The organism is Giesbergeria sinuosa (assembly GCF_042652905.1).
Taxonomy (GTDB): Bacteria; Pseudomonadota; Gammaproteobacteria; order Burkholderiales; family Burkholderiaceae_C; genus Simplicispira; species Simplicispira sinuosa.
Genome location: NZ_JBHSHJ010000001.1, coordinates 150,143 through 602,684 on the forward strand (window position 1 = coordinate 150,143; position 452,542 = coordinate 602,684).

The following is a 452,542-nucleotide window of genomic DNA, read 5'->3' on the forward strand; positions in this document are numbered from 1 at the left end:
GCGTACGGCAGCTATGTTGCCCCGTGGTGTACGCCCTTGGCTGTCGGGGCGCAGAGCACCACGCAGATCGTCCAGATCGTAGATCAGCAAATGTATGCCCACCACCGTATCCAATGCAGGCAGGGGGTGACCTATGGTGAGTGCTTCCACCGGCTGGCCGTGTAAGCCGTTGACCATCTGGGCGTCATAGTCTACCCCTCGGTTGATGAGCAGAATTTCTGCCGATTTGGGATCGTCGCAAAACAGCGATAAGTAAATGTCAGACAGGCGAGTGGCGGTGCCATGCCAAACCGCTCCGGCCAAGTGGGGCCGAAACTCGGCCAATCGCTCCATCCACAACAAGGCCAACTCGCGTAAGGCGCGCAACTCTGGTGGTTGGGTGTCTGCGCAAAAAATAGCAATGTGTTCAGCCAGCGCCGCTTCTAGCAGGTCGTTGTCGGGCAGGGCGGTGCGAGTGGGCAGGCCCAAATCCCGCACTGCCCGGCGTTTGGCGGGGCCATAGTCCAGCCCCTCATCCACCACCAGACGGGCGGCAGCTTGGGCAATTTCGGTGGCAAGGTGGGTGTTTTGCATGGTGCAGTTCTCAGGCTCCATTGTGGCGTGCAACCGTAGAATCTGCGCCCATGCACATACACATCCTAGGCATTTGTGGCACCTTCATGGGCGGCGTGGCCGCATTGGCCCGCGAGGCCGGACATCGCGTGACGGGCTGCGATGCCGGTGTTTATCCCCCCATGAGTGACCAACTGCGCTCTTTGGGTATTGAGCTGATCGAGGGTTTTGGCACTGAGCAACTGGCATTAAAGCCCGATGTCTTTGTGATTGGAAATGTGGTCAGCCGTGCCCATCTGCCCGATGGCAGTCCCAAGTTTCCACTGATGGAGGCCATCTTGGAGGCCGGTTTGCCCTACACCAGTGGGCCGCAGTGGTTGGCCGAACAGGTATTGCAAGGCCGCCATGTGTTGGCCGTGGCCGGTACGCATGGCAAAACCACCACCACCTCCATGCTGGCATGGGTGCTGGAATGCGCTGGTTTGCAACCGGGGTTTTTGGTCGGTGGTGTGCCCCTCAACTTTGGTGTCTCTGCCCGTTTGGGGGCCGCCATTCGGCCCAGCACTGGCCCCGGCCCGTTGGGCAGTGCGCCGCTGTTTGTGATTGAAGCCGACGAATACGACACGGCTTTCTTTGACAAGCGCAGCAAGTTTGTCCACTACCGCCCACGCACGGCCATTTTGAACAATCTAGAGTTCGATCATGCCGACATCTTTGACGATCTGGCTGCCATCGAGCGCCAATTTCACCACTTGGTGCGCACGGTGCCACCATCTGGGCAGGTGGTCGTTAATGGGTTGGAGGAAAGCCTGGCGCGGGTGTTGCATACCGGCTGCTGGAGTGGCACCAGCAGCTTTGGTGCCACTGTGAGCGATTTCACTACAGAAGGCCCACCCGATGCCTTTGATGTTTTGTACCGCGGCCAGTGTGTGGCGCGGGTAGAGTGGGCGCTCAGCGGCGTTCACAATCAATTGAACGCCTTGGCTGCGATGGCTGCCGCAGCGCATGTCGGGGTTGCACCCACCGTGGCAGCAGCGGCGCTGGGCAGTTTTCAGAATGTGCGCCGCCGTATGGAACAGTGCGGAGTGGTGCGTGGCATCGCTGTTTATGACGACTTCGCCCACCATCCCACTGCCATGCGTACCACCTTGGATGGTTTGCGCCAGCGTGTTGGCCGTCAGGCGCGCATTTTGGTTGCCTTTGAGCCGCGCAGCAACACCATGAAGCTGGGCACCATGAAAGCCCAATTGCCTTGGGCGCTAGAAAATGCCGACCAAGTGTTTTGCCACACGGCCGGACTAGACTGGGATGCTGCGGCCGCCTTGAGCCCCTTGGGGGGGAAGGCACACACAGCCGCCAATATTGCCACGCTGGTCACGCAAATCACCGCTGTTGCGCAGCCTGGCGATCACATCTTGTGCATGAGCAATGGTGCCTTTGGCGGCATCCACGGATTGTTGTTAAAGGCGCTCAGTAGCTGATGGTCATGGAGGGCACATCCACATGGATGATGGGCTTGACCAACACCGCATGGGTAGCACGGGCAAATGCAGTGAACCATGCTGCATCAGACAGCAGCGTCGTGCCTGCTGCTGACGCCACCGTCAGTACCTTGTCGGCCAGCAGCACTTTGCCGCTGGCGCGCAGGGGTTCGCACTCTAAGCGGGTGAATTCATCGTCCAACCAGCGGCGGGCTTCTTCATTGCTCATCGGCTCGGCGTGTTCGAGGTCGAAGCGAAACTCTGCGTTGTGTTCCAAGGTGACGGTAACTTCTCTGTGCATGGATCTATCTTTCTAATGGAGAGGACAAAGGGCAGTTGTCTCCGCTGCCCTGTAGCGCAATATTTGCAGCGCCAACGCTAGCTTACACTGGCGCAGCTTGCCTGTCAGCGGGCGCGGCGCGCTTGCACGGCAGCAGCCAGGTCGGCCAATGACTGCACCGAGTCATCCCAACCCAAGCAGGCATCGGTAATGCTCTTGCCGTATTCCAGTGCGCAGGGGTCGTCTTTGCCTGGTGTGAACTTTTGCGCGCCTGCGTGGATGTGGCTCTCAATCATCACCCCAAACACGCTGTGCGAGCCAGAACCAATTTGGCTGGCAATGTCGCGCACCACATCGCGTTGCTTTTCATGCTGTTTAGAGCTGTTGGCGTGGCTGCAATCGACCATCAAGGTGGCGGGCAGCTTGGCGTTTTCCAGGTCTTTGCAGGCTGCGGCAACGCTGGCCGTATCGTAATTGGGTGCCTTGCCACCGCGCAGGATGACGTGGCAGTCTGGGTTGCCTGTAGTGTCTACGATGGCTACTTGCCCATTTTTGTGTACCGACAAGAAGTGGTGGCTGCGGCTGGCCGACTGAATCGCATCGGTAGCAATACGGATGTTGCCATCGGTGCCATTCTTGAAGCCAATCGGGGCCGACAGGCCAGAGGCCAGCTCGCGGTGGACTTGGCTCTCGGTGGTGCGCGCGCCAATAGCCCCCCAGCTGATCAGGTCGCCAATGTATTGCGGCGAGATCACGTCCAAGAATTCGCTACCGGCAGGCACACCCAGACGGTTGATATCGATCAGCAGTTGGCGGGCCATACGCAGGCCTTCGTCAATGCGGTAGCTATCGTCCAAGTACGGATCGTTGATGAGCCCCTTCCAGCCGACGGTGGTGCGGGGTTTTTCAAAGTAGACGCGCATCACGATTTCCAGCGTGTCTGCGTATTGGGCGCGTACGGCTTGCAGACGGCGAGCGTAGTCCAGTGCTGCGGCAGGGTCGTGAATCGAGCATGGGCCAATGATGACCAACAGGCGGTCGTCTGTGCCTGCCATGATGTTGCGAATGCTCTGACGGGTTTGTGTGACCAGCGTTTCGATGCTGGTGCCCCGGATGGGGAAGAAGCGGATTAAATGTTCTGGAGGGGGCAGCACGGTGATGTCCTTGATGCGTTCGTCGTCGGTCTGGCTGGTCTTCTCGACGTGCTGATACCAGGGCTCAGTGACAGGGGTGGCTTGTGTGCTCATGCTTGTCTTCCTTTGGATGGATCAAAGTGGGGGGTTAAAACAAAAAACAACAAAAAACCGCCGGGCTTTGCAGCATCGGCGGTGTGTGAAAAGGGTTCAGGTGCTTGCGCGCTCGCCTCTCTCATCCGCCTGGGATAGAGAAATAGAACCAAAAATAAAAAGCGCGTGCAATCGACATGGGAAAGCAATGTAGCACAGTCTGGTGCATGGCATTGCAAGGTGGGCAGGGCGCCTCAGCGGTACCGTTGCTGCCACCAGTGTTGCCAGTGCCGCAATACACCCTGCCACCATGATGCGGGCGTGCTGGGTGCGGACAGAGGTGCTTCAGAGCTTCCTGCCAACAGCAAACCCAGACCCTGCTGGTACATGTCCAACAGCAGCAGACCCTCGCCCAAAGTGCGCCAGGCCAATTGCTCCATCTGGTCAAAGGCGATGCCCTCGCCACTACTGCGTTGTGCCAGAGCCTCACGCCAGCGTTGCACAGCCTGTGCCAGCTCGCGCAAGGCCCGCTGGTAGCTGCTCCATTCGTACATGGTCTTCCAAGCGGCCCCCAGGTGGCCCACAAACGCTTGGTGGTGACGCAGTTCTTGGGCCAAGGCAGCCGCACGGCGGGCGATGGCGGTGGATTCACGGCGCCGCCGCCGCGCACCCACAGCCACATCCAGCGCCTTGGCCAGTGCGCTGACGCTGTCACGCAACAGGCGCAACTCTTCATCGGCTACGCATTCGCGCAGCAGGTAACTGATGTCGGCAAACGATTGTGCCGTCTGCGAGGCTTCAGTCAGTGGCCCGGACATAGTGCAGTCCTGTGGGCAGTGCCAAGCCGTAGGCAAGGTCTGCGGCTCAGGCGGTGCCCCCTACTGTCAAGCCATCAATGCGCAAGGTGGGTTGCCCCACCCCTACGGGCACGCTTTGGCCTTCCTTGCCGCAGGTGCCCACTCCGCTGTCCAAGCGCATGTCGTTGCCAATCATGCGGATCTTTTTCAGGGACTCAGGGCCACTGCCAATGATGGTGGCGCCTTTGACCGGATACAAGATTTTGCCGTTCTCAACCCAATAGGCTTCGCTGGCGCTGAAGACAAACTTGCCCGAGGTGATGTCCACCTGTCCGCCACCAAAGTTGCTGGCGTACAGCCCCTTTTTGATGCTGGCGATGATTTCTTGCGGATCTTTGTCGCCACCGAGCATGTAGGTATTGGTCATGCGTGGCATGGGGATGTGGGCATAGCTTTCGCGGCGGCCATTGCCGGTGGGGGCCACACCCATCAAGCGCGCATTGAGGGCGTCTTGGATGTAGCCCTTGAGGATGCCGTCTTCGATCAGCACATTGCGCTGGCTGGCATGGCCCTCGTCATCCACATTGAGTGAGCCGCGCCGATCGGCCAGTGTGCCATCGTCAAGCACGGTCACGCCCTTGGCGGCTACGCGTTGACCAATGTGGCCACTGAAGGCGCTGGAGCCTTTGCGATTGAAATCGCCCTCCAGCCCGTGGCCTACGGCCTCGTGCAATAGCACGCCGGGCCAGCCGGGGCCAAGCACCACGGTCATTTCTCCTGCGGGCGCTGGGCGTGATTCCAAATTGACCAGTGCAGCATGCACGGCTTCGTCTACATACTGTGTGATCAGTGTTTCATCAAAATAGGCCAGACCAAAGCGGCCGCCGCCCCCGGCAGAGCCTACCTCGCGGCGTCCCCCCTGTTCGGCAATTACCGTGACCGACAAGCGCACCAGCGGGCGTACGTCGGCGGCGAGCGTACCATCGGCACGGGCCACCAGCACCACATCGTATTCGCTGGCCAAGCCCGCCATGACTTGGGCCACCCGGGGGTCTTTGGCACGGGCACGTTGCTCTACGCGTTCGAGCAAGGCCACTTTGGCCGTGCTGTCTAAGCTGGCGATGGGGTCGGTGCCGGGGTACAAGCTCCGGCTGGTGGCTACCTTTTGTGTGGGAACACGCACCTTGCCTGCCTGTGCGACGGCACCGATAGAGCGCACCGTGCGGGCCGCATCAAGCAGCGAGGCCGCCGAAATATCATCCGAGTAGGCAAAGGCGGTTTTCTCGCCGCTCACGGCCCGCACCCCCACGCCTTGGTCAATACTGAACGAGCCGGTCTTGACGATGCCTTCCTCCAGACTCCAACCTTCGCTGCGGGTGTACTGAAAATACAAGTCGGCATCATCGACCTGATGGGCACGGATTTCTGCCAAGGCTTGTGCCAGATGGCTTTCGTCCAGCCCAAAAGGGGTCAGTAGTAACTGGCGGGCAATGTCGATACGTTCAAGGGTAGGCGCGCGCCGCGGTGCGGCAGAAGTGGTACGGGAGGTCATGCGGTCATTTTAGGGTGCAGGCTCTGGCTGTGCAGGTGCTTCCCCCATCGGAATGCCTGTCACGTCTACAGGCTGGTTGTGTGTCACGGGCATGCGTTGCGCCCTGGCAATCGACATCAGAATGCCCAGTGCCAATCCCAGCGTCACCATGGCAGTGCCACCATAGCTGATAAAGGGCAGGGGCACCCCCACCACGGGCAGCATGCCGCTGACCATGCCCATATTCACAAAGGCATAGGTGAAGAAGATCATGGACACGGCGCCTGCCATGAGCCGCCCAAACAGGGTGTTGGCTCCCAACGCAATAGCCAGCCCCCGCCAAACCAGAAACAAGAAGCAGGCCACCAGCAGCAAATTGCCCAGCAAACCGAACTCCTCGGAGTAGGCCGCAAAGATGAAATCGGTGGTGCGCTCCGGAATGAACTCTAAGTGCGTTTGGGTGCCAGCCATGAAGCCCTTGCCCCAGACGCCGCCTGAGCCAATAGCAATCATTCCTTGGATGATGTGAAAGCCCTTGCCCAGCGGATCGCGGGTGGGGTCGAGCAAGGTGCACACCCGCTGTTGCTGGTAATCATGCAGCAAAGGCCAGCGCACGCCGGGGGCGCACAGGTCATCACCAAACCACACGATCAGGCCAATACCAATCAAGCCCAGCAGTACCGGCGGAATCACCAGCTTCCAGGGTAGGCCCGCAAAGAAGATGACGGACAAGCCCGCCGCCAGCACCAACAGCGAGGTGCCCAGGTCGGGCTGCTTCATGATCAGCCCCACCGGCATGGCCAGCAGAGCTGCTGCCACCAAAAAGTCCAGTGGTCGCAATTGCCCCTCACGCTTCTGGAACCACCAAGCCAGCATCAGCGGCATGGCAATCTTGAGCAGCTCGCTGGGCTGTATCACCACGCCCACGTTAATCCAGCGTTGTGAGCCCTTTTTGGTAATGCCAAACAGGGCCACAGCCACTAGCAAAATCACCCCCAGTGTGTATAGGGGCACGGCCAGCATCAGCAGCCGTTGGGGCGGCACTTGGGCCACAACAAACAGAATGCCTGCGGCCAACGCCATATTGCGACCGTGATCCATGAAGCGGGTGCCGTGGTCATAGCCCGATGAATACATAGCCAGTAGCCCCAGACTGGCTAGCAGCATCAATGCCAGTAGCAGCCAGCCATCAAAACCGCGAAAGAATGGCTGTAAACGCTGTAGCAGCGACGGCTGCTCAAAAGTGATTCCCATGGCGCAATTATCGGTGTGGACGGCAAAAATTGCGCTACAATAGCGGCTTGAATTTGCAAACGCTTCAAAAAAGCCCAGCAAACACTCAAATTTAAGACAATTTAAAAAGTCAAATTTTAGTGTTATAATTCAAAGCTTAGCGGCTGTAGCTCAGCTGGATAGAGTACTTGGCTACGAACCAAGGGGTCGTGGGTTCGATTCCTGCCAGCCGCACCAATAGGTAAGCCCTGAAGTCGCAAGGTTTCAGGGCTTTTTCCTTTAGGTGTTCTCTCGATGAGCAAGGCATTCACCAAAGAAACAGAAGCTGTCGATGAAGATGACGTCAGCTTGCCGCCACTGCCAGCAGGCAGCAAAAATTACATCACCCCGGTGGGCTATGGTCGTCTGAAGGCTGAGTTGTTGGCCTTGATCGATACCGAGCGCCCTCGCATTGTTGATATTGTCCATTGGGCTGCCAGCAATGGTGATCGCTCAGAAAATGGCGACTACCTCTACGGCAAAAAACGACTGCGTGAAATCGACCGGCGCATTCGCTTTCTGACCAAGCGCCTAGAGTTGGCAGAAGTGGTAGACCCGGCGGTACACATGGGCAATACCCAAGTCTTTTTTGGTGCTACGGTCACTTATGTCGATGATCTGGACTGTGAGCGCACCGTCACTATTTTGGGCATTGACGAGGCTGACAGTGCGCAAGGCCAGATCAGTTGGATCTCTCCCGTGGCACGGGCCTTATTGAAGGCCAGGCAGGGCGATCAGGTAGATTTGCCCACCCCTGCCGGAGTCCGTACCCTAGAGCTGTTGCAGGTGCAATACAGCGCGGTTTTTTCGGCGCTGTCGTCAGCGGCGTGAAGCGCGTAGTACTGCAGGCACCCGGCGCAGGTTGCGCAAAGCGGTTTCTAGGTGGGCTTGATCACGCACAGCCACAATAAACCGCAGGTCGATGGTGTCTAGCGCCACCTCGTCATCCATATCCACATGGATGATGTCGGCCTCGGCTTCGGCCAATTCGGATGCGACTCTGGCCAATACCCCTTTACCATTGCTGATGGTGACGACAACGCCGGCTTCAAACAAGCGGGAGGGCTCATCGGCCCAATCCACCGTGATAAAGCGTTCACTGTCTTTGTGTTGCAGCTTTTGTGCAGTGGCGCACTGTGCTGTATGAACCACCAAGCCCTCACCCCGACCGAGGTAGCCAATGATGTTGTCCCCCGGAATGGGGCGGCAGCAATGGGCATATTGCACCGAAGCATTTTCACTGCCATCCAACGTCAGGCCACCTTGAGATACTGTTTCGTGCGAGGTATAGCGTTCGCGTGTCATGAGCAGGGCATCAGGTCGGTAGCCGTGCTCGCTCATCAAGACGGTCAGTCGTTTGGCGACGATACTGGCAATGCGCTTGCCCAGACCGATGTCGGTCATGAGCTCATCACGGCTGCGGCTGCCAGTAAAGCGCAGCAGCTTGTCCCAGACCGCCTGTGTGTTGCCATCGGCGGGGGGCAGTTCCTCAATGCCTTCGGCACGCAAAGCCTGTGTGAGCAGTTTTTCTCCGAGACCTTCGGACTCTGAGTGGGCCAGGGTTTTGAGGTAATGTCGGATTTTGGAGCGTGCCCGACCTGTGCGGACAAAACCCAACCAAGCTGGGTTGGGGGTGGCATCGGCGGTGGTGATAATTTCCACCACATCACCGTTTTTCAGTTCGGTGCGCAGTGGTACCTGCTCGTTATTGATTTTGGCGGCTGAGGTGCGGTTGCCAATGTTGCTGTGGATGGCATAAGCAAAGTCCACCACGGTGGCCCCCTGTGGCATGGCCATGATCTGGCTCTTGGGGGTAAACACGTACACGGCGTCTGGAAACAGATCGACTTTGACATGATCCCAGAATTCGGCGGCATCACGCGTTTCGTTCTGGATGTCTAGTAGAGATTGCAGCCATTTGGTGCCCAGTCGGTCGGCGGCAGTGCCATCGTGTTCTTGGGCTTTGTAAAGCCAATGCGCAGCGACACCGGCCTCGGCAATGATGTGCATCTCCTCGGTGCGCAACTGGAATTCAATGTTGATGCCAGAAGGGCCGACCAAGGTGGTGTGTAGCGACTGATAGCCGTTGAGCTTGGCAATGGCGATATGGTCTTTGAACTTGCCCGGTACGGGTTTGTACATCTGGTGCAGCAGACCCAGGCCGGTATAGCAGTCGGTGATGGTGGGCACAATGACGCGAAAGCCGTAGAGGTCTGTGACCTGGGCAAAGCTCAAGTGCTTGAGCGTCATCTTTTGGTAAATGGCATACAGGGTTTTTTCGCGGCCCGCCAGACGTACCTTCATGCCATTTTTGCTGAACACCGCATCTACATCGGCCTGCACTTTTTGCACCAAGTCGCGGCGTCGGTTGCGTGCTTTGTTGATGGCTTTGTTCAGGGTGGCATAACGCCAAGGGTGCAGGTGACGGAAAGACAGGTCTTGTAATTCGCGAAAAGTTTGGTTTAGGCCCAAACGGTGCGCAATGGGGGCATAGATTTCTAAGGTTTCAGACGAAATGCGCTTCCATTTGCTGCGTGGCATATCTGACAGCGTGCGCATATTGTGTGTACGGTCGGCCAGCTTGATAAGAATGACACGCACATCGCGCGCCATAGCCAGCAGCATTTTGCGAAAAGACTCAGCCTGGTTTTCCTCACGGGTGTCAAATTGCAGTTTGTCGAGTTTGGTCAACCCATCGACCAGTTCGGCCACTGGGGCGCCAAAACGCTCAATCAGGTCGGCCTTGGTGATGCCGCAGTCTTCCATAGCATCGTGCAGCAAAGCTGCCATCAAGGCCTGTGCATCGAGTTTCCAGGTGGCACACTGTGCCGCCACAGCAATAGGATGTGTGATGTAGGGCTCACCGCTATTGCGTAATTGGCCCAAGTGGGCAGTATCTGCATAGCGATAGGCTTGGCGCACCAGCTCAATGCTGGCGGGGTCTAGATAGTCTAGGTTGTCGGTCAGGGCTGCAAAGCTGGCTGCTGCTGCATTGGCAGCCGCCGTAGCGTTCCCGCCAGCCGGGTGGTCACCCGCATTGGAGGAGCCAGGGGAGGAGGAAGATTTCAATGCCGCATTCATCCCTTAAATGTAGCGCCGCTGCGGGGGGTCGTAAAAGCTGGATAAAAGACCATAAAAAAAGCACCGTCATGAGCGGTGCTTTTGCCATGGCACACAGGCCAGTGGATCAGGTAGGAACCTTCTTGAGCATTTCCAGGCCGACCTTGCCAGCTGCAATTTCGCGCAGGGCCGTGACGCCGGGCTTGTTCTTGCTGTCGATGCGTGGAGCATGACCTTGGCTGAGCATACGGGCGCGGTAGGTGGCTGCCAGCACCAATTGGAAGCGATTAGGAATTTGCTCAAGGCAATCTTCTACAGTGATGCGGGCCATGATTTCTCCGGGGGAAAGGATAAGTGCTTCAGGGGATGTCGAGCGACGCGAAGGTGGCCGCTTTGGCGCGCCGCTGTGCGGCGTAGCGCAGGCGCTGGGCATGAACAATGGTGCTGAGATCTTGCACTGCCCGATCAAACAAGTCGTTGATTATAACGAAATCAAACTGGTGGGCTTGGGCCATTTCTTCGCGTGCGTTGTGCAACCGCAGGGCCATGACTTCGGGGCTGTCTTCGCCCCGGCCTTGTAGGCGGGCGCGCAACTCTTGCCAGCTGGGCGGCAAAATGAAGATCAGCACCGCAGCAGGAAAGGTTTGGCGCACTTGCAGCGCACCTTGGTAGTCAATTTCGAGCACCACATCCGCGCCGTCGGCCATACGGGCTTCGATGGCCTGTTTAGAGGTGCCATAGCGTTGCCCATGAACATGGGCCCATTCGACAAAAGCATCGGCGGCCACCATGGCATCAAATTCGGCGGCTGAGGCAAAGAAGTATTCGCGTCCGTGTTGCTCTTGCCCGCGTGGGGCACGGGTGGTGTGCGAGATCGACAACTGCAACTGCGAGTCTTGTGCCAGCAGTGCCTTGACCAAACTGGATTTGCCAGCCCCGCTGGGGGCGGCCACTACAAACAGATTTCCGGGGTAATCCATAAAAAACGATGTCGTTATTCGATGTTCTGTACCTGTTCGCGCATTTGCTCGATCAGCACTTTCATGTCCACGCTGATGCGGGTCAGCTCTAGCGCGGCGGATTTGGAACCAAGGGTATTGGCCTCGCGGTGCAGCTCTTGGATCAGAAAATCCAGCCGTTTGCCAATGTCACCACCTTGGTGCAGCAGACGTTCGATTTCGTCCAAGTGCGATTGCAGCCGCGTGACTTCTTCTGCGACATCGATACGGATGGCAAAAGCCGTGGCTTCGGACAGGGCGCGGTCTTGTGCGGCTTCGGGGGTGGCGCTGCCTTCGGCCAGACCCATAGCTTCTTTCCAGCGTTCCATAAAACGCTGGCGTTGTTGCTCTACCAGTCGGGGCACCAGAGGGACAGACTGTAAGGCCAGGGTGCGCAGTTGGCTGACCCGTTCATGCAGCATGGTGGCTAGGCGTGTGCCTTCTTGGGCGCGTGCTTGGAGCAGGGCATCCAGGCTCTGGTGTGCCAAGGCGGTGATAGGGCCGCTCCAGTCTTCGGGGGCTGCACTGGTGCCGGTGGAAAAGCGCAGCACTTCGGCTACAGACAGCGGGCGAGCCTGGGGCAGCCAAGCTTGCACCGTATCTTGTAGAGAGCTAAGACGCTGTACCAGCCGGGGATTGATATCGGGCAGGGCGCTGGCATCGGCTTGCTCTAGCCAAGCGCGGACTTCGACTTTGCCACGCTTGATTTTTTGTGTGACCAAGGTGCGCAGCACGGGCTCCAAGGCACGCAGTTCGTCAGGTAGGCGCAGTGATAGATCAAGAAAGCGGCTGTTGACCGAGCGGATTTCCAGACCCAGGCGACGGCTTGGCGATGCGACCGATTCGGTGGCAGTGTGGCCTTGGGGCGTACCCAGCTGGGCGCTGGCGTATCCGGTCATGCTGTAAACTGGCATCAGGCTTTTGGTGGGTTGCTTGCAATGCACGGGATTATCCGGCTTATGTACAGACTGGCCCGTTTTCTGCGAAAAATATGTCCAAAATCAAACCAGCGCCATTGCCACCCGATACCCCTCTGGGTGGATACCGTGTGATACGTCGGCTGGCTGCTGGTGGTTTCGGCGTGGTCTACTTGGCTATTGACGGTGATGGTCAAAAAGTGGCCATCAAGGAGTATCTGCCCTCGTCACTGGCCACGCGCGCACCGGGTGAGCTGACGCCCAAGGTGCCCCCTGAAAAGCTTTCGTTGTACCGGTTGGGGCTGAAGAGCTTTTTTGAAGAAGGGCGCGCACTGGCGCAAATCTCACACCCTTCGGTGGTGAGTGTGCTCAACTTCTTCCGTGAAAACGAGACCGTTTACATGGTGATGAACTACCTAGAAGGCGCGTCCTTGCAGGATTTCATCGTCACGGCCCGTGATCTCAAACGCGAAAAGGTGTTTCGGGAGTCCACCATCCGCTCTTTATTTGACGAGGTGTTGCGCGGCTTGCGCATTGTGCATCAGCACAAGATGTTGCACTTGGACATCAAGCCTGCCAATGTTTTTGTGACCGATGACAATCGGGCCGTGTTGATTGATTTTGGTGCTGCGCGTGAGGTGTTGTCTAAAGAGGGCAATTTCATTCGGCCCATGTACACCCCCGGTTTTGCAGCCCCCGAGATGTACCGGCGTGATTCGTCAATGGGGCCGTGGACAGACATTTACGCCATTGGTGCCTGCATTTATGCTTGTATGCAGGGCTTTCCGCCCACCGAAGCACCGCAGCGCCAAGACAAAGACCGCCTGACGCTGGCGCTGGGCAAACTGCGTGGGGTCTACTCCGACAATCTGATTGAGGTGGTGGAGTGGTGCATGGCACTCGACCCGCTGTCACGTCCGCAGTCGGTATTTGCTTTGCAAAAAGAACTCAGCCGTGAGGGCGAGCGTCGCTATACCAAACTGACCGTGGCTGAAAAGATGCGAATGCAAATTGATTCGTTGGTGTCTGACACCCGCAAGAATGTGCAAAAAGTGGCTGCACCTGCTGCTGGTATCGGGGCCAAGCCGTCATGAAGTTTTCAGTCTTTCAGATCAGCCGACGGGGTGGCCGAGAAAAAAACGAAGACCGCATGGGGTACTGCTATACCCGTGAGGCCAGTTTGTTTGTGTTGGCCGATGGTATGGGGGGCCATCCAGAAGGGGAGGTGGCCGCTCAGATTGCGTTGCAAACTATTTCGGCCCAATTCCAACACCAGGCCAAGCCCACGGTGCCAGATGCGCAGGCATTCTTGACCTCTGCCTTGTTGGCTGCCCACCATCAAATTTTGCGTTACGCCAGTGACAAGGCCATGCTGGATTCACCACGCACCACATTGGTGGCAGCTGTATTGCAAAATGGCAGTGCCACTTGGATCCATTGTGGTGATTCGCGCCTGTACGTCGTGCGTGGCCGGGAGTTGCTGACGCGCACCCGCGACCATTCCTTTTTAGAGTTGGGGCGGGCTCCACCATCAGGGTCAGACCGCTTCAATCGCAATGTGTTGTTCACCTGTCTGGGTTCACCCACCAAGCCCATATACGACATGACCGGCCCGGTGCCGTTGGAGCAGGGAGATCGCATCTTGCTGTGCTCGGATGGTCTTTGGAGCAGTGTGGACGATGTGGAGATCACACGCCAGTTGGGCAGTTTGGCGGTGTCGCAGGCGGTGCCAGAACTGGTAGAGGCCGCCTTGCGCAAGGCAGGTGCCAGCAGCGACAACGTGACTGTGGTGGCGTTGGAGTGGGAGACGCCCGATACCTTTGAATCTACCCAAGGAATTTCTACCGACAGCATCGGGGATGGCATTTTTGCTTCTACCATCCAAGCTGGGCCATTGGATACCTTGGTCGATGATTTGGATGAGGAGGCCATTGAACGCTCCATCGCGGAGATCAATGAGGCCATTCGCCGTTCAGCGGCCCGCAAAGCGTAACTCTCTGTGTTTGTTGTTTCATGATGAAAATTGTTCTGGCCTCCAATAACCAAGGCAAGCTGGTCGAATTGCAAGCGATGTTGGCCCCCTTGGGGGTAGAACTGGTGCGTCAGGCCGATTTGGGGGTGGGTGAGGCGGATGAGCCCCACGGCACCTTTGTTGAAAATGCGTTGGCTAAGGCCCGTTTTGCCTCGGCCCATACAGGGTTGCCGGCGCTGGCTGACGATGCGGGCCTGTGTGTAGACGCTTTTGGTGGTTTGCCGGGGGTGGATACGGCTTACTATTGCACCCAGTTTGGCTACGAGAAAAGCGATGCCAACAACGTGCGCGCCTTGCTGGAGCAGTTGCAAGGGCAAAGCAACCGCCGTGCTGCGATGGTGAGCACACTGGTGGCTGTGCGCAGTCCCCAAGATCCCGAACCACTGATTGCGGTGGGCCGTGTAGTGGGCCAGATCACGCACCAGCCCCAAGGCAGCAATGGCTTTGGTTTTGATCCGGTGATGTGGATTCCAGAATTTGGCAAGACCTTTGCCGAGTTGCCAGTAGAAGTCAAAAATGCCCATAGCCACCGGGGTCGTGCCACGCAGCAGATGTTGGCTTTGTTGCGCGAACGCTGGTTGTAAGCGATGGCTGTGGTGATTCCTGTGGCTTCGGCCTCGCAGGCTGGGCCTGCTGCGCAACGCGACGTTCAACATTACATGCGCCCCGGCTTGCTGCAATTGAGCAGCTTGCCGCCTTTGTCGCTGTATGTGCACCTGCCTTGGTGTCTCAAAAAATGTCCTTATTGTGATTTCAATTCCCACGCTTGGGATGAAGGCCAGCAGGGTGTGCCAGAACAACGTTATATAGACGCGCTGGTACGGGATTTGGAGGCATCCTTGCCGTTGATTTGGGGACGGCAGGTTCATAGTATTTTCATTGGCGGAGGCACACCCAGCCTGTTTTCGCCTGAGGCCATCGACCGTTTGTTGGGTGACATCCGTGCTCGCCTGCCACTGGCACCTGGTTGCGAGATCACTTTGGAGGCCAATCCGGGCACCTTTGAGAAGCACCGATTTCGGGCCTTTCGGGCTGCCGGGGTCACACGTTTGTCGATAGGCGTACAAAGCTTTAACGACCGCCATTTGCAGGCTTTGGGTCGGGTGCATGACCGTGCCCAAGCCTTGGCTGCGGCAGAGGAGGCCGCCCATGCCTTTGAGACCTTCAACCTCGACCTGATGTACGCGTTGCCAGGCCAAAGCATGGCCGAGTTGGAGCAGGACGTGCGTACGGCGCTGGCTTTGGCCCCGCCCCACTTGTCCATTTACCACCTGACGGTTGAGCCCAACACCTGGTTTGCTAAACACCCACCTGCACTACCCGAGGAAGATGATGCTTATGCCATGCTCGATGGCATCACCGAATGGACGGGGCAGAGCGGTTTGGTGCGCTATGAGGTGTCGGCTTATGCCCGTGGCGACCATGCCTGTTTTCACAACACCAACTACTGGCAGTTTGGTGACTATCTGGGCATTGGGGCTGGCGCACACAGCAAACTGAGTTTTGCCCACCGCATTGTGCGTCAGGTGCGTTTTCGGGAGCCGCGTTTGTATATGGAGCACGCTTTGGCGGGCTGGGCTGTGACGCAAGACGACGATGTACGCCGTGCCGATTTGCCTTTTGAATATATGCTCAATGCCCTGCGCCTGCGCGAGGGCTTTGTATTGCAGGATTTTGTGGAACGCACAGGGCTGCCATTAACCGCCATTGCCCGTGGTTTGGATGAGGCTGAGCGCAAAGGCCTGATAGTGCGTGATCTGGTGCGCGTGCGCCCGACGGAGCGGGGTTTTGATTTTCTGAGCGATTTACAAGCGATTTTCTTGGATGGTGCTGCCTGAGCTATCCGCCAACCCCAGACGATAGAATCTGCCCCGCGCAGCGTGCGGTGGCACGTTTGGCGTCCGTGCAATGCGGCCTCCTTTCTGCCTTCCCCGTGACCCTGACCCCCTGCCTTCGGGCTTGATTCCTTATGAGTGTGAGCTATGCATCCCAGTGAGGCCACGTTGATTCCCTACCGCGTCTCGCCGGTGCCCGATGTGCGCAATGTGCTGGTTTTTGCACCACACCCCGACGATGAAGTGTTTGGCTGTGGGGGAGCCATCGCCCTGCATGTGCAAGCAGGCCATCAGGTGCGGGTGATTTTGCTCACCGCAGGAGACCACGGTGATCTGTCTGGCACCCAAGGCAGTTATGCACAGACCCGTTTGGCTGAAACGGCCGCTGCTGCACGGCTGCTGGGGCTGCCACCACCAGATTGTTGGCATCTGCCCGATCGTGGCGTGGTGTATGGTGAGTCGCTCGTCGGACAGATGCTCGAGGCCATGCAGACGTGGCAGGCCGAGGTGGTTTATGCCCCTTCTCCTTGGGAGTTGCACCCCGACCATGTCGCTACAGCGATGGCCGCAGTAGAAGCACTGCGCCGTTGGCAAGAGGGCGCTTGTACCCTGCGCTTATACGAAGTCAGTGCGCCCTTGCGCCCCAACACGCTGTTGGATATTTCGCCTGTCTGGGACACCAAGCAACAGGCCATGGCTGTCTTTGCCAGTCAGGAAGCAAAGCTGCCTTATGCCAGCTTTATTGCGGCGCTGAACCGTTTTCGTGCCCTGACGGTGCAGCCAGGGGTCGATGTGGTGGAAGCATTCGAAACCTATTCTGCCAGCGACTTGCGTGCGGGTGGGCCTCTGATGATCGGCTCTGAGCGTCAGCGCCTCCTCTCCAAGGCCATTGCGGTCACACCGCAGGATATGCCCTTGGTTTCGGTCATCATCCGTACTTTGGGGCGTAGCACCTTGGGTCAGGCGCTGCGCTCTGTCCAAGGGCAAACTTACAGCCACCTCGAAGTCCTGTTGGTGGATGCCGCTGGCACCGGCTTATCTGTGCTGCCGCCCGAAGCAGAAGGCTTGGGTGTGCGTGTGGTGTCTCAAGGACAACGCCTACAACGCACCCGTGCTGCCAATGTGGGTTTGCAGGCCGCTGCTGGTCAATACCTGCTCTTTCTGGACGATGACGATTGGATTTACCCCGACCATATCGCCAAGCTGGTGCTGTGCTTGCGCCAGAGCAGCACCGCCCAAGCGGCCCATACGGCGGTGGAATGCGTTAATGACCAAGGCCAGCCACTGGGTGAGGTGTTTGATTTTCCCTATGCGCCGCGTGAGCTGTGTTATGGCAACTTCATGCCCATCCATGCGGTACTTTTTGCACGGTCGTTGGTAGAGGCAGGTTGTTGGCTGGATGAAACCTTTGACCTGTATGAAGATTGGGATTTTTGGCTGCAAATCGAGTGCCACACCCCATTTGTCTTTGTACCGGGGGTTTCGGCAGCCTACCGTATCCATGCTGGAGCCGGGGCCGGGGTGCAGACCGACCAAGCAACAGCCCACACAGCCACGGCCCGTCTTTATGGCAAGTGGGGTGTATTGCAGTCAGCACAGACCTTTGAGGAGCTGATCACCCGCGCTTTGATGCGCCGCCAGCTCTACCGGCAACTGGCACACCAGACCCAAGTAGCCAGCGCACTGGGGGAGTCCTTGCATGTGCAGCAGCAGCAAGCCTTGATGGCCCAACAAGCCGCAGACCAAGCCCGTCAAGACGCACACCATTGGCGCCAGGCGCATGAACAAGCCTTGGCCCATCGCGATTTGTTGGAATGGTCGCATGACCAAGTGCAGCAGCAGCGTGAACACCTCCAGCAGCTTCATGATGAATTGGTGCAAGAGTGTGCGCGTCTACAGCAGCAGCACCACCAATTGGCCCAGCAACTCACCGAGACGGTGGCCCATACCGAGCAAGAGCGCGCCCAAGCCCAAGCCACCACCGGCCAGTTGGCACAAGAAATTGCCCGTTTGCAAACGGATCTGCAACTCACGCACAACCACGCAGCCCATTTGCAACGTTCCTTGGATGCCCGCAGCAACGAGGTGCAGGCGTTGGTGTCCAGTACCTCTTGGCGTGTTTCGCGGCCCGTACGTGTCGCAGGCAAGTTATTGCGGGATTTTCGTGGTGCTTGGGCTGCCTTGGATGTGGCCCGTCAGCGGGGCTGGGGTATCGGCCATTTGCTGCGCCGCAGTGCCGAGGTCTATCGCCATGAAGGCTTGGGTGGAGTACGCCAGCGCGCCCGGCGTTTATTGCAGACAACATACCCACCGGTGGTCTCCACCGATGCAGCAGGGGCGTCCGCTGCTTCTGTGGTGACTTCGCCTCCTGCGCCAGATCGCAGCTATGCCCACTGGGTGGCCCAATTTGACACCTTGGATGCTGCCGCTCTGGAGCGTCTGCGTCAGCGTGTGGCGCAATTGACCGCCACACCGTTGGTGTCGTTGGTGATGCCGGTCTATAACCCGGTGGCGCGTGATTTGCAGCGGGCCATTGCCTCAGTGCAAGCACAGCTTTATCCCCATTGGGAGTTGTGCATCTGTGACGATGCCTCTAGCAACGCCACTACGCGCGCTCTTTTAGAAGCTGTAGCGGCTGCCGAGCCACGCATTAAATTGGCGTTTCATGCCAACAACCAACATATCTCGCACGCTACCAACACCGCGATTGCTTTGGCTCAAGGCCAGTATGTGGGTTTCTTAGACCATGACGATGAACTGCGTCCCCATGCCCTGCTCTATGCGGTAGAAACCTTTGCCAGTCACCCACAAGCCAAGGTGCTGTACTCGGACGAAGACAAAATCGACGAAGCCGGTAACCGCTTTGATCCTTACTTCAAGCCCGACTTCAACTTGGGGCTGCTGCGCTCGCACAACTATATGTGCCACTTTGCTGTGTATGAGCGTGCCTTCCTGAACCAGATTGGTGGCCCCCGCCCCGGCTTTGAGGGCGCACAAGACTACGACCAAGCCTTGCGCGCGGTGGACAGTTTGCGCGATTGCCCAGGTGCCGTGGTGCATATTCCCACCATTTTGTACCACTGGCGCACAGCCGTAGGCAGCACCGCCTCAGGCCACAGCAACAAGTCCTATGCCTTCTTGGCGGGACAAAAGGCACTGACCGAACACCTTCAGCGCCGAGGCTTGCAAGGCACGGTAGAGGAAGCGCCCGAAGCCGCCGGTATGTACCGCATTTGCTGGCAACGCCCAGAGTCTTTGCCATTGGTCAGCATCATCATCCCGACACGCAACGGACAGGCGCTGGTGCGTCAGTGCCTAGATAGTTTGCGCCAAACCAGCTATCCGCGCTACGAAGTCATTTTGGTAGACAACGGCAGCGACGACCCCGAAGCCTTGGCCTTCTTTGCCGAGCGTGAGCGCAGCGGCCAAATCCGTGTTTTCCGTGATGACAGCCCGTTCAACTTTTCGGCTATCAACAACCACGGTATCCGTCAGGCCGCCCAAGGCGAGTTCATCTTGTTGATGAACAACGATATTGAAATCACCCACCCTGAATGGCTGGATGAAATGGTCGGCCCAGCCATGGAGCCGGGCGTTGGTTGTGTGGGTGCCCGGCTGTGGTACCCCGATGGCCGTTTGCAACATGGCGGTGTGGTGCTGGTGTGTGGTGTGGCTGGACACGCACACAAATACCTGCCCCGTGGCCGACATGGTTATATGGGGCGGGCTGTGCTGGCGCAAGAGTTTGTGGCTGTCACCGCAGCTTGTTTGCTGGTGCGGCGCAGCATCTACGAAGAAGTGGGGGGGTTGGACGAAACCTTGGCCGTTGCTTTTAACGATGTGGATTTCTGTCTGCGGGTGCATGAGGCGGGTTACCGCAATCACTGGACACCCTATGCCGAACTGATTCATCACGAATCCGTCTCGCGCGGTTATGAAGACACCCCAGAAAAGCAACAGCGTTTCAAACGCGAGATTGATACCTTGCAATCACGCTGGCCACACCTGCTGGCCCACGATCCCTGCTACAACCCCAATCTCACGATGGATGCCGAAGACTTCTCGCTGGCCTGGCCTCCGCGTAGCTCGGCCCGTATCCACTGACCACCCCCATGACGACCGATACTGCACCTACCTCTTCCCCCTCTGGTCGCCTGACGCAGATCCTGCCCCTGCTGGCTTGTCCTCGTTGTAGTGGCGCACTCCACATGGCAGCCCAGACACTGCAATGTGGTGCTTGTGCCGCAGTTTATCCGGTGCGTGCTGGGGTGCCGGTGCTGTTGCCTGAGAGTATGCAGGAGCCGGGTGTGGGTACCGTATCGGCAGACGACCCCGTGTCGCGCCATCCCTATAGCCCGGCCGCATTGGAGATTATCGAGGCGCATCGCGATGGTTGGGTGCTGGACTTAGGGGCAGGGGGCAAGCATCAGCGTTGGGACAATGTCATTCAGATTGACATCTTTCGTTTTCCGATGACCGATGTGGTTTGTACCGCTGACCGACTGCCGTTCCGAGATAACGCCTTCAAGGCCGTCATCAGCCAGGCTGTGTTTGAGCACTTGCAATTCCCAGAATGGGCCGCCGCAGAAATCCGCCGCGTGCTCCAGCCCGGTGGCATTGCCAAAATCGATACCGCTTTTTTGCAACCCGAGCACGGCTACCCCCACCATTTTTACAACGCCACTGAAACCGGCCTGCGCCACTGGTTCCGTGACTTTGATATCCGCTGGAGTGGCGTGGAGGCCTACCAGCATCCCCAATGGTCTTTGAGTTGGTTTTTGGGGGTGTATCTGGATCGGGTGGCGCCTGCCCATCAGGCGTTGCTGCGTCAAACCACAGTCGGTGATTTGTTGAGCGCATTGGAGCGCAGGGGGCGTGGACAGACCAGCGAAGCCGACGCTGCGGTGTTGGCCGCCTTAGATGCTTTGCCTTTGCATGCGCAACGCATATTGGCCGCCGGTGTGTCTATCGACGCCATCAATCCGCCTAAATTGCCCACAGGCGTCTCGCCTGCATCACAGGCGGGCACTGACGCAATGACCGGACTGGAGGCCGTGCGCCAACTGTCTTTGGCTCGAGAAGAGCTGTCCTTGTTGCGCACCCAACTTGCATGGATGCAGGAGCAACACACTGTAGTTCAAGATCGGTCGCGTTATTTAGCGCAGTTTTATCCTAAAACCACCCGCGAGGTATTGCGTCGCATCTGGCCTCATATCAGTTGGCGTGCACGATTGCAGTTCAGTGCGGTGGCTTGGTTGCGCGCCTGTTTGTCGCACGATCAATGGCAGCGTTTGCGCAGTTGGGCTGGTGCATGGCGCTCTGTGGCCTCTGAGCAGTCTGCCCCTAGAGGTCAAGCCAGTCAGGAGCGTCCGTTTGCTACCATTATTTTGGAGCCGCGAGATGCCACCGCATTGGCTGACACCTTTTTCTCATTGGTGCGGCAAGATTATTCTGCTTGGGAACTGGTGTTGTTGCAAAGTGATCAACAAAACGTGGCGGTGCGTCAGGCCATGTCTGACTTCGCACGTTTGGATGCACGCGTTTGTATACAGAGCACCTCCGCCACAACGCAGGTTTTCAGTCAGCCCTTGGGGGCAGGTGTGTTTCGACTCTGGGTGCCAGAAGGGGCTACATTGGCCTTTCATGCTCTGCGCAGTTTTATGACACTGGTGCGCCAACACCCACAGGTTAATGCCCTGACTGCTGATCTAGAGTTGACACAGCATGAGGGGGAGACACCTCTGCGTTGCTACCATGAGGGGCTTGATTGGACGCACATCAGCACCATCTCTGCTCCGTGGTACGTGTTGCTGAAAAACGCTGGGAGTGCAACAGATGCAGATCCTAGCGCGCTGGCCTGTGGTCATATTCCAGAGGTTCTTTTTCATCGGCCTGCACCATTGATTTCTTCCACTGCCTCTGTGGCTACCGCACCCCAGTGCTAAGCCGTTGTAGTTCATCCTTTTTTCTTTCTACCATGCACACTGTTTTCCGCTCGCTGGTTTCATGGGCAGGTAGCCTTGCGCTGCTGGCTGGCTGTGCCACCAACTCCCCAATGCCGCCTCATACAGCACCGGTCGCTGTAGCGTCTGTCCCTGTGGTGGTGGCACCGATTGACTATGGTGCGGCAACAGCGCAACATCGCCAGAGTCTGGCGCAGGCCGGGTTGCTGCCAACTTTTGAGAATTACTGGAATACCCACGTAGCCAAAAATTGGCAACAGCTGTTCAACATGGAACATACCAAGAACCTGCCCAGTGCCGAGTTCTATATGGCCTACCACGCCAAGGCCTGGCCCGTGTTGGCGATTGAAGTAGTGGGGGTAGAGCTACAAGATCAACAGGCCACCTTGACCCTACAGATGCGTTTTCAGAACCCAGATAAGAAAGGGCGTGAACATGCCCTATACCGTAAGGATCAATGGACACGTACCGATGATGGGCGTTGGCTGCATGTCGTGACCGACCCCATGCTGGTGGGCGTACATCACTGAGGCAAGTCTGACGCATGTGTTGCAACCAGGCGACAGTTTGCTGCTAACAACCCTTGTTCTACGCCCATTTGCACTGGTGCCATTGTGGCTTGCAGGTGCTTTGGGTACTATCCGCTGACAGTCCGTGCTTCGTGCATCTGTGGTCCGGAACGGCTGGATTGTTTTCTGGTGTAGACTTGTTACCTTGTTAGCTATCTGACATCGGACTTTGTGTCGGTACTTCGTTTCAATCTGTTAGGAGAATAACGTGATGGTTAAAAAAACTCTTGCCGTGGCACTGGGTGCAATGCTCATGGCTGGCTCCGCTGCGGCGGTTGAGGTCAATCAAGGCGGCAAGGGCGACTTGCTGATTGCTCCTCTGTTCATGGTCAAGAATGGTTGGCAGTCTGAACTGAAGGTGATCAACACCAGCGTGACTGATTCTGCTGTTGCTAAGGTCGTGTTCCACGCTCCTGGCCGTAGCGATGAAGTGCTTGACTTCTTGATCTTCCTGAGCCCCGGCGACGTGTGGACTGGTTCCGTGGTTGAGAATGCTGATGGCTCGGTCGGTGTGACCAGTGCTGATGCATCCTCCATCACTGTGGCCAATGCTGGCGGTTGCCCAGCTGCTACCGGTACTTCCGGTTTCCGCCCCACTGAAGCCAAGTTCACCCTGCCCGTGTCTGCTGGCTACGTGAACATTTTCGAATCCCGCATGCTGCGTGGTTTGCCTGTCAACGCTGACGGCACTGTGAGCAAGAGCGCCATCCTGAGTGCTTACTCGGCTGCTTGCTTGGCTAACACCGCCATCGAAACCGACGACACAGACAACGTTCTGACCGGTTCCGTCACCATGTCTAACCCCCTGAACGGCAACAAGCTGACTCTGGGCATGACTGCTCTGGCTGACTACGACAACCTGGCATACTTGACCGTTGGTGGCCTGACTACCTTCGCTACCAACGCAGCCAATTCGTCTAAGCAACAAGTGGAAGACGCTCTGTGGGCTTCGAACTTCGCTGTGCCTTACAACGTGTCTGCTGGCAACATGAGCTTTGCCACTGTGACTTTCCCCACCAAGGAAACGTTCAACCTGAGCGCCGGTTCGCAGTACGCTCCTTTCTTCCCCGCCATCAACAATGTGGCAGCTGACGTTGGTACAGCCGTGCCCGTCGGTTACGACATCCGTGACGAAGAAGAACACAAGGTTGGCACTGTGGGTTGCGCATTCTCTCCTTGCACACCCGACAAGACTGTGTCTCTGCCCCGCGAAGTTAACATCATCCAGTTCATCGCTGGCGCTGGTGAAAGCAACGCTGGTCAAGTTTACACCAGCAGCTTCACTAAGGGTTGGGCTAACGTAGCTATCGCTACCGATGTGTCTGACACCCGTAGCACTGCAAACTACAACAACTTCGGTCAATCCGGCGCCCCCGCACTGACCACCTATATCCACTGGGACATGACCGGTGGTAGCCTGCAAGGTACATGGCAATATGCTGCCAAGACCTATGCTCCTGCTGCCAACTAATTGGGTATAGTCTTCTAACAGAAAATGCCACCAAGGTTCTTGGTGGCATTTTGTATTATGATGTTATATCAATAATGAGAGTTAGATTATGTTTTTAAATATCAAAAAATTATTTGGAAAAGTAAATATTGGATTTACTTTCCTGTTCGTTGCATCAGCAGCTTTGGCACAAACTGCAGACAGTTACACATCTTTGGTCGGTACTGGGTCTTATACTAATTTTAAGACAAGCTACAGTCCAGAGGCGCTTAATCTCAGTTCTGCTGCCAGTGTCGTGACGCTTCGTACCCGTCATAGTGGCTTGTCACAATCGCGCATCAAGGTATTTATTCCGCCAGGGGCTAAAACATTTCGCACCAGCATTATTACTTATGCTGTTAACGAGCCTGCTCGTGCTGCGGCACGTTTTTCCTTGCCGCCCGTCTCTTTGGTGACGGATGTGGTTCCTGATGTGAACGGTGGCACAGATACACGCAAAACATTAGAAAACTTGCAGAATGGGCAAGAGCTGCGGTTCTATTCGCCAGAGAAAAGTGGTGTTTTGATGGTGGCTACTGCAAATACGGGTAGCTCCTATCAGAGCAGTACGGGTGGTTATATTTACATAAACTTCTTTAACATTCCTGGTGGAAGTTTTATGAGTTTTGATACCCAGGTTGAAGTAGAGAAAACCTGTTATCAAAATTGGTATAACGGTGCAACGTGGAGTGCCTCGGGAAATCCCCGAGATGAAGATAACCATACTTGCACCGGCAGTGGTGGTGGCACTGGTAATGGTGGTGTAGTTGTGCCTACTACATTGACTGGTATTGCTTTGTCGGCCAGCAGTTGGAAAGCTGGTGCCGCCAGCAACACCATTACAGTAACCCCTGAGCCAGTGGGCGCTACATTGCCTGCCTGTAACAGTAACAACACCAGTTTGCTGGGTGTCACACAGGCTTCTAATGGCCAATCTGCGGTGTTTACTGTCAATGCCGATGCAGTCACAGACGTGGCCAATGTGACTGTGACTTGTGGCACCAAGTCGGCCACTGTCAACCTGCAACCTGCAGGTACAGTTGCAGTGGTTAATCCAGAAGATGTTGTGTTGAGCCGTGATGAAAATGGTAAAGCACAATTGGCTGTAACAGTCCATCACACAGATGCAGAAACAGCAGCCAAGGCTACCGTTGATTATTGGGTTGCCGCACTGATTCCCTCTGATCTTCCATTTTTTGGACAAGACGAATGGTTTTTCCTTTCTTCTTTGGCCGAGGGTGGATACCAGTGGAAGCAGTTGGAAAATTCGTTTGATGTAGGGTCTGTCAGCTTCCAACAGAACGGCACTATCTTCAATAAAATGAAGAAATTGACGATTCCTTTGGGCTTTGAAGCCACAGAGTTCAAGCGTATTGGTGCCAAAATCTATCTGGTGTATAGCCAAAAAGGTGGCGATTTCCGTGAGGTGGGTGTGATTTGGAATTCACGCGACTATGTTGAGAGCACCTCGACAACATCGTCCACCACCACCGACAGCACAGAGACAAGCACGACACCGTAAACGACCATTGTTTGGTCATGTCAAAAAGGGTTCTGCATGCAGAACCCTTTTTTCTGCCATCGTGCAAAAAACCCTTATTTCGCCCTCTGTTGTTGGGGCCGTCGTCGTCACCTATCAGCCCGATCTGACGGCATTGCACCGCTTGCTGCAAGCCTTGCCATCAGCCATTGTTGCCACAGTTGTGGTGCACAACGGAGGATGGGATGATGATGCCTGTTATCGGCGGTTTGTCAGCTGTGTGCAGCATCCACGGCGTCAATGGGTGCAGATGTCTGGCAATGCAGGGATTGCGGCTGCACTCAACCGGGGTATTGCCGAATTGACAACATTGGGTTGTACCCACGCTTGGACTTTTGATCAGGATAGTTGCCCTCGTCCAGAGACGTTGGACATCTTGTGGGCTGCATGGCAGGCCGCTGCGCGGCAGATGCCTGTGGCTGCGGTAGTGCCCGCCATACATGATCAGGGTACGGGCAATACCTTGCCTTTTTTGTTGGAGCATCCTTCTGGCGTATTGGAAGCCACACCTATCCACCAGACCCAGCCAGTAGCTGCGGCCATTACTTCGGGTATGTTGTTGGATGTGGCTGTATGGCAGACCTCTGGCGGAGCCAGAGAGGATTGGTTCATTGACCATGTAGACACCGAATGGTGTTTTCGTGTCCGAGCCCAAGGTTATGGCGTGGTGGCCGTACCCGCAGCGGTGTTGCAGCACGAGCTGGGCCATACCCGAACAGCCTTTTATCGTTCGAATCGGACAGTCAAGGTGCGTTCGGCGCTGCGTACCTATTACATGCTGCGCAATGGTTGGGCTTTGGCACGGCTGCCCCATGCTCCGCAAGGATGGCTGCCGTATTTTTGGCGCCAGGCATGGCGCATCATGTTGGTGGCTGTGGTTTACGGGCCAAACCGTTGGCAGCAACTCCGGGCCATGTATCGGGCATGGTGGCATGCGCAGAGAATGGATGTGTAGGTGGAGTGTTTATCCTGTCGGCCATTTCGTGCCGTTGTTTTGTTGTCGGCCTATGGGGCCAGTACATACTTGTCGGCCCAAGTTGCCAGCATTTCTGCCCAATTGACGCAGCAGGATTTATTGGTGTTGGTCGATGACGGTTCGCGTGCAGTGTGCTGGGAGACGCTACAGACCGTGCTACCGGCCAATTACCTGTGCTGGAGCCGTTTGCAGGGGCAGGGCTCTAGTGCCAGCTTTTTGCAGCTTTTACTATGTGATGCACCTGAGGGCCAGTACTATTTTTTGGCTGATCAGGATGATGTTTGGTTGCCGGGCAAGCTTGAGGGCCAATTGGCGTCTACGCCAGAGCATGGTATGACGGTGCATGGTTGGCAGGTCTGGAATCTGGTAGATCATCACAGTTCCGGGGCAGCAGCATTGCCAATGCTGGACGCCAAGCTTCAAGCGATGCCACTGCCCCAAGCCTCGGTGGCCCATTACTTTTTTGAAACCCCAGCACCTGGCATGACGATGTGTATGGGGCATGTGTGTCGGGTGCAGTTGCAGCGTTGGGTTGCTGAGTTGGTTTTGTGGGCAGCCACATTGCCCCATGATCGGATTTTGGCTGCTGCCACATCGACGATTGGGCCAGTGTGTGTACTGCCTACGCCCTGGGTGTTGTACCGCCAGCACGGATGCAATTTGATTGGTGCCCCCAAAGAGGGCGTTTGGGGCCGACTTGGGCAACGGTTATGGCGGCTACGCAGTATGTGGCGCAGCCTTCGTGCCGGGGCTGCCTTGTATCAAGCACTGCGGGCATTGGGGGCCGCGTTGCCTGCGGCTCCTTGGCGGCTCCGGTTGCGCTCGGGCTTGTGCGATGACCGGGTGGCCCGTGGCTTGGTGTGGTGTGCTTTTGTGGGCCGCCGCAGGAGTGAAAAGACAGGTTAGCGTTTTTGAGTGAATGGATTGACAAAGGGCTGCATGGGCTTTTGTGCTGCGTTGTTTCTGGCCGCAGCCAAAGCCGCAGCCAGACTGTTGGCAACATTGACTTCAGGGACTGGCGTGTTGTTGGCTGTTGTAGCGGCCGAACTGCCGTTGTTGCCCACAGTGATGTTGCCAGGTGCAGGGTTGGCGGCAGTCGTCGTGGCAGGTGCCGGGTTATCTGCACTGGTGGCCGCATTGGCCGAGGGGGGCGCTGTGGTGGGTGTTGCAGCCTCCCCTGCACTGGCACCCTGAACGGGAGGCGCTGACGCTGGGGCCGTTGCCGTGGTGCTCCGATCGGTCTTTTTGGTGAAATACACGAGTTGTTGCCCGCCCCGGGCCTTGAGCACCAGATGGGTGGGCTCAATCTTGGACAAGGTGAATTCTCCGACCGGCTGGCCTTCGCTGAGATTGGCAAAGGCACGGCCTTCTGGGGCCAGTTGGGCAAAACGTTTGCCCACTTTGACGGTAGCCCGTTTGATGGGGCCCGCAATCACCACCCCGTAGAGTTGTAAATCTTGGTCTGTGACTGGGGTGGGGGGCGGTGGTGGTGGGGGCGGCGGCGGTGGTGGTACCCGGTCTGGCCAGACCTTGCGTTGGGGATCAAAGGGGTTGTTGACCTGCAATGAAGGGGCCACCAAAGGCGCAGGGGCTGCCACGGGTGTGTTAGTGGGTGGAGGAGGGGTGGTGTTGGCCTGTGCCTGTACGCCAGTGGCGGCACAGGCCACGGAAATTGACACCAGAAGCCTGAACGTAGAGCTCAATTCGGATACCTTGCTTGCAATCGGGGTTAATGCGCTGCGTGGCCGGGCCAGCAAAACAACTGGCAGGCGCTGATGGGCGTGGTCATGCCACCGAGCCGTCCGTATACGGGGGCACCCTCAAAGCAGGACAGTATTTGGGGGCTGACAGTGGCACAAGCACCCGAGCCCACCATGCCGATGGCTGGTTGGAGCTGGGGGCTGGGGCTGAGTTCCAGCACCCAGCCTGTATGCCAGTCGGAAGGGACGGGCAGGGTGGGGCGGCCAGGTTGCCATGCCTGCACTGTATGTAACAACGGTTGGCTGCCCATCGCACGGGATTTGTGCAGCCAGCGTTCATCATTGGGGTAATGCTTATCGAAATAGATGCGAGCGCCTTCTGCCATCAGCACGGCTTTGTGTGGCAGGTTGCGCCAAGCGTGAATGGCTTGGGCCTGCGGCACTGTGGCCATTTTGGCGTTGTGCCGTCGTAGCCGCAGGCACAGGTCCGAGTCTTCAAAATACATGAAGAAGCGGGGGTCGAACAGGGGTTCATTGGTGGGCAGGGCGCTGCGCCGCAGCAGCATGATGCCGCCGGACAGTGCCCGTTGTCGAACGGGGGCGCTGGCGCTCCAGTAACGCAGGTTTTCGGCGCGTCCGGCCTTGGCCAGACGCAAGGCTGCTTGGGGATTGCGTTGGGCGCATTCGGTGGCCCAGGCCCGCAAGGCAGTGGGTAGCCAGGCGGGGGGCAATAGCCATTGACAGCCATCGTCCAAGAACTGGCGTGGAGCCACGGCGGCCAATGAAGGATCTTGGTCTAGTGCTTGGCGCAAGGCTTGTACACAACCCGAAAGCAGGCGCACATCAGGGTTGACGAGCAACAGGTGGGGGGCAGAGGTGGCTTGCGCTGCCAAATTACAACCGCGGCCAAAGCCGATATTGCCCGGTGCGCGTAATACCCGCACCTGTTCGGGCATCAGTTGCTTGAGCTGGTGGTGCTCGGTGGCATCATCACTGTTGTCCACCACCACAATGGAGAGTTGGGGTGCGTCAGCACGCACCGAGGCTACAGCGGCGGCAATCTCTGCAGCACCGAAGTAGTTGACCAAAATGGCACAGGTATCGTTCATGGGGTTGTGGAGGGTGCCACAGGGCGGGCACGAATCAGGAAAGCATAGGTGTTCCAGCTGGCGGTATTGACCTGCAAGCCTGGGGTTTGTGCCCAGTGTTGTTGCCATTGCGCTGGGCAAGGTACCAAAACCGCTTCACATTGTTCAATGGCATAGCCCGACTGGGCAAACAGTTCTTGTACGCCCTGTTCGGTAAAGAAGCGCAGGTGGGTGACACAGTGGATGCCCACCGGGCAGTAGTCCCAGCGGCCTTCTAGCAGGTCGGCGATGACCCCCCAGTGCCCCACATTGGGGATGGAGGCTACGATGGTGCCATCAGGGGCTAACAGGGTTTTGGCCCGTTGCAGCCATGTTTGTGGGTCTGGGGCGTGCTCCAGCACGTCCAGAAAGGTAATGCAATCAAAGGACGGTTGGCCTTGATGGGGCCATCCCAGAAAATCCTGGGTCAGAAAGTCTCCGGGCCAAACATGGTCTACATAAGGTCGGGCGGCATCGCAGGCGCTCACGGAGAATTCTGCCAAATGGGTTTCGCAGCCTCGTTGCAGGCGCAGTGCGTGCAGAAAATAGCCTTCACCCCCACCTACGTCCAAAACGCGCTTGGCTTGTGCAGGCACCCAAGGCACCATTTCGCTGCGGCCTTGGTGGCCTTGGTGGTAGGTAGAAAAATCGTGGGTAAAGCAACCGGGTTGCCATTGGGCACGGATGCTGCCTTGTGCGTGCAAAGTGCGCAATGCGCCCAAGCTGGTCAGGCAGGCCAGACTGTTGTGGGGCAATGTGGACAGTGTTTGTGCTGGCTCGGGGGGTAGTCGGGCCATGAGCTGTGTGTAACGCTCCAGCCCCCGCAGGGTGCAATAGTCGGGACTATGGGGGGCGGGCCAATGCTGGGGGCCAAAGCTCAGGGCCATGTCTAGCCCGTGGTGCAGTCCGGCGTGCAATTGCGCCAGTGTGCCATCGGCCATCAGCAATTGTGCGTGGGCCAGCAGCAGCACTTTGTCGTTGTCGGGGCGGCCTTGGCCTGCGGCTAGCGCGGTGCTCAGTAGGCTGGCGGCGTCAGAGTGGGGTGCCCAATGCCAATCTGCCAGTGGGCCAGTTTGGCGTTGTAGGCGTGAGAGTCCGTGGGCAAACTCGGTGGAGCTGTGGGGGTTGGCACCCGCACCGCAGATCACCAGTGCAATGGTCATGTTCAGTGTCCTTGTGCAGGTGGTGGCAGGCGGCGAGCTGCCTCCAAAAAGGCCAGGGTATCGCCCGGCTGGGCAATATCAAAGCAGGGGGTGGTGATGGGTAGGCGAGCGATCCACTTCTGTTCAAACGCTTGGGCACTGGTGCTGATGCGTTGCACCAAATGATCGGACACCTCGCCTTGGGAGGGGGTGCCAGACCAGTGCTCGCAATAGGCATCTACCACGGCGCATTGCAGCCCCATGGCTTGGGCCTGTAACACCAAGTCGGTGGCATAAAAGTCAAAACCCAGTGCGGGGTCTAGTCGCAGTCCGCAGTTGGTGCGCACGGCAAACAGCAGCTCATCCAAGCTATCCACAAGGCATGGCAGTGGGGCAGGTTCGTGCAGCAGTTGCCCACGGTCTAGTACATGCCCTGCACGTTGTGCCTGAGCACCCACACCACGCAGGCCATAGGCACCTACTACAGCCAGCGGCCCCAGTTGTGCCTCGGCGGCCGCTACGCCAGATATGAACTGTTGATCCCAACCAGCAGGCAGGCGTACATCTTGGTGCAGCCAGACTGCCCAGCGTTGGGGGGGCTGGCTATCGAGCACGCTGTTGAGCGCCTCGGCTGCTGAGCGGGCATTCCAGCGCATCACCAGCGGATGCCCCCCCGGTTGCAGGCAGGGCGAGGCCAACAAGCAATCCTGTGCCACTTGCCAATTGCTCAAACAACTCACAAACAAAAGTTCAGACACGGGCTACCTCGTTGTTTAACAGGATGGTGGGGTGGTATAGCCATTGGGTAAAGGGCGTGCCGGGTAATCGTTGAGCTGGTGCATAGCCCACCAGCGGCTGGGTTGTTGGCAGACCAACTGTTCCAGAAAAGCCATGATCTGCTGGTAGCGTGCATGGGCATCTTGGGTGGCGGGGAGCACAGGGGTGCAGTGCCAAGTGGCGCTTCCATCGGCTTCGTGGATGCAGGCCACACCCATCATGTCACTGTGGGTCTCAAGAGCCAGTCGCAAGCCTAATTCTTGCAGTTTGCGCTCCTGTCCGAGCCAAGGAACCCAGACACCTGCCCCTTCGGGGGTGGCTGGGGCATCTGCCACCACACAGACCACCTCGCCCCGGCGCAGGGCTTTGAGCAGTTGTCGCAGCCCGGACTCGATATAGGTGAAACGCCCACCACACATCAGTTTTCCTGCCGCCCGGTATTTGCGCAAGAAAAATTGGCGAATAGACCAGTCTATGCGCAAATCTTCGGTGATGCTGGAGACGGCCACATGGGTGGTTTCGCCACACAGGCCTATTCCAGTGACGCCAACCAAAGATTTGTCGAAGTGCAGTGTCAAGGCCACCAATCCCCGTTGGCGGTCGCGTTGTTGCAGGGCGGCTTTGAGTGCCTCCAGATGGGTGCTGAAGCCACGCCAACCGTGGCGGTCAAATCGATATACGTCCAGCTCCTCGCGGCCCACAGTGTGGTATCGCTCCTGCACAGCACTCTGGATATGCTCGGGTATGGGATAGCCATTGGCACGCAGGGCCATGCAGACTTGGGTGGCCCGTTCGCGTACATAGGGCTGACCAATGGTCAGCTCGGCCCAATCACGGCTGGTGGCATAGTGCCAGCGGCTGCGCCAGCGCCCAGCACGGTATGCCCAGGTGGTGGGCAGGCAGGCCAGAAAGGGCAGTAGCAGCTCGTAGTCGGCATACAGCAGCACCCGGTGCCACAGGCGCGTGGCCCGAGGAACTGCACTCTTGGCCAGTCGGCGTGACACTGCCACAGCCGGACGATCTACCCAGCGTTCAAACAGCGCAGCAGCCAAGAGGCACACCGCCAGATAGACGACCAGCACCAGCCATGCACCCCCGGCCCACGAGCGCACTACCAGCCCCAAAGCCAATGCGACAGACATCAACACGGCAAAATGCACCAGATACAAGGCAAAAGAGATTTGCCCCAGCCATTGCAATGGCCGCCAACACAGCCAGCGTTGCAGCACACCCCGGCGCACAGCATCTACCAACAGCAAAGCCCCAAGCAAATTGCACAGTTCTTTGGCCTGCCAGCCGTTGCCCCAATAGCTGCTCAAGGCATTGCTCCAGCCATACCAGGGGTTGTCGTATTGGAAGCCACCCAAGTAGACTGCCAAAACCAGCACGAGCCAGCGCCCCCTATGTGGACGGTGTACGCTTTGCGCACCGAGCGCCCCACCAAACAAGGCCAGTAAATAGGTGCTGCTCCCCCCCAGCCAAGCCATGGCAGCGCCACTGAACAACAGCACGATGCCGCGCCAAAGCCGGGGCCAACGGCCCCAGAGGGCCAATGTGACGAGCAAGGCCATTGAACCAATAAACTCCCAATGCAGGCTCCACAGGGGTGGATTGGTGTGTGACCAACCCAGCCATAGCACGCCAAAGGCGGCCTCGGCCAGCACATCCGTCCAGCCCAACGATTGGGCATAGTCGGGTAAAAAGCCAAACGTATGGTGCGGCATAGCACCCACTACCCACAGTGCATAGGTGCCCCCTACCCCTGCGGCCACGGGCAGGCCCAAGCGTGGCCAGCGGGCTATGGCCCGCCGCCAAAACACATGGCTGCCGGGCGCCGTGGCATCGGGTTGGGCCAGCACATGGCCCGAGAGAGCAAAAAACACCGCCACCGCAAAGGCACCGTTGAACCAGATGTTGACTATGGGCAGTTGCAGCAACCAGTCCCAGTGCGATGGGGCGGCGGCAGGGCCAAAGCTGTTGGGGTAGTTGCCATGTAGCACCGTGGGCCAAAATGCCGCCACAAAGTGCGCGATCACCACATTGAGTGCTGCCAAGCCCCGCAGGCCATCGGCCTCGGGTTGGCGTGCTGGGTGGCTGGGCCTGTGGATGGCGTGGATGCCCATGACTAGCGAAAATCGGTATCGCCGCCAGTCAGCCACCACGGCAATGGTGTCAGTGGGGGCAGGTGGGGGCATTGGCGAATCGTGACGCAGGCCGTACACGCAGGCTGCGTGGATGCATCTTGCAACCCGGGCTGTTGGCGTAGCAAGTCTGCGATGGGGCTGCTCAACCAGCTTTGCAGGGCGCTGCCTGCCTGTGCCGCAATAGCCCGTGCCGCTTGCACCATGATGGCCGTTTGCGGCACTGGGGCAATCCAGTCTAGCAACTCCCACGCTTGCCCGGTCTCTGTGCTGGGTTTGAGGGCCAATGCACCTATGGTGCGGCCTGTGAGGCGCTGGCGCAGCCAGAAGCAGCGGTAACGTCCCTCAGGGTGGTTGGCAAAGCGGTGTTGCCACCAGAGGGCATCGCGTTGCCCGATGACAAAGCCGGTGGTTTGGCTTTGCATAGCCTGCCAGAGTTGGTTCAACCTTTGGGTGGTGGCGGCCGTTGCAGCCCAATCTACAGGCACTATCTGCCAGCAAAGGCGCCACCACAGGCTAGGATGGGGCGCTTGGGGCCAGTGAAGTTCTTCTACCTGATTGGTGGCGGCATACAGGCCGAGTTTCTCTCCCAAGCGCACATGCCGGGCTCCTGGAAAGCCAAAGCCCAAGGCAAAGGGCCGGTCTGGCCCCACGTATTGTTGTAAAAAACCTTGGGTGGCTACAGCAAATGGCCCGTTGCGCGACAGAAAGCCCCGTGCGTCGGGGGCCACCATCACATCGCCCAACTGCACGGCCTGCTGCAATTGGCCTTGGACGAGCAGGGTGCGCGCCGTTCCGCCGTAGTGCGCCAACAGACGGCCATTGCGGTCGCGTGTGCCGGTGGCCAATCCGCGCTGGTTGGCGTACTTCCAGTGCCATAGCGCCTCAGACATAGGGCTGCCAAACACCTGTTGGAACAGGGTGCGTATTTCCTGGCTGTGTGCAGCATCCAAGCTCACCAGCCGCCAGGGGGTATCGCTCATGCGGGTGTCCTGTGGCCGGGGTGGCTGCTCCATTGATGCGGCAGCGTGACCAGCCCTTGCTCCAGACCTGTCTGCACCACCCGCAGGGTGACGGCACGCTCCACAATCTCGTAAGGATGCAAACCACGTTCACAGGCCAAAATCACTGTCACCAGATAGTCCCCTTGCAATAGGGGCAAGTGTGGCAGCGTCAGTGTGGCGCTGCCTGTGCCGTCTTCTGCGCGGGTCAGGGCTATGCTGTCATTGACGCTGCCTGCACTGGCTACCACCACGCCATTGGCATGGGCAATGGCCACAATGGCCGATGGGCAGGGCAAAGTGGGATCGCTGGCAAACCACATTTGCAATTCGACAGTGGTTTGGGCAGAGTGGATGGCCAGCTCTCGTCCTGCCACACCGTCGGCACGGGCCTCAATACCGGTGATGACGGCGGTGCCATCGGGTGCTTTGCGCACCGCCATGCCGTTGGCCTGGGCTTGGGCATCAAAGGCCGCTTCGGGTGTGGCCGCTTCTGGGGGCTGGGCATGGACAGTGGTGGGCAGTGCGTCAATGGCGGGTGCAGCATCCATCACCAGAGAGGTTTCGTAGGCGGTGGTCACTTTGGCGGCAGCGTCCCACATGCGCATCTTGCCACCTTCGAGCCACAGCGCCCGCGAGCACAACGCTTGTACGTGGTACATAGCGTGCGAGCAAAACAAAATAGTGGCCCCGTTTTCTTTGAGCGCCATGATGCGGTCGAAAGACTTGCGCGCAAAGGCACCATCGCCTACCGAAAGTGCTTCGTCAATCACCAGAATATCGGGCTCTACACTGGTGGCCACGGCAAAGGCCAGCCGCACAAACATGCCACTGGAGTAGGTTTTAACTGGTTGGTGGATAAACTGCCCAATATCAGCAAAGGCCAAAATGCTGTCGAGTCGCTCATCCACTTGGGCGCGGCTCAAGCCCAAAATGGCGGCGTTCATGTAGACATTTTCCAACCCGCTAAAGTCGGGGCTAAACCCAGCCCCTAGCTCCAGCAGCGCCGCTACCCGCCCGCGCACTGCCAAGGTGCCTGTGGTGGGGGTGAGGGTGCCGCAGACCATTTGCAGCAGGGTTGATTTGCCAGCACCGTTGCGTCCTACCAGCCCCACCACCTCGCCGCGCCGGATGTCAAAACTCACTTCTTGCAAGGCCCAAAAATCGCGGCTGTATTGTTTATAACGGCCCCACAGCAGCTGCTTGAGCCGGTCTTTGGGATGGTTAAACAGCGAAAACCGTTTGCCGAGGTTATGCGCCTCAATGGCTAAATCGCCCGTAGGGGCGGTGCGTTCAGACAACATCAGCAAACCCCGTGCGCACTTTGCGGAAAAACGCTGCCCCCAGCAAGGCCAGCAGTGTGCAGGCCACCCACAGCAGCCCCAGTGCCTGCCAGTCGGGCCATTTGCCTTGCAGCAGCACATCGCGGGTGCCCGTCATCACCCAAGCCAGCGGGTTGAGCAGCATCCAACCGCGCACCGATGCGGGCAAAGCCTCGACGGGAAAGAAAATAGGGCTTAAAAACATCAGTGCGCTCACAGCCATGCCCAGCAACTGGCCCACATCACGCACATAGGTGCCCACACCGCTGAGCAACCAGCCCAACCCCAACACCAGTGGCAGCAGTGGCAGCCACACCAGTGGCAAAGCCAAGGCGGTGATGGGCAACCCATTGCCCTGCACGGCGGCGCAAGCCAACAGCAACAAGCCAGACACTGCCAGCCCAGCCGCCGCGCTGGTGGCATTGACCCAAGGCAAAATCTCTAGTGGAAACACCACCTTCTTGACCAGATGGGGCTGCTCCAGCACCAGGCCTGGCGCTCGGTTGACGCACTCGGCAAAAAAGTTAAATACCGCTAGCCCAGCATAAATGCGCAGGGCAAAGGCCAGATTGCTCTCCTCCAGCCCATACCAGCGCACCCGCATGATGTGCCGAAACACCAAGGTATAGATGCCCAACATCAGTAAAGGTGTGAGCACCATCCACAACAAGCCCAGCCACGATTGGCGGTAGCGGGCATGGATTTCGCGCCCGGCCAGTTGTGCAATCAGGCTGCGGTGGCGCCAAGGCCAGACAGAAAGCAGCAGGAAATTCAAGCAATCACCATGTTAAAAAACCGCAGGCAGGGCAGGCTCACGCCTTGGGCGGATCGGCCCGGCCTTCGGCAATATCTTTAAGTAAAACCGGCTGCGTCAAGCGCAGGGCGTTGCCCTCGCGCACCAGCACCTTGTGTAAAAACAGCAGTTGAAACGCCCGCGTCACCGTCTCGCGGCTGGCGTTGATCATGATGGCCAACTCCTGGTGTGTGGGTGGCTGCTCGATCTCGGCCACCCCGTCTACCATGCGCTGAGGCAATTGTAAGATCAGCACGCACAGGCGTTGAAACGGGTTGGGCAGCCCCAGCAGTGTGCGCTGCGCCATCACGGTGCGCACCCGCTGCGCCAGTCGCACCATCACAGCTTGGGCCAAGGCGGGGTGGCCCAAAATCAGTTCTCGGGCCGCAGTGGCATCCAAAAATGCCACCGTAGACTTGACCGCCGCCACCACAAACTCCGAGGGGGGCTGTCCATCCACCAGCGACAACTCGCCAAAGTAGTCGCCGGGATCGACAAAGTACATGCCTACGCTGCGGCCATCCACCGTAAAGTCCACGCCTTGCAAGCGCCCGTCCACCAAAAACCCTAGCTCCTGCACTGGGCTGTCTTTGCTCATGACCATGCCCCGGCGGGCAAACTGGCGCAAATTCATGCGTGTAGACAAAGGCTCCAGTGCCTCGCGTGGCAAAGGCTGGAGCAATGTGAACTGCGACAACAACTGGAGTGAGACAGGCATGGGTTCTCAAACCATTCGGGAGTTATCGCACAGCAAACGTTGTAGCCCAGTAGACACACGCACACGCAGCGGAGCCTCAAACCACAAATAGGCTCCCACTGACAACACGATCAGGCCCAACATTCCCACCATCACTATGGGCAGAGAGGCTTGGCCCGGCCCCACCCAATGCAGTGCCATGCCCAGAGGCAGCCAGTGCAGCAAATACAGGGCATAACTGGCATTGCCCAGCAGTACCAGAGTAGGACTGCACAGCCACCGACCTATTGGGCCTTCATCTAGGGCAACGCTCACAATCAGCAGGGCAAACAGTGGTACATACATAAAATACGACACCAGCAATTGGGTTTGCAGCGGCAAAGGGGCATCTGTCCAGACGTTGGTTAGCCACGCAGTCCCCACCAGCAGCAGCCCCACCACCACCGTCCACCCGCTTTGATGGCGGTGCCAACTGTGATGACGGCGCAGCATTCTGCAACACAGCATGCCCACGACAAAAGGCAACAAGCCCAACAGGGGCAGGCGGCTGGCAAACGAGAGCATGAGTGTTTCCTCATGGCTCCACAGGGGCCATCCCACCAGATACAGCCCCACCAAGAAGCCAAAAAATACCAGCACCCCCGCAAACGACTGGGCAGACCCTGAGAGCCAGTGGCGCTGCAACAGCCACGGAAAACAGGCATAAAAAAAGAACTCGGCAGAAATGCTCCACCCTGGGGCATTCCAGAACTGCTGTACCGACTCATTGGGCACCCATGCCTGCAAGGCCAGCATATTCAAGGCCCAACCGACCACCCAGTCGGTCGTATGTTGGGGCGCTGGCCCCAAGGCAATGGCTGGGCTAAACAGCCAATAGGCCAGCCCAGTGAGGAGCAACGCCAGCCAATACAACGGTGCAATGCGTGCCACGCGGGTAATGGCAAACAAGGTGCCATCCAAGGGCTGTTGGGTAGGGCGTCCCGTAGGGGTGGGCGTGTCTTGGTGGGTGTCGTAGCGCCAAGTCAGGACAAAACCACTCAAAATAAAAAACAAAGTGACGCCATGCCCTCCCAGCTCAAACAGAAATTGTGGCCCCATCTGTGGTGCCAAGATATACCAATGGCACAGCAACACCCCCAGCGCAGCCAAAAACCGCAAACCGGTCAGTTGTTCGATACGGGAGGCACTCAACATGAAAACCAAGCCAATGGATAAAAAAACGGGAGTTAAAAAGGTATAGGGGGCGAGGCTAGCCTAGGACTGCAAACATTGCGTGTGATGCGGGTCACGCGCACATGTGGTGCTTTGCGTAAAAATTGGCAAACATGAAACACTACGCCCATTTCGCTCCTTTGTCTGTGCTGGTGCTCGGTCTGGGTGCCAGTGGGTGGGCTTGTGCCCAAGCCATTGTGGGAGAGGCCACGATGGTGATTGGTGTGGCCAGTGCGCTGGGCAGCGATGGTGCCCAACGGGCGCTCGAGCGCGGTGCGGTCATTCGGGTGGGAGATCGTATCCAAACCAGCGAGGGCGGTCATGTGCTGTTGCGTTTTGTCGATGGTGCCCGCCTGAGCGTGCGCCCAGCCAGTCGCCTGCACATCGAGAGCTACAGCCACTCTGCAGACCAGCCCCGGCAAGGGGCCATCAAGTTCCGCCTGGATGAAGGCGTGGTGCGCTCCATCACTGGCGCTTGGGGTGAGGCCGCCCGTGAGCGGTTTCGCCTCAACACCCCTGTGGCTGCCATTGGTGTCAAGGGTACAGACTTTATTGTCCGCTCCCATGCCGACACCACTGCCGCCACCGTCTATACCGGTGCCATCACCGTGGCCCCGCTGTTGGGCGACTGTAGCGCCAGTGTAGGCCCCTGCTTGAATGGCAGTGAAAAACTCCTCACTGCCGACATGAAAGGCCAAATGTTGGAGCTGGCCCGCAGCCAGAGCGCCCCTGTGCTGGTAGCCACAGGGCCATTGCCCCACCCACCCATGCGCCCTATGGCGCGGGCACTCCCCGAGGCAGGCGTAGCCACCACTACAGCCCATGCGGCAGATGTGGCCGCCTCCCCCGAGCCAGCCAGCGCCAAAAGCCTGGCCAACGAGAATTTGGGTGCCACCGTGGCCGCCTATGTGCCACCCCCGCCGCAGGCACCAGCGCCTGCGCCCGCACCGGTGCCAGTGCCCACACCAGCTCCGGCACCAGAGCCGGTGCCAGTGCCTCCCCAGATCTCCGAGCCTGTGCTGCCGCCAGTGGTGCTGCCGCCACAAGTCAACCAGTTGGCCTGGGTGCGCTATAGCTGGGTTAATAAACCCGACAGCGACACCTTTACCCACTCCCTGCAAGATGCGCTGGCCGCCGGGCTAGAAAAGGTGGCAAGCAGTGCTTCCTATGTGCTCTACCGCGCTCCCGGCGGCAACACTGCATTGGCAACCAACAATGCAAGCGAGCCAGTCGTCAATTTCCGGCTGGCCGATGCCACGGCGCATCTCTGGCGCGGCATTGGCCGGCCCGCAGAAGCTGTAGAGGTTGTCAATGGCAGCCTGACGGTAGACTTTAGCCGCAGCACCTTTGGCACCCAGTTGTATGTCAACAACGTCCGCATTGGCACCCAAAACGTCAATGCCAGCGGCACCGTCTTACCCAGTGGCCTGTTGCAGGCCACGGCGGGCAATGCCACCCTGGCGGGTGCCCTGACCCCTGATGGCCGCGAAGCAGGTTACGCCTTCCAAAAAGCCATAGGCTCCGACATGTTGCAGGGCGTCACCCTCTGGGGCCGTTAAGTGCGCTATTTCCGACAAATCCAGCGCCACGGGGTGTTTTTGGGGGGGCTGCTGCTGGCGAGTCTGAGCTGGCTGGCCCTGCAATTGCTGGCGGCTCCGTGGTTGCAAGCATTAGAAGAGCGCACAGGCGATTGGGCTTGGGCTTGGACGGCAGAACACACCCAAGAGCGCCGCTTGGTGGTGGTAGACATAGACGAGCGCAGCCTCTCTGAAATCGGCCCGTGGCCTTGGCCCCGTGCTACCCAAGCCCGCTTGGTGGAGCAACTGGCCCAACTGGGCGCCCGCCAGCAAATTTTGGATGTCGTTTTTACCACCCCCCGCCCTGACGATGCCGCGTTGGCCCAAGCCATTGCCCAGCACCAGCCGGTATTGGCGCAAGTGTTTGCACTGGAGCAGGGGGGAACCCCCTCGGTGGGCCAATTGGCAGGTGGGCTAGACTGGCCCACCTGCCCCGCGCCCTTTGGGCAGGCACAGGGTTATTTGGCTAATACAGCAGCCTTGTTGTCGCAGCCCCCCTTGGGCAGTGGCAGCCCTTCCACCACGCCTATGTCTGTAGGCCATATCACCCCACGCATTGCCCGTGATGGAATTTTGCGCCACCAGCCCGCCATCATTTGCATGGGCAGCCGGGCCTACCCGGCATTGGCACTGGCAGCACTGATGCACGCCGGTGCCGAACCCCGTCTGAGCCTGCAACGCGGCCACTGGTTGCAGGCACCTTGGCTGCTCACGGGCAATCCCGTGCTAGGCGCAGTGCCCTTGAACGAGCAAGGCGATGTGCGCATCCCGTGGCGTTTGCACCCCGACAGCTTTATCAGCTTCTCTGCGGCAGATGTGTTGGCAGGGCGCATTCCGCCGCCACTGGTCGCGGGTGCCTGGGTGCTGGTGGGCAGCAGCGCCTTTGGCCTCAACGACACCATTGCCACCCCCTTTGGGGGTGCAGTCTCTGGTTTGCAGGCCCATGCCCAATTGCTGATGGCCCTGATGGATGGGCGTGTGCCTGCCACCCCGCGTGCTGCCCCGCTGTTGCAAGCTTTGGCGGCACTGTGTGGTGTGGCACTGCTCTATGCCCTGATGCACCCGGCGGTTTTGCCACAGCATGGGCCCGTGTCGCACCGCATGGCCGCCCGCGCCCGCCGCGTGCCAATCTACTTGCTGCCCGTGGCTGGGGCAGGCATTGCTTTGCTGCTGTGGTTGTTGCACGGCGTCTTGCACACCGTGGGCGGCCTGTGGCTGGGTTGGACGGCTCCGGTGCTGTTGGTGCTGCTGGCGGGTATGTATTTGGGGGTGCTGGCCCATGCCCAAAGCCGCCTTGACCGTGACCGCCTCTATGCCCACCTCTCCAGCTACCTGCCCGCTCCAGTAGCGGCGGCACTGGCACTGCAACGCCCCTCTAGCGCCATTGAAGCCCAAACGCGCCAAGTCAGCGTATTGTTTGCCGACATCCGCAACTTTTCTGCTTATTGCGAGGCCCGCCCCCCTGAAGAAGCCGCCGCCGTGCTGCACGCCTTCTTTGCCGCGGCCACCCGTGTGGTACAGGGCCACGGTGGTGTCATCGAGGCCTTTCAGGGCGATGCCATCTTGGCCGTCTGGAACGGCGACCTGCGCCACGGCGACACCGCCAGCAGCACCAACCATGCCCGCCAAGCCTTGCAGGCTGCCATAGAGCTATTGCACACCGTGCAGGGCGTGCTGCCCGACCCAGCCCCTGCCGGGCTGGAGCCGTTGAGTTTGGGCGTGGGGGTAGAAACTGGCCCGGCCATGACTGGCTCTTTTGGGCTGGCCAGCCGCCGCACCCACATGGTAATGGGGCGCACCGTCACCATTGCCAGCCGCTTGGTAGAAATGACGGCGGATTTATCCCACCCCATCTTGGTGGGCGAAGGTCTGGCAGCCCAAGTGGGCGGCGCCGGGTTACAGTCTATGGGCACTTTTTTGTTGGATGGTATGCGCGTACCCCATCATATTTACGCCCACCCACTGGATGCCGAACTCCACGCCCATTAACGCCACCCGCTGCCCTGCCTTACCCCGCTGCGCCTATATGGGTGCGGCTTTGCTGTGGTGGGCCGCTGCGCAGGCGCAGGCACAAAGTGCGGCGGATCACACTCCACCCCCAGCCTCCCCCGCTTGCACCAGCCCTGCACTGCTCAGCACCCTAGATGCCGATGCGCTGGCCACCCACCTGCAACGCTGCTATATCCACCCGGTGTATCTGGCCCGTTTGGGCCACTTGTATAACCTGCAACAACGCTACACCGAGGCCGTAGACCCCTTGGAGCGTGCCCTGCTGTTTGAGCCAGACAACCCCGACACCCAGCTGGACTATGCGTTGGCTCTGGCGGGCCACGGTGACACGGCCTCGGCCCTGAACTTGGTGCTGGCCTTGCAGCAGCACCCCCAACTGCCCCCCACCTTGCGCCAAGGCCTGCAAAAAACCAGCCAACTTTGGGCCAGTGGCGCTGGCGCGGTGCCTGCACAAGGCACCCGTATCAGTGCGGGCGTGCGTTTAGGCCATGACAGCAATTTGCTGGGGGCACCCAACTTGGGCAGCATCACCCTGACCCTGCCCACAGAAAGCATTACCTTGCCAGTGGATGCCAACAGCCGCCCCCGCCCCGGCTGGTTTACCCGCACCGACCTGCGCCTGCACCATGTGCGCGTACAGGCTGATGGCAGCCGTTGGGAACTACAAGCGGCAGCCCTGCAACGCAACAGCCCCCGCCTTAACACGGCCAACAGCACCCAGGCCGAACTGCAACTGGAACACATCCGCCCCGCCACGGCTGCGCGCGCAGGTGTCTTGGCCCCTGCCACTTGGGGGCACTATGCCAGCGCCACCCTAGCCACCTTGCAAAGCCATGCAGGCACCCGCTACACCAGCCAAGGCATGAATGCTGGGGTAGAACTGCCCCCTGCCAGCACCATCACCGGCCACTGCGCCCTGCGCTTGGGGTTGGAGTGGCAAAACCGCCAATTGCACAGCAATGCGGTGCTCTCGGGCCACTACGCTGGCATCAGCAGCCAATGGGGTTGCACCCTGCCCAGTGGTGGCTTGTATTGGCAGCTGACGGCCCGAGCTGGGCAAGACCGCCCCCACGACACCACCCGCCCCGGAGGCGCGCAAGACCAATACAGCCTGCGCGCCCATGCCAGCGTTGCCAGCAGTGCTGCTACCACTTGGCTGCTGGATGCCGAAGCCAGCCACAGCCGTGATGCCACCGGATACAGCCCCCTGCTGCTGAACTACCGCCGCCGCACCACCAGCCGCCTTACGCTGCGGGCCGAGGTGCAACATGCCCTGACCCCCCATGTGGCGGCACTGGTGGGTTTGGAGGCCGTAGCACAAAGCGCCAGCCTGCCACTGTTTGCCCTGCACAGCCGGGGTGGGTATGCTGGGTTGCGGGTGCAGTGGTAGGCTAGGCTGCCTCTGGTCGCTCCCATCTTTTCTGCCTTGTCGCCACTGCCGCGCACAACCTGTGATCCCGGTCACGCATCTGGGCGTGGTGCCCGCGCTACACTGCCCCCCAAGTTGGCTAAACCCGCGTTGTTCAGGTGCATTGCTTTCCGGCACTGCGTGTGATAATGCCTTGGCAAACTTGGTAAGGTGGGGTTTTGCTGTGGCTGGTGTACCAGCCCCCCAAGGCAGGCCCTCTTTAGCAACTTGTTTTCATCCGAAACTTCGCAAAGGAAGACCATGTCTCAAACCGTATTCGGCGCAGAAGCCGTCGTTACTTTCCTGAACCGCGCGTTCAACAACACTGCTCCCGGCAACCTGATCTTCCAAAACCAGGTGGCTGCTGCTGGCACTTCTTCTGCTGGTCAATACGCTTTTGCTGCGCAGTTCGGCCAAAGCTTCTCTAGCCTGAGCGATGCCGATCTGGCCACCAAGGTGCTGGGCAACATGGGCGTGTTGCCCAATGCCGACTTGGTCACTGCCCTGACCGACTACTTCGCCTCCGTGGGCAACGATGCCCGTGGCATCGTAGTGCTGCAACTGGGCCAAATCTTGGCCAACTTGGAAGGCGCTACTGGCGATCTGGCTATCTTCGCTCCCGCCGCTACTGCCTGGAACAATGAAGTTACCCTGTCGTTTGAATATTCGACCAACCCCGCCAATACTGCTACGGTAGATCCGCTGCTGGACATGGTCAAGCCTGTGGCTACAGCCCCCACAGCCACCGTCAATTACAACGAAAACCAAGTAGCCGACGCCGTGCTGGCCACCGTCACTGCCAGCGATAACGTCAGTGTCACTGGCTTTGAAATTTCCGAAGGCAACGATGCTGGCTTCTTTGCCATCAGCGCCGACGGCAAAATCACCCTGACCACCGCTGGCCTGGCCTCCACCGCCAACGATGCAGACGACACCGGTGCCGCTGCCGCCAACACCTTCACCCTCAAGGTCAAGGCTGTGGACGCTGCAGGCAACAAGTCCGACGCCGTTGAAGTCAAGCTCGAAGTCAAGGATGTGGATGACACTGCCCCCACCCTGACTTCTGCTGTGATCGTGGGCACCACTGCCACCCTGACTTTCAATGAAGACCTGCAAGGTAGCCCTGCCGTGGCCGACTTCAAGGTCAAGATCGCTGGCGGCGCTGGTGAAGTGACCATCAATAAGGTGGAAGTGCAAGGCAAGTCACTCGTTCTGACCCTGGCTTCAGCCCCCTCCGCTGGCCAAAGCTACACCGTTGACTACACCGGCACCAGCCTGACCGACAAGGCCGCCACCCCCAATGCCCTGGCCGCCATCGCTGCCGCCGCCTTGGTGACCGACGTGACTGCTCCCACCTTTGCTGCGGGCCAAACCATCTCCTACAAGGAAGGTTTTGCCGATGACGCCGCAGATGTGCTGGGCACTGTGGTGGCTACCGATGCCACAGGCGTGTCTACTTTCAGCATTGTGTCGGGCAACACCGAAGGCTTCTTTGCCATCAGCAATGAAGGCAAGCTGACCCTGACCGCCGCTGGCTTGGCAGGTGCTGCCAACGACTTTGAAACCCTGCCCAATAGCTTCACACTGGGTATCAAAGCCACCGACGGTGCAGGCAATGCCACGACGCAAAATGTGTCCGTGACCGTGACCAACAACACGGCCGACGACGCTGCTGCACCGCTGGAACTGGCCCTGACCAACCAAACGGATGCCAAGGCTGGCGAAAGCGGCGATGACACCTTCATTGGTGACAACGCCTCGGTGCAAGCGGCTGATGTGATCGATGGCAACGGCGGCAAAGACACCGCCCGCCTGACCTTTGCTGCCGGTGCCGATGCCACTTATATTCTGACCTCGCGCGAAGTTGAAACCTTCAAGGTGCAGAACGCTAACACAGCTAACGAAGTGGTGTTTAACGCCATCAACGTAACTGAGTTGGAAAACCTGACCAACAACAACAGCACCTCCACGCTGACTGTGACCAACGTGGGTGCTAATGCGGCTATCGGTGTGGTCGGTGGCAATACAGCAGCCCCTGCTGACTTGAAGGTGACTTACCAATCTGGCAAGAACACTGGCACTGCCAAGATCAACTTGGAAGCAGCCCGTCTGGACGTGTTGGATATCACTGATGGTTTCTCGGCCTACGAAGTCTCCACGACTGGCACCGGTGCTAGCACCATCAATGACTTCCAAGTGCTGACCGATGGCAATGCGGATGGTGATTACGATGATGGTGGCGAACAAGCCAACTTGGCCAACCTGCGCACCATTACTTTCAAGGGTGACAAGCAACTGACCATCACCAATGAAATCGAAGGCGTTACTACCTTCACCGCCACTGACAACTCCGGCGGCGTGCGCGTGGTGCTTGACGATGGTGCAGGTATCAATGTGACTTTTGCTGGCGGTTCGGGCAATGACCGTGTGGATGTGCAAGGTGCGAACCTGACCGCCAATGACAAGCTCGATGGCGGTACTGGCACTGATACCCTGCGCATTTCAGAGGCTGTCACAGGTGCCTCTACTCTGTTGACGACCACCAACGCCGCGAATGTTAAGGGTTTTGAGGTGTTGGAAGTGCGTGCGACGGTGAATAACAGCCCCATCTATGATGTGGATAGCATCATCGCCAACAATGCTCTGACAGGTTTGACGATTTCGGGTGGTGAGACTACTGCTGGTAACACTTTCACAGTCAATAACCTGAATGCAGGTGCCTTGGCTAACATCAAGCTGGAATTGACTGACGAAACCGACCACATTACGCTGACTGGAAAGTCGTTCTTGGCTGGTGGTGTTTCCGATACTGCCACCATTGAACTGAACAATAACAGCGGTGTAGTAGGTACGGGTGTAGATGCCGATGGTATCGATGTCGGAACTCTGACTTTCGCTAATTTGGACGTGCTTAACCTCAAGTCCACCAGCGATGGCACTCCAACCAAAACCATTGGTGGTGCAGAGCAAAACAGCATCACTTCCTTGGCTGCTTCCGATTTGGAAAAAATTGCTATCACTGGCGACGAAGCGATTTCTCTCGCCACTGCTGCAGGCACTCTGCCGACTGAAATTGATGCATCTGGCCTGAACGGTGCTGCGTTCTCTGTTGACACAAGTGCGTCTGCTATCGTCTCGTTGTTGGTTAAGGGTACTGCCCAAGACGACACTATCAAACTCGACAATGCTGCGACCCTGACTTCTACTCTGTATTTGGGTGGTGGTACTGACACTGTGACTGTTCAGGGTGGTGGTACTGCGGCGCATACGCTGAAGTTTGATGCTACTGCCCTGAATGCCGGTGATGTCAAGGCCGGTAATGCCAGCACCGTTACCCTGACAGGTGTTGCGGCTGGTGATACCGTGACCTTGGACTTCTCGGCGACTCTCGAAGGTTTGCTCAAGAGCGGTGGCGTGGTTCTGGGTGCATCGGCTGGTAACGTCAACATCCATGGCACAACCCTGAGCGCCACGACTAACGTTGCTGCCGCACAAGCTGGTGGCAATATGGTCGTACAAATTGACCTGAACGGTGACGGTGCTTATACCGCCAGTGCTGACTACCAAATCACTTTGGTGGGTACGGGTACGAACGATACCTTGGTGTACAACGCTGCTACCGATGTGTTCACCTTCACTGTCGTGGCTTAATCTTTCTCGTAAGTTGGGTTGCGTGTAACCCAACATTGCGCGGTAATCAAGCCACACACCACCGGGTTTCATAACTCGGTTTGTGTCTGCCGCCTTATCCCTTCGGGGGTAAGGCGGTTTTTTCATGTAGGCATTGATGTGGATTGAATGGGATAGGGTAGACGTGTAACCTAGCCTATGCGGTAGGGGTGAGGTTTGGGCGGAGGTGTTCCCCAGCAACACTCACAAAGCTTGTATCTTCCAAGCCACGACAACGGTATCGCCGTGAGTGTAGACAAGGACATTGTGCAAGGTGCCATGTGATAATGGTCAAGCAAGCCAGGTGGGTGTTTTGCCAGTGGATGTTGTCATAGTCCGCATAGGCAATCCCTGTGGATCAACTTGTTTTTACCCGAAACTTCGCAAAGAGAGACTCATGTCCCAAACCGTATTCGGCGCTGCCGCCGTTGTTACTTTCCTGAACCGTGCGTTCAACGATACTACCCCCGGCAATTTGGTTTTCAAGAACCAAGTCAAGGCGGCAGGTGCTACTCCAGCCAGTCAGTACGCCTTTGCTGCACAGTTCGGTCAAAGCTTTTCTAGCCTGAGCGATGCCGATTTGGCTACCAAGGTGCTGGGCAACATGGGCGTGTTGCCCAATGCCGACTTGGTCACTGCCCTGACCGACTACTTCGCCTCCGTAGGCAACGATGCCCGTGGCGTCGTGGTGCTGCAACTGGGCCAAATCTTGGCTAACTTGGAAGGTGCGACCGGCGATCTGGCCATTTTCTCCGCTGCGGCTGCTGCTTGGAATACTGAAGTAACCGAGTCCTATACCTACTCGATCAACCCTGCCAATACAGCCACTACCGATCCACAGAGTGATACAGTCAAGCCTGTGGCTACAGCCCCCACAGCCACCGTCAATTACAACGAAAACCAAGTAGCCGATGCCGTGCTGGCCACCGTCACCGCCAGTGATAACAAGGCCGTGACTGGCTTTGAAATTTCCGAAGGCAACGATGCTGGCTTCTTTGCCATCAGCGCCGACGGCAAAATCACCCTGACCACCGCTGGCCTGGCCTCCACCGCCAACGATGCAGACGACACCGGCACCGCTGCCGCCAACACCTTCACCCTCAAGGTCAAGGCCGTGGACGCTGCAGGCAACAAGTCCGACGCCGTTGAAGTCAAGCTCGAAGTCAAGGATGTGGATGACACTGCCCCCACCCTGACTTCTGCTGTGATCGTGGGCACCACTGCCACCCTGACTTTCAATGAAGACCTGCAAGGTAGCCCTGCCGTGGCCGACTTCAAGGTCAAGATCGCTGGCGGCGCTGGTGAAGTGACCATCAATAAGGTGGAAGTGCAAGGCAAGTCGGTCGTTCTGACCCTGGCTTCGGCCCCCTCCGCTGGCCAAAGCTACACCGTTGACTACACCGGCACCAGCCTGACCGACAAGGCCGCCACCCCCAATGCCCTGGCCGCCATCGCTGCCGCCGCCTTGGTGACCGACGTGACTGCTCCCACCTTTGCTGCGGGCCAAACCATCTCCTACAAGGAAGGTTTTGCCGATGACGCCGCAGATGTGCTGGGCACTGTGGTGGCTACCGATGCCACAGGCGTGTCTACTTTCAGCATTGTGTCGGGCAACACCGAAGGCTTCTTTGCCATCAGCAATGAAGGCAAGCTGACCCTGACCGCCGCTGGCTTGGCAGGTGCTGCCAACGACTTTGAAACCCTGCCCAATAGCTTCACACTGGGTATCAAAGCCACCGACGGTGCAGGCAATGCCACGACGCAAAATGTGTCCGTGACCGTGACCAACAACACGGCCGACGACGCTGCTGCACCGCTGGAACTGGCCCTGACCAACCAAACGGATGCCAAGGCTGGCGAAAGCGGCGATGACACCTTCATTGGTGACAACGCCTCGGTGCAAGCGGCTGATGTGATCGATGGCAACGGCGGCAAAGACACCGCCCGCCTGACCTTTGCTGCCGGTGCCGATGCCACTTATATTCTGACCTCGCGCGAAGTTGAAACCTTCAAGGTGCAGAACGCTAACACAGCTAACGAAGTGGTGTTTAACGCCATCAACGTAACTGAGTTGGAAAACCTGACCAACAACAACAGCACCTCCACGCTGACTGTGACCAACGTGGGTGCTAATGCGGCTATCGGTGTGGTCGGTGGCAATACAGCAGCCCCTGCTGACTTGAAGGTGACTTACCAATCTGGCAAGAACACTGGCACTGCCAAGATCAACTTGGAAGCAGCCCGTCTGGACGTGTTGGATATCACTGATGGTTTCTCGGCCTACGAAGTCTCCACGACTGGCACCGGTGCTAGCACCATCAATGACTTCCAAGTGCTGACCGATGGCAATGCGGATGGTGATTACGATGATGGTGGCGAACAAGCCAACTTGGCCAACCTGCGCACCATTACTTTCAAGGGTGACAAGCAACTGACCATCACCAATGAAATCGAAGGCGTTACTACCTTCACCGCCACTGACAACTCCGGCGGCGTGCGCGTGGTGCTTGACGATGGTGCAGGTATCAATGTGACTTTTGCTGGCGGTTCGGGCAATGACCGTGTGGATGTGCAAGGTGCGAACCTGACCGCCAATGACAAGCTCGATGGCGGTACTGGCACTGATACCCTGCGCATTTCAGAGGCTGTCACAGGTGCCTCTACTCTGTTGACGACCACCAACGCCGCGAATGTTAAGGGTTTTGAGGTGTTGGAAGTGCGTGCGACGGTGAATAACAGCCCCATCTATGATGTGGATAGCATCATCGCCAACAATGCTCTGACAGGTTTGACGATTTCGGGTGGTGAGACTACTGCTGGTAACACTTTCACAGTCAATAACCTGAATGCAGGTGCCTTGGCTAATACCAAGCTGGAATTGACTGACGAAACCGACCATATTACGCTGACTGGAAAGTCGTTCTTGGCTGGTGGTGTTTCCGATACTGCCACCATTGAACTGAACAATAACAGCGGTGTAGTAGGTACGGGTGTAGATGCCGATGGTATCGATGTCGGAACTCTGACTTTCGTTAATGTGGACGTGCTTAACCTCAAGTCCACCAGCGATGGTACTGCTGCTGCAACCGAGCAGAATTCGATTGCGACATTGGTTGCGACTGATTTGGAAAAGCTGGTGATCACTGGTGATAATGCTATTGCGATCACCACCGATGCCACGACCACTGGCCTGACGGAAGTGGATGCCAGCGGTTTGGTTAACAGCAGCAGTGACATTGGTGCCACGGTCAACCTGAGCGCAGACGTTACTGGCGGTGGCGCGCTGCTGATCGGTTCGGCGCAAAACGACTCGTTGACTGGTACCGGCAATGGCACTACCTCTGGCGATACCTTCCGTGCAGGCAAGGGTAGTGACACCATTGTGGTTGATGCAGGTGCAACGGCACAGCGTGATGTGTTTGTGTATACAGCAACAGCTTTGGGTACAGGTGATCTGAGTGCAGGCGATGTGGACACCATTTATGGTGTCCAAGGCGTGGGTGCTTCTTTGGGTGCAACTAGCGATGTCATCACACTTGACACAGCAGTGTTGAACGCTTTGAAAGTGACTGGTACGGTGCTGGGTAGTGCAGGAGCCAATGTAGCGATTGGTTCTACTTTGAGTGCCACTACTAACATTGCTGCGGTAACTAATGGTGCGGATCTTGAGTTGCGTTTTGATCTGAATGGCAATGGTGCCTACGATACCTCCAGTGACTTTGCTATTAAATTGATGGGTCATGCTACCAATAGCGTGACCTATGATGCTGCGACCAAGCTGTTGTATGTGAGTTCTTTTGCGACTGGAGCCACGCTCGGCAATGACACACTGGTTGGTGATGCAAGTGCCAATCGTATTGATGGTTTGGCTGGTAACGATACGATCAGTGCAGCTGCAGGTAACGACACCTTGATTGGTAGTGCAGGAAATGACTCCATGACTGGTGGTGCGGATGCTGACACTTTTGATATCACTACGACGGCAGCAGATACTGATGAAATTACCGATTGGGGTGTGGGTGCAGACGTGCTGTCAGGTACTGCATTTGCAGGTCAGACGCTGAAAGTCACAATTGATAATGCTTCTACCCTTGCTTTTGATGCTTCAACGGCCTTTGCAACCAACGGTATGGTAAGTGTCACTGGTGGTAATGCTAACGATACCATCACGGGTGGTGCAAACAGCGATACCTTGAGTGGTGGTGCTGGTACCGATAGTTTGGTGGGTGGTGCTGGTACCGATAGTTTGGTGGGTGGTGCCGGTAATGACACTATCACTGGTGGTACTGGTAACGATACCATGACTGGTGGTGCTGATAATGACACTTTTATCATTACTACTACAGCAGCAGATACTGATGAAATTACCGATTGGGGTGTGGGTACTGACGTGTTGTCAGGCACTGCATTTGCAGGTCAGACGCTGAAGGTCACAATTGATAATGCTTCTACCCTTGCTTTTGATGCTTCAACGGCCTTTGCAACCAATGGTACGGTAAGTGTCACTGGTGGTAATGCTAACGATACCATCACGGGTGGTGCAAACAGCGATACCTTGAGTGGTGGTGCTGGTACCGACAGTTTGGTGGGTGGTGCTGGTGTTGATGTTATCACTGGTGGTGCCGGTGCCGATACCGTCACAGGCGGTACAGGTAATGACATCTTTGTGTACGAGACTGTGGCTGATTGGAGCGTGACTGAAACTATTACCGACTACGGTACTGCTGCTCAAAACACGACTGCTCTTGACAATGCACCAATCGCTGGTCTCAATGGTGATGTGTTGCGTTTTGACTATAGCAATATTGCTGCGATCACCGGTTTTGTCGGTGTGGCTGGTAATTTGGTCACTACCATTCCATTGACAACAAACGGTTCTACCTTGCTTGCTGGTGCGCTTGTTCAAGGTGCTGGTGCACAGGTTGCAACCGCAGCCTTTGCACAGTTCTTGTACAACAGCACAACAGGTCTTTTGTCTATCGACGTTGACGGTACAGCAGGTGCCACAGCAGTGGTTGACATTGCTTTGATTGGTACTGGTTTGACCTTGACCGGAACTGACATTCTGTTTGTGGCTTAATTTTCTTCGTCAACATTTCTCATCATTTTGAGGGGTGTTGATAAGAAATAGTCTGGCCTCTGCCATCTTGTAGATGGCAGAGGCCTTTTAATTGGATCGTGAATCCGACCATTAGAAGGAAATTGAAAGTGCCAATTTTTTTACATGTTGGTTGTGGTCAAAAACGTAAAAATCAAACCACCCCAGGATTTTATAAATCTAATTGGCATGAACTGCGTTTTGACATCGATGAATCTGTTCAGCCTGATCTATTAGGTACCATGACCGACATGACAGCGGTGGCTGATATTTCTGTCGATGCTGTTTATTCAAGCCATAATATAGAGCACTTGTATCCCCATGAGGTGCCCGTTGCGCTCAAAGAATTTTTGCGGGTGCTCAAGCCAGATGGTTTTGCTATTATTACTTGCCCCGATTTAAAAAGTGTGTGTGCCTTAGTAGCAGAGGGGAAATTGTTGGAGGCAGCTTATACATCCCCAGCTGGCCCGATTGCCCCCATAGATATTCTGTACGGTTATCGTCACTCTATGGCTCAGGGTAATCTCTATATGGCCCACCGCTGCGGTTTTACGCAAAATGTGCTGGATGGTACCCTGCGTGCCTGCGGTTTTCAAACGGTTGCCAGTATGGCCCGTGGTCGGGCACCGTTTTTTGATTTATTTGCGGTGGCCAGCAAATCTGCCCGTACCGAGGCCGAGATGCGAGCACTGGCCCAAGCGCATTTTCCGCTGACTTCTCCTAAGAGCTGACCACTCGCAATGAAGATTCTTTTTATCCACCAAAACTTCCCAGGCCAATTCAAGCATTTGGCTCCTGCCTTGGTGCAGCAGGGCCATGTCGTGCTGGCGATGACTATGCAAAAGGTGCAAGCCAGCTATTGGCAGGGGGTGCAGTTGGTGCCCTATACGGCCAGCCGGGGTAGCACGCCGCAGGTGCATCCGTGGGTAGTGGACTTTGAGACCAAAACCATTCGGGCCGAGGCTTGTTTTCGGGCTGCCTTGCAACTCAAGGCCCAAGGCTTTATGCCCGATGTCATCATTGCCCACCCCGGTTGGGGTGAGAGTTTGTTCCTGAAAGAGGTTTGGCCCCAAGCCAGGTTAGGAATTTACTGCGAGTTTTTTTACCATCCGCAAGGGGCGGATGTGGGCTTCGATCCAGAGTTTCCGGCCACCGATACCGGTGATGCCTGTCGCCTGCGCTTGAAAAACCTGAACAATCTGCTCCATTTTGAAGTGGCCGATGCGGGTATCAGCCCTACCCAGTGGCAGGCCAGCACTTTTCCGCAGCCGTTTCGCAGCAAAATCACCGTCGTCCATGATGGCATTGATACGGTAACCATTGCCCCCAACCCACAGGTAGCCCTCACGCTCAATACGGCTGCTGGAGTCATTACCCTCACACGCCAAGATGAGGTAGTCACTTTTGTCAACCGCAACCTAGAGCCGTATCGGGGCTATCACACCTTCATGCGCGCATTGCCTGAACTGTTGCAACGTCGCCCACAGGCACGTGTGTTGATGGTGGGGGGGGATGATGTGAGCTATGGGGCCAAACCTGACCCACAGCGTTACGGTGCTGCCAAATGGAAAGATATTTTTGCTGCCGAGGTACGCCCGCGTATCAGTGATGCCGATTGGAGCCGAGTGCATTTTTTGGGCCATGTCCCGTACCAGCATTTCATTCCGCTGTTGCAACTCAGCACGGTACATGTGTACCTTACCTACCCATTTGTGCTCAGTTGGAGCCTGCTAGAAGCCATGAGCACCGGTTGTGCCATCGTTGCCAGCAACACCCAGCCCCTGCATGAGGCCATCATGCAAAATCAAACAGGCCGTTTGGTTGATTTCTTTGACCCAGCCGCTCTAGCCAACGAGGTGTGCAGCTTGCTGACCGACCCTATCACCCGCCAGCACCTAGGTGCCAATGCCCGCTCATTTGCCCAGCAGCATTACGATTTACAAACTGTGTGCTTGCCTAGGCAGTTAGATTGGGTACAGAGTTTGGTTTTGAAAAAATAGAGGTTTGCCATCGCAGATGGGGTTGCGTGCCACCCAACGTTGCCCAGCATGTAACCTTGTTGAGTCCTTGTCTTAAATTTAATTATAATGATATCTATTCTCATTTGTGTTAAGTTTCAATAAGTGAAGGAAGTTCATGTCTCAAACCGTGTTTGGTGCCGCAGCCGTTGTCACGTTCCTCAACCGTGCGTTCCACAACACCACGCCTGGTCATCTGATCTTCCAAAACCAAGTCAAGGCCGCTGGCAGCACAGCAGCGAGCCAAACCGCGTTTGCGGCCCAGTTTGGTGCCAGCTTTGCCACTTTGAGCGATGCTGCCTTGGCCCACAAGGTATTGGGCAACATGGGAGTGTTGCCCAATGCGGATCTGGAGGCCGCTTTGGTTGAACGCTTTGCTGCTGTGGGCACCGATGGCCGTGGCTTGCTGGTCTGGCAGTTGGGCCAAATCTTGGTGGGCTTAGAGGGGGCTGGGGGCAGTCTGGCCGCTTATGCCCCTGCGGCAGCTGCTTGGAACCATGCCATCACGCAGTCTTATTTGTATTCGGTAGACCCCACCAATACCGTAGCAATCGATCCGCTGGCCGACATGACGGCCCCTGTGGTCAGCAGTGCCACTTTTTCTTATGCCGAAAACCAAGCCGCTGGCTATGGGGTGGGTACGGTGGCAGCCACCGACGGGGTGGGTGTGACGGCCTTTGAAATCGCCACCGGCAACAGCAGTGGCTACTTTGCCATAGATGCTGCAGGCAACATTACCCTGACCGAAGCCGGTGCGGCGGCCACTGCTGCTAACGATTATGAAACCGCCCCCAATGCCTTTGCCCTTGGCGTGGTGGCCAAAGATGCGGCTGGCAACACCTCGGCGGTAGCCAATATGGCTATCCAAGTGACCGATGTAGACGATGTAGCTCCCAAGTTGCTGGCCGCTGCGGCGGTTGGCACCACCGTCAAGCTCAACTTTAATGAAGCGTTCAAGGCCGGTGCAATCGTGTATGCAACGGCGTTTAATGTGGTGGATGCGGCCAATACTTCTATTGGCGTCGGGTCGGTCACAGTGAGTGGCTCTCAGGTGATTCTGACCTTGGCGGCGCTGCCTTCTGGTGCAGTCAAGGTGAGCTATGCTGCACCCGCCATAGCAGAGGCGTTGCAAGATGCGGCAGGCAACAAAGTGGCAGACATTGTGGGTCAGCTGGCCGTGGCCGACATCACAGCCCCTACCTTGCTAAGTTCCAATCCGGCCGATGATTCCAGCACCTTGGCCGCCGCCAGCAATTTGGCCCTGACGTTTTCTGAAAACGTGGTGTTAGGGGCTGGCTTCATCACCCTGGTCAACACGATAGAGGCCAGCGATACCCGCACCATTGCAATAACCGATGCTGCCCAGGTGTCTGTGGCAGGTGCAGTGCTCACCATCAACCCAACCGCCAATTTGAAGGTGGGGGCGTCTTACTACGTGAATGTCCCAGCCACAGCAGTGTTTGATGCTGCAGGCAACCCCTATGCTGGCATCAGCAACGTCACCGGGTTGAATTTCACAGTGTTGGTGCCTCCCGTGCCGGGCGAAACCTTGATTTTCACTACGGCCATTGACCTACTCACTGGCACAGCAGGGGATGACACCATTATTGGCGTGTTTTCTACATCGCCGCCCGGCACTTTGAGTGTTGTAGATCGCATTCGTGCAGGGGCAGGCATGGATACCCTCAAAATGTATGGCACCTATGATGTCAGCCAAATGCCTGACACCATCACTGGTGTAGAGGTGCTGCAATTGGTCATTGCGGCCAACGCGGCCTTGGATTTGTCGTCTTCCTTGTACAGCAAGGCTGTGTCTGGCATAGAGAAAGTGATCATTGACGATGCAGTGGCTATCAATGGCCAAACCATCACTACTACCACCGGCCAATCGTTGAGTTTGGCCACGGGCACCACCGGGGCCGGTACTGCGGGGGCTGTAACTTGGTCTGCCAGTTCTACCGATGCGGTGCTGAATTTGGCCCTCAATGGTTACCAGAGCAGTGCCTCGGCGGGTGCTGTGCAAAGCCTGACCGTGAGCAACACCGCCGCCAGCACCGTGCAACTGGCCTCAACGGGGGCCGCCAACAAGGTTTCTACCTTGACCTTGGGGGCACAAACCAGCAAGCTCGTCATTACCGGCGACAAGGCATTGACGGTGAGCACCAATTTTGTGTCGTCTGGTGGGGCTGGTGTGCTCAAGGTGGTAGATGCGTCTGCCAGCACGGGCAGTGTAGGCATCACCGTAGCTGCAGGCACAACGGCTGCTTTTGCCTTTGCGGGTGGCGCTGCGAACGACAGCCTAACCTTGGCAGCCGCCCCTGATGCTGCTTTTGCGTTCTCTGGGGGTGCCGGTAACGATAACCTCAAGCTGGCCGACAATGGTTTGCAGGCGCTGGCCTCGGGGGCGCAACTGGATGGTGGTGCAGGCAGCACTGACAAAATCAGCTTAAACGATGGGGCGCTGCTTGCCAACGAATACACAGCCCTCAATGCGGCTAAGAATTTTGAAGTGCTGGGGTTAATTGCTGCAGTAACGGTGGATGCGAGCCAATTGGCTGGTTACAAAATTTATTCATTGGATGGTAATGCGGCCCAAGTGATCAATCAGGTGGCTACTGGCACTACCGTTAATTTAACCACCAGCCATGCCACCGATATTACGGTGGCTGCCGCTGTGGGGGTCAATGATCTGGCTTTTAATATAGGTGCCAGTACCGTGGGTGGCAATTTAACACTGTCTGGATTTAGTTTGGTGGCCTTGGGCAGCAACAGCAATAGCACCATCAACCACCTGATTTTGCGTGATAACGCCGTAGTGACTATCACGGGGTCTAAAGACCTGACCATCACGGCGGTGGCAGATGCCACTACCACGGGCCACAAAATAGATGGCACAGCCCTGACGGGTAAGCTCAACGTCACGGCCAACCAAGCAGCTTATGCTGCCAATTCTATGTTGGGCGATATTCTCATAGGCGGCAGCAACACCGACACCCTCAAAGCGGGCTTGAACAGCACCAAGCTCACGGGTAATGCAGGTAACGACATTTTTGATGTTTCGTTGGCCGTGGCGGGTGCCACGGCCCATGCCAATATCACCACAATTACCGATTTGGCCAAGGGCGATGCCATTAAGTTTGGCAGCACGGCGGGAGCCTTCACGGCCACCAAGGTGGATTTGAGCGGTGCAGTCTCTGAGCAAGCGGCGCTTGATGCGCTGTTGGTGGGCAATGACAGTGATGTGAAATGGGGGGTGTATAACGGCAATACCTATATCGTTGATGATGTGGGGGCAGGCAACACGATGGAGGCTGCCGATACCATCGTCAAGTTGGCTGGCGTATTGAATTTGAGTGCCAGTACCTTTGCCAGCCAAGTGCTCCTCTTGGCCTGAGGGCATCAGGCAAGCACCCACCCCTGTGGTGGGCGGTGCCCTTTATTGGGCGCGAATCATGGTGCCGTGGGCTTGGCCGCTAAGCACTTCGAGCAGCATGGTGTGCGGGGCGCGGCCATCAATGATGTGAACGGCATTGACGCCCGCCTTGGCCGCATCAAGCGCCCCGGCAATTTTGGGCAACATGCCACCGCTGATGGTGCCATCGGCCACCAAGGCATCAATACGCTGGGGGGTCAGTTCGGTCAGCAGTTGGCCTTGTTTGTCCAACACGCCAGGAATATTGCTGAGCATCAGCAGTTTTTCTGCTTGCAGGGCCACGGCCAAGCCTGCGGCCACCACATCGGCATTGATGTTGTAGCTCTCGTTGTGTGCGCCAAAACCCACCGGGCTGACCACCGGAACCAATCCTGCACTTTGCAGGGTGAGGATGATGCTGGTGTCGATGGCCGTGATGTCGCCTACTTGGCCCACATCGTGGGTGAGGGTGGCATCATTTTGATCAACCAGACGCAGCTTTTGTGCGCGAATCAGGCCGCCATCACGCCCAGTCAGGCCTACAGCCCGGCCACCGGCTTGTTGGATACGGCCCACAATGTCGGCCTGCACTTCACCAGCCAGTACCCATTGCACGATTTGCATGGTTTCAGCATCGGTGACGCGCATACCTTGGATAAATTGGCCTTGTTTGCCTACGCGCTGAAGGGCCGACTCGATTTGCGGGCCGCCGCCGTGTACCACCACAGGTTGTATGCCTGCCAGTTGCAGCAGCACAATGTCTTCAGCAAAGGCTTGTTGCAGTGCTGGATCGGTCATGGCGTTGCCGCCGTATTTGACCACCATAGTTTTGCCCCGAAATTGGCGCAGCGCGGGCAGCATCTGTGCCAGCAGTTGGGCGTGGTCGCGGGGGGCGATGGTGCAAGGGGTGTCGGTCATGAGGGCATCAATCCAAAAAGAAGCAAGGAATGCAAATTGTGCCGCAGCTTAATGACGCAACCATTCTGGCACCTTGAAGCGCACAATGGCCAAATAGGCGGCCACATAACTGACAATGAACAGCAGGCAAAAGCCGATCAGCACCCAGGTACGGTTCCAAAACAATACGGCAGGCACCACCGTGAGCAAGGTAAAGCCCCACAGGTAGGGGGAGGTGCGGTTGTTGCGCATCAACATGCGGCGTGATTCATCGTCGTGGAATACGCTGCGCACAATGCGCCGGTAAATCAGTTGGTGAAAATGCAGTGCATCGGCCACCCCCGGTGAGATACCACGGGCCAGTTTGCGATAAATAGAAAACACGGTTTCCCACACGGGGTAGATCAGCAACAGCATGGGAAACCACGGTGACACATCGGCATTGCGTTGCACCAAGGCCAAGCTGGCCAGCGCAATCACCACCCCCCAGATGTAGGCACCGCCATCGCCAGCAAACAGCATACCGCGCGGGTAGTTCCATACCAGAAACCCTCCGGTGGCTGCTGCCGTGACCACCAGCAGGGTGGCCAGTGCCCGGTCACCTACCTGCAATGCTACATGGGCCAGTGCCAAACAGACGATCAGGGCGACCATGCCTGCCAAGCCGTTGTAGCCGTCAATGATGTTGAAGGCATGGGGCAGGCCTGCTACAGCCAGCAGGGCAATAGCGCAACCCAGCCAAGGGGCCATCTGTAGCAAGGTATCGAGCCAAGGCAGGCCCAGCCGGGCCACGGTGATGTCTAGCAGCACCACTGCCAGCAGGCCCGACAAGGCGGTAAAGGCCAACCGAAACCGCACGGGCAGGCGTTGGGTCATGTCTTCGGCAATGCCACCAATGGCCGCGGGCAGCAGTGTAATGAGCCACAGGGCCGTCCATGGGCCTAGGCCCAAGTTGCCTGGGTCGCGCCAGGCCATTTGTGCCAGCCCAAGCAGCCAGCCCAAGCCAGTGCCTGCCAGCAGGGCCACGCCACCCAACCGGGGCACATGACCAAAATGGAATCGTTGGGGCATTTCATGCCCATACAGTGCAGCATGGCCCCGCAACCAGCGCACGACCAAACCGGCCACGATAACCGCCACCAGAAACGCCACCAAAGACAACCACATCATAGGGGCGCGATCGTACCTGTATTAGGGGCATCTGGGTTGCGGCGTATGGCCTTGTAACTGCTAGAAGACCACAAACGCAACAAACTGCACACATGCCACAGGGTGTGGCGCCAATGCCGTTGGCTGGCCCGTTGCCCAGTATGGATGACCGATACGGGTGCCCGCACCAGAGACAACCCGGCCAGGCGCAGGCGCAGGCACAGATCCACATCCTCGCAGTACATGAAATAGCGGTTGTCAAAGCCCCCCAGTTGGTGCCATACCGCTGTGGGCAAGACCATGCAGGCACCATTGACCCAATCTGTGCGCTGCTCCCGCTGGCCTAAGATGCGCCGCTGCCACAGGGCCGTAGGGGTGGGGAGGGCGCGTTCGCTGTCTTGCACTTGGCCTTGGGCGTCCACTTGCATTGGGTAGGCGCAGCCGGTGCCGGGTTGTGCAGCCGTGTGAACCAGCACGGCAAAGGGGTCTGGTGGGTGCAGTGCAACGTCGGGGTTGAGAATGCAGACAAAAGGTTCGGACACTGTCTGCAAGGCTCGGTTGTGGTTGTTGCCAAAACCGGCGGGCTGGGTGTTGCGCAAAATGTGCAGGGCGAAAGGCCAGCCTTTGGGGGGTGGAGCAGGCTCGGGCTCTGGAATGTTGAGGGTGAGCACCACCCGTGCCACGGTGGCATGGCTATGTTGGGCCAGTTGCCACAACAGCGACTGCACCAGCGGGCCATGCCCGTGGCTGACTACTGAGACGGCCAGCACGGCATCAGGCTGGGACAAACGCTAGCCCCTGGGCACTCAGGCCAGCCAAACCGATATTGGCGGCATTGGTGTCACTGGCGGCTGCCCAAGCCACCAGTTCTGCCGGGGTGTACTGTTGGGCGTCCAGTGCGGCGCTCAAGGCTTGCAGGGTGCTGGTGCTGGGCGTGCTGTGGTACAGCTGGTAGTACAGATGCGTGACAATTTGGGCATGGCTGGGGTGGGGGCCAAGCACGGCTTGCAATGCCAGGAGGTTCAGTGGTGTGCCAGACAGCCCAGAGTCCACGGCATGGAGCACTGCACCCACCCAGTTGGCATGTTCTAGTCCCTCCGCTCCCAGCATCGCGCCTATCAGGCGGGCGGTGGTGCCCGCGGCACCATCCAGGTCAAGTGCCAAGGAGGTGTCGGTAAACTGTAGCCGTTCAATCTGTTGGAGGGTGTCGGTGCCGTCGCGCCCCAGGGTGCTGTCTTGCAGTGTCCAACCAGTGCCCTGGCGGGTGAGGGTGTAGTCGGCCCGCACACCATCGAGCACTACGGTGTCGGTGCCTTGCAAGCCGTCAAAGGCCTCGTTGGCCGAGCTGCTGACCAAGCGATCGTTTTGCAGGGTGCCGGGCTGGCTCAGTGTGCTGTTGGGCAGGCTCAGGGTGGAGCCGTGGGTGGAGTTTTGGCCCCAGGTGCCACCCAGGCCATCACGGCCATAGAGCCAGTCCAAGGTGATCACATCGTATGCTTGGAACACGGATTTGTAGCTGCCACGCCAGGTGTAGGACATGACCGTGTTATCGGTATGGTCTTCTGCGGTTGGCAAGGCATATTCGGTATCGAATGGATGGCCCAAGCCCAGCATGTGACCAATCTCGTGTAGCAACACCTCGTAGCCAATGGAGCCAGCCACAGGCTGTTGGTTGATGCTGGCCTGCTCTACATTGTCGAGATAGACCAAGGTTTCGGCATTCAGTTCGGTCAGGACGTTATTCCAGTCGCTGCGGTAACGGTAGTACGCGGAGGTAAGACCGGCGATGTTGGCCCCTTGCAGGTTGGTGGCTGCAAAATGCACATCGGCCAAGGCGCTGCTGCTGACTTCATTGAAAACAATGCCCGTCAGCAGACTGGCGTGTTGCAAGATTTGGCGTGTGGCTTGCTGTTGGGTGCTGTTGAAAGCGGTAACAGGCTCGGCGGTTTCTCCGTCCATGATGCTGCCGGGGCTGGCATCGAAGGTGTAGTAGAGAGTGTTGCGGCTATCGGGTCAGAAGTTCCAGACCGCCGGAAAGCCGAGCAGGGAGTCCACCCGGTAGTCACCGGAGTAGACAATGGTTTCCAGATCGGTGACGGTCGCAGTCATTGGCTAGTCGTAGGTGGCAGCACTGGCCAGTGCTTGGCCTTGGCTGTCTTTGGCGGACAACAGGGGGCTCATACCAATATCGGGCCAAGTGATAGCCAGATCGGGGTCGTCCCAGGCAATGCAACGCTCGTGTGCTGGGGCGTAGTAATCGGTGGTTTTGTACAAAAACTCGGCACTGTCGCTCAGTACCAAGAAGCCGTGGGCAAAACCCGGCGGCACCCACAGCTGGCGGTGGTTGTCGGCGCTGAGTTCGGCCCCTACCCATTGACCAAAGGTGGGTGAGCTTTTGCGGATATCGACGGCCACATCAAACACGGCCCCTTGCACCACACGCACCAATTTGCCTTGGGCTTGCTCGATTTGGTAATGCAGGCCACGCAGCACACCCTTGGCGCTGCGGCTGTGGTTGTCTTGCACAAAGGCGTGGTCGGTGCCGGTGGCCTCGTTGAAGGCGCGCTGGTTGAAGCTTTCGTAAAAAAAGCCGCGTGCATCGCCAAACACTTTGGGTTCAATGAGCACAACTTCGGGGATACGCAGACGGGTGGCTTGCATGGCGTGGAACCTTAATAAACTTTTTCTTGCAACAGGCGCAGCAAATACTGGCCGTAGCCATTTTTGCGCAGCGGCTGTGCCAGTTGTTCTAGTTGGGCGGCGTCAATCCAGCCGTGGCGCCAAGCGATTTCTTCGGGGCAGGCGATTTTGAGGCCTTGGCGGCGCTCCAGCGTGGCAATGAATTGGCCTGCATCGAGCAAGCTATCGTGCGTGCCAGTGTCTAGCCAAGCATAGCCCCGGCCCATGATCTCGACGCTGAGCTGGCTTTGTTCGAGGTACAGGCGGTTGAGGTCGGTGATCTCTAACTCGCCGCGTGGCGAGGGTTGCAGGTGCTTGGCCAGCTCGACCACTTGGTTGTCGTAAAAATACAGGCCCGTGACGGCGTAGTTGGATTTGGGGGCTGTGGGCTTTTCTTCCAACGACAGCACCTTGCCGCTGGCATCAAACTCGGCCACACCATAACGCTCAGGGTCGTGTACATGGTAGGCAAACACGCTTGCGCCCTCGGTGCGGGCATGGGCGCGTGCCAGCAGGTGGTGGAAGTCGTGGCCGTAAAAAATGTTGTCGCCCAGCACCAAGGCGCTGGGGCTGTTGCCCACAAATTGCTCACCAATGATGAAGGCTTGGGCCAGCCCATCGGGGCTGGGTTGCACGGCGTATTGCAGGTTGACACCCCATTGGCTGCCATCGCCCAACAGTTGCTCAAAGCGTGGGGTGTCTTGTGGCGTGCTGATGAGCAGGATGTCACGAATGCCCGCCAGCATCAGGGTGCTGAGGGGGTAGTAAACCATGGGTTTGTCGTACACCGGCAGCAGTTGTTTGCTGATGGACAGGGTAGCGGGGTGCAGCCGGGTGCCGGAGCCTCCGGCGAGGATGATGCCTTTGCGTGCGGTCATGGTGTGGGGCTTGGTTTAGAGGATTTCGGCCAACATGCGGGCTACGCCTTGTTGCCAGTGCGGCAAGTGCAGACCAAAGGTGTCTTGGAGCTTGCGGGTGCTCAGGCGCGAGTTGTGCGGGCGCGTGGCTGGGGTGGGGAAGGCGCTGGTGGGCACGGGGGCCACTTCGGTGGTTTGGATGGGCAATGCGGGGGCCAATTGCCGCGCCTGTTCAATGACAAATTGGGCGTATTGGTTCCAATTGGTCTCTCCAGCGGCCACGCAGTGGTACAGGCCACCATCTTGGGGGCGCTGTTGCAAGTGGCGGATGGCATGGGCCGTGACATCGGCCAGCAGGTCAGCCCCCGTGGGTGCGCCCCATTGGTCGTTAATCACGGTCAGACGGTCGCGCTCTTGCGCTAAACGCAGCATGGTTTTGGCAAAGTTGCCGCCACGGGCGGCATAGACCCAACTGGTGCGCAAAATCAGATGCTGGCAACCCGATTGTTGGATGAGCTGTTCGCCTTCGAGTTTGGTGCGGCCATACACGCTCAAGGGGCCAGTGGCATCTTGCTCTGTCCACGGGCGGTTGCCACTGCCATCAAAGACGTAATCGGTGCTGTAGTGAATCAGCCATGCCCCCAGTTGTGCGGCCTCTTGGGCCAGCACGCCGGGGGTGGTGGCGTTGAGCAGCCGGGCCAGTTCGGGTTCGCTCTCGGCCTTATCGACGGCGGTATGGGCTGCTGCATTGACGATGACATCCGGGCGCAGTGCGCGCACGGTGTCGGCAATACCCGCTGGGTGGCTAAAGTTGCCGCAGTGTTCGGTGCTGTCGTGGTCTAGGGCCGTGACTTGGCCCAATACCGACAGGCTGCGTTGCAGCTCCCAGCCCACTTGGCCGCCTTTGCCCAGAAGAAGAATGTTCATACGGCGTCCTGGCTCGTGTATTGCTTGCTCACCCAGTCGCGGTAAGCGCCGGTTTGCACGTTGGCCACCCAGTCAGCATTGTCCAAGTACCAGGCCACGGTTTTGCGGATGCCGGTGTCGAAGGTTTCGGCGGGCTTCCAACCCAGTTCACGTTCGATTTTGCGCGCATCAATGGCGTAGCGCCGGTCGTGGCCGGGGCGGTCTTGCACGTAGGTGATTTGGCTGGCGTAGCTTTGACCATCGGCGCGTGGGCGCAGCTCGTCCAGCAGCGCGCAAACGGTGTTGACAATCTCGATGTTGGGCTTTTCGTTCCAGCCGCCCACGTTGTAGGTTTGGCCCAGTTGCCCGGCCTCTAGCACGCGGCGGATGGCGCTGCAATGGTCTTTGACATACAGCCAGTCGCGCACTTGCATTCCGTCGCCATACACCGGCAGGTTCTTGCCCGCCAGCGCATTGACGATCATCAGCGGAATCAGTTTTTCGGGGAAATGGTAGGGGCCGTAGTTGTTGGAGCAGTTGGTGGTGAGCACCGGTAGGCCGTAGGTGTGGTGCCAGGCGCGCACCAAGTGGTCGCTGGCGGCTTTGCTGGCCGAATACGGGCTATTGGGCTCGTAAGTGTGCTCTTCGGTAAAGGGGGGGGCGTCTTTGCTCAGGGTGCCATAGACTTCGTCGGTACTCACATGCAAAAAGCGGAACGCCGCTTTGCTGTCGGTGGGCAGTGCCTGCCAGTAGTGGCGCACAGCCTCTAGCAGCCTGAAGGTGCCCACCATGTTGGTTTGGATAAAGTCTTCGGGGCCGTGGATGGAGCGGTCTACATGGCTTTCGGCCGCAAAGTTGACCACCGCACGCGGCTGGTATTGCGCCAGCAGTTGCGCCAGCAAGGCACTATCGCCAATATCACCCTGTACGAAGATGTGCCGTGCATCGCCTTGCAGGCTGGACAGGTTGTTGAGGTTGCCCGCGTAGGTGAGCTTGTCGAGGTTGACCACAGGCTCGTTGCTGCCCGCCAGCCAATCGAGGACGAAGTTGGCGCCAATAAAGCCTGCGCCGCCGGTGACAAGAATCATGGTGTAAATCGAATTGGTAAATGCCAAACGGCGAAGCCGGGGATTATCGTATTTTCAGGGCTTTGAGGCACGACAGACCCAGAGCGCGCTAGTGGGCCGTTTGTAAGCCCGCATGATCTTCGGTAAAGCAAGAAACGCGGTTGCGGCCCTGAGATTTAGCCAGATACATGGCCTGATCAGCCTGCTGCTGGATGGCCAACATGGTCTGGGCGTTGTGCTGATTGCGGGCCACGCCAATGCTGGCGGTGATGCGGATGTGCTGCTCGGCGCCAATAGCGGGCATCAGGTTTTGGATGGTTTGGCGCAGGGTTTCGGCCAATCGGCTGGCGCTGTCCAGGTCGGTATGGGGCAGAAAAATGGAAAACTCTTCGCCGCCAATGCGCCCCAGTGCATCGCTGGCCCGTATGCCTTGTTGCAGGGCAGAGGCCACAGCTTGCAGCACCAGGTCTCCGGCAGCATGGCCATAGGTGTCGTTGATGGATTTAAAGTGATCCAGATCGACAAACAGCACGGTATACGGGGTGCCTTGGCGTTTGGCCAGCTCGATCAGTTGGTCGCAAGTGGCATAGTAGGCGCGGGCATTGAGCACGCCAGTCAGGGGGTCGTGGGTGGCCATGTGTAGCACCCGTTCGTAGGATTGGCGCATGCGTACAAAGTACGAGATAGAGCGGGCGCCATAGAAGTGGAAAAAAACGCCCGTATAGGCAATGCAATGCTGGTCAGCAAGGTGGCTAAGGCGTTGGGAGAGTAAGGCACGGCCAGATAGCTGTTGCCCCAGGCCAGCCCAACCAGCGTTAACCCAGTGATGAAGGTACCGGCCCGCTGTCCGAGCAGAATGTAGACGCCGGGAATGTTGGTCATGAACCACAGCACGCGCAGTTCATCTTCTGACACAAAGACCAATGCCGAGACGTATTCCAGCAGGCAGATGGTCTCGTACGCCACGGCCACGGGCAAGAATCTTTCTTTGTGGCTGCGCAGCAACCACCACAGCACCAACGAGAACAGGGTAAACAGCAACATCGAGCGCACATGCAGTGGGGCAATGCGGTTGATGCTGGATTGATCGCCCACGATGAGCAAGCCTGTGCAGATGGCCCCAGACAGCAACACGATGATCAGGAAACGGAAGCGGAATTCGTCAAATTCTTCACTGTCCTGAAAGCTGACCTGTCCAAAAATCCAGTGTTGCAGTAAAGCTCCCACGGCGCTTCTCCTTGGTGTTGGGTCTTTTGGTGCCAATCACAGGAGCTTACAGCTTGTTACGTCTCGTGGGTGATTTCCCAGTGTTGCTTTGGGTTTTGGCACGCGGCGGGGTTAGTCGCGGGTGACGCGCAGTACCTCTTCGCGGGTGGTGGTGCCTGCGGCAATCAGGCGTTCGCCATCGTCGCGCATCAAGGCCATGCCGCTGGCGATGGCTGCAGCGCGAATATCGGCCTCGGCGGCACGTTGGTGGATTTGGGCACGAATGGTCTCGGTGGTGGTGAGCAATTCAAATACCCCCGTACGGCCTTGGTAGCCAGTATGGCCGCAGGCGTCGCAGCCCTTGCCCGTGCAATGCGTGCACAGTTTGCGCACCAACCGTTGTGCCAGTACCCCCAACAAGGAGGAACTGAGCAAAAACGGCTCTACGCCCATATCAGTGAGGCGGGTCACAGCACTGGCTGCATCGTTGGTGTGCAAAGTAGCCAACACCAAATGCCCGGTGAGCGAGGCTTGGATGGCGATTTGTGCGGTTTCAAAATCGCGAATCTCGCCAATCATGATGACATCGGGGTCTTGGCGCAAGATGGCGCGCAAGGCTTTGGCAAAGGTCAGGTCGATTTTGCTATTGACCTGGGTTTGGCCGATGCCGGGCAATTCGTACTCGATGGGGTCTTCCACCGTCATGATGTTGCTTTGGCTGGCATCGAGCCGCGACAACGCCGCATACAGGGTGGTGGTCTTGCCCGAGCCGGTGGGGCCAGTGACCAAAATAATGCCGTGCGGTTGGGCAATGAGCTGCTCAAAGCGGGCCAGCACCTCGCCTTGCATTCCTACGGCTTCTAGGCTGATTTTTTCGCTGGTTTTGTCTAGCAGGCGCAGCACGGCACGCTCGCCGTGGGCGCTGGGCAGGGTAGAGACGCGCACATCAATGGCCCGCGTGCCCAAACGCAGGCTGATGCGGCCATCTTGCGGCAGGCGTTTTTCTGAAATATCCAGATCGGCCATGATTTTTAGGCGCGAAATCAGGGCGGCGTGCAGGGCGCGATTGGGTTGCACCACTTCGCGCAGCGTGCCATCGACACGAAAGCGCACACTGCTGTGGCGTTCATAAGGCTCAATGTGGATGTCGCTGGCCCCATCGCGGGCGGCTTGGGTGAGCAGGGCATTGAGCATCCGAATGATGGGGGCATCATCGGCGGTCTCGAGCAAGTCCTCCACCGCAGGCAACTCTTGCATCATGCGCGACAGGTCGGCATCGCTTTCTACTTCACTGACCACAGTAGCGGCACTGGACTCGCTTTGGGCATAGGCGCTGCTGATACGTTGGGCCAGTATCGAGGCATCTACGGCTTGCAGTTGTACGGCGGGGTATTTGCGGAGCACTTCAGACAGGGCTGACACATCCGGGGTTGGGCTGTGGCAGAGCAGCAGTTGCTGGCCGTCATCTTGCAGCAGCAGCTGCACGGTGCGGGCAAAGGCATAGGGCAGAGGGTAGCGCATGGCCATGTTTTACAGGGCGCCTGCGGGGCGGGGCGTGGCATTGCCACGGCTGGGGGCCGGGGCTGGGGGCGTCAGTGCGGGCAGCACAGGGGCTTCAGAGACTGAGCGCAGGACAGCATTGGGGCTAGGCTGTGTGGCCTGTTGTAGCGCGCGAATGGCTTCGTAGCGGTCTACCATCAGGGCGTCGCTGGCCGCTGCATCCCGGATGACCTGTGGGCGCAAAAACACCATCAGGTTGGTTTTTTTGCGTGAGCGGTTCTCGCTGCGAAAGAAGTGTCCCACCATAGGCAGGTCGCCCAGCAGGGGGACTTTGTCTTCGGCTTGGGCATAGCTGTCTTCGAGCAAGCCGCCAATGACGATGATGCTGCCGTCTTCCACCAGCACGTTGGACTCAATCGAACGTTTGCTGGTGGTAGGGCCGTTGGTGTCTTTCAGGGTGGCGGTGTCGATTTTTGACACTTCTTGGTAGATGGACAGCTTGACGGTGCCGTTTTCGTTGATTTGTGGGCGCACCCGCAGCATCAGGCCCACGTCTTTGCGCTCTACGGTGGTGAAAGGGTTGACGGTGCTGGTGCCGGTGGTGTTGGCATAGGAGCCGGTGACAAAGGGCACGTTGTTGCCAATGACGATACGGGCCTCCTCGTTGTCCAGCGTCATCAGGTTGGGGGTGGACAGCACGTTGGCATCGCCACTGTTTTGCAGAAAATTAGCCAAGGCACCGAGGTAATACTGACCATTGGTACGTGGCGCCAAGGCCAAGTTCAGCCCCTTGCCCAGCGATGACAAGGCGGTGGCGTCGCCATTGGCGATGCCAGCGGTCATGCTCAAGATGTTGGCACCGGCATTGCCTGAGTTGGTGCCAATCACGCCCACGGTGCCATCGCCGCTCTTGCCCAGTACGCCTTGCCACTGGATGCCAAATTCGGCCATTTTGTTGGCGGCTACTTCCACGATCAGGCTCTCCACCAGCACTTGCGCTCGGCGGCCATCGAGCTGGTCGATGACGGTGCGCAACTGGCGGTACAGAGGCTCTGGTGCCGTGATGACCAACGAGTTGGTGGTGGGGTCGGCCTGAATGATGCCTCCGGTGGAGGGCTGGTTGCTGTTGGCGTTGTTGCCCAGGTTGGCACTGGTGCTCAAGCCGCTGCCACTGAGGCCGGTGTTGCTGCCCAAACCGGTGCTTGGCAGGCTGGCATTGTTGCTACTGCTGGGGGCAGATGTGGGTGCGCCGCTGCCCAAAGTGGCGGCCAGTGCGGCGCGCAGAGTCACGGCCAGTTTGCTGGCATCGGCGTTTTTCAGGTAAACGACATGGATATTGCCTGAGGCGGCGCTGCTGCCCGGCAGTGCAGGCTGGTCGAGCTTGGCTACCAGCGCCCGCACCTGGGTAACACGGGCGGGGTTGGCCGCGCGCAAAATCAAGGCATTGCTGCGTGGCTCAGGCAGGACGGTGGTTTTGAAGGCGGTATCGCTCACGCCGGCTGTTGTGGCATTGGCACCACCGCTGCTTTGGCCTGAATCTATCAATCGGGTTACCAAGGGGGCCAAATCGGTGGCTACGGCATGGCGTAAGGGAATGATTTCTACATCGCTGGCGTTGGACACATCCATCGCGGCAATGATTTTGGCCAAGCGTTGCAGGTTGTCGGCGTAGTCGGTGATGATGAGGGAGTTGCTGCCTGGATTGATGTTGATGGTGTTGTTCGGGCTGATCAGTGGGCGCAACACGGGCACCAGGTTGTTGGCACTTTCGTAGTGGAGACGGAAAATTTGCGTCATGATTTGCCCGCCCGCCGGGCTGGAGCGTCCGTCACGCGCCACACTCACTTGGCCGCCTTGTAACTTGGCATCGGCCTCGGGCACGATTTTGTACAACCCGGCAGCTTCCACCACGGTGTAGCCTTGCAGCCGCAGCGCAGCCAAAAATTGCTCAAAGGCGGCTGCTGGGCTGACTGGGCGTTCGGTGACCAGATTGATCTGCCCTTTCACGCGCGGATCAACCACTACGTTGCGCCCGGTAATGGTGGCCAGGGTGCGGGCCACGGCTTCGATATCGGCCCCAGCAAAGTTGAACGTGACTGGCTCGCCGGGGCGCACGCTGGTGGTGCTGGGGCTGAGGCTGTTTTGCGCATGGACGGGGCTGCCTGAATGCAGCAATAAGGCGCTGGCCAGTAGGGCTTGAATGGCAGTCCGCAGGGGGGGATGGGCGAGGGAGTGCATACAGTATTCGGAATCAACCCAGAGTGATGAGGGCGCTTGCGCCACGGCGGCGCCCCAGAAGGTTCAGGAGGTTGGACAGCGCCGCTTCACGGCCAGGGCTGGCGCTGGCTTGTCCGCTAAAGCGCAGGCGCTCACCCACCCATTGGCCGTTGCCACTGAGTTGCAGCTCGCCTTGCAGGGTGCGCACGGTCAGGTGGGGGGTGCCCTCCTGAGCTTGGAGGGTCATGCGGTAGCTGCCCAAGGGATGCAACGTAGACAGCCGTGAGGACAGGGCCAGTGCATCTAACTGTGCCTGACCTTGTAACCGCAGGCGTCCAGCCGTCCATTGGGCTTGCAGGCCTTGGGTGCTTAGTGCCAGTTGACCTTCCAGTTGCACGGTGTTCCAAGGGGTGCCCAGCCCTGCCAACACTGCGGTGGGCCATTGGCTGTGGCTATCGGCCAGTGCAATGCTGGCGCCTTGGTGGTTGGGTTGCACATGCACCGCCAGCGGGGCCGTAGTGCAGCATGAAGCATGGATGTTGGCATGCAGACCGTCCCAGCGCAGATGCCATTGCCAGTGCAGCCGCCCCGGCAGGCTGGCGCGGTCTTGGCTGGCAGCACCGCCAGTCACGACCAATTGTGCCGAGCCATCCCAGATGGTACCGCGTGTTTGGAGCAGCTGCACCCGTTGTGCGCTGGCCTGTGCTACCCCCCAGGCCAGCCAGTGTGCCGGTGCAAAGGCCAGCACGGCCACACTGGCACCCAGCACTACGCCAGACACCGCCCAGCCCCAAGGGGGGCGGGGCAGGGGGGGGGTAGAGCGGTGGTGGAGGGCAGAGCGCAAAGAGGTTCTCACAGCAGCAGATGCAAAAAGGGGCGTACCTTGTCAACGCACAGGCAGAGCCAGCACCAGTGTGCCATCCCAGCGGAGACTGCCGTGGCTGGTGTTGCGCACCAACCGGGCTTCTTGGGTGGTGGCATGGGCATTGGCACGGGCCTGTGCTAGCCACGGGGCCAGAGCTGTGGCGGGTGTGCCTTGCAAAGTGAGGGTGGCACGGTCGCCCGTGATCTGGAGGCGGGCGCTGCTGCCCAGATGTTCGGCCACCGAGGCATGCAGTGCGCGGGCAGCAGCATCCGGGGGTAAGCGCGGGGCATTTTGCAGTTGGTGGGCCTCGGCCTGCCATGCTTGCATGGCCTGCCACTGGGTGTCCAGTCGGGCATGGCGGTCTGGAGCGGTGCGCAGTGTTTCTAGGGCAGGTGCCAAGGCCAGCCACCACAGCAAGGCCAGTGCGACCAAGGCAGCGGCAGCACGCAGTAAATGCTGCTCACGCGGGGCCAGTGCTTGCCAGCGGGCCTGCCATGCACCAGAGGGGGGGGATGATGATGGGGCGCTCATGGGGTGTTGACTGTGCGTACCACCAGGGTGTCACCCTCGGTGTCGAGGCGGTGACCACTGGCACGCAATGTTTGCATGGCTTGGGCTTGTTCGGCGGGGCTGAGCGCGCCACCTTGCAAGCGCAACTGACCAGGACTGTAGTCGATGCTGCGCGCTTGCCAGTGGGGGGGCAAAGCGTTGGCACTGTGGGCCAGCAGGGGTTCCAAGTCGCGGGAAGACAAGCTGCCCGTAGCTTGGCGTAGCAGCGCCAATTCCCGTTCCATTTGGACGGGGGCATCTACCACCACCTGCACCCGTGGAAAGGTTTGTGTGAGTACAGCCCGCACTTGGGCTTGTTTGGCGGCCAGTGTTTGGCGCTCTTGCCAAGCCCAGGCGTTCAGGCCCACCAGATGCACTGCTGCCAGCAACCCCAGTGCCCAGCGTGCTGCCCGCCATTGGGGTGCCCCTGACCAAGCCCCCAGCACGGCGGCCGCTTTGCGCAGCAGACGGGTACGGCCTGTGCTGGCCAGATCAAACTGTGCCAGGTTCCAACCATTGCCCAAAGCATTGAGCGCCCGCGCACTGGCCGTTTGGAGTTGCACGGGTTGGCCCAGAGCCTGTTCTGCCAGCGCGGCTACCGCAGGTTCTGCATAGATGACTGGGGCGCTGGGGTTGTCTGTGGGTGCAGGGTGAGGCATCAACGCCAAGGCCGATGCACACAGTGGCAATAGCAAGACACTGTGGTCAGGGCCGCAGCGCGGCAGCAGCAGGCGAACGTCTTCGGGGGTGCCCAAGACTTGCACGGCGGTGGGGGTGGCATCGGTGCCAGGGGCGCATTCTGGTACAACCCGTGCAGCGGGTAGACCCGCATTTTCTAGGGTTTGCAGGTGAGCGCGTAGCCAAGCACGGTCACAAATGGCCACCCAGACGGCAGTGCCGACACGGGTTTCTGGCGCTAGGGCAAAGTGCAGGTGTGCTGGCTCGTCCAGTAGGCGTTCTTCTAGCAGTCCTTCAAGAATTGCCCGCAGGCGAGGGGTTGCAAGGCCCACTCCTTGGGGCAGGACAACCCGTTGCCACGACAGCGCCTGCGCAGGCACCAAGGCCACAGTTTCACCCGTGGCCCGTTTAGGGCGGGGCAGCAAGGCCAAGGCGGCGCTGGCATGGCTGCTGACGCTGTGCCCGTCGCTGCTCAGTGTGTAGCGGTATTCGGTGGCAGGTCCTGGCGGGGCCAGTGGCAGGTGGAGGATCAGGGTGCTCATGGATGGGTCTGGCGGGCCATTGTAGGGGTGTAGGCTAGCGGGCTGGCAACTGAGGCGTGCTGGGAGGTGGGGGCGTCAAGGCACCCCGTTCGCGCCACAGGGTACGCACATCGCGGCCTTGGCGGTAGACGATGGAACGCTCCTGCACTGTCACATCGCCCAAGCGCAGGCGGCCATACACTTCAAAATACTGCGAGCGCACATCGTGCAGCGACTCTTTGATTTGCACGTTTTGGCCCAGCAGGGCGCGGGCATCTTCCAAGCTGCGCAGGTGCTGGGTTTGACGGGCAGCCAGCAGCCGGTTGGCACCGGCTTGGTCTAATCCTTCTATGCTGGCCAACAGCACTTCGGCGCTGGCAGTGTTGAGGTTGACTTTGCTGCGCTGGGGCAACAGCGTGGTGTAGGGCGACAACAGGGCCACTGTGGCTGGCGCAAGCCCCAGCCAGCCCAACTGGGCGGACGTGGGTGGGCGCAAGGGGGCATTGGCGCCATCGGGGTGGTGGGCTTGCAGCAGGGCTTGGGCCATGGTTTCGAGTTCAGCCTGCGGCAGACCTAAACGGGTAAACAGCCGTTCAAATTGGGCTTGGGCTTCTGGTTGTAGGCGAACGCCATCGAGCAGATTGCTCAGGTTGAGGCGGGCTTGCAAGTCCAGAATCTGGCCCGACAAAAACGCATCGGTGGTATCAATGCTGGCATCCTCGAGCTGCGAAACATTCTTTTCTGCGGCCAAAAAGGTGCTCAGTCGTGCTTCTTGCAGCGGCACCGCCCAAGGTTCGGCCAAGTGGTCAACACCGCTGGCAGCGTTGTAGTCTTCTATCAGTATCAGGCGCGACCAGTCCAGCGCGCCTACCAGTATCCAGGCCGATTGCACCCGCGCACGTTCGGCGGTTTCAATCTCGATGCTGCGCCATTGCTGCCACATGGCGGCTGCAGCAAAGGTGGCTACCAGCGTCACGGTCAGCATGGCCGCCAACAGAGCAGCGCCATGCTGGCGACAGCAGCAAAATCCTGGGCCCCTCAACTTTTACCTCCACCTTGCAGGGGTTGCACCCAGTCGCGGGTAATGGGCCCGGCCAGCCCTTGACCGGGAGGCAGTTCCAGTTGCAAGCGGATACCGTCGGGCACGGTGACGCTGGCGGTGCTTGCACCTTCGGCAGGGCTGCCGCTGCTAGAGAGGGGGTTGCTCCAGGTGTCGCCCCGGTAATAGAACAGTTGCCAGCCCGCCAGAGGCAACAGCACTGTCTCGTGGCGGCGCTCTGCCTCGCCGGGGGTACGCGCCCACATGGCAGCCTGTTGCCAGGTTTGCTGCCACTGTGCGCGTGTGCGCACGGGGTTGGATTGCCAGCGCAACCATTGATCACTGCCCTGCACATTGCGCCGTGCCCAGGCCACGACCAATGCGCCTTGGTCTGGTGTGGTGTTGCTGCGGCGCGTGAGGCGCAAAACCTGACCATCCCAGTCCAGCGGTGTGGTGTAGGGCAGGGTGACCAGCGCATCCAGATCGGCCCCCCACTGAGCCAGGGCGGTTTGCAACACCAGCAATTGCTCACTGCGTTCATGGGTGTGTTGCTGCGTTCGCACCATGCCGTCTATGCCGCGCCAACTCATGATCGCCAGCAAGGCCATCATGGCCAGAGCCACCAGCAATTCCACCAGCGTAAAGCCATGCGCCAACGCGCGGGTGGTTGTGGGCACAGAGGTGTAGGGAGGGAGCATCAGCATCAACGACGGCCCACAATGGTGCTCAGACGCAGCACAGGGGTGCTGCCATCCAGCACTTGGGCATCCACGCGGCGGAAGGTGGGGTTGGGCGTGGGCCGTACCGCAACAGCCACAGTCAACGTGCGTCCGGCTTGCTCACACGATTGGGTGCTGTCGCCAATGGCGGGCATTTGGCGCGACAGCCGGGTTTTGACCAGTTCATTTTCTGCACACAACTGGGCCAGCAGAATGTCAGATTGGCGCTGTGCATTGCGTGTGAGCGCCGAGCTGGCCTGTAGCCCAGCCATCAGGGCAACGGCCACAATAGCCAGAGCCACCAACACTTCCACGAGTGTGAAGCCAGATGCGTGGGCCAACTGTGCTGGCATGGTGTGCTGCCTCATGGGGTGGTGGTCTGTACGGCAAAGGGGCGCAGGCCATCGGTAGCGATGCGCAGGGCGCTTTGTGGTGCCTCTGTATTGACCAAGGTGATGCCCTGTGGGGCAATGAGTGGTTCTGGCCCCAGCAGCAGCTGGTCATCCCCGCGCACATGGGTGCTGGCCGACAGCCATTGGCTGGGCAGTTGGTTCTCGGGCAGTCCTTCAAACCGAAAGCCTCCAGCCATGCTTTGCCAGCGCACTGGCACCCCGCTGGCGCGCGACTGCGCCCGGCCTGCTTCCAACAGTGCGGCCAGACGGGCACCCTCGCGCTCCAGTGTGGCATTGGCGTTGTCGCGCAGGGCCAGCGAGGCACCTGCCGTAGCTACCGCAATGATGCTGATCACCACCAACAACTCCAGCAGCGAGAACCCGTGGTGGCGTTGGCGCAGTGTGCGGTCTACAGGCAACACAGGCATGGCGGGCGGATTATTGCCAGCTGCCGATATCTGCATCCTTGCCTTCACCACCCGATTGACCATCTGCACCAAAAGACATCACATCGATCTCACCTTTGATTCCGGGGTTGAGGTATTGGTACGGGCGGCCCCAGGGGTCGTTGGGGAGCTTTTCCAGATAGGGCTTCCAGTTGGGGGGCTGTGGCCCCGCCGTGGGTTTGGTGACCAAGGCTTGCAAGCCCTGTTCGGCGGTGGGGTAGCGCAGGTTATCGAGCTTATAGAGCTTCAGCGCCTGTACGACGTTGGTGACATCGGTGCGGGCGGCGGTGGTGCGCGCATCGTCTGCACGGTCTAGCACATTGGGCACGATCAGTGCTGCCAGCACACCGATGATCACTAGCACGACCATCAGTTCAATCAGGGTGAAGCCACGATGGCGGTGGCTGCGTGCAGTACGGGCAAAGTCAAGGAGGTGCATCGTTATCCAGAAGAAAGACGGTCGCTGAAGCGGCTGAATGATAATCCTGCGATGGTGACAACTACAGACACCGGTTGGGGCGTGCGCCTGACCACTTTGGCACTTTGGGCCTTGGCAGCGGCCAGTGTGGCCTATTGGGGGCTGCGCCTGTCGGCACCGTTGGGGGGGGGCGTGCCTGCGGTGACAGCCACCCCACCTTCCGCGCCCGATACAGCCGCTATCTCCCGCTTACTTGGTGGAGGTGCAGTCTCGGCAGCTGTTCCACAGACGCCACAGACCCCCGCCCCCACCACAGGGCGGCTGGCGCTGGTGGGCGTGTTGGCCGGGCATAGCAGTGGTTCAGGGGCTGCACTGATTGCGGTGGATGGGCAGTCGGCCAAGCCCTTTCGTGTGGGTGTGCAGGTGGCCGATGGCTTGGTGTTGCAGGCATTAGAGCCGCGCCAAGCACGCTTGGGAGCCACCGCCACCGGGCCGACTACCTTGACGCTGGATATGCCACTGCGCCGCTGAGTGCGCTCAGTCCAGTGGCCAGTGAGTCCAGTCGCCCAGTGCTGGGGCAGCTATTGGCCACTGGTCTGCGTTTGGAAGGGTGTGGGCTGGCGCTTGCAGTAGCCACTGCACACAGCGAGCCACCCCCGCGTGCGTGAGCCAGAGGATGTCGCTTTGCTCTTGCCGTGCGGTGCGGTGGGCCTGTTGCAAGGCGGCAGCTACCCGCATCAGCATACCTTGCAGGTGCTCACCCCCGCCGGGGCGGTGGGTGGCAAAAGAGGCCACCCACAGGTCGATATCTGCACGGGCAATGTGTTCCCAAGCGCGGCCTTCCCAGGCACCAAAATCCATCTCTTGCAGGCGTGCATCAGGCTGGCTGTGCAGGTCGGGCCGCCACATTTGCAGGGCATCTGCCAGTTGGGCACAGCGTTGCAGTGGTGAGTGCCATACCCTGAGGCGTATGGGCAGGGCGTGGGCCAGCCGTTGTGCGGCTTGTGCGGTGGCCTGCGTATCGGCAGGCATATCCAGCACACCGTAGCAATGGCCGGGGGCCACCAAGGGTTGCGCATGGCGGGCAATCCATAAGCGTTGGTGGCTTGTCACCACCGGCTTCCTTGGGCCAGTGGCCCCAAGGCCAAGGCGGCCCCCAGATAGAACCCTGCCTCGCCCAGCTGCTGCACGGCCCCTAGGCCGTCACCCGTAAAACCTTGTAGGCGCTGGGCCAGGCGGCGGGCCATGTGTCCAGCGGCCAGGGCACTGCACAGCACCGCCATCGCCACAAAGAGCACAGACTGCATTTGCCACACCAAGCCCAGCGGAGCCAAGCACCAAAGGCCTGCCGCTGCCAAGGCGGCATTGCTGATTTGGTCGGCCAACGGCTTGCTTTTTGATTGGGCTGTATCTCCCACATGGGGCAAGCAGCGTACCAGCCACAGCGGCCACCAGCGTGACAGCACATGCCCACCCACCAATGCTGCCACGGCAGCCCCCAAACTGTGCGTCCCCAACAGTGCCAACAAGCAGCACTTGGCCAGCAAACCCAGCACCAAAGCCATCGCGCCAAAGGCGCCAATGCGCGAGTCCTTCATGATGTCCAGCGCGCGTTCACGGTCGTAGCTGCCGCCCAAGCCATCGGCCACATCGGCCAAGCCATCTTCGTGAAAGCCACCTGTGAGCAACACGGTGGCAATCGTGCAGCCCACCGCTGCTACGGCAGCGCCAAAAGGATGGGCACCTAGCCCAAGGTGCAGTGCTGCATAGGTGAGGGCGGCCACAGTAGCTACCAGCCAGCCCACACCAGGAAAATGCGCACTGCTGGCGCGCAGCATGGTTGGGCTAAACCCTACCCAATCGGCCAGCCGCCCAGTGACAGGAATACGCGTAAAAAACTGCACGGCCAGCAAATAGTGGCGAATGGCTTGCATAAGAGGGAGCAACTTTAAAGATGGATGGTGTTGCGGCCCGATTGCTTGGCGCGGTACATCGCGTCATCGGCTTGCTTGAGGATTTCTGTCTGGCGTTGGGCATCTTGTCCGGTAAACAGGGTCAAACCCATGCTGCATGAACAATGGTGTTCAATTGTGGTTGCAGGGGTGCCTTGCTCGGGAGCCACTGTCAGTAGATAAGGCAAGGCTAGCGCAGTGCGTATTTTTTCTGCCACGGCCAAGGCTTGGGCCAATGCCACTGGGGCATCAGCGTCCAAATCACCAATCACCACCACAAACTCATCCCCGCCCAGACGCGCTACCGTATCTACTTCGCGGATGCTGGCATTGAGTCGTCGGGCCACTTCGATCAATAGCAGATCGCCGGTGGCATGGCCGTGGGTGTCGTTCAGGGGCTTGAAATTGTCCAAATCCAACAGCATCAGGGCGCCGTGCAATCCGGTGCGGCGGCTACTGGTCAAGGCCAGTGCCAGCCTATCGTCCAACAGGCGTCGGTTGGGCAGTCGCGTCAGGCTGTCCCGATAGGCCAGATTGCGAATTTGCTCTTCAGCCATCGTTTTTTCGATCGAGATGCTGGCCAGCCGTGCGGCTTGTTCGATCAGGGTAATGTCGGCATCACTGGGGTGGTATTTGTGGCGGTGGTAAATGCCGAAGGCACCCAAAATTTGGTGCGAGCCAGAGCGAATGGGCTGTGACCAACAGGCACCCAGCCCCGCCTGAGCGGCCAACACCTTGAAGGGTGCCCAGTAGGGATGGGTGGCAATATCTTCTACCACCACCCGTTCCCCAGTAAATGCTGCCGTGCCGCACGAGCCCATACCCATCCCCACAGCCAGTCCATGCAGGGCCGTGTTGTAAAAGTCGGGCAAGCTAGGGGCAATGCAACGGGCCACACGTTTGCCCGTGTCATCGAGCAGCAAGATGCTGCACACCTTGTCTGGATGCAAGGCCTCAATGCCCAAGACAATCGCTTGCAAAATGGGATCTAGCTTCGTGCCACCTGCCAACATTTCCAAAATGCGGCCATGAAAATGCCGGTAGTCATCGCGTTCTTTGCGCTCTGAAATGTCGCGGGTGATGCCCAGCAGCCCCAAAAACTCGCCATCGGCGTTTTGTACTCCGTTGGTCGTCACCTCAGTCCAAACCGTGCTGCCATCTTTACAGGGTTGTTCCAACTCTGCACGCAACTCTGGAATGGGCAACCCCGCCTTGGCGGCTGCTTGGCTTTTGTGCAGGGCGTCCAGTACCACGGGCACCCCCTCGGGCATCAATGCCTCCTGCAAGGATTGCTGCATCACTTCGGCACTGGTATAGCCCCGCAATTTGGCCACCGAAGGGCTGACATAGGTGAAGTGCCCTTGCGCATCCAACGTCCAGATCACATCGTGGGCGTTCTCGGCTAGCAGCCGGTATTGCGCTTCGCGCACCTTCAGTGCTTCTTCTATCTGCTTGCGCTGTGAAATGTCGACGATGAGCCCCAGCATCCCGCCATCTTGCCCTGGCACCAGATCGAAGGTGCATCGTTGGTACAACACCGTACGCATGACCCCATCGCAGAAGGCCAGGTCAATTTCTTCGGTGGTTTGCCCGCCTTGGGCCATCAATGCTCGGTCGGCCGCTTGAAAGGCTTCACGGGTTGCTGGTGGTAGAAAGTCCAGATCTAGCACCGTTTTGCCAATAAAGTCTGCGCGTGCAATACCAAATGCTTCTTCGTAGGCACGGTTGCAGGCCGTGAAGACGGTGTGGGTGTCTTTGATGAAAATCGGGTTGGGCAGTGCATCAATGAATGCTGAGAACAGCCGCAACTGCTTTTCCAGATCGGACTTTTGCTGCGCTATCCCGCTCAGTAGGTGGTTAAAACTTTGAATCAACAAACCAATTTCATCATGGCGCTCCACCGGCAAGGGTTGGGGCGTTTGGGCCAGTGATGACATGTGGGCCAACGTTTGGGCCGTGTCAGACAATCGAGACAACTCCCGCCGCAGCAACCACCAAGTCAGAGCACCGGCCAGCACAGTCAACAACAGTGCCGCCATGACCATACGGTGTTGCATGGCAAGAATAGGCGCAAAGGCCTCTGCCGCAGAGATAGAGGCAGAAATGCCCCAGTCCACCGCGGTCAGGCGCTTGACGGAATTGAGCACCTCCACCCCTGCGGGGTTGATATAAACCTGAGAGCCTTCAAAACCATTGACAAAACGGTCAATGGCCGGAATTTGACCTTGTGGTCGCAGCGGTTGCAAGATGCGCTCGGTTTTGGTGGATGCAATGATCAGCCGTTCTTGCCGATCGACCAGAAAATAACTTCCGGTCTTGCCATAGGCGCTCTGGGTCAGCTCATCAAGGAACCCGGTCTTGCGCAGCGCAATCACCCCCGCCAGAGTGCCAAGATTGCGTCCTGTGGCATCCCGAATGGGCGCCGCAATACCAATCACTGGCACGGCCAGCCGTTTGTCCAGGACGGGGGTGCCAATTTGGGTATGCCCCTCCTGCAAGGCGACGGCCACCGCTTTGCGATCCATAAAATTGACGCCAATGCGCCCCAAAGAGGGCGGCACTTCTGCAATTGCGGTGCCACGGCTGTCGGTAATGAGCACGCCACCACTGAACAAGGTTTGCAACAGGGGACGACTATTGAGCAGGTGCTGCAATGCGGCGGGCTGCTCCATTGCCTGGGGGTCTATGCTGTTGGCAATCGTCTCTAATGCCTTGATGCGCTCATTCAGGTGGGCATCAATGGCCCTTGCAATAAAAGACACCACCGAAAATTGCTGGTCACTCAATTGACGTTGCATATCTTCGCGCAGCATGTGGCTAGCGTAGAACGTCAGCGACCACAGACTGGTCATAAAAATCACCAGCGTGAACAAAGTGATGCGGGTCTTGAGCGAACCGGCGGGTCGGATTTTGGACGGCATGTGCTGTGGTAGCTACCAGCGCATGCAGTCCAAGCGCCGGTGGGGAGTGGTGGCCTTCTTCTTCAATCGGCAGCCGGGGCTTGCAGAAACAAGCGGTAAGCTGGATTGTCTGTCTCTTCCACATAAGGGTAGCCTAAGGTGGACAGGAAGGCTGCAAAAGCCTCGCTATCCCCTGGGGGCACTTGGATGCCTACCAAGATACGGCCATAGTCTGCCCCCTGATTGCGGTAATGGAACAGAGAAATATTCCAGCTCGGCTGCATCAGGCTCAAAAATTTGAGCAAGGCACCGGGCCGCTCTGGAAACACAAAGCGCAGCAGCCGCTCATCTTGTGCCAAGGCAGAATGGCCGCCCACTAAATGGCGCAGGTGCTCCTTGGCCAGATCATCATGTGTCAGATCCAGCGCCCCAAACCCGTGTTGACTAAACGCCTGCGCCAGTTGGGCCGACTCGCCTTTGCCATGCGTGGTCACGCCCACAAACACATGGGCACGGGCAGCATCGCTGATACGGTAGTTGAATTCAGTCACATTGCGCTGCCCACCGGGCAAGCTGCCAATAATTTCGCAAAAGCGTCTGAAGCTGCCACGTTCTTCCGGAATACTCACGGCCAGCAGGGCTTCTCGCTCTTCGCCTACCTCGGCCCGCTCGGCCACAAAGCGCAGGCGGTCAAAATTCATGTTGGCACCACACAAAATAGCGGCGTAAGTCTCGCCCTCGGTGTGGTGGGTAGCGACATACTGCTTGACAGCCGCTACAGCCAAGGCACCCGCAGGCTCCACAATGCTGCGTGTGTCGACAAAAATATCCTTGATAGCTGCGCACACAGCATCCGTATCGACCGTGATGAACTCATCCACCAAGCCTTGTGTGATGCGGAAGGTCTCTTCGCCCACCAGCTTCACGGCGGTGCCATCAGAGAACAAACCCACGTCGGGCAATGTGACCCGGCTGCCCGTGGCTACCGATTGCACCATGGCGTTGGAGTCGTTCATTTGCACGCCGATCACCTTGATCTCAGGGCGCAAAGCCTTGATGTAGTTGGCTACACCTGCAATCAGGCCGCCGCCGCCAATGGCGACAAACACCGCGTCGAGGCGGTTGCTGCCCAGCTTTTGCAATTGGCGCAAAATCTCCATAGCGATGGTGCCCTGTCCGGCAATCACATCGGGGTCGTCAAAAGGATGGACAAAGGTCAGACCTTGTTCCTTTTCCAGTTTCACCGAATGGGCATAGGCATCGGAATAGCTCTCGCCAGCCAATACCACCTCGCCGCCCAGGGCTTGTACAGCGTCAATCTTGAGCTGTGGCGTGGTGGTGGGCATCACAATCACCGCCCGTGCGCCCAGTTTGCGTGCGCTCATGGCGACCCCTTGGGCATGGTTGCCTGCCGAAGCGCAAATCACCCCTCGTTCCAATTGGCCTGGAGTCAGGTGGGCCATTTTGTTGTAGGCCCCGCGCAGCTTGAAGCTGAACACGGGCTGTTGGTCTTCGCGCTTGAGCAGCACCTTATTGCCTAGGCGTTGGCTCAGGGTGCGGGCCACTTGCAGATCGGTTTCAACCGCCACGTCATAAACACGGGCAGTCAAGATTTTTTTCAGATAGTCCAGGGGAGAAAGTGGGTCGGTCATGGTGGAGTGCAAAAAAGACACGGCCTGCCTGAAAGTGGCAAGCAGTCACAGAGACATTGACGACACATCATAGGCGTCTGACCGGGCTTGGGGTACGCACCGACAGAGCAAAAAAAAAGCCCCAAACCAAAGGTTTGGGGCTGAATCCATCCTTTGAGGAGATGGAGGAGACAATTGGTGCAATGCTTGGGGTTAGTACCAGCTATAAGCATCGCGTGTTTTGAATTATAAGCCATCCGATCGGTTTATGCTGCATAGCAACAAAATCCACGACAATATTGTGGTGAAAAAACAACCATCAAGGAAGCAATCATGGAATGCACAGTGAGTTGGACTGGCGCTGCAGGCGCGCGCTCGGCAATGGGCTTTGTGGCTGAAACCGGTAGCGGTCATACGCTGGTGATGGATGGTGCACCCGATGCGGCACGGCCCGAGAATGGGGGGCAGAACCTTGCACCGCGCCCTATGGAAACCGTGTTGGCGGGCACCGGTGGCTGCACCGCCTACGATGTGGTGCTGATTCTGAAGCGGGGCCGTCACGATGTGCGCGGCTGCAGTGTCAAGCTCACCAGTGAGCGTGCCGACAGCGATCCCAAGGTCTTTACCAAAATCCACATGCATTTCACCGTCACGGGCAAAGACATCCCACCCGGTGCCGTGGAGCGGGCCATTGCCATGAGCCACGACAAATATTGTTCGGCCAGCATCATGCTGGGCAAAACAGCAGACATCACCACCAGCTTTGACCTGTTGTCCGCTTGAGAGGCGCACTATGCCACCCTGTGACCCCTCCATGCGCTAGATGTAGTGGGCTGTGGTAGTCATGACTTTGGCCGCCACTTGCATGAGCGCCTTGGCTGGAGCAGGAAGCTCCAAGGCTCCAGCCGCCAGCGCGTTGGCAGCGTGACGCTCCTCGTCGTCTTTCATGCGGGCCACGATGGCGCGAGAGGCCTCGTCCTCCTGCGGCAAACGTTCCAAGTGACTTTGCAAATGTGCTGACACTTGGTTTTCGGTCTCGACCACAAAGCCCAGGCTGACCGCATCGCTGATTTTGGAGGCCACCACGCCAATGGCAAAGGCGCCCGCATACCACAGCGGATTGAGCAGGCTGGGCCGGTCGCCCAGTTCTTCCAGGCGCTCGCGGGTCCACGCCAGGTGGTCGCCTTCTTCGCGTGCCGCTTGCAATAGGTGGGCGCGCAGTTGTTCATCGCGCGTCACTGTAGCTTGGGCCGTGTAGAGTGCCTGAGCGCATATTTCGCCCACATGGTTGACGCGCATCAAGGCACCAGAAAGGCGCTGCTGGCTAGGCTCCATCTCAGGCTTGGGGCAATCGCGTGCCGGTGAGGCTTCTTGGGCACGGTGGGGTGCAAACAGGGTGCGCAGGGCTGCATCGGCGGCAGTCAGCAAGGTATCCATCAAGGTTCTCCAGGCGATGGCGGCAGACAGCCAGGTGCTTTGGTCACCTCGGTGCCAGCCGCCGCTATGTTGCGGCAGTGCAACGGATTTTGCGTTTGACGCCCATTGTGGGGGAATTCCTTTGCGAAACTGGCGCGCGTCTGGTGCAATAGGAGCAACTTCCCCACCAGGAGGTTGGCCCGGGGAACCGGCGGGACTGCGTAGGCTCTGCAACCAAGCCCCCCGTACCGGCGCCCTCTGTTTAACCTTGGAGTACTCGCAATGAAAAAATCCCTGATTGCCCTGGCCGTGCTGGCTGCTTCCGGCGCCGCCATGGCCCAATCTTCTGTCACCCTGTACGGCGTGATGGATCTGAGCTTGGTCAAGTCCAATGGCATTTCGGCTCAGTTGAGCGGCAGCGGCCTGATGAACAACGGCAACAGCCGTATCGGTCTGCGTGGCGTGGAAGACCTGGGTGGCGGCCTGAAGGCTTCCTTCAACCTGGAACAAGGTATCAACCCTGAGTCTGGCGCCCTGACCGGTGGTGCTGCTGGTGCTTGGAACCGTGCTGCCTTCCTGGAACTGTCGGGTGGTTTCGGTGGCGTGCGTCTGGGCCGTTCTTTGACTCCTAGCTACTACGGTCTGGCCGCTTGGGAACTGACTGGCGCTGCCAACTACTCTGCCGTGGCTAACCAATTCGGCTTCGTGGCCGCTGGTGCTCGTAACGACAGCCAAATCGCTTACACCACCCCCAACTTCGGTGGCGTGACTGCTAGCCTGGCCGTGGTTCTGAAGCCCGACACCCCCGCTGCTGTGGGCGACAACGCCAAGTATGACCTGAACGTCATCTACGCAAACGGCCCCATCGCTGCTGCCCTGTCTTACAACAAGGTGCAAGAGCACAAGGGTAACTTGGCTATCGGCGGTTCTTACGACCTGGGCGTGGCCAAGGTTGCTGCTTCGTTCCAAGACGGCTATGCCGGTGGCGTAGCTCCTTCCAACACCACAGCACAAAAGCAACGTGGTTTCACCATCGGCGCCACTGTGCCCGTGGGTGCTTTCTCGGTGACTCTGGACATCGCACGTGACACCAAGGCCAAGGACACCGACGTGGTCATCGAAGGCAAGTACGCCCTGTCCAAGCGCACCTTCGCCTACGCTGCTTACTACAACGATGGCAAGCAAGACGGCGCTGCTGTGTACAAGACTGGTGCCAAGAACCACCTGGGTCTGGGCATTCGCCACAACTTCTAATCACCCGCTGGCCTGAGCCAGTTGTGATTTAGACAAAAAGCCACCAGCCTGCCGGTTGGTGGCTTTTGCTTTTTGGACGGATACTTGCCCCCTGTGCTTTTTGAGGAGCCTGTTTTGAAAAGAACCACTGTATCCGCAGAACATCCCTTTGATCAGGCGGTGGCTTTGGCCCCGGTGGCCATTACCGCCCACGAACATGGCCGCGAAGCGGCACGCCATTGGCAGGGTCAGACCCACCCTGATTACATGAATATGGTGGGGCCATTTGGCGGCGTAATCGCGGCCCAGGCCATGAACGCCATATTGCAGCACCCCGAATTGTTGGGGGAGCCCGTGTCGTTCACCGCGAATTTTGCGGCCGCTGTGCAAGCAGGTGGTTTTCGTGCGCAAGCACGGCCAGTGCGCACCAACCGCTCTACTCAGCATTGGCAAGTCACGCTGTCGCAAACCAACAGTGAAGGCGTAGATTCGGTAGTGCTGACGGCCACCGCCGTCACTGCCAAGCGCCGCCAAACTTGGAGTGCGGTGGATGCCGTGATGCCCGATGTGCCGCGCCCCGCCACGGTAGCGCGGGCCGTTCAACCCAAGCACATGGCTTGGGTGCGCCGTTATGACACACGCCCTTGTGCTGGTGAAGTGCCTACCGAGTGGAATGGCACCGAGGCCGACAGCGTGACCCAATTGTGGATGCGGGATGATCCCCCCCGCCCGTTGGATTTTTGTAGCCTGACTGCGTTGGCGGATGTGTTTTATCCGCGCGTTTGGCGCCGTCGGGCTTTCATGACGCCGGTAGGTACCGTGTCGATGACGGTCTACTTCCATGCCAGTGCGGCCGAACTGGCTGCCACAGGCACCGATTACCTGTTGGGGCAGGCCAGAGCGCAATCGTTCTTTAATGGGTTTTTTGACCAAAGCGCCGAGCTATGGAACGAGTCAGGCCACTTGCTGGCCACCACGCACCAAATTGTTTATTTCAAAGAGTGACGCCCATGAGTACCCCGAATACCGACATCTTGGTGCATACTGAGGCGGGTATCAGCACTATCACCTTCAATCGGGTGGATAAGAAGAACTCCATTACCACCACGATGTATGCCACCTTGGCAGACTTGTTTGAGGCTGCAGCCACCGATTCTGCTGTTCGGGTGGTGGTCTTGCAAGGTGATGTGGCCGTGTTCAGTGCAGGCAACGATATTGGTGATTTTCTAGCCAATCCGCCCAGCACACTCGATGCACCCGTGTTTCGCTTGCTGCGTGCCGTAGCCACCTTCCCCAAGCCTTTATTGGCGGCTGTGTGCGGGCCTGCGGTGGGTATTGGTACCACACTGCTGTTCCATTGTGATCTGGTCTATGCGGGTGACAATGCCGCGTTTTCTATGCCTTTTGTCAATCTGGGCTTGTGCCCCGAGGCGGGCTCCAGTTTGCTTGTGCCGCAGATGTTGGGCTACCACCGTGCCGCCGAGGCTTTGTTGTTGGGTGAGCCGTTCTTTGCCGAGGCCGCCTTGGAAGTGGGGCTGGTCAACCGTGTGGTGCCGCCCACCGAATGCAATGCCGTGGCACAAGCGCAGGCCCGTAAGTTGGCTGCCAAGCCCCTGTCTGCATTGGTAGAGACCAAACGTTTGCTCAAGCTGGGTCTAACCTCTGCTGTATTGGAGCGTATGGCCCAAGAAGGACAGAGCTTTGTTCGCATGCTGTCGGAGCCAGCGGCCCGCGAAGCCTTTAGTGCCTTTATGGAAAAGCGGCGTCCAGATTTTCAGGCGTTCTGAAACTATCGGTTGCCAGCGGGTCAAGTGTGCCCGCTACACTCTAAAAAACCCTGGTTGGTTCTTCTCACCACCTACCCCACCTTGGGTGGGTGTTGGTGCTGCCTTCAGGCATCTGTATTCCTCACCGAAAGTGTTGCTTCCATGTCTCTCATCCCTGTCACTATCCTCACGGGTTTTTTGGGCTCGGGCAAAACCACATTGCTCAAGCGTGTACTTAGCGAAGCCCACGGCCAAAAAATTGCCGTGATTGAGAACGAGTTTGGCGAAGAAAACATCGACAACGATATTTTGGTAACCGATGCCAAAGAGCAGATCATCCAAATGAGCAATGGCTGCATTTGTTGCACCATCCGCGAAGATCTGCGCGAAACGCTGCAACTGCTGGCCGCCAAGAAGCGCAAAGGGTTGCTGGATTTTGAGCGGGTGGTGATTGAGACCACGGGTCTGGCCGACCCCGGCCCGGTGGCCCAGACCTTCTTCATGGATGAAGAAATTGCCGAAACCTACCTGATCGACTCCATTATCACGTTGGTAGATGCCAAACACGCCGCCCAGCAACTCAACGACCGCCAAGAAGCACGCCGTCAGGTGGGCTTTGCCGATCAGATCTTTTTGTCCAAGACCGATTTGGTCAGTGGTGAAGAGGTGGATGCCCTGACGCACCGCCTCAAGCACATGAACCCGCGTGCGCCCATCAAGGCGGTGCATTTTGGTGAGGTGCCCCTCAAGGAAGTGCTGGATCTGCGGGGCTTTAATCTCAATACCAAACTGGATATTGATCCTGATTTCCTTCAAGAGGAAGATGCACACCATGACCATGACCATGACCATGACCACAGCCATTGCGGTCATGATCACACGCACGACCACGGTGAGCATTGCCACCACCCCTCGCACCAGCACAGCCACGGCCACCACCATCACCACGACGATGATGTGAAAAGCTTTGTGTATCGCTCAGAGCGTCCATTTGATCCGGCCAAGTTAGAAGACTTCTTGGGGGCCATTGTCAACATCTATGGGCCGCGCATGTTGCGTTACAAAGGGGTGCTCAACATGGTGGGTACAGAGCGCAAAGTGATTTTCCAAGGCGTACACCAGCTCATGGGCAGCGACTTAGGGCCGCAGTGGGCGCAGGGTGAGCAGCGCATCAGCAAGATGGTATTCATTGGCATTGACCTGCCGCAAGACATCCTGCTCCAAGGTTTGGAACAGTGCTTGGTGTAAATGCTATCGCTATCCAGTATGCTTCAGGTTACGACTATGGCACCATGTTGCATCTGGAGGGAGTGGCTGCCGATACAATCGCGCCCCGGTAAGCACACGGGTTGATTACCACCCTATCGCCTCCTGGCGCGCCGTCGGCGCAGCCACAGGCCCGCCGTACTGTGAGGAGACAGGAAGTGATGACAGCCAAAACCAGTCAATCCAAGGCCCCTGCGGCCACCACCGCTTCTGCCAAAACGCCAGCCAAGTCTGCTGCGAAAACCACACCCAAGGCGGCCAGTACGCGTACGGTGGCTGCCCCTGTTGGGGCAGCACAAGACCCTGTGCGTAGCACGCGGCCTTCTTCGCGCTTGGCCTCATTGACCGTTCCATCCATGGCGCAGGCAGTGGCTTCCACTGCTGCCAAAGCCAGCTACACCAACACCATGCCCTCTACTATGCAAGTGTCGCCCACAGCCGGCTCTATCAAGAAAGATGCCAAACTCGCCAACAACTGGAAAACCAAGTCCGTGGAAGAGCTGACCGATGCCGATGTGCTGGCGATGCCTGACAGCGAGTACATGAACGACACGCAGATGGCTTTTTTCCGCCTCAAGTTGGTCAACCTCAAACGCGACATGCACAACAATGCTGGAGAGACTACCGAGCATTTGCGTGAAGACACCGTGGTGGTGCCCGATCCTGCCGATCGGGCCACTATCGAGGAAGAGCATGCACTGGAGTTGCGCACCCGTGACCGCGAACGCAAACTGCTCAAGAAGATTGAGCAGTCTATTGCCCGTATTGATGCAGGCGACTACGGTTACTGCGATGAAACCGGCGAACCTATCGGTGTAGGGCGTTTGCTGGCCCGCCCCACAGCCACGCTGTCGCTAGAAGCGCAGCAACGTCGTGAACTCAAGCAGAAAATGTTTGGCGATTGATGCCATCAGGCACTGCCTGATCCGCTGTAGCACCCCACGGTCTGTACTGCCATGAGCAAAGAAGAATCTTCCCCTGGTGGCCTGTTGTCCAAGGTGGTGCGCTTTGTGCGCAACCCGACCGTCAATTGGACTGACCTCGATACCATCGAGACTGACCGCGAAAGCCAGTACAGCAAGCAGGTGCTCAAAGAAATGCTCGAGCGCAAGCGGCGCAATGATTTTGTCCGCAAGCGCGAGTTTGACTATTTGCGCAAGCTGCGTCAGCGCGATGCGTTGGCAGGGCACCGGGTAGAAGACCCAGCGGTGCGGCCTTCATTCTTCCAAAGTAGCCTGACGCCACCCGACGACCGGGCCGGTACCATCAAGAAAATTGATGAGATCGAAGCCCAGATGTCAATGCAGTGGTGGAAAGGTAAGTCTGCCACAGAGACTGCTGTGGTGGCCCGCCCCACAGCCACTGCACCTACCAGGCTTCCGGTGCAGTCTGAGGCCTCAGAGACGCGCCCACCACAACATTTGGCCCCCGGCCTGTTTCCCCAACCTCTTTTGCGTGGGGGCGATACCAGTCCGGCCAGTTTGAGTGGATCTTTTGCCTCTACGGTGCCAGTATCACTGCCTGTAGGTTTGGAGCCTCAGGCGGGGGCAGAACCCCTGTTTGCCCACGACAGCATGCCCATTGCCGATTTTGGTGGTGCCTCTGCGCAATGGCTGTCTTCGACCCCGGATGCCCCGCCTGATTTCTTTCCCTTGCCTGCGGTGGTGCCACCTGTCCCTATGGAGCCTTTCGTGCACGACCCCGATTTGGAAGAAGCCGCCATTTTGTTTGCCAATGCCGACTATGCGGGAGCGGGTGCCTGCCTGCTTGATGTGGTGGCCCAGCATCCTGCCGAGGCCAGTGCGCAGTTGCAAGAAATTTGGATGACCCTGTTTGATTTGTATCGGGCTACCGGACAGCAGGAGGCGTTTGACCATCTGGCGATTGATTTTGCTGCACAGTTTGGTCGTTCGGCACCGTTGTGGTTTTCTATGCCTGAACAATTGGGATTGGTCTCGGCCACCCAGGCCAGTGCTGCGGCGCCTGCACGCCGCGACTTTAGCTGGAACGCGCCTAGCAGCCTGACGGTGCAATCGGTGGCGGCATTGCAAGCCTCGTTGGGCCGCGCTGCGCCGCCTTGGACCATGATTTGGAGTCGGGTAGCCAGCATTGACGAAGCGGCGCTGCCAGCATTGACGCAAGAGTTCAACCGCTGGGGTGACCAGAAAGCGCAATTGGTTTTTGTGGGGGCTGAGCGTTTGCAGGCACTGTTGCAAGCCCACACGCAGTCGGGAGACCGTAGCAGCAACCCAGAATGGTGGCGCCTGCGCATGGCTGCATTGCGTTTCATGGGGCAACCTGAAGAGTTTGAACTGGTGGCATTGGATTACTGCGTGACCTATGAGGTCTCGCCACCTTCTTGGGTAGACCCGCGCTGTAGCTACGTGGATGCTGCCGAAGGCGACGGTGCTAGCCATGATTTGCTGGCCCCCAGTGCGCCCGCAGGCGCAGGAGACGCCGTGGCGCCGGTAGGTTTGTCTGGGCACATCGAGGGGGATGCTACCGAAGCCTTGCAGGCGCTCGAAGTGTTGGTGCGCCCCGGTGAGCCGCTGGTCGTGCCCTGCGATCGGCTGATTCGGGTCGATTTTTCTGCGGCGGGGGCGGTGTTGAACTGGGCCGCAGAACAGCAAGCGCAAAAACGCGAAGTCCATTTCAAGAACCTGCATCGCCTGGTGGCCGTGTTGTTCAATGTGGTGGGTATCAATGAGCACGCTTGGGTGATTCCACGCAAGAATTGATGTTTGAAGCTGGCTTGTAAATCGGGCCATTGCTCCCAATTGGGGTTTTATGCAATCCAACAGCGAACAGGCCGTGTTTCACGGCACTACCATTTTGAGCGTGCGCCGCCAAACCCCCGAAGGCATCCAAGTGGCTATTGGTGGTGATGGTCAAGTCACTCTGGGCCATATCGTGGTCAAGGGCACAGCGCGCAAGGTGCGCAAGCTCTACCACGGCAAAGTGCTGGCCGGTTTTGCCGGGGCCACGGCCGATGCCTTTACCTTGTTTGAACGCTTTGAAGCCAAACTAGAAAAGCACCAAGGCCACCTGACCCGTGCCGCCATTGAGCTCACCAAAGACTGGCGCACCGACCGGGTGTTGCGCCGCCTAGAGGCCATGCTGGCCGTGGCCGACCACAGTGCTAGCCTGATCATTACCGGCAATGGCGATGTATTGGAGCCTGAGCAAGGCATCGTAGCCATTGGCAGTGGTGGCGCTTATGCCCATTCTGCCGCCAAGGCGCTGCTCAACAACACCGATTTGCCTGCCGTCGATATTGTGAAAAAGTCGCTCGAAATTGCGGGCGAGTTGTGCATTTACACCAATATGCACCACACCATCGAGACGCTCTAAATTGCCGCCCAAAGGTTTGCCATGTCTCACATGACCCCCCAAGAAATTGTCAGCGCACTAGACCAGCACATCATTGGCCAACCCGCTGCCAAGCGTGCCGTGGCGATTGCCCTGCGTAACCGTTGGCGCCGCCAGCAGGTGGCCGAGCCACTGCGCCACGAAATCACACCCAAAAACATCCTGATGATTGGCCCCACTGGTGTGGGCAAAACCGAAATTGCCCGGCGTTTGGCCCGGCTGGCCGATGCGCCTTTTATCAAGGTAGAGGCCACCAAGTTCACCGAAGTGGGCTATGTGGGCAAAGATGTAGATGCCATCATCCGCGATTTGGCCGAAATTGCTGTCAAGCAAGAGCGCCAAGCCCAGGTGCAAAAAATGCGCGAACGGGCTGAAGACGCGGCAGAAGAACGTATTTTGGATGTGTTGATTCCTTCGGCGCGCACCGGCGAGCCGCCCTCCGACAGCACGGCACGCCAAGTGTTTCGTAAAAAACTGCGCGAAGGCCAATTGGACGAGAAAGAAATCGACATTGATTTGGCCGATACCCACCCCCAAGTTGAAATCATGGGGCCGCAGGGCATGGAAGAAATGGCCGAGCAACTGCGTAGCGTGTTCAGCCAAATGGGCCAAGACAAGCGGCGCACGCGCAAGCTCAAAATTGCCGAGGCGCGTAAGCTGTTGATTGAAGAAGAAGCCGGCAAACTTGTCAATGAAGAAGAAATCAAAACCCGCGCCTTACACAACGCCGAGCAAAACGGCATCGTCTTTATCGACGAGATTGACAAAGTAGCCGCTCGCCAAGAAACCAGCGGCGCCGATGTCTCGCGCCAAGGCGTGCAACGCGACTTGCTGCCCTTGGTAGAGGGCACCACCGTCTCGACCAAATACGGTATGGTCAAAACCGACCATATTTTGTTTGTGGCCTCGGGGGCGTTTCACCTGAGCAAGCCCAGCGATTTGATTCCAGAATTGCAGGGGCGTTTTCCAATTCGGGTCGAGTTGGATTCTTTGTCAGTCCAAGACTTTGAAGGCATCCTGAACCAAACCAACGCCTCGCTGGTCAAGCAATACCAGGCGCTGTTGGCTACCGAGGGGGTGCAACTCGAATTTACCCCCGAAGGCATTACCCGTTTGGCACGCATTGCCTTTGAAGTGAATGAGCGCACCGAAAACATCGGCGCTCGGCGCCTCTCCACCGTGATGGAGCGCCTGCTGGATGAAGTCAGTTTTGATGCAACACAGCGCAGCGGCCAGAGCGTGTTGGTGGATGCGGCTTATGTGGATGAACGTTTGCAAGCCTTGAGCAAAGACGAAGACTTGTCACGCTATATTCTTTGACGTTCTAGCTTCTCAGGAGAGTGGCGCCCCAGCCGGTTAAATTGGGACAGCGCCTTGGGGGGGAATGCCAATTCCTGCTACAGTGCAAAGAGTTTGCGCTATGGTCGGAAAAAGCGCATTTTTCCCCGGTTTTTCGGGGCAAGTCAACGAAAAAACTAGCTGGGGTGTCTGTGTTCCAAGGGCGTTGTTCGCGGGGTCGGAGTGCGAAGGGGGGGCTGTTGCTGCGCGCCCCTAAAAAAATGTCACGGTTCTGGGCCTGTTATTGGGAGCAACCATGACCACGCCTATGCTGCAACACACAACCGTGTTATTGGATGAGGCCGTGGATGCCCTGCTGGGAAACGCCACGGACATGGGGCCAGACAGCCTTTGGGTGGATGCCACTTTTGGTCGTGGTGGGCACTCTAGGCATATTTTGTCTCGATTACCGCCAGTCGGGCGCTTGCTGGCGTTCGACAAAGACCCAGAGGCCATTTCCGAAGCAGCGCGCATCCACGATGCGCGTTTTTCGATTCGCCATGAGGGGTTTTGCCACTTGGCCGATCTGCCAACGGGCAGTGTGGCGGGGGTGTTGATGGATTTGGGCATCAGCTCGCCGCAAATTGACAGCCCGGAGCGCGGCTTTAGTTTCCGCTTTGATGGCCCCTTGGATATGCGCATGGACACCACGCGCGGTCAAGGCGTGGCCGATTGGTTGGCGCAGGCCGATGCAGCGCAGATTGCCCAAGTGGTGCGTGACTATGGCGAGGAGCGTTTTGCTGGGCCTATTGGGCGTGCCATTGTGGCGCGGCGCCAAGAGCGTGGCCCCTTGAGTACAACCGCCGAACTGGCCGATTTGGTAGCCACCGTGGTGAAAACCCGCGAAGGTGGTCAGCACCCGGCCACACGCACCTTTCAGGCGTTGCGCATTTTTATCAATGCTGAACTCGATGAGTTGCAACAGGCGCTACAGGCGAGCCTGGATGTGCTGCGCCCCGGTGGGCGGCTGGTGGTGATCAGCTTTCACTCGCTGGAAGATCGCATCGTCAAGCAGTTTATTGCCCAGCATGCCAAAGAAGTCTACGACCGCCGTATGCCCTTTGCGCCACCGCAAGCCATGCGCTTGCAGGCACTGGAGCGCATCAAGCCGGGGGCGGCTGAAGTGGCTGCAAACCCACGGGCCCGCAGTGCCGTGATGCGGGTGGCCCAGCGCACAGAGGTGGCAGCATGAGCCAGTGGTGGGGCGGTGGTTGGGGTACAGCAGGGGACGCGCGGGCATGATGCGCTTGAATCTGGTGTTGCTGGTGCTGGTGGTGCTCAGCGCCATGTATGTGGTGCGCACGCAGTACGAGGCGCGCGTGTTGTACACGGCGCTAGACCGGGCGGTGGCCGAGGCGCGGCGGTTAGAGACCGAGCACGAGCGTTTGCAGGTAGAGAAGCGGGCGCAGGCAACGCCACTGCGGGTCGAGACCATGGCCCGTGACCAGCTGCACATGCGTACGGCCACACCCCCCATCACGCAGTATGTGGCTGCGCCCACCAAGGAGCAGCCATGAGCCGCAGCGTGCTCTACACCTCCAGTCCGTTGTTGGCGAGCAAGACGCCTGTTTGGCGCAGCCGTTTTATTGTGGGCATGATTGCGCTGGGCTTTGTAGGGTTAGGCGCGCGTGCGGCCTATGTGCAAGTGGTAGGAAATGACTTCTTTCTGCGTCAAGGTGAGGTGCGTTTTGCCCGCACGCTAGAGCTGCCTGCTAATCGGGGCAAGATTCTGGATCGCAATGGCTTGATCTTGGCCTCCAGTGTGCCTGCGGCCAGTATTTGGGCCATTCCCGAAGATGTGGAGATGCAAGCCCCAGAGGTGCGGGCCAAACTGCCCGAACTGGCCAAGCTGTTGGAGATGCCCTTGGCCGAGTTGCAGGCCAAACTGGCCGATGAAGACAAAACGTTTGTCTGGATCAAGCGCCAATTGGATTGGGAAACAGGGCAAAAGATTGCCGCCCTCGATATCAAGGGTATTTATCAACGCAAAGAATACCGGCGCCAATATCCAGAAGGCGAGTCCGCGGCCCACGTAGTGGGCTTTACCAACGTGGAGGACAAGGGCCAAGAAGGCATGGAATTGGCCTTTGACAAACTGTTGGCAGGCAAGGCCGGTTCGCGTCGGGTGATCAAAGACCGGCTGGGTCGGGTGGTCGATGGGGTGGGTGAGGAGGTGCCGCCACAAGATGGACGCGACATGCAGTTGTCCATCGACAGCAAGGTGCAGTTCTTTGCCTACCAGAAGCTGCGCGATCAAGTAGAAGCGCACAAGGCCAAGGCGGGCAGTGTGGTGGTGCTCGATGCCAATACGGGGGAGGTGTTGGCGCTGGCTAACTACCCGAGCTACGTGCCAGACAAGCGCAAAAACCTGACCGGAGAGCAGCTGCGCAACCGTGCTATTACCGATACCTTCGAGCCGGGCTCTACCATGAAGCCCTTTACCGTGGGCATTGCGCTAGAGACCAAACGTGTGCGCCCCGAGACAGTGATTGATACCAACCCTGGGCGCATCACTATCACTGGCTCCACCATTTCGGATACGCACAACTACGGCGCGCTGACGGTGGAGGGGGTGATCCAAAAGTCCAGCAACGTTGGCACTACCAAGTTGGCTATGCAAATGCCCGCTAAGGAGATGTGGGAAACCTTTTCTGCTGCGGGCTTTGGTCAGAAACCACAAATTGCCTTCCCTGGGGCGGTGAGTGGCCGTTTGCGGCCCTACAAAACCTGGCGCCCAGTGGAGCAGGCCACGATGTCGTATGGCTATGGCCTCTCGGCCAGCCTGTTCCAAATGGCCCGCTCTTACACCGTGTTTGCCCACGATGGCCGCATCATTCCTGCCACCATGCTCAAGAGCAGTGAATCGGCGGTGGGGGTGCCAGTGTTTTCGTCCAAAACCGCCAGCCAAGTGCGCAAGATGCTGGAGATGGCCGCTGGCCCCGGTGGCACCGGCCAACGTGCCCAAACCTTGGGCTACTCGGTGGGGGGGAAGTCGGGTACTGCGCGCAAACAAATTGGCAAAAGCTATGCCGCAGGCAAGTACCGCGCTTGGTTTACAGGTATGGCTCCCATCGATAAGCCACGCATCATTGTGGCTGTGATGGTGGATGAGCCTAGCAACGGGCAGGTTTATGGGGGGCTGGTGGCTGCACCCGTGTTCAGCGAGGTGGTGCAGCAGACCTTGCGCATGATGGGTGTGCAGCCCGATATTGATGTCAAGCCGCAGATTGTGGCCAACCCTGTGGAGGAGTCCCTGTGATCGTTCATCTCTCTTCGTTTCAGGAAGCCATGCAGTGGCTGCGTGCCCGTGTCACAGGCACTTTGCAGACCGACAGTCGCCAAGTGCAGCCCGGTGATGGTTTCATTGCTTGGCCAGGGGCCAGCACCGATGGGCGCTCCCATGTGCAGGATGCCCGTGCCCGTGGGGCGGTGGCCTGTTTGGTGGAACAGGCTGGCGTGGAGTCCTTCGCATTGGACGGTGAGGATGTGGCGGTGTACACCGGCCTGAAGATCGCCACTGGATTGATCGCTGCTGAGTGGTTTGGCTCACCCAGCAAGGCGGTGGACGTGGTGGCCTTTACAGGCACCAATGGCAAAACCAGCAGTGCGTGGTGGCTGGCTAGCGCCTTGAGTGGGCTGATTCGTGAGCCAGTGCATGATGAGCCCATTCCCTGTGCCTTGGTGGGCACCTTAGGGATGGGGGTATTGCCCCGACTGACCATGACGGGGCTAACAACCCCAGACCCCGTGCGTTTGCAGCGGGCCTTGCGCCAGTTTGCTGATGCCGGGGTGCGTACCTGTGCCATAGAGGCTTCCTCTATTGGGTTGGCCGAGCACCGTCTGGCAGGCACCCGCATTCGGGTGGGGGTGTTCACCAACTTCACCCAAGACCACCTCGATTACCACGGCAGTATGGAGGCTTATTGGCAGGCCAAGTCGGCACTGTTTGATTGGCCAGGCATGGAGGCTGCGATCATCAATATCGATGACCCTCAAGGGATGCTGCTGCACGCCTCACTGGCGGGCCGTGGGCTGGATTTGTGGAGCGTGTCTATGCGCCAAGAGGCCCGCTTGCAGGCGCAAGATCTGGATTTGGGTGGCGATGGTCTGCGTTTCGTCGTGGTAGAGGGCGAGGAGCAGTACCTTTTGCAGACGGCCCTGATTGGTGATTACAACGTCTCTAACCTACTGGGCGTGATTGCTGCGTTGCGCACCTTGGGCATCCCTTTACAAGCGGCTGTGCAGGCTTGCGAGCAGTTAGAGCCCGTGCCGGGCCGCATGCAGCGCATCATAGCCCCTGGCCAGCCCTTGGTGGCAGTGGACTATGCCCATACCCCTGATGCCTTGGCCCAGGCACTGCGCGCATTGCGTCCGGTGGCACAGGCCCGTGGTGGTCAGCTGTGGTGCATTTTTGGCTGTGGTGGCGAACGCGACAGCAGCAAGCGTCCCTTGATGGGGGCTGTGGCCCAGCAAGGGGCCGATTGGGTGGTAGTGACCAGTGACAACCCACGCAGCGAGCCGCCCGAGCACATCATCCACCAAATTTTGCAGGGCACGATTGCAGGCACTACCTTGCTGGTGGAGCCAGATCGCGCTGCGGCCATTTCTGAAACGCTGGCCGAAGTCGATGCCGCTGATGTGGTGCTGATTGCGGGCAAAGGCCATGAAGACTACCAAGAAACCGCGGCGGGACGCCGCCCCTTTTCTGATATGGCCCAAGCGCAAGTAGCTCTGCAACGCAGGGGAGGCGGTGCGTTATGAACAGTATGATGAAGCTGGCCCATGCGCTGGGCTGGATAGGCCAATGGCAGCCACAAGCGTGCCTGGTGGGACATGCGGGCGTGTCTATTGCCAGGGTGCATACCGATAGCCGTACCTTGCAGCCGGGCGATTTGTTTGTGGCTCTCAAGGGAGAGCGTTTTGACGCCCACGACTTTCTGGCCCAAGCGCGTGCGGTCGGGGCGGTAGCCGCCATTGCCCATACGGGGCGGCTGGCAGAAGTAGGTTTGCCCGGCATTGAGGTGCCCGATACGCTGGTGGCTTTGGGGGCATTGGCAGCTGGTTGGCGTAGCCAATTTGCTTTGCCATTGGTGGCCGTGACGGGCAGCAATGGCAAAACCACGGTCACGCAAATGGTGGCCTCTATTTTGCGCGCCTATGCAGGCGAGGCCGCATTGTTTACCCAAGGCAACCTGAACAACGCCATTGGTGTGCCGCAAACCTTGTTGCGCCTGACGGCAGCGTACCGCATCGGTGTGGTCGAGTTGGGCATGAACCACCCCGGCGAGATTGCCGAGTTGGCCCGCATGGCCCAACCGACCGTAGCGTTGGTGAACAACGCCCAACGTGAACACCTGGAGTTCATGGGCACGGTACAAGCCGTGGCCGAAGAAAACGGCTCTGTGCTCACCGCACTGCCTGCCGATGGCGTGGCGGTGTTTCCCGCCGATGAACCCTATACCCCGCTTTGGCGCGGTTTGGCGGGGGCGCGCCGTTGCCTCACTTTTGGCGGCGCAGGTGCTGATGTGCAGGCGCTGGCTGCCCACTGGTGTGATGGCGCTTGGCAGGTGCAAATCACTACTGCGCAAGGGCAATTTGCTACTGCTTTGCACATTGCAGGCCGCCATAACGTGCGCAACGCGCTGGCGGCCACCGCCTGCGCGCTGGCAGCAGGGGTGCCTCTGGCAGCAATTGCCCAAGGGCTGGGCGCTTTTACGCCAGTCAAGGGGCGTTCGCGGGCGTTGGCGGTGGTGCTGGCTGGGCGCAGCGTTACGGTGGTGGATGACACCTACAACGCCAATCCCGACTCGGTACGCGCTGCCATCGACGTGTTGACGGATTTGCCAGGCCCGCGCTTGCTGGTGCTGGGCGATATGGGCGAGGTGGGCGATGAGGGGCCACAGTTTCATGCCGAGGCTGGGCGTTATGCCTCAGCCTGCGGCATAGAGCAACTGCTGGTGTTGGGGACACAAACCAGGCACGCTGTGGCCGCTTTTGGCCCCAACGCACAGCATTTTGACAACATGGCGCAACTGCAAGAAGCAGTGCGCGCAGCCCTGCCCACTGTGGGCAGTGTGCTGATCAAGGGATCACGCTTCATGAAGATGGAACAGGTGCTGGAGGTGCTCACGGCACCCGCACAGACACATACCGCAGTGACCACTGCTGGTGCATCTGCCGCTATGGGGGCTGCATGCTGATTTGGTTGGCGCAGTGGTTGCAGGGCTTGTCGCCCGATTTTGGTTTCTTTCGGGTGTTTCAGTATTTGACGTTCCGTGCCGTGATGGCCGCCCTGACGGCGCTGCTGATTGGTTTGGTGGCTGGCCCAGCCGTCATTCGCCGTCTGACGGCCTTGAAGATTGGTCAACCGATTCGCACCAACGGCATGGAAACCCACCATGTCAAGAGTGGCACACCCACCATGGGGGGGGTGTTGATTTTGATGTCGATTGCTGTCTCTACCCTGCTGTGGTTTGACTGGGCCAATCGTTTTGTCTGGATTGTGCTCATCGTCACGCTGGGCTTTGGGGCCATTGGTTGGGCCGATGATTGGCGCAAAGTGGTCAATAAAGACCCCGAGGGGATGCCCTCGCGTGAAAAATATATGTGGCAGTCGATCATTGGGCTGCTGGCGGCGTTGTATTTGGTGTTCAGCATTTCTGAGAGCAACAACTACAAGGTGTTCGAGTTGTTCATGTCTTGGGTGCGCTCGGGCTTTGATGTCAACTTGCCAGCGCAAGCGGGGTTGCTGCTGCCCTTTTTCAAGGAAGTGAGCTATCCGTTGGGTGTGTTGGGCTTTGTCATCATGACTTATTTGGTGATTGTGGGGGCCAGCAATGCGGTCAATCTCACCGATGGCCTGGACGGTTTGGCCATCATGCCGGTGGTGATGGTGGGTTCTGCCCTGGGGGTGTTTGCTTATGTGACGGGCAATGTGTTCTATGCCAAATACTTGTTTTTGCCACACATCGCTGGTTCTGGGGAGCTGCTGATTTTTTGCGCTGCAATGGCGGGGGCTGGACTGGCCTTTTTATGGTTCAACACCCACCCAGCACAGGTTTTTATGGGTGATGTTGGGGCGCTGGCGCTGGGCGGAGCATTGGGCACGATTGCCGTCATCGTGCGCCAAGAGATTGTGCTAGCCATCATGGGTGGCATTTTTGTGGTGGAGGCGCTGTCGGTGATGGCGCAGGTGACTTGGTTCAAGTTCACCAAAAAGCGTTATGGCGAAGGGCGTCGTTTGCTCAAGATGGCTCCACTGCACCACCATTTTGAGAAAAGTGGCTGGAAAGAGACCCAGGTGGTGGTGCGCTTTTGGATCATTACCATGCTGTTGTGCTTGGTCGGTTTGTCCACCCTGAAACTGCGGTAACTGCCATGTCGTTGCAAGACCAGCATATTTTGATTCTGGGCCTAGGGGCTTCGGGTTTGGCGATGGCACGTTGGTGTGCGCGTGCAGGTGCCCATGTCACCGTGGCTGATACCCGTGCCCAGCCACCCCAGTTAGAAACCTTGCAGGCCGAGTGGCCTCAGGTGGCGTTTGTAGCGGGCCCGTTCAGTGCCGATCTGGTGCAAGGGCAGCCAGTGCAAGCGGTGTACCGCTCGCCCGGCCTCAGCCCCGATGCAGTGGCTCCGGTGTTGGTGGCTGCCAGTGCCAGCGGTATTGTCACTGGGGGAGAGTTGAGCCTGTTCTTTCTGGCCTTGCAGGACTTGCAGGTCCGCCAAGGTTACGCCCCCGCAGTGCTGGCGATCACGGGCACCAATGGCAAGACAACTGTTACCTCACTCACCGGGCAATTGGTTGAGCGTGCAGGCAAAACGGTGGCGGTGGCAGGCAACATTGGCCCCACGCTGCTCGATACGCTGGCAGCACGGTTAGAGGCCTCTGCGTTGCCCGATGTGTGGGTGTTGGAGCTGTCGAGCTTTCAGTTAGACAGCGTCACTGGCTTTGAGCCCACCGCTGCCGCTGTGTTGAACGTTACACAAGACCACCTCGATTGGCATGGCAGCATGGAGGCCTACGCCAATGCCAAGGCGCGCATTTTTGGAGCCAATGCGCTGATGGTGCTCAATCGCGAAGATGCAGCCGTCATGGCTATGTTGCCTGCGCCAGTACGTACCAAGCTGCAAAAAACCGCGCAGCGGGCCCATGTCACTTTTGGTGGCGATCTGCCCCGGCGCCCTGGCGACTTTGGTATCGAAACGGTTGGTGGCATGGCTTGGCTTGTGCGGGCAGCACTGGCTGACGAGACACGCCAGCGCAGCCGTACGGCCCAAGAGCCAGAGGAGCTGCATATCCAACGCTTGATGCCTGCCGATGCCTTGCGCATCCGCGGGCGGCACAACGCCATCAATGCGCTGGCGGCTCTGGCCTTGGCCCAGTCGGCAGGTTGTGCGCTGGCCCCGATGCTGTATGGCTTGCGTGAATACCAGGGTGAGCCGCACCGTGTGGAGTCGGTAGGGCTGGTCAATGGAATTGAATACTTTGACGACAGCAAGGGCACCAATGTGGGGGCCACTGTAGCGGCACTCACAGGTTTGGGGGCCGACCGGCGCTTGGTCGTCATTTTGGGGGGCGATGGCAAGGGCCAAGACTTTGCCCCATTGGCCGTGCCCGTGGCCCGCCATGTGCGTGCGGTGGTGCTGATAGGGCGTGATGCACCGCAGATTCAGGCTGCCCTGCAAGAGACGGGCGTCCCCTTGTTGCGGGCAGCCACCCTGCCCGAGGCCGTGCAGCAGGCCACACAGCAAGCACTTGCAGGGGATGCAGTGCTCATGTCGCCTGCCTGCGCCAGTCTGGATATGTTCAAAGACTACGCGCACCGCGCCCAGGTGTTTTGCGAAGCCGTGCAAACTTTGGCCGATGAATGTGGTCAGACGCTGGGAGGCGGGCTGTGATGGACGAGCGCATCGGTCTGCACCACCGTATTCGGGGCTGGTTTCAGCCTGCCCAGGCGCAGGCTGCCGATGGCCTGCCTGTGCGGGTCGGTGGCATGGAGTACCGTCAGACCTCCACCACACCGGCCAGTGTGTTGGGGTTTGATCAGGCGTTGCTGTGGGTGGTCGTGGCGTTGCTGGCCTGGGGGCTGGTGATGGTCTATTCGGCCTCCATTGCCCTGCCAGACAACCCCCGTTTTGGCAAGATTGCACCTACCCATTTTTTGGTGCGCCATATCTTTGCCTTGGTGATGGCGTTTGTTGCCGGGCTGATGGCTTTTCAAGTCCCGATGGTGGTTTGGGAGCGCCATGCACGCAGCCTCTTTTTGTTGGCTTTGTTCATGTTGGTGCTGGTGCTCATTCCCCATGTGGGCACGGTAGTCAATGGAGCCCGGCGCTGGTTGTCGTTGGGAGTGATGAATTTTCAGCCGTCAGAGTTGGCCAAGTTCGCGGTGCTGATCTATGCCGCCGACTACATGGTGCGCAAGATGGAAGTCAAGGAGCGATTCTTCCGTGCTGTGCTGCCGATGGGCGCTGCGGTGGCGATTGTGGGCGCATTGTTGCTGGCCGAGCCAGACATGGGCGCTTTTATGGTGATTGCCGTGATCGCAATGGGCATCCTCTTTTTGGGAGGGGTCAATGCGCGCATGTTCTTCATGATTGCGGCTATTTTGGTGCTGGCCTTTGCCGCTATGGTGTGGTTCTCTGATTGGCGACGCGAGCGTATTTTTGCGTACCTCGATCCGTGGAGCGAGAAGCATGCGCTGGGCAAAGGCTACCAGTTGTCGCACTCCCTCATCGCCATTGGTCGGGGCGAGATTTTTGGGGTAGGACTCGGTGGCAGCGTTGAAAAGCTGCACTGGCTGCCCGAAGCGCATACCGACTTTTTACTGGCAGTGATTGGCGAGGAATTTGGTCTGATTGGGGTGTTGGTGCTCATCACCCTGTTCTTCTGGCTCACCCGGCGCATCATGCACATTGGTCGCCAAGCGATTGCGCTGGATCGGGTGTTTTCTGGTTTGGTTGCACAAGGGGTGGCGATGTGGATGGGTTTTCAGGCATTCATCAATATGGGGGTGAATCTTGGAGCCCTGCCTACCAAGGGCTTGACCTTGCCGTTGATGAGCTTTGGTGGATCGGCCATCTTGATGAATTTGGTGGCATTGGCCGTGGTTTTTCGTGTGGACTACGAAAATAAATTACTCATGCGCGGAGGTCACGCATGAAGCAGAAAACGGCACTTGTCATGGCCGGTGGCACGGGCGGGCACATCTTTCCAGGGTTGGCGGTGGCACAGGCACTGCGTGAGCGTGGTTGGCAGGTGCATTGGTTGGGTGCGCCCGCCAGCATGGAGGCCCGCTTGGTGCCCCCGCAAGGTTTTGTGCTCGAGACCATAGATTTTTCTGGTGTGCGCGGCAAAGGCCTCAAAACCTTGGCTCTGTTGCCTTGGCGCTTGCTGACGGCAGTGGGGCAGGCGCTGGCTGTGGTGCGCCGGGTGCAGCCCGACGTAGTGGTCGGTCTGGGGGGCTACATCAGCTTTCCGGGGGGCGTGGCGGCACGGCTATCAGGCAAGCCCTTGGTGCTGCATGAGCAAAACTCCGTCGCTGGCATGGCCAATAAGCTGTTGGCCCGTGTGGCCGACCAAGTGTTCACGGCCTTTCCGGGCGTGTTTGCCCAAGGACACTGGGTGGGTAATCCTTTGCGGGCTGCTTTTTTGCAGCACGCCGCTCCTGCAGAGCGTTTTCTAGGGCGCAGCGGGCCGTTGCGCCTGTTGGTGGTGGGGGGCAGCTTGGGGGCCAAGGCACTGAACGAGGTAGTGCCTCAGGCGCTGGCCTTGTTGCCTGCGGGGCAGCGGCCCGTGGTCACACACCAAAGTGGTGCGGCGCAAATTGACGCCCTGCGTGCCCACTATGCTGCTGCGGGCGTTGAAGCCACCCTCACACCATTCATTGAGGATACGGCCCAAGCTTTTGCTGATGCCGATGTGATCGTCTGTCGTGCGGGCGCCAGCACAGTGACGGAGATCGCCGCCATTGGCGCGGCGGCCATTTTTGTCCCCTTCCCGGCAGCCGTAGACGACCACCAAACTGCCAATGCGCGCTTTTTGGTGGATGCAGGTGCGGGTTGGTTGGTGCCACAGCCCGAGTTGTCAGCGCAGATGCTGGCCAAAATGTTACAAACCCTAGAGCGCCCAACCCTGTTGCAGCGCGCAATCAAGGCCAAAGAAATGCAAAAAACAGAAGCCACACTGGTGGTGGTCAGTGCGTGTGAGGCGTTGCTGGCATGAAACACGCGGTTCAACATATCCATTTTGTCGGCATGGGTGGCTCGGGCATGAGCGGCATTGCCGAAGTGCTGCACAACTTGGGCTACACCATCTCTGGTTCCGATTTGGCCGACAGCGCCACCCTGCGCCGTTTGCAAGGGCTGGGTATCAGCACCTATCTAGGCCATGATGCTGCCCATATTGCCGGTGCCGATGCTGTAGTGACGTCCACCGCTGTGCAATCCGACAATCCTGAAGTGCAGGCAGCCCGGGCCAAAAAAATCCCGGTGGTGCCCCGTGCCCTGATGCTGGCCGAGCTGATGCGCATGAAGCAAGGTATTGCTATTGCTGGAGCCCACGGCAAAACCACCACCACCAGCCTGGTGACCAGTGTGCTGGCCGAAGGTGGCCTAGACCCCACTTTTGTGATCGGTGGGCGCCTCAACAGTGCGGGAGCCAATGCCAAACTGGGCAGTGGAGAATACATTGTGGTGGAGGCCGACGAGTCCGATGCCTCGTTCCTGAACCTGCTGCCCGTGATGGCAGTCGTTACCAACATCGATGCCGACCACATGGAAACCTACGGCCACGACTTTGGCCGGCTGAAAAAAGCATTTGTTGATTTTCTGCACCGGATGCCCTTCTATGGCACGGCCATTTTGTGCATTGACAGCCCTGCGGTGCGTGACATCCTGCCCGAAGTCACCTGCCCCATCACCAGCTATGGCTTTGCCGAAGATGCCCAAGTCCGTGCCGTCAATGTGCGAGCCCAAGCTGGGCAGATGCACTTTACCGTGCAACGGCGCAATGGCGTCACCTTGCCCGATTTGGACGTCGTGCTCAACTTGGCAGGAGAGCACAATGTGCTCAATGCCTTGGCTGCGGTGGCGGTGGCGGTAGAGTTGAACATTTCTGATGAGGCACTGCTGCGGGCATTGGCAGGGTTTCGGGGGGTGGGACGGCGTTTTCAGCGGTATGGCGACTGGCCTGCACCTGCCGGTGGCGGTGTTTTTACCCTGATAGACGATTACGGCCACCACCCGGTCGAGATGGCCGCCACACTGGCGGCAGCGCGTGGTGCCTTTCCGGGGCGCCGTTTGGTGCTGGCTTTCCAACCCCACCGTTATACCCGTACCCGCGACTGTTTTGAGGACTTCGTCAAGGTCATTGGCAGTGCCGATGCCGTGCTGCTCACAGAGGTTTATGCCGCTGGTGAAGCGCCTTTGGTGGCTGCTGATGGCCGCGCTTTGGCCCGTGCTTTGCGTGTGGCCGGGCGCATTGAGCCCGTGTTTGTTGACAATGTGACAGATTTGCCACAAACCATTGTCGATCAGGTGCAGCCGGGCGATGTGGTGCTGTGTATGGGGGCTGGCACCATCGGTGCCGTGGCCGCAAAAGTGGTGGATTTGCTACAGAATCAAGAGCTGCTGATCGCAGCATCGGAGTAAAGGAATGAGTCTCCTGGATGTCAATATCGATGTGGCGGCACTGGGCAAAGTGGCCGTCTTGATGGGGGGCAGTTCCGCCGAGCGCGACGTCTCGCTCATGTCGGGCAGTGGCGTTTTGCAGGCATTGCGTGCGCGGGGTGTGGATGCCCACCTGTTTGACCCGGCCTACAACGACTTGGGCGACCTGAAACGCCAAGGCTACAGCCGCTGTTTTATTGCCCTGCATGGCCGCCACGGCGAAGATGGCACGGTGCAAGGTGCGCTTGAGCTACTGGGCATTCCCTACACTGGCTCAGGCGTGCTGGCCTCCAGCATTGCCATGGACAAGATCATGACCAAACGCCTGTGGCGGGCCGAGGGTTTGCCTACCCCTGATTGGCGTTTGGTAGCCAACGCCACAGAGACCGAACAGGCTTTGCAAGCACTGGGTGCGCCCATGATCGTCAAGCCTGCCCGCGAAGGTTCCACCATCGGCCTGACCAAAGTGACCGATGTGGCGCAGTGCGCCCAAGCCTATCAGCTTGCTTCGCGCTATGACCCCGAAGTGCTGTGCGAGCAATTTATTGCCGGTGATGAGACCACCTGCCCGATTCTGGGCGAAGCCGCCAGCGCCCAAGCCTTGCCCGTGATTCGTATCGTGGCCCCCCAAGGCAACTATGACTACGAGCACAAATACTTTACCGACGACACCCAATACCACTGCCCCAGTGGTCTGCCCGCAGTCGAGGAGCAAGCCATCCAAGAACTGGTGGTGCAGGCTTTTCGTACCTTGGGCTGCCGGGGGTGGGCCAGAGCCGACATCATGATCCGTGCTACCGATCGCCAGCCGTTTCTGCTGGAGATCAACACTTCGCCGGGCATGACCGGGCATTCTTTGGTGCCGATGTCGGCCCGTGCGGCGGGCATCAGTTATGAAGACCTGTGCTTGCGCCTGCTGGCCCAAGCGACCCTCGACACACCACTGCAAGACCGTCACACCGCCACTGTGCGGTCTGGAGACGCTGCATGACAGACACACTGCCCGCACCGCTGGACGTCCGGCTCATGAACCTGGCCGCCTCGGTCTTGTTTTTGGGCTGCGTCGTGCTGGTGCTGGCAGCCGGGGCTTGGTGGGCGCTGCGTCACCCGGCATTTGCCATTGGGCGGATTGTGGTACAGGGTGAACTGGTGCATAACAATGCCGTCACCTTGCGTGCCAACGTGGCGCCCCAGCTTACTGGCAACTTTTTTACCGTGGATCTTCAAGCGGCCCGCAAAGCTTTTGAACAGGTGCCTTGGGTGCGCAAGGCCCAGATTCGTCGCCAGTATCCGCGCACTCTGGAAGTGGTGCTGCAAGAGCACCATGCCGTGGCGCACTGGGGCCGGGAGTCGGGCGAAGAAATGGTCAACAGCCAGGGCGAGGTGTTCGAGGCCAATGGTGACGAGGCTGACCTGGATGATCTGCCCCGTCTGCATGGCCCGCAAGACCAATCGACGCAAGTCTGGCAGATGTACCAACGTTTACAGACCCTGCTGGGGGCACCTATCAAGACGTTAGAGCTCTCGGGGCGTGGCGGCTGGAAGGTCACCTTCCAAGGCGGCGCCGTGGTGGAATTGGGGGGGGGGAGCGCCCAAGAGGTGGAGCAGCGTGCTCAACGCTTTGTCAGCACCCTGGCGCAGGTGGCAGCGCACTATGGGCGCAAGCCCGATGCATTGGAGTCGGCAGACTTGCGCCACAGTGGTGGTTACGCCGTGCGTTTGCGTGGTGTAACCACAGTGGCACCGGGCACTGCATCAACAGCGCGCAAATAAGGCGGCACAGGACAACAAAAGGCAGACACGGATATGGCAAGAGAATACAAAGATGTGGTGGTCGGGCTGGACATCGGTACGGCCAAGATCATGGCGGTGGTGGCTGAAGTGTTGCCCAGTGGTGCCCTCAAGTTGGTGGGTTTGGGCGTGGCCCCCAGTAACGGCCTCAAGCGTGGAGTGGTTGTCAATATCGATGCCACCGTGCAAAGCATCCAGCTGGCCCTCAAAGAGGCCGAGTTGATGGCCGACTGCAAGATCCAGCGGGTCTACACAGGCATCACGGGCAGTCATATTCGGGGCTTGAATTCCAGTGGAATGGTGGCTGTCAAAGACAAGGAAGTCACAGCTGCCGACGTAGCCCGTGTGGTCGAGACTGCCAAGGCCATCAACATCTCCAGCGATCAGCGCCTGCTGTTGGTGGAGCCGCAAGAGTTTGTGATTGACGGCCAAGACGTCAAAGAGCCCATTGGCATGAGCGGTATTCGTCTCGAAGCCAAAATCCACATTGTGACTGGGGCACAAAGTGCCGCCGAAAACATCATCAAGTGTGTGCGCCGCTGCGGCCTGGAAGTGGAGCAACTGCTGCTGAACCCACTGGCTTCCAGCCAAGCAGTGCTCACCGACGACGAGCGCGAGCTGGGTGTGGCGGTGGTGGATATCGGTGCTGGCACGACCGATGTTGCCATCTTCACGGGGGGGGCCATTCGACACACAGCCGTCATTCCGGCTGCGGGCGATCTGATTACCAGCGATATTGCGATGGCGTTGCGCACCCCCACCAAGGATGCCGAAGACATCAAGGTAGAAAGTGGCTATGCCAAGCAGATGCTGGCCGACCCTGAAGCCCAAGTAGAAGTCCCCGGTCTGGGTGACCGGGGCCCACGCATGTTGAGCCGCCAGGTACTGGCTGGCGTGGTGGAGCCGCGCGTAGAAGAAATATTCTCGCTGGTGCAACAGGTGATTCGCGAGTCTGGCTATGAAGAAGTGCTGTCTTCGGGTATCGTACTGACTGGCGGCAGTTCCGTCATGCCGGGCATGGTGGAGTTGGGCGAGGACATTTTCCTGAAGCCAGTACGCCGGGGCATTCCTAAATATTCCAGCGCCCTGGCCGACATGGTGGCCCAACCGCGTGCTGCCACCGTAATGGGGCTGCTCGAAGAAGCGCGTTTGGCGCGCATGCGTGGTTTCAAGGTGGCACAGAAAACCGGCACGGTACAGACCGTCTTTGGCCGGTTCAAAGAATTCATCGTAGGAAATTTCTGATCGTGAAGCGCGCGAGGACGTACACTGCGCGGCAAAAAAACACGGTCTTTACCTTTTATTTACTTTTGCCAGCGCATACCATTCAGGGTCAGGAGCACCAACAACATGCCAATTGAAATCATCGATGTGGAAGAATTCAACCAAGGCACGCAGATCAAGGTCATTGGTGTCGGTGGTGGTGGTAGCAATGCGGTAGAACACATGATTGCACGCCATGTGCAAGGTGTCGAGTTTGTCAGTGCCAACACCGACGCACAGGCACTCAACCGCAGTTCTGCCCACCGCATTATTCAACTGGGCCAAAACGGCTTGGGTGCGGGCAGCCGCCCCGAGAGAGGCCGTGAGGCCGCCGAAGCCGCCATTGACGATATCCGTGCTGCTATTCAGGGCGCGCACATGCTGTTTATTACCGCAGGCATGGGCGGCGGCACCGGCACTGGCGCTGCGCCGGTGATTGCACGGGTGGCCAAAGAGATGGGCATTCTCACCGTGGGCGTGGTTACCAAGCCCTTCGATTGGGAAGGCAATCGCCGGATGCAAAATGCCGACAATGGTTTGGCCGAGCTGGAGTCAAACGTCGATTCGCTGATCGTTGTGCTCAACGAAAAGCTGCTTGACGTGCTGGGCGACGAGGTCACCCAAGACGAAGCCTTTGCCCATGCCAATGATGTGCTGCGCAACGCCGTGGGTGGTATTGCCGAAATCATCAACGAGTACGGCCAAGTCAATGTCGACTTTGAAGACGTGCGTACCGTGATGGGTGAGCCGGGCAAGGCCATGATGGGAACGGCTACTGCCAGCGGTCCCGACCGTGCCCGTATTGCCGCCGAGCAAGCCATTGCGTGCCCGCTGCTGGAAGGCATTGATCTGTCTGGTGCCAAGGGCGTATTGGTGTTGGTAACCGCCAGCAAGGGCAGCCTCAAGCTGTCTGAGTCGCGCTTGGCCATGAACACCATCAATGCCTATGCCTCGCAAGATGCCCACGTCATCTTCGGTGCGGCTTACGACGAAACTTTGGGCGATGCCATCCGCGTCACAGTGGTTGCCACCGGCCTGTCGCGCCAAAATGCCCGCCGCCAAAACATTCAGGTGGTGCAAGGCGGTTTGCGCACTGGCACTGACAACGTAGCCTACCAAGTGGCGGGCTTGGGTGGCAGCATGGGGGGAGGCTCTGGCTTGGGCGCTGGCAGTGCAGCGGGAGCCGACTACCACGGTATGGCTGTGCCCAGCGTTTGGCGTACCAACCGCAATCAGGCTGCAGCCAGGGTCGACGCGCTGTCCTCCGGTGGCATGGACGATCTGGAGATTCCAGCGTTCCTGCGCAAACAGGCCGACTGATCTTGTAGAGCGCGTGGGCTGCGCGCGGGGTATTTATCGTTGCCATAGTCAAGGTTTTGGGGGCAAAGCCTGTGCGTTGTTGTCCCCAAAAACTAAAATCGGCCTATGCTCCAGCAACGTACTCTCAAAACGCTGACCCGTGCTGTCGGCGTGGGTCTTCATAGTGGTCAACGGGTAGAGCTCACCCTGCGACCAGCCCAGCCCGACACCGGCATCGTCTTTCGCCGCATCGACTTGCCAGAGCCCGTCGATATTCCGATTTCGGCCACCGCCGTGACAGACACACGCATGGCCTCCACGATTTCTGCGGGCCATGCCAAGGTGCATACGGTGGAACATTTGATGTCGGCTTGTGCAGGTTTGGGTATTGATAACCTGTATGTGGACATCACTGCGGAAGAAGTTCCCATCTTGGATGGATCTTCAGCCTCTTTTGTGTTTTTGTTGCAAAGTGCGGGCATCGCCTTACAAAATGCGCCCAAGCGTTTTATTCGGGTCACGCGCCCGGTGCAGGTGTCTCAGGGCGAGGGCGTACAAGCCAAATGGGCGCGGTTGGAGCCCTACCACGGCTTCAAACTGCGCTTTGAGATCGATTTTGCCCATCCGGCCGTGGATTCCACGGGCCAGTGCGTAGAGTTTGACTTGGGCAGTGGCAACTACAGCCGCGATATTGCCCGCGCCCGCACCTTTGGTTTTACCAAAGATGTAGAAATGATGCGCGCCAACGGCTTGGCGCTGGGGGGCGGACTGGACAACGCCATCGTCATGGATGACTACAAGGTGCTCAATGCCGATGGCTTGCGCTATGACGATGAGTTTGCCAAGCACAAGATTTTGGATGCCATGGGGGATTTGTACCTGATTGGCAAACCCCTGCTGGCGGCTTACAGTGCCTTTCGCTCCGGCCATGCGCTCAACAACCTGTTACTGCGCGAGTTGCAGGCCCAGCCCGATGCTTGGGAATGGGTGAGCTTTGACAGCGAGCGTCAGGCACCCAAGGGTTTTGCCCTGCCTGCGCGTGCTTGGTAAGGTGGTGCGATGCTGCTGTTTCGCTGGCTGGTGATCTTGCTGTTGATCGTGGCAGCAGTGTGTTTTGCTTTTTATGTGGGAACAGGCCGGGCCTACTACAAGCGATTAGGCTTTATTGTGCTGAAGTGGACGTCGATTGCCGCTACGTTGTTCTTTGCGGTATTGATTGCAGAACGGGTGTTTTAAGCGAGGGGCTGTGTCGGAAATCCGATGGCTTGTAGTGTTGCATTGCCGGAAATCCGAGATGGTCGGGTGTTGCGTCTAAATTTTATCTATTGAAATCAATAGGTTAGATGGTTAATGTGGGCGGCACACACTGGCACAGTGTTTGCGAAACAAAGAGCGTGAAGCCGGCAGTCGGCTTTCACCTGTTTTGGAGACAAACCCATGAAAAACATTGCCCTCATCGCTACTGTGCTTGCTGCTACCTTGGCTTCTGGTGTTCAGGCGCAGGAGTCGCCGACCCTCAAGAAGATCAAAGACAGTGGCACCATCACGCTTGGTCATCGGGAATCCTCCATTCCCTTTTCTTACTACGATGACAAGCAGCAAGTCATTGGGTATTCGCACGAGCTGATGCTCAAGGTGGTTGAGGGCGTGAAGGCTGAACTCAAACTGGCCAAGCTCGATACCCGGTTGATGCCAGTGACTTCGGCCAACCGCATTACGTTGGTTCAAAACGGCACGGTAGACATTGAATGCGGCTCCACTACCAACAACAGTGAGCGGCAAAAGCAGGTAGCGTTCTCTAACAGCATCTTTGTGGTTGGCACCCGTCTGATGGCAAAGAAGACATCGGGTGTTCAAGACTTTCCAGACTTGGCAGGCAAAAATGTGGTCTCTACGGCGGGTACCACGTCTGAGCGTCTGATTCGCAAGATGAACGAGGATAAGAAGATGCGCATGAACATCATCTCGGCCAAAGACCACGGTGAATCTTTCTTGACACTGGAGAGTGGTCGTGCAGTGGCCTTCATGATGGATGATGCCCTGCTTTATGGCGAAATGGCCAAGGCGCGTAAACCCGATGACTGGATGGTCACCGGCACTGCACAGTCCAAAGAAGCCTATGGCTGCATGTTGCGCAAGGACGACCCCGGCTTTAAGCGCGTGGTAGACACGGCCCTGGCCAAGGCCATGACTTCTGGTGAGGCTACCAAGATTTACGCCAAGTGGTTTACCAGCCCTATCCCCCCCAAGGGACTCAATCTCAATATGCCCATGTCTGAAGACATGAAGGCGCTGCTCAAGGCTCCTAACGATAAGTTCTTCGATTAACAGCGGACTGGGTCGCTCGCAGCCCTGGGGGGCTGCGGGTGCCTGGACAAGGAGATCGCATGAGCTATCAATGGAATTGGACGGTCTTCCTGCAGCCCAGTGCCAGCGGGGATGACACCTATCTGGGCTGGATGTTGGCGGGTCTGCAAATGACGGTCTCGCTGTCACTGGCAGGCTGGCTGCTGGCGCTATTGCTGGGGGCCGTGGTGGGGGTGCTGCGCACAGCGCCCAATCGGGTGTTGGCAGGTTTGGCGGGTGCCTATGTGGAGTTGTTCCGCAACGTGCCGCTGCTGGTGCAATTGTTTGGCTGGTACTTTATCTTGCCCGAATTGTTGCCGCCTGCCTTGGGTGATGCCTATAAGCAATCGAACCCGGTGCTGCAGCAGTTTTTGGCTTCCATGATTTGTTTGGGCTTGTTCACCAGCGCGCGCGTGGCTGAGCAGGTGCGGGCTGGTATTGAGTCGTTGCCGCGCGGCCAGCGCAATGCAGGGCTGGCACTGGGCCTGACGTTGCCCCAAACCTACCGCTTCGTGATTTTGCCCATGGCCTTTCGGGTCGTGGTGCCGCCACTGACGTCGGAGTTTCTCAATATCTTCAAAAACTCGGCGGTGTGCTCCACCATCGGCTTGTTGGAGTTGGCGGCCCAAGGGCGCCAGTTGGTCGATTACACAGCGCAACCCTATGAGTCCTTCATTGCGGTCACGTTGGCTTACCTGTTGCTGAATGTGACGGTGATGGCTGCGATGAAAAAAGTCGAGAGCCGCATTCGGGTGCCCGGCTACTTGGGAGGAAAGTGACATGCATGAATTCGATTGGTCTTCCATTCCCGGAGCACTGCCCTTCCTTTGGGAGGGTATGCAGACCTCGCTCAAGATCACGTTCATCGCGATGGTGGTGGGCATTGTTTGGGGTACTTTGCTGGCGATGATGCGCTTGTCGTCGGTGCGCTGGCTGTCGGTTTTTGCGGCGGGCTATGTCAACCTGTTCCGTGCCATTCCGCTGGTCATGGTGCTGCTGTGGTTCTTCTTGATCGTGCCGCGCTTTATTGAGGAGCTGTTTGGCTTGCCACCTGGCACCGATTTGCGTCTGGCCTCGGCGATGGCTGGGTTTGCCCTGTTTGAGTCTGCGTATTACTCAGAAATCATCCGTGCTGGTATTCAGAGTGTGCCCAAGGGGCAATTGAGTGCCTGCTATGCGTTGGGCATGAACTACCCACAAGCGATGCGCTTTGTCATTTTGCCGCAGGCGTTTCGCAACATGGTGCCGTCGCTGCTGACCCAAGGCGTGATCTTGTTCCAAGATACCTCGCTGGTCTACGTTTCGGCGCTGGCCGACTTCTTTGGCGCGGCCTACAAGGTGGGCGACCGCGATGGCCGTCTGATTGAGCTGCTGTTGTTTGCGGGGCTGGTCTACTTTGTCATCTGCTTTGCGATTTCCATGCTGGTCAAGCAGCTACAGAAAAAACACCGTCCGGCCTGAGCGCCGTACCTTAGGAGACTTTCATGATCCAGATTTCTAATGTGGGCAAGCACTACGGGGCTTTTCAGGTGTTCAAAAATTGCACCACCACGATCAATAAAGGCGAAGTGGTCGTGGTGTGCGGCCCTTCGGGCTCGGGCAAATCGACACTCATCAAATGTGTGAATGGCTTGGAGCCGTTCCAGTCGGGTGAGATTGTGGTCAATGGCACCTCGGTGGGCGCTGCGGGCACCAACCTGTCCAAACTGCGGGCGCATGTGGGCATGGTGTTTCAGCATTTCGAGCTGTTTCCCCACATGAGCATCACCGACAACCTGAGTCTGGCCCAAGTCAAGGTCTTGGGCCGCTCTGAAGACGAAGCACGGGAGAAGGGCTTGAAGCTGCTCGACCGTGTGTGCTTGAAAGCCCATGCACATAAATTTCCGGGCCAGCTTTCGGGAGGCCAGCAGCAACGTGTAGCTATTGCCCGGGCGCTGGCGATGGACCCGATTTGCATGTTGTTTGATGAGCCGACCTCGGCACTCGACCCCGAGATGGTCAACGAGGTGCTGGACGTGATGACTGAATTGGCCCAAGAGGGCATGACCATGATGTGCGTGACCCACGAAATGGGCTTTGCCAAGCGGGTGGCCAACCGGGTGATCTTCATGGATCAAGGCAGCATTATTGAAGACGACCAGAAAGAAGCCTTCTTCAGCAATCCGCAGTCGGAGCGGGCGCGCCAGTTCCTTGCAAAAATCTTGCAACACTGAGCCGCAAGACGACAAAAAATAACCACAGGAGACAAAAATGAACCAGATCACTACCAACCACCAGCGCACAGACAGCCTGTCCTTTCTTGACCCGGCCGCACCTGAACCGTGGGCCAGCTTTATCGAGCAGATTGACCGTGTAGCCCCCCACTTAGGCTCATTGGCCAAGTGGATCGATACCCTCAAGCACCCCAAACGTATCTTGATTGTGGATGTGCCCATCGTGCGTGACGATGGCACTGTGGCCCATTACGAAGGCTACCGCGTGCAGCACAACATGTCGCGTGGGCCGGGCAAGGGCGGTGTGCGTTACCACCCAGCCGTCACGCTCAACGAGGTCATGGCCCTGTCGGGCTGGATGACCGTCAAGAACGCGGCCCTGAACCTGCCCTACGGCGGGGCCAAGGGGGGCATCCGGTTGGACCCTCGCGCGCATTCACGCGATGAGTTGCAGCGCATTACCCGCCGCTATACCTCAGAGATTGGCGTCATCATCGGGCCAGAAAAAGATATTCCGGCACCGGATGTGGGCACCAACGAGCAGACGATGGCTTGGATGATGGACACCTATTCTATGAATGTTGGTGGCACGGCCACCGGCGTTGTGACAGGCAAGCCGGTGTCATTGGGGGGCTCATTGGGCCGCCACGAGGCCACTGGGCGCGGTGTTTTTATTGCAGCGCGTGAGGCAGGCCAGCGCATGGGCGTGGCCATTGCTGGGGCGCGGGTGGTGGTGCAGGGGTTTGGCAATGTGGGGGGAATTGCTGCGCGCATGTTCCATGAGGCGGGTGCGAAAGTGGTGGCCTTGCAAGACCACTCTGCCACGCTGGCCAACGAGGCGGGTATGGATGTGCCCGCTGCGTTGGCTTATGCCCAGGCCCACGGTGGGTTGGCGGGCTTTGGTGGTGCGTCCCCGATTTCGTCGGAAGACTTCTGGCTGCTCGAGAGCGACTTCTTGGTTCCTGCGGCGCTGGAGGGCCAGATCGTGCCAGAGCGCGCCCAAAAGTTGCGCACCAAAATCATTGTGGAAGGTGCCAATGGCCCAACCACTCCAGCGGCAGACGATATTCTGCGTGAGCGCGGGATTTTGGTGGTGCCTGACGTATTAGCCAATGCTGGGGGCGTCACGGTGTCTTATTTTGAGTGGGTGCAGGATTTCTCTAGCTTCTTTTGGAGCGAAGAAGAAATCAACAGCCGCTTGGAACGCATCATGGTGGGGGCGTTTGATGGCATCTGGAAAATGGCCACCGAGCGCGGGGTCTCGTTGCGCACGGCCACCTTCATCATTGCCTGCCACCGGGTGCTGGCGGCCCGTGAGCAACGTGGGCTGTATCCCTGAGCAAGCAGCACGGCTCTGGATGTGTTCACGCACTAAGATGTTGTTGCCGTAGCCATGCCAGATGTTCACCACGCTCACCCGTCTTCTTTGCCACCGGGGCGGCGGCGGGCAGCGTGGCTGTTGTTGGCTACAGTGCTTCTGGTGGGTGTGAGTTGGCTGGTTTTTAAGTACTCCGAGCGCGTAGGCGTAGAGCGTATGCGGGCGGTGGCCAGCCAGGATCTGAATGTACGGGCTGCGGCTATTGACGGGGTGGTCACCCGCCATGCCGCCATTCCGGCAGCCATTCAGTTGCACCACGGTGTGTTGGAGCTGTTGCGCACCTCCGCACCGCAGCAAACGGCGCTGGCGCAGGAGGTCAGCCTTTTTTTGCAGCAACTGAACGACCATTTGGGCGGGCCAGCCATTTTTGTGCTGGATGTCCATGGTCGGGTGGTGGCTTCTAGCGATTGGATTTTTTCGGACAACCTGTTGGGGGCAGACCTGTCGTATATGCCTTTTTTCCGCAGTGCGATCAGTGGGATGCCTGCCCGCCACTATGGCATTGACCATGTCCGGCCCGAACCGGGCTACTATTTTGCCCAGCCTATTCGCGACGATAAACAGGGCTGGCGTGTGATGGGGGTGGCGGTGGTCAAGTCCAGCATCCGCGAGTTGGAGCGGCGCTGGCTACAGCAAGAAGCCCCAGCCGTGATTGTGGACAACAATGGCATTGTGCTGCTGTCGTCGCTCCCCGAATGGCGCTATGCCAGTTTGCAGCCCTTGCCCGGCGAGGCTTTTGCCGATATCGATCCGCGCCATTTTTCGGGGCAAGAGGTGGGGCGGCACAGCTTGAACATCACCATTGACGGTGCGGACGAAGGGGTAGTGGTGCGTTTGCCCAAGGATTTGCGTGATGATGTGCGCCAGTTCTCTGGCATTGGCCCCTATTTGGCGCTATCGCGCAATCTGCCTGAAACAGCGTGGAAAATCGTTGTCTTTGCCGATTTGCGGCCCGTGGCTTTGCTGGCCGCCACCCATGCGGCACTGGCAGTGGCGGCATTGGGGTGTATGTTGTTAGGGGCTTTGTATTGGGGCCAGCGCCGCCGTTTGGCCTTGGGCCGAGAGCAGGCCCGTGTGCTGATGGAGCGTTCGCACCAACAATTGGAGCGCATGGTGCAAGAGCGCACCGCCGACCTGAGCCATGCCATTACCTCGTTGCAGCACGAGGTGCTGGAGCGCCAACGGGCAGAGCGCACCTTGCGCGCGGCACAAGATGAATTGGTGCAGGCCGCCAAGCTGGCGGTATTGGGGCAAATGGCCGCAGGCATTACGCACGAGCTGTCGCAGCCGCTGGGAGCCATCCGTATCTTGTCAGAAAATGCCGCAGAGTTTATGTGCCGGGGTGATCAGGCCACGGCTGAGCGCAGCCTGGCCACGGTGGGGCAGTTGGCAGGCCAGATGGGCAACATCATCAATCCGCTCAAAACCTTTGCCCGCAAGTCACCAGCGGTGTCTTCTGCGGTAGATTTGGCCCATGCCACCGATGCGGCACTCTTTTTGTTTGACCAACGGCTGCAAAAATTGCAGGTGCTTGTGCAGCGCAATCTGGAGCCGGGCGTCTGGCTGGCTTATTGCGACCCAAACCGCTTGCAGCAGGTGCTGGTCAATCTGATTGGCAATGCCTTGGATGCGATGGCCCAAGCACCGCAGCGGCAATTGGGTTTGCAGGCGGAGCGCCAAGGGGCACAAATTGTTCTGCGGGTGTCGGATACCGGCTGTGGGTTGAGCCAAGAGGCTCGCCAGCGTTTGTTTGAGCCGTTTTTTACCACCAAGCAACCCGGCGAGGGGCTGGGCTTGGGGCTGACGATTTCGCGCGATATTTTGCGTGATTTTGGTGGCGACTTGCAGGCCGAAGTTTCTCCCAACGGTGGCGTATGCTTCGTTATCACCCTGCCCAGCATCCCCTCTGCACAAGAAGATCCCCCCCATGCTTAAAGTCCTGTTGGTCGAAGACGATCCCCATGTACGGTTGGGCTGTGAACAGGCGCTGCAATTGGATGGTATTCCGGTTTTGGCGGTGGGTTCGGTAGAGGAGGCCGAGCGGGCGTTGTTGGTCGAAGACTTTGGCACCGTGGTCACTGATATGCGCCTGCCCGGTGCCAGTGGCATGGACTTGCTGCGCCGTGTGGTGGAGCGCGACCCCGGCTTGCCCGTCATCATCATCACCGGTCACGGTGATGTTACGCTGGCGGTGGAGGCCATGCGCCACGGCGCGTATGACTTTATGCAAAAGCCCTTTTCTACCGCTGATTTGGTGGATGTGGTGCGCCGGGCGCTAGAAAAGCGTGGGCTGGTGTTGGAAGTGGAAACCCTGCGCCGCCGTCTAGACCACCGTGATGTGTTGGAGACCCGGTTGATTGGCCGCTCACCCCAAATGAGCCGGGTGCGCCAGCGTATTCTGGATGTGGCCGATGCTGCCGTAGACATTCTCATCGTCGGTGAGACTGGCACCGGCAAAGAAATGGTGGCCCGCTGTCTGCACGACCTCTCGCACGGTAGTCAAGAAAATTATGTGGCCCTCAACTGCGGGGGCATGACCGATACCTTGCTCGACAGCGAACTGTTTGGGCACGAACCCGGCGCTTTTACGGGCGCACAAAAGCGCCGTATCGGCAAGATTGAATATGCCCGTGGTGGCACATTGTTTTTGGATGAAGTCGAATCCATGCCCATGCCCATGCAGATCAAATTGCTGCGGGTGTTGCAAGAGCGGGTGATTGAGCGGCTAGGGGCCAACCAGCAAATTCCGGTGTCGTGCCGGGTGGTGGCGGCCAGCAAAGCAGACCTCAAGGTGCAGGCCGAGCAGGGGCGCTTTCGTGCCGACTTGTACTACCGCCTCAATGTGGTACCGATTGAGTTGCCACCGCTGCGCGAGCGGCGCGAAGATATTCCAGAGCTGTACAACGAGTTTTTGTTGCAAGCGGCCAAGCGTTACAACCGGCCTCCGCCCACGTTGACCCCCGAAGCACTGCGCCGCCTGATGGCCCAAGACTGGCCGGGCAATATCCGTGAGCTGCGCAATGTGGCCGACTGCCATGCGCTGGGCATCAACCGCAGCACAGCCAGCGCCAAAGAGTTGCCTGTGCAGTCCTTGACCGAGGCGGTAGAAAGCTATGAGCGCCTGCTGATTGCCGATGAATATGGCCGCCAATCGTGCAACATCAGCCGCACTGCAGAGGCGTTGAAAGTGGCACGCACCACCTTGCACGACAAATTGAAAAAGTACGGACTGCTCTGACGGTCAATCTGGCCCATCAGGCCAGGTGGTCTTGTGGACAACGCTGTGCTGTGGTGGGGGCTGCGCCCTATACTTGGGCCTGCTCCGGGGTGTGCGTTGCACTGAGATGGGGGTGGCCAAACCAACGGCACACCCGCGAACCCGACGAACTTGATCCGGTTCATGCCGGCGGAAGAAGAGCCGATGCCCCCCTGCCCGCTTTGGCGTTTGGGCCAGGGCAACGATCTACACCGGAGCGCAACCCCGCCACAGCCTCCGGAGATCACCCGATGAATGCCCCCGACACCCTTGCCCGCGAAAAGTTTGCCGACCTGCTCGCACTGACGCGTGAGCCTTTTCCTGCTTCGCGCAAAGCCTATATCCCCGGCCAATTGCACCCCGAACTGCGCGTGCCGGTGCGCGACATCCAACTCACCAATGGCGAAACAGTGAGTGTCTATGACACCTCTGGCCCTTACACCGACCCCACCGCCGTGATTGACGTGCGCAAGGGTTTGCAAACTGTGCGCAGCACTTGGATTGAAGGTCGTGGCGATGTCGAACGTTACCAAGGCCGCCCGCCAGTGGCACTGGACGACGGCCAAAAGAGCGACGATGCTGCTCGTTTGGCCGCCCTGCGCGCCGAAGCCGCTGCCCTGCAACGCCAGCCCCTGCGTGCCAAAAGCGGTGCCAACGTCACGCAGATGCACTATGCCAAAAAGGGCATCATCACGCCTGAGATGGAGTTTGTGGCGATCCGCGAAAACGGCAAGCGCGAATGGATGGCGCAGTACCAGCAAGATGCCGCCCGCGAGCAGCGCCTGATGGGCAACCCGCTGGGCGCCAGCATCCCCAAAATCATCACCCCAGAATTTGTGCGCGATGAAGTGGCCCGTGGCCGCGCCATCATCCCGGCCAATATCAACCACCCCGAAGTGGAGCCGATGGCGATTGGCCGCAACTTCTTGGTCAAAATCAATGCCAACATCGGCAATTCTGCCGTCACTTCCAGCATTGAAGAGGAAGTCGAAAAGCTGGTGTGGTCTATCCGTTGGGGTGCAGACAACGTGATGGATTTGTCCACCGGCAAAAATATCCACACCACCCGCGACTGGATTGTGCGCAATAGCCCCGTGCCCATTGGCACGGTGCCGATCTACCAAGCCTTGGAAAAAGTGGGCGGCATTGCCGAAGACCTGACCTGGGAAATCTTCCGCGACACGCTGATCGAGCAGGCCGAACAGGGGGTGGATTACTTCACCATCCATGCCGGTATCCGTTTGGCTTATATCCACCTCACGGCCAACCGCCGCACTGGCATTGTGTCGCGTGGTGGCTCCATCATGGCCAAGTGGTGTATGGCCCACCACCGCGAGAGCTTCTTGTACGAGCACTTTGAAGACATCTGCGACATCATGAAGCAGTATGACGTCAGCTTCAGCTTGGGCGATGGCCTGCGCCCCGGCTGTGCCTCGGATGCCAATGATGAGGCCCAGTTTGCCGAGCTGCACACCTTGGGCGAATTGACGCAAGTGGCTTGGAAGCACGACGTGCAAACCATGATTGAAGGCCCCGGCCATGTGCCCATGCACATGATCCAAGCCAACATGACCGAGCAGCTCAAGACCTGCCATGAAGCACCGTTTTACACCCTTGGCCCGCTGACCATCGACATTGCCCCCGGCTACGACCACATTGCCAGTGCGATTGGTGCTGCGATGATTGGCTGGATGGGCACGGCCATGCTGTGCTACGTTACCCCCAAGGAGCATTTGGGCCTGCCCGACCGCGATGACGTTAAACAAGGCATCATTGCCTACAAAATTGCCGCGCACGCTGCCGATGTGGCTAAGGGCCACCCCGGTGCCCGCGCCCGCGATGACGCGCTGAGCCAAGCGCGCTTTGATTTCCGTTGGCAAGACCAGTTTAATCTGGGCCTCGACCCCGAAACCGCTAAGGAGTACCACGACGAGACCTTGCCCAAGGACTCGGCCAAGGTGGCGCATTTCTGCTCGATGTGCGGCCCCAAGTTCTGCTCGATGAAGATCACCCAAGAAGTGCGCGACTTTGCCGCGCAAAAAGGCTTGGCTGAAGCGCAGGCACTGGAGCAAGGTCTGCACGCCAAAGCCGAGGAGTTCCAACAGGGCGGCGGCAGCCTGTACGTGCCGATCCAGCGCGTGGACTGAGCGTGGCGGTTTCCCCTTTGATCAGTTTTTGTGGAACGGGTCGAAGGGGGGCCATGTTGTTACGCGCTAGTCAAAATACTTGACAAGCTCATCCAGCTCACGGGCGGTATGTTCCAGCCGCTGCGAGGCGGCCCAAGCGCCTTGAACATCTTCGCGGTTTTGCACCACCAACCGCGCCACTTGGTGCAGTTGGCTAGACACTTCTTCTACGGCCAAGGCTTGGCTGCGGGCTGCGCTGGCTACGGTTTGCACCTGTTGGCCCCATTCGGTAGGGGCGGCAGGGGGCAGGGTAGGGGTTGCTCTGGGTGGTGGAGCCACTGGTGCTGCGCTAGGTTCTGGGGCGGGGGCGGCTGTTGACAGGCTGTCGCCAAACACCGCCATGAGTTCTGCGGGCATCAACTCAAAAGCAGGCATGGGGGGCTCGGTTTGGCCGGGTGCCTGCAAGGTGGCGGCGCTGTCGTTGTCTCCGGCATGAACGGCCTCTAGCAAGGTGTCCATGTGCCCAGCGATGGCGGTCATGGCTGTGCGTGAGGACTTAACGGCCTCCACAGTTTGGTAGATGCGCTCTTGTTGTTCGTCCGAGTGCTCGGCCAAGTCCATCATCACTTGGTTGAGTTGGTTGCACTGTTGGTGGATAGATCCGGCAGATTGCCGAATCTCGTGCAGCATCACCTTCAGGTGCATTTGTGTCACCATCACAGCGGTCATCACCCGCCCCGGTTCGCCATAACCCGAGGGGTCTACATTGTCCGAGAGCTTGCCTTCGGCAATGTTTTCTAGGGCCAGCACGGCTTTTTCGAGTGGGTGGGCTGTGATACGGAAGAAAAAGACCCCTGCCACGATCAGCACCAAGCAGCTCAGAGCAATGCCCGCTACGGCCATCTTGAAAATCAACTCACCGCGCTTGGTGGTGTCTACCAGCTTGCTGTGGGCGCGCTCGGACAGGTAGCTCAAGAGGGTAGAGGCGTGGGCATTGGCCGTGTCGTACAGGGGATTGACTTGGTTAAAAAACACCCGCTGCGCTTGCAGGTAGTCTTCGGCCTCAATAGCTTGGTTGGCTTGTAAAAGCCCTTCGTTGACATAGCGATTGCGGGCTTGGATGTAGGCATTGGCCAGTTGCTGTTCTTTGCTATCACGGACTTGGCCGATATAGTGGGCCCAGAGCTGGTCAATTTCTTGCCGGTTGGTGGCAATCACCTGCACATGGTGGTTGCCTGCACCATGATTGAGCACCACGTCCGAGTGGGCACCAAACTTAAAGTTGAGGGCCAGTGCCAGTTGGGAGCGGTTGTCGGCCATCAAGAATTTCATGCGCTGAATGGCTTGCACCGGCACCATTTCTTGGTGGTAGAGGGCTTGGATGTCGGCCTTAGACAGGTTCAGGCCCGTGATACCTAAAATGCCTCCCCCAATCATCAGCAGGGTGACAAACGCAATCCACAGCGGGATGCCGTTCTTGATCGAGAGGTGCTTTTTCCAGCCCGGCGACACATCCTCTTTCAGCGTGTCGGGCCTGTTCTTGGCGCTTTCGTAAGCCGCTTCAGCGCCAGCCACATCCTCGCGCGAGGGGCAACTGCGCACCGACATATAGCCGGTGATCTCGCCGTTTTTCTTGATGGGTACGATGCGGGCATCGACCCAATAGTGGTCGCCGTTTTTGCAACGGTTCTTGACGATGCCGCGCCAAGGCAGGCCACGCTTCAAGGTTTTCCACATGATCTCAAAGGCCACCGGCGGCATATCTGGGTGTCGGATCAGATTGTGGTTTTTGCCGATCAGCTCTTCCTCAGAAAAGCCACTGACCTCAACAAAATCTTGGTTCGCAAAGGTGATGATGCCCTTGGTATTGGTCTTGGTGACCATGTTTTTGTCGGCAGAGAACCGTTGTTCCTGTCCGGTGACCGGTAGATTCATTTTCATGGCGATTCTCTTCGGGCTTCAATGGCGTAGATGTGGGCCAACTTCATTCGGCCCAGACTTGCCGGATGCAGACAGCGGCTGTCTGGCAGTGGGAAAACGGCACCAAACCAACGATTTCACACCCCGGCTGGGACGTGTCGCGGCGGGCGGGGGTAGACAAAATCATGCCGGTCTTGCCATAGACGCTGTAAACAATGGTGGCATCGGATTTGACGGTGGGGCTTTTGACCACCGCCACTTCCCCCGACTTGAGTTTGACGAGGGTGCCCGGTGATAACAGGCCTACCTTTGAGATCAGGATGCGGGCGATTTCTTCATCGACCTCCGAATCCTTTTTGAGATAAATCTCTTTCAGGGCATTTTGTGGAAAGTGGGCCTGGGCCCGGTAAGGCCGCATTTTGGTCATGGCGCTATAGCGATCAGACACTGCCAGTATTCTGGCGCCCAGGCTGATCTCATCGCCCTGAAGACCCGCCGGGTAGCCTTTGCCGTCCAGGTATTCGTGGTGGTTGCGCACCGTGGCGAGCCAGAGTGGATCGCTAACGCCTGCTTGTTCGAGCAGCTGGGCGCTTTGCTGGGGATGCTGGCGCATCTGCATTAGCAGATCGTCGGGCAGATAGCCCGCATGTTTATCCAGTTCTGCCTGCAACGGTATTTGTCCCAGATCGCGGGTCAGGGCAGCACACACCAACGACAGCCGTTGTGTGGCGTCCAATCCCTTGCCCTGCGCGATCAATTCGGTCAGGACGGCCCCCATCATCTGGTGAACCACGATATACGGGGTATGTGTATCTACAGAGGGGGCGGCCAGCGCGCTGTCAATGCTCTTGCGGCAGATGTTTTGTACGGCTTGGGCAATTTTGCCAATGCGTGCGCTCACATCTATTTGCTCGGGGCTTTTGAGCGTGGTGCCCAACACATGCTTGAGGTTGAGTAGCAGTCCGCTCAGGTGCTCAAAGGGCGGGGGGTCTTCGTGGACTGGCGCTGGCTGTGGCTCATTGGGGGCGTAGGGCCGCAGGTCGGTTTCTGTCTCGTCGTATTGGGCGCCACGCACCAGCAAACGCGATATTTGGTCGGGCATGTGAATGACCGAGCCACGGCGAAAAAGCAAAGTACCGCCATCGCTGTAAATGGAGAACCCAATAGGTTTGCCAAGAACGATATCGCTATGCACTATCTTTTTCACCGCTGCGCCTTTGCTTCCTCAACCCAACACAGCCTTGCTGTGGCAAAAAAAATCGCTGGCGCACGGAGCGTCTGCGATCAATAGATCGCAGCGTGCATCAAAAAATGGGCTGGTGTGGCCTGGGGCAGTGTCCCCCTTTGATGTTGGTCAAAATTTTGACAAATGTTAGGCCGTGTTTGCCCAGACTGTAGGCGGTGCCTTGCAGGGGGACGCACCACGGTGGCCCAGTCTGTAGCGTGCTCATTATCGTGAGAGAAGCACCACCCACCCCAAAATACCGGCCAATGCCTGCTGACTGGGCAGGCACGCTCCTTGCATGCTGCCAGCGTCTAGCCGATGGAGTCACCATGCACGCCCTGACCTTGCCCCCTGTGGGCCATTACGATGAGATGCTGTTGCCCAGCGGTGCTATCCGTGCGCACTACCAAACCTTTGCCCATTGGCTCCATGCACAGACACCCCAAGCACTGGGCAAAAAGCGTGTGGAGGCCGATTTGCTGTTCCACCGCGTGGGCATCACTTTTGCGGTGCATGGTGATGAGGCTGGGGCCGAACGTCTGATTCCGTTTGACACCGTGCCACACATCGTACCTGTGGATGAATGGCAGATGTTGGAGGCGGGGTTGCGTCAGCGGGTGACGGCGCTCAATCGCTTTTTGTCGGACATCTACCACAACCACGACATTGTGCGTGCTGGGTTGATTCCGGCCGAGCAGGTGTTTGCCAATGCGCAGTACCAGCCTGCTATGCAGGGGGTGGATCTGCCCAATGGCATTTATGCCCATGTCAGTGGGATAGACCTGATTCGCCATGCCGATGGGCACTATTACGTTCTTGAAGACAACCTGCGCGTACCCAGTGGCGTGAGCTACATGCTGGAAAACCGCAAGATGATGATGCGGCTGTTTCCGGAGTTGTTTGCCCACTATGCGGTAGCGCCGGTGGCCCACTATCCGGCCCTGTTGCTCGATACCTTGCACCAAGCCACCACGCAGGCCCAGCCCACGGTGGTGGTGCTAACGCCAGGGGTGGGCAATTCCGCCTATTTTGAGCATGTTTTTCTGGCCCAGCAAATGGGGGTGGAACTGGTGGAGGGACAAGACCTGTTCGTGAAAAACGATTACCTCTACATGCACACCACGGTGGGCCCCCAGCGGGTAGATGTGATCTATCGCCGCATGGACGATGTGTTTTTGGATCCGTTGGCTTTCAAGGCCGATTCAGTGCTGGGGGTGCCGGGGCTGCTGTCGGTGTACAAGCAGGGCAATGTGGTTCTGGCCAACGCGATTGGCACCGGGGTAGCGGACGACAAGTCTATCTATCCCTATGTGCCAGAGATGATTCGCTTTTATTTGGGTGAGGAACCGATTTTGCACAACGTGCCTACTTGGCAGTGCCGCAAGAGTGACGATCTGGCCTATGTGCTGGACCATCTGGCCGAGCTGGTGGTCAAGGAGGTGCATGGTGCCGGGGGGTATGGAATGCTGATCGGGCCAGCTTCCACGGTGGCCGAGGTGGCAGATTTTCGCCAGCGCGTGATGGCCCATCCGGGCAACTACATCGCCCAGCCCACCCTGTGCCTGTCCAGTTGTCCTACGTTTGTTGATAGCGGCATTGCACCACGCCACATAGATTTGCGCCCCTTTGTGCTCAGTGGCCGGGAGGTACGCATGGTCGCTGGTGGCCTGACGCGCGTGGCTTTAAAACAAGGCTCGCTGGTAGTCAATTCGTCCCAGGGTGGTGGCACCAAGGACACCTGGATTCTGGAGGCCTGAGATGCTCTCGCGTACCGCTGCCCAATTGTTCTGGATGAGCCGCTACTTGGAGCGTGCCGAAAACCTGGTGCGTATGCTGGATGTTACCCATTCGCTGTCGCTGCTGCCCCAGTCGCGTGGTGCCATGACCGAGTTTGCGGCGCCGCTGGCCGTGACGGGCACGTTGGAGCCTTATATTGCCCAGCGGCGCCAGTTTGAGGCGCAAGACTTGTTCAGCTTTATGGCCTTGGAGTTGGACAACCCCGCCTCGGTGCTGTCGTGTCTGAAGCAGGCCCGTGAGAATGCCTATGCAGTGCGGGGCCGTATCACCTCGGAAATGTGGGAGGCCATCAATGCCAGCTGGCTCGAAGCGCGTGACATGTCGCAGCGTGGCATTACGGACGTATCGGCCTTTTTTGACTGGGTTAAAGAGCGTTCGCACCTGTTTCGCGGGGCTACCTATGGCACCTTGCAACGCAACGATGCCTATTGCTTTATCCGTTTGGGCACGTTCATCGAGCGGGCCGACAACACGGCCCGTTTGTTGGATGTGAAATCCCAGCTCATTGAGCCTGCAGTGGCCGATTTGGCCCCGGTGGCTATGCCGCAAGAGAGTGCGCCCGACTTTTATTCGTGGAGCGCCTTGCTGCGCTCGCTATCAGCCTTTGAGGCCTACCACGAGGTTTACCGGGGTGCCTTGGATGGACGCTGCGTGACGGAGTTGCTGATCTTGCGCCCCGATGTGCCGCGCAGCCTGCGAGCCTGTTGTGATGAGATTCGCACCATCTTGCCCCAGATTGAGTGCTTGCCCGGCGCAGGCGATGCGGGGCGTGGTGTCAAGTTGTTGGCTGGGCGCTTGGCCTTGCAGTTGGAGTATGGCACTGTGGATGAGATTTTGGAGTTGGGTGCCCACCGCTGGCTGACAGAGTTTCTGGCGCAGTCTGCCCGGTTGGGCAAGGCCATTACCCGCGCCTATTTGCAAGCCCATTGATGCGCTTGGGTTGTGAATTTTCTGGATGCTCCAAGGAGACACCATGCACCTGCTGATCACCCATGAGACTGTGTACCGTTATGACCGTTTGGTGGAGCGTAGCACCCAGTACCTGCGCCTGACGCCGCGCTCTGAACACGGCCTGAAGGTGCTGTCTTGGCAGTTGACGCTGCCCGTCTTGGCCTCCTGCTGCCAAGATGCCTATGGCAACACCACGCATGTGCTGACACTGGATAAACCCGTGCAGGAAATCCGCCTCTTGGTCAGTGGTGAAGTGCAAACCCCTGACAGCCCTCCAGCGCCTTGTCTGGAGGACAGGCTCCCTCCAGAGGTGTTTTTGCGCAGTTCCACGCTCACCAACGCCGATACTGCTTTGCGTGACTTTGCCTTGGGCTATGCCCTTGCATTGCGCGCCGATCCCTTGGATGGTTTGTGGCAGCTGATGCGGGCCTTGGGGCGGGCCATGCACTACATGCCCGGCAGCACCGAGGTGGCTGTGCCCGTTGCACAGGCTTTTGCCCAAGGTTTAGGGGGATGTCAGAACCACGCGCAGGTGTTGAGCAGCTGTGTGCGGCTATTGGGCTTGCCTGCCCGTTATGTCAGTGGTTATTTGGTGGGGGATGCCACCCAGGTGGCCAGTCATGCTTGGGCGGAGGTGCGTTTACCCCAAGGTTGGCTGGGCTTTGACGTCTCCAACCAGTGTTTGGTGGATGGGCGCTACGTACGTTTGGCTATTGGGGTGGACTATGCCGATGCCTGCCCTGTGCGCGGTATGCGCGTGGGCGGTGGGCAGGAGCAACTCCATGCGGCAGTACAAATCAATGTGTGTGATGGGCCATTGGCCGACCAGCCGTTTGCGCAACAGCAGTAACCACCCAGGTTTTTGCCCTGATTTTTTGTTACTTCGTAGATCACTTTTACTTTTTGTCGGATACCTATGACTTACTGTGTTGCCATGCGACTCGATGCTGGTTTGTTGTTTGCTTCGGATTCACGCACCAATGCGGGCGTGGATCACATCGCTACTTTCCGCAAGATGACGATTTTTGAAGTGCCCGGTGAGCGGTTGATCACGTTGCTGAGTGCCGGTAATTTAGCCACCACCCAAAGCGTGGTGAGTTTGTTGCGCCAACGCCTAGAACACAAAGCTGTGGAGGAGGGCGCGCACCTGTTCAATCGTCAGTCTATGTACGATGTGGCCGAGTTGGTGGGCCGCACCGTCAAAGAGATTGTGGCGCGCGATGCCAATGCCCAGACGGTAAGCCAAGGCATTGATTTTGGCGGCAATTTTCTGGTGGGGGGACAGATTCGGGGGGAGGAGCCACGCCTGTTTCATGTGTATCCACAGGGCAACTTTATTGAGGCTGGAGAAGACACACCATACTTCCAGATTGGTGAGTCCAAGTATGGCAAACCCATCATTGACCGGGTGGTGCGCCACAACACCTCACTCAAAGAGGCGGCCAAATGTACGCTCATCTCCTTTGACTCCACCATCCGCAGCAACCTGTCGGTCGGTTTGCCCATCGATATGTTGCTGTATCGCACAGACTCTTTTGCGCCGGCAGTGCCGCACCGCATCACGGCCGACGATCCCTACTTCACCAAGCTGAGCCGGGGCTGGGGTGGGGGGCTGCGCCGCACCTTTGCCCGCCTGCCAGATGAGGATTGGTTTCGCTGACGCAGCCCGTGGTTTGCTTGTCGCTCACCGCTGGTGCTGCCAGAATGGGTGCCTCTATAGGCAACAGGATCTACTGTCATGACACCATCGTGGCGCAATGCCCTCCCATTGGCTAGCTTTTGCATGGTGCTGGCAGGCACAGCACAGGCGCAAAATTTACAACCCGGCCTGTGGGAGATGAACACCCGTGCCGCTCCAGGGGATGCGGGCATGGGCCAAGCGTTGGCCCAGATGCAGCAGCAAATGGCCCAGATGCCGCCAGAGCAGCGCAAGCAAATGCAGGCCATGTTGGCCCAACAGGGTATGGCCGTGGATGTGGGCAGTGGGGGTATTCGGAGCCAAATTTGTATTACCCCTGCAATGGCCCGTGATGACCATGTGGTGCCCCCGCAGCAGGGTGACTGCAAGACTTCCACGCCACAGCGTGCTGGCAACACTGTCACTGTGCGTTATGAGTGCCGTCAGCCAGTCATGAAGGGCCAAAGCACCATCACCATCAGCAGCAGCAAAGCCTACAGCGTGCATTCTGAGAACGTGGTGCAGCAAGGGGGCAAACACATCTCCACGGCGATGGACGTTGATGCACGCTGGCTGGCCAGCGATTGTGGTGGCTTGGGGGCCATCCCTGCCACTCCCAAAGCCACGCGCTGATAAGGGATGTGCGGGACGTGCTGCGGCATCAGGCTGCCGGGTAATGCCGCTCGCCAAAAATGCCGCTGCCCACACGCACCAAGGTGCTACCGGCCAGAATGGCTGCTTCCAGATCGGCGGTCATGCCCAGAGACAGTGTGTCCCATTGTTCCAAACCCGTGCTACCGCTGGCCTTGATCTGATCAAACAGCTCTCTGACGGCCATGTGAATGGCGTACTGTGCATGAAAATCGGGGGCCGGTTCGGGAATGGCCATCAGGCCGCGCAGTTGCAGCCGGGGCAGCGTGGCTATGGCTTGTGCCAAGGCCAGAGCTTCTGTGGGGGCCACACCAGATTTGCTGCTGCTGCCATCAATATTTACCTGAATGCAAACCTGCAACGGCGGTAGGTGGGCGGGCCGTTGCTCAGACAGGCGTTGGGCAATTTTGAGTCGGTCTACTGTGTGCATCCAGTCAAAGTATTCGGCTACCAGCCGGGTTTTGTTGCTTTGCACTGGGCCGATGCAATGCCATTGCAGCGGTGGTTCCCACGAGGCAGGGGTGCGCAGCAGAGCTATTTTCTCTACCGCCTCTTGCAAGTAGTTTTCGCCAAAGGCGCGTTGCCCAGTTTGAGCGGCTTCGCGCACGGCTTCTGGGCCAAAGGTTTTGGAAACAGCCAGTAACGCGACGCTGTGTGTATCGCGGCCAGCGGCAGCACAAGCCCGTGCAATGCGCGCATGAAGCTGTTGGAGGTTGTTGGCAATCGTGGTCATAATGGCCGACAAGCGTACCAAACGACAGAGGGATTTGTGGATATCACCCAGTTGCTGGCATTCAGCGTCAAGAACAAGGCTTCCGATTTGCACCTGTCCGCAGGGCTGCCACCGATGATTCGGGTGCATGGTGATGTGCGCCGCATCAATGTGGATGCCTTAGACCACAAGACTGTGCATGCCATGGTGTACGACATCATGAGTGATGCCCAGCGCAAAGCCTACGAAGAGTTTTTGGAGGTGGACTTTTCGTTTGAGATTGAAGGATTGGCCCGCTTTCGGGTCAATGCCTTTAACCAAAACCGGGGTGCAGCAGCGGTATTTCGTACCATTCCGAGCAAAATCCTGACGCTGGAGCAGCTCAATGCCCCCAAGATTTTTGCCGATCTGGCACTCAAGCCACGTGGTTTAGTGTTGGTGACTGGGCCTACAGGCTCGGGCAAGTCCACCACGCTGGCGGCGATGGTCAATTTTCTGAACGAGAACGAATACGGCCACATCCTGACGGTAGAAGACCCGATTGAGTTTGTCCACGAGTCCAAAAAATGCCTGGTCAACCAGCGCGAAGTAGGGCCGATGACGCTGTCGTTTGCTGCGGCGCTCAAGTCGGCGTTGCGCGAAGACCCGGACGCCATTTTGGTGGGCGAAATGCGCGATTTAGAAACCATCCGTTTGGCCATGACGGCGGCAGAGACGGGGCACTTGGTGTTTGGCACGCTGCACACCTCCAGCGCCGCCAAGACCATCGACCGGATCATTGACGTGTTTCCGGCAGAAGAAAAAGAAATGGTGCGTGCCATGTTGTCCGAGTCCTTGCAGGCGGTGATCTCGCAGTCACTGTGCAAGCTCAAAGACGGCTCGGGCCGCGTGGCCGCGCATGAGATCATGATTGGCACCAGTGCCATTCGCAATCTGATTCGCGAGGCCAAGGTGGCGCAAATGTATTCCACCATCCAGACCAGTAGCAGCGTGGGCATGCAGACGCTGGACCAGAACTTGGCGGACTTGGTGCGGCGCAACATCATCAGTCCGGCAGAAGCCCGCAGCAAAGCGAAGATTCCCGAGAACTTCCCGGGCTGATTTGTCATCTGATGAGACAGGCCACCGTTGTTGGGTGGCAACAGGAGTTTTCCCATGAAGGGTATTTTGAATATGTGGCGACCTTCGGCACATGCCGAAAGTGATGCGTCGCACGCGGCTGACTCTCAAGACTCGGTGTTTTTTTCCACGGCATTTTCTGAGCATGGTGGAGAAGAAGTGCCGATGGTGCCTTGGGAGGCCAGGGCCGTGGAGGTGGGGGCCAAGCGCATGCCGGCGGGGCATGGCAGCAAGTTGTTGCAGGAGTTGTGCGCCAAGAACAAATACATGGCGCAGTTGCCACCCGAACTGATGGCACGGATGGGCGAATTCTTTGATTTTGCCCAGGTGCCCTCTGACCGCGATGTGGTGCGCCAAGATGAATATGGCAACTTCATGTTCTTCTTGCTCTCGGGCACGATGGCCGTCAACCGTGTCCAGCCTTGGGGGGAGAAGCTGCTATTGGCGCAAACCCGCCCCGGTGATCTGATCGGCGAGATGTCGTTGCTCGATAGCGGCATTCGCTTCTCAGCTTGCACCACCATGACCGAGTGCGAAATCGCAGTGCTCAGTGCGCAGGCGTTGGACGAAATGATGGTGAGAGATCCCCATCTGGCCGCCGCCTTGGTGGCCGTGTTGGCGCGCAAGCTCTGCGTGCGTTTGCGAGCGGTCAGTGCCCATCTGGGCGACAACCAAAAATAAGATCAATGTGGATGACTGGCCCGGTAGTGCCAGTATGAGGGAGCCCCCCCGATGGAACGCGATCAGGCCAGTAAATTCATCAATGATCTGCTGCGGCTCATGGTCAGCCGCCACGGTAGCGATCTGTTCATTACGGCAGAGTTTCCGCCCGCGATCAAGGTCGATGGGGTGGTTACCAAGGTGTCACCCCAACCGTTGTCGCCTGGCCATACGCTGACGCTGGCGCGCGCCATCATGAGCGATAAGCAAGCGGCGGAGTTTGAGCGCACCAAAGAGTGTAATTTCGCCATTTCACCTGCCGGTATTGGCCGTTTTCGGGTAAATGCTTTTGTGCAGCAGGGCCGGGTTGGCATGGTGTTGCGGACGATTCCGCTGAATCTGCCCACCATTGATGGTTTGGGTATGCCACAGGTGCTCAAAGAAGTGACGATGACCAAGCGGGGCTTGTGCATTTTGGTCGGGGCTACTGGTTCGGGCAAATCGACCACGCTGGCAGCCATGGTGGATTGGCGCAATGAAAACTCTTTTGGTCACATCATCACGATTGAAGACCCGGTGGAGTTTGTTCATCCACACAAAAACTGTGTAGTGACCCAACGCGAAGTGGGGCTGGATACAGACAGTTGGGAGGCCGCGCTCAAAAACACTTTGCGTCAGGCACCTGATGTGATTTTGATGGGTGAAATCCGCGACCGCGAGACGATGGAGCATGCGATTGCTTTCCCGGAAACGGGCCACCTGTGTATGGCCACTTTGCACGCCAACAGTGCCAATCAGGCGCTTGATCGGGTGATCAACTTCTTTCCTGAAGAGCGCCGTGCCCAGTTGCTGATGGATTTGTCACTCAACCTGCGTGCCATGATTTCTCAGCGCCTGCTGCCCAAGCAAGATGGCAAGGGCCGGGCGGCGGCGGTGGAGGTGATGCTCAACACACCCTTGATTGCAGACCTGATCTTCAAGGGGGAGGTCTCAGAGATCAAGGAGATCATGAAAAAGAGCCGCAATCTGGGCATGCAAACCTTTGATCAAGCCCTGTTTGATCTGTTTGAGTCCAATATCATCACTTACGAGGATGCCTTGCGCAATGCCGATTCGGTCAATGACTTGCGCTTGCAAATCAAGCTGGGCAGCCAGCGTGCGCGCAGCACCGATTTGGCTTCGGGCACTGAGGACTTTGCCATTGTCTGAGGCGTAGTTCGCAGCACGGTGGGTCGTTTTTGTTGCGGTCTGCTTTGGCGAGCAGGCCGTTTTCTGTATTCAACGCATTTCAACGGATTTTTTTCATGGCTGGCACCAATTCCCGCTCTTACGATGCTGTTCCTTCCCGCAAAGTCGCTTTTATCGGCTTGGGGGTCATGGGCTACCCGATGGCTGCCCATTTGGCACTGGCCGGGCACCAAGTGACGGTGTACAACCGCAACACGGCCAAGGCTTTGGCGTGGTGCGAGGAGTACGCCTCCGCAGGATCTGTGCGCCATGCACTTACCCCGCGTTTGGCCGCGCAGGGGGCCGATATGGTGTTTTGCTGCGTGGGCAACGATGATGATTTGCGCTCGGTGGTGTTGGGCGCTGATGGCGCTTTTGCGGGCATGGAGCCGGGGGGGATTTTTGTTGATCACACCACGGCTTCAGCGGAAGTGGCACGCGAGTTGTATGGTGCTGGGCGTACGCTGGGGCTGCATTTCATCGATGCCCCGGTGTCGGGCGGCCAAGCTGGGGCGCAAAATGGCCTGCTCACGGTGATGTGTGGTGGCGATCAGGCACCGTTTGATGCTGTGCAGCCCGTGGCCATGGCGTTTTCGCGGGCCTTTACCCGTCTGGGAGACTCTGGGGCGGGGCAGCTTACCAAGATGGTGAACCAAATTTGCATTGCCGGACTGGTGCAGGGCTTGGCCGAGGCCGTGGCTTTTGGTCAGCGTGCCGGGCTGGACATGAACCAAGTGTTGGATGTGATTGGCAAGGGGGCCGCGCAAAGTTGGCAGTTGGACAACCGGGGCAAAACCATGGTGGCGCGGGAGTTTGACTTTGGCTTTGCGGTGGACTGGATGCGCAAGGATTTGGGGTTGGTGCTGGCCGAAGCACGGCGCAATGGCGCCCGCTTGCCCGTCACGGCGCTGGTGGATCAGTTTTATGGCGATGTGCAGGGCATGGGCGGCCAGCGTTGGGACACCTCCAGCCTGATTCAGCGGCTGGATTGAACGTCAACGCAGCTCAACGTGGGCTGCTGTTGCCGCTGCCGGTGGTGTCTGGGCGGGTGATGCTCATGCGCGACAGCTCATCTTCGCTCAGGTATTCAAACATCCGCACTACTTTCACCACACCAGTGACGCCGCTGGCCAGGGCGGCGGCCCGTTGGGCCTCGCGTTGGGTAACACGCCCAAGCAGGTAGACCACGCCGCGCTCTGTCACGACTTTAAAGGCGTTGGCCGTGAGGTCTTTGGCATCTACCAAACTGGCGCGCACCTTGCCCGTGATGAAGGTGTCATTGGAACGCTGGGCCAAAGTTGTGGAAGGCATGGCCGCCACCTCATTGACGACCGAGCGCACGTTTTCCAGACTGCGAATCAGTTCTTGCACCCGTTGGCGATCGGCGGCGGTGGGCACCTCGCCAGTCAGCAGCACCTGACGGTTGTAGCTGGTGATATTGACATGAATGCGGTCACCGTATTGGCCGTGCAGCAGATTGACGGCATGCAGCTCAATGCCTTCGTCCTCGACTTGGGTGCCTGTGGTGCGGCGGTCTGCGGCCACAATGCCACCCAGGGCTACGCCACCCAACACCACTGGAGCACATCCCACCAAGGCCGTGCCCAAAGTGCTGGCCGCTAGCACCAGGGGCAAAACACGGTGGATAGAAAATTTTTGCATCAGCTTTCTTCCTGTTCACCAAACAATTGCGCATCTACCCCATCGCACAGGCAATGGATGATGAGGGTGTGGACTTCCAGCACCCGTGCTGCGCGGTCATGGGGTACGCACAAGAGCACATCGGTCTCGCGCAACACCGAGGCCAAGCGTCCTGCGCTGCGGCCACTCAGGGCCACGATGCTCATATCACGTTCATGGGCGGCTTCTACGGCGGCCAATACCCCGGCATCGTTGCCATCTACACACAAGGCCAGCAGCAGGTCTCCGGCTTGTCCCAACGCCCGTACTTGGCGAGCAAAGGGTTGCTGCGTGGTGCCAAGCAAGGCGCTGTCAGAAGAGAGTGCGAGTGCGGCAAATTCGGGGCGCTCGCGTTCAAAACCAGCCAGACAAAATGCCACGAACTGCAAGGCGTGGCCTACCGAAGGGCCACTGCCACAGGCCAGAATTTTGCCGCCTCCTGTGATGCAGGCAAGCATAGCCTGTACAGCATCGGCAATCGGCTTGCCCAGGTCTTGTGCGGTCTGGTATTGCAAATCGGCACTGTCGATGAAGTGCTGTTGGATGCGTTGCTCTAGCATGGCGGCGATGATACCTGTATCGTGTTATCGATTTGCTAGCAAATGCAGAAGGCTGCACGGGTATTGGGGCTTACTGGGCATCAAATGCGGCTTGTAGCCACTCTAGGGTGTCGCCTTCTATCAGTACAGCATCAAAGCGGCATGCAGGCGGTGTTGGCAAGCGCATCAGGTAATGGCGTGCCGCAAAAATGATGCGCCGCTGCTTGGCAGCATGGATACTGGCCCCGGCACTGCCAAAATCGCTGCGGCTGCGGCTGCGCACCTCCACAAAGACAACGGTACCGTCTTGGTCACGCACAATCAGGTCAATCTCACCACCACCACGTCCGGGCGTTCGATAATTGCGTACCAACAGACGCAAGCCTGCCGCTTGCAAATGTGCCAAGGCCCGCTCTTCAGCGGCTTGGCCTTTTTGCTGTGTGGTGGCAGATGCCGCAGAGGCACTGGCTGCTTTTTTACCGAGGAATTCCATTGAGCGCATCTTTTGCTTCAGCCCTGGGAGCCGCCCGCGATGCGGCGGCTGCGCAGCATTATCCCCAAGGCGCCTTGTATGTGGTGGCTACGCCGATTGGCAACTTGGCTGACATCACCTTGCGCGCTTTGCATGTGTTGCAGTTGGCCGATACCTTGGCCTGTGAAGACACACGCCACACCCACGGTCTGCTACGGGCCTATGGGATTGACAAGAGCGGCGCACAAATGTTGGCTTTGCACCAGCACAACGAGGCAGAGGCAGCGCAGACGGTATTGGCCCGTTTGCAGGCAGGGCAACGGGTGGCCTATGTCAGTGATGCGGGCACGCCGGGGGTCAGTGATCCGGGTGCCCGTCTGGTGGCTACCGTGCGGGCTGCGGGACTGCGGGCCATGCCCTTGCCGGGGGCTAGCAGCGTGACGTCTGCATTGAGCGTGGCGGGGGCGGTAGCCCCTGCTGGGGTCGATACTGGCTTTGTTTTTGCCGGTTTTTTGCCTGTCAAAAATGCCGAGCGTGCCGCCTGCGTGCAGCGTTTGGCATCAGAGACACGCTGCGTGGTGTTGCTCGAAGCGCCCCACCGCATTACCGATCTGGCCCAGGCGTTGGCCGTGTTGGGCGAGCGTCCCGTCACGTTGGCGCGTGAAATCAGTAAGCAGTTTGAAGAAATCACCACACAGCCCGCACAGCAACTGCTGGCTTGGTTGCAAGGAGATACACAACGTGCCAAGGGCGAGTTTGTGGTGCTACTGCATCCGGTGTGGGTGGTGGACGGGGCAGATGAGAGCCAGCGCGTGCTTGAGCTGCTGCTGCCCGAGTTGCCACTCAAAACCGCAGTGCGTTTGGCGGCCCAAATCACGGGTGCCCCGCGCAATGCCCTGTATGACCGCGCCCTGGCATTGCGCCAGTCCGAGCAAGAGTGAGCGCCTTCACCATGAATCCAAACGCCCCGATTGACAACCTTTCTTGGACAGCCTCTTGTCCCCTGTGTGGACGTCCTAACCAATGCGCCGTGGCATTGGGGAAGCCGCCACAAACCTGCTGGTGCATGACCACCCCCATGAGCCTACTGGCATTGGCCGTATTGCCAGAGCAAGAGCGTGGTCAGCGTTGCATTTGCCCTGCCTGCGCACAAGGCACAGATATCCCCCGCCCATGAGTGGCCCGGACTCGGTTGCCGCACTCAAAGCCCGGTACGGCGAGAATTACCGCTGGTTGCTGCTGTTGTCGGTGATGGTGGGCACGATGGCTTCCATCATGTCCTCTACGGTGGTCAATGTAGCCATCCCTGGCATGAGTCAGCACTTTGCCTTGGGGCAAGAGAGGGCACAGTGGGTGTCTTCGGGGTTCATGATGGCTACGGCCGTGGCCATGCTCACCACCCCTTGGTTGCTGACCCGCTACGGCTATCGCACCACCTATGCTGGAGCCATGTTGCTGTTGCTGATCGGTGGGCTTGTGGGAGGAAGCACCCACCAGTTCGATTGGGTCTTGTTGGCCCGTGTGGCCGAGGGGTTGGCTGCGGGCGTTGTGCAACCTATTCCAGCCGTCATCATTCTTCATGCCTTCCAGCCCCATGAGCAGGGGCGAGCCAGTGGCATCTTTGGTATGGGCGTTGTCTTGGCACCGGCATTGGGGCCGAGCGTGGGTGGCCTGTTGGTGGATTGGTGGGGCTGGCGCTCCATTTTTTTCATGGTGGTACCGTTGTGTGTGGCATCGTTGTGGCTGGCCTACCGCTTTGTGCCGGTGACCGGCCCTGGCGGCACACAGGCCGGGCGTCACACGGCAGCTCTGGACTGGCGGGGATTGTTGCTGGGGGCTATTGGCACGCTCTGCCTGCTCAATGGATTGGTGACGCTGCACAGCGGCCCCGCTGCCCAATCTGCCATCCTGTTGGGGGCGGCCTTGGTGGCAGTGCTGGCCTTTGTTTGGTGGCAGCAACGCCAGACCGCCAGCGGCGCGCAACCCTTGATGGATCTACGCATCTTTGCGTACCGCCCATTTGCGATGGGCAGCGTAGTCGCTTTTATCTATGGCACGGCATTATTTGGCTCCACCTATCTGCTGCCGGTATTCATGCAGGTGGGTTTGGGCCTATCGGCCTCCCATGTGGGCACTATCATGCTGCCCGCCGGGCTGGTGTTGGCTATCACTATTCCCGTGGTGGGGCGCATGGCCGATCGCCAGCCTACCCACCGCTTGGTGATGATCGGTCTGGCCCTGATGGCCGTATCCTTTATCTTGATGGTCTGGGTGCGCCAAGATGCCACGCTCTGGGTCTTGGTGCTCTTTACCATCGTCGGACGCATTGGGCTGGGCTTTGTGCTGCCCTCGCTCAACTTGGGTGCGATGCGACCACTAGACAAAACCTTGATCTCGCAAGGCTCTAGCGCCATCAGCTTTTTGCGCACTCTGGGGGGTGCGGCAGGTGTGGGCTTGTGTGGCATTGTGCTGGAGTGGAGGTTGGCCGCCCACGGCACCTCACTGCATGCCCCAGTCGCAGGTGCCCAACGCATGGCAGCTTTTGGCGAGGCCTTTCTGATGTTGGGTGCTCTGTGCCTGTTGGCCTTGGTGGCCGCTTGGCAGTTGCGCGTGCCACACTCTGCGCCTGTGACGCCGCCTGCTCCCTGAAACCCCCTCCTGTCCCATCGCGAAAGCCTAGCCATGTGTCAATTGCTTGGAATGAACAGCAACACCCCTACCGATGTCACCTTCAGCTTTACTGGCTTTGCCCAGCGGGCTGGACACACGGGGGATCATTGCGATGGGTGGGGCATTGCCTTTTTTGAAGACAAGGGCGTGCGCCATTTTGTGGACCACCAACGGGCAGTTGACTCACCCATTGCCGACTTGATTCGCCGCTATCCCATTCAGAGCCGTAACGTCATTGCCCATATCCGCAAGGCCACTCAAGGCGTGGTGAGCTTAGAAAATTGCCATCCCTTTGTGCGTGAACTGTGGGGGCGCTATTGGGTCTTTGCACACAACGGCGATTTGAAAGACTTTCGTCCCCGCTTGCACAGCCATTTTCATCCCGTAGGTGCCACCGACAGCGAACATGCTTTTTGCTGGATCATGCAGGAGCTGGCCAAATCCCATGCCGATGTGCCCAGTGTGGCCGAACTGACCCTCACCCTGCGTGAGCTGGCCGCACGCATTGCTCCGCATGGCACCTTCAATTTTTTGCTCTCCAACGGTCAGGCACTGTGGGCCCATGCGTCTACCCAGCTCTACTACATTGAACGCCAGCACCCATTTGCCGAGGCGCAATTGGCCGATGAAGACATGCGCGTGGACTTCTCTACCCAGACCGCCCCAACCGACCGGGTGGCCGTGATCGTGACGGCACCATTGACCAACAACGAAATTTGGCACCCTTTTCGTTCTGGAGAATTGAAGGTCTTTGTCAACGGCCAAGTGTGCGCCTGACCGCAGTGCTGCGGTGGGTGGATGTTGCATTGCAGCGTGCAATTGCTCGGTTAGCTCGATAGAGTGAGGGTGACTGCATTTCTTGCCCCAGTTTTGTGACTCTCTACGCCTGCGCCCCTATTGATCCTACCGTGTCTTGCACAGGAGATTCGCCCATGGCGAGATGGACTCTCTTTCCTTACCCCCACCGCTATCAGTACGATAGTGCGGGTTTGGCTGCCCAGTGGCTGAATCTCCACCGTGGGGATGCAGAGCCGCTGCCATCAGACGCCCCAGTGCTGGCAGCTTGGGTACTGTTTCACAACGGTCACTTTCAGCAGGCCATGGAGGCAGGACTGGCCGCCGGTACTTTTGCGGGTATCACGGTGGCTAACCTGTCCACCATCATCCACGCCCGTTACCTAGAAAAGCGCGAGCGTACCCGCCAAGAGCTGTTTTTGGAAGTGGCTGAACGCGCCCAAATACAGATACAAAGCCAGCCCGACAACCCCAATGCTTGGTACTGTCACGGCTACGCACTGCAACACTACAGCCAAGGCATCAGTGTGGCCAAGGCGCTGGCCCAAGGAGTGGGCAACAAGGTCAAACACTCATTGGAGCGGGCCATTGCATTGGCACCTGCACACGCCGATGCCCGCATGGTTCTAGGCGTTTTCCATGCTGAAGTCATCGACAAGGTGGGGCCATTAATTGGTGGCATGACTTATGGTGCCAAAAAAGACGTGGCTTTGCGCCTGTTCCAAGAAACCTTGCAGTTGCAACCAGAATCGGCCTTGGCCCGAACCGAGTATGCCGATGCCCTGATCATGCTGGAGGGTAGCGCCCGCATGGCCGAGGCCACTGCCCTTTATGAGCAGGCCGCGCGCAGCACGCCGTTGGATGCGGCGCAATATCTCGCCACCGAAATGGCCCAAACAGAATTGGCTACCGAAGAGTATGGCGATTGGGTAGCGATGGCAAGCAAGTCTTGAGTCAGAAGAGCGCGAGGCCACTCTCACCACGGACAAAGCGGCGGGTGGCTATTTCCAGCAAGCCATCAAAGATCAGGTTATCGACCAGTTCAAACGGGCGGCCCATGCTGGGGGCCATCTTCCAGCCCGCTCCCCCGGTCATCATGCAGGCCGGTTCTGCCCCACAGTGCTGAATCACATGCTGCACCATCCGCTCCACCGCCCCGGCAATGGCAAAAGTGCCGCCACTGGTCAGGGCATCACTGGTATTGGTAGGAAACATGCACACTTCACCTGTGGGCACATGCAGCCCTGCTGTGCCCGACTCTAGCGCCCGCAGCATGATGCCGTGTCCTGGCAGGATGAACCCCCCCAAAAAATGCCCTTCGGCATCAATGGCCTCCACCGTCACGGCAGTGCCCACCATCACCACCACCAATGGGCGTTTGGGGCCGTGGGCCAGCAGCCGCTGGCGCGCGCCAATCATGGCAATCCAACGATCACAGCCTAAACGTGCAGGATGATCGTAGCCGTTGATGAGTCCAGCCTCTTGTGCGGAGGCTACCACCCACTGGGCCGATACGTCCCATATCTCCATCTGCTCTTCAACACGGCGCTTGATGGCGTCGCCGGCCACCACACAGCCCAACATGCGTGTGGGGGCTGGCAATTGTGCCCACCCGCCTTCGGCCAATCGGTCTACATGGTCAAGAAACTCTGCACCTTGCGCTAACAGCGCCGCCCCTGGGCAGGGAGCCTCGTACAGCGCCCATTTGAGGCGGGTATTGCCGATGTCAATGGCCAGGAAAGTCATGCGGCGCATTATCCCGAGTTTTGTTGACACATCTTTTTACTGTGCCGAAGGCGCTGGTTTGGCGCTACAGTGCAAGCTTCTGATCCAGCCACCACAGGAGAGAGCACATGGGCCTTTTCAGTTTTATCCAAGATGCCGGCGAAAAGCTGTTTGGCGGCAAGGAGGCAGCAGCAGCCACACCGTCCTCCCAAGAAGAGCGCAATGCCAAGGCAGCGCAAGCGATTACTGCTTATATCGCTACGCAAAACTTGGGCGTGACCGATGTGCAGGTGAGCTACGATGGTGTGCAAGGTCTTGTCACCGTGCAAGGGCAGGCACCTACCCAAGCAGCCAAAGAGAAAGTCACCTTGTGCTGCGGCAATGTCTCTAGCGTTACCCAGGTTGAGAACCTGATGAACGTGGCTAGCCCAGAGGCCCAAGCCCAGTTCCATGATGTGGTGCGTGGCGATACCTTGTCGGCTATTGCCAAAAAGTTTTATGGCGATGCCAACAAGTACCCCAAAATTTTTGAAGCCAACCAGCCCATGCTTAGCCACCCAGACAAAATTTATCCGGGCCAGAAGCTGCGCATTCCGCCACTGTGATGGGGCGTGGGCTGTGATGGCTGCTCAGCCTTGGCGCCAAGGCAGGCCATGAAAGCGCCAGCCCCCCTTGAGGCCGCGGTGGGCATGCTGGTCTGGATCGCCTTCAAAACCCTCCAGAATGTTGTAGGCCACCAGCCCCAGTTCAGTGGCCCGCCGCGCTGCAGCCACTGAGCGCACACCGCTGCGGCATAGCAGTAGCACCTTCTGGCCCGCAGGCACAGCAGCGTGTAGCTGGGCATCAAAATCGGGGTTCATGGTCATGCCGGGCCATTGCTTCCAAGCCACAGCTGCTGCGCCGGGCACTTCGCCCACCCAGGCGCGTTCGGCATCGGTGCGCACGTCCACCAGCACAGCCTCTCCCTCTTGCATCCACTGCCAAGCCAGCAAGGGGGAGATGTCACCGGCATAGCCATCGGCGGCCAGTGGCGCTTGCCCTGTCGCAGGGTGAGCATCGTGGCGCAACCCCGATTGCAAATTGGCAGGCACGGCCTCGTCCATGCGCTGGGGGCGAGGCAAGTGCAGCGTATGCATCAAGGCCACAAAATCGGCCTCGCTGCGCCCTGCTAGGCGGACATTGTTCTTTTTCTCGGCACCGATACTGGAATGGCTGCGCCCTTGGTAATCGTGACCAGGCCAAACGGTGGTGTCATCGGGCAGGCAAAACAGCTGCTGGGTAATGCTGTGGTAGAGCGCATGTGCATCGCCGGACTGAAAGTCGGTGCGCCCGCAGCCGTTGATCAGCAAGGTGTCGCCGGTAAAGACATGGTCGTGCCACTGATAAGACATGCTGCCTGCGGTGTGACCAGGCGTGTGCAAGGCATGCAGCACTTCATTGCCAAAGTGGAGGTTGTCATGGTGCTGCAACTGCACCATTGCTGTGCCAATGCCGCAAGCGGCCGGTGTTGCAGTGCGTGCGCCAGTGTGCTCAGCCAGCAGTCGGGCACTGGTGATATGGTCAGCATGGGCATGGGTTTCCACAATCCAGCGTAGCGTTAAGCCATAAGTTTGCAGCACATCCAGATCGCGTTGCAGTTGCGTATCCACTGGGTCAATAATCAGCGCCTCACGCGTGGCCGGGTCGTGCAACACATAGGTGTAGGTGCTGGAGGCAGGATCAAACAATTGCAAGGGGATCATGGTTGGGATGGTCTGTGTGGAGGTGATCGTCTTCAACGGCTGGTGCATTGCGCTGGCAGACATGGTAGCCATTCCTAGGCACCAACAAAAAACCCGCCAACTGGTCTGAGTTGGCGGGTCTTGTTTTATTTGGTGGTCGGGGTGAGAGGATTCGAACCTCCGGCCTCTACGTCCCGAACGTAGCGCTCTACCAGGCTAAGCTACACCCCGATGTTTTGCTGCTTGCATGGCACCATCGCGCTGAAAAGTCAGGCCCGGCGCTCCAAAAGCTGAGCCGCCAATTGTAGCAAACAGGCCGAATAATCATTGGTTGGCAGCTGTGTCAAGGCCGTCATCGCCCGTTGCGCTTCGGCTGCGGCCGCATCGCGGGCAGCCAACAAAGCACCGGTTTCTCGCACGATGGTCACAATCTGCTCTAGCCTATCGGCACTGCCATTTTCAATGGCGTGGCGCACGATGGCCGCCTGCTCTGGCGTGCCTTGTTGCATGGCAATAATCAGCGGTAGTGTGGCCTTGCCTTCGCGCAGGTCATCACCCAGATTTTTGCCCAATTCGGCGGGGTCACCATCGTAGTCCAGCACATCGTCAATGATTTGGAAAGCCGTGCCCAGTGCCTGACCATAGGTGGCACAGGCCTGTTCTACCTCTGCAGAGCTACCCGCCAGCACGGCTGCCAAGCGTGCACTGGCCTCAAACAGCTTGGCCGTTTTAGAGCGGATCACCAGCAGATAGCCCTCGGCACTGAGCGAGGCATCGTGCATGTTCATCAGTTGCAGCACCTCCCCTTCGGAGATGATGTTGGTGGCCTCAGCCAAAATCTCCATGATGCGCATCTGGCCCACTTCCACCATCATCTGGAAGGCGCGGGAATACAGAAAGTCGCCCACCAACACACTGGCCGGGTTGCCAAAAGTTTCGTTGGCCGTGGGGCGACCCCGGCGCAGGGTGGAGTCGTCCACCACATCGTCGTGTAGCAAAGTGGCTGTATGGATGAATTCCACTACCGCTGCCAGCGAGAAGCGGTGCGCCTGCGCGTAACCCAGGGCACCACTGACCATCAGCAGCAGAGCAGGGCGCAGGCGCTTGCCACCCGCAGCAATGATGTAATGTGAAATCTGGCCCACTAGAGGGACGCCAGAGGCGAGACGGTCGGCAATGACCTGATCGACCGCACGCATGTCATCCTGAATGAGAGCAAGCGGAGAGGCGGTGGTGCCAGAGGGTGGGGGGGCTGAAGCTGTCAAGGTAATGGTCGCTAACGGTGGGCGAAATTATAGGAAGCTGTGCCGATCTGGTGGCAGCCGACGGGGACTATGCAACGATATGACCGGGCTGATAGAATCATGGGTTCCGTGAAGATTCTTTCATGGAAACTCACAATCCAAGAGGTTCACATGTACGCGGTCATAAAAACCGGCGGCAAGCAGTATCGCGTTGCTTCCGGCGAAAAAATCAAAGTAGAACAGATTGCTGCGGACGTAGGCCAGGAAATCGTGATCGACCAAGTTTTGGCTGTTGGCAACGGCGCTGAAATCAAGGTTGGCACACCCCTGGTGTCCGGCGCAACCGTGAAGGCAACGGTAGTTGCCCACGGCAAGCACGACAAAGTGCACATCTTCAAGATGCGCCGTCGCAAGCACTATCAAAAACGCCAAGGTCACCGTCAGCAGTTCACCGAACTGCAAATCGGCGATATTGCTGCTTAAGCAAGGAGCTAAGTCATGGCACAGAAAAAAGGCGGCGGCTCTACGCGAAACGGGCGCGATTCCAAGCCCAAAATGCTCGGCGTGAAGGCTTTCGGCGGTGAATTGATCAGCGCCGGCTCGATCATCGTTCGCCAACGTGGCACCAAGTTCCATCCCGGCCCCAATGTCGGTTTGGGCAAAGACCACACACTGTTTGCACTGGTGGATGGCCATGTGTCGTTTTCGACCAAGGGCGCACTGTCCAAGCACACAGTCACTGTGACTGCAGCAGCCTGAGGCCTCGCGCTCTCACTGCACACCAAGCCCCGACTGGTCGGGGCTTTGCTTTTTCAGGCGCGCAGTGCCGCTAGCGTCACTGCATGCCAAGCGCCCCGCCCGCCGGGGCTTTATGCTTTCTGGCTGACAGGGGTCGCCGGACAAGCCGCTGTTTTGTACACTGGAATCCTGATGAAATTCGTTGACGAAGCCTACATAGACATTGCCGCCGGTGATGGTGGCAATGGTTGCGTGTCGTTCCGGCACGAAAAATACAAGGAATTCGGTGGCCCCAATGGTGGCGACGGTGGTCGGGGGGGGCATGTGTTTGCGGTGGCTGATCCCAACCTCAACACGCTGGTGGATTTTCGCTATTCGCGCCGCTACGAAGCCAAGCGCGGTGAGCACGGCATGGGCTCCGACATGTTTGGTTCTGCGGGCGACGATATCACGCTCAAAATGCCCGTCGGTACCATCATCACCGATGCCGACACCGGCGAAGTGCTGTACGAGTTGCTGAACCCCGGCGAAGTCATCACCATTGCCAAAGGAGGCGATGGTGGTTTTGGCAACCTGCGCTTCAAGAGCGCCATCAACCGGGCACCCCGGCAAAAAACACCGGGCTGGCCTGGTGAGCGCAAAGCACTCAAGTTAGAACTGAAAGTGCTGGCCGATGTGGGGCTGTTGGGGATGCCCAATGCTGGCAAATCCACATTTATCGCCGCGGTCTCCAATGCCCGGCCCAAGATTGCCGATTACCCTTTCACCACATTGCACCCCAATCTGGGGGTGGTGCGCGTGGGGCCAGAGCAGAGTTTTGTGATTGCCGATATTCCGGGGCTGATTGAAGGTGCTTCTGAGGGGGCTGGGCTGGGGCATCAATTCCTGCGCCATCTGCAACGCACCCGGTTGTTGTTGCATATCATTGACATGGCCCCGTTTGATGACAATGTGGATCCGGTGGCCCAAGCCAAGGCGATTGTGGGTGAGCTGAAAAAGTACGATAAAGCCCTCTACGACAAGCCGCGCTGGCTGGTGCTCAACAAGCTGGACATGGTGCCGCAGGAGGAGCGCGCGGCCAAAGTGGCTGATTTTGTCAAGCGATTCAAGTGGAAAGGGCCGGTGTTTGAGATTTCGGCGCTGACCCGCGAGGGCTGTGAAGCCCTGATCCATGCCATTTATCGCCATGTCAAAGCGCAACAAGTGGCCGAGCAAGCCCCAGTGGTGGAAGTTGATCCGCGGTTTGCCGAGGTCGATCCCCGCTTTGCGGGTACTGAACCTGGCTGAGCTGTCCCCCTCGTACTGCGCACACAGGGTAGATGTCTGTAGCGCAGTGTCCCGTTTGCTGTTGATCCATTGCTGCTTGCGCCTACCGCGCAACAGTGACAGTCCATGATGAACCAAAATCAAGTTTCGGATGTGTTGCACCGTGCGCACCGCCTGGTGGTCAAGGTAGGCTCCAGTCTGGTCACCAACGAAGGTCGGGGGCTGGATGAAGTGGCTATTGGTGAATGGAGCCGCCAATTGGCGGCGTTGGTGCGTGGCGGCGCAGATGGTGTGCCGCGCGAAGTCATCATGGTCTCTAGCGGTGCCATTGCCGAAGGCATGAAGCGCCTAGGCTGGACAACCCGCCCCAAAGAAATCCATGAGCTGCAGGCCGCTGCAGCCGTTGGTCAAATGGGGCTGGCGCAGATGTATGAGACCAAACTGCGCGAGAACGGCATTGGCAGCGCACAGGTGCTGCTCACCCATGCTGATCTGGCCGACCGCGAACGCTACCTCAACGCCCGCTCCACCTTGCTCACTCTGTTGGGCTTGGGTGTAGTGCCGGTCATCAACGAAAACGATACCGTGGTCAACGATGAGATCAAGTTTGGCGACAACGATACTTTGGGTGCCTTGGTCGCTAATCTGGTGGAAGCCGATGCCTTGGTCATTCTGACCGATCAAAAAGGGCTTTATACCGCTGATCCGCGCCGTGACCCTGCGGCACAGTTCGTTCACGAAGCCCAAGCGGGCGATCCGGCACTCGAAGCGATGGCCGGTGGCGCGGGCTCTAGCATCGGCAAGGGGGGCATGATCACCAAAATTCTGGCGGCCAAACGGGCGGCGGGCTCTGGTGCCTCGACCGTCATTGCTTGGGGCCGTGAGCCGGATGTATTGCTGCGCCTGACCCAAGGTGAAAGCATAGGCACGCTGTTGGTGGCGCAGACCGCCAAGACCCAGGCCCGCAAGCAATGGATGGCCGACCATCTGCAATTGCGTGGTGCGGTGGTGGTAGATGAGGGCGCTGCTGCCAAGTTGCGCCATGAGGGCAAAAGCCTGCTACCCATTGGCATGACGGCGGTAGAGGGCGAGTTTGCCCGAGGCGATGTCATTGCCATTCGTGATGCCTCCGGCATAGAAATCGCCCGTGGCCTGACCAACTATGCCAGCGCCGAAGCACGTTTGCTGTGCCGTAAGCCCTCGCCAGAGTTTGAACAGCTGCTCGGTTATGCCGCAGAACCCGAAATGGTGCACCGCGACAACTTGGTGCTGGCAGGCAGCTGAACCCACCTCACTTCATGGTCGCCGGAGCCTGGGTGGACTGCTGCGGCTCGGCCACAAAGTTGGTGCCAGGGTCGGGGTCGAACGTGGCACCCGGTGGCAACTCCATATCACGGTGCAACAGCAAATGGCCGTGGCGCAACAACATGCCCCCGTTGCCCTGCTCGGGGTCGCGGGCACGAAAGCTACCACGCAAATAGCGATTGCGTTGTTCGTGGCGGGGCAAAAAGCGTGCCAACTCTGTGAGCGCCATTTTGTAGACGCCCCTTTTAAACTCCACTACCACGTCTAGCGGCACCCAATAATCGTTCCAACGCCAGGCATCAAATTCCGGATGGTTGGTGGCCCGCAAATTCAGATCGGAGTCGTAGCCGATCAGTTGCAGCAAGTACCAAATTTGTTTTTGGCCTCTGTAGTGGCCGCGTGCATCGCGGCGGACGTACCTATCAGGCACCTCGTAGCGCAACCAGTCCCGGGTGCGGGCAACCACGCGCACATGATTGGGCTGCAAGCCCACCTCTTCGTGGAGTTCCCGAAACATGGCTTGTTCGGGTGTCTCACCCCGATCAATGCCACCTTGCGGAAACTGCCAGCTATGGGTACGTATGCGTTTGCCCCAGAACACCTGGTTTCTCTGGTTGAGCAGGATGATGCCGACGTTGGGCCGAAAGCCGTCCCGGTCAAGCATAATCAAACCCCAAATTTTTAAACTGAGCCCATTATGCACGGCCCCCTGCACGCCACAAGGGGAGCTTCTCCTATGGGCCAGCCGCATTGCGATGAAAGCCTCCCAGTTCCTGATTTCTACCCTCAAAGAAGCCCCTGCCGATGCTGAAGTAGTCAGCCACCAGCTCATGACCCGTGCGGGCATGATCAAAAAGCTGGGTGCTGGCATTTACAACTACATGCCTATGGGCCTGCGCGTGGTGCGCAAAGTTGAAGCCATTGTGCGTGAAGAAATGAACCGCGCTGGAGCCATAGAGCTGACCATGCCGGTGGTGCAACCCGCCGAGTTGTGGCAAGAAACGGGCCGCTTTGACAAGATGGGGCCAGAGATGATGCGCATTCGCGACCGGCATGGCCGCGACTTCGTTATTCAGCCCACCAGCGAAGAGGTGGTTACCGACATCGCTCGCCAAGAGCTGCGCAGCTACAAGCAGTTGCCCAAAAACCTGTACCAAATCCAAACCAAGTTCCGTGACGAACGTCGCCCCCGCTTTGGTTTGATGCGCGGGCGCGAGTTTGTCATGAAGGATGCCTACAGCTTTGACCGTGACCAAGCCAGCGCCAAAGCCAGCTACCAAGTCATGGCCGCCGCCTACCGGCGCATTTTTGACCGTTTTGGCCTGACCTACCGTGCCGTGGCTGCCGACAGCGGTGCCATTGGTGGTGACTTGAGTGAAGAATTTCAGGTGATTGCCGCCACTGGCGAAGACGCCATTGTCTATTGCCCAAACAGTGACTACGCCGCCAACATCGAAAAGGCCGAGGCGCTGCCACCCAGCCAACCCCGCCCTGCCGCCAGCCAGCCGCTCACCCAAGTGCCCACCCCCGGCAAAACCACCTGTGCCGATGTGGCCGCCTTGCTGGGCGTGCCGTTGCAACAGACCGTCAAATCCATGGTTTTGGCTACGGATCAGCTCAATGAGCAGGGCGAGATCGTGAAAAGCCAAGTTTGGCTGCTGCTGCTGCGCGGCGACCACGAGATGAACGAAATCAAAGTGGCTAAGGTGCCCGGTCTAGACCAAGGCTTCCGTTTTGCCTCCACCACCGAGATCCTCGAACATTTTGGTTGCGAGCCGGGCTATCTGGGGCCACTGAAGCTGCAAAAGCCAGTGCAACTGGTAGTAGACCGTGAAGTGGCGGTATTGGCCGATTGGATTTGCGGTGCCAATGTGGTTGATTTTCACACCAGCGGTGTCAACTGGGGCCGCGACCTGCCAGAGCCTGCACTGGTCATGGACTTGCGCAATGTGGTGGCTGGAGACCCATCGCCCGATGGTCAAGGTGCATTGGCGATTGAACGCGGCATTGAAGTGGGCCATGTGTTTTATTTGGGCACCAAATACTCCAAGGCCATGAACGCGAGCTTTCTGGCCGAAGATGGTAAGCCCGCTTTCTTCGAGATGGGCTGCTATGGCATTGGCATCACCCGCTTGCCTGCTGCGGCCATTGAGCAAAACCACGATGAGCGCGGCATTATTTGGCCCGATGCCATCGCGCCATTTACTGTGGTGCTGTGCCCTATTACCCCAGAGCGTTTTCCAGCCGTCAAAGAAGCCGCAGAAACCCTGTATGCGCAACTGCTGGCCGAAGGCATTGACGTGATTTTGGACGACCGTGGCGAGCGCCCAGGTGCCATGTTTGCCGACTGGGAGCTGATTGGTGTGCCGCACCGCGTCACGATTGGTGACCGGGGTCTGAAAGAAGGGTTGGTGGAGTATCAGCATCGCCGCGATGCTGCGGCCACCAAAATTGCCACCGCCGATGTTTTGGCCCACCTCAAGGGCCGACTGGCCGTATGAGCGCCCGATGCAATGCTGGTGCCGGGGTTTCGCGCCGCGCCAGCTTCGTATCGTTGGGGGCATGGATGGCGGCGCCCGGCTTATGGCTAGGGGCCGCCCCTTTAGCCCATGCTGGGGGCCAATTGGAAGAGCCTTTGATGGATTCCGTGCGCACGGCATTGAGTTCTGCCGTGCTCCAGCAGGCACCACCAGAGCCCGAGTTTGCCTCCACAGAGGCCCGTTTGGGCTACCTGCATTGGATGACGGCCATGAGTGAGCGCCTGCGCAAGCGCAAACCCGACTTGGAGGTGCGCCGCGACTTTTTGCAAACGGTTTGGTACGAAAGCAAACGGGCCGGATTGGATGTATCGCTGGTGTTGGGGCTCATTCAGGTAGAGAGCGCCTTTCGCAAATTTGCTATCTCTAGCGTGGGGGCGCGCGGCTATATGCAGGTGATGCCCTTTTGGACGCGGGTCATTGGCGATGGCGACCCCGGAAAATTGTTCCACATGCAAACCAACTTGCGTTTTGGTTGTGTGATTTTGCGCCATTATCTGGAGCGTGAACGGGGCGATCTGTTTTTGGCGCTGGGCCGCTATAACGGCAGCCGAGGCCGTGACCCCTACCCCAACGCCGTGTTTGCGGCGCAGCGCCATTGGATCTACAACGGTGCGGGCAGTACCGGGGCTTGAAAAACGGCCCCGCCACCGCTGAAAAAAGCCTACAACTTTTGTAATTTGTAGCAGAATCACACAGGTAGTTGCTACCAGTACATTCAGCTACAACTTCAGCAGCAATGCAACAAAAGGAGAGTGGGAGATGCACAAAAATATCATAGCGATGGCAGTAGCCACGGGTGGCTTTTTGATGGCGGGTGGGGCCGCAGCCACATGTGCCAACATCATAGACGTGATGACAGAGCGGCCTTATACGCTCAACATCAATGATTCCACGGTGGGGCGCTGTGCATCTGTGAATGAGTCCACTGCGCAGGGCTTTATTGACGCCCTCAAGACCACGCGCCTGACGGGTTTGTTTCCTGGTGCCAATAGCAACACGGATGGAATTTCGGCCCAAGCCAGTTTCAATAGCTTGCTGGTTAATCTCCATTTTCAGCCATCCAGCCCACAGTTGAGCTTTGTCATTCCTGAGTTGGGCATCAACGAGGCCTTCAATGGCAGAACGCGCGATGAAAGCCTAGACAAACTGGAAGACTACCTGAAGAACAACAATGTGATTGGCCGAATCATGAACTATCAGGCCAAGCATTCGCCGTTCAGCCCCATTACCGGACAAGGTGGGTTGATTCCCACCACCGTGGCGTCAGACTTTGGCAGCAGCTTTCTGGATGTAGCCACCAATGTAGCGGCCCCAGCGGCGCTGGCCAAGGAGGCCAGCCAAGATGGCAAGGCGGGCAATTTGCTTCAGGTGGGGTTGAACTACGGCTCAGGAAAAATCAACAGCACCAATACCAAGTTTCTCAGTATTCCGCTGTCTTACACCTTCCGTAATGATATTGATCCTCGGCGCCAACTGGTATTGCAATTGCCTATCACTTACAGTGATATTGGTGGTGCCAAGAGCATTCAAGCCGGGTTTGGTCTGGCTTATCGTATTCCCATGTCTGACCGTTGGACGCTCACGCCGGGCATTAAATATTCGTTTGTCGGCTCTGAGGATTTGGCAACCGTGGCGGGGCTGTATTCGGCCACGATTGGTAGTGCATACATTATTCCCATGACGGGGTTTGACATTGCCATTGGCAACATGCTGGGTATTTACAAAACCGGAAAATTCTCTTCGGGTGACTACGCTTTCAATCCGGACATCACCACCACCGGCATGCGCAACGGCATTATGCTGTTGCAACCTGTGACCATCAAGGGCTCTAAGATGTCGTTGGAATACTCTTTCATCGATACCCGTTATTTTGGTGACAAGCCGTTTGCCGACAATAGTCAAGAGATCGGCATTACCTTGGGCACCAATAAGAGTGCCTTTTCTGCACGCAGCTTCGTGCGGGCCGGTTTGGGCTATGCACATTCCAAGAGTGGCAATACTTGGAAGATGAACTTCGGCTACTGGTTCTAAGCCCACGGAGTTGGCCATGCGATCTCGTCTGTGCCGTGCCGTGGCTGCTGGGTGGTTGGCTGCTGTGGCGGGTGCGGCACAGGCGGGGTTGGATTTAGAGACGGTCAAGCTTGCAGCCAACGGGCAATATACGCAACTTGAAACTTTGCTTGAGACCGAGGCTGCCCAGCGCCCCTTGGGCACGCGTGATCGGCATGCGCTTTGTTTTGCCTATTCCAAAACCAAACGCTACGACCGTCTGTTTGCCTGTCTGGATCAATTGGCACGGCAGGTAGCTCAAGGGGATCGGCGCACACGCCTGTTTGGTTTGGATGATGCCACGCCCGCCATTGGGCTGATGCGGGCCGAGGCCCAACTGGAGTTGGGCCTGTATCCCGAGGCTGCGGCACAGGCCAAGGCGGTGATGGACTGGATTGCCCAAGAAGGCTCTGATGATCGGGACTTTGAGTTGCAAGCCATGTCCACACGCATTGTGGCTGCAGTGATGAATGGCGAGCGCAGTGATGCAGAAAAGCTGTTGCCACGGTTGGAAAAAATGTCCACCGCCTTTCCGCTGTTTGATGACTACATTCCCGTGCGGGTGTTTGCTGTGGCCCGCAGTTTGGCGGCGCTGGGCCGATTTGCCGAGGCCGCCACTCTCTTGGAAGGCGATCGGTATTTCAAACTGCGCCGATTTTTAGACAATTTGTTCAGTGGGGCTACCTTCCAGGGCTTGAACTACTGGATGTGGGCTGATTTGCCACGCGGCTATCTGCTGGCCAAGTGCCGTCTTGAAACGGGCCGCATTTCAGAGGCCAAGGCGGATCTGGATCGGCTGCTGGCCATTCCTGCAGCCAGTGCCAACGGCGAAATCTATTGGTTGATGCTGTTTGACCGTGGTCGCATTGCCGAGCAAGAAGGCCAGATAGAAGAGGCGATTCGGTACTATCGCCAAGCCATTGAAATCATTGAGCGCCAACGGGCCACCATCCAGACCGAAATCAACAAAATCGGTTTTGTGACCGATAAGCAGACGGTGTATGCACGGCTGGTCACAGCCAGCCTGCGTGTGGGGCAGCAGGCTGAGGCACTGGAGATTGCCGAGCGGGCCAAGTCGCGTGCCTTGGTGGATTTGTTGGCTGCCAAAAAAGAGTTTGGCCCAGATACCGCCAGCGAGCTGGCTCGGTTAGAAACTGCGGACAGCGAGATCAGGGTGCAGGGGGCCACTGATGTTGCTCAAGGGCTGCGCACCCGCAGCCAGTGGAGCCAAACCACGACCGATTTGCGCCAGCGCCGACCGGCATTGGCCTCTTTGGTGACCGTGGCTCCTGCCTCATTGCAGGCGATACAGAGCCGTTTGCGCCCTAATGAGGTGCTGCTGGAGTTTTATGGCTCCAAAGACAGCTTGGTGGCTTTTGTGGCCGATGGCAAGGGGGTCAAAGCCTTTGCACTGGAGGCTGCCGGACTGGAAGAAGACGTGCGCGCCTTGCGCCGAGCCATGACGGAGCAGGAAGAAGCGGTCAATGGCTTGGCCCGCAGGCTTTACCAGCGGCTGTTGGCTCCGATGTACCAAGACTGGGCAGGCAAAGATTTGCTGATTGTGCCGCACGGTGTGCTGCATTACCTGCCGTTTTCTATGCTCCACGATGGCAGCAATGCCTTGGTAGCCAAGGCCCATTTGCGTGTGCTGCCCAGCTCCAGCGTGTTGTTGTACCTGACGATGGCCCCCCATCGGCCCACCAAACCGTTGCTGGTTTTTGGCAATCCGGATTTGGGCGATGCCAAGCTCGACCTGCCCAGCGCCGATGCCGAAGCGCGCCACATTGCCAAGGGCATGGCCCAAAGCACTTTACTGCTGCGTGCTGCGGCCACCGAGACCGCCTTTAAAGAACTGGCACCGCATTACAAGTATGTGCATGTGGCATCGCATGGTCAGTTCAACGCCAGTACCCCGCTGGCATCGCGGTTGCTGTTGGCCAAGTCTGCACAGGACGATGGTTCCCTCACGGTCAATGAGCTCTATGGCCTGCGTTTTAGTGCCGATCTGATGGTGTTGTCGGCCTGCGAGACGGGCTTGGGCCGCATCATGAGTGGTGACGATTTGGTGGGGCTGACCCGTGCCTTCCTGTATTCGGGTGCCCACAACATTGTGGCAAGCCTTTGGGAAGTTGATGATGAAACTACGGCAGAGCTGATGCAGGATTTCTATCAAGCGGTAGCCGCAGGTGTGAGCAAAACCAAGGCATTGCGCGATGCACAAAATCGGTTGCGCCTTCGCCATCCGCATCCGTTTTATTGGTCTGCCTTTTATCTGACGGGTTCTGGCGATTGAGTCGGCAAGGCAGCACTGTCTGTGCTGCCCAAACGTGACACCATCACCTGATCGATACGATAGCTGTCTACATCCAGCACCTCGAACTTGTAGCCAGCACAACTGACGCTGTCGGTGCGCCGAGGCACGCGGCGCAGCATCACCATCAAAAAACCCGCCAAGGTTTCATAATCCCCGGCGTGTGGCAGTTCGTCCAAGTTGAGTACGCGCAATACATCACCGATGGGGGTGATGCCGTCAATGAGCCAAGAGTCGGCATCGCGTTGCACAATTTGCTCTTCGTCAAAGGGCGAGACCAAATCGCCCATCACGGTGCTCATCACATCGTTGAGCGTGACCACCCCCACCACCAAGCTGTATTCGTTGACGATGACAGCAAAATCTTCGTGGGCCAGCCTGAATTGGCTCAACACTTCGGCCAAGGTGAGCCGATCGGGCATGATGAGTACTTTGCGCACCAAGCTGTCGTCTTGCAACGAGATGGGCTGGTTGTTGAGCACCCGCTGGAACAAATCTTTGGCGTCAACGTAGCCGACCACATGGTCAATGTCTCCCTCGCACACGGGATAGGTGGAAAAAGGCTCTGCTGCAATGCGCAGCCGGATCACAGCATCAGACTCATCGCGGCGGAAAAACGAAATGCGTTCACGTTGCGACATGGCGCTACTGACCATGCGGGTGCCCAGCTCAAACACATTGGTAATGACTTGTTGTTCGCTGGCTGCCAGCACGCCCGCTTTGGTGCCTGCCTCCATCATGGCCAGAATATCGTCGGAGGTGATGCGATCATCACGCAGAGAAGACAAGCCCAGCAGCCTGAACAAGGCATCGGCACAGCGGCTATAGAACCAGACCAGTGGTCGTAACAGGGCCATCCACAACAGCATGGGCCGGTGCAAGCGCAGGGCCAGTCGCTCTGGCTCGGCCATGCCCAAACGCTTGGGCAGCAGATCAGACAACAGGATGAACAGCGAAGTGATGAGTAAAAAGGAGCTGAGGAACCCGGCGGTTTGCGCTGCTGGCATAGGCAACCACCAGCCAAAAAAATCTGTCAGGTAGGGGCTGAGTGCCCCTTCGCCCACAATACCGCCCAAAATAGCGACTGCATTTTGGCCGATCTGTACCACCGTGAAATAGTCCCCCGGCTGCTCTTGGGTGCGCAGCACCCGTGCCGCACGGGCATCACCATCATCGGCCATTTGGCGCAGCCGCAAGCGCCGCGAGGCCGCCAGAGAAATCTCGGCTGCAGAGAAAAATGCGCTGGTGGCAATTAATGCAGCGATGAACAGCAGGTGGTAGATCATCTTCGGGGCAGAAACACGGGATGTGCCGGAGGGTGTGCCGCAGTGCCAGTGTAGCTGCCTGGGCAAAAACAAAGAAGCCGCCCGCAGGCGGCTAGTACGGCCCAGTGTGCCCCGTCCAGAACTCAGGCTGCACCCAAAATTTGCTGCAACTCGCCCGATTCGTACATCTCCATCATGATGTCGGAGCCACCAATAAATTCACCCTTGATGTAGAGCTGGGGAATGGTGGGCCAGTGGCTGTATTCCTTGATGCCTTGGCGGATGGCGTCATCTTCCAGCACATTGACGGTGACTACCGTTTTGGGGTCTACGCCACAGGCTTTCAAAATTTGGATGGCACGCCCTGAAAAGCCGCATTGCGGAAAGCTGGCGGTGCCTTTCATGAACAGTAGAACGTTGCTGGATTTGACCAGGGTATCGATGCGTTGTTGGGTGTCGCTCATGGGAAAGGTTTCTCTGTATCGGCTAAAAGATGCGCGATTATTTCACTGTTGCTCGGCCAATAGTACGGAGGGCATGGGCTGGTCATACTAGCGGTGTGGTTTCAGGCAGCGGCGCAGCCACGGGCAACCACAGGGTGACCGCAGTGCCAACATTCAGTGTGCTTTCAATCTGCAAGTGACCGCCACTGAGTTCCACAATTTCTTTGACGATGCTCATGCCCAGCCCCGTGCCAGGAATTTGTCCTGATGCATCGGCCCGATAGAAGCGTTCACAAACCCGGTGGAGCTGTTCAGGGGTCATGCCAATGCCCTCATCCTGCACCCGCACACCCACTTGCTGGCCCTGCCCTTCGGTGTCGGCATGGCAGTAATGCAGTTGTACCTGGCCCCCTTGTGGCGAATATTTGTAGGCATTGGACAAGATATTGAGCAGCGCCTGCTGTAGCTTTTTGCGGTCAATTTGCACCCACAGTGGCATATCGCTGGGTGGGAGTGTGGGGGCGTGGCGGTCTTGTGGTGGTTTGTAACCGGCTACCACTTCAGCCAATACGTCCTGCAACGCTACCCGCTCCAGCACAAAATCTTTGCCCCGGCGTGACTCGATACGGGCCAAATCTAGCAGCTCATTGATGATGGAGGACATCAGCTCCGATTGGCGCGAAACGGTGTCTAGCAGCTGGTTGCGTTTGGGCGCATCAAATTCGCGCATGCGCAGCAGTTCGACATAGCCATAGATGCTGGCCATAGGTGTGCGCAACTCGTGGGCTGCGGTAGACAAAAACTCACTTTTCATCCGATCGACCTCGGTTTCGTGGGTGACGTCACGGAAATACAGAATCTGCGACACCGTGGCCGTTTCGGACATGCGGATCAATACCTCAATCACCCGACTGGCAGGGGCGGCCAATTCAAAGAGCTGGCGTTGTTCATGCGCATTGGGGGCGGGCGTATCGGTTGGCTGGCGCTTCTTTTTGTGGGTGGCACGCAGGGCCGCAACACCGGGAAAGCTTGCTTGGGCCAAAGACTTGCGTGCCAGCAGCATGGAGAAGTCATTCTCATCCAGCCCGATCACCTGTTCAGACTCCAGCCCCAGCATGTGCAGAAAAGCCCGGTTGGCAAAGGCCACTTTCAGGCGTCGATTGAATAGAACAAAGCCATCGGGGCTGAGTGCGAAAATGGTGTTGAGTTGTTCTGAGCGGTCTTGCAATTCTTTGGTGCGCTGTACCACCAGCCGCTCCAGATCGAGCCGATACAGCTCTAGTTCCGTCTGGATGGCATGGCGCTCGGTAATGTCGCGCAGCAGCACCAGCACAAAAGTTTTGTCGCTCCAATAAGCCCGACTCATGCTCAATTCTGCCGGGAAGGTACTGCCGTCTTTGCAGCGCAGAATGGTTTCTAGAAAGCGCCCATTTTCACGGACTTCATCTAACAAGGCGGTGAGTTCGGTGCGGCTGTAATGGGCATCCCAATCGTGCAGGTGCATTTGCTGCATCTCGGTGGTGCTGTAGCCGAGCAGGGCCGCCGATCGCGGGTTGGCTTCGAACACACTGCCATCGGGATTCAGGATCAGTACCCCGTCGCGCTCATGTTCGAACAAGGCCCGCCGACGCGAAGCCTCCTCCACTATGTGACGTTGGGCAGTTTGTTGCTGGGCATCTTGGCGGGCAATGGTGTCTAGCAAAGCGTCAAAATGCCGCATCAGTTGTCCGAGTTCGTCCTCGTATTGGGGGGTGCCGACCCGTGCGGTGCGATTGCCCTGACCAATCGCCACCATAGTGCTGCTGATGGCGCGCAGGCGGGTGGTCAATTCATGCCCCGCGCGCAGAAACAGCATGGACAGTGCCAACATGGCCAGTGCCATTAAACCGGCTACCAGCACCAACAATACCCCCATGACCCGCAGATAAGGATCGTAGGGAAAGGCCACGGCCAACATGCCAATGCGTTGCCCATGCCCATCGCGGATGGCCTCATACCCTGTGAGGTGCAATTGATCTGCCAGCCAGGCCTTGCCCAGCCAACGTTCGCCTTGCTCTAACACCGTTTGCCGGATCTCTGGACTGACCAAAGGGTCTATGTGTTGCATGCCGCGTTGACGCTGGCGGCTGATGGCAATACGGACACCATCTACAAAGATGGCGGCCATGCCCTCGGCATCATCGGGCAGGGTGCCCACTGGGAAAATCAATTCCCGCATGTGCTCAATCAGCGAGGCATTTTGGTTGAGCAAAATGCCACCGACCAACATCACATCTGGGCTATTGACTGCCAACGGAAAATGCGCGGCAGCATTGATCAACAAGCCGCGTACGGCGGTGCCTTGATGGGGTGACGGTGGAGGTGGCGATTGGATACGTTCGGGAAACAAGGGCGAGAAAGCCGCCAACTCTGCCAGTTCAAAGCGTTCGTAGGCCACATTGGCCACCCCGATCTGGGCTTGACGAATGACATACGACGGTGGCAAACGACTGCCTTTGTGCAGCCCAGTGCTCGACCCTACGACTGTGCCATCGGCTTGGGCAATGAGCAAAAAGTCCAGTCCGCCCCCTTTGGCTGCTGTGCTCAGGGCTTCATTGATATCTTCGGCAGGTGCCCGTTGACTGAGCAATTGGTTGAGCCGCTCGGTATGCACCAACTGCTCTACCCGTAGACCCACATCGGTTTTGACCTGATCGAGGTAGTTGCGGCTACTGGCCAGGTTGCCGCGCAAATTTGACAGCAGCAGGTGGTTGGCACGCTCACCCCCCAACAAGACCAGCACGCCAATGACGATGGGAAACACCACCAGCAGCGGCATCAACCCCAATGCCAATAGCCGAAAGCGCAACGAGCCATTCCAGGCCTGTTGCCAGCGTGCCACGATGGGTAACGGGACGCTGGCAGGCAACGGAGCAGGTGCTGACGGACTCAGAACAGGTGGAGGCATAAATGAAATGGTGATGGTGCTTATGACACACGATCTGTCTACGAAGCGGTGATGCAGCGTGGTGCCGTCCCGATGGTTCCTCCTCGCAAGAATGCTCGAATTCGCACAGGGGCTGCTTTCGCATATCGCAATGAGGCCGTTGGCGCATGCTGGCGATTGGGGTGCAAGATATGGAAAGTCTGGAGCGGTGACCACCGACGAAGTTTGGTGGAAACCAAGATGCACTGTATCAAACGACTGGGTGAGCGTGTGATGTCAAGCACCTTCGAGCGCCAGGTCAATGAGCTGCATATCCGGGCAGCCATTTTGAACAAATTTACTGAACTGGGCTGTCCTCAGACGGTGGCCGTGGCATAGATACGGTTGGGATAGGAGTAGCACGTTCCAAAATTGATTTATGCAACAGCGCCCCTTGTACAGGCCGTTGGTGGTCTCGGCCAGGGCATTGTCATAGCTGTCGCCCTTGCTGCCCACCAAAGGCTGTATTGTTTCTTGCGCGGGTTTGCAGGATTTTTTGCAAATGCAAAAAATACATTGTTGTATTTTTTAAGGGTGCTACTCTTTCGTGACGTGTCCGCCGAAAAACGTAAGAGTAGGCAAAAAATTGAAGAGGAATTGGAATGCTGCGTCATATGCGAGCAATATTGGTGGCGGGTTCATTGGGTGCTACATTGAGTTGCGCCCATGCACAAATCACTGTGTTTACCCAGCCAAACTTCCAAGGCGAAAGCCTTCAGATTTCCGATAACAACTGGTCTTCTGGCGGAGCAGGCGCTCCTTGGAATGACAAGATAAAGTCTGTCAAGGTGCCGGACGGTTGGAACGTAAAATTGTATGAGCACGATAAAAGCAGGGGCAAAGTAGAGGTACTCACTAAGGATTTGGCGAAAGTTCCAGATAACTTTGGCGTCAGCAATATTGAGATCGTCTCCAGCCCCAACCACGGCTGCTACTACCAAGACAGTAAAGACTGGTCGAAGTGGACAAAGAACGGCGGCTTTGCAAAAGATGTCAAAACCGTCGACCAGTGCGTAGCTTTGGATGGTTGCATGAAGGGTGGCGGCAACAAATCTGGTGGTGGGTGCTACGTGTACGCTTCCTCACCTGCGATTGCAGCCGAGATACTGAAGAGCAGCGGCAGGAAGTAGGAGTCCCGACGATCGTGAACGGGTCGTGTCCGAATTCTGAGACGACCCCATCTACATCTACTAGGTGCATTCCATAGAAAAATCCCTCGCCATCATCTCCGTGCTGGAGGTGTGCTGGCCAGCCAAACTGATATTGGCGGGTGGATCAGTCTTCTCGTTGGTTATCGCACTGATTGGCTCTAGTCTTGTAGACAGTCTCAATTCTGGAGGAGTCTTACACACTCTGCTTCGAGGATACATTGGGCCTTTGATGTTTCTACTGGCTGCCAGTGTTCTGATAGCTTCTTGTGTTCTTGCATACAACGCCTGCCACAAGCACATCGAGAGGTACTGTTGAATATTCTCGCGCCGGGGCATCGCCGTCTAGCAGTAGGAATCTCTGGCGTTGAGCCCAGAGAGGATCTCAAGTACATCTGCTGATTAACTATCCGCCCAAGGTGGCCCTGTCCCACCTGGTTGCATCGCTCAAGGGTGTCTCGTCGAGGTTGCTGCGCCAACAGTTTGGGGACTTCCATCCGTAGCTTAAACGGCGAGGCGTTTTATGGTCGCCGTCCTACTTTGCCTCAAGCTGCGGTGGTGCGCCAATTGACATTCTTCGGCAGTACATTCAAGAGCAACAAGCGCCCCATGAGGACACCTGCGGTGTCCGCGCTTTCCACTCTGGGCTCAACCCGGAGGCTTCCCGCGCACTGGGTGAAAAATTGATGAAATTGATGAAATTGATGAAATTTCAATCCTACCTTCGGAGGGAATATGTCTTTCATGGTCAGGCTGCAGCGCCTTTGCTTGGTGGTGTTGGCAAGCTTTCTGTTGATAGCTTGCGGCCCTAAGCCTCCGGTCAAGGTGGGTTTTATTGGTGGCCTGTCTGATCGCAATTCAGACAATGGTCAAGCGGGGTTGAATGGCGTCATTTTGGCGGTGGAGCAGTTCAACCGTGCCGGAGGCTTGGATGGCCGCATGGTCGATTTGTTGGCCCGTGACGATGCACAGACCAAAGAGGTGGCTGCGCAATCGGCGCAGGAGTTGGTCGATGCCCAGGTTGAAGCGATCATTGGGCCGTTCACGAGCAGTATGGCCGAGGTGATTGTGCCCATCACAGGCCAAGCGGGTATTTTTCAGGTCAGCCCTACCATTACGTCGATGGCCTTTTATGGCCGGGATGACAACTTGTTTCGCATCAACCGTACCACCAGTGACAACGCACACGACTATGCCAAGGTCATGTTGCAGCGGGGGCAGCGCCACATTGGGGTGGCCTATGATTTGCGCAATCGTAACTTTACCGAGTCGTGGTTGGCCGAGTTCCGCCATGCCGTCACCGTTCATGGGGGGGGTAAAGTGAGTGCCGTGCCATACGAATCGGGGCCGGACACCGACTTTGCGTTGGTGATGAATCAGTTGCTGCAACACCAGCCCGATGGCCTGTTCTTCATTTCTGGGGCATTGGATGTTGCCCGGCTGGCACAGCAGGCGCGCAAACAAGCGCCACAGTTACCCATTGGTGCTGCCGAATGGGCCGCAACAGAACAATTGGTGGAATTGGGCGGGGAGGTGGTGGAGGGGTTGCTGATTGTGCAGAACTATGACCGTGATGACACTTCGCCACGTTTCCAAGAGTTTACAGAGGCCTATTTCAAACGATTTCAACGCATGCCGGGCTACAGTTCTGTGTCGGCCCATGACGCGGCCACGGTGGTATTGACGGCACTCAAAAACCGCCAACATGGCGAGACACTCAAGGCTGCCGCTCTGCGCAGCAATCCGTTTCAAGGTTTGCAGCAACAAATCACCTTTGATGCCAATGGCGATACCGCACGCAAGGTGTTTTTTACCGAAATCCACGGTGGCCGTTACGTGCAGGTGAAGTAAGCCAGCCAGCCTTCCAATTTAGCCGAGTGGGCGTTGGGCGCCAGTGCAACGCTCTATGCCCGCCAAGTCGCAGCGCGATTGCACTTGGCACAGCCCTGCTTGTGTCAGCAGGGCGCGCACGCTGGCGGCTTGGTTCCAGCCATGCTCTAGCAGTAGCCAACCGCCGGGCTTGAGGTGTGCGGGGGCTTGGATGGCGATGTCGCGGATGTCATCGAGCCCATCGGGACCACTGGCCAAGGCTTGCAGTGGTTCGTGTTGTAAGGTGGCTAAATGGGGGTCACTGCTGGCGATATAGGGCGGGTTGGAGACGATGGCATCAAAATGCCCCTGCACCCCTTGCAACCAATGGCCGTGTTGAAACCGCACCGCCAGCCCCAAGCGTTGGGCATTGGCTTGGGCCACGGCCAAGGCATTGGCACTGGCATCGAGCGCCAGCACGTGGGCATCGGGGCGCTGCTGTTGCAGTGCCAAAGCAATGGCGCCACTGCCTGTGCCCAAATCCAGCACTTGGGGGCTTGGCACCGCTTGCAGCCGTTCTAAGGCCCAATCGACCAACGTTTCGGTATCGGGGCGTGGGTCTAACACGCGTGAATCTACCTGCAAGGGCAGGCCGTAAAACTCTTTCACCCCAGTGAGGTAGGCCACGGGTTCACCTGCTGCGCGGCGCTGGCACAGGGCCAGAAATGCGGCACTGGCTGCAGTAGGCATGGTGTCGGTATCGTGGGCCAGCAGCCAAGCACGGTCATGCAGTGGACGGCCTAAAGTGTGTAGCAGCAGCATCTGGGCATCGATGCGGGCCAGCCCAGCCGTGTGCGCTTGGCGCAGGGCGGCGGCTACGGTGGTGGGGGCGAAAGCGGACATGGCCCGGTTTAACCCAATTGGTTGGCTTCGAGCTCGGCCAGTTGTTCGGCCTCGTGGGCGTGTTGCAGGGCTTGCAGCACATCGCCCAAATCGCCTTCCATCACGTAGAGCAGTTTGTACAGCGTCAGGTTGATGCGATGATCTGTCAGGCGGCCTTGTGGGAAGTTGTAGGTGCGTATGCGGTCGCTGCGGTCGCCGCTGCCAATCAAGCCTTTGCGTAAAGCGGCTTCTTTGGCGGCGCGTTCGCTGCGTTCTTTTTCTTGGATGCGTGCTTGCAGCACTTGCAAGGCTTTGGCTTTGTTGCTGTGTTGGCTGCGGCCATCTTGGCATTCGGCCACGATGCCGGTGGGCAAATGCACCACGCGCACGGCAGAGTCGGTTTTGTTGATGTGCTGGCCGCCCGCACCGCTGGCGCGGAAGGTGTCGATGCGTAAATCAGCCGGGTTGAGCTTGATGGCTTCGGTTTCGTCGGGTTCGGGCATCACGGCCACGGTGCAGGCACTGGTGTGGATGCGGCCTTGGGTTTCGGTGGCAGGCACGCGCTGCACCCGGTGGCCGCCCGATTCAAATTTGAGCGCCCCATAGACGTGATCGCCCACGATACGCAAGACGATTTCTTTGTAGCCGCCTAACTCGGCGGCGTTTTCGCTCACGGTTTCGACTTTCCAACCCACGTTGGCAGCGTAGCGCATATACATGCGGGCCAAATCTCCGGCAAACAGCGCCGATTCATCGCCCCCCGTGCCGGCGCGGATTTCTAAAAAGGCGTTGCGGCCATCGTCGGGGTCTTTGGGCAGCAGCAGGCGTTGCAGTTCATCTTCCAATTGCGCCAGTTCGGCGTTGGCGCTGGCGATTTCTTCTTGTGCCATCTCGGCCATGTCGGGGTCGGCCAGCATGTCTTGTGCTCCGGCCAAATCGCTTTCGCGTTGCAGGTAGCGCCGGTAGCGGCCCGCAATGGCGGTGACTTCGGCGTGCTCGCGCGACAGGACGCGGTATTGGGCCATATCGGCCATGATGTCATCGCGCGAGAGCAAAAAGTCTAGCTCGCCCAGGCGCTGGGCGTAACGCTCCAGTTGGCTTCTCAAAAAAGGTTTCATCGGGGGAAATCGTGAAGGCCAAGTGCCCACGGGGCGCTGGCAGTAGCAAAAAAATAGGCTGCCTTAATTGGCTACGCTAACGGCGACCGGGGCTTTGCTGTTGGCGCAGGAACAGGCGCGAGACGGTGCGCGCCGTTTGCTGCCGGGTGGCTGCATCGCCTGCATGCAGTTCGGCCAGAGTGCCGTGCAAGAGCTTGTTGGTCAGCCCTTTGGCCAGTGCATCGAGCACCGTTTGGACATCGTCGCCTTGCGCCAGGCGCTTGTGGGCACGGGCAATTTCTGCCGCTTGCCATGCTTCGGTTTGGGCGTGGATTTGCTGGATCAGGGGCACGACACCATGCTGTGGGTCGCGCTCGTCCAGCCAGTGCATAAAACTTTGCACCCCAGCATCGATGATGGCTTCGGCCTGGGCCACGGCGGCTTGGCGGTTGGCCTGTGCGGTTTGCACCACGCTGGCCAAGTCATCCACGGTGTAGAGGTAGACATCCTCCAGCGCCTTGACTTCGGGCTCGATGTCGCGCGGCACGGCCAAATCGACCATGAACATGGGGCGGTGGCGGCGTTTTTTCAGGGCACGTTCTACTGCACCCAAACCGACGATGGGCAAGCTGCTGGCGGTGCAACTGACCACGATGTCGAACTCGTGCAGGCGCTCGGGCAAATCGGCCAAGCGCATCACCTCGCCACCAAAGCGGGAGGCTAACTTTTCGCCGCGTTCTAGGGTGCGGTTGGCAATGGCGATGGTTTGTGGGCTACGGGCGGCAAAGTGCGTGGCCGTGAGCTCAATCATCTCACCAGCACCGACAAACAACACCTTGGTGCGGGCTAAATCTTCAAACAACTGACTGGCCAAGCGCACTGCGGCGGCGGCCATGCTGATGGAGTGTGCGCCAATCTCGGTTGAGGTGCGTACCTCTTTGGCCACGGCAAAGCTGCGCTGGAACAGTTGATTGAGCGTGGAGCCTAAAGCGCCCGCGTCTTCGGCGGCGCGCACGGCACTTTTCATTTGGCCCAAAATTTGCGGCTCGCCCAGCACCATCGAATCCAGGCCGCTGGCCACGCGAAAGGCATGGCGGGCTGCGGGGCCGTTTTGCAGCACATAAGAATGCGAACGCAACACATCGGGGTTGACGCCACCACTGTGGGCCAGCCAGCCAAAGGTGCGCTCTAGGGCGCGTGGGTCGCCTGCACAGTAAATCTCGGTGCGGTTGCAGGTGGACAAAATGGCCGACTCAATGCCCTGCTGTGGGCTGTCGGGGGCCAGTGCCTGACGCAAGCCATGCAGCGTGGGGGCGATTTGGTCGAGCGCAAACGCAAAGCGGCCACGCAGGTCGAGCGGCGCGGTGGTGTGGTTGATGCCTAAAGCCCAGACTGCCATATTGGCCGGGATTATAAATTTTTACCATTGCTCCCAGCAGTGTTTATCCCACTGGCATTGCTGGGCAGTGGGATGGGCCATTAAACATGGCTGAACAGATACAGCCCGGCCGCACTGCACAAGCTGCCCAGACCGGCCAGCGCCCAGTGCTGATAGCGGGCCGCTTGGTAACGCAGGGCCAGCCCCAAGGCCATGCCGCCAAAGTGCAATGCTGCTGTGGTCAACATAAAACCCAAGGCATAAGCACCAAAACCGGTGTCTGGGGCTTCAGCGCCATGCGCCATGCCATGCAGCACTGCCGCTGCGGCTACCAAGCCCAGCCCCACCCCCGGCGGCAAAGGCTGCCGTGCCAGCACCAGCATGGCCCCAAACAGCACCACCGATAAAGCGATGCCATGCTCCAACCCCGGCAGCAGCAAACCCGAAGCGCCCAAGCCAGCCCCCAATACCAGTGCCAGCAAAAAAGCTGCTGGCCCCCACCATGCCCGCTGCCGGGGCAGCACCGAGACCGACCAGACCCCCACCGCCACCATCGCCAGCAGGTGGTCTAGGCCCAGTGGATGCACCATACCCGTCCATAGCCCGGAGGTGCCATGCCCGGTATGCGCTTGTGCTGTGCCCACCCCCAAGGCCAGCCCGGCCAGCAGAAGGGTGCGGATGCGGGGTACAGAAACAAATGCCATATTCAAACTCCACCGAATCAAAAATTGTTGCCAGCTAGGTGCGTAACCACTGCGCGGCCCAATCCAGTGCTTGGGCCAAGCGCGTTTGCGCGGTAGCACTGGGGGGCTGGCCTAACTCCCAACTCTCGCCAGGAATCGCCAAAAGCCAACTGGGGGGTGGCGCATGGCCCTGCACATCAGTAAAGACTTGCAATAGCGCCGCCGGGCTCATGGCATGGGTGGTGTAGCTGCTATCACGGGCTGGGTGCAAGGGCGCACAACGGAAGGGTGGCTGCACGCCATCCGACACGCCACAAGAAGCATCAACAAACAAAATGCGCTGCCGCCCCAACAAATCCAAGCTGTGTTCTATCTGCAACTGAAAATCCGTCAGGCACTCTACCTGCGGTAAATTCATGGCTTGCACGGCTTCGGCAAACAGTGGGCCCAAGGCATCATCGCCCCGGCTGGGGTTGCCCCACGCAAAAACCAAGGTATTGGCAGGCATGGGCAGGCTTAGGCCTTATATTGGCGGTCTAACTCGCGCCCTTGGGCATCCAGCAGCACCACCTCCAGCGGCATTTTGCCCAGCGCATGGGTGGCACAAGACAGGCAGGGGTCGTAAGCGCGAATCGCCACTTCGATATGGTTGAGCAGCCCTTCGGTGATCTGTTGACCGTCAAGATACTTTTTGGCCACCTCGCGTACGGCGGTGTTCATGGCGTGGTTGTTGTTGGTGGTCGAAACGATAAGGTTTGCCATCGTGACCAAATCGTTCTCATCGACTTGGTAGTGGTGGAACAGCGTGCCACGGGGTGCTTCAATCACGCCCACCCCTTCGCGCTGGCGCTGGCCGGTCACTAGCAAATCACTGCCTTCGATGTCGTCGTCGTGCAGCAACTCTTTGATCATTTCGGCGGCAAACAACATCTCGATCATGCGCGCCCAGTGGTAGCCCAGGGAGGCGTGCATCGGCTCGCTACCCGCATAGGCAGCCAACTCGCGCCGTTCATGCTCGGCAAAGGGGGTGGGAATGTGGTCGCAGGTTTGCACCCGCGCTAATGGCCCCACCCGATACCAACCCTGCTCGGGGCCGAGTTGGGTCAGGTAGGGGAACTTCATGTAGCTCCACGGCTTGACTTCCTCGGTGATGAGGCGGTCGTAGGTTTGGTAGTCCACATGGTCAAACAGAATCTGGCCTTCGGCATTTTTAGCGCGCAGGCCACCGTGGTACAGGTCTAAATCCCCATTGGGCGCGACCAGCCCCATGAAATGGGAGCGGAAGCTGCCAAACTGGTCATACAGCGCCGGATTTTGCTGGTGCAACTCCTTAATGATTTTGACGGCCTCGCGGCTCCAGGCAATCATCTGGTAGCTGTCTTTGAGCAGTTCTTGGCGCTCGGCCCCGGTCAAAGAGCGGTTGACACCGCCGGGCACAGAGCCGGTGCCATGCACGCGCTTGCCTGCCGTCAGGCGAATCACCTCTTGGCCGTATTTGCGCAGCAAAATGCCTTGTTTGGCAATGTCGGGGTATTTGGCGGCCACGCCCACAATGTTGCGCTGCGCTACTTCGGAGTCAAAGCCAAACAGCAGGTCGGGCGACGAGAGGTGAAAGAAGTGCAGCGCGTGCGATTGCAGTATCTGGCCGTAGTGCATCAAGCGGCGCATTTTTTCTGCGGTGGGCGTGAGCTGCTTGGCCCCGACAATCACATCCAGCGCCTTGCTGGCGGCCAAATGGTGCGACACCGGGCAAATACCGCACAGGCGTTGCACCATCACCGGCACTTCCCAATAGGGCCGCCCTTGGATGAAACGCTCAAAGCCGCGAAACTCGACAATGTGCAGCCGTACCTGATGCACCTTGTTGTTTTCATCCAGCAGCAGGGTGACTTTGCCGTGCCCCTCAACGCGAGAGACCGGGTCAATCGCCACACGGCGCAAAGATTCGCTGGCAACAGAGGCAGTTTCGAGTTCAAAGCTCATGGCGGTTCTCGGTGGCGGTGGGCGGCAAAGGCTCAGTCGTAGTGCAGCAGGCCGTGGCCCAAGGTAGGCTCTTTGCCTGCTATCAGATCGTTGAGGAACGACCAAATGGCATCGCCCGAAGGTGGGCAGCCGGGCAAAAAGTAGTCAATCTTGACGATTTCATGCACCGGATGCACTTGGTTGAGCGGCAAGGGCAATTCGGGGTCGTTGGGGATGCGGCTGCCGGGGGCTAAGCCGTGCCCGGTGCGGTAGACCTCTTGCAAAATATCGCTCAGGGGCAGGTGGTTGCGTTGCGCTGGCAAGCCCCCATTGACGGCACAAGCCCCCATTGCCACCAAAATTTTGCAGTTGTCGCGAAACTCGCGCAGCACATGCACGTTTTCGGCGTTGCAGATGCCGCCCTCAATCAGGCCAATATCGCAAGGGCCACAGTGTTTGATGTCGGTGATGGGGGAGCGGTCAAACTCGACCAATTCGAGCAACGGTAGCAGGCGCTCGTCGATGTCTAAAAAGGACATGTGGCAGCCAAAACAGCCCGCCAGCGATACCGTGGCAACTTTGAGTTTAGCGGCGGCCATTAGGGTTTCTCCTCCGCCGTTGGGGCTGTGGCGGCCACGCTGGCGCTGATGGGCTGGGCATCGTAGGTGCGCTGGCCGATGGGCACGGCAAAGCCGACCTTCTTGGGCAAAATCACGCCCACGGGGCAAACGTGGGCGGCGCGGTCGGTGGCGGCAAAGTCGGTGTCGGCCAATTGGCCCGATTCGCTATTCACAATCAGGTGCGATTGCACGCCGCGCCCCGACAGGGCAAACACGTTTTTGCCATCCACTTCGTGGCTGGCACGCACGCACAGCTCGCACATGATGCAACGGTTGAAGTCCAGCAGCACCTCAGGGTGCGAGGCATCGACCGGGCGGTCGGGGTAGAAATGGTCAAAATGCGGGGTCAGCATGCCCATTTCATAGGCCGTGGCTTGCAGCACGCAGTTGCCGCTTTTCTCACACGAGGGGCAAAAGTGGTTGCCCTCGACAAACAGCAGTTGCAGCAGCGTGCGGCGTTTGTCGCGCAATTCGTCGGTTTGGTTGTCCACTTCCATACCCGCCGTGGCCCGGGTGGTACAAGCGGTGGTGAAGCGCCCGCCCACTTTGACGGTACACAGCTTGCACGAGCCATGCGCTGTGAAATCGGGGTGCCAGCACAGGTGTGGGATGTATTTGCCTGCCGTGGTGGCGGCTTGCATCAGCGTTTGGCCGGAGGCAAACGGCACTTCCTCGCCGTCGAGCAGAAAGGTGTGGTTCATGGCTGTGGCTCGCTGGAAAGGTGGGCGCTGAGGTTGTCGCTCAGGTGGGCTTCGGCATCGTCACGGGCCGTCATGCGCCGCGCTTGCGACAAGGCTGCGTCCAAATCAAACGCGGGTTCGTACTCGGGCGAATGCAAGCGGCGCTCAAACGCCGGGCGGAACTTGTGCAGCATGTCTTGCAGCGCAATGGTGGCGGTGTTGCCCAAGCCGCAATGGCTGGCCCCTTGCATCAGGCGGTACATACGCTGCATCTCGTCCAAATCGTAAGGCGAGCCGTGGTCGTTGGCCAGCTTGTTCAGCAGCCGCACATTCACCGCCGTGCCGACGCGGCAGGGGGTGCAGAAGCCGCAACTTTCGTGGGCAAAGAACTGGGCAAAATTTTGCGCCACATCAAAAATATCGCGCCGCTGGTCAAACACCATGATGGAGCCGCCGGTAGCTACATCTTCAAAGGCAATGTGGCGGCCAAATTCGTCGGCTGCCAAGCAATGCCCGGCGGCCCCAGCACTGGTGACGGCTTGGGTATCGCGCGCGCCACAATCGGCCAAAATTTCGGCAATCGTGACCCCAAACGGGTACTCGTAAATGCCGGGGCGCTCGACATCGCCCGATACCGAGAGCAATTTGGTGCCGGTAGAGGCCGGGGTGCCAATGGCACGGAACCATTCACCACCCTGCACGGCAATCAACGAGGCCAAGGCCAGCGTTTCGACATTGTTTACCGTGGTGGGCTGGCCCAAATAACCATGCGTGACCGGGAAGGGGGGGCGAATGCGCGGCTTGCCGGGTTTGCCTTCAAGCGATTCAATCAGCGCCGACTCTTCGCCACAAATGTAAGCACCCGCGCCCACATGGATGTCAATATCAAAGCTAAAGCCCTTACCCAAAATGTTACGCCCGAGCAGTCCGGCCTCACGCCGCTGCTCTAGCCGGGTTTCTAGCTTTTCGAGCAAGAAGCGGTATTCACCGCGCAGGTAAATCAGCCCTTGGTTGGCCCCTATCGCCATACCGGCAATGCACATGCCATCGACCACCAAGTCAAAATAGGAGCTGAGCAGCACCCGGTCTTTGAAGGTGCCGGGTTCGCCCTCGTCGGCATTGCAGACCACATAGTGTGCATCGCCCCACGCATCACGGCACGAGCGCCATTTGATGTCGCTGCCAAACCCGGCACCACCACGGCCACGCAGGCCGGAGCGTTCAATCTCGGCCAGCAGGCCGGATGGGCCACGCGCTAAAGCGGCTGCCAGCGCCTCGCCCGGCTGCAAGCTGCTGCCGAGCAACACATCGCGGCGGCGGATGTTGTCTTCTACGTGGAACCATTCGGGCGGCCAATCACCTACCGGCACGCGCCGCCGAATCAGGTGCGCCATTTGGTCGATGCGCTCTAGCGTCATGTGGGTCAGGGCGCGGTAATTGGCCAACACCGCTGGGCCTTGGTCACACAGGCCGGTACAAGAGGTGGTGTCGACACTGACCAGCCCATCTTCGGACACATGGCCCGGCTCGAGCCAGAGTTTTTGGCACAGCGCACGCATCAGGTCGCGGCTGTCCAACATTCGGTCGGTGATGTTGTCGGAGAATAGGATGCGGTACTCACCCAAAGGCCGGGTGTGGAAGAAGCTGTAAAAGCCCGCCGTGCTTTCTACCCGCGCTCGGGGCCAGCCAACGCCATCGGCAATGTAGCTCAGGGTTTGCGGCGACAGCCAACCCAAAGCATCTTGCACCTCGCGCAAAATTTGCACCAAACGAGTGCCATCACGCCCATGCCGTTCGAGAATGGAGTCAAGATTTGCGGTCAATGCAACCTCCTGCGCTATGGCTGCAATCTACCGCAGATTGGGGCTTTTGGGGGGCATGGGTAAACCCGCTTGCACAATCAGGGGCAAAACAACGAAGGTCAACGCCATGCATGAATTGTCTTTGGCCGAAAGCATGGTGCAGCTGATAGAAGCCACGCAACAGCGCGAGGGGTTTCGCCGCGTGTGCGTGGTGCATCTGGATGTGGGTGAACTGGCCTGTGTGGAGCCTCGGGCGTTGGAGTTTGCCTTCACTTCGGCCAGTGCGGGCACTTGCGCCGAAGGGGCTAAGTTGGCACTACGATATGTGCCCGGCGCAGGTGTGTGTCCCGGTTGTGGTAACCACGCCGCCATGCCTACCTTATACGAGTGCTGCCCCGCCTGCCAAGCCCACCCCTTAACCGCTGTGGCGGGCACGCAAATGCAGCTTCGGGATTTGGATGTTGTGGATTAAACCGGAAGGAAAACCTATCTATGTGCAGCACTTGCGGTTGTGATGGCGATGGCGCCACGATAGAGCACCACCACGGACACCACCATCATCACCATGCTGTGGAGGGTTGCCACACGCACAGCCATAGCACCGCCCCCGAGGCTGAACGGGTGCGCCGGGTGGCGGTGGAGCAAGATTTGCTGGCGCGTAACAATGCCCAAGCGGCAGCGAATCGGCAGCTTTTTACCCAAGCCGGGGTGTTGGCGCTCAATTTGGTCTCTAGCCCCGGCTCGGGCAAGACCACCCTGCTGGTCAAAACGATTGAGCGGCTGGCCGGTCAATGGCCCGTAGCGGTGATTGAGGGCGACCAACAAACCAGCTTGGATGCCCAGCGCATCCGCGCCACTGGCGCACCAGCCAGCCAAATCAACACTGGCAAGGGCTGCCATTTGGATGCCACGATGGTGGCCGATGCCTTGCCCGCTTTGCCCTTGGCAGCGGGTGGCCTGCTGTTGATTGAAAACGTCGGCAACTTAGTCTGCCCAGCGGCGTTTGACTTGGGCGAAGCCCACAAGGTGGTGGTGTTGTCCGTGACCGAAGGCGAGGACAAGCCGCTCAAATACCCTGATATGTTCCGCGCCGCCGATGTGATGCTGCTGAACAAATGCGATTTACTGCCCCATTTGAATTTTGATGTGGCCCAAGCCGAAGCCTATGCACGCCAAGTGCATCCGGCCATCCGCATTATTCGGTTGTCGGCCACCAGCGGCGAAGGCATGGATGAATGGCTGGCTTGGCTGCAACAGCAAGCGCAAGCGTGCCAAGTGATTGCTGCCGCCTTGGGTGGTGGGCGGGCTGCGGCTGCCTCAAGCCTAGCTTAAAGCGGATGCTGGCGGCCTGTGCTTCACCGCATCGAACATGGCTTGCCCTTGCCCCCCGGCCCGCCGGTGCTGGCTTTGGGGGCGTGGTTCAAAAATACGGTGTGTGCTGCCAGTGCCACCCAAGCCTTTCTTTCTTACACCGTGGGTGATTTGGACAGCCCAGAGGCGTGTCGTGCCCATGAAGACACAGCACGCGCCTTGCTCACTGGGTTGCAACAGCAAACCGGCCAACAACCCCAAGGCATCGCCCACGACCTGCACCCGGATTTTTATTCCAGCCGCTTGGCCGCCACGCTGGCCCAAGAAATGGGCCTGCCCTTGCTGGCGGTGCAACACCACCACGCGCACATTGCTGCCATCTGTGCCGAACATGGCTGGCAAGGGCCGGTGTTGGGGTTGGCGCTGGACGGCGTGGGTTGGGGCCACGATGGCACGGCGTGGGGTGGGGAACTGTTGCAAGTCCACGGCAGCCATTGCCAACGCTTGGGGCATTTGCACCCGCTGGCCTTGCCGGGGGGCGACCGGGCAGCGCAAGAGCCTTGGCGCATGGCCGCAGCAGCTTTGCACGCCTTGGGCCGGGGGCGTGATATTCCAGTGCGTTTTGCCCAACACAGTGCGGCGGCTGGAGTGGTACAACTGTTGGTGCGGGGTGTGCGTTGCCCGGCCAGCTCTAGCATGGGGCGCTTGTTTGATGCGGCGGCCGGTTTGCTGGGGCTGTGCCATGTCATGCACACCGAGGCCGAAGCCGCTATTGCGCTAGAGCAAGCGGCCAAAGCCTATGGCCCCTGTGCGCCCTTGGCCCAAGGCTGGCTGCTGCAAGCCAATGGGCAACTCAGCCTGCTGCCCCTGTTGGCGGCGCTGGCCGATGAGCCCGATGCAGGCCGAGGGGCTGCCTACTTTCATGCGACGGTGGCCGCCGCTTTGTGCGCTTGGTTAGAACAGGCCATCGCCAGCACCGGGATTACCACGGTGGCGCTGGGTGGGGGGTGCTGGTTCAATCAATATCTGTTGACGGCCATGCGCCAACACTGTGCTGCACGCGGCTGGCGCTGCCTAGAAGCCCAGACCCTGCGCCCCGGCGATAGCGCCATTGCCTTGGGCCAAACGTGGGTCGCCCGCGCTGGGCTGCAAGACTACCCCAAAGGATAAATAGCGATGTGTTTGGCTGTACCTGCCCGAGTTGTGCAATTGCCCGCCCCAGACCAAGCCGTGGTGGATTTGGATGGGGTGCGAAAAACCATCTCGCTGGCGATGGTGGACGATGTGGCCGTGGGCGACTATGTGATCGTGCATGTCGGCTTTGCCTTGCAAAAGCTGGATGTGGAAGAGGCCGAAGCCACACTGGCACTGTTGCGAGAAATCGGGGCTACGGTAGCCCCTGCCGCAGGGGCTGCGCCATGAAGTATGTGGATGATTTTCGTGACGGCCACATCGCCCAAGGACTGGCCCACGCCATTGCCCGCGAGGTGCAACCGGGCCGCCAGTATCGGCTGATGGAGTTTTGCGGCGGCCATACCCATGCCATCTCGCGCTATGGGCTGGTGGATTTGTTACCGCCCTCGATCCAACTGATCCACGGCCCCGGCTGCCCGGTGTGTGTGCTGCCGATTGGCCGCATTGACCAAGCTATTCGGCTGGCGTTAGAGCAGCAGGTGATTTTGTGCGCTTATGGCGACACGCTGCGCGTTCCAGCCTCGCACAAGTTATCTTTGCTGCGGGCCAAAGGTCAAGGGGCCGATGTGCGCATGGTGTATTCGCCGTTGGATGCGCTGCACATCGCCCGCCAACAGCCCGAGCGGCAGGTGGTGTTTTTAGCCATTGGCTTTGAAACCACCACCCCCCCCACCGCCGTGGCGGTGCTGCAAGCGCAGGCAGAAGGATTGAAAAACTTTTCGGTGCTGTGCAACCATGTGCTGACTCCGGCCGCCATGCACGCTATTTTGGCCGCCCCGGCGGGGGTGCAGATTGATGGGTTTGTCGGGCCAGCGCATGTGTCTACCGTGATTGGCAGCACGCCCTATATGCCGTTTGCGCGCGACTATGGCAAACCCGTGGTGATTGCTGGGTTTGAACCGTTGGATGTGTTGCGTGCCATTCAAATGCTGGTGGCACAAATCAACCAAGGTCGTGCGGAAGTAGAAAATCAATTCACCCGCGCCGTGACACCCGAAGGCAACCGCAAAGCGCAAGCCTTGGTGGAGCAGGTGTTTGAGTTGCGCCCGGCTTTTGACTGGCGCGGCTTGGGCACTTTGGCGCAATCGGCACTGCGCTTGCGCCCAGCTTGGGCGGCTTTTGATGCCGAACAGCGTTTTGCCGCCCCCTACCAGCCGGTGCCCGACCACAAAGCCTGCGAATGCGCAGCCATTTTGCGCGGTGAGAAGCGCCCGGAGCAATGCCGCATTTTTGCTACTGCCTGCACCCCCGAGCACCCGATAGGCTCGTGCATGGTGTCGTCGGAGGGGGCTTGTGCAGCCCATTACAGTTATGGACGGTTTCGTGGGGTGGCTGTGCCTAGCCTTGGCCCTGCCGCTTAAAAGGCGAGCTTTGCTCAAGCACCTCCACATACTCCTCCACGGCTTGGGTTTCGCGCTGCAAAAACTCGGCAATGGCCTCGGCAAAGCGCCGATTGGCTACCCAATGGGCAGAAAAGGTCTTGACCGGTAGCAGGCCGCGAGACATCTTGTGTTCGCCCTGCGCACCCCCCTCAAAAGAGGTGATGCCCCGCTCAATGCAATAAGCGATAGATTGGGCATAGCAGGTTTCAAAGTGCAGGCCCGGCACTGGCTCCACACAACCCCAATAGCGCCCATACAACACATCCGGCCCCCGAACATTCAAAGCGCAGGCTATGGGCATACCTTGGCGTTGCGCCAATACCAGCATCAAAGCATTTGGTGCTTGTTGGTGCAGACGGAGAAAAAACTCCAGCGACAAATAGGGCCGGCCCCCGTGGCGTTCATAGGTGTTTTGGTAGCAATGGTAAAAAAACTCCAGGGTCTTGGCGGTCAGTGCATGGCCCTCTAGCCATGCAAATGTGATGCCCGCCGCCTGCACTTTTTTGCGGTCTTGTTTGAATTTTTTCCGCTTCTCTTGCGCCATCGTTGCCAAAAAAGCATCCATGTCGGCATAGTTGGCATTGCGCCAATGGAACTGCACGTTCTCGCGCACCATAAAACCGGCCTCTTTGAGTGCAGTGAGGTCTTGTTCTGCTGGAAAAAGTACATGGATAGAAGAAGCCTGTGTCTGCTGTGCCAGCGCCATCAGCGCCTGGATCAACAAAGTCCGATGTGCTGGTTTACTCGCCAACAAGCGTGGGCCAGCTACCGGAGTGAAGGGCACCGACACCACCAGTTTGGGGTAGTAATCTAAGCCATGTTGGTGATAAGCCTGTGCCCAAGAGTGGTCAAAAACAAACTCACCGCGCGAATGGGTCTTGAGGTAGGCGGCCACCGCCCCTTGCAGCACCCCGTGCTCGCGCAATAGCACATGGCAGGGCGTCCAGCCCGTGTCTGGTTTGGCACAAGCGGTTTCTTGCAACAGGTGCAGAAAATGGTGCTGCGCAAAGGGGTGTTTATCGGCCAGAGCGTTCCACTCTGCTGCGGGCACTGCGTCCAGTGCGGGGGCAATTTCAATCTCTAGGGGCATGGCAGAACTCCAATCGGATGCACACAAAGGCTCTGGTGGCAGCAACTGCACGCCATTACTCCGTGTTTACCCGCAGATGATGCCCAGATACTGACGACACCGTGCAGCCATGCGCTATAAGCCTTGGGCCATTGATCCTAGGACAGCCCATGCCCCATGCCTCCACCCATTCCGCACCACCAGCGCATCCGCAAGCAGGCACCGGATTGGGTCTGGCCTTGGCACTGTCTTTGGCGGCAGTGGTGGCCTTGGGCATCACGCGGTTTTCTTACGGCCTGCTCTTGCCCCCTATGCGGGCCGATCTGGATTGGAGTTACTCGCTGGCCGGTCTGATGAATACCTTCAACGCTATTGGCTACCTGTTAGGCGCTTTGAGTACTCCGGCATTGATGCGGCGCTGGGGGCCGGGGCCGTTGCTGTTGTGGACGACGGCAATAGCCAGTGTTTGCATGGTGGTGGGGGGCTTATTTACGGCCTCAGGCGCCTTGTTGGGCCAGCGTCTGTTGGCAGGGGTGTTGAGTGCTTGGATTTTTACGGCTGGTGGGTTGTTGGCTGCACGCTTGAGCTTGCGTTGGCCGGGACACAGTGGCTTGTTGCTGGGCCTGTATTACGGTGGTGCTGGTTGGGGCATTGTGCTGTGCGCCTTGTCGGTGCCTGCGGCGCTGCACGTAGCCGGGCCACAGGCGCATCCGTGGATGTGGGCTTGGTGGATTTTGGGGGGGTGGGCTGGTGTGGCCACGCTGGTGTTGGTGCTGGCCCTGCGCGCTTTGCAGCGCCACGGTATAGAAACAGGCCCCAGTGCCCCACCTGGGCCCACCACCGCCAGCAGTGGAGTGGCTACTGCCGCCACCGTGCCTTGGCGGGCATTGGCCCCGGCGCTGCTGGGCTACAGCCTGTTTGGGGTGGGTTATATCGGTTACATGACGTTTGTGATTGCGCTGTTGCGGGCACAAGGCAATTCAGACAGCACTATCACCATTTTTTACAGCCTGCTCGGGGTGGCGGTGGTGGCATCGTCGCGCCTGTGGGCTGGCTTGCTCGATCGCCACCGCGACGGTCAGCCGTTGGCGCGACTCAATGCGTTGCTGGGGTGTGCCACCCTCTTGCCGGCCTTGACCAGTGCCTTGCCTGTTTTGGTGGTGTCGGGGCTGTTGTTTGGGGCCGTATTTTTGTCGGTAGTGGCTGCCACCACAGCTTTGGTGCGGCATAACCTGCCCCAAGCGCAATGGGCCAGTGGTATCAGTGGTTTCACCATTATCTTTGCTGTGGGGCAAATTGTGGGGCCCACCGTGGTGGGTTGGATTTCTGATGGGCCCGGTGGTTTGGCGCGTGGGCTGTTGTTCTCTGCGGGGGCACTGTGGCTAGGCGCACTGTTGGCATGGCGGCAAAAAGCCCTTTGAGGGCATGTGGCACGCCCAGCCCTGCTCATTCCTGCTCATCACTCCCCACCACTGCCTTGACCCCTGCCACACCCACATCTACCGTTGTGCTAACCACTGCCACACCAACTCCCACCGCAGTGGTAGCCACCGTGACGGCCGCCCCGGCTACCGTCACTACTGCACAGCCAGTGCAGCTGCACACAACCAGTAGCCCCCACAAGACAGTCCGCAAACAAGACAACTTTTCAAAAACGAGGTGCATGATGACAAACAAGCAGGGCAAGGCGAAAAAAGTGGGCGATCCACGCGTGCCCACGGGCTTTGCGTGTTCACCCCCAGTGGGGGCAGGTCTACGCAGGGCAGTCTAACGGCTGCCTGCATCCTTCCTTTATCCTGCAGGCTTTGCTGCCGGAAAAATGCCATGATCTCTCTTGTCTCCTCCGCCCTGGATTTGCAACAGGGTCGCATTGATCTGTCCCACGGTGCCGGAGGTCGGGCAATGGTGCAGTTGATCGGGCAATTGTTTGCCCCTGCCTTGCACAATGAGTTTCTGGCACAAGGCGACGATGGCGCTCGGCTGCCACTGTGCCACGGTCGGTTGGTCATGGCCACTGATGCCCATGTGGTCTCCCCCTTGTTTTTTCCAGGGGGCGATATTGGCTGCCTGTCGGTGCATGGCACGATCAACGATGTGGCAGTGATGGGAGCGCGCCCTTTGTATTTGACAGCAAGCTTTATTCTGGAAGAAGGATTGCCACTGTCTGATTTGGCGCGGGTGGTGGAGTCGATGGCTGCTGCCTCGCGTGCGGCGGGTGTGCCCATTGTGACGGGAGACACCAAAGTGGTGCAGCGCGGCAAAGCCGATGGTATTTTTATCACCACCACGGGTGTGGGCGTGCTGCGCGACGGCGCCGATGTGTCTGGTGCCTATGCCCAGCCTGGTGATGTGATACTGGTGTCTGGCCCCTTGGGCGACCACGGCATGGCCATCATGTCGGTGCGCGAGGGCTTGAGTTTTGATGCCCCTATTGTTTCTGATACAGCCGCATTGCATGGCTTGGTGTCAGATGTGCTCGATGCCGCCCCCGGCGTGCATGTGCTGCGCGACCCGACACGCGGTGGCCTGTCGGCCACACTCAATGAGATTGCCCACCAATCTGGGGTGGGCGTGGTGTTGCAAGAGGCGCAGATTCCGGTGCGCTCTGCGGTGGCGGCGGCTTGCGAGCTGTTGGGCCTAGACCCTTTGGACGTCGCCAATGAAGGGCGCTTGCTGGTGATAGTGCCAGCGGCCCAAGCCGATGCTGCTTTATCGGCCCTGCGCGCCCACCCCCTGGGCCGTGAGGCAGCCCGCATTGGCGATGTGGTGGCTGACGATCGCTATTTTGTGCAGATGCACACCCGTATGGGGGGGCAACGCATGGTCGATTGGTTGGCTGCCGAGGCCCTGCCCCGCATCTGTTGAGCAAGCTGTCTTGTCCCTGACACCAACAGTGCTGCCTTGCGCTTCTAAAATCCCCTTTTGCGATTGCCCGGCCTTGCCGGGTGCGCCGCCCCTTTAAGGTTCACCCCCATGAATGCTCCGACCGCGTTGACCGCCCTGATGGCGCAGTCCCCCGAACCCGTGCGATTGCGCGAGATTCCTTATAACTACACCAGCTTCTCTGACCGCGAAATCGTGATTCGCCTGTTGGGCGCACGCGCTTGGGAGGTGTTGCAACAACTGCGTGAAGAGCGCCACACGGGCCGTTCTGCCCGGATGCTCTACGAAGTGTTGGGCGACATCTGGGTGGTGCAGCGCAACCCCTACCTACAAGACGACTTGCTGGACAACCCCGACCGGCGCAAACTGCTGGTGCAAGCCTTGCAACACCGGCTGGGCGAAGTGCAAAAGCGCCGCAAGCCACAAGACGATGCTGCCCGCGACGCTTTGGTGGGTGAACTGCTGGAACTCGCCAGCACGGCCATTCGCCGCTTTGATGCCGCGTTTGACCAAATTGCCGAGCTGCGCCGCCAAACCCGGCGCACGCTGGGCCGCCTGACAGCCAAAGACAACATCAAGTTTGATGCCCTGAGCCGCGTCAGCCACGTTACCGATGCCACCGACTGGCGCGTTGAGTACCCCTTTGTCGTGCTCACCCCCGACACCGAGGCCGAAATGGCCGCCTTGGTCAAAGGCTGCATTGATTTGGGCATGACCATCATTCCCCGTGGGGGCGGCACGGGCTACACCGGCGGCGCGATTCCACTGACGTGGAAGAGCGTGGTCATCAACACCGAAAAGCTCGAAGCCATGACCGAGGTTGAGATGCGCAAGCTCCCCGGCATTGAGCGCGAGGTGGGCACCATCTGGACAGAAGCCGGTGTGGTGACGCAGCGCGTGGCCGATGCGGCTGAGCGGGCCGGGTTTGTGTTTGCGGTCGACCCGACCAGCGCCGAGGCCTCGTGCATTGGCGGCAACATCGCTATGAATGCCGGTGGCAAAAAAGCGGTACTGTGGGGTACGGCACTGGACAACTTGGCCAGCTGGCGCATGGTCACGCCCGATGCCCAATGGTTGGAAGTGGTGCGCCTAGACCACAATCTGGGCAAAATCCACGATGCTGAAGTCGCCAGCTTTGAGCTGAACTACTACGAAGCCGACGGTAAAACCTTCATCCGCACCGAGCGGCTGGACATTCCGGGCAAAACCTTCCGCAAAGAAGGGCTGGGCAAAGACGTCACGGACAAGTTCCTCAGCGGTTTGCCGGGCATCCAAAAAGAAGGCTGTGATGGCTTGATTACCAGCGCCCGTTGGGTGGTGCATCGGATGCCCGAGCACACCCGCACCGTTTGTTTAGAGTTCTTTGGCAACGCCAAAGATGCTGTGCCCAGCATTGTCGAGATCAAAGACTTCATGTTTGCCGAGCAAAAACGCTCGGGCGTGCTGCTGGCCGGTTTGGAGCATTTGGATGACCGCTATTTGAAAGCCGTGGGCTACACCACCAAGAGCAAAAAGCACGGTGGCCTGCCCAAAATGGTACTGTTTGGCGACATTGCCGGTGACAACGCCGACGATGTGGCTCGCGTCACCAGCGAAGTGGTACGCATTGCCAACTCGCGCAGCGGCGAAGGCTTTATCGCCATCAGCCCCGAAGCGCGCAAAAAGTTCTGGGCCGACCGCAAACGCACTGCCGCCATCAGCCGCCATACCAACGCCTTCAAAATCAACGAAGACGTGGTGATTCCGCTGCCGCGCATGGCCGAATACACCGATGGCATCGAGCGCATCAACATTGAACTGAGCCTGCGCAACAAGCTCAAGCTGGTGGATGAACTCGAAGCCTTCTTCTTGCGTGGCAATCTGCCGCTGGGCAAGCACGACGAAACCAGCGAAATCCCGGCAGCTGAGATGCTGGAAGACCGCGTGGCCCAAGCCTTGCAGGTGCTGGCCGAAGTGCGTGACCTGTGGCAAGGTTGGCTGCTCGAGGTGGAAGCCCTGTTCCCGCAATTGCAAGACCACCGCTTGCGCGCCAGTTGGAAAACCCAAATTCGCGCCCGGCTACAAGACATCTTTACCGGCGTGGCCTTCTTGCCGATTTTGGCCGAATGCAATGCTATCCACCAGCGCGTGCTCAAGGGCCGCGTGTGGGTAGCCTTGCACATGCACGCGGGCGATGGCAACGTCCATACCAATTTGCCGGTGAACAGCGACGACTATGAAATGCTGCAAGCCGCCCACGGTGCCGTCGAGCGCATCATGGTGTTGGCGCGCAGCTTGGATGGGGTGATTTCGGGCGAGCACGGTATTGGCATCACCAAGCTGGAGTTTTTGACCGAAAAAGAGCTGCAACCCTTTGCCCAATACAAGGCCAAGGTAGACCCCCAAGGGCGCTTTAACAAAGGCAAGCTGCTGCGCCCGCAAGACCAGCCCACCGCACCACCAAGCGGCAACGATGCCCTGAGCGAGCGCGTGGCCTTCTCGGACTTGACGCACGCCTACACCCCCAGCTTTGGCTTGATGGGGCATGAGTCGCTCATCATGCAGCAAAGCGACATCGGCGCGATTGCCGATTCGGTCAAAGACTGCCTGCGTTGTGGCAAGTGCAAGCCCGTGTGCAGCACCCATGTGCCACGCGCCAACCTGCTCTACAGCCCGCGCAACAAAATTTTGGCCACTTCGTTGCTGGTCGAAGCCTTTTTGTATGAAGAGCAAACGCGCCGCGGTGTCAGCATCAAGCACTGGCAAGAGTTTGAAGATGTGGCCGACCACTGCACGGTGTGCCACCGCTGCGAAAGCCCCTGCCCGGTCAAAATCGACTTTGGCGATGTGACCATGAACATGCGCAACCTGCTGCGCAAAATGGGCAAAAAGAGCTTCCGCCCCGGCAATGCGCTGGCGATGACCATGCTCAACGCTACCAACCCCGACACTATCAAGCTGTTGCGCAAGGGCATGGTGGATGTGGGCTTTAAAGCCCAACGCATGGCCGTGGATATGCTGCGCAAGGTGGGGCGCAAGCAAACCACCAAGCCCCCGGCCACGGTGGGCACTGCGCCGATTAAAGAGCAGGTGATCCATTTCGTGAACAAGAAGCTGCCCGGCGGCCTGCCCAAACAGACCGCCCGTGCGCTGCTGGACATCGAAAACAAAGATTACGTGCCCATCATCCGCAACCCCAAGGTCACCACCCCCGAGACCGAAGCGGTGTTCTACTTTCCGGGCTGTGGCTCGGAGCGCCTGTTCAGCCAGGTCGGGCTGGCGACGCAAGCTATGCTTTGGCACGCAGGGGTGCAAACCGTGTTGCCGCCGGGCTACCTGTGCTGTGGCTACCCACAGCGTGGCAGCGGCCAGTTTGACAAGGCCGAAAAGATGATCACCGACAACCGGGTGCTGTTCCATCGGGTTGCCAACACGCTCAACTACTTGGACATTAAAACCGTGGTGGTGAGCTGCGGCACTTGCTACGACCAGTTACAGAAGTACGAGTTCGAGCAGATTTTCCCGGGCTGCCGCATCATCGATATTCACGAATATCTGTTAGAAAAGGGCATCACCCTGCAAGGCAAGGGCGCTTATCTCTACCACGAACCCTGCCACAACCCGATGAAGCTGCAAGATTCGCTCAAAACCGTCAAAGCCTTGGTGGGGCCACAGGTGCTGAAAAGCGAGCGTTGCTGTGGTGAATCGGGCACGCTGGGTGTGACACGCCCCGATGTCTCGACCCAAGTGCGCTTCCGTAAGGAAGAGGAAATCCGCAAGGGCGAAACTGCACTGCGTGCCAGCGGTGCTGTGGGCGCGCAAGAGAATGTCAAAATCTTGACCAGTTGCCCCAGTTGCTTGCAAGGTCTGACCCGCTATGGCGACGACTTGCAAAATGGCCTGCTCGAAGCCGATTACATCGTGATCGAAATGGCCCGCGAAGTGCTGGGCGAAAACTGGTTGCCCGAGTATGTGGCCAAAGCCAATCAGGGCGGTATAGAAAGAGTATTGGTATGACCGAACGCGCCATGTCCACCGTCCCGCCTGCGCGGCCCCCAGTGTTTCAGCCCGGCTGTGCGCTGTGCAGCCAAGATGGGGGGACGGTGGTCTGGCGCAACGAGCGTTTGCGCGTGATTCGCGCCGATGAGCCGGGTTTTCCGGCGTTTTACCGGGTGGTGTGGAACTCGCACCTGCCCGAACTGTCTGATTTATCCACCTTTGAGCGCCTGCATTGCCTAGAGGTGGTGACTACGGTGGAGCGCACGCTGCGCCAGCAGTTGCAGCCCACCAAGATCAATCTGGCCGCATTGGGCAATATGGTGCCGCACCTGCATTGGCATGTGATTGCCCGCTTTGATTGGGACAGCCATTTTCCCGCCCCCATCTGGGCCGCCGCGCAGCGCGAGCGGGCGCTAGAGCAGGAAGAAGCCGTGCGGGCGCGATTGCCTGAGATCGAAGCCGTGCTGCGGATTCAACTGCCGCTGGCTTGAGCCAGCCCACGGACTGATGGCCGTCCTGTGGGCCAGATGCCGATCAGCAAATCATAAACAGCACCACCTGCCCAGACTGGCCCGCTTTCTCATACAGCGCGGCAATCTGGCCCAAGGTGTCGGCCAATTGTTGCGGGTGCTCTTGCAAATAGTGGCCGTGGTAGAGGTTGTCGTAATCCAGCGCCTCTAGGGCTGACTGCAAATCTTCGGCAGATATGTCTTGAAGCTGATGGGCCATCAGCGGGACACGGGCCTCTGGCACCCAGAAAGCACTCTCACAGCAGGCCAGTGCAATGTCGTGCTCGCCCATCACATAGGCAATATCGAGTGCATCGCAAAGGGCATTGATGCCATGCCAGTGGTCGCCGATATCTAGCACCAAGGGTTGCGGTTGGCCCGGCAGTTCACCACGCACCCAGGCACATAAGTCCTGTTGGCCCGCCAAATGCTGGTGCAGCACCTCGGTGGGTACGACCACAAACTCTCCGGCAATACTCATTGGACGATCCTTAGAAAAATACGGCTCAAGCGGGTGCCGTGGGGCTGCGCACAAAACCATAACTCTGCGCTAGTGCTGCGGCTTGCACTGGCTGTGGTTCCCATTGCCATTGTTCCAGGGCGTCCGCCAGCATTCCCACGTCTTGGGTATGCACTAGCCCTAGGCCTAAACCTGTTGCCAAATAAACTTTGCCCTCTTCATCGATCAGGCAGGCTTGCGGTTGGGCCAAACGCCCAGTGTGGCTGCGCACGGTCAGATCGGGTTGTAGACGCCACACCCACGGGGTGTGTTCTAGCTCCACATAGACGCGCTGTGGCCCGTTCTGAAAGAACCATTGCCCCAAAGCGTCGGCTTCGTAATTGCGGCCAATGAATTCGATGAGCTTGTCGTGTTGCAAGAGTGAGCCTTTGCTCTGCGGGAATGGGCCTAGGGCTTGGGTGGCATCATCGCGCATGAACCAGCGCCCACGCGCATCCAATCCTAACCAACCATAACAGTGGGGCACATGGGGCCATTTGGCCAAGGCTTGTTGAACAATGTCATCCATGCCGCCATTCTGCACCGAGTGCAGAGGGCGGTATCAAGGACACCACAGTGCCAATCACCAGCAACGTGGGGGGCTTGATGCCATAGCGGCGGGCCGTGGCGTCCAATGCGGCCACGGTGGTGGTGTAAATGGCCTGTTGCGGCCAAGTGGCTTTGTAGATCAGGGCTGCTGGAGTGTCTGCGGGCAGCCCTGCCGCTTGCAACTCGCGGGCAATGGTGGCTAGCCCGGTAATGCCCATATAGATCACGACTGTTTGGTGCGGTTGCGCCAGTGTTTGCCAGTTTAGGTCTACCGTGTGGTCTTTGAGGTGCCCAGTGACAAAGATGCAGCTTTGCGCATGGTCGCGGTGCGTGAGCGGAAAACCAAAGCTGGCCCCGGCCCCCAAAGCGGCGGTGATACCGGGCACGATTTCGACTGGAATCTGCTGTTGTAACAGCACGTCCATTTCTTCGCCGCCCCGGCCAAAAACGAAGGGGTCACCACCCTTGAGCCGCACCACGCGCAAGCCTTGGCGGGCCAAATCGACCAGCAACTGGCAAATTTCTTCTTGGGCCAGCGTGTGGTTGCCAGCCGATTTGCCAACATAAATGCGCTGCGCCTGCGCTGGCACCAAATCGACAATGCCGGGGCCAACCAGATTGTCATAAACCACCACTTCGGCCTGTTGCAAGCGCCGCCAAGCGCGCAGCGTGAGCAGTTCCAAATCGCCCGGCCCTGCCCCGACCAGCGATACCGTGCCCCGTGCTTGTTCTGACAGCACGGGCATCATGCCGCTGGCCCTTGGTGAAATACCAGCTCCTGCACTGGCTGCCCACCCACCAAGTGCTGCGCAATGATGCGATCCATGTTGTCGGAAGTGACGTTGTAATACCACGTGCCATCGGGTTGTACACACATCACTGGGCCGCCTTTACAGGCCGCAAAGCAACTGACCCGGCTGCGCTTGACGCGCAAATCGCCCTTGTCTAGCCCAGCGGCCTTGAATTTGTCGCCCAAGCTATCAAACAGGGCTTGTGCGGCCCCATCTTGGGTGCAGCGTGGGCCGGTACACACCAGCAGGTGGCGGCGATAGTCACCGATTTTGGGTTTCTCTACGCTCTCAGTGTTCATGCTTCTTCCTCAGCGGTATCGGTGCTGGCAAGCTCAGAAATCGGCTCCAACAAAGTGGCGCGAATATAGTCGGCGGGCAGCCGGTATTGTTGCGCCAGGGTCTCGATGGCTGTGCCCTCAGCGTATTGCGCCTGCACAGTCTCTAACCAGCCTAGCAGCCCAGTAGACAGCGAACGGCCACGTTTTTCGCCATCGCGCGTTTGGCCGTTTTGTTCCAGATCGTATTTGTTGGCGTAGCCACGCGGCGTGACCATCAGGCCGTGGCGGACAATGGTATTGCTGTTGCCAATCAGCACGGTGCTGAGCATACCGATGTCGGCTTCGGCCATTTGGTCTAGCGTGGTAAAGATGATGCTCTCGCGGCGGCGGTAGGCACTTTTGACGATAGCCACTGGGGTATCGGGGCGGCGGTGGCGCAAAAACAGGCGCTGGGCCTCGACAATCTGCCGGGTGCGGCGGCCACTTTTAGGGTTGTAGAGGGCTACGACAAAATCGGCCATCGCCACGGCGTCGAGCCGCCGGGCAATGGTGGGCCAAGGCGTAAGCAAGTCCGACAAAGAGATGGCGCAAAAATCGTGCGTCAGGGGGGCACCCACCAGCGCGGCACAGCTGTTGAGCGCCGAGGCTCCCGGAATGATCTCTACCTGCACGGGGTCATCGGGTGTCCAACCGGCTTGAAACAGCACCTCGTAAGTCGGCCCAGCCATGCCATACACGCCCGCATCGCCGGAAGAAATCAGCGCCACCTTTTTGCCTTGACGAGCGGCTTCCAGCGCCGTCACGGCCCGGTCTAGCTCTTCGGTCATGCTTTTGCGAATGACTTCTTTGCCGTCGAGCAAATCGGCCACCAGCTTGATATAGGTGACATAGCCAATCACCGTATCGGCCTCGATGATGGCCTCGCGGGCGCGGGCCGTCATGTGGTCGGCACTGCCGGGGCCAATGCCGACCAGCATGATTTTGCCCGCCGTGGCCGGTGCCGTAGTGGTGTCTGGGGTGAGGGAGGGGGTCATGCGGGAGGGGCTTTCTGGGGGCATGGAGGGCAACATAGGAGGGTGCAGGCGGGCGATAGACACCGTGGCATTTTTGCCATCGGCACCGCGCCATTTGTGTTTTTCGAGACACAAGGCATGGATGGGGGCGGGCTGACCTGCCGTACCTGCGGCCAGCAAGGCTGCCGCCTCACTGACCGAGGGCGTGCCGGTGTAACGCAACACCGTGGCACTCGGGTTGGGCACCGGCACGGGGGCCAATACAGCGGCGGGGTAGAAATGGATAGTGCAGCCCCATTGCTGCGCCAAAGCGTGCAGACAAGGCTCGTCGGCCTTCAGATCAACACTGGCTAAGGCCACCACATGGCCCGCTTGAGCCCCCACCCGGTGCAGTGCTTGGGCCACCGCTTCTTGCAGGGTGGCAAAAGAAGTGCCCCGGTCACAGCCTAAGCCTAGCACCAGTGCCGCAGCAGAATTGGGGGGCATCATGGTGTGGCCCCGGTGGCGCATGCTTCGTACAGTGGAGGGCGGTACACCACCAGCCGCTCGGCCCATTGCTGCCATTGCGCGGGGGTAATATTGGCATGGGTAATCCACAGCACGGCCCGGTGATGTTCGGGTCGCACTTGGTCAAAACGCTCCAGCAGTTCAATATGGGCGGGCAGTGGCGTGGGGCGTGTCCACCAATCGCGGCTACCGGCTTCTTGCACCACGGCAATCGGTTCGCCATTGACCACATGGGCCGAAACACGGGTGATGTTGATTTTGGGCGCTTCAACGCGCCAACCCAAATGGCGGCCCAGAATATCCACCGGAATGGTTTTGCCCACATCCGACGCCGTGGTTAGTACCGCTGTTGCCCCCATCAGGTCAGCAACGCGCTCGCTCATGGCATTGGCCCCGCCCACATGGCCCGACAGCAGCGGAATGACAAACTGCCCCGCATCGTCCACCACGGTGATGCCGGGGTCTTCGTCCTTGCTTTTCAGGTGTGGCGCAATCAAGCGCACCACCGCCCCCAGCGAGACAAAAAACACGATCTGGTCGTACTCGGCAAACAGCCGCGCTATTTCATCGCGCAAAGCGCCTTCGTAGGGATACACCGGCTGGGGCAGGTGGGCAAAGGCGGCGGCAAACTTGCTGGCGGTGCAAATATGGGCTTCGGGCAAGTCTTGCGCCAGCCGGGCTGCCAGTGCGGCCCCATGTTTGGTAATGGCTACTATGCCAATACGGGGTTGGTCTTTGGCAGGCGCAGACAGTACCACCTGTGTAGAAGTTTTATGGCTCATGCGGGCAACTCCGGGGAGGTTTTCTTCAGGCAACCTTTGATGCGCTCGCCACGCACCCGGTGTGGGTTTTTCACGATCAGCAGTGACAAATAGCTCACTTTGCTGCCACGCAAGGCCAGCAACTCGGTACCGGATAAATGGCGCTCATCGAGCGCACCTACACGTTCAATAAAGTGGGCACCGGCCAATAGTTCTTGGCGCTCCAGCCAGTCCAACAGTTCATCGAGCAGGGGTTTGATTTTCATCAGCACCAGCGTGTCAAAGTCGGGCAGCAGCCGATCTACTGCACTGACACCATAGGCCGCGGGCACAATAGCCACGGTGTCGTCTTGTTCAGCAAAAGGCTTGCCCACCTTGGCACAGGCCGCGGTAAAGGAGTTGACGCCCGCAATCACTTGCACGGGCACCTGCGCATCCAAGCCACACACCGTGCGCGCCAAATGGCCAAAGGTGGCGTAGGTGCTGGCGTCGCCCTCGACCAAAAACAACACATCCCGCCCCGCTTGCAACCAAGGCAGCACCGTCTGCGCCGCCTTGACCCAAGCGCGGCCTAGCTTTTCGGCATCGTGGGTCATGGGGAACAGCAGTTGCGCGTGCTCAGCCGGTGGGGCCAGTTCTGCCCGCTGTGCAATATCGAGCGCATAACTGGGGGTTTTGCCACTGCGTGCTGGATAGACCCAGATGGTGTCGCGGCGTTGCAAGGCGGCCCAAGCCGCACGGGTGATGAGGCCCGGATCGCCAGGGCCGAGCGAGATGCCCCACAAGGTGCCTCGGCCCATTGCAGAGATTTCAGTCATGTTTGGCTTCCTCAGATGTAACTTGTGCGCAAACCAGCCAGACCGGGTTTTCTGCCGCCATGCGGTGCATCTGCAAAATAGGCTTGCTACGGGCGGCCTGCAATTGCAGAACATCCCACGCCACGTTGGCCGCAGATTCCAGCGTTTGGATGGCGGTGCTCAGGTTTTCCAGCGTGACAAAATTCATCACCAAGCGCCCGCCGGGGCGCAGGCGGCGCAGCACCAAGGCGATGAGTTCGGCCAGCTCACCGCCAGAGCCGCCGATAAACACCGCATCAGGGTCGGGCCAGTGCTCTAAGCCTTGCGGGGCTTTGCCCCAGTGCAGGCTGTAGTTGCTTACGGCAAAGGCAGCATGGTTGCGCCCGGCAATAGCGTGGTCGGCCTCGTTTTTCTCGATGGCATAGACATGGCCGCGTGGGCACAGCCGTGCTGCCTCTAACCCGACCGAACCTGATCCGGCACCAATATCCCACACCACGCTGTTGGCGCGCAATTGCAGCCGCGCCAAACTGACGGCGCGCACTTCCTGCTTGGTAATCAAGCCCTTGTCGGGCTGGCGCTGCTGGTAGGCGGTATCTTCCAGCCCTAAAAGCACTGGTTCGGGTGGCAGCCGCGTGCGCCACAGCAGCACCACATTGAGCGGGGCAAATGGCATCTGGGCCGCCTCCTCTGGCGAGAGCTCGGCCAATACCCGCTCGGTGGGTTGCAGCAGGTTCTCGGCCACGGCCATCTGAAAGTCGTCACCCAAGCCTTCGGCCAGCAGCAAGCGGGCGATACGGTCTGGGCTGTTAGCCGGGCTGGTGAGCACCAACAAACGCTGGTGCGCGCGCACCGCTTGCGCCAGTGCATACAGGCCATGCGTGGGAGTGCTACCGCGCACCCATTCCCCGGCATCTTGGCTATGCACCGAAACAATCCGTGCATCCTGCCATGCCAGCCCGATGCGGGCACAAGCCCATTGCAGGGTGGACAAGTTGGGCAGGATCTCCAACGCTTGTATACACAAATGCTGCGCCAAAAATGGTGCAATGCCGTGGCACAGAGGGTCGCCCGTAGCCAGCACCACACAGCTCTGGTGGGCTTGGCGGGCATTGCGCACCCAGTCCGGCACGGTGCGGAGTTGGCCGGTCAGGTCGTGCAGCACAGCACCGGGCTTCAATTCTTGCGCCAACAGGGCCAAGGTGCGGGTGCCACCAATCACCACATCGGCGCTGCGCACATGGGCCAAAGCGGTGGTGTTTAGACTGGCGATACCGTCGTCGAGCACGCCAATCACGCGGCAGGGGTTGGGGTCTTTGTCGCGGGGTTGCATCAGGTGTCCAAAGTCAAAGGGGTAGCGGCGCACAGCACATCGGCTACCTTGTTGCCAGAAAAATCACACACCAGCACCCGCAACTGAAAAGCGTTGCCGTAGCGCCCAGAGGCCGTCAGGGTGTGGATGGCGCTTTGCGCCAATGCGCGGTGGAATGGCTCGCCCAAGCCCCGCTCGACCATCAGTTCAGCGCCAAAACGGGCGGTTTCGGCTTGGGCAATGGCTTGGCAGTCGGCCTCGCTGGCCCCCACTTGGCGGGCAATACGGGCCACCAAATCGGTATCGACCTCGGCGCGATTGGCGTGGGTGATGGTCTCACCTTGGGCCATTTTGGTCAGTTTGCCCACCATCACGCCCAACACCACCAGCGGTATGCCTTGCGCCACCACCTCGTCCAAGGCGTAGCGCAAAAAGTCGCCCATCTGGACAAAACAGGCCGCAGGCAATCCGGGCTGTTCGCGGCGCAGTTCGGTCATGGCAAAGCTCTCGGTGCGCCCGCCAGTGGTCAGGGCCACCATGCCATGCCCCAGCGTGGCCGCTACCCGAACGCCCTGCACCACACTGGCCCGCCATGCGGCGGTGGAGTAGGGTTTGACGATGCCGGTGGTGCCCAAAATGCTGATGCCGCCCAAAATGCCGAGGCGCGCATTGGTGGTTTTTTTGGCCATTTGTTCGCCACCGGGCACGCTGATCGTCACTTGGAGCCCATGTGTGGCCAGCAAATGGGGGGCGGCTTCGCGCAGATTGTCCAGAATGTTTTGTCGGGGCACTGGGTTGATGGCTGGGCCGCCTACTTCCAGCCCCAAGCCCGGCATGGTCACGGTGCCCACACCTTCACCAGCGCAATACACCACGCTGCCGGGCTGGTTGGGCAGCAGGCGCACATCCACTGTCAGGTGGGCACCATCGGTGCAGTCGGGGTCATCGCCCGCAAACTTGACCACCACGGCATGGGCGCTGTGGGCGTCACAGTGGCCCTCTTGCACGGCAAACCGAACACGGTTGCCATTGGGCAAGAGGCTTTCTATCTCCGTGGGCACCGCGCCACTGACCAGCCCCACCACGGCGGCCCGTGCTGCTGCTGCCGAGCAGGCTCCGGTGGTAAAGCCGGTGCGCGTACCGCGCGGGGTACTTTTTTCCATCACCCCACCCTTATGCGTTGGCAGCGAGTTGTGCCTTTTGCTGCGCTTCGGCCAGCGCCAGCAGGGCGTGCAAGGCGGCCACCACCAAGGTAGAGCCACCCTTGCGGCCGCGAATCACCATCCACGGCACCTCGTTTTGCAGCGCAATCAGGTCTTTCGACTCCGCCGCTGCCACAAACCCAACCGGCATCCCGACCACCAACGCAGGCCGCACGCCTTCTTCTTGAATCAAGCGGGCCAATTCGATCAAGGCCGTGGGTGCATTGCCAATGCCGACGATGGCCCCTTGCAGCAAGCCTTGGCGATGGGCTTTGCGCATGGCCTGTACGGCACGGGTGGTGTCTTGGGCTTGGGCTTGGGCAATCACATCCGCATCGCTGATGAATTGGTGGGTTTTTATGCCAAAGTGGGCCAAACGCGGTGCTGACAGCCCGGAGCAGATCATCTCGACATCGGCCACCACGGGCGTGCCACCGCGCAATATGGCTGCCACCCCTGCGGCCACTGCCTGTGGGTGGAAATCGGTCAGGCCATTAAAGTCAAAATCGGCATTGGCATGGATCATGCGCCGCACAATCGGCCACTGCGCATCGGTGTAGGCGTGGGGGCCGACTTCGGCATCAATGATGGCAAAGCTGTCGTGCTCAATCACTTGCCCGGCGCGGGTGAGCTGTTCGGTCACGGTGTTGATGGTGCTCATGCCAAGGCTCCTTCCAGTGCGCCATGCAGATGCACCACCGCGGGGGCAGCGTGGGTGTGTTCATGGGAATGGCCGTGGCCCATGTCGTGGGCAATGTCACGGAAGCTGCAACCATCGCAGGCCATCTTGCTCTCTGGGGTGCCTGCTTGCAGGTCGGTCACCCGTTGCTCCAGCAAGGCAAAAATTTCTGGCTCAAAGCCAAAATGCGTGCCACAGACAAAACGCAGTTGCGGGTACTGCGCGCGCAGGTGTTCTACTTGGCGGTGGATGCGTTGCATCAGCGTGCCGGTATACAGGTAATAGGGCAACACCACCACCTGCTTGATGCCAATCAGTGCTTGGCGCTGCACTACGCGCTCCAAGCGCGGAAAGGTGATGCCGGTAAAGGCCAGATCGACCATTTCATGGTCGCCCGCCTCTTGCAACCAGCGGGCCATTTTGGCCATATCGCCATTGGCGGCCCGGTCGGACGAGCCGCGCCCCAGCAGCACCACGCCCGTGGTGGTGGGGTCGGGCATATCGAGGGCGCTCATCGCTTGGCGCAAGCGTCGCTTCAAAATTGCCAGAATGGGGTCACAGGCACTCAGGTGGGGTGCGTACAAGAACTCCACTTGCGGCGCATGGGCACGGGCGTGTTCAATGGCTTCGGGTATTTCCATCTTCACATGCCCAGCCGCATTCAGAATCAATGGCAGCACCAGCACGCGCTTGGCCCCTTGGGTGGCCGCCAACAGGCCATCGTGCAAAGAGGGCGGTGCAAACTCAATAAAGCAAACTTCGATGCGCCACTGAGGGCAACGCGCACGCCATTGCGCGGCAAAGGCCAAAATCTCTTGGTTGCCTGAGGCTTCGCGCGAGCCGTGGCCCACGAGCAAAATGGTGTCAGATGGGGCGCTCACAGCGTAGCCTTTCGAAAACGGTGGGTAAATGCAGGGTCGTAGAGCTTGGAGCGGGCCAGTGTTTCCCAATCACGCGCGCCCAAGGTGGGGCTGGCCACGATCATGGCTTGGCTGACGATGCCCGCCTCGCGGCAGCGTTGGCGGATGTCGGCCAAGGTGCCACGCACTATCTTTTCCTCGTGCGGCCAACTGGCTTTGTGTACCACCAGCATCGGCGCATCTTCGGGCCAGCCCGCAGCACGCAGTCCCGCTTGCACCTTGTGCAGCAGCGTGATGGACAAGAAAATGCACAAGGTGGTGCGGTGGGCCGCCAGTGAGGCCAAATCTTCTCCGGGTGGCATGGGCGTGCGGCCCTCTACGCGGGTCAGGATCACGCTTTGCGTGACTTCGGGCAGGGTCATGGATTCGCCCGCCGCTGCCATCGCGGCCATCGCCGAAGAAACGCCCGGCACCACCGCCCAGGCAATGCCCGCCGCATTCAAGGGGCGGGTCATTTCGATCAATGCGCCGTACAGGCCCGGATCGCCAGTTTGCAGCCGCACTACGGTGGCATGTTGTTGTGCTTGGGCTATCAGCCATGCCGTCATCTCTTCTAAGGTCATGTCCTTGGAATCACGAATCAGGCAGTTGGGGGGCGTATATTGGGTGGCGGCTTGGTCTACCAAAGAACCAGCAAACAGCACAGCCCCCGCTTGGGCCAATAGGTTGCGCCCCTTGATGGTGATGAGTTCTGGGTCGCCGGGGCCAGCCCCAACAAACCAGATTTTTCCTGAAGACGAACAAGGATTCATGGGATTGACTCTGTTGACATAATGGGGTGGCCGCAGTGCAGGGCCGCCAACACCGCGTCCACACTGCGCGCAATCGGGTGTTCTGGCACCAGCCCTCGTTTGGCCAAAGCGGTGTGCAAACGCATGGCAGTGGGTAGCGGTTGGGCAGCGGCAGACAGTGCCTCGCTGTGCTGTGCCAGCGCCGTGGCGGCAAACGAGCCTACGCAACGGCCTGCGGCCATTAGGTGGATGTCATCGGCCCAGTGGTAGGCAAAATCCATATCGTGCGATGTCAGCACCACCGTCACACCTTGGGCGTGTAGGCGATCGAGTAGCGCGGCCAGTTCGGTCTGCATGGGCATATCCAGCCCAGCCATCGGCTCATCGAGCAGCAAGGCGCGGGGCTGCATTGCCAGCACTCCGGCAATACACACCCGTTTTTTCTGACCAAAGCTGAGTTCATGCACTGGTCGGTTTGCATGGGTGGCCATGCCCACGGCCTCCAGTGCCTGCGCTACGCGCTGGCGCACTGTGGCCTCATCCAGCCCCAGATTGAGCGGCCCAAAAGACACATCTTCATAGACATGGGCCGAGAACAACTGCCGGTCGGGGTTCTGAAACACCATGCCTACCTGTTGGCGCACCGCCAACAAGCCACGCCGTCCGTAGTCGATACGGGCACCATCCATATAAACCGCCCCCGTTACTGGGCGCAGCAAACCGTTGAGGTGTTGCAGCAGCGTGGTCTTGCCGGAGCCGTTCGGCCCCAAAATGGCATGGCGACCAGCACGGCGCAGGCTCATCGAGCACGCTTGCAGGCCGGGGCGGCCATCGGGGTAGTGGTAGTCCACCTGCCGCAGTTCAAACAGGGCACTCATGGCAAATACCTCACGAGCAGCAACAGCCCCAGCCCGGCCACCACGCCAATGGCGGTGTCGCGGCGGGCATGGGCAAACACCGGCATCACAAAATGCAAGCGGCCATCGCTACAGCGGGCATCGGCGGCCCACTGCAAACCCCGCGCCCGCAGCGCCACCTGTGCCGCTAAATTAGCCACTAGCAGCCCCAGTGAGCGCAAAGCACGGCCTCGGTTGCTAAAGCCTAACCTGGCTGTTTGGGCAGCCACGGTGTCGTGGCAGGCCTCAGAGAAGACAAAAATCAGCCGATAGCACAGCACCATCAGGTCGAGCAGAATGTCGGGCAGCCGCAGCTGGCGTAGCAGTGCAATCAGGTGCGCCAATGGTGTGGTGAGCACCAGCGTCAACAGTGCCGCTAGCGCCGCCACCGAGCGCGCGGTCACCATCGCCACATCCGATAACGCATGGGGCGCAATATGCCAAGCCAGTGCCCCTGGTGGCTCCCACACCACCGAGACCAGCAAGGAAGCACCCGACAACAGCAAAAAACCCAACGGCCCTGCTGCCACCCGGATGTAGCAACGCCAAGGCACCCCGGCCCCACGCCACACTAGCAGCACACAAACCAAGGCCACCCCCAAAGCGGCACTGGGGGTGCGCGCTACATAGGCGGCCAACAGCGCAGCCAAGGTAAAAATAGCCTTGGCGCGGGGGGTAACGTGGCTCCAGTGGTTGTGGTGGGCGGCTCGTTCAATCCACACGGCCTGCTGCCTGTGGGGGCGTGGTATCCGCTGGGGCTTGGCGTAGTTTTTCCCGGGTGACAGAAGCGCCCAGCCAATAACCAATCACCCCAGCCCCCAATGCGGCTTGCAACGCAAACAACAGGGAGGCGATCTCGCCACTGGCAGGCTCGATCAGTGGCGCAAACCATGCTTGGTAGTCTGGTGCGATGGTCTGAATCAGGTTTTGTGCCTCGGCATCGGCACCGCCAAAGGCTTCAGTGCCGGGGGCTGGAGCAGGCACCCACCACAAAGGAAAAACCGACAGCAGCAGCACCGCAGCCCAAATCAACCAGTTTGACTTTTTCATGCCTGCCCCTTGGTGGGTTGCAGCAGGTGCATACCACGCATCTCATCTTGGTTAAAACGCTGCAAGGCGTTCATCACCAGCACGGTGAGCAAGCCTTCACTGATGGCTAAAGGAATTTGGGTCAGGGCAAAAATGCCGCCAAACTTGGTCAGAGAGCCTGCAAAACCACCCACCGGATCAGGAAAGGCCCACGCCAATTGCACCGAAGTGGTCAGGTAGGTGGACAAATCACCCAGGCATGCAGCCAGAAACACCCCCAACGCCAAAGAACAGCCCAGTGCCTTGGCTAGCCGAAACACCGCATAGGCGCAAAACGGCCCGACGATGCCCATAGCAAATAAGTTGGCTCCTAGTGTGGTCAGGCCGCCGTGCGCCAGCAGCAGGGCTTGAAACAACAACACCACCAAAGCGATGGGCACCATAGCCCCAGGGCCAAACAGCAACGCCCCCAAGCCAACGCCGGTTGGATGCGAGCAACTGCCCGTGACCGAGGGCAACTTGAGTGCCGAGAGCAAAAAACTGAAAGCCGCCGCCACGCCTAACAACATCCGTTGTTCTGGGTGCTGGCGAATATCGCGGCGCATGGCGTGCAAGCCATAGGCCAAGAAAGGCGCAGAGGCGATAGACCAGCCCAGCGCGTGCTCCAGTGGAAGAAAGCCTTCCATGATGTGCATTCGAATCCTCCCGTCGAATGGTTCATAAAAACACCATGCGGGGGCGATCAAAGCACACAAGCACTCCAGTAGGGCCGGAGTGCGATTGCAGGCAGTTTTCCCGTCACCCCGGGGAATGGTGCTGACATTTTTCGGGCCGGTCTTCTGGCTCGCCATCATCCTTGTCCGCGCCTTCCCATGTTTGGTAACACAGTGGCATGTGCGGGGTCGTCTGGCTTACAGCAGCGGGGGCTGCGCCGGAATGGCTGCACTGCTGTGCAACGTCACCGGCTTCCCGTTTAACGCAAACACCCTCAGAAGGAGTTTGCGCACCCGAAAGTCGGGCATTCTACAGGCTCAAGCGCCAATGGCTCCTGTAGCGCGCAACTGCGCACGTTGTGCTGCATCCAGCCCCCACTCCTGCAATACCTCGTCGGTATGTTGGCCCAAGGCCGGAGGGGCACTGCGGTAGCGCACCGGAGTGGCGCTCAGGCGCATGGGGTTGGCTACCCCCGCCACCTGTGCAATGCCATCGCCTGCATAGCGCGGCAGGTTGATACGCAAGCCACGGGCCTGCACCTGTGGATCGTCAAAGGCTTGGGCAATGGTGTTGATGGGGCCACAAGGCACCGCCTTGTCTTCGAGCAAAGCGACCCATTCCGCGGTGGTGCGGGTTTGCATCACTGGCACCAACAACTCCAGCAGTGCCGCCCGGTGGCGTACCCGTGCTGTGTTGCTGGCAAAACGTGCATCCTGTGCCCATTGTGGTTGGCCAATGGCAGCACAAAAGCGGGCAAACTGGCCATCGTTGCCAATGGCCAGCAGCACGTTGCCATCGCTGCTGCGAAAGTCTTGGTAAGGGGCCAGGCTCGGATGGATATTGCCTCCCCGGCCAGGTGCTTGGCCGGTTGCCAAAAAACCTGCTGCTTGGTTGGCTAACGTTGCCATGCCCACATCGAGCAAGGCCATGTCGATGTGCTGCCCTAGCCCGGTGGTGTGGCGGGCCTGTAGTGCGGCCAAGATGGCGTTGCTGGCATACAGGCCGGTGAAAATATCGATCACGGCCACCCCTACACGCAGCGGGCCACCACCGGGCTGGGCGTCTGCGTGGCCGGTGATGCTCATCAGGCCGCACAGAGCCTGCACCATCAAGTCGTAACCGGCGCGTTCGGCATAGGGGCCATCCTGCCCAAAACCCGTGATGGAGCAATAAATCAGGCGGGGGTTCAGGGCTTGGAGGCTGTCGACATCGAGGCCATACTGCTGCAAGCCGCCCACCTTGAAGTTTTCTACCAATACATCGGCCTGTTGGGCCATGCGGCGCAGCAAGGCTTGCCCCTCTGGGTGGGCCATATCGATGGTGATAGAACGCTTATTGCGGTTGCAGGCGGTAAAGTAGCTTGCTTGATCGGTGTCGTTGCCATCCACATCCTGCAAGAAAGGCGGCCCCCAGTGGCGGGTGTCATCACCCACGCCGGGGCGCTCCACCTTGACCACGTCGGCGCCCAGATCGGCCAGCATCTGTGTACACCAAGGCCCGGCCAGCACCCGCGATAGATCTAGCACTTTGATACCGGCCAAAGCACCCGCTGGAGTGGTGGCGGCGCAGGGGAAATCGGCAGTATTCATCAGACTATCCAGCCTCAAAAAACAAGGGAAAAGCCCCGCAGAGCGCACGGCACTGCGGGGCAGGAGTCACCGTGGCAAGTGTGGGTTAATTAGCAAAGGCGGCAATGCCGGTTTGGGCACGGCCCAAAATCAGGGCGTGGATGTCGTGGGTGCCTTCGTAAGTGTTGACCACTTCCAAATTGACCAAGTGGCGGGCCACACCAAATTCGTCGCTGATGCCATTGCCGCCCATCATGTCGCGGGCCAAGCGGGCAATGTCCAATGCCTTGCCGCAACTGTTGCGCTTGATGAGTGAGGTGACTTCCACCACGTTTTGGTGTTCATCTTTCATGCGGCCCACGCGCAGACAGGCTTGCAGGCCGAGGGTGATTTCGGTTTGCATGTCGGCCAGTTTTTTCTGGATGAGCTGGTTGGCGGCCAAGGGGCGGCCAAATTGTTTGCGATCCAGGGTGTATTGGCGGGCCATCTGCCAGCAAAACTCTGCGGCCCCCAGCGCCCCCCAAGCAATGCCAAAGCGGGCGCTATTGAGGCAGGTGAACGGGCCTTTGAGGCCGCGCACTTCAGGAAAGGCGTTTTCTTCGGGCACAAACACGCTGTCCATGACGATTTCGCCGGTGATAGAGGTGCGCAAGCCCACCTTGCCGTGGATGGCTGGAGCCGATAGACCCTTCCAGCCCTTTTCGAGGATAAAGCCGCGAATGGGGCCGACAGCGCCGCCTTCGGAGACCTCTTTGGCCCAGACCACAAATACATCGGCCACCGGGCTGTTGGTGATCCACATTTTGGCGCCAGTGAGCTGATAGCCACCCGGCACCTTTTGCGCACGGGTCACCATGCTGTTGGGGTCGGAGCCGTGGTCGGGTTCGGTCAGGCCAAAGCAGCCGATGTATTCACCGCTGGCCAGTTTGGGCAGGTATTTTTGCTTTTGCGCTTCGGTGCCAAACTCATAGATGGGCACCATCACCAGCGAGCTTTGCACGCTTGCCATAGAGCGGTAGCCCGAATCAACGCGTTCAATTTCGCGGGCAATCAGGCCATAGCTGACGTAATTGAGGCCGGGGCCGCCGTATTGCTCGGGGATGGTAGGGCCCAGCAGACCCAACTCGCCCATCTCACGGAAGATGCTGCTGTCCATCTTTTCGTGGCGGAAGGATTCAAGCACACGCGGGGCCAGCTTGTCTTGGCAATAGGCGGCAGCGGCATCGCGCACCATGCGCTCATCATCGGTCAATTGCTGGTCGAGCAAAAAAGGGTCGTTCCATTGAAAGTTGCTGGCCATGGGTGTCTCCTGAAAAATAGAATGTGCCGGTTTTGCATGAATAACTGGCAGGCACCAGATAGTAGCTTTGGAGATAACCAACAAGCAAACGAGAATGTGGCATCCAGTTATGAGTATTGATCATATTTTTTATGCGCCGTACCTTGCCATCCACCCAAGCCTTGGCCTGCTTTGAAGCCGCTGCCCGCCACGAAAGTTACACCCGTGCTGCCCAAGAGCTGGCCCTGACGCAAAGCGCGGTGTCGCGGCAAATTTTGGCTTTGGAGGATTTTTTGGGTGTGGCGCTGTTTCGGCGCACGCGCCACGGTGTCGCTTTGACCCCCGCAGGCAACCATTACGCCCGCCAAGTTGCCCAACGGTTGCAGGCGTTGGAGCGCGACACCTTGGACATCATGGCGCACCAAGGCCACGGCGGTGCTTTGTCTCTGGCTGCCGTGCCCACCTTTGCCACACGTTGGCTCATTCCGCGGTTGCCCCAATTGGCCGCCCTGCACCCCGACATCGTGGTGCATATCGATACGCGCACGCGCCCTTTTTTGTTTGCCGACACGGGCTTGGACGCTGCCCTCTACGCGGGCACCCCCGAGCAGGTGGCGCAGTGGCCGGGCATCCAAGCGCAATTGCTGTTGCACGAAGATGTGCTGCCAGTATGCAGCCCACGCCTGTTAGAAGTCGCTGCCCAGCGGGGGCTGGGGCGGGCCTACCAGCCAGTAGCGCCGCAAGCCCTGACACAACTGCCACTGTTGCAGCAGAGCACCCGCCCTTATGGCTGGCGGCAGTGGTTTGAGGCGATGGGAATTGAGGCCCCCCATGCACTGGATGGCCCCCGCTATGAGTTGTTCTCGATGCTGGCAATGGCTGCTACCCACGGCTTGGGGGTGGCATTGATACCCCCGCTGCTGATTGAGGCGGAACTGGCCTGTGGCGAACTGGTGGTGGCCTGCGCCCAACCGCTGCGTGGTGAGCGGGCCTATTATTTGGTCTACCCGGCACCCACACCAGCCCCCTCGCCGGTGTTGGTGGCGTTCAGTGCTTGGCTGGGGGCCGTGGCTGCACAGGCTGCAATGGCCAGCACCACCAGACCGGGGTAAAGAGGCGCTTAGGCCGCCAAGGCGGCAGCTTCTTCGGGGGGGTCGGCCAGCTCGTGGGCAATGCGGACAAACACATCCTCTTGGGCCACAAAAGCGGCCACTATATCGGGATCAAATTGACGCCCCGATTGTTCGATCAGCATTTGGCGCACCTGCTCATGGGCAAACCCCTCTTTGTAAACCCGGCGGCTGACTAATGCGTCGTACACATCGGCCAACGCCATCAGGCGGCCCGCCAGAGGGATGGCCCGCCCTTGCAGGCCGTGGGGGTAGCCAGTGCCGTCCCAACGTTCATGGTGGGCTTCAATCATCTGGCGGGCATAGTCCAAGAAGTTTTGCTTTTCTGGGCGGGCACTGCCTGCCATGATGCGCTCTAGGGCTTGCGCACCAATCAAGGGGTGCGTTTGCATGACGGCAAACTCCTCTGGGGTCAACTTGCCCGGTTTTTTCAGAATGCTGTCGGGAATACCGACTTTGCCAATATCGTGTAGTGGTGCCGACTTGGCCAGCAGTTCAATGTCAGACACCGTGAGGTGGCGGTAGCCTGGCATGGTGGCCAATTGGCGGGCCAATACCTTCACATAGCATTGGGTGCGCAAAATGTGTCGCCCAGTTTCTTTGTCGCGTGCCTCTGCCAGCACCGATAGGCTGATGATGATCTCGTCTTGCGCCTCCATCAGGTCACGGGTGCGCAAGCGCAGCTTGTGCGCGGCTACGCCATATTTGAGCAGGTTCAGAAACAAACTGGTTAGCACCAATGTCAGCATGGGCAGCAATGGGGACAGGTGTAGCCCTTGTTGCACCAGCAGTGCTTGAGCACCGGCATACACCCCCGCAGTACCCAGCAAGACCAACACCACGGAGCCTCGTACGCCCGCACGGGCCAGCCACCAAGTAGACAATGCCCCCGCCAACAATACCGCCAGCAATTCAGCCCCTGAAGCCCAAGCGGGCCGAGCGATAAAGTGGCCCGCCAATAGGTTGTCGATCACGGTGGCGTGAAACACCAAGCCATGCACGGCCGCGCCCGAGGGCGATAGGTGTAAATCCCCCAACCCCAGAGCCCAAGTGCCTACCAGCACGATTTTGTTTTTCAGGCTTTCGGGTGGCACGGTGCCCTGCAATACGGCCCGTGCCGATACATAGGTGGGGGGCTGGCTGCGCCAGTCCAGCATCAGATTGCCGCTACGGTCTAGTGGAATTTGCCGCCCGTTCCAATCCAATCGGGCTTCGGCAGGGCTGGCCTCCAGATGCAACTGGCGTCCTGGAGAGGACAGCAACAACGCCGATAAGGCCAAGGAGGGTTGATAGTCGCCACTATGGGGCCAGGGCAACAACAGGGGCACCCGGCGCAATTTGCCATCCACATCCTGTAGGGCATTGGTAAACCCCTCGGCAGCCGCCGCTTGGGTCAGGGCCGCTACGCTGCGAATGTGCCCCTGTGGCTGGGGCCAAGACAGAGGCGCTTGGATATTGCGCGACAGCACCATCCCGGCCGGCACTGGTGCTGGTGTGTTGGGGATGGACTGAGACGGCCCAAACTGTAGATAGGAGCCGATCACTATAGGCATGCTCTGCATGGCCTGTGCCAAGCGTTGCGAGTTGCTATCGGTGCTGGGGCCTGTGGGTAAGGCTTGTCCTTGCAGATCGCGCCGGCGTTCGTGGGCAATCACATCGGGCGAGCTGCGATCTGGCTCGGGCATCAACACATCCAAGGCCACCACGGTGGCCCCCAATCGCTGCAATTGCTCTACCAACAAGGCCAACCGATAACGCGGCCAAGGCCATTGACCAAAAGCGGCCAAGCTGTCCTCATCCACACCCACCAACACGACGGCGTTGGATTGGGGGGGCTGGGCGCGCGCGGCCAGCATCAGGTCATATACCGCTAGGTCGGCTTTGCGCAGTGCCAATGGCTGCCATACCGAGAGCGCACCAAGCACCAAGGTCAGTAGCAAACCAATGGCGTAGGGGCCCGTTTTTTCATCTGTCCAGACGGCACGCAACTGGCGCAGCAAACGGGAGACAAGCGGCTGGCGCATGCGGCCTGTGGCTCTTAGCGCACAATGACCATCACGCGGCGGTTGCGTGGCTCGGGCACTCCGTCAGGGGTGGGCACCAGTGGGTTGCCCTTGCCGTGGGAGCTGACATCCACCAAACGTGCGGCAACGCCGCGCTCTAGCAGCAGCCCCCGAACTTGCTCGGCCCGCTGGCGCGAGAGCGCATCATTGAGTTGCACCGAGCCCGTGGCATCGCTGTGGCCGCTGATGCTCACACGCACCGTACCTTGGCGCTTGGCTGCGTTGGCAATCTCATCGAGCTGTGCCAAGGCATCGGGCCGCAATTGGGCGGCACCACTCTCAAACAACAAGGTAAACACCCGTGCTGGCGCAGGCTCAATGGCCAGCACCTCGCCAAAAGTGGCGGTAATAAAGTCGGCTTGGGCTGTGGTAATCGCCGAAGGCGCCGCTTCAGGGCGGCTGATTTGTGTCATATCCCCCGCTTTTTGCAGCACCTGCCGGCCTGCAGCAGTGCTCACCTCGGCGGTGCCTACATGACCGGCCGGGTCGGGCACCAACACCACCGATTGGCGGGAGGCGCAACCACCCAAGGCCAGGAGCAAGGCGCCTAGCCCCAGCCATGCCCAACGGGGGCGAACCATAACCACTGGGGCGCGGGCAGAAGAGAAGCGGATGGTGGTCATTCTTGCACCTCAATCAGCAATTTGGTACCGCGCACCGCAATGGTGGCCGTGGGGGTCTGCACATGCGCTGCCTCGGGGGCCAACTTGACGATCTGTCCTGTCACATAGGAAAAAGTGCCCTTGAGCAGTTTGAGTGCCAGTGCAAATTTGCCTTCTTGTGGTGCAAAGGCATAGTCATTGAGCAGCAGCTCGCTGCCAGAACCCAGAGAAATCGAGGTGTCATCGGTCAAAACGATGCCAGCAGCTCCCGGACGTCCGGTGCGTATCCGGTCTCCTTGCAACAGCACCATGCCTGCGGCAGCGGGTAAGGGCGTGCCTGCACGATCGACCGTAGCACTGCCCGAGAGATTTTGCAGATGGCCGATGGTGTTGGTGGCTGGCTGTTGCGCCATGGCAGCAGGGGTTACAGCAGCCAATGCCAGCACCCACGTACACAGGTGTTTCTTCATGAAAAAGCCCCCCAAAACATCAGACGATGGGACATTGTGGCGCATATTGCCACATGGGCAAGCGCAGGGCGCCACACTCAGGCGGCGCTTTGTAAACGCTGAAACTTCTGCCAGAGGGTTTCGTGGCTTTCTACATGCTCTGGGTTGACCGGAATACACGACACAGGGCAGATCTGCACACACTGCGGCTCGTCAAAGTGGCCCACACATTCGGTGCAGCGGTTGGGCTCAATTTGGTAGATCTCTGGCCCCATAAAGATGGCATCATTGGGGCATTCAGGCTCACACACATCGCAGTTGATGCACTCATCGGTAATCATCAACGCCATCGGGCACTCCTAGCAAGAACGGATTTCATGAGCGCGATTATCCTGTGGCCTGTGTCCGCTCCTATCGCGCCACCCGCAAGCTGCCACAACGCATAAGGCTGTTTTGCCGCTATGCTGCCAGCCCTGATTTGAGTGCCAATGCCTATGGGACATTTCCTCCTCCAACGCCTAAGCCTGCTGCTGGTTGCACTACTGGCTGCTTCTGCGGCCATCTTTGGTGTGCTGGATGTGCTGCCGGGCAATGCGGCCCAAGTGCTGATGGGGCCAGATGCTGATCCGCAGGCCGTCGCGGCCTTGGCCGCTGAATTAGGGCTAGACCAGCCCATACTGCAACGCTACGGCCAATGGCTGGGGGGGGTGTTGACCGGCGATTTGGGCCTGAGCTATGCCTATAGCACCCCGGTGGCCGAGTTACTGCTAGAGCGGCTGGCCGTCACTGTGCCCTTGGCGGTGCTGGCAATGGCGCTGTGTACGGCATGGGCATTTGCCGCGGGCCTGTATGCCGCAGCCCGCCATCGCCGCTGGGATGCGCTGGTGGTGATGGGGCTGGTGCAATTGGGCATGGCAGTCCCCAGCTTTTGGCTGGCTATAGGCTTGATTTGGCTGTTCTCCATCCAACTGCCTTGGTTGGCAGCGGGAGGCTTTCCGGGGTGGACGGTTGCTGAAGGCGGTGGGCTGTGGCCTGCCTTGCAGGCACTGCTGCTGCCTGCTCTGGCCCTGGCGGTGGTACAAGGGGCGATTTTGGCGCGTACGCTGCGTTCGGCATTGCTTGAAGTGCTGCACGAAGACTTTGTGCGTACGGCACGGGCCAAGGGGCTGTCCTATCGGCAGGTGCTGTGGCGCCATGCGTTGCGCAACGCCATGATTCCGGTGCTCACGGTGATGGGGTTGCAATTTGCCAACCTGCTGGCGGGGGCCATTGTCATTGAAAATGTGTTTCAGTTGCCGGGCTTGGGGCGGCTGCTGTTTCAGGCCATTGCCAATCGGGATTTAATAGTTGTGCGCAACGGCGTGTTGTTGTTGGCAGCCTTGGTCATCTTGGTGAATTTTGTGGTCGATATCCTTTACGCCCTTATTGATCCGCGCCTGCAAGGGCACCCGCGCTAACGTCCTGCCGTGAACCCATCCCCCGATCCCGTTTCTGCCCCTGTGGCACCATACCCGCCATCCTCTGGGTGGGGCCACTGGAGGCAGCACCCCAGTTTGGCCTTGGGTGCACCGCTGGTGCTGCTGTGGTTGCTGGCCGCTGCACTCGGGCAGCTCTGGACGCCCGGCTCGGCCTACGAGGTCAATTTGTCGCTCAAGTTGCTGCCACCCAGCGGGTTGCACTGGCTCGGCACCGATGCTTTGGGCCGCGATGTGGCCTCGATGTTGCTGTTGGGCGCAGGGCAGTCTTTGATTGTGGGGGTGGTGGCGGTGGGCATGGGGCTGGTGTTGGGCACCGCGTTGGGCTTGGTGGCGGCAGCACAGCGTGGCTGGGTGGAGCAGCTGGTGTTGCGCATAGCCGATCTGGCCTTTGCTTTTCCGGCCGTGTTGCTTGCCATTATGTTCACGGCCCTCTATGGCCCCAGCATGGTCAATGCGATGGTGGCGATTGGCCTTTTTAATATTCCCATATTTGTACGGGTGGCGCGGGCCTCGGCCCGCGTGGTCTGGGCGCGTGACTTCATCTTGGCCGCACGGGTGTGTGGCAAAGGGGGTTGGCGCATCACCTTTGAACACATTTTGCCCAACATTGCCCCGGTGCTGTTGGTGCAGGCTACGGTGCAGTTTGCCGTGGCTATCTTGGCTGAGGCGGCATTGTCTTACCTAGGCCTGGGCACCCAACCTCCCGAGCCTTCGTGGGGCCGAATGCTCAGCGAGGCCCAAACCCTGCTTTGGCAGGCTCCCCTGCTGGCCTTGTGGCCCGGCTTGGCCATGGTGTTGACGGTGCTGGGTCTAAACCTCTTGGGCGATGGCCTGCGCGATGCCCTAGACCCGCGCTTGTCGCACCTGCGCTAATCTATTGTTGGGTGCCATTGCCTATGTCTCTACTCGAAGTGGCTGATCTGCACATCACCTTGCCCACACCCCAAGGCCGGGCCGCTGTGGTACGCAGCCTCGGTTTTACCTTGGAGCGCGGCCAAGTGCTTGGGCTGGTGGGGGAGTCGGGGAGTGGCAAATCACTTACCGCCTTGGCGCTGCTGGGCCTGTTGCCCGCAGGGGCACAAGCCCGTGGCAGCGTGCGCCTGAACGGCCAAGAACTGCTGGGGTTGCCTGAAGCGGCGCTGTGCGGCATTCGGGGCCAACGCATTGGCATGGTGTTTCAAGACCCCATGACGGCCCTGAACCCACTGCACCGCATTGGCGACCAAGTGGCTGAGCCATTGCGTTTGCACCAAAAGTTGGGGCGGGTCGCAGCCCGCCAGCAGGCACAAGCCCTGTTAGAGCGGGTGGGCCTGCCCGAGGCCGCCCAACGCATGGAGGGCTATCCGCACGAGTTCTCTGGCGGCCAGCGCCAGCGCATCACCATCGCGATGGCACTTGCCTGCGGCCCGGATCTGCTTATCGCTGATGAACCCACCACGGCGCTGGATGTGACTTTGCAGCAGCAGATTTTGGATTTGCTGCAAGACTTGGCCGCCGAGCGTGGCATGGCGCTGCTGTTGATTTCGCACGATTTGGGGCTGATTGCGCAAAACACCGACCAGATGCTGGTGATGTACGGTGGCAGCGTGATGGAAAGCGGCCCCACGGCAGCCGTTTTTACCCACTTGGCCCACCCCTACAGTCGTGGCCTGTTGGCGGCCCGTCCGGTGCTAGGTCAGCGCCAACCACTGCGTCAACATTTGCCTGTGATGAGCGGTACCCTGCCCGCTTTGGCAGATTTGCCTGTGGGGTGCCCGTTTGCTGGGCGCTGTGAATTCACCTTGGCCGTTTGCCACCGCGAAGCGCCCTCCGCACAAATCGGCGCAGACGATGGGCATAGTGTGCGCTGCTGGCGTGTGGAGCCCACCTTGTATGCTGGGCTAGGGCAAGCCGCCTGGAGGCTGCGATGACTGCCAAAACCGATGCCAACGCGGTGGATGTGCCCTTTCGGGATTTGCCCGGCATGGCTTGGCACGCCCCCAACCTAGACCGTCTGCCTGAATTGCCCCTGCTGCAAGCACAGGGGTTGGGGTTCAGCTACCCCTTGCACCGGCGCTGGCCTTGGTCGGTGCCAGAACAACGGGCGGTGCTGCACGATGTGAGTTTTACCCTGCACACCGGACGCAGCTTGGGCATTGTGGGGGCGTCTGGGTCGGGAAAATCCACATTGGCTCGGTTGGTCATGGCCTTGCTGCAACCTGCCACAGGCTCTGTGCGGCTACTGGGCCGCACACTGCACACCTTGGCCCCATCGGCATTGCGCCAAGCACGGCGCAATATGCAGATGGTGTTTCAAGACCCCTACAGCTCTCTCGACCCGCGCCAGCGCATTGAGCGCATCGTCACCGAGCCGCTGCGGGCGTTAGGGCAAGCGATTCATCCCACAGCACAGCGGGAACAGGCTGCGCAGGTATTGGCGCAAGTGGGCCTGCGCAGCAGCGATCTGGACAAATACCCCCACCAATTCTCAGGCGGACAGCGCCAACGCATTGCCATTGCACGCGCGCTCATTACCCAACCTCTGCTCATCGTGGCTGACGAGCCAGTCAGTGCGTTGGATGTATCGGTGCAAGCGCAGGTGCTCAATTTACTGATCGATTTGCAACAGCAGCATGGCTTGGGTTATTTGCTCATTAGCCACGATCTTGCCGTAGTGCAGCATTTGTGCGATGAGGTTCTGGTGCTCGATCAGGGCCGGGTGGTAGAGCGCGGTGCGCCACAGGCGCTGTTTTCTGACCCCCGCCACCCCTGTACCCAAGCCTTGGTGCAAGCGGTGCCACAAATCGATCCAGGCCGTGCTCGCCGACGCCAGACCTTGCGCCAGCGCATTGCCAACACAGGCGATGAGAATCTGCCTGCACACCACCGCCCCTTGGTTGGGTAGGTGCCCTCTCTTGCCCTCAAAACTGTTCCATCCATGTTCAACCGCCGCACCCTTTTGGCCAGCAGCACCTTGGTCAGCGCCTCTTTGGCCCTACCTGCCTTTGCACAACCCCCCAAAGATACGCTGGTATTGGCGCTGCACCTAGAACCACCGGGCTTAGATCCAACCTCTGGCGCGGCCTCGGCCATTGGCGAGATCGTTCATTACAACCTGTTTGAGACCCTCACCAAAATCAATGCCGATGGCAGTGTCTCGCCACTGCTGGCCGAGAGCTGGGAGGTCTCCCCCGATTTGAAAACCACAACTTTGCGGTTGCGCAAAGATGCCAAATTTCATAACGGCGTACCGTTCAATGCGGCCACAGCCAAATTCTCACTAGAGCGTGCTGGCAGTGCCAAAAGCACCAACAAAGACAAAAGCAGCTTTGCTCGGCTGCGCACCGAGGTGGTAGATGAGCACACCATCATCATCCGGCACCAAGACATCGACCCCGACTTTTTGTTCATGCTCGGCCAAGCCAGCGCCGCAATGGTGGAGCCACAAAGTGCTGCCACCAACGCCACCCGGCCAGTGGGCACTGGCCCTTATCAGCTCAAACAGTGGCGCAAAGGTTCCTCGTTAACGTTAGAGTTGTGGAGCGGCTTTCGCAACACAGCGCCACTGCGCATTCGCCAGGCCTCCTTTCGCTTTATTGCCGATCCGGCAGCTCAGGTGGCGGCGCTATTGGCGGGCGATGTAGATCTGTTTGCCCGTGTAGCCCCACGCAGTGTGGCCCAGTTCAAGGTCAATCCACGCTTTCAGGTGGTAGTGAGCAACTCGCGCGCCAAAACCATCGTGGCGATCAACAACGCGCGCAAACCGCTCCATGATGTGCGGGTGCGTCGTGCTATTGCGGCCGCCATTGACCGCAAAGCCTTGATCGACGGTGGCGCCGATGGCTACGGGGTGCCCATTGGCAGCCACTACGTGCCGGGCATGTTTGGTTATGTCGACACCACTGGCATCAACCCTTATGACCCCGATAAAGCCCAGCGGCTGTTGCGTGAGGCAGGCATCCAGCAGCCACTCAAGCTCAGCATGACCTTGCCCCCGCCACCCTATGCCCGTCAGGGGGGGGAGATCGTGGCGGCCCAATTGGCTAAGGTGGGTATCCAGGTCAAATTGCAAAACGTGGAGTGGGCCCAATGGCTCAGTGCCACTTATCAGCACAAGAACTACGACCTCACCCTCATCTCCCATGTGGAGCCGTTTGACTTGGCAAATTTTGCCAAGCCTGATTACTACTGGGGTTACCGTTCACCGGCTTTTCAGGCACTGTACGCACAAATCCAAGCGGCCGCTCGCCCGGTAGACCGCGCTCGGCTGTTGGGTGATGCGCAACGCATGTTGGCCGAAGACGCGGTACACGCCTTTTTGTACCAACCGCAATGGGTCACGGTGGCTGACAAGCGCCTGAAAGGCCTGTGGAAAGACATGCCCATCTTTGTCAACGACCTCTCGAGCCTGTTCTGGTCTTGATCTTGCTTGCTCCGATCTCTTCTCGCCACTGGCACCGCATTGTCATGACACCGTCAATGCCGCCTTGGATATTTGGCATACAGGAGATCTGCCACCGATGTCGTTCCCGCTTCGCTCATCTATTCCGGCCAAGGCTAGGCTTGCCCACCATCACATTTTTTATCCCCACGGATTTTGGGCGCCTGGCGTCAAATGGATGCGTAACATGGGGTTTGGTGCCAAGGCCAGTTGGATTTCACTGGCCTTTCTCATACCGTTGCTCTATTTGGGCATGGTAGCCATTCAGGCCAAGCAGGAACAGATTGATTTCACCCGCCAAGAACGGCTGGGTGTCATGGCCATACAGCACTACGCCCCTGTGATGCAGGGGATTTTGCAAGCCCGCAATGCCACACGCGCCAGCATGGGGGGGCTAGACCCATCGGCAGACTACATGGCTGCACGCACCAAAGTAGATCAGTCTTTGCACCAATTGGCGCAATTTTTGGCGGCAGAGGGCGCACCCTTGCAACTGCACGGCCAGATGGCCCACCTACAGCAAACATGGACGGACACGGCCAGAGCCAGTCGGGGTGTCGATGCGCAAGGCCGTACCGTTTTTGGCCCGGTCACAGAAGCAGGGGTGGCACTGCTGCGTGACATAGGCGACAACTCCCAGCTGATGCTCGATCCCGAACTCGACAGCCTGTATTTGGCCAGTGCCTTGGTGCTGTCTATGCCCCGTGTGGCCGAGGATTTGGGCCAGCTCTGGGGTTGGAGCAGCTTTGGTGTTGCCAAGGGAGGGCTTAGCCTGCAGGAGCACCGGCGGTATGCTGTTTGGGAAGCTGGAGTGGCATTGGGCTTAGCCGATATGCAAAGCCATCTGGATCGGGCCACCAAGGCACAACCTGCGCTGCGCGATCAACTCGGGCTCGATTTGCTGGTGCAGGCCCGGGCCTACCACCAACAAGTGAGCGACCCGGCCCACCTGATCAGTGCGGCTCGCAGCGCCCCAGAAGTCTATGCCTTGGGTAGCCAAGCCTTGTCTTCGTTTTTGGGCTTTTATCAGCAAGGTCTGCCAGCATTGGACAGTCTGCTGGCTGAGCGCGAAACCCGTTTGCTCCATGAACGCAACGCCCTAGGGACGGTCGCTACCGTCTTTGTCGCACTGGCGGCCTATTTGTTTTATTCTTTTTATCTTGTGACCCGAGGTGGGCTGGCGCTGATCAGCACACATCTGCGAGAAATGGCCTGTGGAGACTTGCGCCGCGCTCCCAGCAAGCCTTGGGGTAAAGACGAACCGGCACTGCTGATTGCCGATTTGCGCATTGCCTACGAATCGCTCCATGCACTGATCGACAAAGTCTCACACTCGGCCACCGAGCTGGATGCGGCAGCCAACCAAATTGCAGGGGCGAGCCTGGAGCTGTCGGACCGTACCGATTCTGCCGCCGCCAGTCTAGAGCAGCAGGCCGCTGTTATGCGACAAATAGGCTCCACCGTAGGCTCCACGGCAGAGCGGGCGCAACAGGCCGCACAGGCAGCACAAACCAATGCTGCGGCTGCCAATCGGGGCGGCCAGGTGATTGCCTCGGTGGTGGAAGTCATGAGCGGCATCAATGCCACCTCTAGCAAGGTCAGTGACATCATTGGCGTGATTGACGGCATTGCGTTCCAGACCAACATTCTGGCCCTCAACGCGGCTGTGGAGGCTGCACGCGCGGGTGAGCAGGGCCGGGGCTTTGCAGTGGTGGCCAGTGAGGTGCGGGCGCTGGCACAGCGCAGCGCCGAAGCGGCCAAAGAGATCAAGCACCTGATCACCGACAGTGTGTCCCAAGCCGGGCAAGGTGCCAGCGTGGCCCGTGATGCAGGCGAGACCATGCGTGAGTTGCTAGACAATGCCCAGCACATTCGCACATTGTTGTCCGACATTGCCCGCAGCGCCCAAGAAGAAGCCGCTGGGGTAGAGCAAACCAGCCAAGCTATCCACCGGTTAGACCAAGATACGCAACAAAACGCCAGCATGGTGGAGAACACCATGGCGACAGTGCAACAACTCAAAACACAGGCCAATGGGCTGCTGTCGGAAATTGCCAACTTCCGTCTGGCTTGAATCTGGCCCGCATAGCTACACTTGGCGCTTTTTTCAACGGCGCTGCGCATCTGCAATGGATATTCTGACCCTGACCTTGGTGCTGACGCTGGGGCTGTACTGGCTCAACAACCGCCACCAGCGCCGCCGCATTGTGCTGCTAGGCCACTATCTGCACCCCTATCAAATCGAAAAATTGATGGAGGCGCTCACGGAAGGTTATCTTCGTGCTTTGGGTGAAAGCACCCCCGAAAGGCGCGAGCAAATCTGGCATTTGCTCGCTACTACGGAGAACCAATTGTGTGAGCAATTCAGCCGCTTTGCCACAGACTTCGCTCAGGTGGACGCCGCCAGCGCCCGCATCAGTCGGTTGGCGCTGCCGTTGCCTCTGGCCGATGTTTGGTGGCCCAAGGCCACTTTTGACATGCGCAAGGCATTGGCTATCCATGCGCGCGGACTGACCCGTGCCGCACAAGCACACCCCGGTCAATCCGAGCGAGACCGCGCCTTCACCATGTCGGCTGAGCTGTTCTTGATGCAGCACACCTGCCACTGGTTTTGTAAATCGCACGCTATGGCATCGGCACGAATGCAAGCCCGCCACCAAACACCCTATGCGCAACTGGTCGCCAGTGTCTCGCCAGAAACTCGGCGCGACTACTTGGCACTGGTGCGTGGCACCACTGCGTGAGCAGGAGTGGCCTGCTACTGATCCTCTTCTGCGAGCAACGCCCGCACCTCAGCCAATGATTGGCGCAATTGGGCCAAAACCGTGAGCGGAGGGGGCAGCGGCGTGGCGGCTGGCATAGCGGTTGCTGCTGGCAACACTGCATCCGCTAGCGCCTGTAACCATTGCCGTTGTTGGGGCAGAGTCACTTGGTGTAGATCAGCGTGGGCCTGCACCCATTGCCGAGCTTGGGCACCCAAATGCTGGCGTGTGGGGACATCGGCCAGCAATTGGGCCACGGTGTGGGCCAGCGCAGGGGCATCAAAAAAGTGGACTAGCCAACCATTGTGACCATGCTGCAATACCTCCCGCACCGGGGCCGTATCGCTGCCCACAATGGCACAGCCTACGCTCATTGCCTCCAACAGACTGCGGCCCAACACAAAGGGGTAGCTCAGGTAGACATGCACGCTAGACAACTGCAACAGACCGATCAAGCTGGCATGGGGCACCTGCCCAACAAAATGCACCCGTGCCCAATCGGCAGCTTCTAGTTGCGGCTGCAGCTCCTGCACCAGCACATCACGCCAACTTTGGCCGCTGTCGGGTCGGGGGCCATAACCACCTTCTGTGCCACCGGCAATCATGATGTGTGCTTGGGGCCGTAGCCGCAACAACAGTGGCAGGCTGCGCATGAAAACATGAAAGCCCCGGCAAGGCTCCAACGTGCGGCTGGCAAATGTGACTACCTCTTGTGTGCGCGTCAGGGTCAAAGCACCATTGAGCGTGAGGCTGATGTCTGGATGGGGGGCAATGGCTGCTGTGTCTATGCCATCACGAATCACCGTGATGCGCTCGCGCAAAGCAGGGGCAAAGGTGTCCGCTTGCCATTGCGTGGGGCTGATGGCGGCTTGGGCGTCCTGCCAGTGCAATAGGTGGGGTAGGTTTTTTAAGCGCAAGGGGGCTGCGGCCAAGGGGCCAAGGGCCGCAAACTCCGGATCAAAACCCGTGGCAACGCTGTCGGGTTGGTAGAACAACTCGGCGTACAGCCCCAGTCGGGCTTGGGGCCAGATCTCTTGGAGAAACAGGCTGTCTCCCCAGCCGGGGTGGGCCACGATGACATCGGGCGTAAAGCCTTGCGCCTGTAGTTGCAATGCTGCATGGCAGGCTGCTTCGCCACGCAAAGTTTGGCGTTCTGCTTCTTGCAACCAAGGGTGCAGGCCTGCCGCGCTGGCACGCGGTGGTGGACAAGCCACCAGCGTGACCCCCTGCCATGTGGCTGCAAGCTCTGCCTGTGCAGCCACCAAAGCCACCAGGGTATGTGTGGCCTCCGTGGTCAGCATGGTTGCCAATGCGGCAAATGGCCCTGGAAAATGGGGGTGAACGAACAATATTTTCATCAACAAACCGTCTCAAGCCTTTACCCGGCCGACAGTAATTTTCGGACAGGCGCGGGCAAGCCCAAATCGGGCCATTGTTTGGGGGTAAACCAGCCACCGTCTTCGTGTGCAAATTCGGACGCGCCCACCCGTCCACGCACCGGATGCAAATGCAAATCACGGTGCGTGAGTACATGCACAAAGGCTGGCAAATGTTCCACCCCGGTGGCTTCTGCCAAGGCCGGGTGCTGGGCCAACTCTTGCGCAGACCCGTGTATTGGCAAGCAGTACAGTCCGGCCCAAATGCCTGATGCAGGCCGACGTTGCAAATACACCCGTCCTTGGTCATCTTGGAGCCACAACAGCCACCACGACTGTGCTTGTCGTTGCAGTTTGCGTGTTTTGACGGGATAGTGTTCGGGCTGTCCTTGTGCCAGCGCCACGCATTGCCTGTTGAGCGGGCACAGCAGGCAACTGGGCTTGCGCACGGCACACACTGTGGCCCCCAAATCCATCAAGCCCTGGGTGTAGCCAGGCATGGTCACTTCCAGGTTGTGCTTGGGCAGCAACGATTGGGCTGCATCCCAAAGCTGGCGCTCATGTGCCGCCACAGCCAAATCGGCACCAAAGCCCAATACACGGGTCAGTACCCGGCGCACATTGGCATCCAGAATGGGCACCCGCTCGGCAAAGCAAAAAGCAGCAATTGCTCCTGCTGTGGAGCGGCCTATGCCTGGCAACTGTGCCAACTGAGCGGCTGTGGGCGGGAACCGTCCTCCATGCTGCTCCATTACCATCTGGGCGCAGCGGTGCAAATGACGCGCTCGGCTGTAGTAGCCCAAGCCACTCCACAGTGCCAGCACATCATCTTGTGATGCGCTAGCCAAGGCCGCCACATCTGGGAAGCGTGCCAGAAAGCGGGCGTAATAGTCCAGCACCGTGCTGACTTGGGTTTGTTGCAGCATGATCTCTGACAGCCAGACCCGGTAGGGGTCGCGCGTTTGCTGCCATGGCAGGTGGTTGCGGCCATGCTGTGCTTGCCAAGCCACCACCTGATCAGCCAACGCACTCATGTGGCCGCAACCATCGCAGCATTTTGTGGCGACACACCAGACAAAGACAACAATTGTTGGGTATGTGCCTGCAAACGCTGCTCTAGGTGCGCCAGGGTGGACTCGCTGTCCTCAATTTCTGCAATGCGCTCTACCAAACCACTGGCCGCTGATTGAATGCGGTCTACCGCCTCAATGCGGCGGGTAAAGCTGCGCCGGCGCTCACGCAACTGCGCATCAAGCTGGGCTGTGGCTGTTTTGCTCCACAGTTCCAAATCGTTGGCAGCCGACTCAAACACGGCCCGCACCCGCATGAACAGCGCCCGGCCCAGACGCTCGGCAAAATCGGGGTTGGCTAACTTGAGGGCGTTACCCAAGCTCAAATACTGCAAGTGGCTCTCTTGAATGCGTACCAAGTCAGCGGCAAACTGTTCCATGCGGGGGGCAGCGGGCACTTGCAAGGAAAAACCAAACTCTGCATTCAGTTGGCTGAAAGTGCCCCCCAGCATGGCCTGAATTTCGGTGGCTGACGCTTGGGCGGCATCCAGCGTGGTGCACAAATGTTCAAAGGTCTCGGCATACTGCTTGCGCACACCCAGTTTGAGGCCTTTTTGCTGCAAAGCCTCCACCAAGGCGCGCATTTGTTCTTTGAGTGCTTTGGCCCCCAATTGCTGAAATACATCTTGCAGCAATTTCAGGTGGACTGTGCGCACCGCCTGTATTTTGGCTGCGCTGTGGTCAAACTCAGTTTGTTCCTGCTCAATGCGACTGCGCATCGACTCAATCACCGAAGCATTTTTGCCCCGCAGGCTGCGTAACTCCAACATCTGATCGTCCAGATCACGACGGCGGATGTTGAACACGCGTGCCATCTCGGCATTCAGACTGGCCACTCCAGCTGCTACAGCCGCCCGCAAAATAGCTTGGCGCTGCCCCATGATGCCGTGCGCCAAGGCGGCCTCCAAGGTTGGCAAACCACTGGCCTGCAAGAGAGCGTCGTCGTTGGTGATTTTGGCCAATAGCCCTTTTTGTGCCGACACCGGCAGCACCTGCCCTATGCCTACACCCAGCATTTGGGCCGAGGTAGCACATTGGCGTTGCAGTTGTGTGCGTACCAACTCCGGGGTGTTAAGGGCATCCCAGAGCGTATCGATCTTGTTGAGCACCACCAACCGCGCATCGTTGCTGCCCTGGGGCGCTGCCAGATGCTCACGCCAGATGGCCAGATCAGAGCGCGTCACCCCTGTATCAGCCCCCAGAATAAACACCACCGCATGGGCTTGTGGGATCAGGTTGACCGTCAGTTCAGGCTCTGCCCCCACCGCGTTGAGGCCAGGGGTGTCCAAGATAACCAGCCCATCCTTGAGCAATGGATGCGGCATGTTGATGATGGCATGGCGCCACATGGGCACTTCCACCTGTCCGTGGGCATCGGGGGCGGGGTTTTCTTCGGGTAGCTCATCATGCCAAAAGCCCAATGCCCGGGCCTCATCCACACTGACACGGCGCACTTGGGCCACTTTTTCAATGGCTACGGCAATCTGGTCAGCGTTGTGAATGTCCAACGGCATGGTGACCCACGTGTCGCGCTTGAGCCGCCACTCGGTCAGGCTGGGCGCTTGCAGGCGGGTTTCGATGGGCAACAGCCGCAAGCTGGGTGGTTCCGCACTGTCATAACCCAGTTCCGTCGGACACATGGTGGTGCGTCCTGGACTGGCGGGCATGATGCGGCGGCCATATTTGGCAAAAAAGATGGCGTTGATCAGTTCGGACTTGCCGCGCGAAAACTCCGCAACAAAGGCGACCATGATCTTGTCTGAGCGCACTTGGGCCTCAAGCCGCTGTAATCGCTCTTGCACTGCGGCATCCATCAGCTCATGGGCGTCCATCCATTGCGCCAGCTGCTTCAACTGCTGGGCAAATGCACGCCGCCAATGGCCATGTTGCTCAAACTGATCGTTGAATGAAGATCCCACTTTATTCCTGGAAATCGAAAAGCTGTCTGCAACAGAACACACTGCTTTTGGCCGTCAGCACGACATCAGCACAGAGCTGTGTCCAAAGATTTACTCATGCTGACAGCGTGGGCAGTAATAGCTGCTGCGCTGCGCCTGGCGCACCATGCGCACCGGCGTGGCGCAAGTATGACAGGGAGCGCCCTCACGTCCATAAACATGGGCTTGCTGTTGGAAATGACCACTCTGGCCATCGGCACTGGCAAAGTCACGCAAAGTGCTACCACCACTGGCCACTGCCTGGGCAAGCACCTGTTGGATTGCTTGGTGCAGCAATCCTACCCGTTTAGGCGTCAGATCGCGAGCGGCCACGGTCGGCAAAATACCTGCCATGAACAGGGCTTCACTGGCGTAGATATTGCCTACACCCACGACTACCTTACCCGCTAGCAGCACTTGCTTGATGCTGGAGCGACTAGCCCGCAGCCCTTGCCCAAAGGCCTCCAGACTGAAATCGCTAGACAAAGGCTCCATGCCCAGATGGCCAAGCAACTTGCACACCACCGGATCTTGCGCACTGCTGGCGTACACCACGGCGCCAAAACGGCGTGGATCATGCAAACGCAAAACACCGTGCGTTGTTTGCAGGTCAAAATGGTCGTGGAGGCCAGGCGGTGGCAATTCTGTGGCAAAACGCAAACTGCCCGACATGCCCAAGTGCAACAGCAACAACCCCTGATCCAGATCGAGCAATAAGTATTTGCCCCGTCGGCGTACCGACTGCACCACTCGCCCGATCAATATGGCAGGCGCACAACCCAGCGGCCAACGCAAAGGCTTGCCAACTCGTACCGCCATAACCTGTGCCCCGACAATTGCTGGGGCAAAACTGCGGCGCGTTACCTCTACCTCTGGCAATTCAGGCATGTATCACCACTTTGAACCGATGTTGAAGCATCGATTATTATGGTTCATGGCTTCCATCCACCGTTTCCTGCTCTCCACCATTGCCGCCGCCCTTACCGCAGGTTCGGCAATGGCTGGGGCGGCCTCCACCAAATCGGATTCTGCAGCGCAGAGTCAACGCCGTGCGGTGCAGGAAGCACGCCAAGCGGCGCTGGATGCCGAAGTGTTCTATGAAATCCTGCTGGGCGAAATGGCCGCTCGCACGGGCGATCCGGCCACCGGCTTTGCCTTAATGCTGGAGGCCGCTCGCAACAGCAATGACGAAAAGCTCTACCAACGTGCGGCAGACATGGCCTTGCAAGCCCGCTCGGGGGAGTCGGCATTGGCAGCGGCACGCGCTTGGCAACAGGCCTGGCCCCAGTCGCGTGAGGCCAACCGCTATGTACTGCAAATCCTTGTGGCACTCAATCGTATCCGCGACACTGTCGGGCCCTTGACCCGTGAACTGGCACTCACCCCGTCTGCCAGCCGGGTGAGCGCCTTGTTGGCGTTGCCGCCGTTGTACCGCCGCGTTAGCGACAAAGCACTGGCTGCTAGTTTGGTGGAGCAGGTGCTGGCCCCCTATTTGACACAGCCCGAGACGGGGGCTGCCGCATGGGCTGCTTTGGGCCGGTTGCGTCTGCAAGCCGAAGACCCGCCCGGCACCTTGCACGCAGTGCAACAAGCCCAACGCTTCGCCCCTGCCGACGAAGCCGCCGCCCTGCTGGCACTGGAGTTGTTAGAGCGCGGTGAGGCCACTGCGGCTGCTTCGGTAGAGCATTACTTCTCACAACCTCAAGCCAGTGCCAACCTGCGTTTGGGCTATACCCGTATCTTGTTAGCCACTCAACGCTATCCTGAAGCACAGGCACAGCTGCAAGTGCTCACCAGCCAGACACCCGAGCAATCCGAAGCGTGGTTTCTCTTGGCGGCGGTCTACTTACAAAACGGCCAATTGCCCGAGGCAGAAGCCGCACTCCACAAGTTCACTACCCTCACGGCCACAGAAGAAGAACCGGGCAGTAAACCCAGCAAAAGCCTGACGCAGGCCTACCTGTTGCATGCCCAGATTGCCGAAAAGCGTGGGCAGTACAGCCAAGCGGATGCTTGGCTCAACCGTATTGACCACCCTGATGATCGCTTGGGTGCCCAAACGCAACGGGCTGCATTGCTGGCCCGCCAAGGCAAATTGGCCCAAGCCCGGGCGTTGGTGCGCAGTCTGCCAGCCGAGACCCCCCAAGAAGAACAACTCAAATTGCAGGCTGAAGTGCAATTGCTGCGTGATGCCAAGCAATATGCCCCTGCCTACGAACTCCAAGCCCGTTTGGCAGCCTTGGCACCAGACAATAATGAGCTGCTCTATGACCATGCCATGCTGGCCGACAAACTGGGCCGGCTGGATGAAATGGAGCGGCTGCTGCGCCAAATTATCGAGCGTCAACCAGATTTTCACCACGCCTACAATGCGCTGGGCTACTCACTGGCCGACCGGGGCTTGCGTCTGACCGAGGCCAAGGCGCTGATCGAAACAGCCCTCAAGTACGCTCCTAACGATCCGTTCATCACAGACAGCCTAGGTTGGGTGCAATTCCGGCTTGGTGAACACACCCTGGCACTGCAACTGCTGGAATCGGCTTTTGCGCGCCGCCCTGATGCAGAAATCGCTGCCCATCTGGGTGAAGTGCTCTGGACTCTGAAGCAACCTGAACGGGCCCGCGCCGTCTGGCAACAAGGCCTACGGCAACAACCCGACAACGAGACCTTGCACAAGACCATGCGCCGTTTTGGCATCCAACCCTGATGCACCACTGCCACCAATCTGCGCTCCCACGCCGCTCGGCGTTGCTGTGGTGCCTGGGTGTACCGCTGGCATTGTGGGGTTGCGCACAGCCACCAGCCGCCCCCAGTAGCCACGGATTGCTGCAGCGCACGCTTTGGAGTGGTCGACTGGCTTTGCAAGTTGAAGGGTATCCCTCGCGCTCATTCATCGCTGCGTTTGAGTTACAAGGCAATGCCCATCTTGGCAGTCTGCAACTGACTGGCCCTTTAGGCCAGACGCTGGCACAACTGCACTGGAACCCACAAGGGGCACGGCTGGAAACCGGCCACACTACCGAAGAAGCCAGCTCTATCGAGGCCTTGCTTGAACGTGACACCGGCGCACCCATCCCAGTTGTCGCCCTGTTCGATTGGCTAGCGGGTCAGCCCACCGCCATCGAGGGTTGGAGCACAGACCTCAGCGCCATTGCCCAAGGGCGTCTGACTGCGACCCGGTTCAGCCCCGAGCCACACACCACCTTGCGCATCACGTTTGAATACTGATTTGCCACACCATGCAAGCTTTGTACGATGTTCCGGCTCCAGCCAAACTCAACTTGTTTCTGCATATCACGGGGCGCCGGAATGATGGCTACCATCTGCTGCAATCGGTCTTCATGCTCATAGACTGGTCTGACACCCTGCACTTTGAATTGCGCCAAGATGGTCACATTAGCCGCGAAGACCTCAACACCCCGTTGCCCGAGCACGACTTGATTGTGCGTGCGGCCAAGGCATTGCAACGCGCCACGGGCTGCACACTGGGGGTGCATATTGGTATTCATAAAAGTATTCCAACGCAGGCGGGTATGGGGGGGGGCTCCTCCGACGCGGCCAGTACCTTGCTGGCACTCAATCGGCTCTGGCGCTTGAATCTAGACCGTGCCACCTTGAGCCGTATTGGGCTGCCCTTGGGCGCTGATGTGCCGTTTTTTCTTGGTGGGCACCATGCTTGGGTAGAAGGTATTGGTGAGCAGATCACCCCTTTGACGGGCGAATATGCCTTGCCCTCCGCACAGTTTGTAGTCGTCAAGCCCGCAGCGGGTTTAGAGACGCCAGCCATTTTTGCAGCGCCCCATTTGAAACGTGATTCAGCCAATGCTACAATGGCGCAGTTCCGTAGCTCGCCGTATGCGTTTGGACACAATGACCTGCAACCTGTAGCTGAGTCTTTGTGCCCTGATATAAAAAAGGCACTCAGCTGGCTCAACCTTCAAGGGTTAAATGCTAGAATGACGGGATCAGGAAGTGCTGTGTTTGCACAGCTATCACATGCCGACAATCTTGCCGATGCGCCAAGCACTTGGCAAGTAAAAAAATGTGAAAATCTGAAAATTCATCCACTCAGCAGTTGGATTTCAGGTATATAATTTAAGGCTTGCTGAATAACGTTCAGTAGGCCTGTGTAGGGGAGTCGCCAAGCTGGTTAAGGCACCGGATTTTGATTCCGGCATGCGAAGGTTCGAATCCTTCTTCCCCTGCCAAATTCGCCTCTTGCAGGCACACACTCTTCAGTCAGATTGCTGGGCAGCTCATGCAAGCCAATCCTCCCGATTTCATAGTTTTCACTGGCAATGCCAATCCTGGTATGGCTGCTGACATTGCCAAGCACCTTGGCACTACCTTGGGGGCCGCTGATGTCAGTCGGTTCTCTGATGGTGAAGTCACCGTGGAAATCAAGGAAAACGTCCGTGCCCGTGATGTTTTCGTGGTGCAATCCACCTGCGCCCCCACCAACGAAAATCTGATGGAACTGCTGATCATGGTCGATGCGCTCAAGCGCGCCTCGGCAGAACGCATCAGCGCCGTCATTCCCTATTTCGGTTACGCCCGTCAAGATCGCCGCCCACGTTCCACCCGTGTGCCCATCTCGGCCAAAGTGGTAGCCAACCTGTTGCAAACCGTGGGTGTGGCCCGTGTGCTCACTATGGATTTGCACGCTGACCAAATTCAGGGCTTTTTCGATATCCCTGTAGATAACATCTATGCTTCGCCCGTGTTGTTGGGTGATTTGCGCCAAAGAAATTACGAAAACCTGATCGTGGTCTCCCCTGACGTGGGGGGGGTGGTGCGCGCCCGTGCGCTGGCTAAACAACTCGGTTGTGATTTGGCCATCATCGATAAGCGTCGCCCCAAGGCCAATGTCTCTGAAGTGATGCATGTCATCGGCGAGATCGAAGGCCGCAACTGCGTGATCATGGACGACATGATTGACACGGCTGGTACGTTGGTCAAAGCCGCCGAGGTACTCAAGGCGCGTGGTGCCAAGAGCGTGTATGCCTACTGTACGCACCCCATCTTCTCTGGCCCTGCCATTGACCGCATTACCGCATCCGCATTGGATGAAGTGGTCGTGACCAACACTATTCCCTTGAGTGCTGCCGCCAGTGCCTGCACCAAGATTCGCCAACTCTCTGTGGCACCGTTGATTGGCGAGACCATCCAACGCATTGCCAACGGCGACTCGGTGATGAGTTTGTTCTCAGACCAGAACGACCAGTTCTGATTCTGACCAAAAGCCTGGCCCTCTCCTGTTGTTGGCGAGGGTCTTTTTACAACCGAAGGTGACACTGGTCGCGGTGCACCTCTCACGGAGAAATCTCATGAACATCGTCGCTTTTGAGCGCGCCAAGCAAGGCACGGGTGCGAGCCGCCGTCTGCGTAATTCTGGCCGTACCCCCGGCATCATCTATGGTGGTGAAGCCCAGCCCCAAGCCATTGAAGTGGATCACAATGATCTGTGGCATACCCTGAAGAAGGAAGCCTTCCACTCCAGCGTGCTTGACATGGACTTGGGCGGTCAAACCATCAAGGTTGTGCTGCGCGATGTGCAATACCACCCCTACAAGCAACAAGTATTGCACATCGACTTCCAACGTGTCGATGCCAAGACCAAGCTGCACCTGAAGGTGCCTGTGCATTACACAGGCGCTGACGAATCTACCGCTGTCAAGGTTGAGCACTGCACACTGAACATCGTGGTGAATGAGCTGGACGTGACCTGCATGCCTTCGGATCTGCCCGAGTTCATCGCAGTGGATCTGAGCGGCCTGAAGAAGGGTGCTGCTCTGCACCTCAAGGACATCAAGCTGCCCCGTGGCGTTACTGCGGTTACCCGTGGCAGCCAAAACAACCCCGTTCTGGTCTCCGTGGTGGCTCCTGTGGCCGTGGTGGAAACACCCGTGGCTGCTGCCGCTCCCGCCAAGGGCAAGGGCAAGGGCAAGAAGTAATTTCTTGTCTGTGGTGGCAGCTCCGGCAGCCACCGTCTTGCACAACGGCCCACCCTGCGTGGGCCGTTCGCTTTTTTGATCCCCTTTTGCGCACATGATCAAGCTGTTTGTTGGCCTGGGTAACCCAGGGCCGGAATATGAAGCCACTCGCCACAATGCGGGTTTTTGGTGGATTGATGCCCTAGCGCGTGAACTCAAGGTGCATTTGCAGCCCGAACGCAGCTATTGGGGTTTGGCCGCACGGGCCAATGTGCATGGTCACACGGTCTGGCTGTTGCAACCCCAAACCTTCATGAACTTGTCGGGCAAATCGGTGGCTGCTTTGGCGCGGTTTTTTAAGATTGCCCCTGACGAAATCTTGGTGGCCCACGACGAATTGGATTTTTCTCCTGGTCAGATCAAGCTCAAGCGTGGTGGTAGCCACGGCGGCCACAATGGTCTGCGCGATATCCATGCCCAATTGGGGGCTTCTGACTATTGGCGGCTGCGCATCGGCATCGGACACCCTGGTGTGAAAACCGAGGTGCCACATTGGGTGCTGAAAAAGCCGGCACCTGAGCAGCGTACCTTGATAGAAGACAGTATTTCCCATGCGCTGAAGGCTTGGCCCGCACTGCTGGCCGGAGAGATGGACAAGGCGACTTTGCTCATCCATACCACCAAGCCACCTCGCCCGAAAAAATGCGACTTGACATCCTCCCCTGCCTAAAGGCAGGGGATTCCTACCGCGCCAGTCACAAGCATCGTGTTTGTGCTGGTCGCCTCAGTGGGTTCCTGCTTCACTGAGGCTGCACGCTTAGGTCTTGCAACTTTGGCGCGGCTGACATCCTCTCCACAGGCTAACAAGCGTAATCCACGCTCTAAAACATTCATGGCCCCCACCACATCCGCGTGGTTTTGGTAGCCACAGGCTACACACAGAAACGGCGCCTGTGTGCGCCGATTGTCCTTGGACACATGAGCGCAAGCCGGACAGGTGCGGCTGGTGTTTTGCGGCAATACCGCTACCAGCATCCCGCCCGACCATTGCAGTTTGTATTCCAGTTGCCGCCGAAACTCGCTCCAACCCTGATCCAAAATGGAGCGGTTCAAGCCCGACTTGGCTTGGACGTTCTTACCCGGCTTGTCTTGGCAACCCTGTGCCGATTTCGACATATTTTTGACCTGCAAGTCTTCGATACAAACGAGCGCGTGGTTTTGGCTGATCGCTGTAGTGGCTTTGTGCAGGAAGTCTTTGCGGCAGTTTGCAATCCGCGTGTGAATTTTTTGGACCTTGGCTTTTTCTTTTTTCCAGTGGCTGCTAAATTTGACTTTGCGCGCCATGCGCCGCTGGTAGCGTGCCAGCCGGACTTGGTGGCGCTTGAAACTGTTCAGGGGTGCTAGAAAAGCGCCATCGCTGAAGGTGGCAAAGCGGGCAATACCTAAGTCGATGCCGATGGCGGTGGTCGCAGTGGGGACAGGGGGAGCCACTTCGCGTTCGGTTTGGATGCTGGCAAACCACTTGCCAGCCGAGTGGCTTACCGTGATGTTTTTGGCTGTTCCAAGGAGCTTGCGGCTTGGCCGAAAGCGTACCCAGCCCAGCTTCGGTAACTTGATACGGCGGTTGCCTAGGTCGATCTCAAAGCCCTGTGGAAAACGAAAACTCTCCGCACGGCCTTTGTGCTTGAAGCGCGGAAAACCTGCACGTTTTTCAAAGAAGTTTTTGAACGCACGCTCTGCATCTTTGAGCGCTTGTTGCAAGGTTTGGGAAGGCGATTGCCTGAGCCAAGGCAACTCATCCTTCCGCTGTGGTAGCTGGTTGGCCATTTCCACATAACTGATAAATTTGCCACCCGCTGCATAGTTGGCTTTTTGCAGTGCCAACGCCTTGTTATAGACAAACCGACGCGCCCCAGCAAAGCGGCACATGTCGCGCTGCTGCGCACTATTGGGCATGAGCTCGAACTTGAAGGCTTGCAAGCGTTGCATACTTTGATTCTATGCAGTCCCTATGCTTGCACAAAAAATACCTTTGGTATCCGCGCGCTACATCTCCACCCTGAAGAACGGGATTTTCCGCGCAAGATGGATAAAATTGCCCGATGCTGGATGATCGTGCCAAGTTGTTGCTCAAGGCGCTGGTAGAGCGTTATATCGAAGATGGGCAGCCCGTAGGCTCCCGCACTTTGTCACGTGCCTCGGGGCTGGATTTGTCGCCAGCCACCATTCGCAACGTGATGGCGGATTTGGAATACTTGGGCCTTATTGCCAGTCCGCACACCTCTGCGGGGCGGGTTCCTACCGCCAAAGGCTATCGGTTGTTCGTCGATACCATGCTCACGGCAGACCGTAGGTATATCTCTACACCCCAATTGGCCCCTGACCAACCACAGAAAGTGATTGCCAACGCGGCTCAACTGCTATCGAGCTTGTCGCAATTTGTTGGCGTAGTGATGGCGCCCCGGCGCACTTCTGTGTTTCGGCATATCGAATTCTTGCGCCTGTCGGAGCGGCGCTTTTTGCTCATCATTGTCTCGCCCGAAGGCGATGTGCAGAACCGGGTGATTCTGTCTGAAACCGATTTCACCCAAAGCCAGTTGGTGGAAGTAGCCAATTTCTTGAACATGCACTATGCAGGCATGGCGATGGAGCAGGTGCGTGAGCGGTTGGCTACAGAGGTAGACCAACTGCGCGGCGAGATTGCCACGCTGATGCAGGCTGCGGTGCAGGTCAGTTCCGAAGCCTTTGAGCAGGCCCAAGAAGAAGTGGTGATTTCGGGTGAGCGCAATTTGCTGTCGGTGAGCGATTTTTCTCAAAATATGGGCAATTTGCGCCGTGCGTTTGACCTGTTTGAGCAAAAAACCCAAATTTTGCGCCTGCTGGATGTATCGCAGCAGGCCGAAGGGGTGCGCATTTACATTGGTGGTGAGAGCCAAGTAGTTCCCTTTGAAGAGTTGTCGGTTGTCAGTGCGCCTTATGAGGTGGATGGGCAGGTGGTAGGCACATTGGGGGTGATTGGCCCCACCCGAATGCCCTACGACCGGATGATCCAGATTGTGGACATTACCTCGCGGCTGGTCTCCAACGCGCTCAGCCACCACCACTGAGCCCAGTTGGTGTTGGCCCCAATGGCGCTGGCCCGTCAGCGGCTTGACGCGCAACAATGATGTAATTCGTCCATGAAGTCCCGTTTTGAACACATTGCCTTGGTAGGCAAGTACCAGAGTCCGACCTCTGGAGTCATGGCCGAACATGCGCGCAAGACGCTAGAGGGTATTGCCCTGTTTCTGCGTAGCCAAGGCTGTACCGTTTCGCTAGAAGCACAGACGGCAGCCCATATGGACATGCCCGGATATCCGGCTTTGGATGTGGACGAAATCGGCCATCAGTGCGATTTAGGTCTGGTGGTTGGGGGCGATGGCACCATGTTGAGCATTGGCCGCCAAGTGGCCCGTTATGGCACTCCATTGATTGGAATCAACCAAGGGCGGTTGGGCTTTATCACCGATATTCCACTAGACAATTACCAGTCCACTCTTGCGCCCATGCTGCATGGGCAGTTTGAGGAAGACCACCGTCCTTTGATGCACGCGCGCGTGCTGCGTGAGGGCGTGTGTGTGTTTGATGCCTTTGCCATGAATGATGTAGTGGTCAACCGGGGGGCTACCTCTGGCATGGTGGAGTTGCGGGTGGAGGTGGATGGCCATTTTGTGGCTAATCAACGTGCCGATGGTCTGATTGTGGCTTCCCCTACGGGTTCGACGGCCTATTCATTGTCGGCGGGGGGGCCTATGCTGCACCCGTCTTTGCCTGGCTGGGTGTTGGTGCCTATTGCGCCCCACACGTTGTCAAACCGCCCGATTGTGCTGGCTGACATCACGGAGATTGCCATCGAAATTGTCAATGGGCGCGATGCCAGTGCCAATTTTGATATGCAGTCCTTGGCCTCTTTGCACCACGGTGATCGTATTTTGGTGCGCCGGGCTGAATACTGCGTGCGCTTTTTGCATCCGCGCGGCTGGAGTTACTTTGACACGTTGCGCAAGAAACTGCGCTGGAACGAAGGAGGTTCCTGAACATGTCGCTCAAGAGCATCACGTTGCACGATTTTGTCATTGTGCAGCGGCTGGATCTGGAGCTTGCAGATGGATTCACGGCCCTGACCGGAGAGACGGGGGCGGGAAAATCCATTCTGATTGATGCCCTGCAATTGGTATTGGGTGCCCGTGCCGATGCGGCTCTGGTGCGTGAAGGTGCAAGCCGCACAGATGTTTGTGCAGAGTTTGACACGCCCCTCGGCCTGCGCTCATGGCTGGAAGAGGCTGGTTTTGGCATCGAAGAGCACTTGTTGCTGCGCCGCACGGTGGACACCCAAGGCAAGAGCCGGGCCTGGATCAACGGCACCCCAGCCACAGCGGCCCAGTTGCGTACGGCGGGCGAGTGGCTGTTGGACATCCACGGTCAGCACGCTTGGCAAAGTTTGACGCGGCCCGATGCTGTGCGCAAGCTGCTGGACGCCTATGCCGGTACTTCCACCCTAGAGGTGGCACGTTGCTGGCAACGTTGGCGAGTGGCCCGCAAAGCCTTGGAGCAAGCACAAAATGCCCAAGAACATGGGGAGCGTGACCGTGAACGGCTCCAATGGCAAATTGCTGAGTTGGACAAGCTGGCCCCTGGCATGGATGAATGGGAAGAACTCAATGCCCAACATACGCGATTGAGCCATGCCCAAGCCTTGCTTGATACTGCGCATGCTGCGTTGGAATGGCTCGATGGTGAAGAGCGTGGCGCACTGTCGGGCTTGTCGCGGGCTAGCGAGTTGTTGCAAGCTCAGGAGCATCTGGAGCCAGAGTTTCGCAATTTGCAAGACATGCTCACCTCTGGTTTGGCACAAGCCGAGGAGGCCGTGCGTTCATTGCAGGCTTACTTGCGCCATGTGGATCTAGACCCGCAAGGATTGCTTGTGTTGGATGGCCGGGTCTCGTTGTGGCTGACATTAGCCCGCCGCTACAAACGCCCCCCCGCCGAGTTGCCTACGCTGCTGGCGGGTTGGAAACAGGAGTTGCAAAGACTAGAGAATGGTGCCGATCTGGTGACGCTGGAGGCTTCTGCACAACAGGCGGCAGAGGCTTATCACGCAGCGGCTAGACAGTTGTCACACCAACGTGCCAAGGCTGCGCCCCGGCTCTCACGGGCCATCACAGAAGCCATGCAGTTGCTGGGGATGCGCGGGGGGCATTTTGAGGTGGCCCTGCAACCCAGTCATAGCCCTGGTGCTGATGGTATGGACGAAGTGGTTTTTCTCATGGCAGGCCATCCGGGGGCAACGGCTCGCCCGCTGGCAAAAATTGCTTCGGGGGGAGAGCTGTCACGGATTTCGCTGGCCATTGCCGTGACTACCAGTGCTTTGGGTGAGGCACCCACCCTGATTTTTGATGAGGTAGATGCGGGGGTGGGGGGGGCCGTGGCTGAAGCGGTGGGGCGTCTGATGCGTCAGTTGGGCCAAGACCGGCAGGTGCTGGCCGTAACGCATTTGCCCCAGGTGGCGGCACAGGCCCATCGGCACTTGCTGGTGGCCAAAAGCAGCAATAGCCAAGGCACCAGCAGCACTGTGCAAGCGGTGGCTGCCGCACAGCGCGTACGTGAGATTGCCCGAATGTTGGGCGGCCAGCAACTCTCGCCCACCAGTTTGGCCCATGCCCAAGAAATGCTCGACATGGTTGCCCCCACGCCAATGGAGATAGCCCCATGAGTCTGGAAATTGCCTTGATCACTGGGCTGTCGGGCTCCGGCAAATCGGTGGCTCTGCGGGCCTTGGAAGATGCAGGTTACTACTGCGTGGACAATTTGCCTCCTGAGTTGCTGTCGGCATTTTTGGCGCTGGAGCACCACCACCACGGCAACCGTGTTGCTATTGCGATGGATGCGCGCAGTGGCACTTCTTTGGCACAGGTGCCACAAGAGTTGCTGCGTTTGCGCAACCAAGGCGTGGTGGTGCATGCCATTTTTCTCGATGCCACCACCGACACTTTGGTACGGCGTTTTTCAGAAACACGTCGCCGCCATCCCTTGTCGCATGATGATAGCTTGGATGGGCGCCGCGTATTGGTGCAGGCCATTGAACTGGAACGCGAATTGTTGGCCGATTTGCGCGAGCATTCGCATGTGATTGATACCAGCACAATTCGGGCTGCCCAGTTGCAGGGCTATATCAAAGGGCTGATGTCGGTGGTGCCGCAACAGTTGACGTTGGTCTTCCAATCGTTTGCCTTTAAGCGGGGCATCCCGGTGGATGCAGACTATGTGTTTGATGTGCGCATGTTGCCCAACCCACACTACGAGCCAGGATTAAAAGACTTGACTGGGTTGGATGCCCCCGTGGTGGATTATTTGTACCAACAACCCGAAGTCTCACGGATGCAGAGCCATATCGAACAGTTTTTGGAGCACTGGCTGGGGTTGTTGGCCAGCAACCACCGCAGCTATGTCACAGTGGCGATTGGCTGCACAGGGGGCCAACACCGTTCGGTTTATTTGGTGGAGCGCCTGGCAGAGCATTTCCAGTCCCGTTGGGTGGCACTGCGCCGCCATCGGGAAATGGATGCCCGTTGAGCCATCCATTGCGCACTAATGGGCCAATAGCGCCATTGTGACTATGGCACGATTGACACCACACCCCTGTAGAAAGACGAGAGCCATACTGCCATGTCCCTGTTACCCCCAGAAATGACCGTTATAGAGCGCGGCTGGCTCTCTGCCAACACCATTGTGTTTACGGATGGGCCTGCAGGCACGGCGGTGGTGGACACAGGTTATTGCACCCACGCTGCCCAGACCGTGGCACTGGTGGTGCAAGCTCTGCAAGGCAGGGTGCTAGAGCGCATCCTCAACACCCACCTGCACAGCGACCATTGTGGTGGCAATGCTGCATTGCAGCAGCATTGGCCCCAAGTGCAAACGGCTATTGCCCCTGGACTGGCCTTGGCTGTGGGGCATTGGGATGCCCACGCCTTGAGTTACACACCTACGGGCCAAGATTGCCCGCCCTTTCGCCATGATGCGCTGTTACAGCCCGGCACTGAGGTGAAATTGGGTCATCAAGCTTGGCAAATTCATGCTGCACCAGGGCATGACAGCCATGCCATTTTGCTGTTCGAGCCGCAGCAGCGCATCTTGATCTCGGGAGATGCCCTGTGGGAAAACGGGTTTGGTGTGGTCTTTCCGGAGTTGGATGGGGAGGCGGCTTTTGCGGATGTGGCCGCTACTTTGGACTTGATTGACAATTTGGCACCTGCCATCGTGGTGCCGGGGCATGGTGCTATGTTTCAGGATACCCCCCGTGCCATTGACACTGCCCGCCGCCGCTTGGACAGTTGGGCACGCGATCCAGTCAAACACGCGCGCCATGCAGCCAAGGTGCTGCTGAAGTACAAATTGCTGGAGTGGCAGCAAATTGCCTTGGAGGATTTGCAGCATTGGTTTGCCAGCACGCCCTATTTTGGACAGCTCCATGCGGCTTATTTTGCCAACGTGCCGTTGCAAACCTGGTGCCACACCCTGATCGATGATTTGGTGCGCTCTGGTGCAGCCCATCAGCACGGGCAGAGTTTGCACAATGTCTGATGGGTTGTTCTTTGTCAGACTATCGGGGCAGAGGGCTGCATAACCAGTTTTTTGCCCAAGATGGCACCCGCTCCTTCTATGATGGCTGCCGATGGTGCTATACACCACCGCTTTCATTGTTCAAGTATTCAAGATAGCCCAAAAAGAAAGGATGCGGGAAAGGGTCGTGCTTTGGCACGATGCGCTATCCACCCCAGGCATTTGTCGCCAGGGCATCCCGCGAGTCACCAGATGCACACTGTGTTCGACCCGCTGCGCCTGTCCTCGATTTCAATGGATGTCATGGCCGTGAACCGGGGCACGCCGCAAGGTATTGCCCAGCGTCAGCAGGCCCGTTTGGCCCAGTTGTTGGAGTCTACCCTGCGTGGCTCGCGTCTGTACCGGTCGCTGTGGCCCACAGGTGTTACGGCGGGCACGGCACTGGAGCAATTGCCAGTGGTGACGCGCGGCCAGTTGATGTCTGAATTTGATAGCTGGGTGACTGATCCGCAGATCACGCTGCAGGCGCTGCGCCAGTTCACCGCAGATCCTACCCGTATTGCCGAGCCTTGGCTGGGGCGCTATATGGTGTGGGAGAGTTCGGGCACCAGTGGTGAGCCGGGTATTTTTGTGCAAGATGTAGCCACCATGGCTGTTTATGATGCCTTGGAAGCGTTGCGGCGTTGTGCCACCCGCCCTTTGGCGCGCTGGCTAGATCCGTTGGGGCTGACGGAGCGTATTGCCTTTGTGGGGGCCACAGGGGGCCATTTTGCCAGTTACGCCTCGGTGCAACGGTTGCGGGCTATCAACCCGGTGCTCTCCAGTACCATGCGCAGCTTTTCCATTCAGGTACCTACCCACATGCTGGTCGCACAGCTCAATGCCTTTGCGCCCTCGGTGGTCGTCACTTACCCGACGGTGGCAGCCTTGTTGGCCGATGAGGCACGGTGCGGCACTTTGCGCGCTCGCCCACGTGAAATCTGGACGGGCGGAGAGTCCTTGAGTCCTGCAGTCCGTACGCATATTCAACAGAGCTTGGGCAGTTTGGTGCGCAACAGCTATGGCTCTTCAGAGTTTCTGGCCATTGGTTGGGAATGCGCGCACGGCCAGATGCATGCCAACACCGATTGGGTGATTCTGGAGCCTGTGGATGAACGTTTCCGTCCAGTGCCTCCCGGCCAGCCCTCCTGTAGTGTGTTGCTAACCAACCTGGCCAACCATGTCCAGCCTTTGGTGCGTTACAACGTCAGTGACCACATCACAATGCACCCTGAACGCTGCGCCTGTGGTTCGCCCCTGCCTGTCATTACGGTACAGGGCCGCCAGGATGAGCCTTTGGTGATGGCAGGTGCCAATGGGCAGAGTGTGACACTGTTGCCCTTGGCCTTGTCCACTGTGCTAGAAGACGATGCAGGTGTGTTTGACTTCTATTTGCATCAATTGGATGACAGCACCTTGGTGCTGCATGTGCCCCTAGAGGGTGAAGCAGGGCGGGCTGCTTTGGTCAGAGGGTGTGCTGCCCTCACGGCTTTTGCCACAGCCCAAGGGGTTGTTTCTATCCAGGTGCTGGCCGAGCTAGGCCAATCTGTGCCCAGAGGCCGTAGTGGCAAGGCCTGCCGTATTACGGCCTGTACGCCCGACTGAGACCTTTCTCTTCCTCCGCTCTTTGTTTTTGGTCTTGTTTGGCAGCAGGTGCTGCCCTGTAGGGATGTGCGCCTCTTGCAGCACAGGTGGGACTGCGTCAGCACATAAACGTCATGCAATGCTCATGTTTCTGTCATGGCTTTGTCGCGAAGCATCGCATACCATGTGTCAAACGTAATTTCAGCACAGGCGGGATGAAACCAGTATTGGGTTAGGGGTATCCTGAAAACCACAGGGTCTTTTACGGACTGATCTATATGTCAGTCACAAATGGACTTTGGCATACTGCCTTTTTTGTAATGTATTGAGCCTGAAGGGTTTGCAATGGACAAAACTACTGCCTCCTCTCTGCCATTTGAACACCAGCGTGAAGCCACCAAGGCGCTGGACGAAACGTTCCACGGCTTTCTGTCACGAACCACTATGGGCCTGTCTCCTATTGCGTTGGCGTTGGCGGCTGCTGACTGGGCCATGCATCTGGCGGCCTCGCCTGGTCGGCAAATGGTGCTGGGGCAACGGGCTTTGGCTTTGGGGCAGCAAGCAATTGCCACAGCTATGTCTCCCCCTGAAGATGCGCAAGGCCAACCCATCGTAGATAACGACAACCGATTCACCGATCCCAGCTGGCGCCAGTGGCCTTTCAGTGTGCTCAAAGAAAGCTACAAAGCCAACAGCACTTGGTGGCGTGAAGCGGTGCAGGTTGATGGTATGTCCCGTCACCACAACCACATGGTGGAATTTTTCACCCGTCAGATCACAGATACTTTTACGCCTTCCAATTGGCTGCTGACCAACCCTGAAGCCTTGAACAAGGCCCAAGAAACCCAAGGCCAGAGCCTGATGCAGGGTTTTGAGCACTTTACTGAAGATCTGCGCAAAGCTGAGGTGGCACGCAGTGAGCCCGAGGCCTTGGAGCCACTGACCTTTGCTGTCGGCAAAGACGTGGCCATTACCCCCGGCAAGGTGGTGTACCGTAACCACCTGATTGAGCTGATCCAGTACAGCCCCAGCACCGACAAGGTCTATCCTGAGCCCTTGCTCATCGTGCCCTCGTGCATCATGAAGTACTACATTTTGGACTTGTCGCCGTCCAATTCGATGGTGCGCTATATGGTGGGCCAAGGCTACACGGTGTTCATCATTTCTTGGCGCAACCCCGATGCTTCCGACCGCGATTTGGGGATGCAAGACTACCTGCACAGAGGCGTGATGGATGCCTTGGCTGCCGTGAAGGAGCGCACTGGGGCACCCCGTGTCCATGCCCTTGGTTACTGTCTGGGGGGGACTTTCTTGGCGATTGTGGCGGCTGCTATGGGGCGCCACACCCGCATGCTGGAACAGCACCAAGGTGGTGCGCGTCGCCGTGCGGAAGACCACTTTATGGACAGTTTGCCCGAGCTTGCCACCGTGACTTTGCTGGCAGCACAAACGGATTTCACAGAGCCGGGTGAAATGGGTGTGTTCATTGACGATGAGCAACTCAAGACCTTGCGTCAGCAAATGGATCGCAAAGGGTACTTGCCCGGTAGCGTTATGGCGGGCTCCTTCCAGTTCCTGAACATGCGCGAGTTAGTGTTCATGCGCAATACGCGCCGCTACCTGCTGGGCCAAGAAGAAGCGGACTTTGATCTGATGAGCTGGAATGCTGACCTGACCCGCTTGCCAGCCCGGATGCACTCGGAATACCTGTCCTCGTTGTTCTTGAACAATGCACTGGCCACGGGTAAATACCGGGTAGATGGTCAAGGCATTGCGCTGATGGATATCCACGCACCCATGCTGGTGGTGGGCACCACCCGTGACCATGTTTCACCCTGGCGTTCGGTCTACAAGATTCACTTGCAAACCGACACCCATGTCACCTTTATTTTGGCTGCTGGTGGTCACAACGCCGGGATTGTTTCGGAGCCTGGCCGTCCGCGCCGCAGCTATCAGATCAATAGCGTAGAAGACAACCAAGGCTGGATTGACCCCGATGACTGGGTGGCCAGCGCCCCCACCCGTCAAGGTTCTTGGTGGGAAGCCATGGATGCTTGGCTCAAGGAGCGTTCGGGCAAGCCCATCGCGCCCCCGGCCTTTGATACGGCCCATGTGCTTTGCGATGCTCCTGGTGAGTATGTGATGGTGCGCTATGTCGACTGAAGAAATTCACCCCTCTGATGCCCACCTGACAGGGTATTTGCAGCGCATGAGCGAGTCGATCGAGTCGATCAACGCCCGCATTGCCCGTTTGGCCACTGCGTTGGACATCAATCTGCAAAATGAGAGTGAACTCAACGATGTGCTGTCCCAAGACGACGAGCGCCCCCCTCCAGTAGAGCGGCGCAAACCAGGTGGTGCCCGTCCGGGCATGTCTCCTGAGCGGCGCAAATCGCATTTGCGCCAAGAGTTGCGGGCTTTATTGGTGCTGCGTTATGGCGTAGCCACACGTTATGTGGAACAGGTGGGGGTCGATACCACCCGCCACATTTTGGTCAGTGCGCAGGACAAACTCGAACGCGAGGGCTTCAAGCCCGGTGCAGCCGGGGCAGACCTGCGGCGTGTATTCAATGGGCATTAGCCCATCTTTCTGGCACACCTTGTGCTTTGCCAGCAGACGCGGCGCCGCCGCGCCTGGCTTTTCTTTGGAGATTTTTCGTTCATGACGCTCAACACATCCTCTTTCGGTCTGGCAGGCAAAAAAGGTCTGATCCTCGGTGTGGCTAACAACAGCAGCATTGCCTGGGGTTGCACCCAAGTCATGCACCAGCTCGGTGCTGATTTGGTGGTCTCTTGCCTGAACGAAAAGGCCCGTCGCTTTGTCGAGCCTCTGACCGACCCGTTGGGCGTGGAGTTGCTCAATTGCAATGTGGAGGTAGAAGGTGAACTAGAAGCCACGGTAGCACGCGCCGTGGAGCGCCTAGGACATTTGGACTTTGTGGTTCACTCTATTGCCTGGGCACCACTGGAAGATTTGCACGGGGACGTGGTTGACAGTTCCAGCGAGGGCTTTGCCCGCGCCATGAACGTCTCTTGCCATTCGTTTGCCCGCTTGGCTAAGTTGGCATCTCCCCACATGCGCAATGGGGGCTCCATGCTGAGCATGACCTATTTGGGCGCTGACGAGGCGGTGCCCCACTATGGGCTGATGGGGCCAGTCAAGGCGGCGCTGGAGTCTCTGACCCGCTACATGGCGATGGAGCTTGGCCCACAGGCCATCCGTGTCCATGCAGTGTCGCCCGGCCCTATCTTGACCCGTGCCGCCTCGGGTATTGCCAGCTTTGATGATCTGATGGCCAATGCAGCGCAAAAGTCGCCGCTCAAGCGTTTGGTGACATTGGAAGAAATTGCCAATCTGTGCGCCTTCTTGTGCTCCGATGCTTCGTCGGGCATGACCGGCCAGACCATCTATGTCGATGGTGGCTGCCACGCGATGGCCTAAGCCTGTACCGACGCACTCTCTTTCCCAATTTCAAGGATTTGCACCATGAACATGGCAACCCCCACCAACGAATGGATGGAAAACGTCACCTATGACGAAATGAGCGTCGGCCAAAGCGCCCGCTTGTTGCGTACCGTCACACAGGCCGACATCGAGGCTTTTGCCGCTGTGTCTGGCGACATCAACCCGGCCCACCTGAACCCCGAATACGCCGATGCCACCATGTTCCACGGCGTGATCGCCCACGGCATGTTGGGTGCGGCGCTGATTTCGGCCCTGTTTGGCACCAAGTTCCCCGGCCCCGGCACCATCTATCTGGGCCAAGAACTCAAGTTCACCAAACCCGTGCGTATTGGTGACACGCTCACCGTCACCGCCACGGTGTCGGAAAAAGACGATGAGAAAAAGCGCATCAAGATGAGCTGCTTGGTCACCAACCAAAAGGGTGAAACCGTGCTCAAGGGCGATGCCAATCTGATGCCCCCCACGCAAAAGGTGCGCGTCGAAAAAATCAACGCCCCCCAAATTCAGCTGTTTGACCCCGAAGCCCGCTTCAATGACCTGCTGGCCCGTGCAGAAGGTTTGGAGGCTGTGCGCTGCGCCGTGGTGCATCCCTGTGACGAAGGCTCGCTCAGTGGTGCGATGGACGCAGCCCGCCACAAGCTGATTGTGCCGGTGCTGATTGGCCCCGAAGCCCGCATCCGCCAAGTGGCAGCCGAGTTTGAGATTGATTTGGCGGGTGCTGAAATCATCTCGGTCGAGCACAGCCACGCTGCCGCTGAACTGGCTGCCAGCATGGCCGCCAAAGGCCAAGTGGAAGTGCTGATGAAGGGCAGCTTGCACACCGACGAGTTGCTGCACGCTGTGCTGTCGCAACCCAGCTTGCGTACGGGCCGCCGCATGTCGCATGTGTTCCGCTTTGATGTGCCGCTGTACCCCAAGCCACTGCTGATTACTGATGCCGCCCTCAATATTCAGCCTACGCTGCAAGAGAAGGTCGACATCATCCAAAACGCCATCAACTTTGCCCATGTGATGGGCGTGGCCAGCCCCAAGGTGGCTATTTTGGCCGCGGTGGAGACTGTCAGCCCCAATATGCCGTCTACACTGGATGCTGCTGCACTGTGCAAGATGGCCGACCGGGGCCAGATCAAGGGTGGGGTGCTGGACGGCCCCTTGGCCTTTGACAACGCTATCTCGCGCCATGCTGCAGACATTAAGCACATTCAATCGGTTGTGGCGGGCGATGCCGACATTTTGGCTGTGCCTGATCTGGAAAGTGGCAACATGCTGGCCAAGCAGCTTGAATACTTGGCAGGTGCTTCGGGCTCTGGTTTGGTGCTGGGCGCGCGTGTGCCCATTGCCCTCACCAGCCGTGCCGATGGCCCCATGAGCCGCGTGGCCTCTGCATTGTTGGCTGTGTTGGCTGCCCATGCCGCACGCGCCGCCAAGGCCGCCCCTACCACTATTGCCTGAGGTCACATCATGGCTATTCTTGCTGTCAATGCGGGGTCGTCCTCGCTGAAGTTCTCGCTGCATCCGCTCCAGCATGGCGGCAAGGTGCAGCCTAGTGTGCTCAACGGTTGTATTGAGGGCTTAGAGCCCGGTGGTACGCCCAAGATGGACTGGACTTTTGCTGGCCAGCGCCAAAGCGAGACCATTACCACGCCGGGCGAGTCTTCGTTTCAGCGAGCGTTGGCCCGCCTGCGCGCTTTGTTGGCTGAACTCGAAGGTGCTCCCACCATCAAGGCAGTGGCCCATCGGGTAGTGCATGGTGGTCAAGCATTCAAGCAAAGCGTGGTGGTGGATGCGACTGTGCTGGAGCAGTTGGAACGCCTGAACTCTATGGCACCGCTGCACCAGCCGCACAATCTGGCGGGTATCCGCTCGTTCCAGCAGGCTTTTCCAGCACTGCCGCAGGTGGCCTGCTTTGACACGGCCTTCCACACCAGTCTGCCTGAAGTAGCCAGTGCGTTTGCCTTGCCGCAATCGTTGACTGAGCAGGGGGTGCGCCGCTATGGTTTTCATGGGCTGTCGTACCACTACATCATGGATACCCTGTTGGAGCAATCTCCCCGTGCCAAAGGCCGGGTGCTGATGGCCCATTTGGGCAACGGTGCCAGCCTGTGCGCTACTGTGCAGGGGCGCAGCTGTGCCACCACGATGGGTTTTTCGGCACTCGATGGCTTGATGATGGGCACCCGCAGTGGCACGCTAGATGCTGGTGTGTTGCTCTATTTGATGGAGCAGGGCTGGGATCATGACCGCATTCAGAAATTGCTTTACAAACAAAGCGGTTTGCTGGGGGTTTCGGGCATTTCGGCAGACATGCGCCGTTTGCGTGCCGATGGCAGCGAAGCGGCACAACGGGCCATTGACCAGTTCACTTACCGTGTGGTGCGTGAATCGGGCGCTTTGATCGCCAGCATTGGGGGGCTGGATGTACTGGCCTTTAGCGGTGGTATTGGCGAACATGATGCCGTGTTGCGCGCGCAGGTGTGCGAGCGCCTAGGCTGGCTAGGGGTGCAGCTCGATGCGGGACGCAATGCCCAAGCCACCCGTGACGCCATCAGCGCCATCCATGCGCCAGGCAGCAGTATCGAAGTCTGGGTTATTCCCACCGATGAGGGGCGTGTGGCTGCCCGTGAGGCGGCTGCGCTCTTGCACCAAGGTGACGATGTGCCTGTCATGGCACCAGAGCCTGCGCTTGAAGTGATGGATTAAGCCAAGAGCACCTCACACTATTGGCCGGGGCATTGCCCCGGCTTTTTTATGCCCAGATGCTCCACTCCTTCTAGTGTGCAGTGACAACAAAAATATTCTTGATTTAACGGACAGCCGCCTCCGATAGTGCCAGACTTAGCAACCTCATGTGTCCAATACGTCACAGACGTTTGGCTGCGGCCCTCAAGGCTGACAGGATGAGGACGATAGACAACCAGATCTGTCAATACAACAAAGGAGAGACTCCATGGAGGCATCTAATTTTTCAGGGGATATGTCTGCTCTCACAGGGTTGGCTGTCGCGCTGGGCTGCGGTCTATTGATGGGGATTGAGCGTGAACGCCGCAAGGGAGCGAAAGCCCAAACGGTGATGGCTGGGATGCGCTCATTTGCACTGTCCTCGCTGACGGGCGCTTGCACGGCCTTTTTGGGCTCTCAAACGCTGATGGCGGTGGGGGCTGCTTTTGTCGCGTTGATCAGCGTGGTGGCTTATGCCTACGACCGTTCAGACTCTCCAGGCATTACCACTGAGATTGCCTTGTTCATGGCCTACCTGATCGGGGTATTGGCAGTGCAGGCACCCATGTTGGCATCAGGATTGACGGTGATGGTTACAGGGCTGCTGGCCGCGCGGGATTCTCTGCACCAGTTTGCCCGTGACTGGTTGCGCCCTGGTGAAGCGCAAGGGGGGTTGATTTTGGGGGCGCTGGCCTTGTTGGTCATGCCCTTGGTGCCTGACCGTGCGTTGTGGGGGCCGGTGCTCAACCCCCAATTGGTGATGAAGCTGTTGATTGTGCTGCTGCTGATCCAGTCATTGGCCCATGTGGGGCGGCGGCTGTTGCAGGCCCGCCAGGCGGTCGCCCTGTCGGCATTGGCTTCGGGTTTTGTCTCCAGTACCGCCACCATTGGCAGTTTGGGCATGGAGTTGCGCACCACACAAGGGTCGTACAAGCTCCAAGCTGGGGCTGCCCTGTTGTCGTGTGTGGGCACTACCACCCAGATTCTGATCATTGGCGGCACGATCCAGCCTGCTTGGATTGTGCCGTTGTGGCTGCCTGCACTGGCGGGTAGTTTGGTAGCAGCCCTTTGGGGTGGGTGGATGGTATGGCGCCATGCCGCGCCCCCCGGCAGTGAGGTGGCTGGCTCCAAGACGCCAGATACCAAACTGTTTCGCTTGCGTGATGCCGCTTTGATTGTGTTGTTGCTGACAGCCATCCAAGCGGGCGTCCACGGGTTGCGTTTGTGGTTGGGCGATGCTGGGGTGATGGCCGGTACTTTGGTCGCGGCACTGGCCGATATCCATGCCGTCACGGCAGCATTGTTGACGATTGGTATGCCTGGCACCCAAGAGGCCACCAATATTGTTTGGGCGTTGGGCGCAGCGATGCTGGTGCATGCTTTTAGCAAAAGCGCGGTGGCCTGGGCCAGTGGGGGCTGGCGCTATGCGCTGGCATTGGCGCCGGGTCTGTTTGCCCATACTTTTGCATTTGTGGGCATTTTGATGTTGGTGACGTTGCGCGGCTGAAATGGCCTTGCCGCTCGACTACAGCTCCCCCAAGTAGGCAGAACGCACCTTGGGGTCGGCCAATAGTTCTTGCCCTGAGCCGGTCAGGGTGATGCGGCCAGACTCCATCACATAGGCCCGTTGTGAAAATTCCAGTGCCAAGGTGGCGTTTTGCTCTACCAGCAAAATCGTCACCCCTTCGGCAGCCACTGAGCGAATCACCTCAAAGATTTTTTCTACCACCAAGGGGGCCAGCCCCATCGATGGCTCATCTAGCAGCAGCAAGCGCGGGCGTGACAACAAAGCCCGGCCAATGGCGACCATTTGCTGCTCTCCGCCCGAGAGCGTACCGGCCACTTGGCGCAGGCGCTCCTTCACCCGTGGCAGCATGGTAAACACCCGCTCTATATCGGCCTCAATGGCGGCAGCACCATCGCGGCGGGCATAAGCGCCCATGCGCAGGTTTTCTTCTACCGTCAGGCGGGTAAAAATGCCCCGGCCCTCGGGCACTAAGGCAATGCCTTGGCGCAAGCGGTGGTGCGTGGGTAGCCGCTCAATGCCACTGCCTTCATAAAGCAAACGGCCTTGGCTGAGGGGCAACAAACCGGCAATGGCGTTGAGGGTGGTGGTTTTGCCAGCACCATTGGCACCAATCAGTGACACCAGCTCGCCGTGGTGCAGTAGCAAGTCTATGCCCTTCACAGCCAAGATGGCCCCATAGGCTACCTGCACCTCTTGCAATTGCAACAAGGGTGGTTGCTCATTCATGCGCTGGCTCCTGTGCTGGTGGCTGCCACTGGAGGATGGCTGGGCCGCCCTAAGTAGGCGGTGATCACGGCCTCGTTTTGTTGCACTGCCGCAGGCACATCTTCGGCAATTTTGCTACCAAAATCCAACACGGCAATGCGGTCGCACAAGCCCATCACCAGTTTGACATCATGCTCAATCAACAGCACGGTGATGCCATCGTGGCGGATGGTTTGCACCAACTCGCGCAGCCGGGCGGTTTCGGTGGCGTTCATCCCTGCCGCCGGTTCATCCAAGGCCAGCAGTTGTGGCTCGGTCGCCAGCGCACGCGCAATTTCTAGGCGGCGCTGATCGCCATACGATAGATTGCGTGCGAGGGTGTCGGCAAAGCGTTCAATGCCCACGTATTTGAGCAGTTCGTAAGCTCGCTCGGTAATCAGGTCTTCTTCCATGCGGGCCGCGTGGGTCTGCCAGAGGATAGACCACAGATTGGCCCGCGTGCGAATGTGGTGCCCAGTCATCACGTTCTCTAGCGCCGTCATTTCACGAAACAGGCGGATATTTTGGAAGGTGCGCGCAATGCCTGCCGCCACGATTTCATCGGGGCTGCCTGCGGGCAACTCCGTACCATTGAACACCAGCTCGCCACCATCGGGGGTATAAGCGCCCGTCAAGACGTTAAAAAAGGTGGTTTTGCCTGCGCCGTTGGGGCCAATCAGGCCATAAATCTCGCCCTTGCGGATGGTCAGGGACACCTCTGACAAGGCTTGCAGACCGCCAAAACGTTTGGTGATGTGGCGTGCCTCTAGCAAAGAGATCATGGTGTACCCTCCTTGCCAAGCACCTGCTGTGGGCGCGAATAGCGGCTATACGATGGAATCAAACCCGCTGGCCGCCACAGCATCATGCCAATCATGGCCAGCGATAGCAGCAGCATCCGCAGCACTTCGGGGTCTAGCAGTACCTGATTGAATACCGCCTGCTGCACTGGCACGGCCAAGTGGCGCAAAATTTCGGGCAGAAAGCTCAATAACAAAGCGCCCGTAATCACCCCAGCCAAATTGCCCATGCCGCCAAACACCACCATCGTCAGCACAGCAATCGACTCCATCAGCGAAAAGCTCTCGGGCGAGACAAAGCCCTGAAACGCGGCAAACAGGCCACCAGCCACACCGCCAAAGGTAGCCCCCATGCCAAAGGCCAGCAGCTTCATGTTGCGTGTGTTGATGCCAATGGCCTTGGCGGCCAGCTCATCATCGCGAATAGCGGCCCAAGCCCGGCCCATGCGCGACACTTGCATCCGCTGCACCAGCACAATCGACAGCACGACACAGATTAAAAACACGTAGTAATACAACAACAGGGAGGGGATGGTGATGCTGTCGCCAATCTTCAAGGGCCGCGAAATATCCCAGCCAAACAGCACCAGCGGGTCAATCATGTTGATGCCTTGGGGGCCGTTGGTGATGTTGATGGGGTGGTTGAGGTTATTCATGAAGATACGAACAATCTCGCCAAACCCTAATGTGACGATGGCTAAATAGTCCCCCCGTAGCCGCAGTGTGGGCAAGCCCAACACCACCCCAGCCAGTGCGGCAAAACAAGCCCCCAGCGGCAGCACTACCCAAAACGGCCAGTGCAAATCAAACTGTGGCGAGCCTAAAAAAGCAAAGGTGTAAGCACCTACGGCGTAAAAGGCGATGTAGCCCAAATCGAGCAAACCGGCAAAGCCTACCACCAGATTGAGGCCAATTGCCAGCATGACATAGAGCATGGCAAAGTCCAGCACCCGCACCCAAGTGCGGCCAAACAGCAGCGCCAGCAAAGGCGCGCCCAGTGCCAATGCCAACAGCAACCAGCGGGCGGCCACAGGGTTGCGCTTGCCAATCCAAGGCAGGGCCAGAGCAATATCGTTCATGGTGTGCGGCCTCAGGCGCGGTCGGCCACACGCTCACCCAACAGCCCCGTGGGCCGGAAGATGAGCACGATGCCGAGAATAATGAAAGCAAAAATATCTTGATAGGCGGAATTGAGGTAGCCAAAAGTCCAGTCGCCGATATAGCCTGCGCCAATCGACTCCACCAACCCCAGCACCAAGCCCCCCACCACCGCACCGGCCAAATTGCCAATGCCGCCCAGCACCGCTGCGGTGAATGCCTTCAGGCCCGGAATAAAACCCATAGCGTAATGGGCCACGCCATAGTTGGCGGCATACATCATCCCGGCAATGGCCGCCAATGCCGACCCCAAAATAAAGGTGATAGAGATGATGCGGTTGGTGTCCACCCCCATCAAACTGGCTACGCGGTGGTTCTCTGCCGTGGCACGCATGGCCCGGCCTAATGAGGTTTTGTTCACTAAAAACAGCAGCGCCACCATCAAGGTGGCTGATACCAACAAAATAATGATTTGCACTGGGGTGATAAAAACCCCATCCAGCGGCTGCAAGGGCGTGCTGGGTATTAAAGAAGGGAAGGTGTGGTAGTTGCGCCCCCAAAGAATCATCGCCAGCGTTTGCAGTAAGAAAGACACCCCAATGGCCGTAATCAGCGGTGCCAAACGCGGGGCATTGCGCAAGCGGCGGTAGGCGGTGCGCTCAATGGCATAGCCCAAAGCCATGCACACCAGCATAGCCGCCGCCAAGCCTATCAGCAAGGTAGGAATGGCCCCCAGCCCCGGCGCATGGAGCAGCAAAAAATTGACGGTGGAATAGGCTACCAGCGCCCCCACCATCAACACATCACCGTGGGCAAAGTTGATCAGGCCCAAAATGCCATAGACCATGGTGTAGCCCAGGGCAATCAGCGCATAAACGCTGCCCACCACCAGGCCATTGACAATTTGCTGGAGCAGGGTTTCCATCAGTGCATCTTTAACAAGGCTTGCCAAACCCGGCAAGCCGGGCGCGTGATTCTCTGGGGGAAGTGGGCAAATTTACCGCAGGGCTTCCCACTTGCCAGCCTTAAACTGGTACACCGTTACGGCTCCGTCTTTGATGTCGCCCTTGGCATCAAAGGCCACCGTGCCAATCACGCCAGGAAAGTTGACCTTGCCCAACTGGGCGGTGTATTTGGCTGGGTCAGCCGAGTTGGCGGCTTTCATGGCCTCGATCAGGGCCGAAGCGGCATCGTAGGCATAGGGGGCGTAAATTTGCACTGGGGCATTGAATCGCTTGCTATAGCGGGCCGTAAAGTCTTTACCGCCCGGCATTTGTTCTAGCGGCAGGCCCGGCTGGGTGCAATAGGCATTGGTGCTGATGGCATCGCCAGCCAGTTTGATGATTTCGCCTGTGCAGCCGCCATCGCCGGTGATGAACTTGCTGTTCAGCCCCAGTTGCTTGATTTGCTTGAGCATCGGGCCGCCTTGGCTGTCCATGCCGCTGTACACAATCACATCGGGGCTTTGTGCCTTGACGCGGGTCAGGATGGCTTGGAAGTCGGTGGCTTTATCGCTGGTGAACTCGCGCCCAGTCACGGTGCCGCCGCTGGCCTTGACGGCTTTTTCTACCTCGTCGGCCAAGCCTTGGCCGTAGGCGGTGCGGTCGTCAATGATGGCAATTTTCTTGCCCAGTTGGGTGGCTGCATATTTGCCGATGGACAGCCCCTGCTGCACATCGTTGGCAATGGTGCGGAAGGTGGCCTTAAAGCCTTGTTGGGTCAGTTTGGGATTGGTCGAGGCGGGCGACACTTGGGGCAGGCCCGCATCGTTGTAAATGCGCGAGGCTGGAATAGAAGCCCCCGAATTCAGGTGGCCCACCACGCCTTTGACGCCGCTGTCGGCCAGCCGCTGCGCCACCGTGGTGGCGGTGCGGGGGTCGGCTTGGTCGTCTTCGGCTTGCAGTTCAAACTTGACTTTTTTGCCTGCCAGCGTCACCCCTTTGGCGTTGTACTCCTCAATCGCTAGGCGGGCACCGTTTTCGATGTCTTTGCCCAAGTGGGCTTGGCTGCCCGTTAAAGGGGCAGCAACGCCGATTTTGACAACTTCTTGCGCCTGGGCCACTGTAGTGAGCAAACCCAAAATCGCGATAGAGACCAGACTACGCTTCATGAATATTCCCCTGCATCAAGATCAATGGTGAATGAAAGCTACGCGTACAAAGCGCCCCGACGGGCAATGTCGAGGGCCGCACAGACTATACGCAAAAACCATGCCTTATCTAGGGATTTTGTGGCAAGGGTATGCCCTGAGTCTGGAGCCGATAATCGCCCTATGACCTCCATCCCCGCGCACCGCGCCACCGATTTCAGCGCCTTGGCGCTCAGCCCGGCCACCCTGGCCAATCTGCAACAACTGGGCTACTTGCAAATGACCCCGATCCAGGCGGCGAGCCTGCCAGCTGCTTTGCAGGGGCAAGACCTGATCGCCCAAGCCAGCACGGGTAGTGGGAAAACGGCCGCTTTTGGGCTGGCCCTGCTGGCACGGCTCAATCCGCGCTGCTTTGGTGTGCAAGCCTTGGTGCTGTGCCCCACGCGTGAGCTGGCCGACCAAGTGAGTGCTGAAATTCGGCGCTTGGCGCGTGCGGCAGACAACATTAAGGTGGTGACGCTGTGTGGTGGTGTGCCCTTGCGTGGACAAGCACAAAGCCTGTCGCATGGCGCGCACATTGTGGTGGGCACACCGGGGCGTGTCATGGATCATCTGGAGCGCCAAAACTTGGCCCTGGATCAACTCAATACCTTGGTGCTGGACGAAGCCGACCGCATGTTGGACATGGGGTTTTTTGACGATATTGCCACCGTGGCCCGCCAATGCCCCAAGGTGCGCCAAACGCTGTTGTTTTCGGCCACCTACCCCGAAGGGATTGCCAAACTCAGCCAGCAGTTCATGCAGAACCCGCAGCAAATTACGGTGCAGGCACAGCACAGCGCCAGCAAAATTGACCAGCGTTGGTTTGAAGTGAAAGAAAGTGAGCGTCTGCATGCCGTTGGGCAATTGTTGGCGCACTTCCGCCCCGAATCCACATTGGCCTTTTGCAACACCAAACAACAATGCCGTGATGTCGTGGCGGTGTTGCAGGCCCAAGGCATCAGTGCTTTGGCCTTGTATGGTGAGCTAGAGCAACGCGAGCGCGACCAAGTGCTGGTGCAGTTTGCCAACCGCAGTTGCTCGGTGCTGGTAGCTACCGATGTGGCCGCACGCGGCTTGGATATTGCCCAACTGGCCGCCGTTATCAACGTAGACGTCACGCCCGACCCCGAGGTGCATATTCACCGCATTGGCCGCACAGGCCGGGGCGATGCCGAAGGCTTGGCGCTCAATTTGGTCAGCATGGATGAGATGGGCAGCGTAGGCAAAATTGAAGTGCTGCAAGGGCGCCCTTCGGAGTGGACGCCCTTGGCTGGGCTTACCCCTGCCCCCGGTGGCCCCCTTGTGCCTCCCATGGCTACGGTACAAATTATTGGCGGGCGCAAAGAAAAAATCCGGGCCGGTGATGTGCTGGGTGCCCTGACGGGCGAGATGGGCTTTACGCGCGAGCAGGTAGGCAAAATCAATGTGAATGAGTTTTCTACCTATGTGGCGGTGGAGCGCGGCGTGGCTGCCCAAGTGGTAAATCGTTTGAATGCGGGCCGTGTCAAGGGCAAGAGTGTTAAGGCACGGCTGGTATAAGGCTGGGCTTTGCCACTGCCTTGTCTGAACAGGCCATGTTGATATCCCCTCCTGCTGCATTACTTGCATGGTTGACACCCCGCAACTTGTTGTGGGCCTCTGTGGGGATGGCACTGACCACTATGGCCCTCAAAACGCTGGCTTGGTATGTGACCGGCTCAGTGGGCCTGTTGTCCGATGCGATGGAGTCTTTGGTCAACTTGGCCAGTGCCATGTTTGGTGTCACGATGGTGACAGTGGCGGCCCAGCCTGCGGATGACAACCACCCCTATGGGCACCATAAGGCAGAGTATTTCGCCTCCGGTTTTGAGGGCATGCTTATCTTTGTGGCGGCAGGCGCCATTTTGTGGACTGCGGTGGAGCGTCTGCTAGCGCCCCAACCTCTGGCGCAAATGGGCTGGGGTTTGGCCTTGTCCGTGTTTAGCTCGCTGCTCAATGGTGGTTTGGCCTGGGTTATGTTGTGGGCATCACGCCGCCATCGCTCTATTGCACTGGAAGCCGATGCCCGGCATTTGTTCACCGATGTCTGGACTTCTGCGGGGGTTGTGCTGGGGTTGGGGGCGGTTGCCCTGACGGGCTGGAATTGGCTAGACCCGATAGTGGCTATTGGGGTAGCGTTGAACATTCTTAAAGAGGGGGTGCATTTGGTGTGGCGCTCCTCCCAAGGGCTGATGGATGAGGCGGTGGAGCCGCAAGTGCGTGACACTATCCAACACACCTTGACGGCTTTTTTGCACCAACACAATGCCGGTGCGACACCTGCGGGTTGTGTGCGCTTTGACCACATCACGACCCGCATGGCAGGTCAGCGCCGATTTGTGGAATTGCACATGCATATTCCTGGGCATTGGACGTTGACCCATGCCGCCGAACTGCGTGGACAGGTGGAGCAAGCACTGATGCAGGCGGTGCCTGGTCTGCGCGCTAGGATTGAGCTGTTACCCTGCCATGTGGAGTCTTACCTTGATCCTGCCGATATGTCGGAGCCTTCCCCATGATGAGCCTTTTGCAACGCGTGCGCCAAGCCCATGTAGACATTGAGGGGCAGGTGGTGGGCCGTATTGGCCCCGGTTTGTTGGTGCTGCTGTGTGCCGAACGTGGCGACACCCAAGCCCAGGCCGACCGATTGTTGGCCAAGTTGCTCAAGCTGCGCATCTTCAGTGATGAGGCTGGCAAGATGAACCGCAGTCTGCAAGATGTGCAAGGTGGTTTGCTGGTCGTGAGCCAATTCACGCTGGCAGCCAATACCAATACGGGCAACCGGCCTAGCTTTACCCAAGCAGCCTCCCCCGAGGAGGGGCGACGCTTGTATGACTACTTTGTGCGCCAAGCCAAGGCCATACACCCTGTGGTGCAGACAGGTGAGTTTGCAGCCGACATGCAGGTGCATCTAGTCAATGATGGCCCCGTAACCATCCCATTGCGCATGGCACCCGACCTCCCTACAAACGGGGGGCCGTGAACTTGAGGCTTAGTTGGCGTAGTACCCTGGCTGCGCCACCGATTGTGGCTTGGCCGTGGGCAGTTCAAAGGCGCCAGCGGGGAGTGCATCGCTGTTGAGGGCTGGCGTGGTGGTGTTGTTCAACAACATGCCCCGCAACTTTTGCAAACTCTCTTGGAAAGAGCCGGTCAGGCGTTCACCTTCAGCACGGTTGGTGACGATATAGGGCGTGATAGTGATGAGCAGTTCGGTCTTGTCACGCACCTTTTTGGTGGAGCCAAACAGGCCACCAAAAACGGGAATGTCTTTGAAGCCTGGCACGCCCGTGACCACGTTGTTGCCCTTGTTCTGAATCAGACCGGCCAGCATGATGGTCTTGCCGTTCTCAATGGTCACATCGGTGGTGACTTTGCGCTTAGAAAAGCTGGGGTACTCTGAGCCGCCGGTAGTGACTGGATTACCCACGCTGCTGACCTCCTGAGAGATGCTCAGGGATACATTGCCCGACGAGGTAATGCTGGGCTTGACCTCTAGCAAAATGCCTGTTGGACGGTATTGCACTGAGTTGGACGTAGAAAAAGAGCTGCTCAACAAAGTGCCGCTGGACGGGGTAGATACGGTTTGTGTGATGACCGGAATTTCGTCGCCCACTTCCACCTTGGCAACCTTGCCGTCACTGGCCAGCACATGGGGTGTGGACAAGATATTCACGTCTGTATCTTGGCCCAACAAATTCAACATGCCAATCACTTGTCCGGCACTGCCAAAGATTGCATAGTTGAGACCCGAGCCGGAGCCAGCTACTGCGGGCGTGGCACCACTGGCACTGCTGACATTGGGCTTGATGGCCCCTTCCAGACCCACAAAGCCGGGCCAGCTCTTACCGTTGTACGACAGTGCCGACTTGAGCCACCACTCCACACCGTATTGCAGGGTATCGGTCAGGGTGACTTCGGCCACCATCACCTGAATCAGCACTTGGCGGGGCACAGAATCAAGGCGCTCCAGCACTTTGCGAATCTGTTGGTAGTCTGGTGCCGAGGCCCGAATAATCAGGGAGTTGGTCACCTCATCGGCAATGACCTGCACCGAGCCACCCAGCCCCGTACCTGTGCCGGTGCTGCCCTGTGCGCTGGGCACATTGCCGCCGCGTTCAATGGTGCGCGTGGTGCCTGCGGCGGCGGCGTTGGCCGTGCTGCCGGTGCTGCTGCCCCCCAAAGTTCCGGTAGTGCCAGCACTGGAGTTGCCAAAGGCCGAACTGTTGGCCGATGGCAGGGTGGAAGCACCTGCATTGCCCGCCGGTGCTGCGGCGCCTCCAAACAATTGCTGCAAGATGCCCGATAGATGTTGGGCATTGCTGTTGACTACTGGATAGACATGCACATAGGCACCCAGGCCATTGCGCGGCTCGGCGTCCAATGTCTTGACCCAGTGCTCGGCGGCTTGCATCAGCTTGTCGTTGGCCGTGGCTACGAGCAACGCATTCATGCGCACCACGGGCAGCACGTACACTTTGCTGGCATCGGTTCCGGCCCAGTTGAACAACCCTGAGGTTTTGAACAAGCCATCAATTTCCTTGGCCATATCATTGGCCTCGGCGTGCTCGATGGGCAACAGCTTGATCTGGACATGGTTGAAATAGTCCACATCCAGCGTTTTGACCATTTCAATGATTTTGTCTACATTGGCCTGCCGGTCGGTCACGATCAAGTGCTTGTTGGCCGCATCGTTGGTAATGGCGGCTTGGGGGCCAACAAAGTTGCGCAGTGTATTGACCAGCTGGTTGGCTTGCACAAAGCGCAGTGGAATGATCTGCATGACCATAGAGGCGGGCCCGACGCCTTGTTTGCCCACCGAATCGCGCACGGCAGTAGCGTCGCGCAGCACCTTGTAGGTTTTGCCTTGGCGCACGATAGCAATATTGCTGGTAGACAGTGCTGTCTCTAGTGCGCTAAAGATGTCGGCCATGCTGATGGCCCCAGTGCTTTTGAGCGTGACCCGGCCCTGTACGGATGGATCAATGATGTAGTCGAGCTTCAGAATATCGCCCAGCACGACCTGCAACACATCATAGATGTCGGCGTTGTCAAATTTGAGCGTCACGCCAGGATTAGGCGTATTGGATAGCTCTGCCCCCGATGGGGGGGGCGCACTGCTGGTGGCAGCACCGGGTGTTGGGGTGCTGGCGGGGGCGGCGGCGTCTGCGCTCGGTGGCTTGGCAGTGGGGTTGGGGGCCGTATTGCTTGGAGGGGGTGCTGCTGATGGGGTTGTGGGTGCCGGTTTGTGGGTTCCCAACAGCGTGGAGAGGGGGGTGTTGCCTGCCGCCTCTGGCGTTACCGGTGCCGCCTTGTCAGGGGGGGTGGGGGTGGCCGCACGCATCGGCTGTCCGGTGAAGGGGTTGACCAGTGGTTGTGGCTGTGCCAGCACGGTGGAGGCCATAAGAGCCACACCGGGGGCCAACAGGCTGGCTATGGCGATTTTGCGTAGCACGGGAGGGGACAGTTTGTTCATTGTTGCTTACGAGAATTCTGGGGATCGCTGTTGCCTTTGGCGCCAGCGGCAGCTACGGTGTCAAATCCGGCGGGCATGGGGTTCATGTGCAGGCCTGTCAGACGCAGGCTAATGTCCAACTGCTGACCGCCACGTTGGGGGTCTTGCACCACTTTGAGTTCCAGATTTTCTACGCCGATCTGTTGGGGTGAACGGGCCAAGGCCGCTTGCAGACGGGGCAGTTGCTGCGGTACACCGTTGAAGTGCGCTGTCATGGCAATGCGGCTGACCACAGTATTGATGGGCGTGTCTTGGATGTCGGTGAATTCGATGCCATCAAAATACAACGATTGCAGCAGTTGTTGCAACTGCGCCTGCATTTTTTGCGTGGCGGCCTGAACATCGGCCTCGACAAACAGTTTTTGCTGTAGTGGCAGGAATTCTGGTTCCAGTTTTTCGTGGCTGGTCGTGATCTTTTTGTTCAGCTCCAGCACGCTCTGGTTGTTTTCTGCCGTCATCTGTTGGTCGAGTGTTTCTTCGCGCTTTTCTAGGTAGCCACCCACATGCTCATCGAACAGGGAGGCCAGCAGCAACAGCACCACGACCGGAAAGGCAAAATATTTGATACCGTGTTCACGGTAAACACGTTGGACGGCACGTTTCATGGTTGGGCGGCCTTTGCTGGCGCAGTGGCTGGAGTAGCCTCCGCAGGCACCTGTGCGGGTGTGGCCTGTTTTTCTGTCTGTAGATGAATGGTGATGTCCTGCTGGGAGGCCAGAAAATCGGGCACAGGCATCTCAGTAAAAGGTTGGTATTCTGGCAAAGGATGCTCGTGCAGCCATTGCACGGCCGCTTCGTCACCCGTACCGGCCATCAACACCTTGTGGGCATCTAGTCGTAAATAGAGCAATGCTGCTGGCGCAGGAGGAAACACGGCCAATACTTGGGGCAGCGGTGGCAGTGTCAGACTCTCTTTCTCCTGTGCTTGGACGGCCTGCACTACGTCGGCCATCCACAATGTTTTGGCCTTGAGCAGTTTGGCTGCCTCGACTTTAGGGGCTTCTTTGCGCAGGCTCTCATGTGCTTGTTCAATCTGGCGTTCGAGCTTGCCATCGTGCCAGAGCATGCCAGCCAGACCCACCAGACCGACCACCCCCCACACCATGCTCCAGAAGTTGATTTTCTGCACCAGATACTGGTGGGTGGCTTGCAAGACGATGCCCCCGTATGGGGAGCGCCACAGTTGCTCCAACAAGGTAGCCTCAGACTGGGCCGGAAGGGGCTGGGTGGGGTGGTGCCAATCGTTGCCCACTGGCAGGCAGTCGGTGGACGCCCACAAGCCGACAGCACCCTCTTTGTGGCCCACTGTGCCTTCGGGCAAACTTGCCAGTTCGATTTTGAGCAAGCCCCCCAAGCCCTCAGCAAGGGCTGCAGGCTCGACGATGCGGCTGCGCAGTATGGCTCCATCTGGGGCAAAAATATGCAAAGAATGGGGTTGCCCTTTGTCCCCTTCGAGCACCATGCAAATTTGCCCTTTGGCCTGGCTAGACAAAGGCTGGAACAGTTGTGCCCGAGAAAAAAGCTCCACTGCCTGTAAACCACAGGCTGCGGTGATGCGCTCGATTTCGGCAACCCAGTCTTTGTGTATCCAGAGCAAGGATTTTTCTGTGCCTTGACCAAAGTGGGTGGTTTGGGTCAGAACGTTGCTGGGGGCAAAGGGTAGCAACGAGCCCACTTCTGCGCTGGCAGTGGCTGGGGTGGGCGCCAGTACGCCCATGATGTCACCTGCCAGCACCCAATGCACATCGCTGGATGCCGGAATTTGCCATTGCTGGCTGCACTCCTTCAGTGCAGACTGCACCTTCTGTAGGTAGTCATCCCCCTCGGGCAATGGGGTCTGGTGCGTGTGGGTTTGCTTCCAGCCCAGCCAGCCACGCCGAAAGTGCAGCACATGCAGGCAGCCAGGAGAGAGAGAGACGACCAGCTGGTGTCGTCGTGGTGGAGGAATGAGCCGATTGTGCATGGGGTGAGAAGCGTCAAAATCCTAAAATTGATCGTCAATGGTGTGTAGTGACTTCAAAAGGGCAGGTGGCGTTCTGTCCATTGGTCACCCACTTGCAGTGCCCCGTTTTTTTGAACCACTGTAGCCACGAGGGTATTGCCGCCCACTACGGGTTTGGCCCGGTGCAAGCGGGCGCGCAGCGTTAGCACAGGGCTGTCGGGCGTGGTCGCTGTCAGGCCGCTGCCCTGAAGCCATGCCTGAAACTGTGCTGGTGCCACAGCACCTGCGCGCCGCCACTGGGTCAACTGCTGCAGTTGTTCATCGCTGACATGACCCAGCACTTTGAACAGTGGCAAGGGAGTCAGGTCTCGGTCTACTTTTTTTTGCTCAGAGCCAACTACCAGCCAATGTCGCAAGCCTTGGGCGCCTGTGCCGGTGCCAGTGGACACCATGTAGCGTGGTATGTCGGGCCATTCCAGCAATTCTTGCAGACTGGCAAACCCAGCCCCACCCCGCATCCGGATCAGCTCCTGTTTGAACTCCACCAAGCGAGCCGCCAAGGTTTGGGCAGTTTGGGGGGAGGAGGCACCCAGCAGAACAAAAAGTCGCTGCCATTCCAAGGTTGTCAGTGTATTGGCATCGGGCAGCCCGCTGCTGTCTTCAATCAGCACATCAATGTGGTGCTGGCCTACAGCAATGGTGTAGGGCGTTGTTTGGGGGTGCCAGCGTTGCCAGTTGCGCAGCAATTCATCACGGGGGTCAAGTTGTAGCGCATCCACCGCAGAGGCGATGGCGAGTTGGGCCGTGGCATATTGCACCGCGCCTTGCAAGGCATAGTTCTCTTGGAGCAGTTCTTTTTCTCGTGCCAGCAGTTGGGTGTCTAGCCGCAGGGCTGCACTCACACCCAGCACCAGTGTGGAAACCACAGCCAGCAAGCCCAGCGCAAACAGCAACACATAACCTTGCTGTCGGCGGTCAGCACGGGAGTGGTGGCGGTGCAATCGTGGCAATGGTGGCATCAACGGGCTCCATCCCGATGGGCGGTATAGACCACCGCAGGCACATCGGCGTGCAAACCTGACAAAGCCAGACGCATCAGACGAGGGGGGGGTTGTTGGGCATCCCAGCCTTGTATCCAGCGCGGTTGGGGCTTGCCCTGTGCGTCCAGACCTTGCAACAGAAATGAGAAAGCACAGACTTGCAATGCAGAGGCCAGCACCTTGCGCGGGCCGTTGGGTTCGGTGGGGGGGCGCCGGGCTGCCGAGGTGCCTAGGGCCGTGGCTGGGGGCAGGGGCTGCGCTTGGTATACCAGAGACCAGCCTTTGCTGCCCGCTGTGGGCTCACAGCTGTAGCGTACCCTGGCCAGTGGCAGGCTGGCATTTTGTGCGGGCAGTAAGGGGTGTGCAGTATCAAATTCCAGCATGGCACCATCGGAGTGCACCCGCAGACCCCGCCCGGCCCATTCGTGGTGCAGAATGCGCTCCACCGCCCGAACGCTGTCTCGGGCAGGGGTGCGGGCCTGATGGCGGGCATAAAAATCCGAGGCCATCGACAACGCAATAGTTCCCACCATCGCCACCAGTGAGGACAAGGCCAGGGCGACAATCAGTTCCAGCAGCGTAAAACCCTGCTGTGGGTGTCTGGGCAACAGCCGTCTCGTCATGGTTTGGGGGGCGTTGTGCCTGCCGGGGGAGGCGTGGGAGCCGAGGGCGCTGCATTGTCCAGACGGTAAGTGACCAGCCGATACGACTGGGGTGCCGTTTTCGGCCCCCAGAACACTTCAATTTCTACCGTCTGCAATTTTTGGGTAAACCCGGTGAGTTTGGCCTGTTGTCGTGGTTCCAGCAAGGGTACAGGGCGTATTTGGACGCGATAGCCCAGATCCATGCCTGCAAAGCGTTCTTCTCCAGCATCGGCTGCCAGCAGGTAGTCTGGGTGGCTGAGCACCTCGTCAAGTTTGGCTTGGGCCAGTGCCATGGCTGCCGCATGGGCGGTGGATTTGGCCTCTAATTGTGTGCTGCCAGAGATGGCAGTGAACGCAATCGCCAGACCAGAACCCAGCAATACCATCGCCACTAGCACTTCAAGCAGGGTGAAGCCTTGCTGGCGCTGGTGGGTAGTTTTAGGGGGCAGCTGCCACCCAGTCTTGTCGTTCAATGCGGCCACTGATTTTTGCCAAATGAAAGATTTGCTGCATTCCTGTGGGAGTACGGATCAGGAAACGGGCCTCAGACAGACTGCCATCGGGATAAAACACCAGCGGCATGGCTGCCATCACCTCATCAGAGGCAGGCCGGAACTGGTAGCCAGGCGGCAGTTCTAGCACTGGGCGCCGTTCTTGGGCTGCCAATTGCAGCACGATGGCGTGGTGCTTGAAGTCCACCAGCGCCTGCACAGTGCCTCCACCCAGCACAGCCTTGTTGCGTAAACGCTTCAGATCAAGTTGGGTTCGGTCTAGCCAGTGCTTCTCATTGGCACGCAGGGCCATTTTGTCTACCGACACAATAGCCAGCCCCGTACCAATACCGATCAGCACCAGCACCAGCAGCAGTTCAATCAGCGTAAAACCCGATGACCTGAGCACAGCAGGGTGGCGGCAGGCCAAGGGGTTCACTCCCAACTGTTGATGTCGGCGCTGTCGCCGGTGCCTCCCTCTTTGCCATCGGCACCCAACGACGACAGCTCGTAGTCTGCCTTTTCGCCTGGTGCCTTATAGACATAGGAATTGCCCCAAGGGTCTTTGTCTACCCGTTTTTTCAGGTAGGGGCCACGCCATTTGAGTGCCTCGGCCTGATCAGCGGGTTTGTCCGATAGGGCACGAAGACCCTGCTCGGTGCTCGGGTAGCGCGACATATCCAGCCGGTATGTGTCCAGCGCCGCACCCACCATCTCAATTTGGGTGCGGGCCGCTTTGATTTTGGACGAATCGAGTTGCCCAAACAAGCGGGGGCCAACCAGCGAGGCCAGCAGACCCAAGATCACCATGACGATCAGCAGTTCGATCAGTGTGAAGCCGCGCGAGTGGCGCGCAGAGAAAGACGAGTTCTTGTGGTGGAATAGCATGTGTGTCAAAGCCTGCTCACAAAGGCATGTCATTGATCGAAAAAATGGCGGTTAGCATCGAAACCACAATGCCCCCAATCAGGCCGCCCATTAGCAGAATCATCATGGGTTCAAACAGGGCTACCAGATTGCGGGTGGCTTTCTGGATGTCCTTCTCATACTGGTCTGCCACCTTGATGAGCATGGTGTCTAGCGCCCCCGACTCTTCCCCTACAGTGGCCAATTGCCCTAGCAGTTTGGGAAAGAACGGATCAGCACGCACTGGCGCTGACACGCCCCGGCCTTCTTGTACTGCACGCACCAATCGATCCAGCGCCTTGCGCAGGGGGATGTGGTCGGTCAACTCACGCACGATGCGCATCCCGGTGAGTATCGGAACCCCGCTCGACAGCAGAGTTCCCCAAGTGCGGCACACATGGGCCAACTGCACCTTCAGCAGCAGTGGCCCCAGCACCGGCAGGCGCAACAGTGTCAGTTGCCAGCGTTCACGCCACAACTCATCGCGCAGCGCCATCATGAAGCCCACGACTGCCAGCACCAGCCCGATGACAAAGAAAATGCCATAAGACTTGAGAAACTCGCCCACACCAATCAAGACCGCTGCGGGCAATGGCAGGCTCTGGTTCATGTCCGAAAAGATTTGGCCGAACTTGGGCAGCACAAACACCGTCAGACCGAGCAAAGCACTCATGCCAAAGACGAACAACAAGATCGGATAGATGGACGAAGTGACCAGAAACGAGCGAAACTCCATGCTACGGGTGTAAAACTCTACCAGTCGCCGCATCACTACTGGCAACACCCCGCCTTCTTCGCCGGCCCGCACCATATTGATGTAAAGCCGTGGAAACACCTTGGGGTGCTGCATAAAGGCATCGGCCAAGGTGTTGCCCTTTTCTACCTCGAGCACCACCTGCTGCATGACAGCGCGGAAATGGGCTTGCTCTAAGCTGCCGGTGCTGATGTGCAATGCCCGGTCTAGGGGCAGTCCGGCATCCAGCAAAGTGAGCAATTGTTCGGTCATTGCCAGCACATGCTTGATGCTGACCCGTTCTTGGCCCCAACGCCCTGCCGCAGGGGAGAGGGGTGAAGACGGCGTGGTTGCCGTGCGCCCTTGCGCAGCCGCAGGCAAGGCTGCACCTACAGGCCGGGCGCGCGATGGCACCGTGGCCGAGGCAGACGGCAAATCGCTCTCTGTGGTGTGGGCGGTGGGACGTGGCCTCACTGTATCTCCTGGCGCGTGACGCGGGCCAGCTCTTCCAGCGTGGTGATACCGGCCAGCACCTTGCGAATGCCATCAGCGCGCATGGTGCGCACGCCCTGCTCGAGTGCCTTTTTGCGCACCCCTTCAGCGGGGAGTTTTTTGATGATGGCCTCTTTGATGGCGGTGGTCATGGGCAGCAGTTCATAAATGCCAGTGCGACCGGTGTAGCCCGATTGTCCGCAATGGCTGCAACCGCGGCCATGAAACAGTTGTGGCACTTGATCCGCAGACACGCCTTCTTCTGCCAAAAACAGCAAGTCGGCCTCAGTGGGCACAGTAGCCTCTTTGCAATGTGGGCAGACCATACGCACCAACCGTTGGGCCACAATCAGCACCACCGAGGAGGCAATCAGGTAGCTCTCCACGCCCATGTCCATCAGCCGGTGTGCCGCACCAAAAGAATCGTTGGTGTGTAGGGTAGAAAATACCAAATGGCCTGTGAGTGCCGACTGGATGGAGATTTCGGCCGTTTCTTGGTCGCGGATTTCCCCCACCATGATGATGTCGGGGTCTTGGCGCACGATAGAACGTAGGGCACTGGCAAAGGTCAGGCCAATCTGGGATTTGACCTGAATCTGGTTGATACCATCGATTTGGTATTCCACCGGATCTTCTACCGTGATGATTTTGTTCTCTGGCACGTTAACGCAGCCCAGTGCCGCATACAAGGTACTGGTTTTGCCGCTGCCGGTGGGGCCAGTGACCAAGATCATCCCATGTGGTTGGGCAATGGCCTGCTGCAAGGCTTGTAGGGTTTCGTCGTCCAACCCCAAAGACTCTAAGCCCATCAAGCCTGGCCCTTGGTCTAACAGACGTATCACCATGCTCTCACCATACACGGTGGGTACGGTAGAGACGCGCATATCTACTTGGCGCGCGGCCACTTCCATTTTCATGCGGCCATCTTGCGGCAGGCGGCGCTCGGCAATGTTCATTTTGGCCCGCAGTTTCAGGTGCGAGATGGCCGGGGTGTACATGCGCCGAGGAGGGGGTTCTGATTCGCACAACACCCCATCGACCCGATAGCGCACACGAAACTGCTGTTGCGAGATTTCTAAGTGCAAATCAGAAGCACGGCGTTCTACAGCACGCAGGAGCAGAGCCTGCACCAAGCGTACTACGGGAGCATCCTCGGCCAGTGCCTTGAGGGTCTCTAGGTCGTCATCAGGGTTGTCGCTGCTGCTGCCCACCTCGGCTTCGGTAAAGGCATGGGCGCCAGCACTTTCTGGGTGGTAGGTTTGGGCCAACTGGGCCGTAAGCCAAGCTTTGGGCACCAGGGTCAATTGGACAGGGGCGTTAAAAAACTGCTTGAGTGCATCCAAGGCTGCCATGCGCACAGGCACGGTAGCAGCCACTTGCACTGCAGCGTCATCGACCAAGAGCGGCAATAAACCGTTGGCCCGCAGAAAATCGGGCGACAGGCCGGCCACGGGCTGTATTTGTGCCAGCGGGGGCCGTGCAGTATCGAGCACGGTGGCCCGAAGGGTGCGTGCAAACTCGGCCAGAAGTTCTGCCTCCGCAGCGTCCGTTGCGGTGCCGGGGGGATGGCTGCTCATATTCAGGGAAATGGGGATGTGTTGCCAGAGGCTGTCTGGCCACGGTTATATGGGGCCGTGGGGACAAAGGAAAAGGGGATTCAGCGTCACAGCCAACCGCTGTGGTGGTCAGGCTGACATTCTACCGATTCGGCTCTGTTGACCCTAACAGGCTATCCACCCCATACAACACGGCCATGCGCTCTAGCGCCGATGGCAGCCCACACACGCGCAGGCGGCCACCTTGTGCCACCACCGTGCGGCGGCATTCGAGCAACACCGCCAGTGCCGAGGTATCAAATTGGCGCAGTGCCGATGCGTCCAACAGCAGCTCCCCCTCGGGCTGTATGGCCAAGGCCTGTTGTAAGTCCGCCAAGGTGGTGGCGGCTTGCCGGTGGGTCAATTCTGTTGGCAGTGCCAAGGTGGGGGGCACAGGGGCGTTAACGCTTGGTGGCATTGCTCAGGTTGCGGGCCGCTAGCGATTGAATCAGGCCATCTACGCCCTTGGCGTTGATTTCTTGGGCAAACTGGGTGCGGTAGGTATCGACCAGCCATACGCCCAGCACATTGAGGTTGTAGATTTTCCAGCCAGCACCTACACCAGGGGTTTTTTCCAATCGGTAGTCCAACTGCACAGGATCGCCGCGCCCCCGCACCTCGGTGCGTACCAGCACGTCCTTGTCTTCAGGGGTGGCACGCAGTGGCTTGACGGTGATGGTTTGGTCATTGACCTGTGCCAAGGCACCCGCATAGGTGCGCACCAGCAGGGTTTTGAACTCCTCCTGTAGGCGTTGCTGTTGTTGTGTGTTGGCTTGGCGCCAGCCTGGGCCTACAGCAGCCGCCGTCATGCGGCGAAAGTTGACGTTGGGCATGATGGTTTTGTCTACCAGCATGATGATTTTGTCGATTTCACCGGCCTTGATGCTTTTGTCGGCCCGCAAAGCATCCAGCACCTCGGTGGAGAGGCGGCGGATCAAGGCGTCTGGTGCTTCATCGGCAGCTTGGGTGGGTAAACTGACCCCCATGACCAAAGCTGCCAGTGTGGTGGCGGCCCAGCGGCCCAAAAAACGTCGTTGCATGAACTTCCTTTAAAACATCCAGTGTGTGATGGCCTTATTGTTCAGGCTCTGGAGGTAGGCTGCCATCGGATGCACCCCCTGTGGTTGGGCCGTTGTTGATGCCCGCACGTTGGTTGCGTACCCGCAAAAAAACATCGCGGGTAAAGGTGTATTTTTCCAGGGCTGCGCTGTCGAGTACCTCGCCAGCACGCAAAAAATTGGCACGGGTATCGACCAGACGCAACGCGTACAGGCTGTTGCGGGTGGCGACGTCGTCTACCCCATTGAGCAAGCTGCCTTGGCGGTCTATGGGCAGGGCCAAGGTGTCGCGCACAGTGGATGGCCCTAACAAGGGCAAAACCACATAAGGGCCAGTGGGCACGCCCCAACGGCCTAAGGTCATGCCAAAGTCTTGCTTGTGTCGCTCCAAGCGCATCTCGCTGGCAATATCGAGCACCCCCCCGAAGCCCAAGAAGGTGTTGATGCCAAAGCGGAACAGACTGCTCATGGCGCCCTCACCACGCAGTTGCAGGGTGTTGTTCACAAACGACCAAGCATCGCCCAAATTGGCAAAAAAATTGCTGACGCCTGTGCGGGCCAGCGCAGGCACCGCCTGTTGGTAACCCGTGGCGACGGGTTTGAGCACGGCCTCATCCAATGCGTCATTGAATTGGCTCATGCTGCGGTTGTAAGACTCAAAGGGGTCTTGTGGATGGGCCTGTGGGTGGGTGGCACAACCGGCCAGCACCAAGGTGGAGACGGCCAAGGCACCCATCCAACGGCGGGCCAGGGGGTAAGGAGCCTGACTGTGGCAGGCGGTAGCAGGAGGGAGAGTGGATGTCATTATTTTTTGTTGTCTGTGGTGGCGGGCTCGGACTCGGCGGCCTTGCTAAACAGGAACTGGCTGATCAGGTTTTCCAGCACCACAGCCGATTGGGTGGCCGTTACTACATCACCAGAGGCCAGAGAGGCTTCATCGGCCCCAGCCTCGATGCCAATATATTGCTCACCCAGCAAACCGCTTGTGAGAATTTTCAGCGAACTGTCTTTGGGGAAAGCGTAACGCTTTTGCAACATCAGTGTGACTTGGGCTTGGAAGGTTTTGTCATTGAACGTGATGGATTCAACCCGGCCCACCACCACGCCAGCACTGCGCACCGCTGCCTGGGGCTTGAGTCCGCCGATGTTGTCAAAACGTGCTGTGACACGGTAGCCCGACTCAAAGTTGAGCGTGAGCAGGTTGGCCGATTGCAAGGCCAGGAATACCAGCGCCAGCGCCCCCAGCATGACAAACAGGCCCACCCAGACATCGTTCTTGGATTGCTGCATTGATTCTTCTTTCTTGTGACGCACGCCATGGCAGGCGTCAGATACTGAACATGGTGGCTGTGAGCACAAAATCCAGCCCCAGCACCGCCAATGAGGCCATCACTACGGTGCGTGTGGTAGCCCGTGAAACCCCCTCGGGGGTGGGGTTGGCGGTGTAGCCTTGGAGCAGTGCCACAAAGGTGACGGTAAAACCAAAGGCCACGCTTTTGATGACACTGTTGCCCAGATCACTGAACACATCCACCCCGCCCTGCATTTGGCTCCAGAAGGCGCCACCGTCCAGGCCCAGCATGGGTACAGCCACAGCCCAGCCACCCATCACGCCCACGGCATTGAACACCAGTGAGAGCACGGGCATGGCTATGACACCCGCCCAGAAGCGCGGTGCCAGAATGCGTTGCACGGGGTCTACGGCCATCATCTCCATGGCACTGAGTTGCTCACCGGCCCGCATTAGGCCAATTTCTGCGGTGAGGGAAGTGCCTGCCCGCCCTGCAAACAGCAACGCGGTGATGACGGGCCCCAGTTCGCGCAGCAGGCTCAGGGCCACCAGTTGGCCCAGTGCCTCGGTGGAGCCAAAGTCCTGCAAGGTGTAGTAGCCCTGCAAGGCCATGACGAAACCCACAAACAGACCAGACACTGCAATGATGGCCAGCGAGTAGTTGCCCAAAAAATGCACTTGGTCACGCACCAGCCCAGGGCGTGCCAATGTGGCGGGCAGCAGTTGCAGCAAGCGGCCCAGCAGTCGGGCACTTTGGCCTGTGGCAGCGAGCTGGCGGCGCACAGCCAAACCTACAGTGGCAGGGTGGTACCAGCTCATGGGTGGCCTTTGTCTATGGGGCCAAAATCCTGCGCCACATGGGGGCCAGGGTAGTGGAATGGCACGGGCCCAGTGGGCAGGGCGTGAACAAACTGGTGTACCAGTGGGTCAGTGCTGTGGCGTACGTCGTTGGGGGTGCCTTGGGCCGCAACGGTACCAGGGCCAAGAATCACCACATGGTCGGCAATCTGAAAGGTGATTTCTACATCGTGCGAGACGATGATGGTGGTTAACCCCATGGCATCATTGAGTTGGCGGATCAGCTGTGCTGCCGTCCCTAAAGAAATGGGGTCTAACCCGGCGAAGGGTTCGTCGTACATCACCAGCTCTGGGTCGAGGGCAATCGAGCGAGCCAAGGCCACCCGTCGGGCCATGCCCCCAGAGATTTGGGCTGGCATCAGGTCGCGTGCGCCACGCAAGCCCACTGCATGTAGCTTCATGAGCACAATGTCACGGATCAGGGCAGCCGGAAGGTTGGTGTGCTCACGCAACGGAAAAGCCACGTTGTCAAACACCGTCATATCGGTAAACAACGCACCAAACTGGAACAACATGCCCATGCGCCGACGGGCTGCATACAGTGCATTGGTGTCCATGCGGCCTACCTCTTGGCCATCAAACAGCACCTGTCCTTGCTGGGCTTTTTGTTGGCCGCCAATCAGGCGTAGCACAGTGGTTTTACCACCGCCCGAAGCACCCATGATGGTTGTGACTTTGCCGCGCGGCACTGCCAAAGACAAGCCGCGCAGAATGGGGCGATCGCCATAATTGAAATGGACATCGCGCAGCTCGACAAAAGCGGCAGAAGAGGGGGGAAGGGATGAGAGCATGAAAAGGCGAAACGCAACCTGCAATGATATGGGTTAAGGACTGGCCCTATGGTGCATTAGGTTTATTGGCCTTGGAGGGGTGGCTATGATCAGATTCTTTGCCCGTTCCTCTGTCAGGTGGTGAAAGAGGTTTTTTCATGGTTCATGCCCCGCATCCAGCTTTGTCTCCAGCATCCTCTGTCGGCGGTCAGGCCAGTGGCCTGCACCTGACGGCCGATTTATATGGTTGCCAAGGCGACCAGCATCTGATGCACGATGCGGCCGGTTTGCAGGCATTTTGCCAAGCCAGTGTAGAAGCAGCAGGGTTGACAGCGGTGGGGTGCTTGTTTCACCATTTTGGTGAGCAAGGGGGGGTCACTGGCGTGGTGGTGCTGGCCGAGTCCCATTTGTGCATTCACACTTGGCCCGAGGCCGCCTATGTGACGTTGGATGTGTATGTTTGCAATTATTCCAGCGACAACCGGCATAAGGCAGAGCAATTGTTTGGCACTTTACAGCGGGCCTTTCAGGCTGGTGATGCCCGGCTGCACCGCATTGAGCGCGGTTGAATGCGTGCCACAGAGCAGGGCATCTGCTCAAACAGGCGCTGACAGCCGTGCCTTGCCTTGGTGCAGATGAAAAACGCTGACCACTTGGGTGAGGCTGTCGGCCTGACCGTGCAGGGCATCGGCAGCAGTGGCTGCCTGCTCTACCATCGCTGCATTTTGTTGTGTGGCGACTTCCATCTGCTCAATCGCCAGATGTACCTGTTCGATCCCTGCGCTTTGTTCGGCGCTGGCCGCCGTGATTTCGCCCATGATGTCAGTGACACGGCTGATACTGGCCACAATTTGCTCCATGGTGTGACCCGCCTGCTCTACCAGATGGCTGCCAGTTTCGACTTTATCGACCGAATCGCTGATCAATGTTTTGATCTCTTTGGCCGCCTCGGCACTGCGCCCCGCCAAGTTGCGCACTTCAGATGCCACCACGGCAAACCCTCGGCCTTGTTCGCCAGCACGGGCGGCCTCAACGGCGGCATTGAGCGCCAGAATGTTGGTTTGGAATGCGATGCCATCAATCACACTGATGATGTCCACAATCTTTTTCGATGAGGTGTTGATGGAGCGCATGGTATCGACCACCTGTGCCACCACTTCTCCACCTTGGGTGGCTACCTGTGATGCGGATTGTGCGAGCTGGTTGGCCTGACGGGCATTGTCGGCATTTTGCTTGACCGTGCCTGTGAGCGTCTCCATCGAGGTTGCTGTTTCTTCCAAAGAGGTTGCTTGCTGCTCGGTGCGCACCGACAGTTCAGTATTGCCTGCGGCAATTTGGCTAGAGGCAGTCGCGATGGTGTCGGTACTGGTGCGTACTTGCTGCACGGTATGGAGCAAACTGGTATTCATGTCTTTGAGGGCTTGCATCAGCTCGCCCGTTTCATCGCTGGACTCGACAACGATATCCATCGTCAAGTCACCGCTAGACACATGCCGTGCCACCTCCACTGCCTTGTGCAGCGGGCGGGTGATGCTGCGGGTGGTGCCCCAAGCCAGTGCGCTGCCCACAAGCACGGCTACCACTGCGACGGCATACAGAAACTGGCCCAAATGGCGACTGGCGGCCTCTGCCTGTGCGCGCATTTGCTGCTCGGCGGTTTGTTGCAATTGCACCAGTTGGTTGATTTCTACCAGCACTTGGCGATAAATGGGGTCGATTTGCTTGGCAATAATGCGGGCGACGCCTTCGGTATCAAAAGCCAAGGCTTGGCCAATTGCCTGCGCCGTAGGTGCCTCTAAGCCTTTTTCCAGTTGTGTGATACGGCCAAAGATGGCTTTTTCTTCTTCATTGGCCCCCAAGGCCATCAGTTGCTCGCGGGCTTGGGCAAACAGCTTCCATTGTTCTTTGAGCCGCGCCTCCTCCTTGTTCATTTCTACCACTTCGGTGTGTAGGCCAATGCTGCGGATGGATACGACCCCTTCGAGTTGCGCCGCCTTCATGGCGGTCGTCCATTTGAGCTTGGCACTGGCCAGCTCTAAGCCTTGAAACAACTGTGCTTGGTTGCGGGCATTGCTGATATTGACCAGTGCCACCACGGCAATCAACAGGGCGAGGATGATGCCAAAGCCGATTTTTAGGCGCGTGCCAATACGCAGGTCATTGATCTTCATATTTTCATCCACGCCCTGTTGGGGCGCTATCCAACCACAGCGGGTTTGGGCTAAGGAGCGATAACGCTGACCCATGCCACCACAATGCTGTGCTGGCATGGAGGAGAGAGAGGCAACTTACTTGTAGATGCCGACCCCGATCAGCACATCGTCAATTTTCTCGACATAGGTGGATTTGGGCTCTACCACCTTGGTCAGGGCATTGGGCCATTTGTAGTCTACCCAGCCTTTGCCACTTTTTTGTGCAGTTTCAATAAAGCCCTTGACGATGAACTTGCCGTCTGCATCCTTGATTTCAAGCAGGTTTTTGCCAATGAGCTTAGGGTTGGAGCCGTGGCACTTGTTGTTGCCCGACATGTCGTAGCACATGACATACAGGTCTTTTTGTACGAAGGTGCCTTTGGGGTTGTTGAATTCGGCAAAAGCCTTTTCTTGTCCGCCCGACTTGATCAGGGCCACTCCCTTTTTGACCATTGCCATGGCCTCTTCGGCCGTACCTTTTTCAGAGGCCACTGCACCAAAGGCCAGAGTGAGTGCAGTCATACCAACTGCCATATGCTTGAACATGGTTTTCATCGGAACATCCTTTTTTTGACTTGAGACACTGCCATGAGGTGCCATTGGATGTCAGTTGAATGACAGGACAATGGCAAGCAAAATCACCTCGGTTCCAGTATCACACTATGGCCTGTCGTGAAGTTGACGGCTCTTCCCTGCCTTGCATTATCTGTGCCTGAAAGACAGGGCTTGGCATGGCAAAGTGGCAACACAGGCCACACATGGTGTGTGCTGTGGTGCCTTTGGGGCCAAGCATGATGGACAATCTGTGGCGGTGCAAGGCATTAGCCACCAGCATTGCCGCGTTATGCAACATGGCAGTGGTGATGGCTATTTTCTCAACCGGGCCAACCATACTAGTCGTGAACAGGCAAGGCCCACAGCCTCGGATGTCTGGCATCCGGCGCTCTACCTCTCCGGCATACATGCTGGGGTTCCACGCGCATCTTGATGAAAAATTACTTTTCAGATCCCCGCAAGGTAGGCCATCCTTTGGGTTGGTTCCTGTGTGCATTATTGGCCTGTGCGTCGGCCCACGCCGAAGAAGGCAGTATTGCCGCAGATGTGTCCACCACAGAGCGAAAGCTGGAGTTCTCAGGGTTTGGCACACTGGGACTCACCCACCACAATAACCACAGTGTGGGGGTTATTTCTTCTTTTGGGCAGGCATATCCTGCCAACAGTGGATTGTCTGAAAACCTTGACAGTGTTTTGGGTGCCCAGCTGAACTGGCAAGTGGGCGATGCCACTTCTTTTGTGCTGCAAGCGGCAGGCCGTGCCGGAGAGGGCATGAAGCCCGAGATACGCATGGGTTATGTGCGCCAACAATTTGGCCAAGATTTGTCGGTGCGTGTGGGGCGTTTTCGTAGCGCATTGTTTTTTGATGCCGATGTCACTGAAATCGGTTATGCCAACCTCACAGCACGCAAGCCCTTGCCTGTGTATTGGATCAGCAACAATGTACCTGCCATCGATGGCATAGATGTGCAATGGCACCATACCACCGGCAATGCAGGGTGGCTGCTAGATGTATATGCGGGCGAAGGCAGTGCCAAACAGAATTGGCCTTTGATCAAAGGTAAAACCCAGCTCCATGATATCAGTGGCATTTCTCTGACCTACATGTTGTCTAACCTGTCTTTGCGTGCTTCCAGAACGTGGGTAGGTAAATATGCAGTGCGATCCTCCCAACAGGTGGATCAGCTCAATGCCAATTTGTCGCAAGCTGCTGGCGGTCTGGCCTTGTTAGCAACAACACCAGCGTTGCCTGCACCACTGCGGGCCCAACTGGCAAGCAAAGCCAGCGAAATTGCCAGCTACACCAGCCCATTTGACAACCAACCGATTTATACCAGTATTGGTTTTAATGCCAACTTTAACAATTGGTCTGTGATGGGCGGCTGGGTAGGCTTTGATTCTCAATCGGCCATGATTGGCAAGTACAACAGCTACTCTATCACCGTGGGACACAGCATTGGCAATGTCACACCGTATATTGAGTTTGCACGCCAACGCCGTTCTGATCCTATTTTTAATACCAATGCCTTAAATCCAACGGGGCTACATCCACAACTGGATGCTGGTTTGGCGCAGTTGCAAGGGCTGCTGTCTGAGGCGGCCCAGTTTGCCGATTTTTCTATGCAATCGGCCAGTGTGGGTGCCCGCTGGGATATACAAAAGAATATGGCTCTGAAACTGCAATACGATCGAATTAAAACCCCCAGTCCTTACCGTTCTGCCGGTTTTGCTACCAATACGCTGCCCATTAAAAACAAGGTGAATTTGGTCTCTGTCGTGCTTGATTTTGTTTTTTAAGGACAGGGCAATGAAAAACTTTTACATCGCATTATTAGGATGCTTTATAGCTACCGGTGCCTTGGCCCAAAATTCACTGGTTGTGATTGCCAACCCCACAGTGGCAGTTGACAAAGTAGATGCCAGTCAAGTGACGCAGATATTCCTCAAGCAAATTCAAACCTGGCCGGATGGCAAGCCCATACAGCCTATCGATATCAAAGAAGGATCGCCGCTGCGCACTGATTTTTATAGCAAAATCACTGGGCGTAGTCCAGGCCAGATGCGTTCTTATTGGGCACGTCAAGCCTTTACGGGCATGGGTTTTCCGCCAAAAGAGCTGGCTACTGCAGATGATGTCAGCAAAGCGGTGCAGGCCACACCGGGTGCTATTGGCTACATCGACAAGAAAAACGCCACCGGCTCGGCCAAAATCGTGCTAGATCCACGCCCCTAGTGGTGCCGTTGCTTTTATCCGTTGTCATCAGCAGTAGGCTGCGCCAAAAAGGCACAGCCTAAAAAAAGGCCGCCAGCACTTGCTTGGGCAAGCACTGACGGCTACCGCAGAGGGGGGCTACTTAACGCGGCAGGCTTGATTGGCCCATCAAGAAGCTATCAACTGCACGCGCCGCTTGGCGGCCCTCACGAATCGCCCAGACCACCAAGGATTGACCCCGGCGGATGTCGCCAGCGGCAAACACCCTGGACACATTGGTGGCATAGCCGCCGTTGTCTTCGGTGCTGGCGCGGGCATTGCCCCGGGCATCTTTGTCAATGCCAAAGGCATCGAGCACGGCCGCCACGGGATTGACAAAGCCCATTGCCAGCAACACCAAGTCGGCTTGGTAGTGCTTCTCGGTACCGGCAATTTCAACCAGCTTGCCATCTTTCATCTCAACTTGCACAGTGGTCAAGCCTTTGACCTTGCCCTTTTCGCCCAAAAACTCTTTGGTAGAAATGGCAAACTCGCGCACGCAGCCTTCGTCGTGGCTGGAGCTGGTACGCAGCTTGAGCGGCCAGTAGGGCCAGACCAGTGGCTTATTTTCTTGCTCGGGCGGCATGGGCATGACTTCAAACTGGGTCACACTGGCTGCACCGTGGCGGTTGCTAGTGCCCACGCAATCGCTGCCGGTGTCGCCACCGCCAATCACAATCACATGCTTGCCATCGGCGCGCAGTTGGCCTTTGAGCTTGTCACCGGCATTGACTTTGTTTTGCTGGGGCAAAAACTCCATCGCAAAATGAATGCCGTCCAAATCGCGGCCCGGCACGGGCAAATCGCGCGATTGTTCAGCGCCCCCCGTCAGCAGCACCGCATCAAACTCGGCTTGCAGTTGTTCTGGGCTGATGGTTTCTTTGGCCCAGTTGGTGACTTTGCTGCCTTTGCCCAAGCCTTCTTTGGGGTCGGCCACCAGCACACTGGTGCGGATGGTCACGCCTTCGGCTTCCAATTGCTTGGCACGGCGGTCAATGTGCGACTTTTCCAGCTTGAAGTCGGGGATGCCATAGCGCAACAGTCCACCGATGCGGTCGTTCTTTTCGAACAAGGTGACATCGTGGCCCACGCGGGCCAGTTGCTGTGCGGCAGCCATGCCCGCTGGGCCTGCCCCCACCACCGCCACCTTTTTGCCGGTTTTTTGCGCGGCTGGTTGCGGCTGCACCCAACCGTTTTCCCAGGCTTTGTCGATGATGGCGTGTTCAATGCTCTTGATGCCGATAGCAGCACCATTGATGTTGACAACGCAGGCGGCTTCACAGGGTGCAGGGCAGATGCGGCCCGTGAACTCAGGGAAGTTGTTGGTGCTGTGCAGCACGTCAATCGCGTTTTTCCAGTCGCCTTGGTACACCAGATCATTGAAGTCTGGAATGATGTTGTTGACTGGGCAGCCGTTGTTGCAAAACGGGGTGCCGCAATCCATGCAACGGGCACCTTGCACTTTGGCCTGCTCGGGGGCCAGGCCAATGACGAACTCCTTATAGTTCTTCAGCCGTTCTGGTACCGGCAGGTAGCCTTCTTCGATGCGGTCGTATTCCAAAAAGCCGGTGGTCTTTCCCATGATGTTCTGTCCTTGAAATCTGTGTTCGTGTGAAAGGCAGGGCGCTTATTTGGCAACCACTGCGGCGGCGGGAGCTGCTGGCGCGCTGGCGGCTGGCGTTTCCTTGGCGGTACGTTCATAGATCTCGGCCAGAGCACGTTGGTACTCGGTCGGGAACACTTTGACAAACTTGGCGCGGGCAGCCGCCCAGTTATCGAGCAGATCGCGGGCGCGTTGCGAGCCAGTCCAGCGGCTGTGGGCTTCTACCAGGCTGCGCAGCAGTTGGTCGTCGCTTTGGCCTTTATGCCAGATGCCAGGGCTGACGCTGGCAACAAACTCCTCGTGGGGCAGCACTTTGTCCAGTTTGACCGATGCCTTGTTGCAGCGTTGGGCAAATTGGCCGTCTTCGTCGTACACATAGGCCACGCCACCGCTCATACCGGCAGCAAAGTTGCGGCCTGTCTTGCCCAGCACCACCACGGTGCCGCCGGTCATGTATTCACAGCCGTGGTCGCCCACGCCCTCGACTACAGCCGAGGCACCCGACAGACGCACGGCAAAACGCTCGCCAGCTACGCCGCTGAAGAAAGCTTCGCCAGTAGTGGCACCAAACATTACCGTATTGCCGACGATGGTGTTGCGCACCGATTCGCCACGGAATTCGTGGCTGGGGCGTACCACCACACGGCCACCCGACAAGCCCTTGCCGGTGTAGTCGTTGGCTTCGCCGGTCAGATTCAGCGTGATGCCTTGGCACAGGAAAGCGCCAAACGATTGGCCGCCTGTGCCTTCAAAGTGAATGCGGATGGTGTCATCGGGCAGACCTTCGGGGTGGGCCTTGGTCACGGCACCCGAGAGCATGGCGCCCACAGAGCGATTGACGTTGCGTGCCACTTCCATGATACGAACCGGCTCGCCATGCTCGATGGCAGGCTTGCAGCGTTCAATCAGCTTGACGTCCAGTGCTTTTTCGAGCAAATGGTCTTGCTTGGTGGTGTGGTAGCGCGGCACATCAGCGGGCACCGAAGGCTCGGCAAACAGGCGCGAAAAGTCCAAACCTTGGGCTTTCCAGTGCTCAATACCTTTGCGGGTGTCTAGCAGATCGACACGGCCAATCAGGTCGTCAAACTTGCGGATACCCAGTTGTGCCATGAGTTGGCGCACTTCTTCTGCAATGAAGAAGAAGTAGTTGACGACGTGCTCGGGCTTGCCGGTAAACTTTTTGCGCAGCACGGGGTCTTGCGTGGCCACGCCCACCGGACAGGTGTTGAGGTGGCATTTGCGCATCATGATGCAGCCTTCCACCACCAGCGGTGCGGTGGCAAAGCCAAATTCATCGGCACCCAACAGAGCACCAATCACCACATCACGGCCTGTCTTCATTTGGCCGTCGGCTTGCACGCGGATGCGGCTACGCAGGCGGTTGAGCACCAAGGTTTGTTGGGTTTCAGCCAGACCAATTTCCCACGGGCCACCGGCGTGCTTGATAGACGACCAAGGCGATGCACCGGTGCCACCATCGTGGCCGGCAATGACCACATGGTCGCTCTTGCACTTGGCGACACCCGCAGCCACTGTGCCTACGCCCACTTCAGATACCAACTTGACCGAGATGTCAGCGTGCGGAGCCACGTTTTTCAAGTCGTGGATGAGCTGGGCCAAATCTTCAATCGAGTAGATGTCGTGGTGTGGTGGTGGCGAGATCAAACCAACGCCGGGCACCGAGTGGCGCAGGAAGCCGATGTAGTCAGACACCTTGCCACCGGGCAATTGGCCGCCTTCGCCGGGCTTGGCTCCTTGGGCCATCTTGATTTGCACTTGGTCGGACGAGGACAGGTACTCTGCTGTGACACCAAAGCGCCCAGAAGCCACCTGCTTGATGCGCGAGCGCAGGCTGTCACCGGCTTGGAGTTCGATATCGGACTCTACCTTGTCGGCACCAATGATGGAGGCCAAGGTTTCACCCTGCTGAATCGGGATGCCTTTGAGCTCGTTGCGATAACGCTTGGGGTCTTCGCCACCTTCGCCGGTGTTGCTCTTGGCACCAATGCGGTTCATGGCCACCGCCAAGGTGGCATGGGCTTCGGTAGAAATCGAACCCAACGACATCGCCCCTGTGGCGAAACGCTTGACGATTTCTGTGGCGGGTTCTACTTCCTCGACCGGGATGGCCTTGGCAGGATCGCACTTGAACTCAAACAGACCGCGCAGCGTCATGTGGCGCTTGGTTTGGTCGTTGATGATTTGTGCGTATTCTTTGTAGGTACTGAAGTTGCCCGAACGGGTGGAGTGTTGCAATTTGGCAATCGCATCGGGCGTCCACATGTGTTCTTCGCCACGGGCACGCCAAGCGTACTCGCCACCCGCATCCAGCATGTTAGCCAGCACGGGGTCGTCACCAAAGGCCGCACGGTGGGTGCGGATAGCTTCTTCCGCAATTTCAAACACACCGATACCTTCAACACGGCTGGCTGTGCCGGTGAAGTATTTGTCTACGGTGTCGCTGTTGACGCCCACGGCCTCAAACAATTGCGCACCACAATAAGACATGTAGGTGCTCACGCCCATTTTGGACATGATCTTGGACAGGCCCTTGCCAATCGCTTTGACGTAGTTGTAGATGGCCTTGTCTGCCGACAGATCACCACCCAGTTCTTTGTGCATTTCGGCCAGGGTTTCCATCGCCAGATAGGGATGGACGGCTTCGGCCCCATAGCCCGCCAGCACGGCAAAGTGGTGGACTTCACGGGCGGTGCCGGTTTCTACGACCAGACCTGTGCTGGTGCGCAGGCCTTCATGCACCAGATGCTGGTGGATGGCAGACAGTGCCAACAGTGCTGGGATAGCCACTTGGGTGGCCGACAGGTTGCGGTCACTGATGATGAGGATGTTGGCCCCACCCTTGATTTCGTCTACGGCTTGCGCGCACAGCGAGGCCAGCTTGGCTTCTACGCCTTGCTTGCCCCAAGCCAGTGGGTAGGTGATGTCAATGGTGGCGCTCTTGAACTTGCCGTGCGTGTATTTTTCAATGTCGCGCAGCTTGGCCATGCCCGCAAAGTCCAGCACCGGTTGGCTCACTTCCAAGCGCATGGGGGGGTTGACTTGGTTGATGTCCAGCAGGTTAGGCTTGGGGCCGATAAAGCTGTTGAGCGACATGACGATGGCCTCGCGAATCGGGTCGATTGGCGGGTTGGTCACTTGCGCAAACATCTGGCGGAAGTAGTTGTACAGCGGCTTGTTTTTGTCCGACAGCACGGCCAGCGGGCTATCGTTGCCCATAGAGCCTGTGGCTTCTTCGCCGTTTTGTGCCATGGGGGCCAGCAAGAATTTGATGTCTTCTTGGGTAAAGCCGAAGGCTTGTTGGCGCTCTAACAGTGCCAAGTCAGAGGCGGCAAGCTGCACGTCTGCGGGAGCCTGCAAGGCATCGAGTTTGATGCGCAGGTTTTCAATCCATTGCTTGTAGGGCTTGGTGTTGACGATGTTGGCTTTGAGCTCGTCGTCTTCAATCAGGCGGCCTTGCTCCAGATCAATCAGCAGCATTTTGCCCGGTTGGAGGCGCCACTTGCGCACGATTTTGCCATCGGGCACGGGTAGCACACCGGCCTCAGAACCCAGAATGACCAAATCGTCATCGGTGATGCAGAAGCGCGAAGGGCGCAGGCCATTGCGGTCTAGCGTGGCACCAATTTGGCGGCCATCGGTAAAGACGATGGAGGCAGGGCCATCCCAAGGCTCCATCATGGCGGCGTGGTATTCATAGAAGGCGCGGCGGCGCTCGTCCATCGACTCGTGCTGTTCCCAAGGCTCGGGAATCATCATCATCACCGCTTGGCTGATGGGGTAGCCCGCCATCGTCAGCAGTTCGAGGCAGTTGTCAAAGGTGGCGGTGTCGGACTGACCGGCAAAGCTGATGGGATAGAGCTTTTTCAGGTCTTCGGCCAGCACGGGCGAGGCCATCACGCCTTCACGGGCCAGCATCCAGTTGTAGTTGCCACGCACGGTGTTGATTTCACCGTTGTGGGCGACATAACGGTAGGGGTGGGCCAGCGGCCACTCGGGGAAGGTGTTGGTAGAGAAGCGTTGGTGCACCAGACCAATGGCCGAGACGCAACGCTCGTCAGCCAAGTCTTTGTAATACACGCCCACTTGGTCGGCCAGCAGCAGGCCTTTGTAGACCACAGTGCGGCTGCTCATGCTAGGAACGTAGTATTCCTTGCTGTGTTGCAATTGCAGTGCCTGAATGGCGGCGCTGGCCGTTTTGCGGATAACGTACAGCTTGCGCTCCAAAGCGTCTTGCACGATGACGTCATTGCCCCGACCAATAAAGACTTGGCGCAGCAGGGGCTCTTTTTCGCGCACGGTGGGGGACATGGGCATGTCCAGATTGACGGGCACATCGCGCCAGCCCAGCAGCACTTGGCCTTCGGCCTTGATGGCACGCTCCATCTCTTGCTCGCAGGCCAAACGGCTGGCGTGCTCTTTGGGCAGGAAGATCATGCCCACGCCATATTCGCCAGCGGGGGGCAGATTGACACCTTGCTTGGCCATTTCTTCGCGGTAGAGCTGGTCAGGGATTTGGATCAGGATACCTGCGCCATCGCCCATCAGCGGGTCTGCACCTACAGCACCTCGGTGGTCGATATTTTCCAGAATCTTCAGGGCTTGGGTCACGATGTCGTGCCGCTTCACGCCTTTGATGTGGGCGACAAAGCCCAGTCCGCAAGCATCGTGCTCTTGGGCCGATGAATACAAACCGTGTTGTTGCAGATGCTGGATTTCGGCAGCCGTGGTCATGGGCGCATTCCTCATTGTTTTCGCAGGGATGTGTAGGGTAGTGCAATGCAGCAAAACCATGCAAGTAATTTAATTAGGGTCAGATACGAATTAATTTCAAAAATTAAAGTTCTTTATTTATTTGGGGACAAATCAAATAGCATAGCAAGAAATCCTGATTCCTCAGGGTCAACGGGTGATTCTTATGGTGTCTTGTACAGACTGCCTGTGCGTGAGGCGTGGCCTGCCAGGTTTGGCTTTGGTCACGCGGCGCTGCGCCTTCTTTTGTAATTCCGCCACAAATTTCTCTCCTCCCAACGCCCAGCCATTCAGGGTTGCATCGGTCAGGGCCGCTTGCACATCCGTATGCACACCTGTTTGCACCAATGCGTTGTAGGCAGCCTCTCGGGCAAACGGGGTGTTGCCCAACATCCAGTACAAAGGGTGTGCCGTGACCATACGATCCTGCCGCATACCTGTGTAATGGGCATGACTAGACCACGGCCAAGCCGCTGCTTGTGCTACCAACCCCGCCCGTACAGGGTTCAGGTCGATATACGCCATACAGGCAAGCAAATAACGTTCCGGCTCTATCAGCGTGGCACGGTAACGGCCTTCCCAGAGCGTGCCGCTGCGACCGTGTCGGTTGTTGAAGTAGCGCACATAGCTTCTGCCCACCGCCTGCATCATTTTGGGTAGGGCATCTACAGTGGCTGGTGTCGCCAGCAGATGGAAATGGTTATCCATCAGCACATAGGCGTGGAGCGTTACAGCAAACTGCCGCACATTCTCCGCCAGCAAGGCCAACATGCGCTCGAAATCCTGGGTATCGATAAAAATGGGCTGGCGGTTATTGCCCCGCTGGATGATATGGTGTGCGTGGTCGGGCAGAGTCAAGCGCGGCAAACGGGCCATCAATAGCTCCAAACAGAAACAGTATCTGGCCCTCTTGTCTGGAGGGGAGCTTGGGCTGCTCCCATCAGCCAGTTGGGCGGGGTTACGTTGTGGCGGGTGTCGCAGCAGCTACTCCAAAGCGTGCCCCCAGCATTTGCTCCAGTCCGAACTCTCGCAAAATGGCTCCTAGCCGCTCTGCTGCACTGCGTTTTTTTTGTCCGGTATAGCGGGCAATGATCAGTTCGTTCTTCATGCTGTGCTCCCAGCCTACCAGTTCTGTCACGGTGACTTGGTAGCCACTGGCTTCTAGGTGTAGGCAGCGCAGCACATTGGTGATTTGGCTACCCAGCTCGCGGGTGTGCAGTGGGTGACGCCACAACTCTGCCAGAGGGGTACGGGCCAACTGCAATGCTTTGCCTTGGCGCAGGCAGGCGGCCACTTCGGCCTGGCAACAAGGCACCAGCACCATGGCACGCGCTCTCTTTTGCAGGCCAAAGGCGATGGCGTCATCTGTGGCAGTATCACAGGCATGCAGTGCCGTGACCATGTCAATGCGTTCTGGCAGTTCTGCCGCATCGGCACTGTCAGCTACCGACAAATTCAGGAATGACATGCGTTCAAACCCTAGCCGCTGTGCCAACAGGCGAGATTTTTCCACCAAATCAGCCCGCCACTCAATCCCATAAATCTGGCCGCGCCCCAATGCCTTGAAATACAGGTCATACAGGATAAAGCCCAAATAGGACTTGCCTGCCCCATGATCGGCCAGTGTAGGAGCGTGTTCTCCCTGAGAAAACTCTTGCAACAGGGGTTCAATGAATTGAAACAGGTGGTATACCTGCTTGAGCTTGCGCCGTGAGTCTTGGTTCAGCTTCCCATCACGCGTCAGGATATGCAGCTCCTTGAGCAACTCTATCGACTGGCCGGGGCGCAACTCTTGCTGCACGGCTGCTTCAGCCAATGAGGCAGCGGATACGGGCGTGGTGCGCTGGCGATGGGATTTTTGTTGGCTCATGCGCGATCCTTGGCCGCAGTGTGGGGCGCCTCTGTGGCATCGTGCATGGGGCAACGTGCGCCCACATCCAAAGCTTTCCAGCCTTCTGCTCCCAACTGACGCAGCACTTCCATATTGCGCTCATAAATCATTTCTGCTTCTGGAAACGCTTCTACTGCTGCATCCAAGCTTTCTTCACGGATCAAATGCAACGTTGGATAGGGGGCGCGATTGGTGGCATTGGTGATGTCGTCTGGGGTGGTGCCTTCGAATTGAAACTGTGGATGAAAGCTGGCAATTTGCAAAATGCCGCCCAAATCCAGCATGTCCAGCATCTCATCGGCCAATTCCAGAAAATCATTGAAGTCCAAAAAATCTTCCATGCACCCAGGCACTATCAGCAGCGTGGTGTCGCGCTTTTCGGGCGAGGCTTCAGCCAAGGCTTCCAATTCACGTTGCAAATCTTGCAACACACCACGTCCGTCGGTGGCATGGCTGACGGCATAGTGGATTTGTCCTTTAACGTGTACCCCCTTGGCAAAAGGGCACAAATTAAGATCAATCACAGCACGCTCTAGCCAGCGCACCATGTCTTGCACCACTATGGCATCACGGGCAGCAAGATCAGCAGAAGAAACAGCAGCAGAAGACATGGGCAGCGCAATATGAAGAAGCTAAAAATGCGATTGTCACAGGAACCGGCTGGGCTGCTGCACCAGCAATTTGGCCAGCTCATCCATCAGATCCACTGTCACCTTAGCAGCAGGCCACAGTGCATCTTTGACACCAAAGCCTGACACCGTCACTAAGCGAAAAGCCAGCATCCCCTGATCATGGTTGGGGGTGATGGTCACATAGCCACGCGCTTCCACTTGGTAGTCAAAGCGGTAGGCCTGCAAGGTGTTTTTTTCTGGGTGGCGTATATCTTGGCGTTCGTGCGGTACGCTGGCCGTTTGCAAATTGGCCTCGACCCGCTGCAAGTCTGGTGGAAAATTCACAGTCACAGCGCCGCTAGGGTGGCTGCCCGGTTTAGGCTGTATCTTCCAGCCGATGGCAATATAGTCAAACACTTCGCGATTGCGCAGGGTTTTTTTGCGGGCATCTGCCCGGAAATTGACCAGTTGTAAGGCGGGCCAAGTGGTCTTGCCATCCAGCGACAGCGCAGGGCCATCGGGCATCAACACATTCAGCTGCGGTGCCAACTCTTGTAGATAGCGCCAAGCTTCTTTGCAGGCCAGTTCAGTGACGTGGGTGTTGTCCTCCACGCTTTGAATTTGTTGTTCCCGCTGGCTTTGCACCACGCTGGCTTGTGATTTCAATTGGCTCAGAAAACTCATTGGGCATTGATGTTCTATAAGGGTTGCTATGGGGCGCCTTCAATGCTTTAAACGCAGCAGGTGTCAATCACTTCACGCACCAGCGCATCAGGTGCAGCACGCATGACGGCTTGGCCTGGCACTTCGATCAGCACAAAACGGATCTCGCCGCCTTCGGCTTTCTTGTCCACACGCATCAGCTCCAGGTAGCGGCCTGCGTTGTCAGTGGCATCCAATATGGGCCCACGTACCGGCAGGCCTGCACGTTGTACCAAGGTGGTCAAACGCGCCACAAATGACGCATCTACCAAGCCAAGACGGCAAGACAACTCCGCCGCCATCACCATGCCTGCCCCCACCGCCTCTCCATGCAGCCAGACCCCATAGCCCATGCCTGCCTCGATGGCATGGCCGAAGGTATGACCAAAGTTGAGAATGGCACGCAAACCGGATTCGCGCTCATCTTGCCCAACCACCCAAGCCTTGATTTCGCAACTGCGGCGCACAGCATGGGCCAGCGCCTCTACATCCCGGGCCAGCAGGGCATCCATATGGGCTTCAAGCCAATCCATGAAGGCCATATCGGCAATCGGCCCGTACTTGATGACTTCGGCCAAACCGGCACTGAGTTCGCGGGTAGGCAGGGTGTTGAGGGTGGTCAAATCGCACAGTACCAGTCGGGGCTGGTAAAAAGCGCCAATCATGTTCTTGCCCAATGGATGGTTGATGGCCGTTTTGCCACCGACCGAAGAATCCACCTGTGCTAGTAGGGTGGTGGGCACTTGCACGAAGGGCACACCACGCATATAGCTGGCTGCGGCAAACCCTGTCATGTCACCAACCACGCCACCCCCCAAAGCAAACAGCACCGTCTTGCGGTCGCAGCTGTGGCCGAGCAGGGCATCAAAAATCAGATTGAGCGTTTCCCAGGTTTTGTATTCCTCACCATCGGGCAGGGCCACTACATGCACGCTGGCATAACGCTGTTGCAAAATGGTCTGTAGCCGTTTGGCATACAGAGGGGCCACTGTCGTGTTGCTCACGATCAGAGCACAGGTGGCCGCAGGCAGAGATGCATAGAGTGCTGGCTCATCCAAGAGCCCAGTACCAATGGCAATGGAGTAGCTGCGATCATCCAACGCAATAGACACCTGCTGTGTAGCAGTCTGGGCGTTGGGCAAAGAAAAGGAAGGGGAGGAAGAGACGGCTTGCATGGTCAGCAAGTGTAGGCCAGAGTGGCCTACAGTTCTTCCCCCAGGGCCGATGCCGATTCAATCGGTCTCAGACATAAAGCTGGCGTCTTGGAGTGCAGGTGCTTCTGGCACCACACGACCAGACAGCTCCAGCTGCATGGTGATCATGTTGACCAAGGTAGCCACCGAAGGGCGACCTGTCTCAACCACATAGTGGGCCGTCTCACGGTAGAGCGGGTCGCGCTGGGCATAGAGCTTGCGCAATTGTTCCAGCGGGTTGGCTACTTGCAGCAGGGGCCGGGTTTTGTCGTGGCGAATGCGGCGAAACACTTCTTCTGGGGAAGATCGCAAATAAACCACGGTGCCACGCTCATGCAGACACTGCCGGTTGGCGGGCCGCAACACGGCACCTCCCCCCGTAGAAAGCACAGCCGCCTCAGGGGCGGCTGTCAGCTCATCCATCACCGATTCTTCTAGGTCTCGGAAGTTCTCTTCGCCCTCACGGTCGAAGAAAGCCCGGATAGAGCAGCCAATGCGCTGCTCTATCACCTGATCAGAATCGATGAAAGCGACACCTAACCGCCGGGCCAGTTGCCGCCCAACGGTGGATTTGCCGGAACCCGGCAGCCCCACCAACACCAGAAGATGGGTAGGGGCTGCCTCTGCGAGTGGGGCAGTGGGCATCAGCGCAGGGGCACGTTCAGACCCGTGACCGTGTTGGTCTTTGGAGTCTTGACTTCAATGACCACCATGTCACCCGTTGCACATTTGCTCAACGATGCAGCCCACGGGAATGAGTCCAGGGTGTTGGGAATCACTGCAGTAGCACCTGCGGCCACTGCACATCCCATGTCATTTTCGGTGTTGTCTACTGCCGTGACAGTGATTTGGCTGCCAGTAGGCATACTGTTGCCATTGCCGTCTGCCACCACAAAAGCCACCCCACCTGTGGTGACGCTGGTGGTACTGATCACTGCACCACTGGTGGCGAAGATGATGATGTGTTCACCACGAACATCAGCCGCACCCCAGACGCCATCACCACTTGTTGGAGAGGCACCAGTGCGTGGCACAGAGAACTCCGCACTGTTGTCGAAAACATTGTTTTCGTTGTCGTCACGGAAGGCAGTACCCAAGTCGGTAAAGGTTTCACCAGCGTCATGAACGTTGTTGAAATTGCGATCATTGAAGTCTTCTTCACCAGCAGCATAGGCCAAGATGCTCACGCGGCCTGCACGAGGCGTGGCCGTTTGTGGGCGTGGGTTTTGGCTGCGAATCTTCACCATGCATTGTGAGTTGCCTTGGCCATTGGTGCCAGTGGTGCAGACAGGAGGAATCATCACGCCACCTTCGGTGACGAAGTTCACCGCTGTGCCATCGGGCACAGGATTGCCTTGGCGGTCGGCCAAAGACATGGTGACAGTGGATTCATCCCCATCCACATTGAAGCCTTCAATAGCAAACTTCTCGATGGACAGGCTCACACGGGCTTGGGCAGGACGACCCGAGGCAATGGTCAGCACCGCAGAGTCAGTCTGAATGGCCGTATCTGCTGCCAGCTTGGCATTTACCAATACGTTGGTGGGCACTGTGCCTGAGAACACGGGCACCGATACTTCACCATTGGAATCGGTAGGTGTAGTGATGGCACTGATATTGCCCACGCTGCCAAAGGTTGCTTTGTTGGCATCCAGTGTTCCGGTCACGGTCTTGAGCGACAGCACCACATCACGGCCCAGAATCGGTTCACCCTGTGCATTGACCAGTTTGAACTTGAGCAGCGATTGTGTGGGGCCACCAGAGTTGGCCAGATAGATGCGGGTGGGTGTGGCACTCACGAAGGCCATGTTGGTGGCCGGGGCGCCCAGCACGTTCAGTGTTTTGGAGGTCACTGCTGCACCCAAGGTGCTGGCCGAAATCTCCACTGTTTTGCCGCTGCACCCTTGGGTGCTTTGGGCAGTGCCTGTGGCATCTGTGGCCGAATAGCTCACCGTGACTTTGCCTTCGCTGTTGGTCGAGGCAGTGGCTGGCGATATCTGACCACAGGTGGTGGTGAAGTTCACTTGCACAGGGGTGGGTGTAGGCGCACCATTGAGGTTGACCTGTACTGAGACTTGGCGTGTGCCATAGGCTGCAAGGCTTGCAGTGCCCACATCCAAATTGTCCAGTGTGATATTGGCGGTAGCCAATTGGTAACCCACGTAAGTGGACACCACAGTATCTGCCGTGGGTGGTTGGACGCTGGTATTGGGATAGTAGCTGCTCAACGTACCTGCTTTGTAGCTGTAGGTCACGGTCAGGGAGCCTGCGCCCGTAGCAGTGAGGGCGGCGCGCTTGATCTTGATACGGGCCACGCCAGAAGCGTCGGTCAGGCCAGAGGCACCTTCAGGAAAGCCCACTTGGGTGGGATCGCCGCTGACAGTGATCAACTGGTTGGGGATCACTTGACCCGTGGGGCTGGCAAGCGTGACAGCCAAGGTGGTGTAACCCGATGCACTGATGGAGTTGGTGCTTGCGCCGCTGGCGTCTACCAAACCTGCCGATTGCAGAACAGGCGCTTTGTTGACAGGCGTAGTCGAGCCAGAGCCAGAGGTGCCGTCTTCGGTGGTGGTCACTACTTCCATCGCGGCACTGCTGCCTGCGGCATCACGCAACTCCAACGTGGCTGTACCGGCCTTCAGGGCGTGTACGGTCAGTGTGGTGCCTGCAATAGAAGCCGTGGCTACTGTGGGGGTGCTGTTGAACACAGAATAGGGTGTGGTGCCGCCATTGAGCAGGTAGCTTTGGCTGGTGCCAATCTTGATCTGTACGGTGGCTGGGGCATTGACGAAGAAACTGGTGGATGAGCCCACAGTAACGCCGATCGTCAAGGTGGCTGGACGAACAGGGTCACGGTCACTGACGGTGATGGTGGTCTGTCCTGGGCCACGCGCTGTAATAACCAGGCTGCTACCTGAAATGCTGGCATCTGCCACCGTGAGATCGGCACTGGTGACGCTGTAGGGCGTGGTGCCACCTGTCACCTGGTAGGTGCGCGAGGTGCCATTGATGATATTGAGTTGGGTTGGTGCTGTGCTGAACAGAGACTGTGGCGCACCAGCGCCCACCTGTACAGCAATGGCTGTGGAGAACCCACTGTAATCCATCACCGACACCGATGTGACACCAGCGGCTACCCCACTGATACGCAAGGTAGTGCCGTCCACAGCCGCAGTGGCAATGGCTTGGTCTTGGTAGGTGACACGGTAGGGTGGTACACCACCACTGATCTGGTACTGGTTGGTGGCACCCACTGGCAACACTACCGCATCACCTGCAGTGGTGACCAAATTGGGTTGGTTGGGATTGCCTCCAGGCGAGTCTCCTCCACCTCCGCAAGCCGCCAATGCTGTCACCAGCATCAGCATCAGGATTCTGAATATCTTTTGCATTTTCTATCCTATCGATGAAAAATTTTTAACGCTGTGCAGTACGCTCAGTGATGATCTTGGGGGTGATAAATACCAACATTTCCCGTTTGGCGGACTCCTTGGTTTTACTTTTGAAGAGATTGCCTACCACTGGCACATCACCAAAGAAAGGGATTTTGTTTTCTTGGTTGGTTTCTTCCATTTCAAAAATACCACCAATCACAACGGTGCCGCCATTTTCAATCAACACTTGGGTTTTGATGTGTTTGGTATCAATCGCTACGCCTTGCAGGGTGGTTTCACCACGGCTGTCCTTGTTCACGTCCAAGTCCAGAATGATATTTCCCTCAGGGGTAATTTGGGGCGTGACCTCCAGCTTCAAAACGGCCTTTTTGAACGCAATGGTGGTGGCACCATTGGGTGCCGTCACAGAATAGGGATATTCTGTACCCTGTTCAATCAGCGCCTTGACTTGGTCGGCAGTGATCAGGCGTGGGCTAGAAACGACCTTGCCTTGGCCATCGGCCTCCATGGCTGAGAGTTCCAAATTCAGATAACGATTGGCCGCAGAGTTAAAAATAGACAGCGCGAAATTGCCGAAACTGGCTGCGCTGGAGAGGCTGGCAGGCAGATTCACGAAAGAAGAGGAGGTATCTACATTGCCACCCGCACCACTGCTGGCCACTGCGTTGGCATAAGAAGAGCCAAAAGCCACACGGTTGTTGTTACCCAGACTATAGCCACCGTCGCCTCCTCGGTTGGCTCGCAGATCGGAGCCTCCCAAGCGCACCCCTAATGAACGGCCAAAAGTATCACGGGCCTCTACGATGCGGGCCTCAATCAATACTTGGCGCACTGCTACATCCAAGCTGGCGATCAGTTGACGTACTTCTTCCAGTTTACCGGGGGTATCTGAGACAAAAATCTGGTTGGTGCGTGGTTCAGAAATGGCGCTTCCGCGCTCAGACAAAAAGCGTGTGGAGCTGCCGCCACTACCACCACTGCTGGCCGATTTGGTGAGCTGGTCGACGATGGCATCGGCCTTGGCATAGTTGAGCTGGAATGCTTGTGTGCGCAATGGCTCTAATTTTTGAATCGCCAAGGCCGCTTCATAATCTTTTTTCGTGCGCTCATCAATTTCGTCTTTGGGCGCAATCCAGAGCACATTGCCAGTTTTGCGTTGGCCCAGTCCTTTGGCCTCCATGATGATTTGCAGAGCCTGATCCCAAGGCACGTCTTTCAGGCGCAAGGTCATGGAGCCATTGACCGTATCTGAGGTCACAATATTGATGTTGGTAAAGTCGGCAAAGACACCAAGCAGGGCACGTAAATCAATATTCTGAAAATTGAGTGACAGTTTCTCGTTGCTATAACCTGGGCCGGGAGAAAGTTTGCTCAGATCGACCTTTTTTTGCCGAACTTCTACCACGAATTGGTTGTCGCTTTGGTAAGCACTGTGCTCCCATTCGCCATTGGATTCGATGGTCATGCGCACACGGTCACCTTGCTGTGCGGCACTGATCAGTTGCACTGGGGTACCAAAATCGGCCACATCCAAGCGGCGGCGCAAACCTTCAGGCAAGGAGGAATGCAGAAAATCAATGCTCAGCCCCTTGCCTTGCTGTCGCAGATCCACCCCTACTTGGTTGTTGGGTAGTTTGATGATGATGCGGCCCGCGCCATCGGCACCACGGCGAAAATCCACATCCTTGATGGGCAGGGTGGTGGTGTTTTGGTCTTCGGCAAAGGTGGTTTTTTGGACTGCAGGTGCCACAGTGCCAGAGTTGGCCACAGGCTCCAGAATGAGCAACAGAGATTTGCCCTGCAATTCGGCGCGGTAGGAGGTGGCCTGCTTCAGGTTGAGTACTACCCGGGAGCGACCTTGGGCCTGCACCACGTTGGCGGATTTCAGGTTGCCCTGGTTGATATTGACCAGACTGCTGCCCAAAGCATTCAGGGTGTCTGGAAAATCCAGCGCAATACGCGCAGGCGATTGCGTAGCAAAACCATGTGGCAAGGCCGTTAGTGGCTCACTCAGGTCGATGCGCAACACTTCTGCACCTCCCAGAATCGAACCTGTCACGGCCTGAATGGTTCCTTGTGCCAGTGCCGCGGTCGAGACCAGCGCAGCGGCTGCAACAGCCACGGCACGCCGGAACGCTCCCATCATGGCCATGTTTTTCTGTTTCATTTCTTCGCTCCCTCTTGCAGTTCCAGCGATGCAGCACGCTCTACCCAGTCCCCAGTAGCATCCTGGACGATTTCCCGCAGTTGAATGGCCGTCTCTGTGATAGCGGTGATACGCCCGTAGTTTTGCCCCAGATAATGGCCCACCTGCACCTGGTACAAGAGGTTGTCTACCCGGAGCAATGCTGTAGGTTTGCCCAGCTTGTCCAAGCTGCCCACCATCGCCATGGTGTCTAATGGAAATGCTTCCAATGGTTCTTTGCGCCGTGCTAACTCGGGGGCAATAAGGCCCGCGTTGGCAGTCACTTGTGCCGATTCGCGTCGCAAAGCCTGTACCAGTTTGAGCTTGTCAAACGGCTCAATGCTGCTCTCGGCGGTGTAGGGCATTGGCTGAAATTGTTTTGGCTCGGACAGGGGGGTGACTTTGGGCTTGGTTTGGGCACGCTCTTGGGCCATCCAATCGCGCAATTCCTGTTCTCCGGACGATTCACATCCCAGCAGTGGCAAGGTGCAGCAGGCCAGTATCAGCATGCGCTTCATTTCTTCTTCCCTTCAGTCGCCTTGCGCTGGGCCTGTACTTCTTCAGAGTCCAGATAGCGGTAGGTGCGGGCTGTGGCATCCATGGTCAGGTTGGCACCGTCTTTAGGATTGGGGGCGATGACGATGTTGTCCATGGTCACAATGCGTGACAGGTGGGCTACATCTGCCGCAAATGAACCCATGTCATGGTATTTGCCGGTGACGCGCACGGCAATTGGCAATTCGGCATAGTAGTCACGGGCAACCACTTGACCCGGCCGGAACAGTTCAAATTGCAAACTACGACCCAAGCCTGCTTGGTTGATGTCTGAGAGCAACGCGGCCATTTCTGCCTTGCTGGGCAGTTGTTTTTCCAGTTGGATCACATACTGCTGAATTTGCTCACGTTGTTTCTTGAGGGCATCCAAACTGACAGCCTTGAGCAGCTTCTTTTGGTAGTCTTGGCGCAAGGTTTGCTCTTGTGCCTGTGCAGCCTCCAGCTCAGCCTCATAATCGACCAGCACGGCAAACCACAAGGCCACGGCAACGCCCACTGCAATAAAGACACACAACAGAGTACGCGGCAGGGGCGGCCACAGTGATGGGTCTTTGGTGTCTAGGTTGGTGAACTGGCGCTGCACATCCTGTTGCAGTGCTGCAAAGTCAATCTTGGGAATTTGCTTTTTGACCATGCTCTACTTTCCGGTCTGGGCGGTGCCTGTGCCTGTGCCTTGGCCTGTGGCGGTTTTCTCGACTTCACTGGCACGCATCAACTGGAAGTTCATCTTGAAGGCCGCAACACGGCGTTGGTCGCGGGCACCCAAGGCCACATTGCCAGAGACAATCTCCACCAGTTCGGGTTTGGCCAGCCAAGGGGTGTTGTTGCTCAGGTTGCGCAGCATTTCCGAAATACGCTCATTGGACTGCGCCATGCCTTGCATCGTGACAGTACGGCCCTCTTGCTTGAGGTTGGTCACGTACACGCCATCTGGCAGTTGCTTGACCAGTTCGGTCAGCAGATGCACTGGTAGATTGCGATCAGCCTGCAAATCTTCCACCGCCTTTTGTCGTGCGGTCAGGGCAGCAATTTCCTCTTCAATGGTGGCAATTTCTTTGATCTGGTTTTCCAGTACCTTGATTTCGCCTTGCAAAAAGTCGTTTTTGGTCTGTTGTTCACCGATTTGCATCTGGAACCACGAATAGATGCCGCCAGCAATCAACAACCCTACCAGGAACGATGCGAACATCGTGGCCTGGAACATTTCACGCCGGTGCTTGCGGGCGGCTTCCCGGTGGGGAAGCAAATTGATCAAGATCACTGCAAAAACCTCCGCATCGCCAATCCACAGGAGGTGAGATAAGACGGTGCCTCACGCGCCATTTTTTTCATGCGAACACCGCTGCCGATGTCCATGCCTTCAAAGGGATTGACCACACTGCACACAGCACCAGCATGTTGGGTAACTGCTTCGGTCAGGCCAGGCAGGGGGGCTGAACCGCCTGCCAGCATGATGTGGTCTACCCGATTGTGGGGGGTACTGGTAAAGAAGAACTGTAGTGCCCGGCCAATTTCTTGGGCCAGGGTTTCTACAAAAGGTTTGAGCACAGCAGAGGCGTAATCGTCGGGCAGATCACCATTGCGCTTTTTGCTTTCAGCTTCTTCGGGCGAGAAACCATATTGGCGCACGATGAGCTGGGTGAGTTGTGCGCCACCAAAAGCCTGATCTCGGTCGTAGAGCACTTCTTCGTTGCGGATCACCTGCATGCTGGTGGTCAGGGCACCCACCTCAAACAGGGCCACGACCGCATCTACGCCCTTGTTGGGCAAGGCTTCGATCAGGCGGCTGGCCGCCAAACGGGCGGCATAGGATTCGATGTCCACAATAACCGCCTTGAGTCCAGCGGCTTCGGCCAGCCCTTGGCGGTCTTGTACTTTTTCCCGGCGTGACGCAGCAATGAGCACGTCTACATCACCTGGGGAACTTTTATTCGGGCCAACCACACAAAAGTCTAAACTGACCTCGTCCAGCGAGAAGGGGATGTATTGGTTGGCTTCGGACTCAACCTGCACTTCCAGCTCTTGGTCGGTCAGGCCCGCAGGCAATGTGATCTTTTTGGTGATGACAGCCGAAGGCGGCAAGGCCAATGCCACCTGTTTGGTGCGGGTGCCGCTTTTTTTGACCAAGCGGCGTAGGGCCTCGGCGACTTCATCAAATTTTTCGATGTTGCCGTCGGTGATCCAGCCACGCTCTAGAGGCTCGATGGCGCACCGCTCCAGCACCAGCCCGCCGGCCTTGTTGTGCGCAAGCTCCACCAGCTTGGCACTGGAGGAACTGATGTCAATGCCGACCAGCGGGGCGGGCTGTTGACTGAACAAAGCTCCCACAGAAATCAAGATGGCTCCCCCTTATGCTGAAAAAATAGGCAACACGCTCGTCGTTTTGGATGGATGCTATCAGTAAGATAGTCCCGCAGCAAAGGCTTTTGCTGCCACGGTGCCGGGCGTTCGTTGCCAAAAGTAGACGCACTGACCGATGCCATTGCATCACTGGGCTCGTGCATCATCGCTAAAGCACAGGCTGTGCCAAGTGTGGATTTTCCACCAGCAAGCACGCATTTTTATAATGTGCATCCTTACCGATCCGGAGCGTTATGCCGCCCCCCGCCTTTCCCCCCGATAGTTCGCCTATTCCTCCAGAGGAAACTCCTTCGCCTCCAGCGCCTGTTTTACCCCAAAAGCGGCATTGGTTGCTGCGCCTGATTCTTTGGAGTCTGGGGTTGGTGGTCGCTGGTGTTCTGGCTGCCATACTGGTGGTGGGGGTCGCGCTGGCAATGGCTTACCCCAATTTGCCTGACATTTCAGACTTGGCTGATTACCGGCCCAAGCTGCCATTGCGGGTCTATTCGGCTGAGGGGGCGTTGTTGGGTGAGTTTGGTGAAGAGCGCCGCAATTTGACGCCAATCCAAGACATTCCAGAGGTGATGAAAAATGCGGTGTTGGCCATTGAAGACACCCGCTTTTTTGAACATAACGGGGTGGATTTCAAGGGGATTTTGCGTGCAGGTCTGGCCAATATTGGGCGGGTGAAAAGCCAAGGCGCATCTACCATCACCATGCAGGTGGCACGCAATGTTTACCTCTCATCCGAGAAAACATTCACCCGGAAGATTTACGAAATCTTACTGACCTTCAAGCTCGAACATTTGCTGACCAAAGATCAGATTCTGGAAATCTACATGAATCAGATTTTCTTGGGCAATCGGGCCTACGGTTTTGCGGCTGCCGCAGAGGTGTATTTTGGCAAGCCGCTCAAGCAGGTGTCGGTGGCCGAGGCGGCCATGCTGGCAGGGCTGCCCAAAGCACCATCAGCCTACAACCCGATCAGCAACCCTAAACGGGCGCGGGTGCGCCAGTTGCACATCATCGACCGGATGGAGGAAAACAATTTCATCACGTCTGAGCAGGCTGCACAGGCCCGCGAAGAGACGCTGCGTATTCGCAGCAGCTCGGATCAGACCCGCACCCATGCAGAGTATGTGGCTGAGATGGCACGTCAGCTCATTTTTGCGCAGTATGGCAATGAGGCCTATACCCGTGGGCTCAATGTGTACACCACACTGAATGCAGGTGACCAAGAGGCGGCCTATCAGGCATTGCGCCGTGGCATCATGGACTATGAGCGGCGCCAGCCTTACCGCGGGCCAGAAAAGTTTGTCACCCTGCCCAGTAATGCGCAGGCACTGGATGATGCGATTGATGAGGCGCTGGCTGATCATCCAGACAATGGCGATGTGTTATCGGCCATCGTGTTAGAGGTCAGCCCACGCAAGGTGGTGGCTGTGCGTGGCAATGGCGATGTGTTGGAGATCACTGGCGAGGGCTTGCGGCCTGTGCAGTCGGGCCTGAGCGACAAGGCACCACCCAATACCAAGTTGCGCCGCGGGGCCATCATCCGGGTGACCAAAACGGCTAAGAAGACTTGGGAGGCGACACAGCTGCCAGAAGTTGAGGGTGCCTTTGTGGCCTTAGACCCTCGCACGGGCGCTATCCGGGCGCTGGTGGGGGGGTTTGACTTTGATAAGAACAAGTTCAACCATGTGACCCAAGCATGGCGCCAGCCTGGGTCGAGTTTTAAGCCATTTATTTACTCTGCTTCGTTGGAGAAGGGGTTCACTCCGGCCACGATCATCAATGACAGCCCGTTGTTTTTTGATGCTGGTGTGACAGGGGGGCAGCCTTGGGAGCCAAAAAACTACGATGGCAAGTACGATGGGCCGATGACGATGCGTACGGGGTTGGCTAAGTCGAAGAATATGATTTCTATTCGTATTTTGCAGGCTGTAGGCACCAAGAATGCGCAGCAATGGGTCACCCGTTTTGGATTTGATGCTGAAAAACACCTGCCCTACCTGACGATGGCTTTGGGGGCTGGTTCGGTCACGCCCATGCAATTGGCAGTGGGGTATTCGGTGTTTGCCAACGGGGGCTACCGGGTCAATCCTTGGCTGATTGCCAAGGTCACAGACCACAAGGGGAAGGTGATTTCAGAAATACAGCCACCGGTGCTGGACAAGCAAGAGCGAGCCATTGATGCCCGCAATGCTTTTATTATGGACAGCCTGTTGCAGGAGGTGACCCGTTCAGGCACTGCGGCCAGAGCACAGGCCACACTGAAACGCCCTGATTTGTATGGCAAGACGGGCACCACCAATGATGCGATGGATGCTTGGTTTGCTGGGTTTCAGCCGACCTTGGCCGCTGTGACTTGGATTGGTTATGACACACCACGCAACTTGGGCAGCCGCGAAACTGGCGGCGGGCTGAGTTTGCCAGTCTGGATCTCATTCATGGCCCATGCCCTGAAAGATGTGCCCGTGATGGAGCCTACTGTACCCACAGGGGTGGTGCAAAGTGGTGGTGAGTGGTTCTACACCGAATATGCGCGTGGTGGCGGAGTGTCTAGCTTAGGAACAGAGGGGCGATCCACCACCACTGGCACCGGTGCTGCTACCGAGGCCGCCCCACAGCCACCCGCTGCTGAGGAGCGTAACCGGATCATGGATCTGTTCCGCAACTGAGGGTTATGCTGGGTGCAAATGGTTTCAAGCGCCTGCCGTGAAGCGCAATGCCAGCCCCGCTTGGGTGCTGGCATCAGCGTCTAGTCGGGCAAAAAACTCGCCACTGCCTTTGGTGCATTGCCACTGGCTGCCATCAAAACGGTAGTGATAGCCTCCAGAGCGGGTAGCCAACCAGATTTCATGCAGCGGCTTTTGCTGGTTGATAACAATTTGGCTGCGGTTGCGGAATGTGAGTGTGACCATGCCACCACTGCGTTGGCTGTCGATGTCTGCGTCGGTGGTGTCGTTGATACGGTCGCAGGATTGTTCGACGGCCAGTAACAATTTTTCAGCTTGGGCCAAGAATTCAAGGTCGGTCATACAATTTCACCATGTTGAAAGCGTTTCAAATTCTAGTCAGGCGCTTTGTCCTTGTTGCCAGCGTGGCAGCGGCATTGTCGGCTTGCGGTCAGCGTGGCCCACTGTATTTGCCATCGTCTGCGGCAGTGCCTGCCGTTACGCCGGCCCCAGCCACCCCAGTCCCTTCTTCTGTTGCTCCATGACGTCTACTGTATTGCCTGGTCATCCCCACATCGCCTATCGGGGCGCTGATTTGTTTGTTGAAGCAGTGCGTGTCACAGAACTGGCACAAACCCACGGTACGCCGTTGTTTGTCTATTCCAGCGCCGCCATGCAAGAGGCGCTGGCTGCCTACCAGCGCGGTTTTGCGGGGCGCAAAGTGCAGATTTGCTATGCCATGAAGGCCAATCCGTCATTGGCTATTGTGCAGTTCTTTGCCCGTCAGGGCTGTGGCTTTGATATTGTGTCGGGTGGGGAGTTGGAACGCGTATTGGCGGCAGGCGGCGATGCGGGCAAGGTGATTTTTTCGGGGGTGGGTAAAACCCGCGCCGAGATGCGCCAGGCATTGCAAGCCGGTATCCTCTGCTTTAATGTCGAGAGCGAAGCCGAGCTGGAGGTGCTCAGCGAGGTGGCGGTATCGATGGGTTTGCAAGCGCCAGTGAGTATCCGCGTCAATCCCAATGTGGACCCCAAGACCCATCCCTATATCTCCACGGGGCTCAAGGGTAACAAGTTTGGTGTTGCCCATGAGCGTACCTTGGTCACCTACCAGCGCGCTGCCAGTTTGCCAGGCATCCGTGTGGTGGGCATAGACTGTCACATTGGGTCGCAAATCACAGAAGCCACCCCCTATCTGGATGCCGCCGACCGAGTGCTGGATTTGATCGAGGCTATTGAGGCGGCTGGTATCCCGATTCACCATATCGATTTTGGTGGGGGCTTGGGTATCAACTACAACGGTGACACCCCCCCTGCCGCCGATGACTTGTGGGCGCAATTGCTGGCGAAGATGGATGCACGCGGCTTTGGCGACCGCCAGTTTTTGATTGAACCAGGCCGCTCGTTGGTGGGCAATGCCGGGCTGTGTGTGACCGAAGTGCTCTACCTGAAACCAGGCGAAGAAAAGAACTTCTGTATTGTGGATGCCGCTATGAATGATTTGCCGCGTCCAGCCATGTACCAAGCCTTCCACGGTATTGTGCCGTTGCACCAGCGCAGCGACGTGTTGGCGCAGGTCTACGATGTGGTGGGGCCGGTGTGTGAGAGCGGGGATTGGCTGGGGCGTGAGCGCAGCTTGGCAGTGCAGTCGGGCGACCGCTTGGCGGTGCTGTCGGCGGGAGCTTACTGCATGTCGATGGCCAGCAACTACAACACCCGGGGCCGTGCGGCTGAAGTGCTGGTCAGCGCCGAGACCGCCCAAGTGATTCGTCCACGCGAGTCGGCTGCTGAGAGCTTCCGTAACGAGCGCCTGCTTTCCCTCTGAGTGCCGGTCTGGGCGGCAACTGTCGGCCCGGCCTGGTCTTTCGATCCACCCGATGCGGCAGTTTTATGCCGCTCCCGATATGCCCATTGAACTTTACCGCGACAAAAACCATGCCTGTTACATGTTCACCGATTTGGTGGAAGAAGATGGGCAGGCTGTGCAGGCCAACCAATTCCTGATTGTGGATGACGATACTGGCGCCATCATTGATCCAGGAGGCAATTTGGCCTACAACGAGCTGTATATGGGGATGCTCAAGCATTTCCCGCCGCAAAAGCTCTCGTATGTGCTGGCCTCGCATGCTGATCCTGACATCATTGCAGCATTGGATCGCTGGCTCTCCAGCACCAAGGCATTGTTGGTCATTTCGCGTATCTGGGAACGTTTTGTGCCCCATTTCACCAAGGCGGGCAAGACCGAAAACCGGGTCATCAGCGTGGCTGATGTTGGTGGTCGTTTGCCATTGGGGCGCCATGAAATCTGGATGATTCCGGCCCACTTTATGCACTCGGAAGGCAACTTCCAGTTTTATGACCCGGTCAGTCGCATTTTGTTCACGGGCGATCTGGGGGTGTCGATGATGGATGGCGCCCAAGCGGCCCGCCCCGTGACCAACTTCAAGAGCCACCTGCCGCTGATGGAGGGCTTTCACCGCCGCTACATGGTGTCTAACAAGATTTTGCGCCTGTGGGTAAACATGGTGCGCCAGCTCGACATTGCCATGATCGTGCCACAGCATGGTGCCCCGCTGATGGGACAGCAGGCGATCAGCGAGTTTTTGGCTTGGATTGAGAATCTGGCTTGCGGTATTGACCTGTTTGATGAGCGGTCTTACCAAGTGCCCACCGCAATCATCGACCCGGTGGTGCGCCCGCCTCTGCCGATTCTGCAAGCTTTGCGCGCGCCCTGATCAGAAGGCACCGGGGTAGGCACCGCCATCTAGCAGTAGGTTTTGTCCGTTCAGGTAGCCAGCATGCTGGCTGCAAACAAACGCACAAAAAGCACCAAACTCAGCGGGGGTGCCAAAACGGCCTGCTGGAATGCTCTGCAACATCGTGGTGCGCACGGTTTGCAGACTCTGCCCGGTTTTGGCTGCGCTGCCATGGAGCGTGGCTTCGAGCCGGTCTGTAGAGAACTTGCCAGGCAGCAAGTTGTTGATGGTCACGCCCCGTCCGGCCAGTTCAGGGCTGCGTGCCAACCCAGCCACAAAGCCTGTCAGACCGCTACGAGCGCCATTAGACAAACCCAAGATGTCGATGGGTGCTTTGACGGCGCTGGATGTGATGTTGATGATGCGACCAAAACCCCGAGCGGCCATGCCATCGACGGTGGCCTTGATCAACTCGATGGGGGTGAGCATGTTGGCCTCTACGGCAGCCAACCAAGCCTCGCGTCCCCAATCACGAAAATCTCCGGTGGGTGGCCCCCCCGCATTGGTGACCAGAATGTCAAAGGCGGCACCAGGGCCATGGGGCGCGTGGAGCACGGCCTCACGTCCTTGTGCGGTGGTGATGTCTGCGGCGGCGGTGAGCACTAGCGGAAAGTGGCTGGTTTGCCCTCGCAGACGGGCGCTTTGTTCTGCCTCGGTGGTCAGCAGTGCTGCGGCCTGTGCCAGTGCTTGTGGTTGTCGGGCGTTGATGACTACATTCACGCCTTCTCGCACCAAGGCCTGTGCACAGCCTAGTCCCAGCCCCTTGCTGGCACCACAGACCAGTGCCCATTTGCCTGCAATTCCTAAATCCATGACTTACTCCTTTGGCTACAGCCAGCGCAGGGGCTGACCATGAAGAAACGAAAACCCTCCAGGCTGACCATCAACCAGCAGGGGGGCGGGGTGTTTGTGTGAAGACGAAAATGCCCACAAGCACCAAGGCAGTCCCGCCCAACACAGTCCATGTCAGTGGCTCATCCAGCAGCCATGCACCCATCAATATGGTAGACATAGGCCCGACCATGCCCATTTGCGCTGCCGCTCCGGCACCAATGCGTTCGATGGCCAACATGACCAGTAGAACAGGTGCCGCGGTGCAGAGTGTGGCATTGAGCACTGATAGCCACAGGACTTCGGGGGCTACTGCTGCCGCTGACCACGGGCGCAACAGCACGAACTGCAACAGGCAAAGAATGCACGCCACGGAGGTTGCCAATCCTACCAACCGCAAGGCACCTAGGCGCTGCACCATCTGGCCGCTATAAACCAGATACAACGCATAACTGATGGCACTACCCAACACCAGCACAGCACCCCAGACGGCTTGGGTGCCCTGCCCTTGCAGTTCGGTTCCAAACACCAAGACAACACCACCATAACTGATCGCCATGCCCAGTGCTTGTCCCCAGCGTATGCCGCGACCATACAGCAACCAGCCCAGCATGAGCACAATAGTGGGGTTGAGATAGAGAATGAGCCGCTCTAGGCTGGCACTGACGTAGGCCAACCCGGCAAAATCCAGAAAACTGGCCAGATAGTAACCCGACACCCCTAGGCCCAAAACGCCTAACCAGTCTTTGCGTGTTAAGGGCGGCTTGCCCCGACTGGCCCACCACGCCATAGCGGCAAAAATAGGCAGTGCAAACAGCATCCGATACATGATGAGTGTGACGGCATCTACACCGTGCCTATAGGCCAGCTTGACGATGATGGCTTTGCCACTGAAGGCCATTGCACCCAACACGGCAAAGGTCAAACCTGTGGCTCTGTGGCGCTGGGCTGTATGTGCGGGTGTAGCGTTGGTGGAAGGCACAAGGATAGACAAAAAAGAGGCCACAGGGCGGCCAGTAACAGCAACGGCGCCCAAAGGCGCCGTGGTGGAACGGTTAATACCGTGGGGTTGGGTGGGGCCGATCAGTCATCCACAAAGGCTTCTTCGCGTTTGTTCTTGACGGCAGGCAACAGCACGATGATCAGCAGCAGCAAGGCAGCAGCCAGCAAGCAGGCCGACAGAGGCCGTGTCACAAAAACGCTCCAATCCCCGCGCGATAACAGCAAGGTGCGGCGCAGGTTTTCTTCCATCATTGGGCCGAGAATGAAGCCCAACAGCAGTGGTGCAGGCTCGGTACCTAGTTTGTGGAACAGGTAGCCAATAAAACCAAAGCCCCCCACCATCCAGATGTCCCAAGTGTTGTTGTTGGTGGAGTAAACACCCACCGCACAGAACAGCACGATAGAGGGAAACAACCAACGGTAGGGCACTGTCAGTAGTTTGATCCAAAGACCAATCAGCGGCAGATTCAGAATGACCAGCATAGCGTTGCCGATCCACATCGAAGCAATCAAGCCCCAGAACAACTCGGGGTTGCTGGTCATGACCTGCGGGCCGGGTTGGATGTTGTGGATGGTCATGGCACCCACCATCAGGGCCATCACTGCATTGGGTGGGATACCCAGCGTGAGCAGCGGAATGAAAGAGGTTTGCGAACCCGCATTGTTGGCCGCTTCAGGCGAGGCCACGCCCCGGATGTTGCCTTGGCCAAATGGAACTTCGCCAGCGTGCAGGCGGGTTTTCTTTTCAATAGTGTAGGCCGCAAAAGCTGCCAACAAGGCACCACCACCGGGCAAGATGCCCAGTGCCGAACCCAAGGCAGTGCCGCGCAGCACGGCAGGGGTCATGCGCTTGAAGTCTTCTTTGGTGGGGAACAGACCTTCTACCTTGGCAGTGAACACCTCGCGGTCTTCAGAGGGGCGTGACAAGTTGGCAATGATTTCGCCATAACCAAACACCCCCATTGCAATGGCAACAAAGCCAATACCGTCGGTCAGTTCTGGAATGTCAAAGGAGAAGCGGGCGACACCCGAGTTGACATCGGTGCCGACCAGACCAAGCAACAGGCCCAAGACGATCATGGCGACGGCTTTGAGTAGCGAGCCGGAAGCCAGCACCACAGCGCCAATCAGACCCAACACCATCAACGCAAAGTATTCAGCAGGGCCAAATTTGAAGGCTACTTCTGTCAGTGGAGGGGCAAAGGCCGCCAAGATCAGCGTACCCACCGAACCAGCAAAGAACGAACCCAAACCCGCAGCCGCCAGTGCCGGCCCCGCCCGGCCCTTGCGGGCCATCTGGTAGCCATCGATCACGGTGACGACTGAGGAGGATTCGCCCGGCAGATTGACCAAGATGGCAGTGGTAGAGCCACCGTACTGCGCACCGTAGTAGATACCGGCCAGCATGATCAGTGCCGCTACTGGGGGCAGGGCATAGGTTGCGGGCAACAGCATGGCGATAGTAGCCACTGGGCCAATGCCGGGCAGCACGCCAATCAGGGTGCCCAACAGGCAACCAATAAAACAGTAGATGAGGTTTTGAAATGTAAAGGCGACGCCAAAGCCCATCGCCAGGTTGTCAAGCAATTCCATGAGCGGTACTCCCGATTAGCCAACGATAAAGCTAGGCCAGACTGGGAACTGCAACTTCAGCGCCCAGACGAAAGCCACATAACTGCCTACCGCCAAAACAGTAGCCAATACAAAAACGCCCTTGGCATTGAACTCCGTGCCCGCCAAGCTGGCAATGAAAGTCAGCGCATAGATGGCCACAATCAAACCCATGGCAGGAATGCCCAGACCGGGCAAGCCCGCCAGCAAGATACCAAACACCACATTGGCGCCCAGAATGAAGAACAGTGGCTTCCAGGCCCATTTGCCGATTTTGTCGCCGTCTACGGTTTCAATCACGGTGGCCTTGAACGCAATCACTGTGCCGATGAAGGCCAGCAGGATGCCCAGCACCAGCGGAAAGTAGCCTGGGCCCATGCGGGCACCTGAACCAATGCTGTATTCAGTGGCACCCCAAGCAAAGGCAATACCGACGCCCATGAACATGAGGCCGGAAAAAAAGTCTTTTTGACTTTTGATTTTCATGAACGTGTCTCCCAGACGGAATAACCAGCGGGCGATTGTCCAATCAATCAAGCAGGGTTCTGATGTGGATTCCACCTACAGAAACCCCCAGTGTTTACCCTTGCTAACGGTTTAGGGCTGAGGGGTGGTTGCTACGACTTCCTCTAGGGTGCTGAGGCCTTGTGCCACCCGCAGGGCACCTGCCATGCGCAATGGGCGCATACCGTCTTGTACGGCTTGGCGGCGCAGGGCATCGATGGATGGTTCGCCAGTAATGCCTGATTTGAGGGTTTCGCTGACGGTCAGCAGTTCGTACAGGCCCATGCGCCCGCGAAAGCCTGTCATGCGACAGTCGATGCAGCCCACGGGTTTGTAGGGTTGGTAGCCCCCTGAGAGTTTCCAAGGTTTGATGGCCTCGGTCAGCACTTCCAGTGGTGCATCCGGGTCAGGTTGTTTGCATTGCGGGCACAAGGTACGCACCAGCCGTTGGGCCAGCACCCCTAGCAACGTGGCATTGATCAGGTAGGCAGGCACTCCCAGCTCCAGCAGTCGGGTGACGGCGCTGGGGGCATCGTTGGTGTGCAAAGTGCTAAACACCAGATGGCCGGTCAGGGCGGCCTGCACGGCCATCTCGGCGGTTTCTAGGTCGCGAATTTCGCCCACCATGATGATGTCGGGGTCTTGGCGCATCAGGGCGCGCACACCTTCGGCAAAACTGAAGTCCAGTTGCGGTTGCACCTGGGTCTGGTTGAAGCTGGGTTCGATCATTTCAATCGGGTCTTCTACCGTGCTGACGTTTACCTCTTCAGTGGCTACGCGCTTGAGCGTGGAATACAGCGTGGTGGTTTTGCCCGAGCCTGTTGGCCCTGTGACCAAGATGATGCCATGTGGGCGCTGGATCAGTGCTTCCCAACGCTGTGCATCATGCGGCAAAAACCCCAGCGCATCCAAGTTCTTGATTGCCGTATCGGGGTCAAAAATCCGCATGACCATTTTTTCACCGAAGGCTGTGGGCAGGGTAGACAGGCGCATTTCTACCTCATCGCCACGCTGGTTACGGGTTTTGATGCGGCCATCTTGTGGGCGGCGCTTTTCCACCACGTCCATGCGTCCCAACAGCTTGATGCGGGCCACCATCGCACTCATAACGCCTTGCGGCATTTGGTAGACCGGGTGCAGCACACCATCGATACGGAAACGAATCACGCCTTGTTCGCGCCGAGGCTCTAGGTGAATATCGCTGGCACGTTGGTCAAAGGCGTATTGCCACAGCCAATCTACCACCCGCACCACGCCTTGGTCATTGGCATCGAGTTGCTTGTTGCTGCGGCCCAGTTCTACCAACTGCTCAAAGCTGCTGGCGCCTGCACCCCCGCCCGCTTTTTGTGCTGCCCGCACTGATTTGGCCAAAGCAAAAAATTCAGCGGTGTAGCGCAGGATTTCTTGTGGATTGGCCAATACCCGGCGCACTGTGCGCCGCGATTGGCGCTCGACCTCTGCCACCCAATCGGTAATAAAGGGTTCTGCTGTGGCCACCACCACCTCTGTGGAACTGACTTGTACCGGCAACACCTTGTGGCGCTCGGCATAGCTGGCGCTCATGGTGTCGGCCACCTTGCCTACATCTACGCGCAAGGGGTCGATGCGCAGGTAAGGGATGCCAACATGCCGGGCTACATATTCGGTCAGAGTTTCCAGATCCAGTGATTTGCCATCGCTGGCATGGGTCATGGCTACATTGGCTAGGCGCACCAGCGGATGTTGGCTGCTCTCGGCCTGAGAGCACCGGGCGATGGTGCGTTGGGCTTCTTCTGGCGCAATCACACCATCTGCACGCAGCCACTGCACAATTTGGCGCCACTCCAGCGGGCCATCGTGCGCCACCGTCGATGGCCTAGGGGCTGTAGGCTGTTGTTGTAAATCAGCAAAAGTCATGGGGTGGGGCTTTGAGGCAGGGCTGGCGTGGATCAGGCCAGCACAGGTTTAAAACTGCGCACCCATTTGCGGGTGGGAATGTCCCAGCGTGCTTGCACAGCATCGCAACGGGCCAACAGCTCGCCACGCTTGAAACGGCTGGGGGTACGCTGGGCCAGCACCACGGTGTTGCCTTCACGGGTGGGTTTGAACGACCAGACGGCATCTTCACCAAAGGCTGTGGCGATTTTTTCTAGGCTTTGGTCAAAGCTGGCCGCACGGCCAAACAGGTTGACAGTCATGCAGCCTTCTTCGGTGAGCAGAGCGCGGCAATCGGCATAAAACTCGGCACTGTCGAGCACCGGGGCGGCGGCATTGTCGTCATAAAGGTCTACCGCCAGGGCATCGACGGTGCCTGTCCATTCATCGCGGCGGATTTCTTCTGCGGCATCGGCCAACACCACCCGCAGCATCGGGCCGTCAGGGGGCAGTTTGAACCAAGCGCGGCACACAGCCAGCACCTGTGGGTTTAGTTCTACAGCAGTGGTACACATGCGCAATTTTTTGTGGCAAAACTTGGTGATGGCACCGGCACCCAAGCCCAATTGCATGGCATGACGCCCAGCCACTGTGGCGGGTTCCATAAACAACAGCCAAGCCATCATGCGCTGGACGTATTCCAGTTCAATCTCAAATGGTTCTTTGATACGCATGGAGCCTTGAATCCAAGGCGTGCCCAAGTGCAAATGACGTACGTCTCCATCGTCAGACACGCTGACATCGGGCAGGCTAGCAGGGGTGGTTTTGATCTTGGGACGGGCCATCACAGAGGTTCCAGTAATCCATCAGCAGACAAGGGTTGCACCGAGTCTGCACACATTTGCGCTGCAAGCTCCAGAGGGCATGGCAGCAGCTTTTCCTGCTATTGTGGGCGATGACTGTGGGTTGGTGGGGTGAGCCTTTGCAGTCTGGGGAGGGCTTGCAAGGCATTGGTGCTGGTTTGTTGTGCCAACCAATCCAGGGGCAGACCACGCAATTTGGCCAGCACTTGGGCAATGCGCGGCAGTTCGGCGGGAGCATTGCGCCCCTGTGCCAGCCCTTGGGATCGCTCTTGTGCTGTGCGGTACAGCCAATGTGGTGGCATATCGGGGGCATCGGTTTCTAGCACCAAGGCATCCAAGGGGAGCTCTAGCGCCAGACGGCGCAATTGCAAAGCCCGTTCATAAGTCAGTGCGCCACCAAAGCCTAATTTAAAACCGAGCGCCACAAAAGTTTGGGCCTGTTGCAGGCTGCCATTGAAGGCATGGGCGATGCCACCTTGCACAGGCACTTCGCGTAGCCCCTTGAGCAGTTGGTCGGCGCTGCGGCGCACATGCAAAATGACCGGCAGATCAAAGCGCCGGGCCAGTTGTAGCTGTGCGCGATAGAACTGTGCTTGTCGAGTGGCATCCAGCCCCGGAACGAAGTAATCCAAGCCGATTTCACCCACTGCCACTAAATGTGGATCGTGATGGTACTGCTCTAGCAAACGTTCCAGTGCTACCAGGTCGCCTTCGCCTGCCTGTGGCGTGTACAGCGGATGAATGCCCAAGGCATAGCTGTCGCCATGCTGGTGGGCAAGTTGACGCACCGCCTCGGCATGGGCCAACTCCACTGCCGGAATCACCAAATGTTGTACCCCTTGTGCGCGGGCCTGTGCCCGTACGGTATCCCGGTCAGGAGCAAACTCCAAGGCATCAAGGTGGCAATGGGTGTCGATCCAAGTGGGCATGGGACAATGATTCCGCAGAGATTTCCTGATAAGTTTGGATGTTGTTGAGTGTCGAAACAGACACTTAATCACTTTTAGCGTCAACACACCCTGTGTTCTATGTCTATGATCGTGAGATTTTCTTCAAATTGTTCATGTCTATCTGTCGTATCTGTTTGCAGGATTCCAACTACCTTAAGTTCAAAACAGAGCATATTGGTATTTGTCAAATATGCATTGACCATTTGAACGAAGCACCAGAGCCAGCACAATTTTCCGAAAACAGAATTGGTGACTTGCTTCGGAAAGGTATGGCGAAGCGTAACCCGAGTTACACCGAAGCTGAGTACCAACAAGCGTTGCCTAGATGGCTCAATCGTTTGCTGGCAGACCCAAAAAATAATGGGATTGACTTTAAAAGAGTTCGTGCATACCGACGAGGTTTGCTACGGGCCACTGGTGATCGAAGGTGGGACTATCCATCCGACTGGATAGAACGGACGCGTCGCATTAGGATGCGCGATCAGTGTTGTCAGGCTTGTGGAGAGTGTGGTATCCCTCTGGATGTACACCATATTATTTACTTGTCTAAATACGGTACCAATCGGCAAGAAAATCTTGTCTCTCTGTGTCGGTTTTGCCATGAGGAAGAACATGGAAAAGTCTTTGACTTTGGGGAGGCAGAGGAGCCTGAAGGTTTGAACCCTATCAAACCAAGGTTAGAACAGGTTCCATCGCCGCAGGCACAGCCAGTCATACCATCACCATCCATTACAGCACAGGTTCAGTCGGCAGCTTTCACGAAGCCAACAGAGAGAGCGAGTGACCATTGGCGAACCGTTATTTCTGACCCTGAGCCACTTGCATCATATGTGGACTTCTCATCATGCCCACGGTGTACCACCGAATTGACATTGCCAGTACACAAAGCTGTCCGTGGGCAAAAATTACGTTGCAAACAGTGCGGCCTCATCTTCCTGTACGAAGTCACTACCAGCCTTGCAGGAACTTCCACGTCCTACATGGCACCAGCACCAGTGGTACAACAGGTGCAGGTACTAAAAACTTCAAGAGATGTGATTGATGCACCACGTCCGAAACCGCGCCCACCAGCGAAAATGGCAGCAACCGATCTGTGGGTTCTGTTGGCTATCAGTATTTTTATCCTCGCTATTGTTTTAATGGGTTGAGGCCTGAATGAGGGTAGGTCTTTCCAGACTATGCCATCAGGAATAATCGATGTTGATTGCTGTTCATAGAAAAGGAAAGACCAGACCATCACTGATGGTGTTGGCCGTCTGTGGTGTTCACTGCGTTGCCTGTCGAATTAGGTGGTGCTATACCGAATTGCAAGATACCTGATGCTAGGGCATAGGCTCTGGCTTGATGTGCAGTATCTGGAATTGCATCTAGCATTTGGCCTAAGTCTCTTGCCATTGGGGAGAGTTGGCCTGAAAAATTGGCTTGGGCTAAGCAAAGTTGCAGAACATTGAATGCCAAGCCATAAGCCTTTTCTTGTAGTGCTGTGGTCTGTATAGAGTCCAGCATGTGGCCTAGCTCCATCGCCATTGCTGAAAGCATCGCCTCTGGTGTGTTTATTGGATGGAAGTTCGGATCGAGCAGTTGATGCGGTGAAGTGCTGAAATAAGCAGCAATTTTATCCAGAGTGTCCAAACCCACACTGGTGTTTTGCTTCTTCAATCTAAAGGCAGTCCCTGGACTGACCCCGCATTCTCTGGCAAGGCGATTAAGGTTCTCACCTCCCCATTGGGATTGCATGAGAACAGTTAAGTTCTTCCACAAAGTTTTGTTGCTGTCAATCATGATGTTGCAATTTTATTGACAGAATCGAGTGATTCTAGACAACGGTTTTTCGAGATTATTTGGGGATGGCGAGAGTCTATTGCTATGTTTGAGGGAGTCCTATCCCATCCAATCGCCCTGCCACCAAACGCAGCACCCGGTCGCAACGTGCAGCCAGAGTCTCATCGTGCGTCACCATCACAAAGGCGGTGCCCTGCTCGCGCGCCAGTGCCAGCATGTGCTGGAACACGCCTTCAGCGGTGTTGCGGTCGAGGTTGCCTGTAGGCTCATCGGCCAGCACACAAGCTGGTCGTGTCACCAGGGCGCGGGCAATGGCTACGCGCTGGCGCTCGCCGCCTGAGAGTTCTGCTGGGCGATGCTCGGCCCGCTGGGCCAACCCGACGCTGGTCAACATCTGTGTGGCCTGACGCTCGCATTCAGCCGGTGGCAACCGGCGGATGCGCAAGGGCATGGCTACGTTTTCCAAGGCACTGAATTCGGGCAACAGGTGGTGAAATTGGTACACAAACCCCAGGTGCTGGTTACGCAATTGGCCTTGCTGTGCCGCAGAGCACTGTGCCAGGTTCTGCCCCAGTAAATGCACGCTGCCAGCGGTGGGGCTGTCCAAGGCTCCCAGCAGATGCAACAAGGTACTTTTGCCCGACCCTGAAGCCCCCACAATAGCCAGCGTTTGGCCAGCGTGTATTTCCAGATCGACGCCTTGTAGCACCGTCACGTCTAAACGCCCTTCACTAAAGCGTTTGCTCAAACCCTTGGCTTGTAACACTGGGGCATGGGAATGGGGTAAATGTGGGTTACTCATAGCGCAGGGCCTCGGCGGGGTTGACGCGGCTGGCGTGCCAGCTGGGGTAGAGCGTAGCCACAAAAGACAGCAGCAGTGAAATCAGGCCAATCGGTACGATGTCGCTTGCTTGCGGGTTGCTTGGCATTTGGCTGATGAGGTAGATGTCTTTGGGCAAAAAGCTGGCCCCCAGCAGCCGCTCAATGGCGGGCACGATGACATCGATATTGAAGGCAATGCCCAACCCCAGCAGCAAGCCCGCCAGTGTGCCAATCACGCCCACCATGGCGCCTTGCACCACAAAAATGCCCATGATGCTGCGTGGGCTGCTGCCCAAGGTGCGCAAAATGGCAATATCGGCCCGCTTGTCTTGCACCGACATCACCAGTGTGCTGACCAGATTGAAGGCTGCCACGGCCACGATCAGCGTCAAGATGATGAACATCATGCGTTTTTCCATTTGCACAGCGGCAAACCACGTTTTGTTTTGCTGCGTCCAGTCGCGTATCCACAGATCACCGCTCAGCGTCCCCGCCAAAGCATGCGCTACGTCGCGGGCTTGGTGCAAATCGTGCAGCTTGAGTCGGATGCCAGTCGGCCCCTCTAGCCTGAAGATGCGCTGCGCATCTTCGTGGTGCAGCATCACCAGTGCCGAATCGTATTCATAGTGGCCTGAATCAAAGGTGCCTGCTACCGTCATTTGTTTCAGGCGGGGCACCACCCCTGCGGGCGTGACTTGTCCGGCAGGGGCGATCAGTGTCACGGCATCCCCCACGCGCACGCCCAAGCTGCGCGCCAGCTCTACGCCCAACACGACACGAAATTCGCCTGGTACCAGCTGCGCCAACGTTTGCACGCTGGCTGCAGCCAGATCGGTGACTTCGCCTTCGTGGGTTGGGTCAATACCACGCACCAAGGCACCTTTCATGTCCTCTCCACGCGCCAGCAGGGCTTGTGCTGCCACAAACGGTGCCGCCCCTGCCACCTGCGGGTGTTGGCGGGCTTCTGCCAAGGTTCGGGCCATATCGGGCAGGGCAGTACCACCAGGGGCAAAGATTTCAATGTGCGAGACCACGCTTAACATGCGGTCACGTACCTCTTTTTGAAACCCGTTCATCACTGACAACACGATGATGAGCGCCGCCACCCCTAAAGCAATGCCCAACATGGACACGCCCGAGATGAATGAGATAAAACCATTGCGCCGTGTAGCACGACCAGCGCGGGTGTAACGCCAGCCTAAGGCGAGTTCGTAAGGGATTTGCATGGAGCAACGATTGTGGCACTGCCAAGCACCCAGTAGATTGCCACGGTAGCATTGCCCTATGCGCCCACTGCACCGTTTTTTTCCGTTTCTCCAATGGCCTCGGCCCGATGCGGCCTTGCTGCGCAGCGAGGCCTTGGCAGGGCTGACAGTGGGGCTGATGGTGATTCCCCAAGGTGTGGCCTATGCAGCATTGGCCGGGATGCCATTGGTCACGGGCATTTATGCCTCCATGTTGCCTGCCTTGGTGGCCGTATTGTTCAGTGCCTCTACGCGGCTGTCGGTGGGGCCAACGGCCTTGAGTTGTTTGTTGGTGGGCACCTCCCTGGCCGGACTGGCCGAGCCGGGCAGTGCGCAATGGGTGCAATTGGCGGTTTGGTTGGCACTGTTGAGTGGCCTGCTACAGGCGGTGCTGGGAGGGCTGCGCTTTGGTTGGCTGCTCAATCTGGTCAGTGCGCCAGTGCTGATGGCGTTTACTCAAGCCGCAGCCGTGCTCATTATTGGTTCGCAATGGCCCGCCTTGTTAGGCTGGCAGGGTGATTGGCTGGGTTGGGGGCATGCCTTGCCGGTGCATTGGCCCTCGCTGGCCTTTGGCGTGGGCAGTGTGGCCCTGCTGGTAGGCGTGCGGCGCTGGAAACCAACTTTCCCATCGGTGTTGGTGATTGTGCTGGGCAGTGCGGGCTTGTCGCAGTGGTTGGGCTTTGCCAACGCGGGGGGGGCAGTGGTGGGGCCATTGCCCCAAGGGCTGCCAGCACTGTACTGGCCCACTTTACCGCAGGCCGATGTATTGGGTCAGTTGATTTTGCCCACGCTGGTCATCACATTGGTGAGCTTTTTGGAAACGGCTTCGAGTGCCAAGGTGGATAGCGAACGCGCTGGTAAGCGTTGGAACCAAGACCAAGATCTGATCGGCCAAGGGCTGGGCAAGATAGCCTCTGGCCTGTGTGGTGCTTTTGCGACCAGTTCGTCGTTTTCGCGCTCGGCGCTCAACCTGTATGCTGGCGCACGTACCGGCTGGGCTACGGTGGCCTCGGTGCTGGTGGTGATGGTGGTGCTGTTGTGGTTTACGCCGGTGCTGCGTCATGTGCCCCAGCCCGTGTTGGCAGCCATTGTGTTGGTGGCGGTGGTTGGGCTGATCAAGCCGCGCGAATTTGTTCGGCTGTGGCGTATCTCGCGCACCGAGGCGGCCATTGCTGCCGTCACCTTTGTTGTGACACTGCTGGCGGCACCTCGGTTGTATTGGGGTGTACTGGTGGGCGTACTGATGGCCTTGAGCCAGTTTTTATACCAACGCTTGCACCCACGCATCATTGAGGTAGGGCAACACCCCGATGGTAGCCTGCGTGACCGCCATCTGTGGCACCTGCCACCTTTGGCCCCCCACCTGTATGCGTTGCGCATGGACGCCGCACTGGACTTTGCCACAGCCAACGCTTGGGAGCGTGCCGTTGTTGAGCATTTGAGCACCCACCCCGGCACCCGCCATGTTTGTTGGTTGGCCCAACCCGTCAATCGTATTGACGCCACTGGCGTCGAAGTGTTTACGAAAGTGCTGGCCCAATTGCAACGCCAGCACATCACCTTGCACATCAGCGGCATGAAACTGCCGGTAGAAACCACCCTGCGCCAAGCAAACGCCTTGCACACTGGCCCTGGGCTGGTGCTGTACCGCACCGATGCAGAGGCGCTCAATGCCATGAGTTTGTTGCACGAGTGGCCCAATGATATTGCAGGCAGTGCCATTTAAGTGCCTTTTGACCCGGCACCCCTAGGGGCCAGAGGGCATCCGAGAAAATAACGCCCATGCCCCATCCCGTAGAACTGATTGTTCCCTATGCCGCTTGCCAGACGCCTGCTTGCCAAGAGACCTTGCAATCGCTGGCGCTGCCGTACCTGCACCGCTTATTGGCCCGCCTGTCGCCAGCACCCCAGCCACTGGCCACCATTGACGAGATGGATGCCTGCCTGTCTTTGCCCCATGAACGAGCCTGGGCGCAAGCGCAAGGCCTGCCCGATCACAACGGCCATATCCCTTGGGCAGCAGGATACGCCTACCAACAAGGGCTGGCGCAAGCAGAGCCCAATACTGCTTGGGCTTTTGTGACGCCCTGCTACTGGCAAGTAGGCACTGACCACATCACCCTGCACGACCCAGCCCAACTGCAACTGACACTGCCAGAGGCCCAAAGCCTGCTGGAGATCGTCTCGCCTTGGCTGGCCGAAGATGGCTTGCAATTGCGTCTGGATACCCCTGGCCGCTGGCTGGCCCACGGGCCACTGGTGGCCGACCTGCCCATGCCCTCACTAGAACGGGTGCAAGGCCAAGATGTGCGCCACTGGATGCAGCACCAGGCACAAAACCCGCATATCAGCGCCACCCAGCGCCGGGCCATGCAAGTTTGGCAGCGCCTGCACAGCGAGCTGCAAATGCTGCTCTATACCCATCCCTTCAATGATGCACGCCAAGCCCGTGGCTTGGTGCCGGTCAATGCCTTTTGGGTGCATGGGGCTGGTCAATTGGCAACGCCTCCCGCCACTATCACCCCAACGCCACAGCGGCTCGATCATTTGCAAGAGGCGGCCCAAAGTGGCAACTGGCAGGCTTGGGCCAGTGCTTGGCAAATGCTGGATGCGGGGCCATTGGCGCAATTGCTAGAACATCTGCAAACCGGTGGTGCTGCACGGTTGACCCTGTGCGGTACACAAGCGGCCCTGACATGGCATAGCGCCCCACGCAGCTTGGGCGAGCGCCTGTCGCGGTTTTTCCGGCCACCGTCATTGACCAGCATTTGCAAAGCCTTATGAAAATCACCGTGCGAGACACTCCCCCGCGCAGCGCCTGGGCGTTGGAGCAAGCGGGCATTCACCCATTGCTAGCGCGCCTCTACGCAGCCCGTGGCGTGAGCACACCACAAGAGCTTGATGCCAGTTTGGCCCAATTGTTGCCACCACAAGGACTGCAAGGAATACAAGCCGCTGCCACCTTGCTGGCCAATGCTATTGCCCAAAATCAGCGCCTGTGCATTGTGGCCGATTACGACTGCGATGGCGCCACGGCCTGCGCGGTTGCTATCCGAGGTTTGCGGTTGTTGGGAGCGCAGCAGGTGGACTTTTTGGTGCCCGACCGGGTGGTAGACGGCTATGGTCTCACCGCTGCCATAGCCCGGCGCGTCAAAGAGCGTGGGGCCGATATGCTGATCACCGTAGACAACGGTATTGGCAGCCCCGAAGGCGTGGACGAGGCCCATGCCCTCGGAATGCAGGTGCTTATTACCGACCACCATTTGCCTTCTAACAACCAAGTGCCAGCGGCTGACGCGGTGGTCAACCCCAATCAGCCCGGTTGCACCTTTGCCAGCAAACACCTGTCTGGGGTGGGTGTTATGTTTTATGTGCTGTTGGCCTTGCGTGCAGAACTGCGCCAACGCAGTCTGCTGGATGCCAGCAACCAGCCCCGGCTCGATGCCTTGCTGCCTTTGGTGGCTTTGGGAACGGTGGCCGATGTGGTGCGGCTCGATGCCAACAACCGCCGTTTGGTAGCCCAAGGCTTGCAACGGGTGCGCAATGGGCAAATGCCGCCCGGCATGGCGGCATTGTTCCGGGCCGCTGGGCGCGATGCCCGCCAAGCCAGTAGCCAAGATTTTGGGTTTGCGCTGGGGCCACGCATCAATGCCGCAGGCCGCTTGGCCGATATGGCCTTGGGCATTGAATGCCTGCTCACCGACGATGCCAGCCGCGCTGACGAGTTAGCCAAGTTGCTTGACGGCATGAACCGCGAGCGCCGTGAGATTGAAAGCGGCATGCGCGATCAGGCATTGGCGTTAGCCGAAAACCTCTTTGCGTCCGAAGAAACTCCGTCACCGGCCATTACTGTTTTTGACGAGAGTTTTCACGAAGGTGTGGTGGGCATTGTGGCCTCGCGCCTGAAAGACAAATTGCATCGGCCCAGCTTTGTGTTTGCTGTCAGTGGCGCACCGGGTAAAGAGCAAGAACTCAAGGGCTCGGGGCGCTCCATTGTGGGCTTTCATTTGCGTGATGCGCTCGATTTGCTGGTTAAGCGCCATCCGGGTGTGTTGCTGCGCTTTGGCGGCCACGCTATGGCCGCTGGTTGCACCATAGACCGGGCACAGTTGGACACCTTTGCCCAAGGGCTGGCCCAAATTGCCCAAGAGCAACTCGATGCTGCTACGCTCACGCGCCAATTAGAAACCGATGGCCCACTGGCGCCCCAATACCGCCGCGCTGATCTGGTCGATACGTTGCAACGCGAGGTTTGGGGCCAAGGCTTTGCGCCGCCCACCTTCAGTGAAGAAGTGGAGGTGCTCAGCCAACGGCTGGTGGGCCAAGACAGCAAGCACCTCTCACTCAAACTCAAGCACCAAGGTGACCCTGTGGATGCCATCTGGTTTGGGCACACTGAACAGTTGCCCTCGCGGGTGCTGCTGGCTTTTCGGCTGGATGTGAACACATGGCAGGGCCAGCGCAAGGTGCAGTTTCTGGTGGAAGGTGCACAGCTCTAAACAACGCACCATCCTTGCTACCAACTCAGTGTTCTGCGGGGGCAGGGCCGTGGCTCATGAGCTTGTCGGTCAGCGCAATAGCCAAGGCACTGAGCAAGAAGGCGATGTGAATGATGGTCTGCCACATCAGCACTTTCAAATCGTAATTGGCAGCGTTGATGAAGGTCTTGAGCAGGTGAATAGAGCTAATACCAATAATGGCAGTGCTCAGTTTGACCTTGAGCACTGAGGCATTGACGTGGTTGAGCCATTCGGGCTGATCGGGGTGGCCTTCCAAGTTCATGCGGCTGACAAAGGTTTCGTAGCCCCCCACAATCACCATGATGAGCAGGTTAGAGATCATCACCACGTCAATCAGGCCCAGCACCACCAGCATGATGATGGTCTCGTTGATCTTGGTGATCTGCACATCGGTTTTGTACCCAATGCCATTGATCAGTGCTTGCAAGGCATCGCTGTTGCCAAAAACGGCTTCCAGCAAATGCACCAACTCGACCCAAAAGTGAAAAACATACACCCCTTGGGCCACAATCAGCCCCAAATACAAGGGCAACTGTAGCCAACGGCTGGCAAAAATCAGCGAAGGCAGGGGGCGCAGGGGTGAGGAGGAGCCAGAGCGTGGGGTGGACATAGGATGGCAGGGAAGAGGACGAAGGAGGGGGCGCCGATTTTACGCAGCCCCCCCTGAAACGGGTGTGACAGTGCAGGGAGTCTGGGTGTCAGAAACTTTCCCAATCATCATCGTTGCGAGCGGCCTTGGGTGCAGGGGCTGCCACCAAGCGGGGGGCTGGTGCTGCTGGGGCACGCACAGGCGCTGGCGCTGGGGTGCTGCTGCGGGCCGATACCGCAGGCCGGGGTTTGGCTGACGGGGCCGCAACGGCAGGGGCTGCAGTGCGGGCACGCACTGGCGGCGTGGCGGTGCGCACAGGCGGTGCGGGCCGTGCCACCGTGGTTGCACTGGCCCCCACATTGAACACCGACACCACTTCAGCCAAACGCTGGGCCTGATCGCGCATGGCGCTGGCCGCAGCGGCAGACTGCTCAACCAAAGCAGCATTTTGCTGTGTCATCTGGTCTAGGTTGGTGATGGCTACATTGACTTGGGCAATGCCGTCACGTTGCTCGGTGGAGGACGCTGTGATTTCGCCAATCAGATCGGTGACGCGGCGCACGCCCTCGACGATTTCGGCCATGCTCTGACCAGCCTGGGCCACCTGCTGTGAGCCAGACTCTACATTGGCCACCGAAGTATCAATCAAGGCTTTAATCTCTTTGGCTGCTCCGGCACTGCGCCCCGCCAAGCTGCGCACCTCAGAGGCGACTACGGCAAAACCTCGGCCCTGTTCACCCGCACGGGCGGCTTCGACGGCGGCATTGAGCGCCAGAATGTTGGTTTGGAATGCAATGCCATCGATCACGCCGATGATGTCTGCGATCTTGCGCGAGCTGTCGGTGATTTGCTGCATGCTGCTCACGACTTGTTCCACCACAGCACCACCACGTTCAGCCGCCTGAGCCGCTGTGCTGGCCAGTTGGTTGGCTTGGCGCGCTGTGTCGGCGGCCTGCGTCACGGTAGCGGTGAGTTGCTCCATGCTGGCCGCAGTTTCTTCCAGATTGGCAGCGGTTTGTTCGGTGCGGGCCGACAGGTCGTGGTTGCCTGTGGCAATTTGCCCAGAGGCGGCAGATACCGACTCCACACCACTGCGCACTTCACCCACCAAGCCCCGCAGACGGTCTGACATCTGCTGGAAGGCATGGAGCAATTCGCCAAACTCATCTTGGCGGTCGCTGTGCAGGTTTTGTGCCAAATTGCCTTGGCTGATGGCATTGGCAGCATCTACCGCTTGGCGCAGAGGCTCCATGATAGAGCGCACCAATGCAGCAGCCAGCAGCAAACCAATCAGCACCGCCACCACTGCAATACCTGCCCCTAGCATGGCTGCTGTTTCTCGGGCGCTGTGTGCGGCAGCCATGGCCTTGTCACGCTCTGCTTCCTCTACCTTCACATAATCTTGCACCGTCTTGGCCAGGGCTGTGGCTACCGGAACAAACTCTTGCTGGGTAAAGGCAAAGGTGGCTGCATAGTCACCGGCCTCTTTCAACTCAGGCACTTTCTTGAGCAATTCTCGTGCAGGAGCGCGCGCTTTGGCTACCTGTTCCAGTGCCTGCTTTTCCACGTCACTGCGGGCGCGTTCACCAGCACGGGTTTGAATTTCGGTGATTCTGGCCGAGTCAGCCACGCTTTTTTGGTGCAAAAACTTGTAAGCCTCGGCAGAAGGCACATTGATGGCCGCTACCGTGCGTTCCATCACCACTTCGGTCAGACCTAACCAACGGGTGGCGTCAGTGATCGAGGCTTGATAATGAGAAATATTTTCAAACGCCTGCACCATCGCTGTGGTGGTGCGCTGCTGCACAAAAATGGCTGCGGCCAGCACGATCAGCAGTAATCCCAAAATACTGCCCCACAATTTGTGGGCTACTCGGATATTGTTTAAATTCATCGCTCATCCATCCTCTGCTAAACATAGGCCACCATCAGAACGTGGCATGGCAGTCATGCACTTGTTTCTGGGGGGCCGGAAACACCATTAAAAAAAGCGGTTTGCGCACCCATAGCCTATAGCTAACAATACGCCTTTGTATATTGACCTAGCAATTTTACGAAGCCTTGGCTGTGGATACTCGACGGAATGGCAGCATTGGCTATAAGCAAAGCCCTAAAATCGTTTGGTGATCTCTTACCTCAACGCTGATTTGCATTGCCATTCTGTGGTGTCGGATGGCACCCTTCGCCCCGAAACGCTGGCGGCGCGCGCCCGCCATCAGGGGGTGGATCTTTGGGCCTTGACCGATCATGATGAAATCGGTGGCTTGCCACAGGCGCAGACAGCGGCCCTCTCTGAAGGCATCGCGTTTCTCAGTGGTGTCGAAATCTCTGTCACCTTTGCGCAAGAAACAGTACACATTGTGGGATTGGGCTTTGATATCCACAATCGCTCCTTGGTACAGGGGCTGGCCCATACCCGTGCTGGTCGTGATCAACGTGCCCAAGATATGGCGCAACAGTTGGCTCAAGTGGGTATTGCGGGTGCCTATGAGGGAGCCTTGCGCTATGTAGGCAACCCGGCATTGGTGTCACGCACCCACTTTGCCCGTTTTTTGGTCGATAGTGGCATTTGCCACGATACCAGCGAGGTGTTTCGCCGCTACCTCACCGAAGGCAAGCCCGGTTTTGTACCCCACCGCTGGGCAGGGCTGGGCGAGGCGGTGCGTTGGATTACCCAAGCCGGTGGCGTGGCTGTGATTGCCCACCCGGCCCGCTACCGCCTCACGCCTATCGAGGAGTTTGCCTTGTTCTCCGAATTTAAGGCGCATGGGGGCCAAGCGGTAGAAGTGGTTACGGGCAGCCACGCCGTGCATGAATACGCTACCTATGCCGACATGGCGCGCGAGTTCGGGCTGGCCGCCTCGCGCGGCAGTGACTTTCATGCGCCCGACGAGTCCAGCACCGATCTGGGCACACTTCCTCCTTTGCCTCCAGACCTGGTGCCCGTGTGGGACTTGCTTCGCCACCGTATCCAGCAACCCGCCTGAAAGTTTGATGCTATGGCCCAGTTCTTTGAAGTACACCCCGACAACCCCCAGCCGCGCTTGCTCAAGCAGGCCGCAGCACTGCTGCAAAAGGGGGCCATTTTGGCTGTGCCTACCGATTCCAGTTATGCGCTGGTTTGCCACTTGGACGACAAGCAGGCCGCCGATCGCCTGCGCCGCATTCGCCAAGTCGATGACAAGCACCACCTGACGTTGCTGTGCAGTGACTTGTCGGCCCTGTCCAACTATGCGCTGGTAGACAACAAGCAATACCGGCTGCTCAAGCTGGCCACACCTGGCCCCTACACCTTTATTTTGGAGGCCACCAAGGAGGTGCCCCGGCGTGTCAGCCACCCGTCGCGCAAAACGATTGGTTTGCGCGTGCCCGAGCGCAAGGGCTTGCAAATGCTGATTGATCTGCACGGTGCGCCACTTTTAGCCACCACCTTGATCGCACCGGGCGAGACCGAGCCGCTCAACGATGCCCACGACATCCGTGCCCGCTACGAGCACCAGATTGATGCTGTGATTGATGCTGGAGGTTGTCCATTTGAACCCACCACGGTGATAGACCTCACACCGATGGCCAGTGGCGATGACCCTGTGGTACTGCGCCAAGGGCGTGGCAGCCTGTCGGCCATCGGCCTTTAAGCACCAGAGAGCCTACCCTCGTGGACGATTTTTCCCAACTGATCCAGACCGTTCTGATCTATGCCTTGCCGGTGTTGTTTGCCATCACTGTGCATGAGGCGGCTCATGGCTATGCAGCACGCCATTTTGGCGATCCTACAGCGGCTATGCTGGGGCGCATCACACTCAATCCGCTCAAGCACATCGACCCAATGGGCACCATCTTGATGCCATTGTTGTTGTACTTTGCTACTTCGGGGGCTTTTTTGTTTGGCTATGCCAAGCCGGTGCCCGTGCAGTTTGGCCGCCTGCGCAACCCCAAGCGCGACATGATCTGGGTGGCCTTGGCGGGGCCAGCCTCCAATTTTGTTCAAGCCGTGCTTTGGGCTGCACTGCTGCTGTTGCTGATTGGTATGGGTATAGAAGAGCGATTTTTTCGTGAAATGGCACGGGCCGGTATCTTGACCAATCTGGTCATGTGGGCGTTCAATCTGTTTCCGCTGCCGCCGCTGGACGGAGGGCGCATCTTGGTGGGCTTGCTGCCTTGGAAGCAAGCGCAATGGTTGTCGCGTGTCGAGCCTTGGGGCTTTTTTATTGTGATGGGCTTGGTGTTGGCGGGTATTGTGGGGGCCGTGTGGCTGCGCCCGCTGATGGCCGTGGGTTACAGCCTGATCCAACTGCTACTCACCCCTCTGGCCTTGCTGCTGCGTTGAGTTTTTCTTTTTCTTGTTTTTACCGATTTCTGTTCCATGAGCACCACGCGCTTTCTGACCGGCATCACCACCACCGGTACTCCCCATTTGGGTAATTTTGTGGGTTCCATCCGCCCTGCCGTGGCGGCCAGCCACACTCCTGGTGTCGAGAGCTTTTATTTCTTGGCCGATTACCACGCCCTGATCAAATGCGAAGATCCGTTGCGTATCCAGCGGTCGACCTTGGAGATTGCGGCCAGTTGGCTGGCAGCCGGTCTTAACCCTGAGCAAGTGACGTTTTACCGCCAGTCTGACATCCCTGAAATCCCCGAACTCAATTGGCTGCTCAGTTGCGTAACGGGTAAGGGGTTATTGAACCGTGCCCATGCCTATAAGGCGTCGCAAGACAAAAACCTTGCCGCAGGCCGCGATGCCGATGAGGGCGTGACGGCGGGTTTGTTCATGTACCCCGTGCTGATGGGGGCTGATATTTTGATGTTCAAGGCCCATAAGGTTCCCGTGGGGCGCGATCAGATCCAGCATATCGAGATGGCCCGTGATATGGCCAGCAGCTTCAACCATCTGTATGGTGAGCATTTTGTGTTGCCCGAAGCCGTGGTGGATGACAACGTGGCGACCCTGCCAGGTCTGGATGGTCGCAAGATGAGCAAAAGTTACGACAATACGATTCCGCTGTTTTCGTCACGGGCGCAATTGCAAAAGCTCATCGGTGGTTTGCTCACCGATTCGCGTTTGCCCGGTGAACCCAAAGAGGTCGAAGGCTCGGCGCTGTTCCAGATTTACCAAGCCTTTGCTACCGAACCAGAAACCCTCGCCCTGCGCCAAGCTTATGCCGATGGCATTGCTTGGGGTGAAGCCAAGCAGTTGCTGTTGGAGCGTGTGGATCAAGTGATTGCCCCCATGCGTGCTGAGTATGAGTCCCTGATGGCCGACCCAGCGCGCATTGAACGTACTTTGCTGGCCGGGGCCGAGCGTGCCCGTGCGCTGGCTACACCGTTTATCCAAGAACTGCGCCATGCCGTAGGCTTGCGCAGTCTGGTACAGGTTGCGCAAGCCGCACCAACCAAGACCGCCAAAGTGGCCAAACCCGCCTTCAAACAATACCGTGAGGCAGATGGGCAGTTCTATTTCAAGCTGTTGGCTGCTGATGGTCGTCTGCTGTTGCAAAGCACGGGCTTTATTGCGCCCAAAGAGGCAGGCCAAGCCATTGCCCGCTTGCAACAACAGGGCGAAGCCGCACTGGCCGATTTGGCTGGGCAACTGGCTGTGGTGGCAGAAGTTACCGCCCAAGACGTGGCCGCAGCATTGCAAGCCTTGCGCGCTGACGACTAATCCCGCAGCCCAAGGGCAATCGCCCGGTAATGACACCGGGCGGGTGCTGCTTTACAGCCGCCGCCGTTGCTGCCAGTAGTGCCAACCGCGCCATCCCAGCAAAATAAGCAGCACACTGCCGTAAAGAATCACTTCGGCAAAATTGTTCTTGCCTGAGCGCATCCAAAAAAAATGCAAGATAGATAGCCCTGCCACGGCATACACGGCCCGGTGCAGCATCTGCCAGCGGCCCGCCCCCAGCCAACGGATGGCCTGCTGGAAGGAGGTGGCAGCCAACAGGGCCAGCAGCACCCACGCCAGCACCCCCACCAAAATGAAGGGGCGTGTCCGTACATCATCAGCAATATCTGCGGCTTCTAGTCCCATGTCGAACACGGCATAGGCCAAAGCGTGCAGCACAGCGTAAAAAAACACGAACAAACCTACCAAGCGCCGGAATCGGGCCAGTGCCGGCGTTCGGGTCAACACCCGCAGTGGCGTGATGGCTAGCGCCAGACATAACAGGCGCAGCGTCCAGTCGCCTAACGCACGAATCAGTGCCTCCGCAGGGTTGGCACCCAAGGTGTTGGTGGTTGTGCCATAGACCAGCCAGCACAGGGGGGCCAGCAACAGCCCCCACAGCAGTGGCTTGACCAGTGGGTGCAGTAACCAAGAGCGCGAAGGGCGGCTTAGTACCACTTTTTTAGATCCATGCCGGTATACAACTGGCCTACTTGGGCTTCATAGCCATTGAACAACAAGGTTTTGCGCTTTTTGGCAAACAAACCGCCTTCACCAATGCGCCGTTCGGTGGCTTGGCTCCAGCGCGGGTGTGGCACTTCGGGGTTGACGTTGGAATAAAAGCCATATTCATGGCGAGCCGCCTTATTCCAAGCTGTGGCGGGCACCTGTTCTGTGAGGCGGATAGTGACGATGCTTTTGGCACTTTTGAAGCCATATTTCCACGGCACTACCAAGCGCACAGGGGCACCATTTTGGTTGGGCAGTACCTCGCCATACATGCCAAAGGCCAGCAGGGTGAGTGGGTGCATGGCCTCGTCCAAGCGCAAGCCCTCGGTATAGGGCCAGTCTAGGATGCGAGAGTTCACCATGGGCATCGTGGCTTTGTCAGCGAGGGTGACAAACTCCACATACTTGGCACTGCCCAGCGGTTGCACGCGGTGCAATAGCGTAGCCAGTGAGTAGCCTACCCACGGGATCACCATAGACCAGCCTTCAACGCAGCGCAAACGGTAGATGCGCTCTTCTAGCGCCCCCAGTTTGAGCAATTCTTCTATGCCGTAGCGGCCCGGTTTCTGCACCAGTCCCTCCACCATCACCGTCCAAGGCCGGGTTTTCAGGGTGTGTGCATGGCGGGCCGGGTCGGCCTTGTCGGTGCCAAATTCATAGAAGTTGTTGTAGCTGCTCGCATCTTGGTACGCAGTGGGTTGCTCTGGCGTCGTTGCCCCTGGTACCACAGAAGGTGGTGCAGCCAACGGTGCCAGTTTGCCAGGGCGTTGCCCTTGCGCCAAACCATCACGCCCTGCCCAGGTTGCCAGTGTGATGCCTGCCACCCCAGATGCCAGCTGCTGTAACCATTGACGGCGACCTTCGTATTGGGCGCGTGGGGTTATTTCGCTGGTGTTGCGATGGTCAAAGCCGTGGTGGTGGGTGTGGATCAACATCGGGCACTCCTGAGAAGGCTGAGGCGTCAGAAAGCACAGGGGTTGTGGTGCCGTGGGCGCACCTGACACAGTTACGCCCCGATTGTTTGGCACGGTACAGCGCCTCGTCTGCCATGCGGATCAGCATAGCAGGCCCATCGTTGGGTACGACTGGCACCCATGAGGCCACTCCCACACTGATCGTGACTACGCCTAGCGAGGTGCAGGCATGGGGCATCGCCAAGCTCTCTATGTCACGGCGCAATCGGTCGGCCAAGGCGCAGGCTTGGGAGGCTTCTTGGCCCCGGATGATCACGGCAAACTCTTCGCCTCCATAGCGTGCCACCAGCTCATCAGGCAGTTGTGCATCATCGGCCAACACCTGCCCAACCCGTTGTAGGCAATGGTCGCCTGCCACATGGCCGTAATGGTCGTTGTACTGCTTAAAGTGGTCTACGTCCAGCATGATCAGAGCGATAGGTTGGCCGGTGCTCCCTGCACGCGCCCATGCACTGCTCAACGCTTGGTCAAAGTGGCGCCGGTTGGCCAAGCCCGTTAGGCTGTCGGTGGTGCCCAATACTTGCAACTGGGCATTGGCGTGCTCCAATTCGGCAGTGCGCTCACGCACTGCACGCTCTAGGTTTTCTTCGGAGTGGCGCAAGACCGCCAGCATTTGCTGTTGGGCTTGTAAAGCCTGTTGTTGTGATTGCTCGCGGCTGCGGCGCTCGGCATGGATGATGTCGGCCAGTGCCAAAGACAACAGCAACATCTCTACCGCCGAGGCGATTTGCAAGGCATAAGAGGTGAATACATTGCTGGGCAACCCACCAAAAGCCCGTAAGCTTGCCACCAATACCCCTAGCCACAGCACCCCCCAAGCCAACAGAAAAAAACGGATGTTGTGCTCACCGGAACGCTGTACCCTCCAGCCCGCAACGGCAATGGCCACACCCATGCCCAAAGCATTGAACAGCACCCATTGGTTGAGTAGCATGATCGGCACTGCCACATGCAATGAGGCCAAGAAACCACTGGCCAATAGTAAAAATGCAGTGGCATGGCCTTGCAACCATCGATCTAAACGGGGGGCGCGCTGGCTGGTGTGTAAAAACACCCGTGTGAAATGGGCACCAAACATTGCGGCCAAACACAAAATAGTGCTTTGCGAAACAGCGTCAAAGGCGGGGGCGTCTGTCCAAAAAAACAATCGGCCATAGCCATTGCCGGCCAACATCCCTAAGCCAAAAAACAAGGTGTAGAGGGTGTATAAGACGAAGCGCCGATCCCGCAGGGAGCAGTACAACAAGAAGTTGTACAACAGCAGCGACAACAAGGCACCATAGTAGAGGGACTGCCATATCAGTTCCCACTGCTCATGGCGGGCAAAGGCTTCTGTGCTCCACAGCACCAGTGGCAAGGTCAGTGCATAGTCAGAACGCGCCCGCAAATAAAAAAACTGTTCTGCGGTATCGAGTTCGAGCGGAAACGCAAAATGCCGATGAAACACCGGACGACTGGATAAAGGCAAATCGTTGCCCGTGCTCAGTGCGCTTCCTGTGGGTGGGTACCATTGCAGGGTATTGATTTGCCCATAGGGCACTTCCAGCAGCCATCGTGTTGGCGCATCCATCCGTCGGTGCAGTGGAATGCGCAGCCAGTAAGCTGAGGTAGTAAAGCCGAAGTTGAGATCACCCTTTGCACTATCGACTGGCACAAACTGGCCGGTTTGTGCCAGTTGGCGCACGGTTTCTATGGTGAGCTGGCCTGTACGGTCTTCCAGTGCTTCAATGCCAGATACCAGTGGGGTTTTGCTGGCGTCGGATTGAATTTCTATGGCCAACACCCATTCTTGGCTGCAACCCAGCAACAGCAGAATCAGCAGCAGGCAGCGCCTTGTCATGGGCGTGGGCCGGTTTTACAGCGTGCCGTAGCTGTGCAACCCCGACAAGAACATGTTCACACCCAAAAAGGCAAAGGTGGTCACAGCCAACCCCACCAGCGCCCACCAAGCCGATATGGTGCCGCGCAAACCTTTCATGAGGCGCATGTGCAGCCATGCTGCATAGTTGAGCCAAACGATCAGTGCCCAAGTTTCTTTGGGGTCCCAACTCCAATAGCCCCCCCAAGCCTCGGCAGCCCACAAGGCACCCAGCACCGTAGCAATGGTGAAAAAGGCAAAGCCTACGGCAATGGCTTTGTACATCACATCGTCCAGCAGTTCTAGCGCAGGCAACTTGGCCGCAATGCGTTGGCGGCCCAGCAAGATGGCGGCCACAATCAGTGCCGACACACCAAAATACACCATCCAATAGCTGCTGCCATTTTGACCGGCGGTGGGCCGGAACACCACAGGTTCAAAGCACAACACGACCCCTAGCAACCACAGTGGGGCCAGCTTGTACCAGCGTGTTTCTCCTGCCGATTGTTTGATCAGGTAGGCAAAGGCCACCATGGCCGACAAGGCAAAAGTGCCATAACCAATAAAGTTGGCTGGTACATGCAGCTTCATCCACCAACTTTTCAGTGCAGGCACCAAGGGTTGGATTTGATGCGCTTCACGTACGACCGAATACCAAAGCAAAAAGCCCACGGCAGCACTGACTACCAGCATGACAAAGGCACCTAAAGCCCGTGTGTTGTATTGCTCTTCGTAGTAGAGGTAAAAAGTGGCTGTCATCCAGCAGAACATCACGAACACTTCGTACAGGTTGCTGACAGGAATGTGGCCCACATCGGCACCCACCAAATAGCTTTCGTACCACCGCACCAAGGTGCCAATGAGTGCCATTGCCACTGCTACCCAAGCCAGACGCGATCCGATCAACGACATCGTGCTGCCTTCACCGCGGGCAAACATGCTGATCCAGTAAAAGAGGGTGCTCATGAAGAACAACATGCTCATCCATAAGATGGCCGACTGGCTGGACAAAAAGTATTTGAGCCAGAACACTGTCTCGGCTCGTGCCAAGCTGCCTGCATCGCCGTCTTGGTACAAGCTGATAGCCAGCAGCGAGCAACCGGCTGCCGCCAGCATGAGCATTCGCATGGGCCGCCAGAACCACCCCAGCCAGATAGTGGCGGGAATGCTGCCGAGCAAAATGCCCTTTTCGTAGCCATCCATGTAGGCGGCATAGCGTTGCAAGGCAAACAGGCCACCACAGAGCACTAAGGCGGCAAAAATCCAGTCAAAAGCGTTGCGACGCGAGGCAAAGCTCGCATTCAGGGTCAATGTCGTGTTGGTTGTGGTGCTAGCCGTAGCCGTATTCATTGCGTGGCTCCTGCGGGGCGTACCCCGATGAGTTTTTCCGTCAGTTGAGCAAATTCGCGGTCTGCATCCATCGTCTTGCGGTTGGTGGACAGGGCCATCGTGGCCTGGGTTGCGCCGGTGTCTTCAGCGGGAGTCAACCAGATCCAGACGCGTCGCTCACGCACATAGAGCATGGCAAACACACCCAGAATCAGCAAGGTGCAGCCCAAATACACGATGTTTTTCCCCGGTGCCCGTGCCACCTGGAACACGCTGGCTTGCACCTGCTTGAAGTCTTTGAGTTGGAACACCAGTGGTGCAGGGTAAATCTGCACATCGCTCAGGGCCAACACGGCCTGTGTCATAAAGCCTTGGGTTTGCTCACTGGGTTGCAAGGGGGCCAGCCCCGCACGCTCACGGGCCAGTTGGGCCAGTTCAAACAGGGTGCCGTTCAAAATGCGAATGAGTACTTCACCCGCTTTGCTGCGCTCAGCTTCAGGCACATTGGCCTCAATAAATTGGGACAGTGCAGGCAGCCCTCCGATTGGTTCGCCCGGTTTGCCGGTACTCTCAGCCCCAGCAAACAAGCCCAGCGCCCGTGCCGCTGATTGGCGCAACTGTTCTATGACATCGGCGCGCGAGGCATCTACGGCTTGTGTGGCATAGCGGCGTACGGCCTGTTCGCGCAGAGCGGGATCGTTTAGGGCAGCACGCAGGCGAATAAATCCCTCCATGCTGCCTTGCTCATCGGCGGGCAGGCGCAGGTAACGCAAGGGGGCAGAGGGCGTTTCACGCACACCCAGCAGGAACATGGGGGTGCCCCCTTCTTCCATCTGTACGGGCAGCATGTAGTTGTGAAACTCGCGTGCTTGGCCCGCTGCATCACGCAACTTATAGCCAATGCTGGGGCCCACATTGCGCAGCTCTTTGCGTGTCACGGTTTTGTTGGCAGCCCCTAAGCGGGCATCTAGCGATTCACGCAGATCGACCTTGCGCACATCGGCCCCAGAGGTCGTGGCATCGTTACCAAAGTTCTCGATGTTGAAGACGCGCAGCGCAGTGAATTCCAGTGTGAGGGGGTCGCCTCCGCTGGTCTTGACCAGTTGTGAACTGCCGCCAATCGTGCCCTGTACCTCAAAAGAGGGGGCTCCTGGGGTTAGTGGCAGGGCTTGCAGCGTTACAGAGGAGCCACCATCGTCAAAGCTGGACTGGTAAATCTCAATGCCTTGGTAGCTGGCGGGGTGGTTGACTTCGATACGGGCAGGGGTTTGCGCTCCGCTGGCTTTGTCGTGGATGATGATCTCACTGGCAAACAGTTTGGGCATGCCCGTGGAGTAATGCTCAACAATGAATTTTTTGAGTTCAATGGCAAAGGGCAGCTCTTGTAGCAAGATGCCATCAGACTGGTTGAGGATGGCGGTGTCGGCCTGTGTGCCCTCAGCCACCAATAAATTACCTCGGAAGGTGGGGTTGCGCTCGCTTAAACGGTGCTGTTCGGGCACGGCAGAAATCAATCCCCCGCCGTTATAGGGCTGCTTGCCCCCCCACCACATTTGTGCCCGTACTACCAGATCACCGTCGAGCAAGCCACCAATGCACACCAAAACAATGGCGCTGTGCGCAGCAATGTAGCCAAATTTGTTGGCTGCCCCAGCTTTGGCAGCGACCATCCAGCCGGTGCCTGGGCCTGCAGCGGTGTCTCGCTGTTGCAGTTTGACCTTCCAGCCCCCACCAGCGAGCATGTGGCCTATGCGTTGGGCTTGGCCAGCGGTGTCACCTTCCAGCGTGGCTTGTGCCTTGTGGTGAAAAGCCGCCAGATTTTTTTCGCGGATGTTTTCTTTGTAGGTTTTGAGGTCTGCCAAGATCTTGGGCGTGCTGCGCGCAATGCACAGCGAAGTGCTCAACACCAGAAACGCCAGAATCAGCAAAAACCACCACGCGCTATAGACGGCATTGAGTTTGATGGCTAGAAACAAGTCAGCCCAAAACGGCCCAAACTGGTTGACGTAATTTCCTACAGGCTCATGCTGCTTGAGTACGGTGCCAATCACCGAGGCGATGCAAATGACCGTCAGCAAAGCAATGGCAAAGCGCATGGATGCCAGCAGTTCCATGCTGGCACGCAAGGCTTGTGCACCAGCACGGGAGCGGACGCCGGGTGAAGAATCAGACATGAACGAAATGATACGGGGCAAAAATGAAGAGGGCGGGCCATCTAAAGGATGGCCCGCCCGTCTTGGGGTCTGTCAGTGGCGTTTGGTTCCGCGCCAGCGGTACAAACTGTACCGGGGTGGTGGCACGGCACGGCTCTGGGTTTCAGCGCAGGCCAGCAATGTAGTCGGCTACGGCCTTGATTTCGCGGTCGTTGAGCTTGGCGGCTACGCCAGTCATTTGGGCGCTGTTGGTACGCACACCGTCACGGAACTGTACCAACTGGGCGGCCGTGTAATCGGCATGTTGACCCGCCAAGCGTGGGTATTGGGAAGGGATGCCAGCACCGTTGGGGCTGTGGCAACCTGCGCAGGCCGCAATGTTGCGGTCGGCGATGCCGCCGCGGTAGATGCGCTCACCCAGCGTTACCAGTGCTTTGTCCTTGGCAAAGGCAGGGGCAGCTGGCTTGGTGGCAACCCAAGCGGCAATGTTGCGCATATCATCTTCAGTCAGGGCCGCTACCATGCCAGACATGATGGCATTGGCACGTTTGCCAGACTTGAACTCGTGCAACTGTTTAACCAAATATTCGGGGTGCTGCTGTGCCAGTTTGGGATTGGCTGCAATCGTGGAATTGCCATCGGCGGCGTGGCAGGCAGCACAGACAGCGGCATAGCTGGCCTCGCCTTTGGCCAGATCAGGCTTGGCCGGGCCGGCAGAGAAAGCCGGGAACGCAGGAGCTGCCAGCGCGGCAGCCGTGAGCAAGGAGGCGAGCAACTTCATATCGAGGGTCTTGTTGGTGGTGGCGCAAAACTTCCCGATTCTACAATGCCGCTCTTACCGCTGGATTTGATTTCATGACCCCCTCTGTTTCTGCGCCAGTTGCTGGCACCCCTTCGCCGGCACCTGATGGCCGCACCGCCCTTGGCTGGATGCACACAGCACGCTTTTTGACCACGGCAGCCCAGTTGAACCAGCTGCCGGTGGTGGATGTGCCAGAAATTGCCTTTGTGGGCCGCTCCAATGCAGGCAAATCTACCTGTATCAATACCTTGACACAGCAAAAGCAATTAGCTTTTGCCTCCAAAAAACCGGGCCGTACCCAGCATATCAACCTGTTTAGCTTGGGGCGTCAGGGCATCACCGATGCGGTGCTGGCCGACTTGCCCGGCTATGGTTATGCAGCGGTGTCGCGCTCAGACAAGATGCGCTGGCAACAGGTGATGGTCAACTATTTGATTGAACGCCCCAGCCTGACCGGCATTGTGTTGCTGTGCGACCCGCGTTTGGGCCTGACAGAACTGGATGAGGCGCTGCTGGAGGTGGTGCGCCCACGGGTGCAAGACGGGCTGAGATTTTTGGTGCTATTGACCAAGGCAGACAAGCTCACCCGCGCCGAGCAGGCTAAGGCGTTGTCGATTGCCCGTTTGCAAACAGGCGGTGGTGAAGTGCAAATGTTTTCGGCCCTGAAAAAGCAGGGCGTGGAAGAGGCTGCATTGCGCCTGTGGCACTGGGCGCATCCGGCTGTGCAGGACTTAGCCGCGCAAAGTGCTGACGCGCAGAGCGATGTCCTTGAAGACGAGCCACCTGCACTGGACTGAGAGCGGCACAAGCAAGCGGGATTTGCTCGGCTGCACCGACCCTATCGCTCCGACCGCAAGTGCCACTTGGAGGCTGGCTGTTCGGTGTGCTTCAGGGTGTCTTGGGCAGGTTGTTCTGAGCCATCTCAGAGACCACAATGCTTTGCACCAAATTCAAGCCAAAAAAATGAACTGTATGGGGCAGTTGCATGTGTTGCTCTAATGCCTGCTGATCGGCAAAGCATTCTATGAGCACAAAATTCTTTTTATCAGATAAAGACTGGTAAAAAGAAAAGAAAATACAGCCGGGTTCTAATAAAGTGGCAGCTTCCAGATCAAGTAGTGCTTGCTGGAGGGGTTGTATTGATTCTGGATTGGCGTAAATATAGGCAATTTTGGATATTGTCATTATGTCGATCAAAATTGGATGAGGCCCAGTTTTAATGATTTTACGACCGCTGCGGTCCTGTTTTTGACATCCAATTTCTTGTAAATATTTTTGAGGTGCCATTCCACCGAGTTTTCGGAAATGCACAAGGCGTTGGCAATATTGAAGTTGTCCATGCCATCCGCCAGAAAAACCATCAGTTGCACCTCTCGTAAGGTGAGGTGAATGGAGTTTTGCGGCGTTGGTATATCTTGTGCATGGTAAAGACGATGGGCAATCAAACTCAATACGGGTAGCACCTCCTGATGGATGGCCTCTGCATACGCTGAGGCAAATCCAACCGCCATCGCCATGCCATTGGGGCCATGCACTGGTACCACGACACCATCACACATACCGGTAGCCCGACAATCATGAAACAGCTCTCGTTGCTCTTTAGGCAATGAGGCCTCTAGGGCGCCCCAGGTAAAGGGGCGATGGCTGGACAGCGTTTTAGTCCTCACAGGATTACGTTGTAGGTATTTTTTTTCTGCATATATTTTCTGCCACTCGGTAGGGTACGTGGTGGCTGTCCAGTTAGAACTGGCATCTGGATGACTCCTCACAGGAGCATGGATCATGTAAGAAAACCCCAGTTTTTCTGCTGATGCACAAGCCGCGCTAAATGCATTTTCCCAATCAATCACTTGCGAGAATTCTTGGTGAATTGAGGCATAAATGTCTTGGATGGATTGAGTTAAATGCATAGAAGTAAAAAATCAAACCATTTTAAAAAGAAGGTTATCCCACGGAAATCCGTAGTTGTGAAATCTCAAGCATCTTGCTACATTGAAATTTTACTTCGCCTCAGATTGTTTTGAATTAACCATAGATGTGGCTTGGATATTGCTGCTCGACCTGTAGATTTCGACAGTTACGAATGCCTCTGTTTTTTCGAAAAATCAAGAAAAAGGCCTACCACTTTTCAAACAAGATGCACGATGTCCCCTACAGCCAGTACGAAGCCCTCTTGGCTGCGGAGCACCTTGACGCACTTCAGCAGCAGGCACAAGCCATCGTGGCAAGGCTGGGTTTTGGCGGATTCTTGTACTGCAGTATCAAACACCGCTCCAAACCCAAGGCGCTTCCAGACATTTGCGTGTTGAGCAGTCATGCACCCGCTTTGGTGCAGCGTTACCAAACACAGCACTGCCATCAATATGACCCTACAGCACTGCATATCCAGCAGCATCCCTATCCCATCGCTTGGGGGCGACATACCTTTGAAGGGGCACGGGCCAAAGCGATGTACCGATTTGCCCGCCAATATGGCCTGCGTTCTGGTGCCGTGTTTCCGGTGTCTTCGGCCCATGTAGGGTTGGCCCATTTCAGCTACGCCTGTAACCAAAATATCGAACAGGCTTTGCCCCGCATTTTGGCAGCCATGCCACATGGGCAACTGTTGGCCACTTTTGTGCATCAAGCCGCCAGCAGGTTATGGCATTTGCAAGCCTGTACCCCACCACAGCACGGCATCACCGAGCGAGAGCGCACTTGTCTTCGTTTGGCAGCACAGGGCTTGCGTGATAACCAAATTGCCCAGCAGTTGGGCATCACCCCGCGCACGGTTTTGTTCCATTTGGGCAATGCACGGCAAAAACTGGGGGCCGACAACCGAGCCCAGATGATTGCCCAAGCCTTCGCCTTGAAAGTGATTGCGCTGTGAGTGTGCCATCACCTTCGCCACCCACGGTGATTGAACTGCTCTTGCCTCAGCACGGTAGTGCGGCGGCAAAAGAGCAGTGGCATATGCACCCATTGGATTACGAATTGCTGCAACAAGCAGCCCAAAGCCAAAAACAGAGTTTGGCCGACTTTATCGCATTGGCTACGTATCTCCATGCGCGTGATGTGTTGACAGAAATAGCGATACGGCGCACTGCTGCAGCGGCATCAATTCCAAAGCAGCCAAACAGCCATACCCCACCCCCTCCTTTACCAAGCACCTGATAGCTCTACCCACCACCCTATCTATCTGAGGATTCTTTCATGTCCAACGCCCACTACGCTACAGAAATCCATGCTGCCACCTTATTCACCGCTGCGACACCAGAGAACAACAACGGTCGTCACGAAATTACTTTTGTGCTGGACAACGTTGCCGACTGGCAAACCCTGGCCAGAGGTGTGCGCCCCGGCGTAGAAGTGGTGGTACTGGACAGCTTAGGTGATGGCTTGGCACAAATGGCCGACTGGCTGGCACAGAAAGCACCTAGTAGCGTGGATGCCATTCACCTGCTTGGCCACGGCAGCAGCGGAGCTATCAATTTGGGTGCGCTGATGCTAACTGGCACCAACCTTGGCCAGTATGGTGACACGCTAGCCCAGATCGGCAGGGCCTTGACCGCCGAAGGTGACTGGCTGGTCTACGGCTGCAATGTGGCCCAGGGGCAAGTGGGGCTGGACTTCGTGGGGAAACTGGCGCAGGCTAGTAGTGCGGATGTAGCTGCTTCGGACGATTTGACTGGGGCTGCAGGGCTGGGGGGGGATTGGGTGTTGGAGCGTGTTACTGGCGACCTGGATGCATCGCTTGTCAGTCCTTTGTTTTTCAATGGCGTACTTGCAATTGTTCCAGGTTACATCGCTGCTGCAAGCGCAAAAACACTGGCCGGATATACATGGAACTGGAGTATGGGAGATGGTAGCGGTGGGTCGACTGCCACGCCTGCCCGACTTAATACGGGTCAATTTGGTAGTGGTGCATCTGGCGTAAATGATGCCGAGCTCTTGTTCGGAACTGCGAATAACAACCAAGGAACGGGGGCTGGCGAGCAGTTTGTTGTATATGCGACAGACGGAAAAGACTTCACAATAAAGTCGTTTCAGGTAATTACCGGCATTGGCTCAGCAGAAATTTCGATTGTTGGCTATAAAGACGGGAATCAAGTCTATACAGATAGCAAAAATTTTGCCGAAGATGGATTGATGAATGGAGCAGAAACATATTCATTTCTTGGAGGTGGTGTTTCTGTTGACAAACTGGTTCTAACCCATGTTGATAATTTTCAATATGACGATGGAACGAGTTTATTTAATTTCCTAGTTGACTACGATAATGCTCCCGCATCCGACATCGTTCCTCCAACCTTAGACGGCTCTAACTCCACCCCCGCCGACAACGCCACCAACGTTGCGATAGGCGACAACCTCGTCATCGACTTCAGCGAAAACATCGCATTTGGAGCAGCCGGTACGATCACGTTGCGCAATGTCACCACCAACAGCGCGGCAGAGACCTTTGACGTGTCCACCGTTTCCAGCGGCACAGTCACCGGCAGCGCTGGCAGCACGTTGACCATCAGCAATGACAAACTCACCCTCAATCCCAACGGCAACCTGAAGGCAGGTACCGCTTACAGCATGCAATTCTCTGCCGGCTCGATTGTGGACACCGCTGGCACGCCGAATCCGCTTGCCGCTATCACGGACGACAGCACTTACAACGTCACCACCGTAGCCCCCACTGTCACGCTATCAGTCGATAGCGCCAGTGTTGCTGAAGCGGTCGGTACCCGCACGATCACGGCGACACTGAGTGCCGCCGCTAGTACCGACACCACGGTGACTATCGGTCGCAAAAATACCAGTACCGCCACACTGACCGATGATTTCACCTTGTCATCGACGACCATCACCATCGCTGCCGGCCAAACGACGGGTACTGCAACACTTACCGCTGTTCAGGACACGCTGGATGAAACGGATGAAACTGCAATCATAGAAATCACCGGGGTATCTGGGGGCGGTAGTGCCACCGAGAGTGGTACACAGGAGGCCACCGTCACCATTACCGACGACGATGCAGCCCCCTCGGTCTCCGTCGCCAATGCTAGCCTGACGGAAGGCCACAGCGGCAGCAGCAACATGACTTTTACGGTCACATTGGGCGCAGCCTCGGGCAAGACCGTGACGGTGGACTACGCCACCAGTGACAACGCCAGTGCCACGGCAGTGACAGATTACACCGCCAGCAGTGGCACCCTGACCTTTAATCCCGGCGATACCAGCAAGACCTTCACCGTGCCGGTGCTGGGCGATACCACACAGGAGGGCAATGAAACATTCACCGTTACGTTATCCAACGCAACCAATGCCACCATTGGTACGGCCACAGCTACGGGCACCATCAACGACGATGAAAATGCCAGCCCCGTTCTCGATTTAAACGGTTCTGGTACAGCAGGCACAGGCAACACCATCACGTTGGCCAATGCCACTAATGGTCTGGTAAGCGCCACTGCCGTGGTCAGTGATGCTGAATTGGATGCCAGCAATTGGAACAACAGCACTTTGAGCGTGCATCGTGTCAAAGCCGGTGGCGTGGCCGATGGCTGCGCCCATGATGTGTTTAGCTTTACCTCAGGAGCCACCTTCACCGCCACGGGTGGCCCAATGGCCCAAGGCACTAACAGCAATGGCACTTTGACCTCGGGAGGAGCCGCATTTGCTTCGTGGACTTACACCAGCTCTACGGGCTCGCTCGATATCAGTTTCAATGCCAACGCCAGCAGCAGTTTGGTGCAAGACGTGGTGCGCCATATCGGCTACAGCAACACCCGACCCTACGGCGATGCCATCATCCGTATGGCCTTGAGTGATGGCACCAGCACGACCAACTCGGACGTGACGGTGAGCAGTACCACGATTTATGTGGACAGCAGCGATTCGGCCAGTACGGCCGTGGCCAGTGCCGACAACCAAGGTGATGCAGCCGATGGATTCACCCTGTACGAGGCGCTCGAGAAGGCTGTCAGTGGTGACACCATCAAAATTCTGGATGGCACGTATTACGGTTTGTTCCGTGCTGCCACGGGTGGTGTCACGATTGAGTCGGCCAGCGGAAATGCTGCAAACGTGACGCTGGCTGCACCAGACACTGCTGTGATTGCGGCCGCTCCATCGGGCCAAAGCACCATTCATGGACAAACGCGTTACCCCATCCTCGACCTGCGGACGACCACGCCAGATTCAACCAACATCACCGTTCACAACCTCACCATTGACGGGCGTTTCCAGGCGGTTGATACGTCTGGTCATAACCTGCTGGGTATCGGTGTTTACAACACTAACGCATCCATTGACCAGGTCACCATCAAAGGAGTTGCAGCGCCGGTAAATGGAACAACTGGAGCGTATTCAGGCTACAGCAACAACCACGGCATCCTGGCTGAGGGTAGCAGCGGCAACAATGTGGATGTGAGCATTACAAATGCAAGCATCCATACGTTTCAAAAGACGGGCATATTGGCGTGGGGGCCTGGCCTGACGGTAAACATCACCGACAACAGCATCACCGCAGTGGGTGAGTTGGGTTTATCAAATCAGAACGCGATGCAGATCGGCTCTTCAGGCGGCAGGGTGGGAACGAATGCAACCGTGTTGCGCAACACGCTGACGGGCATTGGTTCGAATGACCCTGTGTACTCGGCCAGTGCCATCATTGTGAGGCAAGCAGGCACGGTTGAACTGGGCCACAACACATTCAGTACCGTCAGCGCGGTCACCAGTTCAGGAGGTACTACCGGGGTGGTGCTGTATGAACAGGTGACGCCAGTCAATGTGCATGACAACGTGTTCACTAACGTGTACCAAGGCCTCCTTGTGGAGGCCCCATTTGGCCCGTTGAGCACCTACGACGCCGCGCACGTTATATCCAACAACAATTTTGCCAGCACCTATCTACCCATTTACGACAGTCAAGACGATGTCGACCCCTCTGTCGACAAACTGGCTGAGAACCCACTGACCATCACCCTGAACAGCAATGCCACGGTGAGCAATAGTCGAGGCTTCCTTGAGTACAGCTTGTTTGGGGGCAATGACAGCTTCACAGACACGGGCGCTGCGGTAAGTCGCGTCTATGCAGGTGCAGGGAATGACACCGTGACCACAGGCAGTGGTGCAGACCTGTTGGACGGAGACGCGGGTGCCGACACCCTCAACGGCGGTGCAGGTAATGACACCATCAAAGGTGGGGCAGGTGCAGATAACCTGACCGGAGACACAGGCAACGACGTGTTCCAGTACGCAGGCAGCGGCAACGATATAGACACCATCACCGATTTCAGCACCGGTGATGCCATCCAAGTGGTGGGACGGGCCTCCACAGGTGGGCTTGTGACCACGGGCACAGGCACATCAGTTGCTGCGAACTCTGTACAAGTAACCGAAGCCAGTGGCGTGACTACGCTCTACATTGATGCTGATGGCCTAGACGATGCACCGGAAGTAGAGCTCAAACTCACGGGCACTTTTGCCCCCGAAGACTTTGTGCTCGATGGGGAGTTCATTCGCTTGGCAGCGCGTATCCCCACCATCACCAGTGCTACCTACAATGCCAGTACGGGTGTGCTTATTATCACTGGCACCCACCTCACTAGCGGCAATGCCGTCGATGAAACCAAACTCACCCTCACTGGCGAGGGCGGTAGCACCTATACCCTGACCGAGACCGGAGCCGTCACCGCCAGCAGCGCCACCAGCATCTCCATCACTCTCAATGCCACAGACAAAGCAGCCCTGAACCAAATTTTGAACAAAGCGGGGACAGGTTCAACCAGTGGCACCGCCTTCAATCTAGCCGCTGCTGCTGATTGGCACGGCACGGGCAATGCAGACCTGACAGGTAATGCCATTACCGTCAGCAATGTCGCTGTCCCTACCCTGACCAATGCTACCTACAACGCCAGCACGGGCGTGTTGGCCGTTACGGGCACTGGATTGGTCAAACGCAGTGGCGGTACCAATGACATTGATGTCAGCAAGCTGTCCATCACCGGCGATGGCACGGCCTACACCCTGACCTCCGACAGCGTTGAGATCACCAATGGCACTGGTTTTAGCATCACCCTCAATGCTGCCGATCAGGCAGCCCTGACCAGCCGTCTCAACAAAAATGGTACCAGTAGCACCGGTAGCATCACCTACAACTTAGTGGGAGCTGAGGATTGGGCCAGTGGGGCGGATGCAGAAGTCACTGTGGCCGATACCACCGACAATGGCATCACCGTGTCGGGCATCAGTGCCGGAGGTGGTGGTGGATCTGAAACCCCGGCCCCAGCACCGACACCTGCACCTGCGCCAGCGCCAGCGCCAGCGCCAGCACCGGCACCGGGTACCACGACCATTGATGGCACTACGGTACAAACCGGCACCACTGCCCAAACCGACAGTTCAGGCCAAACCCTCACTACCACTACCCAAACCGTTGCAGCAGTTACAGACGATCGTCCTGAAGACCCCAATACCCCTAACGGTGCTTTGGCGGATATTCCGTTGGTCAGTAGCGTTGCAGGCGATACCCTGCTACAGGTGAGTTTGCCTGTCGGTATTGGTCTGACCGCAGAGCACACCGAAGGCAGCAGACTGACCCTGCGCGAGAAACTCATCTTGGCCAGCGAGCCTCGTATTGATTTGCCCGCCAACTTCCAACAGGTGCTTGACCAAGGCATTGACCAGTACGTGCCCGGCGTCATTGACCAAGATCAGATCACAGTGCGCACCATTACACTGACATCCAACAGCAGCGCCCCCCCCGAACAACCGATTGTGATTCGCGGCACCACTGGCACCGGCGAGGATGACAGTGCCAATCCCCAACGCGGCGAAGCCTTGGTGATTGACTGTCGCCAATTGCCTCCCGGCACCATGTTAGACCTGAGCTTGGTGGAGTTTGCCATTGTCATTGGCCCCACCACGGCCCTTGGTGGTAGTGGGCGCAACTTTGTGATTGGTGATGGCAGTGCCCAATTCTTGGTCTTGGGGCCCGATGACGATGTGTTGCGTGGTGGTGATGGGGACGACACTATTGGCTCCAAGGGGGGAGACGATCAACTTTTTGGCGATGGTGGTGACGACTGGATCGTGGGCGGCATTGGCAATGACACCTTGCAAGGTGGCGATGGCAATGATCTGCTCCAGGGCGGTGCCAGTGATGCCGGACATTGGCGTTTTGACATCACCCCAGAGAGGCGTTTGCAAGCGTCTTTCACCCCACGCAGCACGGAGCTGGCCGACAACACAGGTTTGCGTGTGACCGACAACTGGAGCAATGGACATGCCGGTGGATTGGTCACCGATGATCGCTTTGCTTGGGTCTATGGCGACTATCAACGGGCCAAAGACACCACGCTGCTGGTACATGCACTGAGCGGGCGCTTGCCCACATTGACCGAAATGGGTTGGGTGGTGCCGGGTGCCTACAGCAGTGAACAACTGGGTGAGATGGCCCATGCCTATTGGGTACGAACCCAACCCGTTCCAACGGCTTTGGTAGGCGATGACTCTTTGCCACAGCAAGTGGCTGGCGTGATCAACCAAGTGTGGGGCGCAGGCAGCGCCACCGCTGCGTTAACCACTTTGGGGGTGGACTACCTCAACGCTGGCGGCAGCTGGTCGGCCATTTGGTTGGCTTTGGCACGCCACAGTCGCCATGCCAGTGCATTGACCGACAGCCAAGGCAATCTTTCACTGATCGATCAGTCACTGAGTGAAACTGGTTGGTCGATGGATGCAGGCAGTAACACCTTGTTGGGCGGAGCGGGCAATGATATTTTGGTCGGAGGCAGCAGCAGCGATGTGCTCGACGGCGGTGCGGGCACAGATATGGCTGTTTACCTAGGGCAGCCGTCAGACTATGAAATCGCCCTGGCACCCCGTCTTGATGCCGAGGGGAGTGATGCACTGATTCGGCACAAAGCCAGCGGCGCTGTGGACACTGTGCGCAACCTAGAACTGTTGATGCTTGGTTCTACGGTCTATGAGGTGCCAATAGGCCAACCCCAACCCGCTAACAATGTTTATGTGGAGTTGGTGGATTATGTGCAGCCTCTGGGGCAAACCGCTCTGAGCCGATTGGTCTGGAACCAAGAGTGGCTCTAGCAGGCAGTTGGGCATTGTTGAACCACCCCAACATGGTTTAGCCTGCCACCAACTTGTGAACCAGATCAGCTGCGGTAGATGCCCCGTATTTGCGCATCAGCCGGGCGCGGTAAATCTCTACCGTGCGATGGCTGATGCTGAGGGCTTTGCCAATTTCTTTGGACGTGAGACCCTCCAGCAGCCGTGCTGCCACTTCACGTTCGCGGCCTGTCAGGTCGGCCTTGACTGGGCGTTGCGCGCTCATGTCTTCAAAACTCCAGATGCCCGATTCGTGCGGGGCTTGCCGATTGACGGCCCGCCCCGACACATGGCACCAGAACATCTCGCCACTCAGGCGGCGCATGATGCGGCTATCAGAGTAATAACCCTTGGCATTGAGGATGGGTACCAGCCGCTCGCCAATGCGTTCATACTCATCGGCGCTAGGGTACAACAGACGAAATGACTGCCCCATCAGCACCTCGCGTGAAGCACCAAACATTTCGCAAAAGTGGTGGTTGCAGTCGATCATGATGCGGTGGCGCGACAGCACCAGACCCACTGGGGCCATATCAAAGGCAAGGCGGTAATCAACGTCCATAAGTGATTGCAAGGCAGGGCAAGTATTTAGGGGATACTACGTAAAAGATTACGTAGTATCTTCTTCATCCTATCTCAAGGAGACTGTTGTGAACAAAGTGTTTCCCTCCGCCGCTGCAGCCCTCGAAGGCGTGGTGGCCGATGGCCAGCTGATCGCCGTGGGCGGCTTTGGCCTGTGCGGTATTCCAGAAGCGTTGATTGATGCGCTGCGTGACTCGGGCGTCAAAGATCTGACCGTGATTTCCAACAATGCTGGTGTTGATGGCTTCGGTTTGGGCAAACTGCTGGAGACACGCCAGATCAAGAAAATGATCTCCTCCTACGTGGGCGAGAACAAGGAGTTTGAACGGCAATACTTGGCGGGTGAGCTGGAGTTGGAGTTCACGCCTCAAGGCACGCTGGCTGAGAAGTTGCGCGCTGGAGGTGCTGGTATTCCGGCTTTCTTTACCAAAACTGGCGTGGGCACGTTGGTGGCCGAAGGCAAAGAGCTGCGCGAATTTGACGGTGAGACCTACGTCATGGAGCGTTCGCTGGTGCCCGAAGTGGCCCTGATCAAGGCCGATGTGGCCGACCGCAGCGGCAACCTGCGCTTTAACTTGACAGCCCGCAACTTCAATCCCGCAGCCGCCACGGCAGGCAAGATTTGCATTGTCGAAGTGGAGCGCATTGTAGCCACTGGCGAGATTGCCCCGGATGATGTGCATCTGCCCGGCATTTACGTGCATCGCATTGTTCACAACCCTACGCCCGAAAAGCGCATCGAAAAGCGCACCTTGCGCGACCGCAAAGTTTGAGGAGATACCCCATCATGGCCTGGACTCAAGACCAAATGGCTGCGCGCGCTGCGCAGGAATTGCAAGACGGCTTTTACGTCAATCTGGGCATCGGCATCCCAACGCTGGTGGCCAACCATGTGCCAGACCACATCGAAGTGTGGCTGCAAAGTGAAAACGGCATGCTCGGCATTGGCCCCTTCCCCTACGAGGATGAAGTCGATGCTGACCTGATCAATGCAGGCAAGCAGACCGTCACTACCATCAAGGGCTCGTCCATTTTTGGTTCAGACCAATCGTTTGCGATGATTCGTGGCGGCAAAATCAACCTGTCCATCCTCGGCGCTATGCAAGTGACCGATCAGGGCGATCTGGCCAACTGGATGATCCCAGGCAAAATGGTCAAGGGCATGGGGGGGGCGATGGACTTGGTGGCGGGCGTCAAGCGCGTGATTGTGCTGATGGAGCATGTCGCCAAGAAGAAAGACGGCACTGAAGACCTGAAAATCTTGTCCCAATGTACGCTGCCATTGACCGGCAAGGGCGTGGTCAACCGTATCATTACCGATTTGGCTGTGATGGATGTCACGCCCCAAGGCCTGAAAGTGGTGGAATTGGCCCCCGATGTCACTTTTGAGGCATTGCAGGCCAAGACTGGCGTGCCGCTGTTGCAGTGACTTCAACATTCATCGCTTGAAGTTGCCGAGGCCCGCATTCAGCGGGCCTTTTTGTTGTGCAAAGGGGCTGCGGTTTAATACGCAGCGTCCCTTTTTTTCTTGCCCTGCATGAGCGATTTCTCCGCGATGGTCGATACCAGTCCATCTAGCTTTCCTACCCAGTTGCCGCAAAGTCCGCATTACCTGCGGGCCGTCACGGACCTGGCGCATCGCCGTGCCGTAGTGGCACATGAGGCGATCTATGCAGAAAGCGGTATCAAGCTGGTAGAAAAGGGCATGCGCATTGATGGCCGCCTATATGACAGGCTGGTGCAGCACACCCTGCGCGAGCCAGTAGATAGCCATTTGGTGGCCGAAGATGCGGTAGATCACACGGTGTTGACAGCAGTAGCCCGCGAGTTGATCCACAGCAATCGTCTATTGCAATTGCTGGCGCAGGACATGGGGGCGCATTTTGACCAGTTCTGGCCTACCCTGGCGCAAATACCCTTGCCAGGCCCCATCATGTTCAAGTTGACAGTGATGCGAGACGAATGTTCAGACATGTTTGCACACAGTGTGCAAATGGCATTGGTGGCTTGGTTTCTGGGTGTGCGCAGTGGGCTCGACGATGGAGATTGTGTGGCGCTGGTGGCTGCTGCATTGTTGCACGATGTGGGCGTATTGCATTTAGATCCGGCTTGGCGTGATCGCCAACAACAGATCACGGGGGTGCAGCGTAAACATTTAGTGGCCCATCCGATCATTGGCATGTTGATGGTGCGTGGCACGGAGGCGTATCCGGCAGCGGTGGCTACAGCGGTGTTTGAGCACCACGAGCGCATGGATGGCAGCGGCTACCCGCGGGGCATTCTGGGGGCCGAAATTTCTCCTCTGGGGCGCATTCTCTTGTTGGCCGAAGTAGTGACAGCGTTTTACGACAAATATGCCGAAGATTCTCCAGGGCTGCGTTTGGGCACAGTGCTGCGGCTTAACCATCGCAAATTTCCTGCCGATCTGTGCAGTCATGTCTTGGTCTTGGTGCGCCAAACTTTTCCATCGGCTGGCACACTGGCAGTGCCAGAGGGGGATGCGCAACGGTATTTGCAGGCTATTCCGGTAGCGTTTGCCCGCTGGGAGCAGCTCAGCAGTGCAGTGAGCATCACGCCAGGGGGGCCACTGGCTTTCGTCAATGACCATCTACAGGGTTTGTGCAAAACCCTGACCGAGGCGGGTCTCCATCCACAGTGTGCGCCCAAGCTGCCAGACTTGCTGCAAGATGATCCCCAAGCCACAGCGGAGTTGTGTTTTTTGGGGCGTGAGGCTTTGTGGCAGTTGCAGGTGATTGCCCACGGTTGTTTGCATCGCTGGCCTGAAGTGGCCCAGCGTGAAAGTCTGGCCCATCGGCTTTTGGCAGATTGGTGCGAATGGCTGTTGGGCCAGCAACGTTGATGTAGGGGAGTCGTCGGTCTATGACTCGCGCACGTTCTGCCGTGGTGCCAATCGTGTTGCCCATGCGCAATGGGGTCAGTCCAAGCACCGTGGTTTTGCCCTCGGTGGGCGCGGGCACGATGCTGGATTTTTTGGCTGCCCGTTTTCCGGCAGTGGGGCGAGACCAATGGCAACAACGTATGCTTGCCGGAGATGTGGTGGATGCGTGCGGCCAGGCAGTGGCACCCCAACGCGCATTTGAGCCTCACTTGCGGCTCTACTACTATCGGAGCTTGGCTGTAGAGCCAGAAATTCCTTTTTACGAAGAAGTGCTCTATCAGGATGCGCACCTGTTGGTGGCAGACAAGCCGCATTTCTTGCCCGTGGTGCCCGCCGGGCGTTATGTGCGCCAGACCTTGTTGGCCCGACTCAAGGAGCGATTGGGGCTGCCCGAGTTATCACCACTACACCGTATAGACCGTGATACAGCCGGTTTGGTGCTGTTTTCGGTGCAACGGGCCACGCGCGGGCTGTACCAAGGGCTTTTTCGGGAGCAGGCGATGGTCAAGCACTACGAGGCTGTGGCACCGTGCAAGCCTGGGCTGGAGTTTCCGCGTGAGCACCACAGCCGATTGGAAGAGAACGGGCAGTTTTTCTTGATGCACGAGGTGCCTGGCAGCCCAAACAGCCATACCCGTATGGAGCTACTGGAGGTGAGTTCGGGCTGGGCGCGTTATCGGCTTTCGCCCGTGACTGGCAAGCGCCACCAATTGCGCGTACACATGGCTGCTTTGGGGTTACCCTTGCGCTACGACCCTTTTTACCCTGAGGTCAATGATCCACCCGAGGGCGATTTTTCGCGCCCCTTGCAGTTGTTGGCCCAATCATTGGCTTTTGACGACCCATTGACCGGTCAACATCGCCGGTTTGTCAGTGGCCGTCAGCTTTTGCCGCTGGCCTGAAATCTTTGCCCTGCCGCCATTTTGCAGGGGAGGGTTACACTGATTCATCTGGGCTGTTGGCCTTCTTTTTCCGCTTCTTTTCCTCTTGTCCACCTTCTTGACTCGCCATTTGGGGCCGGTAGTGCGTCCCCTTTCACAAAAAGTACGTGCTTTGGTGTTGCGGCCACTGGCAGGGTGGGGTGTGCTGTTGTTGGCACTGTTGGTGTATTGGGTGCAGCTCTACTATTCACACCAAGCCCAATTGCAGCAGGTACAACTCCAGACTCGGCAGGGGGCTTCCCAAACAGTTCATGCACTGGCCTTGCAAACAGAGGCACTGATTCGCAAGATCGACTATGTGGCGGTGCATTTGGGGGAGCATTGGAATAGCCAAAATCGGTCAGAGTTTCTCGATTCTTTGCAGGTTGCGCAGCAGACTTTTATGCCGGGTGCATTGACCCAGGTATCAGTGGCCGATGCACGCGGGCACATCGTGTTTTCCAGCCTGTCGCCAGACAAACCACTGCAAAGTGCCGATGGTCAACCGGTGTCGATTGCCGACCGAGAGCACTTCACTGCCCATCTGGATGAGCAAGATGAGCTACCCCATTTGTTCATTAGCCATCCGGTACAGGGGCGGGTGTCGCAACAGTGGATAGTGCAGTTTTCAAGGCCATTGCACGACGCACGGGGCCAGTTCTCTGGGGTGATTGTGCTGTCGGTGCCGGCCCGGTATTTGTCGCGCGCCTTGCAGGATATTTTTCCTGATCCTGCCGATGTGGCCCTGTTGTTGCGTGCCGATGGTGCTTATCTGGCCCGCTCTCAAGGCATGGAAGGTGTGATGGGCCAGTCGGTACCGCGTATCCGTCAGTTTCTGACCGACCGATCGGCCACCCACGGCGTCTATGAAACCGTCGCCCCCCCCGATGGCATTGAGCGTTACTATGCTTGGCATCGGGTGACCAGTTATCCAATCGTGGTCAGCTTGGGCATCAGCAAGCAACGGGCCTTGGCTTCGGTGCAGCAGGCTTTGCACGATAGCCATGTGCAAAATGTTGTGGGTTCCTCCCTGCTGCTGTTGGCTGCAGCATGGATTACCCATCTGTGGCTGCAGCGCAGCCGACAGGCGCAAATGTTGGCTACCACCAGCGAGCGTTTGGAGTTGGCTTTGCGTGGTGGCAATTTAGGCACTTGGGATTGGAATTGCAAAACCCAAGAAAACCATTTCAATGAGCTTTGGGCGGCCAGGTTGGGCTACCAAGCGAGTGAGTTGGCACCCCACTTTTCCACTTGGCAAGAGCGTATTCACCCCGATGACTGGCCCAGAGTGCAGGCGGCCTGCATGGCCCATTTGCAAGGGCAAAGTGCGCAATATGAGTCGGAATACCGGATGCGCCACCGTGATGACCATTGGATATGGGTGTTAGACCGGGGGCAGGTGGTGGAGTGGGCCAGTGATGGCTCTCCCCAACGCATGGCTGGCACTGTGCTGGATATCAGCGATCGCAAAATTGCCGAGGCAGCAGCGCAGGGCTTGCGCGAGCGCCTGAGCAAGCTCATGCGCGAGGTGCCGGGCGCGGTGTACCAGTATTTGCAGCGGCCCGATGGCACAGCCTGCCTGCCCTATGCCAGTCCTGGCATACAGGGCATTTATGGCATCACGCCAGAGGAGGCAGCCTTGTCAGCAGACAAGATTTTTGCCCATCTGCACCCGGCTGACCGTCCTCGGGTGATCGAGTCTATCCAAGCCTCTGCTGCGGATTTGGTGACTTGGCGTTGTGAACACCGGGTGCGTTTGTCTGATGGTACGGTGCGCTGGGTGCTGGGCCAGGCCAACCCTGAACGCACGGCAGATGGGGGTACCCTTTGGCACGGCTATATCCACGACATCACGGCAGAGCATGCAGCCGCCGAGGCCTTGCGCCTACACGCTGAATACCAGCGCCTGGCCTTGCAGGCCGTGCGTGATGGCCTGTGGTCGTGGGATATAGCCCATGGCAGTTTGGAGTGGGATGAATACATCCGCGAGATGTTGGGAGAGCCACATTTGCCAGCCACTTTGCGCTACCAAGATTGGCTAGACCGGCTACATCCCACAGACCGTGAGCGTATCTTGCCACAGTGGCATGCACAGATGCGCCAGCACCCAGATCAGGTGATTGCTGCAGAATACCGGATGCGCACTGCACAGGGCCAGTGGCTGTGGGTAGAGGCCAGAGGTCGCATTGTGGCTTGGGGCGAGGACGGCCTGCCTGCACGCATGGTAGGCACTTATACCGACATCAGCACCCGTGTGGCGCAGGCCCAGTTGCACCACGCACTGATCGACCAAAGCCGCGCTGCGATTTTGCTGGTAGACCAACAGCGCCAAATTTTGTATGCCAATGCGCGGTTGGTAGAGATATTTGCGACGCCAGGGGAAGATATTACCCAGCGGCCTATGTCGAGCCTGCACATCAGCCCAGAGCACTTTGATGGTATGCGGGTGTACTACGACGCTTTGCAGCATGGTGGCAAGGTGCGCTTTGAGTACCCCATGCGTGATGCGCAGGGAAAAATACGTTGGTTTGACATGCATGCGGTGCTGCGTGATCCAGATGAGCCAGACAGCGATGTGGTCTGGACTTTGGTAGACATCACTGAAAAGCACCAATCAGCCGCCGCACTGGCCATGGAGCGGTTGCGTCTGACGACGTTGCTGGAGTGCTTTCCTGGAGGGGTGTTGATGGAGGATGCCCAAGGGGTGGTGACAATGGCCAACCAGAACTTGTGTGATTGGTTGGAGTTGCCAGACCCCGCAGCTGCCTTGCAGGGGGTGGCCCACGAGGCACTTTGTGAGCGGCTCGGCCCGGCACGGGCAGCGTGGTTGTCGGTGCCGGGCAGTGCCACGGATGGAGAAAAGCGCCGCAATATTGAAGTCTTGTCTACAACAGGGCGCACGCTGGAGATCAATTGGGTACCCATAGCGCGTGATGGAGAGCAGCTGGGTCGGTTCTGGCTGTTGCAAGACATCTCAGAGCGCAAACAACGTGAAATGGCCTTGGCGACTTTGGCGGCTACCGATGTCCTGACCAGTCTGCCCAACCGACGCAGTTTTATGGCCAGTCTGGAGAGTGCGGTTTTGGAGGCGTGCAGTCATCCTGAACGTGGTTATGCACTGATGATGATGGATATTGACCATTTCAAGCGTGTCAATGACACCTATGGTCATCCGGTGGGGGATGCTGTGCTCCAGCATGTGGCGCAGCTCATTCGCCACAATTTGCGCCAGAACGATACCGCAGGGCGCTTGGGTGGAGAGGAGTTTGCAGTGTTGTTGCAAAACATCCAGCCCTCAGACGCCTTGGCCTTGGCCAACCGGGTGCGTGAGATGTTGTCTCAAACACCAGCCCTCACGGCGGCAGGTAAGGTGACCGTGACTATCAGCATTGGTATGGTGCTGCTGCGGGGCGAAGATGCCACGCGCAGTCTGAGCCATGCTGACGAGGCACTCTACATGGCCAAGAACAGTGGGCGCAACTGTGTTTGTGTCTGGACGCCTTGAGTGGGGGAAGGCTTTTTTAGCGCCAGCCCGACAGCAAGGCAGGCAGAACCAGCGCAGTGATGGCACCATTGAGCCCCATTGCCAAAGCGGCAAAGGCGCCAGCTTGCTCGCTGATTTGGAACGCACGGGCCGTGCCAACACCGTGGGCTGCCACACCCATGGCAAAGCCCTGAATGGCATGGTCGTCTACGCGCAGTAGCCGAAACAAGGTGGGGGCTACCACAGCACCCACAATGCCCGTGACGATGACCAAGACCGCAGTCAGGGAGGCAATGCCCCCAATGCGTTCGGCCACACCCATGGCAATTGGTGTGGTGACAGATTTGGGCGCCAATGACAATTGTGTGGGCACACTGGCCCCCAACAGCCATGCGGTACCCACCGCAGAGAAGACTGCAGTGAGGCTGCCAAGGGCCAACCCCAATACGACGGGCCAGCGCATGGCCCGCACCCGTCCCAGTTGGGCATGGAGCGGAATAGCCAAAGCTACTGTGGCTGGCCCCAACAGAAAATGCACAAACTGGGCACCATCAAAATAAGTCTGGTAGGGGGTGTCTGTCCACAACAGCAGCGTCACCAGCAGCGCCACCGCTAGCAGCACCGGATTGGTGAGTGGGTGCAACCGAAAGCGCCGATGCAGTGCCAAGGCCAACACATAGGCCAGCAGGGTGAGCGTCAGTCCAAGCAGTGGTGATGCTGCCAGATAGACCCAGATATCGTGGATGGGGGCGGGCAGTATCATGGCTGTTCCGGCGCAGGGGCGGGGGGCTGCTGTGGGCGGCCACGGCAAGCACGCATCACCAGTGCAGTCACGGCCATGCTCAGTAGGGTGCTGAGAATCAATGCCACCACCAGCGCCAGCCATTCATCGGCAATGCGGTGACCATGCACCATGATGCCCACCCCAGCAGGCACAAACAGCAACGAAAGGTTGCCTAGCAATCCTTGTCCAGCACTGCGCAGATTGTCGCTGGGGCCACCACGCCAGATCAGTGCCAACAACAGCAGCAACATGCCCATCACCGGCCCTGGCACCGGCCCTGGCACCGGCAGTTGCAGGCCGCGCACCATGACCTCTCCAGCCAGTTGAAATACCAGCAACCAGGCAAAACCTGAAACCATTGGCTGTCCCCTTGAATGCACACACAAAGTGTGCACTGTAGCGGCTCAAGGCCAATGAACACGCACACGCAGACCACCCCACTGTGGGCTGCGGTCTATTTGTACCTCTAAGCCGTGCAGTCGGGCAATGCGCTGCACAATCGACCAGCCCAAGCCACTACCACTCTGACCAGTGCCCAGCACCCGGAAAAAACGCTCCCCGAGTCGGTCTATGGCTGCTTGCGTCATGCCAGGGCCGCTGTCTTCGACACACAACTGGATAGAGGCTCCTTGGGTTGTAGCCGTGTGCAGATGCAGGTAAACCTGTGCGCCATCGGGGGTGTAGCGCAGTGCGTTGTCTAATAGATTGCGCAGCAACACACGCGCCAATGGTTCTGCCAGTGGTGCAGGCACGGATGGGGGAATGTCTAGCACGATCTGCTGTTGGCGGGCTTGGGCACTGGGGTGCAGATCGGCTGCCAGGGCGCGTGCTATGTCGGCCAAATCGCAATGTGCCGTGGCCGAAGAGGCTGATTCGGCATCCAAGCGGGCTAACTGCAATAGCTGTTCTACCAGCCGGGTAGCGCGATCACAGCCTTGCACAGTGGCTGCCAGTGCTTGGGCGCGTTCGGTGTCTTGCATCGCTCCTTGGGCCACTTGGGCTTGCATGCGGATGCCTGCAATGGGGGTGCGCAGTTCATGGGCTGCATTGGCCGTGAATTGTTGTTCGGCGGTGAGCAGTTCAGTGGTGCGATCAAACAGGCCGTTGAGTGCTGTCACCAAGGGCAGCACCTCTGGGGGGACGCCAGCGGTAGCCAGTGGTTCTAAGGATTGAGGTTGGCGTGCGGCCACGGCCTGCCCTAATTGACGTAAGGGGCGTACCGAGCCATGCACCGTCCACCAAATGCCCAGCACCAACAACGGTAGCATCAATACCGTGGGCCAGATCATGCTGTACAGGCTGACCATCACGACATCGTTGCGTGTGGATTGCAGCTCTCCCACCTGCAACAATAAATCAGTGTCGTGGCCAGGCGTCACGAAGACGTGCCATGATTCTCCATCGGCTTGGCTGTCGGCAAACCCCCGTGTCTTGCGCTGGGTGAGGGGTTCGCGGGGGGCATTGGCAGAATGGGCCAGTAATTTGCCTTTGTGCCATACCTGAAACACAACACGCTGCTGGTACTTGTGCAGATCGGGGGCCAGATTGAGGTCTTCGTCTTCCAACTCATCGAGTGGCTGCATCAACAACAGAGCGGCTGTTTGTACCAGATGGGCATCGAGCAGTTCACTGACCTCATGGCGGGCGTCATACCAAGTCATGATGGCCGCCAGCCCCCAGGCAGTAGCCACCAGTGCCAGCACCGTGGACAGCAGTCGCCTTTGCAAGGAGCGTGGTGCCGGTGGCATTGTCGTCTGGGGGGCGCTCATGCTGGAGTGCGTGCAATGCGGTAGCCCACGCCCCGCACAGTCTCAATCAGGCCGGCACCCAGTTTGCGCCGCAGGTGGTAGATATGCACTTCTACCGCATTGCTGTTGATTTCGTTGCCCCATTGATACAGGTGCTGTTCCAATTGTTCACGGTTGAGCACGCGGCCAGCATTGAGCAACAGGGCATGCAACAGGTCGTATTCGCGCTGGGATAAATCGACCAGCACCCCCTCGCACCAGACTTGATGGGCCGCAGAATCGAGCTCCACCGTGCCTGCACACAGCCGGTTGGCGCTTTGGCCGTGGGCGCGGCGCACCAAGGCACGCAGTCGGGCAGCCAGTTCGTGCAGGTCTACGGGCTTGATCAGGTAGTCATCTGCTCCAGCATCTAAGCCCGCGATGCGGGCGCTGACGGCATCGCGCGCAGTCAGCACCAACACAGGGGTGGCTACCCGGCGGGTGCGCAGTTGCTGTAATACATCCATGCCATCTTGCCGTGGCAGCCCCAGATCCAGCACGCAGGCTTGGTAGGCACCTGTGGACAGTTCGCGCGCAGCCGCGATGCCATCGCGTACCCAGTCCACTTGGAATCCATGTTGTGTCAGTCCGGCACGGATGCCCGAGCCCAGTAATTCATCGTCTTCAGCCAGCAGGATACGCATCAGGAGGGGTCTTTCGCTCAGTCGTCATGGTGGTTGGATACAGAGTTTTGGCCCCACGGCTCTGTGGGGGTGTTTGTGCTTTGGGGGGCTGCGCTTTGCCATTGCCAGCCCCAGAACGCCAACACGCAGGCCAAAATCAGCAAGGCCAGCAGACCGTAGTTTTTCTTGGCAATGTCTGGCCCACGTCCTGGCACACGGCCTGTGAGCATGGGCAAGGCTTGATTTTTGCGTTGCACCATGCTCCACAGTCCAATCAAGCCAATATGCACCAACACCACCAGCAGCATGGCGTTGCCTACCCATTCATGTATTTCTTCCAGCCACTCGCCCCCCCATTCGTCCCAGACGGCATAGCCGCTCAGGCTCAAAGGCAGCACCAGTGCCAGCATAAGCAGCATAGCCAAGCCCATGAGCAGATTGCGCCCAGGGCGGCCCAGAGCTTGTAACGCCACCAAAGAACGCACTGCTACCAGTGAGCGCAGCCAAGCAGGCAATCCGCGCACCCGGCTCCACAGACCCGACAGTCGTACTGGGCGTGGCCCCATGAGCCCCCAAAGCAAGCGTGCCAACACGATGCCTGCCAGCGTATAGCCCAAGGTGACGTGTACCAAGCGCCAGCGTTCGCTGTCGGCACTGAGGTATGCGCCGGTAAAGCACAGTGCCATCAGCCAGTGCAGCATGCGTGTCGTGGCATCGACTACGCGGCGCATCGTGGGAGGGCTGGCAGTGGAGGCCGTGTCCAATGGACGGGTATGAACAGTGTGGGCGGTCATGATCGGCCTCACTGGGGGATGCGAACGTTGTCGTCGTCAAAATCGCCCCGATCTGCGCGCGTGTGGCAGGCCATGCAGTTGGCCCGACTGCCCACAGAGGGGCGTTTCCAGACAGTGGGTTGTATGTCGCTGTGCTTGCGTTCAAACCAGGCCGATTGGGTGAGGCGGTCTTGTGGTGGTTCTTCGCGCACCCGTTTGTAGGTGCCAGCGTTACCTTGTAACCAGGCGCTGATTTGGCGCACCGTGGCTGGGTCTAGCGAGGCATCGGTGCCGTAGTGTCGATCCAGCCCCTGCATGATCCGGCCCCAAGAGGGTGCAGGCAACAAGCCCGGCGGATAGGCCATGTGGCAAGCGGCGCATTCTTGCTGGTAGGCAGGCAACATGGCGCTGGCCGCCATCATGGGGCGGTCGGCCCATGCGGCAGACAAGGTGCCACAACTCCACAACAGTACAGCCCAGCGCCTACCTCCAACCAAACCCCATAGAACAGCTAAAACAGACATGACACGCCTTTCTTAAGGTTTGAGCTGCACCAGCCAAGCCAGCACATCGGCTTTTTCTGTAGCGGTGCATTCGCGGCTCAATACATCTTTGCAATTGCGCCGGAACCATTTGTCGGCTTTGGCGGCATCGGTGAAGCGTTCGGGGTTGAATGCAGGGGCCAGCGGTGCAACGGTTTTGCCCGTACTGGCATGGCGTGCCGGGGTGGTGGGTAACTGGCCGTGGCAAGAAGCGCAAGACCACTCGCCACCGTGGCGACTGTTAAAGAACAGGCGCCCACGTTCTGCATTGGGCACCGTGGTTGCTTCAGCACTCCAACGCTGCAACTGGGCTTGGGCGCTGGTATCGCCTGCATAAGCCCAAGGCAAATGGAAGGTCAGTGCCAGTAGTGCTGCCCACAGCCCACGGGATGGATGAAAAGTACGCATGCCGTGATGGTGCGACACCGGCCTGAAGAAAGTCTTAAACGTGTGTCTCTTTGCAAAGACAAAAGCCCACAGCTTTTGCAAGCTGTGGGCTTGGTGCGCAAAGCTGGCGCTGTTGGCGCCAGCTGGGCTGGGTTTACATACCCATGCCGCCCATGCCACCCATACCGCCCATGCCACCCATATCAGGGGCACCAGCAGTCTCGGCCTTGGGGGTCTCGGCGACCATGCACTCGGTGGTCAACATCAGACTGGCCACGGAAGCGGCGTTTTGCAGCGCGGTGCGGGTCACCTTGGTGGGGTCCAGAATACCCATTTCGATCATGTCGCCATAGGTGTCGTTGGCGGCGTTGAAGCCGTAGTTGCCAGCACCAGCCAAGATGGCGTTAACCACCACCGAAGGCTCGCCACCGGCGTTGGCCACGATTTCGCGCAGGGGCGCTTCGATGGCCTTGAGCACCAAGGCAATGCCGTGGTCTTGGTCGGTGTTGTCACCCTTGATGGCGCCAGCAGCTTGGCGGGCGCGCAGCAGAGCCACACCACCACCGGCCACAATGCCTTCTTCCACGGCAGCGCGGGTAGCGTGCAGGGCGTCTTCGACGCGGGCCTTCTTTTCCTTCATTTCGACTTCGGTGGCAGCGCCGACCTTGATCACGGCCACACCGCCAGCCAACTTGGCCACGCGCTCTTGCAGCTTTTCGCGGTCGTAGTCGGAGGTGGCTTCTTCGATTTGCACGCGGATTTGCTTGACGCGGGCTTCGATGTCAGCAGCAGCGCCGTGGCCGTCGATGATGATGGTGTTTTCTTTGCCCACTTCGATGGTCTTGGCTTGGCCCAGATCGGCCAGCGTAACCTTTTCCAAAGTCAGGCCCACTTCTTCAGCGATAACCTTGCCGCCAGTCAGGATGGCGATGTCTTCCAACATGGCCTTGCGACGGTCGCCAAAGCCAGGAGCCTTCACGGCCACCACCTTCAGGATGCCACGGATGGTGTTGACCACCAATGTTGCCAGAGCTTCGCCTTCGACGTCTTCAGCCACGATCAGCAGCGGACGGCCAGCCTTAGCCACTTGCTCCAGCGTAGGCAGCAGGTCGCGGATGTTGCTGATCTTCTTGTCGAACAGCAGCACGAAGGGGTTGTCCAGGATCGCGGCTTGCTTTTCGGGGTTGTTGATGAAGTAGGGCGACAGGTAGCCACGGTCAAACTGCATACCTTCAACGACATCGAGTTCGTTTTGCAGGCTCTTGCCGTCTTCTACGGTGATCACGCCTTCTTTGCCTACTTTGTCCATGGCATTGGCAATGATTTCGCCGATGCTGGTGTCAGAGTTGGCGGAAATGGAGCCGACTTGGGCAATTTCTTTGGAAGTGGTGGTGGGCTTGGAAGCCTTCTTCAGCTCGGCGATCAGGACTTCTACAGCCTTGTCGATACCGCGCTTCAGGTCCATGGGGTTCATGCCAGCGGCCACATACTTCATGCCTTCGCGCACGATGGCTTGGGCCAGCACGGTAGCGGTGGTAGTACCGTCACCAGCGTTGTCAGAGGTCTTGGAAGCCACTTCCTTGACCATCTGGGCGCCCATGTTTTGCAGCTTGTCTTTGAGTTCGATTTCCTTGGCCACGGACACACCGTCTTTGGTCACGGTGGGGGCGCCAAAGGAACGCTCCAGCACCACGTTGCGGCCCTTGGGGCCGAGTGTCACTTTAACGGCGTTGGCCAGGACGTTGACGCCTTCGACCATGCGGGCGCGGGCTTCACCACCAAAAACTACGTCTTTTGCTGCCATGTGTATTTCTCCAGAATTCTAAAAACAGGGGTCAGTGCTGAAAGTGCTTAGGCTTCAACGACGGCAAAGAGGTCGTCTTCCTTCATCACCAGCAGTTCATTGCCATCGACCTTGACGGTCTGGCCGCTGTATTTGCCAAACAGCACGCGATCACCCACCTTGACGTTCAGCGCAATCAGCTCGCCCTTGTCATTCTTCTTGCCGGGGCCAACGGCCAGCACTTCGCCTTGGTCAGGCTTTTCTGCGGCGTTGTCGGGGATATAGATGCCGGAGGCAGTCTTGGTTTCGCTTTCGATGCGCTTGACGATGACACGGTCGTGCAGAGGGCGAAGGTTCATGGATCTATCTCCTGAAGGGGTCAAAAAAATGCTTTATCAATTGAGGGTCTGTGTTTGCAGACACGTAGCCAATCTTCCGCTGACAGGGTGTTGTTAGCACTCTTGTCAGACGAGTGCTAATGATAAGGGCTTTTTGCGGGCTTTCAAGAGGGGGCTGTGTATGGGGGGTGCCTTAACATCGTGCCTTGCGTATGGAAATAACAAGGCACAGCCCTCAATAACAAGCCAATACCATGCTGATCTCTTCTTTTTCTCTGCACCAATCGGTGTTTGAGCATCTGCCCGATGCGGTTTACCTGATTGATCCACAAACCTCCAACATTCTGGACTGCAATGCAGCAGCCCTGCACCAAGTAGGGCTGCCCCGCGACGAGGTGGTGCAGCATTCGGTGCTGAGTCTGCAAAAAGATGTGATTGGCATTGAGCAGTGGGCCAGCATTGCGCAGGCGGTTCGGGAGGCACAGGGACAGTTTGTTTTTATTGGCCGCCATCGCCATCGCAGTGGGGCCGAGGTGCCGGTAGAGGTAACGACCAGTGCCTTTATGCACCAAGGCTGCGAATATTTTGTGTCGGTAGCGCGGGACATTGGCCGCCGTCTGGCGCTGGAGCAAGACCTGAACGACCGCGATGTGCAGTTGCGCTATGCCCTGACCGAGGCATCTGATGGCCTGTGGGACTGGAATCTGCTCAACAACGAAGTGTTTTTTAGCCCTCAACTCAAGCGTATGCTGGGTTATGGCCCCCATGAGATGAAGCCCACGCTAGAGACTTGGGCCACCAATGTCCACCCCGACGATGCCAGCCGTGTACGCCGGGCGCTGCAAGAACACATCAAAGGCTTGCGTGAGCGTTATGAGGCTGAATACCGGCTGCGCAACCGCAACGGCCATTACCTGTGGGTGCATGACCGGGGGCGTGTTTGTGAGCGTGACGCCCAAGGCCAACCTATTAGGGTGGTGGGTATGGTGCAGAACATCACCGACCGTAAACATGCCGAGCAAGCCCTGCAAATGCAGGCATCACACGATGCCTTGACCGGGCTGCTCAATCGTCGCGAATGTGAGCGTATCTTGCAGCAGCAATTGCAGCGATGCCAGCAGCAGAACTTGCCCTTGGGGTTGTGTTTGTTTGACCTAGACCATTTCAAGGACATCAACGACCGTTTTGGTCATCAGACGGGAGATTTGGTGTTGCGCAAAGTGGCCCACGAGATTCAGGCGCATGTGCGGGCCGCAGACTATTTGTTTCGCTGGGGGGGGGAGGAGTTTCTCTTGGTCAGTGCTGGTGCGCCCTGTGGGCATGTGCTCCACTGTGCCCAGCGGTTGCGGGCGCGGTTGGCGGAGCTGGATTGGCCCGAAGTGCCTGGACTCCACGGCATCAGTTGCAGCTTTGGTGTGGCTATGTTTCCAGAACATGGGCAGCAGGCCGATGATTTGTTCTTGGCCGCAGATTCGGCGCTGTACCGTGCCAAGGCCCAAGGGCGCAACCGGGTAGAGCTTGCCGTGATGGCCTAAAGCGGGGCTGTGGGCAAACTGCTGGTCAGGCCCAAAAAGTGGTCGAGCATGTGAAAGTGGTCTTCAAAAAACTCGGCCTCTAGTGCTGCTAATTGGTTCATCGGTACCCATTGCACCTGTGCCGCATCGTCACCCGCCTGTACGGTGGGCAGTGGCTGTGCGCCCAAATCGAAATAATGGGTATGGGTGAGGGTGCGCCCGCGTTGGCTGCGGTCTGGGTGGTCAAACACACTGACTTGGCGCAGGGCGGCGCGCAAGGTGTCTTCTGGCACATGGCAGTGGGTCTCTTCGGCCAGCTCGCGTAGGCAAGATTGCCAGAGGGTGTCGCGTGGCTCCAAAAAACCGCCGGGCAGGGCCAGTTGCCCCACACCGGGGGCATGGCCTCGGCGAATCAGCAAGACATGTTGCTGGCAGCACAGCAGGGCATCGACTGTGACAAACACTGGCGCATAGGGCGCACTGGCCCAAGCGGCTCGGTATTGGCGTAGCATTTGCCATTCTTGTTGCAGCAGCAGGTAGTCTTTGCTTTGTGCAAAGCGGTGCAGTTGTGCCAAGGTGGTGGCGGGCATCTGGTCGGCCAGTGGTGCCAAGGCGGCCAAGACGGCCCCGCTGCCTGCCCCAAAATAGGCATCGCGGATGGCGGTGGCATCAACGGTGCCGTGGCGGGGCACATCGAGCAACGCCCAACCCGGAAAACTGCGCAGGTAGTTGCTGCTGGCGTCTTTAAAGTGGCCCACCAAGGCAATGCGGGCACCGGCAGGCACACGTGCCGCCACTTCTTGGCGTACGCTGGCCACCCAGCGGGCCTCGTTGTAATAGTCACGCACCGCCACGCATTGCACCCGCGCTTGGTCGGTGGTGGGCAGGGCTTGGCGCAGCATCTCGGCGCGCTCTTGCCAGGTGAAAGGGTTTTTGGGTGAGCGCGGCTGCCAGGCTGAGCCCAGTACCACCACGACATTGTTGGCCTGGGCTAAGGCGTGTTGCAACAGGGCGATATGGCCGCTGTGAACTGGCTCAAAGCGCCCAATATAAATGGCGGTGTCGTACATCATGGGTAGGTTCCTTCAGCGGTGTGCGCTGCAATGGGCATTTGTCGCCCGCTGCCAAAAGCACGGGCGCGTACCCGCACAATGGGTGGGGCTTGGCGGCGTTTATATTCGTTGCGCGCCACCATCTGGCGCACGCGCTGCACCAACGCCCGCCCCACCGGGTCTTGCTGGAGTTGCTGCACCAACGCGTGTGCGCTGGCGTATTCGGCAGTGGCAAGGCGTTCGCCTTCAATCAGCAGTTTGAGCACTTCGTCCAGCACGGGGTAGGGGGGGAGGCTGTCCTCATCTTTTTGGTGTGGAGCGAGTTCTGCCGAAGGGGCTTTGTCGATGATGGCTTGCGGGATCAGTGCCTGCCCGGCCTGAACATTGAGGTGCTGGGCCAGCGCAAACACTTCGGTTTTGTACAAGTCGCCAATCAGCCCCAGCCCGCCGTTGGTGTCGCCGTACAGGGTGCAATAGCCTACCGAGATTTCTGATTTGTTGCCAGTGGTCAGGAGCAGGTGACCAAAGGTGTTGGAGTATTCCATGAGCACGGTGCCCCGGATGCGGGCTTGTACGTTTTCCAGTGCCAAGCCGCGCAAAGGGGTGCCAAAGCTGGCGGCAAACTGCTGGGTGTAACTGGCAACCAAATCCACAATGGGATGAATATGCAGCACGATGCCCAAGTGGCGACAGAGCTGTACGGAGTCCTGCACCGAGCCGCTGCTCGAAAACACCGAGGGCATGGTCACTGCCACCACATTGTCTGCCCCCAAGGCCTCCACGGCCAACGCCAGCGTCAGGGCGCTGTCAATGCCGCCAGAGCTGCCCACCACGGCTTGGGTAAAGCCGCAGCGGCGTGCATAGTCTCGCAGGCACAGCACAATTTGCCGGTGGTAAAAATCGGGGTTGGAGATGTCTTGGGCCGGTACGGGGGAGGGGGGCTGGCCTTGGGCAGTGAAAAAATGCCCATGCTGGAATTGCAGGGTGCAAATGTCTTCGGTAAACCGCTGGGCCTCAAAGACGATGCCGCCTGCCGGTTCTACGGCAAAGGAGGCGCCGTCGTACACCAGTTGGTCGTGGCCGCCAATTTGGTTGACATACAGAATGGGCAGGCAGTGGCGGCGCGCAGCATCGGTAAAAATTTGCTGGCGTTGCCCACGTTTACCAATATGGCTAGGGCTGGCGTTGATGCTGACCACCAAATCAGGCGCAGCATCGGCCAGCGTTTGAAAGGGGTTGGTGGCGTAATCGGTGCCGTGGTCGTTCCAGCCGTCTTCGCAAATCAAAAAACCCACCCGTGTGCTGCCAATGTGCAGCACTTGGGCCACGTTGGGGCCGCGTTCAAAGTGGCGGCGCTCGTCAAAGATGTTGTAGGTGGGCAGCAGTTGTTTGGCATAGTGCAGGCACACTTGGCCGTTTTGCAGCACCAGCAGGCTGTTGTGCAGGCGTTTGCCGGGGCCGTGGGCCGGGGTGGGCGTGCCCACCACCCAATACAGCGCAGGCCATTGTTGCGAGGCTTGCAGCAACGCTGCCAGCCCGGCCTTGATGCGCTGCAAAAATGCAGGCTCATCGAGCAAATCGCCGGGGTAATAGCCGCACAGCGCCAGTTCTGAAAACACGACCAATGCAGACTGTGCAGCGGCGGCTTGCTGGGCAACTGCCACCATCCGTTGCACATTGCCCTCGATGTCGCCCACGGTCAGATTGAGCTGGGCTATGGTGATGCGAAGCATGGCCTTATCCTAGGGTTGAAGTGAAGAGGTGACGGCAAACACTTGGCGTAGATAGGCTAAAAAGGTTGGATCGTCGCACAGCGTTTTGCCAGGGCTGTCGGAGAGTTTGGCTACGGGTTGGCCGTTGGCGTGGGTGAGCTTCATGACGATGTTGAGTGCAGGCAGTCCCATATCGTTGGTCAAATGCGTGCCAATGCCAAAACCCAATTGGGTGCGGTTGCCAAAGTGGTGGTACAGCTCCAAGGCGTGGCCGATGTCCAGCCCGTCCGAGAACACCAAACGTTTGGTGTGGGCGTCGATGCGCAGACGCTGGTAGTGGGCCAAGGCTTTTTCGCCCCACACGATGGCATCGCCCGAATCGTGGCGCAGGCCATCAAACAACTTGGCAAAGTAGAGATCAAAATCGGCCAAGAAGGCGTCCATGCCCACGGTATCGGTGAGGGCAATGCCCAAGTCGCCCCGGTATTCTTGCACCCAGTCTTCCAGCGCCGCTTTTTGAAAATCGCGCAGGCGCACGCCCAAGGCTTGGTAGGTTTGTAGGTATTCATGGGCCATGGTGCCAATGGGCACCAGCCCCAAGTCGCGCGCCAGCAAAACGTTGGACGTGCCTTTAAACCACTGCCCCGTTTGGGTAGCCAAGGCGTGCACCACTTCGCGCTGCCATGCACCGCAGTAGCGACGGCGCACGCCAAAATCAAACAGCTCGAACGGGTGGGCCATCGCGGCTTCACCGGCCAGTGCTTGTAATTGGCCGATTTTTTGGTGCAGGCGCGCGCGTCCTTGGGCCAGGGCGGTGGTGGCATCAAAACGGCGAAAGTACAGCTCGTTGACGATGGACAGCACAAAAATCTCAAAGGCCATCACATGGACTTGCGGCCCCCGCGCCACGATGCGCAAGGCTTCGCCTTCGGCGTGGGCGTGAATAAAGGCGCGCTGAAACTGAAAGATACGCAAAAAATCGACAAAGTCTGAGCGAATAAAGCGCAGCCCGGCCAAGTAATCCAAATCTGCCGGGGTAAAGCGCAGACGGCACAGCTGGTCTAGCTCGGCATTGACTTCATCCAGCAAGTCGGCCAACGGGTATTGCGGGGTGTTGCGGCAGACAAAGTGGTACTCGGCTTGCGTTTGTGGGTGCCGGTGCAGCATGGTCTGCCACATGGTGAACTTGTACAGATCGGTATCGAGCAAGCTGGTGATGATGGGCTGCATGGCAGTGGCTCCGGTGATGGTGGATGGCGATGGGTTCACAACGGTCAGAGCCTGATCTGGCTTGAACAGGCCAATTGCACGCCGCGCGCTTGCATCTCTGCCAAAAATGCCGTGTGCTGGGCCTCAAAGCCCGTGACTGGGCTCATGCAGTCGGTCAGTAACACGATGCGTTCGGGGCGCTGGCGGGGCAGATGTTGCACCAAATGCTCGGTGGTAGCGCGCACACAGTGGCTGCTGGCCTCGCCTGCCACCAACAGCACTTGGGCGCTGTCCAAGGCGGCCAGCAGGTGGGTGTTGAGTTGCGTGTGGGCGTCGGTGGCGTCGGGCACCTCGGCTTGCAGGGCGCTGTAGTGCTCGGTGGCGGGGTTCATCCCCTTCAAAATATGGGTCACAGCACGTTGGTGCTGTATTTGCCAAGCGCCACACGCCGCTGCCACGCTGGCATGGATGTTATGCCCCCAGTGGCCGATTTCGCAATGCACCGGCCACACCATGTGGGTGTAGCGGCCTTGCTGCTCAAGCGCGTCCAAATAGGCCAATACATCCGGCAAGCTGTTGGCATGGCGTGGGCGATAAGTACCAGCCCGCACTTGGCTGGCCGTGATGGGTGTGAACGGCGCGACCTCAGCGCCTTGTGCATTGCACCAAAAATTGGGGTGGGCTATGTCGTGGCGCTGGTGTGTATCGAGCGTGATGGTGATGGCGTCTATGGCCGCCCCTTGTGTGCTGATCCAGGCAGCTAGGCGCTGCATATCGGCATGGGCACCTGCCACAGGCAGTGCGGGGGCAAGGCGCGCCCCGGTCAGGGGATGGGGGGGCTGCCATGCGGTGGGTAGATCACAAAAATCGTTTTGTGGATCGATCACCAAAAGCTGTACGGGGTGGGCCATTGCGTTCTCCTTGGGGGGTGCTATCAGTGTAATTTAGTTAGATTAAATTTGCAACTAACTAAGGAAGGCCATGCCCCAGTGATACGCTTGTTGCTTCCAACACAAGACCGATTGAATATGCCTTCTACCGAACAGCGCCATGTCATTTGCACTGTGGATGTGGTGCTGCTGACCTTGCTGCACGGAACCTTGCATGTGGCTCTGCTGCCGCGTGACAAGGCGCCGTTTGCGGGTGTGTTGGCGCTGCCGGGGGGGTATGTCCATGCCCAAGAAGATGCCGGGACGCAGGCCAGTGCCGCCCGCGTGCTTCAGAGCAAAGCTGGATTGGTCAGCCCTTATTTAGAGCAGTTGGCTACGTTTTCTGGGCCCATGCGTGACCCGCGAGGCTGGTCGGTATCGGTGGCCTACTGTGCGTTGGTGCCAGCTTCGGTGCTAGAGCAGTCGCGTGGTTTGCAGTTGCTGCCAGTGCAGGAGGTGCCTGCACTGGCGTTTGACCATGCAGACATTCTTGCCACCGCGCTGGAGCGGGTACGCAGCAAGAGTCTGTATTCATCGCTGCCGGTGCATTTGTGTGCCGAACCCTTCACTTTGCCGCAGTTGCAGGGGGTGTATGAGGCCGTGCTGGGTGAAGCACTGAACAAAGTGAGCTTTCGACGCAAGATGGACGAGCTAGATATGCTCGAAGCCTTGCCCGGTCAATTGCAAACGGGGGGCGCCCACCGGCCCGCACAGTTGTACCGTGTGCGGGCGGCGTTTCGTCAGCAGTTGTCTTTGAGTGTGCGGGGGTTGTAACGCAACGCCCAATGATGCCTGCTAACGCAGGCCTCAGCCTTTCAGGCCTGCTGCATTGCGCAGCAGTTGGGCCTTGTCTGTGCGCTCCCATGTGAACTCGGGTTCTTCGCGGCCAAAGTGGCCGTAGGCGGCGGTTTTTTCGTAGATGGGGCGCAACAAATCCAGCATCTGGATGATGCCCTTGGGGCGCAGGTCAAAGTGCTGGTTGACCAGTGCGGCAATTTGATCATCGGGGATGACGCCAGTGCCTTCGGTATACACCGTGACGTTCATCGGGTGGGCCACGCCAATCGCATAGGCCACCTGAATTTGGCACTGCTTAGCCAAGCCTGCGGCCACGATGTTTTTAGCCACGTAGCGTGCAGCATAGGCTGCCGAGCGGTCTACCTTGGTGGGGTCTTTGCCAGAGAAGGCACCGCCGCCGTGGGGGCAGGCACCGCCATAGGTGTCCACAATGATCTTGCGCCCGGTCAGGCCGCAATCACCTTGGGGGCCACCAATCACGAAGCGCCCGGTGGGGTTGATCAGGTATTTGGTGTCTTGCAGCCACTCTTTGGGTAGCACAGGCTTGATGATTTCTTCAATCACCGCTTCAATGAAGCTGGCCTTCATCTTGTGCTGGTTTTCGCTTTGGTCGGGGTGGTGCTGGGTAGACAGCACCACGGTGTCAATGCTGTGCGGCTTGCCATCGACATAGCGCATGGTGACTTGGCTCTTGGCGTCGGGGCGCAAAAACGGCAGGCGGCCATCCTTGCGCAGTTGCGCTTGGCGCTCTACTAGGCGGTGCGCATAGTAGATGGGGGCGGGCATCAGCTCGGGTGTTTCGTCGCAGGCGTAGCCAAACATCAGGCCTTGATCGCCTGCGCCGGTGTTGAGGTGGTCATCACTGGCATGATCGACCCCTTGGGCAATGTCGTTGGATTGTTTGTCGTAGGCGACCAATACGGCACAGCCCTTGTAGTCAATGCCATAGTCGGTGTTGTCGTAGCCGATGCGTTTGATGGTGTCGCGGGCTACTTGGATGTAATCGACATGCGCATTGGTGGTGATTTCACCGGCCAGCACGACCAAGCCGGTGTTGGTGAGCGTTTCGGCCGCCACCCGCGAACGCGGGTCTTCTTTGAAGATGGCGTCCAAAATTGCGTCAGAGATCTGATCGGCCACTTTATCGGGGTGGCCTTCCGAGACGGATTCGGAGGTGAAAAGAAAATCGTTCGCCATTTGAATAAACTCCTGTAGTTCAGCACTTGGGCGTTGCGCCCACCCGAAACGAGTTTTGGCGAACGCTTTAGCAGATGTGTTTAACGTCGCCCTGCAAGTTGCTCTTTTAACTCAGCGACCCCGCCATCTTAATGCCTGTTGCTTTCCGAATTTTTTCCACCTTGCCACTGTGGTTGTTGCACGCCTTGGGGGCGCTGCTGGGTTGGTTGGCCTTTCTGGCCTCGCCCATCTACCGCCGCCGCCTGATTGAGAATGCCGCCTTGGCGGGTTACCGCTTTGCCCAAGTGCGCGCTGGCGTAGCCCATGCGGGGCGTATGGTGGCCGAATTACCCCGGCTGTGGCTGGGTGCGCCACCGCCTTGCCGTTTGGTGGGGGAGGCCTGTGTGGAGCAGGCCTATGCCAAGGGGCGTGGCATCGTCTATCTGACGCCGCATTTGGGCTGCTTTGAGCTGTCGGCCCAAGCCGCGGCGCGGCGCTGGAGTGCCGAGCATGGCCCCATCACCGTGCTGTATCGTCCCGCGCGCCAGCCTTGGCTAGCCAAGGTGATGGAGACAGCCCGCAACCGCCCCGGTATGCAGGCGGTGCCCACCACGCTGGCCGGGGTGCGCCAGATGATCAAGGCCTTGCGCCGGGGTGAAGCAGTGGGGCTGCTGCCCGACCAAGTTCCGCCCGAAGGCCAAGGCCATTGGGCACCAATGTTTGGCCGCGAGGCCTACACCATGACGCTGGCGGCCCGGTTGGCTTTGCAAACAGGGGCCACTGTGGTGCTGGTGCGTTGCGAGCGCCTGTCTTGGGGGCGGGGCTTTGTCGTTTTTTTTGAACCTTTACCGGTGCCGCTGGATGCGCACTTAGAGACTGCCGTGCTGCAAATCAACCAAGCCATGGAACATGTGATCCGCCAATGTCCGCAGCAATATCTGTGGGGTTATGGACGCTATAAGCAACCGCGTGCCGAAACCCCTACACCAGGAGCACCCACATGAGCGCGCGCTGGGGGGTATGGTTGATGCGCCAGGTGTTGGCACGGCTGCCACTGCCTGTGCTGCGGGGGCTGGGCTGGCTTATTGGGCGCTTGCTGTTTGTGCTGGCACGGCCCCGGCGCAAGGTGACGCTGCGCAATCTGGAGCTGTGTTTTCCGCAGGCCAGTGCTGCACAGCGCAAGGCTTGGGCGCAAGAGTGCTTTGTGGTGTTTTGCCAAACTTGGTTGGATCGCAGTTGGCTGTGGGCTGCGCCGCGCGAGGTGGTGCAGGCCAGGGTGCAGTTGCAGGGGGCTTTGCACGAGTTGGAAGGGGATACACCCACCATCATTTTTGCGCCGCATTTTTACGGTATGGACGCGGGCGGGCTGGCCCTGCCTTTGCACACCAGCCGCGCTTTTACCTCGATTTTCTCTACCCACCCCAATCCTGCTGTAGATGCGTGGTTTATGCAAGGGCGACAGCGTTTTGGGGATGTGCGCATGCTCAATCGTGCCGATGGCGTGAAGCCCATCATTGCGAATCTGCGTCAAGGGGGGTTGCTCTATTTGCTGTCAGATATGGATTTTGGCCCGAGTGAGTCTATTTTTGTGCCGTTTTATGGGGTACAGACAGCCACTGTGCCGTCGCTGTCGCGCTTTGCCCGGCTGGGGCGGGCCAAGGTAGTGGGGATGGTGACGCGTCTGACGTCCACGGGCTATGTGGCCGAGATCACCCCAGCTTGGGAGCATTTTCCCAGTGGCGATGTTGAGGCCGATACGGCCCGCATGAACCAAGAATTGCAGCACTATATCGACCCAATGCCAGGCCAGTATTACTGGGTTCACAAACGCTTCAAAACCCGGCCAGTGGGGGAGCCGTCTGTGTATTGAGGGGGTGTGGTGGTCTGATTCGGGGCCATGTTTGTCGCTTTGTGGTGAGGCTCAGCGGCTGGGGTGGGCTGCTCCAAGGTCACTGCCCAAGAGGCGCAGCGCCAGCCCCAGAAAAACCAGCCCGGCCAGCCTATCCAGCCAGAGGTGGGCGCGTGCATGGCGTTGCAGCAGGGCGCCAAAGCGGCCTGAAAAGCAGGCAATGGCACCAAATACCAACAAGGTTGCCAGCATGAATACCAGTCCTAGCAGCAAAATCTGGGGGGCAATGTGGCCTTGGGCCGGATTGGCAAATTGGGGCAAAAAGGCCAGAAAAAATACCAATACTTTGGGGTTGCTCAAGTTCATGACCAGCCCGCGCCCGACCATACGGGCCAAGGCCGCGTGGTCGGGCGTGGCCGTGTTGTGGTGGACGCTGGCTCCCGCAGGGGCATTGGAAGGGCGTGGTCTGAGTGCTTGCCATGCCAGCCAGCAAAGGTAGGCGGCACCACACCATTGCAACAGCGTAAAGGCCAGTGGCATGGTGCTCAGCATAGCGGCCAACCCAAGCGCAACGGCGCTTGTATGCACTATCAGCCCCAAACACAAGCCTACTACTACGGCCATCCCTGCATAGGCACCACGCTGGATGGACTGCACCAGCACAAACAGGTTGTCTGGCCCCGGTGTGAGGGCCAGCAACAGAGAGACACCAAAGAAACTGACCAAGGTTTGTAATGTAGGCATGGCAAGTGCGCTAGGAGGCGTGAAGCAGGGGGCGCTATGGTAGCGGTGGGCGCAGTGGGCGTTGACAGCCTGGGCCTGCAAAAGGGGGGCTGTCTTGCACCCAGCCGGGGCCGGGGGCGGTTTGTGCACAGACCTTTTGGGGGGATGTGGCGTGGCTCCAGTAGTACCACGGGGCTGGGGCTGCCCTGAGGGAGGAGCAGGCCAGCAACAGAGCGCCCAGTAGCATGGGTGGGCTGGTCAGACGGGGCATGGTGGTGGTGGGGCGGTGATGATCCAGCCTTCCAGTGGGTCGAGGGTGGCAGGTAGGCCATAGAGGGCATCGCCCGCGGCATGGCGGGTACTGGCCCAAGCAGCTTGCAATAAGCAGAGTACGGCGTCAAGGCGGTCGCCACTGCCGTCTGCCAACAGGGTGGCACGCTGTTCGGGTGTCAGTTGTAGGCACAGGCCGAGCCGGGTGTGGCCTTGCTCCAATGCCGTGAGGAGTTCAGCTCTGGCTTGTTGGCGCGCGGGAGTTTGTTGGATGGGGTTGTCGCTTTTGTAACTGCGCCTGCCCAGTACCTCGCGGGCCAGTAGGCCGGGGTAGCCCTCTAGTGCCACCCGTTGCGGGTGGCCGGTGTGCAGACCGGGGAGATGCCAGCGGGCTGCCAGTAGGTATGGCAGCCCAGCGTGCAGCATATAGGCCACAGGGGGATTGACCCATTTCATGCTGGGGCTGGAGCCTGCCGGGCCATCGGTGGCACGGTGGGCCAGTTTGCTGCCTGCCGGGCGCGCGGCACAAAAGGCAGCAAAGGTGTCTCGGATGTGTGCCCGCGTGAGGGATTGGTAATGGGCAATGCAATCGTGCCATTGCAATGGCCAACCCAGCGTCTGTACCAGCTCGCGTGGCAAGCCAAAAGGCAGGTCAAAGGCACCAATCCAGTGCTGGTCAGGGGGCAGGGGTTGTGCCAGCCACTGGCCCCAGGCATCTAAGCTGTGAAAGTATTGTAGGCCCGTCAGTTGCACCTGGCCTGCTATGGCTTGGCCTTGGGCCACAACAATGGGTTTGCGTTGGCTAGGGCTGCTGGAGAAGTCACAGCCCAGCAAGTGAGGGGCAGATGGCGCTATGCGTTGCGACCCCTGTGCTGTGGCGGGGGCGGTGACACGGGTTGCCATAGTGGTGGCATGGCCGATCAGGTGCGACCTATGATGGAGGCCGTAGCCATCAGCTCTTCGAGCAGAGCCAGCGAGACCCTGCCGGAGACGGCGTAAGGGTCAAGCTCGGCGCGTTCGGAGTATTTGAGCAGCGTAGAGTGGTTGATTTTGGAGAGATTGACCTGCCCCATCCTCCAGCACCCGAAGCGACGTTCGGCAATTTCTTCGTAGTGCAGCAGTTCTACTTGGCGGTGGCGGGGATCGCGCAGGATTTGACCATAGAGGGCATTGACGGCGGAGCGCCCGCCTTCAATGGCTTGCAGAAAAATGCCATCGCCATAGCACAACACCCCGGTGATGCCGTTGCCAGGATTGTGTTCCCGCGATTGCGCCAAGATGGTTTCAATCGCTTTGGGGGAGGTGTCGGCCACGCGGCTGACATAGAGCAAGCGCACCAGCATGGATCAGTTCTTTCGGGGTAGCAGAGACAGGAATTCGCGCCGCAGAGCCGAGTCTTTAAGAAACACACCACGCATGACGGAGTTGATCATTTTGCTGTCCATTTCGCGCACACCGCGCCAAGACATGCAAAAGTGGCTGGCCTCCATGACCACGGCCAGGCCATCGGGCTGCGTCTTTTCCATGATGAGGTCTGCCAGTTGGATGATGGCTTCTTCCTGAATCTGTGGGCGGTTCATGATCCAGTCCACCAGACGGGCATACTTGGACAGGCCAATCACGTTGGTTTGCTCATTGGGCATGATGCCGATCCAGATTTTGCCTATCACTGGGCAAAAGTGGTGACTGCATGCGCTGCGCACCGTCAGCGGGCCCACAATCATCAGTTCATTGAGGTGTTCGGCGTTGGGAAACTCGGTGATGGTGGGCTGTGTGACGTAGCGGCCCTTGAACACTTCGAGCAGGTACATCTTGGCCACCCGCCGGGCCGTGTTGTGGGTGTTGTGGTCGTTGTGGGTGTCGATGACCAGGCTGTCGAGCACGCCTTGCATCTTGGCCTCGACTTCATCGAGCAACAGTTCCAGTTCGCCAGGTTGCAGGAACTCGGCAATATTGTCGTTGGCATGGAAACGCTTGCGCGCAGACGCGATGCGCTCGCGGATCTTGACGGAGACTGGCAAGCCTTCGTCGGAGGTTTCTGGTGTCATGTCGGCGGCCAATGGTCTGTAAATGCTGCCATCGTACCAGTGAAGCGACAACCGCAAAATGCAGGGGACTTTGTGTTCTCTGCCTTATGCAATCAATGGTATTAGCTATTGTAAAGATAGCATATATGATTTGTTTGCATTGCAGCTCAGTAATTTTTCCCGTTAAGCCAGAGTGCTACCCGCACCAGGGCAAAGGCAATGCGATCGAGCCATCGCACGCGCCAGGGGCGTTGGGCATAGGTTTCAGGGTGCAAGAGCTGCCCAGCGTGCTGCATGGCATCGACCAGTCGTTGGCGCAGAGCCAGCGCAAAGTCACTATCTTCCAGCACTACATTGGCCTCGCGGGCCAGCAGCAGGCTCAGGGGGTCTAGATTGGAAGAGCCCACGGTAGCCCACGGATGGGCACTGGCTGCATCAATCACCGCCACTTTGGCGTGCAGAAAGCTGGGCTCATATTCGTGGATTTCTACACCGGCTGCCAGCAGGGTGCCATACACAGGCCGGGCGGCGTGGTATTGCAAAAAGTATTCATACCGGCCTTGCAACAGCAGTTGCACTCGCACACCGCGCCGTGCCGCCAGCACCAGCGCCCGGCGCAGTTTGCGCCCTGGCAGAAAGTAGGCATTGGCAATGATGATCTCTTCCCGTGCAGCGCCAATCGCCCGCAGGTACGCTTTTTCGATGCGAGCACGGTGGCGCACGTTGTCGCGCAGCAGCAGGCTGGCCCGCGGACGCTGGCCGCTGCTGGTGGTGGCGCGGTGCCGTGCCGCTTGGGCGGCACGCAGGGCACGCACCGCCGCAGGCAACTGGTAATGGCGTATGTTGCGCACGGCCACCATGCGTTGCCACAGCCGCTCCATGGTGTCGCTGGCCTGCACTACCAGATGGCCCGTGATCTGCACAGCAAAATCAAACCGAGGTGCCTTTAGCGCCCCGTGATTGGGGTCATGAAAATCATCCAGCACATTGATGCCACCGCAAAACAGCGTTCGCCCATCCACCACACACAGTTTGCGGTGCAGTCTGCGCCAGCGGCTCGGCAGCAACCAGCCCCACAGACCCAGTGGTGCATACACCAGACAGCGCACGCCAGCGGCCCGAAAGCGCAATCGCCACGGCGTGGGCAGCCGCCCCGTGCCCACGCCATCCACGACCACCCGCACATGCACCCCGCGCTGTGCCGCGCGCACCAGCGCCTCGGCAACGGTGGCTCCGGTGCCCGTGAAGTCAAACAAATAGGTCTCAAACTGCACATCGGTATGGGCAGCATCCAAGGCAGCAATCAGTGCTGGAAAAAACTCTCCAGCTCCCTGTAGCAGCACGATCTGTGGGTCATGGTCCCAATCCACCTCACTCACCTGCATCTGCTCTCAAATCTTGAACTCGGCCACCAGTGGCAAATGGTCGGACATGCGCCACCAGGCACGTCCGCGTGGCACTTGCAAGCCCAGAGGCTGCAAGCCGCGCACATAAACATGGTCTAACTGCACTATTGGCAAGCGGGCAGGATAGGTAAAAGCCCGGTGGGGTACAGCCTCTTCGTATTCGTGCAAACCTTGGCCTGCCAGCATCCGCTTGATCTGCTGGCCCCAGTCGTTAAAGTCTCCGGCCACTACCAGCGGGCTACCTCCGGGCACCTCGCGCTCCATAAACGCATGCAGTCGGTGTATCTGTCGTATCCGGCTGCCCGGAATCAGCCCCAAATGCACCACAATCACATGCACAGCAGCACCCTGTATTTCCAATTCCACATGCAGCAGCCCGCGCTGCTCAAAACGGTGGTCTGAAATATCTTCGTGTTGGTGCCCCAGCACCGGCCAGCGGGTGAGCAAAGCATTGCCATGCTCGCCGTGGCGGGTGACGGCATTGGTGCGGTACACCGCTGCATAGCCCTCTGGAGCCAAAAAATCCGCCTGTGGCAGAGCGGGCCAGTGCGCAAAAAACTGCGCCTCGCGCCGGTGCAACTTACGCACCTCTTGCAGGCAAATGATGTCGGCATCCAGTTGGGCCACCGCCTCGCCCAGATTGTGGATTTCTAGACGCCGTGTGGGGCCCAGACCTTGTACGCCTTTGTGGATGTTGTAGGTAGCGATGCGCAGCGTGTTGCTGGCCCGTTGGCCCAAGGCTGTGGTAAAGCTGTGCATAGCGGGTTCTCCCATAGACGCCAAAACCAGCGGTTAACCGGGTGTGCGCACGGCATCCGTACGTGTGGGCACAGCGGGTGGCAATGTTTTGGCCTGCAAGGCCCGCACCTGCACCACCAAATGGTTGTGTGCATCCAGAAAAGCGGCGGCAATCACCTTGCCCTCGTTGGTATTGCTCCAGCCCATCCCTGCACCGCCACCCAACTGGCCCAGTATCAGCCCACCCACCCCCAAGTCGGTGGCCCGTGCAGCACCAGTTGCAGCCGCTACTTGCTCGGTGGTTTCGTTGTCTGATAGCAGCAGCGCGGTCTGAGCCTCTTTGAATTTGACCTGCTCAGCCAGCCCTAGCAACCCGGCCATCTCGCGCAGCACCGGAATCAAGGCCAAAATGCCTACCAGCCCCCGCCCCGCATCTTGCTCACTAAAGGTCAGACTCGGTGTCAGAGTGTATTGCGCCTCATAACCACGCCCCTTAGCCACCGTAGAGCCCTCTTTGCGCAGCACGCCAGCCTCTTTGAGCTCTTGCTCTTGCACGGTGGCCCGCAGCCCAGCGCCCCGGTCTACCACCCTAAAACAGCCGCTTTGCTGCGCCAGCAATTTCACCAGCGGCACCGGCGAGGCCGGAAGATGACCACTCGAACCCATCACATAGCCATGCGCATTCTCGGCCAGTGCCACGGTAGCTACGGGTGCATCGCAGCGCAGCAATTCGCGGGCTGCGCCTTGGGCACCCTGCGGGCCAGCCGACCCAGTGACCACCGATCCGCCTTGGCCTAATTCTGTTTTCTTCTCACCGCAGCCACCCAATCCTATACAAGCCCACAGCAGCACCACCGTGCCCCGCATCATCTTGTGCATGGTTTTATTCCTCACTGAAGAAATCGGAGTCAATGCGTTTCAATTCGTAGGATTTCCAGGTGGAAACGCCAACGCCATGTTCAATCATCAACTGTGCCAGACGCTCCCCATCCATCAAGATCACCCGCACATGCAACGATTTGACGTATTCCCGCGCCTCCTGACTGAACCGTGAGGTGGTGATGAACACCCCACGATTGGCCTGACGGCCTGCCAAGGCACCCACAAACTGCTGGATGTCGGGCCGCCCCACGGTCTGATGCGTCCAGCGTTTAGCCTGTAGGTAAATGATGTCTAGCCCCAGTTTGTCTTGGTTGATAAAGCCATCCACCCCCCCATCACTGCCCTGTTGCAACGCCAGCCCTTGCCCTCCTGTGCCGCCATAGCCCATAGCCAGTAACAACTCTACAACCAGCCGTTCAAAAAACTTCCAAGAGTTGATTTTGATACGTTCCAGAATTTCTGCGGCCAAAGTGGAGTTCACCGCTTTGCGCAGCCGCTCAAACTGTTCCTCGGGGGGCTCTTGAATCGCGTGGGTGTCATCCGATTTTTCTTTGCCAGAAGATGCCGAGGTGTTGATCTGTTCTTTTTTCCAAGCGCGGTAGCCATCACGGGCTTTGAAGAAAAACCCCTCTGCGCCCAGCGTCAGGGCTTGCTCTCCCAAGAGCGTCAAAGTCCAGACCCCCTTGGATTTGAGCAGATAACCGGATTTCACCGCATCCACCGAAAAAAACTGCACATACATCCTCCAACGGGGCAACCCATTGCTTTCAATCTCCTCCAAGGCCCATTTGTCCAGCGGAACATGGGCGGCAATCGCATCAAAGATATCTGCCGCCTTCATCGTTTTGCCACCGTCGCGCAAGATGCTCATGGCCGCATACATGACCTTGCTGGCCAATGCGTGGGATTTAGAGAGTGGCTTGGTCACGTACATCGCTCCTGAGCATGAAAAAAGGGCGCCAAAGGCGCCCTGTCATTCTGCCGGCCTGCACACAGGCCCGCACTACGGGGTTTAGCCCGCCTTCACCGCATCGGGGTTGCGCAAACGGATGTGCAGCTCGCGCAGTTGTTTCTCGTCCACCGGGCTGGGTGCTTGGGTCAGCAAGTCTTGGGCGCGCTGGGTCTTGGGGAAGGCAATCACATCGCGGATGGATTCTGCGCCGGTCATCAAGGTGATCAGACGATCCAAACCGAAGGCCAAGCCGCCATGTGGGGGCGCACCGTATTGCAATGCATCGAGCAGGTAGCCAAACTTGGCGCGGGCGTCTTCGGGGCTGATATTGAGGGCCGCAAACACCTTGCTTTGCACATCAGCACGGTGGATACGCACCGAGCCACCGCCCAACTCCCAACCATTGAGCACCATGTCGTAGGCTTTAGCCAAACAAGCACCGGGGTCGGTGTCCATCAGGTCTTCGTGGCCGTCTTTGGGGCTGGTGAAGGGGTGGTGTACGGCTGTCCAGCGGTTTTCTTCCTCGTCGTGCTCAAACATCGGGAAGTCCACCACCCACAGCGGAGCCCAGCGGTCTTCAAACAGGCCGTTTTTCTTGCCAAATTCGCTGTGGCCCACCTTCAGGCGCAGTGCGCCGATGGAGTCGTTGACCACTTTTTCTTTGTCGGCACCAAAGAACAGCAAATCGCCATCTTGTGCGCCGGTGCGCTTGAGGATTTCAGCCAAAGCGGCATCGTGCAGGTTCTTGACGATGGGCGATTGCAGACCCTCGCGGCCCTTGGCCACTTCATTGACCTTGATCCAAGCCAAGCCCTTGGCACCGTAAATTTTGACGAATTCAGTGTATTGGTCAATTTCGCCGCGCGAGATTTGGGCGCCACCGGGCACGCGCAGAGCCACCACACGGCCACCCTTGGTGGTGGCGGGGGTAGAGAACACCTTGAAGTCCACATCCTTCATGACTTCGGTCAGCTCGGTAAATTCGAGCTTGACGCGCAGGTCGGGCTTGTCCGAGCCAAAGCGGTGGGCCGCTTCTTGATAGCTCATGATAGGGAACTCGCCCAAATCGACATTCAACTGCTGCTTGAATACTTCGGTAATCATGCGCTGGAACAGGGCGCGGATTTCTTCTTCGTCCAAAAACGAAGTCTCGCAGTCGATCTGTGTGAACTCGGGTTGGCGGTCGGCACGCAGGTCTTCGTCGCGGAAGCACTTGGTAATTTGGTAATAACGGTCGTAGCCCGCCACCATCAGCATCTGCTTGTAGAGCTGGGGCGATTGGGGCAGGGCAAAAAACTGGCCGTCATGCACCCGGCTGGGCACCAAGTAGTCGCGCGCACCTTCGGGCGTGCTCTTGCCCAGCATTGGGGTCTCGATGTCGATAAAGCCTTCTTTGTCCAAGAAGTTGCGCACTTGGATGGCGGTTTTGTAGCGCAGCATCATGTTGCGCTGCATATAGGGGCGGCGCAAGTCCAGCACGCGGTGTGTCAGGCGGGTGGTTTCCGACAGATTGTCTTCGTCAATCTGGAACGGAGGCGTGACAGACGGGTTGAGCACGTTCAACTCGTGGCACAGCACCTCGATTTTGCCGCTTTTCAGGTTGTCGTTGGTGGTGCCTTCAGGGCGAGCGCGCACCAAACCTTTGATTTGCACGCAAAACTCGTTGCGAATGCTCTCGGCGGTTTGGAACATCTCAGGGCGGTCGGGGTCGCACACCACCTGCACATAGCCTTCGCGGTCGCGCAGGTCGATAAAAATCACACCACCGTGGTCGCGGCGGCGGTTAACCCAGCCCGACAAAGTAACGGTTTGGCCCAACAGGGCTTCGGTCACAAGACCGCAATAGTGGGAGCGCATGGCCATGACAAAACTTCCGGCGCCGTTGCAGGCGCGTTAAGGGTTAGGGGGGAGCTGGGCAGCAGCCACCGCCAAGGGATCGACGGGGGTTACCACCCCCATAGAGACGATGTAGCGCAGCGCGGCATCGACGCTCATTTCCAGCTCGACGCATTCGCTCTTGCGCACCATCACGAAATAGCCGCCCGTGGGGTTGGGCGTGGTAGGCACATACACGCTAACAAACTCATCACGCAGGTAGGTGGCTACCTCACCGCTGGGAGCCCCCGTGATGAAGCCCAGCGTCCAAACACCCTCGCGCGGCCATTGCACCAGCACCGCCGTGCGAAAGGCATTGCCGCTCTCAGAAAACAGGGTGTCAGACACCTGTTTGACACTGGAGTAAATGGAGCGTACCACCGGAATGCGGTGCACTACGGCGTCGCCCCACTGCACCAACTTGCGCCCAGCAAAGTTGCTGGCAAACGCACCCACGGTGAGCAAAATCAACAGCGTGAGCAGCACACCAAAACCGGGCAGGTGAAAGCCCAACAGCCGGTCGGGGTGCCAAGCCTGCGGCAGGATCAGCAGCGTCTGATCGAGCAGACCCACAATCCAGTTGAGCACCGACAGGGTGATCGCTCCGGGAACAATCACCAACAGGCCGGTGAACAGCCATTTGCGCAAGGCAGACATGGGCGTGAACTCAGGCTTTGGGGGTAGGGCTGGTGCTGCTGGTGGCGCTGTCTGCTGCGGGGGCAGGCTTGGCCGCCTCGGGGCTGGTGTTGGACGCTGCAACATCCGTGCTGCTGGTGGCCGTTTTATCCGATGTGGCGGGTGCAGTGGTGCCACCACTGCCGCCTCGGAAATCGGTCACATACCAACCAGACCCCTTGAGCTGAAAGCCCGCAGCCGTGACCTGTTTGGTAAAGGCTTCAGCGCCACAAGCGGGGCACTGGGTGAGGGGCGCATCGGACATTTTTTGCAGCACATCCTTGGCATGGCCACAGGAGCCGCATTTGTAGGCGTAAATAGGCATATTTTGGGCCTGGACTGAAAGTGCAAAGCTTTCAATTATAGGCTGCCCTCTTGACGGCGCTATGCCTGCGCGCTAACCGTGCCACCCTTTAGGTGGCAGGGCTGCCCTGATAGTGTGGTACATGGCCCTTATGGTCGGGAATGAACTGTGGCAACAAGGAGCCAAGCAGCATCCCGACCAGTGCGGCCAGCACCCCTGCCAATTGCTGTGGAAACGCCTCCGACAGCATGGGGCTGGCTACAAACAACAACCAGACCCCCAACCCCAACACCACCGCCAGCAACGCCCCTTGGGTGGTAGCGCGTTGCCAGTAAAGGCCAAATACCAGTGGTACAAAAGCCCCTACCAACGGCACTTGGTAGGCCCCTGACACCATCTCATAGATGGATGTGCCTTGCATGGTGATGGCATAGGTGAGCACACAGCCAGTAAACACCAGCACCGATATCCGCATGGCCTTGAGTGTGAGCGCATCGCTCATGTCAGGGCGCAAATTGCGCAGGATGTTTTCCACAAAGGTGGTCGATGGGGCCAACAACGTGGCCGAGGCTGTAGACATGATGGCCGATAGCAGCGCACCAAAAAAAGCAATTTGCAAGACCAGTGGCATGCGCTCCATCACCAGTGTGGGCAACACCTTCTGCGGATCGTCTTGCAACAAGGTGCGTGCGGTATCGGGCATGATCAGCACGGCAGCCGTGACCACAAACATCGGAATAAAGGCAAACAGCAAATAGAGCACACCGCCAATCACGGGGCCAATGCGGGCCGTTTGGGCACTGTCAGACGACATGACGCGTTGAAACACATCTTGCTGTGGAATAGACCCCAGCATCATGGTGATGGCCGAAGCGATAAAAAAGCTCCACTCCTTAAAGCCACCGTCTTGCGGAAAGAACTGGAACTTGCCCTCGCGCGCGGCAAAGTCCACTACTTTGTTGGCACCTCCAGCCAAATCGGCGGCAAACCACGCAATGGCCACCAATCCGATAGCAATGACAATCATCTGCACAAAATCGGTCAGGGCTACCGACCACATACCACCGTACAGGGTGTACACCAACACCACCAAAGTGCCTACCACCATCCCCACAGTGATCGACATGGCGCCCTGTGTGAGCAGGTTAAATACCAGCCCCAGTGCAGCAATCTGTGCCCCCACCCAGCCCAAATAGCTGAAGATGATGATGACGGAACACACCACCTCAACTGCACGGCCATACCGTTGGCGGTAGTAGTCACCCAAGGTAATCAGATTCTTTTGGTACAGCTTGTAGGCAAAAAACAGCCCCACCAACACCAAACACATGGAGGCACCAAACGGGTCTTCGACCACTGCGCCCAGCCCCTGATCGACAAACCGGGCGGACACGCCCAGCACCGTCTCTGAGCCAAACCAAGTGGCAAAGGTGGTTGCAATGACTACCGCCAGTGGCAGGCTGCGGCCCGCCACGGCATAGTCTGCCGTGTTGTGTACCTTGGTGGCGGCAAACAGGCCCACGGCAATGGAGGCCAGCAAATACAGAACGATAAAAGTAATCAGCATGGGCAGCTCCGCCATCCCGAGTGGTGAAAAATGCCGCGCATTATCCGGGCAAGAGGGTTAAAACAGCTGCACACGCACCACCAGTTGCATCACCAACAGGCCCAGCACAAAACCGCCGCCACCATAGAGCAGTGCCTGCAACAATCGGTTGGTGCGGCGTTGCTCTTGGAGTAGTTCTTGTAGTTCGCTGGGGGCCGAGGTGCCAGAGCGACGGTGCAGTTGTTCGTACAACAGGCGCGGCAGCGCAGGCAGCAGCTTGGCGTAATGGGGCGCTTGTGCGCGCAATTCTTGCCATAGGCGTTGTGGCCCCATCTGGTCGAGCATCCACTTTTCCAAAAAGGGCTTGGCAGTGCTCCACAAATCCAAGTCGGGATCAAGCTGGCGGCCTAGGCCTTCGATGTTGAGCAGTGTTTTTTGCAACAGCACCAGTTGTGGCTGGATTTCGACATTGAAGCGCCGCGAGGTCTGGAACAGCCGCATCAACACCATGCCCAGGGATATCTCACGCAGGGGGCGGTCAAAATAAGGCTCGCACACCGTGCGAATGGCCGCCTCTAGGTCATTCACACGCGTCTCTGGAGGCACCCAGCCACTCTCAATGTGCAACTCGGCCACGCGCTTGTAATCGCGTCGGAAAAATGCCGTGAAGTTTTGCGCAAGGTATTCTTTGTCGATCTCGGTGAGGGAGCCGACAATGCCAAAGTCTAAAGAGATGTAGCGCCCCAGCGTTTCGGGGGCCAAGCTGACTTGGATATTGCCGGGGTGCATGTCGGCGTGGAAAAAACCATCGCGAAACACCTGGGTAAAGAAAATGGTCACGCCATCGCGCGCCAGCTTGGGAATATCCACCCCAGCCTCGCGCAGTTTGTCTACTTGGCTAATGGGCACGCCATGCATGCGCTCCATCACCATGACTTCGGGGTGGCAAAAATCCCAGTAAATCTCGGGGATGAGCACCAAATCCAGGCCATCCATATTGCGCCGCAGTTGTGCGGCGTTGGCGGCTTCGCGCACCAAATCCAGTTCGTCGTGCAGATAGTTGTCAAACTCGGCCACCACTTCGCGTGGTTTGAGGCGCTTGCCATCGCTGGACAGGCTCTCTAGCCAGCCCGCCATCATGCGCATCAGCCCCAGGTCTTTGTCGATCACGGGCAACATGCCGGGGCGTAGCACCTTGACGGCCACCTCATGCAGTTGGCCTTGTCGGTCGCGCAGCGTGGCAAAGTGCACTTGGGCAATGGAGGCACTGGCCACTGGCACCTGCTCAAACGAGACAAAAACCTGCCCCACGGGTTTGCCAAAGGCCCGTTCAATGGTGGCTACTGCCACTTTGGAGTCGAACGGTGGCACCCGGTCTTGCAACAGCGCCAGCTCATCGGCAATATCCGGTGGCAGCAGGTCGCGTCGGGTGGAGAGGACTTGACCAAACTTCACAAAGATCGGCCCTAGCCGCTCCAACGCCTCGCGCAGGCGCTGACCGCGCGGTGCGCGCAGATCGCGTCCGATGGAGATGATGCGTGCCAGCAGATGCAGCCAACGGTGTTGGAAGCTGTTGAGCACCAGCTCATCTAGGCCATAACGCAAGGCCACCCAGACGATGGTGGCACCACGAAGCAGTCGGTTCATGGGATGGTGCGGTCGTCCGACCACACTGGGGCCGCTCCAGGGGCATGGGCGGAGGATTCCATGCCTTGGGCTGCAGCCATGCGGCTGCCCACAAATTGGCGTAGCGCCTGTGTCAGCCAGCGCATGGCATCAGACAGGGTGCGTGCAGGCACATCACCAATGACGCGGGCCAGGTCTTCTTCGATGTCCCAGCGCAGGTTGTCCGACAGCCACTGGATGTCACCGGCAAATTGCACATCGCCATCAATGCGCACGGCAGGACGCTCACCACGCAAGGCCAATTGGGCCAGTCCTAGCGGAGAGTCTTGCATCACTTCGAGGCGCAAATCGGGGGTGACGGCTTCGTCAGCAGTGTCAAACAGACCTGCCGGAGTGACTTGCAGGGCAATAAAAAAGTGGCGCCATTGCACTTGAACAATACGCCCATGCTGGCGCTCTAGGCGCTCCATGGCCGCAGGTTCCTGTTGCAGCACATGGTTGAGCAGCAGCACGGCGCGGTGCTGCACCTCATGTACCAGCCACGGTGGAGGGACAAGCCCAGGGGCAATGCGCTCGAACACGCTGCCAAGAATGGAAAAAGGGGACTGTGTTGCCATAGTCCCCGATTATTCCTGAAGCGCGCCCAGCGTTGGGCGGGTGTTGTTATTGCAGGGCTTGCACGCCTGCAACCAACCAGCCGCTGCTACCGGTCTTGGGCTTGGTCATGTTCCAGACTTCGCGGAAGGGGTTGGGCCCGGCCGAGGCTTCTTCACGGATCATGCCCGAGAACTCAACGCTGGCCATGTAGGCATCGCCCAGATCCTCAATGCCCAACAGTTGGGCTTCGAGCATCACCACATCGGTTTGGTTGGGGTGTTGCTCGCCACGGTGCGATTCACGTTCGGCCAGTTGGCTGCGAATTTCTGCCAACATGCTGTCGGTCATCATAGAGCGCAGAGTGGACACGTCGGAGCGATCCCAGGCCGCTTGCAAGGTAATGAAGTTGCGTTTGGCCGCTTCGACAAAACCTGCTGCATCAAAACCATCAGGAACGCCCCAGTTTTGTGATCCTGCCAGTGCAGAGCCAATCATGGAGCCACCAGAGCGGCTGTTCTCGAAAGACATGCTGTTGCGCTCCCAAGGGCGGGCAGAGGCGTCGTTGCCTACTTTGTCCGGGCTGTAGTCGCGCAGCACTGGGGCATTGGCAGGTGAGCCAGCCCCGGCCCCTTGGAAAGCAAACGGTGAGGCACTGGTGCCGTTGGCTGTTTGGCGCTTACGCAACACCATCGCGACCACGGCCAAGATAGCAATGCCCACCAAGGCAAAGAGTAAAAACTGGGCCAGTCCCTCGCCAAAGCCCAGCGAGTGGGCCAGCCAAGCCAGCCCCAGCCCGGCGGCCAAGCCACCCAACATGGCACCCCAAGGTTTTTTGGGGGCTGCTGCCGCAGCGGCGGGTGCGGCGTTGGCTGGGCGTGGTGCGGCTTGGTTGAAGTTTTGTGTGGGGGCGCCGGGCGCGGCTTCGCGTTGGGTCACATTGCTCGACTGCTGCCCTACCGATTTGCCACCACCCAGGCGCTTGGCCTCGGCCTCGGGGTGGGCCACGATTACCATGATTGCCAGCAACAGGGCGGGCCAGAGTTTTTTCATTGCTATGTTCTCCTTGGGTTCAACACTTGATGCCAACATGCAGTGCCACTACCCCACCGGTGAGGTTGTGGTAGTCCACATGGCCGAAGCCGGCCTCATGCATCATGGCTTTGAGTTCTTGCTGGCCGGGGTGCATACGGATGGATTCGGCCAGATAGCGGTAGCTGTCGGCATCCCCCGCAATCAACTGCCCCAGTTTGGGTAGTACATTGAACGAATACCAGTCGTAGGCTTTACTCAGAGGTTGGGCCACCTTAGAAAACTCCAGCACCAACAATTTGCCACCGGGTTTGAGCACGCGGCACATCTCGGCCAGTGCCTCGTCTTTGTGCGTCATGTTGCGCAGGCCAAAGGCCACACTGACCACATCAAAGTGTTCGTCGGGAAAGGGCAGTTGCTCGGCATCGCAGACCAGTGTGGGCAGGGCCACACCTTCGTCCAGCAGACGGTTGCGGCCCACGCGCAACATGGCTTCGTTGATGTCGGTGTGCACCACACGGCCGCTTTGACCTACCTTTTTGGCAAAGGCCAGTGCCAAATCGCCAGTGCCTCCGGCAATGTCCAACACCTGACTGCCTTCACGCAGGTTAGCCACCATGACGGTATAGGCTTTCCAGAGGCGGTGCAGGCCCGCCGACATCAGGTCGTTCATCAGGTCGTATTTGGGCGCGACCGAATCGAACACACTGCGCACACGCTGTGCCTTCTCGCGCTCGTCAACCGACTGAAATCCGAAATGGGTGGTACTCATGGTGCTGATGCTATCTGCTGTGGCGACAACCCTGCAAGGTTTCCGGGTATGGCGCCGGGGTGTTGGAGAAAGAGGAAACTTTACTGGCTGGCACAGCCGCTGCCCTCTGCGCGGGGGCTGCCGCGAACAGGCATGGGTGTGTCCCGATCCAGTCCGGCAGCCGCCAGTCGTTGCAGGTACTGTTGCCAGATATCTTGTTGTTGCTGGCCCAATTGGTAGAGGTATTCCCAAGTAAAAATGCCGCTGCTGTGACCATCAGAAAAAGTAGGTTGCACCGCGTAATGGCCTACTGGATCGAGTGCCAAGAGGGTCACATCCCGTTTGCCCGTTTGCAGTGTTTCTTGTCCGGGGCCATGACCTTGCACCTCGGCAGAAGGGGATGCCACGCGCATCAACTCGAATGGGATGCGAAATACCGCGCTATCGGAGAATGCCACTTCCAGCACGCGCGAGGTTTCATGTACCGTGAGGGCTTGGGGTCTGGGTGCATCGGGTTTCAGAGCTGCCATGAAATATCACCTGAGAGAAAACGAAAATCGTTGAAACAAATGCCTGTTCACGCCCCAAGACTGGGGCCAGGCTCCGTCATAGGAGGAGGTGCCGTGGTTCATCCGCAGATTCGAGAGGGCGATCTTTTAGACCAGGATGTAGACGTGATTGTCAATGCCTGGAACCGGAACATCATTCCTTGGTGGCTGTTGGTGCCCCAAGGCGTATCGGGCGCTATCAAACGCCGTGCAGGCTACCAGCCTTTTCGAGAGTTGGGCCGTCTGGGGGCTATTCCACTGGGGGGGGCCGTGCAAACCTCGGCAGGCCGTTTGCCGTACAAAGCCATCATCCATGTGGCAGGCATCAGCATGTGGTGGCGTTCGTCCCAGTATTCGATTCAGCAATCGGTTCATTCGGTCATGGCATTGGTAAACCAGCAGCAGTTTCGCTCTGTGGCTTTTCCGGTCATTGGGGCGGGTACGGGTGGGTTTGGTGAGCAGGGAGCGTTGGCATTGATGGTGCAGGCCTTGGCCTCTGTGGAGTCTGGCGCTACCGTGGTTGTGGTTCGTTTCCGCAGCAAGGCGGCCCCCACCGGGTGTTAAGCGCCCATGAAAAAGGCCGGCATGGAGCCGGCCTGTGGGGTGTGCAGCTTCAGGGCTTGCTGGCTTCGGCACCAGCGGCAGGGCCAGGGATGGCAAACTTGGCACCACCTGCGTTGGCCATGTAGGCCACGGCGCGCCCAATTTCGATATCGTTGAATTCGCCTCCGCCTTGGGCGCCCATCGCACCCTTGCCCTTCAGGGCCGATTGCAGCAGTGCATCAAATCCGGCGCCAATGCGTGGCCCCCAAGCGCCGGCATCGGCAAACTTGGGCGCGCCCACAGTGCCCGCAGCGTGGCAGGCAGAGCATTGGGCTTTGTAGACATCTTCGCCGCTGCGCAGTGCTTTGTTTGCTTCACGGATAGCCACAGAGCCCACTTTTTGGATGCGGCTGGCTACGCCCTGCTCGCTGTTGTCTAGGCGGCCTTTGGGTTCGGTGGGATTGGTCTTGACATAGGCCGTGGCGACCAGTCCGACCACCACGGCAATCGGCAGCACGAGCGTCAGCATGACGGAAGACAGCGACCCTCGGGAGCGGTTGGGGTGTTTTTTGTGGGGATTGGCGCGCATGACGTCCTCGCAAAGATCGGGGGGTAGGTGGACTGAAAAATAACCCCGGATTATATGGGTGCATCCCCACGGCCTTGGCACAACCAGCACCAATGGGGCCATATCTTGCGCTAGGACAGGCGCAGCCATGCGATAATGCGCGAGTCGGCCTTGTGCCGTGCCAGCGGCTGTAGCTCAGTGGATAGAGTATTGGCCTCCGAAGCCAAGGGTCGTGGGTTCGATCCCCGCCAGCCGCACCATTTCTTTCCAGCCCTTCGGGCTGGTGCATGTATCACCCCGTTGTTGCCTCGGGGGTCAGCTCAGACGCCACTCGGTTGCGTCCTGATTTTTTGGCTTGATACAGCCATTCGTCTGCCAACTCTACGGCCTTGTCTTTGCTCTGATCGGCCACGCCCACCTCTTGCGCACCCATGCTGATGGTGATTTGCCCTACCGGCTCGATGGGGGTGTTGGCTACGGTTTGGCGGATTTTTTCTGCCACCAATAAGGCTTGGGGTAAGCGGGTCATGGGCAAGAGGGCCATGAATTCTTCTCCGCCTACACGCCCCACCAAATCCACATCCCGCACCGACTGGCGCAAAACTTGGGCCACCCGCTGCAACACGATGTCGCCTGTGGCATGACCATAGTTGTCATTGATTTTTTTGAAAAAATCAATATCCAGCATCAACACGCTATAAGGTTCGTGGCCGCGCTGGAAGCGGACAAACTCTTCTTCTAGCCGTTCGTAGGTTTGGCGGCGGTTGGGCAGGCCGGTCAGGGTATCGGTGCGGGCCTGTTTGTCTAGCTCCACATTCAGCCGTTGCAGTTCGGCCGTGCGTTCGGCCACTTTGGCTTCCAAACGGTGATTGCTTTGGGCCAGAGAGTCTTTTTGCGCTGCCAGGGTCGAATACATGCCTTGCAAGGCATGAGACAGGCGCTGTAGCTCTAGGGCATCAAAATCGCCATCGAACAATACATTCTCTTCACCGTGTTGAATGCGGTGGGCAATGCGGGTCAGGTGCTCCAATGGGCGGCTCATGTGGTTGGCCCCTATCCATGCCAGCAACAAAAATGCCATACCGGCTAGCCCAGTGGCCCACAGAATGACTTGCTGCAAAGCCCGCACATCGGTTAACACGGTCTGTTCTGGTTGGCGTGCCACCACGCGCCACTCCAAGGGTGTAGAGGGTACGGGGTTTTTGATGGCTGCGCTGGCTGTGAGGTACCAGTTGTCTGGTGCTTGCCCCCAGCTGTGAAAGTGGCCTGACTGGGTGTGGCGCAACTGCTCTGGTGTGGGCACTTTGAGTTGTGCGGGGATATTTTCTGGATAGATGACTTCGTTGTTGCGGTTGACAATGAACAAGTCCAAAGCCAGTTCTTCGGCGTTGTGCGGCCTGACCGCTTGCAGCACATCACCCGCCCAATGCCAATGGGCATGGGATGCCAGTACGCCACGCAGCGCACCTGCATCGTCATAAACGGGGGCTGCAAAATCAATAAAGCGAATCGGCTGCCCTTGTGCTTGCTCTTGCAGCAATTTGGCTAAGAGCAGGGCTTCATGCAAATCCCCAGTAAAAATCCCGTGGCGGCCCTGTTGAAACCACGGGCGCTGTGCCACGCTGGCGCCAAGCAGGTGATCAGAGGTGGCGGCCCGCACCTGACCATCGGTATCGGTCAGGCCAATCCAAGAATAATGCGGATAAGATTTTTTCAGGCGCTCCAAGCTGGGACGAAACTCGGGGCTGTCGAGTGGGGCGCGGCGGTAGAGCGTGGTTTGTGCCAGCAGCTCGATCTCGCGGCGGCGCTCGACCAAGTTTTCGGCAATGACTGTGGCGGCTGAATTGGCCAAGGCGTTGAGGTATTCACGCCGATCATGCAACAGTTGCTCACGGTACACCTCGCTCACATAGAGGTAGGTTGGCAGACCTACCAGTAATGACAATAAGCCAAAGAGCGCCGCCATCCGGCTACGAAATGAGCGTGGTATCAATTCTGAAAGCATGGCATGGCGTGACTTGCGCTGCGTACACTATGGAGGGTGTAGAGAAAAGGGGCTCCGTTGTTTGGGCGGGGTGGTGCAATGGTAGGCCATTCCGCAGTGGGTGCTGCCTGTTTGCATGTGGATATGGGGGTGGGTGTTGCGCAGGGATGGCGTGGATTTTTCTTGCATCCAGTCATGTGCAAGCGCACGCTAGAGCCTAGAATTTGCCCGCGCGAGTCTCCGCGTAAAGGACATGGAATGAAATCTGTACAACACGAGATTGATGAGCGGACTAACCTCACCAGCTCCAACAAGTTCGAGCTGCTGCTGTTTCGTCTGGGGACTGACAGCGCCTTGGGTCAGTCAGAGCTGTTTGGCATCAATGTGTTCAAGATCCGCGAGATTGTGGCCATGCCCAGCATTACGCCCATTGCTGGGGGAACGGCTCACTCGCTTGGGGTGGTGAACTTGCGTGGCCAGGTGATTCCGGTGTTGGATTTGCCTGCCATTGTGGGCTGCAAACCTGCTACCGGGCTGAACATCATGTTGGTGACTGAGTTTGCCCGTACCACCCAAGCGTTTGCTGTGGAGTCGGTAGAAGACATTGTGCGCTTAGACTGGAACCAAGTGCTGTCTGCCGAGAGCAGTGGCGCTGCGGGCAAATTGGTGACCAGCATTGCCCGGCTGGATGGCAATACCGATGGCACACGCTTGGCCCAGGTGCTGGATGTGGAAGCCATTTTGCAAATGGTCACGCCCAACGAGCAAGCCTCCCAAGAGTCGCAAAAACCACGTTCTCAACTCAATATCAAAAACGGCACCATCATTTTGGCTGCCGATGACTCTTTTGTGGCGCGTACCTTGATTGAGCAGGAGTTGCAGCATCTGCATGCACCCTACGAGATGCTCAAGACGGGCAAGGAAGCTTGGGAGCGTTTACAGGCACTGGCCGATCAGGCCCATGCTGAAGGTAAAACCATCATGGACAAGGTTTGCTTGGTGCTGACCGATCTGGAAATGCCCGAGATGGACGGCTTTACCCTGACGCGCAATATCAAGGGCGATGCCCGTTTTAAGGGGCTGCCGGTAGTGATTCATTCTTCGCTGTCGGGATCGGCCAATGAAGACCATGTGCGCGGCGTGGGTGCCGATGGTTATGTGGCTAAGTTTTCTGCTGAAGATTTGGCCGCCACCTTGCACGCGGTGCTACCCGCGAAGGCCAAATAAAGGCCGTTGGGTTTTATGGGAGAATCGAGGCTTCGATTTCTCCTTTTTCAGTGCAAGAAAGATGCCTCGGTTATGACACCGCGAACGACAACCAAGGAGTTGGTTTCTGCCCGTTGAGGGGCGGCAGTTCGCGCCTGCACCGATTTTTCTTTCTTGTTTTCAGCGCGGCCCCAGAGCCGCGTTTTTTATTTTTCCATTGCCCCATGTTGAACATCACGCTCCCAGACGGCTCGCAACGTCAATTTCCCGGCCCGGTCACGGTGGCCGAAGTCGCCGCATCGATTGGCACTGGTCTGGCCAAGGCGGCACTGGCGGGCAAAATTGGTGACAAGGTGGTGGATACCAGCTACCAAATCACCCAAGACAGTTCTTTGGCTATTGTCACGGCCAAAGATGCCGATGGTCTGGAGGTGATTCGCCACTCCACCGCTCACTTGTTGGCCTATGCGGTCAAGGCGTTGTTCCCCGAAGCGCAAGTCACGATTGGCCCGGTAGTAGAAAACGGCTTTTATTACGATTTTTCGTATAAGCGCCCCTTTACTCCTGAAGATCTGGCCGCTATCGAAAAGAAGATGAGCGAGCTGGCCAACAAGGATGAGCCGGTGGTGCGCCGCGTGTTGCCACGCGACGAAGCGGTGGCTTATTTCAAGGGCTTGGGCGAAAACTACAAAGCCGAGCTGATTGCCAGCATCCCCAGCAATGAGGATGTGAGCTTGTACCGCGAGGGCGATTTTGAAGACCTGTGCCGTGGCCCGCACGTCCCGAGCACTGGCAAACTGAAGCATTTCAAGCTGATGAAGGTGGCTGGCGCTTACTGGCGCGGCGACCACCGCAACGAGATGCTGCAACGTATCTATGGCACAGCCTGGACGACCAAAGACGAGTTGCAACAGTACCTGACCCGCCTAGAAGAGGCTGAAAAACGCGATCACCGCAAATTGGGCCGCGAGCTGGACTTGTTCCACATGGATGAGCACGCCCCCGGTTTGGTGTTTTGGCACCCCAAGGGCTGGACGCTGTGGCAAGAGGTGGAGCAGTACATGCGCACCGTCTATCGCCAAAATGGCTACCAAGAAGTGAAAGGCCCACAAATCTTGGAAAAGACGCTGTGGGAAAAAACCGGCCATTGGGACAAGTACCGCGACAACATGTTTGTCACGGAATCGGAAAAGCGTGATTACGCCCTCAAACCGATGAACTGCCCCGGCCACATTCTGATTTTTAAGCAAGGCATCAAGAGCTACCGCGACTTGCCGCTGCGCTATGGTGAGTTTGGGCAGTGCCACCGCAACGAGCCTTCGGGCGGTTTGCACGGCATTATGCGTGTGCGCGGTTTTACACAAGACGATGGTCACATCTTCTGCACCGAAGACCAAATTTTGCCCGAGTGCGACACCTTTACCAAGGTGCTCAAGCAGGTGTATGCCGATTTTGGCTTTACCAACATCTTGTACAAAGTCTCGACCCGTCCAGCAGCGCGCATTGGCTCTGATGAACTGTGGGACAAGGCCGAACAGGCGCTGATGGACAGCCTGCGCCATTCGGGTTGCGAGTTTGTGATTTCGGAAGGCGATGGTGCCTTTTATGGCCCCAAGATCGAATACACGCTCAAAGACGCGATTGGCCGCGAATGGCAATGCGGCACGATTCAGGTGGACTTTAACCTGAGCGAGCGCCTCGATGCAGAATACGTAGCCGAAGACGGCACGCGCAAGCGCCCTGTGATTTTGCACCGCGCCATTGTGGGCAGCTTGGAGCGTTTCATTGGCATTTTGATTGAGGAGCACGCTGGTGCCTTGCCTACTTGGCTGGCCCCTGTGCAGGTGGCGGTGCTCAACATCACCGATGATCAGGCAGATTACTGCCGTGAAGTAGCCGCTCGCTTGCAAAAAGCATTGCCTCAACACCCCTTGCGTGTAGCGATGGATCTTCGTAATGAAAAGATTACGTATAAAATACGCGAGCATTCCATGCAGAAGTTGCCGTTCATTCTTGTCGCAGGCGACAAAGAACGCGCAGCCGGTACAGTCGCAGTGCGTGCTCGGGGCAATAAAGACCTGGGTGTCATGTCGGTTGATGCGTTCATTGAACTCATTACCCAGACGGTTGTCGCTAAACAGTGATTTTTGATCAAATCGCGGCGTGGCGCTTGCTGACTGCTTAAAAGCAGCTACGCTTTTCGTAGCATTTTGATTGAAGGTGATAGCCATAGCTACTGAATTTCGTGATCGTCGCCAGCGTGAAGAGCGCAAGCACCGCCTCAACCGTGAAATCATGGCCCCTGAGGTGCGTCTGTCTGGCCCTGACAATGAGCCCCTGGGTGTCGTCAGCCTGATGGAAGCCCTGCGCATGGCGGGTGAGTTGGATGTGGACTTGGTAGAAATTGCCGCCACGGCCAATCCGCCGGTGTGCCGCCTGATGGACTATGGCAAGTTCAAGTACCAAGAGCAAAAGCGTGCTGCTGAAGCCAAAGCTAAGCAGACGGTCATCGAGATCAAGGAAGTCAAGTTCCGCCCTGGCACCGATGACGGCGACTACAACATCAAGCTGCGCAACATCCGCCGCTTTTTGGCCGATGGTGACAAGTGCAAAATCACGCTGCGTTTCCGTGGCCGCGAAATCACCCACCAAGAACTGGGCTTGGCCTTGCTCAATCGCTTGCGCGATGATCTGGCCGATACCATTTTGGTAGAGCAGTTTCCGCGCCTGGAAGGCCGCCAGATGATCATGATGATTGCTCCGGCACGCAAAAAATCCGGTGGCGGCAAGTCTGCCACTGAGAGTGCAGCCCACACCGCAGAAGGCGCACATTAAACCCAACAGCCCGCAGCAGCCCCTAAAGCTGGTGTGGACTTACTGGGGGCTGTTATGCAGCCCCTTGCGGCAGGCTTTGGCCTGCCAATAAAAGTGGCTCGGGGCCAACAAGTTTGCAAGTCCGTTTGCAAACGCCTCACGAGCACAAACAAAGGAGCATTCACATGCCCAAGATGAAGACCAAGAGCAGCGCCAAGAAGCGCTTTCGCGTTCGTCCCGGTGGTACCGTCAAGCGCGGCCACGCCTTCAAGCGTCACATTTTGACCAAGAAGACCACCAAGAACAAGCGCCAGTTGCGTGGCGTAGCAGCCGTTCATGAGACCAACATGGGTCACATGGCACAAATGCTGCCCAAGTGCGGCTTGTAATTTACTGACGAACAAGGAGTACATACATGCCTCGCGTCAAACGTGGTGTAACGGCCCATGCCCGTCACAAAAAAGTTCTGAATCTGGCCAAGGGTTTCCGTGGTCGTCGTGGTAACGTCTATCGCATCGCCAAACAGGCGGTGATGAAGGCTGGCCAATACGCCTACCGTGACCGCCGTGCCAAGAAGCGCGTGTTCCGCCAACTGTGGATTGCCCGTATCAACGCCGGTGCGCGTGAACTGGGTCTGACCTACAGCCAGTTCGCCAACGGCCTGAAGAAGGCTGCCATCGAAATCGACCGCAAGGTGCTGGCTGATCTGGCCGTGCACGACAAGGCCGCCTTTGGCGCCATCGTGGAACAAGTCAAGGCCAAGCTGGCTGCTTGAGTTTCACAGCCGTAGCTACTGCCCGCAGTAGCTGTGAGCGCACTAACCACAAGGGCTAGAGCTTGCAAAAGCACTAGCCCTTGTGCCTTTTCAAGAGCAGAAAAAATGAACGAGTTGGACTCTCTGGTCGAAAGCGCACAGCAGTTGTTTGCGCAAAGTGCCACCCCCGCCGAGCTAGAAAATGCCAAGGCCCAATTTTTAGGCAAGGCTGGGCGCATCACCGAGCTGATGAAGGGCATGGCACAGCTGTCCGTGGAAGAAAAGAAATCGCGTGGCGCAGCCATCAATGTGGCCAAGCAGGCGATTGAAGCCGCACTGACCGCTCGCCGCCAAGCTTTGGCCGATGCCGAGTTGCAAGTCCAGCTCAAAGCCGAGGCGTTGGATGTCAGCCTGCCCGGTCGCCAGCGCGGCATGGGAGGTTTGCACCCCGTCTCCCTGACCCAAGAGCGCATTGAGAGCATTTTTGGCTCGATGGGTTTTGATGTGGCCGAAGGCCCAGAAATTGAGGCCGACTGGTTCAACTTCACGGCGCTCAACACCCCTGAAGACCACCCCGCCCGCTCCATGCACGACACCTTCTATGTCGAAGGCGGTTCGGCCACAGCCCCCAATTTGTTGCGTACCCACACCAGCCCGGTGCAGGTGCGCCATGCCGTGCAGCACGTCAAGCAATACCGCAACCTGATTGATGCTGGTCAGTCTATGCCCGAAATCCGCGTGATTGTGCCGGGCCGTACCTACCGTGTGGACAGCGATGCCACCCACTCGCCCATGTTCCACCAATGCGAAGGCTTGTGGATTGGCGAGAACGTCAGTTTCAAAGACCTGAAAGTGGTCTTTACCGATTTTTGCCGTACCTTCTTCGAGAGCGATGATTTGGTGCTGCGTTTCCGGCCCAGCTTCTTCCCGTTCACCGAGCCCAGCGCCGAAATCGACATCCAGTTTCAAACCGGCCCCTTGGCCGGTCGCTGGCTCGAAGTGGCTGGTTCGGGCCAAGTGCATCCCAACGTGGTGCGTAACATGGGCCTCGACCCCGAAAAATACATCGGCTTTGCCTTTGGCATGGGCATGGACCGCCTGACCATGCTGCGCTACGGTGTGAACGATCTGCGCCTGTTCTTTGACGGCGATATCCGTTTCTTGTCGCAGTTCCAATAAAGCACAGCAAGCCCCCCGGCGCTCGCTGCCCGGCCCCTGAAGTATCCGAGTCTGACTATGCAATTCCCCGAATCTTGGTTGCGTGCCTTCTGCAACCCCCCACTCACCACGGCCCAATTGGCCGATACGCTGACTATGGCTGGTCTGGAAGTTGAAGAACTTCAGCCGGTGGCACCGCCGTTCACACGGATTGTGGTGGGGGAGATCAAAGAGGCTGTGCAACACCCGAATGCTGACCGCCTGCGCGTGTGCCAAGTGGATGCCGGACAGGGCGAGCTGCTCAATATCGTCTGCGGTGCGCCCAATGCCCGCGTCGGTATCAAAATCCCCTGCGCCTTGGTCGGTGCTGAGCTGCCGCCCGGCGCAGATGGCAAACCCTTCAGCATCAAGCTGGGTAAACTGCGGGGTGTAGAAAGCCAAGGCATGTTGTGCTCGGCCCGCGAGTTGCAAATCTCGGAAGACAGCGCCGGGCTGCTAGAGCTGCCGCTGGATGCCCCAGTCGGCCAAGACATTCGCCAATACCTGAACTTGGACGATACCCTGCTCACGCTCAAGCTCACGCCCAATCTGGCCCACTGCCTGAGTGTGTATGGCATTGCGCGTGAACTCTCGGCCCTGACTGGCGCACCGCTGTTGCAACCCGAGTTCCCCGCCGTGCCGGTGGGCATCCAAGACAAGCTCCCGGTATCGGTGCAAGCGCCCGATTTGTGTGGTCGCTTCAGTGGCCGCATTGTGCGTAACGTGAACACCCGCGCTGCCACGCCGCAGTGGATGGTTGATCGACTGGCCCGTTGTGGTCAGCGCAGCGTTTCGCCGCTGGTGGATATCTCCAACTATGTGATGTTTGAGTTGGGCCGTCCCTCGCACATTTTTGATTTGGACAAAATCCACGGTGGCCTGCAAGTGCGTTGGGGCCAGCCGGGCGAACAGCTCAAGCTGCTCAACGGCAACACCGTGACGGTAGATGCCCAAGTGGGCGTGATTGCCGATGACCAGCAAGTTGAATCGCTGGCCGGTATCATGGGTGGCGATGCCACAGCGGTATCCGACGACGCGCGCCACATTTACATCGAGGCCGCTTTCTGGTGGCCCAAGGCAATTGCGGGCCGTTCGCGCCGTTATAACTTCTCTACCGATGCCGGGCACCGTTTTGAGCGGGGTGTCGATCCGGCCTACACCGTCGAGCATATCGAACGCATCACCCAATTGGTGATCGATATTTGCGGCACCCCCGACACCGTGGTCGGCCCTATCGATGACCAGCAAACCGCCCTGCCCGAGCGTAGCCCAGTCACGTTGCGCGTCGATCGCTGCGCCAAGGTGTTGGGTATGGCGGTTACGCAACAACAATGTGCTGATGCTCTGCGCGGCTTGGGCCTGCCGGTGCAAGAGGGTGATGGCGTGCTGACTGTCACACCGCCCTCCTACCGCTTCGACCTGACCATCGAAGAAGACCTGATCGAAGAAGTCGCCCGCATGGTGGGTTACAACCAGTTGCCCACCACGCCACCGTTAGCACCCATCACCGCCAAGCTGCGCGCCGAAAACCGCCGTAGCGCCTTTGCCGTGCGCCGCCAATTGGCCGCACTGGGCTACCAAGAAACCATCAATTTCAGTTTTGTCGATGAGCGTTGGGAGCGCGAGTTGGCAGGCAATGCCCAGCCGATCAAGTTGCTGAACCCGATTGCCAGCCAAATGGGCGTGATGCGCTCTTCGCTGTTGGGTTCGCTGTTGCAGGTGCTCAAATTCAACGTTGATCGCCGCGCCGAGCGTGTGCGCGTATTCGAGTTGGGCCGCGTGTTCTTGCGCGATGCCACAGTGCCCAACAGCGACAACACGGTGGCCGGTTTTGATCAGCCCATGCGGGTCGCAGGTCTGGCTTTTGGCCCCGCCGACAACCTGCAATGGGGCCGCAAAGAGCAAGCAGTGGACTTCTTCGACCTGAAAGGCGATGTCGAAGCCTTGCTGGCTCCTTTCAAGGCCCAATTTGAGCCGGCGACCCACCCGGCCATGCACCCCGGTCGCTGCGCCCGTGTGTTGTTGGATGGCAAGGCCATTGGTTTTGTGGGGGAGTTGCACCCACAATGGCGGCAATCGTGGGACTTGCCTCAAGCGCCTATCTTGTTCGAGTTGCAACTCGATGCCGTGTTGCAACGCAACGTGCCCCAGTTCAAAACCGTGCCTAAGCACCAGCCGGTGCAGCGCGATTTGGCCGTGGTGGTGGCCGAGCAGGTCAGCCATGCCCAGATCATGGCGGCGATTGAATCGGCAGTGGCGCCCGAAATGCTACGCCAAGCGGTGCTGTTCGATGTGTACCGTCCCAAGCCCGTCAAAGCGGGCGAAGCAGCGCCTGCTACTGGCTTGGCTGCCGGAGAAAAGAGCTTGGCGGTGCGCCTGACCTTGGGCAGTGGCGAGGCCACCCTGACCGATGCTGAGATCGAGGCCGCTGTGGCTGCTGTAGTGGCCCAGTTGGCAGGACAAACTGGCGCAAAGCTGCGGGTGTGATGGGCGCCGACCAGCGCACCACCCCGGTGCTAACCAAGGCCCAGCTCATTGAGCTGTTGCAGGAGGAGATTGTGCTGAACAAACGCGAAGCCCAAGAACTGGTCGATGCGTTTTTCAGCCTGATTGCTGAGCACCTGGTGGCGGGAGATGAGGTCAAGCTGCTGGGCTTTGGCAATTTTCAGGTGCGCGACAAACCCCCCCGCCCCGGCCGCAACCCGCGCACTGGAGAACCCGCACCTATTCGGGCGCGGCGCGTAGTCACCTTTCACGCCAGCAGCAAACTCAAGGAGCAGGTGCAAGCCTGTGCTTTGGTTTCTTGAGTTTTTGGCCGGTGTTCAGGAGCGTGGCAGTAGGCCACGCATCACGATACCCTCTTGGGCCGGTTGTGCTTGGGGCTGAAAAAAGCCCTCAAACCGCGCTACCTCTCGAAAGCCTGCCCCCATGTAGATGCGCCGGGCTGGCGTCCAAGTGGCATTGACCAGTAGCAGTGCCGAGTGCAGTTGGTTATAGACTTGGGCCATTGTTGTCAGGCAGCCCTGAAACAGCGGCAGGCCCAAGCTGCGCCCGCGCAGGGCTGGATCGAGCACCATCGAGGCGATATACAGTGTGTTGCCATGCACAGGATCGTGGCGCTCCAGAATGTCGTGTCCTAGCGCAAAGTGGTCAGCCTGCAGGGCGTTGTCGTTTGTTTCTGGCCAGATTTCACAGAAAACGCAACCAATGTTTTCCCCCTCATAGAAGGCCATCAGAGAGCCTTCGGGAAAGACCTCTACGCGCTGGGCATAAACATGCCGTGCTTCCCAATGTCCGGGATCGAAGCCTGTGACCTCTAGTGCCATGATGCGATCGAGATCGGCCAAAGTGGCGGCTCTGAACGTTAATTTTGTCATTAGCGAGGGGCCAACATAATGATTGCCATCCCTGCAATGGCTACCAATGCACCCAGCAAATCCCAAAATGTGGGTTGGATGCCATCTACGGCCCAAAGCCATAAAACGGCCACAAAAATGTAGACGCCACCGTAGGCTGCATACACCCGTCCAGAGGCTGTGGGGTGCAAGGAAAGGAGCCATGCAAAGGCCGCCAAACTGATGGCCCCCGGAACAAGCCACCAAATGCTCTTGCCTTGGTTGAGCCACAGGCTTGGGAAGTAGCAGCCGAAGATTTCTGCCACTGCAGTGACTAGGAAAAGGCCAACGGTCTTCAGTTCTGAAGGCATGGGGCGTCGTTCTTCAAAGTGGATAGGCGCCAGAGTGCGCCATCATGGCACTGGGGAGGTACTGTTCCGTTGGCAGCCATATCGCGGCACATGGTGTGCTAGAAATACAAAAGGCTTGCTACTCAATGGATAGTAGCAAGCCTTGGTATTGCTTGGCGGAGAGGGAGGGATTCGAACCCTCGGTAGGGTCGCCCCTACGCCTGATTTCGAGTCAGGTACATTCGACCACTCTGCCACCTCTCCTGTGTGCCGAAGCGGGCATTGTAGCAGTAGTTTGCTGAGGCCGAAAGAGAAGGGCGCTGGAGACGATCAGTCGAGGTAGGTGAGCTCCGCCGTAACCAGCCGTCCCTGCCGGGCCGTGATGCGGCAGATATGCCGCGAGAACGGTGACATTCCGGTAAAGGTGGCATAGAGCAGCGCATCGCCTTGTTCACGCTGGAACCAGCGTGTTTGGCGCGGTTGGGCTCCTTGCAAGATAGCTTCTTCTGCCAAGTGCGTGCTGTCCATTCCTGGAGTGAGTGGCCGACAAAATGCCTGCGCCCGCTGCTCGGCCTGGTGTTCGGCATACGTAGCGTAGGCCAGTAACAGCACCAAGGTGGTAAGCAGCACCAGTATGGTTTTGCCTACCCTCCAGCACCAGCGTTGCCAACGGTTGTTGGGCATGGCGCATTACTTTCCAGCAGGGTGAGACAGGGCCACCTGTACCTGTGCATTGGGGTACTCCCCAAACATTTCAGGGGCATACATGGCTTCTGCCCGGCTGGGAGGCAAGGCAAAGACCCCGGCATTGTTCAGGCGCACGGTGTATTCCATCTTCATGGTGCCTTTGGGTAGATATTGGTAGTAGCTGCGGAAGGCTTCAAAGCTGCGCTCCTCAAATGCGGGCCAGCCCACGCCGCTGCGTTTTTCGCCTTGGGTGGCCAATTCGGAATCACGCCCCAGGCCGCTGCCCAAAATGGTGGCTCCGCCGGGAATCGGATCGGTGATGACCACCCATGTCATATCGGCGCTGGCAGTCACTTCCAGCGTGATGCGTAGCACATCGCCCCTGGTGTATTGGCCGGGGGGCAGGTGTTTGTTGGCCTGCTCAATAGGCGTGATGGTTTTTTGCAGGCCGTAGCCTGATGCAAATGGGGCTTTGCGTTGGATGGCCGCCACCGATTGCAGCGTCAGCCACGGTTTGCCACTGCCTTGGTGGGTAACGTCCAGCGGTGCTTTGTCACCCGGCTTGGCCCAAGGCAGGAACATACTGTTGCCACGCAACATACCGGGGGCAGCAGGGGCACCAAACCATACGCTCTGATGCGCCGCGCCACTGGCATCTGCTGGCTGAATGCGTTCGACTTTGGCCCAATCCACCAGTGCGGTGTTGTTGCTCAGTGTGGCACGGGTGGTACCAGCCACCGGGATCGCCTCAAATTTTTGCGAGAAACGCTCTAAGGCCAAGCCGCCCCAGAGGTTGGCAGTGGTGGTGTGCCAAGCACCGTTTTGTTGGCGCTGAATAAAGCCGTTGGCTAAGCGGCCCATGTCGTCTTTCCAACTGGGATCGTCCATCACGGCCAGCATCAGCCGGGCCGTGTTGGCATCCCCGTTTTGCATCAGCCACCACCAGTAGTCGTCTTGCTCGGTGCTGAACAGTAGTTTGGTGCCTTGGTAGCTCAGGCGGCCCCGCACAATTTGCATGGCTTCTTGCAGCCGCTTATCCCGCTCGGGCGCATCGCTGACGCGTTGCAGCACATTGATCCAGTCCAGCACGGCGTGGGTAGGCCATTGGTTGGGGGCGATGGTGATGCTGGTCAGCATTTTGGGTGTAGCCTTACCGTAGCGCGATAGCGCCTCGATGGCCGCTAGCTTGCGCATGTCCAGGTCTTTGCGGGGGCTCCAGAAGTTGCGTTCAATGCGCCCTTCCACAAAGGCGATCAGGCCACGCTCCATGGGTGCGCGGGCGTCGTCGGGCAGAGCAAAGGCGGGGTTGATGCGGGCGGCCTCGTGGGTGGCTGCCAGCAGGTAAGCTGTCAGGGTGTCGCTGCCGTGGTTGGCCTCGCTGCTGTGTGGTGGGAAGTAGTTGGCCAGCCCGTCGCTGTCGAGGTAGGTGGGCAGTTGTGCCACCACGGTTTGCCAGAGTTTGGTATCGCGCAGGCCAATCGATTTGCTGGTTTTTTGTTCTAGGCAGGCAAACGGGTAGTTGGCCCACCAGTCGCGCACACCGGGCAAGCCCTCGGCCAACTTGGGTTGCAGTGCCATTTTCAGGCCACCGCGGCCGGGCAGCGCCTCTGCTGGGGGGCTAACGGGCAGGTTGTAGCTGCCATCGATTTGCACCAAGGTAGCCTGCTGCACCGACAAGGGCACCGCTGGCACGATGCGCTGGCGGGCCTTGAGGGCATCGCGGGCGCCGCTGCGGCTGTCTTTGGCCTCTATCTCCCACAAAATGGCCTCAATGCGGGTTTGGCCCAGTGGGGCTGGGGCTTTCACGTCCCAGGCCACTTCGCGGGCTTCTCCGGCTGCAATCTCCACCGTTTGCGGCTTGAGGTCGATCAAAGTGGCACGGGGGCTGACTTCTACCTGCATGGCCGCTTTGGTGGTGTTGCGCAGCGTGATTTGGGCGCGGAACAGGTCGTCTTCGCGCACCAGTGGCGGCAGGCCGCTGATGATCTGCAAGTCTTGTGTGGTGCGGATGCTGGTGCTGCCTGTGCCAAACAAGCCGGTAGCAGCATCAGCCACGGCCACAACTTTGAAGCTGGTCAGGGCATCATTGAGTGGCACCGTGACTTTGGCTTGGCCGTTGGCATCGAGCTGCACGGTGGGGTTCCAGAGCAGCAGGGTATCGAGCAGTTCACGCGTGGGGTTGCGGCCTCCGCCCCCGCCTGCAGGCACGGCTTTGCGGCCATAGTGGCGTCGGCCAATGATTTCCATCTGTGCCGTAGACGTAGCCACGCCCCAACTGCGCCGTTGCAGCATGGCTTCCAGCAGGTTCCAACTGTGGTTGGGCATCAGCTCTAACAGGGCTTGATCAACGGCAGCCAACGCCACCTCGGCATGGGCTGCAGGCTGGCCGTTGGGCAACTTGGCTGTGATGGTAATTTGTGCCTTGCCGCGCACGGGGTAGCTGTCTTTGTCGGCAGCCACCTTCACATCGAGTTGGTGGGCTTTGGTGCCCACTTTGATTTCGGTCACGCCCAAACGGAATGCTGGTTTGCTCAAATCGACCAGCGCGGTGGGGGCGACATATTCGCGGCCCTCGTACCAGAAGGCTGTCCACCATTGGCGTGGGGCTTTGTAACCCCAGCTAAAAAAGCTGTACCAAGGCACTTCGTGCAAGCGACCCCGCAGCGCCAAGACGCTGACATAGACGTTGGGCCCCCAGCCCTCTTGCACTTTGAGGCTGACCGTGGGATCTTGACCATTGAGTTCTACCACTTGGGTGTCCAAAATGCCTTCGCGTTCTATGCTGACCAGCGCCGTGGCAAAACGGAAGGGCATCCGCACTTGAAAGCGGGCGGTCTCGCCGGGCTGGTAGGTTTTCTTTTCGGGCAGCAGGTCAATACGGTCGTGGTTTTCACCCCCAAACCACACTTCGCCTTGGCGTGTTACCCAAACAGAGGCAGCGGCCTCGAAGGTGTTGCCGTTGCTATCGCGGGCGCTGGCGGTCAGTTCGATCTCGCCAGCGTCAGTCACTTGGGTTTGGCACAGCAGCAGACCACGGGCATCGCTCTTGCCGCTACAGACGGTGCCCAAGTCTTTGGTGCTGGTTTGGCTGTCGTAACTGTAAAACCCGCCCACCATGCGCTTGCGGTTAGTGGTGGTGATGCGCACATTGGCCTGCACTTGCAGGGGCACATCGGCAGCAGGCTTGCCTTCGGGGGTTAATGCCAGCACTTGGAATTGGGCCTTTTGGCTGGTCGATACCCAGCCCTCGGTTTTGACGCCCACCACCACGGCAGCAGGCCACAGGGTATGGGTGCTGCGCAGGGTTTGCACTTCGCCGTTGGGGTCGGCATAGGTGGCTTCGAGCACCAAATCTTGGGCTTGGGATGAGCGTGGCAACTTGTCCAGGGTGATCTGGCCGCTGCCTTCGCGGTTGAGCGTCAGGGGCAGCTTGTCGGCCACAATACGGCTGTCTTGGCTGGCGCTGTCTTCCTCCTCGCCGTTGCTGTGGCTGGCTTGGCGCTGGCGGGGGGGGCGGAAGCTGAAGCCCTCGTAATCGGCAAACTCCAAGCCTTTGCGGCGCACTTGGGCCGAGACCCGCACGGGCAGATTGGCCGCACCACCACCGGCCACATAGTTGATTTGCACGTTGGTGGGCACAGAGCGCACACTGACCAATGGTTTCTTCTCGGCGGGGCCAATGCGGCCTTCAAAGACGGGCAAGCGGAACTCTTCTACCCGAAACTGGCCTGAGCTGAAAGTTTGTTCACCTGCTTGGCTGCTGTGTAGTTCTACGGTGTACAGCCCCAACTTGGCAGCGGGTGGGATGGCAAAGCTGTTGTACGCACTGCGCCCACCAGTGGCGGTTTTGCGCCAAGCCAGTGGCTGGGTAAATTGTTGGCCGCTGCCGCTGTGCGTGATCACCAATGTGTCAGGCAATTGTGCTGGGAGGCCAAAGCCTTTGCCGGTTTCGGTGCGAATCAGGTGCTTCATCGACACGGTTTCACCAGCGCGCAGTAGGGTGCGGTCAAAAACGGTGTGGGCACGCTCATCGGGTTGGATGCTGCTGCTGGTGGGCAGGTCAAAGCGCCAAGGCTCAATTCCGCGCTGCCATTCACTCCACGTAAAGGCCATGTCTTGCACGCCATCACTCCCTTGGCTGCGGGCGCTGACAAAATAGCCATGCGTACCGCCATGTGAGTCGTTGCAGTGGGAGGGCTCGGGATTGAGTTGGCCCAACAAGGCTCGCCCTTGGTCGTCGGTGGTGGCACTGGCCAGCAACCGGCCGTGGCAGTCAGAGACCTGCACTTTGGCCCCTGCCACTGCTTTGCCTTTGTCTAGGGTGGTAACCCATGCCAAGGCATTTTCGCGGCCTAGCTTGAAATGCACGCCCAAGTTGGTCACCAGTGCCGAGGTGCGCACGACCATGGTACGGTTGGCACCATGACGCTCGTCGAGCAGCGAGGCTCCCAGCCTGGGTGAGGCAATCTCCACCACATGAAAGCCCGGTGTGAGTGGAATACCCACCACCTCAAAGGGGCGCGGGTCGCCCTTGGCGGGCTGGGGCAGCTCCAGTGTTTGCACGCCTGCCTGCCCCGCCAACAACGACAGCATCCGCGACTGCACATAGGCTTTGTCATCGGGGTTGATCACTTGTGGCAGTGGGCCTTTCACATCTTGGCGGGCTTGGCTGCGATCGACGATAAAACTATCGTAGTGCTGCACCTTGCGGTACCAACGGATGATGTCGGCATCGCTGCCGGGTTGCAAAGTGCTGACCTTGCCTTGGGGGGCTGCACCCGTCTGCAAGCCTTGGATGTGCAACTGGGCCTCCACATTGCGCAGCGTCACGGGCAGCAGCGCCGGGCCGTTGGGGCCTTCGGCAAAACGCTCCACAATGCCAAAAGGGGCGGCGGCAAACTTGGCCAGTGGTGGCCTACCTGCTGTAGCCACTTGCAGCGGAAAACTGGCGGCATTGACCAAAGAGCGGCCCGCCGCATCGGCAAAATGCTTCGGAAGCTCTATCGTAAAACGGGTTTCTTCTGCCAGTGGTGGCGCAAATTGCACTTGCTCCACCAACTCATCTTCTGTCGCTTGCGGCGCTATGGTTTCGTCTTTGGATTTGAGGCGAATGGCGCTGGCCAGCTTGGCGGGCACAGGGGCGTTGAACGACAGCGACATCGGGCGAATGGGCAAGCAAGCGGCTTGGGCGTTTTCGCGCTCGCAGTGGAACTCGGCTTGAAACGGTGCTCGTACCGTGAAGCCAAAGCGTTTTTCTATGCGGTTGGCAATGCCGCTGGGGGTGCTCACGCCCTGCCCCCAAACCAGTTGTACTTTGGAGGAGGGCGTCAGGCGTCGGTTGCAGGCCAATGTGACGACCGACAGTGCATCTGTGCTGGCCTGCTGGCGCAGGCCGTGGGCATCAAGTAGGCTACTGCGCTCCTTGCCATCGATCAGTCGCACGGGCACCCGCTCGCCCAGTCCTTCGGCGGTACACCAGACATTGGCCTGCACACTGGCCGCAGTGGCGGGGCCATTGAGTTGCAGAATGAAGAACTGCTCCTCGTCAATCGGTTGCCAGCTGGAGGGCCAGACCTGTTGCACAAAAGGCCCGCCGGTATTGAACTGGTAGCGGGTCGTACCGCTCAAGGCGGTGCTGGTGGGCGATTGAAAACCCGGTTTGCCCTGCACAGTGCAGCGCAGGCCGGGGGGCAAGTCGCGGGCAAAGTCAAATACCCATTCTCGTTCGCTAGTCCAGCGGCCCGTGCCTTGGCTTGCTTGGGCATCACTGCAACGCACCTCCAATGGCGCTGGCGCCTGCGGATCGCCAAAGCGCACTGCAGCCCCATCAAATTTGGCTACCACTTGGCGCACGCGGGCCACTTCGCCTTGGGGCGACAGGCTGGTGATTTGCAGCGCCTGTGCGCCCAGAGACGTCAGGAGCAGGCTGGTGGCTAACAAGAGCTTTGAGAATGTCAAGGTGTTTCTCCACGCCGTGGTGGGCATAAAAAACGGCCTGTATGAAGACAGGCCGTTTCAGCGGGGCGTCAGGGCCAAGGCACAGCATACTCCTGTGCGCTCTTGGCTACGGGTTTTGTTTTATCGGGGCTGAAACCCGCTTTTCTGGATGATCTGTGCCCACGCTTGGCTATAAGCGCGCTCGCGGGTTGCCAATTGTTCGCTGCTCATATAACCCACGGTCAGGCCCATATCGGTCAGTTGTTTGTGTACGTCGGGCAAGGCCAGCACCTTGGCTATCGCTGCCGATAGGCGTTGTATCTCGGCAACTGGTGTGCCCTTGGGGGCATAAATGCCATAAAACGGCAGTTCCTCAAACCCCTTTAGGCCCAGCTCATCAAAGGTAGGTACATCTGGCATGGCGGCTTGGCGCTGGGCACCCAGCACGCCCACTACACGCACTTTGCCCGCTTTGTGGTTTTCAATGAAGTCGGGTACAGAACCTACACCAGCGGCAATCTGGTTGCCCAACATGTCGGCCAGCATGGGCGCGCTGCCCCTGTAGGGTGCAGAGATCAGATCAAGCTGGTACTTTTGGCCGATGAGTTTGACCAAGAACTCGGGGGTGGAAGCAGGCGCTGGAATGCCGACGGCCCCTTTGCCTGCACCTTGGGTTTTGATCCATTCCACATACTCTTTGAAGCCCTTGGCGGGGGTTGCCCCAGAGACAGCAAAGGCATTGACGAAGGTGGCAAACCCTGCCACCGGCACAAAATCCTGTGCGGGCTGGTAGCCTGGGTTCTTGACTACCAAGGGCAGGATAGAGATGGTGTGATCGTGCGACAAAAACAGCGTGGTGCCATCAGCGGGGGCTGCCTTGAGCGTTTGTGCTGCAATTTGCCCGCCTGCGCCTGGGCGGTTGTCCACCACCACCGAAGTGCCCAGTGGCTCCTTGAGCTTGTCAGCCAATAGCCGGGCAATCATGTCGGAGCCGCCCCCAGCTGGAAAACCCACCAGAATATGCACGGGCTTGGCCGTTTGTGCCAAGGCGGCAGCGCCTGCGGTGCAGGTCACTGCCAGAGCAGCGGTGCGCAAAATACGGGTCAAAAAATGGCGGCGCAAGGCAGGCATGGGCTGGTGCTCCAGAAATCAATAAAAAGAAACACAGTGTTCAATGGCGTATGGAACCGGGGACTTGCATGGCGTGCAGAGCTGCGTGCAGTTCGGTGGAGGCCAGCACAGCACGCAACTGGGCCAGCGCCGGGTGGCTCAGGTAGGAGCGTAGATGGAACGTGTCGGAGCCTAGGTCGGCATCCAAATCGTAAGCCTTGAGCGAGGCCAATTGGCCCAACGCCAGTTTCTCACCCAAGCCAATGCACAAATAACCCAGAGCCAAGAGCGGTGCCTGTGCTGTATCAACCGCAGTGGCGGGTGTGACCAGCACCCGGCTGATGGCAGACACATCCTGCACCAAGGTGGTGGGCAACTCCCACAAGCGCAATACCAAACTGGCGACTTCACCGGCAGCCACACCAATCACTTCTTGCTCCAGTTCGGCGCGGTGTAGCCGGTCTAGCATCAGCCACTCTTCCACGCCATTGCTGGGCAAGAGGGAGGCTGCTGCCAGATGCCCCACAAAGGCCAGCACCACCTTGGTGGCTAGCACCCCTGGTTCAGGCCAGCCCAGCGCCTTGCCCAAGTGCAGGCACAGTTCGCTGGCGGTGGCACTGGCCTGCCAGATGGCATCAAACGAGCGTTGGGCCGAGGCCAGTTCTGGGCGGAAAGCTTGCGCCAGCATGTATTGCAGGCAAACATTGCGCACAGTGTCCATGCCCAGCAGCGTCACGGCGGGTTCAATACTGGTGACGGGTTGGGGCAGCCCATAGAACGGTGAATTGACAATCGCCAGCACCCGTGCGGCGATCAGCGGCTCGCCCATTAACAGTTCACTCAATTCTGCGGGGTCGGCACGGTTGAAGAAATCGGGTTCCAGCAGTTTCTGCATTGACAGAGGGGGGCGTGGAATGCCGCCAATCACCGTCATCAAGGCCTTGTGCCGTGCGGGCGACAAGTCACGTTCTAGCATCCAATGGAATGCGGCCAGCTCTGGAGGCGTATCGGGTGGCAGCGTCCCTGTGCTGGGGGGGGATGTTGGTTTGCCCAGTGCCGAGGCGTTGGGCAGTGCCTGCCTATCCAAACCCGGTGCATGGACGGTGGGGCGTTTGGCAGGCAGGATGGTTGGGGGCTGTGGGCTGGCGGTAGGGTGGGGCTGTTGTGCCTGTCCATCGCTAGGCAGCTGTGCCGTCTTGGTATGGTGTTGCCGTGCGGTGGGGCGGAATTTCCACCAAACCAAGGCAGCAAGGGCGATCAGGACAGGGATCAAGAGCAGCAAGGCAGGCACGGGTTCAACTCCTGGTGGGGGATACAACAAGTTGCCTATGCTAACCACTCTGAGCAGCCCACAGCCCAAGTACAACGCAAGTTTCAGCGCCTCAATACAATCGCCTCCTCTCTTGCCCCCCACTCTGCCTGCACTGTGCGTCTGACCCGCCCCCGCCAACTGATCCTGCTTGCTGTACTGCTCTCACTGGGGATTGGCGCCTTGTTCATGCACGCTATCTGGGCCATGCGGCAAGACCAGTGGAATTTTGCCAGCCGTACGCAGGTCAATCTGGCACAGACATTGGCGCAGGCCATTCACCACACTTTGGATGGTTTTGATGAGTCACTCAAGGGGGTGGTGGCCGGAGTGCAATATCCACAGCTGATGGCTTTGAAGCCTTTGTTGCGAGATCGGGCCTTGTTTGACCATTCCCTGACCGTGCCCGGTATTGAGGGGGTGGCTGTGCTCGATTTGCAGGGCCGCATACGGATGGCCTCGGCCTCCACCACCTTGAAGTCGGGGGGCCGCATAGAGCTGGAGGCGTTAGGTGTGCTGCCCGTTGAACAGCACCAGGGCTTGTATGTGGGCAACCCCATACACAGCCCGTTTTCGGGGGGGTACGTATTGCCGCTGAGCCGTGCTTATCGGGGGGCTGATGGTCGGCCTGCGGGCTTGGCGGTGGGATTTATCCAGTTGCAGCGGTTTAACGAATTGTTTGCTTCGGTCAACCTTGGGCCGCACAGTGGACTGAATCTGTTCCAACTCAACGGCACTGTGGTGGTACGTTTTCCTTACAGTGATCGGGATACGGGCAAATCGCTGGCGGGCACTGACAACATGCGCAGGCTGCAAGCGGCACCCCACGGCACGTTCTCCAGTCGTGCGGTGCTGGATGGTGTGTTGCGCATGTATGCGTTTCACCGGGTAGAGGGCTATCCGCTGGTCATCAATGTGGCGCAATCGGTGGATGCTGTGTTGGCTGATTGGCGCCGCAGTGCGGCTTGGTTGGGCATTTTTGCTTTGGTATTGATGGCCGCCTGTGTGGGGTTGGCCGTACTGTCTGCACGCGAACTTGAGCGCCGCCAAGCAGTCAGCAGCCAACTGCAACAGGCACAGCATGACTTGCACACGATTCTGGACAGTTTGCCATCGATGGTGAGCTATTGGGATCGCGATCTGCACAACCGCTTTGCCAACCGGGCGACTGAACTCTGGTTTGGTATCTCACCCGAGCAATTGCGCGGTATGCCTGCGGCCACCCTGTTGGGGCCACGCGATTACGCTTGGGTGCAGCCTTATCTGGAGCGTGCTTTGAATGGGGAGGCCCAGTGCTTTGAACGCCGTTTGACGGACGCGCTAGGGCAAAGCCACCATGTCCATGTCACCTATACCCCTGATGTAGACCATGGGCAGGTGCGTGGCATTCTGGCCCAGCTGATCGACATGACCGAACGCAAGCGCATGGAGGACGAGCTGTTTGAGGAAAAAGAGCGTATCCGCCTGACGCTGCAATCCATTGGTGATGCGGTGGTGTGTACCGATGCCCAGGGACGGCTGACTTACCTCAATCCGGTGGCCGAGCGCATGACGGGTTGGCCCAAAGACGAAGCCGTTGGGCAGGATGCAGACACAGTGGTGCCACTGTATTGGAGCAATGGTCAGTCTCTGCAGCCCAGTCCGCTGCGCCAGGCGCTAGAGTCGGGTGTGTCGTGTGGGCCTACCCGTGGGGTCGTGTTGCACTGCAAAGATGGCCCGCGCTATGACGTAGAAGAGTCGGCCAGCCCGATTGTGGATCGCCACGGCCAGAAAGTGGGAGTGGTCATGGTCTTGCACGATATGACCCAGACGATGGCGATGGCTGCACGCATGGCCCATCTGGCGCAATACGATTCCCTGACCGACTTGCCCAATCGCCTGCTGCTGCAAGACCGTGCCCGCCATGCGCTGGCCCAAGCGCGGCGTGATGGTCGCCAGTTGGCTGTCATTTACTTGGATTTGGATGGTTTCAAACAGATCAATGACGGCCTAGGCCACGATGCAGGCGACCAATTGTTGGTGGAGTTTGCCCGGCGCCTCAAGGCCACGGTACGTGAGTCCGACACCGTTTGCCGTCAGGGGGGAGATGAATTTGTGCTCCTGCTGCCGGGGTTGGAAAATGCCGCACATATTGATCGGTTGGCACACAAGATACTGGCTACTTGCGAGGCACCATTCAACTTGCAAGAGGGCTGCTTTGGCAAGACGGGGCGTGTGGGTGTGAGTGCGGGGGTGGCGCTGTTTCCGCAGCACGGCCTTTCGTTTGAGTTGCTGGCCCGCCATGCTGATGAGGCCATGTATGCCGCCAAACGTGCTGGGCGGGGCTGCTTTTATCTGTACCAAGGTGATGGCTTGGCCCCGATACCCATTGCCCCCCGGCACCCCTGAAAACATGGCCTGTTCAGTATGCCCCCCATGTTTGTCGATGTGCGGCCCACTTGGTAGCCCTCTACAACTCTTTTTTCATTCTCTTGTGCCATGAGCCATCTCTCTGACATCACCTGCATTGAAGACTTGCGCCAACTGGCCCAGCGCCGTGTGCCGCGCATGTTTTACGACTATGTGGACACTGGCTCATATACCGAAGCCACTTACCGTGCCAATGAGGCCGATTTGCAACGCATCCGGCTGCGCCAGCGTGTGGCCGTTGACCTGAGTGAGCGCAGTACCCGTAGCACGATGGTGGGCCAAAGTGTGGCTATGCCAGTGGCACTGGCCCCAACGGGCCTAACGGGTATGCAACATGCCGATGGCGAGATTCTGGCTGCCCGTGCTGCGCAGGCTTTTGGCGTACCGTTCACGCTCTCGACCATGAGCATTTGTTCGATAGAGGATGTGGCTGCACACACAGGGCGCTACCCGTTCTGGTTCCAGTTGTATGTGATGCGCGACCGTGATTTTGTAGCCCGTCTGATTGACCGTGCGAAAGCCGCAGGCTGCTCGGCCTTGCAACTGACGCTCGATCTGCAATTGCAGGGGCAGCGCCATAAAGACATTAAAAATGGCCTGTCGGTGCCAGTGCGGCCCACGTTGGCTAACTTGCTCAATTTGGCCAGCAAGCCACGTTGGTGCCGCGCTATGCTGGGCACACCACGGCGCAGCTTTGGCAACATCATGGGCCATGTGCAGGGGGTTGAAGATCTGTCCTCGCTGGGGGCTTGGACAGCCGCCCAGTTTGATCCCACGTTGAACTGGAATGATGTGGAATGGATCAAGCGCCGCTGGGGTGGCAAGCTCATCCTCAAGGGCATCATGGATGCCGAAGACGCCCGGTTGGCCGTGGCTACCGGGGCCGATGCTTTGATCGTCAGCAACCACGGTGGGCGCCAGCTCGACGGTGCGCCCTCCACCATTGAGGCACTGCCTGCCATCGTACAAGCCGTGGGCCAGCAGACAGAGGTGTGGATGGATGGTGGTATTCGCAGCGGGCAAGATGTGCTCAAGGCGCTGGCCTTGGGCGCGCGTGGCACCCTGATTGGGCGCAGCTTTCTGTATGGCTTGGGGGCTGGTGGTCAAGCAGGGGTGACTCGGGCGCTGGAAATCATCCAGAAAGAACTAGACACCACGATGGCTTTTTGTGGCCGTACCGATATCCGCACTGTCGATGCCTCTGTGTTGTGGCCCGGCAGTTATCCGCAGCCGCTGGCTGAATCCGGAGGCTTGGACTAATGTCTTCTGTTGCTCTTCATGCCTCTCCAGACTGGCTGTGGGTGCCTGTGGTGTTGGTGGCTGCTTTGGCTCAAACGGTACGCAACACGGCTCAACGCTCTTTGACTTCGGAGTTGGGCACCATGCCGGCCACCTTGGTGCGTTTTTTGTATGGGCTGCCATTTGCGGTGGTCTATTTGGCCGCGTTGTATCTGCTGCTGCCAGAGGCACGGGTGCTGCCAGCGTTCAGCATCAGCTATGTGGGCTGGATTGCGTTGGGGGCGCTGTTTCAGATCTTGGCGACGGCAGCCTTGCTGCGGGCGATGGAGGAGCGCAATTTTGCTGTGGCTGTGACTTTGGCCAAGACCGAGGTGTTGCAAGTGGCCTTGTTTGCTGCGGTGTTTTTGCACGAGTTGCCTACCGCTTTGGCATTGGTGGCCATGGTGCTGTCCACATTGGGCGTGGTGGTGTTGTCTCTGCCGGGGCGGGGCCAGTGGCTCTCGCTGTCGGCTTGGTTCAGTCGCCCAGCGTTATACGGTTTGGCGGGGGGCGCCTGTTTTGCCATTGCCACAGTGTGTTTTCGGGGCGGGGCGCTGGCGCTGGATGCGGCCTCGCCTTGGGTTTCTGGAGCCTGGGGCGTGTTGTTGGCCCAAAGTTTGCAATCTGTAGGGTTGGGCGCTTGGGTGGCCCAACGCACTCCGCAGGGGCTGGCGCCACTGTGGCGGGCTTGGCGGGTTTCTTTACTCACAGGGGCCATGGGGGCAATCGCTTCCATTGCTTGGTTCACCGCCTATGCTCTGCAAAGTGTTGGGCAGGTGCGCACGTTGGGCATGATTGAAGTGGTGTTCAGTTACTTTGTATCGCGCCGTATCTTGAGTGAGCACCTGCTATGGCAGGAAAAGACGGGAATGTTGATGGTGGTGGCCGGGCTGGTGTTGATCTGCTGGCCTTGACAGAACCGTGGGATGATTCAGGGTACGCATGGTGAATATGGCAAGAGAATGAAACCGTTCGTATCGAGTTGTAAACTTTGCCGTTCTAGAGCAAAGCATTTTTGAGGAGGAGACCCATTCATGCGTGTGAATTTGCCCGTGACCGATCAGGAATATGAATTTCCTGCCAAAACTATGCTGGTGTCCACCACTGACACCACCGGCGTGATCACGCATTGCAATCAAGCCTTCATGGATGCCAGCGGTTATGCCTACGAAGAACTGATAGGCCAGCCACACAACCTGATCCGCCACCCCGATATGCCGCCCCAGGCTTACAAAGATCTGTGGGCGACTGTGGGCCGGGGTTTGCCTTGGTTGGGCATTGTGAAGAACCGGCGCAAAAATGGCGGTTTTTACTGGGTGCGTGCCAACGTAACGCCCATTATGGAGGGGGGCAAGCCGCGTGGTTACATGTCGGTGCGCACCAAGCACAGCCGCAACGAGATCGCGCAAGCTGAAGCCCTGTATGTGCAATTGCGTGCCGATTTGGCAGCCCAGCGCGAGACCTTCCGTTTGCACCGTGGCACTGTGGTACACCCCGGTTTGCGTGGTGCATTGCAGCGTGTGCGGCAGGTGGGTGCCACTCCCACTTTAGGGCTGATGTTGGCGGGTATGGCTGCCATAGCTACCTTGCCACGCTGGTTGGATTGGCAAGGGCCGCTGGCTTGGGCAGCCGAACTAGGCTTGCTGCTGCTCACTGGGGCTGGGGTGTTGACATGGTTTCAGCGCCGCATTGTGGGGGGAATGCGCAATGCAGGCTACTTTGCCCGCGACATTGCGGCCTGTAATTTGAGCACCCAGCTCGATATGTCGCAGTTTCCCAATTCGCTCCAGCCTATGGCCCGCAGCCTGCAACAGATTCAGGTCAATTTGCGTGCCGTGGTCGGAGATGTGCGTACCGAGATTGTGGGCTTCATGGCCGCCGCAGACCGCATAGCCCAGGGCGGGCATGACCTCTATGCCCGCACTGAGGCCCAAGCCAGCAGTTTGGTGCAGACGACTTCGGCGATGGAGACGCTCTCCAGCGCAGTCCACCAAACGGCCCAAACAGCAGAACAGGTGTCGGGCGACAGTGTGCAAAGTGCCGAGGTGGCCCGCCAAGGTGGGCAAGCGGTGCAACAGGTAGGGCAGGCCATGCAGGCTATTGAGCACTCCTCCCGTCAGGTGCGTGACATCATTGCCGTGATTGAAGGCATTGCCTTTCAGACCAATTTGTTGGCGCTCAATGCGGCGGTGGAGGCCGCGCGGGCGGGTGAGCAGGGGCGTGGCTTTGCGGTGGTGGCTGGTGAGGTGCGGGCGCTGGCCCAGCGCAGTGCGCAAGCGGCCAAAGAAATCCGTACCCTCATCAGTGCCTCGGCCCAACAGGTTGCAGATGGCACACACCAAATGGCTCAGGCGGGGCAAACCATCAATGACGTGGTGGCTTCGGTGTATCGGGTCAGTGAATTGGTGCGCCAGATCAGCCATGCCACCACCGAGCAATCGGTGGGTATCGACCAGGCCAATGCAGCCATGGTGCAGCTAGAAATGGTAACGCAGCAGAACGCGGCACTGGTGGAGCAAACCTCCGTATCGGCGGATGCACTCAAAAATAGCTCCACCGCCTTGTCGCGTTCTGTAGAAGTGTTTCGTCTCGATTGAGATTTGTTGGTTTTTTGTTACGCTGTTAACAAAAAGACGCAGTCATCCGATTCACGTCAGTGGCCTGCGTAGCCAGCATCCCTATATTGGAGCCTTCAACGGAGGACTTGCTGCATGCGTACCAACCTACCTGTCACGCCCCACGAGTTTGATTACTCGGGTGAAGAGCTGCTGATGTCCACCACCGATGAAACGGGACGGATCACCCATTGCAACGCAGCATTTTCCCGTGTCAGTGGCTATGCCATCCATGAGTTGATGGGCCAGCCCCACAACATGGTGCGCCACCCCGACATGCCACCAGAGGCCTTTAAGGACATGTGGAACACCATTGGCAAAGGCCGCACATGGGTGGGCGTTGTCAAAAACCGGCGCAAAGATGGCGGTCATTATTGGGTGCGGGCCCATGTGACGCCGCTGATGGAGAACGGCAAGCCCAAAGGCTATATGTCGGTACGGGTCAAACCATCGCGTGAAGAAGTACACGAGGCACAAGCACTGTATGCCCGTGTGGTGCAGGAGCGCGAGTCGGGGCGACACACTTTTTACCTGCATTGTGGCCGGGTGCGCCCCACAGGGTGGCGCGACAGGGCTGGACGTTTGCAGCGTGCCACCTTTACCGAGCGTTTGTTGGCCATGATGGTGCCCCTGTGGGCAGTGGCCTTGGTGCCACAGGCTATGGGCTGGACGAACGACTTGACGGTGCGTGTTTTGCAGCTGGTGTTGGTGTTGGGGGTGTCGGGCCTGATTGTGTGGCTTTTTCACCGGCGTATCACGCTGGCACTGGCCGATGCCAACCAACTGGCCATAGGAATTGCTGGTTGCAGCGTGATGGGTGATGAGCAGCGCATTCGCGAGCGCCATCCGGTCGCCTTGTTGATGGAGCGATTGCAGCAAATACAAGTCAATTTGCGGGCGATTGTGGGGGATGCCCGTACAGAAATCAGCGGCTTTGGTGAAATTGCCGAGACCATTGCCCACGGTGCTCAGAGCTTGGCCCAACGCACCGATGCCCAGGCCAGTAGCCTAGAGCAAACCGCAGCCTCGATGGAGGAGCTGGCCAGTACGGTGCGCCAGTCGGCCGATACCGCACAGCAGGTGCTGCGCGAGAGTGAGCGCAGTGCAAACTTGGCCCGCCGTGGGGGCCAGGTGGTGGCAGAGGTGGGGGAGGCGGTGCAATCGATTGAGCAGTCCTCGCACAAAATGGGGCAAATTATTGGCACCATTGAGGGCATCGCTTTCCAGACCAATTTGTTGGCCCTCAATGCCGCCATTGAGGCAGCACGCGCTGGTGAGCAGGGTCGTGGTTTTGCCGTGGTGGCCGGTGAGGTGCGGGCGCTGGCGCAGCGCAGCGCCACAGCGGCCCGCGAGATCAAGGGCTTGATTGGGGAGTCCAGCGCCCATATTGAGCGTGGTGCCACCCAAATGGCCTCGGCACGCCAAACGATCCAAGAGGTGGTGGAATCGGTGTCCCATGTAAATGCCCTGATGCAGCACATGGGGGCGGCGGCCCAAGAGCAATCCCAAGGTATTGCCCAAGTCAATCAGGCCGTGACAGAGCTCGACCGTGTGACCCAAGAGAACGTGGCTCAGGTGCAGGAGTCTGCCTCCACCGCCGCAGCCATGAGCAATAACGCGGGCGTGCTGGGGCGCACGCTGGCGGTGTTTCAGTTGCCCTGAGTTTGGGCAGGGCGGTTTATTGCCTTGCTGTGCGGATGTTGCGTGGCAAGGCTTGTGGATGGCTGGTGCGCAATGGGTTGATGTCTAGTCCGCCCCGGCGGGTGTAGCGGGCATAGACCGTCAACTTGATGGGTTTGCAGCGTTGCCAGAGATCCATGAAGATGCGTTCAACGCATTGCTCATGGAACTCGTTGTGGTTGCGAAAGCTGACAATGTATTGCAACAAACTTTCTTGGTCGATTTGTGGGCCGCTGTAGGCAATTTGCACCGTGCCCCAGTCGGGTTGGCCTGTGACCAAACAGTTGCTCTTGAGCAGGTGGCTAACCAACACTTCATCGACCGGAGCTTCATCAAACTGAGCGCGCAACAGCTCGGGGGCAGGCTGGTATTGCGTGCATTCGATGTCCAGCCGGTCTAGCAGCAGGCCATCGAGTTCATGCACAGGCTCGCGGTCAAACATATCGGGCAGCAGCAACTTCACGCCTACTGTGGCGGTGCGGTCGGCACCGCGCCAGACGGCCTCACTCACATCGGCACGGATGCGCGCCTGCACTTCGGTGGCATCGGCAAAGCGGGTGTTGTTAAAGCTGTTGAGGTAGAGCTTGAAAGACTTGCTCTCAATCAGGTTGGGTGTTTCACAGGGTACCGTGATGTGGGCCAGCGCCACCTGGGGTTTGCCACGCAGGTTCAACCAAGACAACTCAAACGCTGTCCACAGGTCAGCACCAAAAAAGGGTGGGGCCGCCGTCGAGATACCGATCTCGCTGCGCTTGCTGGCCCGTGGTAGTGGAAACAGCAGGCTGGGGTCGTATTGGTCGGCATAGCTGGACGTCTTGCCCAATTGGGAATGTTCAGGAGTGTTAGAAGGCATGAGAGATCAATGTCAGAAGCTTTCCCAGTCATTGTCCGATGAGGTCTGGGGGCGGGCCGCCGCTACGGGGGGCAAGGCCGGTTTGGGGCTGGAAATGCCAGCTGCACGTTGGGGTGCAGGCATGGCGGGCTTGCGCGCGGTGGCAGGCAGGCTGGGCGCAGCGGGGGGGCTGCTCTTTGGGGGCAGTGGTGCTGGCCGTGCAACTTGGGGTGGCTGTCGGTGGTCGGTGGTGGCCAGCTGGAACACAGAGACTGTTTGCACCAAGTCTTGCGCCTGGTTTTTGAGGCTGCTGGCTGCGGCTGCCATCTCTTCCACCAAGGCGGCATTTTGTTGCGTGGCCTGATCCATTTGTGTCACGGCCTGACCGACTTGAATCACTCCGGCACTTTGCTCGGTGCTGGCCGCACTGATTTCACCCATGATGTCGGTGACTTGCTTGATGCTGCTGACCACCTTGTTCATGGTTTGGCCGGCCTTGTCCACCAACAGCGTACCTTGTCCAACACGCCCAACACTGGCATCAATGAGGGTTTTGATTTCTTTGGCGGCTGCCGCGCTGCGTCCTGCCAAAGCGCGCACTTCAGAGGCCACCACCGCAAAGCCACGGCCTTGGTCTCCGGCCCGGGCGGCTTCTACCGCAGCGTTGAGGGCCAGGATATTGGTTTGGAACGCAATGCCATCAATCACGCTGATGATGTCAGCAATTTTTTGTGAACTGGTGTTGATCTCTTTCATGGTCTCAACGACCTGGCCCACCACTTCGCCACCTTCGGCGGCCACATCGCTGGCCTGTTGGGCCAGTTGGTTGGCCTGGCGGGCGTTGTCTGCATTTTGGCGCACCGTGGAGCCGAGCTGCTCCATGCTAGAGGCGGTTTGCTCCAGCGCACTGGCTTGGCTTTCGGTGCGAGAGGAGAGATCTTGGTTGCCTTGGGCAATTTCGGCACTGGCTGTTGCCACCGATTCGGAGCCTGTGCGCACACTGCTCACCACCCGGATCAGGGCGGTTTGCATCTCGTTCATGGCCGTCAGCAAAGTGCCCAGTTCATCGGTGCGTTGCACTTGAATCGGGTTGCTCAAATCGCCTTGGGCGATACGGCGGGCCGCATCGACTGCATCATGCAAAGGTGCGGTGATGGAGCGGATGATGACGGCGCTCAACACCACGGTGGCACCGATGGCGATCAACACCAAAACGATCATTTGCAGATGTGCCGAAGTGTAGGCACCGTCCGATTTTTTGGCAGATTGGGCGCTGCCTTGCTCATTGATCTGAATTAGCTTTTCCAGTTCGGCCACCATGCCGTCAAAGGCCTGTTTGGATTCGCCCTCAAACAGCACCCGCGCCTCTTCGTTGAGGTTTTGGCTGCTGAGATGGAGGGTGGTTTGGTCTAGCGCCTGCATTCGTTGCCACTTGCTGAGGTAGATGGGGTAGGTGGTTTTCTCCCCCGGCTCGGTGATCAACAACTCATACTTTTTGCGGCTCTTTTCTAGCAGTTCTTGGTGCTGCCGGAATGCCGACTCCAGCTTGGTCATGGCCTCTGAATTGGTGTTCATGACATGCTCGGCCACCAACAAGCGCAGGTTGCTGTGCTGGAGGTGCAGTGTCTCCACCGCCGTGAGGGCGGGCAGCCAGTTGGACATCACTTCATCGGCAGCCTCATTCATCTGCTTCATCTTGAGCAGGGAAGAACCTGCCAACAACAGCAGCAAGAGAATGATCAAACCAAAGGCACCCGACAAGCGAGTGCTTATTTTCCAATGTCCCATAGTCTCCACCTCTTTGATTGTTGACGCCAAGTTGAAATAGCCAACCCAGATACGTTGTAACCGCATGATGGATCAAAAGCGGCTATCCAACACCTACCCGTTGGTACTTTAGTGGTATGTGTGGTGTTGATGGGGCGTTGGGGGCTGATGGTGTCAGCCCCCTGTATCGTCAGATTCGCCAGAATCGTTAGAACGTCTCCCACGCATCGTCTTCTGGCGTGGTCTTGGAGGACATGGTCAGAGGTGGTGGTGGTGCCGTTTTGGGGGCCGCTGCCCGCAGTGTGGGAGCACTGGGGGGGTTGGCGGGCATGGGGGGGCGTTGCACCCTTGCGGCGGGCGGGGGTGTGGTGCGTGCAGGGGCGCTGCTTGGTGTGCTGGTGTGCTGGGCATTGAGCTTGAACACATCGACGGCATGCACCAGTTCTTGGGCCTGCACCTTGAGGCTGCTGGCTGCCGCTGCCATTTGCTCGACCAGCGCCGAGTTTTGTTGTGTGACCTGATCCATTTGTGCCACGGCCTCACCCACTTGGCCGACGCCTGCACTTTGCTGCACGCTGGCTGCACTGATATCGCCCATGATGTCTGTGACCCGCTGGATGGCGCTGACCACTTCGGTCATGGTATTGCCTGCTTGGTCTACTTGGCTCGCGCCCACCTCTACGCGGTCTACACTGGCGTTGATCAACTCCTTGATTTCTTTGGCGGCATTGGCCGAGCGGCCTGCCAAATTGCGCACTTCGGCGGCAACCACTGCAAAGCCACGGCCTTGCTCTCCCGCCCGTGCGGCTTCCACCGCCGCATTCAGTGCCAGGATGTTGGTCTGGAATGCAATGCCATCAATCACACTGATGATGTCGGCAATTTTGCGTGAGCTGTCATTGATCTCCTTCATGGTCTCAATCACCCGGCCTACGGCTTCGCCACCTTGCACGGCCACCCCGGAGGCATGGCGGGCCAACTCGTTGGCATGGCGGGCGTGTTCGGCATTTTGTGTCACTGCCGAGCCTAGTTGGCTCATGGAGGCTGCTGTCTCTTCCAGTGCGCTGGCCTGGCTCTCGGTGCGTCCAGACAGGTCTTGGTTGCCTTGGGCAATTTCGGTACTGGCGGTGGCTACGCCTTCTGCCCCTTGACGCACCTTGGCAACCACACCTGCCAAGCCGTCTTGCATCCGCTGCAATTGGGCCATCAGGCTGCTTTGGTCGTGGGGGCGCACCACAATGGATTGGCTCAAATCGCCTTCGGCCACACGGGCGGCAATGGCCGCAGCATGTTCGGGCTCCCCGCCAATCGGGCGCAGCACCATGCGTTCAAGCGCCAGTGCCAAGCCTATCGATACCAGCAGAATGCTCAACAGCCCCAACCCGGCAGCGAGCCAGCGTTGTTGGTAGATCTCGGCCAGAATTTCGGTATTGGGCACGGTAATGGCGAAAGACCAAGGCGTTTTGCTGGCCCCAATTTGCAAGGGCATGTAGATGCGGGTGACGGTCTCATTCAAACGCTGGCTATATGTCTCCATGCGCAACAGGCGCCCTTCAGCAATGGCAGCCCGTGCCTGCTCTGCTTCGGGGTGTTTGCCTATGTCTTGGCCCACGTTGGCTGGGTCTTGGTCACCCAGAAAAATACCGCCGTGCGAGAGCAGGCTGGCATAACCGTTGTTGAAGACGCGCACCTGCGAGGTCATCTTTTGTAGCCCTTCTAGCGTCAGATCGACACCGGCCACGCCGACAAACCGACCATCCACCTGAATGGGTACAACCAAACTGGTGATGAGCATTTCTTTGCCGCCCACAGTGTATTTGTAAGGCTCAATCAGGGTTTCTTGGCCGGTTTTCTTGGGCAACAGGTAGTAATCACCCGCCACAGGCTTGTCGTAGTCGACCAGCGGCTCTACTGCCAATGTGCCACTGCCCCGGTTCCAGTAGGGGATGTAGCGGCCTGTGGCATCGTGCCCTGGTTGGTTGGCATATTCGCTGTCCTTGCCATCAAAGGCATCGGGCTCCCAGCCAGACCAGACCCCAATCAAAGCAGGATTGCCTGCCAGCACTCCCTTGAGCAAGGCGTCTGCACTGGCACGGTTGGCCAGCCCAGACGACTTGAGTTGCCCTAGGGCATGGGCCAGTGTGCGGGCCACATCCATCCCCTGTTCCAAGTCTGCGGTGGCCTTGTGGCCTTGGTTGGCCGCCAACTGCTCGGTGTAGCGCAAGGCGCTTTCGTGTTGCAGTTGCCCTGCTTTGTATGTCAGGACTGTGAGTGTGAGGGCATAGCCTGCCAGCACGATCAGTGCCACCAACAGCAGTAACCTGGTGCGCAGGGTCAGCTTGTGGGATGTGGGCATTTTGAGGAACTCCGATAGATCAATGATTCAGGTGAACTCGCGTTCGCGTAGCCATTTCGTGGCTATCCACTTCTCGCCTGCCTGCACGGGGGCACCACCATGCAGGGTGCGCGTAGCAGGATGGGGCAGGGGGTAGCTAAAAAACACCGCATTGCCCCGCTGGGCGGCTACTTCCAGCCCTACATCAGGGAAAGTGGTGCCCCCGCCCTGTTCAGGTGTGTTGAGGTACAACACAAAGGTGCCAACACGTTGGCCGCCACGGGCCAGAATCCGCGGTGTGCCTGGCTGGGCCGGATCGAAATAGTCGTAATGGGGCCGGTATTGAGCACCGGGTGCGTAGTGCAGCACCTGCAAGCCTTCGCCGTTTTCCAGGGGCCAGTTAGCCAAGCGGGCCAGTCGGGCCTCTATGCGCTGAATCAGTTCGCTCTCACCACGTTGGAAGAACATGCCATCGCTGGTGCGGTCTGCATTGACTTCTTCGCCGCCCGTGAGGGTGGCTACCGTCAGCGAGCGGGCCATGCGTGGACGGGCGGCTTCAATCAGGGCATCACACTCTTGGGGTGACAGCACATTGCCCAACACCACCACCCGGGGTAGGGCCAGCGACAGCAACACATCGACTTGGCGGTCACCTGCATCCAAGCGGCTGGGTGCACCTTGCAGTGAGGGTTCTGGCACAGCTTGGTCGGTTGCAGGGATGGCATCACTACCCATGTGACCTAGGTGTTCACGCAGGGTCTCTTCCAGTGCCTGCATGGCAACTTCTTCGTGCCAGCCCGCAGTGGTCATGGCCTGTATCAGGGCCGGAGCACTGACGTTGGCTTGGGCTTGTTGGATGATCCAGGTTCGCAGCTCGGGCGTAATGGCGGGAGCCGCAGCCGTGCGGGCAACCTGGGCAGATGCGGTGGTGGGAGCGATTTGTGGTGCCATGATGGTATTGCGTTATGTAACATTGTCTTACATTAAGCGCCGCCGGAATACCAGCCGGTTGCATTCCGAGGCGTGTGGGTCAAAGGCATAGCCTTCTTCCTGAAAGCCTAGCAGCTGTTCTGGCTGTGTCGCGCGTTGCAAGATGGCGTGGCGAGCCATCAGGCCACGGGCGCGTTTGGCGTGGAAGCTAACGATCTTGTAGCTGCCTCCTTTCCATTCTTCAAATACACATTCCACAATGCGGGAGCGCAGGACGCTGGTATCAACGGCTTTGAAATACTCTTGAGATGCCAGATGGAGCACTACGGGAGTGGGGTCGTGGGCAAGCTCTTGCTGCAGATGGGCAGCAATTTTCGTGCCCCAGAATTGGTACAAGGTATTGCCCACTGGGGTTGCCAGCCGGGTGCCCATCTCTAGTCGATAGGCCTGCATCCAGTCCAGCGGGCGTAGCACGCCGTACAGACCACTGAGAATGCGCAGATGTTGCTGTGCCCATTCCAGATCGCTCTGTGCCAAGGTGCGGGCATTGAGTCCGTCATACACATCACCATTGAAGGCCAGGATTGCCGGGCGTGCATTGTGGGGGGGGAACTCTGGCGACCAAGCCGCATAACGGGCCACGTTGAGAGCGGCCAAGGCATCACTGATTTTCATCAGGGCGGCCAAGTCTTGGGGTGCCTTGGTACGCAGCAGCTCAATCAACTCGGTGGTTTCGGGCAGGAATGGGGGCAGGCTGTGGGGCCAATCCGCAGCCACGGGGGTGTCGTAGTCCAAAGACTTGGCAGGAGACAGCAGGATCAACATGGTGCTAAGAAAGAGAGACTGAACAGAAAAAAGCGCCGGTCTGTGTGGCACAGATCGGCGCTGGGGAGCGTTCTGGTCTGAAGGTCAGCAGCAGGGGGCGTTGTGCTGACCTTGCAGGCCTAGGGCGGGCTTCTTCAGGGCTGGATGGCCTGCTCGAATGGCAGCACCAACTCGCGCAGATCGCGGCGGGTTTCTACCAGCACCAGTGGGCCTTCGTCCAGCAAGACGGGGGCTGGGCGGTGGCGGGGCACATGCACCGGGCGGGGTTCGGCGGCAATCGCTGCCTGTGCCCGTGCTACCTTTTCTGGGTCAGACTGTACCCATTGCAGGCCGGCACGCTCGGCCAACGCTTGCATTTCAGCGACGGGCAACACAAACGGTTGCACTGGCTGCAAGGGGCTGGCGCTGGTCTCGACATCGGCGGTGTGGGCCGATGCTTCAACTGCTGGCTCTACCACGGGGGCAGCTGGTGCAGGTGCTGTAGGCTCTGCCACAGGAAGGGGTGGCTCCGAGGCGTTAACCGCTGCCACAGGCGTGAGCACTTCGGGTGCCAGTGCTGGGGTGGCTGGTGCTGGGTCAGCAGCGGCTACCACTGTAGCCACTGCTGGCGTTGCCGCAGCAAAGTAGCTGCGGCGCACAGGGGGCTCTGCCCCCTCGGTGGTCACTTCGGCAGGTGCTTCGCTAGCAGGCATGGTGGCCTGTTCAGGGCGCTCACCGCGCTCGCCGCGCTGACGGTCGCGGCCATAGCGGTCACGGGAGCGGCGTTCCCGGCGCTCTTCTGTGGCTGTGGCTGGCGTGGAGGGTTCTGCCCCGTTGTTGACGGTGACCTCAGCCGCCACGTTGGGCGTAGAGACTGGGTTCAGGCCGACATCAACGGCTTCTGCAACGCGTGGGGTGCGCTCACGGCCTTCGTTGCGTGGATTGCGCTCTGCCCGTTCGGCGCGGTCGCGCCGGGGTTGCTCGTTGCGTTCGCCGCGTTCACTGTTGCGGGGCGGGCGTTCGTTACGCGGCTCATGGGCAGGGGCCTCGTTGGGCTGCACCGACAGATTTTGGGTCAGTTCGGTATCGAGCACCTCATCGTTCAAAGGGCGGTTGTCGGCTTCGCGGCGTTCACGGCCCCGGTGGGGGGTGCGGGGTTCGCGGCGCTCGTTGCTGTCAAAGCGGTCGTTGTCTTTGGTGGGACGGGTCGTGGTGTCATGGTGGCGATTGTCCGTGCCGCGCTCATTGCGTTCTGGGCGTTCGTTGCGGCGGGTGCCGTTGCGTTCTGGACGTTCGTTGCGCTCGTAGCGGTCATTGCGCTCGGCACCTCGGCGTGGGCGGTTTTCACTGCCATTGCGTTCGTTGCGTTCGCCACGGCGGGCATCCCGTGCCGTGGGGGCGGGTGCTGGGGCCGGTGCCGCCACGGGGCTGGGGGTACGGCCAAAACCCAATAGCCGTTTGAGCCAAGCAAAGAAACCACGCTCTTGGGCAACAGGTGCGGGTGCTGGGCTGGGGCGGGCAGCGCCACGGTGGGGGCGGCCCTCGCCTTCGGGGCGGGGTGCTGCTTGGGGGGCTGGAGCGTCGGGTAGCACGCCCCGGATCAGCGGGGTTTGCTTGTTGGTCGGCTCTTGTGAGCGGCGGGTAACAGCCGTGGGGTCTTCAAAGTCTTCGGCCAGCTTGTAGCTGGGTTGGATGCCATCTAGGCGAGGATCGTCGTGCTTGAGGCGTTCTAGGCGGTAGTTGGGGGTTTCCAGGGTTTTGTTGGGCACCATCAGCACATTGACGCGCTGTTTGAGTTCGATCTTGGCAATTTCGGTGCGCTTCTCATTGAGCAGGAAACTAGCCACCTCTACCGGCACTTGGCAGTGCACAGCCGCGGTGTTGTCCTTCATCGATTCTTCTTGGATGATGCGCAGGATTTGCAGTGCCGATGATTCGGTATCGCGGATATGCCCAGCGCCGCCACAACGGGGGCAGGGAATCGAGGAGCCTTCGCTCAGGGCCGGTTTGAGACGTTGGCGGCTCATTTCCATCAGGCCAAACTTGCTGATGGTGCCAAATTGCACCCGCGCACGGTCTTGGCGCAGTGCATCGCGCAGGCGGTTTTCTACTTCGCGGCGGTTTTTGGCCTCTTCCATGTCGATGAAGTCGATCACGACCAAGCCACCCAGATCACGCAGACGCATCTGGCGGGCTACTTCATCGGCGGCTTCAAGGTTGGTGCGGGTAGCGGTTTCTTCGATGTCGCCACCCTTGATGGCGCGGGCCGAGTTGACGTCCACCGATACCAGTGCCTCGGTGTGGTCGATGACGATGGCACCGCCCGAGGGCAGTTGCACAGTACGGGCATAGGCCGATTCGATTTGGTGCTCGATTTGGAAGCGCGAGAACAGGGCTGCATCGTCGCGGTAGCGTTTGACGCGGCTGGCGTGCTCAGGCATGACATGGGCCATGAACTGCTGGGCCTGCTCGAAGATATCGTCGGTGTCGATCAGGATGTCACCGATGTCGGTATTGAAGTAGTCGCGGATAGCGCGGATCACCAAGCTCGATTCTTGGTAGATCAGGAAGGCGCCCTTGCCTGCCTTGGCGGCACCGTCAATGGCATTCCACAACTTCAGCAGGTAGTTCAAATCCCATTGCAGCTCGGGGGCCGTGCGGCCAATGCCCGCTGTGCGGGCGATGATGCTCATGCCGTTGGGGTAGTCGAGCTGATCCATCGCTTCTTTGAGCTCGGCACGGTCTTCACCCTCAATGCGGCGGCTCACGCCACCGCCACGCGGGTTGTTGGGCATGAGCACCACATAGCGGCCAGCCAGGCTGATAAACGTGGTCAGGGCCGCGCCCTTGTTGCCGCGCTCTTCTTTTTCGACCTGGATGAGCAGTTCCTGGCCTTCTTTGATGACGTCGTGGATGCGCGCTTGGCTGGGCGAGACGCCAGGGGCAAAGTATTGCTTAGAGATTTCTTTGAACGGCAAAAAGCCGTGGCGGTCTTCACCGTAATCAACAAAGCAGGCCTCGAGGCTGGGCTCTACACGGGTTACTACTGCTTTGTAGATGTTGCCCTTGCGCTGCTCGCGTCCTTCGATCTCGATTTCATAATCCAGCAACTTCTGGCCATCGACAATGGCCAAGCGACGTTCTTCGGGCTGGGTGGCGTTGATCAGCATCCGCTTCATGATGCGTTTCCTTTTTTTGCGTGGGCTGGCAGCCTGGCAGCCTCGATGCTGCACCGCTGCGACCCGTGATTCCAAACAAACAACAGGCTCTGTAGGAGCCAACAATGCCTGGACTGACGCCTTGAAACGAAGGGAATTGCCGGGTATGCCAAAGGCCGTTGGGCTGTGTCAGCTCAACGGGGGAGGCAGGGGCGCATGGATGGGAGCGGGCCTGAGAATCTGTAGCTTTGCCATTGCAGGAATGGCTGCTGGCGCAGGCAGGATAGGCACTGGCAGAGCATTGTTGGCCCATAGCGGCGGCATAAGCCATCGCTCCAGGGTCTGAAACAACATTGCCAGCATCCACATATTCGCTTTGATCCGCTGGCAGTCGCACCCCCGTGGGGTGAACTGCCAGATGGGGTATTCCGTATCTGTATTTCAATTGTGTCAGTCTGCCGTGCATCATGTAGGCCAACGCAGGCAACTGGCCTGCGATTCTTGCGTGCATGACACCCGCTGGCATCGACCGGCCTGCGCGGGGGGAAATGGCCGTGTGGACTAAACTCCAGACGAATCAACCACTTACAAAACACTGCGCAGGTGACACAGATTATAGGCGGCAAAACCCCGCAGCCCCAGCATGGGGCCAACCCTTCCCACCCCATCTCTCGTGCTGTTGGCACACCAGCGGCACGTCAAGTGCTGGTCGATGCAGACTCCAGCGGGCAGCGGCTGGACAACTTTCTCATGCGCCACCTCAAAGGTGTGCCCAAAACCCATGTCTACCGCATCATTCGCAGCGGCGAGGTGCGTATCAACAAGGGCCGTGCCAGCGCCGATACCAGGGTGCAAGAGGGCGACATGGTGCGCCTGCCGCCGGTACGGGTGTCGGAGAAGATGGCCGACAAGGCTGCGCACCCTGCGCCAGCGCGCGAGTTTCCGCTGCTGCACGAAGATGAACACCTGCTGGCGATTGATAAGCCCGCAGGCGTGGCGGTGCATGGCGGCAGTGGCGTGAGCTTTGGCGTGATTGAGCAATTGCGCCAAGCCCGGCCCCAAGCCAAGTTTTTGGAGTTGGTGCATCGCCTAGACCGCGAAACCTCAGGCATCTTGTTGGTCGCCAAAAAGCGCAGCGCGCTCACGCACTTGCAAGACCAATTTCGCGAACGCGAAACCGGCAAAACCTATCTGGCGTTGGTGCAGGGGGTCTGGCCTGCCAAACTCAAGGTTATTGATGCGCCATTGCACAAATACTTGTTGCCCGATGGTGAGCGCCGTGTGCGTGTCACCACCGCAGATGACCCCGATGGCATGCGCTCGATCACGCTGGTGAAGGTGCGGGCCACGGCAGCCGCACGGCCTGCGCAGGGCTTGCCTGCGATGAGTTTGTTAGAGGTGACGATCAAGACCGGGCGCACGCACCAAATTCGCGTTCATCTGGCCTCTCAGGGCCATCCGATTGCGGGCGATGACAAATATGGTGATTTCGAGCTGAACAAGCGCCTGCAAAAAATGGGCCTCAAACGTATGTTCCTGCACGCTTGGCGCTTGCAGTTTACCCATCCAGCCAGCAGTGAGCGTCTGCAATTGCTGGCCGAGTTGCCCCCCGAGTTGCTTTCTTTTGCACCACAGCCATCATGACCCTGACCCGCTCCCGCCGTTTTGACCTGATCGCTTTTGATTGGGATGGCACTTTGTTTGATTCCACCCAGATCATCGTGCGCTGTATTCAGGAGGCTGTGCGCGATGTGGGGGGCGTGGTGCCTAGCCAAGAGGCCGCCGCTTATGTGATTGGCATGGCGCTGATGCCTGCATTGGCCCACGCTGCCCCGGATGTGCCGCCAGAAAAATACCCCGAGTTGAGCAACCGTTACCGCTACCACTATGTGCGGTTACAAGATGAGTTGAGCCTGTTTGAGGGTATCTTGCCGCTGCTGGATGATTTGCGTGCGCGGGGCCATTTGCTCACAGTGGCCACGGGCAAGAGCCGCCGAGGCTTGAACGATGCACTGCAAAGCGCCGCACTGCGCGGGGTGTTTGATGGCTCACGCACCGCTGATGAAACAGCGGGCAAGCCCCATCCCCTGATGTTGCAGGAATTGATGGCCGAATTTGATGTGCCGCCTGAGCGGGTGCTGATGATTGGTGACACCACACACGATTTGCAAATGGCGCTCAATGCAGGCTGTGCCAGTGTGGGGGTAGCCTATGGTGCCCACGACCCCAAGACCTTTGCGCCACTGCGTCCGCTGGAAGTGGCCCATACAGTGCAGGGGCTGCACGACTGGTTGCGCGCGAATGGCTAAAGACGGTATGTACCTTGCTTGTGCCGCTGGCATACTGCATACCACGTTCCGCCGATAGCCTTTTTATTTAGCCATGACTGAACCGCACCCGCCTCACCCATCCGCTCCAGAACCCCATCGGCCTGCTCCAGATCTCTGGGCTCAGCAGCAGGCACCTGATGCGAGTGCCACGCAGGCTCCCAAGACGCCGGGTTGGGAGCGTGATGTGTTGGAAAAACTGGTGCTGGGCACTTTGGCCGAGCAGCGTGCCGCTCGGCGCTGGCGTACGTTAACACGCCTGGGGTGGTTGGCCTTTTTTGCCTTTTTGATTTGGTTGGCCATGTCGCAGGAGATGGCTGCCTCTACGCAAAAGAGCAAACCGCACACCGCAGTGGTCGCCATTAAAGGCGAAATTGCGGCGGGCGTGGACGCCAGTGCCGAAAACATTGTGGCGGCCATGCGCAGTGCTTTGGAAGATGACGGCTCTAAGGCGCTGGTATTGCTGATCAACTCGCCCGGTGGCAGCCCAGTGCAGGCAGGCATGATCAACGATGAAATCATGCGCCTGAAAGCCAAGCACCGCAAACCCATCTATGCGGTCGTGGAGGAGACCTGTGCTTCGGCAGCCTACTATATTGCAGCGGCGGCCGATGACATTTATGTAGACAAGGCCAGCATTGTGGGCAGTATTGGGGTGCTGATGGATGGCTTTGGTTTTACTGGCACGATGGACAAACTGGGAGTGGAGCGCCGCTTGCTCACAGCGGGTGAGAACAAGGGGTTTTTAGATCCGTTTAGCCCACAGTCAGAGCAGCAGCGGGCTTATGCACAGACCATGCTAGACCATATCCACCAGCAGTTTATTGCTGTGGTGCGCGCTGGGCGTGGCGACCGGCTCAAGCCCACCGACGAGACCTTCAGCGGTTTGTTCTGGACGGGCGCACAGGCGATTGACATGGGCTTGGCAGATCGCTTGGGCAGTGTGGACTATGTGGCCCGTGAGGTCGTCAAGGCCGAGGAGTTGATCAATTACACCCGCCACGAGAATGTGGCCGAGCGATTGGCCAAGCGTTTTGGTGTAGCGGTGGGTTTGGGTATGGCACAGGCGCTGCACACGCAGACGGCGGTGCCTCAGTTGCGTTAAACAGCCTTTGCAGGAGCCTCGCCATGGAATGGACGACCTGGATGCAACTGGTGGTTTTGGTGGCGGTAGCGTGGTGGGCTATTGGGGTCTACAACCGGCTGGTCAAACTGCACAACCGCATTGCCAATGCCTTTGGTCAGATTGATGTGCAACTCAAGCGTCGACACGATCTGGTACCCAATTTGGTGGAGGTAGCACGGGGTTATCTGCAACATGAGGCCGCTACGCTCGAGGCCGTTATTCAAGCGCGGGGCCAAGCACAAGGCGCCGCCAAGACGGCACGCAGCCAGCCTACGGATGCGGCGGCCATTGGTGCGCTGGCCGTGGCAGAGGGGGCTTTAGGCGCTAGCTTGGGCCGCCTGATGGTAGTGGCCGAAAACTACCCCGAGCTCAAAGCCGATGCCACCATGGCATCGTTGAGTGAAGAGCTCACCAGCACCGAAAACCGCATCGGCTTTGCCCGCCAAGCCTACAACGATCAGGTGCTGGACTTTAATAATCTGGCCACGCAATTTCCAGCCCTGCTGGTGGCACGGCTGACGGGGTTGCCCCCGGCAGCCATGCTCCAGTCCACCCAGTCTGAGGCGGAGCGCCAAGCGCCGCGCGTGCAGTTCTGAGCCGGGTTAGGCCAGCGCAGCAGCTGGGCCAAAAAACTCGTAGTGGGTTTGGCTTTCTGGCACACCCAAGGCAGCCAAACTGCGTTTGACCAAGGCCATAAATGGTTTGGGGCCAAGGAAGTAAGCATCCACATCACGGTTTTCGGGCAGCCATTGTGCCAATTGCTCGGGGGTCAGGTAGCCCACGGCATCGGCACCATCGGCCTCGGTGGCTTGGTCGTAGCTGTAAAAGCGTTGCAATTGTGGGTGCTGTGCTGCCAAGGCATCCACGGTGTCGCGGAAGGCATGCACCGCACGGTTGCGGGCGCAGTGGATAAAGTGCACGGGCCGTCCGCTGGGCAAGGCCGCTTGCAGCATGGCCAGTGTGGGGGTAATGCCCACACCACCACTGATCAGCACCAAGGGCTTATCGCTGGCTTGTAGTGTGAACGGGCCAGCAGGCGGGAACACTTCGAGCACGCCACCCTCGGGCACTTGGTCATGCAGGTAGTTGGAGGCCACGCCGCCCGCTTCTCGCTTGATGCTGATGCGCAGGCCTTGCCCATCGGCAATGCTCGAAAGCGAATAGTTGCGCCGCTGCTCTTTGCCATCCACCACCAAACGCAGGCCAATATATTGGCCGGGCTGGTAGCGCAGCACAGGGCCACCGTCTTCGGGTTGCAAATAGAACGAGGTGATTTCGGCACTCTCGGCCACTTTGCGTGCCACCCGAAAGCGCCGCACCCCGCGCCAGCCGCCTTCAAGAGCGGCATTGGCGGCATACACCTGTTCTTCGGCACCAATCAACAGGTCGGCCAGTTGCTGGTAAGCGGCTCCCCAAGCGGCCAGCACCTCGTCGGTGGCAATGTCTGCACCCAGCACCTCGCGAATAGCACGCAGCAGGCAGGTGCCCACGATGGGGTACTGCTCGGGCAGCACTTGCAGAGCGACATGTTTGTGGACGATTTGCGCGGGCAGGTTGCCCAGCTTTTCGAGGTGGTCGATATGGCGCGCATACATCAACACGCTGTTGGCTAAGGCGCGGGGCTGGTCGCCGCTGGCTTGGTGCGCTTGGTTGAACAGGGGGCGCACTTCGGGGTACTCATTGAGCATGATGCCGTAGAAGTGCTTGGTCAGGGTTTCGCCGCCGGTTTCGAGCAACGGAACGGTGGCTTTGACAATGGCGCGTTGGGCTTCGGTGAGCATAGAGGTCTCCAGAGGAAAAAATATCAGAAAGGCAAACAGGGCCTGTTGTGCCTACGCAGCATCTGTGCCAACCCAAATTTCTTTTAAAAACAAGGACTTCATAAGAATGTTGTCTTAATGACCGCAAAAATATAAAAGTCATAAAGACTGCAAAATAGTCAATATGACTACATCTACCCTGCTGGCTGCCTTGGTTCCTTTGGTGGCCGATTTGTCCCAAGAATTGCCCGAGCGCGAACGCTATCGCCGTTTGTTGCAAGCGGTGCGGGCGCTGTTTCCGTGCGATGCCGTGGCTTTGTTGCGGCTGGAGGGCGAATGGTTGGTGCCTTTGGCCATGGATGGCCTGAGCAGCGATGCGCTGGGGCGGCGCTTTCGGGTCAGTGCCCACCCCCGCTTGCAGGCACTGTTACAGGCTGGTCTGCCCACCCACTTTCCATTGGGGAGCACCTTGCCCGATCCCTATGATGGCCTGATCGAAGGGGTGAGTGGGCACTTGGAAGTTCACGACTGCATGGGTTGTGCGTTGGCGGTAGAAGGCCAACCGTGGGGTTTGCTGACTTTGGATGCCTTGGTGCCAGGCCAGTTCACGCCTGCCCATTTGGCGGCCTTGCAGGCTTTCAGTGATCTGGCCGCTGCCACGGTGGCGGCAGCCATGCGCATTAACCGGCTGGCAGCTCGGGTGGAGAACGAGCACCTGCGTGCCGAGTCTTACCGTTTGGCTGCCAGCAGTGGTTCTGCACATCAATTGATGGGGCACAGCCCAGCCTTGCAGCAGTTGCTGCAAGAGATTGATCTGGTGGGCCCCAGCGATTTGACGGTGCTGATCAGCGGTGAAACGGGCGTGGGCAAAGAGCTGGTGGCTCGGGCGCTGCACGCCCGTTCTGGTCGGGCAGATCGGCCTTTGGTGAGCGTCAATTGTGCCGCCCTGCCCGATACGCTGGTAGAGAGCGAACTATTTGGTCATGTGCGTGGTGCGTTTACTGGGGCGGTGCAAGAGCGCCAAGGCAAGTTTGAGTTGGCCGATGGCGGCACTTTGTTTTTGGATGAGGTGGGCGAGTTGCCCTTGCCGGTGCAGGCCAAGCTGTTGCGGGTGTTGCAAAGTGGGCAGTTGCAGCGCCTGGGTTCGGACAGGGAGCACCATGTGGATGTGCGGTTGATTGTGGCGACCAACCGCGATTTGGTGGCCGAGGTGCGTGCCGGACGCATGCGCGCCGACATTTACCACCGCCTCAGTGTCTATCCGTTGCCAGTGCCCGCACTGCGCGAGCGCGGGCGCGATGTGCTGATGCTCAGTGGCTTTTTTCTGGAAGAGAACCGTACCCGCTTAGGGCTGGGCAGCCTGCGGCTAGACCGTGAGGCCCAGGCCGCATTGCTGGCCTACGATTGGCCTGGCAATGTGCGTGAGCTGGAGCATTTGATTGGGCGCAGCGTGCTCAAGGCGCTGGGCCGCCACCGGCCCCGCCCACGCATTTTGACGCTCACGGCCACGGATTTGGGCTTGCCGGAGTGGGGGCCGTCCACAGGGTCGGTGCCATCGGCCCATGTCCAAGGGCCGTCGGTGATCTCTGCACCACAGGGGCTGGGTTTGCGTGCCGCTGTAGATGCCTTTGAGCGCCAATGGGTGCAGGATTGTTTGGAGCGGCATGGTTACCATTGGGCCGCAGCAGCGCGTGAGTTGCGCATGGATCGGGCCAATTTGGCTAGATTGGCTAAGCGGCTGGGCCTAGCACAAAACAGGAGCGCCAACGCATGAAGTTCTGGAACCACCAAGAAAATGCCCGCACCGAAACCCGCCGCCTGCTGCTGGCCTTTGCCGTGGCCGTGCTGCTGTTGGTGGCAGGGGTGCATGGTGCCTTGGTGTTGGCGTGGTGGTTGCTGAATGCCTTGTTGCCGGTGCATTGGCCTTACCCGGCAGGATTTATGGCGGTGAATATGGGCATGACGCTGTTTTTTATTCTGGGTGGCTGGTGGCTAGAAACCGCCAACTTGCGTGCAGGTGGCGTCAAGTTGGCGCTGCGGGTGGGCGCACGCGAGGCCCGGCCCGGCAGCTCCTATGCCGAGCAGCGCCTGTGCAATGTGGTGCAAGAGCTGTGCATTGCTGCCCACATGCCAGTGCCGCAGGTGATGGTGCTGGCGCGTACCCCTGCCATCAATGCCTTTGCCGCGGGGTGGGATCAGTCTGATGCGGTGGTGGCCGTCACCCAAGGCGCGTTGGACTACCTCAACCGTGAGGAACTGCAAGGCATGGTGGCCCATGAGCTGTCTCACTTGCATGAGGGGGACACCCGCCTGAAGATGCGCTTGGCGGGTATGGTGTTTGGGCTGGAGCTGGTACACCATTTTGGCGACACCCTGCGTGAGCGTGGCGGGCTGGCCCCCCTGTTTGGCAGTGCCATCATGGCAGTAGGTTGGTTGGGCTGGTTGGTGGGGCAGGCGCTTCAAGCTGCGGTGTCGCGCCAGCGTGAATATTTGGCCGATGCCCGTGCGGTGCAGTGGACGCGCAGCCAGCAAGGCTTGGGCGGTGTGCTGCGCAAGGTGCTGGCACAGCGGCAAGCGGCCCAAGCCAATCGGCATGGTCGTACCGGTTTAGAGCATCCTAGCGTGCAGCCTATGCTGCTGGTCGATGTGGCCGGTGGCGGGGTGTGGGCGCGTTGGTTGGATAGCCATCCACCGTTGCTCGAACGTGTACAGCGCATTTATGGCCGTCCCATGCCACCGCTGCCACTGGTACGTGTCGAGATGCCCCCCGACCCCCAGCCGCCCAAGCCAGTGCTGCAACCTGGCCCCGACTCTCTGGCGGCACAGGTCGATCCGTTTGCGCGCTACCTGTAGCTGGTGGGTCTACGGGCTTTCATTTGCAGAGGCAGTTTGGGCATGCCCTGCTGGCACCAGCAGCACCAACAAAGCGCCAGCCCCCCCCTGCACTGGGCGTGCTTGGACAAAGGCCAGCACTTCTTTTTTTTGTACCAACCAGCCTTGTACCCGGCCTTTGAGCACCGGGCTTTTGCCTGGGGAGCCTAGACCTTTGCCGTGGATGACACGCAGGCAGCGCAAGCCATTGCGGTGTGCTTGGCGTATGAATTCACCCAGCGCCTCGCGGGCCTCGTCGGTGCGCAGGCCATGCAAATCTAGCTGGCGCTGAATGCTCCAATGCCCTGCGCGCAGGCGGCGCGTGATCTCGACACCAATGCCTGGGCGGCGAAAACTGAGCTGGTCATCGGTATCGAGCAGGGTGCTGACATCCAAGTCGTCACTGATCGACTCTTGCAGCACGCGTTCCTCATCTAGCCACAGTTGCAGCGGCAGTGGTTCGGGGGGGGGCTGTTGGAGGTGAACGTGGTTGCGCTGGTGCAGTGGTGTGACTGGCCCCACAGCCCGGCTGAACCACTGGCGTTCGGCCTCTTGGCGGGCAGCGGCTTCGCGGCGCTTTTGTGCCTCGGCTTGCGTTTGGGCTTGGGCCTCGCGCCATTGCTGTGCCACTTGGCCCAGTTCGTGCAGGCCATCAAGGCGTGTGCTGGCTGGGCGTGGTGCTGGGGCGCGCTTGTTGCGTGGAGGCCGTGCAGAGGTGGATGCTGCCACGCGCACATTGGACGTGCCAGCGCCTGACGGGCGCACTGACCGTGCCAACAAGGTGGCCGTATGGGTTAGGGCACGGCGGGCTGCCCTGGCAGGGCGGGGCGCAGGGGGGGCCGCTGGTGCTGTGGGGGGTGTAGGCTGGGCTGGGGGCTGGCGCACAGCCTCTAGGGCGTGCGCCAGTGCCGAGCGCAAGGTGCCTGGGTCGTTGCGGCTCATGGCTTTTTGAAGTGGGGCACAGGCCGCAAGAGCGAGGCTGGCAGCAGGAGCAGAGGGGGCAGGCGGTGCATTGTGGCGTTATTTTCCGGCATCCTCTGTGGTGGGGTTGCGAGGGGTGGGCATGGGCTTGTGCATATTGGGGGCAGAAGATGGCAACACCCCCGCATAGAGCGTGTGCAGGCGCATGATCACGGGGTCGTGGGGGTGCAGACCCTGTAGGCGTTGGAGCTCGTGGCGCAGTCGTTCGTGCGCCCCCAGATCCCACAGCCCGGCCAGAAAATAGACCTCGGGGTTGTGGTCATCGGCGGCGGTGTTGTGGCGTAAGGACTGGTAGTTTTCTTCCAGTGTTGCCAGATTGGTGGACGAGGCACCAGTCGATGTCTCGGGGGCCAAGGTGCTCACGGGTGGGGTGGGCGGCTCTTGGCCGGGAGGAGGCGCAGAAGAGGGCAGACGCCGCAGCCGCACCCCCCCGATGCGGGCTGTGCTGTCACTGCGCGGAGTGCGGGCCATTTGCTGGGTGATAGCCAGTGGGAGTTGGCGTGTTTCGCGCCGTGGTTGGCCCCGAACAATGCTGCTCTCGGTGCTATTGATGCGCAGTACGCCAGCATCTTGCCAATCTTCTTGCAAACCGCTGCGGGCATACAACAGCCGGATGTGGGCGCCGGGGGCCAGCCGGACGCGGTCGCCCTCTAGCAGCCGGATCAGGGGCTCTATGCTTTGGGCCTTGTCGGGGAGTTCTAGCACCACATCCCCTTGTATGCGCAAAACCATTGCTGAGGAGGGCTGTCCCCATGCCAGACTGCAGAGCACCATGCTGCTCCCCCAGATGACCCAGTGCTGCCATTGTTTCATGCTGCTTCCTCCATTGCGATGATTTCAAAAACCTCTGTCGGGTGGATGCGGCCCCGCACGGTGATGCTGTCACTGCGGCCCAAGACAAAACCGGGGCCAGCGGCATGCAGGGTGTCTTGGCTGGCCAGAATCACGCAGCCTAGCGCCTTTGTCATGCCTTCAAGCCGTGAGGCAATGTTGACTGTATCGCCAATGGCGGTGTATTCCATCCGCTGTGCGGTGCCGATGTTGCCTGAAATCGCCAGCCCCGTGTGTACACCCACGCCAATCCGAAATGCGGGTAGATTTCTGCCCGGAAAACGCTGTTGCATCCATTGCCCGAAGTGCTCAGCCACGGTGCGCAGGTGCAGAGCCGCAGTCAGGGCGCGGTGGGCGTGGTCGGGATTTTTGAGTGGGGCACCAAATTCGGCCATGATGGCATCGCCAATAAATTTGTCTATGCATGCACCTTGTTCCGTCAGCACAGTGCAGGCCGCAGAAAAATAATGGTTGAGCATCTCCACCACTTCTTCTGGGGTCAGCTGCTCGCTGATCGTGGTGAAGTTGCGGATATCGGTAAACAGCACCGTCATCTCGCAGCATTCGCCACCCAGTTGTGGCATACGGTCGGAGTGAATCAGCGCCTCTACCACCCGAGGTTCTAGGTAGCGCGAGAACATCAGCCGGATGCGTTGGCGCTCGCGTTCGCCATGTGTGAAGCGCCAAGCGTAAATGCCCATGAAGCAAAACAGTGCTGTCAGTTGTATGTGGCTGGTCGAGAGCAGTAGATTGCGCTCCAGTGCGGCATAACCTAATCCACCGGCCAATACCCAGAGCAGCCCACACAGCAACAGCCCCCGCCATAGCCGCTGGTGCCACCAAAAGAGGCCCGCAGGCAGACAGAGCAGCAAGGCCAGACCCATGCGCGTGTGGTCTGGGGTGGCATTGAGCCAGTGCCCTTGCAGGAGCGCCTCGACGGTCTGGGCCTGAATCTCCATACCCAACATCAGGGGGGCGTTGCCCAAGCCGCGGCCATAGGGGGTGATGTGTACATCGTTCATGCCGCCATAGCTGGCCCCCAAAATCACCACTTTGCCGCGCAGAGCCTGCACTTGGGGCTGTGCTAGGGCATCGGGCCGCAGCAGATCCAGCATGGGGATGGCTGGTACGCTGCCAGGAGGGCCAGCATAGGCCAGACGCAGGCGCTCATCTATAGACACCGTGCGTCCGGCAAACTCCCATGTGGGCCCCTGCACGGGCTGCCCGCTGGCGTGCAGGGCCAACAAAAAGGGCAAGGAGCGCAACCGCAACGCAGAAGAGGGGTCGGGGTGCGGCACGGCAGGGGAATAGGCCCGTAGCACGCCATCGGCATCGGCTTGCAGATCGGCAGCCCCGACAAAGCGGGCAATGTCCCAATCGGGCAGTGCAGCGAGGTAGTCGCTGGCAGGCAGCAAAAGGTCGCCGGGGGGCTGCATGCCAGCCACCACTACCCGGCCTGTAGCCAGAGCTTGGCGCAGGGGTTGGTCAAACTGGCGTGCTGCCAGAGTAGGAACCCCGCCGAGTTTGGCTAGCCATTGCTCTGGACTGCTGCTCAGTACCAAATCCAGACCCACCACGGTGGCCCCAGCGGCTTGTAGGGTCTGAATTGCTTGGGCGTAATGTGGCCCCCAAAACACCAGCGGTTCATCGGGGTACTGTGCCAGAGTGGCTTCGTCCAGCTTCACCAGCGCCACCCGCTCTACCGTGTGGCGCTGTCCGGCCAATCGGAACCAGCCGTCGCTGTACCACTGGTCTATGCCCTCCAGGGCACCTTGTCGCCAGAGGGTTTCGGTCAATGCTAGGGCGATGATGGCGATGAAGGCAGCACGCCCCCCCCAACTGCGCAGGTTTTGCAGCCACTGCCATAGTGGGAAGGAGGGGCTAGAAGAAGTCATAGCTCCAATGCAGGTGAATGCCCCGGTGTTGCCAGCTGTGGCCTGCGCTGCGCTCGCCGTGCAAGGGTTGGCCCACGGCCAAGTCCAGCCGCATGCCTTGCCAGCGCAGGCGGGTAGCCAAGCCCACGGAGGCAATGCGGGTGCTGGCCTCGCCTTGGTTGTGGCCCTGACCCATGTCGTAAAACGGAATCAGAGACCATTGCAGGTCTTGCCCAGTACCTTGCAGCAGTGGCACATCCAACTCTAGATTCAAGATCTGGCCTTGGTCACGCACCAGCTGGTTTTCTAGAAAGCCGCGCACGCTGTTGGCGCCGCCAATGGCCAAGCGATCTAGTGCCAGCAGACGCTGGCGGCTTCTTTGCACCGTGGCACGAACGACCCATTGCGTGCCGTTGTCGAGCAACTTGCGGGCATATTGACCTTGCAATAGCCACAGGTGGGCTTGCTGATCGGCAGCAACAGGCCCACCCGCAGGCCAGCCAGTTTGGGCTTGTAGATTGTTGTGTTGGCGTTGTAGTGTGGCGCGCAAGGTCAGAGCTTGGTGCTCAGTGCGGTAGCTGTATTCTTGCCACAAACGCCAGCCGGTGATGCGGGTCTGGCCTTGTGATTCGCCCGGCACCAAAGAGAAGGGGGTGCCAGCCAGCCAAGTGCGGTGGCTGCGCCAGCCGTAATGCACGCCCACAGCCCACTGGTGCTGCAAGCTTTGGTGCAGCACCTGCTCCAGCCCCAGTTCTTGCTGTTGCAACTGGCTGCTGAAGTCCAGCGCCCGTATCGGTTCTTCCACCACCGCCGATTGCCCATAGTTGCCTTGCCATGACACAGCGGTGCGCGCGCCCAGTGGTAGCTTCCAGTGCCATTGGCTGCGCAGCCCACCCTGTGCAGGGGTGGCTTGTTGCAGGCTGGCATAGAGCGCATCACCGTGCCCGCTCAGATTACGCACCCAGCCCGATAGCTCCAGCGCCTGCGTGCCAATGGAGGGGGGGCGGTGGTTGTGGGTGGCTACCGTGAGCTGGTAAGGGCGTGCGCGTTGCACCTCAATGTCTAGCACCGCTTGGCCCAGGGTCTCACCGGGGCGTAACCGGGCCTGCATTTGTGCAAACAGGGGGTCATCCAGCAGCCGTTGAAAGCGTGCGCGCAGGGTGTCGAGGTGCAGCACTTCTCCGGGCTGCGGGGCCAGCCGTTGTGCAATGTATTGCGGGCGCAGGTTTTGGAGGCCGTGCGATTGAATGGCACCGAGTTGGCCCTCCATCAGTTGCAGCGTCAGTATGGGGCCAGTCAATGCTGGACTGGCAAAAACCGCCCCCGAATTGACATAGCCTTGGCGCACATAGTGCTGCGTGATGGTGCGGCGCAGGCTCTCCAGATCGGCCTCATCCAGTGGGCGGTGCAGATAAGGTGCGGCCAGTTGCTCTAGGGTGGGGGTATCGACCACCGTATTGCCAACAAAGGCCACCCGTTCTAGGCGTATGGTGGTGGGTGCTGCGGCCCTGTGGGCGGGCGCTGGTAATTCAGGCAGCACAAAGGGCGCTGCACCAGCCGCCCATGCGGGCAGTGCAGTGCCAGTTGCTAGGCTCAGCGCACAGATACAGCCGAGAGTTGCACGGTAGGCAATAGCAGGGGAGGTGATCAGGGGCGAGGGCATGGATCGGCTTTCACACGGTCTGGCTCGGCCCATGCAGCTGTGGGCAGCAGGCCTAACCAGCCATAGTGGGCCACGGGATAGTGGCCTCGGCCCGCCACAGCCAACGTGCTGCCGTTGCGGGTATCGCAGGGGTTGTGTCCTAGCCGGGCGCTGTCAAGCAAAGGAGCGCCTAGCCCTTGCAGGGCGCTGCTCAGGTCTAGGGCCGGTACGGTGATGTTGACGTGGCCGTTGATGCCTGTGGGGGCCGCCGCTTGAATGACATTGAAGCCAAACAGCCCTGGCACCAATGCATAGGGGGTATTGCCACCCAGCCACAGCGCCCCAGCACTGGGCAGCAGTGTTTGCACATCGACCTGCACCCGTCCACCACTGGCATGACGGGCGGCAGTATTGGCCTGAATGGCCCCTGTGTGGAGCGCCAGGGCTTGGCTACGCACAGCAATATCACCGCCATTGCCCAATGCGCCCAGCACAGACGTCGTAATTTGGCTGTTGTGCAGGCCCAACCGTTGACCGCCCAGCAGTTGGATGGCCCCACCATTGCCTAAAGAGGCTGATGTGGTGATCTGGCTATTGTCCAATTGCAAGCGATCTTTAAAAGACACGCTCAGGTTACTGGCATCTACATTGCCACTGGCCGCCGCAGTTATTTGGCTGTCGGTCAGTTGCACGACGGGGGCACGGATGTGCAGTGCGCTAGGCACAATCTGTGTGGGGTTGACCACAGTGGCATCGTTGCGGATAGAGATGCTGCTGCCGTTGGTCAGGGTGAGGTGTTGATGGGCTTGCAGATCCAGCGTGCCGGTTTGCCCAGAAGAATGGGCTTTGGCAATTCCCAGTATGCGGCTGTCTACACCGTCCATGCGGATTTCTGTGGCAGACACAGCCACCGCACCGGCGGCGCCTGCGGTTGCGGTGCTGGAGGAGATAACGCCGCCGCCCAGCAACTCCAGTGCGCCAGCCACCGCCACTTGCACGGTGCCAGCATGGCCGCTGCCCGAGACGGTATCACTGGAAATGACGGCAAATTGATCATCGCCTCCAGCTATCCGCAAATTTCCTGCAGCCACACGCACATCGCCTGCGGCGCCGTCGCCCAACGTGGTGGTGGATATGACACCGCCGTTATGGATGGTCATGGTGTCACGCACCTGCACCTGCACCGATCCTGCCTGTCCGGTGCTGCCGGGGCCCGTACCACTGTAGATCATGGCAGCGGCGGCATGGGCGCCATCTACCGAGAGCGAACCAGCTTTGATCTGTACCGTTCCCGCATGGCCCGCTCCCAAGGTGGCGCTGCCCACAAAACCACCATTGCTCACTGTCAATTGGTCACGAATATCGAGCTGTACATCGCCGCCATTTCCCGTCCCTTGGGTGTTGGAGGACACCATGCTGCCATCGCTCACGGCCATAGCACCACCCACCTGCACTTGGACTGATCCAGCAGGGCCGGTGCTGCCTAGCCATGAATCGCTCAGAATGGCACTTCCTTGCTCCATAGACAGCGAACCGGCCTGGACTTGTACCGTCCCGGCCTTGCCCGACCCTAAGGTGACGCTGCTGATCAAGCCCCCATTGCGCAGTGCCAGTTGCTCCTCAACGTGGAGATGCACATCGCCGCCCCGTCCGGCTCCTTGGGTGTTGGAGGACACCATGCTGCCATCGCTCACCGTCATGGCACCACGCACTTGCACCTGAACAGTGCCTGCATTGCCGCTGCCATCACTGGTGTCGCTGGAGATGAAACTTTTTGCATTGCCTCCCTCCATAGAGAGGGAACCAGCCTCGACTTGCACCGTCCCCGCATGGCCCGACCCTAAAGTGACGCTGCTGATAAAGCCGCCATTGCGCAATGCCAACCGCTCCCCAACGTGCAGGCGCACATCGCCGCCGCTGCCAGTCCCTTGGGTGTTGGAGGACACCATGCTGTTGTTGCTCACCGTCATCGTGTCATGTACCTGCACCTGCACGGAGCCAGCCCGACCGGTGCTGCCGGGGAAGGAGTCACTCAAGATCGTGCTGAGCTGATCCATCGATAGCGACCCCGCATCAATCTGCACCGACCCAGTATCCCCAGCGGTGAAGGTGCTGGAGGCAATGGCACCATGGCGCAGTTGCAGCGGCCCCGCCACATGAACCCTGACATGACCCGTGTTGCCCGTGGCCGAGTAGCCGCTAAGACCGCTGATGTCTGTGATGGCTGTTATATACCGGTCGGTATCCATGCGATCAATGAACTGGCTCAGGCCTGCGAGGTCGGGAATGCCGGTCACGGCGAGGCTGGTAATGCCCGTCACCGTCCCTGGATCTGGCCCATCAATTGACAAGGCCGCCGCTTCAATAGTGGTGTCGCCTGCTTGCGCTGGGCTGCTGGTGTAGCTGATGATTTTGCTGCCCCGCAACACCGACAGTTTTCCAGCCGCCGATACACGGATTGCGCCGCCTTCACTGCTGGACAGCAGTGAACCATCCAGCGTTATATCGTTCCCCACCACGCTCAAAGGCTGGCCGGTAGCAGGGTGCAGCATGGTTCCTTGGCCGATATGCACTGGCCCGCGCCCTGGCCCCAGAAAGCCAAAATCTACCGGGTCGGCGCTAGAGAATACGCTGGTGCTGCCAGCCGTGTGGGCCAGCCAAACACCCTCAGGAAAGCGCAGGCCATCGGCAGTGCTGATATGGAGTGCACCGGGCACATCGACCGTCGCCCCATGGCCAAAAACAATTCCGGCAGGATTGAGAAAATAAAAAGCCGGGGTGCCACTGTGGGCCCGCAGTGCCAGCGTGCCATGAATCTGAGACATACTGCCCCCCGTGACCCGGCTGATGACATTGCGAATGCCATCGCTGTGGGTAAGAAAGGTAGCCGATTCATCGCTGCCGATGTTGAATTGCCCAAAGCTGTGAAACAGGTTGTGGCCCACCCGTTTGCCCAGCAGCTCGGGCAATACATAGGCTGGGCCTTGCAGGGTTTGTGGTGTTTGCCCTAGGCTGGCATCGGTGCGAATCTGGGCTGTGGCGTCAAGGCCGGTGCAGGCCAGCAGTGCAGCCCAGAGCAGTACCGTCAGGGGAGGTTGCCAGTGCATCACAGCCAGTTTCCTATCAAGATGAACGGTGCCCAAAAGAAGGGGTGGGCCATGTCGTGGCTGTATAACAGCTGCAATTGCGCTTGGCGCAAGGCTTGGGCCTTGCTCAGGCGCCCTTGGGCCAGCCCGGTGTAAAACTGCTCCATCACGGCCTTGGCTGCCAGATCGGCAATAGGCCACAAAGTGCCCAGCACACTTTGGGCGTGGGCTTTGATGGCCACGCCCGAGAGGCCCAGGGGGGCGCGTTCGTTGCCTTGGGCCGTTTGGCAGGCCGACAGGGTGAGCAACTCAATGGGTTGGCGTTGCAAAGCCTCACTTTCTAGCAGGGTCTGGAACTGGGGCAGGCGCAGCAAGTCATCGTAGGCCATGATGAAGCTGGTGGCCGCACTGTCGCCAAAGACCCCGTGCGAGGCAATATGCACAATGCGGTATTGGCCGCTGGCCGTTTCTCGTTGAAACTGCCCTACGGTAAAACCGGCATCGAGCAAGGCGGTGCCAGGCAGCAACTGGTGCAAGGCTTGTATTTCGTCGCGCACGCCCGGCAGGGCCAAGCTGTCTTGCCACTGGGCCAGTGTGGGTGCTTGTGCTGTACGCACCTGTTGCCAGGTGCGGGTGGTGGTGTGCTGGGCCAACCCCCGATGGACAACTGTGGGGGGGGCTGGAGGCGCACGCCAGCTTTGGGCCATTTTCTCAACCGCAGGGCCGGGCAGAGCCACGCCTGTCACGAGGGCACGGGCTTGGGTTTGGGGGGGGGCCAAGCTGGTCAGTCCCATGCTGGTCACGACCGAAATAGCCCACTGCTCTATGGCGTAGTGTTGTCCATTGTGCAGTGCCGCCACCGGAATCAGTCGCAAGGTGCTGTCGGGCACCACGACCAGGTGGTCAATGCCTTGCTCAGACAACACAGCCTCCACTGGGCGCAGCAGCCAGTCGTAGAGTTGCTGTGCCGCAGGCAGGTAGGGCTCATCGCCTAGACGCAGGGTGTCGGCCCATGTGCGCACATGGCTGCGCAACAGTGGCCCGGCCACGGGGGAGGTGCGCCTCACGACACCCGTGGGGGTTTGCAAGAGCAACTCTAGCCGGTCGGCCAAAATGACAGGGTAGAGCACGCCCGTGCCAGCGGGCAACAGCGGTTTGCCCGACCGCACCTCCCATGCACAGCGGTCTCCCAAAAAATCTTGCAATTGCGCTTGGTGCAATTGCTCCATCGCCTCTATCGCAGTGTGGAGGGCAGCCTCTCTGTGGGGGCTGGGCTGTTCGTGGGTTGTGTGCAACAGCAGATCGACATAGCCTAGATACAGAGGCTCGATCAGGACACGGAATGATGATTGCCCATCGCTGGTTTCTAGCGGCAAGTCTTGGCGTGTGGCTTCCAATTGCTCTACCGCCCGCGCATAGGCGGCCAGTGCAGCACCCGGCTGCCCTTGCGCTTGTTGCAGGCGGCCTTGCCGCCACTCCAGTGCCACCAGCAGGTCGGCCCGATCTTGCAGAGCCAGACGGTGCGCCAACAGCAGCCCTTCTTGCGTCAGTTGCAGGGCTTCAGGCCTGCGCGCATGGTCTTCATACAGTTGTGCCAAGGCATCCAGTGTTTGTACATGCAGGCGGCCATCTTGAGCCGCCATTGCCAAGCTGCGGGCGCGCTCCAGATGGTGGTAGGCCAGCGCCAAAGACGCGGGGCCGATTTGCCGAGCCTGTTGCCCCAGATCAAGGTGATAGCGTGCCAGTGCAGGGTTGGGTAAGGCTTGCTCTAGCCGCTGAGCAATCGGCTCTAGGTGGGCGAGTTTGTCTTTGGCTGGGGCCAGCCTTGCCAAAGCCAAGCGTGCGCTCAGCCAGAGCGGCAACGGTGCATCCGCTACCATGCCCAGTGCCTCTGTGTAGTAACGGGCCGCCGTGTCGGGCTGTTGGCTGAGGGCGGCCAGACTGCCCAGTTGCATGGCCCACAGAGACCGTTCTGCCCCAACGGGGGCCGAGCAGTAGGCCGATTGCAGCAGTGGCTCGGCCTGTGCATAGTGGCGCCGCTGCAGCAGGGCTGCTCCGCGCTGTCCGGCGGCAGTTGCATCGCTGGTGTGCTGCATGGCCTGGGGGGGCGTTGGGCAGTAGGGGGCGGTGGCTGGGGGGGCGGCAGCGGCCACTCCACTGGCGGCTGCTGCCAGGAGCAGGGCCACTGTCAGCCAACTGCGCAATCGTGCAAATGCCATGACTTGAACCTCGCTTGGTGCAGAGCGGTAAGGGTGGCTCAGATTAACCCCTTTTCTGCCATAGATAAAGCAGCCCCCGGTGCTACGATCACATGGTCTAGCACGCGCACGTCCACCATGCCCAAAGCTGTTTTGAGCGTTTGCGTCAGGGCACTGTCGGCGTTGCTGGGCTGCACATGGCCGCTGGGATGGTTGTGCGCCAGCACCACGGCAGCAGCCCGGTGGTGCAAGGCCCGCAGCAGCACCTCGCGTGGATAGACGCTGGTTTGCGTCAACGTGCCCCGAAACATCTCCTCCAACGCCAGCAGCCGGTGTTGGGCATCCAAAAACAGCACAGCAAACACTTCATGGCCCTTGTAGGCCAAATGCAGTTGCAGGTAGTGTTTGACTGCTTCGGGTGAATCAAATACCTCACCTTGCTGCAACTGTTGTGCCAGGGCACGCCGGGCCAACTCTAGCACCGCCACCAGTTCGGCCCGTTTGGCCGGCCCTAGCCCTTTGATGCGTTCCAAATCTGTGGCACTTGTGTGCAACAGCCCCCCAATGCCGCCAAAGCCACCTTGTCGTTGGCCGGTCGTGGCATCGGTGCTGGGTGGGGCCAGCAGTTCTTGTGCCATTTGCAGCACGTTTTTGCCAACAATGCCTGTGCGCAGCAAAATTGCCAGCAATTCCGCATCGGCCAGTGCTGCTGGGCCACGGGAGAGCAGCTTCTCGCGTGGCAGCATATCGGCAGGAAGGTCTTTGAAGGACATGGTGCTGGGGCCAGAGGCAAACGTAAAATGCGGTCAGTTTATAGAGGCTACCAATGGCAACCGTTCAACCGGGTTCGTTTCTGACCCTGCATTACCGTCTGGCGGGTCCCGCTGGCGACATCATCAACACCTTTGCCGACAAGCCCGCCACGCTCACGCTGGGCAGCGGTGAGCTCTCGCCGGCGGTAGAGGAGCGTCTGTTGGGCCTAGAAGAGGGCCAACGTGCCACCTTTGAGCTGGCTGCGGGCGAGGCTTTCGGCCAACACAACCCCGATATGCAGCAATGGGTAGCACGTAAGCTGCTCAATGATTTGGGCGACCCCGACGAACGCTATGCCGTGGGCGAAGTGGTGGAGTTTGCCACCCCTGATGGCATGGCTACCTATGCGGGTGTGGTGGTGCAGGTGGGCAATGCCGACAGCCCAGATGCCATCTTGGTGGACTTTAACCACCCGCTGGCAGGCCAGCCCGTGACTTTTGAAGCGTATGTGATTGGTGCCTTGTGAGCCAGCTGCAAGAAATCTTGCTCGCCGAGCCGCGCGGGTTTTGCGCCGGAGTAGACCGAGCCATTGAGATTGTGGAGCGGGCACTGCAAAAATTTGGCGCTCCCATCCATGTACGCCACGAAATCGTACACAACACCTATGTGGTCAATGACCTCAAGGCCAAGGGCGCCATCTTCATTGAAGAGTTGGCCGAGGTGCCGCCCGGCGCCACACTGGTGTTTAGCGCCCACGGTGTAAGCAAGGCGGTACAAAACGAGGCCCAAGCGCGTGGCTTTCGCATTTTTGATGCCACCTGCCCATTGGTGAGCAAAGTGCATGTGGAGGTAGCCAAGCTGGCGCAAGAAGGCTACGAGTTCATCATGATTGGGCACAAAGGCCACCCCGAGGTGGAAGGCACTATGGGCCAGTTGGATCACGGTATCCATCTGGTAGAAGATGTGGCCGATGTAGCCCGCGTGCAGCCCGCCCAGACCGAGCGGTTGGCTGTTGTCACACAAACCACGCTCAGTGTGGATGATGCTGCCGAGATTACCGCTGCCGTGCGGGCACGTTTTCCCAGTGTACGTGAGCCTAAGCAACAAGACATTTGCTACGCTACGCAAAACCGCCAAGACGCCGTCAAGGTGCTCAGTGCCCAAGTCGATTTGTTGATTGTCGTGGGCAGCCCCACCAGCTCCAATAGCAACCGCCTGCGCGAGTTGGCCGTGAAGTTGGGCACGCCAGCCTACATGGTCGATAGTGCGGCTGAACTGCTCCCGCAGTGGTTTGAAGGCGTGACCCGTGTTGGCCTGACGGCAGGCGCTTCCGCCCCTGAGATTTTGGTGAGCCAAGTCATAGACCGTATCAAGGCGCTGGGTGCCGTATCCGTGCGCACGGTGCCAGGCATGGAAGAGACCATCAAGTTCCCGCTGCCCAAGGGGCTGAAAATCGAGACGGTAGTGGATTGACATCCTCCCCGCCGCGAGAATGTTGCGTGCTGCATTCACATCGCGGTCGTGTTCCGCTGCGCAGTCGCAGGGTTTTGGTGCAGTCCATGATGTAGATTATGGATTGCTAATCCCTGCTCTCAACCCCGGACTGAACTCCGGGGCTTCCCGCGCACCGGGTGATCTGGGGAGCCTGCTCTTAAGAGAGCGGCTGGGGCTTGGAAGCAATGGTCTGTGGTTTGCCTTTTGTCATCCGTGTGGCCTAGGCTAGGCTCTGACGGCTACTACCGCAGACGCCGTAGCCAGTTCTAACTCCATAAGTCCAGTGGTGGGTCTGCGGCAATGGCACGCAACAAATCAGTGCGTGAGACAAAACCTTTCAGCTCACCACTGTCGTCTGTCACTGGCAGGCCGGGCAAACCCGTCTCGAGCAACACCCCAGCCAAGCGGCGCAGTTCGGTATCTTCTGACACCGTAGGCACTGGGCTGACCATCACTTCGGCCACAGGCCGACGGGCGCTGGCGAGCCGTTCTGCCGCTTGGTCATTGGGGGGCAACAGGTCTGGTGGCCCCATGTCGGTGCGCAGCAGCAGCCCCACCACCCGGCCCACACTATTGAGTACGGGTGCCTGACCCACTTGGTAGCGGGTAAACATTTGCCATGCTTCATGCACCCGGGCCGACAATGGCACTGTCAGGGCACCACGCGTCATCACGTCACGCACCAGTGTCAGGGGTTGACGCGGGGGAGATTGCCCGCTGCTGCGGGTATAGGCACTCACAGCATCCTGTGCCCGCAGTGTGCGCGCAGGGGCTGTGGTAGTGGGGGCAGGCAGTGGCAGGGGGGCTGCTTCTTCACCATGCAGGCCTGCGGCACGGGTGCGCAATGCCAAGGGACGACGAACACCACGCACAGGCGAAATCTTCGCCAGGTTTTCTGGGCCGCCCCGGTACATCTGCCCCGAAGGGCCAAAGACAAAGAACATACGCAGCACTCCTGATGGCCGATGTGGATGACGATGTTATCGATACTGCCGCCTAAAATCGGACTATGCTAGACATCCTCCTCCTTCGCAAAGACCTTGCTTCGGCCATTGCCCGGCTCGAAACCCGCAAAACCCCCCAAGCCTTCCTCAACGTCGAGGCCTTCCAAGCCTTAGATGCCGAGCGAAAAACCCTGCAAACCCGCACCGAGGAGTTGCAGGCCCAGCGCAACCAACTCTCTAAACAGATTGGTATGCTGATGGGCAAGGGCGACAAAGACGGTGCCGAAGCCGCCAAAGCCCAAGTAGCGGCATTCAAAACCGAACTGGAGCAATCCGCCACCCGTTTGGAGCAGATACAGGCCGAACTGCAAACCTTGCTGTTGGCCGTGCCCAACCTTCCGCACGAGAGCGTGCCTGTGGGCAGTGATGAAACCGGTAATGTCGAAGTGCGCCGCTGGGGCACGCCGCGCAGTTTTGACTTTGACGTCAAAGACCATGTTGATGTGGGCACCCCGCTGGGGCTGGACTTTGATATGGGCGTCAAACTGTCTGGCTCACGCTTTACGGTGATGAAGGGTGGTATTGCGCGTCTGCACCGCGCGTTGGCCCAGTTCATGCTGGACGTGCAAACGCAAGAACATGGCTATACAGAATGCTATGTGCCCTATGCCGTCAATGCCGACTCGCTCAAGGGCACTGGTCAGTTGCCCAAGTTTGAGGGCGATCTGTTTGCGGCCAAAAAGGGAGGCCAAGATGGCGAGCCGGTGCCAGACAATGCCGCGCTCTACCTGATCCCGACCAGCGAAGTGCCCCTGACCAACTTTGTTCGCGATGTGGTGCTGCAAGAAGCTGAACTGCCGATCAAGTTGACAGCGCACACCCCTTGTTTCCGTTCTGAAGCTGGTAGCTATGGCCGCGACACACGCGGCATGATCCGCCAGCACCAGTTTGACAAGGTAGAGATGGTGCAGATTGTGCATCCCGAGCAAAGCTATGCGGCGCTCGAAGAAATGACCGGCCATGCGGAGGCCGTTTTGCAAAAGTTGGGCCTGCCCTACCGCGTCATGAGCTTGTGCAGTGGTGATATGGGCTTTGGTGCGTCCAAAACCTACGATTTGGAAGTTTGGTTGCCCGCCCAAGGCACCTACCGTGAGATCAGCTCTGTCAGCAACTGCGAGGCCTTCCAAGCGCGCCGCCTGCAAGCGCGGTTTAAAAACACCCAAGGCAAAAACGAACTGGTACACACCCTGAACGGCTCAGGCTTGGCCGTGGGCCGTTGCCTCGTGGCCGTGTTAGAAAACTACCAGAACCAAGATGGCAGCGTAACGGTGCCTGAGGCACTGCGCCCTTATCTTGGTGGGTTGGAACATCTTATCCCCTAAAGCTTTTTAGTTTCTGGTTGATGTAGAAGATGTTAAAAAATGTAGGGAAATTGACATAAATGTTGCAGGGTCGGTAGGGCTATGGCCCAATCAGGGGCTGGATTACTTTTCCAGCCCCTTATGTCTCGTCCTCTGTCTTCTTCTACAAACGCCCCTTCGGCTGATCAAAGTGCGGGCTTTTTTGCGCACCACGGTGTCTGGTCGTTGGGGATACGGTTGTTCCGGCAGTTGCGCTTTGGTGCCAAAGCGGCCATTGTGAGCAGCTTGTTTTTGTTGGCTACGCTCGTGGGGGTGGTGCTGTATTTGAGTGCAGCCCAGCAAGGCATTGAGCGTTTGCGCAAAGAGCAGGCCGGGGTGTCGATTGTGGAACGGCTGGCGCCCGTACTGCACGCGCTCACCGATTTGCGCAATGCCAGCCGCGCTCAAGGGGCGGGTTATGTGGCGGCTACGCCACTGTTGCAGCAGGCACACCAAGCCTTGCACCAAGCCGAGGCTGACTTGCGTTTGGTAGAGGGCGACCATATCGACCGCTTGGGTTTGGGCCAAGAAGCCGAGCAGTTGCACCAAGTGCTGGATGCCCTGCCAACACAGGCCGATATCAAGGCCATTGAAGCGGCATTACACAAAACGGTAGAGTACGATAACCTCATTGCAGCCCGCTCGGGCATGATTTTGGATGCCGATGCTGCCGACCTCCAGTTGCTGATGGCCTATACCCGTGAAGTGCCGTTCTTGGCCGAGGCAGTGGGGCAAATGCGCAGTTGGGGCACCGTGGCGCTGGTGGGGCAGTTGCAGAATCTGGCCGCCATGCAGCGGGTGTTTGGCTGGAGTGCGCGGGCACAAAAGCATGTGGCCGAAAGCCAAGCGTGGCTCAAAGGCGCCATCAAGGCAGCCCCTGCTTTAGACAAGCAACTAGACCTTGCCGTGCTGGAGCGTGCCCAAGCCTATGTGGGCCAGGCCGATAAAGTGTTTGCCAAGGCCGACCCCGCCTTGGTGGGGGATGTGGATGGCTGGTGGCGTCAGGGCAGCCAGTTGGTGGCTGATTTGTACGTTGTCCAAGCCAAAGCCATGCAGGTGGTACACCAACGGCTGGAGGCACGTTTGGTGGCTGCCGAGGCAGAGCGCAACTTGTCGATGGGCTTGATTCTGTTGGCTTTGGCCTTGGCTGGTTATTTTTTCTATAGTTTCTATTGCGTGATGGATGGTGGACTGAAAGAGACACGCCGCCACCTAGAGGCCATGAGCAGTGGTGACTTGACCACCCAACCCAACCCTTGGGGGGCTGACGATATTGCGGTGCTCATGCTGTCGATGCGCCAAATGCAAGATGCGCTGCGCTCTATTGTGGGTGACGTACGCATGGCCAGCGACGAGATTGTGGGCTCCAGTGCCGACATTGCCGAAGGCTCGGTGGATTTGTCGGCACGCACCGAGGCGGCAGCCAGTACCTTGGAAGAAACCGCACAGGCAATGGCCCAGATTTCTGGCACCATCCAAAACAGTGCCCAAAATGCAGAGCAAGCGGCCGCGATGGCGATGGACAACGCTACGGCAGCACATGAGGCTGGACAAATCATGCAGCGCATGGTGGCTACGATGGATGACATTGGCACCGCCTCCAGCAAGATCAATGACATCATCGGCACCATTGACGGCATTGCTTTTCAGACCAACATATTGGCGCTCAATGCAGCAGTCGAGGCCGCACGGGCTGGTGAGGCTGGACGGGGTTTTGCTGTAGTTGCTGCTGAGGTGCGTAATTTGGCCCAGCGCAGTGCTGCTGCCTCGCACGAAATCCGCCAACTCATCATTGACAGTGTGGGGCAAGCCCACAATGGCGTGCAGGTCGCCAACGAGGCCGGAGCCTCGATTGCCAAGGTGCGCGCCCATGCCGACCGAATTGGCCAGTTGATCAGCGATATTGCAACTGAGGCCCGTGCGGGCGCTCAGGGCATTCGACAGGTGGATGAGGCCACCAAGGCACTAGAGCACAGCACGCAGCAAAATGCGGCCTTGGTTGAACACACAGCGGCGGCTTCTACCACCCTGCGGGAGCAGGCCCACGCGTTGTCAGAGCGGGTAGCGCAGTTCCGCATGCTTTGAGGCGTGTGTCGGCAGGGGCTGGCGTGGGTTAGCCCAAGCGCGCTTGGTGCCGTGCAATTTGCGTCCGTACCTGTGCTGGTGCGGTGCCACCCAAGGTGTTGCGGGCGTTGAGCGAGCCATGCAGGCTCAGGCAGTCGTACACATCCTTCTCGATGGAGGGGTGAAAGCCTTGCAGCACCGTCAGGGGCAACTCAGACAAATCGCAGGCGTGGGTGGTGGCCGCCTTGACGGCATGGGCCACGGTTTCGTGGGCATCGCGGAAGGGCAGGCCTTTTTTCACCAAATAGTCGGCCAGGTCGGTGGCAGTGGCGTAGCCCTTCTTGGCGGCCTCTTGCATGGCTGGTGCATTGACGGTGATGCCGCCTTCTTTGGCCCCAGTGGTGGGGTTGACTTGGCCGCCCACCATCTCGGCAAAAATACGCAAAGTGTCTTTGAGCGTGTCTACCGTATCAAACAGCGGCTCTTTGTCTTCTTGGTTGTCTTTGTTGTAGGCCAGTGGCTGGCCTTTCATGAGCGTGATCAAACCCATCAGGTGGCCGACCACACGGCCCGTTTTGCCGCGTGCCAGTTCAGGCACATCGGGGTTTTTCTTCTGCGGCATGATGGAGCTGCCGGTGGTGAAGCGGTCGGCAATCTTGATAAAGCCAAAGTTCTGGCTCATCCAGATGATGAGTTCTTCACTCAAACGGCTGATGTGTACCATGCACAGGCTGGCAGCAGCGGTAAATTCAATCGCAAAGTCACGGTCGCTCACGGCGTCCAGGCTGTTTTGGCACACGCCTTCCATGCCCAAGCTGCGGGCTACGCGCTCCCGATCCAGTGGGTAGGTGGTGCCAGCCAATGCAGCACTGCCCAAGGGCAGCAGGTTGACGCGCTTGCGTACATCGGCCATGCGCTCGGCATCGCGGGCAAACATTTCTACATAGGCCAGCAGGTGGTGGGCAAAACTGACCGGCTGGGCCACTTGCAAATGGGTGAAGCCCGGCAAAATCACGTCGATGTTTTTGGCTGCCACTTCGACCAGCGCCTTTTGTAATTCGGTGAGCAGGCCGCCAATCAGGTCAATCTCACTGCGCAGCCACAGGCGCACATCGGTTGCCACTTGGTCGTTGCGGCTGCGGCCTGTGTGCAGGCGCTTGCCTGCATCGCCCACCAGTTGGGTCAGGCGGGCTTCAATGTTCAGGTGTACGTCTTCTAAATCCAGTTTCCATTCAAACTGACCCGACTCAATCTCTTGGCTGATTTGTGCCATGCCCCGCTCGATGGCGGCTTGGTCTTCTGGGGCGATGATGCCTTGGGCGGCCAGCATCTCGGCATGGGCCAAGCTGCCCGCAATATCGGCTTGCCACAGGCGCTTGTCAAAAAATACACTGGAGGTGTAACGCTTGACCAGATCGCTCATGGGCTCAGAAAACAAGGCTGACCAGGCTTGCGCTTTGGTGTCGAGCTGGTTGTGGGAGGGCTGCGTAGGTTGGCTGGTGGACATGGGAGGCAATAATCCGGTGAAACAGACACCCGGAACAGCCGGATGCCGCAATGCAGAAGACGCGAATTTTATCGACCCCGCTCTCTCAACCTGCTGCCAAAGCCACACATCCGCAGGGCCGGGTGGAGATTGGGCGCGTGCTGGTCTTTGATGCCTGCCATGCCGGTGTGGTGTTGCGGGCGGTGTTGTTTGTGGAAACCGTGGTGGGCGTGGGCGCTTTGTTTGGCAGTCAGAGTCCGCTCGAATGGTTGGCCCGGCTGGCGCTGCTCACGGGGGCTGTGCTGCCCGCCACATTGGCTTGGCTGGTCACGGCCTGTAGCCTGAAGCAGTGGCTTCAACGCTTGGGCCCGCCAGGGCAGTGGGCTGCCGGGGTGGTGCTGGGCGCACTGGCGGGTTTGTACGCCTGCGCCATGTTGGCATGGATGGAGGCGGCACAGCCTGCACCTTGGTTGGCTAGCGCCGCCAGTGGCGCCTTATTGGCCGCCATACTGATGGTTGCCTTGATGCTGCGGGCGCAGGCCCGTACGCCAGCGGCCACCACCGCCCGGCTGGCCGAGTTGCAGTCGCGCATCCGACCCCATTTTTTGTTCAATACCCTCAACAGTGCGATTGCCTTGGTGCGTGACGAACCGGCCAAGGCCGAGGCATTGCTGGAAGATTTGAGCGATTTATTTCGCAGCGCCTTGACCGAGCAGGGCGAGACCGTTACGTTGGAAGAGGAGATTACCTTGGCCCGGCGTTATCTGGCTATTGAGCAGGTGCGCTTCGGTCAGCGCCTGCAAGTGCAATGGCGCCTTGATCCCCGTGCCAGTGCAGCCCTGCTACCGCCCCTGTTGTTGCAGCCCTTGGTAGAAAACGCTGTCAAGCATGGCGTGGAGCCTTGCGCACGGGGAGGCAAATTGCGTGTTTGCACCCAACTGCGGGGCAGCCGGGTGGTGGTGCGTATTACCAACACCCTGCCAGTGGCAGAGGAGTCTGGCGGTGCTGTGGGGGCCAGGGGGCACGGCATGGCTCTGGCCAATGTGCGCGCGCGGTTGTTGTTGCTGCATGATGTGCAGTGTGATTTCAGGGCGGGCATGCACGGCGATGTGTATGAAGTGCGCATCACCCTGCCTGCCCCTGCTTCTGTTTAGCACCACCATGAATATTCTGATTGTTGACGATGAGCCGCTGGCCCGCAGCCGTTTACACACCCTGTTGGCCGATACAGGTAGCCACCAGCTGGCGCAGGCTGCCACCGCCCACGAGGCGTTGGCATTGCTGAGTGCGGCGGGCAGTGGACAGCCCTTTGATTTGTTGTTGTTAGACATCCATTTGCCCGGTCAAGATGGCTTGCAATTGGCGCGGCAATTGCACACCTTGGCCCATGCACCCGCGGTGGTGTTTGTCACGGCACATACCGAACATGCCCTGAACGCCTTTGAATTGGACGCCGTGGACTACCTGACCAAACCGGTGCGCCGCGAACGCTTGCAACAGGCGTTGGCTAAGGTGGGGCGGGTATTGGCTGCACCCCCTGCTGTGGGCCTAGAGCCTGCTGTGGGCGAGGTGCTGCTGATCCAAGATCGGGGCCGCACCGAACGTGTGCCCTTGGCCGAAGTGCTCTATTGCAAAGCAGAGCTGAAATACGTCACCGTGTGTACCGCCACGCACAGCTATGTACTCGATGGTGCCTTGAGTGAGCTGGAGAGCCGCTACGGTGCGCATTGGGTGCGTATCCATCGCAATGCACTGGTAGCCCGCCATGCCATCCGCGCCCTAGAAAAACACCGTGATTCACAAGATGGCGAAGTGTGGGCAGTGCGTTTGCATGGGTTAGCGCAGTGGCTCACAGTATCGCGGCGGCAGGTGCCAGTGGTGCGTGAAGCACTGATGGCTTAGGGCGTGTTATGAACTGCCAGCGGTAGCTAAGATCTGGCTCGCCGTTGGCCACATCAGCACCACAAACACCAGAAAGTTGCGCTGGCCTTGTTTGCTTTAAGCAACACGAATGCTAGAGCGCAGATCCGAGGTTATCACCTTAAAGCAACCAGCCTGCAGCCAGCGGTGTGTTGGTTGGTATACCGCTTCCCAAGGAGGCAGATCATTGGGCAGCATGCGCCAAGGCGCTCCAGCACGCAGGAGTCAGTGCAGGGCGTTCAGGACTTCGCGCAGATCATGGTGACGCTGTGGAGCCTTGGTGGTGATCAGTGCCAAGACGATAGAGCGAAATCCCATTCTTCGTCGCTGACATCGGTAGGGTAGGCTTTGTGGGGCATGACTACAATTCACTCTGCTTCTGGGTCAAGTCAGAGTTCATAACACGCTCTAGTAGAATTTGGCGGGGACGCCGATCATGTGGAGTTACTCATTGATCAGGATGCCCGTCAAACCCGGTTCTTCAGGGCCGGGAAGGATAGCGCGGACACCGCAGGTGTCCTGTGAGCGATCAATGCGGCGTTTGCTGTTGTTGAATGTACTGACGAATCGCCTCGATAGGTACCCCGCCACAACTGCCCGCAAAGTACGATGGAGACCATAGTGATCCACCCCAGAGTTTTTGTTGGATCATGACAATCCATGCGCCACTGATTCATCTTTGGGGATTATTTTTATGTTTGATTTTCAGTACAGGAACTGCAGTGGCGCAAGACCTGTCTGGACAGTGGCTGTTGCACTGGGATGATGCTGGCACGCAAACTGCGCAGCAAGTGATTCAACCCCACATTGCGTGGCAGCTCGATACGAACCATGGCTTCTTTGGCTACCGTAGCGGGGTGCTGTGGCTGCGTTTTGATGTGCCTGCCACACCAACGAAACTGGCTGCATCCCATGGCCACATACTGCTGCTAGGGCAGCCCTATCTTGATCGGATGGAGTTGTACCTTTGGGGTGCCTCCGAGCCATTGGCAGTAGTGGGGGATTCGGTACCCAGCAAACCAGAACGGGTGCATCCCACCCGCCACGGGGTGCGTCTGCCAGTGAGCACACAGCCACAAACGTGGTTATTACGGATACAAACCACTAGCGCCATGAATATCTCCGTTCGTCTCATTGAGGAGGCCAAACTTATTCAAACCCTGCCCACTGAACTGCTGTCTGCAGGGGCTATTTTTACTTTATACCTATTAGCGGCGGGCATGTATACCGTGTCTGCGGCGGTATTGCGTCAACCGATTCAATGGTCTTATAGCTTGTACATGGTGTGCTTGTTAGCCATTTTTGTCGGAACCCAACAGCCATTACTCCTGAACGACCTGATGGGTTCACCAGGGTGGGCGAACTGGGTCACAGGCTTTGGAATTTTGATAGTTCCTGCTGCGAGTGCTTTATTGTGGGCCAGGGCGCTGGATTTACGTCACACCAAGCCACAGTGGTTGCGCATATATCAAGGTATCTTCGTGTTTTTTATATGCAGCTTGGGCACTATCAACACAAAGGCCTACCGATGGGCTGCTTTGGCTGCCTTGCTGGGGGTATTAGTGTTGATTGTATTCAGCATTGGTTTGGCCATATGGTTCATGAGGTGCTATCCCGCCAATCGGTTGCAATTGGGGCTTTTTGTGTTGGCTTTTGCTGTTAGTGTGCTTGCCGCCGTTGCATTAAACCTGAGTGTGGCCGGGATTATTACTTCTAATCCTTGGTTTAGTTTGGTGTTTGATGTATCAGCACTGGTGCATGTGGTGCTGCTGGCGGTGGCTACCAATTGGTCTGTGCTCCACAGTGAGAGAAAAAACCGCGAGGCTACATTTCAAAAACGCCAGTTGGCTGAGCAGCAGGTTCAGATTCGGGCATTCTCTGCTTTTGTAGCACACGAGTTGCTCAACCCGCTGGCGCGCATCGGACGCTCCGCCGAAATGGCATTGCGTGAATGGGTCGGGCCAGAGCGCACACGACGGCGTTTGAGTGATATGCGAGCTTGGGCTTTTGAGTCGGGCAAGTTGGTTGAAGTGTTTTTAAACAATGCGGCACTGCAATCGGGCCAGGCACAATTGCGGCCCGTCTCTGTCAACTTGGCCGAGTGGATGCAAGGCGTTTATACCGAATTTACCCTTAACTACCCTCAGGCCCGGCTGCACATTATTTGGCCCCAAGATCAAGATATTTCTGTGGTGCTAGATCCGTTGTTGGGCAAGCTGGCCCTAGAAAATATCCTGATTAACGCACTGAAATATGCTGGGCAGAAAGGTGAAATTACCATTCAGGCCCAAACACAAGGCACAGGGGTGACACTGACGGTAGACGACGAGGGCCCTGGCCTGCGGCCCGAGCAATACGCCTTGGTAGGCCATAGTGCCTTGTTACGCCCACCCACACAAGAGCAGCCGGGCTTTGGCTTAGGCCTGTCGTTGGTGGCACACATTGCCAAGGCCCACGGTGGTCAATTACATGCTCAACCCCGCCACCCTCGTGGCGTGCGCTGGGTACTAGAGTTTGGTCAGGTGGCGGCATCCGACTCTCGTCCCGGCACAAACGCATAGCCATTGGCATAGCTCGCGCGTAGCGGCAAGTCAAACCCTGTCTGGCGCCGAACCTTGGCACGAATTCGGCTGATGACAGCATCTAGGTTGCGACGATTGATCTCGGTATCTTCCTTACCTACCAGTTGCAGGAGCACAGGTCGAGGCACAGGGTCTCCCTTGGCTAATACGGTGGCTTGTACCAACCGAAATTCGTTGACCGACAGCAACGCTTCTTGCCCTTGGGGAGCCTGTAGACATTGATCATTTTCACGCAAGACCCAGCCCGTAGCCACAGCGGGGGGCTCTGGCGGGCTGACATCTCGGACATTCCAACGCAAGCGGCGCAGCACGCTTGCCACCGTGGCCTCTACGAGTGGCAAAGTGGCCGTTTTGAGCAAATAGGCATCCGCCCCAACTTGCAGGCCCGCTTGCTGGTGCTCAACACCACTGCGACTGGTGAGCATGACTACGCCTATCCCCGGCCAGCGGGTGCGTAGCACACGACACACATCCAGGCCATCCAGGCCAGGCAACCCCAAATCCAAAAGTACCAAATGGGGGTGGAGCAAATCGCTCACAGGGGCGAGTTGTTCATAACTGGCAAAACCCACCGCTCGATAACCCTCGGCCCCCAAAAAATCAACCAAATCGTCACGCAAGCTAGCGTCATCGTCGATCACAAAGAGAATCGGGCTACCAATCGTGGTGGGAACAGATGTATGCATGGTTTGCTAACTATAGGGCGCATGCGACCTGATGTGGGTACTAACGGAGGGGTAGCGCAAGAATTGGCAAGAATTGGTAAGCATTGATTAGACATCTGTCGATCTTTGCTGCCTAAGATGGCTACCGTTCTTTTTGCTATAAAAATAGCAGCTTATTTTGTCGATCTTTTGAAGTGTTGCACTTCATTTTTAGACCTTCAAGACTGGGTTCCCACCATGTTCGCAGCCAGCCCATCGCACGATCTGCTTTTGCATCGCCTGTATGCGCTTGGTCATCGCCAATTTGGTGGCCTGTGGCTAGGCCATCTCTGGGGTCATTCCCATGTTCTGCCGTGGGCCAATCCCACACCTCTGTTCATACACTATCGTTACCCTACTTTAAGTAAGACCCGCCAGCGCAATGAATGGGTGTTGCTGTTAAACAATAGTGTTGCCGTGGCAGCGGAGATCACGCAGCGGTGCTCTACCGATGCTGCCTTTGCGGCACTCCGAAGCGACGGTTCGGTGGTGACTTGGGGCCATTCTTCTTACGGGGGTGACAGCAGTGCTGTCCGTGCTGCACTGGCCTCAGGGGTCACGCAGTTATGCGGGAGCAGTGCGGCATTTGCGGCACTCAAGGCCAATGGTGCCGTGTTCACTTGGGGTAGTGCGCGCAGCGGGGGCGATAGTCGTGCGGTTCGCACTGCACTGGCCTCGGGGAACACGCAGTTGTGTGCAACCGGCTTTGCGTTTGCGGCACTCAAAAGCGACGGCTCGGTGGTCACTTGGGGTGCTGCCCATTACGGCGGCAACAGCAGTGCGGTCAGTACTGCGCTGGCCTCAGGGGTCACGCAGTTGTGTGCAACCGGCTTTGCGTTTGCGGCACTCAAAAGTGACGGCTCGGTGGTCACTTGGGGGGACTCCCATAACGGTGGTAACAGCAATGCTGTTCGCAGAGCGTTGGCCTCCGGAGTCATACAGTTGTTTGCGAACGATTTTGCCTTTGGGGCGCTCAAAAGCGATGGCACGGTGGTCACTTGGGGCGGTAGGCGCCACAGTGGTAACAGCCGTGGCACCCATACGGCGTTTGTTTTGGGTTGACATCCTCTCCGGGCTAAACCCCGGAGATTCCTACTGCTAGACGGCGATGCCCCGCCGCATCAGCTTGCACTGACTTATTCAGCAAGATGCCTACCTTTCGGATTCCACTAATGGACGGCAAATTACCGGAGATTTCTGTGCTCGATTCCAAGTGCCTAATGGCGGGAGAATTCGGAATCTTGTTTACACGGGCAAGAATTTTAGCACCTAAGAACGGCTACGCCGTTCGCGCTCTCAACCCCGGACTGAACTCCGGGGCTTCCCGCGTACCGGGTGACACAGGCTTTTGTACAAGGTAACGCCTTTACAGCCAGCACAAGCAATGGAGTTGCGGTGTCTTAAAGGGGGGCAGTGCAAGGTTTGGCAAGGTTTGGTGATGATTGATTAGACATCGATCCATCTCTTCAGCCTAGGATGGTGGCGGTCTAGGTCGCGTTTTGCCATGTTCCCCACTCAACATCCCCTACTGACGGTAGCTCCCGTCCATCATCTGACAGCAGTGGATGCACAACCTGTCGCTGTCTCTGGTTCGATGGACACAGGCTCACGGGCCAATGCACGCCTTGTTTGTACGCCTACCTCAGCCCATGTGAACCAGCAAGCGCAGATGCTCCGTTGGCTATCCGTAGTGTTCGCTTTGCAGCATGCTGTTGTCGTGTTGTTGGCCGGTTGGCTCGATGTGTACTCACCAGCATCCGGTTCACACGCGCTCTATGCATCATGGCTGTCCTATCCCAGAGGGTAGGTGCTGTGATGCACATGCGTACCATTACCCTTTCCGATCCAGACGCAGTGTGGCAGGCCGCACATGCCATCCTCACGCAGCCCCATGCGGTGGCTATCTTTGCCAAGGCTTTGTCGTTGCTGCCAACGGACGGGCAGGGCTTTGCCAAGATGCACCGCATCCGACTGGAGCTGTGCCACGGTTTAGCGTTATTTTCCGCCAACCAGATGGAAGCCTGTTTGGCCGTGTTGCACACCGCCGCGCAACGCGCCGCCCGTCACCCCTTGCCTGCTCCCACGCCACAGCCCCCTACGGCCATGGATACCGATGCTGGCTTGGCCCTGTTGCGCCATACCCTCGTGGGCTTGGCGGCACTGGGGCTGACGGCTTTTCCCACGGCAGGCTCTTTGTTGGGCCTGGTGCGCGAAGGCCGCCTGCTGCCCAAAGACAAAGACTTGGACGTGGGGGTGCCCTTTGGGCAACTGCAAACGGCTGCCAACGCCATGCCCACACTGGGCTGGAAGCCCGCGCGGGTAACCGTGAACGCTGTTAATTTTCGCAGTTTTGTGCATACACAACATCCGGTCACGCTGGATTTGTTGGGCTACGAATGGGATGCCACCCAGCCATGTGTATGGGGTGGTTGGTGGCCTGTCGGTTTGCCACGTGAGCAAGGCCGCTTGCTCAAGCTGGCCCCCATTCAACTGGAGCTCACATCCCACCCGTGGGGCATGCACTGGGCCGTATGCCAGCCCGAGCAACTGCTGATGCAACTGTACGGCCCAGGTTGGCGCACCCCCGATGGTGCATTTGACGGCACGCTGGAAACCCCCGCCCTGCACGCCCACACCCACTTCACCCGGGCTTGGGGTGCGCTGCGCGTACTTGAAGCCTGGCTGCAAGGGCAGGCCCAGCTAGTGGCCCGCCGCTTGCACATTCTGGCCAAGTTGGATGCCACCGACCCTGTGGTACGTGCCTTTACTGCGCCTGATGCCAGCCCATTACCACTTGGATTGCCGTATTGATAGTCATGTTGACGCACTCCCCCCATCCACCAGCCAATCCCCTCCCCCCTGATGCCCCTGTGGTGGGCGGCACCATTGGTGCCTTTGATCTGCTCCATGTCGGACACCTGCGCTTTTTGACTGCGGCACGCCAGCACTGCCAATACCTGAAGGTAGGCGTTGGCACCGACCGACTGCTGCGCCACGTCAAAGGGCGGGCCACCGTGTGCCACGAGGCGCACCGTCTGGAAGTGATTCAGGGTCTGCGCTGTGTGGACGAAGCCTGTCTGTTTGACGTAGGGCTGGATCAAACCACCCAAGCCACCCGCTGGCTGGCCGACTGGGGCGTAAACACCCTGTTTGTCAGCAGCGAGTGGATAGACACCCCCCGCTGGCAACGCCTGCGGCCTTTGCTGGCCCAGCATGGCCTGATTTGCCGGGTGCTGCCTTACACCCAAGGCATTTCGAGCACGGCGCTGCGGCAAAAAGTGCTTCACCCATAAAGCGCCCCGAGGTTTTTGGCCTCTGTTTTTTCTAGCACCACTCTTTAATCTCTAGGAAACCCCCATGATCTCCACCCCCGACCTTTTAGGCACCTCGTACACCAGCGGCCAGCCCGACCAGAACCACGCGCGCACCGAAGTTGCTTTTGTGCTCGACAACGTGACCGACTGGCAGACCTTGGCCGCAGGCGTACGCCCCGGCGTGGAGGTGGTTGTGTTGGACAGCCGGGGCAATGGCCTGGCGCAAATGGCCGACTGGCTGGCGCACAAAGCGTCGGGCACTGTCGATGCCATTCACCTGTTAACACATGGCAGCGCAGGCACCATCCAACTAGGCGCGCTGACACTAGAGGCCAGCAACCTTGATGAACACAGCAACACGCTGGCGCAAATCGGCCAGAGCCTGAGCGCCGAGGGCGATTTTTTGCTCTATGGCTGCAATGTGGCCAGCGGCACCATGGGCATAGACTTTATCGGCACACTGGCCCAAGCCACGGGGGCCGACATCGCTGCCTCTAGCAACCCCACTGGCGCGGCCAACTTGGGGGGCGATTGGAGGCTAGAAACCACCCGTGGCCTGATTGAAACCGCCCCCATAGCGGCTCCCGCATGGCAACAGGTGTTGGCCAGCCCGGTGCTCAATGCCACCGCATCCCCCACGCTGGGCACCGTGCCGGCCAATCTGAGCGCGCCCACCGATGGCAGCACCGCCAACAGTGTGCTGGTGAGCAGCTTGATAGACAACGGTGGCAACTTGAACAACTACAGCGATGCCGATAATGACCCGGCGGGCATCGCCATCACCGGGGTGAACAGCAACGGCACGCTGTACTACAGCACCGATGGGGGGGGGCACTGGACGCAACTGACGGGCACGGTATCGGACAGCTCGGCGCTGGTGTTGAAAGCCGATGCCGACAACCGCCTGTATTTCCAACCCCAGGCCAATTACAACGGCAACCTGAGCAATGCCATCACCTTCAAGGCCTGGGATGGCACTGGGGGGTGGAGCGATGGGCAAACCGGGGGAAGTAGCGCACCCATATTGGTAGGCTCCTACGTCACCGGCAGTTCTGCGCGGAGTATCGCCGTCAGTGGCCACTACGCCTATGTGGGGAATAACTTAACGGGCCTGCAGATCATCGATATCAGCAACCCCGCCAGCCTCACGTGGGTAGGCACCTTCAACACCGGCACCGTTCCGGCGGTCGCCGTCAGTGGCAACTACGCCTATATGGCGGCTGGCACCACGGGCCTGCAGATCGTAGATATCAGCAACCCCGCCAGCCCCACGCCGGCAGGCACCTACGACACCAGCGGCTCTGCTCGGGGAGTCGCCGTCAGTGGCAACTACGCCTATGTGGCAGATGGCTCCTCGGGCCTGCAAATCATCAATATCAGCACCCCCACCAACCCCACGTGGGTAGGCGGCTACAACACCAGCGGCAATGCTATGGGTGTCGCCGTCAGTGGCAACTACGCCTATGTGGCGGATGGCAGCGCGGGCCTGCAGATCATCAATATCAGCAGCGACCCCGCCAATCCCACGCTGGTACGCACGTACGACACCAGCGGCAATGCTCAGGGTGTCGCCGTCAGTGGCAACTACGCCTATGTGGCGGATGGCACCGCGGGCCTGCAGATCATCGATATCAGCAACCCCGCCAGCCCCACGCCGGCAGGCACCGGCCCCTCATTACTCTTCTCAGCCACTGGTGTTACCGTCAGTGGTAATTACGCCTATGTGACGGATTTAGCGAAGGGCCTGGAGATCATCGATATCAGCAACCCCGCCAACCCCACGTTGGCAAGCGCCTACTACACCAACGGCATGCCCTATGGTGTCGCCGTCAGTGGCAACAATGCCTATGTGGCGATGAGCGGCTGGGGCCTGCAAGTGATCCAGCCTGTGTTGGGGTTTTCGGCAGCCACGGATACGGCCAGCCTGGCGGTGGGGGATACCACAGCCCCTGGGCCACCGGCCATCACCAGCGTCAGCGACGATGTAGACCGCATCATCGGCCCAGTGGCTTCGGGGGGCTTGACCAACGACGCAACACTGACCGTGCGCGTCTCGCTCACAAACACCGATGCCGTCGCTGGCGACACGGTGCAGTTGTATCTGAACAGCACGATAAATGAGATGGCAACTGCCACCTTGGGCGCGAACGACATCCTCAACGGCTACCTGGATATCACCACCCCGGCACTGAGCGCCGGAACGTTGAGTATTACCGCCTTTATCACCGATCAGGTGGGCAACCGCAGCACTAGCTCTACCAGCCACACCGTCACCCTCGACCTGACGGCCCCCAGTGCCCCCACCGCCATAACGCTGCTATCTGACATAGGTATCTCGAATAGCGATGGCATTACCGGAAAAGATCATAACTCCATCAATGTGAGCGGCTTGACGGCAGGCAACACATGGGAGTACTCAACAGATGGCGGCCAGAGCTGGAGCGCAGGCACGGGCTCCAGTTTTACCCTGGCCGAGGGCAGCTACGCGGCCAACACCATTCAGGCCCGCCAGATCGATGCCGCAGGCAACATCGGCGCGGTAGCACAGATGGCCAGCGCGGTGGTGATTGACACCACCGCACCCACTTTGGATGGTAGCCACTCCAGCCCTGCGGACGATGCCACCAACGTAGCGGTGGGCGACGACATCGTGATCGACTTGTCCGAAACCATCGCTTTTTTCGGCAGTGGCACCATCACCCTGCGCAACGTCACCGACAACACAGTGGCGGGCTCCTTCGACATATATTACGATGGCCCTTCTGTTGCTGCCAACCCGTTTGGTTCACTCACCTGGAGTGGCGACAAGCTCACCATTAACCCCGACTCAGACCTGCTCAAGGGCAAGACCTATGCCGTGCAATGGAGTGGGACTTTGCTGTATGACAGCGCAGGCAATGGGCTGGCCGCCATTACCGACGACACAACCTATAACTTCAGCACGGTGGCGCCCAGCCAGGCACCCACCCTCACCCATCTGGCCTCTGATAGCCTGAGCTTTACCGAAGGCGGCCTTGCTGCACCAATCGACCAAGCAACGCCAGCGGCTGTGGCCGATACTGATTCGGCTGACTTTGACACCGGCACGCTCACCGTGTCGATGGCGGCCAACCGAAACAGCACCGAGGATGTGCTAGCTATCCGCCACCAAGGCACAGCCGCCGGAGACATTGGGGTACTGGGCAGCGATGTCACCTACGGTGGTACCACCATTGGCACCTTTACTGGGGGCACCGGCAGCGACGACTTGGTGGTGACTCTCAATGCCAATGCCACCGCCGCTGCCACACAGGCGCTGGTACAGAACATTACCTACCAAAACACCAACACCACCGACCCCAGCACCGCAGCGCGCACCGTGCGCTTTGTGCTCAAGGATGGCGATGGCGGCACTAGCAGCAACACCGATACCACGGTCAACATCACTGCCGTCAACGATGCCCCAGCATTGAATGCCAATGGCATCAGCCCCACCTTCACCGAAGACGGTGGGGCTGTCCCATTGTTTGGCAGCTCTAACGCCAGCACCCAAGAAGCAGGGCAACTGCTGACCGGCTTGACCCTGACGGTTTCCAATGTGTCAGACAGCACCGAGCAGTTGGGCATTGATGGCAGCACCATTGCCCTGACCCACGGGGGCAGCGGCACAACCAGCACCAATGGGATGTCCTACAGCGTCAGCGTCACCGGTAGCACGGCTACGGTCACGCTGACCAAGACGGCTGGTATTTCCGTCTCGACCATGGATGCCTTGATCACGGGCATGACCTACAGCAATACCAGCCAAGCCCCCAGCACTGCCAGCACCCGAGTGGTCACCCTCACGTCCATTCAAGACAATGGCGGCACAGCCAACGGCGGCGCAGACACAGGCACCCCGAGCGGTTCCCCCGCAGTGGCCACGGTCACGTTGGTAGCCACCAACGATGCCCCCGTGATAGACCTCAACGACACCACCGGCGGTAATGACCACAGTACCCTTTTTGTGGCTGGCGGGTCAGCGGTGGCAATGGCCAATAGCAACGCCACCTTAACCGATGTGGACAGCACCCATCTGGCCTCCCTGACCGTGACACTGAGTAGCCGACCTGATGGCGATAATGCAGAAAGTCTATCCTTGAACACTGCCGCGCAAGCGGCTGCCACTGCGGCCAGCCTGAGCGTTGGTTACACCGCTGCCACAGGTGTGCTCAACATCACCGGCTCGGCGGCAGTGTCCGTCTATGAGACGGTATTGCGCGGGGTGATTTACTACAACACCACTCCGGTGGACAACGCCACTCTAGGCAATCGTGCCGTCACGGTGGCAGCCAATGACGGCGTGGACACCGCCACTTTGCGAACATCCACAGTCACGGTGGATGTGGTGCCCACCATCACCAGTGCCACCTACAACGCGGCCACCCATACCTTGGTTGTCACGGGCGCTAACCTGCCAGAGAATCCTGGGGCTAACAATGACATTGACCTCAGTAAGCTCACCCTCACCGGCGAAGGGGGAGAGACGGTCACGCTGAGTGGTTCCTCCATCGAACTGACCGGCACGGACAGCTTTGGTGTGCCGCCGCAGACACCTATCACCCAATTTACCGTGATTTTGAGCAATGCAGCCGATTTGGCGCTAGAGAGCTTGCTCAACAAAAACGGGCTCACTTCCACCAGTGGCACGGCCTACAATCTCGCCGCTGCTACGGGCTGGGCACCGGGCTACGCCAACACACCCGCCGATACCACCGACAACCCCATCACGGTCAGCAACGTTCCTGTTCCGACAATCACGTCGGCCACCTATGACGCAGCTACCGGCACCTTGGTGCTCACCGGCACGGGGTTCTTGAAACGCAGCGGTGCCACCAACGACATAGTGGCCAACAAATTGACCTTCACGGGCGAAGGCGGAGAGACCTACACCTTGACCGACACGGCTAATGTGGACATTGCTAGCGGCACAGCAGCCACCCTCACGTTGAGCGCCACCGACCAAGCTGCTTTGAATCTAATCATCAACAAAAACGGCACCAGCTCCACCATTGGTACCCCCTACAACTTAGCCGCAGCAGAAGACTGGGCCGCAGGGGCCGATGCCACGACGACCACCACAGCCGACCTCACCAGCAACGCCGTCACGGCCAGCAATGTCCCGGCCCCCACCCTGACCAGTGCCACCTACAACGCCAGCACGGGCGTACTGGCCGTCACCGGGACGGGGTTCCTCAAACGCTCCGGCGCTACCAACGACATTGATGTCGGCAAATTGACCATCACCGGCGACGGCACGGCCTACACGCTCACTTCCAGCAGTGTCGAGATCACCGATGGCACCAGCTTTAGCGTCACCCTCAATGCTACCGACAAGACAGCATTGGCAACCGTGCTCAACAAAAATGGTGGCAGCAGTACGGGCGAAGTGACCTACAACCTGGCGGGGGCCGAAGACTGGGCAGCCGGTGCCGAAGCGGAGACCACGGTGGCTGATCTCGTCGACAACAGTATCACGGTGTCAGGCATCAGTGCCGGGGGTGGGGGTGATCCAGCCCCGGCTCCAGCTCCAGCTCCGGCTCCGGCTCCGGCTCCGGCTCCGGCTCCAGCTCCAGCTCCAGCTCCAGCTCCAGCTCCAGCTCCAGCTCCAGCTCCAGCGCCCAACACCGAAACTGTCGATGGCACGACAGTACAAACACAGACCAGCACCCAAACAGGCAGCGATGGTCAAACTACCACCACCACGACCCAAACCATTGCCCCTGTCAGTGACAGCCGCGCCGAAGACCCCAACACCCCCAATGGCGCGCTGGCCGATATCCCACTGGTCAAGAACAGTAGCGGTGAACCGCTGCTGCAAG

388 protein-coding genes, 5 tRNA genes, 6 pseudogenes and 2 riboswitches (1 of these 401 only partly in view) are annotated in these 452,542 nt (G+C 58.5%); of the genes and pseudogenes, 181 read left to right on the forward strand and 218 right to left on the reverse strand.

The features are described from left to right. Positions 1–573, reverse strand: partial view of a hypothetical protein gene (locus ACFO6X_RS00660; RefSeq protein ID WP_382429023.1) — the 5' portion only. The gene continues 42 nt to the left of window position 1, outside the view; the window shows 573 of its 615 coding nt (coding positions 1–573); the start codon lies at positions 571–573; the stop codon falls past the left edge of the window. Between the two features lie 50 nt (positions 574–623). Here ACFO6X_RS00660 and mpl point away from each other — a divergent pair, with 50 nt between their 5' ends. Then, positions 624–2,033: a UDP-N-acetylmuramate:L-alanyl-gamma-D-glutamyl-meso-diaminopimelate ligase gene (mpl, locus tag ACFO6X_RS00665; RefSeq protein ID WP_382429025.1), complete on the forward strand. Its 1,410-nt coding sequence runs from the start codon at positions 624–626 to the stop codon at positions 2,031–2,033. On the opposite strand, the gene ACFO6X_RS00670 is transcribed toward mpl, so the two are convergent. From ACFO6X_RS00670 to rodA, 5 genes are all read right to left on the reverse strand, one after another. Next, positions 2,023–2,334, reverse strand: coding sequence for a hypothetical protein (locus ACFO6X_RS00670; RefSeq protein ID WP_382429027.1), 312 nt, complete (start codon positions 2,332–2,334; stop codon positions 2,023–2,025). The genes mpl and ACFO6X_RS00670 overlap by 11 nt on opposite strands. 104 nt (positions 2,335–2,438) lie before the next feature. Continuing rightward, positions 2,439–3,560 carry a 3-deoxy-7-phosphoheptulonate synthase gene (locus ACFO6X_RS00675; protein WP_382429029.1) on the reverse strand — a complete coding sequence of 374 codons (1,122 nt, stop codon included), beginning with the start codon at positions 3,558–3,560 and terminating at the stop codon, positions 2,439–2,441. 233 nt (positions 3,561–3,793) lie between these two features. Further along, positions 3,794–4,357, reverse strand: a complete 564-nt coding sequence (locus tag ACFO6X_RS00680; protein ID WP_382429031.1) for a hypothetical protein — start codon at positions 4,355–4,357, stop codon at positions 3,794–3,796. A 46-nt stretch (positions 4,358–4,403) separates the two neighbouring features. Further along, positions 4,404–5,888, reverse strand: coding sequence for a metalloprotease TldD (gene tldD, locus ACFO6X_RS00685; protein ID WP_382429033.1), 1,485 nt, complete (start codon positions 5,886–5,888; stop codon positions 4,404–4,406). Between the two features lie 9 nt (positions 5,889–5,897). Next, the gene (gene rodA / locus ACFO6X_RS00690) at positions 5,898–7,121 is read right to left on the reverse strand and encodes a rod shape-determining protein RodA (protein WP_382429035.1); all 1,224 of its coding nucleotides are present in this window, start codon (positions 7,119–7,121) and stop codon (positions 5,898–5,900) included. A gap of 139 nt (positions 7,122–7,260) precedes the next feature. Between rodA and ACFO6X_RS00695 the strand changes: the two genes are divergently transcribed. Both ACFO6X_RS00695 and greB read left to right on the forward strand, forming a co-directional pair. Then, a tRNA-Arg gene (locus ACFO6X_RS00695) sits at positions 7,261–7,337 on the forward strand. Positions 7,338–7,394: 57 nt separating this feature from the next. Beyond that, positions 7,395–7,970, forward strand: a complete 576-nt coding sequence (gene greB / locus ACFO6X_RS00700) for a transcription elongation factor GreB (RefSeq protein ID WP_382429037.1) — start codon at positions 7,395–7,397, stop codon at positions 7,968–7,970. On the opposite strand, the gene ACFO6X_RS00705 is transcribed toward greB, so the two are convergent. The 4 genes from ACFO6X_RS00705 to ACFO6X_RS00720 all read right to left on the reverse strand — a co-directional run bounded on the left by ACFO6X_RS00705 (position 7,959) and on the right by ACFO6X_RS00720 (position 12,111). Next, positions 7,959–10,220 carry a RelA/SpoT family protein gene (locus ACFO6X_RS00705; protein WP_382429039.1) on the reverse strand — a complete coding sequence of 754 codons (2,262 nt, stop codon included), beginning with the start codon at positions 10,218–10,220 and terminating at the stop codon, positions 7,959–7,961. The genes greB and ACFO6X_RS00705 overlap by 12 nt on opposite strands. Positions 10,221–10,326: 106 nt before the next feature. After that, positions 10,327–10,530, reverse strand: a complete 204-nt coding sequence (gene rpoZ, locus ACFO6X_RS00710; RefSeq protein WP_382429041.1) for a DNA-directed RNA polymerase subunit omega — start codon at positions 10,528–10,530, stop codon at positions 10,327–10,329. Positions 10,531–10,558: 28 nt separating this feature from the next. Beyond that, positions 10,559–11,179, reverse strand: a complete 621-nt coding sequence (gene gmk, locus ACFO6X_RS00715; protein WP_382429043.1) for a guanylate kinase — start codon at positions 11,177–11,179, stop codon at positions 10,559–10,561. 14 nt (positions 11,180–11,193) lie between these two features. Beyond that, positions 11,194–12,111 carry a YicC/YloC family endoribonuclease gene (locus ACFO6X_RS00720; RefSeq protein ID WP_382429045.1) on the reverse strand — a complete coding sequence of 306 codons (918 nt, stop codon included), beginning with the start codon at positions 12,109–12,111 and terminating at the stop codon, positions 11,194–11,196. 77 nt (positions 12,112–12,188) lie between these two features. On the opposite strand from ACFO6X_RS00720, the gene ACFO6X_RS00725 reads away from it, so the two are divergent. The 11 genes from ACFO6X_RS00725 (at position 12,189) to ACFO6X_RS00775 (ending at position 27,424) form a co-directional block, all read left to right on the forward strand. Beyond that, the gene (locus tag ACFO6X_RS00725; protein ID WP_382429047.1) at positions 12,189–13,208 is read left to right on the forward strand and encodes a serine/threonine protein kinase; all 1,020 of its coding nucleotides are present in this window, start codon (positions 12,189–12,191) and stop codon (positions 13,206–13,208) included. Further along, positions 13,205–14,107 (forward strand): PP2C family protein-serine/threonine phosphatase, encoded by a 903-nt coding sequence (locus ACFO6X_RS00730; RefSeq protein WP_382429049.1) that lies wholly within the window; start codon positions 13,205–13,207, stop codon positions 14,105–14,107. Before ACFO6X_RS00725 ends, ACFO6X_RS00730 begins: the two co-directional genes overlap by 4 nt. Positions 14,108–14,130: 23 nt before the next feature. Beyond that, positions 14,131–14,730 carry an RdgB/HAM1 family non-canonical purine NTP pyrophosphatase gene (gene rdgB / locus ACFO6X_RS00735; RefSeq protein ID WP_382429769.1) on the forward strand — a complete coding sequence of 200 codons (600 nt, stop codon included), beginning with the start codon at positions 14,131–14,133 and terminating at the stop codon, positions 14,728–14,730. Positions 14,731–14,733: 3 nt separating this feature from the next. Next, complete coding sequence (gene hemW, locus ACFO6X_RS00740; RefSeq protein WP_382429051.1) at positions 14,734–15,984, forward strand: radical SAM family heme chaperone HemW; 1,251 nt, start codon at positions 14,734–14,736, stop codon at positions 15,982–15,984. Between the two features lie 144 nt (positions 15,985–16,128). Then, entirely contained in the window at positions 16,129–20,085 is a 3,957-nt protein-coding gene (locus tag ACFO6X_RS00745) for a glycosyltransferase (RefSeq protein ID WP_382429053.1), read from the forward strand. Between the two features lie 8 nt (positions 20,086–20,093). Continuing rightward, positions 20,094–21,926 carry a methyltransferase domain-containing protein gene (locus ACFO6X_RS00750; protein ID WP_382429055.1) on the forward strand — a complete coding sequence of 611 codons (1,833 nt, stop codon included), beginning with the start codon at positions 20,094–20,096 and terminating at the stop codon, positions 21,924–21,926. A 32-nt stretch (positions 21,927–21,958) separates the two neighbouring features. Then, complete coding sequence (locus tag ACFO6X_RS00755) at positions 21,959–22,474, forward strand: hypothetical protein (protein ID WP_382429057.1); 516 nt, start codon at positions 21,959–21,961, stop codon at positions 22,472–22,474. Positions 22,475–22,724: 250 nt separating this feature from the next. Then, entirely contained in the window at positions 22,725–23,984 is a 1,260-nt protein-coding gene (locus ACFO6X_RS00760; RefSeq protein ID WP_382429059.1) for a hypothetical protein, read from the forward strand. Between the two features lie 88 nt (positions 23,985–24,072). After that, positions 24,073–25,524, forward strand: a complete 1,452-nt coding sequence (locus ACFO6X_RS00765; protein WP_382429061.1) for a hypothetical protein — start codon at positions 24,073–24,075, stop codon at positions 25,522–25,524. A 61-nt stretch (positions 25,525–25,585) separates the two neighbouring features. Beyond that, complete coding sequence (locus ACFO6X_RS00770; RefSeq protein WP_382429063.1) at positions 25,586–26,497, forward strand: glycosyltransferase family 2 protein; 912 nt, start codon at positions 25,586–25,588, stop codon at positions 26,495–26,497. Positions 26,498–26,566: 69 nt separating this feature from the next. Next, on the forward strand, positions 26,567–27,424 hold the full coding sequence (locus tag ACFO6X_RS00775) for a glycosyltransferase family protein (RefSeq protein WP_382429065.1): 858 nt from the start codon (positions 26,567–26,569) through the stop codon (positions 27,422–27,424). Here ACFO6X_RS00775 and ACFO6X_RS00780 read toward each other — a convergent pair. Genes ACFO6X_RS00780 through ACFO6X_RS00825 form a run of 10 tightly spaced genes read right to left on the reverse strand, consistent with a single transcriptional unit; the run spans position 27,421 to position 38,412 of the window. Next, entirely contained in the window at positions 27,421–28,197 is a 777-nt protein-coding gene (locus ACFO6X_RS00780) for a hypothetical protein (protein ID WP_382429067.1), read from the reverse strand. The genes ACFO6X_RS00775 and ACFO6X_RS00780 overlap by 4 nt on opposite strands. 50 nt (positions 28,198–28,247) lie before the next feature. Continuing rightward, positions 28,248–29,327, reverse strand: a complete 1,080-nt coding sequence (locus tag ACFO6X_RS00785) for a glycosyltransferase (RefSeq protein WP_382429069.1) — start codon at positions 29,325–29,327, stop codon at positions 28,248–28,250. Continuing rightward, a complete protein-coding gene (locus tag ACFO6X_RS00790; protein WP_382429071.1) occupies positions 29,324–30,508 on the reverse strand; it encodes a class I SAM-dependent methyltransferase in 1,185 nt (394 codons plus the stop codon). Before ACFO6X_RS00790 ends, ACFO6X_RS00785 begins: the two co-directional genes overlap by 4 nt. A 2-nt stretch (positions 30,509–30,510) precedes the next feature. Beyond that, positions 30,511–31,245, reverse strand: a complete 735-nt coding sequence (locus ACFO6X_RS00795) for a hypothetical protein (RefSeq protein ID WP_382429073.1) — start codon at positions 31,243–31,245, stop codon at positions 30,511–30,513. A 15-nt stretch (positions 31,246–31,260) separates the two neighbouring features. Next, positions 31,261–33,459, reverse strand: coding sequence for an LpxL/LpxP family acyltransferase (locus tag ACFO6X_RS00800; protein WP_382429075.1), 2,199 nt, complete (start codon positions 33,457–33,459; stop codon positions 31,261–31,263). Beyond that, the gene (locus ACFO6X_RS00805) at positions 33,390–34,388 is read right to left on the reverse strand and encodes a GNAT family N-acetyltransferase (RefSeq protein ID WP_382429077.1); all 999 of its coding nucleotides are present in this window, start codon (positions 34,386–34,388) and stop codon (positions 33,390–33,392) included. Before ACFO6X_RS00805 ends, ACFO6X_RS00800 begins: the two co-directional genes overlap by 70 nt. Further along, the gene (locus ACFO6X_RS00810; RefSeq protein WP_382429079.1) at positions 34,385–35,710 is read right to left on the reverse strand and encodes an ABC transporter ATP-binding protein; all 1,326 of its coding nucleotides are present in this window, start codon (positions 35,708–35,710) and stop codon (positions 34,385–34,387) included. Before ACFO6X_RS00810 ends, ACFO6X_RS00805 begins: the two co-directional genes overlap by 4 nt. Continuing rightward, positions 35,700–36,503, reverse strand: a complete 804-nt coding sequence (locus ACFO6X_RS00815; RefSeq protein ID WP_382429081.1) for an ABC transporter permease — start codon at positions 36,501–36,503, stop codon at positions 35,700–35,702. The genes ACFO6X_RS00810 and ACFO6X_RS00815 overlap by 11 nt, the downstream gene beginning before the upstream one ends. A gap of 37 nt (positions 36,504–36,540) precedes the next feature. Continuing rightward, on the reverse strand, positions 36,541–37,239 hold the full coding sequence (locus ACFO6X_RS00820; protein ID WP_382429083.1) for a Crp/Fnr family transcriptional regulator: 699 nt from the start codon (positions 37,237–37,239) through the stop codon (positions 36,541–36,543). A gap of 6 nt (positions 37,240–37,245) precedes the next feature. Further along, positions 37,246–38,412, reverse strand: a complete 1,167-nt coding sequence (locus tag ACFO6X_RS00825) for an acyltransferase family protein (protein WP_382429085.1) — start codon at positions 38,410–38,412, stop codon at positions 37,246–37,248. A gap of 131 nt (positions 38,413–38,543) precedes the next feature. Here ACFO6X_RS00825 and ACFO6X_RS00830 point away from each other — a divergent pair, with 131 nt between their 5' ends. The 8 genes from ACFO6X_RS00830 (at position 38,544) to ACFO6X_RS00865 (ending at position 57,604) form a co-directional block, all read left to right on the forward strand. Then, positions 38,544–39,989 carry a FecR family protein gene (locus ACFO6X_RS00830; protein WP_382429087.1) on the forward strand — a complete coding sequence of 482 codons (1,446 nt, stop codon included), beginning with the start codon at positions 38,544–38,546 and terminating at the stop codon, positions 39,987–39,989. Further along, positions 39,990–41,996, forward strand: coding sequence for a CHASE2 domain-containing protein (locus ACFO6X_RS00835; protein ID WP_382429089.1), 2,007 nt, complete (start codon positions 39,990–39,992; stop codon positions 41,994–41,996). Beyond that, entirely contained in the window at positions 41,974–43,407 is a 1,434-nt protein-coding gene (locus tag ACFO6X_RS00840; RefSeq protein WP_382429091.1) for a tetratricopeptide repeat protein, read from the forward strand. The genes ACFO6X_RS00835 and ACFO6X_RS00840 overlap by 23 nt, the downstream gene beginning before the upstream one ends. 279 nt (positions 43,408–43,686) lie before the next feature. Further along, on the forward strand, positions 43,687–47,076 hold the full coding sequence (locus ACFO6X_RS00845; protein ID WP_382429093.1) for a beta strand repeat-containing protein: 3,390 nt from the start codon (positions 43,687–43,689) through the stop codon (positions 47,074–47,076). A 415-nt stretch (positions 47,077–47,491) separates the two neighbouring features. Next, positions 47,492–52,174, forward strand: a complete 4,683-nt coding sequence (locus tag ACFO6X_RS00850) for a beta strand repeat-containing protein (RefSeq protein ID WP_382429095.1) — start codon at positions 47,492–47,494, stop codon at positions 52,172–52,174. A gap of 98 nt (positions 52,175–52,272) precedes the next feature. Further along, a complete protein-coding gene (locus ACFO6X_RS00855) occupies positions 52,273–52,923 on the forward strand; it encodes a class I SAM-dependent methyltransferase (protein ID WP_382429097.1) in 651 nt (216 codons plus the stop codon). Between the two features lie 9 nt (positions 52,924–52,932). Continuing rightward, a complete protein-coding gene (locus ACFO6X_RS00860) occupies positions 52,933–54,192 on the forward strand; it encodes a glycosyltransferase (protein ID WP_382429099.1) in 1,260 nt (419 codons plus the stop codon). Positions 54,193–54,328: 136 nt separating this feature from the next. Beyond that, positions 54,329–57,604: an Ig-like domain-containing protein gene (locus ACFO6X_RS00865; RefSeq protein WP_382429101.1), complete on the forward strand. Its 3,276-nt coding sequence runs from the start codon at positions 54,329–54,331 to the stop codon at positions 57,602–57,604. A gap of 42 nt (positions 57,605–57,646) precedes the next feature. Here the strand turns inward: ACFO6X_RS00865 and argB are convergent, their stop codons facing one another. The 20 genes from argB to gspG (ACFO6X_RS00965) all read right to left on the reverse strand — a co-directional run bounded on the left by argB (position 57,647) and on the right by gspG (ACFO6X_RS00965) (position 75,748). Beyond that, positions 57,647–58,540, reverse strand: a complete 894-nt coding sequence (gene argB / locus ACFO6X_RS00870) for an acetylglutamate kinase (protein ID WP_382429103.1) — start codon at positions 58,538–58,540, stop codon at positions 57,647–57,649. Positions 58,541–58,588: 48 nt separating this feature from the next. Next, positions 58,589–59,689 carry an MraY family glycosyltransferase gene (locus ACFO6X_RS00875; RefSeq protein WP_382429105.1) on the reverse strand — a complete coding sequence of 367 codons (1,101 nt, stop codon included), beginning with the start codon at positions 59,687–59,689 and terminating at the stop codon, positions 58,589–58,591. Continuing rightward, a complete protein-coding gene (locus ACFO6X_RS00880) occupies positions 59,686–60,456 on the reverse strand; it encodes a glycosyltransferase (protein ID WP_382429107.1) in 771 nt (256 codons plus the stop codon). The genes ACFO6X_RS00875 and ACFO6X_RS00880 overlap by 4 nt, the downstream gene beginning before the upstream one ends. Beyond that, a complete protein-coding gene (locus ACFO6X_RS00885; protein WP_382429109.1) occupies positions 60,443–61,627 on the reverse strand; it encodes a zinc metalloprotease in 1,185 nt (394 codons plus the stop codon). The genes ACFO6X_RS00880 and ACFO6X_RS00885 overlap by 14 nt, the downstream gene beginning before the upstream one ends. 153 nt (positions 61,628–61,780) lie before the next feature. Beyond that, positions 61,781–62,329 (reverse strand): dTDP-4-dehydrorhamnose 3,5-epimerase, encoded by a 549-nt coding sequence (gene rfbC, locus ACFO6X_RS00890; protein ID WP_382429111.1) that lies wholly within the window; start codon positions 62,327–62,329, stop codon positions 61,781–61,783. Between the two features lie 11 nt (positions 62,330–62,340). Then, a complete protein-coding gene (gene rfbA, locus ACFO6X_RS00895; protein WP_382429113.1) occupies positions 62,341–63,225 on the reverse strand; it encodes a glucose-1-phosphate thymidylyltransferase RfbA in 885 nt (294 codons plus the stop codon). A 15-nt stretch (positions 63,226–63,240) separates the two neighbouring features. Continuing rightward, entirely contained in the window at positions 63,241–64,131 is an 891-nt protein-coding gene (rfbD, locus tag ACFO6X_RS00900) for a dTDP-4-dehydrorhamnose reductase (RefSeq protein ID WP_382429115.1), read from the reverse strand. Further along, complete coding sequence (gene rfbB / locus ACFO6X_RS00905; RefSeq protein WP_382429117.1) at positions 64,128–65,198, reverse strand: dTDP-glucose 4,6-dehydratase; 1,071 nt, start codon at positions 65,196–65,198, stop codon at positions 64,128–64,130. Before rfbB ends, rfbD begins: the two co-directional genes overlap by 4 nt. An 88-nt stretch (positions 65,199–65,286) precedes the next feature. Beyond that, entirely contained in the window at positions 65,287–65,844 is a 558-nt protein-coding gene (locus ACFO6X_RS00910) for a GGDEF domain-containing protein (protein WP_382429119.1), read from the reverse strand. Then, the gene (locus tag ACFO6X_RS00915) at positions 65,793–66,404 is read right to left on the reverse strand and encodes a hypothetical protein (RefSeq protein WP_382429121.1); all 612 of its coding nucleotides are present in this window, start codon (positions 66,402–66,404) and stop codon (positions 65,793–65,795) included. Before ACFO6X_RS00915 ends, ACFO6X_RS00910 begins: the two co-directional genes overlap by 52 nt. Positions 66,405–66,515: 111 nt before the next feature. Then, a complete protein-coding gene (locus ACFO6X_RS00920; RefSeq protein ID WP_382429123.1) occupies positions 66,516–67,904 on the reverse strand; it encodes a GspE/PulE family protein in 1,389 nt (462 codons plus the stop codon). A gap of 9 nt (positions 67,905–67,913) precedes the next feature. Beyond that, the gene (gspD, locus tag ACFO6X_RS00925; protein ID WP_382429125.1) at positions 67,914–70,121 is read right to left on the reverse strand and encodes a type II secretion system secretin GspD; all 2,208 of its coding nucleotides are present in this window, start codon (positions 70,119–70,121) and stop codon (positions 67,914–67,916) included. Between the two features lie 13 nt (positions 70,122–70,134). Further along, positions 70,135–70,944 carry a type II secretion system protein N gene (gene gspN, locus ACFO6X_RS00930; protein WP_382429127.1) on the reverse strand — a complete coding sequence of 270 codons (810 nt, stop codon included), beginning with the start codon at positions 70,942–70,944 and terminating at the stop codon, positions 70,135–70,137. Between the two features lie 42 nt (positions 70,945–70,986). Further along, positions 70,987–71,496: a type II secretion system protein GspM gene (gspM, locus tag ACFO6X_RS00935; RefSeq protein ID WP_382429129.1), complete on the reverse strand. Its 510-nt coding sequence runs from the start codon at positions 71,494–71,496 to the stop codon at positions 70,987–70,989. After that, positions 71,493–72,734: a type II secretion system protein GspL gene (gene gspL / locus ACFO6X_RS00940; protein WP_382429131.1), complete on the reverse strand. Its 1,242-nt coding sequence runs from the start codon at positions 72,732–72,734 to the stop codon at positions 71,493–71,495. Before gspL ends, gspM begins: the two co-directional genes overlap by 4 nt. A gap of 34 nt (positions 72,735–72,768) precedes the next feature. Beyond that, positions 72,769–73,755 (reverse strand): type II secretion system minor pseudopilin GspK, encoded by a 987-nt coding sequence (gene gspK, locus ACFO6X_RS00945; RefSeq protein WP_382429133.1) that lies wholly within the window; start codon positions 73,753–73,755, stop codon positions 72,769–72,771. Further along, positions 73,752–74,456, reverse strand: a complete 705-nt coding sequence (locus ACFO6X_RS00950) for a PulJ/GspJ family protein (RefSeq protein ID WP_382429135.1) — start codon at positions 74,454–74,456, stop codon at positions 73,752–73,754. Before ACFO6X_RS00950 ends, gspK begins: the two co-directional genes overlap by 4 nt. Next, on the reverse strand, positions 74,456–74,824 hold the full coding sequence (gene gspI, locus ACFO6X_RS00955) for a type II secretion system minor pseudopilin GspI (protein WP_382429137.1): 369 nt from the start codon (positions 74,822–74,824) through the stop codon (positions 74,456–74,458). The genes ACFO6X_RS00950 and gspI overlap by 1 nt, the downstream gene beginning before the upstream one ends. 11 nt (positions 74,825–74,835) lie before the next feature. After that, positions 74,836–75,291 (reverse strand): prepilin-type N-terminal cleavage/methylation domain-containing protein, encoded by a 456-nt coding sequence (locus tag ACFO6X_RS00960; RefSeq protein WP_382429139.1) that lies wholly within the window; start codon positions 75,289–75,291, stop codon positions 74,836–74,838. Between the two features lie 10 nt (positions 75,292–75,301). Then, entirely contained in the window at positions 75,302–75,748 is a 447-nt protein-coding gene (gene gspG / locus ACFO6X_RS00965) for a type II secretion system major pseudopilin GspG (RefSeq protein ID WP_382429141.1), read from the reverse strand. Positions 75,749–75,799: 51 nt separating this feature from the next. Between gspG (ACFO6X_RS00965) and ACFO6X_RS00970 the strand changes: the two genes are divergently transcribed. After that, complete coding sequence (locus tag ACFO6X_RS00970; protein ID WP_382429143.1) at positions 75,800–76,258, forward strand: type II secretion system protein N; 459 nt, start codon at positions 75,800–75,802, stop codon at positions 76,256–76,258. Between the two features lie 6 nt (positions 76,259–76,264). On the opposite strand, the gene ACFO6X_RS00975 is transcribed toward ACFO6X_RS00970, so the two are convergent. From ACFO6X_RS00975 to ilvA, 4 genes are all read right to left on the reverse strand, one after another. Next, positions 76,265–76,840, reverse strand: a complete 576-nt coding sequence (locus ACFO6X_RS00975; protein ID WP_382429145.1) for a histidine phosphatase family protein — start codon at positions 76,838–76,840, stop codon at positions 76,265–76,267. Next, positions 76,837–77,661, reverse strand: a complete 825-nt coding sequence (locus ACFO6X_RS00980) for an adenosylcobinamide-GDP ribazoletransferase (RefSeq protein ID WP_382429147.1) — start codon at positions 77,659–77,661, stop codon at positions 76,837–76,839. Before ACFO6X_RS00980 ends, ACFO6X_RS00975 begins: the two co-directional genes overlap by 4 nt. A 14-nt stretch (positions 77,662–77,675) precedes the next feature. Further along, positions 77,676–80,600, reverse strand: a complete 2,925-nt coding sequence (locus tag ACFO6X_RS00985) for a sensor domain-containing diguanylate cyclase (protein ID WP_382429149.1) — start codon at positions 80,598–80,600, stop codon at positions 77,676–77,678. Positions 80,601–80,662: 62 nt separating this feature from the next. Continuing rightward, entirely contained in the window at positions 80,663–82,231 is a 1,569-nt protein-coding gene (ilvA, locus tag ACFO6X_RS00990) for a threonine ammonia-lyase, biosynthetic (protein ID WP_382429151.1), read from the reverse strand. A gap of 312 nt (positions 82,232–82,543) precedes the next feature. On the opposite strand from ilvA, the gene ACFO6X_RS00995 reads away from it, so the two are divergent. Beyond that, positions 82,544–82,993, forward strand: coding sequence for an OsmC family protein (locus ACFO6X_RS00995; RefSeq protein ID WP_382429153.1), 450 nt, complete (start codon positions 82,544–82,546; stop codon positions 82,991–82,993). A gap of 36 nt (positions 82,994–83,029) precedes the next feature. Here ACFO6X_RS00995 and coq7 read toward each other — a convergent pair whose 3' ends face one another. Beyond that, on the reverse strand, positions 83,030–83,647 hold the full coding sequence (gene coq7 / locus ACFO6X_RS01000; protein WP_382429155.1) for a 2-polyprenyl-3-methyl-6-methoxy-1,4-benzoquinone monooxygenase: 618 nt from the start codon (positions 83,645–83,647) through the stop codon (positions 83,030–83,032). A gap of 261 nt (positions 83,648–83,908) precedes the next feature. Between coq7 and ACFO6X_RS01005 the strand changes: the two genes are divergently transcribed. From ACFO6X_RS01005 to thiC, 32 genes are all read left to right on the forward strand, one after another. After that, positions 83,909–84,880, forward strand: a complete 972-nt coding sequence (locus tag ACFO6X_RS01005) for a porin (RefSeq protein ID WP_382429157.1) — start codon at positions 83,909–83,911, stop codon at positions 84,878–84,880. 114 nt (positions 84,881–84,994) lie between these two features. Beyond that, positions 84,995–85,864, forward strand: coding sequence for an acyl-CoA thioesterase (locus tag ACFO6X_RS01010; protein ID WP_382429159.1), 870 nt, complete (start codon positions 84,995–84,997; stop codon positions 85,862–85,864). Positions 85,865–85,869: 5 nt separating this feature from the next. After that, positions 85,870–86,646: an enoyl-CoA hydratase gene (locus ACFO6X_RS01015; RefSeq protein WP_382429161.1), complete on the forward strand. Its 777-nt coding sequence runs from the start codon at positions 85,870–85,872 to the stop codon at positions 86,644–86,646. A 141-nt stretch (positions 86,647–86,787) separates the two neighbouring features. Beyond that, positions 86,788–87,873, forward strand: a complete 1,086-nt coding sequence (locus tag ACFO6X_RS01020) for a CobW family GTP-binding protein (protein ID WP_382429163.1) — start codon at positions 86,788–86,790, stop codon at positions 87,871–87,873. A gap of 179 nt (positions 87,874–88,052) precedes the next feature. After that, positions 88,053–88,796 carry an RNA polymerase-binding protein DksA gene (dksA, locus tag ACFO6X_RS01025; protein WP_382429165.1) on the forward strand — a complete coding sequence of 248 codons (744 nt, stop codon included), beginning with the start codon at positions 88,053–88,055 and terminating at the stop codon, positions 88,794–88,796. 51 nt (positions 88,797–88,847) lie between these two features. Then, positions 88,848–90,629, forward strand: coding sequence for an STAS domain-containing protein (locus ACFO6X_RS01030; RefSeq protein WP_382429167.1), 1,782 nt, complete (start codon positions 88,848–88,850; stop codon positions 90,627–90,629). A gap of 49 nt (positions 90,630–90,678) precedes the next feature. Continuing rightward, positions 90,679–91,242 carry an ATP-dependent protease subunit HslV gene (gene hslV, locus ACFO6X_RS01035; RefSeq protein ID WP_382429169.1) on the forward strand — a complete coding sequence of 188 codons (564 nt, stop codon included), beginning with the start codon at positions 90,679–90,681 and terminating at the stop codon, positions 91,240–91,242. A gap of 21 nt (positions 91,243–91,263) precedes the next feature. Further along, complete coding sequence (gene hslU, locus ACFO6X_RS01040; protein ID WP_382429171.1) at positions 91,264–92,580, forward strand: ATP-dependent protease ATPase subunit HslU; 1,317 nt, start codon at positions 91,264–91,266, stop codon at positions 92,578–92,580. 274 nt (positions 92,581–92,854) lie between these two features. Then, entirely contained in the window at positions 92,855–93,790 is a 936-nt protein-coding gene (gene rsmH / locus ACFO6X_RS01045) for a 16S rRNA (cytosine(1402)-N(4))-methyltransferase RsmH (RefSeq protein WP_382429173.1), read from the forward strand. Positions 93,791–93,836: 46 nt separating this feature from the next. Beyond that, entirely contained in the window at positions 93,837–94,115 is a 279-nt protein-coding gene (gene ftsL, locus ACFO6X_RS01050; RefSeq protein ID WP_382429175.1) for a cell division protein FtsL, read from the forward strand. Next, positions 94,112–95,857 carry a peptidoglycan D,D-transpeptidase FtsI family protein gene (locus ACFO6X_RS01055; protein WP_382429177.1) on the forward strand — a complete coding sequence of 582 codons (1,746 nt, stop codon included), beginning with the start codon at positions 94,112–94,114 and terminating at the stop codon, positions 95,855–95,857. The genes ftsL and ACFO6X_RS01055 overlap by 4 nt, the downstream gene beginning before the upstream one ends. 29 nt (positions 95,858–95,886) lie before the next feature. Continuing rightward, complete coding sequence (locus ACFO6X_RS01060) at positions 95,887–97,359, forward strand: UDP-N-acetylmuramoyl-L-alanyl-D-glutamate--2,6-diaminopimelate ligase (RefSeq protein WP_382429771.1); 1,473 nt, start codon at positions 95,887–95,889, stop codon at positions 97,357–97,359. 5 nt (positions 97,360–97,364) lie between these two features. Continuing rightward, on the forward strand, positions 97,365–98,798 hold the full coding sequence (locus ACFO6X_RS01065) for a UDP-N-acetylmuramoyl-tripeptide--D-alanyl-D-alanine ligase (RefSeq protein ID WP_382429773.1): 1,434 nt from the start codon (positions 97,365–97,367) through the stop codon (positions 98,796–98,798). After that, complete coding sequence (gene mraY / locus ACFO6X_RS01070) at positions 98,792–99,970, forward strand: phospho-N-acetylmuramoyl-pentapeptide-transferase (protein WP_382429179.1); 1,179 nt, start codon at positions 98,792–98,794, stop codon at positions 99,968–99,970. Before ACFO6X_RS01065 ends, mraY begins: the two co-directional genes overlap by 7 nt. A 5-nt stretch (positions 99,971–99,975) precedes the next feature. Then, positions 99,976–101,496 (forward strand): UDP-N-acetylmuramoyl-L-alanine--D-glutamate ligase, encoded by a 1,521-nt coding sequence (gene murD / locus ACFO6X_RS01075; RefSeq protein ID WP_382429181.1) that lies wholly within the window; start codon positions 99,976–99,978, stop codon positions 101,494–101,496. Then, on the forward strand, positions 101,496–102,761 hold the full coding sequence (ftsW, locus tag ACFO6X_RS01080) for a putative lipid II flippase FtsW (RefSeq protein ID WP_382429183.1): 1,266 nt from the start codon (positions 101,496–101,498) through the stop codon (positions 102,759–102,761). The genes murD and ftsW overlap by 1 nt, the downstream gene beginning before the upstream one ends. After that, positions 102,758–103,822, forward strand: coding sequence for an undecaprenyldiphospho-muramoylpentapeptide beta-N-acetylglucosaminyltransferase (murG, locus tag ACFO6X_RS01085; RefSeq protein ID WP_382429185.1), 1,065 nt, complete (start codon positions 102,758–102,760; stop codon positions 103,820–103,822). The genes ftsW and murG overlap by 4 nt, the downstream gene beginning before the upstream one ends. After that, on the forward strand, positions 103,819–105,249 hold the full coding sequence (murC, locus tag ACFO6X_RS01090; protein ID WP_382429187.1) for a UDP-N-acetylmuramate--L-alanine ligase: 1,431 nt from the start codon (positions 103,819–103,821) through the stop codon (positions 105,247–105,249). Before murG ends, murC begins: the two co-directional genes overlap by 4 nt. A 4-nt stretch (positions 105,250–105,253) precedes the next feature. Beyond that, positions 105,254–106,258 (forward strand): D-alanine--D-alanine ligase, encoded by a 1,005-nt coding sequence (locus tag ACFO6X_RS01095; RefSeq protein WP_382429189.1) that lies wholly within the window; start codon positions 105,254–105,256, stop codon positions 106,256–106,258. Continuing rightward, positions 106,255–107,040: a cell division protein FtsQ/DivIB gene (locus tag ACFO6X_RS01100; protein WP_382429191.1), complete on the forward strand. Its 786-nt coding sequence runs from the start codon at positions 106,255–106,257 to the stop codon at positions 107,038–107,040. The genes ACFO6X_RS01095 and ACFO6X_RS01100 overlap by 4 nt, the downstream gene beginning before the upstream one ends. A gap of 33 nt (positions 107,041–107,073) precedes the next feature. Continuing rightward, on the forward strand, positions 107,074–108,303 hold the full coding sequence (gene ftsA, locus ACFO6X_RS01105; RefSeq protein ID WP_382429193.1) for a cell division protein FtsA: 1,230 nt from the start codon (positions 107,074–107,076) through the stop codon (positions 108,301–108,303). 105 nt (positions 108,304–108,408) lie between these two features. Continuing rightward, positions 108,409–109,641, forward strand: coding sequence for a cell division protein FtsZ (ftsZ, locus tag ACFO6X_RS01110; protein ID WP_382429195.1), 1,233 nt, complete (start codon positions 108,409–108,411; stop codon positions 109,639–109,641). Between the two features lie 105 nt (positions 109,642–109,746). After that, positions 109,747–110,670, forward strand: a complete 924-nt coding sequence (lpxC, locus tag ACFO6X_RS01115) for a UDP-3-O-acyl-N-acetylglucosamine deacetylase (RefSeq protein WP_382429197.1) — start codon at positions 109,747–109,749, stop codon at positions 110,668–110,670. 9 nt (positions 110,671–110,679) lie between these two features. Then, positions 110,680–110,856 carry a hypothetical protein gene (locus ACFO6X_RS01120; RefSeq protein ID WP_382429199.1) on the forward strand — a complete coding sequence of 59 codons (177 nt, stop codon included), beginning with the start codon at positions 110,680–110,682 and terminating at the stop codon, positions 110,854–110,856. Positions 110,857–111,057: 201 nt separating this feature from the next. Next, the gene (locus ACFO6X_RS01125) at positions 111,058–111,948 is read left to right on the forward strand and encodes a glutamate/aspartate ABC transporter substrate-binding protein (protein ID WP_382429201.1); all 891 of its coding nucleotides are present in this window, start codon (positions 111,058–111,060) and stop codon (positions 111,946–111,948) included. Between the two features lie 59 nt (positions 111,949–112,007). Next, on the forward strand, positions 112,008–112,745 hold the full coding sequence (locus ACFO6X_RS01130) for an amino acid ABC transporter permease (protein WP_382429203.1): 738 nt from the start codon (positions 112,008–112,010) through the stop codon (positions 112,743–112,745). A gap of 1 nt (position 112,746) precedes the next feature. Continuing rightward, positions 112,747–113,427: a glutamate/aspartate ABC transporter permease GltK gene (gene gltK, locus ACFO6X_RS01135; RefSeq protein ID WP_382429205.1), complete on the forward strand. Its 681-nt coding sequence runs from the start codon at positions 112,747–112,749 to the stop codon at positions 113,425–113,427. A 23-nt stretch (positions 113,428–113,450) separates the two neighbouring features. Further along, a complete protein-coding gene (locus ACFO6X_RS01140; RefSeq protein ID WP_382429207.1) occupies positions 113,451–114,179 on the forward strand; it encodes an amino acid ABC transporter ATP-binding protein in 729 nt (242 codons plus the stop codon). 37 nt (positions 114,180–114,216) lie between these two features. Next, positions 114,217–115,518, forward strand: coding sequence for a Glu/Leu/Phe/Val family dehydrogenase (locus ACFO6X_RS01145; protein ID WP_382429209.1), 1,302 nt, complete (start codon positions 114,217–114,219; stop codon positions 115,516–115,518). Between the two features lie 54 nt (positions 115,519–115,572). Next, positions 115,573–117,492 carry a sensor histidine kinase gene (locus tag ACFO6X_RS01150; RefSeq protein ID WP_382429211.1) on the forward strand — a complete coding sequence of 640 codons (1,920 nt, stop codon included), beginning with the start codon at positions 115,573–115,575 and terminating at the stop codon, positions 117,490–117,492. Then, on the forward strand, positions 117,476–118,795 hold the full coding sequence (locus ACFO6X_RS01155) for a sigma-54-dependent transcriptional regulator (RefSeq protein WP_382429775.1): 1,320 nt from the start codon (positions 117,476–117,478) through the stop codon (positions 118,793–118,795). The genes ACFO6X_RS01150 and ACFO6X_RS01155 overlap by 17 nt, the downstream gene beginning before the upstream one ends. Before the next feature lie 75 nt (positions 118,796–118,870). Then, a riboswitch (TPP riboswitch) is annotated at positions 118,871–118,989 on the forward strand. A gap of 75 nt (positions 118,990–119,064) precedes the next feature. Next, a complete protein-coding gene (thiC, locus tag ACFO6X_RS01160) occupies positions 119,065–120,960 on the forward strand; it encodes a phosphomethylpyrimidine synthase ThiC (protein ID WP_382429213.1) in 1,896 nt (631 codons plus the stop codon). A 66-nt stretch (positions 120,961–121,026) separates the two neighbouring features. Here the strand turns inward: thiC and ACFO6X_RS01165 are convergent, their stop codons facing one another. Further along, positions 121,027–122,880 (reverse strand): Tar ligand binding domain-containing protein, encoded by a 1,854-nt coding sequence (locus ACFO6X_RS01165; protein ID WP_382429215.1) that lies wholly within the window; start codon positions 122,878–122,880, stop codon positions 121,027–121,029. 43 nt (positions 122,881–122,923) lie between these two features. Continuing rightward, the gene (locus ACFO6X_RS01170; protein ID WP_382429217.1) at positions 122,924–124,066 is read right to left on the reverse strand and encodes an HD-GYP domain-containing protein; all 1,143 of its coding nucleotides are present in this window, start codon (positions 124,064–124,066) and stop codon (positions 122,924–122,926) included. 389 nt (positions 124,067–124,455) lie between these two features. Here ACFO6X_RS01170 and ACFO6X_RS01175 point away from each other — a divergent pair, with 389 nt between their 5' ends. The 5 genes from ACFO6X_RS01175 (at position 124,456) to ACFO6X_RS01195 (ending at position 129,143) form a co-directional block, all read left to right on the forward strand. Further along, positions 124,456–125,841: a circularly permuted type 2 ATP-grasp protein gene (locus ACFO6X_RS01175; RefSeq protein ID WP_382429777.1), complete on the forward strand. Its 1,386-nt coding sequence runs from the start codon at positions 124,456–124,458 to the stop codon at positions 125,839–125,841. 1 nt (position 125,842) lies between these two features. Continuing rightward, positions 125,843–126,811, forward strand: a complete 969-nt coding sequence (locus tag ACFO6X_RS01180) for an alpha-E domain-containing protein (RefSeq protein WP_382429219.1) — start codon at positions 125,843–125,845, stop codon at positions 126,809–126,811. Positions 126,812–126,854: 43 nt separating this feature from the next. After that, complete coding sequence (locus ACFO6X_RS01185) at positions 126,855–127,682, forward strand: transglutaminase family protein (RefSeq protein ID WP_382429221.1); 828 nt, start codon at positions 126,855–126,857, stop codon at positions 127,680–127,682. Positions 127,683–127,748: 66 nt separating this feature from the next. After that, positions 127,749–128,492 (forward strand): proteasome-type protease, encoded by a 744-nt coding sequence (locus tag ACFO6X_RS01190; protein WP_382429223.1) that lies wholly within the window; start codon positions 127,749–127,751, stop codon positions 128,490–128,492. Between the two features lie 78 nt (positions 128,493–128,570). Continuing rightward, positions 128,571–129,143 (forward strand): DUF3617 domain-containing protein, encoded by a 573-nt coding sequence (locus tag ACFO6X_RS01195; RefSeq protein WP_382429225.1) that lies wholly within the window; start codon positions 128,571–128,573, stop codon positions 129,141–129,143. A 28-nt stretch (positions 129,144–129,171) separates the two neighbouring features. Here ACFO6X_RS01195 and ACFO6X_RS01200 read toward each other — a convergent pair whose 3' ends face one another. Then, on the reverse strand, positions 129,172–129,894 hold the full coding sequence (locus ACFO6X_RS01200) for a YggS family pyridoxal phosphate-dependent enzyme (RefSeq protein ID WP_382429227.1): 723 nt from the start codon (positions 129,892–129,894) through the stop codon (positions 129,172–129,174). Between the two features lie 36 nt (positions 129,895–129,930). Here ACFO6X_RS01200 and ACFO6X_RS01205 point away from each other — a divergent pair, with 36 nt between their 5' ends. The 4 genes from ACFO6X_RS01205 to ACFO6X_RS01220 all read left to right on the forward strand — a co-directional run bounded on the left by ACFO6X_RS01205 (position 129,931) and on the right by ACFO6X_RS01220 (position 133,871). Then, entirely contained in the window at positions 129,931–130,974 is a 1,044-nt protein-coding gene (locus ACFO6X_RS01205; protein WP_382429229.1) for a type IV pilus twitching motility protein PilT, read from the forward strand. A gap of 54 nt (positions 130,975–131,028) precedes the next feature. Beyond that, positions 131,029–131,673 carry a cyclic nucleotide-binding domain-containing protein gene (locus ACFO6X_RS01210; protein WP_382429231.1) on the forward strand — a complete coding sequence of 215 codons (645 nt, stop codon included), beginning with the start codon at positions 131,029–131,031 and terminating at the stop codon, positions 131,671–131,673. A gap of 51 nt (positions 131,674–131,724) precedes the next feature. Beyond that, positions 131,725–132,861 carry a PilT/PilU family type 4a pilus ATPase gene (locus ACFO6X_RS01215; RefSeq protein ID WP_382429233.1) on the forward strand — a complete coding sequence of 379 codons (1,137 nt, stop codon included), beginning with the start codon at positions 131,725–131,727 and terminating at the stop codon, positions 132,859–132,861. Between the two features lie 95 nt (positions 132,862–132,956). Then, positions 132,957–133,871: an NAD(P)-dependent oxidoreductase gene (locus tag ACFO6X_RS01220; protein ID WP_382429235.1), complete on the forward strand. Its 915-nt coding sequence runs from the start codon at positions 132,957–132,959 to the stop codon at positions 133,869–133,871. A gap of 13 nt (positions 133,872–133,884) precedes the next feature. Here ACFO6X_RS01220 and ACFO6X_RS01225 read toward each other — a convergent pair whose 3' ends face one another. The 3 genes from ACFO6X_RS01225 to ACFO6X_RS01235 all read right to left on the reverse strand — a co-directional run bounded on the left by ACFO6X_RS01225 (position 133,885) and on the right by ACFO6X_RS01235 (position 135,591). After that, a complete protein-coding gene (locus tag ACFO6X_RS01225; protein WP_382429237.1) occupies positions 133,885–134,541 on the reverse strand; it encodes a BON domain-containing protein in 657 nt (218 codons plus the stop codon). Next, positions 134,541–135,119, reverse strand: a complete 579-nt coding sequence (locus ACFO6X_RS01230) for an SIS domain-containing protein (RefSeq protein ID WP_382429239.1) — start codon at positions 135,117–135,119, stop codon at positions 134,541–134,543. The genes ACFO6X_RS01225 and ACFO6X_RS01230 overlap by 1 nt, the downstream gene beginning before the upstream one ends. A 70-nt stretch (positions 135,120–135,189) precedes the next feature. Further along, positions 135,190–135,591, reverse strand: a complete 402-nt coding sequence (locus tag ACFO6X_RS01235; protein ID WP_382429241.1) for a YraN family protein — start codon at positions 135,589–135,591, stop codon at positions 135,190–135,192. Between ACFO6X_RS01235 and rsmI the strand changes: the two genes are divergently transcribed. From rsmI to ACFO6X_RS01260, 5 genes are all read left to right on the forward strand, one after another. Beyond that, a complete protein-coding gene (gene rsmI, locus ACFO6X_RS01240) occupies positions 135,591–136,511 on the forward strand; it encodes a 16S rRNA (cytidine(1402)-2'-O)-methyltransferase (protein ID WP_382429243.1) in 921 nt (306 codons plus the stop codon). The two genes, ACFO6X_RS01235 and rsmI, sit on opposite strands and share 1 nt — an antisense overlap. A gap of 11 nt (positions 136,512–136,522) precedes the next feature. After that, on the forward strand, positions 136,523–136,747 hold the full coding sequence (locus ACFO6X_RS01245; RefSeq protein WP_382429245.1) for a cysteine-rich CWC family protein: 225 nt from the start codon (positions 136,523–136,525) through the stop codon (positions 136,745–136,747). Next, on the forward strand, positions 136,744–138,219 hold the full coding sequence (locus ACFO6X_RS01250) for a DHA2 family efflux MFS transporter permease subunit (protein ID WP_382429247.1): 1,476 nt from the start codon (positions 136,744–136,746) through the stop codon (positions 138,217–138,219). Before ACFO6X_RS01245 ends, ACFO6X_RS01250 begins: the two co-directional genes overlap by 4 nt. Positions 138,220–138,252: 33 nt before the next feature. Then, positions 138,253–139,017, forward strand: a complete 765-nt coding sequence (locus tag ACFO6X_RS01255; protein WP_382429249.1) for a class II glutamine amidotransferase — start codon at positions 138,253–138,255, stop codon at positions 139,015–139,017. 155 nt (positions 139,018–139,172) lie between these two features. After that, complete coding sequence (locus ACFO6X_RS01260; protein WP_382429251.1) at positions 139,173–139,988, forward strand: tetratricopeptide repeat protein; 816 nt, start codon at positions 139,173–139,175, stop codon at positions 139,986–139,988. A 1-nt stretch (position 139,989) separates the two neighbouring features. Here the strand turns inward: ACFO6X_RS01260 and ACFO6X_RS01265 are convergent, their stop codons facing one another. Continuing rightward, positions 139,990–140,781: a type III pantothenate kinase gene (locus ACFO6X_RS01265; RefSeq protein WP_382429253.1), complete on the reverse strand. Its 792-nt coding sequence runs from the start codon at positions 140,779–140,781 to the stop codon at positions 139,990–139,992. A gap of 107 nt (positions 140,782–140,888) precedes the next feature. On the opposite strand from ACFO6X_RS01265, the gene lysM reads away from it, so the two are divergent. Then, positions 140,889–141,365: a peptidoglycan-binding protein LysM gene (gene lysM, locus ACFO6X_RS01270; RefSeq protein WP_382429255.1), complete on the forward strand. Its 477-nt coding sequence runs from the start codon at positions 140,889–140,891 to the stop codon at positions 141,363–141,365. 24 nt (positions 141,366–141,389) lie between these two features. On the opposite strand, the gene ACFO6X_RS01275 is transcribed toward lysM, so the two are convergent. The 4 genes and pseudogenes from ACFO6X_RS01275 to ACFO6X_RS01290 all read right to left on the reverse strand — a co-directional run bounded on the left by ACFO6X_RS01275 (position 141,390) and on the right by ACFO6X_RS01290 (position 143,680). Next, the gene (locus tag ACFO6X_RS01275) at positions 141,390–141,734 is read right to left on the reverse strand and encodes a rhodanese-like domain-containing protein (RefSeq protein WP_382429779.1); all 345 of its coding nucleotides are present in this window, start codon (positions 141,732–141,734) and stop codon (positions 141,390–141,392) included. Between the two features lie 267 nt (positions 141,735–142,001). After that, positions 142,002–142,574 (reverse strand): annotated as a pseudogene (locus ACFO6X_RS01280) (MBL fold metallo-hydrolase); the annotation flags it as partial. A gap of 61 nt (positions 142,575–142,635) precedes the next feature. After that, a tRNA-Pro gene (locus ACFO6X_RS01285) sits at positions 142,636–142,712 on the reverse strand. 38 nt (positions 142,713–142,750) lie between these two features. Continuing rightward, complete coding sequence (locus tag ACFO6X_RS01290) at positions 142,751–143,680, reverse strand: polyprenyl synthetase family protein (RefSeq protein ID WP_382429257.1); 930 nt, start codon at positions 143,678–143,680, stop codon at positions 142,751–142,753. Between the two features lie 216 nt (positions 143,681–143,896). Here ACFO6X_RS01290 and rplU point away from each other — a divergent pair, with 216 nt between their 5' ends. From rplU to proB, 4 genes are all read left to right on the forward strand, one after another. Further along, on the forward strand, positions 143,897–144,208 hold the full coding sequence (rplU, locus tag ACFO6X_RS01295) for a 50S ribosomal protein L21 (protein ID WP_091459059.1): 312 nt from the start codon (positions 143,897–143,899) through the stop codon (positions 144,206–144,208). A 15-nt stretch (positions 144,209–144,223) separates the two neighbouring features. Further along, complete coding sequence (gene rpmA, locus ACFO6X_RS01300) at positions 144,224–144,484, forward strand: 50S ribosomal protein L27 (protein ID WP_091459058.1); 261 nt, start codon at positions 144,224–144,226, stop codon at positions 144,482–144,484. 171 nt (positions 144,485–144,655) lie between these two features. Next, on the forward strand, positions 144,656–145,750 hold the full coding sequence (gene cgtA, locus ACFO6X_RS01305) for an Obg family GTPase CgtA (RefSeq protein ID WP_382429260.1): 1,095 nt from the start codon (positions 144,656–144,658) through the stop codon (positions 145,748–145,750). Positions 145,751–145,858: 108 nt separating this feature from the next. After that, positions 145,859–147,013, forward strand: a complete 1,155-nt coding sequence (proB, locus tag ACFO6X_RS01310; RefSeq protein ID WP_382429262.1) for a glutamate 5-kinase — start codon at positions 145,859–145,861, stop codon at positions 147,011–147,013. A gap of 7 nt (positions 147,014–147,020) precedes the next feature. On the opposite strand, the gene ACFO6X_RS01315 is transcribed toward proB, so the two are convergent. Continuing rightward, positions 147,021–147,698: an RNA pyrophosphohydrolase gene (locus ACFO6X_RS01315; protein WP_382429264.1), complete on the reverse strand. Its 678-nt coding sequence runs from the start codon at positions 147,696–147,698 to the stop codon at positions 147,021–147,023. A 91-nt stretch (positions 147,699–147,789) separates the two neighbouring features. Between ACFO6X_RS01315 and ACFO6X_RS01320 the strand changes: the two genes are divergently transcribed. From ACFO6X_RS01320 to ACFO6X_RS01335, 4 genes are all read left to right on the forward strand, one after another. Continuing rightward, positions 147,790–149,535 carry a proline--tRNA ligase gene (locus tag ACFO6X_RS01320; RefSeq protein WP_382429266.1) on the forward strand — a complete coding sequence of 582 codons (1,746 nt, stop codon included), beginning with the start codon at positions 147,790–147,792 and terminating at the stop codon, positions 149,533–149,535. Beyond that, entirely contained in the window at positions 149,532–150,206 is a 675-nt protein-coding gene (locus tag ACFO6X_RS01325) for a lytic transglycosylase domain-containing protein (RefSeq protein ID WP_382429268.1), read from the forward strand. Before ACFO6X_RS01320 ends, ACFO6X_RS01325 begins: the two co-directional genes overlap by 4 nt. Positions 150,207–150,333: 127 nt before the next feature. Then, positions 150,334–151,605, forward strand: coding sequence for a hypothetical protein (locus tag ACFO6X_RS01330; RefSeq protein ID WP_382429270.1), 1,272 nt, complete (start codon positions 150,334–150,336; stop codon positions 151,603–151,605). Positions 151,606–151,621: 16 nt separating this feature from the next. Next, complete coding sequence (locus tag ACFO6X_RS01335; RefSeq protein ID WP_382429272.1) at positions 151,622–153,916, forward strand: CHAT domain-containing protein; 2,295 nt, start codon at positions 151,622–151,624, stop codon at positions 153,914–153,916. Here ACFO6X_RS01335 and paeA read toward each other — a convergent pair. The 3 genes from paeA to ACFO6X_RS01350 all read right to left on the reverse strand — a co-directional run bounded on the left by paeA (position 153,892) and on the right by ACFO6X_RS01350 (position 158,589). Beyond that, a complete protein-coding gene (paeA, locus tag ACFO6X_RS01340; RefSeq protein WP_382429274.1) occupies positions 153,892–155,220 on the reverse strand; it encodes a polyamine export protein PaeA in 1,329 nt (442 codons plus the stop codon). The genes ACFO6X_RS01335 and paeA overlap by 25 nt on opposite strands. 122 nt (positions 155,221–155,342) lie before the next feature. Next, a complete protein-coding gene (grxD, locus tag ACFO6X_RS01345) occupies positions 155,343–155,663 on the reverse strand; it encodes a Grx4 family monothiol glutaredoxin (RefSeq protein ID WP_382429276.1) in 321 nt (106 codons plus the stop codon). 82 nt (positions 155,664–155,745) lie between these two features. Continuing rightward, the gene (locus ACFO6X_RS01350) at positions 155,746–158,589 is read right to left on the reverse strand and encodes an ATP-binding protein (protein WP_382429278.1); all 2,844 of its coding nucleotides are present in this window, start codon (positions 158,587–158,589) and stop codon (positions 155,746–155,748) included. Between the two features lie 9 nt (positions 158,590–158,598). On the opposite strand from ACFO6X_RS01350, the pseudogene ACFO6X_RS01355 reads away from it, so the two are divergent. The 4 genes and pseudogenes from ACFO6X_RS01355 to ACFO6X_RS01370 form a co-directional block, all read left to right on the forward strand. Then, positions 158,599–158,946, forward strand: a pseudogene (locus ACFO6X_RS01355) (transposase); the annotation flags it as partial. A gap of 263 nt (positions 158,947–159,209) precedes the next feature. After that, positions 159,210–159,737 (forward strand): beta/gamma crystallin domain-containing protein, encoded by a 528-nt coding sequence (locus ACFO6X_RS01360; RefSeq protein ID WP_382429280.1) that lies wholly within the window; start codon positions 159,210–159,212, stop codon positions 159,735–159,737. Positions 159,738–160,144: 407 nt separating this feature from the next. Beyond that, positions 160,145–160,366 (forward strand): annotated as a pseudogene (gene tnpA, locus ACFO6X_RS01365) (IS200/IS605 family transposase); the annotation flags it as partial. Positions 160,367–160,490: 124 nt separating this feature from the next. After that, the gene (locus ACFO6X_RS01370) at positions 160,491–161,606 is read left to right on the forward strand and encodes an ABC transporter substrate-binding protein (RefSeq protein ID WP_382429282.1); all 1,116 of its coding nucleotides are present in this window, start codon (positions 160,491–160,493) and stop codon (positions 161,604–161,606) included. A gap of 18 nt (positions 161,607–161,624) precedes the next feature. On the opposite strand, the gene prmC is transcribed toward ACFO6X_RS01370, so the two are convergent. From prmC to ACFO6X_RS01415, 9 genes are all read right to left on the reverse strand, one after another. Then, complete coding sequence (gene prmC / locus ACFO6X_RS01375; RefSeq protein ID WP_382429284.1) at positions 161,625–162,467, reverse strand: peptide chain release factor N(5)-glutamine methyltransferase; 843 nt, start codon at positions 162,465–162,467, stop codon at positions 161,625–161,627. 8 nt (positions 162,468–162,475) lie between these two features. Further along, positions 162,476–163,564, reverse strand: coding sequence for a peptide chain release factor 1 (prfA, locus tag ACFO6X_RS01380; RefSeq protein WP_382429286.1), 1,089 nt, complete (start codon positions 163,562–163,564; stop codon positions 162,476–162,478). A gap of 76 nt (positions 163,565–163,640) precedes the next feature. Continuing rightward, positions 163,641–164,942, reverse strand: coding sequence for a glutamyl-tRNA reductase (hemA, locus tag ACFO6X_RS01385; RefSeq protein WP_382429288.1), 1,302 nt, complete (start codon positions 164,940–164,942; stop codon positions 163,641–163,643). Between the two features lie 80 nt (positions 164,943–165,022). Continuing rightward, positions 165,023–165,625: a HupE/UreJ family protein gene (locus ACFO6X_RS01390; protein WP_382429290.1), complete on the reverse strand. Its 603-nt coding sequence runs from the start codon at positions 165,623–165,625 to the stop codon at positions 165,023–165,025. Between the two features lie 34 nt (positions 165,626–165,659). Continuing rightward, complete coding sequence (locus ACFO6X_RS01395) at positions 165,660–166,112, reverse strand: hydrogenase maturation protease (protein ID WP_382429292.1); 453 nt, start codon at positions 166,110–166,112, stop codon at positions 165,660–165,662. A gap of 8 nt (positions 166,113–166,120) precedes the next feature. After that, a complete protein-coding gene (locus ACFO6X_RS01400) occupies positions 166,121–167,587 on the reverse strand; it encodes a Ni/Fe hydrogenase subunit alpha (protein ID WP_382429294.1) in 1,467 nt (488 codons plus the stop codon). A 32-nt stretch (positions 167,588–167,619) separates the two neighbouring features. Then, positions 167,620–168,165: an NADH-quinone oxidoreductase subunit B family protein gene (locus ACFO6X_RS01405; RefSeq protein ID WP_382429296.1), complete on the reverse strand. Its 546-nt coding sequence runs from the start codon at positions 168,163–168,165 to the stop codon at positions 167,620–167,622. Beyond that, a complete protein-coding gene (locus tag ACFO6X_RS01410; protein WP_382429298.1) occupies positions 168,165–168,887 on the reverse strand; it encodes a 2Fe-2S iron-sulfur cluster-binding protein in 723 nt (240 codons plus the stop codon). The genes ACFO6X_RS01405 and ACFO6X_RS01410 overlap by 1 nt, the downstream gene beginning before the upstream one ends. Next, entirely contained in the window at positions 168,884–170,689 is a 1,806-nt protein-coding gene (locus ACFO6X_RS01415) for an NAD(P)H-dependent oxidoreductase subunit E (RefSeq protein WP_382429300.1), read from the reverse strand. The genes ACFO6X_RS01410 and ACFO6X_RS01415 overlap by 4 nt, the downstream gene beginning before the upstream one ends. Positions 170,690–170,795: 106 nt before the next feature. Between ACFO6X_RS01415 and ACFO6X_RS01420 the strand changes: the two genes are divergently transcribed. The 5 genes from ACFO6X_RS01420 to hypD are packed head-to-tail and all read left to right on the forward strand — an operon-like array spanning position 170,796 to position 174,534. Then, positions 170,796–171,140 (forward strand): hydrogenase maturation nickel metallochaperone HypA/HybF, encoded by a 345-nt coding sequence (locus tag ACFO6X_RS01420; protein ID WP_382429302.1) that lies wholly within the window; start codon positions 170,796–170,798, stop codon positions 171,138–171,140. A 20-nt stretch (positions 171,141–171,160) separates the two neighbouring features. After that, complete coding sequence (hypB, locus tag ACFO6X_RS01425) at positions 171,161–172,000, forward strand: hydrogenase nickel incorporation protein HypB (protein WP_382429304.1); 840 nt, start codon at positions 171,161–171,163, stop codon at positions 171,998–172,000. Between the two features lie 18 nt (positions 172,001–172,018). Continuing rightward, a complete protein-coding gene (locus ACFO6X_RS01430; RefSeq protein WP_382429306.1) occupies positions 172,019–173,149 on the forward strand; it encodes a Kae1-like domain-containing protein in 1,131 nt (376 codons plus the stop codon). Positions 173,150–173,155: 6 nt separating this feature from the next. After that, positions 173,156–173,401: a HypC/HybG/HupF family hydrogenase formation chaperone gene (locus ACFO6X_RS01435; RefSeq protein WP_382429308.1), complete on the forward strand. Its 246-nt coding sequence runs from the start codon at positions 173,156–173,158 to the stop codon at positions 173,399–173,401. Then, on the forward strand, positions 173,398–174,534 hold the full coding sequence (hypD, locus tag ACFO6X_RS01440; RefSeq protein ID WP_382429310.1) for a hydrogenase formation protein HypD: 1,137 nt from the start codon (positions 173,398–173,400) through the stop codon (positions 174,532–174,534). The genes ACFO6X_RS01435 and hypD overlap by 4 nt, the downstream gene beginning before the upstream one ends. Here the strand turns inward: hypD and ACFO6X_RS01445 are convergent. Beyond that, complete coding sequence (locus ACFO6X_RS01445) at positions 174,512–175,645, reverse strand: GNAT family N-acetyltransferase (protein WP_382429312.1); 1,134 nt, start codon at positions 175,643–175,645, stop codon at positions 174,512–174,514. The genes hypD and ACFO6X_RS01445 overlap by 23 nt on opposite strands. 149 nt (positions 175,646–175,794) lie before the next feature. On the opposite strand from ACFO6X_RS01445, the gene ACFO6X_RS01450 reads away from it, so the two are divergent. Beyond that, positions 175,795–177,045 carry a YbfB/YjiJ family MFS transporter gene (locus ACFO6X_RS01450; RefSeq protein WP_382429314.1) on the forward strand — a complete coding sequence of 417 codons (1,251 nt, stop codon included), beginning with the start codon at positions 175,795–175,797 and terminating at the stop codon, positions 177,043–177,045. A 25-nt stretch (positions 177,046–177,070) separates the two neighbouring features. On the opposite strand, the gene ACFO6X_RS01455 is transcribed toward ACFO6X_RS01450, so the two are convergent. Beyond that, positions 177,071–177,289 carry a hypothetical protein gene (locus ACFO6X_RS01455; protein ID WP_382429316.1) on the reverse strand — a complete coding sequence of 73 codons (219 nt, stop codon included), beginning with the start codon at positions 177,287–177,289 and terminating at the stop codon, positions 177,071–177,073. Between the two features lie 159 nt (positions 177,290–177,448). Between ACFO6X_RS01455 and hypE the strand changes: the two genes are divergently transcribed. From hypE to ACFO6X_RS01470, 3 genes are all read left to right on the forward strand, one after another. Beyond that, the gene (gene hypE / locus ACFO6X_RS01460) at positions 177,449–178,489 is read left to right on the forward strand and encodes a hydrogenase expression/formation protein HypE (protein ID WP_382429318.1); all 1,041 of its coding nucleotides are present in this window, start codon (positions 177,449–177,451) and stop codon (positions 178,487–178,489) included. Positions 178,490–178,597: 108 nt separating this feature from the next. Further along, positions 178,598–182,503, forward strand: coding sequence for a DUF3683 domain-containing protein (locus tag ACFO6X_RS01465; protein WP_382429319.1), 3,906 nt, complete (start codon positions 178,598–178,600; stop codon positions 182,501–182,503). Further along, a complete protein-coding gene (locus ACFO6X_RS01470; RefSeq protein WP_382429321.1) occupies positions 182,500–182,976 on the forward strand; it encodes an HIT family protein in 477 nt (158 codons plus the stop codon). Before ACFO6X_RS01465 ends, ACFO6X_RS01470 begins: the two co-directional genes overlap by 4 nt. A gap of 43 nt (positions 182,977–183,019) precedes the next feature. On the opposite strand, the gene ACFO6X_RS01475 is transcribed toward ACFO6X_RS01470, so the two are convergent. From ACFO6X_RS01475 to ACFO6X_RS01565, 19 genes and pseudogenes are all read right to left on the reverse strand, one after another. After that, positions 183,020–183,475 (reverse strand): DUF1877 family protein, encoded by a 456-nt coding sequence (locus ACFO6X_RS01475; RefSeq protein WP_382429323.1) that lies wholly within the window; start codon positions 183,473–183,475, stop codon positions 183,020–183,022. A 25-nt stretch (positions 183,476–183,500) separates the two neighbouring features. Then, positions 183,501–184,022 carry a DUF2946 family protein gene (locus ACFO6X_RS01480; RefSeq protein ID WP_382429325.1) on the reverse strand — a complete coding sequence of 174 codons (522 nt, stop codon included), beginning with the start codon at positions 184,020–184,022 and terminating at the stop codon, positions 183,501–183,503. Further along, positions 184,015–184,791: a uroporphyrinogen-III C-methyltransferase gene (gene cobA, locus ACFO6X_RS01485; RefSeq protein ID WP_382429327.1), complete on the reverse strand. Its 777-nt coding sequence runs from the start codon at positions 184,789–184,791 to the stop codon at positions 184,015–184,017. The genes ACFO6X_RS01480 and cobA overlap by 8 nt, the downstream gene beginning before the upstream one ends. Then, complete coding sequence (locus ACFO6X_RS01490) at positions 184,788–185,132, reverse strand: (2Fe-2S) ferredoxin domain-containing protein (protein ID WP_382429329.1); 345 nt, start codon at positions 185,130–185,132, stop codon at positions 184,788–184,790. The genes cobA and ACFO6X_RS01490 overlap by 4 nt, the downstream gene beginning before the upstream one ends. Further along, positions 185,129–186,145 carry a precorrin-3B C(17)-methyltransferase gene (cobJ, locus tag ACFO6X_RS01495; protein ID WP_382429781.1) on the reverse strand — a complete coding sequence of 339 codons (1,017 nt, stop codon included), beginning with the start codon at positions 186,143–186,145 and terminating at the stop codon, positions 185,129–185,131. Before cobJ ends, ACFO6X_RS01490 begins: the two co-directional genes overlap by 4 nt. A gap of 63 nt (positions 186,146–186,208) precedes the next feature. Beyond that, a pseudogene (locus ACFO6X_RS01500) lies at positions 186,209–186,688 on the reverse strand (cobalamin biosynthesis protein); the annotation flags it as partial. Further along, positions 186,610–187,413 carry a cobalamin biosynthesis central domain-containing protein gene (locus ACFO6X_RS01505; protein ID WP_382429331.1) on the reverse strand — a complete coding sequence of 268 codons (804 nt, stop codon included), beginning with the start codon at positions 187,411–187,413 and terminating at the stop codon, positions 186,610–186,612. The gene ACFO6X_RS01505 and the pseudogene ACFO6X_RS01500, both read right to left, overlap by 79 nt. Next, a complete protein-coding gene (gene cobI / locus ACFO6X_RS01510; RefSeq protein WP_382429333.1) occupies positions 187,410–188,210 on the reverse strand; it encodes a precorrin-2 C(20)-methyltransferase in 801 nt (266 codons plus the stop codon). The genes ACFO6X_RS01505 and cobI overlap by 4 nt, the downstream gene beginning before the upstream one ends. After that, on the reverse strand, positions 188,203–189,522 hold the full coding sequence (gene cbiE / locus ACFO6X_RS01515) for a precorrin-6y C5,15-methyltransferase (decarboxylating) subunit CbiE (RefSeq protein WP_382429335.1): 1,320 nt from the start codon (positions 189,520–189,522) through the stop codon (positions 188,203–188,205). The genes cobI and cbiE overlap by 8 nt, the downstream gene beginning before the upstream one ends. Further along, positions 189,522–190,664, reverse strand: coding sequence for a cobalt-precorrin-5B (C(1))-methyltransferase (locus ACFO6X_RS01520; RefSeq protein WP_382429337.1), 1,143 nt, complete (start codon positions 190,662–190,664; stop codon positions 189,522–189,524). Before ACFO6X_RS01520 ends, cbiE begins: the two co-directional genes overlap by 1 nt. A gap of 10 nt (positions 190,665–190,674) precedes the next feature. Next, complete coding sequence (locus ACFO6X_RS01525; protein WP_382429339.1) at positions 190,675–191,364, reverse strand: precorrin-8X methylmutase; 690 nt, start codon at positions 191,362–191,364, stop codon at positions 190,675–190,677. Further along, positions 191,361–192,263, reverse strand: coding sequence for a sirohydrochlorin chelatase (locus ACFO6X_RS01530; protein WP_382429341.1), 903 nt, complete (start codon positions 192,261–192,263; stop codon positions 191,361–191,363). The genes ACFO6X_RS01525 and ACFO6X_RS01530 overlap by 4 nt, the downstream gene beginning before the upstream one ends. Further along, positions 192,260–193,054, reverse strand: a complete 795-nt coding sequence (gene cobM / locus ACFO6X_RS01535; RefSeq protein ID WP_382429343.1) for a precorrin-4 C(11)-methyltransferase — start codon at positions 193,052–193,054, stop codon at positions 192,260–192,262. Before cobM ends, ACFO6X_RS01530 begins: the two co-directional genes overlap by 4 nt. After that, complete coding sequence (locus tag ACFO6X_RS01540) at positions 193,051–193,911, reverse strand: energy-coupling factor ABC transporter ATP-binding protein (protein WP_382429345.1); 861 nt, start codon at positions 193,909–193,911, stop codon at positions 193,051–193,053. Before ACFO6X_RS01540 ends, cobM begins: the two co-directional genes overlap by 4 nt. Continuing rightward, on the reverse strand, positions 193,908–194,651 hold the full coding sequence (gene cbiQ, locus ACFO6X_RS01545; RefSeq protein ID WP_382429347.1) for a cobalt ECF transporter T component CbiQ: 744 nt from the start codon (positions 194,649–194,651) through the stop codon (positions 193,908–193,910). The genes ACFO6X_RS01540 and cbiQ overlap by 4 nt, the downstream gene beginning before the upstream one ends. Further along, on the reverse strand, positions 194,641–194,979 hold the full coding sequence (locus ACFO6X_RS01550; protein ID WP_382429349.1) for an energy-coupling factor ABC transporter substrate-binding protein: 339 nt from the start codon (positions 194,977–194,979) through the stop codon (positions 194,641–194,643). The genes cbiQ and ACFO6X_RS01550 overlap by 11 nt, the downstream gene beginning before the upstream one ends. Beyond that, positions 194,976–195,644 carry an energy-coupling factor ABC transporter permease gene (locus tag ACFO6X_RS01555; protein ID WP_382429351.1) on the reverse strand — a complete coding sequence of 223 codons (669 nt, stop codon included), beginning with the start codon at positions 195,642–195,644 and terminating at the stop codon, positions 194,976–194,978. Before ACFO6X_RS01555 ends, ACFO6X_RS01550 begins: the two co-directional genes overlap by 4 nt. 126 nt (positions 195,645–195,770) lie before the next feature. Beyond that, positions 195,771–195,984: riboswitch (cobalamin riboswitch) on the reverse strand. A gap of 5 nt (positions 195,985–195,989) precedes the next feature. Continuing rightward, positions 195,990–197,261 (reverse strand): CaiB/BaiF CoA transferase family protein, encoded by a 1,272-nt coding sequence (locus ACFO6X_RS01560; protein ID WP_382429353.1) that lies wholly within the window; start codon positions 197,259–197,261, stop codon positions 195,990–195,992. Between the two features lie 85 nt (positions 197,262–197,346). Continuing rightward, positions 197,347–198,540, reverse strand: coding sequence for an acyl-CoA dehydrogenase (locus ACFO6X_RS01565; RefSeq protein WP_382429355.1), 1,194 nt, complete (start codon positions 198,538–198,540; stop codon positions 197,347–197,349). 131 nt (positions 198,541–198,671) lie between these two features. On the opposite strand from ACFO6X_RS01565, the gene ACFO6X_RS01570 reads away from it, so the two are divergent. Continuing rightward, entirely contained in the window at positions 198,672–199,631 is a 960-nt protein-coding gene (locus tag ACFO6X_RS01570) for a LysR family transcriptional regulator (RefSeq protein ID WP_382429357.1), read from the forward strand. Between the two features lie 8 nt (positions 199,632–199,639). Here the strand turns inward: ACFO6X_RS01570 and ACFO6X_RS01575 are convergent, their stop codons facing one another. From ACFO6X_RS01575 to ACFO6X_RS01590, 4 genes are all read right to left on the reverse strand, one after another. Then, a complete protein-coding gene (locus ACFO6X_RS01575) occupies positions 199,640–201,673 on the reverse strand; it encodes a CHASE2 domain-containing protein (protein ID WP_382429359.1) in 2,034 nt (677 codons plus the stop codon). A 14-nt stretch (positions 201,674–201,687) separates the two neighbouring features. Continuing rightward, positions 201,688–202,335, reverse strand: coding sequence for an OmpA family protein (locus tag ACFO6X_RS01580; RefSeq protein ID WP_382429361.1), 648 nt, complete (start codon positions 202,333–202,335; stop codon positions 201,688–201,690). Next, the gene (locus tag ACFO6X_RS01585; protein ID WP_382429363.1) at positions 202,332–202,784 is read right to left on the reverse strand and encodes a FecR family protein; all 453 of its coding nucleotides are present in this window, start codon (positions 202,782–202,784) and stop codon (positions 202,332–202,334) included. Before ACFO6X_RS01585 ends, ACFO6X_RS01580 begins: the two co-directional genes overlap by 4 nt. A 77-nt stretch (positions 202,785–202,861) precedes the next feature. Then, positions 202,862–203,113, reverse strand: a complete 252-nt coding sequence (locus ACFO6X_RS01590) for a YfhL family 4Fe-4S dicluster ferredoxin (RefSeq protein ID WP_382429365.1) — start codon at positions 203,111–203,113, stop codon at positions 202,862–202,864. 144 nt (positions 203,114–203,257) lie between these two features. Between ACFO6X_RS01590 and ACFO6X_RS01595 the strand changes: the two genes are divergently transcribed. The 7 genes from ACFO6X_RS01595 to ACFO6X_RS01625 all read left to right on the forward strand — a co-directional run bounded on the left by ACFO6X_RS01595 (position 203,258) and on the right by ACFO6X_RS01625 (position 211,405). After that, positions 203,258–204,220, forward strand: coding sequence for an ABC transporter permease (locus ACFO6X_RS01595; RefSeq protein WP_382429367.1), 963 nt, complete (start codon positions 203,258–203,260; stop codon positions 204,218–204,220). Positions 204,221–204,262: 42 nt separating this feature from the next. Continuing rightward, the gene (locus ACFO6X_RS01600) at positions 204,263–205,114 is read left to right on the forward strand and encodes an ABC transporter permease (RefSeq protein WP_382429783.1); all 852 of its coding nucleotides are present in this window, start codon (positions 204,263–204,265) and stop codon (positions 205,112–205,114) included. Between the two features lie 23 nt (positions 205,115–205,137). Next, the gene (locus tag ACFO6X_RS01605; protein ID WP_382429369.1) at positions 205,138–206,151 is read left to right on the forward strand and encodes an ABC transporter ATP-binding protein; all 1,014 of its coding nucleotides are present in this window, start codon (positions 205,138–205,140) and stop codon (positions 206,149–206,151) included. 53 nt (positions 206,152–206,204) lie between these two features. Beyond that, positions 206,205–207,125, forward strand: a complete 921-nt coding sequence (locus ACFO6X_RS01610) for an ATP-binding cassette domain-containing protein (RefSeq protein WP_382429785.1) — start codon at positions 206,205–206,207, stop codon at positions 207,123–207,125. 33 nt (positions 207,126–207,158) lie between these two features. Beyond that, positions 207,159–208,643, forward strand: coding sequence for an ABC transporter substrate-binding protein (locus ACFO6X_RS01615; protein WP_382429371.1), 1,485 nt, complete (start codon positions 207,159–207,161; stop codon positions 208,641–208,643). A gap of 97 nt (positions 208,644–208,740) precedes the next feature. Continuing rightward, positions 208,741–210,735, forward strand: a complete 1,995-nt coding sequence (locus tag ACFO6X_RS01620; protein ID WP_382429373.1) for a methyl-accepting chemotaxis protein — start codon at positions 208,741–208,743, stop codon at positions 210,733–210,735. Between the two features lie 55 nt (positions 210,736–210,790). Beyond that, complete coding sequence (locus tag ACFO6X_RS01625; RefSeq protein WP_382429375.1) at positions 210,791–211,405, forward strand: hypothetical protein; 615 nt, start codon at positions 210,791–210,793, stop codon at positions 211,403–211,405. 14 nt (positions 211,406–211,419) lie between these two features. On the opposite strand, the gene ACFO6X_RS01630 is transcribed toward ACFO6X_RS01625, so the two are convergent. The 4 genes from ACFO6X_RS01630 to mutM form a co-directional block, all read right to left on the reverse strand. After that, on the reverse strand, positions 211,420–212,781 hold the full coding sequence (locus ACFO6X_RS01630; RefSeq protein WP_382429377.1) for a glycosyltransferase: 1,362 nt from the start codon (positions 212,779–212,781) through the stop codon (positions 211,420–211,422). A gap of 20 nt (positions 212,782–212,801) precedes the next feature. Continuing rightward, on the reverse strand, positions 212,802–213,833 hold the full coding sequence (gene mutY, locus ACFO6X_RS01635; RefSeq protein ID WP_382429380.1) for an A/G-specific adenine glycosylase: 1,032 nt from the start codon (positions 213,831–213,833) through the stop codon (positions 212,802–212,804). Continuing rightward, the gene (locus ACFO6X_RS01640) at positions 213,830–215,788 is read right to left on the reverse strand and encodes a dynamin family protein (RefSeq protein WP_382429383.1); all 1,959 of its coding nucleotides are present in this window, start codon (positions 215,786–215,788) and stop codon (positions 213,830–213,832) included. The genes mutY and ACFO6X_RS01640 overlap by 4 nt, the downstream gene beginning before the upstream one ends. Positions 215,789–215,878: 90 nt before the next feature. Continuing rightward, a complete protein-coding gene (gene mutM, locus ACFO6X_RS01645; protein ID WP_382429385.1) occupies positions 215,879–216,694 on the reverse strand; it encodes a bifunctional DNA-formamidopyrimidine glycosylase/DNA-(apurinic or apyrimidinic site) lyase in 816 nt (271 codons plus the stop codon). A gap of 46 nt (positions 216,695–216,740) precedes the next feature. Between mutM and ACFO6X_RS01650 the strand changes: the two genes are divergently transcribed. The 7 genes from ACFO6X_RS01650 (at position 216,741) to pth (ending at position 222,469) form a co-directional block, all read left to right on the forward strand. Continuing rightward, a complete protein-coding gene (locus tag ACFO6X_RS01650; RefSeq protein WP_382429387.1) occupies positions 216,741–218,513 on the forward strand; it encodes a tetratricopeptide repeat protein in 1,773 nt (590 codons plus the stop codon). Beyond that, complete coding sequence (locus tag ACFO6X_RS01655; RefSeq protein ID WP_382429389.1) at positions 218,513–219,034, forward strand: lipoprotein insertase outer membrane protein LolB; 522 nt, start codon at positions 218,513–218,515, stop codon at positions 219,032–219,034. The genes ACFO6X_RS01650 and ACFO6X_RS01655 overlap by 1 nt, the downstream gene beginning before the upstream one ends. An 11-nt stretch (positions 219,035–219,045) precedes the next feature. Further along, positions 219,046–219,900 (forward strand): 4-(cytidine 5'-diphospho)-2-C-methyl-D-erythritol kinase, encoded by an 855-nt coding sequence (ispE, locus tag ACFO6X_RS01660; protein ID WP_382429391.1) that lies wholly within the window; start codon positions 219,046–219,048, stop codon positions 219,898–219,900. Positions 219,901–219,937: 37 nt separating this feature from the next. Beyond that, a tRNA-Gln gene (locus ACFO6X_RS01665) sits at positions 219,938–220,014 on the forward strand. Positions 220,015–220,064: 50 nt separating this feature from the next. After that, positions 220,065–221,036 (forward strand): ribose-phosphate pyrophosphokinase, encoded by a 972-nt coding sequence (locus ACFO6X_RS01670; RefSeq protein WP_382429393.1) that lies wholly within the window; start codon positions 220,065–220,067, stop codon positions 221,034–221,036. Positions 221,037–221,133: 97 nt separating this feature from the next. Next, positions 221,134–221,760 (forward strand): 50S ribosomal protein L25/general stress protein Ctc, encoded by a 627-nt coding sequence (locus tag ACFO6X_RS01675; protein ID WP_382429395.1) that lies wholly within the window; start codon positions 221,134–221,136, stop codon positions 221,758–221,760. A gap of 94 nt (positions 221,761–221,854) precedes the next feature. Beyond that, positions 221,855–222,469 (forward strand): aminoacyl-tRNA hydrolase, encoded by a 615-nt coding sequence (pth, locus tag ACFO6X_RS01680; RefSeq protein WP_382429397.1) that lies wholly within the window; start codon positions 221,855–221,857, stop codon positions 222,467–222,469. Here the strand turns inward: pth and ACFO6X_RS01685 are convergent. After that, positions 222,466–223,728 carry an RNA-guided endonuclease InsQ/TnpB family protein gene (locus ACFO6X_RS01685; protein ID WP_382429399.1) on the reverse strand — a complete coding sequence of 421 codons (1,263 nt, stop codon included), beginning with the start codon at positions 223,726–223,728 and terminating at the stop codon, positions 222,466–222,468. The genes pth and ACFO6X_RS01685 overlap by 4 nt on opposite strands. Positions 223,729–223,841: 113 nt before the next feature. On the opposite strand from ACFO6X_RS01685, the gene hrcA reads away from it, so the two are divergent. The 12 genes from hrcA to ACFO6X_RS01745 all read left to right on the forward strand — a co-directional run bounded on the left by hrcA (position 223,842) and on the right by ACFO6X_RS01745 (position 238,655). Beyond that, positions 223,842–224,846, forward strand: a complete 1,005-nt coding sequence (gene hrcA / locus ACFO6X_RS01690) for a heat-inducible transcriptional repressor HrcA (protein ID WP_382429401.1) — start codon at positions 223,842–223,844, stop codon at positions 224,844–224,846. A 72-nt stretch (positions 224,847–224,918) separates the two neighbouring features. Next, on the forward strand, positions 224,919–225,815 hold the full coding sequence (locus tag ACFO6X_RS01695) for an NAD kinase (protein WP_382429403.1): 897 nt from the start codon (positions 224,919–224,921) through the stop codon (positions 225,813–225,815). 2 nt (positions 225,816–225,817) lie between these two features. Next, the gene (gene recN, locus ACFO6X_RS01700; RefSeq protein WP_382429405.1) at positions 225,818–227,491 is read left to right on the forward strand and encodes a DNA repair protein RecN; all 1,674 of its coding nucleotides are present in this window, start codon (positions 225,818–225,820) and stop codon (positions 227,489–227,491) included. Beyond that, the gene (gene rapZ / locus ACFO6X_RS01705; RefSeq protein WP_382429407.1) at positions 227,488–228,351 is read left to right on the forward strand and encodes an RNase adapter RapZ; all 864 of its coding nucleotides are present in this window, start codon (positions 227,488–227,490) and stop codon (positions 228,349–228,351) included. Before recN ends, rapZ begins: the two co-directional genes overlap by 4 nt. Before the next feature lie 93 nt (positions 228,352–228,444). Further along, the gene (locus ACFO6X_RS01710; protein ID WP_382429409.1) at positions 228,445–229,362 is read left to right on the forward strand and encodes an MBL fold metallo-hydrolase; all 918 of its coding nucleotides are present in this window, start codon (positions 228,445–228,447) and stop codon (positions 229,360–229,362) included. A gap of 231 nt (positions 229,363–229,593) precedes the next feature. Continuing rightward, positions 229,594–230,985 (forward strand): phenylacetate--CoA ligase family protein, encoded by a 1,392-nt coding sequence (locus ACFO6X_RS01715; RefSeq protein WP_382429411.1) that lies wholly within the window; start codon positions 229,594–229,596, stop codon positions 230,983–230,985. A gap of 324 nt (positions 230,986–231,309) precedes the next feature. Further along, positions 231,310–233,127: a PHA/PHB synthase family protein gene (locus tag ACFO6X_RS01720; RefSeq protein WP_382429413.1), complete on the forward strand. Its 1,818-nt coding sequence runs from the start codon at positions 231,310–231,312 to the stop codon at positions 233,125–233,127. Further along, positions 233,117–233,545, forward strand: a complete 429-nt coding sequence (locus tag ACFO6X_RS01725) for a hypothetical protein (RefSeq protein ID WP_382429415.1) — start codon at positions 233,117–233,119, stop codon at positions 233,543–233,545. Before ACFO6X_RS01720 ends, ACFO6X_RS01725 begins: the two co-directional genes overlap by 11 nt. An 81-nt stretch (positions 233,546–233,626) precedes the next feature. Then, on the forward strand, positions 233,627–234,406 hold the full coding sequence (fabI, locus tag ACFO6X_RS01730; RefSeq protein ID WP_382429417.1) for an enoyl-ACP reductase FabI: 780 nt from the start codon (positions 233,627–233,629) through the stop codon (positions 234,404–234,406). Between the two features lie 45 nt (positions 234,407–234,451). Next, positions 234,452–235,882 (forward strand): bifunctional enoyl-CoA hydratase/phosphate acetyltransferase, encoded by a 1,431-nt coding sequence (locus tag ACFO6X_RS01735; protein ID WP_382429419.1) that lies wholly within the window; start codon positions 234,452–234,454, stop codon positions 235,880–235,882. Positions 235,883–235,891: 9 nt separating this feature from the next. After that, entirely contained in the window at positions 235,892–237,130 is a 1,239-nt protein-coding gene (locus ACFO6X_RS01740) for an acetate/propionate family kinase (RefSeq protein WP_382429421.1), read from the forward strand. 247 nt (positions 237,131–237,377) lie between these two features. Continuing rightward, on the forward strand, positions 237,378–238,655 hold the full coding sequence (locus ACFO6X_RS01745; RefSeq protein WP_382429423.1) for an MgtC/SapB family protein: 1,278 nt from the start codon (positions 237,378–237,380) through the stop codon (positions 238,653–238,655). 18 nt (positions 238,656–238,673) lie between these two features. On the opposite strand, the gene ACFO6X_RS01750 is transcribed toward ACFO6X_RS01745, so the two are convergent. The 5 genes from ACFO6X_RS01750 to ACFO6X_RS01770 all read right to left on the reverse strand — a co-directional run bounded on the left by ACFO6X_RS01750 (position 238,674) and on the right by ACFO6X_RS01770 (position 243,428). Further along, positions 238,674–239,402 carry an ABC transporter ATP-binding protein gene (locus ACFO6X_RS01750; protein WP_382429425.1) on the reverse strand — a complete coding sequence of 243 codons (729 nt, stop codon included), beginning with the start codon at positions 239,400–239,402 and terminating at the stop codon, positions 238,674–238,676. Beyond that, entirely contained in the window at positions 239,399–240,202 is an 804-nt protein-coding gene (locus ACFO6X_RS01755; protein WP_382429427.1) for an ABC transporter ATP-binding protein, read from the reverse strand. The genes ACFO6X_RS01750 and ACFO6X_RS01755 overlap by 4 nt, the downstream gene beginning before the upstream one ends. Continuing rightward, positions 240,199–241,299 (reverse strand): ABC transporter permease subunit, encoded by a 1,101-nt coding sequence (locus ACFO6X_RS01760; protein ID WP_382429429.1) that lies wholly within the window; start codon positions 241,297–241,299, stop codon positions 240,199–240,201. Before ACFO6X_RS01760 ends, ACFO6X_RS01755 begins: the two co-directional genes overlap by 4 nt. An 11-nt stretch (positions 241,300–241,310) precedes the next feature. After that, entirely contained in the window at positions 241,311–242,243 is a 933-nt protein-coding gene (locus ACFO6X_RS01765) for a branched-chain amino acid ABC transporter permease (RefSeq protein ID WP_382429431.1), read from the reverse strand. 72 nt (positions 242,244–242,315) lie between these two features. Further along, positions 242,316–243,428: a branched-chain amino acid ABC transporter substrate-binding protein gene (locus tag ACFO6X_RS01770; protein WP_382429433.1), complete on the reverse strand. Its 1,113-nt coding sequence runs from the start codon at positions 243,426–243,428 to the stop codon at positions 242,316–242,318. Positions 243,429–243,590: 162 nt separating this feature from the next. On the opposite strand from ACFO6X_RS01770, the gene dbpA reads away from it, so the two are divergent. The 3 genes from dbpA to dtd are packed head-to-tail and all read left to right on the forward strand — an operon-like array spanning position 243,591 to position 246,450. Further along, entirely contained in the window at positions 243,591–244,988 is a 1,398-nt protein-coding gene (dbpA, locus tag ACFO6X_RS01775) for an ATP-dependent RNA helicase DbpA (protein ID WP_382429435.1), read from the forward strand. 35 nt (positions 244,989–245,023) lie between these two features. Next, positions 245,024–245,986, forward strand: coding sequence for a cation diffusion facilitator family transporter (locus ACFO6X_RS01780; RefSeq protein ID WP_382429437.1), 963 nt, complete (start codon positions 245,024–245,026; stop codon positions 245,984–245,986). Beyond that, entirely contained in the window at positions 245,983–246,450 is a 468-nt protein-coding gene (gene dtd / locus ACFO6X_RS01785; protein WP_382429439.1) for a D-aminoacyl-tRNA deacylase, read from the forward strand. The genes ACFO6X_RS01780 and dtd overlap by 4 nt, the downstream gene beginning before the upstream one ends. 9 nt (positions 246,451–246,459) lie before the next feature. On the opposite strand, the gene gspD (ACFO6X_RS01790) is transcribed toward dtd, so the two are convergent. The 16 genes from gspD (ACFO6X_RS01790) to ACFO6X_RS01865 form a co-directional block, all read right to left on the reverse strand. Next, positions 246,460–248,940: a type II secretion system secretin GspD gene (gene gspD, locus ACFO6X_RS01790; RefSeq protein ID WP_382429441.1), complete on the reverse strand. Its 2,481-nt coding sequence runs from the start codon at positions 248,938–248,940 to the stop codon at positions 246,460–246,462. Further along, the gene (locus tag ACFO6X_RS01795) at positions 248,937–249,584 is read right to left on the reverse strand and encodes a GspMb/PilO family protein (protein ID WP_382429444.1); all 648 of its coding nucleotides are present in this window, start codon (positions 249,582–249,584) and stop codon (positions 248,937–248,939) included. Before ACFO6X_RS01795 ends, gspD (ACFO6X_RS01790) begins: the two co-directional genes overlap by 4 nt. After that, positions 249,581–250,942, reverse strand: coding sequence for a hypothetical protein (locus tag ACFO6X_RS01800; protein ID WP_382429446.1), 1,362 nt, complete (start codon positions 250,940–250,942; stop codon positions 249,581–249,583). The genes ACFO6X_RS01795 and ACFO6X_RS01800 overlap by 4 nt, the downstream gene beginning before the upstream one ends. A gap of 53 nt (positions 250,943–250,995) precedes the next feature. Next, on the reverse strand, positions 250,996–251,940 hold the full coding sequence (locus ACFO6X_RS01805; RefSeq protein ID WP_382429448.1) for a hypothetical protein: 945 nt from the start codon (positions 251,938–251,940) through the stop codon (positions 250,996–250,998). Further along, positions 251,940–252,584, reverse strand: coding sequence for a type II secretion system protein (locus tag ACFO6X_RS01810; RefSeq protein WP_382429450.1), 645 nt, complete (start codon positions 252,582–252,584; stop codon positions 251,940–251,942). The genes ACFO6X_RS01805 and ACFO6X_RS01810 overlap by 1 nt, the downstream gene beginning before the upstream one ends. Then, positions 252,581–253,087 carry a type II secretion system protein gene (locus tag ACFO6X_RS01815; protein WP_382429452.1) on the reverse strand — a complete coding sequence of 169 codons (507 nt, stop codon included), beginning with the start codon at positions 253,085–253,087 and terminating at the stop codon, positions 252,581–252,583. Before ACFO6X_RS01815 ends, ACFO6X_RS01810 begins: the two co-directional genes overlap by 4 nt. Beyond that, entirely contained in the window at positions 253,044–253,526 is a 483-nt protein-coding gene (locus ACFO6X_RS01820; RefSeq protein ID WP_382429454.1) for a prepilin-type N-terminal cleavage/methylation domain-containing protein, read from the reverse strand. The genes ACFO6X_RS01815 and ACFO6X_RS01820 overlap by 44 nt, the downstream gene beginning before the upstream one ends. 5 nt (positions 253,527–253,531) lie before the next feature. Next, positions 253,532–253,984 (reverse strand): type II secretion system major pseudopilin GspG, encoded by a 453-nt coding sequence (gene gspG / locus ACFO6X_RS01825; RefSeq protein WP_382429456.1) that lies wholly within the window; start codon positions 253,982–253,984, stop codon positions 253,532–253,534. 16 nt (positions 253,985–254,000) lie between these two features. Then, a complete protein-coding gene (locus tag ACFO6X_RS01830) occupies positions 254,001–255,209 on the reverse strand; it encodes a type II secretion system F family protein (protein ID WP_382429458.1) in 1,209 nt (402 codons plus the stop codon). Next, positions 255,206–256,804, reverse strand: coding sequence for a GspE/PulE family protein (locus ACFO6X_RS01835; RefSeq protein ID WP_382429460.1), 1,599 nt, complete (start codon positions 256,802–256,804; stop codon positions 255,206–255,208). The genes ACFO6X_RS01830 and ACFO6X_RS01835 overlap by 4 nt, the downstream gene beginning before the upstream one ends. A 121-nt stretch (positions 256,805–256,925) precedes the next feature. Next, positions 256,926–257,240 carry an STAS domain-containing protein gene (locus tag ACFO6X_RS01840; protein WP_382429462.1) on the reverse strand — a complete coding sequence of 105 codons (315 nt, stop codon included), beginning with the start codon at positions 257,238–257,240 and terminating at the stop codon, positions 256,926–256,928. Beyond that, positions 257,224–257,862, reverse strand: coding sequence for an MlaC/ttg2D family ABC transporter substrate-binding protein (locus tag ACFO6X_RS01845; RefSeq protein WP_382429464.1), 639 nt, complete (start codon positions 257,860–257,862; stop codon positions 257,224–257,226). The genes ACFO6X_RS01840 and ACFO6X_RS01845 overlap by 17 nt, the downstream gene beginning before the upstream one ends. Before the next feature lie 34 nt (positions 257,863–257,896). After that, positions 257,897–258,685: an MlaA family lipoprotein gene (locus tag ACFO6X_RS01850; protein WP_382429466.1), complete on the reverse strand. Its 789-nt coding sequence runs from the start codon at positions 258,683–258,685 to the stop codon at positions 257,897–257,899. After that, complete coding sequence (mlaD, locus tag ACFO6X_RS01855) at positions 258,685–259,170, reverse strand: outer membrane lipid asymmetry maintenance protein MlaD (protein WP_382429468.1); 486 nt, start codon at positions 259,168–259,170, stop codon at positions 258,685–258,687. Before mlaD ends, ACFO6X_RS01850 begins: the two co-directional genes overlap by 1 nt. 37 nt (positions 259,171–259,207) lie before the next feature. Continuing rightward, positions 259,208–259,990 (reverse strand): lipid asymmetry maintenance ABC transporter permease subunit MlaE, encoded by a 783-nt coding sequence (gene mlaE, locus ACFO6X_RS01860; RefSeq protein ID WP_382429470.1) that lies wholly within the window; start codon positions 259,988–259,990, stop codon positions 259,208–259,210. After that, on the reverse strand, positions 259,987–260,820 hold the full coding sequence (locus tag ACFO6X_RS01865; protein ID WP_382429472.1) for an ABC transporter ATP-binding protein: 834 nt from the start codon (positions 260,818–260,820) through the stop codon (positions 259,987–259,989). Before ACFO6X_RS01865 ends, mlaE begins: the two co-directional genes overlap by 4 nt. A gap of 137 nt (positions 260,821–260,957) precedes the next feature. On the opposite strand from ACFO6X_RS01865, the gene speD reads away from it, so the two are divergent. Next, entirely contained in the window at positions 260,958–261,368 is a 411-nt protein-coding gene (gene speD, locus ACFO6X_RS01870) for an adenosylmethionine decarboxylase (protein ID WP_382429474.1), read from the forward strand. A gap of 27 nt (positions 261,369–261,395) precedes the next feature. Here the strand turns inward: speD and ACFO6X_RS01875 are convergent, their stop codons facing one another. Beyond that, entirely contained in the window at positions 261,396–263,069 is a 1,674-nt protein-coding gene (locus ACFO6X_RS01875) for a methyl-accepting chemotaxis protein (RefSeq protein ID WP_382429476.1), read from the reverse strand. A gap of 18 nt (positions 263,070–263,087) precedes the next feature. Beyond that, positions 263,088–263,513 carry a cache domain-containing protein gene (locus ACFO6X_RS01880; RefSeq protein WP_382429478.1) on the reverse strand — a complete coding sequence of 142 codons (426 nt, stop codon included), beginning with the start codon at positions 263,511–263,513 and terminating at the stop codon, positions 263,088–263,090. 465 nt (positions 263,514–263,978) lie between these two features. Between ACFO6X_RS01880 and ACFO6X_RS01885 the strand changes: the two genes are divergently transcribed. Then, positions 263,979–265,343: a hypothetical protein gene (locus tag ACFO6X_RS01885; protein ID WP_382429480.1), complete on the forward strand. Its 1,365-nt coding sequence runs from the start codon at positions 263,979–263,981 to the stop codon at positions 265,341–265,343. Positions 265,344–265,353: 10 nt separating this feature from the next. After that, positions 265,354–265,779, forward strand: coding sequence for a phosphate ABC transporter substrate-binding protein (locus ACFO6X_RS01890; protein ID WP_382429482.1), 426 nt, complete (start codon positions 265,354–265,356; stop codon positions 265,777–265,779). A gap of 121 nt (positions 265,780–265,900) precedes the next feature. Here the strand turns inward: ACFO6X_RS01890 and ACFO6X_RS01895 are convergent, their stop codons facing one another. From ACFO6X_RS01895 to ACFO6X_RS01960, 14 genes are all read right to left on the reverse strand, one after another. Then, entirely contained in the window at positions 265,901–267,379 is a 1,479-nt protein-coding gene (locus tag ACFO6X_RS01895) for a glutamate synthase subunit beta (RefSeq protein WP_382429484.1), read from the reverse strand. Between the two features lie 45 nt (positions 267,380–267,424). After that, positions 267,425–272,152, reverse strand: coding sequence for a glutamate synthase-related protein (locus ACFO6X_RS01900; protein ID WP_382429486.1), 4,728 nt, complete (start codon positions 272,150–272,152; stop codon positions 267,425–267,427). Positions 272,153–272,320: 168 nt separating this feature from the next. Beyond that, positions 272,321–273,046, reverse strand: coding sequence for a transposase (locus ACFO6X_RS01905; protein ID WP_382429488.1), 726 nt, complete (start codon positions 273,044–273,046; stop codon positions 272,321–272,323). A gap of 82 nt (positions 273,047–273,128) precedes the next feature. Further along, positions 273,129–274,040, reverse strand: coding sequence for a class I SAM-dependent methyltransferase (locus tag ACFO6X_RS01910; RefSeq protein ID WP_382429490.1), 912 nt, complete (start codon positions 274,038–274,040; stop codon positions 273,129–273,131). Beyond that, positions 274,037–274,672, reverse strand: a complete 636-nt coding sequence (locus tag ACFO6X_RS01915) for a DUF1415 domain-containing protein (RefSeq protein WP_382429492.1) — start codon at positions 274,670–274,672, stop codon at positions 274,037–274,039. Before ACFO6X_RS01915 ends, ACFO6X_RS01910 begins: the two co-directional genes overlap by 4 nt. A gap of 36 nt (positions 274,673–274,708) precedes the next feature. Next, entirely contained in the window at positions 274,709–275,356 is a 648-nt protein-coding gene (locus ACFO6X_RS01920) for a hypothetical protein (RefSeq protein WP_382429494.1), read from the reverse strand. Positions 275,357–275,403: 47 nt separating this feature from the next. Next, on the reverse strand, positions 275,404–276,549 hold the full coding sequence (gene aroB, locus ACFO6X_RS01925) for a 3-dehydroquinate synthase (RefSeq protein WP_382429496.1): 1,146 nt from the start codon (positions 276,547–276,549) through the stop codon (positions 275,404–275,406). A 57-nt stretch (positions 276,550–276,606) separates the two neighbouring features. Continuing rightward, positions 276,607–277,212: a shikimate kinase gene (locus tag ACFO6X_RS01930; RefSeq protein WP_382429498.1), complete on the reverse strand. Its 606-nt coding sequence runs from the start codon at positions 277,210–277,212 to the stop codon at positions 276,607–276,609. Further along, positions 277,212–279,959: a beta strand repeat-containing protein gene (locus tag ACFO6X_RS01935; protein ID WP_382429500.1), complete on the reverse strand. Its 2,748-nt coding sequence runs from the start codon at positions 279,957–279,959 to the stop codon at positions 277,212–277,214. The genes ACFO6X_RS01930 and ACFO6X_RS01935 overlap by 1 nt, the downstream gene beginning before the upstream one ends. 25 nt (positions 279,960–279,984) lie before the next feature. Continuing rightward, entirely contained in the window at positions 279,985–282,129 is a 2,145-nt protein-coding gene (pilQ, locus tag ACFO6X_RS01940) for a type IV pilus secretin PilQ (RefSeq protein WP_382429502.1), read from the reverse strand. Next, on the reverse strand, positions 282,126–282,665 hold the full coding sequence (locus tag ACFO6X_RS01945) for a pilus assembly protein PilP (protein ID WP_382429504.1): 540 nt from the start codon (positions 282,663–282,665) through the stop codon (positions 282,126–282,128). Before ACFO6X_RS01945 ends, pilQ begins: the two co-directional genes overlap by 4 nt. Further along, positions 282,662–283,336 carry a type IV pilus inner membrane component PilO gene (locus tag ACFO6X_RS01950; RefSeq protein ID WP_382429506.1) on the reverse strand — a complete coding sequence of 225 codons (675 nt, stop codon included), beginning with the start codon at positions 283,334–283,336 and terminating at the stop codon, positions 282,662–282,664. Before ACFO6X_RS01950 ends, ACFO6X_RS01945 begins: the two co-directional genes overlap by 4 nt. 3 nt (positions 283,337–283,339) lie before the next feature. After that, positions 283,340–283,963 carry a PilN domain-containing protein gene (locus ACFO6X_RS01955; protein ID WP_382429508.1) on the reverse strand — a complete coding sequence of 208 codons (624 nt, stop codon included), beginning with the start codon at positions 283,961–283,963 and terminating at the stop codon, positions 283,340–283,342. After that, positions 283,960–285,039 (reverse strand): pilus assembly protein PilM, encoded by a 1,080-nt coding sequence (locus tag ACFO6X_RS01960; RefSeq protein ID WP_382429510.1) that lies wholly within the window; start codon positions 285,037–285,039, stop codon positions 283,960–283,962. The genes ACFO6X_RS01955 and ACFO6X_RS01960 overlap by 4 nt, the downstream gene beginning before the upstream one ends. A gap of 257 nt (positions 285,040–285,296) precedes the next feature. Here ACFO6X_RS01960 and ACFO6X_RS01965 point away from each other — a divergent pair, with 257 nt between their 5' ends. Continuing rightward, positions 285,297–287,723, forward strand: coding sequence for a PBP1A family penicillin-binding protein (locus ACFO6X_RS01965; protein WP_382429512.1), 2,427 nt, complete (start codon positions 285,297–285,299; stop codon positions 287,721–287,723). A 24-nt stretch (positions 287,724–287,747) separates the two neighbouring features. On the opposite strand, the gene cyaY is transcribed toward ACFO6X_RS01965, so the two are convergent. Continuing rightward, positions 287,748–288,083 carry an iron donor protein CyaY gene (gene cyaY, locus ACFO6X_RS01970; protein ID WP_382429514.1) on the reverse strand — a complete coding sequence of 112 codons (336 nt, stop codon included), beginning with the start codon at positions 288,081–288,083 and terminating at the stop codon, positions 287,748–287,750. Positions 288,084–288,094: 11 nt separating this feature from the next. Here cyaY and lptM point away from each other — a divergent pair, with 11 nt between their 5' ends. The 3 genes from lptM to ACFO6X_RS01985 all read left to right on the forward strand — a co-directional run bounded on the left by lptM (position 288,095) and on the right by ACFO6X_RS01985 (position 290,455). Further along, positions 288,095–288,265: an LPS translocon maturation chaperone LptM gene (gene lptM / locus ACFO6X_RS01975; protein ID WP_382429516.1), complete on the forward strand. Its 171-nt coding sequence runs from the start codon at positions 288,095–288,097 to the stop codon at positions 288,263–288,265. Continuing rightward, a complete protein-coding gene (gene lysA, locus ACFO6X_RS01980) occupies positions 288,262–289,545 on the forward strand; it encodes a diaminopimelate decarboxylase (protein WP_382429518.1) in 1,284 nt (427 codons plus the stop codon). The genes lptM and lysA overlap by 4 nt, the downstream gene beginning before the upstream one ends. Positions 289,546–289,624: 79 nt before the next feature. Continuing rightward, positions 289,625–290,455 carry an oxygen-binding di-iron domain-containing protein gene (locus ACFO6X_RS01985; RefSeq protein ID WP_382429520.1) on the forward strand — a complete coding sequence of 277 codons (831 nt, stop codon included), beginning with the start codon at positions 289,625–289,627 and terminating at the stop codon, positions 290,453–290,455. Here the strand turns inward: ACFO6X_RS01985 and ACFO6X_RS01990 are convergent, their stop codons facing one another. The 7 genes from ACFO6X_RS01990 to ACFO6X_RS02020 form a co-directional block, all read right to left on the reverse strand. Next, complete coding sequence (locus ACFO6X_RS01990) at positions 290,456–291,289, reverse strand: SDR family oxidoreductase (RefSeq protein ID WP_382429522.1); 834 nt, start codon at positions 291,287–291,289, stop codon at positions 290,456–290,458. A 70-nt stretch (positions 291,290–291,359) separates the two neighbouring features. After that, positions 291,360–292,301 carry a DMT family transporter gene (locus ACFO6X_RS01995; protein WP_382429524.1) on the reverse strand — a complete coding sequence of 314 codons (942 nt, stop codon included), beginning with the start codon at positions 292,299–292,301 and terminating at the stop codon, positions 291,360–291,362. 89 nt (positions 292,302–292,390) lie between these two features. Beyond that, positions 292,391–293,902, reverse strand: a complete 1,512-nt coding sequence (locus ACFO6X_RS02000) for a tripartite tricarboxylate transporter permease (protein ID WP_382429526.1) — start codon at positions 293,900–293,902, stop codon at positions 292,391–292,393. A 15-nt stretch (positions 293,903–293,917) separates the two neighbouring features. Continuing rightward, positions 293,918–294,406 carry a tripartite tricarboxylate transporter TctB family protein gene (locus ACFO6X_RS02005; RefSeq protein ID WP_382429528.1) on the reverse strand — a complete coding sequence of 163 codons (489 nt, stop codon included), beginning with the start codon at positions 294,404–294,406 and terminating at the stop codon, positions 293,918–293,920. Between the two features lie 111 nt (positions 294,407–294,517). Further along, positions 294,518–296,320 (reverse strand): type IV pilus assembly ATPase TfpB, encoded by a 1,803-nt coding sequence (gene tfpB, locus ACFO6X_RS02010; RefSeq protein WP_382429530.1) that lies wholly within the window; start codon positions 296,318–296,320, stop codon positions 294,518–294,520. A 32-nt stretch (positions 296,321–296,352) separates the two neighbouring features. After that, positions 296,353–297,123, reverse strand: coding sequence for a class I SAM-dependent methyltransferase (locus ACFO6X_RS02015; RefSeq protein WP_382429532.1), 771 nt, complete (start codon positions 297,121–297,123; stop codon positions 296,353–296,355). 98 nt (positions 297,124–297,221) lie between these two features. Further along, positions 297,222–298,070 (reverse strand): TatD family hydrolase, encoded by an 849-nt coding sequence (locus tag ACFO6X_RS02020; protein ID WP_382429534.1) that lies wholly within the window; start codon positions 298,068–298,070, stop codon positions 297,222–297,224. Between the two features lie 92 nt (positions 298,071–298,162). Here ACFO6X_RS02020 and ACFO6X_RS02025 point away from each other — a divergent pair, with 92 nt between their 5' ends. Then, entirely contained in the window at positions 298,163–299,239 is a 1,077-nt protein-coding gene (locus ACFO6X_RS02025; RefSeq protein WP_382429536.1) for an HNH endonuclease, read from the forward strand. Positions 299,240–299,327: 88 nt separating this feature from the next. Here ACFO6X_RS02025 and ACFO6X_RS02030 read toward each other — a convergent pair whose 3' ends face one another. The 3 genes from ACFO6X_RS02030 to ACFO6X_RS02040 form a co-directional block, all read right to left on the reverse strand. Beyond that, positions 299,328–299,873, reverse strand: a complete 546-nt coding sequence (locus ACFO6X_RS02030) for a helix-turn-helix domain-containing protein (RefSeq protein WP_382429538.1) — start codon at positions 299,871–299,873, stop codon at positions 299,328–299,330. Positions 299,874–299,955: 82 nt separating this feature from the next. Continuing rightward, positions 299,956–300,675, reverse strand: a complete 720-nt coding sequence (lolD, locus tag ACFO6X_RS02035; RefSeq protein ID WP_382429540.1) for a lipoprotein-releasing ABC transporter ATP-binding protein LolD — start codon at positions 300,673–300,675, stop codon at positions 299,956–299,958. Then, the gene (locus ACFO6X_RS02040) at positions 300,668–301,921 is read right to left on the reverse strand and encodes a lipoprotein-releasing ABC transporter permease subunit (RefSeq protein WP_382429542.1); all 1,254 of its coding nucleotides are present in this window, start codon (positions 301,919–301,921) and stop codon (positions 300,668–300,670) included. The genes lolD and ACFO6X_RS02040 overlap by 8 nt, the downstream gene beginning before the upstream one ends. 58 nt (positions 301,922–301,979) lie before the next feature. Here ACFO6X_RS02040 and ACFO6X_RS02045 point away from each other — a divergent pair, with 58 nt between their 5' ends. Genes ACFO6X_RS02045 through recJ form a run of 3 tightly spaced genes read left to right on the forward strand, consistent with a single transcriptional unit; the run spans position 301,980 to position 306,438 of the window. Further along, the gene (locus ACFO6X_RS02045; protein ID WP_382429544.1) at positions 301,980–303,665 is read left to right on the forward strand and encodes a SulP family inorganic anion transporter; all 1,686 of its coding nucleotides are present in this window, start codon (positions 301,980–301,982) and stop codon (positions 303,663–303,665) included. 56 nt (positions 303,666–303,721) lie between these two features. Next, positions 303,722–304,723 carry a phosphoglycerate mutase gene (locus ACFO6X_RS02050; RefSeq protein WP_382429546.1) on the forward strand — a complete coding sequence of 334 codons (1,002 nt, stop codon included), beginning with the start codon at positions 303,722–303,724 and terminating at the stop codon, positions 304,721–304,723. After that, positions 304,720–306,438 carry a single-stranded-DNA-specific exonuclease RecJ gene (gene recJ, locus ACFO6X_RS02055; protein ID WP_382429548.1) on the forward strand — a complete coding sequence of 573 codons (1,719 nt, stop codon included), beginning with the start codon at positions 304,720–304,722 and terminating at the stop codon, positions 306,436–306,438. Before ACFO6X_RS02050 ends, recJ begins: the two co-directional genes overlap by 4 nt. A 25-nt stretch (positions 306,439–306,463) precedes the next feature. Here the strand turns inward: recJ and ACFO6X_RS02060 are convergent, their stop codons facing one another. Both ACFO6X_RS02060 and ACFO6X_RS02065 read right to left on the reverse strand, forming a co-directional pair. Continuing rightward, positions 306,464–307,069, reverse strand: coding sequence for a TIGR00645 family protein (locus ACFO6X_RS02060; protein ID WP_382429550.1), 606 nt, complete (start codon positions 307,067–307,069; stop codon positions 306,464–306,466). A gap of 88 nt (positions 307,070–307,157) precedes the next feature. Continuing rightward, positions 307,158–308,942 (reverse strand): methyl-accepting chemotaxis protein, encoded by a 1,785-nt coding sequence (locus ACFO6X_RS02065; RefSeq protein ID WP_382429552.1) that lies wholly within the window; start codon positions 308,940–308,942, stop codon positions 307,158–307,160. A 229-nt stretch (positions 308,943–309,171) separates the two neighbouring features. Between ACFO6X_RS02065 and ACFO6X_RS02070 the strand changes: the two genes are divergently transcribed. From ACFO6X_RS02070 to ACFO6X_RS02085, 4 genes are read left to right on the forward strand one after another with little or no spacing between them, the layout of a single operon-like run. Beyond that, the gene (locus ACFO6X_RS02070; RefSeq protein WP_382429554.1) at positions 309,172–310,035 is read left to right on the forward strand and encodes a 3',5'-nucleoside bisphosphate phosphatase; all 864 of its coding nucleotides are present in this window, start codon (positions 309,172–309,174) and stop codon (positions 310,033–310,035) included. A gap of 12 nt (positions 310,036–310,047) precedes the next feature. Continuing rightward, positions 310,048–310,683 carry an L-threonylcarbamoyladenylate synthase gene (locus tag ACFO6X_RS02075; RefSeq protein ID WP_382429556.1) on the forward strand — a complete coding sequence of 212 codons (636 nt, stop codon included), beginning with the start codon at positions 310,048–310,050 and terminating at the stop codon, positions 310,681–310,683. Between the two features lie 20 nt (positions 310,684–310,703). Continuing rightward, entirely contained in the window at positions 310,704–311,375 is a 672-nt protein-coding gene (locus ACFO6X_RS02080; protein WP_382429558.1) for a site-2 protease family protein, read from the forward strand. 36 nt (positions 311,376–311,411) lie between these two features. Beyond that, positions 311,412–312,707, forward strand: coding sequence for a tryptophan--tRNA ligase (locus tag ACFO6X_RS02085; RefSeq protein WP_382429560.1), 1,296 nt, complete (start codon positions 311,412–311,414; stop codon positions 312,705–312,707). Between the two features lie 51 nt (positions 312,708–312,758). Here the strand turns inward: ACFO6X_RS02085 and ACFO6X_RS02090 are convergent, their stop codons facing one another. From ACFO6X_RS02090 to ACFO6X_RS02115, 6 genes are all read right to left on the reverse strand, one after another. Continuing rightward, on the reverse strand, positions 312,759–313,385 hold the full coding sequence (locus ACFO6X_RS02090; protein WP_382429562.1) for a protein-methionine-sulfoxide reductase heme-binding subunit MsrQ: 627 nt from the start codon (positions 313,383–313,385) through the stop codon (positions 312,759–312,761). Beyond that, a complete protein-coding gene (gene msrP / locus ACFO6X_RS02095; protein ID WP_382429564.1) occupies positions 313,376–314,371 on the reverse strand; it encodes a protein-methionine-sulfoxide reductase catalytic subunit MsrP in 996 nt (331 codons plus the stop codon). Before msrP ends, ACFO6X_RS02090 begins: the two co-directional genes overlap by 10 nt. After that, positions 314,340–316,250 (reverse strand): sensor domain-containing diguanylate cyclase, encoded by a 1,911-nt coding sequence (locus ACFO6X_RS02100; RefSeq protein ID WP_382429566.1) that lies wholly within the window; start codon positions 316,248–316,250, stop codon positions 314,340–314,342. Before ACFO6X_RS02100 ends, msrP begins: the two co-directional genes overlap by 32 nt. Before the next feature lie 15 nt (positions 316,251–316,265). Then, positions 316,266–317,618: a c-type cytochrome biogenesis protein CcsB gene (ccsB, locus tag ACFO6X_RS02105; RefSeq protein ID WP_382429568.1), complete on the reverse strand. Its 1,353-nt coding sequence runs from the start codon at positions 317,616–317,618 to the stop codon at positions 316,266–316,268. Then, positions 317,615–319,771: a cytochrome c biogenesis protein ResB gene (locus ACFO6X_RS02110; protein ID WP_382429570.1), complete on the reverse strand. Its 2,157-nt coding sequence runs from the start codon at positions 319,769–319,771 to the stop codon at positions 317,615–317,617. The genes ccsB and ACFO6X_RS02110 overlap by 4 nt, the downstream gene beginning before the upstream one ends. Before the next feature lie 142 nt (positions 319,772–319,913). Next, positions 319,914–320,531 (reverse strand): c-type cytochrome, encoded by a 618-nt coding sequence (locus ACFO6X_RS02115; RefSeq protein ID WP_382429572.1) that lies wholly within the window; start codon positions 320,529–320,531, stop codon positions 319,914–319,916. Positions 320,532–320,605: 74 nt separating this feature from the next. Between ACFO6X_RS02115 and yihA the strand changes: the two genes are divergently transcribed. Then, the gene (gene yihA / locus ACFO6X_RS02120; protein ID WP_382429574.1) at positions 320,606–321,349 is read left to right on the forward strand and encodes a ribosome biogenesis GTP-binding protein YihA/YsxC; all 744 of its coding nucleotides are present in this window, start codon (positions 320,606–320,608) and stop codon (positions 321,347–321,349) included. Between the two features lie 91 nt (positions 321,350–321,440). On the opposite strand, the gene ACFO6X_RS02125 is transcribed toward yihA, so the two are convergent. Both ACFO6X_RS02125 and ACFO6X_RS02130 read right to left on the reverse strand, forming a co-directional pair. Continuing rightward, positions 321,441–321,737, reverse strand: coding sequence for a putative quinol monooxygenase (locus ACFO6X_RS02125; RefSeq protein WP_382429576.1), 297 nt, complete (start codon positions 321,735–321,737; stop codon positions 321,441–321,443). A gap of 8 nt (positions 321,738–321,745) precedes the next feature. Further along, entirely contained in the window at positions 321,746–322,402 is a 657-nt protein-coding gene (locus tag ACFO6X_RS02130) for a helix-turn-helix transcriptional regulator (protein ID WP_382429578.1), read from the reverse strand. A 287-nt stretch (positions 322,403–322,689) separates the two neighbouring features. Between ACFO6X_RS02130 and ACFO6X_RS02135 the strand changes: the two genes are divergently transcribed. Next, on the forward strand, positions 322,690–323,421 hold the full coding sequence (locus tag ACFO6X_RS02135; RefSeq protein WP_382429580.1) for a helix-turn-helix transcriptional regulator: 732 nt from the start codon (positions 322,690–322,692) through the stop codon (positions 323,419–323,421). Between the two features lie 323 nt (positions 323,422–323,744). Continuing rightward, complete coding sequence (locus ACFO6X_RS02140) at positions 323,745–330,635, forward strand: DUF4347 domain-containing protein (protein WP_382429581.1); 6,891 nt, start codon at positions 323,745–323,747, stop codon at positions 330,633–330,635. Positions 330,636–330,672: 37 nt separating this feature from the next. On the opposite strand, the gene ACFO6X_RS02145 is transcribed toward ACFO6X_RS02140, so the two are convergent. Next, the gene (locus tag ACFO6X_RS02145; RefSeq protein WP_382429583.1) at positions 330,673–331,215 is read right to left on the reverse strand and encodes a LuxR C-terminal-related transcriptional regulator; all 543 of its coding nucleotides are present in this window, start codon (positions 331,213–331,215) and stop codon (positions 330,673–330,675) included. Positions 331,216–331,303: 88 nt separating this feature from the next. Between ACFO6X_RS02145 and ACFO6X_RS02150 the strand changes: the two genes are divergently transcribed. From ACFO6X_RS02150 to ACFO6X_RS02170, 5 genes are all read left to right on the forward strand, one after another. Next, positions 331,304–332,008, forward strand: a complete 705-nt coding sequence (locus tag ACFO6X_RS02150) for a CoA transferase subunit A (RefSeq protein WP_382429585.1) — start codon at positions 331,304–331,306, stop codon at positions 332,006–332,008. Positions 332,009–332,022: 14 nt separating this feature from the next. Then, positions 332,023–332,664 carry a CoA transferase subunit B gene (locus ACFO6X_RS02155; RefSeq protein WP_382429586.1) on the forward strand — a complete coding sequence of 214 codons (642 nt, stop codon included), beginning with the start codon at positions 332,023–332,025 and terminating at the stop codon, positions 332,662–332,664. Between the two features lie 108 nt (positions 332,665–332,772). Then, a complete protein-coding gene (locus ACFO6X_RS02160) occupies positions 332,773–334,095 on the forward strand; it encodes an HD-GYP domain-containing protein (protein WP_382429588.1) in 1,323 nt (440 codons plus the stop codon). Positions 334,096–334,115: 20 nt separating this feature from the next. Next, positions 334,116–335,036: a pseudouridine synthase gene (locus ACFO6X_RS02165; protein WP_382429590.1), complete on the forward strand. Its 921-nt coding sequence runs from the start codon at positions 334,116–334,118 to the stop codon at positions 335,034–335,036. Positions 335,037–335,121: 85 nt separating this feature from the next. After that, on the forward strand, positions 335,122–338,559 hold the full coding sequence (locus ACFO6X_RS02170; RefSeq protein WP_382429592.1) for a PAS domain-containing protein: 3,438 nt from the start codon (positions 335,122–335,124) through the stop codon (positions 338,557–338,559). A gap of 16 nt (positions 338,560–338,575) precedes the next feature. Here the strand turns inward: ACFO6X_RS02170 and ACFO6X_RS02175 are convergent, their stop codons facing one another. The 9 genes from ACFO6X_RS02175 to groES all read right to left on the reverse strand — a co-directional run bounded on the left by ACFO6X_RS02175 (position 338,576) and on the right by groES (position 345,576). Then, positions 338,576–339,301 (reverse strand): LrgB family protein, encoded by a 726-nt coding sequence (locus tag ACFO6X_RS02175; RefSeq protein ID WP_382429594.1) that lies wholly within the window; start codon positions 339,299–339,301, stop codon positions 338,576–338,578. Continuing rightward, the gene (locus ACFO6X_RS02180) at positions 339,298–339,681 is read right to left on the reverse strand and encodes a CidA/LrgA family protein (protein ID WP_382429596.1); all 384 of its coding nucleotides are present in this window, start codon (positions 339,679–339,681) and stop codon (positions 339,298–339,300) included. Before ACFO6X_RS02180 ends, ACFO6X_RS02175 begins: the two co-directional genes overlap by 4 nt. Positions 339,682–339,726: 45 nt before the next feature. Further along, positions 339,727–341,091, reverse strand: a complete 1,365-nt coding sequence (locus ACFO6X_RS02185; protein ID WP_382429598.1) for an ATP-binding protein — start codon at positions 341,089–341,091, stop codon at positions 339,727–339,729. After that, on the reverse strand, positions 341,088–341,753 hold the full coding sequence (locus ACFO6X_RS02190) for a response regulator (RefSeq protein WP_382429600.1): 666 nt from the start codon (positions 341,751–341,753) through the stop codon (positions 341,088–341,090). Before ACFO6X_RS02190 ends, ACFO6X_RS02185 begins: the two co-directional genes overlap by 4 nt. A 17-nt stretch (positions 341,754–341,770) precedes the next feature. Beyond that, complete coding sequence (locus ACFO6X_RS02195) at positions 341,771–342,526, reverse strand: cytochrome b/b6 domain-containing protein (RefSeq protein ID WP_382429602.1); 756 nt, start codon at positions 342,524–342,526, stop codon at positions 341,771–341,773. A gap of 8 nt (positions 342,527–342,534) precedes the next feature. Next, positions 342,535–342,954: a diheme cytochrome c gene (locus ACFO6X_RS02200; protein ID WP_382429604.1), complete on the reverse strand. Its 420-nt coding sequence runs from the start codon at positions 342,952–342,954 to the stop codon at positions 342,535–342,537. Between the two features lie 87 nt (positions 342,955–343,041). After that, positions 343,042–343,455, reverse strand: a complete 414-nt coding sequence (locus tag ACFO6X_RS02205; RefSeq protein WP_382429606.1) for a DUF1924 domain-containing protein — start codon at positions 343,453–343,455, stop codon at positions 343,042–343,044. A gap of 133 nt (positions 343,456–343,588) precedes the next feature. Continuing rightward, positions 343,589–345,238 (reverse strand): chaperonin GroEL, encoded by a 1,650-nt coding sequence (gene groL, locus ACFO6X_RS02210; RefSeq protein WP_382429608.1) that lies wholly within the window; start codon positions 345,236–345,238, stop codon positions 343,589–343,591. Positions 345,239–345,285: 47 nt separating this feature from the next. Further along, positions 345,286–345,576, reverse strand: a complete 291-nt coding sequence (gene groES, locus ACFO6X_RS02215; protein WP_382429610.1) for a co-chaperone GroES — start codon at positions 345,574–345,576, stop codon at positions 345,286–345,288. 233 nt (positions 345,577–345,809) lie between these two features. Here groES and ACFO6X_RS02220 point away from each other — a divergent pair, with 233 nt between their 5' ends. Further along, on the forward strand, positions 345,810–347,090 hold the full coding sequence (locus ACFO6X_RS02220; RefSeq protein WP_382429612.1) for a sensor domain-containing diguanylate cyclase: 1,281 nt from the start codon (positions 345,810–345,812) through the stop codon (positions 347,088–347,090). Here ACFO6X_RS02220 and ACFO6X_RS02225 read toward each other — a convergent pair. The 4 genes from ACFO6X_RS02225 to ACFO6X_RS02240 are packed head-to-tail and all read right to left on the reverse strand — an operon-like array spanning position 347,087 to position 351,953. Continuing rightward, positions 347,087–348,139 (reverse strand): bifunctional nicotinamide-nucleotide adenylyltransferase/Nudix hydroxylase, encoded by a 1,053-nt coding sequence (locus tag ACFO6X_RS02225; protein ID WP_382429787.1) that lies wholly within the window; start codon positions 348,137–348,139, stop codon positions 347,087–347,089. The two genes, ACFO6X_RS02220 and ACFO6X_RS02225, sit on opposite strands and share 4 nt — an antisense overlap. Further along, on the reverse strand, positions 348,139–349,854 hold the full coding sequence (locus ACFO6X_RS02230) for an NAD+ synthase (RefSeq protein WP_382429614.1): 1,716 nt from the start codon (positions 349,852–349,854) through the stop codon (positions 348,139–348,141). Before ACFO6X_RS02230 ends, ACFO6X_RS02225 begins: the two co-directional genes overlap by 1 nt. A gap of 9 nt (positions 349,855–349,863) precedes the next feature. Next, positions 349,864–351,063: a nicotinate phosphoribosyltransferase gene (gene pncB / locus ACFO6X_RS02235; protein WP_382429789.1), complete on the reverse strand. Its 1,200-nt coding sequence runs from the start codon at positions 351,061–351,063 to the stop codon at positions 349,864–349,866. A 44-nt stretch (positions 351,064–351,107) separates the two neighbouring features. After that, on the reverse strand, positions 351,108–351,953 hold the full coding sequence (locus tag ACFO6X_RS02240) for a cysteine hydrolase family protein (protein ID WP_382429616.1): 846 nt from the start codon (positions 351,951–351,953) through the stop codon (positions 351,108–351,110). Positions 351,954–352,070: 117 nt separating this feature from the next. On the opposite strand from ACFO6X_RS02240, the gene ACFO6X_RS02245 reads away from it, so the two are divergent. After that, positions 352,071–352,745, forward strand: a complete 675-nt coding sequence (locus ACFO6X_RS02245) for an NUDIX hydrolase (protein WP_382429618.1) — start codon at positions 352,071–352,073, stop codon at positions 352,743–352,745. A gap of 33 nt (positions 352,746–352,778) precedes the next feature. Here ACFO6X_RS02245 and metK read toward each other — a convergent pair whose 3' ends face one another. After that, complete coding sequence (gene metK / locus ACFO6X_RS02250) at positions 352,779–353,966, reverse strand: methionine adenosyltransferase (RefSeq protein WP_382429620.1); 1,188 nt, start codon at positions 353,964–353,966, stop codon at positions 352,779–352,781. Positions 353,967–354,097: 131 nt separating this feature from the next. Between metK and ACFO6X_RS02255 the strand changes: the two genes are divergently transcribed. Both ACFO6X_RS02255 and ACFO6X_RS02260 read left to right on the forward strand, forming a co-directional pair. Next, positions 354,098–354,949 (forward strand): lysophospholipid acyltransferase family protein, encoded by an 852-nt coding sequence (locus tag ACFO6X_RS02255; protein WP_382429622.1) that lies wholly within the window; start codon positions 354,098–354,100, stop codon positions 354,947–354,949. Beyond that, the gene (locus tag ACFO6X_RS02260; RefSeq protein WP_382429624.1) at positions 354,946–355,815 is read left to right on the forward strand and encodes a lysophospholipid acyltransferase family protein; all 870 of its coding nucleotides are present in this window, start codon (positions 354,946–354,948) and stop codon (positions 355,813–355,815) included. Before ACFO6X_RS02255 ends, ACFO6X_RS02260 begins: the two co-directional genes overlap by 4 nt. A 51-nt stretch (positions 355,816–355,866) precedes the next feature. On the opposite strand, the gene ACFO6X_RS02265 is transcribed toward ACFO6X_RS02260, so the two are convergent. The 18 genes from ACFO6X_RS02265 to ACFO6X_RS02350 form a co-directional block, all read right to left on the reverse strand. After that, complete coding sequence (locus tag ACFO6X_RS02265; RefSeq protein WP_382429626.1) at positions 355,867–356,538, reverse strand: LysE family translocator; 672 nt, start codon at positions 356,536–356,538, stop codon at positions 355,867–355,869. A gap of 34 nt (positions 356,539–356,572) precedes the next feature. After that, positions 356,573–356,788, reverse strand: a complete 216-nt coding sequence (locus ACFO6X_RS02270) for a hypothetical protein (RefSeq protein WP_382429628.1) — start codon at positions 356,786–356,788, stop codon at positions 356,573–356,575. After that, positions 356,776–357,690, reverse strand: a complete 915-nt coding sequence (locus tag ACFO6X_RS02275) for a DUF429 domain-containing protein (protein ID WP_382429630.1) — start codon at positions 357,688–357,690, stop codon at positions 356,776–356,778. The genes ACFO6X_RS02270 and ACFO6X_RS02275 overlap by 13 nt, the downstream gene beginning before the upstream one ends. A gap of 17 nt (positions 357,691–357,707) precedes the next feature. Continuing rightward, complete coding sequence (locus tag ACFO6X_RS02280) at positions 357,708–358,130, reverse strand: BLUF domain-containing protein (protein ID WP_382429632.1); 423 nt, start codon at positions 358,128–358,130, stop codon at positions 357,708–357,710. 3 nt (positions 358,131–358,133) lie between these two features. Further along, a complete protein-coding gene (folE, locus tag ACFO6X_RS02285; protein WP_382429791.1) occupies positions 358,134–358,835 on the reverse strand; it encodes a GTP cyclohydrolase I in 702 nt (233 codons plus the stop codon). Between the two features lie 146 nt (positions 358,836–358,981). Further along, complete coding sequence (gene clsB, locus ACFO6X_RS02290) at positions 358,982–360,199, reverse strand: cardiolipin synthase ClsB (protein ID WP_382429634.1); 1,218 nt, start codon at positions 360,197–360,199, stop codon at positions 358,982–358,984. Between the two features lie 6 nt (positions 360,200–360,205). Then, positions 360,206–360,979 (reverse strand): endonuclease/exonuclease/phosphatase family protein, encoded by a 774-nt coding sequence (locus ACFO6X_RS02295; RefSeq protein WP_382429635.1) that lies wholly within the window; start codon positions 360,977–360,979, stop codon positions 360,206–360,208. A gap of 33 nt (positions 360,980–361,012) precedes the next feature. Beyond that, a complete protein-coding gene (locus tag ACFO6X_RS02300; protein ID WP_382429637.1) occupies positions 361,013–361,837 on the reverse strand; it encodes a CsgG/HfaB family protein in 825 nt (274 codons plus the stop codon). Positions 361,838–361,841: 4 nt separating this feature from the next. Further along, entirely contained in the window at positions 361,842–362,768 is a 927-nt protein-coding gene (locus ACFO6X_RS02305) for a restriction endonuclease (protein ID WP_382429639.1), read from the reverse strand. Positions 362,769–362,852: 84 nt separating this feature from the next. Beyond that, complete coding sequence (gene aspS, locus ACFO6X_RS02310) at positions 362,853–364,655, reverse strand: aspartate--tRNA ligase (protein ID WP_382429641.1); 1,803 nt, start codon at positions 364,653–364,655, stop codon at positions 362,853–362,855. 30 nt (positions 364,656–364,685) lie between these two features. Further along, positions 364,686–365,324, reverse strand: coding sequence for a DUF502 domain-containing protein (locus ACFO6X_RS02315; protein ID WP_382429643.1), 639 nt, complete (start codon positions 365,322–365,324; stop codon positions 364,686–364,688). 10 nt (positions 365,325–365,334) lie between these two features. After that, entirely contained in the window at positions 365,335–365,667 is a 333-nt protein-coding gene (locus ACFO6X_RS02320) for an FmdB family zinc ribbon protein (RefSeq protein ID WP_382429645.1), read from the reverse strand. A gap of 88 nt (positions 365,668–365,755) precedes the next feature. After that, complete coding sequence (locus tag ACFO6X_RS02325) at positions 365,756–367,213, reverse strand: high affinity choline transporter 1 (protein WP_382429647.1); 1,458 nt, start codon at positions 367,211–367,213, stop codon at positions 365,756–365,758. A gap of 57 nt (positions 367,214–367,270) precedes the next feature. Further along, a complete protein-coding gene (gene ubiB, locus ACFO6X_RS02330; protein WP_382429649.1) occupies positions 367,271–368,839 on the reverse strand; it encodes a ubiquinone biosynthesis regulatory protein kinase UbiB in 1,569 nt (522 codons plus the stop codon). Beyond that, positions 368,836–369,435 carry a ubiquinone biosynthesis accessory factor UbiJ gene (locus ACFO6X_RS02335; protein ID WP_382429651.1) on the reverse strand — a complete coding sequence of 200 codons (600 nt, stop codon included), beginning with the start codon at positions 369,433–369,435 and terminating at the stop codon, positions 368,836–368,838. The genes ubiB and ACFO6X_RS02335 overlap by 4 nt, the downstream gene beginning before the upstream one ends. Positions 369,436–369,481: 46 nt before the next feature. Next, positions 369,482–370,465, reverse strand: a complete 984-nt coding sequence (locus ACFO6X_RS02340) for a Tim44 domain-containing protein (RefSeq protein WP_382429653.1) — start codon at positions 370,463–370,465, stop codon at positions 369,482–369,484. Positions 370,466–370,484: 19 nt separating this feature from the next. Further along, the gene (gene ubiE, locus ACFO6X_RS02345; protein ID WP_382429655.1) at positions 370,485–371,216 is read right to left on the reverse strand and encodes a bifunctional demethylmenaquinone methyltransferase/2-methoxy-6-polyprenyl-1,4-benzoquinol methylase UbiE; all 732 of its coding nucleotides are present in this window, start codon (positions 371,214–371,216) and stop codon (positions 370,485–370,487) included. A gap of 80 nt (positions 371,217–371,296) precedes the next feature. Then, complete coding sequence (locus ACFO6X_RS02350) at positions 371,297–371,725, reverse strand: gamma-butyrobetaine hydroxylase family protein (RefSeq protein ID WP_382429657.1); 429 nt, start codon at positions 371,723–371,725, stop codon at positions 371,297–371,299. Between the two features lie 93 nt (positions 371,726–371,818). On the opposite strand from ACFO6X_RS02350, the gene ACFO6X_RS02355 reads away from it, so the two are divergent. Continuing rightward, a complete protein-coding gene (locus ACFO6X_RS02355) occupies positions 371,819–372,307 on the forward strand; it encodes a macro domain-containing protein (protein ID WP_382429659.1) in 489 nt (162 codons plus the stop codon). A 49-nt stretch (positions 372,308–372,356) separates the two neighbouring features. Here ACFO6X_RS02355 and ACFO6X_RS02360 read toward each other — a convergent pair whose 3' ends face one another. Then, positions 372,357–372,875, reverse strand: coding sequence for a c-type cytochrome (locus ACFO6X_RS02360; protein ID WP_382429661.1), 519 nt, complete (start codon positions 372,873–372,875; stop codon positions 372,357–372,359). A gap of 163 nt (positions 372,876–373,038) precedes the next feature. Between ACFO6X_RS02360 and ACFO6X_RS02365 the strand changes: the two genes are divergently transcribed. Then, positions 373,039–373,114 (forward strand) — tRNA-Arg (locus ACFO6X_RS02365). A gap of 32 nt (positions 373,115–373,146) precedes the next feature. Here ACFO6X_RS02365 and ACFO6X_RS02370 read toward each other — a convergent pair. Further along, complete coding sequence (locus ACFO6X_RS02370; RefSeq protein WP_382429663.1) at positions 373,147–374,859, reverse strand: sensor domain-containing diguanylate cyclase; 1,713 nt, start codon at positions 374,857–374,859, stop codon at positions 373,147–373,149. Between the two features lie 237 nt (positions 374,860–375,096). On the opposite strand from ACFO6X_RS02370, the gene ACFO6X_RS02375 reads away from it, so the two are divergent. The 8 genes from ACFO6X_RS02375 (at position 375,097) to ACFO6X_RS02410 (ending at position 383,616) form a co-directional block, all read left to right on the forward strand. Continuing rightward, positions 375,097–376,065 (forward strand): chemotaxis protein, encoded by a 969-nt coding sequence (locus ACFO6X_RS02375; protein WP_382429665.1) that lies wholly within the window; start codon positions 375,097–375,099, stop codon positions 376,063–376,065. Positions 376,066–376,268: 203 nt separating this feature from the next. Continuing rightward, positions 376,269–378,188: a threonine--tRNA ligase gene (thrS, locus tag ACFO6X_RS02380; RefSeq protein WP_382429667.1), complete on the forward strand. Its 1,920-nt coding sequence runs from the start codon at positions 376,269–376,271 to the stop codon at positions 378,186–378,188. Positions 378,189–378,264: 76 nt separating this feature from the next. After that, a complete protein-coding gene (gene infC, locus ACFO6X_RS02385; protein WP_382429793.1) occupies positions 378,265–378,879 on the forward strand; it encodes a translation initiation factor IF-3 in 615 nt (204 codons plus the stop codon). Positions 378,880–379,043: 164 nt separating this feature from the next. Beyond that, on the forward strand, positions 379,044–379,247 hold the full coding sequence (gene rpmI, locus ACFO6X_RS02390; protein ID WP_091454045.1) for a 50S ribosomal protein L35: 204 nt from the start codon (positions 379,044–379,046) through the stop codon (positions 379,245–379,247). A 26-nt stretch (positions 379,248–379,273) separates the two neighbouring features. After that, positions 379,274–379,633: a 50S ribosomal protein L20 gene (gene rplT / locus ACFO6X_RS02395; protein ID WP_382429670.1), complete on the forward strand. Its 360-nt coding sequence runs from the start codon at positions 379,274–379,276 to the stop codon at positions 379,631–379,633. A 105-nt stretch (positions 379,634–379,738) separates the two neighbouring features. Further along, positions 379,739–380,791 (forward strand): phenylalanine--tRNA ligase subunit alpha, encoded by a 1,053-nt coding sequence (pheS, locus tag ACFO6X_RS02400; protein WP_382429671.1) that lies wholly within the window; start codon positions 379,739–379,741, stop codon positions 380,789–380,791. Between the two features lie 57 nt (positions 380,792–380,848). After that, positions 380,849–383,296: a phenylalanine--tRNA ligase subunit beta gene (gene pheT, locus ACFO6X_RS02405; RefSeq protein WP_382429672.1), complete on the forward strand. Its 2,448-nt coding sequence runs from the start codon at positions 380,849–380,851 to the stop codon at positions 383,294–383,296. Next, positions 383,296–383,616 (forward strand): integration host factor subunit alpha, encoded by a 321-nt coding sequence (locus ACFO6X_RS02410; protein WP_382429673.1) that lies wholly within the window; start codon positions 383,296–383,298, stop codon positions 383,614–383,616. The genes pheT and ACFO6X_RS02410 overlap by 1 nt, the downstream gene beginning before the upstream one ends. 15 nt (positions 383,617–383,631) lie before the next feature. Here the strand turns inward: ACFO6X_RS02410 and ACFO6X_RS02415 are convergent, their stop codons facing one another. The 7 genes from ACFO6X_RS02415 to ACFO6X_RS02445 form a co-directional block, all read right to left on the reverse strand. Beyond that, positions 383,632–384,156, reverse strand: coding sequence for a GNAT family N-acetyltransferase (locus tag ACFO6X_RS02415; protein WP_382429674.1), 525 nt, complete (start codon positions 384,154–384,156; stop codon positions 383,632–383,634). 29 nt (positions 384,157–384,185) lie between these two features. Next, positions 384,186–384,515, reverse strand: coding sequence for a YnfA family protein (locus tag ACFO6X_RS02420; RefSeq protein ID WP_382429675.1), 330 nt, complete (start codon positions 384,513–384,515; stop codon positions 384,186–384,188). A 153-nt stretch (positions 384,516–384,668) separates the two neighbouring features. Next, positions 384,669–384,758: transfer RNA gene (locus tag ACFO6X_RS02425), tRNA-Ser, on the reverse strand. 66 nt (positions 384,759–384,824) lie between these two features. Then, complete coding sequence (locus ACFO6X_RS02430) at positions 384,825–385,178, reverse strand: hypothetical protein (protein ID WP_382429677.1); 354 nt, start codon at positions 385,176–385,178, stop codon at positions 384,825–384,827. A 6-nt stretch (positions 385,179–385,184) separates the two neighbouring features. Beyond that, complete coding sequence (locus tag ACFO6X_RS02435) at positions 385,185–391,166, reverse strand: alpha-2-macroglobulin family protein (RefSeq protein WP_382429679.1); 5,982 nt, start codon at positions 391,164–391,166, stop codon at positions 385,185–385,187. 93 nt (positions 391,167–391,259) lie between these two features. Next, the gene (locus ACFO6X_RS02440; protein WP_382429681.1) at positions 391,260–392,249 is read right to left on the reverse strand and encodes a Bug family tripartite tricarboxylate transporter substrate binding protein; all 990 of its coding nucleotides are present in this window, start codon (positions 392,247–392,249) and stop codon (positions 391,260–391,262) included. Between the two features lie 40 nt (positions 392,250–392,289). Further along, entirely contained in the window at positions 392,290–393,519 is a 1,230-nt protein-coding gene (locus ACFO6X_RS02445; protein WP_382429683.1) for an HDOD domain-containing protein, read from the reverse strand. Positions 393,520–393,654: 135 nt separating this feature from the next. Here ACFO6X_RS02445 and ACFO6X_RS02450 point away from each other — a divergent pair, with 135 nt between their 5' ends. The 5 genes from ACFO6X_RS02450 (at position 393,655) to ACFO6X_RS02470 (ending at position 401,501) form a co-directional block, all read left to right on the forward strand. After that, the gene (locus ACFO6X_RS02450; RefSeq protein WP_382429685.1) at positions 393,655–395,925 is read left to right on the forward strand and encodes a diguanylate cyclase domain-containing protein; all 2,271 of its coding nucleotides are present in this window, start codon (positions 393,655–393,657) and stop codon (positions 395,923–395,925) included. A 90-nt stretch (positions 395,926–396,015) separates the two neighbouring features. Beyond that, positions 396,016–397,206, forward strand: coding sequence for an alpha-hydroxy acid oxidase (locus ACFO6X_RS02455; protein ID WP_382429687.1), 1,191 nt, complete (start codon positions 396,016–396,018; stop codon positions 397,204–397,206). Further along, the gene (locus ACFO6X_RS02460; protein ID WP_382429689.1) at positions 397,206–398,138 is read left to right on the forward strand and encodes an EamA family transporter; all 933 of its coding nucleotides are present in this window, start codon (positions 397,206–397,208) and stop codon (positions 398,136–398,138) included. Before ACFO6X_RS02455 ends, ACFO6X_RS02460 begins: the two co-directional genes overlap by 1 nt. Positions 398,139–398,258: 120 nt before the next feature. Continuing rightward, on the forward strand, positions 398,259–399,821 hold the full coding sequence (locus ACFO6X_RS02465) for a methyl-accepting chemotaxis protein (protein WP_382429691.1): 1,563 nt from the start codon (positions 398,259–398,261) through the stop codon (positions 399,819–399,821). A gap of 114 nt (positions 399,822–399,935) precedes the next feature. Next, the gene (locus tag ACFO6X_RS02470) at positions 399,936–401,501 is read left to right on the forward strand and encodes a methyl-accepting chemotaxis protein (protein WP_382429693.1); all 1,566 of its coding nucleotides are present in this window, start codon (positions 399,936–399,938) and stop codon (positions 401,499–401,501) included. Positions 401,502–401,517: 16 nt separating this feature from the next. Here the strand turns inward: ACFO6X_RS02470 and queF are convergent, their stop codons facing one another. The 6 genes from queF to ACFO6X_RS02500 all read right to left on the reverse strand — a co-directional run bounded on the left by queF (position 401,518) and on the right by ACFO6X_RS02500 (position 411,366). Then, on the reverse strand, positions 401,518–402,372 hold the full coding sequence (queF, locus tag ACFO6X_RS02475; protein WP_382429695.1) for an NADPH-dependent 7-cyano-7-deazaguanine reductase QueF: 855 nt from the start codon (positions 402,370–402,372) through the stop codon (positions 401,518–401,520). Between the two features lie 12 nt (positions 402,373–402,384). After that, positions 402,385–404,139 (reverse strand): methyl-accepting chemotaxis protein, encoded by a 1,755-nt coding sequence (locus ACFO6X_RS02480; RefSeq protein WP_382429697.1) that lies wholly within the window; start codon positions 404,137–404,139, stop codon positions 402,385–402,387. 187 nt (positions 404,140–404,326) lie between these two features. Continuing rightward, positions 404,327–406,474 (reverse strand): methyl-accepting chemotaxis protein, encoded by a 2,148-nt coding sequence (locus ACFO6X_RS02485; RefSeq protein ID WP_382429699.1) that lies wholly within the window; start codon positions 406,472–406,474, stop codon positions 404,327–404,329. Between the two features lie 27 nt (positions 406,475–406,501). After that, positions 406,502–407,404, reverse strand: a complete 903-nt coding sequence (locus ACFO6X_RS02490) for a 2OG-Fe(II) oxygenase (protein ID WP_382429701.1) — start codon at positions 407,402–407,404, stop codon at positions 406,502–406,504. 27 nt (positions 407,405–407,431) lie between these two features. Next, the gene (gene yaaA, locus ACFO6X_RS02495; protein ID WP_382429703.1) at positions 407,432–408,208 is read right to left on the reverse strand and encodes a peroxide stress protein YaaA; all 777 of its coding nucleotides are present in this window, start codon (positions 408,206–408,208) and stop codon (positions 407,432–407,434) included. 134 nt (positions 408,209–408,342) lie between these two features. Further along, entirely contained in the window at positions 408,343–411,366 is a 3,024-nt protein-coding gene (locus ACFO6X_RS02500; protein WP_382429705.1) for an Rne/Rng family ribonuclease, read from the reverse strand. Between the two features lie 582 nt (positions 411,367–411,948). Here ACFO6X_RS02500 and ACFO6X_RS02505 point away from each other — a divergent pair. The 4 genes from ACFO6X_RS02505 (at position 411,949) to ACFO6X_RS02520 (ending at position 415,394) form a co-directional block, all read left to right on the forward strand. Beyond that, entirely contained in the window at positions 411,949–412,989 is a 1,041-nt protein-coding gene (locus ACFO6X_RS02505; RefSeq protein ID WP_382429707.1) for an RluA family pseudouridine synthase, read from the forward strand. Next, positions 412,986–413,654: an HAD-IA family hydrolase gene (locus ACFO6X_RS02510; protein ID WP_382429709.1), complete on the forward strand. Its 669-nt coding sequence runs from the start codon at positions 412,986–412,988 to the stop codon at positions 413,652–413,654. The genes ACFO6X_RS02505 and ACFO6X_RS02510 overlap by 4 nt, the downstream gene beginning before the upstream one ends. 73 nt (positions 413,655–413,727) lie before the next feature. Next, positions 413,728–414,777: a S49 family peptidase gene (locus ACFO6X_RS02515; protein WP_382429711.1), complete on the forward strand. Its 1,050-nt coding sequence runs from the start codon at positions 413,728–413,730 to the stop codon at positions 414,775–414,777. Between the two features lie 23 nt (positions 414,778–414,800). Next, a complete protein-coding gene (locus ACFO6X_RS02520) occupies positions 414,801–415,394 on the forward strand; it encodes a LemA family protein (RefSeq protein WP_382429713.1) in 594 nt (197 codons plus the stop codon). Between the two features lie 6 nt (positions 415,395–415,400). Here the strand turns inward: ACFO6X_RS02520 and hmpA are convergent, their stop codons facing one another. Continuing rightward, entirely contained in the window at positions 415,401–416,579 is a 1,179-nt protein-coding gene (gene hmpA / locus ACFO6X_RS02525) for an NO-inducible flavohemoprotein (protein ID WP_382429715.1), read from the reverse strand. Between the two features lie 163 nt (positions 416,580–416,742). Between hmpA and norR the strand changes: the two genes are divergently transcribed. Together norR and ACFO6X_RS02535 are read left to right on the forward strand one after the other, a co-directional pair. Further along, positions 416,743–418,332 (forward strand): nitric oxide reductase transcriptional regulator NorR, encoded by a 1,590-nt coding sequence (gene norR, locus ACFO6X_RS02530; RefSeq protein ID WP_382429717.1) that lies wholly within the window; start codon positions 416,743–416,745, stop codon positions 418,330–418,332. After that, positions 418,329–419,411, forward strand: coding sequence for a M48 family metalloprotease (locus tag ACFO6X_RS02535; RefSeq protein ID WP_382429719.1), 1,083 nt, complete (start codon positions 418,329–418,331; stop codon positions 419,409–419,411). Before norR ends, ACFO6X_RS02535 begins: the two co-directional genes overlap by 4 nt. A gap of 9 nt (positions 419,412–419,420) precedes the next feature. Here the strand turns inward: ACFO6X_RS02535 and ACFO6X_RS02540 are convergent, their stop codons facing one another. From ACFO6X_RS02540 to radC, 7 genes are all read right to left on the reverse strand, one after another. Then, positions 419,421–420,059 (reverse strand): Smr/MutS family protein, encoded by a 639-nt coding sequence (locus ACFO6X_RS02540; RefSeq protein ID WP_382429795.1) that lies wholly within the window; start codon positions 420,057–420,059, stop codon positions 419,421–419,423. A gap of 390 nt (positions 420,060–420,449) precedes the next feature. Next, complete coding sequence (locus ACFO6X_RS02545) at positions 420,450–421,223, reverse strand: hypothetical protein (RefSeq protein ID WP_382429721.1); 774 nt, start codon at positions 421,221–421,223, stop codon at positions 420,450–420,452. Then, complete coding sequence (locus ACFO6X_RS02550) at positions 421,220–423,136, reverse strand: CHASE2 domain-containing protein (RefSeq protein WP_382429723.1); 1,917 nt, start codon at positions 423,134–423,136, stop codon at positions 421,220–421,222. The genes ACFO6X_RS02545 and ACFO6X_RS02550 overlap by 4 nt, the downstream gene beginning before the upstream one ends. Next, positions 423,123–424,778 (reverse strand): ShlB/FhaC/HecB family hemolysin secretion/activation protein, encoded by a 1,656-nt coding sequence (locus ACFO6X_RS02555; RefSeq protein ID WP_382429725.1) that lies wholly within the window; start codon positions 424,776–424,778, stop codon positions 423,123–423,125. The genes ACFO6X_RS02550 and ACFO6X_RS02555 overlap by 14 nt, the downstream gene beginning before the upstream one ends. Next, positions 424,763–427,864: a two-partner secretion domain-containing protein gene (locus tag ACFO6X_RS02560; RefSeq protein WP_382429727.1), complete on the reverse strand. Its 3,102-nt coding sequence runs from the start codon at positions 427,862–427,864 to the stop codon at positions 424,763–424,765. Before ACFO6X_RS02560 ends, ACFO6X_RS02555 begins: the two co-directional genes overlap by 16 nt. Beyond that, complete coding sequence (locus tag ACFO6X_RS02565) at positions 427,864–430,062, reverse strand: CHAT domain-containing protein (RefSeq protein ID WP_382429729.1); 2,199 nt, start codon at positions 430,060–430,062, stop codon at positions 427,864–427,866. The genes ACFO6X_RS02560 and ACFO6X_RS02565 overlap by 1 nt, the downstream gene beginning before the upstream one ends. Before the next feature lie 38 nt (positions 430,063–430,100). Continuing rightward, positions 430,101–430,814 carry a RadC family protein gene (gene radC, locus ACFO6X_RS02570; RefSeq protein ID WP_382429731.1) on the reverse strand — a complete coding sequence of 238 codons (714 nt, stop codon included), beginning with the start codon at positions 430,812–430,814 and terminating at the stop codon, positions 430,101–430,103. Between the two features lie 53 nt (positions 430,815–430,867). On the opposite strand from radC, the gene ACFO6X_RS02575 reads away from it, so the two are divergent. Together ACFO6X_RS02575 and ispH are read left to right on the forward strand one after the other, a co-directional pair. Continuing rightward, positions 430,868–431,320: an FKBP-type peptidyl-prolyl cis-trans isomerase gene (locus tag ACFO6X_RS02575; protein WP_382429733.1), complete on the forward strand. Its 453-nt coding sequence runs from the start codon at positions 430,868–430,870 to the stop codon at positions 431,318–431,320. Beyond that, positions 431,317–432,267: a 4-hydroxy-3-methylbut-2-enyl diphosphate reductase gene (gene ispH, locus ACFO6X_RS02580; RefSeq protein ID WP_382429735.1), complete on the forward strand. Its 951-nt coding sequence runs from the start codon at positions 431,317–431,319 to the stop codon at positions 432,265–432,267. The genes ACFO6X_RS02575 and ispH overlap by 4 nt, the downstream gene beginning before the upstream one ends. Positions 432,268–432,554: 287 nt before the next feature. Here ispH and ACFO6X_RS02585 read toward each other — a convergent pair whose 3' ends face one another. Further along, positions 432,555–433,232, reverse strand: coding sequence for a CBS domain-containing protein (locus ACFO6X_RS02585; RefSeq protein WP_382429737.1), 678 nt, complete (start codon positions 433,230–433,232; stop codon positions 432,555–432,557). A gap of 65 nt (positions 433,233–433,297) precedes the next feature. On the opposite strand from ACFO6X_RS02585, the gene serS reads away from it, so the two are divergent. Together serS and ACFO6X_RS02595 are read left to right on the forward strand one after the other, a co-directional pair. Then, positions 433,298–434,614: a serine--tRNA ligase gene (gene serS, locus ACFO6X_RS02590; protein ID WP_382429739.1), complete on the forward strand. Its 1,317-nt coding sequence runs from the start codon at positions 433,298–433,300 to the stop codon at positions 434,612–434,614. Positions 434,615–434,734: 120 nt separating this feature from the next. Then, entirely contained in the window at positions 434,735–436,717 is a 1,983-nt protein-coding gene (locus ACFO6X_RS02595; RefSeq protein WP_382429741.1) for a methyl-accepting chemotaxis protein, read from the forward strand. A gap of 28 nt (positions 436,718–436,745) precedes the next feature. On the opposite strand, the gene argH is transcribed toward ACFO6X_RS02595, so the two are convergent. After that, positions 436,746–438,203: an argininosuccinate lyase gene (gene argH / locus ACFO6X_RS02600; protein ID WP_382429743.1), complete on the reverse strand. Its 1,458-nt coding sequence runs from the start codon at positions 438,201–438,203 to the stop codon at positions 436,746–436,748. Positions 438,204–438,253: 50 nt separating this feature from the next. Between argH and ACFO6X_RS02605 the strand changes: the two genes are divergently transcribed. Both ACFO6X_RS02605 and ACFO6X_RS02610 read left to right on the forward strand, forming a co-directional pair. Further along, positions 438,254–439,336, forward strand: coding sequence for a sensor histidine kinase (locus ACFO6X_RS02605; protein ID WP_382429745.1), 1,083 nt, complete (start codon positions 438,254–438,256; stop codon positions 439,334–439,336). Between the two features lie 7 nt (positions 439,337–439,343). After that, a complete protein-coding gene (locus ACFO6X_RS02610) occupies positions 439,344–440,084 on the forward strand; it encodes a LytR/AlgR family response regulator transcription factor (protein WP_382429747.1) in 741 nt (246 codons plus the stop codon). A gap of 102 nt (positions 440,085–440,186) precedes the next feature. On the opposite strand, the pseudogene ACFO6X_RS02615 reads toward ACFO6X_RS02610, so the two are convergent. Beyond that, positions 440,187–440,461, reverse strand: a pseudogene (locus tag ACFO6X_RS02615) (transposase); the annotation flags it as partial. A gap of 170 nt (positions 440,462–440,631) precedes the next feature. Continuing rightward, a pseudogene (locus ACFO6X_RS02620) lies at positions 440,632–440,751 on the reverse strand (transposase); the annotation flags it as partial. Positions 440,752–440,824: 73 nt separating this feature from the next. On the opposite strand from ACFO6X_RS02620, the gene ACFO6X_RS02625 reads away from it, so the two are divergent. Further along, positions 440,825–442,663, forward strand: coding sequence for a sensor histidine kinase (locus tag ACFO6X_RS02625; RefSeq protein WP_382429749.1), 1,839 nt, complete (start codon positions 440,825–440,827; stop codon positions 442,661–442,663). On the opposite strand, the gene ACFO6X_RS02630 is transcribed toward ACFO6X_RS02625, so the two are convergent. Beyond that, positions 442,621–443,370, reverse strand: coding sequence for a response regulator transcription factor (locus ACFO6X_RS02630; protein WP_382429751.1), 750 nt, complete (start codon positions 443,368–443,370; stop codon positions 442,621–442,623). The two genes, ACFO6X_RS02625 and ACFO6X_RS02630, sit on opposite strands and share 43 nt — an antisense overlap. Positions 443,371–443,586: 216 nt before the next feature. On the opposite strand from ACFO6X_RS02630, the gene ACFO6X_RS02635 reads away from it, so the two are divergent. The 4 genes from ACFO6X_RS02635 to ACFO6X_RS02650 form a co-directional block, all read left to right on the forward strand. Then, complete coding sequence (locus tag ACFO6X_RS02635; RefSeq protein ID WP_382429753.1) at positions 443,587–444,450, forward strand: RCC1 domain-containing protein; 864 nt, start codon at positions 443,587–443,589, stop codon at positions 444,448–444,450. A gap of 759 nt (positions 444,451–445,209) precedes the next feature. Then, positions 445,210–446,199, forward strand: coding sequence for a hypothetical protein (locus ACFO6X_RS02640; protein WP_382429755.1), 990 nt, complete (start codon positions 445,210–445,212; stop codon positions 446,197–446,199). Positions 446,200–446,204: 5 nt separating this feature from the next. After that, positions 446,205–446,681 (forward strand): FAD synthase family protein, encoded by a 477-nt coding sequence (locus ACFO6X_RS02645; protein WP_382429757.1) that lies wholly within the window; start codon positions 446,205–446,207, stop codon positions 446,679–446,681. Between the two features lie 64 nt (positions 446,682–446,745). Further along, on the forward strand, positions 446,746–452,542 hold a 5,797-nt coding region (locus tag ACFO6X_RS02650; RefSeq protein ID WP_382429759.1), incomplete at its 3' end, for a DUF4347 domain-containing protein.

Excerpts from the sequence above, each read along its gene's own strand:
- mpl (WP_382429025.1), top strand. The coding sequence starts at position 624 with ATGCACATACACATCCTAGGCATTTGTGGCACCTTCATGGGCGGCGTG.
- ACFO6X_RS00670 (WP_382429027.1), bottom strand. The coding sequence starts at position 2,334 with ATGCACAGAGAAGTTACCGTCACCTTGGAACACAACGCAGAGTTTCGC.
- ACFO6X_RS00675 (WP_382429029.1), bottom strand. The coding sequence starts at position 3,560 with ATGAGCACACAAGCCACCCCTGTCACTGAGCCCTGGTATCAGCACGTC.
- ACFO6X_RS00680 (WP_382429031.1), bottom strand. The coding sequence starts at position 4,357 with ATGTCCGGGCCACTGACTGAAGCCTCGCAGACGGCACAATCGTTTGCC.
- tldD (WP_382429033.1), bottom strand. The coding sequence starts at position 5,888 with ATGACCTCCCGTACCACTTCTGCCGCACCGCGGCGCGCGCCTACCCTT.
- rodA (WP_382429035.1), bottom strand. The coding sequence starts at position 7,121 with ATGGGAATCACTTTTGAGCAGCCGTCGCTGCTACAGCGTTTACAGCCA.
- greB (WP_382429037.1), top strand. The coding sequence starts at position 7,395 with ATGAGCAAGGCATTCACCAAAGAAACAGAAGCTGTCGATGAAGATGAC.
- ACFO6X_RS00705 (WP_382429039.1), bottom strand. The coding sequence starts at position 10,220 with ATGAATGCGGCATTGAAATCTTCCTCCTCCCCTGGCTCCTCCAATGCG.
- rpoZ (WP_382429041.1), bottom strand. The coding sequence starts at position 10,530 with ATGGCCCGCATCACTGTAGAAGATTGCCTTGAGCAAATTCCTAATCGC.
- gmk (WP_382429043.1), bottom strand. The coding sequence starts at position 11,179 with ATGGATTACCCCGGAAATCTGTTTGTAGTGGCCGCCCCCAGCGGGGCT.
- ACFO6X_RS00720 (WP_382429045.1), bottom strand. The coding sequence starts at position 12,111 with ATGCCAGTTTACAGCATGACCGGATACGCCAGCGCCCAGCTGGGTACG.
- ACFO6X_RS00725 (WP_382429047.1), top strand. The coding sequence starts at position 12,189 with ATGTCCAAAATCAAACCAGCGCCATTGCCACCCGATACCCCTCTGGGT.
- ACFO6X_RS00730 (WP_382429049.1), top strand. The coding sequence starts at position 13,205 with ATGAAGTTTTCAGTCTTTCAGATCAGCCGACGGGGTGGCCGAGAAAAA.
- rdgB (WP_382429769.1), top strand. The coding sequence starts at position 14,131 with ATGAAAATTGTTCTGGCCTCCAATAACCAAGGCAAGCTGGTCGAATTG.
- hemW (WP_382429051.1), top strand. The coding sequence starts at position 14,734 with ATGGCTGTGGTGATTCCTGTGGCTTCGGCCTCGCAGGCTGGGCCTGCT.
- ACFO6X_RS00745 (WP_382429053.1), top strand. The coding sequence starts at position 16,129 with ATGCATCCCAGTGAGGCCACGTTGATTCCCTACCGCGTCTCGCCGGTG.
- ACFO6X_RS00750 (WP_382429055.1), top strand. The coding sequence starts at position 20,094 with ATGACGACCGATACTGCACCTACCTCTTCCCCCTCTGGTCGCCTGACG.
- ACFO6X_RS00755 (WP_382429057.1), top strand. The coding sequence starts at position 21,959 with ATGCACACTGTTTTCCGCTCGCTGGTTTCATGGGCAGGTAGCCTTGCG.
- ACFO6X_RS00760 (WP_382429059.1), top strand. The coding sequence starts at position 22,725 with ATGGTTAAAAAAACTCTTGCCGTGGCACTGGGTGCAATGCTCATGGCT.
- ACFO6X_RS00765 (WP_382429061.1), top strand. The coding sequence starts at position 24,073 with ATGTTTTTAAATATCAAAAAATTATTTGGAAAAGTAAATATTGGATTT.
- ACFO6X_RS00785 (WP_382429069.1), bottom strand. The coding sequence starts at position 29,327 with ATGAACGATACCTGTGCCATTTTGGTCAACTACTTCGGTGCTGCAGAG.
- ACFO6X_RS00790 (WP_382429071.1), bottom strand. The coding sequence starts at position 30,508 with ATGACCATTGCACTGGTGATCTGCGGTGCGGGTGCCAACCCCCACAGC.
- ACFO6X_RS00800 (WP_382429075.1), bottom strand. The coding sequence starts at position 33,459 with ATGCCCCCACCTGCCCCCACTGACACCATTGCCGTGGTGGCTGACTGG.
- ACFO6X_RS00805 (WP_382429077.1), bottom strand. The coding sequence starts at position 34,388 with ATGAGCGATACCCCCTGGCGGCTGGTGAGCTTGGATGCTGCACACAGC.
- ACFO6X_RS00810 (WP_382429079.1), bottom strand. The coding sequence starts at position 35,710 with ATGTTGTCTGAACGCACCGCCCCTACGGGCGATTTAGCCATTGAGGCG.
- ACFO6X_RS00820 (WP_382429083.1), bottom strand. The coding sequence starts at position 37,239 with ATGCCTGTCTCACTCCAGTTGTTGTCGCAGTTCACATTGCTCCAGCCT.
- ACFO6X_RS00825 (WP_382429085.1), bottom strand. The coding sequence starts at position 38,412 with ATGTTGAGTGCCTCCCGTATCGAACAACTGACCGGTTTGCGGTTTTTG.
- ACFO6X_RS00830 (WP_382429087.1), top strand. The coding sequence starts at position 38,544 with ATGAAACACTACGCCCATTTCGCTCCTTTGTCTGTGCTGGTGCTCGGT.
- ACFO6X_RS00840 (WP_382429091.1), top strand. The coding sequence starts at position 41,974 with ATGCCGAACTCCACGCCCATTAACGCCACCCGCTGCCCTGCCTTACCC.
- ACFO6X_RS00845 (WP_382429093.1), top strand. The coding sequence starts at position 43,687 with ATGTCTCAAACCGTATTCGGCGCAGAAGCCGTCGTTACTTTCCTGAAC.
- ACFO6X_RS00850 (WP_382429095.1), top strand. The coding sequence starts at position 47,492 with ATGTCCCAAACCGTATTCGGCGCTGCCGCCGTTGTTACTTTCCTGAAC.
- ACFO6X_RS00860 (WP_382429099.1), top strand. The coding sequence starts at position 52,933 with ATGAAGATTCTTTTTATCCACCAAAACTTCCCAGGCCAATTCAAGCAT.
- ACFO6X_RS00865 (WP_382429101.1), top strand. The coding sequence starts at position 54,329 with ATGTCTCAAACCGTGTTTGGTGCCGCAGCCGTTGTCACGTTCCTCAAC.
- argB (WP_382429103.1), bottom strand. The coding sequence starts at position 58,540 with ATGACCGACACCCCTTGCACCATCGCCCCCCGCGACCACGCCCAACTG.
- ACFO6X_RS00875 (WP_382429105.1), bottom strand. The coding sequence starts at position 59,689 with ATGATGTGGTTGTCTTTGGTGGCGTTTCTGGTGGCGGTTATCGTGGCC.
- ACFO6X_RS00885 (WP_382429109.1), bottom strand. The coding sequence starts at position 61,627 with ATGGACGGAGAAACCGCCGAGCCTGTTACCGCTTTCAACAGCACCCAA.
- rfbC (WP_382429111.1), bottom strand. The coding sequence starts at position 62,329 with ATGCAAGCCACCCGTCTGCGTATCCCCGAAGTTGTGCTCATTGAACCC.
- rfbA (WP_382429113.1), bottom strand. The coding sequence starts at position 63,225 with ATGACCGCACGCAAAGGCATCATCCTCGCCGGAGGCTCCGGCACCCGG.
- rfbD (WP_382429115.1), bottom strand. The coding sequence starts at position 64,131 with ATGAACATTCTTCTTCTGGGCAAAGGCGGCCAAGTGGGCTGGGAGCTG.
- rfbB (WP_382429117.1), bottom strand. The coding sequence starts at position 65,198 with ATGATTCTTGTCACCGGCGGCGCAGGCTTTATTGGCGCCAACTTCGTC.
- ACFO6X_RS00910 (WP_382429119.1), bottom strand. The coding sequence starts at position 65,844 with ATGCGCCAATCCTACGAACGGGTGCTACACATGGCCACCCACGACCCC.
- ACFO6X_RS00920 (WP_382429123.1), bottom strand. The coding sequence starts at position 67,904 with ATGCGCTACCCTCTGCCCTATGCCTTTGCCCGCACCGTGCAGCTGCTG.
- gspD (WP_382429125.1), bottom strand. The coding sequence starts at position 70,121 with ATGCACTCCCTCGCCCATCCCCCCCTGCGGACTGCCATTCAAGCCCTA.
- gspM (WP_382429129.1), bottom strand. The coding sequence starts at position 71,496 with ATGAGCGCCCCATCATCATCCCCCCCCTCTGGTGCATGGCAGGCCCGC.
- gspL (WP_382429131.1), bottom strand. The coding sequence starts at position 72,734 with ATGAGCACCCTGATCCTCCACCTGCCACTGGCCCCGCCAGGACCTGCC.
- ACFO6X_RS00950 (WP_382429135.1), bottom strand. The coding sequence starts at position 74,456 with ATGCTGATGCTCCCTCCCTACACCTCTGTGCCCACAACCACCCGCGCG.
- gspI (WP_382429137.1), bottom strand. The coding sequence starts at position 74,824 with ATGCCAGCACAGTTGGCCCACGCATCTGGCTTCACACTCGTGGAAGTG.
- ACFO6X_RS00960 (WP_382429139.1), bottom strand. The coding sequence starts at position 75,291 with ATGCCTGTGTTGCCTGTAGACCGCACACTGCGCCAACGCCACCACGGG.
- gspG (WP_382429141.1), bottom strand. The coding sequence starts at position 75,748 with ATGCACCTCCTTGACTTTGCCCGTACTGCACGCAGCCACCGCCATCGT.
- ACFO6X_RS00970 (WP_382429143.1), top strand. The coding sequence starts at position 75,800 with ATGGTGACAACTACAGACACCGGTTGGGGCGTGCGCCTGACCACTTTG.
- ACFO6X_RS00980 (WP_382429147.1), bottom strand. The coding sequence starts at position 77,661 with ATGCAAGCCATTCGCCACTATTTGCTGGCCGTGCAGTTTTTTACGCGT.
- ACFO6X_RS00985 (WP_382429149.1), bottom strand. The coding sequence starts at position 80,600 with ATGCCGTCCAAAATCCGACCCGCCGGTTCGCTCAAGACCCGCATCACT.
- ilvA (WP_382429151.1), bottom strand. The coding sequence starts at position 82,231 with ATGACCGACCCACTTTCTCCCCTGGACTATCTGAAAAAAATCTTGACT.
- ACFO6X_RS00995 (WP_382429153.1), top strand. The coding sequence starts at position 82,544 with ATGGAATGCACAGTGAGTTGGACTGGCGCTGCAGGCGCGCGCTCGGCA.
- coq7 (WP_382429155.1), bottom strand. The coding sequence starts at position 83,647 with ATGGATACCTTGCTGACTGCCGCCGATGCAGCCCTGCGCACCCTGTTT.
- ACFO6X_RS01005 (WP_382429157.1), top strand. The coding sequence starts at position 83,909 with ATGAAAAAATCCCTGATTGCCCTGGCCGTGCTGGCTGCTTCCGGCGCC.
- ACFO6X_RS01015 (WP_382429161.1), top strand. The coding sequence starts at position 85,870 with ATGAGTACCCCGAATACCGACATCTTGGTGCATACTGAGGCGGGTATC.
- ACFO6X_RS01020 (WP_382429163.1), top strand. The coding sequence starts at position 86,788 with ATGTCTCTCATCCCTGTCACTATCCTCACGGGTTTTTTGGGCTCGGGC.
- dksA (WP_382429165.1), top strand. The coding sequence starts at position 88,053 with ATGACAGCCAAAACCAGTCAATCCAAGGCCCCTGCGGCCACCACCGCT.
- ACFO6X_RS01030 (WP_382429167.1), top strand. The coding sequence starts at position 88,848 with ATGAGCAAAGAAGAATCTTCCCCTGGTGGCCTGTTGTCCAAGGTGGTG.
- hslV (WP_382429169.1), top strand. The coding sequence starts at position 90,679 with ATGCAATCCAACAGCGAACAGGCCGTGTTTCACGGCACTACCATTTTG.
- hslU (WP_382429171.1), top strand. The coding sequence starts at position 91,264 with ATGTCTCACATGACCCCCCAAGAAATTGTCAGCGCACTAGACCAGCAC.
- rsmH (WP_382429173.1), top strand. The coding sequence starts at position 92,855 with ATGACCACGCCTATGCTGCAACACACAACCGTGTTATTGGATGAGGCC.
- ftsL (WP_382429175.1), top strand. The coding sequence starts at position 93,837 with ATGATGCGCTTGAATCTGGTGTTGCTGGTGCTGGTGGTGCTCAGCGCC.
- ACFO6X_RS01055 (WP_382429177.1), top strand. The coding sequence starts at position 94,112 with ATGAGCCGCAGCGTGCTCTACACCTCCAGTCCGTTGTTGGCGAGCAAG.
- ACFO6X_RS01060 (WP_382429771.1), top strand. The coding sequence starts at position 95,887 with ATGCAGTGGCTGCGTGCCCGTGTCACAGGCACTTTGCAGACCGACAGT.
- ACFO6X_RS01065 (WP_382429773.1), top strand. The coding sequence starts at position 97,365 with ATGATGAAGCTGGCCCATGCGCTGGGCTGGATAGGCCAATGGCAGCCA.
- mraY (WP_382429179.1), top strand. The coding sequence starts at position 98,792 with ATGCTGATTTGGTTGGCGCAGTGGTTGCAGGGCTTGTCGCCCGATTTT.
- murD (WP_382429181.1), top strand. The coding sequence starts at position 99,976 with ATGTCGTTGCAAGACCAGCATATTTTGATTCTGGGCCTAGGGGCTTCG.
- ftsW (WP_382429183.1), top strand. The coding sequence starts at position 101,496 with ATGGACGAGCGCATCGGTCTGCACCACCGTATTCGGGGCTGGTTTCAG.
- murG (WP_382429185.1), top strand. The coding sequence starts at position 102,758 with ATGAAGCAGAAAACGGCACTTGTCATGGCCGGTGGCACGGGCGGGCAC.
- murC (WP_382429187.1), top strand. The coding sequence starts at position 103,819 with ATGAAACACGCGGTTCAACATATCCATTTTGTCGGCATGGGTGGCTCG.
- ACFO6X_RS01095 (WP_382429189.1), top strand. The coding sequence starts at position 105,254 with ATGAGTCTCCTGGATGTCAATATCGATGTGGCGGCACTGGGCAAAGTG.
- ACFO6X_RS01100 (WP_382429191.1), top strand. The coding sequence starts at position 106,255 with ATGACAGACACACTGCCCGCACCGCTGGACGTCCGGCTCATGAACCTG.
- ftsA (WP_382429193.1), top strand. The coding sequence starts at position 107,074 with ATGGCAAGAGAATACAAAGATGTGGTGGTCGGGCTGGACATCGGTACG.
- ftsZ (WP_382429195.1), top strand. The coding sequence starts at position 108,409 with ATGCCAATTGAAATCATCGATGTGGAAGAATTCAACCAAGGCACGCAG.
- lpxC (WP_382429197.1), top strand. The coding sequence starts at position 109,747 with ATGCTCCAGCAACGTACTCTCAAAACGCTGACCCGTGCTGTCGGCGTG.
- ACFO6X_RS01120 (WP_382429199.1), top strand. The coding sequence starts at position 110,680 with ATGCTGCTGTTTCGCTGGCTGGTGATCTTGCTGTTGATCGTGGCAGCA.
- ACFO6X_RS01125 (WP_382429201.1), top strand. The coding sequence starts at position 111,058 with ATGAAAAACATTGCCCTCATCGCTACTGTGCTTGCTGCTACCTTGGCT.
- ACFO6X_RS01130 (WP_382429203.1), top strand. The coding sequence starts at position 112,008 with ATGAGCTATCAATGGAATTGGACGGTCTTCCTGCAGCCCAGTGCCAGC.
- gltK (WP_382429205.1), top strand. The coding sequence starts at position 112,747 with ATGCATGAATTCGATTGGTCTTCCATTCCCGGAGCACTGCCCTTCCTT.
- ACFO6X_RS01140 (WP_382429207.1), top strand. The coding sequence starts at position 113,451 with ATGATCCAGATTTCTAATGTGGGCAAGCACTACGGGGCTTTTCAGGTG.
- ACFO6X_RS01145 (WP_382429209.1), top strand. The coding sequence starts at position 114,217 with ATGAACCAGATCACTACCAACCACCAGCGCACAGACAGCCTGTCCTTT.
- ACFO6X_RS01150 (WP_382429211.1), top strand. The coding sequence starts at position 115,573 with ATGCCAGATGTTCACCACGCTCACCCGTCTTCTTTGCCACCGGGGCGG.
- thiC (WP_382429213.1), top strand. The coding sequence starts at position 119,065 with ATGAATGCCCCCGACACCCTTGCCCGCGAAAAGTTTGCCGACCTGCTC.
- ACFO6X_RS01165 (WP_382429215.1), bottom strand. The coding sequence starts at position 122,880 with ATGAAAATGAATCTACCGGTCACCGGACAGGAACAACGGTTCTCTGCC.
- ACFO6X_RS01175 (WP_382429777.1), top strand. The coding sequence starts at position 124,456 with ATGCTGTTGCCCAGCGGTGCTATCCGTGCGCACTACCAAACCTTTGCC.
- ACFO6X_RS01180 (WP_382429219.1), top strand. The coding sequence starts at position 125,843 with ATGCTCTCGCGTACCGCTGCCCAATTGTTCTGGATGAGCCGCTACTTG.
- ACFO6X_RS01185 (WP_382429221.1), top strand. The coding sequence starts at position 126,855 with ATGCACCTGCTGATCACCCATGAGACTGTGTACCGTTATGACCGTTTG.
- ACFO6X_RS01190 (WP_382429223.1), top strand. The coding sequence starts at position 127,749 with ATGACTTACTGTGTTGCCATGCGACTCGATGCTGGTTTGTTGTTTGCT.
- ACFO6X_RS01195 (WP_382429225.1), top strand. The coding sequence starts at position 128,571 with ATGACACCATCGTGGCGCAATGCCCTCCCATTGGCTAGCTTTTGCATG.
- ACFO6X_RS01200 (WP_382429227.1), bottom strand. The coding sequence starts at position 129,894 with ATGACCACGATTGCCAACAACCTCCAACAGCTTCATGCGCGCATTGCA.
- ACFO6X_RS01210 (WP_382429231.1), top strand. The coding sequence starts at position 131,029 with ATGAAGGGTATTTTGAATATGTGGCGACCTTCGGCACATGCCGAAAGT.
- ACFO6X_RS01215 (WP_382429233.1), top strand. The coding sequence starts at position 131,725 with ATGGAACGCGATCAGGCCAGTAAATTCATCAATGATCTGCTGCGGCTC.
- ACFO6X_RS01220 (WP_382429235.1), top strand. The coding sequence starts at position 132,957 with ATGGCTGGCACCAATTCCCGCTCTTACGATGCTGTTCCTTCCCGCAAA.
- ACFO6X_RS01225 (WP_382429237.1), bottom strand. The coding sequence starts at position 134,541 with ATGCAAAAATTTTCTATCCACCGTGTTTTGCCCCTGGTGCTAGCGGCC.
- ACFO6X_RS01230 (WP_382429239.1), bottom strand. The coding sequence starts at position 135,119 with ATGCTAGAGCAACGCATCCAACAGCACTTCATCGACAGTGCCGATTTG.
- ACFO6X_RS01235 (WP_382429241.1), bottom strand. The coding sequence starts at position 135,591 with ATGGAATTCCTCGGTAAAAAAGCAGCCAGTGCCTCTGCGGCATCTGCC.
- ACFO6X_RS01245 (WP_382429245.1), top strand. The coding sequence starts at position 136,523 with ATGAATCCAAACGCCCCGATTGACAACCTTTCTTGGACAGCCTCTTGT.
- ACFO6X_RS01250 (WP_382429247.1), top strand. The coding sequence starts at position 136,744 with ATGAGTGGCCCGGACTCGGTTGCCGCACTCAAAGCCCGGTACGGCGAG.
- ACFO6X_RS01255 (WP_382429249.1), top strand. The coding sequence starts at position 138,253 with ATGTGTCAATTGCTTGGAATGAACAGCAACACCCCTACCGATGTCACC.
- ACFO6X_RS01260 (WP_382429251.1), top strand. The coding sequence starts at position 139,173 with ATGGCGAGATGGACTCTCTTTCCTTACCCCCACCGCTATCAGTACGAT.
- ACFO6X_RS01265 (WP_382429253.1), bottom strand. The coding sequence starts at position 140,781 with ATGACTTTCCTGGCCATTGACATCGGCAATACCCGCCTCAAATGGGCG.
- lysM (WP_382429255.1), top strand. The coding sequence starts at position 140,889 with ATGGGCCTTTTCAGTTTTATCCAAGATGCCGGCGAAAAGCTGTTTGGC.
- ACFO6X_RS01275 (WP_382429779.1), bottom strand. The coding sequence starts at position 141,734 with ATGCAAGAGGGAGAGGCTGTGCTGGTGGACGTGCGCACCGATGCCGAA.
- ACFO6X_RS01290 (WP_382429257.1), bottom strand. The coding sequence starts at position 143,680 with ATGCGTGCGGTCGATCAGGTCATTGCCGACCGTCTCGCCTCTGGCGTC.
- rplU (WP_091459059.1), top strand. The coding sequence starts at position 143,897 with ATGTACGCGGTCATAAAAACCGGCGGCAAGCAGTATCGCGTTGCTTCC.
- rpmA (WP_091459058.1), top strand. The coding sequence starts at position 144,224 with ATGGCACAGAAAAAAGGCGGCGGCTCTACGCGAAACGGGCGCGATTCC.
- cgtA (WP_382429260.1), top strand. The coding sequence starts at position 144,656 with ATGAAATTCGTTGACGAAGCCTACATAGACATTGCCGCCGGTGATGGT.
- proB (WP_382429262.1), top strand. The coding sequence starts at position 145,859 with ATGAACCAAAATCAAGTTTCGGATGTGTTGCACCGTGCGCACCGCCTG.
- ACFO6X_RS01315 (WP_382429264.1), bottom strand. The coding sequence starts at position 147,698 with ATGCTTGACCGGGACGGCTTTCGGCCCAACGTCGGCATCATCCTGCTC.
- ACFO6X_RS01320 (WP_382429266.1), top strand. The coding sequence starts at position 147,790 with ATGAAAGCCTCCCAGTTCCTGATTTCTACCCTCAAAGAAGCCCCTGCC.
- ACFO6X_RS01325 (WP_382429268.1), top strand. The coding sequence starts at position 149,532 with ATGAGCGCCCGATGCAATGCTGGTGCCGGGGTTTCGCGCCGCGCCAGC.
- ACFO6X_RS01330 (WP_382429270.1), top strand. The coding sequence starts at position 150,334 with ATGCACAAAAATATCATAGCGATGGCAGTAGCCACGGGTGGCTTTTTG.
- ACFO6X_RS01335 (WP_382429272.1), top strand. The coding sequence starts at position 151,622 with ATGCGATCTCGTCTGTGCCGTGCCGTGGCTGCTGGGTGGTTGGCTGCT.
- paeA (WP_382429274.1), bottom strand. The coding sequence starts at position 155,220 with ATGATCTACCACCTGCTGTTCATCGCTGCATTAATTGCCACCAGCGCA.
- grxD (WP_382429276.1), bottom strand. The coding sequence starts at position 155,663 with ATGAGCGACACCCAACAACGCATCGATACCCTGGTCAAATCCAGCAAC.
- ACFO6X_RS01350 (WP_382429278.1), bottom strand. The coding sequence starts at position 158,589 with ATGCCTCCACCTGTTCTGAGTCCGTCAGCACCTGCTCCGTTGCCTGCC.
- ACFO6X_RS01360 (WP_382429280.1), top strand. The coding sequence starts at position 159,210 with ATGCTGCGTCATATGCGAGCAATATTGGTGGCGGGTTCATTGGGTGCT.
- ACFO6X_RS01370 (WP_382429282.1), top strand. The coding sequence starts at position 160,491 with ATGTCTTTCATGGTCAGGCTGCAGCGCCTTTGCTTGGTGGTGTTGGCA.
- prmC (WP_382429284.1), bottom strand. The coding sequence starts at position 162,467 with ATGTCCGCTTTCGCCCCCACCACCGTAGCCGCCGCCCTGCGCCAAGCG.
- prfA (WP_382429286.1), bottom strand. The coding sequence starts at position 163,564 with ATGAAACCTTTTTTGAGAAGCCAACTGGAGCGTTACGCCCAGCGCCTG.
- hemA (WP_382429288.1), bottom strand. The coding sequence starts at position 164,942 with ATGGCAGTCTGGGCTTTAGGCATCAACCACACCACCGCGCCGCTCGAC.
- ACFO6X_RS01390 (WP_382429290.1), bottom strand. The coding sequence starts at position 165,625 with ATGGCATTTGTTTCTGTACCCCGCATCCGCACCCTTCTGCTGGCCGGG.
- ACFO6X_RS01395 (WP_382429292.1), bottom strand. The coding sequence starts at position 166,112 with ATGCCTGCCAATACCTTGGTTTTTGCGTGGGGCAACCCCAGCCGGGGC.
- ACFO6X_RS01400 (WP_382429294.1), bottom strand. The coding sequence starts at position 167,587 with ATGAGCTTTGAACTCGAAACTGCCTCTGTTGCCAGCGAATCTTTGCGC.
- ACFO6X_RS01405 (WP_382429296.1), bottom strand. The coding sequence starts at position 168,165 with ATGGCCGCCGCTAAACTCAAAGTTGCCACGGTATCGCTGGCGGGCTGT.
- ACFO6X_RS01410 (WP_382429298.1), bottom strand. The coding sequence starts at position 168,887 with ATGAACCACACCTTTCTGCTCGACGGCGAGGAAGTGCCGTTTGCCTCC.
- ACFO6X_RS01420 (WP_382429302.1), top strand. The coding sequence starts at position 170,796 with ATGCATGAATTGTCTTTGGCCGAAAGCATGGTGCAGCTGATAGAAGCC.
- hypB (WP_382429304.1), top strand. The coding sequence starts at position 171,161 with ATGTGCAGCACTTGCGGTTGTGATGGCGATGGCGCCACGATAGAGCAC.
- ACFO6X_RS01435 (WP_382429308.1), top strand. The coding sequence starts at position 173,156 with ATGTGTTTGGCTGTACCTGCCCGAGTTGTGCAATTGCCCGCCCCAGAC.
- hypD (WP_382429310.1), top strand. The coding sequence starts at position 173,398 with ATGAAGTATGTGGATGATTTTCGTGACGGCCACATCGCCCAAGGACTG.
- ACFO6X_RS01445 (WP_382429312.1), bottom strand. The coding sequence starts at position 175,645 with ATGCCCCTAGAGATTGAAATTGCCCCCGCACTGGACGCAGTGCCCGCA.
- ACFO6X_RS01450 (WP_382429314.1), top strand. The coding sequence starts at position 175,795 with ATGCCCCATGCCTCCACCCATTCCGCACCACCAGCGCATCCGCAAGCA.
- ACFO6X_RS01455 (WP_382429316.1), bottom strand. The coding sequence starts at position 177,289 with ATGCACCTCGTTTTTGAAAAGTTGTCTTGTTTGCGGACTGTCTTGTGG.
- hypE (WP_382429318.1), top strand. The coding sequence starts at position 177,449 with ATGATCTCTCTTGTCTCCTCCGCCCTGGATTTGCAACAGGGTCGCATT.
- ACFO6X_RS01465 (WP_382429319.1), top strand. The coding sequence starts at position 178,598 with ATGAATGCTCCGACCGCGTTGACCGCCCTGATGGCGCAGTCCCCCGAA.
- ACFO6X_RS01470 (WP_382429321.1), top strand. The coding sequence starts at position 182,500 with ATGACCGAACGCGCCATGTCCACCGTCCCGCCTGCGCGGCCCCCAGTG.
- ACFO6X_RS01475 (WP_382429323.1), bottom strand. The coding sequence starts at position 183,475 with ATGAGTATTGCCGGAGAGTTTGTGGTCGTACCCACCGAGGTGCTGCAC.
- ACFO6X_RS01480 (WP_382429325.1), bottom strand. The coding sequence starts at position 184,022 with ATGGATGACATTGTTCAACAAGCCTTGGCCAAATGGCCCCATGTGCCC.
- cobA (WP_382429327.1), bottom strand. The coding sequence starts at position 184,791 with ATGATGCCCGTGCTGTCAGAACAAGCACGGGGCACGGTATCGCTGGTC.
- ACFO6X_RS01490 (WP_382429329.1), bottom strand. The coding sequence starts at position 185,132 with ATGAACACTGAGAGCGTAGAGAAACCCAAAATCGGTGACTATCGCCGC.
- cobJ (WP_382429781.1), bottom strand. The coding sequence starts at position 186,145 with ATGACCCCCTCCCTCACCCCAGACACCACTACGGCACCGGCCACGGCG.
- ACFO6X_RS01505 (WP_382429331.1), bottom strand. The coding sequence starts at position 187,413 with ATGAGCCATAAAACTTCTACACAGGTGGTACTGTCTGCGCCTGCCAAA.
- cobI (WP_382429333.1), bottom strand. The coding sequence starts at position 188,210 with ATGACTGAAATCTCTGCAATGGGCCGAGGCACCTTGTGGGGCATCTCG.
- cbiE (WP_382429335.1), bottom strand. The coding sequence starts at position 189,522 with ATGCAACCCCGCGACAAAGACCCCAACCCCTGCCGCGTGATTGGCGTG.
- ACFO6X_RS01520 (WP_382429337.1), bottom strand. The coding sequence starts at position 190,664 with ATGGAAAAAAGTACCCCGCGCGGTACGCGCACCGGCTTTACCACCGGA.
- ACFO6X_RS01525 (WP_382429339.1), bottom strand. The coding sequence starts at position 191,364 with ATGAGCACCATCAACACCGTGACCGAACAGCTCACCCGCGCCGGGCAA.
- cobM (WP_382429343.1), bottom strand. The coding sequence starts at position 193,054 with ATGAATCCTTGTTCGTCTTCAGGAAAAATCTGGTTTGTTGGGGCTGGC.
- ACFO6X_RS01540 (WP_382429345.1), bottom strand. The coding sequence starts at position 193,911 with ATGAGTGCCCTGTTTGAACTGCGGCAGGTGGACTACCACTACCCCGAT.
- ACFO6X_RS01550 (WP_382429349.1), bottom strand. The coding sequence starts at position 194,979 with ATGAAAAAGTCAAACTGGTTGATTTGGGCTGCGGTGCTGCTGCTGTCG.
- ACFO6X_RS01555 (WP_382429351.1), bottom strand. The coding sequence starts at position 195,644 with ATGGAAGGCTTTCTTCCACTGGAGCACGCGCTGGGCTGGTCTATCGCC.
- ACFO6X_RS01560 (WP_382429353.1), bottom strand. The coding sequence starts at position 197,261 with ATGAATACTGCCGATTTCCCCTGCGCCGCCACCACTCCAGCGGGTGCT.
- ACFO6X_RS01565 (WP_382429355.1), bottom strand. The coding sequence starts at position 198,540 with ATGGCCAGCAACTTTCAATGGAACGACCCTTTTTTGCTCGACCAGCAA.
- ACFO6X_RS01570 (WP_382429357.1), top strand. The coding sequence starts at position 198,672 with ATGCGCCGTACCTTGCCATCCACCCAAGCCTTGGCCTGCTTTGAAGCC.
- ACFO6X_RS01575 (WP_382429359.1), bottom strand. The coding sequence starts at position 201,673 with ATGCGCCAGCCGCTTGTCTCCCGTTTGCTGCGCCAGTTGCGTGCCGTC.
- ACFO6X_RS01580 (WP_382429361.1), bottom strand. The coding sequence starts at position 202,335 with ATGACCACCATCCGCTTCTCTTCTGCCCGCGCCCCAGTGGTTATGGTT.
- ACFO6X_RS01585 (WP_382429363.1), bottom strand. The coding sequence starts at position 202,784 with ATGAAGAAACACCTGTGTACGTGGGTGCTGGCATTGGCTGCTGTAACC.
- ACFO6X_RS01590 (WP_382429365.1), bottom strand. The coding sequence starts at position 203,113 with ATGGCGTTGATGATTACCGATGAGTGCATCAACTGCGATGTGTGTGAG.
- ACFO6X_RS01595 (WP_382429367.1), top strand. The coding sequence starts at position 203,258 with ATGGGACATTTCCTCCTCCAACGCCTAAGCCTGCTGCTGGTTGCACTA.
- ACFO6X_RS01605 (WP_382429369.1), top strand. The coding sequence starts at position 205,138 with ATGTCTCTACTCGAAGTGGCTGATCTGCACATCACCTTGCCCACACCC.
- ACFO6X_RS01610 (WP_382429785.1), top strand. The coding sequence starts at position 206,205 with ATGGCTTGGCACGCCCCCAACCTAGACCGTCTGCCTGAATTGCCCCTG.
- ACFO6X_RS01615 (WP_382429371.1), top strand. The coding sequence starts at position 207,159 with ATGTTCAACCGCCGCACCCTTTTGGCCAGCAGCACCTTGGTCAGCGCC.
- ACFO6X_RS01620 (WP_382429373.1), top strand. The coding sequence starts at position 208,741 with ATGTCGTTCCCGCTTCGCTCATCTATTCCGGCCAAGGCTAGGCTTGCC.
- ACFO6X_RS01625 (WP_382429375.1), top strand. The coding sequence starts at position 210,791 with ATGGATATTCTGACCCTGACCTTGGTGCTGACGCTGGGGCTGTACTGG.
- ACFO6X_RS01630 (WP_382429377.1), bottom strand. The coding sequence starts at position 212,781 with ATGAAAATATTGTTCGTTCACCCCCATTTTCCAGGGCCATTTGCCGCA.
- mutY (WP_382429380.1), bottom strand. The coding sequence starts at position 213,833 with ATGAGTGCGTTGGCTGATCAGGTGGTGGCTTGGCAAGCACAGCATGGC.
- mutM (WP_382429385.1), bottom strand. The coding sequence starts at position 216,694 with ATGCCTGAATTGCCAGAGGTAGAGGTAACGCGCCGCAGTTTTGCCCCA.
- ACFO6X_RS01650 (WP_382429387.1), top strand. The coding sequence starts at position 216,741 with ATGGCTTCCATCCACCGTTTCCTGCTCTCCACCATTGCCGCCGCCCTT.
- ACFO6X_RS01655 (WP_382429389.1), top strand. The coding sequence starts at position 218,513 with ATGCACCACTGCCACCAATCTGCGCTCCCACGCCGCTCGGCGTTGCTG.
- ispE (WP_382429391.1), top strand. The coding sequence starts at position 219,046 with ATGCAAGCTTTGTACGATGTTCCGGCTCCAGCCAAACTCAACTTGTTT.
- ACFO6X_RS01670 (WP_382429393.1), top strand. The coding sequence starts at position 220,065 with ATGCAAGCCAATCCTCCCGATTTCATAGTTTTCACTGGCAATGCCAAT.
- ACFO6X_RS01675 (WP_382429395.1), top strand. The coding sequence starts at position 221,134 with ATGAACATCGTCGCTTTTGAGCGCGCCAAGCAAGGCACGGGTGCGAGC.
- pth (WP_382429397.1), top strand. The coding sequence starts at position 221,855 with ATGATCAAGCTGTTTGTTGGCCTGGGTAACCCAGGGCCGGAATATGAA.
- ACFO6X_RS01685 (WP_382429399.1), bottom strand. The coding sequence starts at position 223,728 with ATGCAACGCTTGCAAGCCTTCAAGTTCGAGCTCATGCCCAATAGTGCG.
- hrcA (WP_382429401.1), top strand. The coding sequence starts at position 223,842 with ATGCTGGATGATCGTGCCAAGTTGTTGCTCAAGGCGCTGGTAGAGCGT.
- ACFO6X_RS01695 (WP_382429403.1), top strand. The coding sequence starts at position 224,919 with ATGAAGTCCCGTTTTGAACACATTGCCTTGGTAGGCAAGTACCAGAGT.
- recN (WP_382429405.1), top strand. The coding sequence starts at position 225,818 with ATGTCGCTCAAGAGCATCACGTTGCACGATTTTGTCATTGTGCAGCGG.
- rapZ (WP_382429407.1), top strand. The coding sequence starts at position 227,488 with ATGAGTCTGGAAATTGCCTTGATCACTGGGCTGTCGGGCTCCGGCAAA.
- ACFO6X_RS01710 (WP_382429409.1), top strand. The coding sequence starts at position 228,445 with ATGTCCCTGTTACCCCCAGAAATGACCGTTATAGAGCGCGGCTGGCTC.
- ACFO6X_RS01715 (WP_382429411.1), top strand. The coding sequence starts at position 229,594 with ATGCACACTGTGTTCGACCCGCTGCGCCTGTCCTCGATTTCAATGGAT.
- ACFO6X_RS01720 (WP_382429413.1), top strand. The coding sequence starts at position 231,310 with ATGGACAAAACTACTGCCTCCTCTCTGCCATTTGAACACCAGCGTGAA.
- ACFO6X_RS01725 (WP_382429415.1), top strand. The coding sequence starts at position 233,117 with ATGTCGACTGAAGAAATTCACCCCTCTGATGCCCACCTGACAGGGTAT.
- fabI (WP_382429417.1), top strand. The coding sequence starts at position 233,627 with ATGACGCTCAACACATCCTCTTTCGGTCTGGCAGGCAAAAAAGGTCTG.
- ACFO6X_RS01735 (WP_382429419.1), top strand. The coding sequence starts at position 234,452 with ATGAACATGGCAACCCCCACCAACGAATGGATGGAAAACGTCACCTAT.
- ACFO6X_RS01740 (WP_382429421.1), top strand. The coding sequence starts at position 235,892 with ATGGCTATTCTTGCTGTCAATGCGGGGTCGTCCTCGCTGAAGTTCTCG.
- ACFO6X_RS01745 (WP_382429423.1), top strand. The coding sequence starts at position 237,378 with ATGGAGGCATCTAATTTTTCAGGGGATATGTCTGCTCTCACAGGGTTG.
- ACFO6X_RS01750 (WP_382429425.1), bottom strand. The coding sequence starts at position 239,402 with ATGAATGAGCAACCACCCTTGTTGCAATTGCAAGAGGTGCAGGTAGCC.
- ACFO6X_RS01755 (WP_382429427.1), bottom strand. The coding sequence starts at position 240,202 with ATGATCTCTTTGCTAGAGGCACGCCACATCACCAAACGTTTTGGCGGT.
- ACFO6X_RS01760 (WP_382429429.1), bottom strand. The coding sequence starts at position 241,299 with ATGAACGATATTGCTCTGGCCCTGCCTTGGATTGGCAAGCGCAACCCT.
- ACFO6X_RS01765 (WP_382429431.1), bottom strand. The coding sequence starts at position 242,243 with ATGGAAACCCTGCTCCAGCAAATTGTCAATGGCCTGGTGGTGGGCAGC.
- ACFO6X_RS01770 (WP_382429433.1), bottom strand. The coding sequence starts at position 243,428 with ATGAAGCGTAGTCTGGTCTCTATCGCGATTTTGGGTTTGCTCACTACA.
- dbpA (WP_382429435.1), top strand. The coding sequence starts at position 243,591 with ATGACCTCCATCCCCGCGCACCGCGCCACCGATTTCAGCGCCTTGGCG.
- ACFO6X_RS01780 (WP_382429437.1), top strand. The coding sequence starts at position 245,024 with ATGTTGATATCCCCTCCTGCTGCATTACTTGCATGGTTGACACCCCGC.
- dtd (WP_382429439.1), top strand. The coding sequence starts at position 245,983 with ATGATGAGCCTTTTGCAACGCGTGCGCCAAGCCCATGTAGACATTGAG.
- gspD (WP_382429441.1), bottom strand. The coding sequence starts at position 248,940 with ATGAACAAACTGTCCCCTCCCGTGCTACGCAAAATCGCCATAGCCAGC.
- ACFO6X_RS01795 (WP_382429444.1), bottom strand. The coding sequence starts at position 249,584 with ATGAAACGTGCCGTCCAACGTGTTTACCGTGAACACGGTATCAAATAT.
- ACFO6X_RS01800 (WP_382429446.1), bottom strand. The coding sequence starts at position 250,942 with ATGCACAATCGGCTCATTCCTCCACCACGACGACACCAGCTGGTCGTC.
- ACFO6X_RS01805 (WP_382429448.1), bottom strand. The coding sequence starts at position 251,940 with ATGCCACCATTGCCACGATTGCACCGCCACCACTCCCGTGCTGACCGC.
- ACFO6X_RS01810 (WP_382429450.1), bottom strand. The coding sequence starts at position 252,584 with ATGACGAGACGGCTGTTGCCCAGACACCCACAGCAGGGTTTTACGCTG.
- gspG (WP_382429456.1), bottom strand. The coding sequence starts at position 253,984 with ATGCTATTCCACCACAAGAACTCGTCTTTCTCTGCGCGCCACTCGCGC.
- ACFO6X_RS01835 (WP_382429460.1), bottom strand. The coding sequence starts at position 256,804 with ATGAGCAGCCATCCCCCCGGCACCGCAACGGACGCTGCGGAGGCAGAA.
- ACFO6X_RS01840 (WP_382429462.1), bottom strand. The coding sequence starts at position 257,240 with ATGCCACCAAGCGTTAACGCCCCTGTGCCCCCCACCTTGGCACTGCCA.
- ACFO6X_RS01845 (WP_382429464.1), bottom strand. The coding sequence starts at position 257,862 with ATGCAACGACGTTTTTTGGGCCGCTGGGCCGCCACCACACTGGCAGCT.
- ACFO6X_RS01850 (WP_382429466.1), bottom strand. The coding sequence starts at position 258,685 with ATGACATCCACTCTCCCTCCTGCTACCGCCTGCCACAGTCAGGCTCCT.
- mlaD (WP_382429468.1), bottom strand. The coding sequence starts at position 259,170 with ATGCAGCAATCCAAGAACGATGTCTGGGTGGGCCTGTTTGTCATGCTG.
- mlaE (WP_382429470.1), bottom strand. The coding sequence starts at position 259,990 with ATGAGCTGGTACCACCCTGCCACTGTAGGTTTGGCTGTGCGCCGCCAG.
- ACFO6X_RS01865 (WP_382429472.1), bottom strand. The coding sequence starts at position 260,820 with ATGCTCTCATCCCTTCCCCCCTCTTCTGCCGCTTTTGTCGAGCTGCGC.
- speD (WP_382429474.1), top strand. The coding sequence starts at position 260,958 with ATGGTTCATGCCCCGCATCCAGCTTTGTCTCCAGCATCCTCTGTCGGC.
- ACFO6X_RS01875 (WP_382429476.1), bottom strand. The coding sequence starts at position 263,069 with ATGCCAGCACAGCATTGTGGTGGCATGGGTCAGCGTTATCGCTCCTTA.
- ACFO6X_RS01880 (WP_382429478.1), bottom strand. The coding sequence starts at position 263,513 with ATGACTGCACTCACTCTGGCCTTTGGTGCAGTGGCCTCTGAAAAAGGT.
- ACFO6X_RS01885 (WP_382429480.1), top strand. The coding sequence starts at position 263,979 with ATGAAAAATTACTTTTCAGATCCCCGCAAGGTAGGCCATCCTTTGGGT.
- ACFO6X_RS01890 (WP_382429482.1), top strand. The coding sequence starts at position 265,354 with ATGAAAAACTTTTACATCGCATTATTAGGATGCTTTATAGCTACCGGT.
- ACFO6X_RS01895 (WP_382429484.1), bottom strand. The coding sequence starts at position 267,379 with ATGGGAAAGACCACCGGCTTTTTGGAATACGACCGCATCGAAGAAGGC.
- ACFO6X_RS01900 (WP_382429486.1), bottom strand. The coding sequence starts at position 272,152 with ATGACCACGGCTGCCGAAATCCAGCATCTGCAACAACACGGTTTGTAT.
- ACFO6X_RS01905 (WP_382429488.1), bottom strand. The coding sequence starts at position 273,046 with ATGGCCCGTTTGCCGCGCTTGACTCTGCCCGACCACGCACACCATATC.
- ACFO6X_RS01910 (WP_382429490.1), bottom strand. The coding sequence starts at position 274,040 with ATGAGCCAACAAAAATCCCATCGCCAGCGCACCACGCCCGTATCCGCT.
- ACFO6X_RS01915 (WP_382429492.1), bottom strand. The coding sequence starts at position 274,672 with ATGTCTTCTGCTGCTGTTTCTTCTGCTGATCTTGCTGCCCGTGATGCC.
- ACFO6X_RS01920 (WP_382429494.1), bottom strand. The coding sequence starts at position 275,356 with ATGAGTTTTCTGAGCCAATTGAAATCACAAGCCAGCGTGGTGCAAAGC.
- aroB (WP_382429496.1), bottom strand. The coding sequence starts at position 276,549 with ATGCAAGCCGTCTCTTCCTCCCCTTCCTTTTCTTTGCCCAACGCCCAG.
- ACFO6X_RS01930 (WP_382429498.1), bottom strand. The coding sequence starts at position 277,212 with ATGCCCACTGCCCCACTCGCAGAGGCAGCCCCTACCCATCTTCTGGTG.
- ACFO6X_RS01935 (WP_382429500.1), bottom strand. The coding sequence starts at position 279,959 with ATGCAAAAGATATTCAGAATCCTGATGCTGATGCTGGTGACAGCATTG.
- pilQ (WP_382429502.1), bottom strand. The coding sequence starts at position 282,129 with ATGAAACAGAAAAACATGGCCATGATGGGAGCGTTCCGGCGTGCCGTG.
- ACFO6X_RS01945 (WP_382429504.1), bottom strand. The coding sequence starts at position 282,665 with ATGAAGCGCATGCTGATACTGGCCTGCTGCACCTTGCCACTGCTGGGA.
- ACFO6X_RS01950 (WP_382429506.1), bottom strand. The coding sequence starts at position 283,336 with ATGGTCAAAAAGCAAATTCCCAAGATTGACTTTGCAGCACTGCAACAG.
- ACFO6X_RS01965 (WP_382429512.1), top strand. The coding sequence starts at position 285,297 with ATGCCGCCCCCCGCCTTTCCCCCCGATAGTTCGCCTATTCCTCCAGAG.
- cyaY (WP_382429514.1), bottom strand. The coding sequence starts at position 288,083 with ATGACCGACCTTGAATTCTTGGCCCAAGCTGAAAAATTGTTACTGGCC.
- lptM (WP_382429516.1), top strand. The coding sequence starts at position 288,095 with ATGTTGAAAGCGTTTCAAATTCTAGTCAGGCGCTTTGTCCTTGTTGCC.
- lysA (WP_382429518.1), top strand. The coding sequence starts at position 288,262 with ATGACGTCTACTGTATTGCCTGGTCATCCCCACATCGCCTATCGGGGC.
- ACFO6X_RS01985 (WP_382429520.1), top strand. The coding sequence starts at position 289,625 with ATGCCCATTGAACTTTACCGCGACAAAAACCATGCCTGTTACATGTTC.
- ACFO6X_RS01990 (WP_382429522.1), bottom strand. The coding sequence starts at position 291,289 with ATGGATTTAGGAATTGCAGGCAAATGGGCACTGGTCTGTGGTGCCAGC.
- ACFO6X_RS02000 (WP_382429526.1), bottom strand. The coding sequence starts at position 293,902 with ATGGAATTGCTTGACAACCTGGCGATGGGCTTTGGCGTCGCCTTTACA.
- ACFO6X_RS02005 (WP_382429528.1), bottom strand. The coding sequence starts at position 294,406 with ATGAAAATCAAAAGTCAAAAAGACTTTTTTTCCGGCCTCATGTTCATG.
- tfpB (WP_382429530.1), bottom strand. The coding sequence starts at position 296,320 with ATGACTTTTGCTGATTTACAACAACAGCCTACAGCCCCTAGGCCATCG.
- ACFO6X_RS02015 (WP_382429532.1), bottom strand. The coding sequence starts at position 297,123 with ATGGCCCGTCCCAAGATCAAAACCACCCCTGCTAGCCTGCCCGATGTC.
- ACFO6X_RS02020 (WP_382429534.1), bottom strand. The coding sequence starts at position 298,070 with ATGCCCACTTGGATCGACACCCATTGCCACCTTGATGCCTTGGAGTTT.
- ACFO6X_RS02030 (WP_382429538.1), bottom strand. The coding sequence starts at position 299,873 with ATGATTGACAGCAACAAAACTTTGTGGAAGAACTTAACTGTTCTCATG.
- lolD (WP_382429540.1), bottom strand. The coding sequence starts at position 300,675 with ATGAGTAACCCACATTTACCCCATTCCCATGCCCCAGTGTTACAAGCC.
- ACFO6X_RS02040 (WP_382429542.1), bottom strand. The coding sequence starts at position 301,921 with ATGCAAATCCCTTACGAACTCGCCTTAGGCTGGCGTTACACCCGCGCT.
- ACFO6X_RS02045 (WP_382429544.1), top strand. The coding sequence starts at position 301,980 with ATGCGCCCACTGCACCGTTTTTTTCCGTTTCTCCAATGGCCTCGGCCC.
- ACFO6X_RS02050 (WP_382429546.1), top strand. The coding sequence starts at position 303,722 with ATGCCCCATCCCGTAGAACTGATTGTTCCCTATGCCGCTTGCCAGACG.
- recJ (WP_382429548.1), top strand. The coding sequence starts at position 304,720 with ATGAAAATCACCGTGCGAGACACTCCCCCGCGCAGCGCCTGGGCGTTG.
- ACFO6X_RS02060 (WP_382429550.1), bottom strand. The coding sequence starts at position 307,069 with ATGTCCACCCCACGCTCTGGCTCCTCCTCACCCCTGCGCCCCCTGCCT.
- ACFO6X_RS02065 (WP_382429552.1), bottom strand. The coding sequence starts at position 308,942 with ATGAATTTAAACAATATCCGAGTAGCCCACAAATTGTGGGGCAGTATT.
- ACFO6X_RS02075 (WP_382429556.1), top strand. The coding sequence starts at position 310,048 with ATGGCCCAGTTCTTTGAAGTACACCCCGACAACCCCCAGCCGCGCTTG.
- ACFO6X_RS02085 (WP_382429560.1), top strand. The coding sequence starts at position 311,412 with ATGAGCACCACGCGCTTTCTGACCGGCATCACCACCACCGGTACTCCC.
- msrP (WP_382429564.1), bottom strand. The coding sequence starts at position 314,371 with ATGTTGATCCACACCCACCACCACGGCTTTGACCATCGCAACACCAGC.
- ACFO6X_RS02100 (WP_382429566.1), bottom strand. The coding sequence starts at position 316,250 with ATGACAAGGCGCTGCCTGCTGCTGATTCTGCTGTTGCTGGGTTGCAGC.
- ccsB (WP_382429568.1), bottom strand. The coding sequence starts at position 317,618 with ATGAATACGGCTACGGCTAGCACCACAACCAACACGACATTGACCCTG.
- ACFO6X_RS02110 (WP_382429570.1), bottom strand. The coding sequence starts at position 319,771 with ATGTCTGATTCTTCACCCGGCGTCCGCTCCCGTGCTGGTGCACAAGCC.
- ACFO6X_RS02115 (WP_382429572.1), bottom strand. The coding sequence starts at position 320,531 with ATGAAGTTGCTCGCCTCCTTGCTCACGGCTGCCGCGCTGGCAGCTCCT.
- yihA (WP_382429574.1), top strand. The coding sequence starts at position 320,606 with ATGACCCCCTCTGTTTCTGCGCCAGTTGCTGGCACCCCTTCGCCGGCA.
- ACFO6X_RS02125 (WP_382429576.1), bottom strand. The coding sequence starts at position 321,737 with ATGACAATATCCAAAATTGCCTATATTTACGCCAATCCAGAATCAATA.
- ACFO6X_RS02135 (WP_382429580.1), top strand. The coding sequence starts at position 322,690 with ATGCACGATGTCCCCTACAGCCAGTACGAAGCCCTCTTGGCTGCGGAG.
- ACFO6X_RS02140 (WP_382429581.1), top strand. The coding sequence starts at position 323,745 with ATGTCCAACGCCCACTACGCTACAGAAATCCATGCTGCCACCTTATTC.
- ACFO6X_RS02145 (WP_382429583.1), bottom strand. The coding sequence starts at position 331,215 with ATGGACGTTGATTACCGCCTTGCCTTTGATATGGCCCCAGTGGGTCTG.
- ACFO6X_RS02155 (WP_382429586.1), top strand. The coding sequence starts at position 332,023 with ATGGCCTGGACTCAAGACCAAATGGCTGCGCGCGCTGCGCAGGAATTG.
- ACFO6X_RS02160 (WP_382429588.1), top strand. The coding sequence starts at position 332,773 with ATGAGCGATTTCTCCGCGATGGTCGATACCAGTCCATCTAGCTTTCCT.
- ACFO6X_RS02165 (WP_382429590.1), top strand. The coding sequence starts at position 334,116 with ATGACTCGCGCACGTTCTGCCGTGGTGCCAATCGTGTTGCCCATGCGC.
- ACFO6X_RS02175 (WP_382429594.1), bottom strand. The coding sequence starts at position 339,301 with ATGATACTGCCCGCCCCCATCCACGATATCTGGGTCTATCTGGCAGCA.
- ACFO6X_RS02180 (WP_382429596.1), bottom strand. The coding sequence starts at position 339,681 with ATGGTTTCAGGTTTTGCCTGGTTGCTGGTATTTCAACTGGCTGGAGAG.
- ACFO6X_RS02185 (WP_382429598.1), bottom strand. The coding sequence starts at position 341,091 with ATGAGCGCCCCCCAGACGACAATGCCACCGGCACCACGCTCCTTGCAA.
- ACFO6X_RS02190 (WP_382429600.1), bottom strand. The coding sequence starts at position 341,753 with ATGCGTATCCTGCTGGCTGAAGACGATGAATTACTGGGCTCGGGCATC.
- ACFO6X_RS02195 (WP_382429602.1), bottom strand. The coding sequence starts at position 342,526 with ATGACCGCCCACACTGTTCATACCCGTCCATTGGACACGGCCTCCACT.
- ACFO6X_RS02205 (WP_382429606.1), bottom strand. The coding sequence starts at position 343,455 with ATGCGTACTTTTCATCCATCCCGTGGGCTGTGGGCAGCACTACTGGCA.
- groL (WP_382429608.1), bottom strand. The coding sequence starts at position 345,238 with ATGGCAGCAAAAGACGTAGTTTTTGGTGGTGAAGCCCGCGCCCGCATG.
- groES (WP_382429610.1), bottom strand. The coding sequence starts at position 345,576 with ATGAACCTTCGCCCTCTGCACGACCGTGTCATCGTCAAGCGCATCGAA.
- ACFO6X_RS02220 (WP_382429612.1), top strand. The coding sequence starts at position 345,810 with ATGCTGATCTCTTCTTTTTCTCTGCACCAATCGGTGTTTGAGCATCTG.
- ACFO6X_RS02225 (WP_382429787.1), bottom strand. The coding sequence starts at position 348,139 with ATGTACGACACCGCCATTTATATTGGGCGCTTTGAGCCAGTTCACAGC.
- ACFO6X_RS02230 (WP_382429614.1), bottom strand. The coding sequence starts at position 349,854 with ATGCTTCGCATCACCATAGCCCAGCTCAATCTGACCGTGGGCGACATC.
- pncB (WP_382429789.1), bottom strand. The coding sequence starts at position 351,063 with ATGCAGCCCATCATCACCAGCTTGCTCGATACCGATCTGTACAAGTTC.
- ACFO6X_RS02240 (WP_382429616.1), bottom strand. The coding sequence starts at position 351,953 with ATGGCCCACCCCGTACAGCTTTTGGTGATCGATCCACAAAACGATTTT.
- ACFO6X_RS02245 (WP_382429618.1), top strand. The coding sequence starts at position 352,071 with ATGCCTTCTACCGAACAGCGCCATGTCATTTGCACTGTGGATGTGGTG.
- metK (WP_382429620.1), bottom strand. The coding sequence starts at position 353,966 with ATGGCGAACGATTTTCTTTTCACCTCCGAATCCGTCTCGGAAGGCCAC.
- ACFO6X_RS02255 (WP_382429622.1), top strand. The coding sequence starts at position 354,098 with ATGCCTGTTGCTTTCCGAATTTTTTCCACCTTGCCACTGTGGTTGTTG.
- ACFO6X_RS02260 (WP_382429624.1), top strand. The coding sequence starts at position 354,946 with ATGAGCGCGCGCTGGGGGGTATGGTTGATGCGCCAGGTGTTGGCACGG.
- ACFO6X_RS02265 (WP_382429626.1), bottom strand. The coding sequence starts at position 356,538 with ATGCCTACATTACAAACCTTGGTCAGTTTCTTTGGTGTCTCTCTGTTG.
- ACFO6X_RS02270 (WP_382429628.1), bottom strand. The coding sequence starts at position 356,788 with ATGCCCCGTCTGACCAGCCCACCCATGCTACTGGGCGCTCTGTTGCTG.
- ACFO6X_RS02275 (WP_382429630.1), bottom strand. The coding sequence starts at position 357,690 with ATGGCAACCCGTGTCACCGCCCCCGCCACAGCACAGGGGTCGCAACGC.
- ACFO6X_RS02280 (WP_382429632.1), bottom strand. The coding sequence starts at position 358,130 with ATGCTGGTGCGCTTGCTCTATGTCAGCCGCGTGGCCGACACCTCCCCC.
- folE (WP_382429791.1), bottom strand. The coding sequence starts at position 358,835 with ATGACACCAGAAACCTCCGACGAAGGCTTGCCAGTCTCCGTCAAGATC.
- clsB (WP_382429634.1), bottom strand. The coding sequence starts at position 360,199 with ATGCAGGTGAGTGAGGTGGATTGGGACCATGACCCACAGATCGTGCTG.
- ACFO6X_RS02295 (WP_382429635.1), bottom strand. The coding sequence starts at position 360,979 with ATGCACAGCTTTACCACAGCCTTGGGCCAACGGGCCAGCAACACGCTG.
- ACFO6X_RS02300 (WP_382429637.1), bottom strand. The coding sequence starts at position 361,837 with ATGCACAAGATGATGCGGGGCACGGTGGTGCTGCTGTGGGCTTGTATA.
- aspS (WP_382429641.1), bottom strand. The coding sequence starts at position 364,655 with ATGGCCATGCGCTCCCACTATTGCGGTCTTGTGACCGAAGCCCTGTTG.
- ACFO6X_RS02315 (WP_382429643.1), bottom strand. The coding sequence starts at position 365,324 with ATGTCTGCCTTGCGCAAATGGCTGTTCACCGGCCTGTTGGTGATTGTT.
- ACFO6X_RS02320 (WP_382429645.1), bottom strand. The coding sequence starts at position 365,667 with ATGCCTATTTACGCCTACAAATGCGGCTCCTGTGGCCATGCCAAGGAT.
- ACFO6X_RS02325 (WP_382429647.1), bottom strand. The coding sequence starts at position 367,213 with ATGCTGATTACTTTTATCGTTCTGTATTTGCTGGCCTCCATTGCCGTG.
- ubiB (WP_382429649.1), bottom strand. The coding sequence starts at position 368,839 with ATGAACCGACTGCTTCGTGGTGCCACCATCGTCTGGGTGGCCTTGCGT.
- ACFO6X_RS02335 (WP_382429651.1), bottom strand. The coding sequence starts at position 369,435 with ATGGCAACACAGTCCCCTTTTTCCATTCTTGGCAGCGTGTTCGAGCGC.
- ACFO6X_RS02340 (WP_382429653.1), bottom strand. The coding sequence starts at position 370,465 with ATGAAAAAACTCTGGCCCGCCCTGTTGCTGGCAATCATGGTAATCGTG.
- ubiE (WP_382429655.1), bottom strand. The coding sequence starts at position 371,216 with ATGAGTACCACCCATTTCGGATTTCAGTCGGTTGACGAGCGCGAGAAG.
- ACFO6X_RS02350 (WP_382429657.1), bottom strand. The coding sequence starts at position 371,725 with ATGGCAGCTCTGAAACCCGATGCACCCAGACCCCAAGCCCTCACGGTA.
- ACFO6X_RS02360 (WP_382429661.1), bottom strand. The coding sequence starts at position 372,875 with ATGCGCGCCAATCCCCACAAAAAACACCCCAACCGCTCCCGAGGGTCG.
- ACFO6X_RS02370 (WP_382429663.1), bottom strand. The coding sequence starts at position 374,859 with ATGCTTTCAGAATTGATACCACGCTCATTTCGTAGCCGGATGGCGGCG.
- ACFO6X_RS02375 (WP_382429665.1), top strand. The coding sequence starts at position 375,097 with ATGAAATCTGTACAACACGAGATTGATGAGCGGACTAACCTCACCAGC.
- thrS (WP_382429667.1), top strand. The coding sequence starts at position 376,269 with ATGTTGAACATCACGCTCCCAGACGGCTCGCAACGTCAATTTCCCGGC.
- rpmI (WP_091454045.1), top strand. The coding sequence starts at position 379,044 with ATGCCCAAGATGAAGACCAAGAGCAGCGCCAAGAAGCGCTTTCGCGTT.
- rplT (WP_382429670.1), top strand. The coding sequence starts at position 379,274 with ATGCCTCGCGTCAAACGTGGTGTAACGGCCCATGCCCGTCACAAAAAA.
- pheS (WP_382429671.1), top strand. The coding sequence starts at position 379,739 with ATGAACGAGTTGGACTCTCTGGTCGAAAGCGCACAGCAGTTGTTTGCG.
- pheT (WP_382429672.1), top strand. The coding sequence starts at position 380,849 with ATGCAATTCCCCGAATCTTGGTTGCGTGCCTTCTGCAACCCCCCACTC.
- ACFO6X_RS02410 (WP_382429673.1), top strand. The coding sequence starts at position 383,296 with ATGGGCGCCGACCAGCGCACCACCCCGGTGCTAACCAAGGCCCAGCTC.
- ACFO6X_RS02420 (WP_382429675.1), bottom strand. The coding sequence starts at position 384,515 with ATGCCTTCAGAACTGAAGACCGTTGGCCTTTTCCTAGTCACTGCAGTG.
- ACFO6X_RS02430 (WP_382429677.1), bottom strand. The coding sequence starts at position 385,178 with ATGCCCAACAACCGTTGGCAACGCTGGTGCTGGAGGGTAGGCAAAACC.
- ACFO6X_RS02435 (WP_382429679.1), bottom strand. The coding sequence starts at position 391,166 with ATGCCCACCACGGCGTGGAGAAACACCTTGACATTCTCAAAGCTCTTG.
- ACFO6X_RS02440 (WP_382429681.1), bottom strand. The coding sequence starts at position 392,249 with ATGCCTGCCTTGCGCCGCCATTTTTTGACCCGTATTTTGCGCACCGCT.
- ACFO6X_RS02455 (WP_382429687.1), top strand. The coding sequence starts at position 396,016 with ATGAGCCATCTCTCTGACATCACCTGCATTGAAGACTTGCGCCAACTG.
- ACFO6X_RS02460 (WP_382429689.1), top strand. The coding sequence starts at position 397,206 with ATGTCTTCTGTTGCTCTTCATGCCTCTCCAGACTGGCTGTGGGTGCCT.
- ACFO6X_RS02465 (WP_382429691.1), top strand. The coding sequence starts at position 398,259 with ATGCGTGTGAATTTGCCCGTGACCGATCAGGAATATGAATTTCCTGCC.
- ACFO6X_RS02470 (WP_382429693.1), top strand. The coding sequence starts at position 399,936 with ATGCGTACCAACCTACCTGTCACGCCCCACGAGTTTGATTACTCGGGT.
- queF (WP_382429695.1), bottom strand. The coding sequence starts at position 402,372 with ATGCCTTCTAACACTCCTGAACATTCCCAATTGGGCAAGACGTCCAGC.
- ACFO6X_RS02480 (WP_382429697.1), bottom strand. The coding sequence starts at position 404,139 with ATGGGACATTGGAAAATAAGCACTCGCTTGTCGGGTGCCTTTGGTTTG.
- ACFO6X_RS02485 (WP_382429699.1), bottom strand. The coding sequence starts at position 406,474 with ATGCCCACATCCCACAAGCTGACCCTGCGCACCAGGTTACTGCTGTTG.
- ACFO6X_RS02490 (WP_382429701.1), bottom strand. The coding sequence starts at position 407,404 with ATGGCACCACAAATCGCTCCCACCACCGCATCTGCCCAGGTTGCCCGC.
- yaaA (WP_382429703.1), bottom strand. The coding sequence starts at position 408,208 with ATGTTGATCCTGCTGTCTCCTGCCAAGTCTTTGGACTACGACACCCCC.
- ACFO6X_RS02500 (WP_382429705.1), bottom strand. The coding sequence starts at position 411,366 with ATGAAGCGGATGCTGATCAACGCCACCCAGCCCGAAGAACGTCGCTTG.
- ACFO6X_RS02510 (WP_382429709.1), top strand. The coding sequence starts at position 412,986 with ATGACCCTGACCCGCTCCCGCCGTTTTGACCTGATCGCTTTTGATTGG.
- ACFO6X_RS02515 (WP_382429711.1), top strand. The coding sequence starts at position 413,728 with ATGACTGAACCGCACCCGCCTCACCCATCCGCTCCAGAACCCCATCGG.
- ACFO6X_RS02520 (WP_382429713.1), top strand. The coding sequence starts at position 414,801 with ATGGAATGGACGACCTGGATGCAACTGGTGGTTTTGGTGGCGGTAGCG.
- hmpA (WP_382429715.1), bottom strand. The coding sequence starts at position 416,579 with ATGCTCACCGAAGCCCAACGCGCCATTGTCAAAGCCACCGTTCCGTTG.
- norR (WP_382429717.1), top strand. The coding sequence starts at position 416,743 with ATGACTACATCTACCCTGCTGGCTGCCTTGGTTCCTTTGGTGGCCGAT.
- ACFO6X_RS02535 (WP_382429719.1), top strand. The coding sequence starts at position 418,329 with ATGAAGTTCTGGAACCACCAAGAAAATGCCCGCACCGAAACCCGCCGC.
- ACFO6X_RS02545 (WP_382429721.1), bottom strand. The coding sequence starts at position 421,223 with ATGAAACAATGGCAGCACTGGGTCATCTGGGGGAGCAGCATGGTGCTC.
- ACFO6X_RS02550 (WP_382429723.1), bottom strand. The coding sequence starts at position 423,136 with ATGACTTCTTCTAGCCCCTCCTTCCCACTATGGCAGTGGCTGCAAAAC.
- ACFO6X_RS02555 (WP_382429725.1), bottom strand. The coding sequence starts at position 424,778 with ATGCCCTCGCCCCTGATCACCTCCCCTGCTATTGCCTACCGTGCAACT.
- ACFO6X_RS02560 (WP_382429727.1), bottom strand. The coding sequence starts at position 427,864 with ATGCACTGGCAACCTCCCCTGACGGTACTGCTCTGGGCTGCACTGCTG.
- ACFO6X_RS02565 (WP_382429729.1), bottom strand. The coding sequence starts at position 430,062 with ATGGCATTTGCACGATTGCGCAGTTGGCTGACAGTGGCCCTGCTCCTG.
- radC (WP_382429731.1), bottom strand. The coding sequence starts at position 430,814 with ATGTCCTTCAAAGACCTTCCTGCCGATATGCTGCCACGCGAGAAGCTG.
- ACFO6X_RS02575 (WP_382429733.1), top strand. The coding sequence starts at position 430,868 with ATGGCAACCGTTCAACCGGGTTCGTTTCTGACCCTGCATTACCGTCTG.
- ACFO6X_RS02585 (WP_382429737.1), bottom strand. The coding sequence starts at position 433,232 with ATGTTCTTTGTCTTTGGCCCTTCGGGGCAGATGTACCGGGGCGGCCCA.
- serS (WP_382429739.1), top strand. The coding sequence starts at position 433,298 with ATGCTAGACATCCTCCTCCTTCGCAAAGACCTTGCTTCGGCCATTGCC.
- ACFO6X_RS02595 (WP_382429741.1), top strand. The coding sequence starts at position 434,735 with ATGTCTCGTCCTCTGTCTTCTTCTACAAACGCCCCTTCGGCTGATCAA.
- argH (WP_382429743.1), bottom strand. The coding sequence starts at position 438,203 with ATGTCCACCAGCCAACCTACGCAGCCCTCCCACAACCAGCTCGACACC.
- ACFO6X_RS02605 (WP_382429745.1), top strand. The coding sequence starts at position 438,254 with ATGCAGAAGACGCGAATTTTATCGACCCCGCTCTCTCAACCTGCTGCC.
- ACFO6X_RS02610 (WP_382429747.1), top strand. The coding sequence starts at position 439,344 with ATGAATATTCTGATTGTTGACGATGAGCCGCTGGCCCGCAGCCGTTTA.
- ACFO6X_RS02630 (WP_382429751.1), bottom strand. The coding sequence starts at position 443,370 with ATGCATACATCTGTTCCCACCACGATTGGTAGCCCGATTCTCTTTGTG.
- ACFO6X_RS02635 (WP_382429753.1), top strand. The coding sequence starts at position 443,587 with ATGTTCGCAGCCAGCCCATCGCACGATCTGCTTTTGCATCGCCTGTAT.
- ACFO6X_RS02640 (WP_382429755.1), top strand. The coding sequence starts at position 445,210 with ATGCGTACCATTACCCTTTCCGATCCAGACGCAGTGTGGCAGGCCGCA.
- ACFO6X_RS02645 (WP_382429757.1), top strand. The coding sequence starts at position 446,205 with ATGTTGACGCACTCCCCCCATCCACCAGCCAATCCCCTCCCCCCTGAT.